This is a genomic window from Streptosporangium sp. NPDC004379 (assembly GCF_042873875.1).
Lineage (GTDB): Bacteria > Actinomycetota > Actinomycetes > Streptosporangiales > Streptosporangiaceae > Streptosporangium.
This window is the reverse complement of sequence record NZ_JBIAMC010000009.1, coordinates 1-370,674: the sequence shown is the minus strand read 5'-3', so window position 1 is coordinate 370,674 and position 370,674 is coordinate 1. Positions and strand designations below refer to the sequence as shown.

331 protein-coding genes and 3 pseudogenes are annotated in these 370,674 nt (G+C 72.9%); 179 read left to right on the top strand and 155 right to left on the bottom strand.

Going from position 1 to position 370,674, the window contains the following annotated elements:
- Window positions 1–89: 89 nt before the first annotated feature.
- Complete coding sequence (locus ACFYSC_RS21840) at window positions 90–785, bottom strand: GntR family transcriptional regulator (RefSeq protein WP_389964445.1); 696 nt, start codon at window positions 783–785, stop codon at window positions 90–92.
- 103 nt (window positions 786–888) lie between these two features.
- Between ACFYSC_RS21840 and ACFYSC_RS21835 the strand changes: the two genes are divergently transcribed.
- Window positions 889–2,097 carry an amidohydrolase gene (locus ACFYSC_RS21835; RefSeq protein WP_389964442.1) on the top strand — a complete coding sequence of 403 codons (1,209 nt, stop codon included), beginning with the start codon at window positions 889–891 and terminating at the stop codon, window positions 2,095–2,097.
- Between the two features lie 34 nt (window positions 2,098–2,131).
- On the opposite strand, the gene ACFYSC_RS21830 is transcribed toward ACFYSC_RS21835, so the two are convergent.
- From ACFYSC_RS21830 to ACFYSC_RS21820, 3 genes are read right to left on the bottom strand one after another with little or no spacing between them, the layout of a single operon-like run.
- Window positions 2,132–3,460, bottom strand: coding sequence for a kynureninase (locus ACFYSC_RS21830; RefSeq protein WP_389964439.1), 1,329 nt, complete (start codon window positions 3,458–3,460; stop codon window positions 2,132–2,134).
- Entirely contained in the window at window positions 3,457–4,281 is an 825-nt protein-coding gene (locus ACFYSC_RS21825; RefSeq protein ID WP_389964437.1) for a tryptophan 2,3-dioxygenase, read from the bottom strand. The genes ACFYSC_RS21830 and ACFYSC_RS21825 overlap by 4 nt, the downstream gene beginning before the upstream one ends.
- A 19-nt stretch (window positions 4,282–4,300) precedes the next feature.
- A complete protein-coding gene (locus tag ACFYSC_RS21820; protein WP_389964434.1) occupies window positions 4,301–5,917 on the bottom strand; it encodes a benzoate-CoA ligase family protein in 1,617 nt (538 codons plus the stop codon).
- Between the two features lie 510 nt (window positions 5,918–6,427).
- Here ACFYSC_RS21820 and ACFYSC_RS21815 point away from each other — a divergent pair.
- From ACFYSC_RS21815 to ACFYSC_RS21805, 3 genes are all read left to right on the top strand, one after another.
- Window positions 6,428–7,468 carry a hypothetical protein gene (locus tag ACFYSC_RS21815; RefSeq protein WP_389964431.1) on the top strand — a complete coding sequence of 347 codons (1,041 nt, stop codon included), beginning with the start codon at window positions 6,428–6,430 and terminating at the stop codon, window positions 7,466–7,468.
- A gap of 240 nt (window positions 7,469–7,708) precedes the next feature.
- A complete protein-coding gene (locus tag ACFYSC_RS21810) occupies window positions 7,709–8,176 on the top strand; it encodes a MarR family winged helix-turn-helix transcriptional regulator (RefSeq protein WP_389964429.1) in 468 nt (155 codons plus the stop codon).
- A gap of 113 nt (window positions 8,177–8,289) precedes the next feature.
- The gene (locus ACFYSC_RS21805) at window positions 8,290–9,276 is read left to right on the top strand and encodes a helix-turn-helix transcriptional regulator (RefSeq protein WP_362941861.1); all 987 of its coding nucleotides are present in this window, start codon (window positions 8,290–8,292) and stop codon (window positions 9,274–9,276) included.
- 57 nt (window positions 9,277–9,333) lie between these two features.
- Here ACFYSC_RS21805 and ACFYSC_RS21800 read toward each other — a convergent pair whose 3' ends face one another.
- Window positions 9,334–9,714 carry a helix-turn-helix domain-containing protein gene (locus ACFYSC_RS21800; protein WP_362941858.1) on the bottom strand — a complete coding sequence of 127 codons (381 nt, stop codon included), beginning with the start codon at window positions 9,712–9,714 and terminating at the stop codon, window positions 9,334–9,336.
- Between the two features lie 143 nt (window positions 9,715–9,857).
- On the opposite strand from ACFYSC_RS21800, the gene ACFYSC_RS21795 reads away from it, so the two are divergent.
- A complete protein-coding gene (locus ACFYSC_RS21795) occupies window positions 9,858–10,265 on the top strand; it encodes a RidA family protein (protein ID WP_389964424.1) in 408 nt (135 codons plus the stop codon).
- Window positions 10,266–10,816: 551 nt separating this feature from the next.
- Here ACFYSC_RS21795 and ACFYSC_RS21790 read toward each other — a convergent pair.
- The gene (locus ACFYSC_RS21790; protein ID WP_389964421.1) at window positions 10,817–11,125 is read right to left on the bottom strand and encodes a hypothetical protein; all 309 of its coding nucleotides are present in this window, start codon (window positions 11,123–11,125) and stop codon (window positions 10,817–10,819) included.
- Window positions 11,126–11,418: 293 nt separating this feature from the next.
- Here ACFYSC_RS21790 and ACFYSC_RS21785 point away from each other — a divergent pair, with 293 nt between their 5' ends.
- The 5 genes from ACFYSC_RS21785 (at window position 11,419) to ACFYSC_RS21765 (ending at window position 16,818) form a co-directional block, all read left to right on the top strand.
- Window positions 11,419–12,585, top strand: a complete 1,167-nt coding sequence (locus ACFYSC_RS21785) for an NAD-dependent epimerase/dehydratase family protein (protein WP_389964418.1) — start codon at window positions 11,419–11,421, stop codon at window positions 12,583–12,585.
- A 298-nt stretch (window positions 12,586–12,883) separates the two neighbouring features.
- Window positions 12,884–14,425: an acyl-CoA carboxylase subunit beta gene (locus tag ACFYSC_RS21780; RefSeq protein ID WP_389964489.1), complete on the top strand. Its 1,542-nt coding sequence runs from the start codon at window positions 12,884–12,886 to the stop codon at window positions 14,423–14,425.
- 469 nt (window positions 14,426–14,894) lie between these two features.
- Complete coding sequence (locus ACFYSC_RS21775; RefSeq protein ID WP_389964415.1) at window positions 14,895–15,164, top strand: hypothetical protein; 270 nt, start codon at window positions 14,895–14,897, stop codon at window positions 15,162–15,164.
- A gap of 23 nt (window positions 15,165–15,187) precedes the next feature.
- Window positions 15,188–15,949: a 4'-phosphopantetheinyl transferase superfamily protein gene (locus ACFYSC_RS21770; RefSeq protein ID WP_362941843.1), complete on the top strand. Its 762-nt coding sequence runs from the start codon at window positions 15,188–15,190 to the stop codon at window positions 15,947–15,949.
- A gap of 146 nt (window positions 15,950–16,095) precedes the next feature.
- Window positions 16,096–16,818 carry an alpha/beta fold hydrolase gene (locus ACFYSC_RS21765; RefSeq protein ID WP_389964411.1) on the top strand — a complete coding sequence of 241 codons (723 nt, stop codon included), beginning with the start codon at window positions 16,096–16,098 and terminating at the stop codon, window positions 16,816–16,818.
- On the opposite strand, the gene ACFYSC_RS21760 is transcribed toward ACFYSC_RS21765, so the two are convergent.
- On the bottom strand, window positions 16,815–17,741 hold the full coding sequence (locus tag ACFYSC_RS21760) for an RNA polymerase sigma-70 factor (RefSeq protein WP_389964408.1): 927 nt from the start codon (window positions 17,739–17,741) through the stop codon (window positions 16,815–16,817). The two genes, ACFYSC_RS21765 and ACFYSC_RS21760, sit on opposite strands and share 4 nt — an antisense overlap.
- The gene (locus ACFYSC_RS21755) at window positions 17,738–17,902 is read right to left on the bottom strand and encodes a hypothetical protein (RefSeq protein WP_389964405.1); all 165 of its coding nucleotides are present in this window, start codon (window positions 17,900–17,902) and stop codon (window positions 17,738–17,740) included. Before ACFYSC_RS21755 ends, ACFYSC_RS21760 begins: the two co-directional genes overlap by 4 nt.
- Before the next feature lie 234 nt (window positions 17,903–18,136).
- On the opposite strand from ACFYSC_RS21755, the gene ACFYSC_RS21750 reads away from it, so the two are divergent.
- Window positions 18,137–18,904, top strand: a complete 768-nt coding sequence (locus ACFYSC_RS21750; protein ID WP_389964401.1) for an SDR family oxidoreductase — start codon at window positions 18,137–18,139, stop codon at window positions 18,902–18,904.
- A 129-nt stretch (window positions 18,905–19,033) separates the two neighbouring features.
- Entirely contained in the window at window positions 19,034–19,855 is an 822-nt protein-coding gene (locus ACFYSC_RS21745) for a class I SAM-dependent methyltransferase (protein WP_389964398.1), read from the top strand.
- A gap of 78 nt (window positions 19,856–19,933) precedes the next feature.
- Here ACFYSC_RS21745 and ACFYSC_RS21740 read toward each other — a convergent pair whose 3' ends face one another.
- The 4 genes from ACFYSC_RS21740 to ACFYSC_RS21725 all read right to left on the bottom strand — a co-directional run bounded on the left by ACFYSC_RS21740 (window position 19,934) and on the right by ACFYSC_RS21725 (window position 22,696).
- Window positions 19,934–20,473, bottom strand: coding sequence for a hypothetical protein (locus ACFYSC_RS21740; protein ID WP_389964395.1), 540 nt, complete (start codon window positions 20,471–20,473; stop codon window positions 19,934–19,936).
- Window positions 20,470–21,036: a hypothetical protein gene (locus ACFYSC_RS21735; RefSeq protein WP_389964392.1), complete on the bottom strand. Its 567-nt coding sequence runs from the start codon at window positions 21,034–21,036 to the stop codon at window positions 20,470–20,472. The genes ACFYSC_RS21740 and ACFYSC_RS21735 overlap by 4 nt, the downstream gene beginning before the upstream one ends.
- A gap of 236 nt (window positions 21,037–21,272) precedes the next feature.
- On the bottom strand, window positions 21,273–22,031 hold the full coding sequence (locus tag ACFYSC_RS21730; protein ID WP_389964389.1) for a YcnI family protein: 759 nt from the start codon (window positions 22,029–22,031) through the stop codon (window positions 21,273–21,275).
- Window positions 22,032–22,141: 110 nt separating this feature from the next.
- The gene (locus tag ACFYSC_RS21725; RefSeq protein ID WP_389964486.1) at window positions 22,142–22,696 is read right to left on the bottom strand and encodes an MFS transporter; all 555 of its coding nucleotides are present in this window, start codon (window positions 22,694–22,696) and stop codon (window positions 22,142–22,144) included.
- A 103-nt stretch (window positions 22,697–22,799) separates the two neighbouring features.
- Between ACFYSC_RS21725 and ACFYSC_RS21720 the strand changes: the two genes are divergently transcribed.
- Window positions 22,800–23,267 (top strand): hypothetical protein, encoded by a 468-nt coding sequence (locus ACFYSC_RS21720; protein WP_389964386.1) that lies wholly within the window; start codon window positions 22,800–22,802, stop codon window positions 23,265–23,267.
- 55 nt (window positions 23,268–23,322) lie between these two features.
- Here the strand turns inward: ACFYSC_RS21720 and ACFYSC_RS21715 are convergent, their stop codons facing one another.
- Genes ACFYSC_RS21715 through ACFYSC_RS21705 form a run of 3 tightly spaced genes read right to left on the bottom strand, consistent with a single transcriptional unit; the run spans window position 23,323 to window position 25,745 of the window.
- Window positions 23,323–24,072 (bottom strand): ATP-binding cassette domain-containing protein, encoded by a 750-nt coding sequence (locus tag ACFYSC_RS21715; protein WP_362941816.1) that lies wholly within the window; start codon window positions 24,070–24,072, stop codon window positions 23,323–23,325.
- A gap of 5 nt (window positions 24,073–24,077) precedes the next feature.
- Window positions 24,078–24,866: an ABC transporter permease gene (locus ACFYSC_RS21710; RefSeq protein ID WP_389964383.1), complete on the bottom strand. Its 789-nt coding sequence runs from the start codon at window positions 24,864–24,866 to the stop codon at window positions 24,078–24,080.
- A gap of 33 nt (window positions 24,867–24,899) precedes the next feature.
- On the bottom strand, window positions 24,900–25,745 hold the full coding sequence (locus tag ACFYSC_RS21705; RefSeq protein ID WP_389964380.1) for an ABC transporter permease: 846 nt from the start codon (window positions 25,743–25,745) through the stop codon (window positions 24,900–24,902).
- Window positions 25,746–25,885: 140 nt separating this feature from the next.
- Here ACFYSC_RS21705 and ACFYSC_RS21700 point away from each other — a divergent pair, with 140 nt between their 5' ends.
- The 3 genes from ACFYSC_RS21700 to ACFYSC_RS21690 all read left to right on the top strand — a co-directional run bounded on the left by ACFYSC_RS21700 (window position 25,886) and on the right by ACFYSC_RS21690 (window position 30,040).
- Complete coding sequence (locus tag ACFYSC_RS21700) at window positions 25,886–27,052, top strand: alpha/beta hydrolase fold domain-containing protein (RefSeq protein ID WP_389964377.1); 1,167 nt, start codon at window positions 25,886–25,888, stop codon at window positions 27,050–27,052.
- 294 nt (window positions 27,053–27,346) lie between these two features.
- Window positions 27,347–29,131, top strand: a complete 1,785-nt coding sequence (locus tag ACFYSC_RS21695) for a protein kinase (protein WP_389964374.1) — start codon at window positions 27,347–27,349, stop codon at window positions 29,129–29,131.
- Between the two features lie 93 nt (window positions 29,132–29,224).
- Window positions 29,225–30,040 carry an ABC transporter ATP-binding protein gene (locus tag ACFYSC_RS21690; RefSeq protein ID WP_389964371.1) on the top strand — a complete coding sequence of 272 codons (816 nt, stop codon included), beginning with the start codon at window positions 29,225–29,227 and terminating at the stop codon, window positions 30,038–30,040.
- An 80-nt stretch (window positions 30,041–30,120) separates the two neighbouring features.
- Here the strand turns inward: ACFYSC_RS21690 and ACFYSC_RS21685 are convergent, their stop codons facing one another.
- The 3 genes from ACFYSC_RS21685 to ACFYSC_RS21675 form a co-directional block, all read right to left on the bottom strand.
- On the bottom strand, window positions 30,121–30,408 hold the full coding sequence (locus ACFYSC_RS21685) for an HU family DNA-binding protein (protein ID WP_362941799.1): 288 nt from the start codon (window positions 30,406–30,408) through the stop codon (window positions 30,121–30,123).
- A 126-nt stretch (window positions 30,409–30,534) separates the two neighbouring features.
- On the bottom strand, window positions 30,535–31,188 hold the full coding sequence (locus tag ACFYSC_RS21680) for a response regulator transcription factor (protein WP_362941983.1): 654 nt from the start codon (window positions 31,186–31,188) through the stop codon (window positions 30,535–30,537).
- Window positions 31,176–32,303, bottom strand: a complete 1,128-nt coding sequence (locus ACFYSC_RS21675) for a sensor histidine kinase (RefSeq protein ID WP_389964366.1) — start codon at window positions 32,301–32,303, stop codon at window positions 31,176–31,178. The genes ACFYSC_RS21680 and ACFYSC_RS21675 overlap by 13 nt, the downstream gene beginning before the upstream one ends.
- Window positions 32,304–32,434: 131 nt before the next feature.
- On the opposite strand from ACFYSC_RS21675, the gene ACFYSC_RS21670 reads away from it, so the two are divergent.
- Complete coding sequence (locus ACFYSC_RS21670) at window positions 32,435–32,812, top strand: DUF6069 family protein (RefSeq protein ID WP_389964363.1); 378 nt, start codon at window positions 32,435–32,437, stop codon at window positions 32,810–32,812.
- A gap of 448 nt (window positions 32,813–33,260) precedes the next feature.
- Here the strand turns inward: ACFYSC_RS21670 and ACFYSC_RS21665 are convergent, their stop codons facing one another.
- Window positions 33,261–33,434, bottom strand: a complete 174-nt coding sequence (locus ACFYSC_RS21665) for a hypothetical protein (RefSeq protein WP_389964360.1) — start codon at window positions 33,432–33,434, stop codon at window positions 33,261–33,263.
- 161 nt (window positions 33,435–33,595) lie between these two features.
- On the opposite strand from ACFYSC_RS21665, the gene mihF reads away from it, so the two are divergent.
- Both mihF and ACFYSC_RS21655 read left to right on the top strand, forming a co-directional pair.
- Window positions 33,596–33,904 (top strand): integration host factor, actinobacterial type, encoded by a 309-nt coding sequence (gene mihF / locus ACFYSC_RS21660; RefSeq protein ID WP_362941787.1) that lies wholly within the window; start codon window positions 33,596–33,598, stop codon window positions 33,902–33,904.
- A gap of 583 nt (window positions 33,905–34,487) precedes the next feature.
- The gene (locus ACFYSC_RS21655; RefSeq protein ID WP_389964356.1) at window positions 34,488–34,850 is read left to right on the top strand and encodes a hypothetical protein; all 363 of its coding nucleotides are present in this window, start codon (window positions 34,488–34,490) and stop codon (window positions 34,848–34,850) included.
- A 272-nt stretch (window positions 34,851–35,122) separates the two neighbouring features.
- On the opposite strand, the gene aceA is transcribed toward ACFYSC_RS21655, so the two are convergent.
- Window positions 35,123–36,412 carry an isocitrate lyase gene (gene aceA, locus ACFYSC_RS21650; RefSeq protein WP_389964353.1) on the bottom strand — a complete coding sequence of 430 codons (1,290 nt, stop codon included), beginning with the start codon at window positions 36,410–36,412 and terminating at the stop codon, window positions 35,123–35,125.
- A 240-nt stretch (window positions 36,413–36,652) separates the two neighbouring features.
- On the opposite strand from aceA, the gene ACFYSC_RS21645 reads away from it, so the two are divergent.
- Complete coding sequence (locus tag ACFYSC_RS21645) at window positions 36,653–38,122, top strand: helix-turn-helix domain-containing protein (RefSeq protein ID WP_389964350.1); 1,470 nt, start codon at window positions 36,653–36,655, stop codon at window positions 38,120–38,122.
- Window positions 38,123–38,191: 69 nt separating this feature from the next.
- Here ACFYSC_RS21645 and ACFYSC_RS21640 read toward each other — a convergent pair whose 3' ends face one another.
- The gene (locus tag ACFYSC_RS21640; protein ID WP_389964347.1) at window positions 38,192–40,690 is read right to left on the bottom strand and encodes a hypothetical protein; all 2,499 of its coding nucleotides are present in this window, start codon (window positions 40,688–40,690) and stop codon (window positions 38,192–38,194) included.
- A gap of 150 nt (window positions 40,691–40,840) precedes the next feature.
- Between ACFYSC_RS21640 and ACFYSC_RS21635 the strand changes: the two genes are divergently transcribed.
- On the top strand, window positions 40,841–41,869 hold the full coding sequence (locus tag ACFYSC_RS21635) for a glucosyl-3-phosphoglycerate synthase (protein WP_389964344.1): 1,029 nt from the start codon (window positions 40,841–40,843) through the stop codon (window positions 41,867–41,869).
- Window positions 41,870–42,065: 196 nt separating this feature from the next.
- Here the strand turns inward: ACFYSC_RS21635 and ACFYSC_RS21630 are convergent, their stop codons facing one another.
- Complete coding sequence (locus ACFYSC_RS21630; RefSeq protein WP_389964341.1) at window positions 42,066–42,818, bottom strand: DUF305 domain-containing protein; 753 nt, start codon at window positions 42,816–42,818, stop codon at window positions 42,066–42,068.
- A 219-nt stretch (window positions 42,819–43,037) separates the two neighbouring features.
- Between ACFYSC_RS21630 and ACFYSC_RS21625 the strand changes: the two genes are divergently transcribed.
- Together ACFYSC_RS21625 and ACFYSC_RS21620 are read left to right on the top strand one after the other, a co-directional pair.
- Entirely contained in the window at window positions 43,038–43,550 is a 513-nt protein-coding gene (locus tag ACFYSC_RS21625) for a hypothetical protein (protein ID WP_389964338.1), read from the top strand.
- 86 nt (window positions 43,551–43,636) lie between these two features.
- Window positions 43,637–44,290: a DUF305 domain-containing protein gene (locus ACFYSC_RS21620; RefSeq protein ID WP_389964335.1), complete on the top strand. Its 654-nt coding sequence runs from the start codon at window positions 43,637–43,639 to the stop codon at window positions 44,288–44,290.
- 168 nt (window positions 44,291–44,458) lie between these two features.
- Here the strand turns inward: ACFYSC_RS21620 and ACFYSC_RS21615 are convergent, their stop codons facing one another.
- The gene (locus tag ACFYSC_RS21615) at window positions 44,459–45,106 is read right to left on the bottom strand and encodes a TetR/AcrR family transcriptional regulator (protein ID WP_389964332.1); all 648 of its coding nucleotides are present in this window, start codon (window positions 45,104–45,106) and stop codon (window positions 44,459–44,461) included.
- A gap of 84 nt (window positions 45,107–45,190) precedes the next feature.
- Here ACFYSC_RS21615 and ACFYSC_RS21610 point away from each other — a divergent pair, with 84 nt between their 5' ends.
- The 3 genes from ACFYSC_RS21610 (at window position 45,191) to ACFYSC_RS21600 (ending at window position 49,224) form a co-directional block, all read left to right on the top strand.
- The gene (locus tag ACFYSC_RS21610; RefSeq protein ID WP_389964329.1) at window positions 45,191–46,408 is read left to right on the top strand and encodes an MFS transporter; all 1,218 of its coding nucleotides are present in this window, start codon (window positions 45,191–45,193) and stop codon (window positions 46,406–46,408) included.
- A 135-nt stretch (window positions 46,409–46,543) separates the two neighbouring features.
- Window positions 46,544–47,758 carry an acyl-CoA dehydrogenase family protein gene (locus tag ACFYSC_RS21605; RefSeq protein ID WP_389964483.1) on the top strand — a complete coding sequence of 405 codons (1,215 nt, stop codon included), beginning with the start codon at window positions 46,544–46,546 and terminating at the stop codon, window positions 47,756–47,758.
- Between the two features lie 212 nt (window positions 47,759–47,970).
- Window positions 47,971–49,224, top strand: a complete 1,254-nt coding sequence (locus ACFYSC_RS21600; protein WP_389964326.1) for a cysteine desulfurase family protein — start codon at window positions 47,971–47,973, stop codon at window positions 49,222–49,224.
- A 219-nt stretch (window positions 49,225–49,443) separates the two neighbouring features.
- Here the strand turns inward: ACFYSC_RS21600 and ACFYSC_RS21595 are convergent, their stop codons facing one another.
- Window positions 49,444–50,262, bottom strand: a complete 819-nt coding sequence (locus ACFYSC_RS21595) for an NAD(P)H-binding protein (protein WP_389964323.1) — start codon at window positions 50,260–50,262, stop codon at window positions 49,444–49,446.
- Window positions 50,263–50,349: 87 nt separating this feature from the next.
- Between ACFYSC_RS21595 and ACFYSC_RS21590 the strand changes: the two genes are divergently transcribed.
- Complete coding sequence (locus tag ACFYSC_RS21590) at window positions 50,350–50,769, top strand: winged helix-turn-helix transcriptional regulator (protein WP_389964320.1); 420 nt, start codon at window positions 50,350–50,352, stop codon at window positions 50,767–50,769.
- 141 nt (window positions 50,770–50,910) lie between these two features.
- Here ACFYSC_RS21590 and ACFYSC_RS21585 read toward each other — a convergent pair whose 3' ends face one another.
- From ACFYSC_RS21585 to ACFYSC_RS21570, 4 genes are all read right to left on the bottom strand, one after another.
- Window positions 50,911–52,533 (bottom strand): SMI1/KNR4 family protein, encoded by a 1,623-nt coding sequence (locus tag ACFYSC_RS21585; RefSeq protein ID WP_389964317.1) that lies wholly within the window; start codon window positions 52,531–52,533, stop codon window positions 50,911–50,913.
- A 618-nt stretch (window positions 52,534–53,151) separates the two neighbouring features.
- Window positions 53,152–53,538: a hypothetical protein gene (locus ACFYSC_RS21580; RefSeq protein ID WP_389964314.1), complete on the bottom strand. Its 387-nt coding sequence runs from the start codon at window positions 53,536–53,538 to the stop codon at window positions 53,152–53,154.
- A gap of 452 nt (window positions 53,539–53,990) precedes the next feature.
- Window positions 53,991–54,533 (bottom strand): HEAT repeat domain-containing protein, encoded by a 543-nt coding sequence (locus tag ACFYSC_RS21575; RefSeq protein WP_389964310.1) that lies wholly within the window; start codon window positions 54,531–54,533, stop codon window positions 53,991–53,993.
- 10 nt (window positions 54,534–54,543) lie between these two features.
- Window positions 54,544–55,272 (bottom strand): polymorphic toxin-type HINT domain-containing protein, encoded by a 729-nt coding sequence (locus ACFYSC_RS21570; protein ID WP_389964307.1) that lies wholly within the window; start codon window positions 55,270–55,272, stop codon window positions 54,544–54,546.
- On the opposite strand from ACFYSC_RS21570, the gene ACFYSC_RS21565 reads away from it, so the two are divergent.
- Complete coding sequence (locus tag ACFYSC_RS21565) at window positions 55,271–55,711, top strand: hypothetical protein (RefSeq protein WP_389964304.1); 441 nt, start codon at window positions 55,271–55,273, stop codon at window positions 55,709–55,711. The two genes, ACFYSC_RS21570 and ACFYSC_RS21565, sit on opposite strands and share 2 nt — an antisense overlap.
- A gap of 255 nt (window positions 55,712–55,966) precedes the next feature.
- Here ACFYSC_RS21565 and ACFYSC_RS21560 read toward each other — a convergent pair whose 3' ends face one another.
- The 3 genes from ACFYSC_RS21560 to ACFYSC_RS21550 all read right to left on the bottom strand — a co-directional run bounded on the left by ACFYSC_RS21560 (window position 55,967) and on the right by ACFYSC_RS21550 (window position 67,030).
- Window positions 55,967–56,383, bottom strand: a complete 417-nt coding sequence (locus ACFYSC_RS21560) for a hypothetical protein (protein WP_389964301.1) — start codon at window positions 56,381–56,383, stop codon at window positions 55,967–55,969.
- Between the two features lie 47 nt (window positions 56,384–56,430).
- Entirely contained in the window at window positions 56,431–64,863 is an 8,433-nt protein-coding gene (locus ACFYSC_RS21555) for a DNRLRE domain-containing protein (RefSeq protein ID WP_389964298.1), read from the bottom strand.
- 748 nt (window positions 64,864–65,611) lie between these two features.
- Window positions 65,612–67,030, bottom strand: a complete 1,419-nt coding sequence (locus tag ACFYSC_RS21550) for an Ig-like domain-containing protein (RefSeq protein WP_389964295.1) — start codon at window positions 67,028–67,030, stop codon at window positions 65,612–65,614.
- A 204-nt stretch (window positions 67,031–67,234) separates the two neighbouring features.
- Here ACFYSC_RS21550 and ACFYSC_RS21545 point away from each other — a divergent pair, with 204 nt between their 5' ends.
- A complete protein-coding gene (locus ACFYSC_RS21545) occupies window positions 67,235–68,329 on the top strand; it encodes a DNA-processing protein DprA (protein WP_389964292.1) in 1,095 nt (364 codons plus the stop codon).
- A 2-nt stretch (window positions 68,330–68,331) separates the two neighbouring features.
- Window positions 68,332–69,099, top strand: a complete 768-nt coding sequence (locus tag ACFYSC_RS21540) for a phosphoribosyltransferase (protein ID WP_389964290.1) — start codon at window positions 68,332–68,334, stop codon at window positions 69,097–69,099.
- 132 nt (window positions 69,100–69,231) lie between these two features.
- Here ACFYSC_RS21540 and ACFYSC_RS21535 read toward each other — a convergent pair whose 3' ends face one another.
- The 4 genes from ACFYSC_RS21535 to ACFYSC_RS21520 form a co-directional block, all read right to left on the bottom strand.
- Window positions 69,232–69,690: a hypothetical protein gene (locus tag ACFYSC_RS21535; RefSeq protein WP_389964287.1), complete on the bottom strand. Its 459-nt coding sequence runs from the start codon at window positions 69,688–69,690 to the stop codon at window positions 69,232–69,234.
- A gap of 256 nt (window positions 69,691–69,946) precedes the next feature.
- A complete protein-coding gene (locus tag ACFYSC_RS21530; protein WP_389964284.1) occupies window positions 69,947–75,316 on the bottom strand; it encodes an amino acid adenylation domain-containing protein in 5,370 nt (1,789 codons plus the stop codon).
- Complete coding sequence (locus ACFYSC_RS21525) at window positions 75,313–75,489, bottom strand: hypothetical protein (protein ID WP_389964281.1); 177 nt, start codon at window positions 75,487–75,489, stop codon at window positions 75,313–75,315. Before ACFYSC_RS21525 ends, ACFYSC_RS21530 begins: the two co-directional genes overlap by 4 nt.
- Window positions 75,486–80,363: an amino acid adenylation domain-containing protein gene (locus tag ACFYSC_RS21520; protein ID WP_389964278.1), complete on the bottom strand. Its 4,878-nt coding sequence runs from the start codon at window positions 80,361–80,363 to the stop codon at window positions 75,486–75,488. Before ACFYSC_RS21520 ends, ACFYSC_RS21525 begins: the two co-directional genes overlap by 4 nt.
- Window positions 80,364–80,919: 556 nt before the next feature.
- On the opposite strand from ACFYSC_RS21520, the gene ACFYSC_RS21515 reads away from it, so the two are divergent.
- On the top strand, window positions 80,920–81,159 hold the full coding sequence (locus ACFYSC_RS21515) for a hypothetical protein (protein WP_389964275.1): 240 nt from the start codon (window positions 80,920–80,922) through the stop codon (window positions 81,157–81,159).
- Window positions 81,160–81,260: 101 nt separating this feature from the next.
- Here ACFYSC_RS21515 and ACFYSC_RS21510 read toward each other — a convergent pair whose 3' ends face one another.
- Window positions 81,261–81,995, bottom strand: coding sequence for a hypothetical protein (locus ACFYSC_RS21510; RefSeq protein ID WP_389964272.1), 735 nt, complete (start codon window positions 81,993–81,995; stop codon window positions 81,261–81,263).
- Between the two features lie 145 nt (window positions 81,996–82,140).
- On the opposite strand from ACFYSC_RS21510, the gene ACFYSC_RS21505 reads away from it, so the two are divergent.
- A complete protein-coding gene (locus ACFYSC_RS21505; RefSeq protein ID WP_389964269.1) occupies window positions 82,141–84,627 on the top strand; it encodes a glycoside hydrolase N-terminal domain-containing protein in 2,487 nt (828 codons plus the stop codon).
- Window positions 84,628–84,705: 78 nt separating this feature from the next.
- On the opposite strand, the gene ACFYSC_RS21500 is transcribed toward ACFYSC_RS21505, so the two are convergent.
- From ACFYSC_RS21500 to ACFYSC_RS21490, 3 genes are all read right to left on the bottom strand, one after another.
- Complete coding sequence (locus ACFYSC_RS21500) at window positions 84,706–85,809, bottom strand: cellulose binding domain-containing protein (protein ID WP_389964266.1); 1,104 nt, start codon at window positions 85,807–85,809, stop codon at window positions 84,706–84,708.
- A 143-nt stretch (window positions 85,810–85,952) separates the two neighbouring features.
- Entirely contained in the window at window positions 85,953–86,867 is a 915-nt protein-coding gene (locus ACFYSC_RS21495) for a TauD/TfdA dioxygenase family protein (RefSeq protein ID WP_389964263.1), read from the bottom strand.
- Window positions 86,868–86,903: 36 nt separating this feature from the next.
- Window positions 86,904–86,990 (bottom strand): putative leader peptide, encoded by an 87-nt coding sequence (locus tag ACFYSC_RS21490; RefSeq protein ID WP_389964480.1) that lies wholly within the window; start codon window positions 86,988–86,990, stop codon window positions 86,904–86,906.
- 233 nt (window positions 86,991–87,223) lie between these two features.
- On the opposite strand from ACFYSC_RS21490, the gene ACFYSC_RS21485 reads away from it, so the two are divergent.
- The 8 genes from ACFYSC_RS21485 to ACFYSC_RS21450 all read left to right on the top strand — a co-directional run bounded on the left by ACFYSC_RS21485 (window position 87,224) and on the right by ACFYSC_RS21450 (window position 97,690).
- Complete coding sequence (locus tag ACFYSC_RS21485; protein WP_389964260.1) at window positions 87,224–87,991, top strand: GntR family transcriptional regulator; 768 nt, start codon at window positions 87,224–87,226, stop codon at window positions 87,989–87,991.
- Complete coding sequence (locus ACFYSC_RS21480) at window positions 87,982–88,209, top strand: ferredoxin family protein (protein ID WP_389964257.1); 228 nt, start codon at window positions 87,982–87,984, stop codon at window positions 88,207–88,209. Before ACFYSC_RS21485 ends, ACFYSC_RS21480 begins: the two co-directional genes overlap by 10 nt.
- Window positions 88,210–88,223: 14 nt before the next feature.
- Complete coding sequence (locus tag ACFYSC_RS21475) at window positions 88,224–89,756, top strand: ABC transporter substrate-binding protein (RefSeq protein ID WP_389964254.1); 1,533 nt, start codon at window positions 88,224–88,226, stop codon at window positions 89,754–89,756.
- Window positions 89,753–90,715, top strand: a complete 963-nt coding sequence (locus ACFYSC_RS21470; protein ID WP_389964251.1) for an ABC transporter permease subunit — start codon at window positions 89,753–89,755, stop codon at window positions 90,713–90,715. The genes ACFYSC_RS21475 and ACFYSC_RS21470 overlap by 4 nt, the downstream gene beginning before the upstream one ends.
- Window positions 90,712–91,548 carry an ABC transporter ATP-binding protein gene (locus ACFYSC_RS21465; RefSeq protein ID WP_389964248.1) on the top strand — a complete coding sequence of 279 codons (837 nt, stop codon included), beginning with the start codon at window positions 90,712–90,714 and terminating at the stop codon, window positions 91,546–91,548. Before ACFYSC_RS21470 ends, ACFYSC_RS21465 begins: the two co-directional genes overlap by 4 nt.
- Window positions 91,548–94,208, top strand: a complete 2,661-nt coding sequence (locus ACFYSC_RS21460; protein ID WP_389964245.1) for a fumarate reductase/succinate dehydrogenase flavoprotein subunit — start codon at window positions 91,548–91,550, stop codon at window positions 94,206–94,208. The genes ACFYSC_RS21465 and ACFYSC_RS21460 overlap by 1 nt, the downstream gene beginning before the upstream one ends.
- A gap of 158 nt (window positions 94,209–94,366) precedes the next feature.
- Window positions 94,367–95,356 carry a phosphotriesterase gene (locus ACFYSC_RS21455; RefSeq protein WP_389964243.1) on the top strand — a complete coding sequence of 330 codons (990 nt, stop codon included), beginning with the start codon at window positions 94,367–94,369 and terminating at the stop codon, window positions 95,354–95,356.
- A gap of 39 nt (window positions 95,357–95,395) precedes the next feature.
- The gene (locus ACFYSC_RS21450) at window positions 95,396–97,690 is read left to right on the top strand and encodes a hypothetical protein (RefSeq protein WP_389964240.1); all 2,295 of its coding nucleotides are present in this window, start codon (window positions 95,396–95,398) and stop codon (window positions 97,688–97,690) included.
- Between the two features lie 103 nt (window positions 97,691–97,793).
- On the opposite strand, the gene ACFYSC_RS21445 is transcribed toward ACFYSC_RS21450, so the two are convergent.
- Together ACFYSC_RS21445 and ACFYSC_RS21440 are read right to left on the bottom strand one after the other, a co-directional pair.
- Window positions 97,794–98,741: a tetratricopeptide repeat protein gene (locus tag ACFYSC_RS21445; protein WP_389964237.1), complete on the bottom strand. Its 948-nt coding sequence runs from the start codon at window positions 98,739–98,741 to the stop codon at window positions 97,794–97,796.
- On the bottom strand, window positions 98,728–98,862 hold the full coding sequence (locus ACFYSC_RS21440; protein ID WP_389964234.1) for a hypothetical protein: 135 nt from the start codon (window positions 98,860–98,862) through the stop codon (window positions 98,728–98,730). The genes ACFYSC_RS21445 and ACFYSC_RS21440 overlap by 14 nt, the downstream gene beginning before the upstream one ends.
- A gap of 274 nt (window positions 98,863–99,136) precedes the next feature.
- On the opposite strand from ACFYSC_RS21440, the gene ACFYSC_RS21435 reads away from it, so the two are divergent.
- From ACFYSC_RS21435 to ACFYSC_RS21420, 4 genes are all read left to right on the top strand, one after another.
- Complete coding sequence (locus ACFYSC_RS21435) at window positions 99,137–99,673, top strand: NUDIX hydrolase family protein (RefSeq protein WP_389964231.1); 537 nt, start codon at window positions 99,137–99,139, stop codon at window positions 99,671–99,673.
- Between the two features lie 82 nt (window positions 99,674–99,755).
- Entirely contained in the window at window positions 99,756–100,139 is a 384-nt protein-coding gene (locus ACFYSC_RS21430; protein ID WP_389964228.1) for an ArsR/SmtB family transcription factor, read from the top strand.
- Between the two features lie 55 nt (window positions 100,140–100,194).
- On the top strand, window positions 100,195–100,674 hold the full coding sequence (locus tag ACFYSC_RS21425; RefSeq protein ID WP_389964225.1) for an SRPBCC domain-containing protein: 480 nt from the start codon (window positions 100,195–100,197) through the stop codon (window positions 100,672–100,674).
- A gap of 185 nt (window positions 100,675–100,859) precedes the next feature.
- Window positions 100,860–101,450, top strand: coding sequence for a TIGR03086 family metal-binding protein (locus ACFYSC_RS21420; RefSeq protein ID WP_389964222.1), 591 nt, complete (start codon window positions 100,860–100,862; stop codon window positions 101,448–101,450).
- 108 nt (window positions 101,451–101,558) lie between these two features.
- Here the strand turns inward: ACFYSC_RS21420 and ACFYSC_RS21415 are convergent, their stop codons facing one another.
- Window positions 101,559–101,927 (bottom strand): VOC family protein, encoded by a 369-nt coding sequence (locus ACFYSC_RS21415; RefSeq protein WP_389964219.1) that lies wholly within the window; start codon window positions 101,925–101,927, stop codon window positions 101,559–101,561.
- A gap of 97 nt (window positions 101,928–102,024) precedes the next feature.
- Between ACFYSC_RS21415 and ACFYSC_RS21410 the strand changes: the two genes are divergently transcribed.
- On the top strand, window positions 102,025–102,474 hold the full coding sequence (locus ACFYSC_RS21410; protein ID WP_362932947.1) for a MarR family transcriptional regulator: 450 nt from the start codon (window positions 102,025–102,027) through the stop codon (window positions 102,472–102,474).
- Window positions 102,475–102,578: 104 nt separating this feature from the next.
- On the opposite strand, the gene ACFYSC_RS21405 is transcribed toward ACFYSC_RS21410, so the two are convergent.
- Complete coding sequence (locus ACFYSC_RS21405) at window positions 102,579–103,268, bottom strand: pentapeptide repeat-containing protein (RefSeq protein ID WP_389964215.1); 690 nt, start codon at window positions 103,266–103,268, stop codon at window positions 102,579–102,581.
- 182 nt (window positions 103,269–103,450) lie between these two features.
- Here ACFYSC_RS21405 and ACFYSC_RS21400 point away from each other — a divergent pair, with 182 nt between their 5' ends.
- The gene (locus ACFYSC_RS21400; RefSeq protein ID WP_389964212.1) at window positions 103,451–104,458 is read left to right on the top strand and encodes a hypothetical protein; all 1,008 of its coding nucleotides are present in this window, start codon (window positions 103,451–103,453) and stop codon (window positions 104,456–104,458) included.
- 6 nt (window positions 104,459–104,464) lie between these two features.
- Here ACFYSC_RS21400 and ACFYSC_RS21395 read toward each other — a convergent pair whose 3' ends face one another.
- On the bottom strand, window positions 104,465–105,208 hold the full coding sequence (locus ACFYSC_RS21395; protein ID WP_389964209.1) for an endonuclease/exonuclease/phosphatase family protein: 744 nt from the start codon (window positions 105,206–105,208) through the stop codon (window positions 104,465–104,467).
- A 114-nt stretch (window positions 105,209–105,322) separates the two neighbouring features.
- Between ACFYSC_RS21395 and ACFYSC_RS21390 the strand changes: the two genes are divergently transcribed.
- From ACFYSC_RS21390 to ACFYSC_RS21335, 12 genes are all read left to right on the top strand, one after another.
- Window positions 105,323–105,679 carry a hypothetical protein gene (locus tag ACFYSC_RS21390; protein WP_389964206.1) on the top strand — a complete coding sequence of 119 codons (357 nt, stop codon included), beginning with the start codon at window positions 105,323–105,325 and terminating at the stop codon, window positions 105,677–105,679.
- A 16-nt stretch (window positions 105,680–105,695) separates the two neighbouring features.
- Window positions 105,696–107,027 carry a hypothetical protein gene (locus tag ACFYSC_RS21385; RefSeq protein WP_389964203.1) on the top strand — a complete coding sequence of 444 codons (1,332 nt, stop codon included), beginning with the start codon at window positions 105,696–105,698 and terminating at the stop codon, window positions 107,025–107,027.
- 59 nt (window positions 107,028–107,086) lie between these two features.
- Window positions 107,087–107,542, top strand: coding sequence for a YchJ family protein (locus ACFYSC_RS21380; RefSeq protein WP_389964200.1), 456 nt, complete (start codon window positions 107,087–107,089; stop codon window positions 107,540–107,542).
- A 113-nt stretch (window positions 107,543–107,655) separates the two neighbouring features.
- Complete coding sequence (locus tag ACFYSC_RS21375; protein ID WP_389964197.1) at window positions 107,656–108,471, top strand: NAD-dependent epimerase/dehydratase family protein; 816 nt, start codon at window positions 107,656–107,658, stop codon at window positions 108,469–108,471.
- Window positions 108,472–108,727: 256 nt separating this feature from the next.
- Window positions 108,728–110,074 carry a lanthionine synthetase LanC family protein gene (locus tag ACFYSC_RS21370; RefSeq protein ID WP_389964194.1) on the top strand — a complete coding sequence of 449 codons (1,347 nt, stop codon included), beginning with the start codon at window positions 108,728–108,730 and terminating at the stop codon, window positions 110,072–110,074.
- 455 nt (window positions 110,075–110,529) lie between these two features.
- Window positions 110,530–111,555: an ABC transporter substrate-binding protein gene (locus ACFYSC_RS21365; protein ID WP_389964191.1), complete on the top strand. Its 1,026-nt coding sequence runs from the start codon at window positions 110,530–110,532 to the stop codon at window positions 111,553–111,555.
- A 197-nt stretch (window positions 111,556–111,752) separates the two neighbouring features.
- Window positions 111,753–112,544: an ABC transporter ATP-binding protein gene (locus tag ACFYSC_RS21360; protein ID WP_389964478.1), complete on the top strand. Its 792-nt coding sequence runs from the start codon at window positions 111,753–111,755 to the stop codon at window positions 112,542–112,544.
- Window positions 112,537–113,610, top strand: coding sequence for an ABC transporter permease subunit (locus tag ACFYSC_RS21355; RefSeq protein WP_389964188.1), 1,074 nt, complete (start codon window positions 112,537–112,539; stop codon window positions 113,608–113,610). The genes ACFYSC_RS21360 and ACFYSC_RS21355 overlap by 8 nt, the downstream gene beginning before the upstream one ends.
- Window positions 113,610–114,986 (top strand): LLM class flavin-dependent oxidoreductase, encoded by a 1,377-nt coding sequence (locus ACFYSC_RS21350; RefSeq protein ID WP_389964185.1) that lies wholly within the window; start codon window positions 113,610–113,612, stop codon window positions 114,984–114,986. Before ACFYSC_RS21355 ends, ACFYSC_RS21350 begins: the two co-directional genes overlap by 1 nt.
- Window positions 114,983–115,507 (top strand): NADPH-dependent FMN reductase, encoded by a 525-nt coding sequence (locus ACFYSC_RS21345; protein WP_389964182.1) that lies wholly within the window; start codon window positions 114,983–114,985, stop codon window positions 115,505–115,507. Before ACFYSC_RS21350 ends, ACFYSC_RS21345 begins: the two co-directional genes overlap by 4 nt.
- A 164-nt stretch (window positions 115,508–115,671) precedes the next feature.
- Window positions 115,672–116,151 carry a flavin reductase family protein gene (locus tag ACFYSC_RS21340; RefSeq protein ID WP_389964179.1) on the top strand — a complete coding sequence of 160 codons (480 nt, stop codon included), beginning with the start codon at window positions 115,672–115,674 and terminating at the stop codon, window positions 116,149–116,151.
- A gap of 351 nt (window positions 116,152–116,502) precedes the next feature.
- On the top strand, window positions 116,503–117,120 hold the full coding sequence (locus ACFYSC_RS21335) for a nucleotidyltransferase domain-containing protein (RefSeq protein WP_389964176.1): 618 nt from the start codon (window positions 116,503–116,505) through the stop codon (window positions 117,118–117,120).
- 65 nt (window positions 117,121–117,185) lie between these two features.
- On the opposite strand, the gene ACFYSC_RS21330 is transcribed toward ACFYSC_RS21335, so the two are convergent.
- Together ACFYSC_RS21330 and ACFYSC_RS21325 are read right to left on the bottom strand one after the other, a co-directional pair.
- Window positions 117,186–118,196 carry a sporulation protein gene (locus tag ACFYSC_RS21330; RefSeq protein WP_389964174.1) on the bottom strand — a complete coding sequence of 337 codons (1,011 nt, stop codon included), beginning with the start codon at window positions 118,194–118,196 and terminating at the stop codon, window positions 117,186–117,188.
- A 131-nt stretch (window positions 118,197–118,327) separates the two neighbouring features.
- The gene (locus ACFYSC_RS21325; RefSeq protein WP_389964171.1) at window positions 118,328–119,032 is read right to left on the bottom strand and encodes a TetR/AcrR family transcriptional regulator; all 705 of its coding nucleotides are present in this window, start codon (window positions 119,030–119,032) and stop codon (window positions 118,328–118,330) included.
- 108 nt (window positions 119,033–119,140) lie between these two features.
- Here ACFYSC_RS21325 and ACFYSC_RS21320 point away from each other — a divergent pair, with 108 nt between their 5' ends.
- On the top strand, window positions 119,141–119,875 hold the full coding sequence (locus ACFYSC_RS21320) for an SDR family oxidoreductase (RefSeq protein ID WP_389964168.1): 735 nt from the start codon (window positions 119,141–119,143) through the stop codon (window positions 119,873–119,875).
- 59 nt (window positions 119,876–119,934) lie between these two features.
- Here the strand turns inward: ACFYSC_RS21320 and metH are convergent, their stop codons facing one another.
- Entirely contained in the window at window positions 119,935–123,858 is a 3,924-nt protein-coding gene (gene metH / locus ACFYSC_RS21315; protein ID WP_389964165.1) for a methionine synthase, read from the bottom strand.
- Window positions 123,859–124,334: 476 nt separating this feature from the next.
- Between metH and ACFYSC_RS21310 the strand changes: the two are divergent.
- Window positions 124,335–125,104, top strand: a pseudogene (locus tag ACFYSC_RS21310) (transposase family protein).
- 62 nt (window positions 125,105–125,166) lie between these two features.
- On the opposite strand, the gene ACFYSC_RS21305 reads toward ACFYSC_RS21310, so the two are convergent.
- Together ACFYSC_RS21305 and ACFYSC_RS21300 are read right to left on the bottom strand one after the other, a co-directional pair.
- The gene (locus tag ACFYSC_RS21305; protein ID WP_389964475.1) at window positions 125,167–125,724 is read right to left on the bottom strand and encodes a transposase; all 558 of its coding nucleotides are present in this window, start codon (window positions 125,722–125,724) and stop codon (window positions 125,167–125,169) included.
- 41 nt (window positions 125,725–125,765) lie between these two features.
- Window positions 125,766–126,227, bottom strand: coding sequence for a transposase (locus ACFYSC_RS21300; protein ID WP_389964163.1), 462 nt, complete (start codon window positions 126,225–126,227; stop codon window positions 125,766–125,768).
- A 382-nt stretch (window positions 126,228–126,609) separates the two neighbouring features.
- Between ACFYSC_RS21300 and ACFYSC_RS21295 the strand changes: the two genes are divergently transcribed.
- Window positions 126,610–127,473, top strand: coding sequence for a macro domain-containing protein (locus tag ACFYSC_RS21295; protein WP_389964160.1), 864 nt, complete (start codon window positions 126,610–126,612; stop codon window positions 127,471–127,473).
- Window positions 127,474–127,562: 89 nt separating this feature from the next.
- On the opposite strand, the gene ACFYSC_RS21290 is transcribed toward ACFYSC_RS21295, so the two are convergent.
- The gene (locus ACFYSC_RS21290) at window positions 127,563–128,522 is read right to left on the bottom strand and encodes a hypothetical protein (RefSeq protein WP_389964157.1); all 960 of its coding nucleotides are present in this window, start codon (window positions 128,520–128,522) and stop codon (window positions 127,563–127,565) included.
- A 288-nt stretch (window positions 128,523–128,810) separates the two neighbouring features.
- Here ACFYSC_RS21290 and ACFYSC_RS21285 point away from each other — a divergent pair, with 288 nt between their 5' ends.
- Window positions 128,811–129,692, top strand: a complete 882-nt coding sequence (locus ACFYSC_RS21285) for a hypothetical protein (RefSeq protein ID WP_389964154.1) — start codon at window positions 128,811–128,813, stop codon at window positions 129,690–129,692.
- Window positions 129,693–129,951: 259 nt separating this feature from the next.
- Here ACFYSC_RS21285 and ACFYSC_RS21280 read toward each other — a convergent pair whose 3' ends face one another.
- Both ACFYSC_RS21280 and ACFYSC_RS21275 read right to left on the bottom strand, forming a co-directional pair.
- A complete protein-coding gene (locus tag ACFYSC_RS21280) occupies window positions 129,952–132,084 on the bottom strand; it encodes an ATP-dependent RecD-like DNA helicase (RefSeq protein WP_389964151.1) in 2,133 nt (710 codons plus the stop codon).
- A 138-nt stretch (window positions 132,085–132,222) separates the two neighbouring features.
- Window positions 132,223–133,245: a LacI family DNA-binding transcriptional regulator gene (locus ACFYSC_RS21275; protein ID WP_389964148.1), complete on the bottom strand. Its 1,023-nt coding sequence runs from the start codon at window positions 133,243–133,245 to the stop codon at window positions 132,223–132,225.
- A 473-nt stretch (window positions 133,246–133,718) separates the two neighbouring features.
- Between ACFYSC_RS21275 and ACFYSC_RS21270 the strand changes: the two genes are divergently transcribed.
- The 9 genes from ACFYSC_RS21270 (at window position 133,719) to ACFYSC_RS21230 (ending at window position 145,225) form a co-directional block, all read left to right on the top strand.
- Window positions 133,719–135,482: an ABC transporter substrate-binding protein gene (locus tag ACFYSC_RS21270; protein ID WP_389964145.1), complete on the top strand. Its 1,764-nt coding sequence runs from the start codon at window positions 133,719–133,721 to the stop codon at window positions 135,480–135,482.
- Window positions 135,483–135,554: 72 nt separating this feature from the next.
- Window positions 135,555–136,550, top strand: a complete 996-nt coding sequence (locus ACFYSC_RS21265; RefSeq protein WP_389964142.1) for an ABC transporter permease — start codon at window positions 135,555–135,557, stop codon at window positions 136,548–136,550.
- Window positions 136,547–137,440, top strand: coding sequence for an ABC transporter permease (locus tag ACFYSC_RS21260; protein WP_389964139.1), 894 nt, complete (start codon window positions 136,547–136,549; stop codon window positions 137,438–137,440). Before ACFYSC_RS21265 ends, ACFYSC_RS21260 begins: the two co-directional genes overlap by 4 nt.
- Window positions 137,437–138,378, top strand: a complete 942-nt coding sequence (locus ACFYSC_RS21255; RefSeq protein WP_362933009.1) for an ABC transporter ATP-binding protein — start codon at window positions 137,437–137,439, stop codon at window positions 138,376–138,378. The genes ACFYSC_RS21260 and ACFYSC_RS21255 overlap by 4 nt, the downstream gene beginning before the upstream one ends.
- Window positions 138,378–139,349 (top strand): ABC transporter ATP-binding protein, encoded by a 972-nt coding sequence (locus ACFYSC_RS21250; RefSeq protein ID WP_389964472.1) that lies wholly within the window; start codon window positions 138,378–138,380, stop codon window positions 139,347–139,349. Before ACFYSC_RS21255 ends, ACFYSC_RS21250 begins: the two co-directional genes overlap by 1 nt.
- Before the next feature lie 54 nt (window positions 139,350–139,403).
- Window positions 139,404–141,860 carry a glycoside hydrolase family 2 protein gene (locus tag ACFYSC_RS21245; RefSeq protein ID WP_389964136.1) on the top strand — a complete coding sequence of 819 codons (2,457 nt, stop codon included), beginning with the start codon at window positions 139,404–139,406 and terminating at the stop codon, window positions 141,858–141,860.
- Entirely contained in the window at window positions 141,857–142,936 is a 1,080-nt protein-coding gene (locus tag ACFYSC_RS21240) for an ROK family protein (RefSeq protein ID WP_389964133.1), read from the top strand. The genes ACFYSC_RS21245 and ACFYSC_RS21240 overlap by 4 nt, the downstream gene beginning before the upstream one ends.
- Window positions 142,937–143,014: 78 nt before the next feature.
- Window positions 143,015–144,196, top strand: coding sequence for a mannose-6-phosphate isomerase, class I (gene manA, locus ACFYSC_RS21235; RefSeq protein WP_389964130.1), 1,182 nt, complete (start codon window positions 143,015–143,017; stop codon window positions 144,194–144,196).
- Between the two features lie 216 nt (window positions 144,197–144,412).
- Window positions 144,413–145,225, top strand: coding sequence for a PIG-L family deacetylase (locus ACFYSC_RS21230; RefSeq protein WP_389964127.1), 813 nt, complete (start codon window positions 144,413–144,415; stop codon window positions 145,223–145,225).
- A gap of 137 nt (window positions 145,226–145,362) precedes the next feature.
- Here ACFYSC_RS21230 and ACFYSC_RS21225 read toward each other — a convergent pair whose 3' ends face one another.
- Window positions 145,363–147,087: a GAF domain-containing protein gene (locus ACFYSC_RS21225; protein ID WP_389964125.1), complete on the bottom strand. Its 1,725-nt coding sequence runs from the start codon at window positions 147,085–147,087 to the stop codon at window positions 145,363–145,365.
- Window positions 147,084–147,890, bottom strand: a complete 807-nt coding sequence (locus tag ACFYSC_RS21220) for an aspartate/glutamate racemase family protein (protein WP_389964122.1) — start codon at window positions 147,888–147,890, stop codon at window positions 147,084–147,086. Before ACFYSC_RS21220 ends, ACFYSC_RS21225 begins: the two co-directional genes overlap by 4 nt.
- Window positions 147,891–148,033: 143 nt before the next feature.
- On the opposite strand from ACFYSC_RS21220, the gene ACFYSC_RS21215 reads away from it, so the two are divergent.
- The gene (locus tag ACFYSC_RS21215; RefSeq protein WP_389964119.1) at window positions 148,034–149,092 is read left to right on the top strand and encodes an Lrp/AsnC family transcriptional regulator; all 1,059 of its coding nucleotides are present in this window, start codon (window positions 148,034–148,036) and stop codon (window positions 149,090–149,092) included.
- 3 nt (window positions 149,093–149,095) lie between these two features.
- Here ACFYSC_RS21215 and ACFYSC_RS21210 read toward each other — a convergent pair whose 3' ends face one another.
- Window positions 149,096–150,277 (bottom strand): amidase, encoded by a 1,182-nt coding sequence (locus tag ACFYSC_RS21210; protein WP_389964469.1) that lies wholly within the window; start codon window positions 150,275–150,277, stop codon window positions 149,096–149,098.
- Between the two features lie 142 nt (window positions 150,278–150,419).
- The gene (locus tag ACFYSC_RS21205) at window positions 150,420–151,295 is read right to left on the bottom strand and encodes a LysR family transcriptional regulator (protein ID WP_389964117.1); all 876 of its coding nucleotides are present in this window, start codon (window positions 151,293–151,295) and stop codon (window positions 150,420–150,422) included.
- A 114-nt stretch (window positions 151,296–151,409) separates the two neighbouring features.
- On the opposite strand from ACFYSC_RS21205, the gene ACFYSC_RS21200 reads away from it, so the two are divergent.
- From ACFYSC_RS21200 to ACFYSC_RS21185, 4 genes are read left to right on the top strand one after another with little or no spacing between them, the layout of a single operon-like run.
- On the top strand, window positions 151,410–152,978 hold the full coding sequence (locus tag ACFYSC_RS21200) for an amidohydrolase (RefSeq protein ID WP_389964114.1): 1,569 nt from the start codon (window positions 151,410–151,412) through the stop codon (window positions 152,976–152,978).
- A gap of 10 nt (window positions 152,979–152,988) precedes the next feature.
- The gene (locus ACFYSC_RS21195) at window positions 152,989–153,945 is read left to right on the top strand and encodes an ABC transporter substrate-binding protein (protein WP_389964111.1); all 957 of its coding nucleotides are present in this window, start codon (window positions 152,989–152,991) and stop codon (window positions 153,943–153,945) included.
- 2 nt (window positions 153,946–153,947) lie between these two features.
- Complete coding sequence (locus ACFYSC_RS21190; RefSeq protein ID WP_389964109.1) at window positions 153,948–154,856, top strand: amino acid ABC transporter permease; 909 nt, start codon at window positions 153,948–153,950, stop codon at window positions 154,854–154,856.
- A gap of 41 nt (window positions 154,857–154,897) precedes the next feature.
- Window positions 154,898–155,653, top strand: coding sequence for an amino acid ABC transporter ATP-binding protein (locus tag ACFYSC_RS21185; RefSeq protein WP_389964466.1), 756 nt, complete (start codon window positions 154,898–154,900; stop codon window positions 155,651–155,653).
- A 113-nt stretch (window positions 155,654–155,766) separates the two neighbouring features.
- Here ACFYSC_RS21185 and ACFYSC_RS21180 read toward each other — a convergent pair whose 3' ends face one another.
- Window positions 155,767–156,435: a CBS domain-containing protein gene (locus ACFYSC_RS21180; protein WP_362933051.1), complete on the bottom strand. Its 669-nt coding sequence runs from the start codon at window positions 156,433–156,435 to the stop codon at window positions 155,767–155,769.
- Window positions 156,436–156,747: 312 nt separating this feature from the next.
- Between ACFYSC_RS21180 and ACFYSC_RS21175 the strand changes: the two genes are divergently transcribed.
- Entirely contained in the window at window positions 156,748–157,353 is a 606-nt protein-coding gene (locus tag ACFYSC_RS21175) for a phosphoribosylanthranilate isomerase (protein ID WP_389964106.1), read from the top strand.
- A 142-nt stretch (window positions 157,354–157,495) separates the two neighbouring features.
- Entirely contained in the window at window positions 157,496–159,172 is a 1,677-nt protein-coding gene (locus ACFYSC_RS21170; RefSeq protein ID WP_389964103.1) for a penicillin-binding transpeptidase domain-containing protein, read from the top strand.
- Between the two features lie 25 nt (window positions 159,173–159,197).
- Here ACFYSC_RS21170 and ACFYSC_RS21165 read toward each other — a convergent pair whose 3' ends face one another.
- From ACFYSC_RS21165 to ACFYSC_RS21130, 8 genes are all read right to left on the bottom strand, one after another.
- Window positions 159,198–159,815 (bottom strand): hypothetical protein, encoded by a 618-nt coding sequence (locus tag ACFYSC_RS21165; RefSeq protein WP_389964100.1) that lies wholly within the window; start codon window positions 159,813–159,815, stop codon window positions 159,198–159,200.
- 2 nt (window positions 159,816–159,817) lie between these two features.
- On the bottom strand, window positions 159,818–160,384 hold the full coding sequence (locus ACFYSC_RS21160) for an RNA polymerase sigma factor (protein ID WP_389964097.1): 567 nt from the start codon (window positions 160,382–160,384) through the stop codon (window positions 159,818–159,820).
- Window positions 160,385–160,533: 149 nt separating this feature from the next.
- Window positions 160,534–161,655: a hypothetical protein gene (locus ACFYSC_RS21155; RefSeq protein ID WP_389964094.1), complete on the bottom strand. Its 1,122-nt coding sequence runs from the start codon at window positions 161,653–161,655 to the stop codon at window positions 160,534–160,536.
- Between the two features lie 147 nt (window positions 161,656–161,802).
- Entirely contained in the window at window positions 161,803–163,239 is a 1,437-nt protein-coding gene (locus ACFYSC_RS21150; protein WP_389964092.1) for an MBOAT family O-acyltransferase, read from the bottom strand.
- A 405-nt stretch (window positions 163,240–163,644) separates the two neighbouring features.
- Window positions 163,645–165,900 (bottom strand): tetratricopeptide repeat protein, encoded by a 2,256-nt coding sequence (locus ACFYSC_RS21145; RefSeq protein WP_389964089.1) that lies wholly within the window; start codon window positions 165,898–165,900, stop codon window positions 163,645–163,647.
- 50 nt (window positions 165,901–165,950) lie between these two features.
- On the bottom strand, window positions 165,951–167,702 hold the full coding sequence (locus ACFYSC_RS21140; protein ID WP_389964086.1) for an ABC transporter permease subunit: 1,752 nt from the start codon (window positions 167,700–167,702) through the stop codon (window positions 165,951–165,953).
- Entirely contained in the window at window positions 167,699–168,982 is a 1,284-nt protein-coding gene (locus ACFYSC_RS21135) for a hypothetical protein (RefSeq protein ID WP_389964083.1), read from the bottom strand. Before ACFYSC_RS21135 ends, ACFYSC_RS21140 begins: the two co-directional genes overlap by 4 nt.
- Window positions 168,972–169,634, bottom strand: a complete 663-nt coding sequence (locus ACFYSC_RS21130; protein ID WP_389964080.1) for a hypothetical protein — start codon at window positions 169,632–169,634, stop codon at window positions 168,972–168,974. Before ACFYSC_RS21130 ends, ACFYSC_RS21135 begins: the two co-directional genes overlap by 11 nt.
- A gap of 262 nt (window positions 169,635–169,896) precedes the next feature.
- Here ACFYSC_RS21130 and ACFYSC_RS21125 point away from each other — a divergent pair, with 262 nt between their 5' ends.
- Window positions 169,897–171,600, top strand: coding sequence for an AMP-binding protein (locus ACFYSC_RS21125; RefSeq protein ID WP_389964077.1), 1,704 nt, complete (start codon window positions 169,897–169,899; stop codon window positions 171,598–171,600).
- Window positions 171,601–171,609: 9 nt separating this feature from the next.
- On the opposite strand, the gene ACFYSC_RS21120 is transcribed toward ACFYSC_RS21125, so the two are convergent.
- The 8 genes from ACFYSC_RS21120 to ACFYSC_RS21085 form a co-directional block, all read right to left on the bottom strand.
- Window positions 171,610–172,284, bottom strand: a complete 675-nt coding sequence (locus tag ACFYSC_RS21120; RefSeq protein ID WP_389964074.1) for a restriction endonuclease — start codon at window positions 172,282–172,284, stop codon at window positions 171,610–171,612.
- A gap of 211 nt (window positions 172,285–172,495) precedes the next feature.
- On the bottom strand, window positions 172,496–173,098 hold the full coding sequence (locus ACFYSC_RS21115; protein ID WP_389964071.1) for a hypothetical protein: 603 nt from the start codon (window positions 173,096–173,098) through the stop codon (window positions 172,496–172,498).
- A gap of 85 nt (window positions 173,099–173,183) precedes the next feature.
- Window positions 173,184–174,386 carry an aminotransferase class V-fold PLP-dependent enzyme gene (locus tag ACFYSC_RS21110; protein ID WP_389964068.1) on the bottom strand — a complete coding sequence of 401 codons (1,203 nt, stop codon included), beginning with the start codon at window positions 174,384–174,386 and terminating at the stop codon, window positions 173,184–173,186.
- Entirely contained in the window at window positions 174,367–175,209 is an 843-nt protein-coding gene (locus tag ACFYSC_RS21105) for a DUF72 domain-containing protein (protein ID WP_389964065.1), read from the bottom strand. The genes ACFYSC_RS21110 and ACFYSC_RS21105 overlap by 20 nt, the downstream gene beginning before the upstream one ends.
- A gap of 205 nt (window positions 175,210–175,414) precedes the next feature.
- Window positions 175,415–175,645, bottom strand: coding sequence for a hypothetical protein (locus ACFYSC_RS21100; RefSeq protein WP_389964062.1), 231 nt, complete (start codon window positions 175,643–175,645; stop codon window positions 175,415–175,417).
- Window positions 175,632–175,886, bottom strand: a complete 255-nt coding sequence (locus ACFYSC_RS21095; protein WP_389964060.1) for a DUF6400 family protein — start codon at window positions 175,884–175,886, stop codon at window positions 175,632–175,634. Before ACFYSC_RS21095 ends, ACFYSC_RS21100 begins: the two co-directional genes overlap by 14 nt.
- A 369-nt stretch (window positions 175,887–176,255) precedes the next feature.
- Window positions 176,256–177,539 (bottom strand): alpha/beta hydrolase family esterase, encoded by a 1,284-nt coding sequence (locus ACFYSC_RS21090; protein WP_389964057.1) that lies wholly within the window; start codon window positions 177,537–177,539, stop codon window positions 176,256–176,258.
- Between the two features lie 282 nt (window positions 177,540–177,821).
- Window positions 177,822–178,094 carry a DUF1876 domain-containing protein gene (locus tag ACFYSC_RS21085; protein ID WP_362933114.1) on the bottom strand — a complete coding sequence of 91 codons (273 nt, stop codon included), beginning with the start codon at window positions 178,092–178,094 and terminating at the stop codon, window positions 177,822–177,824.
- Window positions 178,095–178,457: 363 nt separating this feature from the next.
- Between ACFYSC_RS21085 and ACFYSC_RS21080 the strand changes: the two genes are divergently transcribed.
- The gene (locus tag ACFYSC_RS21080) at window positions 178,458–179,345 is read left to right on the top strand and encodes a slipin family protein (RefSeq protein ID WP_389964054.1); all 888 of its coding nucleotides are present in this window, start codon (window positions 178,458–178,460) and stop codon (window positions 179,343–179,345) included.
- A 69-nt stretch (window positions 179,346–179,414) separates the two neighbouring features.
- On the opposite strand, the gene ACFYSC_RS21075 is transcribed toward ACFYSC_RS21080, so the two are convergent.
- Window positions 179,415–179,645 carry a DUF2277 domain-containing protein gene (locus ACFYSC_RS21075; protein WP_362933120.1) on the bottom strand — a complete coding sequence of 77 codons (231 nt, stop codon included), beginning with the start codon at window positions 179,643–179,645 and terminating at the stop codon, window positions 179,415–179,417.
- 272 nt (window positions 179,646–179,917) lie between these two features.
- On the opposite strand from ACFYSC_RS21075, the gene ACFYSC_RS21070 reads away from it, so the two are divergent.
- Genes ACFYSC_RS21070 through ACFYSC_RS21055 form a run of 4 tightly spaced genes read left to right on the top strand, consistent with a single transcriptional unit; the run spans window position 179,918 to window position 183,696 of the window.
- A complete protein-coding gene (locus tag ACFYSC_RS21070) occupies window positions 179,918–180,865 on the top strand; it encodes an ABC transporter ATP-binding protein (protein WP_389964050.1) in 948 nt (315 codons plus the stop codon).
- 33 nt (window positions 180,866–180,898) lie between these two features.
- On the top strand, window positions 180,899–181,681 hold the full coding sequence (locus ACFYSC_RS21065) for an ABC transporter permease (RefSeq protein WP_389964047.1): 783 nt from the start codon (window positions 180,899–180,901) through the stop codon (window positions 181,679–181,681).
- Window positions 181,682–181,702: 21 nt separating this feature from the next.
- Window positions 181,703–183,037, top strand: a complete 1,335-nt coding sequence (locus ACFYSC_RS21060) for a sensor histidine kinase (protein ID WP_389964045.1) — start codon at window positions 181,703–181,705, stop codon at window positions 183,035–183,037.
- On the top strand, window positions 183,034–183,696 hold the full coding sequence (locus tag ACFYSC_RS21055; RefSeq protein WP_389964041.1) for a response regulator: 663 nt from the start codon (window positions 183,034–183,036) through the stop codon (window positions 183,694–183,696). The genes ACFYSC_RS21060 and ACFYSC_RS21055 overlap by 4 nt, the downstream gene beginning before the upstream one ends.
- Window positions 183,697–183,753: 57 nt before the next feature.
- Here the strand turns inward: ACFYSC_RS21055 and ACFYSC_RS21050 are convergent, their stop codons facing one another.
- The 3 genes from ACFYSC_RS21050 to ACFYSC_RS21040 all read right to left on the bottom strand — a co-directional run bounded on the left by ACFYSC_RS21050 (window position 183,754) and on the right by ACFYSC_RS21040 (window position 187,949).
- Window positions 183,754–185,436 (bottom strand): glycerol-3-phosphate dehydrogenase/oxidase, encoded by a 1,683-nt coding sequence (locus ACFYSC_RS21050; protein ID WP_389964039.1) that lies wholly within the window; start codon window positions 185,434–185,436, stop codon window positions 183,754–183,756.
- 127 nt (window positions 185,437–185,563) lie between these two features.
- The gene (gene glpK / locus ACFYSC_RS21045; RefSeq protein ID WP_389964037.1) at window positions 185,564–187,081 is read right to left on the bottom strand and encodes a glycerol kinase GlpK; all 1,518 of its coding nucleotides are present in this window, start codon (window positions 187,079–187,081) and stop codon (window positions 185,564–185,566) included.
- A 46-nt stretch (window positions 187,082–187,127) separates the two neighbouring features.
- On the bottom strand, window positions 187,128–187,949 hold the full coding sequence (locus ACFYSC_RS21040) for an MIP/aquaporin family protein (protein ID WP_389964034.1): 822 nt from the start codon (window positions 187,947–187,949) through the stop codon (window positions 187,128–187,130).
- Window positions 187,950–188,434: 485 nt separating this feature from the next.
- Here ACFYSC_RS21040 and ACFYSC_RS21035 point away from each other — a divergent pair, with 485 nt between their 5' ends.
- From ACFYSC_RS21035 to ACFYSC_RS21025, 3 genes are all read left to right on the top strand, one after another.
- Window positions 188,435–188,707 carry a GlsB/YeaQ/YmgE family stress response membrane protein gene (locus ACFYSC_RS21035; RefSeq protein ID WP_389964031.1) on the top strand — a complete coding sequence of 91 codons (273 nt, stop codon included), beginning with the start codon at window positions 188,435–188,437 and terminating at the stop codon, window positions 188,705–188,707.
- Between the two features lie 267 nt (window positions 188,708–188,974).
- The gene (locus ACFYSC_RS21030; protein ID WP_389964027.1) at window positions 188,975–189,877 is read left to right on the top strand and encodes a sulfotransferase family protein; all 903 of its coding nucleotides are present in this window, start codon (window positions 188,975–188,977) and stop codon (window positions 189,875–189,877) included.
- The gene (locus ACFYSC_RS21025; RefSeq protein ID WP_389964024.1) at window positions 189,874–191,031 is read left to right on the top strand and encodes a glycosyltransferase family 4 protein; all 1,158 of its coding nucleotides are present in this window, start codon (window positions 189,874–189,876) and stop codon (window positions 191,029–191,031) included. The genes ACFYSC_RS21030 and ACFYSC_RS21025 overlap by 4 nt, the downstream gene beginning before the upstream one ends.
- Window positions 191,032–191,084: 53 nt before the next feature.
- Here ACFYSC_RS21025 and ACFYSC_RS21020 read toward each other — a convergent pair whose 3' ends face one another.
- Window positions 191,085–192,113 (bottom strand): zinc-binding alcohol dehydrogenase family protein, encoded by a 1,029-nt coding sequence (locus ACFYSC_RS21020; protein ID WP_389964021.1) that lies wholly within the window; start codon window positions 192,111–192,113, stop codon window positions 191,085–191,087.
- Window positions 192,114–192,318: 205 nt separating this feature from the next.
- Here ACFYSC_RS21020 and ACFYSC_RS21015 point away from each other — a divergent pair, with 205 nt between their 5' ends.
- Window positions 192,319–193,233 carry a universal stress protein gene (locus tag ACFYSC_RS21015; RefSeq protein ID WP_389964018.1) on the top strand — a complete coding sequence of 305 codons (915 nt, stop codon included), beginning with the start codon at window positions 192,319–192,321 and terminating at the stop codon, window positions 193,231–193,233.
- Window positions 193,234–193,438: 205 nt separating this feature from the next.
- Window positions 193,439–194,449, top strand: a complete 1,011-nt coding sequence (locus ACFYSC_RS21010) for a coiled-coil domain-containing protein (RefSeq protein ID WP_389964015.1) — start codon at window positions 193,439–193,441, stop codon at window positions 194,447–194,449.
- Between the two features lie 122 nt (window positions 194,450–194,571).
- Here the strand turns inward: ACFYSC_RS21010 and ACFYSC_RS21005 are convergent, their stop codons facing one another.
- Complete coding sequence (locus tag ACFYSC_RS21005; RefSeq protein ID WP_389964463.1) at window positions 194,572–195,957, bottom strand: sensor histidine kinase; 1,386 nt, start codon at window positions 195,955–195,957, stop codon at window positions 194,572–194,574.
- A gap of 313 nt (window positions 195,958–196,270) precedes the next feature.
- On the opposite strand from ACFYSC_RS21005, the gene ACFYSC_RS21000 reads away from it, so the two are divergent.
- The 4 genes from ACFYSC_RS21000 to ACFYSC_RS20985 all read left to right on the top strand — a co-directional run bounded on the left by ACFYSC_RS21000 (window position 196,271) and on the right by ACFYSC_RS20985 (window position 201,907).
- Complete coding sequence (locus ACFYSC_RS21000; RefSeq protein WP_389964012.1) at window positions 196,271–196,822, top strand: 2Fe-2S iron-sulfur cluster-binding protein; 552 nt, start codon at window positions 196,271–196,273, stop codon at window positions 196,820–196,822.
- Window positions 196,823–196,883: 61 nt separating this feature from the next.
- Window positions 196,884–197,867 (top strand): FAD binding domain-containing protein, encoded by a 984-nt coding sequence (locus tag ACFYSC_RS20995; RefSeq protein ID WP_389964009.1) that lies wholly within the window; start codon window positions 196,884–196,886, stop codon window positions 197,865–197,867.
- Complete coding sequence (locus ACFYSC_RS20990) at window positions 197,864–199,954, top strand: xanthine dehydrogenase family protein molybdopterin-binding subunit (protein ID WP_389964006.1); 2,091 nt, start codon at window positions 197,864–197,866, stop codon at window positions 199,952–199,954. Before ACFYSC_RS20995 ends, ACFYSC_RS20990 begins: the two co-directional genes overlap by 4 nt.
- A 36-nt stretch (window positions 199,955–199,990) precedes the next feature.
- Window positions 199,991–201,907: an FUSC family protein gene (locus ACFYSC_RS20985; protein ID WP_389964003.1), complete on the top strand. Its 1,917-nt coding sequence runs from the start codon at window positions 199,991–199,993 to the stop codon at window positions 201,905–201,907.
- A 110-nt stretch (window positions 201,908–202,017) separates the two neighbouring features.
- Here ACFYSC_RS20985 and ACFYSC_RS20980 read toward each other — a convergent pair whose 3' ends face one another.
- From ACFYSC_RS20980 to ACFYSC_RS20965, 4 genes are all read right to left on the bottom strand, one after another.
- Complete coding sequence (locus tag ACFYSC_RS20980; protein WP_389964000.1) at window positions 202,018–203,007, bottom strand: glycine betaine ABC transporter substrate-binding protein; 990 nt, start codon at window positions 203,005–203,007, stop codon at window positions 202,018–202,020.
- A 67-nt stretch (window positions 203,008–203,074) separates the two neighbouring features.
- Window positions 203,075–203,908: an ABC transporter permease gene (locus ACFYSC_RS20975; protein ID WP_389963998.1), complete on the bottom strand. Its 834-nt coding sequence runs from the start codon at window positions 203,906–203,908 to the stop codon at window positions 203,075–203,077.
- The gene (locus ACFYSC_RS20970; protein WP_389963995.1) at window positions 203,898–204,935 is read right to left on the bottom strand and encodes an ABC transporter ATP-binding protein; all 1,038 of its coding nucleotides are present in this window, start codon (window positions 204,933–204,935) and stop codon (window positions 203,898–203,900) included. The genes ACFYSC_RS20975 and ACFYSC_RS20970 overlap by 11 nt, the downstream gene beginning before the upstream one ends.
- The gene (locus tag ACFYSC_RS20965) at window positions 204,922–205,575 is read right to left on the bottom strand and encodes an ABC transporter permease (RefSeq protein ID WP_389963992.1); all 654 of its coding nucleotides are present in this window, start codon (window positions 205,573–205,575) and stop codon (window positions 204,922–204,924) included. Before ACFYSC_RS20965 ends, ACFYSC_RS20970 begins: the two co-directional genes overlap by 14 nt.
- Window positions 205,576–205,697: 122 nt before the next feature.
- On the opposite strand from ACFYSC_RS20965, the gene ACFYSC_RS20960 reads away from it, so the two are divergent.
- Window positions 205,698–206,549 (top strand): IclR family transcriptional regulator, encoded by an 852-nt coding sequence (locus ACFYSC_RS20960; protein WP_389963989.1) that lies wholly within the window; start codon window positions 205,698–205,700, stop codon window positions 206,547–206,549.
- Between the two features lie 108 nt (window positions 206,550–206,657).
- Window positions 206,658–206,822: a hypothetical protein gene (locus tag ACFYSC_RS20955; RefSeq protein ID WP_389963986.1), complete on the top strand. Its 165-nt coding sequence runs from the start codon at window positions 206,658–206,660 to the stop codon at window positions 206,820–206,822.
- Window positions 206,823–206,866: 44 nt separating this feature from the next.
- On the opposite strand, the gene ACFYSC_RS20950 is transcribed toward ACFYSC_RS20955, so the two are convergent.
- Both ACFYSC_RS20950 and ACFYSC_RS20945 read right to left on the bottom strand, forming a co-directional pair.
- Window positions 206,867–207,466, bottom strand: coding sequence for a dihydrofolate reductase family protein (locus tag ACFYSC_RS20950; protein WP_389963983.1), 600 nt, complete (start codon window positions 207,464–207,466; stop codon window positions 206,867–206,869).
- Window positions 207,463–208,353 carry a metalloregulator ArsR/SmtB family transcription factor gene (locus ACFYSC_RS20945; RefSeq protein WP_389963980.1) on the bottom strand — a complete coding sequence of 297 codons (891 nt, stop codon included), beginning with the start codon at window positions 208,351–208,353 and terminating at the stop codon, window positions 207,463–207,465. Before ACFYSC_RS20945 ends, ACFYSC_RS20950 begins: the two co-directional genes overlap by 4 nt.
- A gap of 334 nt (window positions 208,354–208,687) precedes the next feature.
- On the opposite strand from ACFYSC_RS20945, the gene ACFYSC_RS20940 reads away from it, so the two are divergent.
- From ACFYSC_RS20940 to ACFYSC_RS20930, 3 genes are all read left to right on the top strand, one after another.
- Entirely contained in the window at window positions 208,688–211,855 is a 3,168-nt protein-coding gene (locus ACFYSC_RS20940) for a BTAD domain-containing putative transcriptional regulator (RefSeq protein WP_389963977.1), read from the top strand.
- A 132-nt stretch (window positions 211,856–211,987) separates the two neighbouring features.
- The gene (locus ACFYSC_RS20935; RefSeq protein ID WP_389963974.1) at window positions 211,988–213,451 is read left to right on the top strand and encodes an FG-GAP-like repeat-containing protein; all 1,464 of its coding nucleotides are present in this window, start codon (window positions 211,988–211,990) and stop codon (window positions 213,449–213,451) included.
- A 173-nt stretch (window positions 213,452–213,624) separates the two neighbouring features.
- Window positions 213,625–214,281, top strand: coding sequence for a M15 family metallopeptidase (locus ACFYSC_RS20930; protein WP_389963971.1), 657 nt, complete (start codon window positions 213,625–213,627; stop codon window positions 214,279–214,281).
- Between the two features lie 85 nt (window positions 214,282–214,366).
- Here ACFYSC_RS20930 and ACFYSC_RS20925 read toward each other — a convergent pair whose 3' ends face one another.
- Window positions 214,367–215,206, bottom strand: a complete 840-nt coding sequence (locus ACFYSC_RS20925; protein WP_389963967.1) for a helix-turn-helix transcriptional regulator — start codon at window positions 215,204–215,206, stop codon at window positions 214,367–214,369.
- A 348-nt stretch (window positions 215,207–215,554) separates the two neighbouring features.
- Here ACFYSC_RS20925 and ACFYSC_RS20920 point away from each other — a divergent pair, with 348 nt between their 5' ends.
- The gene (locus tag ACFYSC_RS20920) at window positions 215,555–216,322 is read left to right on the top strand and encodes an SDR family oxidoreductase (RefSeq protein ID WP_389963964.1); all 768 of its coding nucleotides are present in this window, start codon (window positions 215,555–215,557) and stop codon (window positions 216,320–216,322) included.
- 89 nt (window positions 216,323–216,411) lie between these two features.
- On the opposite strand, the gene ACFYSC_RS20915 is transcribed toward ACFYSC_RS20920, so the two are convergent.
- From ACFYSC_RS20915 to ACFYSC_RS20885, 7 genes are all read right to left on the bottom strand, one after another.
- Window positions 216,412–217,296, bottom strand: coding sequence for a glycosyltransferase family 2 protein (locus tag ACFYSC_RS20915; RefSeq protein WP_389963961.1), 885 nt, complete (start codon window positions 217,294–217,296; stop codon window positions 216,412–216,414).
- 151 nt (window positions 217,297–217,447) lie between these two features.
- Entirely contained in the window at window positions 217,448–218,308 is an 861-nt protein-coding gene (locus ACFYSC_RS20910) for a MurR/RpiR family transcriptional regulator (protein WP_389963959.1), read from the bottom strand.
- 195 nt (window positions 218,309–218,503) lie between these two features.
- A complete protein-coding gene (locus ACFYSC_RS20905; protein WP_389963956.1) occupies window positions 218,504–219,760 on the bottom strand; it encodes a cyanophycinase in 1,257 nt (418 codons plus the stop codon).
- The gene (locus ACFYSC_RS20900; RefSeq protein ID WP_389963953.1) at window positions 219,757–220,881 is read right to left on the bottom strand and encodes a M20 family metallopeptidase; all 1,125 of its coding nucleotides are present in this window, start codon (window positions 220,879–220,881) and stop codon (window positions 219,757–219,759) included. The genes ACFYSC_RS20905 and ACFYSC_RS20900 overlap by 4 nt, the downstream gene beginning before the upstream one ends.
- Window positions 220,878–221,630 (bottom strand): amino acid ABC transporter ATP-binding protein, encoded by a 753-nt coding sequence (locus ACFYSC_RS20895; protein WP_362933353.1) that lies wholly within the window; start codon window positions 221,628–221,630, stop codon window positions 220,878–220,880. Before ACFYSC_RS20895 ends, ACFYSC_RS20900 begins: the two co-directional genes overlap by 4 nt.
- Window positions 221,631–221,632: 2 nt before the next feature.
- The gene (locus ACFYSC_RS20890; protein WP_389963951.1) at window positions 221,633–222,553 is read right to left on the bottom strand and encodes an amino acid ABC transporter permease; all 921 of its coding nucleotides are present in this window, start codon (window positions 222,551–222,553) and stop codon (window positions 221,633–221,635) included.
- 3 nt (window positions 222,554–222,556) lie between these two features.
- Window positions 222,557–223,516, bottom strand: coding sequence for an ABC transporter substrate-binding protein (locus ACFYSC_RS20885; protein WP_389963948.1), 960 nt, complete (start codon window positions 223,514–223,516; stop codon window positions 222,557–222,559).
- Window positions 223,517–223,898: 382 nt separating this feature from the next.
- On the opposite strand from ACFYSC_RS20885, the gene ACFYSC_RS20880 reads away from it, so the two are divergent.
- The 3 genes from ACFYSC_RS20880 to ACFYSC_RS20870 all read left to right on the top strand — a co-directional run bounded on the left by ACFYSC_RS20880 (window position 223,899) and on the right by ACFYSC_RS20870 (window position 228,130).
- A complete protein-coding gene (locus ACFYSC_RS20880; RefSeq protein ID WP_389963945.1) occupies window positions 223,899–225,434 on the top strand; it encodes an OmpA family protein in 1,536 nt (511 codons plus the stop codon).
- Window positions 225,435–225,556: 122 nt separating this feature from the next.
- Window positions 225,557–226,117: a DUF4142 domain-containing protein gene (locus ACFYSC_RS20875; protein ID WP_389963942.1), complete on the top strand. Its 561-nt coding sequence runs from the start codon at window positions 225,557–225,559 to the stop codon at window positions 226,115–226,117.
- 87 nt (window positions 226,118–226,204) lie between these two features.
- Complete coding sequence (locus ACFYSC_RS20870; RefSeq protein WP_389963939.1) at window positions 226,205–228,130, top strand: ABC transporter ATP-binding protein; 1,926 nt, start codon at window positions 226,205–226,207, stop codon at window positions 228,128–228,130.
- An 82-nt stretch (window positions 228,131–228,212) separates the two neighbouring features.
- Here ACFYSC_RS20870 and ACFYSC_RS20865 read toward each other — a convergent pair whose 3' ends face one another.
- The gene (locus ACFYSC_RS20865) at window positions 228,213–229,157 is read right to left on the bottom strand and encodes an endonuclease/exonuclease/phosphatase family protein (RefSeq protein ID WP_389963936.1); all 945 of its coding nucleotides are present in this window, start codon (window positions 229,155–229,157) and stop codon (window positions 228,213–228,215) included.
- A gap of 157 nt (window positions 229,158–229,314) precedes the next feature.
- Window positions 229,315–230,916, bottom strand: coding sequence for a phospholipase D family protein (locus ACFYSC_RS20860; protein WP_389963933.1), 1,602 nt, complete (start codon window positions 230,914–230,916; stop codon window positions 229,315–229,317).
- A 297-nt stretch (window positions 230,917–231,213) separates the two neighbouring features.
- Here ACFYSC_RS20860 and ACFYSC_RS20855 point away from each other — a divergent pair, with 297 nt between their 5' ends.
- The 3 genes from ACFYSC_RS20855 to ACFYSC_RS20845 all read left to right on the top strand — a co-directional run bounded on the left by ACFYSC_RS20855 (window position 231,214) and on the right by ACFYSC_RS20845 (window position 234,246).
- Window positions 231,214–231,450 carry a ferredoxin gene (locus ACFYSC_RS20855; RefSeq protein WP_389963930.1) on the top strand — a complete coding sequence of 79 codons (237 nt, stop codon included), beginning with the start codon at window positions 231,214–231,216 and terminating at the stop codon, window positions 231,448–231,450.
- Complete coding sequence (locus ACFYSC_RS20850) at window positions 231,437–232,834, top strand: NAD(P)/FAD-dependent oxidoreductase (protein WP_389963927.1); 1,398 nt, start codon at window positions 231,437–231,439, stop codon at window positions 232,832–232,834. The genes ACFYSC_RS20855 and ACFYSC_RS20850 overlap by 14 nt, the downstream gene beginning before the upstream one ends.
- Window positions 232,835–233,007: 173 nt before the next feature.
- The gene (locus tag ACFYSC_RS20845) at window positions 233,008–234,246 is read left to right on the top strand and encodes a cytochrome P450 (RefSeq protein ID WP_389963924.1); all 1,239 of its coding nucleotides are present in this window, start codon (window positions 233,008–233,010) and stop codon (window positions 234,244–234,246) included.
- Between the two features lie 88 nt (window positions 234,247–234,334).
- Here ACFYSC_RS20845 and ACFYSC_RS20840 read toward each other — a convergent pair whose 3' ends face one another.
- Window positions 234,335–235,408: an LLM class flavin-dependent oxidoreductase gene (locus ACFYSC_RS20840; protein WP_389963919.1), complete on the bottom strand. Its 1,074-nt coding sequence runs from the start codon at window positions 235,406–235,408 to the stop codon at window positions 234,335–234,337.
- A gap of 29 nt (window positions 235,409–235,437) precedes the next feature.
- Window positions 235,438–236,874, bottom strand: coding sequence for an amino acid permease (locus tag ACFYSC_RS20835; RefSeq protein ID WP_389963917.1), 1,437 nt, complete (start codon window positions 236,872–236,874; stop codon window positions 235,438–235,440).
- 182 nt (window positions 236,875–237,056) lie between these two features.
- Here ACFYSC_RS20835 and ACFYSC_RS20830 point away from each other — a divergent pair, with 182 nt between their 5' ends.
- The gene (locus tag ACFYSC_RS20830; protein ID WP_362933243.1) at window positions 237,057–237,431 is read left to right on the top strand and encodes a hypothetical protein; all 375 of its coding nucleotides are present in this window, start codon (window positions 237,057–237,059) and stop codon (window positions 237,429–237,431) included.
- Between the two features lie 7 nt (window positions 237,432–237,438).
- Here ACFYSC_RS20830 and ACFYSC_RS20825 read toward each other — a convergent pair whose 3' ends face one another.
- A complete protein-coding gene (locus tag ACFYSC_RS20825; protein ID WP_389963914.1) occupies window positions 237,439–238,761 on the bottom strand; it encodes an RNA polymerase sigma factor in 1,323 nt (440 codons plus the stop codon).
- A complete protein-coding gene (locus ACFYSC_RS20820; protein WP_362933245.1) occupies window positions 238,737–239,423 on the bottom strand; it encodes a class I SAM-dependent methyltransferase in 687 nt (228 codons plus the stop codon). Before ACFYSC_RS20820 ends, ACFYSC_RS20825 begins: the two co-directional genes overlap by 25 nt.
- Window positions 239,424–239,616: 193 nt before the next feature.
- Between ACFYSC_RS20820 and ACFYSC_RS20815 the strand changes: the two genes are divergently transcribed.
- The gene (locus tag ACFYSC_RS20815; RefSeq protein ID WP_389963911.1) at window positions 239,617–240,465 is read left to right on the top strand and encodes an MBL fold metallo-hydrolase; all 849 of its coding nucleotides are present in this window, start codon (window positions 239,617–239,619) and stop codon (window positions 240,463–240,465) included.
- 45 nt (window positions 240,466–240,510) lie between these two features.
- Here ACFYSC_RS20815 and ACFYSC_RS20810 read toward each other — a convergent pair whose 3' ends face one another.
- Together ACFYSC_RS20810 and ACFYSC_RS20805 are read right to left on the bottom strand one after the other, a co-directional pair.
- The gene (locus ACFYSC_RS20810) at window positions 240,511–242,439 is read right to left on the bottom strand and encodes an ABC transporter ATP-binding protein (protein WP_389963908.1); all 1,929 of its coding nucleotides are present in this window, start codon (window positions 242,437–242,439) and stop codon (window positions 240,511–240,513) included.
- Window positions 242,436–244,376: an ABC transporter ATP-binding protein gene (locus tag ACFYSC_RS20805; RefSeq protein WP_389963905.1), complete on the bottom strand. Its 1,941-nt coding sequence runs from the start codon at window positions 244,374–244,376 to the stop codon at window positions 242,436–242,438. Before ACFYSC_RS20805 ends, ACFYSC_RS20810 begins: the two co-directional genes overlap by 4 nt.
- A 335-nt stretch (window positions 244,377–244,711) precedes the next feature.
- Here ACFYSC_RS20805 and ACFYSC_RS20800 point away from each other — a divergent pair, with 335 nt between their 5' ends.
- Window positions 244,712–246,205 carry an erythromycin esterase family protein gene (locus tag ACFYSC_RS20800; protein WP_389963902.1) on the top strand — a complete coding sequence of 498 codons (1,494 nt, stop codon included), beginning with the start codon at window positions 244,712–244,714 and terminating at the stop codon, window positions 246,203–246,205.
- Between the two features lie 97 nt (window positions 246,206–246,302).
- Here the strand turns inward: ACFYSC_RS20800 and ACFYSC_RS20795 are convergent, their stop codons facing one another.
- Together ACFYSC_RS20795 and ACFYSC_RS20790 are read right to left on the bottom strand one after the other, a co-directional pair.
- Complete coding sequence (locus ACFYSC_RS20795) at window positions 246,303–246,485, bottom strand: hypothetical protein (RefSeq protein ID WP_389963899.1); 183 nt, start codon at window positions 246,483–246,485, stop codon at window positions 246,303–246,305.
- 7 nt (window positions 246,486–246,492) lie between these two features.
- Complete coding sequence (locus ACFYSC_RS20790; protein WP_389963896.1) at window positions 246,493–246,732, bottom strand: hypothetical protein; 240 nt, start codon at window positions 246,730–246,732, stop codon at window positions 246,493–246,495.
- 406 nt (window positions 246,733–247,138) lie between these two features.
- On the opposite strand from ACFYSC_RS20790, the gene ACFYSC_RS20785 reads away from it, so the two are divergent.
- Window positions 247,139–248,158, top strand: a complete 1,020-nt coding sequence (locus ACFYSC_RS20785; RefSeq protein ID WP_389963893.1) for a hypothetical protein — start codon at window positions 247,139–247,141, stop codon at window positions 248,156–248,158.
- A 291-nt stretch (window positions 248,159–248,449) separates the two neighbouring features.
- Here ACFYSC_RS20785 and ACFYSC_RS20780 read toward each other — a convergent pair whose 3' ends face one another.
- The 3 genes from ACFYSC_RS20780 to ACFYSC_RS20770 are packed head-to-tail and all read right to left on the bottom strand — an operon-like array spanning window position 248,450 to window position 250,664.
- Complete coding sequence (locus tag ACFYSC_RS20780) at window positions 248,450–249,091, bottom strand: 4'-phosphopantetheinyl transferase (protein ID WP_389963890.1); 642 nt, start codon at window positions 249,089–249,091, stop codon at window positions 248,450–248,452.
- On the bottom strand, window positions 249,088–249,930 hold the full coding sequence (locus ACFYSC_RS20775) for a metallophosphoesterase family protein (protein WP_389963887.1): 843 nt from the start codon (window positions 249,928–249,930) through the stop codon (window positions 249,088–249,090). The genes ACFYSC_RS20780 and ACFYSC_RS20775 overlap by 4 nt, the downstream gene beginning before the upstream one ends.
- On the bottom strand, window positions 249,927–250,664 hold the full coding sequence (locus ACFYSC_RS20770) for a thioesterase II family protein (protein ID WP_389963884.1): 738 nt from the start codon (window positions 250,662–250,664) through the stop codon (window positions 249,927–249,929). Before ACFYSC_RS20770 ends, ACFYSC_RS20775 begins: the two co-directional genes overlap by 4 nt.
- Before the next feature lie 411 nt (window positions 250,665–251,075).
- Between ACFYSC_RS20770 and ACFYSC_RS20765 the strand changes: the two genes are divergently transcribed.
- From ACFYSC_RS20765 to plsX, 20 genes and pseudogenes are all read left to right on the top strand, one after another.
- Window positions 251,076–251,696: an SIS domain-containing protein gene (locus ACFYSC_RS20765; protein ID WP_362933269.1), complete on the top strand. Its 621-nt coding sequence runs from the start codon at window positions 251,076–251,078 to the stop codon at window positions 251,694–251,696.
- Window positions 251,693–252,079, top strand: a complete 387-nt coding sequence (locus tag ACFYSC_RS20760) for a HypC/HybG/HupF family hydrogenase formation chaperone (RefSeq protein ID WP_389963880.1) — start codon at window positions 251,693–251,695, stop codon at window positions 252,077–252,079. The genes ACFYSC_RS20765 and ACFYSC_RS20760 overlap by 4 nt, the downstream gene beginning before the upstream one ends.
- Window positions 252,080–252,097: 18 nt before the next feature.
- Complete coding sequence (locus ACFYSC_RS20755; RefSeq protein WP_389963877.1) at window positions 252,098–252,790, top strand: SIS domain-containing protein; 693 nt, start codon at window positions 252,098–252,100, stop codon at window positions 252,788–252,790.
- A gap of 188 nt (window positions 252,791–252,978) precedes the next feature.
- On the top strand, window positions 252,979–254,160 hold the full coding sequence (locus ACFYSC_RS20750) for a hydrogenase expression protein HypE (RefSeq protein ID WP_389963874.1): 1,182 nt from the start codon (window positions 252,979–252,981) through the stop codon (window positions 254,158–254,160).
- A 2-nt stretch (window positions 254,161–254,162) separates the two neighbouring features.
- Window positions 254,163–255,971: a nickel-dependent hydrogenase large subunit gene (locus tag ACFYSC_RS20745; RefSeq protein WP_389963871.1), complete on the top strand. Its 1,809-nt coding sequence runs from the start codon at window positions 254,163–254,165 to the stop codon at window positions 255,969–255,971.
- Window positions 255,968–256,663 (top strand): NifU family protein, encoded by a 696-nt coding sequence (locus ACFYSC_RS20740; protein ID WP_389963869.1) that lies wholly within the window; start codon window positions 255,968–255,970, stop codon window positions 256,661–256,663. The genes ACFYSC_RS20745 and ACFYSC_RS20740 overlap by 4 nt, the downstream gene beginning before the upstream one ends.
- Window positions 256,660–257,508 (top strand): DUF5947 family protein, encoded by an 849-nt coding sequence (locus ACFYSC_RS20735; RefSeq protein ID WP_389963866.1) that lies wholly within the window; start codon window positions 256,660–256,662, stop codon window positions 257,506–257,508. Before ACFYSC_RS20740 ends, ACFYSC_RS20735 begins: the two co-directional genes overlap by 4 nt.
- On the top strand, window positions 257,501–258,133 hold the full coding sequence (locus tag ACFYSC_RS20730) for a DUF6084 family protein (RefSeq protein WP_389963863.1): 633 nt from the start codon (window positions 257,501–257,503) through the stop codon (window positions 258,131–258,133). Before ACFYSC_RS20735 ends, ACFYSC_RS20730 begins: the two co-directional genes overlap by 8 nt.
- Complete coding sequence (locus ACFYSC_RS20725) at window positions 258,130–260,043, top strand: hypothetical protein (protein ID WP_389963861.1); 1,914 nt, start codon at window positions 258,130–258,132, stop codon at window positions 260,041–260,043. The genes ACFYSC_RS20730 and ACFYSC_RS20725 overlap by 4 nt, the downstream gene beginning before the upstream one ends.
- A complete protein-coding gene (locus ACFYSC_RS20720) occupies window positions 260,040–260,531 on the top strand; it encodes a hydrogenase maturation protease (protein WP_389963858.1) in 492 nt (163 codons plus the stop codon). The genes ACFYSC_RS20725 and ACFYSC_RS20720 overlap by 4 nt, the downstream gene beginning before the upstream one ends.
- A 22-nt stretch (window positions 260,532–260,553) precedes the next feature.
- Window positions 260,554–260,658: a DUF6893 family small protein gene (locus tag ACFYSC_RS20715; RefSeq protein ID WP_389963855.1), complete on the top strand. Its 105-nt coding sequence runs from the start codon at window positions 260,554–260,556 to the stop codon at window positions 260,656–260,658.
- 63 nt (window positions 260,659–260,721) lie between these two features.
- On the top strand, window positions 260,722–261,114 hold the full coding sequence (locus tag ACFYSC_RS20710; RefSeq protein ID WP_362933299.1) for a hydrogenase maturation nickel metallochaperone HypA: 393 nt from the start codon (window positions 260,722–260,724) through the stop codon (window positions 261,112–261,114).
- Window positions 261,062–261,340: a HypC/HybG/HupF family hydrogenase formation chaperone gene (locus ACFYSC_RS20705; protein ID WP_389963852.1), complete on the top strand. Its 279-nt coding sequence runs from the start codon at window positions 261,062–261,064 to the stop codon at window positions 261,338–261,340. The genes ACFYSC_RS20710 and ACFYSC_RS20705 overlap by 53 nt, the downstream gene beginning before the upstream one ends.
- A gap of 6 nt (window positions 261,341–261,346) precedes the next feature.
- Window positions 261,347–262,474, top strand: a complete 1,128-nt coding sequence (gene hypD / locus ACFYSC_RS20700; RefSeq protein WP_389963849.1) for a hydrogenase formation protein HypD — start codon at window positions 261,347–261,349, stop codon at window positions 262,472–262,474.
- Between the two features lie 242 nt (window positions 262,475–262,716).
- The gene (gene hypE, locus ACFYSC_RS20695; protein ID WP_389963847.1) at window positions 262,717–263,760 is read left to right on the top strand and encodes a hydrogenase expression/formation protein HypE; all 1,044 of its coding nucleotides are present in this window, start codon (window positions 262,717–262,719) and stop codon (window positions 263,758–263,760) included.
- Window positions 263,761–263,875: 115 nt separating this feature from the next.
- Window positions 263,876–264,319, top strand: coding sequence for a hypothetical protein (locus ACFYSC_RS20690; protein ID WP_389963844.1), 444 nt, complete (start codon window positions 263,876–263,878; stop codon window positions 264,317–264,319).
- Window positions 264,320–264,710: 391 nt separating this feature from the next.
- Window positions 264,711–264,926, top strand: coding sequence for a hypothetical protein (locus ACFYSC_RS20685; protein ID WP_389963841.1), 216 nt, complete (start codon window positions 264,711–264,713; stop codon window positions 264,924–264,926).
- 153 nt (window positions 264,927–265,079) lie between these two features.
- Entirely contained in the window at window positions 265,080–266,549 is a 1,470-nt protein-coding gene (gene crtI / locus ACFYSC_RS20680) for a phytoene desaturase family protein (protein WP_389963838.1), read from the top strand.
- Window positions 266,546–267,445 carry a phytoene/squalene synthase family protein gene (locus ACFYSC_RS20675; protein WP_389963835.1) on the top strand — a complete coding sequence of 300 codons (900 nt, stop codon included), beginning with the start codon at window positions 266,546–266,548 and terminating at the stop codon, window positions 267,443–267,445. Before crtI ends, ACFYSC_RS20675 begins: the two co-directional genes overlap by 4 nt.
- 120 nt (window positions 267,446–267,565) lie before the next feature.
- Window positions 267,566–268,513, top strand: a pseudogene (gene plsX / locus ACFYSC_RS20670) (phosphate acyltransferase PlsX); the annotation flags it as partial.
- A gap of 329 nt (window positions 268,514–268,842) precedes the next feature.
- On the opposite strand, the gene ACFYSC_RS20665 reads toward plsX, so the two are convergent.
- Entirely contained in the window at window positions 268,843–269,502 is a 660-nt protein-coding gene (locus ACFYSC_RS20665; RefSeq protein ID WP_389963833.1) for a spheroidene monooxygenase, read from the bottom strand.
- Between the two features lie 40 nt (window positions 269,503–269,542).
- Between ACFYSC_RS20665 and ACFYSC_RS20660 the strand changes: the two genes are divergently transcribed.
- Window positions 269,543–270,175, top strand: a complete 633-nt coding sequence (locus ACFYSC_RS20660) for a glycerol-3-phosphate acyltransferase (protein WP_389963830.1) — start codon at window positions 269,543–269,545, stop codon at window positions 270,173–270,175.
- Here ACFYSC_RS20660 and ACFYSC_RS20655 read toward each other — a convergent pair.
- The 3 genes from ACFYSC_RS20655 to ACFYSC_RS20645 all read right to left on the bottom strand — a co-directional run bounded on the left by ACFYSC_RS20655 (window position 270,117) and on the right by ACFYSC_RS20645 (window position 273,952).
- Window positions 270,117–271,319, bottom strand: coding sequence for a glycosyltransferase (locus ACFYSC_RS20655; RefSeq protein WP_389963828.1), 1,203 nt, complete (start codon window positions 271,317–271,319; stop codon window positions 270,117–270,119). The two genes, ACFYSC_RS20660 and ACFYSC_RS20655, sit on opposite strands and share 59 nt — an antisense overlap.
- A gap of 112 nt (window positions 271,320–271,431) precedes the next feature.
- On the bottom strand, window positions 271,432–272,928 hold the full coding sequence (locus tag ACFYSC_RS20650) for a phytoene desaturase family protein (RefSeq protein WP_389963825.1): 1,497 nt from the start codon (window positions 272,926–272,928) through the stop codon (window positions 271,432–271,434).
- A 157-nt stretch (window positions 272,929–273,085) separates the two neighbouring features.
- Window positions 273,086–273,952, bottom strand: a complete 867-nt coding sequence (locus ACFYSC_RS20645; RefSeq protein ID WP_389963822.1) for a carotenoid biosynthesis protein — start codon at window positions 273,950–273,952, stop codon at window positions 273,086–273,088.
- Between the two features lie 169 nt (window positions 273,953–274,121).
- Here ACFYSC_RS20645 and ACFYSC_RS20640 point away from each other — a divergent pair, with 169 nt between their 5' ends.
- The 3 genes from ACFYSC_RS20640 (at window position 274,122) to ACFYSC_RS20630 (ending at window position 275,577) form a co-directional block, all read left to right on the top strand.
- Window positions 274,122–274,496 carry an ArsR/SmtB family transcription factor gene (locus ACFYSC_RS20640; RefSeq protein WP_389963820.1) on the top strand — a complete coding sequence of 125 codons (375 nt, stop codon included), beginning with the start codon at window positions 274,122–274,124 and terminating at the stop codon, window positions 274,494–274,496.
- Window positions 274,493–275,098: an SRPBCC family protein gene (locus tag ACFYSC_RS20635; RefSeq protein WP_389963817.1), complete on the top strand. Its 606-nt coding sequence runs from the start codon at window positions 274,493–274,495 to the stop codon at window positions 275,096–275,098. The genes ACFYSC_RS20640 and ACFYSC_RS20635 overlap by 4 nt, the downstream gene beginning before the upstream one ends.
- 83 nt (window positions 275,099–275,181) lie before the next feature.
- Window positions 275,182–275,577, top strand: a complete 396-nt coding sequence (locus ACFYSC_RS20630) for a VOC family protein (protein ID WP_389963814.1) — start codon at window positions 275,182–275,184, stop codon at window positions 275,575–275,577.
- Window positions 275,578–275,716: 139 nt separating this feature from the next.
- On the opposite strand, the gene ACFYSC_RS20625 is transcribed toward ACFYSC_RS20630, so the two are convergent.
- Window positions 275,717–276,409 (bottom strand): GAP family protein, encoded by a 693-nt coding sequence (locus ACFYSC_RS20625; protein ID WP_389963811.1) that lies wholly within the window; start codon window positions 276,407–276,409, stop codon window positions 275,717–275,719.
- 417 nt (window positions 276,410–276,826) lie between these two features.
- Here ACFYSC_RS20625 and ACFYSC_RS20620 point away from each other — a divergent pair, with 417 nt between their 5' ends.
- Entirely contained in the window at window positions 276,827–277,378 is a 552-nt protein-coding gene (locus ACFYSC_RS20620; protein ID WP_389963808.1) for an RICIN domain-containing protein, read from the top strand.
- 102 nt (window positions 277,379–277,480) lie between these two features.
- Here ACFYSC_RS20620 and ACFYSC_RS20615 read toward each other — a convergent pair whose 3' ends face one another.
- On the bottom strand, window positions 277,481–278,131 hold the full coding sequence (locus ACFYSC_RS20615) for an MOSC domain-containing protein (protein ID WP_389963805.1): 651 nt from the start codon (window positions 278,129–278,131) through the stop codon (window positions 277,481–277,483).
- A gap of 269 nt (window positions 278,132–278,400) precedes the next feature.
- Here ACFYSC_RS20615 and ACFYSC_RS20610 point away from each other — a divergent pair, with 269 nt between their 5' ends.
- The 5 genes from ACFYSC_RS20610 to ACFYSC_RS20590 all read left to right on the top strand — a co-directional run bounded on the left by ACFYSC_RS20610 (window position 278,401) and on the right by ACFYSC_RS20590 (window position 281,598).
- Entirely contained in the window at window positions 278,401–278,550 is a 150-nt protein-coding gene (locus tag ACFYSC_RS20610; protein WP_389963802.1) for a hypothetical protein, read from the top strand.
- Window positions 278,551–278,831: 281 nt separating this feature from the next.
- On the top strand, window positions 278,832–279,251 hold the full coding sequence (locus ACFYSC_RS20605; RefSeq protein ID WP_362946090.1) for a hypothetical protein: 420 nt from the start codon (window positions 278,832–278,834) through the stop codon (window positions 279,249–279,251).
- Window positions 279,252–279,673: 422 nt separating this feature from the next.
- Entirely contained in the window at window positions 279,674–280,237 is a 564-nt protein-coding gene (locus tag ACFYSC_RS20600; RefSeq protein WP_389963798.1) for an RICIN domain-containing protein, read from the top strand.
- A gap of 212 nt (window positions 280,238–280,449) precedes the next feature.
- Window positions 280,450–280,989 (top strand): AAA family ATPase, encoded by a 540-nt coding sequence (locus ACFYSC_RS20595; RefSeq protein ID WP_389963795.1) that lies wholly within the window; start codon window positions 280,450–280,452, stop codon window positions 280,987–280,989.
- A gap of 135 nt (window positions 280,990–281,124) precedes the next feature.
- Window positions 281,125–281,598 carry a TIGR00725 family protein gene (locus ACFYSC_RS20590; RefSeq protein WP_389963792.1) on the top strand — a complete coding sequence of 158 codons (474 nt, stop codon included), beginning with the start codon at window positions 281,125–281,127 and terminating at the stop codon, window positions 281,596–281,598.
- A 100-nt stretch (window positions 281,599–281,698) separates the two neighbouring features.
- Here ACFYSC_RS20590 and ACFYSC_RS20585 read toward each other — a convergent pair whose 3' ends face one another.
- Window positions 281,699–283,339 carry an alpha/beta fold hydrolase gene (locus ACFYSC_RS20585; protein ID WP_389963789.1) on the bottom strand — a complete coding sequence of 547 codons (1,641 nt, stop codon included), beginning with the start codon at window positions 283,337–283,339 and terminating at the stop codon, window positions 281,699–281,701.
- 366 nt (window positions 283,340–283,705) lie between these two features.
- Window positions 283,706–284,236: a shikimate kinase gene (locus ACFYSC_RS20580; protein ID WP_389963786.1), complete on the bottom strand. Its 531-nt coding sequence runs from the start codon at window positions 284,234–284,236 to the stop codon at window positions 283,706–283,708.
- A gap of 167 nt (window positions 284,237–284,403) precedes the next feature.
- Between ACFYSC_RS20580 and ACFYSC_RS20575 the strand changes: the two genes are divergently transcribed.
- Genes ACFYSC_RS20575 through ACFYSC_RS20565 form a run of 3 tightly spaced genes read left to right on the top strand, consistent with a single transcriptional unit; the run spans window position 284,404 to window position 286,188 of the window.
- Window positions 284,404–284,835, top strand: coding sequence for a helix-turn-helix domain-containing protein (locus ACFYSC_RS20575; protein ID WP_389963784.1), 432 nt, complete (start codon window positions 284,404–284,406; stop codon window positions 284,833–284,835).
- Window positions 284,832–285,827: an alpha/beta fold hydrolase gene (locus ACFYSC_RS20570; RefSeq protein ID WP_389963781.1), complete on the top strand. Its 996-nt coding sequence runs from the start codon at window positions 284,832–284,834 to the stop codon at window positions 285,825–285,827. The genes ACFYSC_RS20575 and ACFYSC_RS20570 overlap by 4 nt, the downstream gene beginning before the upstream one ends.
- The gene (locus ACFYSC_RS20565) at window positions 285,820–286,188 is read left to right on the top strand and encodes a DUF4180 domain-containing protein (RefSeq protein WP_389963778.1); all 369 of its coding nucleotides are present in this window, start codon (window positions 285,820–285,822) and stop codon (window positions 286,186–286,188) included. The genes ACFYSC_RS20570 and ACFYSC_RS20565 overlap by 8 nt, the downstream gene beginning before the upstream one ends.
- Before the next feature lie 143 nt (window positions 286,189–286,331).
- On the opposite strand, the pseudogene ACFYSC_RS20560 reads toward ACFYSC_RS20565, so the two are convergent.
- A pseudogene (locus ACFYSC_RS20560) lies at window positions 286,332–287,207 on the bottom strand (DMT family transporter); the annotation flags it as partial.
- Between the two features lie 118 nt (window positions 287,208–287,325).
- On the opposite strand from ACFYSC_RS20560, the gene ACFYSC_RS20555 reads away from it, so the two are divergent.
- Window positions 287,326–288,243, top strand: a complete 918-nt coding sequence (locus ACFYSC_RS20555; protein ID WP_389963775.1) for a LysR family transcriptional regulator — start codon at window positions 287,326–287,328, stop codon at window positions 288,241–288,243.
- A gap of 104 nt (window positions 288,244–288,347) precedes the next feature.
- Here the strand turns inward: ACFYSC_RS20555 and ACFYSC_RS20550 are convergent, their stop codons facing one another.
- From ACFYSC_RS20550 to ACFYSC_RS20540, 3 genes are all read right to left on the bottom strand, one after another.
- Window positions 288,348–289,031 (bottom strand): ThuA domain-containing protein, encoded by a 684-nt coding sequence (locus ACFYSC_RS20550; protein ID WP_389963772.1) that lies wholly within the window; start codon window positions 289,029–289,031, stop codon window positions 288,348–288,350.
- Between the two features lie 8 nt (window positions 289,032–289,039).
- Complete coding sequence (locus ACFYSC_RS20545; RefSeq protein WP_389963769.1) at window positions 289,040–289,276, bottom strand: DUF5302 domain-containing protein; 237 nt, start codon at window positions 289,274–289,276, stop codon at window positions 289,040–289,042.
- Window positions 289,277–289,440: 164 nt separating this feature from the next.
- Window positions 289,441–289,623, bottom strand: a complete 183-nt coding sequence (locus tag ACFYSC_RS20540; RefSeq protein ID WP_362946117.1) for a hypothetical protein — start codon at window positions 289,621–289,623, stop codon at window positions 289,441–289,443.
- 36 nt (window positions 289,624–289,659) lie between these two features.
- Between ACFYSC_RS20540 and ACFYSC_RS20535 the strand changes: the two genes are divergently transcribed.
- The 3 genes from ACFYSC_RS20535 to ACFYSC_RS20525 all read left to right on the top strand — a co-directional run bounded on the left by ACFYSC_RS20535 (window position 289,660) and on the right by ACFYSC_RS20525 (window position 292,084).
- Window positions 289,660–290,151, top strand: a complete 492-nt coding sequence (locus tag ACFYSC_RS20535; protein WP_389964458.1) for a MarR family winged helix-turn-helix transcriptional regulator — start codon at window positions 289,660–289,662, stop codon at window positions 290,149–290,151.
- A 25-nt stretch (window positions 290,152–290,176) separates the two neighbouring features.
- A complete protein-coding gene (locus ACFYSC_RS20530; RefSeq protein ID WP_362946122.1) occupies window positions 290,177–290,401 on the top strand; it encodes an HGxxPAAW family protein in 225 nt (74 codons plus the stop codon).
- A gap of 276 nt (window positions 290,402–290,677) precedes the next feature.
- Window positions 290,678–292,084, top strand: a complete 1,407-nt coding sequence (locus tag ACFYSC_RS20525; protein ID WP_389963765.1) for a cation:dicarboxylate symporter family transporter — start codon at window positions 290,678–290,680, stop codon at window positions 292,082–292,084.
- Between the two features lie 68 nt (window positions 292,085–292,152).
- Here ACFYSC_RS20525 and ACFYSC_RS20520 read toward each other — a convergent pair whose 3' ends face one another.
- Window positions 292,153–293,235, bottom strand: a complete 1,083-nt coding sequence (locus ACFYSC_RS20520; RefSeq protein ID WP_389963762.1) for a LacI family DNA-binding transcriptional regulator — start codon at window positions 293,233–293,235, stop codon at window positions 292,153–292,155.
- 142 nt (window positions 293,236–293,377) lie between these two features.
- Between ACFYSC_RS20520 and ACFYSC_RS20515 the strand changes: the two genes are divergently transcribed.
- Genes ACFYSC_RS20515 through ACFYSC_RS20505 form a run of 3 tightly spaced genes read left to right on the top strand, consistent with a single transcriptional unit; the run spans window position 293,378 to window position 296,072 of the window.
- Window positions 293,378–294,193, top strand: coding sequence for an ABC transporter permease (locus ACFYSC_RS20515; protein ID WP_389963759.1), 816 nt, complete (start codon window positions 293,378–293,380; stop codon window positions 294,191–294,193).
- Between the two features lie 41 nt (window positions 294,194–294,234).
- Window positions 294,235–295,251: an ABC transporter substrate-binding protein gene (locus ACFYSC_RS20510; protein WP_389963756.1), complete on the top strand. Its 1,017-nt coding sequence runs from the start codon at window positions 294,235–294,237 to the stop codon at window positions 295,249–295,251.
- Complete coding sequence (locus tag ACFYSC_RS20505) at window positions 295,248–296,072, top strand: ABC transporter ATP-binding protein (protein ID WP_389963753.1); 825 nt, start codon at window positions 295,248–295,250, stop codon at window positions 296,070–296,072. The genes ACFYSC_RS20510 and ACFYSC_RS20505 overlap by 4 nt, the downstream gene beginning before the upstream one ends.
- A gap of 158 nt (window positions 296,073–296,230) precedes the next feature.
- On the opposite strand, the gene ACFYSC_RS20500 is transcribed toward ACFYSC_RS20505, so the two are convergent.
- From ACFYSC_RS20500 to ACFYSC_RS20460, 9 genes are all read right to left on the bottom strand, one after another.
- Window positions 296,231–296,782: a hypothetical protein gene (locus tag ACFYSC_RS20500; RefSeq protein ID WP_389963750.1), complete on the bottom strand. Its 552-nt coding sequence runs from the start codon at window positions 296,780–296,782 to the stop codon at window positions 296,231–296,233.
- Complete coding sequence (locus ACFYSC_RS20495) at window positions 296,782–297,012, bottom strand: helix-turn-helix domain-containing protein (protein ID WP_362946139.1); 231 nt, start codon at window positions 297,010–297,012, stop codon at window positions 296,782–296,784. Before ACFYSC_RS20495 ends, ACFYSC_RS20500 begins: the two co-directional genes overlap by 1 nt.
- Window positions 297,013–297,249: 237 nt before the next feature.
- Window positions 297,250–297,897: a response regulator gene (locus ACFYSC_RS20490; RefSeq protein ID WP_389963747.1), complete on the bottom strand. Its 648-nt coding sequence runs from the start codon at window positions 297,895–297,897 to the stop codon at window positions 297,250–297,252.
- A 3-nt stretch (window positions 297,898–297,900) separates the two neighbouring features.
- Complete coding sequence (locus tag ACFYSC_RS20485) at window positions 297,901–299,067, bottom strand: sensor histidine kinase (protein WP_389963744.1); 1,167 nt, start codon at window positions 299,065–299,067, stop codon at window positions 297,901–297,903.
- A 120-nt stretch (window positions 299,068–299,187) separates the two neighbouring features.
- The gene (locus tag ACFYSC_RS20480; protein ID WP_389963741.1) at window positions 299,188–300,186 is read right to left on the bottom strand and encodes a hypothetical protein; all 999 of its coding nucleotides are present in this window, start codon (window positions 300,184–300,186) and stop codon (window positions 299,188–299,190) included.
- 102 nt (window positions 300,187–300,288) lie between these two features.
- Window positions 300,289–302,043, bottom strand: a complete 1,755-nt coding sequence (locus ACFYSC_RS20475) for a PQQ-binding-like beta-propeller repeat protein (RefSeq protein ID WP_389963738.1) — start codon at window positions 302,041–302,043, stop codon at window positions 300,289–300,291.
- The gene (locus ACFYSC_RS20470) at window positions 302,004–302,843 is read right to left on the bottom strand and encodes a hypothetical protein (RefSeq protein WP_389963735.1); all 840 of its coding nucleotides are present in this window, start codon (window positions 302,841–302,843) and stop codon (window positions 302,004–302,006) included. Before ACFYSC_RS20470 ends, ACFYSC_RS20475 begins: the two co-directional genes overlap by 40 nt.
- A 278-nt stretch (window positions 302,844–303,121) precedes the next feature.
- Window positions 303,122–304,282, bottom strand: coding sequence for a cation:proton antiporter (locus tag ACFYSC_RS20465; protein ID WP_389963732.1), 1,161 nt, complete (start codon window positions 304,280–304,282; stop codon window positions 303,122–303,124).
- 8 nt (window positions 304,283–304,290) lie between these two features.
- Entirely contained in the window at window positions 304,291–304,773 is a 483-nt protein-coding gene (locus ACFYSC_RS20460) for a cation:proton antiporter regulatory subunit (RefSeq protein ID WP_362944594.1), read from the bottom strand.
- A 320-nt stretch (window positions 304,774–305,093) separates the two neighbouring features.
- Here ACFYSC_RS20460 and ACFYSC_RS20455 point away from each other — a divergent pair, with 320 nt between their 5' ends.
- A complete protein-coding gene (locus ACFYSC_RS20455) occupies window positions 305,094–306,254 on the top strand; it encodes a saccharopine dehydrogenase family protein (RefSeq protein ID WP_389963729.1) in 1,161 nt (386 codons plus the stop codon).
- 138 nt (window positions 306,255–306,392) lie between these two features.
- On the opposite strand, the gene ACFYSC_RS20450 is transcribed toward ACFYSC_RS20455, so the two are convergent.
- Window positions 306,393–307,361: a helix-turn-helix transcriptional regulator gene (locus ACFYSC_RS20450; RefSeq protein WP_389963726.1), complete on the bottom strand. Its 969-nt coding sequence runs from the start codon at window positions 307,359–307,361 to the stop codon at window positions 306,393–306,395.
- A gap of 95 nt (window positions 307,362–307,456) precedes the next feature.
- Here ACFYSC_RS20450 and ACFYSC_RS20445 point away from each other — a divergent pair, with 95 nt between their 5' ends.
- Window positions 307,457–307,906 carry a hypothetical protein gene (locus ACFYSC_RS20445; RefSeq protein ID WP_389963723.1) on the top strand — a complete coding sequence of 150 codons (450 nt, stop codon included), beginning with the start codon at window positions 307,457–307,459 and terminating at the stop codon, window positions 307,904–307,906.
- Between the two features lie 51 nt (window positions 307,907–307,957).
- On the opposite strand, the gene ACFYSC_RS20440 is transcribed toward ACFYSC_RS20445, so the two are convergent.
- The 3 genes from ACFYSC_RS20440 to ACFYSC_RS20430 all read right to left on the bottom strand — a co-directional run bounded on the left by ACFYSC_RS20440 (window position 307,958) and on the right by ACFYSC_RS20430 (window position 311,873).
- Window positions 307,958–310,408, bottom strand: a complete 2,451-nt coding sequence (locus tag ACFYSC_RS20440) for a polysaccharide lyase 8 family protein (RefSeq protein WP_389963720.1) — start codon at window positions 310,406–310,408, stop codon at window positions 307,958–307,960.
- Window positions 310,409–310,625: 217 nt separating this feature from the next.
- Complete coding sequence (locus tag ACFYSC_RS20435) at window positions 310,626–311,093, bottom strand: calmodulin-binding protein (RefSeq protein WP_389963718.1); 468 nt, start codon at window positions 311,091–311,093, stop codon at window positions 310,626–310,628.
- A gap of 189 nt (window positions 311,094–311,282) precedes the next feature.
- The gene (locus ACFYSC_RS20430; RefSeq protein WP_389963716.1) at window positions 311,283–311,873 is read right to left on the bottom strand and encodes an HD domain-containing protein; all 591 of its coding nucleotides are present in this window, start codon (window positions 311,871–311,873) and stop codon (window positions 311,283–311,285) included.
- A 217-nt stretch (window positions 311,874–312,090) separates the two neighbouring features.
- On the opposite strand from ACFYSC_RS20430, the gene ACFYSC_RS20425 reads away from it, so the two are divergent.
- The 5 genes from ACFYSC_RS20425 to katG all read left to right on the top strand — a co-directional run bounded on the left by ACFYSC_RS20425 (window position 312,091) and on the right by katG (window position 318,760).
- Window positions 312,091–313,923, top strand: coding sequence for an alpha/beta fold hydrolase (locus tag ACFYSC_RS20425; protein WP_389963714.1), 1,833 nt, complete (start codon window positions 312,091–312,093; stop codon window positions 313,921–313,923).
- A 212-nt stretch (window positions 313,924–314,135) separates the two neighbouring features.
- Window positions 314,136–314,855, top strand: coding sequence for a class I SAM-dependent methyltransferase (locus tag ACFYSC_RS20420; protein WP_389963711.1), 720 nt, complete (start codon window positions 314,136–314,138; stop codon window positions 314,853–314,855).
- Between the two features lie 16 nt (window positions 314,856–314,871).
- Entirely contained in the window at window positions 314,872–315,819 is a 948-nt protein-coding gene (locus ACFYSC_RS20415) for an alpha/beta hydrolase family protein (RefSeq protein ID WP_389963708.1), read from the top strand.
- Window positions 315,820–316,072: 253 nt separating this feature from the next.
- Window positions 316,073–316,504: a Fur family transcriptional regulator gene (locus ACFYSC_RS20410; RefSeq protein ID WP_389963705.1), complete on the top strand. Its 432-nt coding sequence runs from the start codon at window positions 316,073–316,075 to the stop codon at window positions 316,502–316,504.
- A 15-nt stretch (window positions 316,505–316,519) separates the two neighbouring features.
- Complete coding sequence (katG, locus tag ACFYSC_RS20405) at window positions 316,520–318,760, top strand: catalase/peroxidase HPI (RefSeq protein ID WP_389963703.1); 2,241 nt, start codon at window positions 316,520–316,522, stop codon at window positions 318,758–318,760.
- 132 nt (window positions 318,761–318,892) lie between these two features.
- Here katG and ACFYSC_RS20400 read toward each other — a convergent pair whose 3' ends face one another.
- From ACFYSC_RS20400 to ACFYSC_RS20360, 9 genes are all read right to left on the bottom strand, one after another.
- Window positions 318,893–320,359, bottom strand: coding sequence for an MFS transporter (locus ACFYSC_RS20400; RefSeq protein WP_389963699.1), 1,467 nt, complete (start codon window positions 320,357–320,359; stop codon window positions 318,893–318,895).
- A gap of 353 nt (window positions 320,360–320,712) precedes the next feature.
- Window positions 320,713–322,806: a M4 family metallopeptidase gene (locus tag ACFYSC_RS20395; protein ID WP_389963696.1), complete on the bottom strand. Its 2,094-nt coding sequence runs from the start codon at window positions 322,804–322,806 to the stop codon at window positions 320,713–320,715.
- Window positions 322,807–323,086: 280 nt separating this feature from the next.
- Window positions 323,087–324,049: a LysR family transcriptional regulator gene (locus ACFYSC_RS20390; RefSeq protein WP_389963693.1), complete on the bottom strand. Its 963-nt coding sequence runs from the start codon at window positions 324,047–324,049 to the stop codon at window positions 323,087–323,089.
- Window positions 324,050–324,206: 157 nt separating this feature from the next.
- Window positions 324,207–324,740: a chloramphenicol phosphotransferase CPT gene (gene cpt, locus ACFYSC_RS20385; RefSeq protein ID WP_389963690.1), complete on the bottom strand. Its 534-nt coding sequence runs from the start codon at window positions 324,738–324,740 to the stop codon at window positions 324,207–324,209.
- Between the two features lie 183 nt (window positions 324,741–324,923).
- Complete coding sequence (locus ACFYSC_RS20380; protein ID WP_389963687.1) at window positions 324,924–325,409, bottom strand: hypothetical protein; 486 nt, start codon at window positions 325,407–325,409, stop codon at window positions 324,924–324,926.
- Between the two features lie 127 nt (window positions 325,410–325,536).
- Window positions 325,537–326,109 (bottom strand): DUF4396 domain-containing protein, encoded by a 573-nt coding sequence (locus tag ACFYSC_RS20375; protein ID WP_389963684.1) that lies wholly within the window; start codon window positions 326,107–326,109, stop codon window positions 325,537–325,539.
- A 189-nt stretch (window positions 326,110–326,298) separates the two neighbouring features.
- Window positions 326,299–326,847: a hypothetical protein gene (locus ACFYSC_RS20370; RefSeq protein WP_389963682.1), complete on the bottom strand. Its 549-nt coding sequence runs from the start codon at window positions 326,845–326,847 to the stop codon at window positions 326,299–326,301.
- A 131-nt stretch (window positions 326,848–326,978) separates the two neighbouring features.
- Entirely contained in the window at window positions 326,979–327,947 is a 969-nt protein-coding gene (locus ACFYSC_RS20365; RefSeq protein ID WP_389963679.1) for an ankyrin repeat domain-containing protein, read from the bottom strand.
- 83 nt (window positions 327,948–328,030) lie between these two features.
- A complete protein-coding gene (locus ACFYSC_RS20360; RefSeq protein WP_389963676.1) occupies window positions 328,031–328,690 on the bottom strand; it encodes an endonuclease V in 660 nt (219 codons plus the stop codon).
- Window positions 328,691–328,716: 26 nt separating this feature from the next.
- Here ACFYSC_RS20360 and ACFYSC_RS20355 point away from each other — a divergent pair, with 26 nt between their 5' ends.
- The 5 genes from ACFYSC_RS20355 (at window position 328,717) to ACFYSC_RS20335 (ending at window position 332,501) form a co-directional block, all read left to right on the top strand.
- On the top strand, window positions 328,717–329,538 hold the full coding sequence (locus ACFYSC_RS20355) for an MOSC domain-containing protein (RefSeq protein WP_389963673.1): 822 nt from the start codon (window positions 328,717–328,719) through the stop codon (window positions 329,536–329,538).
- Between the two features lie 71 nt (window positions 329,539–329,609).
- Entirely contained in the window at window positions 329,610–330,368 is a 759-nt protein-coding gene (locus ACFYSC_RS20350; RefSeq protein ID WP_389963671.1) for a protein phosphatase 2C domain-containing protein, read from the top strand.
- A 441-nt stretch (window positions 330,369–330,809) separates the two neighbouring features.
- Window positions 330,810–331,046: a hypothetical protein gene (locus ACFYSC_RS20345; RefSeq protein WP_389963668.1), complete on the top strand. Its 237-nt coding sequence runs from the start codon at window positions 330,810–330,812 to the stop codon at window positions 331,044–331,046.
- Between the two features lie 123 nt (window positions 331,047–331,169).
- A complete protein-coding gene (locus ACFYSC_RS20340; RefSeq protein WP_389963665.1) occupies window positions 331,170–332,156 on the top strand; it encodes a hypothetical protein in 987 nt (328 codons plus the stop codon).
- A 51-nt stretch (window positions 332,157–332,207) separates the two neighbouring features.
- A complete protein-coding gene (locus ACFYSC_RS20335; RefSeq protein WP_389964454.1) occupies window positions 332,208–332,501 on the top strand; it encodes an MTH1187 family thiamine-binding protein in 294 nt (97 codons plus the stop codon).
- A 70-nt stretch (window positions 332,502–332,571) separates the two neighbouring features.
- Here ACFYSC_RS20335 and ACFYSC_RS20330 read toward each other — a convergent pair whose 3' ends face one another.
- Window positions 332,572–333,990, bottom strand: a complete 1,419-nt coding sequence (locus ACFYSC_RS20330; protein WP_389963662.1) for an MFS transporter — start codon at window positions 333,988–333,990, stop codon at window positions 332,572–332,574.
- Window positions 333,991–334,229: 239 nt separating this feature from the next.
- Between ACFYSC_RS20330 and ACFYSC_RS20325 the strand changes: the two genes are divergently transcribed.
- From ACFYSC_RS20325 to ACFYSC_RS20275, 11 genes are all read left to right on the top strand, one after another.
- Entirely contained in the window at window positions 334,230–335,348 is a 1,119-nt protein-coding gene (locus ACFYSC_RS20325; RefSeq protein ID WP_389963659.1) for an MBL fold metallo-hydrolase, read from the top strand.
- 346 nt (window positions 335,349–335,694) lie between these two features.
- The gene (locus ACFYSC_RS20320; protein ID WP_389963656.1) at window positions 335,695–337,455 is read left to right on the top strand and encodes a glycosyltransferase family 2 protein; all 1,761 of its coding nucleotides are present in this window, start codon (window positions 335,695–335,697) and stop codon (window positions 337,453–337,455) included.
- Window positions 337,452–339,638 carry a galactose oxidase-like domain-containing protein gene (locus tag ACFYSC_RS20315; protein WP_389963653.1) on the top strand — a complete coding sequence of 729 codons (2,187 nt, stop codon included), beginning with the start codon at window positions 337,452–337,454 and terminating at the stop codon, window positions 339,636–339,638. The genes ACFYSC_RS20320 and ACFYSC_RS20315 overlap by 4 nt, the downstream gene beginning before the upstream one ends.
- A gap of 2 nt (window positions 339,639–339,640) precedes the next feature.
- Window positions 339,641–340,684 (top strand): glycoside hydrolase family 6 protein, encoded by a 1,044-nt coding sequence (locus ACFYSC_RS20310; protein WP_389963650.1) that lies wholly within the window; start codon window positions 339,641–339,643, stop codon window positions 340,682–340,684.
- Window positions 340,685–340,974: 290 nt separating this feature from the next.
- The gene (locus ACFYSC_RS20305; RefSeq protein ID WP_389963648.1) at window positions 340,975–342,936 is read left to right on the top strand and encodes a Xaa-Pro dipeptidyl-peptidase; all 1,962 of its coding nucleotides are present in this window, start codon (window positions 340,975–340,977) and stop codon (window positions 342,934–342,936) included.
- Window positions 342,937–343,025: 89 nt separating this feature from the next.
- Window positions 343,026–343,700, top strand: coding sequence for a DUF4129 domain-containing protein (locus ACFYSC_RS20300; protein ID WP_389963645.1), 675 nt, complete (start codon window positions 343,026–343,028; stop codon window positions 343,698–343,700).
- Between the two features lie 115 nt (window positions 343,701–343,815).
- Window positions 343,816–344,214, top strand: coding sequence for a hypothetical protein (locus ACFYSC_RS20295; protein WP_389963642.1), 399 nt, complete (start codon window positions 343,816–343,818; stop codon window positions 344,212–344,214).
- Window positions 344,215–345,192 (top strand): AAA family ATPase, encoded by a 978-nt coding sequence (locus tag ACFYSC_RS20290; protein ID WP_389963639.1) that lies wholly within the window; start codon window positions 344,215–344,217, stop codon window positions 345,190–345,192.
- The gene (locus tag ACFYSC_RS20285) at window positions 345,192–346,619 is read left to right on the top strand and encodes a DUF58 domain-containing protein (RefSeq protein WP_389964451.1); all 1,428 of its coding nucleotides are present in this window, start codon (window positions 345,192–345,194) and stop codon (window positions 346,617–346,619) included. The genes ACFYSC_RS20290 and ACFYSC_RS20285 overlap by 1 nt, the downstream gene beginning before the upstream one ends.
- Window positions 346,616–347,218 carry a hypothetical protein gene (locus tag ACFYSC_RS20280; RefSeq protein ID WP_389963636.1) on the top strand — a complete coding sequence of 201 codons (603 nt, stop codon included), beginning with the start codon at window positions 346,616–346,618 and terminating at the stop codon, window positions 347,216–347,218. The genes ACFYSC_RS20285 and ACFYSC_RS20280 overlap by 4 nt, the downstream gene beginning before the upstream one ends.
- Window positions 347,219–347,382: 164 nt before the next feature.
- A complete protein-coding gene (locus tag ACFYSC_RS20275; protein ID WP_179817711.1) occupies window positions 347,383–347,553 on the top strand; it encodes a hypothetical protein in 171 nt (56 codons plus the stop codon).
- 66 nt (window positions 347,554–347,619) lie between these two features.
- Here ACFYSC_RS20275 and ACFYSC_RS20270 read toward each other — a convergent pair whose 3' ends face one another.
- Window positions 347,620–350,235, bottom strand: a complete 2,616-nt coding sequence (locus ACFYSC_RS20270) for a glycoside hydrolase family 3 N-terminal domain-containing protein (RefSeq protein ID WP_389963633.1) — start codon at window positions 350,233–350,235, stop codon at window positions 347,620–347,622.
- 403 nt (window positions 350,236–350,638) lie between these two features.
- Window positions 350,639–351,058 (bottom strand): DUF2795 domain-containing protein, encoded by a 420-nt coding sequence (locus ACFYSC_RS20265; RefSeq protein ID WP_389963631.1) that lies wholly within the window; start codon window positions 351,056–351,058, stop codon window positions 350,639–350,641.
- 261 nt (window positions 351,059–351,319) lie between these two features.
- On the opposite strand from ACFYSC_RS20265, the gene ACFYSC_RS20260 reads away from it, so the two are divergent.
- The 3 genes from ACFYSC_RS20260 (at window position 351,320) to ACFYSC_RS20250 (ending at window position 354,848) form a co-directional block, all read left to right on the top strand.
- The gene (locus tag ACFYSC_RS20260) at window positions 351,320–352,693 is read left to right on the top strand and encodes an NADP-dependent succinic semialdehyde dehydrogenase (protein ID WP_389963628.1); all 1,374 of its coding nucleotides are present in this window, start codon (window positions 351,320–351,322) and stop codon (window positions 352,691–352,693) included.
- Window positions 352,694–353,249: 556 nt separating this feature from the next.
- Entirely contained in the window at window positions 353,250–353,408 is a 159-nt protein-coding gene (locus ACFYSC_RS20255) for a hypothetical protein (protein ID WP_362946606.1), read from the top strand.
- Window positions 353,409–353,411: 3 nt separating this feature from the next.
- Complete coding sequence (locus ACFYSC_RS20250) at window positions 353,412–354,848, top strand: wax ester/triacylglycerol synthase family O-acyltransferase (RefSeq protein WP_389963624.1); 1,437 nt, start codon at window positions 353,412–353,414, stop codon at window positions 354,846–354,848.
- Here the strand turns inward: ACFYSC_RS20250 and ACFYSC_RS20245 are convergent.
- The 3 genes from ACFYSC_RS20245 to ACFYSC_RS20235 form a co-directional block, all read right to left on the bottom strand.
- Entirely contained in the window at window positions 354,735–355,262 is a 528-nt protein-coding gene (locus ACFYSC_RS20245; RefSeq protein ID WP_362946611.1) for an ATP-binding protein, read from the bottom strand. The genes ACFYSC_RS20250 and ACFYSC_RS20245 overlap by 114 nt on opposite strands.
- A gap of 113 nt (window positions 355,263–355,375) precedes the next feature.
- Window positions 355,376–355,921 carry a type 1 glutamine amidotransferase domain-containing protein gene (locus tag ACFYSC_RS20240; protein ID WP_389963621.1) on the bottom strand — a complete coding sequence of 182 codons (546 nt, stop codon included), beginning with the start codon at window positions 355,919–355,921 and terminating at the stop codon, window positions 355,376–355,378.
- Window positions 355,922–356,125: 204 nt separating this feature from the next.
- Window positions 356,126–356,677: a TetR/AcrR family transcriptional regulator gene (locus tag ACFYSC_RS20235; RefSeq protein ID WP_389963619.1), complete on the bottom strand. Its 552-nt coding sequence runs from the start codon at window positions 356,675–356,677 to the stop codon at window positions 356,126–356,128.
- A gap of 114 nt (window positions 356,678–356,791) precedes the next feature.
- On the opposite strand from ACFYSC_RS20235, the gene ACFYSC_RS20230 reads away from it, so the two are divergent.
- Both ACFYSC_RS20230 and ACFYSC_RS20225 read left to right on the top strand, forming a co-directional pair.
- Window positions 356,792–358,375: an MDR family MFS transporter gene (locus tag ACFYSC_RS20230; protein ID WP_389963616.1), complete on the top strand. Its 1,584-nt coding sequence runs from the start codon at window positions 356,792–356,794 to the stop codon at window positions 358,373–358,375.
- 161 nt (window positions 358,376–358,536) lie between these two features.
- Window positions 358,537–359,538, top strand: a complete 1,002-nt coding sequence (locus tag ACFYSC_RS20225) for a GNAT family N-acetyltransferase (RefSeq protein WP_389963613.1) — start codon at window positions 358,537–358,539, stop codon at window positions 359,536–359,538.
- Between the two features lie 156 nt (window positions 359,539–359,694).
- Here the strand turns inward: ACFYSC_RS20225 and ACFYSC_RS20220 are convergent, their stop codons facing one another.
- From ACFYSC_RS20220 to ACFYSC_RS20195, 6 genes are all read right to left on the bottom strand, one after another.
- Window positions 359,695–361,110 carry an AAA family ATPase gene (locus ACFYSC_RS20220; RefSeq protein WP_389963610.1) on the bottom strand — a complete coding sequence of 472 codons (1,416 nt, stop codon included), beginning with the start codon at window positions 361,108–361,110 and terminating at the stop codon, window positions 359,695–359,697.
- Window positions 361,107–362,576 (bottom strand): hypothetical protein, encoded by a 1,470-nt coding sequence (locus tag ACFYSC_RS20215; RefSeq protein WP_389963607.1) that lies wholly within the window; start codon window positions 362,574–362,576, stop codon window positions 361,107–361,109. The genes ACFYSC_RS20220 and ACFYSC_RS20215 overlap by 4 nt, the downstream gene beginning before the upstream one ends.
- Window positions 362,573–363,676: a hypothetical protein gene (locus ACFYSC_RS20210; RefSeq protein WP_362946630.1), complete on the bottom strand. Its 1,104-nt coding sequence runs from the start codon at window positions 363,674–363,676 to the stop codon at window positions 362,573–362,575. Before ACFYSC_RS20210 ends, ACFYSC_RS20215 begins: the two co-directional genes overlap by 4 nt.
- Entirely contained in the window at window positions 363,673–364,449 is a 777-nt protein-coding gene (locus ACFYSC_RS20205; RefSeq protein WP_389963604.1) for a hypothetical protein, read from the bottom strand. The genes ACFYSC_RS20210 and ACFYSC_RS20205 overlap by 4 nt, the downstream gene beginning before the upstream one ends.
- Window positions 364,450–364,666: 217 nt before the next feature.
- Window positions 364,667–366,115, bottom strand: coding sequence for an NADP-dependent phosphogluconate dehydrogenase (gene gndA, locus ACFYSC_RS20200; RefSeq protein WP_389963601.1), 1,449 nt, complete (start codon window positions 366,113–366,115; stop codon window positions 364,667–364,669).
- Between the two features lie 76 nt (window positions 366,116–366,191).
- On the bottom strand, window positions 366,192–366,833 hold the full coding sequence (locus tag ACFYSC_RS20195) for a hypothetical protein (protein ID WP_389963598.1): 642 nt from the start codon (window positions 366,831–366,833) through the stop codon (window positions 366,192–366,194).
- Between the two features lie 143 nt (window positions 366,834–366,976).
- Here ACFYSC_RS20195 and ACFYSC_RS20190 point away from each other — a divergent pair, with 143 nt between their 5' ends.
- Window positions 366,977–367,585: an RNA polymerase sigma factor gene (locus ACFYSC_RS20190; RefSeq protein WP_389963595.1), complete on the top strand. Its 609-nt coding sequence runs from the start codon at window positions 366,977–366,979 to the stop codon at window positions 367,583–367,585.
- Window positions 367,566–368,363: an anti-sigma factor gene (locus ACFYSC_RS20185; RefSeq protein ID WP_389963591.1), complete on the top strand. Its 798-nt coding sequence runs from the start codon at window positions 367,566–367,568 to the stop codon at window positions 368,361–368,363. Before ACFYSC_RS20190 ends, ACFYSC_RS20185 begins: the two co-directional genes overlap by 20 nt.
- 120 nt (window positions 368,364–368,483) lie before the next feature.
- Here ACFYSC_RS20185 and ACFYSC_RS20180 read toward each other — a convergent pair whose 3' ends face one another.
- Entirely contained in the window at window positions 368,484–369,839 is a 1,356-nt protein-coding gene (locus ACFYSC_RS20180) for a glycosyltransferase family 4 protein (RefSeq protein WP_389964448.1), read from the bottom strand.
- Window positions 369,840–370,473: 634 nt separating this feature from the next.
- Window positions 370,474–370,674 (bottom strand): hypothetical protein (locus tag ACFYSC_RS20175; RefSeq protein WP_389963588.1); only part of this gene is annotated, 201 nt, incomplete at its 5' end.

Below are 370,674 nucleotides of genomic sequence, written 5' to 3'. Positions count from 1 at the left end.
TACGACAAGCTCGCCGGCCGCTACCTCGCGGGCGTCACCATCGCTTCCCTGCTGCTCTGGCTCCGCCACGCCGAATTATCAGACACGCCTTAGTCCCGATCCCCGGTCCGGCGGCGGCGGGTGCGGGTCACCTCGACCGGGTCGACGCCGGCGGCCCACCGCCCGGCGAGCGTCAGCGTCGGCTCACGGCCGCCGGCGACGTGGCGCAGCGCGCAGACCGCCGCCCGGTCGGCGTCGCCGCCGGCGATCGCGGTGTAGAGCTCCTCGTGCTCGGCGCACTGCGTGGCGGGGTCGCGCTCGGAGGTCAGCAGGAACAGCCGGCGCAGCTGGGCGTCGAGGGGGCGCATCAACGCGCCGAGCAGGGCGTTCCCGGCGGCCTCGACGATCTCCGCGTGGAACTCGGCGTTGGCCGTCACGACGCCCCGGCGGTCGCCCCGCCGTACGGCGTCGCGGGCCCGGTCGAGGCAGCCGCGCAGCCGCGCGAGGTCGTCCGCCCCGGCCCGCCCGGCGGCCAGGCGCGCGGCCAGCACCTCCAGGCTCTCGCGCACGTCGAACAGGTCGCGCACGTCGGCGGGGGTGAGCGGGCTGACCAGGGCGCCGCGGTTGGGGACGATGACCACCAGGCCCTCGGCGGCCAGCAGGTGCAGCGCCTCGCGGAGCGGGATGCGGGAGACGTCGAGCTCGGCGGCGAGGTCGCGCTCCACCAGCCGCTCGCCCGGCCGCAGCTCCACCTCGACGATGCGCCGCTTGAGCGTCTCGTAGACCCGGTCGCGCAACGCGCTCACCTTCCGCTCCTTCCTGCCTGCGCCGAAGCCAGCCTATTGCCCCCGCTATTGGTATACCGTTAATGTCGCGACGACACCGCGGATGAGAAGGACAGAGGAGAGCATGAGCGAGCTGCTGCTGCGCGACGCCCGGATCCAGGGCCACGAGGGCCCCGCCGACCTGCTGATCCGTGACGGCCGGATCGCCGCGCTGCTCACGCCCGGCGCGGGCGGTCCGGACATGCCGGACGTGCCGGACGGCTTCGCGGGCGAGACCGAGGACCTGGACGGCCGGCTCGTGCTGCCCGGCCTCGTCGACGGTCACGCCCACCTGGACAAGACCCTGTGGGGCGGTCCCTGGGTGCCGCACAGCTCGGGCCCCGGCCTGATGGGCAGGATCCGCAACGGCCAGGAGCGGCGGCCCGAATTCGGCATCCCCAACGCCGACCACATCGCCGCCCTGCTCGAGAACATGATCGTCTGCGGTACCACGCACGTCCGGTCGCACGTCGACGTCGACCCGCTGGTGGGCCTGGACTCCGTCGAGGCGGTCCGTGAGGCCGTCGGGCGCCTCGACGGCCGGATCTCCGCCGAACTCGTCGCCTTCCCGCAGGCGGGCATGCTGATCAGCCCCGGCACGGAGACGCTGCTGGAGGAGGCGCTGAAGGCGGGGGTCGAGCTGATCGGCGGGCTCGACCCCGCCGGAGTGGACCGCGACCCCGTCAGGCACCTGGACGCGATCTTCGGCCTGGCCGGGCGGTACGGCGCGGGCGTGGACATCCACCTGCACGACGGCGGCACGCTCGGCACCTGGCAGTTCGAGCTCATCATCGAGCGGACCCGCGCCCTGGGGCTGGACGGCAAGGTCACCATCAGCCACGGCTTCGCGCTCGGCGACGCCGACCCGGCCACCCGCGACCGGCTGATCGAGGACCTGGCCGAGGCCGGGATCGCCCTCGCCACCATCGCCCCGGCCAGGGGAGTGCTGCCGCTGCGGGCCCTGACCGAGGCCGGCGTCCGGGTGACCCTGGGCAACGACGGCGTCCGCGACCTGTGGAGCCCGTTCAACTCCGGGGACATGCTGGAGCGCGCCTTCCTCCAGGCCAGGGGCACCGGCGCGCGCGACGAGGACATCGAGCTGGTCCTGGACGCCGCCACCCGCGGTGGCGCCCGCGCCCTGGGTCTCGAAGACCACGGCCCTGCCGTGGGCGACCGCGCCGACCTGGTGGTGGTGGACGCCCGCAACGCGGCCGAGGCGGTGTGCGCGCGCCCGCGCCGGTCCCTCGTCGTCAAGGCCGGCCGGATCGTCGCCCGCGACGGCCGCCTCGCCTGACGGCCCCGGCGCCGCGGAGGGCGCCGCGGCCCGGTCAGGACCCGGGGACCGGCGACCCCGCCTCCCGCCGCAGGGCGGCGACCTCCTCGCCGAGGGCGTCGACGGCGGCGGCGAGCTGGGCGTCCGACAGGTACGGCGCCGGCCCGAACCGCAGGTACTCCCCGCGGCTGTCGGTCAGGACGCCCCGCTCCGCCAGCCGGGCCTGCAACCGCCCGGCGTGCGGCGACCGCAGCGACAGGAACCCGCCGAAGTCGCCGGGGGAGCCCTCCCGGTCGCGGGTGACGAGGTCGTCGGGGATGTCCAGCGCGTCGAACCCGGCGGTCAGCAGCCCCCGCTGGCGCAGCGAGATCCGGCGCAGCACGGACGGGGTCAGCCCGTGGTCGGCGAAGAAGCCGAACACGCGGGCGGCGCGGTAGTGGCTCGTCGGGTCGTAGGTGGAGCCCGCGAACCGGGCGGCCCCGGCGGGGTAGCCGACCGTGCCCTCCCGGTGGTCGGCCGCCAGCTCGGCGAACTCGGCGTACCAGCCGGTGATCACCGGCCGCAGCCCGGCGGCGTGCGGCGGGATGCGCAGGAAGCAGTTGCCCTCGCCGAGCTGCAGATACTTGTAGCCGCCGCCGACGACCCACGCCGCGTCGAACCCGTCCAGGGAGAACGGCACGACGCCCAGGGCGTGGTAGGCGTCCACCAGCAGCTCCGCGCCGCGCCGCCCGCAGGCGGCGGCCAGCTCGCCGAGACCGGGGACGATCCGCGCGGTCTCGAACAGCACCGCCGACACCAGCACGGCGGCCGTGCGGTCGTCGACGGCCTCGGCCATCCGGGCCGCCAGCGTGACGGCGGGCTCGGCCGGGACGCGGACGACCTCCACCCCCTCCTCGGCCAGCCGGCCGAGCTGGCGCCGCAGCGTGTGGAACTCCCCGTCGGAGGTGACCAGCCGGGGCCGGGACCGCAGATCCAGCGCCGACAGGAAGCGCAGCACCAGCTCGTGGGTGTTGCCGCCGAGGGCCAGCTCGGCGGAGGGGTCGCCGAGGAACCGCCGGAAGCCCGCCCGCACCTCGTCGGCCTTGGCCATCGCCCGGCCCCACTTGGCGTCCACCTCGCGGGCGGCGTCCTCGAACGCCTCCACCTGGCCGGCCATCGCCACGTCGGGCCACGCCTGGTGGGAGTGGCCGGTCAGCAGCATCCGCTCCGCCACCCGGAACATCGAGTAGTGCGGCGCGAGCAGCGCCGACCGGTCGCCGCCGGGCACGGCGGCCTCCGGGACGCGGGGGCGTGTGCCGTCCGGCACGGCCGCGCCGTCCGTGGCGGGAAGGTCCGCGCCGTCCGGGTGGCCGACGCGGCCCTGCGGGTTCTCACGGTGGTTCACAGAAGGCTCCTGACCGCCCACAGGTCCGGGAAGACCGGGGCGAACACGTCTCCGCGGGGATCGGCGTCGTCGCCGGTCGCCCGTTCCACGATCCTGGCGTGCCGGTACCGCCACTCCTGGAAGCCCTCGTCGAGGTCCACCAGCCGCTCGCAGATCTGGGCCGCCGCGCCGTCGTCGCGGTGGACCCGTACCAGGACGTCCTGGAGGCCGGGCGACGGCGCGGCCGGTGACGACACGTCCCGGTACAGCAGGTCGCACGGGACAGGATAGCCACGCGCCGCCAGGTAACCGAGGAGGGAGTCGAAGACCGACGGCCGGTGCCTCGCCGCCTCCGCCTCCGTCACCCCTCCGCCGTCCGGGGAACCGCCTGCCGGGTACGGCTCCGCGGACGGCGGGCGGCGGTCAGCGGACGGCGGGCGGCGGTCAGCGGACGGCGGGCGGCGGTCGCGCCACCCCAGCACCGCCTCGGTCTCGCGGAACCCCGCCGGCTCGAATGCCCCCGGCCCGGCCGTCTCGCCGTCGGCCAGCTCCCACGCGGCCAGCGGCTCGACGACCTCCAGCTGGGCGACCAGCGCCCGCAGGATCCGCAGCGACCGGTCCACCGCGCGCAGCGCCCCGGGGCCGTCGCCGTGGTCGAGCCCGCGCTGCAGCGCGCCGAGCTCCCGCAGGAGCTGCTCGAACCACAGGCCCTGCGCCCGGAGGGCGACGGCGAGCAGCGTCCCACCGGACCCGCCGGGGCGCGTCCTGGGCGGTGGCGTCAGGATCTCGTCCAGCGCCAGGTAGGAGGGGTACGCCGTCTCCTGCGACTGGTCAACGATCATCTTCATCTCCCGTACCCCCTCAGGCCGCCTCGGACAGGCGTTCCGGCCGGCCGGCGCCGTCCCGGGCCTCGACGTCGCCGCCCGCGCCGTTCAGGGCGCGGCGGTCGAGCTTGCCGGAGCCGGTGTGCGGCAGCTCCGCGACGAACCTGATGTCGCGCGGGCACTTCTGCGGCGCGATCCTGGACTTCGCGAACGCCCGCAGCTCCTCGGCGGACAGCTCGCCGTCGGCCACGACGTAGGCCCGCAGCCGGGTCAGGCCGTCCACCTGGTGGCCGACGACCGCGCACTCCGTCACGGCCGGGTGGCCCAGCAGGCAGTTCTCCACCTCGGCGGGCGCCACCCAGATCCCGCCGATCTTCAGCATGTCGTCGGCCCTGCCGCGGTAGTAGAAGTAGCCCTCGGCGTCGCGGGTGAACAGGTCGCCGGAGCGCACCGTGTGCTCGCCGACGAACGTCTCGGCCGACTTCTCCGGCTCCTGCCAGTAGGCCAGGGCCACGGTCTCGCCGGTCACCTCCAGCAGCCCGGTCTCGCCGTCGGGCAGGGCCCGGCCGTGCCGGTCCACCACCCGCGCGCGGTAGCCGGGCACCACCCGGCCCAGGCTGCCGGGGCGGGTCCGGCCGGGCCGGTTGGACAGGTAGATGTGGTACGCCTCGGAGGAGCCGATGCCGTCGACGACCTCGACGCCGAAGGTGTCCAGCCACCGGCGGTGCAGCTCCTCCGGCAGCGGCTCGCCGGCCGACGTGCACAGCCGTATCGAGCTGAGGTCCTGCTTCGCGGCCTCCGGATGGGCGATCATCGCGCTCATCATCGTCGGCACGTTGACCAGGATGGTCGGCCGGTACTTCGCGATCAGCTCGAAGATCCGGTCGGCGGTGCTGCGCTCGGGGAAGACGATCCCGGCCGCCCCCACCCCGAACGGGAACAGCGCGGTCAGGTCGCGGGCGTAGCCGAAGAACAGCTTGGGCACCGGCAGCACGACGTCGTCGGGCCGGATGTCCAGCACGCCCCGGGCGTACCACTCGAAGCTCAGCAGCGGGCTGCGCGCGGGCAGCACGCACGCCTTGGGCGCGCCGGTGCTGCCGGTGGTGAACTTCCAGATGGCCACGTCGTCGCGCGTCGTCTCCGCCGTGGCCGGCTCGGACGGCTGCGCGGCGACGAGGGAGGCGAAGTGGCGCTCGCCGGGCCGCAGGTCCTCCTCGGGAACCCCCACCACCAGCAGGTTCGTCACCCCGGCCTCCCGGAGCCGGTCCAGGGTCACCGCGTCGGCCACCACGACGGCGGGCTCGGCGTACTCGGCGAAGTAGCGGTAGTCCTTGGGCTGCAGATACGTGTAGACCTCGGCGGTGACGGCGCCGATCCGCTGCGCGCCGTACCAGGTGGCGACGAACTCCACCCCGTCGCCGAGCGCGAGCAGCACCCGGTCGCCGCGCCGTACGCCCAGCGCGCGCAGCGCGTTGCCCACCCGGCCGGCCAGCGCCCGCAGCTCGGCGTAGGTGACGGGACCGGCGTCGGTGAGGAGCGCGGTCCGCTCGCCGGGGTTGCGGTCCAGGAAGTGCTCGGCGACGTTGAAGCGGGGAGCGTCGTCAGGGCGGCCGTGGACATCGAGTCCGGGCGGCGTGGTGACGGAAACGTCCATGGGAAGACCTGCCTCGTGGCTGGTGGTTCGTCCTCGTGCCACCCACGATGCATTCCGGGCGGAACGCCGGACAGGCGGAACGGAGGCAGCAAAATGGCCGCGGCTGGCAGGAACCTGTCAGCCGCCTGACGCCGCGGCGCCTCCCCCGCACACCGGGAGAGCGTCCCCCGCGCTCGCCTCGCGTCCTGCGCCCTGCCTCCTGCGCGCCCGTCCCGCGCGCCCGCCCGGTGTGCCCCGGGCCGCCACGCGGGAGGGGGCGGCCGACCGTATCTTCTCGCGGATTGCTGACTGGGCTCCGCCGCGTTGACCTCCTACGGGACCGGCGTGCTGTACTGGATCACGTACCGGCCCCCGAACCGTTTCCGACGTCGGGGCGGGAAGCCGGTCGGCGGAGAAACCCCGGCCCGCGGCCGGCCGACGTCCCCCTTCCGCGAGGTGAACGGCGGCCGCGGGGCCGACGGCCTTCACTCCGGGCCCGCACGGGCCGGGATCTGTGAGGAGGAGGGACCGATGGCGTCCACATCTGCGGAACCCCGGCCGGTCACGGCACCGGAGGCGGATCCCGGAACGACGGGGGAGGTGACCGGCTGCCTGGGCGGCACGGTCCACCTGGCGTACGCGCAGGCGTCGCCCGCCGCGCCCGCCGTGATCGCCGCGGGCTTTTCCGCCTACGCGGCCCTGACCAGGGCGCGGGCCCGAGCCGACGCCCTCGGACTCCTGCACCGTCTGCCGGCCGGGTCCGATCCGGTGTCGGGCTCCGGCCCCGTGCCCGGCCTGGGCGGGCGGCGGCTGCGGCTGACCGACTTCGTGCCCGGCACGCCGGAGGACGGGCCGGTCGTCGCCGGCACCGGCCTGCTGACCGGGGACCGCTACCTGCTGCCGGCCGAGGTCTGCCGGCTGGGGGAGGGCGACGGCATGGTCGAGCCCACCGAGGTCGGCGTGGTCGACAACGGGGTCTCCGCGGCCGTCGCCGAGCTGCTCGCCCACGACGTGGTCACGCGCTGGTGGGCCGATCCCCGGCGGCGGATCCTCCGGGTGTCCCGCTATCTCGACCGGCTGCTTCCCCCCGGGGTCGTCGAGGCCGCGTCCGGCCTGGGCCTGTGGGTGTCGGCGTTCGTGCTGCCCGCCCCCGACGCCCGGGTCGCCCTGGTCGGCGTGGGCGGCGAGGGGACGGCCATGGCGGCCGCCGCGGCCCGGACGGTCAAGGAGGCGGTCGGCGAGGCGTTCCTGCGGGCGATGGCGTCCCGCGCCCAGCCGTGGGACGAACTGCCGGCCGGCGACTCGCTGCGCCGTCTCGTGGTCTGGCACCGCGAGGCCGACTACCTCGCCTACCTGGAGAGTTCGGCCGTCGACACCGGGCCGCGCCTCCTCGGTGAGCCCGGCGGGCTGCGGCCGTCCAACTGGGCGGACGTCGCGTCCCGGCGGTTCGGGCACGAGCCGGTCGCGGTCACGGCCGGGCCGTCCCGCCAGGTCGTCAAGGTGGTCTGCCCCGGCGCCGCCTGCCACCGGCCGCTCCCTCCGGGCACCGCGCTGCCCTGCCCGGTGAACTGACCCCCGCTCCCCGGGGCGTACGACGGCTCCCGGCGTGGCGTACGGTGGCCTTCGACGTGGCCGTACGGCTGTACGGTGGCCCCCGGCGTGGCGTACGACGGCTCCCGACGTGCGGGGGACACCGCCGGCGGACCCCGCCGATTGACGGGGGAGCCGGCGGTCGGTGAACCTGTCGGTCGGTGAGCCTGACGGTCCGCGACCGCCACCGGGGGCGGACGCGGTGAGCCGGGAGGGGACGCGGTGACGAAGGACGGCGTGAGAGGCTCGGCCCCCGCCACGGAGATGCTCGCCGGGACGACCGGCTGGCTGCTGCACGAGACGGCCCGGCGGATCGTCGCCGAGACGGAGGAGGCGCTGCGGGGCGAGGGCCTGCGCTGGCGCGACTACGGCGTGCTCTGCCTGCTGCAGGCTGCGGGCCCGCTGTCCCAGCAGGAGCTCGGCCGCCGCCTCGGGGTGGACCGCTCGACCATGGTCCACCTCATCGACGCCCTGGAGGAGAGGGGGCTGGCCGAGCGGACGCGCGACCCCGCCGACCGCCGCGCCTACGCCGTACGGCTGACCGGCGCGGGCCACGCCCTGCTCGCGGAGGTGCTCGGCCCGGTGACCGAGACGGTCCACGACCGGCTCCTCGGCGGTCTCGCGGCCGAGGACCGGGCGCACCTCGACCGCGTTCTTGCTCACCTGGCCTTCCAGGGGGTCATCGGCTAGATATGCCGATTTACTGATTATCTCTTTGTTGTTAGATTGTAGGCGGGCGCACCTGTATGGCGGGGCAGTCTGCCCGCTTTTGGGGACGGGTGCGCATGGCCGGGAGGTGAGCCGTGGACGTGTCCGTCATCGGCATCTCGCCGGAGGCGGTGGAGATCTATCGATACTTCCTCCGGCACCGGGGGGAGGGCGTCGACTCCGTTCCCGAGGCGCTGGGCCTCGATCCGGATCTCGTGGAGTCCACCGTCGAGACACTCGGCCGGCTGGGCCTGCTCGACCTGCACGACCGGCACCGGGTCGTGGCCACCGAGCCGCGGATCGGCATCGAGCGGCTGGTGGAGAAACGACTCAACGAACTCAACGCCGAGGTCCTGCGCGTCCTCGCGGCGCGCGACGCCATCTCGGTCTTCATGGAGGACAAGCAGGAGGGGGAGCGCGCCGCGACGGCGCTCGACATCGAACGGGTCGAGGGCGCCGACCGGGTCCGCCAGCGGCTCGACGACCTCGCCTTCTTCTCCTACAAGGAGACGCTCTGCCTGCATCCCGGCGGGCCGTTCAGCCGGGTGATGATCGAGTCGGCGCTGCCGCTGGACACCCGCTCGCTGCGCCGCGGCCTGTCGATCAAAGGGGTGTACCACCCCGCGGCGCTCGAGGACGCCTTCATGCTCTCCTACCTCCGCGAGCTGGTCAGCCTCGGCGGTGAGGTGCGCATCACCGAGCAGCCCATGGACCGCATGCTGATCTACGACCGGAGCGTGGCGGTCGTGCCGATCGATCCCAAGGAGAGTGCCAGGGGCGCCCTGCTGGTCAGGGAGCCGGGCCTGGTGTCCCAGCTCGTGATCTACTTCGAGGGGATGTGGAAGTCCGCCGTCGACCTGCGCGAGTTCATCGAGCCCTCCACCGATCAGCCGTTGCTCTCCGAGATGGAGCAGCGGGTGCTGGAGGTGATGGCCACGGCCGACAAGGACGAGATCGCCGCCCGCGAGCTGGACATCTCCGTGCGGACCTACCGCCGCTACGTCGCCGACCTCATGGCCCGCCTCGGCGCGGTCAACCGCTTCCAGGCCGCGCTGCGCGCCAAGGAGGAGAACTGGATCTGACCGGCGGGACGCTCTGATCTCCCGAGGGGCCCGGACGTCTCGGGTGTCCTGAGCGGCTCAGGCGTCGAAGCGGCGGCGGGACTCCTCGATGTGGCCGAGGTACCGGTGGGTCCAGTCGCACATCTGGTTGGTCATCTCCCACAGGACCCGGCCCGGCTCGGTGAGGGTGTACTCGACCCGCGGCGGCACGGTCGGGTGGACGTCCCGCTCGACCAGGCCGTTGCGCTCCAGCATGCGCAGGTTCTGGGTGAGCATCTTGTGGCTGATCCCCTCGACGCCGTCCCGCAGCTCGCTGAAGCGCAGGGTGCGTTCCCCCAGGGCCTCGATGATCAGCAGCGCCCACTTGTTGGCGACGTCCGAGAAGATCTCGCGTGCCAGAGAGTCGGCGCGTGTCAGGTCCGCGTCCGCGGGCGAGCCCTCGAACTGCTTGGTCACCATGAGGTTCCCCAGTCACCGAAAAGTGCGTTCTTCCATGTCAGCGCACACTCTCCTACAGTTCCCCAGTAACCGCAAGAGACCACGAGCGTCGTGGTCCGACGCAGGCGAGAGCCCATGGCTCTCATGACGAGGAGACGAGTGGCATGGCCATCACCATGGTGAACCCCGGCGGACTGCCGGAAATCGATGTCTACCGGCAGGTGTCGATCGCGTCGGGGTCGAAGCTGGTCTTCGTCGCCGGGCAGGTCGCCTGGGACGCCGACGGGGTCACGGTCGGCGAGGGCGACCTGGCCGCCCAGGTCGAACAGTGCTACCTCAACGTCGGCACCGCCCTGTCCGGGGCCGGCGGTTCCTTCGACGACGTCGCGAAGCTGACCGTCTACGTCGTCGGCTGGACCCCCGACAAGATGCCCCTGCTCCTGGAGGGGATCACCCGGGCGTCCGCGAGGCTGGGGGTCACCCCGGTGCCGCCGGCCACGCTACTGGGCGTCGCGGCCCTGGACGTGCCCGCCCATCTGGTCGAAGTCGAGGCCACCGCGGTCATCGACTGACCGCGACGACGCGGGCGGGCGTCCCCCCACGGGGTCCGTCCCGTCGGCCGGCGGGGGCGCCGGGCGGGCTCCGGGCAGCGGGAACCACCGTGGGCGGAGACCCCGGCGGGGAGTCGTGAGGCGGGGGAGGACCACGGCGCGAGGCCCATGCGATCAGAGCCCGTGCGATCGGGGCGCGTGTGAGCGGGGTCCGCCCGAGCGTGGTCCGCGTGATCGGGGCGCGCGTGGGTGTGATGCGTGTGATCGGGGCGCGCGTGAGCGGGTCCGCCGCTCCGCGCGAGGTTTTCCGGGGAGGCCGTACCGGCGGGGTCGACACACCGCTCGATGGCCTCGGGGCACTCTGCCCGCCGCCCTGGCTCTCTTCGGTCCTTTCCGGACCTTTCTCGTCTCTCCTCGCGGTTTCCGCTCCTCCCGTACGGTGGGCCCAGCCCCTCTCCCGTACGGTCCGCGTCCCGCCTTGCCGTGCGCCGGCTTTCCCTCATCCCGGTTCTCCGCGTTCCGCCTCACCCCGCCTTCGGCGCGGCGCGGCGTGCCGCCGGGGGCGCCGCCGGTCAGCCCCAGGTGTTGCCGGGGCCACCCTGCGGGGCGGAGCCCCAGGTGTTGCCGGGGCCCTCCGCCAGGACGCCCCAGGTGTTGCCGTCGCCCCGCGAAGCCGAACCCCAGGTGTTGCCGTCGCCCTGCGCGGCCGATCCCCAGGTGTTGCCGTCGGCCAGCACCGTCGCGTGCCGCCCGCCGGACTGCCCGGCCACCGCCTCGGGAGCGCCGGCCGCGAAGGTCAGCACCAGCGCGCCGGAGGCGACCGCGACGGCGCCCCTGACGACGCTCCTGTAGTTCACCGGGAAGGCGCTCAGGTTCCTCATATCACTGCCTCTTTCTCGTTCTTCGCTTTCTCGGCGGGTCGTCCCCGCACAATCAACTCTGCGTTCCCGCGAGGACCCGGACCAGGCTTGGCGAAGGCAGCAAGTTGCATGACGGTTACCACTTCCTGCCAGCCCCCTGCCCAGGAAGAAGGGCCTTGCGACGGCAAACGGCCACGCGTTTCCCGAAAAGGCCCGGACGGCCTCTGAACTGCGCGTTCGGCGGCAAGCACGACAGGAGATGACACCGGAAGGCCCGCCGCCTTTGACTGGTGGGGATTGGGAGAGGTGAACCGATGCTCGTAACTGTCACCGGCGGCACCGGATTCGTCGGCGCCCACTCGATCGCGGCGATGGTGAGCGCGGGCCACCGGGTCCGCATGCTGGTCCGCGACCCCTCGAAGGTGGAGCGCGCCCTGACGCCCCTGCTCGTCGATCCGGCGGCTGTGGACGTGGTGGCGGGCGACGTGACCGATGAGAGGAGCGTGGCCGGGGCCGTTCGCGGAGCCGACGCGGTGCTGCACGCGGCGTCGGTCTATTCCTTCGACAGCAGGCTGCGGGCGCGGATGCGCCAGGTCAACGAACGCGGCACCGAGGTCGTCCTCGGCGCCGCGCGGCGCGTCGCCGGCGGGCCGGTCATCCACGTCTCCACCGTCGTGGCCCTGGCCCCTGACCCCTCACGTGACCCGTCGTCCCCGGCGCGGGCCGGGACGATCGACGAGTGGTCACCCGTCGCCCGCCCACGCGAGACCTACGCGGCGACCAAGGCCGCGGCCGAACTGGTGGCCCGCCGCCACCAGGCCGAGGGCGCCCCCGTGGTGATCACCTACCCGCCCGCCCTGCTCGGGCCGCACGACCCCAACCTGGGCGACCAGACGGCCAGGCTGCGCGACGCCCTGCGCGGGCTGATGCCGCTGTGGCCGGCCGGTGGTTTCCCGCTGGGCGACGTGCGGGACACCGCGGCGCTGCACGCCCGGCTGCTGACCTCGCCGGGGGCCGCGCCGGGAATCACGCCGGGAGCCGCGCCCGCCGTGGGCACCGCGTCCACCCCGGACGCCGCGCCCGCCGCGCCCGCCGCGCCCGCCGCGCCGGGCGGTCCGGGGGCGGTCCGCTGCTTCGGGCCCGGCCGGTACGTGACGACCCGGGAGTACGTCCGGGTGCTGCGCGAGGTCACCGGCCGCGCGCTGCCGGCCGCCTTCCCGCCCGCGGCGGCGATGATCCCGGTCGGCCTGCTCGCCGACCTGGTACAGCGGGTGTGGCCGTGGCACATCCCGGCCGAGTACGGCGCCATCCACACCTGCGCCCACGCCGGACGCCCCGCCGGAACCGCCGGCACGGGCGGGATCACTCCGCGCCCCCTGGCCGAGACCGTCGGGGACACGGTGCGGTGGCTGTGCGAGAGCGGGCACCTGTCCGCCGGGCGCGCCGGCCTCGCCCGCCGGGCGCCCGCGCCCGTGAGGTGACACTCCACGTGGCCGCGGGCGGCCCGGGTCACCCGGAACACCGGCGCGTGCAACACCTGAGGGAGGATCTCCATTGAGCATCTCGGAACTCGACGCCGTATCCATACCGGCGCCGGCGCCCGCCAGGGAGGACCTCGCCGTCCGCCCCGTGGCGCCCCCCGGGGATCGGCCCGCCGCTCCCACCGGGGATCGGCCCGCCGCTCCCGCCGGCGGCCGTGACGCGCCGCCGGCCGTACCGCCCGCGTCACCCGCGCCGGCCGTACCGCCCGCGCCGGCCGCCCGCCCCGCGTCCCGCTCCATGCGCGCGCTGCGCGAGGAGCACGGCCGGCTGCGGGACGGCATCACCGCCGGGAACGGCGAGGCGGTCGCCCGCCAGCACAAACTCGGCAAGCGCACGGCCCGCGAGCGGCTGGACCTGCTGCTCGACGAGGGGTCGTTCGTCGAGGTGGACATGTACCGGCGGCACCGGGCGCACGGCCTCAGAATGGAGCGGCAGCGCCCGTACACCGACGGCGTGGTCGCCGGATCGGGCACGATCCACGGTCGCCGCGTGTTCGTCTACGCCCAGGACTTCACCGTCTTCGGCGGCTCGCTCGGCGAGGCGCACGCGCTGAAGATCCAGAAGGTGATGGACCTGGCGATCGCCACCGGCTCACCGTTCATCGGGCTGAACGACAGCGGCGGCGCCCGGATCCAGGAGGGGGTGATGTCGCTCAACGGCTACGGCGGCATCTTCCAGCGCAACGTCCAGGCGTCCGGGGTCATCCCGCAGATCAGCGTCGTGCTCGGGCCCTGCGCGGGCGGCGCGGCCTACTCCACGGCGCTGGCCGACTTCACCTTCATGGCCGGGGAGAACGCCCAGCTCTACCTGACGGGCCCCGACGTCGTGGAGGTGGTGACCGGCCAGCGGGTCACCCACGCCCAGCTCGGCGGCGCGCAGGTGCACGGCACCCGCTCGGGGGTGGCGACGTTCGTGCACGACGACGAGGAGAGCTGCCTGGCCGAGGTGCGCTACCTCGTCTCGATGCTGCCGGGCAACAACCAGGAACCGCCGCCCCGGTACCCGTCCCGCGGCGCGACCGACGATCCGCGGCCCCGGCTGGCGGAGATCGTGCCCGTCGAGCCGAACAAGCCCTACGACATGCGCCTGGTCATCGCCGAGCTGGTGGACGACGGGGATTTCCTGGAGGTGCACCAGGGCTGGGCGCCCAACGTGATCTGCGCGCTCGCCAGGATCGACGGCGAGGTGGTCGGCCTGGTCGGCAACCAGCCCATGGTGCTCGCCGGCGTGCTGGACGTCGACGCGTCGCAGAAGGCCGCCCGCTTCGTGCGTTTCTGCGATGCCTTCGGCATCCCGCTGGTGACCCTGGTGGACGTGCCCGGCTTCCTGCCCGGAACCGACCAGGAGTACGCCGGGGTCATCCGGCACGGTGCCAAGCTGCTGTACGCCTACTGCGAGGCCACCGTGCCCCGCGTCCAGGTCATCGTGCGCAAGGCGTACGGCGGGGCCTACATCGTGATGGACTCCCGCTCCATCGGCACCGACCTGTCGCTGGCGTGGCCGACCAACGAGATCGCCGTGATGGGCGCCGAGGGCGCGGTGAACGTCATCTACCGCAAGGACCTCGCCGCGGCGGCCGACCCCGCCGCGCTGCGCGGGGAACTGCTCGGCCGGTACGTCGAGGAGCTCGTCCATCCCTACTACGCCGCCGAGCGGGGGCTGGTCGACGACGTGATCGACCCCGTCGAGACCCGGTCGGCGGTCGCCCGCGGGCTGGCGATGCTGCGTGACAAGCGCAGGCCCGGGGCCCGGCGCAAGCACGGGAACGTGCCTCTCTGACGCCCGCCGCGCCCGTCCGAGGAGCCGCGTCCCGAACACCGGGGCGCGGCTCCTTCGCGTTTCCGGCCTGATCCCCGCCCCTCGCGACCTCCCCGCACGGAACCCGTACGCCCCGCCGCGCCGTCCCGCTGCGCCATGCCGTACGGCCTCGCGGTGCCATCCCGTACGGCTCCGCGGTGCCGTCCCGTACGGCTCCGGCGCGTCCGCCGGCCGATGACAGGATGCGGCTACCCACCTGCAACTTGCTGCCTCCTCGAAGCCTGGTCCCGGCCCCTCCCGCGCCGCAGAGTTGAGGGTGTGAGAACGAATCACCGACCACGCCGGACGGCAGGGAGGTCGAAGGGCCGATGACCCGGCCGGCATCCGGTGAATTCGGGGAGCTCGCTGGGCCGTTCACCCGGACGGCCGTGAAACGTCGAGGAACCGGCCTTTTCCGATCGGCCGGTAAACGGGAGAAGGACCGTGGCTCATGCTGGTTCAGTTGACGATGCGCCATATCGACGGGCGACCGATACCGAATTCTCCGGTAGACGGCATCCGGATTCTGGCGCTTCTTCCGGAGAAATGGCACAAGGACCTCAGGCAGGCCACCGGTGACATCGTCATCCGGATACGCGCCGAGGAGGAGGCCACGAGCGCGCAGATCCGCGCGGAGGTGACCCGGATCCTCACCCGGCCGGAGGTCAGCCACCTGGAACTGGTGACCTGCTGCGCCCTGTCCGCCGGTCACCGCGAGTAGACGCTGCGACAAGGAGAAGATCGATGATCACTTCTGTTCTGTCGGCGGGCGAGTGCCACGTGTGGTGGGCCGATCCGCGGCAGGGGACGATCGAGGGTCTGACCGGGGTGCTCGGCCCCGCCGAGCGGGAGCGGGCGGCGCGGTTCCGGCGCGAGCCGGACCTGCGCCGCTTCCTCACCGGGGCCTGGCTGCTGCGGGTCACGGCCGGCGCCCAGCTCGGCCTTCGCCCCGAGGACGTGGTGGTCGACCGGTCGTGCTCGGACTGCGCGAGGAACCACGGCAAACCGCGGATCGACACCGGCGGGCCCCCGCTGCACGTCTCGATCTCCCACTCGGGCGACCGGGTCGGGGTCGCGCTGACGGCCGAGGGACCGCTGGGCGTGGACGTGGAGGCGGTGCCGACGACCTCGGTCGACGAGCTCGCGCGGTGCGCGCTGACGCCGGCCGAGCGCAGGACGCTGGAGGCGCTTCCCGGCGACGAGCGGTACGAGGCGTTCGCCCGGACGTGGGTGCGCAAGGAGGCGGCCCTGAAGGCCACCGGGCACGGGCTGCGGATCTCCCCGGACCGGGTCGAGGTCAGCGGCCCGGACGAACGGCCCGCGCTGCGGAGCTGGCCGCTGGACGTCCCCGTGGACGCGGTGCGGCTCCTGCCGCTCGACCCCGGATACGGCTACGTCGGGGTGGTCGCGATCCTCACCGGGAACCCCGCCGTGCGGGTCGTGGAATCCGACGCCGCCATCCTCGACCGGGCCTCCCTCGTCCGGGCATCCGGCAGGGCCGCCTGACGAGAGCTTGACGGGGCCCGGCACCGGGTTGCTGAATGGCGATGGGCGTCGCCGTCGCCGGACCTTTCGACAATGACGATGTCCCACCGCCGGAACGCGCCTCCCACGGGGCGCGGGCCGGCCGGAAGCAGGGGAAACGGACTCCTATGAAGAACTTCGTTCTCATCCCCGGCCCGTGGATGGGCGCCTGGGCCTGGGAGCCGGTGGCGCGGCGTCTGCGCGGCCACGGCCACCGGGTCCACGCGGTCACGCTGCCGGGCCTGACCACCGCCGAAGCCGACGTCGCCGACGTCGGCCTGGAGACGCACGTGGGCCACGTCCTGGCGACCATGGAGAAGAAGGACCTGCGCGACGTCATCGTCGTGGGGCACAGCTACTCGGGCATCGTGGCCGGCCTGGTGGCCGACCAGGCCCGGGACCGGGTGGCGCACACGGTGTTCGTCGAGGCGTTCCTGCCCCACGACGGCAAGTCGATGCTGCACGCCTTCCCCGAGCGGCTGCGCGCCGAGGAACTGCGGCTCATCGACGCCAACAACGGCCGCTGGCCGGCCCCCGACGCCTCGGTCGTGGCCGACGGCCAGGGGCTCTCCCGCCGCCAGGCCGGCTGGCTCACCAGGCGCTTCGTCGGGCACCCCGGGCGCACCGTCGCCGAGTCCGCCGTGCTGACGCGCCCGCTGGAGCAGCAGCGGGCCACCTACGTGATGTGCTCGATGGAGCACTTCGGCGGCCGGGTGTCCGCCGACGTCTCGGCCATGCGCACCGCGCCGGGCTGGGACTTCCGCACCCTCGACACGGGCCACTGGCCCATGGTCTCGGCCCCCGGCCGCCTCGCGGCCCTCCTCGACCAGGTCGCCGCCCGCCACACCTAGGCCCCGTCGGGACGGCGGGCCCGGCCGGCCTCTCGGACGACCGCCCAGGCGTCCGCCACCGGGCCCAGGTGCCGCAGCTTGTCAGGGTTGAGCACCGCGCGGATCGTCTGGATCCGCCCGTCGAGGATGTCGAACGCCAGGGTGTTGACGACCCTGCCGTCCCGGTCGCGGAAGATCGCACCCGGCTGGCCGTTCACCTCGTGCGGCTCCGCGGCGCCGCCGATCCGGTCGAACGGCCCGGCGATCGCGGCCAGCACCCGGGCCACGTTCCCGGCGCCGAATACGCCATCGCCCCACAGCGGGGCCTTGCCACCGCTGTCGGCGACCATCGACACGTCGGCGGCGAGCAGCCCGCGCAGTCCGTCGACGTCGCCTTCCCGGAAGGCGTCGAAGAAACGCCGGGCGAGCTCCTCCCGTTCCCGGCGGCCGGCCTCGAACCGGGCGCGCCCGGTGCTCATGTGGCGGCGCGCCCGCACCGCCAGCTGGCGGCACGCCGCCTCCGAACGCCCCACCGCCGAGGCGACCTCGCCGAAGCCGAACCCGAACACCTCCCGCAGCACGAAGACCGCCCGCTCCAGCGGGCTGAGCCGCTCCAGCAGCAGCAGGGCCGCCATCGACAGCGAGTCGGCCAGCTCCGCCGAGCGCTCCGGGTCCTCGTACGGGTCGGCCAGCAGCGGCTCGGGGAACCACTGCCCGACGTACTCCTCCCGCCGCACGCGTGCCGAGCGCAGCACGTCGATCGCGACCCGGGACACCGTGGCGGACAGGAACGCCTTGGCCGACACGGGCTCGGCCGGGGACGTCTCGTAGCGCAGCCAGGTCTCCTGGACCGCGTCCTCGGCCTCGCTCACACTGCCCAGGATCCGGTAGGCGATCGAGAACAGCAGCGGCCGCAGTTCCTGGAACTCCTCGATCCGGCTCACGCCGGCTCCTCCTCGAACCCCTCGGCGCGCGGCCGGCCGGTGACGGCGAACCGGTGATCGGGACGCCTGACGTCCGGTTCCCCGGAGACGGTGGTCATCCGGTGCGCGATCACCTCCGGCCGTCCCGGCACCCCGGCCCCGCCCGCCACGAACACCCTCATGATCCTCACCTTTCCGGTCCGAGCGTCCATCTCCACCGACTGAGACAAGACAGCCCGCCCGTCTCTGACACGGGAGGCGGGCCGGCCGGGAGGAGACCGTCCACGGTCGCCGACCGGCGTCGTGCGCTCACCCGGAGTCATGAGCCGGCGGGCGGTGGCCCGGCCATGTCACAGAACGGCCGGCTGTCTCGTCTCGGGTGACGGAAACGAACCCTCTCAAGGAGGAGATCGCTCGTGAACGAGCACACCGCGCACCGGCAGGTCGCGTTGATCACCGGCGCGAACAAGGGGATCGGCCGGGCGACTGCCGAGCGGCTCGCCGAGCTGGGCGTGACGGTCCTGATCGGGGCCAGGGACCCGCGGCGCGGCGAGGAGGCCGCCGTGGCGGTGCGCGCGGCGGGCGGTGACGCGCACGCGGTCACCCTGGACGTCACCGACCAGGCCGGTGTCCGGGAGGCCGCGAGGTGGATCGAGGAGCGCTTCGGCCACCTCGACGTGCTGGTCAACAACGCCGGAATCAGCGGCTCCGGGCAGGTCTCGCCGCAGGACGCCCGCGACCAGGTCCCCAGCTCCGTCGACCTGGACATGGTCCGGGCGGTGTTCGAGACCAACGTCTTCGGGGTGATCACGGTGACCAACGCCATGCTGCCGCTGCTGCGGCGGTCACCGGCGCCGCGCGTCGTCAACGTCAGCAGCGCCGCCGGGTCGCTGACCGTCAACGGCATCCCGGACGGCCCGCTGTCGGGGCTGCCGGAGTCGGCCGCGTACTCGCCGTCGAAGACCGCGCTGAACGCGCTGACCGTGCAGTACGCCAACGAGCTGCGCAAGGACGGGATCCTCGTCAACGCCGCCGACCCCGGCTTCGTCGACACCGACATCAACGACCACACCGGGTACCTCACCACCGCGCAGGGCGCCGCGGCCGTGGTGCGCCTGGCGACGCTCGGCGCGGACGGGCCGACCGGCGGGTTCTTCGGCGCCGACGGACCGGTGCCCTGGTGACGATCGGCTGACGGCGTGACGGCCGGTTGACGGCGCGGTGCCCCGCCGGCGGCCGGTCGGCACCCCAAGGGCACAGGAAGATCACGAAACGCCCGAGCCCGGACGGTCCGGCGTGCCAGGATCGCCCGTATGACTTCCGTTTCCGAGAGTCCCGACGAGCAGACGGACACCCCGGCCGCTCCGGCCGCCGCGACGCCGTCGTGGATCCGCCCCGTTCCCGAGGAGTCCATCGGACCCGCGGAGCGGGCCGCGCTCAACGACTACGATCCCATCGCCGAGGGGTACTCGGCCGAGAACGAGACGAACCTCCTCAACGCCCACTACGAGCGGCCCGCCATGCTGGACCTGGCCGGTGACGTGGCCGGCCGGCGGATCCTCGACGCCGGCTGCGGCTCCGGCCCGCTGTCGGCGGCGCTGCGCGACCGGGGCGCCGCCGTGACCGGCTTCGACGCCAGCGCCAAGATGCTGGAGCTGGCCCGGCGGCGGCTCGGCGACGACGCGGACCTGCACCTGGCCGACCTGAGCGACCCGCTGCCGTTCCCCGACGCCTCGTTCGACGACGTCGTCGCGTCCCTGGTCCTGCACTATCTGGAGGACTGGACGGCGCCGCTGGCCGAACTGCGGCGCGTGCTGAAACCCGGCGGCCGGCTGATCGTGTCGGTCAACCACCCCTTCGCCGACTACCTGTCGGCCGGCCCCGGCACCAACTACTTCGAGACCCGCCAGACCTTCGACGAGTGGACCCTCGGCGGGAACACCGCCCTGCTGGGCTTCTGGAGCCGGCCGCTGCACGCGATGACCGACGCCTTCACCGCGGCCGGCTTCCGGATCGGTGTCATCAGCGAGCCGCCGCCCGCGCCGGCCGCCCGCGAACTGTTCCCCGACCTCTTCGCGACCAGGCCCACGGGGGTCTTCATGTGTTTCCTGTTCTTCGTCCTCGAGGCCGCCTGACGCCGCATCGGGCCACGTCCGCCCCGGTGTGCGAACCGGTGCGGGGGCCGGGCCGGCGGCGGGCCCCCGCACCGGTTCTCAACGGACCGGCTCCGCCGTCCGCGGCTCCGGGTGTTCCACCCCGCCGGGTGCGCCGGGCTCCCCGGACGCATCAGGCGCGTCGGGCGCCGCGCGGCCGGTGAGCGCCCGGCGCAGCGGCCCGCCGTACAGGTACACCGGGAGGGCGACCCCGATCAGGAGCAGCACCCCGGTGAAGACCCACTCCATCGAGCCGCCGGGGCCGTACACCTGCCGGGGACGGCCGACGTCCACGGCCGGGGTCTCCTGACCGGCCCGCAGCGACTCGCGTGAGCTCCCGTACATCGCGACCCCGGTCTTGCTGACCCCGCCGTCGGAGGAGCGGAAGTCGCCCATCCAGGTGCAGGACTCGTGCCCGGGGTGCTGGATGCACTCGAGCTGCCGCGCGGTGAACCGGCCGCCGATCCCGTCGGCCCGTGCGGCGCGGACGACCGGGCCGATGTTCGGCACGGCCAGGTAGAGCAGGAAGAGCGCGATGAGCGTCAGGACCGTGTTGAAGAACGGGGAGCGCCTCCTCGCCGGTCCGCCGCGCCGCCTCACCACTGGGGTGCGACCGCGCAGGTGCACCGCATCAGCGAGCGCTCCGAGGCGCGGGGACGCCGGTGGAGGACCATCGCGACCACCATGGGGATGAACACGAGGGTGTTGTAGAACAGGTGCAGCTCCACCCGCGGCACCAGGAGCTGGATGATGCTGGTCACGGTGGGGCGTCCCAGCAGGTGGTAGCCGCTGATGGCCTGGCTGAGCAGCAGCAGGTGCTCGAAGTGGTGCCAGACCTGGATGCCGAGTGAGATGTTCCACCAGGTGCGCGACCTGCCGGTGAAGCCGTGCCGCAGCAGGACCAGGCCGATCAGCATGAGCAGCGCGTAGCCGTAGTGCATCCACTCGGAGGTGACCAGCCAGGGGAACGGCAGGCCCAGGACGCCGCGCGCCTCCGAGAGCGGCCAGCCGAGGACGTAGATCTGGATGGCCTGGGCGATGTGCTCGGCCCAGTGGCCGAGGACGATCAGCATGTAGACGTTGAGCGCCGTCCTGTGGTGCCGGGTGTTGAGTGCGGAGATCCATCCGCCTGAGGGACGTGCCGAGACTGCCTCGGTTGCCATGCGCGAACCTCGCTTCGGGGGTCATGACCGTGTGCCGTCACGCGGACCGCGATCCCGGACATCCCGTGTTCCACATCCCGGTGGCGGGAACCGCGGGCCGCAGGGTCGATTTTTCCGTCCGCTCCCCAGGAGTGTTTATCGGCTCGTGCTGACTTTCCAGTCCCTCGAACGGTGCGGGCCGCGCGCCGGTTCCCCGGTGCGCGGCCCGCCGGCCCTCATGGCGTCCTCGGGCGCTCTCAGGCGTTGCGGCCGCGGCGCAGGCCCAGCACGCCGGCCACGGCGCCGACGAGCCCGAGGACCAGACCGGCGACGCCCAGCGCGCGGGCGGTGCCGTCGGAGGAGTCCACGCCGGGGGCCGCGACCACGGTGGCCGACGGCGTGGCCGGGGAGGCGGCCGGAGCGGCCGGGGCCGCCGAGGGGCTCGCCGTACCGGCGCCGTGGCCGTCGGAGCCGGCGGCGGCCGGGGTGAGCCGGAGCACCGGAGCCGGGTGCTCCGGCTCGGAGCCGTCGGCCTTGGGCTCGTCGGCCCACTTGACGACCTCGCCGCCGTCGTAGGTCTGGGTCGTCGGGAAGAGGAGGCGGTCGGTGTCCTCGGGCAGCGCGCCCATGGACACCTCGAACTCCTGGAACTGGCCCGGCTCGATCCGACCTCCCGACCAGACGACCTTGGTGACGGCCTCGGTGATCTCTCCGTACTCGGTGGTGACCGGCTTGGGCAGCTTGCCCTCGGTCACCTTGACCTTCCAGCCGGGCACCGGCTTGACCGAGACGAACGGCAGCGGGTGGTCGAGCGGGAAGGAGACCTCGACCTTGCTCGTCGAGTCCTTGTCGCGCTCGTTGGGGACCCGGAAGGCGACCTTGGTGAAGCCGCCCTGCTCGGCGGTGCCGGGGTTGATGCTCACGTGCGCGAGCGCGGGTACGGCCAGGCCGAGGGTGAGGGCGGTGGCGCCGGCGGTCACGGCGGCCAGGCGGCGGAACGTTGCGGGGAAGGACATGGGATTCTCCACTTCGGGGTTCAGGATGTCCGGAGAAGACGCGGAACCCATGACAGGGCCACGGCACGCGTGGGACCGCGGCGTGTGGAGCGGGTTCCGCGGTGAGAGGGTCAGACGGCGGGAAGTGGAGGACCGCGCCGGCTGACGGTGTGCCGCAGGACGCCCCACGCCGGGAGGGGCGGGACGGAGGGGGCGGCCGCCCGCGGGGGAGCGGGCGGTGTGGCGGGGGAGGGGAGCAGCCGGAGTGCCGCGCCGAGGCGCCGGCCCGCGGCGCGCAGCAGCGTCCACAGGGCGGCCTCGCCGCGGGCCAGCCACCAGCCGGTGAGCAGCGTGGCGGTCAGGTGTGCGACGAGCATGCCCAGGCCCTCGCCCAGCCCCCGGCCGTGGGAGTGCGTGACCAGGGAGATCCCCGAGGGGTCGCCGAAGGCGAACAGCTCGTGCAGGACGAGCTGCGCGGCCGCCAGGCCGGCGCTGATCACCGTGCCGGAGCGTTCGCGCCCGGCGAGCGTCGCCGTCGCCGCCGCGACGGCCGCCCAGGCGGCGGCCATCGCCTGCGGCTCGGGCCCGGCTCCGCCCGCGGCCCGGTGGCCGGCGACGGCCAGGGCCACGCAGACGGCCGAGAAGGCCGCCGCGCGGGCGAGGCGCAGGGGGAGGCGGGCGCGCATGGTGACCACATGTTCTCATGAATGATCCACGCCTGCCTTTTCCAGTCTTTTGCCGCTATGGTTGCCGCGAGCACCGCAGACAGTTCGTAGCTAGGCGAGGTCAATGCGGCATTTTTCCGGTTTTCTGGTCGGGCTGCTTCTCACCGCCGCACTGTTGGGCGGGGCCGGCTGGGCCGTACAGGAGGGTCTGTCGGCGGCGGCCGCCTTCACGCTCGGCGGCCCGAGATCCTGGACCGCGCTGGGCGCCATGGCGGGCGTCGGTCTCCTGCTCGGGCTGGTGGCCTCCGGCCGGGTCTCCCCGATGGCCGCCTTCGTCCCGTCGATCGTGCTGCTCGCCTGGACCGTGGTCTACTCCCTCGATCCCGCCCGCGCCACCGACCTGATCCCGCACGACCCCTCCATGCCCGCCGCGCTCCTGGAGGCCGGCCGGGGCATGGGCGTGCTGCTGTCCGCCGGCGTCTACGCCCTCGTGGGCGTCGCCCTCTTCATGCCCGTCCTGATGCCCTCCCGCTGGGCGCCCCGGGTCCGCGACGAGGACTACGACGAGCCCGACGACGGCTACCACCGCTGACACCGGGCGGCGCCGGATCCCCGGGCGCCGGTCCCCGGACCGGGCCCGACGGGGCTCAGCCGCCGTAGAGGCGGGCCACCACGTCCTCGATGGAGTCCTCCGGGGGAGCGGTGGCGCGCAGGTCGCCGAGCGTGCCGTCGAAGGACAGCCGCCCGTGGTCGATCAGCATCACCCGGCGGCACAGCTTCTCGACGTCCCCGAGGTCGTGGGTGGTGAGCAGGACCGTGGTGCCGTGCTCGGCGTTGAGGCGGTGCAGGAAGCCGCGGATGGCCGCCTTGCTCACCACGTCGAGGCCGATCGTGGGCTCGTCGAGCACCAGCAGGACGGGGTCGTGCAGGAGCGCGGCGGTCAGGTCGCCGCGCATGCGCTGGCCGAGGCTGAGCTGACGGACCGGGGTGGCAAGGAAGGGCGCCAGGTCGAGCACGGCGGTCAGCTCGTCCAGCCGCCGCCGGAAATCAACACGATCTACTTTGTAAAGGTGCCGGACCAGTTCGAAGCTGTCCCGCAACGGCAGGTCCCACCACAGCGTGGTCCGCTGACCGAAGACCACCCCGATCCGGCGGGCCAGGGCCGTACGGCGGCGCGTCGGATCGAGCCCGGCCACCCGCAGCCGCCCCGCGCTGGGCGCGAGGATGCCGGTGAGCATCTTGATCGTCGTGGACTTGCCCGCGCCGTTGGGGCCGAGGCAGCCGACGAACTCCCCGGCCCCGACGGTGAACGACAGGTCCCGTACGGCGTGCACGGTCCTACGGGACCGGCCGCGGCCCACGGTGAACGAGCGGCCGAGCCGTTCGGCTTCGATCACGCGGATCAACTCCCTGTCGAGCGGTAGCGGCGGACGCCGGTCCGCCAGGCGAGGGCGGCCGCGGCGGCGAGGAGCAGTGCCGCGAGCGGAGCGGCGAAGCGGAGCCAGTACGGCAGGCCGAGGGGGTCGGGCCGGTCGAGCACGAACAGGGCGGGCTGCCAGTTGACGAACGCCAGCGGCAGGACGTAGGTGACGCCCCGGACGAGTTCGCCGCCGTAGACGCTCAGCGGGTACTGGACGAGGGTGCCGCCGCCGTAGGTGAAGGCGTTGGCGACCTCGGGGGCGTCGGTCAGCAGGAACTGCAGCGCGCCGCCGAGGGTGAAGACGGAGGCGAAGATCACGGTTCCGCAGACGATCATCAGCGGGATCATCCATGCCCGGCCCGCCTCCAGGTGGAGCCGGGACAGGGCGAGGCCGAGCACGACGGAGGCCTGGGTCACCCGGCCGAGGCGGTGCACGCCGAAGTGGTCCGCGGCCATCTGGACGAACGCGCTCGCCGGGCGGATGAGCATGACGTCGAAGGTGCCGGCCCGGATGTGCCGGCTGAGCCGGTCGACGTTGCCGAACAGCAGGTCGGCCAGGGCGAAGGAGACGCCGGCGGTGCCGTACAGGAACATGACCTCGGCGAGGCCGAATCCGGCGAGCGTCCCGGTGTGGCGGAAGATGACCCAGATCGCGGCGACGTCCAGCGCGGTGAGGACGAACGAGCCGATGATCATCATGGTCAGCGGCGCGGGGTACTGCGCGGAGGCGCGCAGCCACGTCCAGGCCAGCAGGAGGTAGGTCCTGGTCACCGGGGGCCTCCCCGCGGTCCCGCGGCGGCGCGGTCAGCCACCCTGGACCACCACCTTGCGGCGGGCGGCGCGGGTGGCGAGGGCGCCCAGGGCCAGCAGCGCGACGGCCCACGCGGCCTGGAACGCCAGGGCGGACAGGGCGTCGCCTTTGCCGAGGTAGACGTCGGCGGGCACCTGGGCCATCGCCGCCCAGGGCAGGGACCGGGCCACGTCGCCGAGCAGGCCGGGGAAGAGGTTGAGCGGGAGCGTCATGCCGCTGAAGAAGGTCGTCAGCACCATCGACAGCGTCTGCGTGCCGCGATCGTCGACGATCCAGCAGGCCGACAGGGCCACCAGGTACCGCCAGCCGAAGCTGACGACGACGCCGAGGGTGAGGCTGACCGCGAAGAGGCCCCAGGTCGCCGGGGAGGCGGGCACGACCAGGCCGAACAGCGCCGCCCCGGCGAGGGTCGGCGGGAGGCTGCGCAGCAGGAGCAGGTAGGCGGCACGGCCCAGGTCGTCGGCGAGGTTCCACAGCTGCAGCGAGGCGGGGCGCAGCAGGTCGATCGCGATGTCGCCGCTCTGCACGCGTTCGGAGAGCTGGAGGCCGCCGCCGAGGAACTGCATGGGGCCGATGAACGCCTGGGTGAGGAAGCAGAAGGTGACGGCGTCGGCGACGTCGTATCCGCCGAGTCCGGGCCTGGCCTGCCACAGGGCGATGAGGACGTAGGCGCGCAGGACGCCGAAGACGGTGTTGGTGAAGGCCCCGGCGAGGGCGGCGGCGCGGTAGGCGGAGTGGCGGCGGAAGCCGTAGCCGGCGACGCGTGCGTAGAGCAGGAAGGCTGCCTCCCGGGGTCGTCGGGACCACCCGATTTTCCCCGCCGTTCCCGTGCCCGGCAACGGGATTTACGGTGGCGGGGCGGGGGAGCGGGCGCCCGGTGGGGGAGTGGGGGGTTTCGCGGCGGGGAATCCTGTTTCCAGGAGGTCCGCGTGCACGGCCTTTCGGCAGGTCCGCGCTCGTGGTCCTGCGGGAGGTCCGCATGCATGACGAGATCGACGTGGACGTCTGTCCCGGTTACCCGGTGAGCTGGCAGGCCGCGGCTCTCAACGCGATGCTGCGCGGGACCTTCAAGCCGCTCGCCGGTCTGCTGCTGCGTTCCGGCGCGGGGGTGGCCGCGGGCTCCCAGCTCGCCGCCCTCGCGGCGCGGGTGCCGGTGCGCCTGCCCTCCCATGTGCGGGTGAGCCGGGACGGCACCGGGGTGTGCCGGGGGGAGTGGGTCCGGGCGGGGGAGGACCTCGACGAGGGCGGGGTGCTGCTCTACTTCCACGGCGGGGGGTATTTCGCCTGTTCTCCGGCGACGCATCGGGCGATCACCTGGCGGCTGTCGGCGGTCGCCCGGCGTCCGGTGCTGGCCGTGGACTACCGGCAGGGGCCGGTCCACCGGCCCGCCGAGTCGTTGCAGGACGCGGTCGCGGCGTACGGGTGCCTGCTGGAGCGGGGCTACGATCCGGCGAGGATCCTGTTCGCCGGGGACTCGGCGGGCGGTCACCTGACCCTCACGGCGTTGCTGGCGTTGCGCGACCGGGGGCTGCCGCTGCCGTCGGCGGCGGTGTGCCTGTCGCCGTGGGCGGACCTGACGGACGTGCCGCGCCGGGTGAACCGGCTGGTCGATCCGCTGATCCCGGCCGGCAGGGTGGACTGGCTGGCCCGTCGCTGGACGGCGGGCCTGGATGTGCGCGATCCCCTGGTGTCCCCGGTGTTCGGCGACTACCGGGGGCTGCCGCCGTTGATGATCGTGACCGGTTCCACCGAGGTCCTCCGCGACGACGGGCGCCGGGTGGCCGAGCGGGCGCGGGCCGGGGGGGTGCCGGTGACCTATGAGGAGTGGCGGCGGATGCCGCACGTGTTCGCGATCCTGGCCGACGTCCTGCCGGAGGCGCGCCAGGTCTTCCGGCACATCGACCGGTTCCTCACGGCGGCCCCGGGGGTGTCCGCCGGGTCCGGTCCCGCGGTGGCGCCGGATCTCTCGGCGCCGGACCTGTCGGGTGGTTCCGGGCTGGTGGCGGCCGGGGGAGCGGTACGGCCGGGCGTCGCGGCGGCGGAGGATCTCGCGCGGCCGGGTGCGGTGACGGCGAAGGATCTCGCGCGGCCCGGTGTCGTGACGTCCCGGGACCTGCCGGCGCCGTCCGGTTCGGCCGCCGCCTGACCCGCGGCGGTTCCGGTCATTCCGGCCGTGTGGCCGGAGGTCGCCGCCCGGCCCCCCGCAGCGCTTTTCGCGCCTGTGCCCGGCCGTACCGGTTCCCGGACCCGCCGCGGGCCGTGCCGGCCGGTCGCGGTGTCATGTCGTGCACCATCCGCGTCCCGCGTACCACGGGTTACTTACCTTGAGGGATCAGTCGCCTTACCTGCCATATCGCTTGTGTCCGGTCGGGCGCGAAGCGCCACGGGTTACGGCCACAGTGTGTTCTGCCGTATCGCGGACACGGGAGGCTCGACCAGGATGGTGCGTGGCGGAACCGGACCCATCGACGGCCTGCCGCCCGGTGTGCGGCCGCTGACCGTGGGGGACCCGGTCATCATCGGCCGTTATCTGCTGCTCGGCCGTCTCGGCGTGGGCGGGATGGGCGTCGTCTATCTCGCCGAGCATCCCCAGGGCGGTGTGGTGGCGCTCAAGACGCCGCATCCGCTGCATCTGCACGATCCCACGTTGCGGGCCCGGTTCGCCGAGGAGGTGGCGTTCTCCCGGCGCGTGGTGCCCTTCTGCACCGCGGCCGTGGTCGAGGACGGCGCCGACCGCGACCGGCCGTTCCTGGTGTGCGAGTACATCCCCGGGCCCGCGTTGTCCCAGGTGGTCTCCGCCGGCGGCCCGCTCACGCCCGACCTCGCCTACGGCGTCGCCCTGGGGGTGGCCGCGGCGCTGGTCGCGGTGCACGAGGCGGGGCTGGTGCACCGCGACCTCAAGCCCGGCAACGTGCTGCTGTCGCCCTCCGGGCCCCGGGTGATCGACTTCGGCATCGCCACGGACGTGGACGCCCCCGGCGCGCACACCCAGGCCGGGCAGGTCATGGGCAGTCCCGGCTGGGTCGCCCCGGAGCGGCTCACCGGGGGGCCCGCGCGGCCCGCCTCCGACGTCTTCGCCTGGGGCTGCGTGATCGCCTACGCGGCCACCGGGTACCACCCCTTCGGCACGGGTGAGCTCGACGTGCTGACCCGGCGCGTCATGGTCGAGCCGCCGCGCGTCTCCTCGGTGCCCATGCTGCTGCGCCCGGCGGTCGAGGCGTGCCTGGTCAAGGATCCGGCGCATCGTCCCCGGGCCGCCGACCTGCTCGTGGCGCTGCTGGCGGCGGGCGGCGTGCCCGCGCCGGCGGATCCGCGTGAGGCGGTCGCCGCGGTGCTGGGGGACATCTGGACGTCGGTGCCGTATCCCCCGGTCGCGCCGCAGGTGCCGGGTCCGGGCCGCTCCGGGGCGTCGCGGGCCGCGTTCTTCGGGGAGGGGGTTCCGCCGGGCGCCGTGCCGTACCCGTACGCGCCGGTGCCGTATCCGTCGGCGGGCGTGCCGTACCCGGCCGTGGAGGAGCCGGCCGTGGAGGGGGGACGGTCCGCGCCCGGCGGCCCCTCGCGGGAACGTTCCCGGGGACGGGGCGCCAGGCGGGCGGCGCCGGGCAGGGGCGGGGGCTTCTCGCAGGCGGGGTTCGCCGCGCTGGCCACGGTGTCGATGGCGGCGCTGACCGTGGCCGCCGCGGCGCGGGCCGGTGACGGCGGGACCGGCGGGGCCGGCGGCTCCGGCGTCCCCGAGCGCGTCCCGGTGGTGGTCCCGGCCGAGGGGGCGACGACGACGCCCGCGTCGCACCGGCCCCGCCCCGCGGAGGGAGGGCCGCGGCAGGCGCCGCCGATCACGCCGACGGCGATCACGGTCACCGCCACCCGCACGGTGCCGGTTCCCACCTCCCGTACTTCTCCGGACGTGTCGGCCGAGCCGTCCCCGAGCCGTCCCCGCGACACGGCCGGCCCGCCCGGCGGCGGTGACGGGCCGCAGACCTGTGCGGACCTCCCGGGGAACGGCGACGGCCGGGGCAACGGGCGTGGCGGCGGCCGGGGCCGGGGTGCGAACCGCGGCTGTCCCGAGGCGACGGGCGCGCCCACCCCCCGTCCCAGGCCCTCCTTCACCCAGATCCCGCAGACCGGCGACGGTGAGAGCCAGGCGCCGTCGCAGGCGCCGTCGGCCACGGAGGACGCGTCCCCGCCCCCGCCGGGCGCGACCCCGTCGTTCCAGATCGGCGACTGAGGGGCGGCGGCCCCGCCCCGCCCGGCCGGAGGCGGGGACCGCCGGGTCGGCTAGGGTGATCATCGTCGGACGTGCGGAACCGGACGGAGAGCGATGAGCGGGTTCGGGCCCGGGGCGGTGGAGCTGAGCGGCGTCGAGGTGCGGGTGGTGGGGCGGACCCTCCTGTCCGGCGTCGACTGGCGGGTGGAGTACGGCCAGCACTGGGTGGTGCTGGGGCCCAACGGGGCGGGCAAGACCACGCTGCTGTCGCTGGCGGCCGCCGTGCGGCACCCCAGCCGCGGTTCGGTCACCGTGCTCGGCCAGCGCCTGGGCCGGGTCGACCTGCGGGAGCTGCGGCGCCGGATCGGGCTGGTGGCGGCGAGCCAGCGGCTCGTCGACGAGGGGCTGCTGGAGGACGAGGGCGCGACCGCGCACACCGTCGTGCTGACCGGTCACACCGGCAGCAGCGCCCCGCTGTGGGACCGCTACGGCCCGGCCGAGCACGAGCGGGCCCATCGGCTGCTGGCCGACCTGGGGTGCAAGGACCTCGCCGAGCGGCCGTTCGGCGTCTGCTCCCAGGGGGAGCGGGCCAGGATCAGGGTCGCCAGGGCGCTCATGGCCGAGCCGGTGATCCTGCTGCTGGACGAGCCGTTCGCCGGGCTCGACCTGCCCGCCCGCGAGGACCTGATCGCCGCCGTGGAGAACCTGGCGGCGTCCCGTCCCGCGCTGACCACGGTCACCGTGACCCACCATCTGGAGGAGGTCCCGGCCACCACCACCCACGCCCTGCTGATGCGCGACGCCCGTGTCCAGGCGGCCGGCCCGGCGGGGGAGGTCCTGACGGGGGAGAACCTGTCGGAGTGCTTCGGCAGGCCGTTGCGGATCGACGCCCTGGACGGGCGCTGGTACGCCCGCGCCGTGCGGAGCTGACCCCGCGCCCCCGCCGGTTCCCGGGTCCGCCGGGTGCCCGCGCCCGGCCGTGGTTCCGCCGGGACGCGGTCGCGGCGCGGTCAGTCTCTCTTGCGCTGGCGGATGAGGCCCATGAAACCCGGGCTGGGCTTGAACTTGGCGGTCCAGGTCTCCGCGATCTCCAGGGGTTCGCCGGTCTGCGGGTTGCGCCCGGTGCGTGCCGGCTTGTGGACGATCTCGAAGGATCCGAAGCCGGGGATGGCCACCTTCTCCTCGGCGGCCACGCTCGTCTGGATCACGCTGAGGATGGCGTCCAGGGCGGCGGCGGTCTGCCGCCTGCTGAGCCCCGCCTCGGCCGCGGCCTTGTCGATCAGCTCGCGCTTGTTCATGGGGGATAGCTAACGCCATCACCGGCCGCGGCGTCGAGCCGGGCTCCCCGTACGGCCGCGGCGTGCCGGGGGTCCGTCGCGTGCCGAGGGCCGGGCGGCCGTGCGCCCCGGCCGGGGGCGCACCGGTCAGGTGAGGCCGGCGTCGTGGGCGAGGAGCGCGATCTGGGTGCGGTTTCCCAGGTCGAGCTTGGTGAGGATGCTGGAGACGTGCGCCTTCACCGTGGTGACGCCCATGGCGAGTTCCGCGGCGATGTCCGCGTTCGTCCGGCCGCGCGCGATCGCGAGGACCACCTCGTGCTCGCGGGGGGTGAGGGCGGCCAGCGCGGCGCGGGCCCGCTCGTAGGCGCCGGCCTGGGCGACGGTGCGGTCCATCAGCCGCCGGGTGACGCGCGGGGACAGGATCGGGTCGCCCGCCGCGACCCGGGTGACCGCCTCCACGATCTGCGGCGGCGGGGTGTCCTTGAGCAGGAATCCGCCGGCTCCGGCGCGCAGCGCGTGCAGGATGTTCTCGTCGGTGTCGAAGGTGGTCAGCACGATCACCTCCGGCGGGCGGGCCCGGGCGCGGAGCCGCCGGGTGGCGGTGATGCCGTCCACGCGGGGCATCCGCAGGTCCATGAGGACGACGTCGGGGGCGTGGGCGTCGGTGGCGGTGACGGCCTCCTGGCCGTCGGCCGCCTCGCCGACGACGGTGATGCCGGCGGCGCCGTCCAGCATCATGGACAGGCCGGCGCGGACCAGGGCGTCATCGTCGACCAGGAGCACGCGGATCACGCGGGCCATGGTAACCATGCCCGGAGCAGGAACCGTCCGCCGGTGTTCTGGTGGTCCAGCCGTCCGCCGGCCAGCCGTACCCGCTCGGTGAGCCCGACCAGGCCGACGCCGCCGCCGGGCACGGCCGGCGCCGGGCCCGGCGCCGGCAGCGGGTTGCGGACGTCGATCAGCAGGCGCGTGCCGGGGGAGCCGCGCAGCAGCACCTCCACCGGCTGGCCCGGGGCGTGCTTGCGGGCGTTGGTCAGCCCCTCCTGGACGACGCGGTAGCCGGTCCTTCCGGCGGCGGGGGGCGGGACGGCGCCGGCGGTCTCGTCGGCGACCCGTACGTCCTGGCCCGCCTGGCGCGCCTCGGCGACCAGCCGCGGCAGGTCGGCCAGCGTGGGCTGCGGTTCGGGTTCCTCCAGGAGGTCGTCCTCCTCGCGCAGCAGTCCGATCACCTGACGCAGCTCCTCCAGCGCCTGGTGCACGCCGGAACGGACCACTCCGGCGGCCCTGGCGAGCTGCTCGGGGGAGGAGTCCGGGCGGTACTCCAGCGCCCCGGCGTGGGTGGCCACCAGTGACAGGCGATGGGCCAGCACGTCGTGCATCTCCCGGGCGATCCTGCGGCGTTCGGCCATGCGGGCCTCGGCGATCCGCCGGCCCTGCTCTGCCTCGGCACGGCGGGCGCGCTCGCGCAGCGAGGCGAGCAGCGCGCGGCGGGAACGGGCCAGCGCGCCCCACCCGAGGAGCGCGCCGTACGAGGCGCAGATCAGCAGCAGCCACCAGCCGAGGGAGATGCCGGAGCTCGGCCGCCACAGTCCCTGGAGCGCGTGGGCCGCGAGGCCCGCCGCCGCCACCGCCGCCGCGACGGGGAACCGCCTGCGCTGGGCCACCTGCAGCGCCCCCGTCGTCGCCGCCGGGGTGGCGGCGGGGGAGAGCACGGCGAGGAGGGTCGCGGCGAGCGCTCCGGGGACCGGCCACCACAGCTGGGCGAGCGCGGCGGCCAGGCTCGCCGCCCCGACCGCGGCCTCCGGCCACGGCGGCGGCCCGCCGGCCCGGCCCCACAGCGACAGGGCGGTCAGCGCGCCCACCCCCAGGAACGTGATCGTCACTGCCACGGGGTGCGGGGGCCGGGTCTCGCTCACCGGCCCAGGCTAGGCCGCGGAACGGAGGATCCGTCACCTACCGAAGTAGGAGGCGGCCCCCACCGGAGGAGGACGGAACGCGACCTCGGGCCCGATGCGGTTACCGGCCCGGCCGGGCGAGGCTGACCGCCGTGAACACCTCCCTCAGAAGATTCCTCGTAGTGGTGATCGGCGCCCCCGTGGCGGCCCTGGTCGTGTGGGCGCTGGCGGTGCCGCTGGCCGGAACCGCGCTGACCGTGCGGACGGGCGGCGCCACGCAGACGGTCGGGCCGGTGTCGGTCGTGGTGGTGAGCCTGCTGGCCGGACTGGCCGGCTGGGCGCTCCTGGCCGTCCTGGAACGGTCGGCGAAGCGGTCCGGCCGTGTCTGGACGATCGTCGCCCTGGTCGTGTGCGTCCTGTCCCTCCTCGGCCCGCTGGGCAGCGCCGCCGGCGCCGCCGCGACGCTGGTGCTGGTCCTGTTGCACCTGGTCGTCGGCGCGGTGCTCATCCCGGGGCTGGCGCGGCGGTGAGGCGCCCGGGCGTCCTCGGGGGCTCGCCCGGCCCTGCCTCCCGCGGCGGTCCGCGCCGGGTGCCGCCGGATCCGCGCGCCGTCCGCGCCGGGTGCCGCGGGTGGAGGTGCCGGGGCGGTCCGCCGTCTCCCCCAAGGCGGCGGACCGCCCCGGCCGTTCAGCGGCCGGCCTGTGCGGCCAGCCGTTCCGCTTCCCGGTGCAGGGCTTCGATGAGGAGAAGCTCCAGGCGGAGCCTCTCGTCAGCGAGGCCGTCGAGTACTTCCATGCGGGCCTCCCTGCTCACACGGACGCCCTGGTGATCGGGAAAGTTCACGTCGATGCCGAACCGGCCTCGCCTTTCGGTTCCTTCGGTGACGCGCAACCGGCCTCGCCCGCGGGACGACCGGTTCTGTGATCGTCCTCCCGGCGCCCCCGCGCTCCCGACGTCCCCGCGCATCCGGCCGCCTCCTCAGGAGGAGACCAGTTCCGCCAGGTCGACGTGCTCTCCGACCTCCCGCACATCGGTGCAGTACGCCAGGAGCACCTGACGGTCACCGACACGCCGGGTCACGCGCAGGCACGGGAGGTCGTGGAGCACGACCGCCTCCACCTCGATGCCGTCCGGTCCTTGCCAGATACTCATGAGGTCGAGGCTACGAAGAGTCAGGTAAGTCTGGGGTAACCAATCGGGCATATCGTGGTGGTCAGTGAAGGATGCCCCGTTTTTCCCTGGTTCCAGGATGATTAGCCGCGTCGCTATGGGTAACAGGACGGCAGAACCCAAGCAACCAGGGAGAAACCAACATGGCCTTGCCCAAGCTAACCCCCGAACAGCGTCAAGCGGCGCTCGCCAAGGCCGCCGAGACGCGTGCGGCCCGGGCCAAGCTCCTGGCCGACGTCAAGGCCGGGTCCGTGAGCCTTGAGCAGCTGCTCGGCCGCGAAGACGAGGTCGCCAAGCGCATCAAGGTCTCGCAGGCGCTGCGAGCGCTGCCGGGCATCGGCAACGTCAAGGCGGCCCAGCTCATGCAGGCGGCCGACGTGGACGAGACCCGTCGGCTCGGCGGTCTCGGCGCCCAGCAGCGCCGCAAGCTGCTGCAGGCCGTCGAGCGCTGATCCCCCGGGGCGCGCCGGCCCTCGGCGCGCCCGGATCCCCCGGACATCGCGCGGACGGCCAACGGCCCCACCGTCCGCGAGCCGCCCGGAACGGAGGGCGGCGGAAGAGGCCCCGCCGTACGGACCCCCGTACGGCGGGGCCTCGCCGCGTCCCCATGAGCCCGCGAGGGCCCGCCGCCGTCTGGACCCGCTCAGGAACGCCGATGTCCGGACCCGCGAGGGGGCGCCGGTGTCTGGACTGAGGAGAGAGCGAGCGCAGCGAGCGAACGACGAGGGAAGACACCGGCTAAGAGCCCCCGAGCCGCGACACGCAGTGTCGCCATGAGCACTACCCCGAGCCGCGACGCGCAGTGTCGCCGTGAGCCCGCTCGGGGGCGCCGGTGTCTGGACTGAGGAGCGCAGCCGCGGAGCGGCGGAGTGACGAGGGAAGACATCGGGTAAGAGCCCCTGAGCCGCGACACGCAGTGTCGCCATGAACACAGCGTCGCCATGAGCCCAGCGGGGAAGAACCACAGAAGGGAACGTCGTCCGCGCTGGAACTCCCGCGTTCGAGTGCCGGATACTGGACGCCGAAGGGGGCATCATGAAGCGGATCATCGCAGTGGCGGCGCTGCTGGCGGGCACCGCGGCGACGCTTTCCGGCGCGGGCGCCGTGGCCGAGGCGAAGCCCAGGACGCCGGTGAGCGAATCGCAGTACCAGATCCTCCTCGACCAGTGCGACTACGCGGGCACCGCGCGGCTCCGGTCCGACTGCCGGACCCGGGTCAGGGACACCTACCGGATCGGGGCGGTGAACCCGAGCCTCGACTGCCGCACCTACTCCGGGGTCACCGTCTGCGGCGATCTCACGCTCACCGGGAAGCAGTGCGAGTGCGTGGCGAACCTGGTGAAGGCCGGCCTCTCCTACCGGCGGGCCGAAGTGGAGTGTTACGCCGCCGCCTCGTAGTCCCCGTGATCGCCGCCGCGGATCGGACGCCGTCCGGTCCGGGAATCGCGCCCTGGCCGTGTCGTCCGCCGCGGGCGGACAGCCGGATGCCCCGCCTCCCGGGGGGTGAGGAGGCGGGGCGTTCGCCCTGGCCGGCGGTTCGAGCCCGGGGGCGCGGCCGGGGCGGTTCCCGCGCCGGCGCGGTCCGGGCGGCCCCCCGCATGCCCTGAGGGGGATGGGCCCGGACCGCGCGGGCGCTCGCGGTCACCGCCGCCGGCGCGCGTCTCCGCGGGTCAGTGAGCCTCGAACTGCTCCTCCTCGGTGGAGCCCCGCAGGGCCGTGGTGGAGGAGTCCGGCGCGATGGCCGTGCTGACCAGGTCGAAGTATCCGGTGCCGACCTCGCGCTGGTGGCGGGTGGCGGTGTAGCCGCGCCGCTCGGAGGCGAACTCGGCCTCCTGCAGCCGGACGTAGGCGCTCATGCCCTCCTCGGCGTAGCCGTGGGCCAGGTCGTACATCGAGTGGTTGAGCGAGTGGAAGCCCGCCAGCGTGATGAACTGGAACTTGTACCCCATGTGGCCCAGTTCCCGCTGGAACTTGGCGATCGTGGAGTCGTCCAGGTGCTTCTTCCAGTTGAAGGACGGCGAGCAGTTGTAGGCCAGCATCTGGTCGGGGTGGCGGGCCTTGATCGCCTCGGCGAACTCGCGGGCCACGTCCAGGTCCGGCGTGGAGGTCTCCATCCACAGCAGGTCGGCGTAGGGCGCGTAGGCCAGGCCGCGGGCGATGCAGGCGTCCACGCCGTTGCGGACCCGGTAGAAGCCCTCGGCGGTGCGCTCGCCGGTGGTGAAGGCCTGGTCGCGGGGGTCGACGTCCGTGGTCAGCAGCGTCGCGGCCTGGGCGTCGGTCCGCGCGATGATCAGGGACGGGACCCCGCAGACGTCGGCCGCCAGGCGGGCCGCGTTGAGGGTCTTGATGTGCTGGCTCGTCGGGATGAGCACCTTGCCGCCGAGGTGGCCGCACTTCTTCTCGGAGGCGAGCTGGTCCTCCCAGTGCACGCCCGCCGCGCCGGCGGCGATCATGCCCTTCATCAGCTCGAAGGCGTTGAGCACGCCGCCGAAGCCGGCCTCGGCGTCGGCCACGATGGGGGCAAGCCAGTGCGGCGCGTTCCCGTCTCCCTCGGACCAGGTGATCTGGTCGGCGCGCAGCAGGGCGTTGTTGATGCGCCGCACGACGGCCGGGACCGAGTTCGCCGGGTAGAGGCTCTGGTCGGGGTAGGTCTGCCCGCCGAGGTTGGCGTCGGCGGCGACCTGCCAGCCGGACAGGTAGATCGCCTTCAGGCCGGCCTTGATCTGCTGGACCGCCTGGTTGCCGGTGAGCGCGCCCAGGGCGTGCACGTAGTCCTCGGAGTGGAGCAGGTTCCACAGCCGTTCGGCGCCGAGCCGGGCCAGGGTGTGCTCCTCCTGGACCGATCCCCGCAGCCGGATCACGTCCTCGGCGGTGTAGGCCCGCTCGGTGTCCTTCCAGCGGGGGTCGTTCTCCCACTCGCGCCGCAGTTCCTCTGCGGCTCCCTTGAGGCGATCGATCATTTTTTCACTCCTTGTCGTCCCCTGGGTGCCTTGATCCGAGTGTGAGTCGGGGCGAAACGGGCGAACAAGGCAGAAGCGATCGAAAGAAAGTCATTTTTTCCTACATGGCGAATACTCACCGGTATTCGAGACAGAAGAACCGCTCAGTTTGCCCTGTGGACTAGACCAATCACGTGACGCGGGTCACAGCTACCCTCGCCGTATGGAAATATCCGTTGAAATTTCGTCTAGCATCGGAGCATGGGATCGCTGGTGGGTGAAGAACCGCTGACCTTGACGCAGGAGCTGGACCTGATCGCGTTCGGCCAGCGTCTCAAACACCTGCGCAAGCAGCGCGGCCTCACCCTCGCCGACCTCGGCGAGCGTGTCGGCCGTGCCCCCAGCCAGCTGTCCCTCCTGGAGAACGGCAAGCGCGAGCCGAAGCTGTCGCTGCTGAAGTCGCTGGCCGCCGCGCTGAACGTGCCGGTGGAGGAGCTTTTGCGCCGCCAGGCGCCCAGCAGGCGGGCGCAGCTGGAGATGGCGCTGGAGGAGGCGCAGCGCGACCCGATCTACGCCGGGCTCGGCCTGGCCAGGCTCAAGGTCTCCGCCCGCGTCCCCAACGACGTGCTGGAGCACATCCTCGGCCTGTACGGCGAGCTGCGCTCACGCCAGGCCAAGGGCACCGCCACCCCCGAGGAGGCGCGTGCCGCCAACGCCGAGCTGCGCCGTACGCAGCGCGAGCGGGGCAACTACTTCGAGGAGATCGAGAAGGCGGCGGCCGAGGCGCTGTCGGCCGTCGGCTACCGCGCCGGCGCGCTGTCGCAGAGCACCGTCCAGGCCCTGGTCACGCACTTCGGCTACGCCGTGCAGACGGTCCAGGACCTGCCGCGCTCGGTGCGCTCCATCACCGACCTGCGCAACCGGCGCATCTACGTCAAGCACGAGCAGCTCGGCATGCACAGCCCGCGCACCATCCTGCTGCAGACCCTCGGCCACCTCGCCCTCGGCCACCACAAGCCCCGCGACTTCGCCGACTTCCTGCGCCAGCGCACCGAGGCGAACTACTTCGCCGCGGCCGTGCTGGTGCCCGAGGCCACCGCCGTGCCGTACCTGCGGGAGGCCAAGCAGGACCGGGCGCTGAGCGTGGAGGACCTGCGCGACGTCTACGCCGTCTCCTACGAGATGGCCGCGCACCGCTTCACCAACCTCGCCACCCACCACCTGGACCTGGCGTGCCACTTCGTCCGCAACGACGCCGGCGGCATCATCTACAAGGCCTACGAGAACGACGGCATCGTCTTCCCCGCCGACGAGCAGGGCGCGATCGAGGGCCAGCGGATGTGCCAGCAGTGGTCGGGCCGGCAGGTCTTCCTCTCGCCCGACCGGTTCTCGGTCTTCTACCAGTACTCCGACTCGCCCACCGGGACCTACTTCTGCGTCGCGCACGTCGATCCGAGCCGCGAGCGGGACTTCGCGATCACCCTGGGCGTGCCGTACCGGGAGTCGCGCTGGTTCCGCGGGCGGGAGACCGTCAACCGGACCCGCTCCGGCTGCCCCACCGGCGACTGCTGCCGCCGCCCGCCGGTGGAGCTGGCCCGCCGCTGGGAGGGCTACGCCTGGCCGTCGGCCCGGGGCAACTCCCACGTCCTGGCCGCGCTGCCCCCGGGTTCCTTCCCCGGGGTGGACGAGGCCGACGTCTACACCTTCCTGGAGCGCCACGCCATCGGCTGAACCGCGTCGCCACCCCGGCCTCCTGCCTTCCCTGCCGGAACGGCGTGTCGCACAGGGGCCCGGGGCCCGTCACACGGGCGGTCCGCCGGGCGGCAGCGTCAGCGACGGGTGGCCGAAGAACCGGTAGGCGGTCGCGGTGGCCGGCGCCTGGCAGCGCAGGGAGCGCAGCACCTCCGCCGGGGGCTCCCCGGCCAGGCAGCGCCGGTAGAACTCCCGCGCCAGGCCGTCGTCGCCGACCGGCCAGAGCGGGGCGACCACCGCGCTCGCGCCCGCCAGCAGGAACGCCTGGCAGTCGTCCGGCTCCTCCAGGAAGACGAACGGCGCGCCGCCCATGCCCCGGCCCAGCGCCTCGGCCGCCGAGCTTCCGGCGGTGAAGTGCACCACGTCCGTGGGCTGGGACAGCAGGGCCAGCACCTCGCCCAGCACGGGGTTGATCCGGGCGGCGCCGTACGCGCCGGTCAGCGGGTGGGGCTCGGCGCCGCCGTAGACCACCGCCATGCTCCGCCCGGCCGCCCGCGCGGGCGGCGGCAGCTCGGGGCGCCGTCCGCCCAGCGGCCAGCGGCCGGTCGTCGTCTGGCAGTTCAGGAACGGCGGGATCGACGGGTCGAACGGGTGCTCCAGCGCGGCCAGCTCCCAGGGGACGTGCGTCTCCTGGGAGACGATCAGCACGCTCGGGCGGCGCGGGGCGACCCGGGCCGCCACCGCGTGCAGCAGTTCCCAGAACCCCCGGGGGATCCGCGCGGCGATCCGGCGTCCCATGTCGTCGAGGCTGCCGGCCTCCTCCGCCAGATGCCGCCCGAACTCCGAGATCCGCGTGCCCAGCTCGCAGACCTCCGCCCGGTCGGGGGTGAGGAAGTGCGGCGAGTGGTAGGTCCACCACAGCCGTCCCGGCTGGTCGCCGTGGACGACGACCGCGGTGACGTCCGGCGGCTCGGCGTCGCCTCCCGTGCGGATCCTGGTCCCGGCGGCCGGCTGCCCCTCGCCCTCCGGGGGGAGCGTGCCGGGGGCGCCGACGACGGCGAGGGCGCGTACCCCGAACCCGGTGACCTGGCCGCGCACCGAGTGGACCGCCTGGATCTGCCGGGCGGTGACCGGCTGCTCCTGCGGGAGCGCCACCAGGCGCACCGCCGTCCTCGGGTACGGCGTGGCCGGATCGACGCGCAGCCGCACCCGCCAGCCGCCGGGCGCCTCGAACCCCTCGGCGACGAGCTGGACGTCCAGGTCGAACGGCTCCCCGGCGTACGGCGCCGCCGGGCCGGCGGATGCGGAACCCGGGTTCGCGGGCGTGGCGCCGGGGACGGTTCCGGGAGCGGCGCCGGGTTCGCCGGGCACCACGCCGACCTCCACCAGGGTCTCCGTCCCGGCGACCACCTCGCCGGTCACCCGGATCAGCGGGAACCCGGCCCACTCCGGGCCGATCGGGGCGGGCTCGGCGCGCCGCCTGCGGAAGGCGCCGGTCAGGCGGCCGAGCACCGAGGGGCCCCTGCCGCCCTGCGCCGAACCGGCGGGGTGCGGTGGCTCCTCCGGACCGCCCCGCCGTACGGACGTGGTGGCCTGGGCGTCCTCGGTCCGCGCGGAGCCCAGCAGGCCGGGCGGCGGCCACGCGGGGCCGGTCTGCGCGGGCGGCGCACCGGCCGGCATGGGCGGTCCGGCATGTCCTGTCTGTCCGGGGGGCGGCCACACCTGTCCCGGCGGCGCGGCGGGCGGTGCCGGCGGAACGACGTTCCCGCCCGGAGGCCCGGCGAACGGCGTCTCCGGCCCGATCCGGCCGTCGGGGAACGGAAGGGACGGCGCCTCCCGGCCGTCCTGGCCGGGGAACGGCCACTCCGGGGAGACCGGTCCGGCGGGGGGCCCGGCCGGCGGCTCCGGCTCCACGTGGCCGATGACCGGCGGGTTCACGTCCACCGGCTCGGCGATCAGCGGCGGGCCGACCGGCGCGGGGAGCGGCGGGTTCGGACCCGGGATCTGTCCTCCCGGGCCGGGCGGCGTTCCAGGACCCTCGGCGCCGGGGAACGGCGGCGGGTTCGGGGAACCGGGGAACGGCAGGCCGGGGTCGGCGGGCATCGGCGGGTTCGGCGAACCGGGCGGCGGCATCCCGGGACCGGTCGGCATCCCGGGGCCGGGGGGCATCGGCGGGTTCAGCGGGCCCGGAAGCGGCGCGCCCGGGTGCGGCGGGCCGTACGGCGGACCGCCCGGCCCGGCCGGTCCGGGGCCGTCGGCGGGGAACGGCGCGCCGGGTCCTGGGGGGAGCGCGGGGGCGGCCGGGAACGACGCGCCGGGTCCGGCGGGGAGCGCGGGGGCGGCCCCGTGCGGCGCGCCGGGACCGGCGGGCGCACCACTGTCCGCGCCGCCGTCCGTGCCGTCCGCGGTCATCAGCTCGCTGAACCGTTCCCAGACGGGGCCGTACTGGACGATGAGCATCACGATGGCGTCCGCCAGCGGTCCGGGAGCCTGCCGGCCCTCCTGCGCCAGCAGCGGATCGAGCTGCTCGCGCAGCTCCCCGGAAGACCCGCCCAGCAGCCGGTCAAGCTCGTCACGGACGATGCGTGCCGCCTTCATCACGGCCACCGGGTCCATGGTGCCCCTTTCCCTCCAGTCTGTGCCGATCCTCCCACCTGTAGGGAGCGCGGAAGACAGGAGGTGTTCCCCGATACTCGTCCATGATTATCGACACATATGGTGAGAGCCGTAGGTCGTCGACGGTGAGAAGGGTGGGCTGTGCTGCCTGAGGTGGAGGCATGGCTGCGGCGACGCACCTCATCGTCGGACGACTGGCCGCTGCCGTGGCTGCTGGAGGCCAAGGGCGACGCGACCGTCAGCGTCGTGCTGCCCGCGCGTGACGAGGCCGGGACGGTCGGGGACATCGTCGCCGCGATCCGGCGCGACCTGATGGAGACCGTCCCCCTGGTGGACGAGCTCGTGGTCGTCGACTCCCGTTCGGTGGACGACACCGCCGCGCGCGCCGCCCGGGCCGGAGCCAGGGTGGTGGCGCAGGACGAGGTCCTCCCCGACCTCAAGCCGCTGGACGGCAAGGGGGAGGCGCTGTGGAAGTCGCTCGCCGCGACCTCGGGCGACCTGCTGGTCTTCGTCGACGCCGACCTGCGCGAGTTCCGGACCTCGTTCGTGACCGGCCTGCTCGGCCCGCTGCTCGCCGACCCGGACGTGGTCTACGTCAAGGGCTGCTACGACCGGCCGCTGTGGGACGTCCAGGGCGGCGGCGGGCGCGTCACCGAACTCGTCGCCCGCCCGCTGCTCAACCTGCACTGGCCGATGCTCGCCGGATTCGTCCAGCCTCTGGCGGGGGAGTACGCGGGACGGCGCTCGGCGCTGGAGCGCGTCCCGTTCGTCACCGGCTACGGCGTGGAACTGGCCCTGCTGATCGACCTGCTGGAGCTCGCCGGGCTCGACGCGCTCGCCCAGGTCGACCTGGGCCGCCGGGTCCACTCCCACCAGTCCACCGAGGCGCTCGGCGGGATGGCCGCCCAGATCCTGCAGACCTGCTGGTCCCGGCTGGAACGCCAGAACAAGATGATCCCCCTGCACGAGCCGTCCCCCCGGCTGGTGCAGTTCCGCCGCGAGGCCGGGAGCATCGGGGAGGCCGGGAGCGCCGGGAGCACCGAAAAGGCCGGAGGGACCGGAGGGTCCGAGAGGGCGGTGGGGCACCGGGCGGTCGTCCGCGACACGGCCGTCGCCGAGCGCCCTCCGATGTCCACCGTCCCCGACCGGCGCTCCCACGCCCCCGGCTGACCTTCCCGGAGGGGTACACGACCGCCGCGCGGCGGGGGCCGCCGGCCGGGATGTTCCCGGGAGGCCGGGGTGGCAGGGGCGAAGGTCAGGACGGCTTCGGACGCCTTGGACTCCGGGACCGGCCTCGGGCCGTGCGTCCGGCCCCGGGGCCCGATCCCGGCCTGCCGCCCCGGATCATGGGGGCGAGATCCGGGAGTCAGCCCGTTCGCGTGGGCGCCGGTTCCGAAGGCGTCTCCGGGCCGGGAGCGGGGGCCGTGCCCGTGGGCGTCGGCATCGGGCCGTGCGGCATGCCCCGCTCGCCGTACCACTCGGTCAGCCACCGGTGCATCCGCCGGATCTCGGCCCACTGGTCGTCCCGCACGGTGCGCGCGAACTCCGCGACCTGCGGGTGCCGGATGTCCCCGTGTGCCAGCAGCCGTTGGGACATCATGACCGCCATCATGTGGTGCCGGATCATCTCCCGCAGGAACGTCCGGTCCAGCGCCTCACCCGACAGCCCTGACAGGTCGCTCATCATCGGCCGCTGCCGGATCTCCGCGGGGCACCCGGGGTACCACTCGGCCAGCCAGCCCCGCATCTTCGCGATCTCGGCGTTCTGTGTGGTGACGATCGACTCGGCCAGGCGGCGCAGTTCCGGCCGGTCGGAGCGCCGTAGCTGCTCCGCCGCGCTGACGGCCTCCCGGTGGTGTGGGATCATCCGCGCCAGATAGGCGTACTCGTTGTCCGCCGCGTGCATCGGGCCGCCCGGCCCCATGCCCGGCCCCATGCTCGAACCCATGTCCGGCCCCATGCCCGGTCCCATGCCGGGGCCGGTGGGCGGGCAGGGGCTTCGCGATCCGGAAGGGGCCGGGGTCGGCTGCCCGGCCGCACCGGTGGCGGTGACGCCCACCGCCACGGCCGCCAGGAGCGCCCCGGCCGCGATCCGCGCCGTTACCGCGTGTCGTGTCATCTCGACCCCCAACCGCTCGTGCGGTCCCTCCTCCCACGGTAGACACGCCGCGTCCCGGCGGGTCACCGGGCCCACCCCCGTTCCGGGTGCGACCGGAGCCGCCCCGTCGCGAACCCGGTACGGCCGTGCCCGCCGCGGGACCGGCGCCGGGCCGACCTATGCTTTCCTGCGGTGACAGGCCCGTGCCGACGGGCGGAGCGCGAGCGTGGGGGAGGGGAGATGGACGGTACGGCCCGCCGGCCCGCCCTTCCGGCGCATCGCTGGCTGCTCCTCGTCGCCCTGGTCCTCGGCGTCGCCGGGATGCACACGCTCGGGCACCTCGACCATGGCGGGCGGCACGACGGCATGCCCGGCATGGTCGAGGCCGCCCCCGCGGTTCACGCTCTCCCATCCGCCGCGGTTCACGCTCTCCCATCCGCCGCGGTCCGCGCTCTCCCGTCCGCCGCTCTCCCGTTCGGCCACCACGGAGACGCGGCGTCACACCCGGCACCGGACCTCCGGCGGTCGCTCTCCGGCCCCGGCGGCCCCCTTCCCTCCTCCGATCCGTCCTCCGTCTGCCTGGCCGTGCTCACCTCGCTCGTGTCGCTGCTCCTCGCCGGAGCGGCGTGGATGTGGACGCGCCGGAGCCTGGAGGCACGGCCCGCCGGCGTACGGCCGGTGCCGTTCGTCGCCCGGCCGCCCCCGCGAAGGACGGCTCTGCGTCTCGCACGTCTGTCGGTCCTGCGCATATAGGCCGGCCGTTCCCGTGGGCGGCGGCTGGAACGCGCCCGCGGACGACCGGTTCGCAGATCCGACGGAAACGAAAAGAGAACGCGAAGATGTCCACCCACCACCTCAACCGCCCCGCCCCGCGCAGGTTCGCCCTCGCCGTCGTCGCCGGGGCCGGCGCCCTCGCGCTGCTCACCGCCTGCGGCGGCGGGGACGGCACGACGGCCGCCCGGCCGGGTCACGACGGCATGACCGGCATGCCGAGCGGGGCGCCCACGCCCGCCGCGACCGCCTCGCACACCGCCGCGTTCAACGCCGCCGACGTGATGTTCGCCCAGATGATGATCCCGCACCACCGGCAGGCCGTCACGATGGCCGAACTCGCCGCGACCCGGGCCTCGGACCCGGAGGTGAGGAACCTGGCAGCGAAGATCAAGGGAGCGCAGGACCCGGAGATCGCCACCATGACCGGCTGGCTCAAGGCATGGGGTGCGCCCGAGATGCCCGACGGCGGCCACATGGGACACGACATGCCCGGCATGATGAGCGAGGAGGACATGGCCGGTCTCAAGGCGGCCGAGGGCGCCGGGTTCGACCGGATGTTCTCGAAGATGATGATCGCCCACCATGAGGGGGCGGTCGACATGGCCGAGACCGAGCGGGCGCAGGGCGCCGACCCCGGCGCGAAGAAGCTCGCCGCCGACATCGTTATCGCCCAGCGGGCCGAGATCGGGCAGATGCGGAAGATCCTCGACCGGCTCTGAGACGAGTTCCGGCCGCCGGGCACGATCGGAGGCGGCCGGTGACGGGAACGGGCCGGTGGCGGATGCGCTCGGTGCGCGCCCGCCACCGGCTCCTCTCGCCGCCCGCGGGCATGGAGACGGCCCACGGAGCGTCCCGGCTCACGCGGTCGGCGGCCTGGCCGGGCCGTTCTACTCGGCGGGGCCGGCCGGGCGGACGCCGTCCGCGGTCGCCGGTTCCCCGCCCTGGGCCGGGCGGGCGCCGTCCGCCTCACCGGCCAGGGCGGTCCGCGCGAAGGCGACGAGGTGCTCGCGCATCCGCAGCCGCCCCTCCTCGGTCGCCGCCTCGTCGCCGAGGATGATCCGGCCGAGCCGCGACATGACCGCCGGCCAGGCGGCCAGGCCGATCAGTGTCATCATGGTGCGCGCCGTCTCCTGGGACGGCTCGCGGCCGAGTCCCGCGGCGAGCGACTCGGCCTTCCTCTCGCATTTGGTGACCCGGTGCTCCTGCCCCTCCAGCTCGCCGTCGCGGTAGTGCAGCGACTCCCACATCAGCAGGCGGACCAGCTCCGGGTGGGTGCGGTAGTAGTCGTGGAGCCTGGCGACGTACTCGACCGGGTCGTCGCCGGGCATGGCGACCGCCGCGGTCAGCTCGTCCATCACGGTGATCATGACCTGGTCGAAGAGCTTCTCCTTGCTGCCGAAGTAGCCGTAGATGCGCTCCTTGTTGACTCCGGCGCGCTCGGCGATGCGGTCGACGCGGGCCCCGGCGATGCCGTGGGCGGCGAACTCGGCGCGGGCGGCGGACAGGAGGGCGTCCCTGGTGGCTTCCTTCGGCATGCGCCGAGTGTACGGGACGACCGCCCTTCCGTGGAACCAACCGGTTGGTTGACTTCCAACCGGTTGGTTGGCTACGGTCCTGCCATGACGATCTCCCCGCCGGCCCCGGCCACCCAGGCCGCGGCCCTCCGCTCCGGCGGGTTCGCCCCCCTCGGACGCACCCTCGCCGTCTTCTCCCTCGCCGCCGTGCTGTCCAGTGGCCAGCTGTACGTGGTGATCCCCCTGCTGCACGGCATGGCCGCCGGCTGGGGCGCCGCCCAGGCGAGCCTCACCTGGCTCGTCACCGCGTTCGGCGTGGGCTACGCCGCCGGATTCCTGATCTTCGGCCCGCTCTCCGACCGGTACGGCCGCAGGCGCCTGATCCTCGCCGGCCTGCTGGCCGCCGCGGTCGCCACCGCCCTCGTCACCGTCGCGCCGGGACCCGGCGCGGCGATCGGGCTCCGCGTGCTCCAGGGCGTCGCGGTCTCGGTCTTCCCCCCGGCGGCCATGGCCTACCTGGGCGAACGCGTCACCCCGCACCGCCGTACGCTGTCACTGGCCACCATCACCAGCGCCTTCCTCGCCGCCGCGGTGCTGCTCCAGGTCGCCGCCCAGGCGCTGGCGGGGGCGATCGGCTGGCGCGGGGTGTTCCTGCTGTCGGCCGCGGGGTTCGCGGCCTCCGCCGTCGCCGCCCGCGCCGTCATGCTGCCCGACCCGCCGCGTACGGCCACCGGCTCCCTCGCCTCCGCCTACCGCGCGATCCCGTCCCTGCTGGCCACCCCCGCGCTGCTGCTCCGCTACGCCGGAACCGTCACCATCCTGACAACGTTCGTCGCCGTCTACACCGGCCTGCAGCTCGCCGGCCCCGCCGAGATCACCGGCTCACCCCAGGCCCTGCTCGCCCTGCGGATCAGCGGCCTGCCGTCCATGCTGGCCGTCCCGCTGCTGACCCCCGTGCTGGCCCGCTTCCCCGCCCCCCGGCGGGCGACGGCACTGCTCGTGGTGGCGGCCCTCGCGCTCGTCGTCGCCGGGGCCGCCGAACCGGGCGTGACCGGGCTCGCCCTGCTCCTCGCCCTCTACGTCTTCGGCGTCGCCGCCGGCACGCCCGCGGTCAACGAGAACATCGGCGCGATCGCCGGCGGCGCCCGCGGCACCGCCCTGTCCCTGTTCACCTTCTCCCTCTTCCTCGGCGGGAGCCTCGGACCGCAGCTCGCCACCGCCTTCGCCGGCGGCGGGTTCGGCCTCCTGATGTACGGCACGGCCGCCCTGCTCCTCCTCGGCGTCCTGGCCCTGGCCGCCGCCGCCCGCACCGGCCGCACGTGACCCCTCCCCGCCCCGCCGTACGGACCGGGTATGGGCACCCGCACCGGCCGTCCGGCGGCCCCGCCGTACGCCCTGGCCTACCGGGCGGCCGGGCGAGCCGTTACGGTGGGCAGCGCGCGAAAGGAGTTGATCACGATGAGCGAGGCCGGCTTCTGCCCGGAGCTGGGTGACGACGTGCGGGAGGTGCGCGACTGGGTGCGGGAGTTCGCCCGCACGGTCGTCCGCCCCGCCGGGGCCGAGTGGGACGAGCGCGAGGAGACGCCCTGGCCGGTCATCCAGGAGGCCGCCCGGATCGGGCTGTACTCGCTCGACTTCTTCGCGCAGCAGTGGTTCGAGCCCAGCGGACTGGGCCTGATCGCCGCGTTCGAGGAGCTCTTCTGGGGCGACGCCGGCATCGGCCTGTCCATCGCCGGCACCGGCCTTGCCGCGGCGTCCCTGGCCTCCGGCGGCACTCCCGAGCAGGTGGGGGAGTGGCTGCCGCAGATGTTCGGCACCCCCGACGACGTCAGGGTCGGCGCGTTCTGCGCCTCCGAGCCCGACGCCGGCTCCGACGTCGGCGCCATCCGCACCCGCGCCGTCCCCGACGGCGACGACTGGATCCTCAACGGCGTCAAGACCTGGGTCACCAACGGCGGCATCGCGAACGTCCACGTCGTCGTCGCCTCGGTGGATCCGGCGCTGGGCACCCGAGGCCAGGCGTCCTTCATCGTCCCGCCCGGCACGCCGGGCCTGACGATGGGCCAGAAGTTCAAGAAGCACGGCATCCGCGCCTCCCACACCGCCGAGGTCGTCCTGGAGGACGTCCGGGTGCCGGGCTCGTGCCTGGTCGGCGGCCGGGAGAAGCTGGAGGCCCGGCTGGAGCGGGTCCGCGCCGGCGGGCGGGCGGGCGAGCAGGGGGCGATGCGGACCTTCGAGACGACCCGCCCGGTGGTGGCGGCGATGGCCGTGGGCATCGCCCGCGCGGCGTACGAGTACGCCCGCGACTACGCCCGCGAGCGCGAGCAGTTCGGCCGGAAGATCGGCGAGAACCAGGCGATCGCGTTCCGGCTCGCCGACATGGCCACCCGCGTCGACATGGCCCGCCTGATGACCTGGCGCGCCGCCTGGATGGCCCGCAACGAGCGCTCCTTCGGCCAGGCCGAGGGGTCGATGTGCAAGCTCGTGGCCGGCGAGGCCGCCGTCTGGGTGACCGAGCAGGCCATCCAGATCCTCGGCGGCGCCGGCTACACCCGCGAGCACCCGGTCGAGCGTTTCCACCGCGACGCCAAGATCTTCACCATCTTCGAGGGCACGTCCGAGATCCAGCGCCTCATCATCGGCCGCGCGGTCACCGGCCTGCCCGTCCGCTGACCTCGGACGGCACCGGGCCGGCCCCGCCGCCTCTCCCGGCGGCCGGCCCTCACCGCCGGATCGGAGCGCCGGCGAACGCCTCGGCCCCGAAGGCACCGGTCCGCCGGGCGTCACGGTGCCGTCCGGCCGATCCCGGGGAGCCGGGGAAAGCCGGGGGAACGGGCGGGAAGCCGTACGGGAAGCACGCGCCGTTCCTCGTGGCCGGGGAGCCCGTGCGATGCTTTCCGGAAGACGGGCTTCCTGAGCGGCGGCGCGCGGGGCCGCCCGCCGCGCTCCTGACCGAGAGCGGGCGCGACGTGGGTCATCCGGGCCTCGACGAGGACGTCATCTACCTCGACTACAACGCCACCACGCCGGTCGATCCGCGGGTCGCCGAGGCCGCCTGGCCGTACGTCAGCCGGTTCTTCGGCAATCCCTCGACCTCCTACGGTTACGCCGAACGGCCACGCCGGGCCCTCGCCGAGGCCCGGAGCGAGGTGGCCGGGCTCATCGGAAGCCGGCCCGAGGAGATCGTCTTCACCAGCGGCGGCTCGGAGTCCGACGTGACGGCGATCCGCGGGCTGGTCCCGCCCGGCGGTCACGTCGTCACCCAGCGGACCGAGCACCCCGCCGTGCTGCGGACCTGTCAGAGCCTCGCGCGGCTGCACGGCGTCCGTGTCACCTACCTGCCCGTGGACGAGCGCGGCCTGGTCGATCCGGCCGAGCTGGAGGCGGCCGTCACGGCGCGGACGCACCTCGTCTCGATCATGACGGCCAACGGGGAGACGGGCGTCCTGCAGCCCGTCGCGGAGCTGGCCGGGATCGCGCACCGTCACGGGGCGCTGTTCCACACGGACGCCGCCCAGGCGGCCGGCAAGATCCCGCTGGCGGTCGGCGATCTCGGCGTGGATCTGCTCACCGTGGCCGGCCACAAGCTGTACGCACCCAAGGGGATCGGTGCGCTCTACGTGCGCGAGGGGGTGGACATCGAGCCGCTGCTCCACGGCGGAGGCCAGGAGGGAGGGCTGCGGGCCGGCACCGAGAACACCGCCTACGCCGTCGCGCTGGGCGCGGCCTCCCGGATCGCCGCCGAGGAGACGCCCCGGGAGGCGGCGCGGCTGAGCGCCCTGCGCGACCTGCTGCACCTGCGGCTGCACCAGCGGCTGCCCGGAAGGGTCCTGCTCAACGGGCATCCCGGCCGGCGGCTGCCCGGCACCCTCAACGTCAGCGTCTCCGGGGCCAGGGGGGCCGACCTCCTCGCCGCGACGCCGCGGGTCGCCGCCGCGACCGGCTCCGCCTGCCACACCGGCGACCCTGAGCCCTCCGCCGTTCTCCTGGCGATGGGACTGGACCGGGACCGGGCGCTGGGCGCGGTGCGCCTCTCGCTGGGACGGTGGACGACCGAACGGGACGTCGAGACGGCGGCACGCCTCCTGGCGGACGCGGCGCACCGGCCGGGCGGACCGGCCGCCGCCGTGTCCCCATGACCGGCCTTCCTCATGCCCCGCCCGTCGCTGGTGTCGATCCTGCGCGCCGTCACCCCGCGCGGCGACCGGCCCGTCGGCCCCGTCCACCGCTCGCCGTCCGCCGGCTGAGCGCCGGAAGGCGCCGGGTGGCCCGTGGCCGTGACCGGGTCCTCCCGGGACGGCCGCGGGGAGGACCCGGTTCACCGCCCGGCGTGCGGTACGGCGGTCAGACGCGTGCTGTCAGACGTGTGCCTTCGGGCGTGTGGCGGAGGCGACCGCGACGGCTGCGGCCAGCGGGTCGCGGGCCGGGCGGCCGAGAAGGCCCGTGAGGTCGGGAGCGGTGCCGTCCAGGAAGCCGTGCCGGATGCCCGTGGCGATCGAGGCGAGCATGGGCGGCTGGAACGGCAGGAGACCCGGCGCCTCCAGGAGCCTGCGCCGGTACTCGCCCAGGCCGATGGCGCGGTGCGGAACCCCGAGCCGGTCGGCCACCTGACCCGCCGTGATCGGCCTACCGACGAGGTCGTAGACGCGCCCACCGTGTCGCGCCGCACCCGCCGCGACGACCGCCGCGGCGTCGGCGAGGTCCTCCCGCGCGACCGCCGCCAGGGCTCCGTCCCCGAACGGGGACTCCAGGCCGTCTCCGGCCCACATCAGCAGGCCGCCGAAGAGTTCGGCGTACAGGCCGTTGCGCAGGATCGTCCACGGCAGTCCGCTCGCCCGCACGAGGCGTTCGGTGGCACGGTGCGCCGGCGCGAAACCGAGGTGGTCGCCGGCCGTGGTCAGGCTCGTGTAGACGACATGGCCGACGCCGTCGCGGACGGCGGCGTCCAGAACCGCCGCGTGCCGCTCGATGACCTGGTCGTCCTCGGCGTAGCCGGCGGAGATCAGCACCAGGGTCGACACCCCGGCGAGATCGAGCCCCGCGTGGTCGTCGAAGTCGAGACGCCGCATCCCCCCGCCCGGCGTGCGGCTTCCACCCGTCGCGGCGATGCCGCGGGCACGCAGCGCGGCGAGGGTGGCCGAGCCCAGGTTCCCGTTCGCTCCCGTCACCAGGATCATATGAATCACAGTCTTCCGTCGTGGTTCTCATCGGTAACTACGCTTGATCCTTGACCGCACGCCCACCGGCCACAAGAAGGCAGTTCGATGTCACCCACGCACACCGGGGTAACCGCCCCCGCCGACCTTGACCCCTGCGGACGCGCGGACCACCCCGACTGCGGCATCCGCGATGTCCTGGACCGCATCGGCGATAAATGGTCGGTGCTCGTGATCGTCGAGCTCGCGAGCGGGCCGCGCCGGTTCCGCGAACTGCAGCGCGCCATCGACGGCATCTCCCAGCGCATGCTCACCCTCACCGTGCGCAGGCTCGAACGCGACGGCCTCGTGCTGCGCACCGTGTACCCGACCGTCCCGGCCCAGGTCGACTACCGCCTGACCGGGACCGGGACCGATCTGACCCACCTGGTCAAGGCGCTCGCCGACTGGTCACTCGCCCACCGCGCCGTCATCGCCGAGGCGCGGCACGCGTACGACCGGACCCACCCCGACCATGACATCCGCTGACGAGGGCCGCCGTCGCCGTACATCGGCTACTCATGGGTGCGGCGCCGGCCGATGCGGCGGGTGCTCAGCACCGGTGGCCGGCCAGGCCGGTCGGCGGAAGCCAGAGGGCCTCACCGGTCGCATCGGTGAGACCCCTTCCCGTCACCGCGCCTGCTTCCAGTCCAGCTGGCCCTTCCGCACCACGGGACGCCAGCCGCGGATCGGTCTCCCGGTCTCCAGGGAGTCGGCGGTGGCCCGGAGCAGGGCGAGATAGGAAGGCCAGACGACGTCGCCATCGAGTTGCAGTCCCGTCTCGTTGAAGTACTCGCCGGTCTTGCCGGTGCGGGTGTCGATGAACAGGTTGCCGCCGTCGATGGCGGTCGCGAACGGCAGGAGATGACCGTCCCACCAGTAGCCGGCCATCTCCTCGGGCCCGCCCAGGACGATGCCGCACAGCATCTTCCAGTCCGCGTGCAGCGCCTTGACCGACATGAACTCGTAGAACGGCGCGGGACCGAACCCGCCCCAGTAGCGGGCGCCGTCGTGCCGCAGCAGGGACGCCCGCAGGTCGTCGGGGAACCTCATGCCCATCGCCGCCTCGGCCCTGGCGATCTGAACCGGGGTGGCCGGGCCGTACAGGGTCCGGTGGCTCACCGGCGCCCTGGCCGCCAGCCAGCGCTCGATCCGTCGCCACGCCGCGTTCACCCGCGCGGCGACCGCGGGATCCACGGGCCGTACGGCGGGCCGCCGCCGGGCGGGGCGGCAACCGCTGGCGCGGGCCTGCGCCGGGGTGAGCTCCTGCGAGACCGGGGTCGGGGACGGGGTGGGGGCCGGGGACGGGCGCGGGGCGCCGGCGCAGCCGCCGGGCAGTGCGTCGGCCGGCTCTTCGTTCCAGCGCAGCTCGCAGCCCGTGGTGACGGCCGGGTACCGCTCGCGCAGTGCCGTACCGCTCTCCAGGGAGGAGGCCAGCGCCTCCAGCAGCGCCAGGTAGGAGGGCCAGCCCATCGGGCCGTCGTAGCGCAGGTTGCGGCCGTACTCCTTCTCGCCGACCCGGCCGGTGCGCGGATTGACGAACAGCTCCTGGCCGTAGCCTGTGGCGGCGAACGGCAGCAGGCTGCCGTGCCAGGTGCCGCTCTCGGGGTCGGCCGCCTCCGGCGGCCCCTCCATCACCAGGTCGCGGCAGTTGTACGAGCGCAGGCTGGTGAAGCTGTCCAGTGAGGCCAGGCCGTGGGAGAACGGCAGCTGGAATCCGGCGCCGAAGTTCCCGTCGGCTCCGTCGTGGCGGAGCAGCGACGCGTACAGGTCGTCGGGGAGCCGGGCCCGCTGGTAGTGCTCCCACCGGGCGACGTCGTGCGCCTGCGCCGGATGCCGGAGCCTGCGCAGCGTGGCCGAGGCGTGCGCGCCGAGCCAGCGCTCGATCCCGTCCCACGCCCGCTCCACCCGGGCGGCGACCGCCGGGTCGAGGGCGCGCGGGCTGAAGGCGGGCGTCGGTTCGTCGGTGACGAGCGGTTCGGTGATCACCTCCGGTTCCGGTCCCTCCCCCTCCCAGGAGACGGGTTCGCAGCCGGCCGCGCGGGCCTGGGCCGGGCTGAGCGCCCGCGCCCGGATCGCCGCCTCCAACTCCGTGTCCCGGCGCCCCTCGGAGTCGTAGCACGTCATCGATATGGAGCCGAAGCCCCCGAAGCTGCACATGGACGTCTCGGCCGCCTCCGGCGCACCGGCCACGACGAGGCTTCCCAGCAGCACGAGGGCGAACGCTGCGCGAATGCCACGCGATATCGGCACTCGCCGCACCCTACCGGCTCATTTTGATCTTCACCACAGAACGACCGGTTCCGAATCTCGATCATCGAACCCGGCCCCGCCTGCGGCCTGACCGCCGCCCACATCCACGTCCTGTCGGCTCTGCACCCACTGGTCGTCCGCGGCCTGACCATCCTGGCCGACTCCGGCCATGACGGCGCCGACACCGGCATCCGCACTCCCACCAAGAACCCGGCTGACGGTGGGCCCCTCGACGTCGGCTCCCGCACCCGCAACGAACTCCTACGCACCCTGCGCTGTCTGGGGAACGCAGATTCGCCCTGCTCACCCAACGCTGGCGCACCCTGCAACGCATCACCGTCGGCCCAAGCAGGATCGGTGCATCGTCAAGGCCGCGTTCATCCTCACTCATTCCGAGCACGGGTGCCTGGCGTAGAAATCGCTGAGATCACCTCATTGACGTTGTGGCCAAGAGCCTCAGAAGGCCCCACCGAGCACGCTCGGTGGGGCCTTATCAGCGGCGCTGGAACTCCCAATTGGCCGAAGCTGTTGAGAGTCAAGCGCCACTCTCACGAGAACCTGTACAGATCCTCCAGGGCGCATCCCACGCAGTCTCTATATCTGCGACGCCTAGGCTATTCACAGATCATAGGGATAAAGCTGCAGTTCGGGAACCTGGAAGGAAATGAACCCCTTGATGGGAAGCTCTGACCTGAGATTCGGGATTTCAATCAGGATGATGTCCGATCCCACCCTAATCCCCACGACTGGATCATCGTCATCGTTAAACTTGACAACCTCGCCCGTAACGAGGGTGACAAGATCTGTCCCGGCGACCTTCGAAAGGGAAGCAGTGCTCGACGGGGCCGTCACCCACTCCGTCACCTCCTCCGGAACCTCTATCTCGACATCGAATTGGCCCGTATCTGCGGGATTCGGCCCCATCCAGCGGTCGGACGCGGTGCCGGGCGCGCATCGGAAAGATACGATTCCTAGCGAATGGTCTATTATTTGCAGAACTCCCACTCTCATTATTTCAGCCCCAGTGGAACGCGCTGCATTGTATTGCTGGCGGTCCATGTATTGGTGACGGAATTCCAATCCTATGTTTCCATGTGATAGTGGAATCTCGTGGGTTTGCTGTTCATCTCATGATCACCCATCCGAATGCTGCGGCGCCCATCGGCAGATACAAGTCGATTGGGATCGACCTGTCCCGTTCGCGGATGAATATTCGTATACGGGTCACGTGATCGGCGGCTAAAGTTACAAGCCACCCGCCGCATACGTGCTCCCTGATTTCTCGGCAAGCGTTAATGGCTGCGTTCAGTTATTCCTGAACCTGTTCCATGCCGGTAGGGTTTCTGGCTCCGCCGATGTCGGCGTAGTACTTTTTGAAGCTGTTTCTGAAGCGGCCGAGGTCAACTCCATCGGGAACCGTAACGGTGTCGGTCTTGCCGCCGCCACGATCGCCTACGTTAGTATCCAAGCATATGATGCTCAACGAAGCCGAGCTGTTCCTCTATGCCGAGAGCAACGGCAGCGTGCCATCGAACTGCTGATGGCCAGGCTGCTGTGGTCATCATCCGCAGTTTATCCATCGCCTCATCTGTGTTCAGTTCGCTAAGCGAGAGAATCACTTTCTGGCAAAGCCAGAAAGCTGGCGCTTCGTGTTCACACGAGCGTTCCGCGAGCCGGAACATGCTGTTCGCTGAGGCCTCCTCTCTGATCTCCCCGAGAATATCTATGAGGTCTTCGTAATCGATTCCCTTGAAATCTGAATCTATGAGTTCGGTGACGGTGCCGCCGAGGCCGGCTACCTTGAGTGCGGCGGCAAGGTTCGCGAATCTTTCAACACGGCGCCAGTTGCGCTGCGCCGCTGATTCTTTGATCCATCCCACCACGGTACTTGAGACGGCTGGATATCTTTTCGCGATCTCCTGGGCGCGCTCCGGCGAGATATAGCCATCTATCAGTGAATCGACCTTTTCGATGATATTATCTCCTGCTCCATGATTCATGGCCAATCATCTACTCTCCTGAAGTCGCCGATCCAGGTGCTCCCGGGACTGGGTGACAAAATTCTCCGTTCCCTTCACGGTAATCTCGCCGTTCGGCCCAAGCTGATTGAACTCTCTTTCTCTCATCGCCCGGTAGAACGTCTCGCCACATTCGGTGTTGTGAACGAGGAGGTCGGCCTCTCCCGCGGCCGTGTGAGTAGGTGTGGATGTCGGCGGCGGACAGGTTGTGGACGCGCTGGCCGTGCCGTACCTCGTGGCGGACGGCGGTGATCTGGACGTGGGTGCCGGCGGAGGTCCGCAGCCACATGCCGGGGCGGAACTGTCCGGCGTCGGTCCAGGCACCGTACTCGGGGACCCAGCTGGGGTGGCGGTCGGTGGCGGTCACACTGCCGGTCTTGGCGCCCCGGTCGCCGTCGACGTCGCCGGTGATGGTGACCAGGCGTTTGACGCCCTTGCTGGTGATCGTTTTGAGCACCGGCTTGGCGGCGGTGGCGCCGGTCGCCGGGTCGGTGGCGATGACCTTGTCGCCGACCTTCAGGGTGTCGATCGCCTTGTGGGTGCCGTCGGCGAGCAGAACCTTGGTGCCGGGGAGGAAGCTGCTGATCGGGCAGGCGCTGGCGGCTCCGCCGGGCTGGCTCTTGGGCTTGGCCGGCACCTGCTTCCGGGTGGTGACGGTGGTGCCCTTCTTGTCCTTGCTCAGCACGGCCTGGGCGCTCTGTTTCACCCGGTGGGCGTTCATGATCTGTTTCTCGATCGTCAGCGGCGGCGTCGTTGCCGGCCTTGACGGCGGCGGCCAGGCGGTCGGAGAACTTGTTGAGAGTTCCGGCCGCCTTCTTGACGGCGTTGGCGGCGCCGGTGACGTTTCCGGCGACCTTGACGGTGGTCTTCATCCATTTGACCGCGGTGGCGGCGGTGCCGGCGAAGAGGATGGCGGCGGCCGCCGACAGGGCGGCGTCGACGTAGTTGCCCTCGGCGGTGTACCAGGCGGCGTTGGCCAGGTCGGCGACCTCGCCGACGGCCGGGACCATGCCGACCACGTCCAGGGCCGGATGGCCGACGTCCGACAGCGACAGGCCGAACAGACGGCTGTCGATCTCGACGTAGGAGACGGGGTTGCCGCCGGTGAAGGCGTGATGGTTGGCGGTCCAGGGGGCGGTGCCGAGGTCCGTCCAGGGTGAGGAGGTGGTTGAGGCCGGGGTTGAGGTCGCGGAACTCCACGTCGTACCTGCCGGTGGGGTTGCCCAGCGCCAGGTACGACATGGGGCGCGATTGCGGAAGCGTCGCGCCGGGTCGAGCGGGAATTCCCGCTCGACCCGGCGCTTTGGCCGCACTATGCGCCGTGTGGGCGGCCCGTCAACTGCTTGCCGACTCGGGTGAGGCGCCGGCGGCCACGAGGACGGCCTCCTGTCCCGCCGGGCGTATGAACATCCAGGTCAGGTTTCGTTTCCCGCTTCCCGGCCCTTTCCGGGATCGTGATTCCTCCAGTCCCAGAAGGGGTCCAGATGGAACCGTTCCAGAACCTGGTCATACCTGAGGAGCTCTCCGTGATTTGTGTCAAGGAGCCCGTCGAGCCCCTGGATGACTTCCGGAAGGAGCCGGCGGATGGAGGGCATGTCGGGATACTCGATGAGTATCGCACTGAATTCTCCCAGTTCTTGGGAGATTTCAGCGATTTCCTCCTTCTCGAACTCGGCGATGACGTCACCGGACAAGTCGACGCCGAAAGAAAATCCCCCTTGTTCCAGGTGATCGAAGAACTCCCCCTTGCTGTAGGAGCCGACATGGCGCAGTCGGTCCACGAGCTTTCTGTGAGTATCCACGTCACTCAGGAGCACGATGGTGGGTCGCATGGCGATGCCTCCTTTTTGGCCGGGCAGCTGCCGAGAGGGTGTGAAGCCTACGGCGCCAGGACGTCCAGCAGTACATTCTTATCTCGGGTGACCATTATCCCAGCCTTTTCGAGACTCTTGATGACGCTTCCGCGCCCTTCCGGAAGGTACACGATCACTGGGTAGCCCGTCAGGCTCTGTGTGGCCAAGGCCTGCTTCAGGGCGCCCTTGCCCGAGCCTGCTTTCACTTGGATCACTGCGTTCTTGGTCACGATATCGAAGTCGGTGAGAGGCTTTCCGTCGGCCCCCATGATTTCGATTCCCTGAGCCACGACATGGCCTGGATAGCGGGCATTGATGTCTTTGACGAGTTCGGGGACGAGCGGGTCGTCGCCCTTGCCGATCAAATGTGCCGCTTTGGCCGCGCCGCCGAGCTTGCCGAGCTTGCCGAGCTTTCCTAGCTTGCCGACCGGTATCACGGAAATGGCGGCCCACACGCAAGCCCCGCCATCTCCGCCGGCACAGTTGACGTAGTCCGCAACAAAAAGATCGTAAAGTGCGGCCACCTCTGACTTGCCCCACCGGCAATTCTGATGACCGATCTTCTTGCAGAACGTGAAGTAGGCGTTGATGTCCTCGCCGGGCATGGGGCTGGGAGTCGCGGACGGATCGGCGGTGGGGGCGGCATCCGGCACGGGTGCCAGAGGCGACGGCTGTGGTGTCGGTGACGGAGCGGGGCCTGTTCCTGCTTGGTAGGTTCCGCCGTAGCCGTTCTTGTCGTAGGCGGGGAGTCCTGCCTGTTTGCGGGCGATCGCGTTGTTCTTGCTCACGCAGTCGGGGGAGTTCGGTGAGCATCCGTAGGGGTCGTGGCCGTCGAGTTCGATGCCGGTGATGGGGTTGCCGCCGGTGAAGGCGTAGCGGTTGGCGGTCCAGGGGTCGGTGCCGAGGCTGAGGTCGGCCAGGGCGCCGTTGTAGGAGTCGAGGGTGAGGAAGCGGTTGAGGCCGGGGTTGTAGTCGCGGAACCCCATGTCGTACATGCCGGTGGAGTTGTCCCAGCGCTTGGCGTTGAAGCGGTAGGGGTTGTACTCGTCCTTGGCGGTGGGGTTCGCGGGGTCGGGTTTGTCGACGCCGGTGAACAGGGCGTCGTCGTTGCTGCCGTAGGCGGTGTAGCCGTAGGTGGCGCGGGTGTCGCCGGACTCGCCGGTGATGGCTTCGACGTCGGTGTGGGCGTTGTAGCCGTAGTAGGAGGACTCCTCCCCGCCGGCGGCGGTGGTCTTCACCTGCGACAGCCGCTCGCCCCACGGGCTGTACTGGAAGGAGCGGACCAGTTTGCCGGCGACCTCCTCGTCCAGCACCTCACCTGAGAGGCCGAGGTAGGAGTAGAGGGTGGTCTTGGCCTTGTCGGTGCCTTCCTTCTCCGTCTTGGAGGTGGTGCGGTCCAGCGGGTCGTAGGTGTAGGTGGTCACCGTCGGGGTGGCCCCGTCGCCGCCGAGCTTCTCGTGCCGGGTGACGTGGTCGAAGCCGTCGTAGGTGTACTTCTCCCGAACCTTGCCGCCGCCGGTGATGGTGCGCAGCCGGCCGTACGGGTCGTAGGTGTAGGTGCTGGTGGCCCCGGCGGTGGTGGAGGTCATCAGCCGGTTGCGGTCGAAGGTGAAGGTGGTCTGCTTGCCCAGCACCGTCTGGTCGTAGACGTTGCTGTTGGCGTCGTGCCAGTAGATGTCAGTGGTCGCCGCGCCGCCGCCGACGGGTGTCTTGACGGACTTGGCGATGCGGTCGCGGGGGTCGTAGGTGTAGGTGTACTCGTTCTCCAGGTAGGCGCCGGGGGAGTCGGCGTTCTGCAGCTTGGTCAGGTCGCGGGAGCGCTGCAGGTTGCCCTGGTAGCCGATGGTGTGCTCGGAGACCACCGTGCCGCCTGGTTTCTTCTCGATCGAGTGCCGCAGCAGGCCGTCGAGGAAGTAGTCGTAGGCGACGGTGTTGCCGTTGGCCTTGGTCTCGGTCAGCCGTTCGGCTCTGGGCGTGTAGGTGTAGCCGGTGGTCTTCGGCGCGGTGTCGGTGGCCGACTTCTTGTTGACGACCTGGTCGACGAGGTCGCGGACGTCGTAGCGGTAGGTCGCCAGCGTCTTGTCGTGGGTGCGCTCGGTGACGGCGCCGTTCTCGTTGTAGCGGTAGGTCGTGGTGTTCTTCACCACGCCGTCGAGCTTCTCCTTGATCGTGTCGATCTGGTTCAGGCCGGTGTAGGCGATGTCCCAGACGTCGATCTTCGCGGTGGGGGAGTTGTCCTCGATCAGGGTGAGGTTGGCGTTGGGGTCGTAGGTGTAGTGGAAGTCCTTCTTCTCGGTGTCGGTCTCACCGCCGGCGTCACGGACCAGCTTGACCGCGTCCGCGGCGACGGTTCCGTTCGCCTCGTCGGTCAGGGTGATCGAGTGGGTGTTGCCCTCGGCGAAGGTGAACTCGCCCAGGCTGACCCATTCACCCGCGCGGGCGGTCTGGTCGACCGTCGCGGTGGTCTCGCCGCCGTCGTACTTGATCGTGTACTTGGCGTTGGTCGCCGTCGCGCCGGTGGGGTAGCGGACGTGGACCTTGTACTTGCCCTTCGAGGGGGTGGTGAGATTCCAGGTGAAGGCCGACTGGCCGGTGCCGGCCGGGGCGATGGCGTAGTCGTAGCCGGTGAAGCCGGTGCCCGGCTCGACCGTGGCCGCCAGGCCCGTGCCGCCGCCTGCGGCGCCGACGGTGGTCCAGGAGCCGGTGGTGCTCACCTGCCCGACGTCGGAGTTGTCGTCCAGGACGACGTCCAGGCCGAGCGGCGCCCCGTCGTCGGAGTGGGTCCGAAGCTTGCCGTCGGGGTAGTAGGACCAGTCCATGGCCCGCTGTGAGGAGCCGCCCGCGCTGGTGACGGTGCGGTTGGTCTGCAGGCCGAGGGTGTTGTAGTCGTAGGTGGTCTTGATGTCCCACGGGTCGGTGGTGGTCTTCGACCAGCCGTTGTCCCAGTAGGTCATCTTGGAGACGTTGCGGATCGTCTGCCCGTGCGACGGCGGGGCGGAGATCTCCTTGAGCCGCGACACCTCGTCGTAGACGTACTTCACCGAGTCGGGGGTGTCGTACTTCGGGTCGCCGGAGTCGAAGGGGTAGATCTCCTCGGCCGGCCGGTTGAGCTTGTCGTACCTGGTCTCGGCGATGAAGTCGGTGTCGTCGTCCGTGGTCTCCACACCGCGCGGGGTGATGACCTTGGTACGGTTGCCGACCTCGTCGTAGACGAACCGGGTGACCGTGTACTTGATCGTCCCGTCGGTCTGCGAGTGCGGCACCCTCGTCTGGGCCACCTCGCCGCGGCCGTTCAGGTCGATGAAGGTCTTGTTGCCTTCCTGGTCGGTCTGGCTCGTCACCAGGCCGTCCAGGTCGTACCCGGTCCCGGTCTCGTGACCGGCGGCGTCCTTGGCGCGGGTGATGCGGTGGTTGCGGTCGTAGGTGTAGAAGGCGGTGTAGTCGCCGGTGTCGGCGGTGGCGTTCTTACGCGGGGCGATGACCGTGGTGGTGTTGCCGACGTTGTCGTAGACGTAGGTGATCTTGTGCTGTTCGGCGTTGAGGACGTCGGTCAGCTGGTAGATCGGGTCGTAGGTGTACGTCGTGACGAAGTCGCCCGCCTCGGGGGTGAGGTTGCCCTTCGGCTCGGTCTGCGTCTTGAGGTTGCCGGCCGCGTCGTAGGTGAAGGACACCTTGCGCTCCGGCCCGTCCGCGGTGTCCTTGGGCAGCACCGACTCCAGCAACTGGTCGGCGTCGTCGTAGAGCGCGGTGGAGACCGCCCCGTTGGGCGCGGTCATCGTGACGATGTTGTCGTTGCGGTCGTATTCGGGCGCCGGGGTGACGATCAGTACCGGCGGGCTGGCGTCCTGGTCCTTGGGGACCGTGTTCTCCAGGGGGCGTTTGAAGACGTCGTAGGTCTGGGTGGTCTTCTTGCCCAGCGCGTCGGTCACCGACCGCACGTTGCCGCGCACGTCGTAGGAGGTGACGGTGTCCTTGCCGTACGCGTCGGTGATCTTCTCCGGGTAACCGGAGGGGTGGTAGTCACCGTAGGAGGTCGGGTTGTCGTTGGCGTCGATGCTCTTTGTCAGCTGACCGAAGCCGTCGTACTCGTACGACGTCGTGTAGTCGCCGTCGGCGGCCGAGGCGACGCCGAGCGGGTCGGTGACGGTCTTCAGGTTGCCCTTGCCGTCGTAGCCGAAGACCCACTTACGGCCCTCCGGTGAGGTCTTCTCGGTCAGGTCCGCGACGTAACCGTTCAGGGAGGGCGTGTACTTCAGTACCGTCGGATCGGTGCCGTTGTGGTTGGCCTCGGCGTCCCACAACTTCTGCGGATAGCCGGTCTTCGGGTCATACTCCCAGCTGGCGTAGGCGCCGTTGGCCTCGGTCAGCCGGGTGACGTTGTGGTCGGGGTCCCACTGCAGGCCCGTGGTCTCGTTCTTGGCGTTGGTGATCGACTCCGCCCGGCCGTAGGCGTCCAGCACGTACTTCGTCTGGTGCTGCAGCGGGTCGGTGACGGTGGCGTGGATCTTGCCGCCCTGCGGGCCGTCGGGGTCGACGTAGTCGAACTTCGTCTCCCCGTCCAGCCGGTCGATGAGCTTTTCGACCTTCCACTTGTCCTTGGGGTCGACCGGCGCCTCGTAGTAGGTGACGTCGGTGGAGTGGCCGCGCGGGTCCTTCACCGACACCAGCTTGACGTTCTTGTTGCCCTGGGTGGCGTCGTAGGTGAAGCCGAACGTCTTGGCCTGCTCGTCGCCGGCGCCGTCGACCATCTTGGCCATCAGGCCCTTGTCGGTGTAGGTGAAGGTGACCTTCCGCCCGGCGATGTCGGTGATGGACTCGACGTTGTCGATGATGTGCGGGTTGGTCAGCTTGGTGGCCTTCACCTCCTTGCCGGCGTCGTCGATGTAGGCGTAGTCCTGGCCCTTGGCGTAATAGGTGAGGGTCAGGGTGCGCCGGCCGGTGGCGTCGGTGATGTGCTGCAGGAACTTGGTGGGCTTGTTGTTGGACTTGCGGCGCTCGTAGGTGAACGACATGGTGTTGCCGTTCTTGTCGACGATCGCCGACTGGAAGCCCTCGTCGTCGTAGAAGAACTGGGTGCGGTCGGGCTTGGTGAACACCCACTTGCGCAGCGGGTCACGCGATCCGGTCTGCTGCAGGTACAGGTGCACGCCGCGGGGGTTGCGGTAGGCGCAGGTGGACGGGGTGCAGGTCTTGGGGTCCGTGCCCTCGGGCAGGGTCCACACGTGCGTGGTGCCGTCGCCGTCGGTCATCCGTACCTGCGAGGGCCAGTCCTGGCCGGGCGGATGGAAGGAGACCTGCGATCCCAGCCGCTGCAGCGTGGAGGCCTGCAGGCTCCAGCCGTACCCCATCGACGAGGCGGAGGTGTCGAGGCTGTTGTAGGTCATCCGCACGAACGTCTGCGGTCCGCGGGAGGGATTGGTGAAAGCGTTGTAGTTCCACACCAGGTTGCCGGCGTACGGGTTGACCAGCGCGGTGGATCCGGCGCCGGTGTTCTTGCCGGTGTACTGGTAGAACTTCTCCAGTCCCAGCAGGTCGCTGGTGGGGGAGTCGAGGCGGATCTGCTGCGGCAGCTCCGGCAGGTGGTGGGTGGCCGACTTCCAGTTGTTGGTGGTGGTGTCCTGCACGTCCCACACCAGGCTGACGGCCTCGGCCTTGTTGCCGCCGGCGCCGGTGAGGGCCGGGGCCTTGACGGTGGCGTAGACCGCGGTCGACGCACCCGGTGCCAGGTCGGCCGGCAACTGGGTTCGGAGCTGGTTGTCGGCGGTGGAGACGTCGGTGCCGTCGGGCAGTTTCCAGTGGTAGGACAGCGCGGTGGAGCCGGCCTTCCAGGTTTCGGCGGTGGTGTTGGTGACCGCGACGGTGATCTGCCGGGTGGCGCCGGCGTCCAGCCGGTCGGGGGTACCGGGGGCGTAGAAGGTCGAGGCGCCGTCGGTCTTGTCGGCGTAGGTCACCCGCAGCCGGGGCCGCAGCAGCGGCTCGTCGGTCTCGGAGGCCAGGAACTGCACCGACTGCTTGGCCGTACCCGCCTCGTTGGCGACCTTGACCAGCAGGCCACGGTTGCTTGAGGGATCGGCGATCCATGCCTTGGCGGCATTGGTGACGGTCCACTGCTGCCAACGCGGCTGGGCGCTCACCGCGCCGGCCGAACCCAGCACCGCCGCGTCGAAGTCGCCTCCGGCGGTGCTCCAGGAGGCGGTGGCGTCGGCCTTGGCCCAGGTGGCGTTCTCGTCGAAGCCGCGGGTGAGGCGGTGGGCGTTGAAGGTGACACCCGAGCCGGTGGAGGTGGCCGCCCACAGCGACAGGGTGGCCTCGCTGATCTGGGCGTCGGCCGGGATCCGGCCGGCGAAGTCACCGAAACCCACCAGCGCGCGGGTGGTGCCCGGCGTGGTGGTGGTGTTGCCGGCCTGCAGCCGCTTCAGCCCGCCCACGGTGTCGTGGCCGGCCGATGCCTCGCCGGAGGCGAGCGTGGTGTCGGCGTCGGCGACCAGCACCCGGGTCACCTGGCCGGGACGGGGCAGGATGACCCGCATCTCCTGCGAGGCGGAGGTCTGGCCGTTCTTCAGCACCGACTCCACCCAGTAGGTGGCCTGGTGGATGTAGGCGGGATCGGCGGCGGCCTGGGGGTCGGCGCCGCTGCTGGTGTCGACGTAGGAGGTCACGTTCGCCGGCAGCGTGGTGACCAGCTGCGAATCCAGGGTGGAGGCGCCCTCGCTCAGCTGGCAGCCCGAGGGGCAGTACCGGTACAGCCGGTACTCGGCCAGATCGTCGGAGGCGTCCCCGGGGGTGGGGTCGGCGTACGGTGTCCACGACAGCGACGCGCCCACCGAGGTGGCCGTCTCCGGCTGCTTGAGCCGCACCGACGGGGTGCCGAAGGTGAGGGTCAGCTTGGGGTACGTGGCGGTCTCACCGGTCATGCCGTCGCCGCCGTAGAGGTCCTCACTGGACTCGTACACCGGCCCGCCGATCTTGGCGGTGGAGGACTCGTCGGCGGCCTTGAGCAGCACGCCCCAGGCTGGGTCGGCGGTCGCCGACCAGGCGTTGGCCAGGGCGGTGACATCGAAGGAGTGCCAGCGCGACAGCTCCCCGGCGTTCTTGGTGACCGAGGCGGCCACCGTGGGGGAGAAGGTCGGCTGGTTGTTCCAGGTGGCGGTGAAGGAGTCCCAGTCGCCGGTGATCTCGTGCGCCTCCACCGTGACCGGCCCGGCGGTGCCCAGGGCCTGGTCGAAGTAGGTCTCCAGCGTCGCCTGGTCGACGCGGGCGCCCAGCGGCAGCACGTCCCAGCTGGGCCAGTTGAAGTACAGCAGCGCACGGTTGACGCCGTTCGCGGTCTTGCCGACCGGCAGCTTCCAGGAGGAGTCGAAGTTCACCTTCGGCGAGGCCGAGTCCACGTAGGTGTTCTGGGCTGAGTCGACACCGAGGTCGATCGTGGGGTCGATCACCACCGGCCACTTACGGTCCGGCGCGGCCAGCCACGCGGCGTCCGGCTTCAGGGTGATCGTCGTCTCGGCGCCCTGTCCGCCCAGCGTCTGGGTGACGGCCGCGGAGAAACGCCTGCCGTACGGAGAGGCCGGATCGGCGGCGGAGTCGACCATGAACGGCTTGGGGATCGTGAATGCGGGAACGTCCTCACCCTTGGCGGTGAAGGCGATCGAGCCGTCCGGCCGGGCCTGCGGCTCGACGCCGCCGGTCTTGACGGTGAAGGCGAACTCCGTCCCCGCCGCCGGCGCCTTGGACAGGACGATGTACTCCTTCACCCCCTGGGAGGTGAGCTTGTAGACCAGATCGGCGCCGTCCCACACGCCGCGGTAGGTGACGGTCGAGCCCTTCACCTCCGGGGCGATCCGCCGGGATCCACCCGCCACGCCCAAGGTCAGCTGCCGCTCCCCGGTCTTGATCCTCGCGAGCCGGGCGGTGTCGTCGCCGAAGCGGGAGGAGAAACCGGTGCGGTCGTTGCCGTGGATGAAACCCTCACCGGAGGCCGCGCCGACCGCGGTGTCGATCGGCTGCCACGCGCCGTCCGCGTCCCGGTAGTGGCGAGGAACGCTGGACAGCTCCACCTGCCGGCGGCCGTCCTCCAGCTCATAGACCGAGCCGTAGGTGAAGCGCTTTCCGGTCAGTTCCTTGACCCGCTTGCCGGGGGGTTTCGGCTTCTGCCGCTGCGGAGCGGTGCCGGTACGGCCGGGCAGGGCCGCGGCCCCGGTGCCGGCGCGCATCTCTCCCCGTGGAGGTTCGGCGAACAGCTCGCCGATGCCTGTGGCCAGCCGGGCCAGCAGTCCCGGCCCGGCCGCCGCCGGGATGGACGGCTGGGCCAGCGCCGGGGAGGCCGGGGCCAGGGAGGCCAGCAGGGCGACGCCGGCCGCCGCGGCGATCAGCCGTCGCCGCGGCCGTTTGCGGCGCCGGGGGGATCCGGTTTCCGACCGGGCAGGCCGATCGGAAGAGGTGGGGGGTAACGGGCGCACACCATCTCCAGTCATGCCAGAAGTGGCTGGTAGAGAACAAAACGCCCTGATCGTAAAGATAGAGATGACAGCAGTAAACGATCACCGTCAGTGATCTTGTTGATGCCGTGTAACGGAAACAAGGGAGAGGTCGATATCTATGCTCGCTCGCGGCGGCGACTTGCGGAGGCAAGCAAGGTCACCTGCTCAAACTTATTTTTTCCTTATGCGAGAACCCTGGCTCCCGGCTTCATGGGCCTCGGGCTGAACCCCTTCCGGCGTTCCATGTGACGTTTATCACAGTAGGCATGAAGGATCGGATCGAGGGAATCCGTATGCATTTCCGATACATCGCGGATACTTTCCTGCTTCTTGTGGGTGGCTTCCAGCCATATCGATATGTGGAATTGCCACACAACCTTTACAAGAGGATTTTTCCATCGGCGGCCGGGTGTCGAGCGGTGAAGGGGCTTCGCCGCCACGATCTTCCGGGGCCCGGTGCGCATCGCATCGGACGGCGGCGTGTCCGGCAGGCTCGCTACGGCGGAGTCTCCGGGGCGCGTTCCGATCGGATTCACCCGGCTCGAACCGGCAGGGTGGTGGAGATGCCCGGCACTCCGGCGCGGTGGCTCGATGGCCGGGGTCGCACGCGAGGCCGGCGTGCCGTGTGATCGCCGCGGGACCCGGCGGCGCGTATCGTCGTCGGGTCCCTGTGTCGAGACTCAGGTATTCGAACGGCCGCGGCTCGGCGGCCGGTGCCCGTGGCGGTTCACGGGCAGGGTGGCGTGCTGAACGTCACGCCGTCCAGGAAGTTGCCGAGCGCGGGGCTGCCGCCCGTGGCCGACACCGACTCGAAGGCGAACCGGGTGGTGGTCTGTCCCGGAGGGACGATGTAGGTCCCGGTGTAGAGGCGCCAGGCGGTGTTGTCGTCGGAGATGTCGGGGGAGGAGGCGCCGGTGGGGGTCTGCGCCACGGTCGCGCCCGGCGGGCCGACGAGCACCCGCATCACGTCGGTGCCGAGGCGGCCTCGGTGGTAGAGCGACCAGGTCATCGGCGTACCCGGCACGGTGGGCAGGTCCTGGTAGAGCGTGGAGACCTCGTTGGCGTTGAGTTCGGCGAACTGCTGGCCGTCGGCCGCCGGGACCCCGCTCGCGCCGCCGCGCCAGAACTCCAGCTTGCGGTCGGTGGCGGTGGTCTGCCAGCCGACGGGCGGGTTGGTGGAGGCGTCGGGGATGGAGTAGTCGACCGTGGCCACGGGCGGCGCCTCGAAGCTTCCGTTGACCAGGCTGACCGGTTTCCAGTTGCAGGGGACGGTGACGGTGACCTTGGCGGTGCTGGTCCCGCAGTCGGTGGTGATCGTGTAGGTGAAGGTGTCGGTGCCGCTGAAGCCGGGGTCGGGCGTGTAGACCACGTTGCCGCCGGAGACGGTCGCGGTGCCGTTCGCGGGCTTGGTGACGCCGCCGACCGCCGGTGCGGTGGCGGTGTCGTTGGCCAGGACGGGCACGCTGACGGCCGTGCTCGGTGCGGTGGTGGCGGTGTCGTCGATGGCCGTGGTGGGCGCGATGGACTGCCCGTTCGCGATCTGGATCGGCGGTGCGGGCGTGTTGCCGCCGAGCTGGCCGGGGGCGGCGACGACGCTGCTGATCCCGGTCGGCCGGATGGTCATGGCGTTGCCGGCGGTGCCCTGCCTGACCCGGAATGTGATGACCTTCGGGGGCGGGTCGGTCTTGGTGCCCGGCGAGGTGATCGTCAGGGTGTTGCCACCGATGGTCCCGATGCCGGACTGGCTGACGACGTCGGCATTGGCCAGGAGGGACGACAGGTCCCAGGTGGTGGTGTAGGTCCTGACCAGCAGCGGCCACTGGGCCGTGCGGTGCGTGACCGTGAGGGTGAAGGTGCCGCCCGGTGTGATCTGCCCGCCCCACAGCGACGGGGAGGTGTCGACCGAGACCTTTCCGCTGCCCAGCCTCATGCCGAGCGCGTTCTTCCAGTAGTAGTCGACGGGGTAGGTCGCCTGCCCCTGCCGGATGCAGGGCGTGGCGGCCCGAGTGACGGCCTGCGGTGCGGCGGCGTGCGCGCCCGTGTCGGCCGCGACCCGCGCCCCGGCGGAGGCCGACAGTACCGGCAGCACCGGCAGGACGCAGGCCAGCACGATGAGCGCGGATCTCGGGCGATGCGATCTGAGCACGTGGTTTCCCCTCTGCGAAGATGCATTCGTAGATCAACTTCACGGGAATGTTACTGTGCGGAGTCGTCGGATCACCCGGGATGGCGTATGGGCGATCTTCGTGTCGTGCGCGGCCCCGGAGGTTCCATGAACTGGGCGCGGCGGCCTTCCTGCCGCCGCGCCCGGTCAGCCACCGCCCGGCCCCGCGCCAAAGCGGAGACACGGGTGAACGGAACCGGTATCCGTACCCGGTCCGCTCGATCGGACGTGATCAAGTCCGGCTTGGTGGAAAACCGGGCGGTGGATCAGCGTTCCCCGGCAGTCTCGTTCCCGAAGGAGCGCCGGACGGCGGTGGCTGCCCGGGGCGCGTTCCGATCGGGTCCGTCAGGTTCGATGTCGAGGATGGTGGAGATGTCCAAGGTCAGGGAGCAGGCCGCGGTTCTGGTGCTCAGCGAGGCCACTGCCGGGCCGTGGCAACGCACGGCCCGCGTCGTCCAGGCCGCCCGCGGCGCCCTGCGTCTGGTGGACGGTGATCTCACCGGCCTGGACGAGGACGACCACGCTCACGCCGCCGAGGTGGTCGCCCGTCTCCGGGGCGGTGACCTCGCGCGCGCCGAGGCCCTCATCGCCGCCGCGCGCGCCGAGGGTGCGCATCTGGTGACCGTCCTGGACGAGGAGTACCCCGGCAACTTGGACTTCGTTCACGACCTCCCGCCCGTCCTCTGGGTTCGCGGTCTTCTCCTCGACGAGGACCACCGGTCGATCGCCGTCGTCGGTGAGCACTCCGCCGACGGGCCGTCCATCGATCGGGTCCGGCATGAGGTCCGCGCCCTGGCGCAGGCGGGTCTCACCCTCGTGGCTGATCTAAGGCCCGGTATCGGCCCGGTGGCCCACGCCACCGCCCTGGCGGCCGGTGGCCGGACGATCGCGACCCTCGCCCAAGGCATCACCGTGCCCGTCGCACCGGAGAACACCACTCTGGCCAAGGAGATAGCCCATGGCGGCGCGCTGGTCTCGCCGTTCCGGCCGTTGGAGGCGACGACACCCCGAACCGTCTCCCTGTCCCGCACCGTGACCAGCGGTTTGGCCGCCGCGGTCTACATCGTGGACGGGGAAGAGGACGGCGGTGCCGCCCGGCAGGCTCGTACCGCGCTCAGTCAGGGCAGGCGTCTCTTCGTGCCCCACCGGCTCCACGAGGAACAGCCGTGGGTACGGCGCGTGGCTCACCGGGGAGGCATCACTGTCGTACGGGATATTGACGATCTGTTGACCCAGGTGGTCAATCTGGTGGATGTGACCCGACATCTGCAGAGCTTCTGACCATGGGCGATGCCGCCCGAGCGGCGACAGAGGAGTTCATCCAGCTGTATCGGAACGTTCCGGCGACGGGCCCCGGGGTCTGCCGGATCTGCCACTCGGGGCCCAACCACGCGAGTTACGAGATCTGCGACGGCTGCCGCGACATCACGAACAGGACGCGGCTGCCCACCTGGAACGTCGTCCCCATCTCCCTGTGCACCAAGGAGAACGACCAGCTATATGACATCGTGGCCCTCGCCGCCCAGCCGGCTCCGCGGGCCGGCGGCCCCGATCGGATCCGGTTCATCGCCGCCACGATCTCCCGGTTCTACGCCTCCCACGCGTCGTGCCTGAGACGGCTCGCCGGAGCGGACTTCACTCTGGTCGACACGGTTCCCTGCCCGCGTTCCGCTGACCGGGCCTCCGCCTCCCGCCCCCTGAACCGGGCCGTTCAGATGATCTCCGGCCTGAGGGGACTGCACAGGTCCGTGCTCCGGTGCGACAGCGGGGCGGAAGCGGTCGGCTGGCGGGAACCGAACGAGCGGGCCTACGCGGTCTCCGAGCGTGTCGCCGGTGAGACGGTCCTGCTGCTGGACGGCATGTTCGTCACCGGAGCCCATCTGCAGAGCGCCGCCTCGGCTCTGCATCGCGCCGGTGCCGCCTCCGTCACCGCTCTCGTGGTCGTCCGGCTCATCAACCTCAGCCACAACGACGCCAATCGCGAGATCTGGGCCCGGGCCTCGGCGGAGCCGTTCAGCTTCGACCGCTGCTGCCTGTGCGATCCGGCGTGATGGCGTGTCCGTGTGCTTGTGGGCCTACACGCCGGTGTTCGAGCCGTGACCGCCCCGACCCCTTTCGATCCGGCGACCCGCCTCCTCTTCCCCGGGAGGCGGTTCTCAGGACCGCCTCCCGGGGAGGCTCCGTCAGGAGGCGACGACCAGGGTCCGGGACGCGGCCTGCTTCATCCGGTCGCGCAGCCACAGCGTCTGCCCGGAGGTCTCCCGCGCGCAGGAGCCGACGACGCCGAGCAGCTCCTCGTCCCGGGCGTCCCGGGCGGCCTGCCCGATCAGCGTCCAGCAGAGGTCGCACTCGGCGGCCATGAGGTAGAGGTCGTGCAGGTCGCGCAGCAGCCCCAGGTCGCCGGTGCGGGTGCCGGAGAACAGCGTGGAGTGCGGCCGCTCCGGTTCGCCGGACGTCTCCTCCGCGTATCGCTCGACGAACGGCTCCAGTCTCCGGGAGTGCTCCACGCACTGGCCGGCCAGCCGCTCGCAGGCGTCGTGGAGGTCCGGTTCGCCGGTGTGGCCCCGGCCGATCTCGCTGAACGCGCCGGCCAGCTCGTTCAGCGAGCGGTGCAGCATTCCCAGATAGTGGGCGAGGTACATGGTCCTGCCTCCTCGTGTCCCGCCGGGCAGGTCCGCCCGCCGTACGGTCGCCCGCCCGCTCCTTTCCGGGTGCGCGGACGTGATGGATGATCACCACTCCTACCCCACCGGTCACGGGAACACACCGGACGCGACGCGGACGGACGCGACGGGGCCCTGCCGGTGACGGCCGACGGACGCGGCGGGGCCCGGCCGGTGACGACCGGCCGGGCCCCGCGGAAACCGTGGCCCGGCAACCGGACGGGCCCCGCCGGACTCACCGCGCGGGGGCCGCCCCCGTCAGCAGTGCGGCGTCCGCCTCCGCCTGGACCGCGTCCAGGTCGTCGGCGATCTCCGCGCCCGCCACCGCGTCGGGCAGCGCGTCCTCCATGCGCCGCAGCGGCCGGTACCACAGACCCAGCGCGCCCCACAGCGCCAGCAGCGCGCCGCAGGCGACGAGCAGCAGGCCGACGCCGCGGCCCGGACCCACTCCGACGACGTCGCCGACGACGGTGCCGTCGAGGAGGCCGCCGGGGGCGAGCAGCGGGCCGAAGACGTCGTCGGCCAGCGGCGAGGCGGTCAGGAACGCCAGCGGCGTCATCGACACCGCCATCATCTGGTTGGTGGCCAGCACCCGGCCCTGCAGCTCCAGGCCGACCTTGAGCTGGATGATCGACAGCCAGTGCGCGTTCAGCACGCTGAGCGAGGCCCACGACAGCAGGCCGCCGAGGGCCGCCAGCGGCAGCGAGGGCCGCAGGCCCACCAGCAGCACGCCGATCCCGAGGCTGACCACGAAGCCGACCATGCCGATCGCGCGCCGCTCGGTGCCGCCCCAGAACACCATGATCAGGGAGCCCAGCACCGCGCCCAGACCCTGCATCGCGGTGACCAGGCCGACGCCGCCGACGTCGCTGAACGACATCACCGCCGGCACGGTCACCGACATGGCGAGCATGTTCAGGTAGTTCTGCACGACGAAGAACCCGATCATGATCATCAGCGGGCGGCGCCGTACGAGGAAGCGCCAGCCGCCGACGATGGCCTGGCCGAAGGACTCCTCCAGCCGGTAGAACAGCCGGTCGGGGAAGCGCACGGCCAGCAGCGTGCCGAGCCCGGCGAGGAACGTGACGACGTCCACGGCCACCACGCCGTGCAGGCCGACCAGCGAGATGAGCGCGGCGCCGCCCAGCGGGCCGACGAGCATGCCCAGGCCGGTGCCGAGGTTGGCCAGCGCGTTGGCCTGCATGAGGTACGGCTTGGGCACCAGCTGCGCCACCGCCGCCAGGTAGGCGGGCCGGTGGAAGGCCGCCACCAGTGACAGCATCCCGGCGACGATCCCGACCTGCCAGATCTCCAGCCGTCCCAGCCACAGCAGGATCACCAGGCCGGCGGTGGCCACGGCGGAGACGCCGTCGCAGACGAGCATGATCCGCCGCCGGTCCACCCGGTCGGCCAGCGCGCCGCCCAGCGGCGCCGCCAGCAGCGACGGCAGCAGGGCGAGCATGCTGACCAGGGCGTAGTCCAGCACCCGGCCGCTCTTCTGGTAGGCCCACACGCCCAGCGCGAAGGAGGTCAGCGCCGCGCCGAGCAGCGACAGGGTCTGCCCGGCCGCGACGGTGTAGAAGCGGCGCAGGTCACGGCGGGCGCCGCCGCCCGACACCCCGACCTCCCCGACCGGCTCGGGCAGGTCGCCCGCGGTCCAGCGGTCCAGGTGGTCGCACATCAGCCGGGCCAGGGAGGCGGCCTGGTGCTTGAGGAAGTAGTGGCCGGCCTTGGGGATCGTGGCCAGCTCCACCCGGTCGGCGAACGCCCCCCACTCGCGGTAGCGCTCCTGGTAGAGCTCGGTCGCCCGGTCCCGCTCGCCGATCACGCACAGCAGCGGCGCGGTGAGCCTGCGCTGCCGCTCGGTGGGTTCGCCGAGGCGGCGGCTGAACCAGCCCTGGGCCTCCTCCACATCGTGCCGCAGGCCGCGCAGCATGAGCCCGGTGTCGCCGAAGTCCTCGTCGAGGGCGCCCAGCGTGCGCAGGAAGTCGCGCTGGGCGCGGTCGGAGGACCAGCGGTGCGCCGGGAACCTCCGGTTCCACCAGGCCGACAGCCGGCCGGGCAGCCGCGCGTCGGGGAAGCTGCCGCCGACGAAGACGCCGGCGACCGGAGTCCCGGCCTCCTCCAGCCGCAGGGCCAGCTCGGTCGCGGCGGCCGAGCCGACGCAGTGGCCGTACAGCACGATCGGGCCGGTCGCGTCGGCCTGCCCGGCCAGCTCGGCCAGGACCCGGTCGGTCAGCTCGTCCATCGGCAGCACGTCCTCGCCGGGCCGCGCCGGGTCGTGGCCGGGCAGCTCGACGGCGAGCACCGCGGTGGCGGGGGAGAGGCGCGCCAGCTCGGTGGCCAGCGGCTGGAACGCGGCGGCCGAGCCGCCGCCGTAGGGCAGGCACACGACGGTACGGCTCGCCCGGCGCGGACCGGCCAGGCGGTGCAGCAGCCCGGCGGGGGCCTGGGCGCCGCCGTCGAGGTGCGCGGCCAGCTCGCGGACCGTGGGCCGGGTGAACAGGTCGATCACCCGAAGCGCCGTGTCGATCTCCCGGACCGCGCGCACCGCGCGGAAGGAGTCGCCGCCGAGGTCGAAGAAGTCGTCGTCGATCCCGATCTCCGCGACGTCCAGCAGCCTGGACCAGACCTCGGCGATCCGCAGCTCGGTCGGCGTGCCCGGCGCGACCCGCTCACCGGCGGGCGCGGCCTCGGGAAGCGGCAGCCGGGCCCGGTCGATCTTGCCCAGCGGGGTGAGCGGCAGGTCGTCCAGGACGACGATGCCGGACGGCACCATGTAGTCGGGCAGCCGCTCGCGCAGCCCCGCCCGGATCGCGGCGACGTCCACCGAGGCGGGCGCGACCCAGGCGGCCAGCCGCCGGGAGCGGCCCTCGCCGACCGGCAGGACCGCGGCCTCCCGGACGCCGGGCTGCTCCTGCAGCGCGGCCTTCACCTCGCCCAGCTCGACCCGGAAACCCCTGATCTTGACCTGGTCGTCGACCCGGCCGAGGAACTCCACCAGCCCGGCGGAGTTCAGCCGGACCCGGTCGCCGCTGCGGTAGCAGCGGGCGGTCCCGTTCACCGGGTCGGAGACGAACCGTTCGGCGGTCAGGTCGGGGCGGTTCAGGTATCCGCGGGCCAGGCTGGGCCCGGCGATCCACAGCTCGCCCGGCACCCCGGCGGGCAGCGGGCGGCCCGCCGGGTCGACCACGTAGCAGTCGACGCCGGCCAGCGGCCGGCCCAGCGGGACCGACCCCGAGCCCGACGGCACCTCGGGCACCCGGCCGCCGAGGACCGAGACCGTCGTCTCGGTCGGCCCGCAGTGGATCTGGACCTCCAGGTCGGGGCGGGCCGCGCGGATCCGCTCGGCGAACTCCCACGACGTGGCCTCGCCGGCGAGGATCAGCAGCCGGCGCGGCAGCATCCGGGCCAGGTCGCCGTGGGCGGCCAGCAGCTCCAGGTGGCTGGGCACCATCTTGATCACATCGACCCGGTGGCTCTCCAGGTAGGCGGCGTACGCCTCCGGGTCGGTGGAGGTCTCCTGGTCCACCAGGTGGACCGCCGCGCCCTGGAAGAGCGGGCCGTACAGGCAGGTCATCACCAGGTCGGCGGCGATCGTGGAGACCACCGCGTAGGACTCGCACCCCTCGGGCACCAGCCCGGCCAGGCCGTGCAGGTAGTGCAGGACCGAGCGGTGCTCGATCGCCACGCCCTTGGGCCGCCCGGTGGAGCCGGACGTGAAGATCACGTGCAGCAGGTGGCCGGGGGTGACGCCCGCGTCCACCGGCTCCCCGGGGCCGCCGGGCCCGCCGGTCCCGGGGGGATCGGCGGCCAGCAGGTCGGGCAGCACCAGCGCGCCGGGCACCCGGCCCGCATACTCCCGGTCGGTCAGCACGACGCGCGCGCCGGCCGACTGCAGGATGTAGGCCAGCCGGTCGTCGGGGTAGGCCGGGTCCATCGGCAGGTACGCGCCGCCCGCGCGCAGCACGCCGAGCAGCGCCGGGACCAGCCCCCGGTGCCGGTCGACGAGGATGCCGACCGGCTCGTCGGGCCGCACCCCGGCCGCGATCAGGTGCCGGGCCAGGCGGCCGGCCATCCGGTCCGCCTCGCCGTAGGTGATCGAGCCGGAGGCGTCCACCGCGGCGACCGCGTCGGGCGTGCGCCGCGCCCAGTCGGCGGCCACCTCGTGCAGCGGCCGGGTCAGGTCCATCGAGATCCGCGCGCCCGAGACGGCGGGCCCGGTCACCGGCTCCAGCGGCACGGCCGCCGCGGGCGCGTCCAGGTCGGCGAGCATGCCCTCCAGCAGGTTCAGGTACCAGCCGGTCATCCGAAGCGCGGTGGACTCGTCGAACAGGTCGGTGCGGTAGACCAGCTCGCCGTCGTAGTCCTCGCCGGCGTTGACGAAGGCGAGATTGAGGTCGTACTTGGCGGTGCGCAGCACCGGGTCGACGGACTCGGCGGTCAGGCCGGGGAAGTCCAGCGCCTGCGGCGGGTCGTCCAGGACGTTCAGCATCACCTGGAAGATCGGCGTGGTGGAGAGGTTGCGCTCGGGGTGCAGCCGCTCCACGATCCGCTCGAACGGCACGTCGCGGTGGGTGAGGGCGTCCAGCACCGCGTCCTTGGTCCGGGCCAGCAGCTCCCGGCCGGTCGGCTCACCGGACCGGTCGCCGCGCAGGACGAGCGTGTTGACGAAGCAGCCCAGCATGCGCGCGGTGTCGGGGTGCAGCCGCCCCGCCTCGGGCACGCCGACCGGCACGTCGTCGGTGCCGGAGACGCGGCCCAGCAGCTCCTGCCAGGCGGCCAGCAGCACCATGAACGGCGTGCAGCCGGTCTCGGCGGCGGCCTCGCGGACCCGGGCGGTCAGCGCGGGCGTCAGCCGTACCGGGACGGCCGCGCCGGTCCAGTCGGCGACCGACGGCCGGGCCCGGTCGACCGGCAGGTCCAGCACCGGTTCGAGGCCGGCCAGCCGCTCGGCCCACCAGGTGACGTCGCCCTCCGGCTGCCCGGCCAGCCACGCCGCGTAGTCGGCGTAGCGCACCTGCGGCGGCGCGGGCGGGCCGGTACGGCCGAGCCGCGCCGCGTACAGGGCGGCCAGCTCGGCCAGCGCCAGGTTCCGCGACCAGGCGTCGAAGGCGATGTGGTGCACGGTCAGCGACAGGACGTGATCCTCGCCGCCGGGCAGCCGCAGCAGCAGGGCGCGGGCGGGCGGCTCGGCGTCCAGCGCGAACGGCCGGGCCAGCTCCTCGCCCAGCCGCGCCCCCAGCAGGGCGGGGTCGCCGAGGTCCTCCACGGTGACGGGCACCCGGTCCGCCTCGACCGGGGTGGCGCCCTCCTCGGTGACGAGGCTGCGCAGCACCTCGTGCCGGTCGGCGAGGTCGCGCACCGCCCCGGTCAGCGCCTCGGCGTCCAGCGGGCCGCGCAGCCGTACGGCGGTGGGCACGTTGTAGGCGGCCAGGTCGTCCAGCTGGGACAGGAACCACAGCCGGGCCTGGGCGGGCGACAGCGGCGCGGGGCCGCCGGTCGCCTCCCGGACGGGGATCGCCGGGACGGTCTGGGCGGCGGCGCGGCGCGCCGCCGCCAGCCGGGCGGAAAGGGCGCCGCGACGTTCGTCGCTGACGGTCATGGGGCCTCCTTCGCCGGTACGGTGACCGGCGTGTGATGCGGGTCGGCGGCGGCGAGCGGCATGTCGTGTGGGTCGCCGGCGTCGTACGGGTCGGCGACGGTGAGCGGCATGCCGGACAGGCCGTCGGCGAGCGGCGTGCCGTACCGGCCGCCGGCCGCCGCGGGCCCGCTCACGCCTCCCCTTCCAGGTCGTCCAGCAGCAGTTCCTCCAGCCGCGCCGCGTAGCCGGCCAGCGTGCGCCGCTCGAACAGCATGCGCACCGGCAGCCGCAGGCCCAGGGCGTCGCCCAGCCGGGCCGTGACGAGCGCGGCGGTCGCCGAGTGGCCGCCGATGGCGAAGAAGTCGTCGTGCGCGCCGAGGTCGGAGCGGCCCAGCACGGCGGCCCACACCTCGGCGACCAGCAGCTCGGCCTCCGTGCCCGGCGGAACCCGACCGGCCTCGCCGCCGGGCTCGGGCAGCGCGGTGCGGTCCACCTTGCCGGAGGCGGTGAGAGGCAGGGCGTCCATGACCACCCAGCGGCGGGGCACCATGTACTCGGGGAGCCGGGCGGCCAGGCGCCGCTCCAGCGCGCCGGTGTCGGTCCCCGGCGGCGCGGCGACATAGCCGACCAGGTGGTCGCCGCCGTGGACGGTGACCGCCGCGTCGGCGACGTCCTCGCCCTCGCGCAGCAAGGTCTCGATCTCGCCCAGTTCGATCCGGTGGCCGCGGACCTTCACCTGCCGGTCCCGGCGGCCGAGGAAGTCGAGCGTGCCGTCGGGCCGCCAGCGGGCCAGGTCGCCGGTGCGGTAGCGGCGGCCGCCCGCCGGGTCCAGCGGGTCCTCGGTGAACGTCGCGGCGGTCAGCTCCGGCCGGCCGCGGTATCCCCGGGCCACGCCGACGCCGCCGATCCACAGCTCACCGGCCCTCCCGGGGGGCAGCATCCGGCCCGCCCGGTCCAGCACGTAGGCGCGCTCCCCGGCCAGCGGGACGCCGATCGACACCGGGTCGCCCACCGGGGCGGTGACGCGGACCATGGTGGAGTAGATCGTGGTCTCGGTGGGGCCGTAGGCGTTCCACAGCTCGCCGACCCGCTCCACCAGGTCGGCGGCCAGGGCGGCGTCGAGCACCTCGCCGATGCTGACCACGCGCACGTCCTCACCGTGCCAGCCGGAGGAGACCAGCATGCGCAGCGTCGTCGGGGTCGCGGTCATCAGCGTGACCCCGGCCTCCGCGATCCGCCGGGCGACGGCCCGCCCGTCGAGCGCGTCGTCGCGGCCCAGCAGTTCCAGCCGCAGGCCGTGGCAGAGGCTCACCCACAGGTCGAAGCCGAACACGTCGAAGGAGAAGGGCGTCAGGCCGAGCATCACGTCGTCGGACCGGATCCCCGGCGCGAGCCGCATCGAGGCGGTGAACGCGGCGAGGTTGGCGTGGGTGATCTCGACGCCCTTGGGGCGGCCGGTGGAGCCGGAGGTGTACAGCACGTAGGCCAGGTCGCCCGGCTCCACCCGGGAGACGTCGCCGCCCTCCGGGAGGAGATCTGTGGTCTCCGCCGCGGGCGGCCCGGCCAGGTCGACGACGGTGCAGCCGAACCGCGAGGCCACCTCGAGCCCCTCGCCCGCCGCGAGGATCACCTTGGCGCCCGCGTCCTCGACCTGGTGGCGGAGCCGTTCGAGAGGGTGGCCCGGGTCGAGCGGGACGTAGGCGGCGCCGGCCAGCAGCACGCCCAGCAGCGCCGCGGGCAGGTGGCGGTCGCGGGGCAGGCACACGCCCACGCAGGAACCCGCCGCCGCCGGGCCGAGCGCCGCGGCCGTCCGCCGTGCCCGGGAGACCAGCTCTCCGTAGGTCACCACACCCTCGGCGTCGGCGACCGCCGGCGCGTCCGGGCGCCGTACGGCCTGCTCCAGCACCGCCTCCACCACGGTCCGCGGCGTGTCGGCGGGCAGCGGGGCACCGGTCCCGGCGGCCAGCAGCGCCGCCCGCTCCTCGGCGCCGATCACCTCGAACGCCGACAGCGGCCGGTCGGGGCGGGCCAGCGCGTCCTCCAGCAGGCGGACCAGCCGGTCGGTGAGGTCCTCGGCCGCGGCCCGGTCCAGGTGCTCCAGGTCGTACTCCACCTGCAGCTCGGGCCCGGCCACGGTGTCGTTGACGTAGACGATCAGCGGCGCCTGGGCGCTGCCCGCGTCCAGTTCGCCGATCAGGTCCACGCCCACGCCGTCGCGCTCCAGGGAGAGGGGGACCTCCGCGGGCTGGATGGACAGCGTGACGGGCGTCAGGACCGCGCCGGGCGGCCGTTCGACGCCACTGGCGTCCGCGCGGTCCCGCGAGGGCAGCGCGCGGTGGTCCATCACCCGGGCCGTCGCGGCTCCGGCGTGCCGTACGGCCTCGCGCAGCGACAGCCCGTCGTCCAGGCGCAGCCGCACCGGCACCACGTCGACCAGCACGCCGACCACGGACTCCATGCCCGGGGCGGCGCGGTCGGCCACGGCGGCGCCGAGGACGATGTCCGGCCGGTCGGTCAGCCCCGCCACCAGCACGCCCAGCGCCGTCAGGTGGACGGCGAACGGGGTGGCGCCGCAGTCGGCCGCGAGCTCGCCGATCCGCGCGGCCGTCGCCGGGTCGATCCTGCGGACCAGGCGCTCACCGCTCATCCGGCTGGGACGCCCGTCGAAGCCGGACATCAGCTCGTACGGCGGGACGGCTCCGGCCAGTTCCTCGGCCCAGAAGGCCCGCAGCGCCGCGGTGTCCGGGACGGTGTCCTGCTCGTGCAGCGCGACGTCGCCGATCTGCAGCGCCGGCTCGGGCAGGGAGATGTCGCCGGAGTGGGCGAGGCCGTCGAGGAGCTCGCGCATCACGACCCCCAGCGACCAGCCGTCGAACGCGGTGTGGTCGGTCAGCAGCACCAGCTCCGCGCTGTCCGGCCCCGACCACAGCAGGGTGGCCCGCAGCAGCGGCGAGTCCCGGGTGACGTCGAAGTCGCGGGCGACCGCGGCCCGGCGCAGCGCGGCGGCCTCCTCCTCGGACGCCGGGCGGTGCTCGGTCAGCGGCACCGGGACCGGCGGCCCGACCTCGGCGGTCACGCCGTCGGTGACGACGGTGCGCAGCGCCTCGTGGCGGCGCACGATCCCGTCCAGCGCGGCGCGCAGCGGCTCGGCCGAGGCGAGGCCGCGCAAGCCCAGGCGGAAGGCGATGGCGGTGGAGCCGTGGTTCTGGCTGACCTCGCGCATCAGGCACATGTCGCGATGGGTCACGGTCAGCGGGTAGGTGGTCCGCCCGGCGTTGCGGACCAGCGGCGTCACCGCCACGGGGGCGGCCTCCGCGACGTACGCCGCCAGCTCGGCGACCGTGGGGCGGGCCAGGAACGTCGTCAGCGGGACGCGGACGCCGAACTCGTGCTCGATCCTGACGCAGATCTTGGCCGCGGCCAGGGAGTGGCCGCCCAGGTCGAGGAAGTGGTCGTGCGCGCCGACCCGCTCGGCGCCGAGCACCTCGGCGGTGACGGCGGCGAGCCGCCGCTCGGTCTCGTCGCGGGGGGCGACGAACCCGGCTCCGGAGCTTCCGGCGCTCCCGGCTGCTTCGGCGGCTCCGGCGGTTCCGGCGGCGGAGGAGAACGTCACCGCGGGCAGCCGGGAACGGTCGGCCTTGCCCGTGGGGCCGACCGGGATGGCGTCGAGGAAGACGATCCTCGCGGGGATCATGTAATCGGGCAGCCACTCCCGCAGCCAGGACCGCAGGCTCCCGTCGTCGAGGCCGGGACCGGCCGGTTCGACGTAGGCGACCAGCCGCCGGGTGCCCTCGGAGTCGGTGGGGGCCAGCACGACGGCGTGGTTCACCAACGGGTGGCGCGCCAGCCTGCCCTGCACCTCGCCCAGCTCGACGCGGAAACCCGCCACCTTCACCTGGTCGTCGATGCGCCCCTCGTAGAAGTGGACCCCGCCCTCCCGGCGGACCAGGTCGCCGGTGCGGTAGTGGCGCACGCCCGCCGCGTCGGTCACGAACCGCTCGGCGGTCAGGTCGGGCCGGTGCAGGTAGCCCCGGCCGACGAGCGGGCCGGCCACCCACAGCTCACCGATCTCGCCGTCGCCCAGCACCGCGCCGTCGGCGCCGCGCACCGAGAGCTCCGACCAGGCGTACGGCGTGCCGATCGGCGGCTCGCCCGTGGAGTCCCGGGAGATCTCGTGCGCGCAGCAGTGGACGGTGCACTCGGTCGGGCCGTACAGGTTCACCATGCGCCGCACGCCGGGGTTGGCGAAGACGCGGTCGGCCAGTGCCCGGCTCACCGGTTCGCCGCTGGACAGCACCGTGCGGACGTTCGGCGGCAGCGGCTCCCGCAGCAGCGCGGTCAGCGCCGAGGCCGCCGCGCTGACCATCGTCACCTCGTCCCTGGCGGGCAGGGAGTGCAGCGCCAGGGGGCTCTCGGCGATGATCACCGTGCCGCCGAGCAGCAGGGGGAGGTAGAGCTGGGGGACCGACGGGTCGAAGCAGACCGAGGTCGAGGCGAGGAAGCCGGCCAGCTCCTCCTCGGTGAAGTGGCCGGCGTCCCAGCGCAGCAGCGTCATCACGTTGCGGTGCTCGACCATGACGCCCTTGGGGCGGCCGGTCGAGCCGGAGGTGTACATGATGTAGGCCAGATCGGCCGGGTCGGTGGGCCGGCCGGGATCGTTCCAAGGCCGCTCCCCGACGGAGTCCACCGTCACGATCTCGGTCTCCGGCAGCCGCCCGGCCAGCGCGGCGGAGGTGACCACGTGCGACACCCCGGCGTCCTCGACGATGAACTCCAGCCGGTCGGCCGGGAACGCGGACTCCAGCGGCACGTAGGCGGCGCCGGTCTTCCAGACGCCCAGGAGGGCCGCGATCAGCTTCTCGTCGCGGTCCAGGCACACGCCGACGGTCGAGCCCCGGCCCACTCCCCGGGAGAGGAGTTCGTGGGCTATCCGGTTGGCCTGCGCGTTGAGGTCGGTGTAGGTCGTGCGGGTCGTCCCGGCGACGACCGCCGTCCGCTCGGGGGTGCGCCGCACCTGCTCTTCGAAGGCCTTGCAGACCGGTTCGAGCAGCGGGAGTTTGCCAGCCACCTGCGATCTCCTCTGGGGGGCGGGGGTGTGTAGGGACGTACGCGGGCAAGGTTCGCAAAGGTATACGGGCCATACAACGCAAAGATCGTTTCGTTACATTAACGAGGCGAACCGGACATATTTAGATTTGCGTGATGTTCCGCCTTGCTCGCGAAAAGTAACACTCCGTAAGGTCATTCACCGGAGAATTTCACGGTGTGACTTACTGATCGCACGGGGTGTCGAGTTTTCTAGTGATACTTACTGACTTTTCCTAGAAAAGTCATGAATGTCAGGTGGTAAATGGCGCTCGTTGCCGGTGACTCTACGCACCGGTAACCATCGCGACGGCGGTCGGCGGACATGACGCCGACCGGTCCACCGCCTGTTCTTCGCCGCCCGGTTTTATGATCAAATCCGCTTTTATCATTAAATGTCCGTTTTAAGGCTGTCGCCTTGCGGGCCGCCTCCCGGACTCGTTCCTCCGGTCGCCCGGCGGGTGATCGACGTGCATGCGGAGAGTAATGATTCGGTGTCATACTGTGATCGTCATGCATCCTTCCGAGAGAGGACCATCATGATCAGATCGGTGTTCAAGGCCGGAGCCGCGGCCCTCGTGACGACCGCCCTGCTCTGCGCCCCCGCGCTCGCCGACACGGCCCCGCGGTCGGCCGCGAGCAACGACGTGTACCGCGACTGGTACTGGACCCACTCCGCCTGCGTGGCGGCCGGCCAGGGCGGGATAGACCGGGGCCACTGGGAGACCTACACCTGTTCCGAGGGCGACTGGCTCTGGCACCTGTGGACCAACCGCTGACCGGCTGACACCCCGGCCGGTCGCACGCCCGCGGGGGCGACGGCCGGCCGGGACCGCGGGGGCGTCCGGCCGCGGGGCGGCGGAGGGGGCCCGCGGGCGGTTCAGTCGGCGATGTAGCCGATGGAGTGGACCTCGTAGCCGCCGGCGGCCGAGCCGCGCGTGTGCATCACCATGGCGCCGCCTTCGTAGGAGTAGGCGCAGGCGTGCCCCCGGGGCTCCGGCGTGCATCCCTGGAAGATGTGGCGGACGCCGCGCGGGTCGTACGCGGTCCGGAACAGCCTGCCGACCGCCGCGGTGGTGGCGACCTCCAGTCCGGCGTTCCGGTCACCGTGCCGCCAGGCCGAGAAGAGGTGCCCGGCGGCGGCCGAGGGCTTGGTGAGCAGCCGCGAGGTGTACACCCTGGTGACCTTCGAGCCGGAGACGACCATGAGGACGCCGTTGAGGCCGCCCCGCACACGCACGCTGGTGTGGACGAAGCGGCACGCGGCGCCCCGGCACCCGGCGAACTCGTCCGGGGCACGGTAGCGGTAGGAGAAGATCGCGCGCACCGCGGACGGCGTGGCGACCCGGGCCGCGGCCCCGCGGTCGGCGCGCAGCCAGGCGCGGAACAGTTTCCTGGCCACGGTCGCCGGGGCCGGGGCGGAGGTCGCGGAGGTCGCGGTGGCCGCCGCCCCGGCAGTGATCACCCGCGTGGTGGCCGGGGCGGTCGCGGCGGTGCTCACGGTGGAGGCGGCGGGGGTGGCGCCGGCCGTACGGGCGGAGGCCGGGGCGGCGGGGAGCAGCAGCGTGGCGCTCACCGCGATCGCGGCGCCGCCGAGGATCAGTCTTCTGGACACACCCCGAAGGTAGGGGCTCCAACTTGCACGGGGTTTGAGGATCACTTGCAGGTGCGTTCCGGCTCATCCGGCAGGATTCTCCGGGTGACCGCGGTGTTCATCGGATGAACCGCCGTGGCCCGATGCAGGCTCCCGGAGGAGAGACATGACCCTGAGGCTCTGGTATCCGCGTCCGGCCAGGAACTGGATGGAGGCCCTGCCCGTCGGCAACGGCCGTCTCGGGGCCATGGTGTTCGGCGGCCCGCGGCGGGAGCGCATCGCGCTCAACGTCGACACGCTGTGGTCGGGCGGGCCGCACGGGGCCGGGGTGAGCGACGGTCCCGGGATCCTCGCGGAGATCCGCCGCCTCCTGCTCGACGAGGACGACCGCCGGGCGGCGGAGGAGGCCGTACGGAGGCTCCAGGGGCCGGAGAGCGAGTCCTACCAGCCCCTCGGCGATCTCCTGCTGACCTATGGGACCGGTGGAGGGGATCCGGGGAAGGGGGATCCGGGGGGAGACGAGCCGTGTGGGGAGTACCACCGGGAGCTCGACCTCGACCGCGCGGTCGCGGTCACCTCCGCCGACGGCGTCACCACCGAGGTGCTCGCCTCGGCGCCCGACGGGCTCCTCCTGGTACGGCTGACCTCCTCCTCCCCCCTCGGGTTGCGGGCCGGGCTGCGCACTCCGCACGCGGAGGCCGAGACGGGCCACCCCGACGCGCGCACGCTGACGCTGACCGCCCGCGCGCCCGCCCATGTCGAACCGCACCGGCCGGTCCCCGAGCCCGTCGTCTACCGCGCCGGTGAGGGCATGCTCCTCGCGGTCGCCGTACGGGCATGGGCCGACGGAGGGACGGTGCGCGCCGCAGGCGGGACACTGACCGTGGAGGGGGCCACATCGCTCACCCTGGCGCTGGCCGCCGAGACCTCGTTCCGCGGCTGGGACCGGGAGCCGGGGGACGACCGGGGAGAGCCGCTGGAGCGGTGCCTGGCCACGATCGGCGCGGCGGAGCCGTACGGGGCCGGCGAACTGGTCGCGCGGCACGTCGCCGACCATGCCGGGCTGTTCTCGCGGGTGAGCCTGCGCCTCGGCGAGGCGCCGGAGCGGCGGCCGGAGACGGGGGAGCGGCGGCCGGAGGCAGGGGACGACGAGGCTCCGGAGAGGAGGGAGGCGGGGGACGGCACCCGTGCGCCCCTGCCGGACGGCGGGCGGCCCACCGGTGCGTGGCCGGGCGACGAGCGGCCGGGTGACGAGCGGCCGGGTGACGAGCGGCCCACCGACGAACGGGTGGCCGCGGTCCGTGCCGGCGCCGACGACCCCGGGCTCGCCGCGCTGCTGTTCGCCTACGGCCGCTACCTCCTGATCGCCTCCTCCCGGCCCGGCACGCAGGCCGCCAACCTCCAGGGCATCTGGAACGAGGACGTGCGGCCCCCCTGGAGCTGCGACTACACCACCAACATCAACGTCCAGATGAACTACTGGCCCGCCGAGACCACGAACCTGCCCGAGTGCCACCTGCCGCTGGCCGACCTGGTGGAGGAACTGGCCTGCTCCGGCGCGCGCACCGCCCGTGAGGTCTACGGCGGCGAAGGCTGGGTCGCCCACCACAACGCGGACCTCTGGCGGGCGAGCTGGGCGATGCCCGGCGAGGCGATGTGGTCGATGTGGCCGATGGCCGGGGCCTGGCTGGTCAGGCATCTGACCGAGCACGCCGACTTCGCCGGCGACGACGGCTTCCGGATGACGCGGGCGTGGCCGGTGGTGCGGGGGGCCGCGGAGTTCGTGCTCGGCCGGCTCGTCGAGGACGGCGCGGGGCGTCTGGTCACCGCGCCGTCCACCTCGCCGGAGAACTCCTTCCTCGACGCCCGCGGCGAGCACGTGTCGGTCGACGTCATCGCCACCATGGACGTGTGGCTGATCCGCGAGCTGTTCCGCACCGCGGCCGGGCTGGCCGTACGGGCCGGTGACGCGGGGTTCGCCGGGCGGCTGCGCGACGCGCTCGCCCGGGTGCGCGGCCCCGTGATCGGCGCGGACGGCCGCCTGCTGGAGTGGTCGCGGCCGTTCACCGAGCACGAGCCGGGCCACCGCCACCTGTCCCACCTCTACGGGCTGTTCCCCGGCGGCGAGATCGACGTGGACGGCACGCCGGAGCTCGCCGCGGCGGCCCGGCGGTCGCTGGAGGCCCGGCTCGCGGCCGGTGGCGGCGGCACCGGCTGGAGCCGCGCCTGGACGATCTGCCTGTGGGCCCGGCTGCGCGACGGCGCGGCGGCGGAGACGGCCGTCCGCGAGGCGCTGCGCGAGCACACCGCCGCCAACCTCATGGGCCTGCACCCCCCGCGGATCTTCCAGATCGACGGCAACCTCGGATTCACCGCGGGCGTGGCCGAGATGCTGCTGCAGAGTCACACCGGGACGCTGCGGCTGCTGCCCGCCCTCCCGCCGGGCTGGCCGGCGGGCGCGGTGACGGGCCTGCGCGCCCGGGGTCCGGTCCTCGTGGACCTCGAATGGTCCGGCGGCCTCCTCCGGCGGGCGTCCTTCACCGCCGGACGGGACCGCGTCGTCGCCCTGGCCCTCCCCGCGGGCGTGACGGGGCCCGACGAGCTGCGCCTGGCGGCGGGTGAGCCCCGGGTCGTGACGTTCGACCCGGCCTGACGGCCGGAGGACCCGGATCCGGCGTCCTCCGAGGACACCGGCGCTCCGGTGCCCCTCGGAGGACGGCGGTCCGGGCGGTCAGGCCGCCGAGCAGGTGAGGACCGGCGCGGTGTTCACGCCGTTCCACGAGGCCAGGAAGCCGAAGGCGGTCGAGGCGCCCGCGGAGAGCTCGCCGTTCCAGGAGAGGCTCCGTACGGTCACCGCGGAGCCGTTCGCGGAGAGCTCGCCGTTCCAGACCTGGGTGATCCGCTGGCCGTCGGCGAAGGTCCACCGCACCGTCCAGGAGCGGATCGCGGCGGTTCCGGTGTTCCTGACCGTGACCTCGCCCTGGAAGCCGTCCGCCCACTGGTTGGTGTTCCTGAACGTGGCCGAGCAGCCGCCCGCCGGGACGGTGGGAGTGGCCGTGGGGGTGACGGTGGGAGTGACGGTGGGGGTCGGCGTGATCGAGGGGGTGGGGCTCGGGCGGACGCCGTCCAGCAGGCCGGTGAGCGCCGGATACCACCGGTCGGACATCTTGCGGTCGCCCGTGGCGTTCGGGTGCACGCCGTCGTAGGTGTCGGTGGCCGTGTCGAAGCCCGTCCACTGGTCCACGACGACGATCGGCGACCGCGCGGTGGAGGTGGCCGCCGCCCAGGCGGGGATGGCGTTGTTGAAGTTCACCGCCCGCTGCCCGCACTCGGCGCAGGAGGACGGGTTCATCGGAATGATCTTGGCGACCAGGATCCTCATGCCGGGGTTGGCGGCCCGCATCTGGCCCACCAGCCTGGTGAACGCGTCGAGGATCGTCGCGGGGGCGATGCCGCTCCACACGTCGTTGGTGCCGAGGTGCATCATCACGACGTCGGGCCTGGTGGCCTCCAGCCAGCCGGGCAGCAGGTTCTGGTTCGCGATGTTGGTCGCCAGGTAGCCGCCGTGCCCCTCGTTGTCGCCGTCGTGGGCCACCGAGCAGCCCTGCGGCGGCAGCGTGCCCACGAAGTCGATGTCGGTGTACCCGCCGCTCTGCAGCCTGTTCCAGAGCAGGGCCCGCCAGCAGCCGGGGGAGCCGGTGATCGAGTCGCCGAGCGGCATGATCCTGGTGGCCGCGGCGTCCGCGGGCGCGGAGGCCGCGAACGCCGCGGCCATGAACATCACCGCTCCGGCCAGCGCCGCCAGCATCGCCGAGAAGGCGTTCCTCCGCGTCATCGTCCCCTCCGCCGTCGGTTGAGCGGATCGTAGGGGCGCGGTCCCGGCGGCCGGAAGCGACCGGCCGCCGGGACCGCTGTGACCTGCTGTTCCGGCGTAGAACTCCTGTAACTTTCAAAGGCCGGCCCGGCGGGCCGGGCGTCTCAGGCGGCCGCGGGGACGGCCACGGGGGAGTAGGCGGCGGCGTCGCCGGTCAGCGCCGTGCTGGGCCGGCCGTCCACCCCGACGGGGATGTCCCCGGCGATCGTGACGCGGTGCAGGCGGCGTGGCCGGTCGCCGAAGTCGTGCACGACCCGGTGCTGGGTCGCGCGGTTGTCCCACACGGCGACGTCGCCTTCGGCCCACCGCCAGCGCACGGTGTTCTCCACCTGCGTGACCTGGTCCTGGAGCAGCCGGACGAGCGCGTCCGACGCCTGGCTCGTCAGGCCGGTCAGCCGCCGGGCGAAGTCCCCGAGGAGGATGGACCGCTCGCCGGTCTCGGGGTGGACCCGTACGACGGGGTGCTCGGTCTCGAAGACCGTGGAGGCGAACACCTCGGCGTAGGCGCGGGTCCGCTCGGGGTCATCGGCGGTGGCGATCCGGGCGTAGTCGTACTGGTTGGTGTGGACGGCGCGCAGCCTCTCCAGCAGCTCGCGCAGTTCGGTGGGCAGGTGCTCGTAGGCGGTGACGGTGTTGGCCCACAGGGTGTCGCCGCCGGCCGGGGGCACGGTGATCGCCCGCAGCACCGAGGCCGCCGGCGGGCGGTCGACGAAGGTGACGTCGGTGTGCCAGCGGTCGACCTTGTGGCCGTTGGTGTAGTCGAGGTCGAGGACGTGGGCGCTGCCGTCCAGGGACGGCACGGTCGGGTGGGCGGTGGTCGGCTCGCCGAGCAGCCGGGCGAACGCGATCTGGCCCTGCTCGTCGAGGTGGTCCTGACCGCGGAAGAAGATCACCTTGTGGGTGAGCAGGGCCAGGCGGATCTCTGCGACGACCTCGCCGGGCAGGTCGCCGCCGAGCCGTACGCCGGAGACCTCGGCGCCGATGCGGCCCGCGACGGGGGTGATGAGGAGAGAGGACATGGTTCGGGTTCCTTCCAGGGACGTGTCCGGGTGGGGTCAGCGCTGGAAGGGGCGACAGAGCGCGCTGGCCACGCGGCAGAGGTCCACGTGGCCGCGGGTGGTCAGCGGAACCGGGTTCGTCACGTCTCGAACGTAGGACGCCCGCCGGAGAAAGTCAATCTAATTGGTAGGTAATTAGGGTTTTAGAGGTCGCGATCGTCCGCTCCGGCTGGCGGAACGGGCCGGGTCCGTGGCGGAAGCGCAGGTGGAAAGGGGGGTGCGGGCACCGGGGGTGGCGCAATCTCCCCGTTACACCATTTTCCCTACTCATTTAGTAGGATTCTCGGCGTCAGAGCACGACGACGTCTGGAGGCGGCATGGAGACGACGGCGGCCGGACCCGTCCCGGCCGGCGCGCGGCGCAGGGCCGACCGCGCCAGGCAGGTGGCCGACCTGCTCCGGCGCGAGATCGTGCACGGCGGGTACGGCGAGCGGCTGCCGCTGGAGACCGCACTCGCCCGGGAGTTCGGCGCCTCCCGCAACACCGTGCGCGAGGCGCTGGACCTGCTGCGCGAGGAGGGCCTCATCGAGCGCTGCCCCGGCGTGGGCACCACGGTCGCCGCAGAGAAGTACCCGCACGGCCTGCACCGGCTGCTCGGCCTCGCCGAGACGCTCCACGAGCACGGCCGGGTGAGCAACGAGGTCCGGACCATGGGCCTCATCGAGCCGCCCGCGGCGGTCGGGCGGCGGCTCGGACTGGCCGCCGGGGAGCCCGTCGTCTACCTCGAACGGCTGCGCCGCCTGAACGGGCTGCCGCTCTCGCTCGACCTGACCTACCTCGTCCGCGACGTCGGCGAGCCCCTGTTCGACGCGGACCTGGAGCGCAACGACGTCTTCGTGCTGCTGGAACGGATCGCCGGGCAGCCGCTCGGCGAGGCCGAACTGACCGTGGAGGCCGTCAACGCCGACGCCCACACCGCGGCCGTGCTCGACGCCCCGCGCGGAGCCGCCCTGCTCATGGTCGAGCGGCTCACCCACCTGGCCGACGGGCGCCCGGTCGACCTGGAGTTCGTCCGCTTCCGGGGAGACCGCCTGACCATGCGCGGCCACCTGCGCCGCGCCCCGGAGGAGGACACATGCCCCTGATCAACCAGCGCGCCGAGGTCCCCGTGACCATCGACCAGGCGCTGTGCATCACCGGCTGCACGCTCTGCGTCGAGGCGTGCCCGCTCGACTCGCTCGCCATCGACGACGAGACCGGCAAGGCGTACATGCACGTCGACGAGTGCTGGTACTGCGGCCCGTGCGCCGCCCGCTGCCCCGTGGACGCGGTCACCATCGACATCCCCTACCTGCTGCGATGAAGGATCACAAGGACATGCGACCCCTCCGCGCGGCCGTGCTGGCCGCCCTGATGCTCGCCGTGCCGGGCTGCTCGGTCGCCGGAGCCGCCGGAGCCCCCGGGACCGCCGCCGGCGGCGGCGAGGGCGGCGCGAAGACCCGGCTCGTCATCGGCTACCAATCCAAGACGATCAACACGGTGACCGCGGGGACGCTGCTGCGCTCCCTCGGCTATCTGGAGAAGCGGCTCGGCGGCGAATACGCCGTCGAGTGGCGCGACTACGACACCGGCGCCCCGATCACCGCCGAGATGGTGGCGGGGAAGATCGACATCGGCTCGATGGGCGACTACCCCCTGCTGATCAACGCCTCCCGCACCCGGGACATCGAGGAGGCCCGCACCAGACTGGTCTCGATCACCGGCTACAACCTGCGCGGCGCGCTCAACATGGTCGTGGTCCCCAAGGACTCTCCCGCGAGGAGGCTGGCCGACCTCAGAGGGAGGAGGATCTCCGCCAGCGTCGGCTCCGCCGGGCACGGCACCCTCGTCCAGGCGCTGGAGAAGGCGGGACTCGACCCGGCGGACGACGTCGAGGTCGTCAACCAGCAGCCCCCGGTCGGCGCCTCGGCCCTGGAGTCCGGCGGCGTCCAGGCGTACGCGCAGTTCGTCGCCTGGCCCGGCCTGCTGGTCTTCCAGGACAAGGGCCGGCTGCTCTACGACGGCGCGGCCCTGAACGTGCCCACCTTCCACGGCGTCGTGCTCCGTGAGGCGTACGCCCGCGAGCACCCCGAGGTGGCCGACGCGTTCCTGAAGGCGCAGATCGACGCCACCCGCTACCTGCACGAACACCCCCTCCAGGCGGCCGGGAGCGTGGCGGAGGCGACGGGACTGCCCCCCGAGGTCGTCTACCTCTACAACGGCCCCGGCGGCATCTCCACCTTCGACGTCACGCTCAAGCCGCCGCTGCGGGCCGCCCACGAGCACGACGTGCCCTACCTCAGGCGCATCGGCGACGGGTTCACCGGGGTGGACGTCGCCGCGTTCACCGACGACACCTACCTGCGCAAGGCGTACGGCCCGGCCTACGACACCGACGCGGCCTCCACCGCCAACCCCGCCCGGATCTCCGGCACCGACCCCGTCTGCGGCGTTCCGGTGGACGACCCGGCGACGGCGTCGGAGCTGTGGTTCGCCGGCGAGGCCACCACCCGGCCCGCGGCGACGCCCGCCTGCCTGCTCCGCCAGATCGCCGAGGCGGGCGTCAAGGGTGTCAAGGGCGTCAAGGGCGCGAAGGACGGGGAGGGAGCGGAAGGCGCCGGGGATGCCGGGGGCGCCGGGGGCGGCCCCGCCGTCCGTGCCGCGTACGTCCCCGACGCCGCGACGGGCACCCGCTGGTTCGCCGACCGGTCCGTCTGGGTCAGGGACCCGAGCGCCGCGAAGAACGCCCGGTTCCTCCCCTTCACCACCCAGGACGGCGCCGACGCCTACCGCGCCGCCCACCCCGGGGCGGAGACCGTCTCCTACGACGACGCCGTCAAGGCCGCCGGCGCGGAAGGAGGCTCCCGGTGACCGGCACCCGGAGCGCGCCCAGGGCCGCCGCCCCCGGGACCGCCGACACCCCAGCCGTCTCCGCCCTTCCCGAGGCTCCCGGCGCGGTGGTCCCCGAGGCTCCCGGCGCGTCCGGCGCGTCCGTCCCCGAGGGTTCCGCCGTGTCCGCCCCCCCGGGACCCAGGGCTCCCACCGCGTCCGGCACCGCCGTCCGCTGGGCGACCAGGGCCGTCTCCCTGCTCGTGGCGGCCGGTCTCTGGCAGGTGCTCACCGTCACCGACGCCCGCCTGTGGCTGAGGTTCGACCGCCTGCCCTCGCTCGGCGAGATCGCCGGGCGGTTCGCCGAACGGCTGGCGACCCCCGTCTACTATCTCGACCTGGCCCAGAGCCTCGTCCGCATCCTCACCGGCTTCATACTCGCCGCGCTCGCCGGCGTCGCGGTGGGGGTCGTGGCCGCCCGCTCCCGCCGCGCCGCCGACGTGCTGCTGCCGCCGCTGGAGGCGGTCCGGCCGATCCCCGCCATCGCCCTGGTGCCGATCGCGATCCTGCTCTTCCCCGCCGATGAGCAGGGGATCGTCTTCATCACCTTCACCGCGGCCTTCTTCCCCGTCATGGTCAGCACGCGGCACGCCGTACGGGCGCTGCCGACGATCTGGGAGGACGCGGTACGGACCCTCGGCGGCGGCCGCCGTCGCGTCCTGTGGCACGTCGTCCTGCCCGGAGCGCTGCCCGGCGTCTTCGGCGGCCTCTCGGTCGGCATGGGCGTGGCGTGGATCTGCGTGATCTCCGCGGAGATGATCTCCGGCGAGTTCGGGGTCGGCTACCGGACCTGGCACGCCTACACGGTCGTCGACTACCCCGGGGTGATCGTCGGCATGGTCACCATCGGCGTCCTCGGCTGGCTGACCTCGGCCCTCGTCGAGCTGGTCGGCCGGCGGGCCACCCGCTGGCTGCCCCGCGCGGAAGGAGCCGGCGGATGACGGCGCTCACCGGGAAGACCGGCCGGCCCGGCCGGGCCGCGACGCGCCCCGCCACCCGTCCCCCGGGCCTGGGGTTCCGCCTGGAGCGGGTCGCCCTCGGCTACGGCCCGGACACGGTGCTGCGCGACGTCGAGCTGGACGTCGCCCCGGGCGAGGTCATGGTCGTCGTGGGCGCCTCCGGATCCGGGAAGTCGACGCTGCTGCGCGCCCTGGCGGGCCTGCTGCCACCGCGCGAGGGACGCATCCTCGCCGGCGGCGAGCAGGTCACCGGCCCCTCGGCGGACCGCGCCATGGTCTTCCAGGACGACGGGCTGCTGCCGTGGCGCTCGGTCCGGCGCAACGTCGAGCTGCCGCTGGGCATCCGCGGCGTCCCCAGGAACGAGCGCGGGAACGCCTCACGGGAGTGGATCGAGCGGGTCGGGTTGTCCGGATCCGCCGGCCGCCTGCCCCGGGAGCTGTCCGGCGGCATGCGCCAGCGCGTGCAGCTGGCCCGCGCCCTGGTCGGCGCGCCGCGCGCGGTGCTGATGGACGAGCCGTTCGGCGCGCTGGACGCGCAGACCCGCGCCGGGATGCAGCGCCTGCTGCTGGACGTGCTGCGCGACACCTCCGCGACGGTCGTGTTCGTCACCCACGACGTGGACGAGGCGCTGCTGCTCGCCGACCGCGTGGCGGTGCTGGGCCGTACCGGGGTGCGGGCCGTCCTGGACGTGCCGCGCCGCCCGGACGGCGACGACGCACCGGCCGGCGGCGAACCGGCTTCCGCGGCCGGACCGGCCGCCCTCGACGACGCGGTCCGCGCCGAACTGCGCGACCGCATCCTGAAGGAGCTTTGATGGACGTCCCCCCGATCGAGGACCGCCTGGAGCTGGAGTGCGAGGTGCTCGTCGTCGGCGGCGGGACCGCCGGCACGATGGCGGCGATCACCGCGGCCGAGCGCGGCGCGCGGGTCCTGCTGCTGGAGAAGGCCCACGTACGGCACAGCGGCGCGCTGGCCATGGGCATGGACGGCGTCAACAACGCGGTCATCCCCGGCAAGGCCACCCCCGAGGACTACGTCGCCGAGATCACCCGGGCCAACGACGGCGTCGTCAACCAGCGGACCGTCCACCAGACCGCCACCCGCGGCCACGAGATGGTCCGCAGGCTGGAACGCTACGGCGTGAAGTTCGAGAAGGACGAGTACGGCGAGTACGCGGTCCGCCGCGTGCACCGCTCCGGCAGCTACGTGCTGCCCATGCCCGAGGGCAAGGACGTCAAGAAGGTCCTCTACCGGGTGCTGCGCCGCCGCGACCTGCGGGAACGGATCCGCATCGAGAACCGCGTCATGCCCGTCCGCGTTCTGACCGACGGCGGCCGGGCCGTCGGCGTGGCCGGGTTCGACACCCGCAGCGGGCGGTTCGTCACCGTCCGGGCCGGAGCGGTGGTCCTGGCCACCGGCGCCTGCGGGCGCCTCGGCCTGCCCGCCAGCGGCTACCTCTACGGCACCTACGAGAACCCGGCCAACGCCGGCGACGGTCACGCCATGGCCTACCACGCCGGCGCCGAGCTCAGCGGCATCGAGTGCTTCCAGATCAACCCGCTGATCAAGGACTACAACGGTCCCGCCTGCGCCTACGTCGCCAATCCGTTCGGCGGCTACCAGGTGAACAACCGCGGCGAGCGGTTCGTCGACTCCGACTACTGGTCGGGTCAGATGATGTCGGAGGTGGCCGCCGAGATCGCCTCGGCCCGGGGCCCCATCTACCTCAAGCTCACCCACCTGCCCGAGGAGACGATCAGCGCGGTGGAGGGCATCCTGCACTCCACCGAGCGCCCCACCCGCGGCACCTTCCACGCCGGGCGCGGCCACGACTACCGCACCCACGACGTCGAGATGCACATCTCGGAGATCGGCCTGTGCGGCGGCCACTCCGCCTCCGGCGTGTGGGTGGACGAGAACGGGGCCACGACCGTCCCCGGCCTGTACGCGGCCGGTGACCTGGCCTGCGTCCCGCACAACTACATGATCGGCGCGTTCGTCTTCGGCGACCTCGCCGGGGCGCACGCCGCCGCGCACCACGCCGTCCCCGAGACGCTGCCCGGGGAGCAGGTCGCCGCCGCCCACGAGCTCGTCTACCGTCCGCTGCGCAACCCCGACGGGCCGCCGCAGCAGCAGGTCGAGTACAAGCTGCGCCGGTTCGTCAACGACTACGTCGCCCCGCCCAAGACCGGCGCCAAGCTGGACATCGCGCTGGAGTCCTTCGAGCGCATGCGCGGCGAGATCGCCGCGATGGGGGCGCGCACCCCGCACGAGCTGATGCGCTGCGTCGAGGTGGACTTCATCCGCGACTGCGCGGAGATGGCCGCCCGCTCCTCGCTGGTGCGGACCGAGAGCCGCTGGGGCCTGTACCACGAGCGGGCCGACCTGCCGGAGCGGGACGACGCCGGCTGGCTGTTCCACCTCAACCTCCGCAGGCGGCCCGACGGGGCGATGGAGTTCGTCAAGCGCCCCGTCGAGCCGTACCTGGTGCCGGTGGAGGAGTTCCGTCCGGTCCCGGGGGAGCCCGTGGTCCTCGGCGCCCACACGACCGCCGCGGTGCGCCGTGCCGCCGGGACCGGCGCGGCGCGGGCGGCGGCGGTCGGGCACTCCCCGCGGATCCTGGAACTGCAACGGCTCGCCGAGGAGCAGCCGTCCGCGGACCGGTTCGCCCCCTACCTCGCCGACCCCGACCCCAAGGTCCGCAGGGCGGCGATCGCGGCGCTCACCGAGGCCGTACCTGAGGGAACCGGCGAGGCGCTGGTCACCGCGCTCGCCGACGACCGGGGGACGGTACGGCGCGCCGCCGCGGCCGGCCTGCGGGAACTGGTCGAAGTGCTGCCCGCCGCCCCGGGCCTGGCCGCGGGACTCACCGCGCAGTCGGGCAGCCCCGACCCGGTGGTCCGGAGCGCCGCGCTGGACGTCCTGCGCGCGCTGCGCCTGGGCACGCCGGAGATCTTCGCCGCCGCCATCGGGGACGGCGACCACCGGGTGCGGATCGAGGCGATCCGCGGCCTGGTCTCGCTGGACGAGTCCGGGCTCGTGGCCGCGGCCGCGGGCGACCCCTCACGCGAGGTCCGCGTCCGGGTGGCCACGGGCCTGGGCACGATCGGCAAGCCCTCGGCGGCGCTGGCGGAGCTCGCCGGCGACCCCGACCCGCTCGTCAGGGCCGCCGCGCTGGAGTCCTCGGGAGCCACCGGCTCCCCGCTGACGGCGCACGCCGTACGGGCGCTGGGGGACGACGCCTGGCAGGTGCGGGTCGGCGCGGCGCGCTGCCTCGGGGCGTGCGACCCCGACGAGGCCACCGGCCCGCTCGCCGCCGCCCTGGCCGACGGCAACCTCGACGTGCGCAAGGCGGCCGTGCTCGCCCTGGCGCCCTGGGCGGCCAGGCCGGGCGTCGCCGAGGCGCTGCGCGCCGCCCTGACCGACACCGACGCCGACGTACGGGCCCACGCCCGCCGCGCCCTGACCGGCTGAGGGGCCCACCGGTCCGGCCCCGGACCGGTGGAATCCGGACGAGGCGGACGAGACGGCCGGTGCGGGCGGCGGCCTCTCCCGCCGCCTCTATCACCGCCTCTCCCGCCGCGCGGATCACCTCCCGTAGGCTCCACGAAGGATCTCGCGAGGAGCCCCGCATGAGCGCAGTGAACACCGTCCGCGGCCCCGTCGAGGCGGACGCCCTGGGCCGCACGTACATGCACGAGCACATCTTCGTGCTCACCGCCGACGTCCAGCGCAACTACCCGGGGGAGTGGGGGGAGGAGGACCGGCGGGCCGCCGACGCGGTGGACAGGCTGCGGGCGCTGGCCGCGCAGGGGGTGCGCACCATCGTCGATCCCACCGTCGTGGGCCTCGGGCGCGACGTCCACCGCGTCCGGCGCATCGCCGAGCAGGTGCCCGAACTCAACATCGTCATGGCGACCGGGCTCTACACCTACGACAGCGTCCCGTTCTTCTTCCGCCACCGGGGACCGGCCCTCAACGAGGCGCTGGGCGCCGACGTGCCCGACCCGATGGTCGAGATGTTCCACGCCGACATCACCGACGGCATATCCGGCACCGGCGTGCGGGCCGGGATGCTCAAGTGCGCGATCGACCGGCAGGGCCTGACGCCCGGCGTGGAGCGCGTGATGCGCGCCGTCGCCCGCGTCCACCACCTGACCGGCGTCCCCGTCACCGTGCACACCCACCCGGAGTCACGGACCGGCCTGGACGTCAGGCGGGTGATGTGCGAGGAGGAGGGCGTGGACCCGGGCCGGATCGTGCTCGGCCACAGCGGGGACACCACCGACTGCGACCACCTCGCCGAGCTGGCCGAAGCCGGTTTCGTGCTGGGCATGGACCGTTTCGGCCTCAACCTCGACACCACCTTCGAGGCCCGCGCCGGCACCGTCGTGGAGATGTGCCGGCGCGGATACGCCTCCGCCATGGTCCTGTCCCAGGACGCCGCCTGCTACATCGACTGGATCGACCCGGACGTGATGGCGTTCCTGCCGCAGTGGCACTACCTGCATCTGGACCAGGAGGTCCTTCCCCACCTGCGCCGCAGCGGCGTCACCGACGAGCAGCTCACCGCCATGCTGGTGGACGTCCCGCGCCGCGTCCTGTCCCCGGCGGCCCCGTGAGCCGTCGTGCCTCGCCGGATCCTCGGGGAGGATGGCGGGATGTCGCATATCAGGATTCCGGCGGCCGGCATGGCGTCCGGCGCCGCGCAGACGGTCGACGAGACGACCCTGGTGCGCGCCTGCCGGGAGGGGCGGGCCGTACGGGCGCGGAACGGAGGGAGGCTCGTCGTCGAGGCCCGGCTGGTGCGCGAGCTGTGCCGGCGGGGACGCGAGGAGATCGACCCGCGAGGACTGACCGTCGAGGGCGCCAGGATCACCGGGGATCTCGACCTGACGGGGATGGAGGTGCCCTTCCCGCTGCGCTTCACCGGCTGCGTGTTCGACCGGCCCGTCGACCTGGACGGCGCCGACCTGCACCTGCTGGCACTCGACGGCTGTACGGTGCCCGGCCTGCGGGCGAACGGGTTGCGGGTCCGCCGTGACCTGGACCTGTCCAGGTCACGGATCACCGGCGACCTGCGGACCACGGCCAGCACCTCCCGCGTCGCGGCCGTGTGGCTGTGCGAGTCGGAGATCGGCGGACGCCTGCTCTGCCTCGACACGGTCATCGAGTCCTCGGACCGGGCGATCCAGGCCGACCGGATGCGGGTCGGCGGGACGGTCCGGCTGCTGCACGGATTCGAGGCGCGCGGCGGACTGCGGCTGCTGGGAGTGCAGGTGGCGGGGTCGCTGGACCTGACCGGCGCCCGGCTGACCCGCCCGGACCGGGGACTGGCGCTGGACCTGGGGGACGCGCAGATCGGCGGCAGCGTCTTCCTCATCGACGACCAGACCGGCCGCCGTCCGCTGGTCCGCGGCTGCGTCAACCTCGGCAACGCCCGGATCTCCGGGCGGCTCCTGATCCGCCACACCACCTTCGAACCCGCCGAGATGGTCAGGGGCGCCGGGTACGCCGACGGACGCGACGGGGGAGACGCGATCAGCGCCCCGGGGCTCTTCGTCGGCGGCGAACTGAGCGTCGAGGGCGAGTGCCGGATCGGTGGCGGCGTGGACCTCGCGATGGGCTCCTTCGGCGCCGTCCGGATCCACCGGGGAAGCTCGTTCACCGTCGGCGGCGGACGCGCCCTCGACCTGACCAACGCCGAACTGCGCTCCGGTCTGCTCATCCAGGCGGGGACGACGGTCGAGGGCACGCTGAGGCTGGCCGGGACGCGCATCAGGGGCGATCTGGTCGTCCGGGACACCCGGTGGAGCCGGCCGGAGAGGGACACGCTCATCGCCGCCCAGGGCGTCATCGTCGACGGCGTGGCCGACCTGCGCGACGTCGAGACCGACGGCGGCAGGGCGGGGTTCCGCTCCGCGACCCTCGGCGGCGTCCTGGACGTCCAGGGCGCGCGCCTGCGCAATCCGGGCGGCGAGGCGCTCGCGCTGCAACAGGCTCTGGTCCGCGGTCCGGTGCTGCTCGGCGGCGGGTTCGCCGCCGAGGGCAGGGTGACGCTGAACCGGTGCACGGTGGAGGGCCGGCTCGACTGCGACGGCGGCACGTTCGCCGGAGGGCTGGACGCGGTCTCGGCCACGGCGCGCAGCGGCATGCGGCTGCGCTGGGCCGAGATCCCGCCGCGGGTGAACCTGACCGGCGCGTCCACCACGGTGCTCGCGGACGACCCGGCCCGGTGGCCGCGGGATTCGGCGATCTCCGGTTTCGTCTACGACCGGTTCGACGGCGGGTGGGACTGGCGGGCCCGCCGCGACTGGCTGCGCGCGGTCGTCCCCTTCGACGCCGGTCCCTACGAGCAGGCGGCCAGGGTGTTCCGTCAGCACGGACGCCCGGTGGAGGCCGAGAACCTGCTCATCGAGCAGCGGAGGCAGGCCAGGAAGACGCCCCCGCCGGGCGGCCCCTCGCCGAGCCGGTGGATCAGGAACACCCGTGACACGCTCTACGGCCTCACCGTCGGCTACGGCTACCGTCCGGGCCGGGTGCTGTGGATGCTGGGCGCCCTGCTCGCCCTGGTGGGCGTCATGACGATGAGTCCCGCCGTCCAGCAGACCCTCCGGGCCACCGACCCGCGCGGGAACGTCTACGCGGTGGACGGACGGCTGGTCACCGTGGACGAGGTGTCGGCGGCCCGGGACGGCACCGCGACCGCCGCGCCGCGCGGAGCCCGTCCCGGGCCGTGCGGGGACGGGCAGGTGCGCTGCTTCGACCCGCTGTTCTACACCGTCGACACCGTCATCCCGCTCGTCTCCCTGGGCCAGCGCGCGACGTGGTATCCGGAGACGCGCAGCCCGGCGGGGCGGTGGGTCTCGGCGTCGCTGAACGTGGCCGGCCTGCTGGGCTGGCTGCTGTCGACGGTGGTGGTGCTCTCCTTCGCCCGGCTCGCCCGCCCGGCCTGAGGCCGCCGACGCGCCGTCCCGCCCGGCCGGGAACCGCCGGGAACCGCCGCCGGTCCTCCGTGCCTTCGCCCGCCCGATCCGGGACCACCGTCCACGTCCTTCCTCACCCCCGCACGGACGCCGCCAGGCGCAGCACCTCCGGGTGGTCGGGGCCGAGGGCGAGGCGCTTGACGCGCAGGGCGTCCCGCCGCCGCCGCGCCGCCTCGCCGGCGCGGCCCCGGAGGGCGTCCAGGCGCGCCAGGTTCACCTGGCACACCGCCACCTCGTAGTGGTCGCCGCCCAGGTGCTCGCGCAGGATGCCCTCGGCCCGGCGCAGCGCGTCCTCCGCCTGGTCGAGGTCGCCCCGCTCGGTCAGCAGCGCGCCCAGCACGGTGAGGTCGGCGGCGACCTGGACGTGCCGGGGACCCAGCACCGCGCGCCTGATGCCGATCGCCGCCCGGATATGCCGTTCCCCGTCGCCGTCGCGCCGGGCGTGGGCGAGCCCGGCGAGGTTGTGCAGCGCGTCGGCCCGCGTCAGCGGGTCACCGCCGTGCCGCTCCAGCAGGGTCAGCGCCTCCCGGTAGAGGACCTCCGCCTCGCCGTACCGTCCGGTCTCCTTGCACAACACTCCCAGGGCCAGGCGCACCGCCACGAGCCGCCGCCGTCCGGTTCCGCCGGCCGCGCGGGCCGGTTCCTCCGCGCGGCGCAGGTACGCCTCGGCCCGGTCGTACCGGGCCAGCCTGCGCTCGACGTCGCCCAGCAGGACCAGCGCGTCGGCGAGCGGTCCGTCACGTCCCGGACCCGGCGGCGCGGCGGACAGCGGACCCGCCGCCCGCAGGGCGCACTCGCGCGCCGGCCGGTGGCGGTGGAGCCCGTGCCACAGCGACGCGAGCTCCACCATGAGCGCCGGGTGCGCGGCGGGATCCATCCGGTGCGCGACCTCCTCCGCGCGCCGCGCCCACCGCTCGCCCTCGGCGTACCAGCCGCGTCGCAGGCAGTAGGCCCCCCGGAGGACGCGCCGCCGGGCCACGCGGGCCCGGCGGCGGCCCAGGAGACCGTCAGTCCTCGGCAAGGGACGGCTCGCAGTGGTTGGCGATGCGGATGCCGGCCTCCACGACATCGCTCGTCATGACCGCCAGGAACGGTACGGCCAGCACCGCGGCCGCCATCCGGACACCTCTGATCACTCGCATGGCTGCTCCTCGTCGTCGGGGATGTTCCTCCTCACGGTGGCCGCGGGGACTTGTGACCCGGTTGGAAACGGCTGTCCCGTCCGACGCCGGTGCTCCCCGGGGGCCGGCGGCGTCCCGTGCCCGGGCCCCCGGCTTTCCACGGTCCCGGCTCCCGGCGGTCCGTCCCCGGCTGCTTTTCACGGCCCTCGGCCCCCCGTCCCCGGCGGCCCGGTGACGGGGGAGGAGCCAGGGGAGCCGCCGTGCCCCGCGGCCTGCGGCGACGTACGATCGACCAATGACCGAAATGACCGAAACAACGCCCGGTTGGCTTTCCCGCGAGGAGCTGGAGCTGACGCGCGAGCGGATGCCCATCCTCTACGTCGACGCCGTGCCCGTGCGCGTCGACGACACCGGGGTGGTCACGCACGTCGGCCTGCTGCTGCGCATCGGATCGGACGGGACGGTCAGCCGCGCCCTGGTCTCCGGGCGGGTCCTCCACCACGAGCGGGTCCGTGACGCGCTGCTGCGCCACCTGGAGAAGGACCTCGGCCCGGTGGCGCTGCCCCGCGTCCCGCCCTCGCCGCAGCCCTTCACCATCGCCGAGTACTTCCCGACCGAGGGCGTCACGCCCTACCACGACCCCCGCCAGCACGCGGTCTCGCTGGCCTACATCGTGCCGGTCGCCGGGGACTGCCGTCCCCGCCAGGACGCCCTCGACCTGGTCTGGTTCACCCCCGAGGAGGCGGCGTCGCCGATGGTGCAGCAGGAGATGGCGGGCGGCCAGGGTGTCCTGCTGAAGCAGGCGCTGGCGCACGTCGGCTGCCTCACCTGACATCCCGGCGGCGCGGGCCGGGCACGCCAGGCAGGGAGGGAGCGACTTGATAGGTAGGGGATTTCCTACCTATAGTGGGCGCGTGACCGACACACGCGCCGGGTCCGCCCGGCCAGGCGGCGGCGTGCCGTCGAAAACCGCGGACGCGGCCGGGGACCGGGTCTTCGCGGCGCTGGCCAGCCCCGTGCGCCGGGAGGTGCTGCGGCTGCTGCGCGAGGAGGGGCCCCAGCCCGTCCAGCGGATCGCCGGCCGCTTCGACATGGCCCGCCCCAGCCTCTCCGAGCACCTGAGGGTGCTGCGGGACGCCGGGCTGGTCAGCGAGCGCAAGGCGGGCAGGCAACGGCTCTACCGGCTGGAGGCGGTCCCGCTGCACGAGGTGCGCGAGTGGCTGGACCCGTTCGAGCGGTTCTGGCGCGAGAGGCTCACCGGGCTGCGCGACCTGCTCGACGACATGGACGAGTCTTGACCGCCCCCGGCCGTCCCGCCGCCCGGGAGCGGCGGGCTCCCCGCCGGAGGCACCGATGACCGGCGACGACCCGACCGCCCTCCACCTCGACCAGTTCCTGCCGCACCCTCCGGCCAAGGTGTGGCGGGCGCTGACCGAACCGGAGCTGATCGCCAGGTGGCTGATGCCCGGCGACTTCCGGCTGGAGGTCGGGCACCGCTACACCATGCGCGGCGTCGCGATGCCCGGAACCGGGTTCTCCGGCGTCGTCCAGGCCGAGGTGCTGGCCTTCACCCCCGGGCGGATGCTCCGCCTCGGCTGGCGCGACGCCGCCCCCGGAGACGGAGCCTGCGTCGACTGGACGGTCACCTGGACACTGGAGCCGGAGGGCACCGGCACCCGGCTGTTCCTGACGCACGAGGGCTTCGACCCGGACGACCCCCTCCAGCGGCGGGCCCACACGATCATGGGCGGCGGCTGGCGGTCCCGCGTCGTGCCCGCCCTGACGGACGTCCTGGACCGCCTCCCCTTCCCGGACCCTTCCCGGGTGAGGTGAAGAGTCCCCCGGATGACCGGGCGCCGACCTCGCGGCGGGACGGCCGGAGCCAGGACTCCCGGCTCCGGGCGGCTGGAACCCGAACCTCCCGGTCCCGGCCGTCCGGGGCACGGATTTCCCCGCTCCGGACGTCCGGAGCACGAACCTCCCCGCCCCGGACGGCCGTGGCGTACGAAAGGATGACGATGTCTGACATCGCGGAGAGATACGGCCGGCTCGCGGACGGCTTCCTGGCCCGGATCGAGGCGACGCCCGGCGACCGATGGGACGCCGTCAGCCCCTGCCAGGGCTGGACGGCCCGTGACGTCGTCGCGCACGTCGTCAACGGACACCGCGGGATCATCGCGGTGGTGCGCGGCACGCGCCCGGAACCGGCGCACGGCGTGGGCGTCTCGGGCATGGCGGGTGCCCCGGAGGTGGCTCCGGGCGCGGACCTGGCCGCCGCCTTCGCGGAGTGCCGGGCGGGCGTGCTCGCCGTACTCGCCGATCCGGACCTGGCCGCCGCGGGCTTCCGTGCCCCCGTCGGCTCCGTCACCGTGGCGGAGGCGGTCGACACGATCGGCGCGCTGGAACTGCTCGTGCACACCTGGGACCTGGCCCGCGCCGTCGGCGGGGACGAGACCCTGGAGGCCGAGGCCGTCGTGCGGACCTACGAGGCCCTGCGTCCCCACTACGCCGCGCTGCAGGCCACCGGCGCGTTCTCCCCGGCGGTCGATCCTCCGGCCGGCGCCGGCCCGCAGACGAGGTTCCTCTGCTTCGCCGGCCGCCGGCCCTGACGGCGGACGCTCTTCCGGCCGCCGCGCCCGGCGAAGGGCGTTCCTCCGGCCCTTGCTCCCGGCGGCGGAGCGCTTCCCGGGGCAGGCGCCTGCGGGTCGCCGCCCACGTCAGCCGCCGTGCACGGTGAGGGCGTAGCCCTCGGGGCCGGTGAAGGTGAACATGCGGCCGAAGGGGCCGTCCTGCGGCGGGACGAGGATGGGCACGCCTGCGGCGGCGAGGCGGTCGTGCACGGCCTGGGCGTCGTCGGCGGCGAGCCACAGGGCGACGCCCAGGCCGGGCCGCCCGCCGTCGAGGTCGGTGCCGGGCAGAGGCTCGCGGACGGCGAAGGGGATCGGCCGGGTGTCGAACACGATGGCGTGCGGGGGCGCGGCGGGCGCGCGGACGAGGCCGAGGTGCTTCTCGAAGAAGGCGGCGGCGGTCTCGATGTCGCGGACCTGCAGGGCGAGGAAGTCGGGGCCGGTGACGGTGGCGCTCATGGGGTGCTCCCGGGCGGTTTCGAACCGGAGTCCTTATGTCAGGACTTTGACATGACCAAAGGTATACGCACCCTGTTGCCTATGTCAAAATATTGACATGAAAGAAGAGGCGCCGAATCAGACCGAGAAGGTCACGGACCATGTGGGATACCGGCTCAAGCGGGCCGCGGCGGCGTTGCGGTCCGCGATGGACCAGGTGCTGCGCGATCACGACCTGACCGTGCCGCAGTACGCGTGTCTGGAACTGCTGGACGAACGCCCGGGGATCTCCGGGGCCGAGCTGGCCCGGAGCACCTTCGTCACCCGCCAGTCCTCCAGCGTGGTGCTGCGCGGCCTGCAGGAGGCGGACCTGGTCACCCGGCCCGCGACCGCCGACCACGGCCGGGCCCTGCCGGTCCACCTCACCGATGAGGGACTGGCCCGCCTGGAGGCGGCGCGCGCCGCGGTCTACGCGGTCGAGCGGCGCATGATCCAGGCGGTCCCGCCCCGGCGCCTGGACGCCCTGCTGGCCGACCTCGACCGGATGGCCGCCGCCCTCGACGGCTGACCGGCCCCCGGCGGACGGAGCGGGCCGCTCACGGCCGGGCTCCGTCTCCGCGCCGCTCCATCATGGCCCGTGCGGTCCCTCCGGCTCCCGGAGGACGGCGGGGCTCAGCCCTCGATGGTGATGCCCATCGCGCCGGCCAGGGCGTGGACGAGCCCCTGGGCGTCCCGGTCGCTGACGGTGGCGCCCGCGAAGGCGGTCACGCCGCCGATGCCCAGCAGCACGCAGTCGGTGAAGCGGGCGCCGTCCATCCGGGCGCCGGAGAACTGGGCCCGGGTCAGGTCGCACCGCTCGAACCGTACTCCCCGCAGGTCGGCGTTCTGCAAGGTGGCCTCGGGCATGACGCAGTCACGGAAGACGACGTTCTTGAAGGAGGAGAAGCGGAAGCCCGCCAGATCGGCGCGGCAGCCGTCGAACGTCACCTCCCGGAAGACGCATTCGGTCCACCCCATGCCGGTCAGCCGGCTCGCCGACACCCGCGCCCGGTGCATCGACGACGTCACGGCCCGCATGTTGGACAGGTCGCACCGCTCCAGCTCCACGTCGGCGAACCCGCCACGCATCCGCGTGCCGGAGAACCTCGTGTCGGCCAGCCGGCAGCCCTCGAAGTCGACCGCCTCCACGTCGAGGGACGACAGGTCCGCGCCCTTGAACTCCAGTGCCCGGTAGGTGCCGTCGTCCACCAGGCCGTGCTCCGGCAGCCGCGCGGCGGCGAGCGGCACGGGCAGCCTGGGCGCGGCCGGCTCCTTCGGTCCGCCGGGCCGCGCGGACCGGTCACGGGAGGGGCGGGAAGGCATGGGAGGGAGCCTATAGCCGGCGCGCCCCCCGGGGGAAAGCCCGCGCCGGCCCGGCCGGCCCGTCCCCGGGACCCGTACGGCGGGCCGCGCCCGCCGTACGCCGGCGGTCCGCCCCATGATCTTGCGAAGATCACGAAGAGGTGTAAACCTGGTGCGCCGGTCCCCGTACCGAGGAGGCGTCCATGACCGAACCCGACCCGATCACCACCGCGGACCTGTGGGATCTGAAGGCCGATCCGGCGCGCCTCGACACCCTGGCCGGCACGTGGCGCGGCCTCGGCACCAAGGTGGGGAACGCGGAGGGCCTGATCAACGAGGCCGCGCACGCGGTGTTCTCCAAGGAGGACTGGACGGGGGACACCGCCCAGTCGTTCAACGACTATCGCAAGAGGCTCACCGCCGACGTGGAACGGTTCGGCCGCTGGGCCGCCAACGTCGCCGACCTCCTCTCCTACACCGCCACCGTGCTGCGTGTGCAGCAGGGACTCCTTGACGACGAGCGCAGAAAGCTCGGTGCGGTGCCCGTGGCCACCGACCTCGACGCCCTGACCTTCCGCCCGCGCGACGCCGGACAGACGAGCCTGGTCACCGGCGCGATCAACACGGCGAAGGAGATCCGCGGCCGGGTGGACGAAGTGCTGGCGGAGAAGAAGCGCGACATGAAGTTCTACGAGGACCAGTTCGAGCTGATCGCCAAGGAGTGGAAGCCGCGCATGGTGCGCATGCTCAACCTCAACATCGGCCAGGGCGCCGGCAACTCGCCCGGCGACTCGAAAGGCACCGACTCCGGTGACATCCCCAGAATCGCTCAGGTGATCGCCGACCAGGACGCGGACGTCGCCACCATTCAGGAGGTCTTCCGGCATAACACCTTCGACCTGGAGGAGGAGCTGGAGAAGCGGACCGGCGACAACTGGGAGGTCAGGTTCGAGGAGGCGAGCAAGAAGTACCACGCGAGCGACGACTGGCCCATCATCGGAGACGTCATCAACGCGCCGTTCGGCAACGCCGTGCTCGTCCGCGAGGGCGACGTCATCGAGGGGGCCGGCGACAACGAAAAGGTGAAGCTGGACGTCGACGGCGGCAGCATCACGGTGCCCGCCAACGAGCCCGGCGCGGGCGACAGGCGGATCGACGACGGCGAGGGCCGATCCGCAGCCAGGACGGAGGTGCGGATCAGGCCCCGGTGACGCCGCCTACCAGTTGGGGACGTCCACATCGACCCGCTGCGCGTCATGGTCGGAGGTGGCCCCGTCGACCAGGACGGGCTGTCCGCTCAGGGTGAAGGCCGGCGAACCCGCGACATGGTCGATGCGGGTCCCCGAGGGAGACGTGCCGACGACCTCGCCGTTCCCGTCGACCGCGCCCGAGTAGACCGTGTACCCCTCCCTCTTGAAGTCGTGGATGGCGTCGCCGGAGGAGTTGTTCTTCGGGTTGTCCCCGTTGTTCGTCACGATGTTGAGGTCGCCGCCCAGCAGCGACGGCCCGCGGTTCATGGCATCGTGGAGCCGGTCGATCTGGCCGGTGCGGACGAAGTCGTCGTACTCGTGCAGGCCGTGGCTGTGCACGTGCGCGCTGTAGACGTCGAATGACTCGTTCGCCCCGGCGAACAGCCGGTCGGCGATCTCGTCGTCCAGCTCCCTGAACGCCTTGATGACCCTGTGGAGCCTTCCCTCGTCGGAACGGAGCACGCCGATGAGGATCTCCGCCAGGCCGTCGGCCGACGCCTGCAGGTCGGCGTGCGCGGAGCCGGCGGAGGTGGCCCCGCTTGTGCCGCCGAACGCGTTGGAACCCGGCATGCCGGGCACGGGAATGTAGGTCACGGCTCCGGGACCGCCGGCGAGGGCCACCCGCCCCCGTGTGACGGCCTTGTGGGCCTCGCCGACCTTCCCGGCCAGCTTGCCGACCGCGCCGAAGTCCATGCTCGCTTCGCTGCTCATGGCCGGACAGCGTAGAACAGATGATCATCCTGGCGCGAGGGGTTGTGGGCGCGCCGCCCACGGTGGCCGATGTAAGATCATTTGTGGTTGTCGTTGGGACGAAGGGGACACCGGATGGCAGAGGTGCTGCGCTTCGACAGGTCATCGCTGATCGGTGCCGGTCAGGGCATGCTGGACGCCGCGGCCGACTTCGAGCGGCACGCCGGCGGCCTGCTGGCGACCGTGCGCGGCACGGGGGGCACGGCGTGGGGCGGAACCTCCACGGGTGCGGAGATGGACCTGCTCGGCGACCTGCTCGGCGACGTCTGCCGTCTGCTGCACTCCCACCTCCACCAGACCGGCGGCGGCATCCGCGCCGTGGCCGACGACCTCCGCTGGACGGAGGCCGATACCTCCGCCGTCGTGCAGGGCTCCGGCGCCCCCGCCGTCGCGCACGGCCCCGGCGCCGCCCGCGCCGGCCGGCCGGTCTGACCGGCCGCATGCCCACATGGCACTGACCCTGCCCCCGGAACTGCAGGCCCCGTTCGGCCTGCTCGGCGTGCGCTGGCCACCGGAGGACGAGGACCACATCCGCGCCTGCGGGGCGGCCCTGCGCACGTGCGCCGTCGCCCTCGACGGCCAGACGATCCCGACGGCGCACGGCGCCGTCAGCCACGCGGCCCGGCACAACACCGGCGACCACATCGACGCGCTGACCGGCCACTGGGCCGACTACCACGCCGACGACGCGCGGTCCGGCCACCTGCAGAGCCTCACCGTCTCCCTGCATGCCCTGGCGGACGGCTGTGACCTGTTCGCCAAGATCGTCGAGATCGTCAAGGCCGTCCTGATACTCCTGGCGACCTATGTCCTGCTCGCCCTGGTCTGGGCGGCGTCCATGGCCGTCGTCTCCGGCGGGCTCGCCGCGCTCAGGGCGCGCGGCTTCGTCATGATGCTGCGGACGTTCGCCAGGAAGGCCGTGGCGACACTGCGTGGCAGGCTCGAACGATACTTCGGCAGCAGGCTGATCCGTGCCGTGGAGACCCGCCTGCGCCGCATCCTGCACGCCAAGCCCCCGTCGTTCCCGGCCCGGCCGGCGGGCTCGCCGCTGCGCCGCGCGTACGGGGTCAAGGGCCTGGCCGCCTCGTCCGCGGGCGTGGCCTGGCTGGTCGAGGGGCAGCCGGAGAGCCGCCCGCGCCCACCCCTGGACATCCCCGAGAAGGGCCCGCGTGACGGCCGGTACGACCTCGGCCCGGCCCGGGACCCCGGCATCCCCTACGACGACCCCTGGCCGTACGACCCGGACGCCGAGCCCTCGCTCGGTGACCACGCGGCCTGGCACAGGTGGCGGGCGCTGCAACTCGCCGAGGAGGCGACTCCGGGGTTCGACGAGGCGGCCGCCACCTTCAAGCACTACCTGGACGGGAATGGCGGCGACTACCACATCGACTACGACAAGGCGTACCGCGACGACGGACTGATCCGCGACGCCGTGGACGCGGAGATCCGTCGCGCCCAGGAGAACGCCGAGCGCGTCCACCGGGAGACCGGACGGCGGGAGTTCCAGATGACCGGCGAACCGGCCGCCGTCAATCAGACGGGGACCAAGAACTGGGAGTTCGCACTGGGCCGCCACTCCATCTGGGGCAGCGCGGACGTCCGGGTCGACGGCGACCGGGCCACCATGGAGATCACCGTCCACGCCTACGACCGCTACAACTTCAACCGCGAGGACAAGTGGATCAACCAGGAGAACGGCCGGTTCGAGACTCTCGGCTGGGCCAGGTCCTATGACACGCACGGATCCCTGAAACGGAAGATCACCTGGACTCTGCCCTGACCGGCCCGTACTCCGCGGCCGGGAACCGGCACGGTCCCGGCGCCGGGCACAATGGGGGCGTGTCCCGACGCAGCTCACGCTCCCCGCGCCCGTCCGCCGCCTCCGCCGGTCCCTGCCCGTGCGGGCTGCCCGCGCCATACCGCGACTGCTGCGGACGGCCGCACCGGGGGGAGACCGCCGCGCCCACCGCGGAGGCGCTGATGCGCTCGCGGTACAGCGCCTTCGCCGTCGGCGACACGGCGTACCTCCTGCGCACCTGGCATCCGCGGACCCGCCCGCCGCGTCTCGACCTCGACCGCTCGCTGCGGTGGACCGGCCTGGAGGTCCTGGAGACGACCGGCGGCAGCGCGTTCCACACCGAGGGCACCGTGCGCTTCCGCGCCTGCTACGTGGAGGGCGGAGCCGAGGGGCGGCTGGAGGAGCACAGCCGTTTCGTCCGCGAGGAGGGCGCCTGGGTGTACGTCGGGGCGCTCCCGGACCCGTCCGCGAGTCCGGTGGGCGATCCGCGGCTTTAGCGGGGTTCACGAAACCGGCCGCCGGATGGGTTCCGGGCCGCCGCGACGGGACGACCGGCCCGGCGGGCCGCGTGATCGGAAGATGTCGGTGGCCGCTGCCATAATCCCGATCCATGACAGTTGAGAGAGTCGTGCTCACCGGCGCCGCCGGCCGGGTCGGATCCGTGCTGCGCGAGCCGCTGCGGCGCCGGTTGCGCCGGCTGGTCTCGGTCGACCGGGAGCCGCTGACCGCCCAGGGGCCGGACGAGGAGATCCGCCGGGCCGACCTGGCCGACATCGAGGACGTGGCCTCGGTCATCGAGGGCGCCGACGCGGTCGTGCACCTGGCCGGGGTGCCGGACGAGGCGCCGCTCGCCGACCTCCTGGCCGGCAACGTCCTGGGCACCCACCACGTGCTGGAGGCGGCGCGCCGTACGGGGGTCGGGCGCGTGGTGCTGGCGAGCAGCAACCGGTTGACCGGCTGCTATCCGGCCGCGCAGCCGGTCTCTGCGTCGGCGCCGCCCCGCCCCGACGGGCTGTACGGCGTCAGCAAGGTCGCCGTGGAGGCGCTGGGCCGGCTGTACGCCGACAAGTTCGGCCTGTCGGTGGTGTGCCTGCGCATCGGCAGCCTCGAACCCGAGCCGAGCGAGCCGCGGCACCTGGCCACCTGGCTGAGCCCGCGCGACTGCGCCGGGTTCGTCTGGGCCGCGCTGACCCGGCCCGGCGTCACCTTCACCGCCGCGTACGCGGTCTCGGCCAACACCCGCCGGTACTGGGAGCTCGACGACGGGCTCGGCTACCGGCCCCTCGATGACGCCGAGGCGTACGCCGGCCGGATCCCCGGGGTGGCGGAGTACTACGCCGCCGGCCCGCTCCAGGGCGGCGACTTCGCCACCGCCGAGTACACCCTTCGCCACGCCTTCGGCCGGGAGCCGGCCGAAGGGTCCTGAGGGCGGCCGCCGGGCCGGCCGGTTCGGGTCGCGGGCCGGCCGGCCCGGGGCGCGCCGCCCGAGACGGCGCGGCGCCCGATGGAGGGCCGGGCGGCTGACGCCGGCCGTCCTCCGCCGTCCCGGCGGGGTTGTGAGGAGGGCCGGCCTCTGCTTTGGGAGCGCCGGCGATCAGGAAGTCGGGCAGGGGCATCGTCGTCCCTCGGCACGCCGTGATGAATACCGGTCTTCCCTACCAATTTTGTGGGATAGTTTGACCATGGGCCTGGATCCGACGCGCTCATCGAGCGCCCGCGCCGAGACGCCCCTGACCGCCGCCATCATGGCCGGCCGCTGGATCCGATCGGCGGCCGTCGACGACGGGCGAGGGCGGTACTGGCGGGCCAACCCCGACCCGCGCGGCAGGTCGGCGCTCTCCCCGGAGCCCGGCTCGCTCTACGCCGGGGCGGCCGGGATCGTGCTGTTCTTCCTCGAACTCGCGGCCGCCACCGGCCACGAGGCCTACCTGGACGACGCCCGGGCCGGGGCCCGCCGCCTCGCCGCCACCTGGCGGGAGCAGCAGGACGTCTCCCTCTACCACGGTCTGGCCGGAACGGTGTTCGCGCTGGCGCAGGCGGGCTGGGTGCTCGGCGACGAGGAGTTCGAGGAGGCGGCCCTGGCCGCCGCCGGCCGGATCGTCCGCGCCGCGCGTCCCGTGCGCGGCGGCCTCGGCTGGTCGCGCGAGCCCGCCCAGCGGGGCGACGGCGGGGTGGTGCTGGGCCTGCTGCACGCCGCCGCCGTCCTCGGGGCTCCCGCCCTGGAGGAGACGGCCGTCGAGGCGGGCGAGCGCATCGCCGGGCAGCCGGTGCCCGGCCATCTCTTCGGCGACTGTCCCGGCCTGCCCGCCGACGCGGTCACCCCGGGCTTCCTGTCCGGTACGGCCGGCACCGCCTTCCTGCTCGCCCGGCTGTACGGCGTCACCGGCGACGTGCGGTTCCTGGAGGCCGCGCGGCGGGGGGCGGACTTCGTCCGCGCGGTCAGCGTCGTCAGCGGCGAGTGCGCGGTCGTCCCGCACCACCTGCCGGAGGGCCGCGGCCTGCACTACCTCGGATTCTGCTCCGGCTCGGCCGGTGTGGCGAGGATGTTCCACGAGCTGTACCGGGTGACGGGCGAGGCGTCCGACCTGGAGTGGGTGGAGCGGCTGGCGCGCGGCGTCATGCGCAGCGGCGTGCCGTACCGGCGCACGGCCGGGTTCTGGAACTCGGCCTGCCAGTGCTGCGGTACCGCCGGCCTGCTGGAGCTGTTCGTCGGGCTGTGGTCCGAGACCGGGCGGGAGCCGTACCTGGAGTTCGCCCGCGGGCTCGCCGACGACCTGATCGGCCGCGCGGACGGCCACGACGGCCGGGGCCTGCGCTGGTACCAGGCGTACCGGCGGCTGCGGCCGGGGGAGGTGTCGGCCGACACCGGCTACATGGCGGGCGCGGCGGGCATCGGCGCAGCGCTGCTGCACCTGGACGCCGCGCTGCAGGGCGGGACCCGGCGGCTCATCCTGCTGCCCGACAACCCGTTCCCGGCCATCCCCGCGCCGGCCGCGGTGCTGCGCCGCGAGGGCGGTCACGGCGGCTGAGGGGCCGTCACGGCCCCGGGCGGGAGCGGTCGCGTCTCCGGGTGGGGAGCGGCCGCGCCGGCCGGGTGAGGGCATCGGCCACGGGACCTCCGGCGCGCGTGGGCGCGTCATCATGGGCAGGTCCACTCCTATTTCCTGTAATTCTAGTAGGAAAAGTTGACTTATCCGGCGGGGGATCGTAGGTTCGAGGACATGAGCCTGGGGCTTCACCTGACGCGCCGCTCGCACGTGGACTTCTGCCACGTCGCCAGCGCGCAGTGTCGTTGATCGCGGACCATCACCGTCGTTCCGACCGCACTCCACGAGGGCGTACGGCCGGCCTGCCGCCGCATCCGAACCCTCGCGTCCCCGCGTGGCCGACGACGCCCACGCGTCCTTCCCCTCACTTCCCTCCGGCGCGCCCCGCCAGCGGCACGGCGCCGCACGAGCGCGCCCCTCCACGAGGAACCACCCCCGTGATCAGAGCCAGACACGCCCTTCTGTCCCTCCTCCTCGTCGCCGCCCTCGCCGGCTGCGGCTCCGCCTCCGCCTCCGGCTCCTCCCAGCCGGGCGCGCCGGAGGTGACCGAGCTGCGCTACCAGGGCAGCGTCGGCGCCGTCACCTTCCCCGAACTGGCCGAGTCGCTCGGCTACCTCGGGCCGATCAAACTGAAGTGGATCGGCAACACCATCTCCGGCCCGCAGGACATCCAGGCCGCCGCCACCGGGCAGACCGACTTCGGCGGCGCGTTCAACGGCGCGATCGTCAAACTCAAGGCCGCCAAGGCCCCGATCAAGGCCGTGATCGGCTACTACGGCAGCGACGCCGACAGCTACATCGGCTACTACGTCGCCGGCGACTCACCGATCAAGGGCCCCCGTGACCTGATCGGCAAGAAGATCGGGGTCAACACCCTGGGCGCCCACCTGGAGGCCGTGCTCAAGGAGTACCTCAAGCGCGGCGGCCTGACCCCGCAGGAGATCGACAAGGTCGAACTCGTCGTCGTGCCGCCCGTCAACACCGAGCAGGCGCTGCGCCAGGGCCAGATCGACGTGGCCGCGCTGTCCGGCATCCTGCGGGACAAGGCCCTGGAGCGCGGCGGCATCCGCCCCCTGTTCAAGGACATCGACCTGTTCGGCTCCTTCACCGCGGGCAGCGTCGTGCTGACCGAGCGGTTCATCCGGAGCAACCCGAACACCACCCGGAAGTTCGTGGAGGCGTTCGCCAAGGCCGTCGAGTGGACGCAGACCCACTCCCGCCAGGAGGTGATCGCCAGGTACCGGGAGATCATCGCCCGGCGGGGCCGTAACGAGGACCCCTCGACGGTCGGCTTCTGGAAGAGCAGCGGCGTGGCCGCCCGGGGCGGGACGATCGCCGACAAGGACTTCCAGACCTGGATCGACTGGCTGGGACGCGAAGGCGAGATCAGGCCCGGCCAGGTCAGGGCGTCCGACGTCTACACCAACGAGTTCAACCCCTTCGCGAACGGGAGGACCTCGTGAGCGCGCACCTCACCGACAGGGACACCGCGGAGGACATCCCCGCGGACGGCACCGCCGCACCGGCCGCCCCCCGCGCCGCCGCGGAGCGCACCGGGACGGAAGCCGGCGTACGGCACGCCGGGACCGAGACCGCCGTCCGGCCCGCCGGGACGGAAGCCGGCGTACGGCCCGCCGGGACGGGGACGGCCGTACGGCCGGTGAAGATCGGGATCCGGGACGTCGGGAAGGTCTTCCGCACCCGCGGCTCGGACCGCCCGTTCACCGCGGTCACCGGGGTGGACCTGGACGTCCGCGAGGGGGAGTTCCTCACCCTCGTCGGCCCGAGCGGCTGCGGCAAGTCCACCCTGCTCGACCTGATCGCCGGACTGACCACGCCGACCAGCGGTGAGATCCTCATCGACGGCCGCGCCGTCGACGGTCCCGGCCTCGACCGGGGCATCGTCTTCCAGCAGTACGCGCTGCTCCCGTGGCGTACGGCCCTGACCAACATCGAGTTCGGGCTGGAGGCCAAGGCCGTCCCGCGGCGGGAACGGCGCGAGCGGGCCCGGCACTACCTGGACCTGGTCGGGCTGACCGGGTTCGAGCACCGCTACCCCCACGAGCTGTCGGGCGGCATGCGCCAGCGCGTCGCGATCGCGCGCAGCCTCGCCTTCGACCCCGACGTGCTGCTGATGGACGAGCCGTTCGCCGCACTGGACGCCCAGACCCGGGAGTCGCTGCAGGAGGAGCTGCTGCGGGTGTGGGAGAAGACGCACAAGACGGTCGTGTTCATCACCCACGGAATCGACGAGGCCGTCTACCTGGGCCAGCGGGTCGCCGTCATGACCTCCCGCCCCGGCCGGATCAAGGAGATCGTCGACGTCCGGTTCGACTCGCGCGAGGGCGACCTGCGCGCCGACCCGGTGTTCGGCGAGTACCGCCACCACGTCTGGAGCCTGCTGCGCAACGAGGTCGCGGCCGGCCGGGAACAGGAGCGGACCGTTGACTGACATCCTCGCCGCACCCGCGACCGGATCCGCACGGGGCGACGCCCCGGCCATCGCCCCGGCTCCGGCGTCAGCCGTCACCCCTGCCGCCACCCCGATCGCGATCCCGGCCCCGAGTCCGGCGTCGGCCGTCACCCCTGCCGTCACCCCTGCCGTCACCTCGGTCCCGGGCCCGATGTCGCCCGCCGTCCCGGAGACCCCTGAAACCCCTGAGAACCTGGAGACCCCGGAGACGCGGGAGAACACCGCGGCCTCGCGGTCCACCCGGCTCGGCGGCCTCGCCCGGCTCGGCGGCCTCGCCCGGCTCGGCCGCCGCGTCAGGCCCGGCCGCCTCGTACGGCGGGCGCCGGCCGTGGTGCTGCTCGCCGCGATCTGGGAGGTGCTGCCCCGGACCGGGGCGGTGGACCCGGTGTTCGTGCCGCCGCTGTCGGAGGTACTGCGGGCCTGGTACGACCTGCTGCTCGGCGGGCAGCTGCTGGAGCACTTCCAGGCGTCGCTGGTCCGCTCCCTCGCCGGGTTCGGCCTGGCCGTCGTGCTGGCCGTACCGCTCGGGCTGGCCATCGGCTGGTACCGGCCCGTCGCCGACTTCCTCAACCCGGTCCTGGAGATCTTCCGCAACACCTCGGCGGTGGCCCTGCTGCCGGTGTTCATCCTGATCCTCGGCCTGGGGGAGCCGTCCAAGATCGTATTCGTGTTCTACGCCTGCTCCTGGCCCATCCTGCTCAACACCGTCAGCGGGGTCAGGACCGTGGAGCCGCTGCTGGTCAAGTCGGCCCGCTCCCTGGGGCTCGGCCCGCTCAGCCTCTTCCGGAAGGTCATCCTCCCGGCGGCCGTCCCCACCATCTTCACCGGCATCCGGCTGGCGGGCGCCTCCTCGATCCTCGTCCTGCTGTTCGCCGAGATGGTCGGGGCCAAGGCCGGACTCGGCTACCTCGTACAGGACGCCCAGTTCAGCTTCCGCATCCCCGACATGTACGCCGGAATCATCACCATCTCCGCCCTCGGCCTGCTGTTCAACCTGCTCCTGCTCGGCGTGGAGCGGCGATTTTCCACCTGGAGGACCACCTGATGCCCATCCGGACGCTCCACCTCAACGCCTTCCTCATGGGCGTCGGCCACCACGAGGCGGCCTGGCGCCACCCGAGCACCGAACCCGCCCGCCTCACCGACGTCCGGCACTACCAGCAGCTCGCCAGGATCGCCGAGCGGGGCCGGCTCGACTCGGTCTTCCTCGCCGACGGCCTCGCCCTCCAGGGCGACGTCCGGCACAACGCGCTGGGCGGCCTGGAACCGCTGACCCTGCTGGCGGCGCTGGCCGCGGTCACCGACCACGTCGGCCTGATCGCGACGGTGTCCACCACCTACAACGAGCCGTTCCACGTGGCCCGCAAGTTCGCCTCGCTGGACCACATCAGCGGCGGCCGGGCCGGCTGGAACATCGTCACCTCCGCGGGCGAGGCCGAGGCGCGCAACTTCGGGATCGACCGCCCCGCCCACGCCGACCGCTACGCCCGGGCCACCGAGTTCCTCGACGTCGTCACCGGGCTGTGGGACAGCTGGGAGGACGACGCCGTCGTCGGCGACCGCCTCGGGGGCCTCTACGCCGACACCGGCCGGATCCACCCGCTCGACCACGAAGGACCCCACTTCCGGGTCCGCGGCCCGCTCAACACCTCCCGCCCGCCGCAGGGTCACCCGCTGCTGGTGCAGGCCGGCTCCTCCGAGGACGGCAAGGACTTCGCGGCCCGGTACGCCGAGGCGGTCTTCACCGCCCAGCAGACCCTCGCCGACGCCCAGGCGTTCTACACCGACCTCAAGGGCCGCCTCGCCCGGTACGGCAGGGGCCCCGGCGACCTGCTGGTCCTCCCCGGCATCTCCCCGATCATCGGCTCCACCGAGCGGGAGGCGCGCCGGCTGGAAGAGGAGCTGCAGGACCTCATCATCCCCGCGTACGGTCTGGCCCAGCTGTCCCACCTGGTGGGCATCGAGCTGACGGAGGACGCGCTGGACCGCCCCCTGCCGGACGTCTCCGCCGAGACGGAGGGGGCGCAGAGCCGCCGCAGGCTCGTCATCGACCTCGCCCGCCGGGAGAACCTGACCGTGCGGCAGCTCCTCGGCCGCCTCGCGGGCGGCCGGGGGCACCGGGTCGTCGCCGGGACCCCCGAGCGGATCGCCGACGAGATCCAGCTCTGGTTCGAGAACGGCGCCGCCGACGGCTTCAACATCATGCCGCCGGTCCTGCCGTCCGGCCTGGAGGACTTCGTCGACCACGTCGTGCCGGAACTGCAGATCAGGGGCCTGTTCCGGCGGGAGTACGAGGGTCGCACCCTGCGCGACAACTACGACCTGCCCCGGCCGGCCTCCCGCCACGCGCGGCCCTCCGGGGCGGCCACGGTGGGCTCAGCGGGCTCGGTGGAGCCGGTGGACGCGGTGGTGGCCTCGTGACCTCCATCGTGACGCTGGTCGGCAACCCCCGCGGAGGGTCCAGGACGCGGATCGCGGCGATCGCGGCGGCCGAGGCGGTCGGAGAGCGGATCGGGCACGACGGCGCCCACGAGGTCGTGGACCTGTCGGCGCTCGGGCCGCAGCTGCTCGCGCCCGGCCCGTCCGCGGGCGTGGAGGTGGCGCTGGAGCTCGTCGGGGGCGCGGACGTGCTCGTGGTGGCCAGCCCCACCTACAAGGGCACCTACACCGGCCTGCTCAAGGCGTTCCTCGACCGGCTGCCGCCGGCCGCGCTGGCCGGGGTCGTGGCGCTGCCGGTGCTGGTCATGGGCGACCCCCGGCACGCCCTCGCCGTCGAGGTGCACCTGCGGCCCCTCCTGGTGGAGCTCGGCGCGCACGTCCCCACCCCGGGGCTGGCGCTCCTGGAGGCGGAGATCCCGGACCTCGGCGAGGTCCTCGCGCGCTGGACCGGCGGGGTCGCCCCCCAGGTGGCGGCGGCGCTCAGGGAGGGAGCGGGAACATGACGGAGAGCTCGCGAAACCGGTCCGCATCCCAGGGCGGGACCGCGACGAAGACCCCGCGGCGCCGGCCCGTGCCCGTTCCGGTGAGCGGGGATGTGCCGGAGCCATCCCGGATCGTGCCCGTTCCCGTCGGCGGAGGAGCGACGGAAACCCCGTGGGGCGGGCCCGTGGACCACGACACGTTCCGGCGGGCTCTCGCCGTACACGCCGCGGGCGTCGTCGTGATCACCGCGCAGAGCGAGGGCATCCCCGCCGGGCTGACCGCGACCTCGTTCTCCTCGGTCAGTCTGGAGCCGCCGCTGGTCTCCTTCTGCGTGGACCGGGACTCGGCCACCTGGCCCCGGCTGCGGGCGGCGGACCACTTCGCGGTCAACATCCTCGCCGGCGACCAGGCGGCACTGGCCGCCCGGTTCGCCGGCAAGGGCGTCGACCGCTTCGCCGAACCCACCCGGTGGCGTCCCGGGCCGCTCGGGGCGCCGCTGCTGCAGGACGTCTCCGCCCACCTGGTCTGCCTGCCCCACCGGACGGTCGACGTGGGGGACCACATCCTCGTCGTCGGCCTGGTCGCCGAGGCGAGCGTGCACGACCCGGACCTGCCGCTGCTGTACCACCGGGGCCGGTTCGGGCGGTTCGTCGCCCACCCCTGACCCGGTACGGCGCCCCGGAGGGGAGGTCTCCCCCGTGAAGGTCTCCGGCGGCGCCGTCACCGGACGGCCGGGACGCCGCCCGCCGGACTGGGGCGGGCGGCGTCCCGTGGCCGTCATCCCGGGCCGGGGCCGGTCCGTCCCGGTGGATCCGGGCCCCGGCCCCGGCCGTCATCCGGGGCCGGGCCCGCTTCCACCGGCCCCGGCCCCCGCCTCGTTCCCCCGGCCCGGACGCCGGGCCCGGCCGGTCCGCCATCCGGGATCGGTCACCTCACCGATCGCCTCATGAACTTCGCGGTCGGCCGGCTCCCCGACCGCCTTCATCGCTCCGGGGTGATCGGGAAGGATGGCCGGATGACACACGTCGAGGACTCATGGGAGCCGGCGCCCCTGACGGAGGTCGTCCGGCTGTTCCGGGAATCGGCCGTGCCCTGGTGGGTCGGTGGAGGCTACGCCGTGGAACTGGCAGTCGGCCGGTCCTGGCGGGAGCACGCCGACGTCGACATCGGCCTGCTGCGCCGCGATCAGCACGCGATCCGTCGCGTGCTGTCCGGCTGGGACTGTCACGTCGCCGACCCGCCGGGCACCCTGCGGCCCTGGCCGGTCGGGGAGACCCTGCCGGTCGATGCACATGACGTATGGGTGCGCGAACACGCCGGAGGCCCTTGGCGCTTCCAGCTGATGCTGGACGAGTCCGACGGAGACGAATGGGTCTACCGCCGCGACGGACGCATCCGCCGTCTACTGGACTCCCTCACCGTCGCCGACGACGGTTTCCGCCGGCTGGCTCTGGAGGTTCAGCTGCTCTACAAGGCCAGGGGGCGGCGGGCCAAGGACGAGGCGGACTTCGCCGAGGCGCTGCCCACGTTGACCGCCGTGCAGCGGTGCTGGCTGAACGAGGCGCTGGCGATCGAGCACGGTGCCCACCCCTGGCGTGCCTGGCTGGACGACCGGAGCACACGGAACGGCTGAGCGGGCGGGGCAACGGTGCCGGACCGGCCCCGGCCCCGGTCGTCAGCCGGGGCCGGGGCCCGGTGTCAGTCGTCGCCCCAGTCGCCGCCGCCGAAGTCGGCGTCGTCGTCGCCCTCGAAGGCGTCGCCGATCTCGTCGACGATCTCGGCCGCCACGAAACCGCCGACCAGCCCGGCCGCGCCCGCCGCGGCGACGGCCCCGAGGCCGGGCCCGCCGTGATGACCATGGTGCCCGCCGTGCCCGCCGTGCGCGTACGGGTCGTGATGGCCGCCGTGCGCGTAGGGATCATGGTGCCCGCCGTACCCGTGCCCGGCGTGGCCGTGCTGGGACAGGGCGGCCAGCCAGCCGTTGATCTCGGCGGCCCAGTCGCGGTGCGCGGCCTCGTCGTGGCCGACGCGCCAGCGGCCGAAGGAGTCGCCGCCCGAGCCGTGGAAGCCGCCGCGCCGGTCGGCCTCCAGGACGACGTCCATGCCGCCGGGACCGGAGACGAAGGTCAGCTCCACCTCGTTGACCAGGCCCGAGTAGGCGGGCGGCGGGTAGAACTCGATCTCCTGGTAGAACGGCAGCCGCTGGTCGGCGCCGTAGATGTGGCCCTGCTCCAGGTCGGCGCTCTTGAACTGGAAGCCGAGCCGGCCGAAGGCCCCCAGGACCGCCTCCTGGGAGGGCAGCGGCTCGATCTCGACCGGGTCCATGTCGCCCTTGTCCACCGCGCCGGCGACCGCCAGCTCGGTGCGCACGCCCATCGCCATGCCGTGCAGGCGCTGACCGTGGATCTCGGTGATCGGCGCCTCCCACGGGACGGAGAGCTCGAAGGGGATGACGCGGTCCTCGCCGGCGCGCAGCCGGAACGCCCCGGAGACCTCGGCGCGCAGGAACTCCATCAGCCCGACGTGCTCGCCCTCGCCGTGCTCCGCCTCCACCCGGGTGACCAGCCCCAGGGCGACGTACTGGATGTCGGTGTCGAAGTCACCGCCCTTGATCCGCACCTCGCCGCGCAGCGGCCCGCCCGGCCGTACGCGCGGCGTGGCCAGGACCGTGTCCACTGACGGACCCCCGACCCCCAGGGCCCCCAACATGCGCTTGAAGATCACGGCTTCCTCTCCCTGTGACGTCCTGCGTGGTGAACCGTACGCTGAAACGATCAACCGGGGAGCGCGGTTCCCGTCTTTCCCGCCGAGATTCCACCGGGAGGGCGGAGGCGCGGCCGTCACGCCGGGCCGGGGCGGGCGATGCGTTCGAGCCAGCGCAGCAGGAGGGTGGTCTCGGCCGGTTCGAGGGCTTCGGTGCCGGAGAGGAGAAGCTGCGCGTGCAGGCGCAGCGCGGCGGTGCGCAGCGGGTCCGCGTCGTCCTGGACGCCCGTCTCGGCGAGCACGTGCGAGAAGACGGCGTCGCGCATGCGGTGTGACAGCGCGGGGTCGTCGAACAGGTCCGGCCTGGCGATGTGGTCGAGGGCGATCCCGACGGTGGCCGACAGGACCAGCTGGGCGGCGGTCCGCGGCTCGACCCGCAACGCACCCGTCGCGGCGCACCGTACGAGCGTGGCCTCCAGCAGGTCGAAGACGCGGTCACGGGCGGTCGAGCGGGACCACGGCCGGGGGGTGAACATCAGCTGGTACAGCGCCGGGTTCTCCCTCGCGAACGCCATGTGGCCGTCCCAGCCGGCGAGCAGGTCGGCCACCGGGTCGTCCGTCCGCTCCTGGGCGGCCTTGAGCGTGGCGTACCGCTCGTACCCGTGGTCGGCGACGGCGTCGAGGAGTCCTCGCTTGTCACCGAACAGGCGGTAGAGCACGGGCTGGCTCACCCCGACCGCCTCGCAGACCGCGCGGGTGGCGATCTCGTGGTCCGAGGAGGACGCGAGCTGCCGCTCCGCGGCCTCGATCATCGCCGCGCGGAGCGAGTCCGTTCCCATCATGGAATCAATGATAGCGCCCTCCGCTATCAACGATAGGAAACTGTGCTATCTTCATGGCTTAGCGATGATATGTCGGATTAATATCGTTGATACGACCGGGAGGTTCTCATGAGTGAGCAGCGTGTGGCCATCGTCAGCGGCGGCTCCCGTGGCATAGGCCGGGCGGTCGCGAGGACGCTCGCGACGAGGGGCCACGCGGTCGTCGTCGGATATCAGGGGTCGGCCCAGGCCGCGGCGGAGGCCGTACAGGAGATCACGGCGGCCGGTGGCCGGGCGATCCCGGCGCGGGCGGACGTGGCGGACGAGACGGCGGTCGCGGCGATGTTCGACGCGGCGCGGGATGCCTTCGGCGGGGTCGACGTGGTCGTCAACGCGGCGGGGCGGATGTCGCTGTCCCCGATCGCCGACCTCGACCTCGACGACCTGGACGCCCTGCACCGCACCAACATCCGCGGCACGTTCGTCATGGCGCGGGAGGCCGCGCGCCGCGTCCGCGACGGAGGCGCGATCATCACCTTCTCCACCTCCGTCGTCGGCCTGCAACTGCCGGGCTACGGGGCGTACGTCGCCGGCAAGGGCGCCGTCGAGGCGATGACGCTCGTGCTCGCCCGCGAGCTGCGCGGACGGGACATCACGGTCAACGCGGTCGCGCCCGGCCCGACCGCCACCGACCTGTTCCTCGACGGCAAGGACGAGGCCACGATCGAACGGCTCGCCAAGCAGCCCCCGCTGGAACGGCTCGGCACCCCCGGCGACATCGCCGAGGTCGTCGCCTTCCTGGCGGGCCCGGCCGGGCACTGGGTCAACGGGCAGGTCGTGCGCGCCAACGGCGGGATCGTCTGACGAGGTCCGGCCGCCGCCGTCCGGCGGGGACGGCGGCGGCGCGGAGGAGGACCGGAGGGTCAGTCGCCGTAGGCGAGGTTGGGGCGCAGCCAGCGCTCGATCTCGGCGACCGGCAGGCCGCGCCGTACCGCGTAGTCCTCGATCTGGTCCCTGCCCAGCCGCCCGACGGTGAAGTACCGTGACGCCGGGTGGGCGAACATCAGCCCGCTGACGCTGGCGGCCGGGGTCATCGCGAAGGACTCCGTCAGGTCCATGCCGATCCGCCGGGCGTCCAGCAGGTCGAACAGGTCGTGCTTCTGGCTGTGGTCGGGGCTCGCCGGGTAGCCGAACGCGGGCCGGATGCCGCGGAACCGCTCGGCGTGCAGTTCGGCGAGCGACGGGGCGGCGTCCGGTTCGAACCACTCGCGCCGGGCCCGCAGGTGGACCCACTCGGCGAACGCCTCGGCGAGCCGGTCGGCGAGGGCCTTGACCATGATCGACCGGTAGTCGTCGTTGCGGGCCTCGAACCCGGCGGCGAGCTCCTCGGCGCCGTGCACGGTCACCGCGAAGCCGCCGAGGTGGTCACCGGCCGGGGCCACGTAGTCGGCGAGGCACCGGTTGGGCCGCCCCTCGGGCTTGGCGGTCTGCTGGCGCAGCATCGGCAGCCGTACGGCGCCGCCCGTGGTGTCACCGGTGTCACCGGCGTCCACCACGAGGTCGTCGCCCTCGGAGCGGGCCGGCCAGAAGCCGTAGACGCCCCGCGCCCGCAGTGTGCCTGCGGCGATGATCTCGTCGAGCAGCGCGTTGGCGTCGTCGAACAGCTCGCGGGCCACCGGCTGGTCGAGGATCGCCGGATACTTGCCCTTCAGCTCCCAGGCCAGGAAGAAGAACTGCCAGTCGATCATCTCGCGGAGCTCGGTCAGGCTCGGCTCGACGACGCGGACGCCGGTGAAGGCGGGCACGGGCAGGTCGTCGAAGGAGACCCGCTCGGGGTTGGCGCGGGCCCGCGCCAGCGTCAGCATCGGGCTGCGCTCCCGGGAGGCGTGCTGCTCGCGCAGCCGCTCCTGCTCGGCGCGGTTGGCCACGTCCAGCTCCTCGGCGCGGCCCGGGTCCAGCAGGTCGGAGACCACGCCGACCACCCGGGAGGCGTCGAGCACGTGGACCACCGAGCCGCCGTAGGCGGGGGCGATGCGCACCGCGGTGTGCTGGCGCGAGGTCGTGGCGCCGCCGATCAGCAGCGGCAGCCGCATTCCGCGGCGCTCCATCTCGGCGGCGACCGAGGTCATCTCGTCCAGCGACGGGGTGATGAGCCCCGAGAGGCCGACGGCGTCGGCGCCCTCGGCGATCGCGGTGTCGAGGATGAGCGAGGCGGGAGCCATCACGCCGAGGTCGATGACCTCGTAGTTGTTGCAGCCCAGGACGACGCCCACGATGTTCTTGCCGATGTCGTGCACGTCGCCCTTGACGGTCGCGAGCACCACCTTGCCGCTGCCCCGCCCGGCATCGCCGGCCATGCCGCCCGTGCGGGTCGCGCGGGCCGCGGCGCCGCCGGCCACGGCGCCTTCCGTGTCACCCGAAGCGGCCTCGCCCGAAGCCGCGCCGTCCGCGCCGCCTGTGCCGTCCGCCTCACCGGCCTCGGCCGCCGCGAGCCGCGCCCGCTCCTTCTCCGCCTCCATGAACGGCTCCAGGTAGGCGACCGAACGCTTCATCACCCGCGCGCTCTTGACCACCTGCGGCAGGAACATCTTCCCCGAGCCGAACAGGTCGCCCACGATCTTCATGCCGTCCATGAGCGGGCCCTCGATCACGTCGAGGGGCCGGGCCGCCTGCCGCCGGGCCTCCTCGGTGTCCTCCTCGACGAAGTCGGCCACGCCGTGCACGAGCGCGTGCGCCAGGCGCTTCTCCACCGGCGCGTCGCGCCAGGACAGGTCCACCGTACGGCGGGTGCCGCTCCCGCTGACCGTCTCGGCGAACGCGACCAGCCGGTCGGTGGCGTCGGGACGCCGGTCGAAGATGACGTCCTCGACGAGCTCCAGCAGGTCGGCGGGGATGTCCTGGTAGACGGCGAGCTGCCCGGCGTTGACGATGCCCATGTCCAGCCCGGCGCGCACGGCGTGGAAGAGGAACGCCGAGTGCATCGCCTCCCGCACGACGTCGTTGCCGCGGAAGGAGAACGACAGGTTGGAGATGCCGCCGCTGGTCCGCACCCCGGGGCAGCGCTCCTTGATGAGCGGCAGCGCCTCGATGAACGCCTTGGCGTAGCCGTTGTGCTCGGAGATGCCGGTGGCGACCGCCAGCACGTTCGGGTCGAACACGATGTCCTCGGCGGGGAAGCCCGCCTTCTGCGTGAGCAGGTCGTAGGCGCGGCCGCAGATCTCCACCTTGCGCTCGACGGTGTCGGCCTGCCCCTGCTCGTCGAAGGCCATGACGACCACGCCGGCGCCGTGGTCGCGGATGTGCCGCGCCTGCGCCAGGAACGGCTCCTCGCCCTCCTTGAGGCTGATCGAGTTGACCACGCCCTTGCCCTGCACGCACCTGAGCCCGGCCTCCAGCACGCTCCACCGCGAGCTGTCGATCATGATCGGGACGCGGGCCACCTCCGGCTCGGTCGCGATCAGGTTCAGGAACGTCGTCATGGCCCGCTCGCTGTCGAGCAGGTCGGCGTCCATGTTCACGTCGAGGAGGTTGGCGCCGCCGCGCACCTGCTCCAGCGCGACGTCCACGGCGGCCTGGTGGTCGCCCGCCTCGATGAGGCGGCGGAACCGCGCCGAGCCGGTGACGTTGGTGCGCTCGCCGATCATCACGAAACCGGTGTCCTCGCCGATCTCGAACGGCTCCAGCCCGCTGAGACGGGTCCGCGCGGGCGGCCCCGGGACCCGGCGCGGGTCGAGCCGGGACACCGCGCCGGCGATCCGCTCGATGTGGCCCGGCGTGGTCCCGCAGCAGCCGCCCACGATGTTCACCGTCCCGGCCGCGGCGAACTCGCCGAGCAGCCCGGCGGTCTCCTCAGGCGTCTGGTCGTAGCCGCCGAATGCGTTCGGCAGCCCGGCGTTGGGGTGGCAGGCCACGTACGTGCCGGCCAGACGTGACAGCTCGGCGACGTGCGGGCGCATCTCCTCGGCGCCCAGCGAGCAGTTCACCCCCACGACAAGGGGGTCGGCGTGCGCGACCGAGGTCCAGAACGCCTCCACGGTCTGGCCCGACAGCGTGCGCCCGCTCAGGTCCACGATCGTCACCGAGATCCACAGCGGCAGGTGCGGGGCGACGTCGCGGGCCGCGGCGACCGCGGCCTTGGCGTTGAGCGTGTCGAAGATCGTCTCGATCAGCAGCAGGTCGACGCCGCCCTCGGCCAGCGCGCCGATCTGCTCGGCGTAGGCGGCGTACACGTCGTCGAACGTGACCGCCCGGTAGGCGGGGTCCTCCACGCGCGGCGACAGCGAGAGCGTGACGTTCAGCGGGCCGACCGAGCCGGCCACGAACCGGCCGCCGGCCTCGTCGGCGGCCTGACGGGCGATCTGGGCGCCCCGCACGTTCATCTCCCGCACCAGCGACTGCAGGCCGTAGTCGGCCTGGCCGATGCTCGTCGCGGTGAAGGTGTTGGTCGTGGTGATGTCCGCGCCCGCGGCGAGGTAGCGGCGGTGGACGTCGAGGACGAGGTCGGGGCGGGTGAGGTTCAGCAGGTCGGGGTCGCCGGTCACGTCGAGCGGGTGGTCGCCCAGGATCTCGCCGCGGTAGTCGGCCGGGGTGAGCCCGGCGCCCTGCAGCATCGTGCCCCACGCCCCGTCGAGCACGGCGATCCGCCGGTCCAGCAGCTCGCGCAGCGCGCGGGTCCGGCCGGCCGCCCGGGTCACCGCCGCGTCCGGCGCGCCGCCGGGTGCGGGGACAGCGGCGGGGGCGTCGGCGGTGGCACCGGCGGGGACGTTCGCGGGGGCGCCGGGAGCGGTTTCGCGGGCGGTTCCGGGAGCGTTCTCACGGGCGTTCTCGCGGGCTGAGGACATGTTCATAGGCTCACCTCCGTTGTCGGAGGCGCCCTTGTCGAACAGGTAGGGGACCGAGCGTGGCGGGTCTTGGCCCGTTGCAGCGCCTCTCGGCCTTTCCGGATCAAGGTTAGCCCGGCCGCCCCCGTCCGGGCCAACTCGTTCCGGTCCGCGGGACGAGATTCGCACGCCAGCGGAAACCGGCGACGCCGTACGGCGGGCAAGGACATCCGACGAGCGAGTCACATCGCTGTCGCTTCATGCAATCTTACGAAGATCACGAAGTAGGTTGGTGACAGTAGTGTGGCGTGGACTCTCCATCAGATTTCCCCACATACGAACTGTGTCGCGCTGCTCTTGCAGTGAAGTTTTTCATCCGCCGGTAGACGGGTCGCTGGTCACGGTATGATCGCGGGTACGGCGTTCGCCTGATGACATAGAGAAGCTCCTGGTAGACGGGTTGATCACCACAACCAATGTCCGCTACAACCAGGAGTTCTCGGGTGCTGTTCTACCGTGCCGCGGTCGATGTGTCGCGCTCAACGCTGAACTACGTGGCCGGAGTCATCCGGCGGCACCGCGCTACGATCGACACACCCTGGCGGCGGCTCAACCTCGGCCAGCAGGCCCTGCTCGTGCTGGTCCACCTGCGCAAAGGCGAGACGTTCACCGAGATCGCCACCGGCTTCGGCGTCTCCACGGCCACCGCCTGGCGGTACGTGCAAGAAACCGTGACGCTGCTGCTGGCACGCTCCCCTAAGTTGGACCGGGTACCGCGCAGGGCCAAGCGGGACGGGCTGTACTACCTGGTTTTGGACGGCATGCTCGTCCACACTGACCGGATCAAGGCTGACCGGCCGTACTACTCGGCCAAGCACCGTGTCCATGGTATGAACATCGGAGGTCATCGCCTCTCCCGATGGGACGATCATCTGGACCTCCGGCGCGCTGCCGGGCGCCACGCATGACCTGAGCACCGCCCGGATCTGGGGCATCCCGCGCGCTGGAGCGGGCCGGCGTCGTCACTCTGGCCGACAAGGGCTACCAGGGTGCCGAAGGGCCGCTCGTCACGCCGTACAAAGGGCGCAACAAGCCCGTCTCCCGCAAGCGGGCCAACCGCTCCCACGCCCGGCTACGCGGCCCCAACGAACGCGCCAACGCCCAGCTCAAGAGCTGGCGTCTCCTGCGCAGGCTTCGCAGCAGCCCCGGCAAAGCCAGACACCTGTGCAAGGCCATCGCCGTCCTGCAGAACTACGAGATCGCGCGAGAATGAAAAGCTTCAGCTTACTGAGCAAGAACGCTGGAGGCTACAGGTCGGAGAGCGCGAGGCCGGTCTTAGCGATGAAGCCATCCAGGAGTCCCAGCTGGTACTGCATGCGTTTGAGTCGGTTTTTGATCAGGGCCGCGAGCTCTTCGATGTCGCAGGCGGTAAAACTGACGAGCTTGGCGCGTAGGTTGGACCAGATGCCCTCGTCCGCCTTTGAGATCGGGCGCGTACGCCGGGGGCCGGTAGACCAGCAGCCAGTCCTGGCGTGCGGCGATCCAGTCGCGCATCTCGGCGCAGACGTGTGCGGGCAAACTATCCCATACCAGGGAGATCGGTTCGCCGAGCTGGGCGTGCGCGGCCTGCAGCAGGGTCTTGAACGCCGCCGCATCGAAGCCTTTGCTCTCACCCGCGCGCCGGTGGTAGACCATCACGCGGTAGATGAGCCGGGTGCGCCTGCCAGGTTTGGTGCAGATCAGCGCGGCGATCGAGATGCGGCCCCGTCCGCGGTAGGACACCTCCAGCACCGGCGTGCGCCCCTTGGGCACCCAGGTCCGTCCTTTGGGCGGCCTCAAGCCCTGGCCTGATTCGTCGGCGAAGACGAGCCAGAAACTCCAAGCCGCCCGGATGCTTTCATCGCGCTCCAGGTCTTGTGCCGCCAGTCGCGGACCTACTCCTCATCGCGCCGGATGGCATGGTGGGCCGGCACCTGGAAGCTCCAGCCGATCCGCCGCATCCGGCAGGCCACTCCGCGCGCGGTGCACCGGACGTGGAACGTCTCGGCGATCAGCGTGGCGATCCGGGCGGCCGTCCAGCGCTGATCGTCCCAGCCGTGGGCGAGGGCGCGCTGTTCCGGGAGCGTCTTGAGCCGCGCGAGCTGGTCATCGGTGAGCTTGCAGCCGGTCCCGGCGGCGCCTTTGGAGGCCAGCGCGGCCTTCCCGCCGTTTCTCCACCGGGCGTGCCACTCATAAGCGGCTTTACGGGTGACGCCCAGTAGCCAGGCCACCTGCGGTGGTGCGATGTTCCCGGCGAACATGTCGCCGGCCCGGAGCCGTACCTGCTCGCGCCGCTCCCGTTCACTCGCCGACAGCCCCCGCTTCTCTCGAAGTACTTCATACCTCCAAGCTGCCAACAGGGAAAACGCGATCCAGGAAGAGCTTTGCCCATACGTCACGCCCGCACTTCTCAGTCAGTAGATACCTTGGCAAGGATGCTGAGGCAAGAGTGGGCGAAGGCTTACTCGGAGCCGCCCTGATGATAGCGACGGCCAGCATCGAGGTTCGGCTTGGCAGCATGGCCATAGCGGTACATCATATACAGGAATGATGGCTTGATCTATAGCAAGCCTTGCCTACCTCTACTTGTCTGCCTTGGAACGTTCAGGAGATTGCATCTGTGATGTGGCGTAATAAATAATGGGAATAAAATTATAACGTCTCAATTTGAATGTTCTTCATTTAAAATGTTTATTCAGTATGGCCGTGAGTAATTCTGCAGGGAGATTGGGATCAAAGATGCGACAGAACGCTTATGAAGCTTTCCTTACCAGGCGGGGGATCGGTAAGATATTGGCGGCCTCTTTGGCGGCCTTCGGAATACTTAGTGCGGCTTTCCAGGTTGCACTTGCCATATGGCCAAGCCTTGCACGGCAGGGGGTCTGGGTTTTACTTGCACTTGCCGGAAGCTGTGTGTTAATTGGCGCCTATCATTCCTGGCCAAGATTTGGGACCGATCATAGTTACAAACACCCAGATTTTGTTATCTTGGTTAAGTGTGGGGATATATTTAACGAGAAAGGTAATGTAATCGTTGGATTTACGGACACCTTCGACACGGATATGTGCGATGGGATTGTAATTAATCCCCATAGTGTACAAGGTCAGTTTCAAGCAAAATATTACGGCGGGGATACTGGTTCTCTTGATGTGAGGCTTGATGAATATCTACAGTTTGTTCGGACGATAGGATGCGAGACTGCTGAAAAGAAGAGAAAGGGGAAACTTAAGCGCTATCCTATAGGCACAACTGTCGCATTAAATTATGGTGAGGTGCGAATTTATGCACTAGCCTATGGTTTTATGAGGAATGACTTGCGTGTAAGCTGCTCGGTGGATGCGTTATGGAAGAGCCTTACCTCTGCTTGGAATGCTGTCAGAATCAACGGTAGTCTCGAACCGGTAGCCATTCCAATAATAGGGTCAGAACTAGCCCGAGTGGGATCCTTGGATCGAACCAGTTTGATAAAGATGATTGCTCTTTCTTTTGTTGCATCATCGCGAGAGGAGATTGTATCTCGGCAATTGACTATTATGGTACATCCGAAGGATCGTCGATCCGTTAATTTGATCGACGTAGAAAAATTTCTAGAATCTCTATAAATAACTGTGGCAAGTTGGCTCTACTCGCCACAGTTATGAATCGTTCACGTGTCGTATTAGCGACTATTTTGAGACGCTAGATAGAAGTGCTAGACAAAGATTGCCATAGGCAAAATCTGTACTGCAGGATAAGATACTACTGGATCACTTGATTGAAGACTGATTCCCGGTATGCTAGCTATAGCGTTAAAAAAAGGTTCCGATTCGTCTGCCATCTTTCCTATTACAGTACGACGAGAAAGGTTGATAGACTCGCCTTCTTGTAGTACTCGTGTAATTTTTCCCAGTACAACAAAATCGCCGGAACTAAGCTTCTCTGCGACGGATTCATCGTAATATTCAGAAGCTACCGTTAGTACTGCTTTAACACCTGAAGCAGTCTCAAGAACGACATCATGAATTGGAGATGATTCCAATTCTTCCTTCATCTTTCTGAGAATCCTCATTTCTATGCTTTGTTCAAACTGGCGGAATTGCCGTGCGGTCTCCGTCCATGAGTGATCCTCCTGGCTCTTTGCCGCTTCGCGAGTTTGAGGATTTCCTGATCTGCGACCCGTGGAGCGCTGCGAATGAACTCCTTCGACGCCTTGAGACATCTCTTCCATATAGGCCATAATTTGGCTAAAGATTGCGAGCATCTCTTCGAGCGGATTCCCTGTATACCGTCCGGCAATCTTAACGAATTCGCCCGGTTTAACGTTCGTTAGCTGCTCGGGGCCCTCCAGGGAGATAATTGCTTCATCGTCGTGAAGAAAGCCGTATAGTCCATTAAAAAGGCTCGCTGCTGTATGGTGGCGTGCGACCTTGGTCTCGGCCGTTTCGCCGGTATGGCCGCTAGCTTCGACGTTAAGTGATGCCTCAATCCCTAGAAGGGCTCCAAGGGACGGTAGGTTTATTTTCTTATCTCCGACGGCTTTTCCACCCCTGATCTTTTCTTTCTGAAGTGTTTCTTCGCTAGAGACATACACTCCGCCTTCCAGGTAAGCGAGGAAGCTCACCATCATCTGCACATCAAGGTAAAGGGGGTGAGCCAGTTGGTAGCCTGCCATACCTAAGACATAGCACAAGATGGCAGTCTCGCGGAGTGGTTTCGTCAAAACGATCATCGCCTTGCTGCTTCAGTGTCGTAGCATCAAGGTGCTCAGACAAGCTGCTCGCTCGGCGTTCGTTGTGAGTATCAACAGCTCATCCATCGTTCTAGGGACTATCCGATGCTTGATCCCTTGTGGATCTATAGGGTGAAGATCGGTGGATTGGAGCTTTGATGAGCGCTGAAGGCCGCTAGATCTTTCTCGGTATCACTCCCGGCGGTCGGCAGATGGGGCTAACCTGTTGGTATGGCTCTTCAAACCATCACATTGAGTGTCTTGATCGCCTCTCCTCGTGACACCGCCATGGAGCGCGACACGGTCGAAGACGTCATTCGTAGCTGGAACAGCGATCATACTTTGGAGCGGAAGATTCATCTACTGCCCTTGCGATGGGAGTTGGGTGCTGTACCACTCGTCGGCTCGCAAGACGCACAAGAGGTAATCAATGATCAATTAACCGATGCGGCTGATATTGTTATTGCTTTATTTAACAGTCGTCTTGGTAAGGCGACGAAGCGTGCAGTATCAGGAACGGCGGAGGAGATAATTCGAGCCCGTGATCGTGGCGCAGCTGTACATGTTTTTTTCTCCGAAGCCCCCGTGCCTCGCGATCATGATCCAGAGCAGCTTGCCTCTCTGAATGAATTCCGGCGAGAACTCGAAGGGTATGGCCTCACTGGAAGCTATGTATCCCAGGATGACCTCAGCGCTAAGGTGAGAAGATGTTTAGAGCGCGATGCATATAAGATCGGCGATGGAGGGCAGGGAGAAGATGCTGCTGCCTTCGTTCACTCCGGTGTCGTACTTCGATCTAGATACCTGTACGACCTAGAGCCCAGATATGATAATCGTGGCCGCCCTAAAGCGAAGCGCATTAATGAACGTATTCGCGTAGAAAATTTGGGGGAAGTGGCTGCGGAAGATGTCGTTATAGAGATCTCCCCTGTCGGGGAGGGTGAGACTCCAATTTTGCTTAACGATCTGACCGCAGCGCGTATCCTTCCTCATTCTTATGTCGATTTTACAATCGTAACGCATCAGGGTACAGCGGTGCAGGGAAATATGACTCATCGATGGGTCGAAAGTGGAGAACTTCGCTCTGAAGAACAAACAATTTCCTTCACGTAGAAGGCGGCATCGGTTGCAACTAGATGGGGTCAGAGATAGGGAGTGAGCTAATCGGATCTTGATGCTTTGGTGTTACCGCATGGGGCGGATTGTGCTGTCTTTGAAGCGATGGCCTTTCGTGTCATACTTCACCTTGGCTATTTTGCTGTGGGCTAGATTAATCAAAAGCGGCTATGCGCCAGGCTGTTCGCTGCTCCGGCGGCGCACGAATGTTCGATGGCCGCAGTGCAGTCCCTTGCCGGATTGAATTATCGTGTGGTCAGCCCTGGAGTGCCAGGGCGAGGCGGCGGGCGAGGCCGGTGTTGCGGCGCCCGCCGAGCCGGTGGACCGCCGTCTCCAGCGCCTCGCGCCGGCCGACCAGGACCACCCACGCCTTCGCCCGGGTGACCAGGGTGTAGAGCAGCCGGCGGCGCAGCATGACGCCCCCGGCCTCGGCGACGATCGGCGCCACCACGAACGGGTACTCGCTGCCCTGCGAGCGGTGCACGCTGACGGCGTAGGCGTGGGTCAGCTCGTCGAGCTCGTCGAAGCCGTACTCGACGACCTGGCCGTCGTCGGTGCGGATCTCGACGATCCGGCTCTCCGGGACGACCTCGGTGACCGTGCCGGTCTCACCGTTGAAGACGCCCTTGTCGTAGTTGTTGCGGATCGGCATGACGCGGTCGCCGACGCGGAAGACCGTGGAGCCCGCCCAGTGTTCGGCCGTGCCGTCGCGGGCGGGGTTGAGCCGCTCCTGGATCATCCGGCCCAGCTCGACGGTGCCGGTGGGGCCCCTGCGCATCGGGCACAGCACCTGCACCTCGCCCGGGTCCACCTTCTGCTTGCGGGGGATCGCCACCGTCGCCAGGTGGACCACCCGCTCGGCGACCTGCTCGGGGTCGTCGAGCTCCTCGAACCAGAAACCGCCGCCGCCGGGGACCGCCGGCACCTCACCGGCCCGGATCCGGTGGGCGGCCTCGATGATCCCGCTGCCCTCGGCCTGGCGGAAGACGTGCGTCAGCCGTACCCGCGGGATCTCCTCGACGCGCAGCAGGTCGGCCAGCACGCTGCCGGGACCGATGCTGGGGAGCTGGTCGCTGTCGCCGACCAGCAGCAGGTGGCTGCCGGAGGGGATGGCCGCGGTCAGGCGGGTGGCCAGGTGCAGGTCCAGCATGGACGCCTCGTCGACCACGATCAGGTCGGCCCGCGCGGGCGTCTCCTGGAACAGCGTGTCCTCCTCCTCGTCGGGCCGGTGGGCCAGCATCCGGTGCACGGTCATCGCGGGCATGCCGACCAGCTCCGACAGCCGCTTGGCGGCCTTGCCGGTCGGCGCGGTTAGGGTCACCGAGCCGCCCGCGGCCCGCACCACCCGGGCGATGGTGCGGACGGTGTGGCTCTTGCCGCAGCCGGGACCGCCGGTGATGATCGAGACGGTGCTGGTCAGCGCCATGTTCACCGCCATCCGCTGGTCCTCGTGCAGCGCGGGGTCCTCGTGGAAGGCGCGCAGGGGGAGCTCCGAGGGCGCCTGCCAGAGCCGCGCCAGGTGGGTGGTCAGCCGCAGCTCGCGGTCGTGGAGGTAGGCGAGGTAGGCGACGGTACGGCCGGCGCCGTCGAGGGACGCCTCGACCACCACCCGGCGGTCGGCCACCAGGGCGTCGACCATCCGCCGGACGACGTCCTCGTCCTGGCCGACCAGCTCCATCGTCTGGGTGACGAGGGCGGTCACCGACAGGTAGCAGTGCCCGCCGCCGGCCGCCGCCGCCTCCAGCCGGTCGAGGATCGCCGCCCTGATCCGCTGCGGGCTGCACTCCGGCACCCCCGACTGCAGGGCGATCTTGTCGGCGGTGGCGAACGCGACCCCCCTGACCTGGCCGATGAGCTGGTAGGGGTCGGCGGACAGGATGGCGGCGGAGTCGGAGCCGAATGCCTGGTAGACCTTGGCGGCCAGCAGCGGGCTGATCCCGAAGCCCTGCAGGACGACCATGAGCGCGGCGATCGCCTTCTGCTCGCGCCACGCCTCGGTGATCTGGCCCTGCCGGGTCGGGCCGATGTTGACGACCTCGCGGAGCCGCTCGGGCTCGGCGTCGATGATCTTCAGTGTCTCCTCGCCGAAGTGGTCGACGATGGCATGGGCCAGCCGCGGCCCGATACCGCGGATCAGGCCCGAGCCGAGGTAGAGGCGGATCGCCCGGACGCCGGACGGCGTGATCCGCTCGCAGCCGTCGACCACGAAGCGCCTGCCGTGCCGGGGGTGCTCGTCCCACCGCCCGGTGAGCCGGAGCGTCTCCCCGGGCTGCGCCCCGGCCAGGGCGCGGCCCGAGGCGACGAAGCCCGAGCCGTCGTCGGCGCTCATCCGGGCGACGGTGTACTCGTCCTCGCGAACGTACACCAGCTGCTCGACGGATGCCTCCATGAGCAGACACTTTAGGCAACGGCACCGACAGGCCGCCGCCGGAGCGGGCCGCGGGTCCGCACCCGGGCCGCGTCACCGAAGCCGTACCGGGGTACGGCCGGCACCCGGCGGGCGGGTGTCAGGCGCGGAGGGCGGGTGTCAGACGGAGGGCGGGGGAGGGGCGGTGCTGGCCCGGGGGGCGAGCCGGGACGCCTCGTCCTCGATCGCCGGGGCGTGCTCCCCGGCGATCAGCGAGAGCAGGGTGCGCGCGGCGTGGGCGCCGTAGGCCGGGATGTCACGGGTCAGCGCGGTCAGCGCCGGCCGCACGACCTGGGACAGGGGCGAGTCGTCCCAGGCCACGATCGACAGGTCGGCGGGCACGTCCAGGCGCATCTCCTGGGCGACGGACAGCCCGGCGACGGCCATGATGTCGTTGTCGTAGATGATCGCGGTGGGCCGTCCGGGGGAGCTGAGCAGGCGGCGGGTGGCGCGGGCGCCCTCCTCGCCGGTGTAGTCGGTGTGCACGATGACCTGGTCGTCCAGGCCCAGCTCCGTGCAGACGGCGGTGAACGCCCGGTCGCGCAGGACGGTGTGGACCAGCCGGGGCAGCCCGGCGACGCGGGCGACGCGGCGGTGGCCGAGCGCCGCGAGATACCGGACGGTCTCGTGGACGGGGGCGGCGTCGTCGGACCAGACGGGGACCAGCGAGCCCGCCTCCGAGGGGTGGCCGAGCACCACGGCGGGCATGCCGAACGTCTCCAGTTCGGGGATGCGCGGGTCGGCGAAGTGCAGGTCGACCAGGATGGCGCCGTCGACGCGGCCCTCGCCCCACCAGCGGCGGTAGGTCTCCATCTCCTGCTCGTGGTCGGTCACCACCTGCAGCATGAGCCCGTAGGAGCGGGCGGACAGCTCGCTCTCGATGCCGCTGATCAGCTCCATGAAGAACGGCTCCATGCCGAGGACGCGCGCCGGGCGGCACACGGCCAGCCCCACGCTGCGCGCCCGCGCGCCGTTCAGCGCCCGCGCGGCGCTGTTGGGCCGCCAGCCGATCTCCTGGGCGATGGCCTTGATCATCGCCCGTTTGGCCTCCGACACCCCGGGGCGGTCGTTCAGCGCGTAGGAGACCGCCACCTTGGAGACACCGGCCCGGCGGGCGATGTCGGCGATCGTCGGCCGCTTCACGACGCCCTCCTGACTGAATCGGTTCGGTTCTGATGTCCACGCGCACCCTACTACCTGCGCGCCCGTGCCCACAGACGGGCCGGACCGCCGCCCCGGACGGGCGGACGGGCGGCGGATCGCCCGGCGTCACCGCTGTTCGGCGTGCGTGACCCGGCCGGGCGCGGACGGGGGCGCGCGGCGGGACGTCTCGAAGGAGTCACGGCTCTTGACATGCCGGACACGCGGAATTTACGTTCTCGGTACTTATCCGGTTCAGTCGCATCCCGGAGCGGTCCGGCCCGCAGGCCGGCACGTCGGCGGGTGTGGCGCGGGTTGCGACACCATCCACCGGCCCGAAGACGGGGAGCGTGTTTTCGCGGCGCACTGGGAGCGCTCCCACAAGGCCCGCGGGAGCGACGCTCCCGCGGGCCGATCCATCGGGGGCCTGAAACGACGTTCAGACCTCCGCCGGGCGGCGGAGGAAGGAGAGACAGATGCGAAACCGGGTGCGGATCATCCTCCCGCTCCTGGCGACGGGCCTGGCCGTCGCCGCGTGCTCCGGTGGCGGCGGTACCACGCCCGCCGCACAGGGCTCCGGGGCGGCGAGCGCGCCCGCCGCGGCCCCCGGCGGTGGCGACAGCGGTTCGCTGCCCCGCAAGGAGACGCTCTACACCACCGGCTCCCAGTGGGGGCCGCCGGCCAACTTCAACCCGATCCGCGAATGGGACTCCGCCACCGGCACCAAGGGCCTGGTCTACGAGACGCTGTTCCACTACGACCCCAACGCCGCCAAGCTCGTCCCCTGGCTGGCCGAGAGCGGGAGCTGGACCGACGACAAGACCTACGAGGTCAAACTCCGCTCCGGGGTGAAGTGGTCGGACGGCAAGCCGCTGACCGCCAAGGACGTCGTCTACTCCTACGAGCTCGGCAAGATGGAGACCATCCCGTTCCACAACATGTGGGACTGGCTGAAGAGCGTCGAGGCGGTGGACGACCAGACCGCGCGCTTCACCTTCTCCGAGGCCAACTACCAGGAGTGGGATTTCAACCTCTACGGCCGCGCCATCGTCCCCGAGCACGTCTGGAACGGCAGGTCCGAGGAGGACGTGCTCAACGGGGTCAACGAGAACCCCGTCGGCACCGGCGCCTACACCTACAAGAGCCACAGCCAGGACCGCGTCGTCTGGCAGCGCCGCGACGACTGGTGGGGCAAGACCGCCCTGAACATGGAGCCCAAGCCCAAGTACATCGTCGACATCGCCACCCCCAGCAACGAGGTCGCGATGGGCATGCTGCTGCAGAAGGGCCTGGACCTCAGCAACAACTTCCTGCCGGGCGTGGCCAACCTCGTCAAGGGCAACTTCGGCATCACCTCCTTCTACAACGAGCCGCCGTACATGCTCTCGGCCAACACCGCCTGGCTGGTCCCCAACACCACCAAGAAGCCGATGAACGACGCGGCCTTCCGCAAGGCCCTCGCCTCCTCGGTCGACACCAAGAAGATCGTCGAGGGCGTCTACGGCAACCTCGTCAAGGCCGCCAGCCCCACCGGCCTGCTGCCGCAGTGGGAGCAGTTCGTCGACCAGGCCACGGTGTCGTCGGCCGGGTTCTCCTTCGACACCGGCAAGGCCAAGAAGCTGCTGGCCGACGCCGGATACAAGGACCGCGACGGCGACGGGCTGGTGGAGAACAAGGATGGCTCGAAGATCAAGCTGACCCTCATCGTGCCGTCCGGCTGGACCGACTGGATGGAGGCCGCCCGCGTCATCGCCTCCAGCGCCAAGGCCGCAGGCATCGACGTCACCGCCGACTTCCCCGACTTCAACGCCCTGGTGGAGAAGCGCGGCAAGGGAGATTTCGACCTGGTGCTCAACAACGAGCGCCAGCTGTCCAACACCCCGTGGACGTACTACGAGTACGTCTTCCAGCTCCCGGTCCGCAAGCTGCAGAACACCGTCAACTTCGGCCGCTACGAGAACGAGAAGGCCTGGAAGCTGGTGCAGGAGCTCGACCGGGTCAAGACCGACGACATCGCCGGCATGAAGGCGAAGATCGCCGAACTCCAGAAGATCCACCTGGAGGAGCTGCCGGTCATCCCGCTCTGGTACAACGGCCTGTGGGCCCAGTCGAGCACCAGCGTCTGGAAGAACTGGCCCTCCTCGGCCCCGAACGCTCCCAAGTACGCGCCGGCCATGTGGCGTAACTGGATGGAACTGGGCGGCTTCGAGACGCTCACCCAGCTCCAGCCCGCCTCCTGACCGTCGGTTCCGCCCCCTCCTCCCCCTTTCCTCCTTCCGGGGGGAGGAGGGGCCCTTTTCGGGAGTTCTCTCGTGCGTCGATACTTCGGCAGGAAACTGCTGGTCTACGGGCTGACGTTCGTCGTCGCCGTCACGGTCAACTGGATGATCCCGCGGTTCATGCCCGGCGACCCGGTCGCCAGCATGGTCGCCCGCGCCAACGTCAGCCAGCCCGCGGCCGTCGAGGCGATGAAGCAGTACTACACCGGCCTCTTCGGCTTCGACCAGCCGCTGTGGCGGCAGTACCTCAACTTCTGGGGGGCGCTGCTGCACGGCGACTTCGGCATCAGCATCTGGGTGTTCCCCACCCCGGTGAGCGACGTCATCATGGGCGCCGTGCCGTACACGCTGGGGCTGATGATCCCGTCGGTGCTGCTGAGCTGGGTCGTCGGCAACCGGCTGGGGGCGTACGCGGCCCGGCGCAAGCTGATGGACAACACCGTCCTGCCGATCGGCTACGTCCTGACCGCGATGCCGTACATGTGGCTGGCGGTCCTGCTCGCCTGGGGATTCGGCGTGGTCGCGGGCCTCTTCCCGATCGCCGGCGGCTACAGCTTCTCCATGCAGCCCAACTGGTCGGCGGAGTTCCTGCTCGACCTGCTGCACCACTGGGTGCTGCCGTTCGCCTCGCTGTTCCTCGTCGCGCTCGGCGGCTGGGCGATCGGCATGCGCAACATGATCATCTATGAGCTGGAGTCCGACTACTCCACCTACCTCGCCGCGCTCGGCGCGCCGCAGCGGCTGATCCGGCGCTACGCCTTCCGCAACGCGGTGCTGCCGCAGATCACCGGCCTGGCGCTCCAGCTCGGCGTGCTGGTGGCCGGCGCCCTGGTGACGGAGATCGTCTTCTCCTACCCGGGCCTGGGCAGCCTCATCCTCAAGGCCATCCAGAACCAGGACTTCTTCCTGCTGCAGGGCACGTTCATGTTCATCGTCCTCGGCGTCCTCGCCGCGAACTTCATCATCGACATCGTCTACGTCGTGGTCGATCCTCGGACGCGGGCGGGAATGGCGGGTGCTGAGGCATGACCGCGCTCCAGGAAGTCGCCACCCGCGACGTCGCCGCCCCGGCCAGCGGACGCCGCGAGGCGCTGCACTTCGCGCTGCGCAACGGCAAGCTCCTCGCCGGCGCCGCCGTGATCATCGTCCTGCTGCTGCTGGGCCTGATCGGCCCCCTCACCATCGACGCCCCGCCCAACGAGTACGTCGGCCCGCCCATGCAGGGCCCCTCGTCGGAGTACTGGTTCGGCACCACCACCTTCGGCCAGGACGTCTTCGCCCAGTTCGTGTACGGCCTGCGCACCACCTTCGCCGCGGGCCTGCTGGGCGGCGTGGTCGCCTCCCTCCTCGGGATGGTCGTCGGGTTCCTGGCCGGCTTCCGCGGCGGGCTCGTCGACGAGATCCTGAACATGCTGACCAACATCATCCTCGTCATCCCGACGCTGGCCGTACTGCTCATCATCAACGCCTACCTCGGCATCCGCAGCGTGGCCGCGCAGGCGGTCTTCATCGGCCTGACGTCGTGGCCGTGGGCGGCGCGGGCCATCCGGGCGCAGACCTTCTCGCTGCGCGGCCGGGACTTCGTGGACCTGGCCAGGCTGAGCGGCTCGAACACCTGGAAGATCATCACCAGGGAGATCGCGCCGAACATGAGCTCCTACCTGCTGCTGACGTTCATCCTGCTGTTCGGCAACTCGATCCTGATCGCCTCGTCGCTGGACTTCATCGGCCTCGGCCCCACCGAGGGCGTCTCGCTCGGCCTGATGCTGCAGAACGCCGGCCAGTGGAGCGCCATGCAGCTCGGCATGTGGTGGTGGTTCATCCCGCCGGGCGCCGCGATCACCGCGATCGTCGGAGCCCTGTACGTCGCCAACGTCGGCCTCGACGAGGTCTTCAACCCGAAGCTGAGGGAGACATGAGCCTGCGGGTCAGCGATCTGAAGGTGCACTACCGGACCCTGCGGGGCGACGTGCGGGCGCTCGACGGCGTCTCCTTCGAGCTGGGGGACGCCGAGATCCTCGGCCTGGCCGGCGAGTCCGGCTGTGGCAAGACCACCCTCGGCAAGAGCCTCATCCGGATGGACGGCCGCATGCGCCACGTCGGCGGCACCGTCGAACTCGACGGCGTCGAGCTGCCCATCGGCGACGACCGGAGGATGAACGACTTCCGCTTCCACCAGGTCTCGCTCGTCCCGCAGTACTCGATGAGCGCGCTGAACCCGACCCGCAAGATCGGCAAAATGGTGGGCGAGCTGCTGCGCTCCCGCGGCGTCACCCCCGACACCGCCAAGCTGCTCGGCCGCCTGGACGCGGTCGGCCTGCCCCACGAGGTGCTGGACCGCTACCCGATCGAGCTGTCCGGCGGCATGAAGCAGCGCGTGGTCATGGTCGTCTCCACCCTCCTGGACCCCTCGCTGCTCATCGCCGACGAGGTCACCTCCGCCCTCGACGTCTCCACCCAGAAGGCGGTGGCCAAGGCGCTGGCCGGCTTCCGCGACAACGGGTTCGTCAAGAGCATGGTCTTCATCACGCACGACATCTCGCTGACCTACCAGATCGCCGACACGATCATGGTCATGTACGCGGGGAAGCTGGCCGAGAAGGCGCCGGCCAAGACGATCGTCGAGGCGCCCCGGCACCCCTACACCCGGATGCTCATCGACTCGCTGCCCGAGGTCGGCGTGCGCCACGCCGACCGGAAGCTGTCGGGCATCGCCGGAAGCCCGCCGTCGCTGCTGAACCCGCCCAAGGGGTGCCGCTTCCGGGACCGCTGCCCGCTCGCCTTCGACCGGTGCGCCGAGGAGCCGCCGGCCGCCGAGGTCGCGCCCAACCACTTCGTCGCCTGCTGGAAGGCATGATGCTCAGACTCGACAACGTCACGAAGGTCTACAAGGTCGGCGCCTTCGGCGGCAAGACCCTGACCGCGGTCGGCGGGGTGAGCTTCGACGTGCCGGAGGGCCAGGTCGTCTCGCTGATCGGCGAGAGCGGCAGCGGCAAGAGCACCCTCGGCAAGATGATCCTCGGCCTCGTCCCGGTCACCGCCGGCTCGATCACCCTCGACGGCGCCCCGGTACGGCCCGGCAAGGAGTACTACCGGCACGTCCAGGGCGTCTTCCAGGACCCCTTCAGCTCGTTCAACCCGGTCTTCAAGGCCGACCGGGTGTTCCAGATGATCAGGGAGGCGTACTTCCCCGCGACGTCCGCCGAGGAGTGGGACGAGCGGGTGCGCACCGCCCTGCGGGACGTGCGGCTCGACCCCGACCAGGTCCTCGGCAAGTATCCCCACCAACTCAGCGGCGGCCAGCTCCAGCGCGTCCTCATCGCCCGGGCGCTGCTGCTGGACCTCAAGCTGCTGGTCGCCGACGAGATCACCAGCATGCTCGACGCCTCCACCCGCATCGACGTGCTCAACCTGCTCGCCGAGATCAAGGGCCGCGGGCTGGGCGTGCTGTACATCACCCACGACCTGTCGCTGGGCAACTACCTGGCCGAGCGGACCGTCGTGCTCCGGCACGGGACGGTCGTCGAGATGGGCACGACCGACAAGGTCTTCGGCAACCCGATGCACCCCTACACCCGGCAGCTGCTGTCGGCAGTGCCGCGCCTGCACGACCCCTGGGAGGACGCCGAGCCGGTCACCTCCTGCGTCTACCACGACGGCGGCGCCGCCGGTGCCGTCACCGGCGGCCTCGCGGAGGCCGAAGAGGACCACTTCGTGGCGTGCGCCAGGCTCGAAGGCTGCGGCGAGGACCGTCCCGGAGGCGGCGGCGAGGACCGGCCCGGAGACCGCGCCGAAGGCCGCCTCAAGGGCCGCGTCGAAGACCGCTGAGAAGAACGTCCGGCGGCCCCGGGGGCCGGAGACCGCCGCGAGAAGGAGAACCGCTTGAGCATCTACCGTCCGCTGCACGACGGCTGGACCCTCACCGCCGTCCCGCGTGACGCCGAGGCGGCCACCGCACCGCCCGGCGCCGGGACGGCCGGGGTGGCCGCCGCGCCGTCCGGCGCCGCGCCGTCCGGCGCCGAGGTGGCCGGGGTGCCGGCGGCCGTACCGGGCTGCGTGCACACCGACCTGCTGGCCGCCGGGATCATCGACGACCCCTACCTGGACGACAACGAGACCCGGCTCACCTGGATCGGCCGCACCACCTGGCGGTACGAGACCGCCTTCACCTGGACGCCGGACGGGCACGAGCGGACCGACCTCGTCTGCGAGGGCCTCGACACCGTCGCCACGGTCGTCCTCAACGGCGTCACGGTCGGCGTCACCGCCAACCAGCACCGCTCCTACCGCTTCCCCGTACGGCACCTGCTGCGCGAGGGGGGCAACACCCTCACCGTGGTGTTCGGCTCCGCCTACGACTACGCCGAGGAACGGCGGGCGGCCCTGGGCGACCGGCCGGGCGCCTACGCCGAGCCGTACCAGTTCATCCGGAAGATGGCGTGCAACTTCGGCTGGGACTGGGGGCCGACCGTGGTCACCGCCGGGATCTGGCGGCCGATCGGACTGGAGAGCTGGAGCGGCGCGCGGCTGGCCGAGGTGCGCCCGCTGGTCACCCTCGACGGGACAGACGGCCGGGTGGACGTGCACGTCAGGGTCGAGCGCACCGGCGAGGAGCCGCTCGCGCTGGACGTCGCCGTGGCGGGCGCCGCGGCACAGACGTGGCTCGCCGCCGGTGAGCGGGAGACCACGGTGACGCTCACCGTGCCCGAGCCGGACCTGTGGTGGCCGCGCGGGTACGGCGGGCAGCCGCGCCACGACCTCACCGTGCGCCTGGGCGACCAGGAGTGGAGCCGGAGGATCGGATTCCGCGCCGTCGAGCTGGACCGCGAGGCGTTCGGCCTGCGGATCAACGGCGAGCCGGTGTTCGTGCGCGGCGTCAACTGGATCCCCGACGACTGCTTCCCGAACCGCGTCACCCGCGAGCGCCTCCGGGAACGCCTCACCCAGGCCGCCGGAGCGAACGTGAACCTCCTGCGGGTCTGGGGCGGCGGCCTGTACGAGAGCGACGACTTCTACGACCTGGCCGACGAGCTCGGCCTGCTCGTCTGGCAGGACTTCCCGTTCGCCTGCGCCGCCTACCCCGAGGAGGAGCCGTTCCGCTCGGAGGTGGAGGCCGAGGCCAGGGAGAACGTCACCCGGCTGGCGAGCCACCCCAGCCTGGTGCTGTGGTGCGGCAACAACGAGAACATCGAGGGCCACGCCGACTGGGGCTGGCAGGAGAGGCTCGAAGGCCGCAGCTGGGGCGCGGGCTTCTACTACGACCTGCTGCCGCGGGTGGTCGCCGAGCTCGACCCGACCCGGCCCTACTGGCCCGGCAGCCCCTACTCCGGCGCCCCCGATCTGCCGCCCAACGACCCCTCACGCGGCACCCTGCACATCTGGGACGTGTGGAACCGCGAGGACTACACCCGCTACGCCGCCTACCGCCCCCGCTTCGCCGCCGAGTTCGGCTTCCAGGGCCCGGCGACGTACGCCACGATGCGCAGGGCGATCAGCGGCGAGCTGGCCTCCGACGCGCCCCTGGTGCTGCACCACCAGAAGGCGATCGACGGCAACGACAAGCTGCTGCGCGGCCTGGGCGAGCACCTGCCCCGGCCTCGGGACTTCGACGACTGGCACTACCTGACCCAGCTCAACCAGGCGCGGGCCATCGAGTTCGGCGTCTCCCGCTTCCGCGCGCTGGCCCCGCACTGCACCGGCAGCGTCGTCTGGCAGCTCAACGACTGCTGGCCGGTCACCTCCTGGGCCGCCGTCGACGGCGACGGCCGCCGCAAGCCCCTGTGGTACGCGCTGCGCCGCGTCTACGCCGACCGGCTGCTCGCCGTCATCGACGGCGAGGTCGCGCTGGTCAACGACTCGGCCGAACCGTGGCACGGCGAGCTGTCGCTGGTCCGGCACGACGTCTCCGGGAAGGTCCTGGCCGAGGAGACCGCCGGGGTGACCGTCGCCCCCCGCTCCGTCACCCGCCTCCCGCTGCCCGCCGCCGTGGCGGACCCCGGCGACCCGGCCGCCGAACTGCTCGTCGCCCGTCTGGGCGAGACGCGCGCGGTGTCCTTCTACGACGAGGACACCCGGGTGGCCTTCCCCGAGGCGGCGTGGGACGCGCGCGCCGAACCGGCCGGGGACGGCTACCGCGTGACGGTCACCGCCCGGACCGTCCTGCGCGAACTGGCGCTCTTCCCCGACCGGCTCGACCCCGGCGCCCGGGTGGACGACCTGCCGGTGACGCTGCTGCCGGGGGAGAGCGCGGTCTTCCACGTCACCGCCGGGAACCTCCCCGACCCGGCCGCGCTGACCGCCTTCCCGGTGCTGCGCTGCGTGAACGAGCCCCGCCGGTGACCGTCCTCGCCCTGGACATCGGCGGCACCAAGTTCGCCGCCGCGGCCGTCACCGCCGACGGCGGCATGACCGCCCGCGCCGAGGTGCCGCTGAGCGGCGCCGGCTCGCCGGACCGGGCGCTCGCCCAGGTCGTCGAGCAGATCACCGCCCGGGTGCCGGCCGACGCGATCGAGGGGGTCGGCATCGGCTCGGCCGGCCCCCTGGACGTGCGCGCCGGGACGGTCAGCCCGGTCAACATCCCCCGCTGGCGGGACTTCCCCCTGGCCGGCGCCGTCGGCCGGATGCTGCCCGGCCGTCCGGTACGGCTGGCCGGCGACGCCCAGTGCATGGCGCTGGGGGAGTGGTGGCGGGGGACCTTCCCGGCGGACCCCGAGACACCGGAGGAGCCCGGAGCGGCGGCCGGGACGCCGCCGGGGACACCGGGAGCGCCGGGGACGGCGACCGGGGCGGCGCCGGGATCACCGGGAGCGCCGGGGACGGCGTCCGGGGCGGCGTCCGGACCGGGGGAGGAGCCGTGGCGGCCCGGATCCCGCGCGGTGCTGGGCGTGGTGGTCTCCACCGGCGTCGGCGGCGGCTTCGTCCTGGACGGCGTGCCGTACCTCGGTCCGACCGGCAACGCCGGGCACATCGGTCATATCACCGTCGATCCCGGCGGCGATCCCTGCCCGTGCGGCGCGTCCGGGTGCGTGGAGACCATCGCCAGCGGGCCCGCCATGGTCCGCTGGGCCCGCGCGGGCGGCTGGACCGGGGCGGACGCCCGCGCGCTCGCCGCGAGCGCCCGCGCCGGATCCGAGATCGCGCAGGCCGCCTTCAGCCGCGCCGCCGACGCGCTGGCCACCGCCTTCCACACCGCCGCCGCCCTGCTCGACCTCGACCGCGTCGTCGTCGGAGGGGGAGTGGCCGCCGCCGGGCCGGTGCTGTTCGGCCCGCTCCGGCAGGCGGTGGCGGAGAACGCCGGACTCGGCTTCACGCGCCGCCTGCGGGTGGACGCCACCTCCCTGGGGCGCGACGCCGGCCTGCTCGGCGCCGCCGCCCTCGTCCTGCCTCCGCGCCCTCCGGCCCCCCGGGCTCCGTGACCCGGGAACCGGACGCCTGCCCCTGCGCCCCCGGCTCCGTGACCCGGTAACGCCCGGACCTGACCCGAGGAGACCCACGTGCACCTGCTGGCCAACCCCGTCAAGGACTACGCCTGGGGCTCGCGGACCGACATCGCCGCGCTCACCGGCAGGCCGGTCCCCGCGCCCGGCCCCGAAGCGGAGATGTGGCTCGGCGCCCACCCCGCCGGGCCCTCGCGGCTGGACGGCGACGGGCGCTCGCTGGCCGAACTCGCCGCCGCCGATCCGGCCGGCGTCCTGGGGGCTGCGACCGCGGACAGGTACGGCGGCCGCCTGCCGTACCTGATGAAGCTCATCGCCGTCGACCGGCCGCTGTCCCTGCAGGTCCACCCGACCGCCGAGCAGGCCGCCCACGGCCACGCGCGGGGCGTCTACGGCGACCCCTGGCCGAAACCGGAGCTGGTGTGCGCGATCACGCCGTTCACCGCGCTGGCCGGGTTCCGCGACGGAGGCCAGGCCGCGATGCTCGTCGGGCGGCTGGGCGTCCGCGAACTACGGGAGGTGACGGAGCTGCTCGCCGCCGGGTCCCTCCTCGACGCCCTGGCGGCGCTGCTGGAGCGGCGGGAGGCGGCCGAGCGGATCGCCTGGGCGGCCTCGGCCGTGCACCACCCCGACTACGCGCTGGTCGCGCGGCTGGCCCGCCTGTACCCCGGCGACCCCGCCTGCCTGGCCCCGCTCCTGCTGCGACGTCACGAGCTGGCCCCCGGGCAGGCGCTCTTCCTGGGGGCCGGCGTGCTCCACTGCTACCTCAGGGGGTTCGGCGTGGAGATCATGGGAGCCTCCGACAACGTCATGCGGGCCGGGCTCACCCCCAAGCCCCTCAATGTGCCGGAGCTGCTGCGCGTCACAGACCCGGGGGCGGCCCCGGCGGCGGTCGAGGCGGGCCCCGGCGGGCTCTATCCCACCCCGGCGCCGGAGTTCCGGCTGCGCCGGATCGAGGCGCGCACCGAGCGGCCGGGGAACGGCGGACCGGACGGGGACGGCAGGCGGGACGGGGACGCGCGGCCGGCGGGCGGCGAGGGGGCGGGCGGTGTCACCCGGCTGACGGGCGGCCTGCCCCGGATCCTGCTGTGCACCCGGGGCACGGCGACGGCGGACGGCCTGCGGCTGGAAGCCGGGCGGTCGGCGTTCGTCCCCGCGGCGCGCGCCGAGGTCGTCGTGGACCCCGGTGACGGCGTGGTCTTCTGCGCCGAGCCCGGCGGTCCCGAGGGCTCTTCCTGAGGGTCCGCGGCGGGCGGCACCGGAAGCCGCCGGGGAAGGCGGCGCCGGGCCCTCCCCGAAGATCCTTCCGGGAGATCCGCGGTCCCGCGTGCCGTCGCGCGCCGCCGTAGAGTGGTCCGGGCTCGCAAAGGACTCGGAAAAGGCCGGAAAAGACGGAAAGGGCCGCCCCCGGCCACGCGGGCCACCTGTGACGGAAGACGGAAGGGTCGAAGACTGATGGACCAGCTGACGCTGATGGCCGTGCACGCCCATCCCGACGACGAAGTGATCGGGACCGGCGGCATCCTGGCCAGGTGCGCGGACGAGGGCGTCCGCACCGTCCTGGTCACCTGCACCAACGGCGAGCAGGGCGACGCCCCCGGAGGGATCAAGCCCGGCGAGGACGGCCACGACGAGTCGGAGGTGAGCGCCCTGCGCCTGGCGGAGCTGCGCGAGTCCGTGACCCACCTCGGGATCGACCACCTGGAGCTGCTCGGCTACCGCGACTCCGGCATGGTGGGCTGGGCCGCCAACCAGGCGCCGGACGCCTTCGCCAACGTCCCCGTCGAACGGGCCGCCGCGCGGCTGGCCGAGCTGATGGAGCGTTACCGCCCGCAGGTCGTGGTCACCTACGACGAGAACGGCGGGTACGGTCACCCCGACCACATCCAGGCCCACCGGATCACCGTGGCGGCGGCCGAGGCGAGCGGCGTCCCCGCCAAGCTCTACTACACCGCCGTTCCCCGCGAGCGGATCGCCGAGCTGTTCGAGTTCCTCCGCTCGACCGGTGCGGCACCGGAGGAGTTCGAGCTGCCCGACGACTTCGGCGTCCCCGAGGAGCAGATCACCGCCATGGTGGACGTCGCCCCCTACGTCGAGCGCAAGCGCAAGGCGCTGGAGGCGCACGCCAGCCAGGGCGAGAACATCTTCCTGCTGCGCATGCCCGCCGACGCCCAGCATCGGGCCTTCTCCCACGAGGCGTTCATCCGCGTCTTCAGCCGCGTTCCCGCCCCGGACCGCGAGGAGAACCTCTTCGACGGCCTGCGCTGAGGGCGGCCTGCGCTGAGGGCGGCCTGCGCTGAGGGCGGCCTGCGCTGAGGGCGGCTCGCGCCGGTGGCGACCCGCGACGGTGGCGGCCTGCTCCGGTGAAGGCCTGGCGGCCCGGTCACAGGGCCGCCGGGCCGCCGTCAGCCGCCGAGCGGCACGCGCCAGGTCAGCAGGGTCCCGCCGCCGGGGGCCGCGCCCGCCTCGAAGGAACCGCCGAGCTGCCGGGCGCGGTCCTCCATGTTGCGCAGGCCGCTGCGCCTGCCCTCACCGGACAGCCCCACGCCGTCGTCCCGGACGCTGAGGAGCAGCCCGTCGCCGGCCGCCTCGACCAGCACGTCGGCCCTGGAGGCCCTCGCGTGGCGCACGACGTTGGACAGGGCCTCGCGCAGCACGGCGGTGAGCTGCTCGGCGACCGGGGCCGGCACCCCGCTGTCGAGCCGGCCCTCCAGGCGCAGGCCCGGCATGAACCCCAGGTGCCCGCGGGCCCCCTCCACCAGCTCCACGACCTGCGCGCGCAGACCGGGGGCGGTGTCGCGGGGGGCCTGCAGGGCGAAGATGGTGGAGCGGATCTGCCGGATGGTCTCGTCCAGCTCGTCGATCCCGTGCCGCAGCCGGGAGGCCGCCTCGGGGTGCTCGACGAGGCGGACGATGCTCATCAGCGTCATGGCGACGGCGAAGAGCCGCTGGATGACCACGTCGTGCAGGTCCTTGGCGATGCGGTCGCGATCCTCCAGCAGCCCCAGGCGTTCGGCGTCCCGCCGGGCCTCGGCCAGCTCGAGGGCGAGCGCCGCCTGACCGGCGAAGGACCGCAGGGTGTGCAGCTCGCCGGTGCTGAACGGGATCCGGCCGGTGCGCTTGCCGAGCTTCAGCACCCCGCGGACGGCCCCGGCCCGGCCCAGCGGCACGGCGGCCACCGGGCCGATCGGCGTCTCCCCGCCGAGGGTGAAGCCGGCGGCGGCGTCGGCGATGAAGGAGTCGTCGTCGGCGTCGCGTTCGCTCGCCGTCACCGGCTCGCCGCTGAGGAAGGCCCGGCCGGCGAGGGTCCCGGAGACGGGGAGTTCGGCCCCGGCGGGCCGGACGCCGGGAGCGCCGTCGCTGATCTCCCACCGCAGCGTCTCGCCGGAGGGGCCGGGGAGCAGGACCGCCACGACGTCGGCGCCGGCCATCTCCCGGGCCCGGCGAGCCACCAGCGTGAGCACCTCGGTGGGCTCGGCGCCCGACAGCAGGGCCGTGGTGACGTCGGAGGAGGCCTGCAGCCAGACCTCCCGGCGGCGGGTCTCCTCGTACAGGCGGGCGTTCTCGATGGCGACGCCGGCCGCGGTGGCCAGGGCCACCACGATCGCCTCGTCCTCCTCGTCGAACTCCCCGCCGCCGCGCTTCTCGGTGAGGTAGAGGTTGCCGAACACCTCCTCGCGGACCCGTACCGGCACCCCCAGGAAGGAGCCCATCGGCGGGTGGCCGGGCGGGAAGCCGTACGACTCCGGGTGCCGGGACAGGTCGGCCATGCGCAGCGTCTGCGGTTCCTTGATGAGCAGGCCCAGCAGGCCCAGGCCGTGCGGCCAGTGCTCGATCCGGGCGATCTCCTCCTCGCTCAGTCCCACGGGGACGAACTGCACGAGCGTGCTCTCCTCCCCGATCACGCCCAGCGCGCCGTAGCCGGCGTCGACCAGGGTGGTGGCGGTCTCCACGATCCGCCGCAGCACCGTCTCCAGATCCAGGTCGCTGCCCACCGACACGACCGCCTCCAGGAGGGCGTGCACACGGTCGCGGGTGGCCAGCACCGCCTCCAGCCGCACCTGGAGTTCCGCCAGCAGCTCGTCCAGCCGCATGTTGGGCATCAGGGAACGGGGCTCCTTCTGCGTCATATGGGAAGTGTGGCACCTGGAGGCGCCGGCCCGCCGCGGTGGGCCGCCGGAGCGCCGAGCGCCGTCTCGACGAGCCGGCGGGCCAGCAGGCGGGCGGGGTCGAGAACCGGGACGGGGACGAGGGAGCGGTCCAGGGCCAGGACGAGCTCGGTGCACGCGGTGACGACCCGCTCCGCGCCGCGATCGGCGAGGGAACGGGACAGCTCCGCCAGCGCCCGTCGGTGGGCCGGTCGCGCGCCGCCGCCCTTGACGGCGGCGATGGCGGCCGTGACCTGCCGCTGACCGGGCTCGTCGGGCTCGATCACCGCCACGCCGCGCCGTCGCAGAGCGTCGGCGTACAGGCCGGCGTGCAGGGTGCCCGAGGTGGACAGGACTCCGGCCGCGCGGACGCCGTCGGCCGCGAGGGCGTCGGCCGTGACCTCGATGATGCTGACCAGTTCCAGCCCGGCCTCCTCCGCCAGGCGGGGGACGAAGGCGTGGGCGGTGTTGCAGGGCACGGCGAGCACCTCGCACCCCGCCTGTTTCAGGCCCTCGACGCCGCGCCGCAGGTACGGGGTCGGGTCCTCGCCGCCGCCGAGCAGGCTGAGGGAACGGTCGGGGACGCGGGGGTCGCCCCAGATGACGACGGGCACGTGTGCCTGGTCGCGGGTGGCCGCGGTCTCCTCCACCAGCTTGCCGTAGAAGTCGACGGTGGCCGCCGGGCCCATGCCGCCGAGGACGCCGACCAGCCGGGTCCTGCTCGCCGGGCGCCGGTGGTCCGCCTCCCCGGCCGGTGCCGGGGCGCGATCGTGAAGCTGGGTCATCGGGAGGCGTCCTCTTCCGTGCGGTGAGCCGGGGTGAGCGGGGGTGGGCCCTGGGAGGACCGGGGGCGGCTGCCCGCACAAGGATCGAGGTATAAGGTGCATTTGGTCTTTAAACGCAGCAATGTGACATTGAAGGACCGATCATGCAGGATTCCGGCATCGAGCCCCGGCGGTTGCTGTCGGAGGCCGACCTCGAACTCATCGACGCCCTCCAGATCAACCCGCGGGCGAGCTGGGTGGAGGTCGGGGCGGCGATCCGTGCCGACCCGGTGACGGCGGCACGGCGCTGGCAGCGGCTGAACGGCGCGGGGGAGGCGTGGACCACCGTCGCCCTGGGGCGGCGCCAGATGCACGCGATGAGCATGGCCTTCCTGGAGATCGACTGTGAGGCCGGGGCGGTGGTCGAGGTCGCCGGCGCGCTCGCGGCGGCGGGTCACCTCATCACCGTGCAGCACGTCGCCGCCGGTCACGACCTGTTCGTGATCGCCGTCGCCGCGTCGATGCCCGCGCTGGCGGACTACCTGCTCACGGACCTGCCGCGGGTGCCCGGCGTGGCGAAGGTACGCACCCATGTCGCCACGCGCGTCTTCGAGGCCTCGTGCCGCTGGCGGCTGCGGGTGCTGCCGCCGCGATCCGCGGGCGCGCTGGCCAGGCGGCCGGGGCCGGGGGCGGGGGCGGGGCCGGCGGAGTCCACCGGGCAGATGGACGGGATCGACCGGCTGCTGTTCAAGGCACTGCTCGCCGACGGCCGCGCCGGCTACACCGAGCTCGCGCAGGCCGTCGGCATGTCCGAGCGCACGGTGCAGCGCAGGCTGTCACGCCTGGTCGCGACCGGCGACATCGACTTCCGCTGCGACCTGGCGCGCCCGCACGCGGGCTGGCACTCCTCGGCGGTGCTGTGGCTGCGGATGCCGGACGGCCTGCTGGAGGAGACGGGCCGGGCGTTGCTCGACTGGCCGGAGACGCGGACGTGCGCGGCGCTCGCGGGCGCCCGCAACATGCTCCTCACCGTGGGCCTGCACGGGGTCTCCGACCTGCATCCGCTGGTGATGCGCCTTGAGGAGCGCTTCCCGTACGTGAGCATCGCCGACCGGCAGATCGTCCTGCGGCAGTCGAAGCTCTACGGGCGGCTCCTCGACCCCTCCGGCCGCTGCACGGGCGTCGTCCCGATCGACCCGTGGAGCCTGTCGCCGCACGCCTGACGTTCAGCGCGGCGCGGGGATCGCGCCTCCGCGGGACTCCCGGCACAGGCCGGCCCGCAGCACGTCGGCCTCGCTGCGCCCCACCACCTGCAGGTCTCCGACGGCCAGCGCGGGCAGGCCGAGCGCGGACACGACGGAGGTGATCCGGCCGACCTCGCCGCGGACCGCGGCCTCGTCGCAGCCGGCCCGCGGCGCGGGACCGCCGAGCGTCGGCATGATCAGGACGTCGACGCCGGCCGTCTCCGCCGAGAATCCGGCCCGGAAGGCCGAGAGCTCCTCCACCGCCCGGCGGTACTCCCGATGGCCGATCCCGCCGGCGTCGTCCAGTTTCCGCCGCACGCCCGCGCTGTAGCTCGCGGCGTTCGCCGGGTAGGTGGCCTCGTGGGTGCGCCGGGCCTGCGCGCCCACGATCGTCCAGTACGGGGACAGGATCCCGTACGGCAGGGCGATCTCGCGGACCTCGGCCCCCAGGTCCGCGAACTCCCCGGCCTGCGCGCATCCCTCGGCGACGCCGACGACCATCCCCGACAGCGAGGGCGGCGGCTCGACGGCCTCTCCGGAGAGCACCTCCCACACCCGCGCGCAGTCGGCGACCGAGACGGTCATCGGCCCGACCACATCGAACATCGGGGCGAGGGGCGCGACCCCCTCGGAGGAGACGGCGCCGGCCCTGGGACGCAGGCCGACCACGCCGCAGCAGGCCGCCGGGATCCGCACCGAGCCGCCGGTGTCGGTGCCGAGGCCGAACCGGGCGATCCCGGCGGCGAGCGCCGCGGCCGTGCCGCCGCTCGACCCGCCGGGGGCCAGGTGCTCGTGGCGTGGGTTGCGCACATCGCCCCAGTGCGGGTTCTCGCTCGTGACGCCCCAGGCGAACTCGTGCTGGTTGGCCTTGCCGACCAGGAAAGCCCCGGCGCGCTCCAGCGATTCGACGCACGGCGCGGTGGTCAGCGCCTCCTCGCTCCCGTACAGGACGGACCCCCGGGTGGTGGGGAGCCCGGCGACGTCGATCATGTCCTTGACCACGAACGTCCAGGCCCACAGCTCGGGCGGCGAGGCGGGCGCCGGGCGGTCGCGGCGCGTGAGCCGGTCGATGACCGGCTCGGCGCCGGCCTCGATGAGGATGTTGTGCCCGCGGTGGAGGCGTATGGCCTCGGCGGACCTGGCGATCGCCGCCTCGTGTTCCACAGTCAAGGATCTCCTAACGCCCGCTCCGGTCACGGGGGAGCCCGGGCGGTGACGGTCGGCGCGCCGGGTCCGTCGCCGGCCGCGCCCGTGATCCGGCACATGCTGGCAGATCCGCCGTGCCCCGTCGAGTGCGCGGGACCGGTCAGAGCGTCAGCGCGTCCAGCAGGGACTGCAGCCGGGCGGTCTCGCGGTCGGGGTGGACGAGGGTGAAGATGCTGCGGCTGATGTTCAGCCACGGCACGTCGGCGACCACGATGTCGGGGCCGTGCCCGCGCAGCGCGAGCTCCGGGACGAGCGCCGCGCCCATCCCCGCCCCGATCATGGCTATGGTGATCTTGAAGTCGTCGGAGTGACAGGCCACCCGGGGATGCAGCCCCCAGTGGGCGAACAGGCCCTCGAAGATGGCGGCGTCGCTGGTCCCCGGGTGGTGCATGATCCACGGCAGGTCGACGAGGTGCTCGACCCGGTGGGGCGCCAGATCGGGCCAGCTGCGCGGGAGGACGAGTCTGTAGCGGTCCTCGGCGATCCAGCGCCGGCCCAGTGCCGACGGCCACGACAGGCCGGAGTTCCCCACCTGGTAGATGATCGCCGCGTCCATCTCGCCGCCGGCGCCCAAGCGCGGGATGAGCTGGGATGACTCGGCGACGGAGACCCTGACGCCGGCGCGTTCCCCGGGCTCCATCCGCCGCAGCACGCCGGTCAGCACGTCGGTGAAGCTGGGGAAGACGCCCAGGCGGATCTGCCGCTCGCTGTTCCTGTGCACGGCCTGCACGGTGGTGACCATGCGCTCGATGTCGATGAGCACGGTCTCGGCCTGCCTGGCCAGCACCTCGGCGGCGCTGGTGGGCAGCGCGCTGTGGGCGGAGCGGGCGAACAGCCTGACGCCGATCTCCCGTTCCAGCGCGGCCATCTGCTGGGAGACGGCCGACGCAGTGTAACCGAGCCGGTTGGCGGCGGCGGCGAAGGACCCCAGCTCAACGACTTCACGGAGAGTTCGCAGGTGTTCCGGCTTCAGCATAAGAGCTCCTTATGCTCAGAGGTGCTGAATGTCGTGTTTATAGCGCTTCCGACTTCTTTCTGCCACTTCTACAGTGATGGCCACCGCCAATCGATTCGAGCCCTAGAGAGTCACATGAGCATCCGCGTATACCGCAACGCCGCCATCCGCACAGGAGACAGCGGCAACCCGTTGGCCCAGGCCATGGCCGTGGACGGTGAACGGCTACTGGCCGTCGGCGGGGAGGCGGAGGTACGCGAGGCCGCGGGCCCGGGAGCGGAGCCGATCGACCTGGAGGGCGCCGCGGTGCTCCCCGGGCTCTACGACGCCCACATCCACACCGCGCAGTACGCCCAGAGCCTGGACGCGGTGGACCTGCGTGACGTGCGCTCCCTGGACGAGGCGCTGACCAGGGTGGCCGCGCACGCGGCGCGGCTGCGACCCGGCGCCTGGCTGTTCGGCGGCCGGTGGAACAGCAACACCTGGGACCCGCCGGCGCAGCCCGACCGGTACGCGCTGGACTCGGTCTGCCCCGAGCTGCCGGTCGCGCTGCCCAGCGTGGACGGCCACACGGTGTGGGCCAACTCCGCGGCCCTGCGGCTGGCCGGCATCGACGCCGGAACCCCCGACCCGGTGGGCGGCGAGATCGTCAGGGACGCGAGCGGGGAGCCCACCGGCATCCTGCGCGAGTCGGCCTCCTACCCGCTGCGCGACCTCATGGTCTCCGCCGACCTGCGCGACCAGCTCCGCGCCGCGCAGGAGGAACTGCTCGCCCTCGGCCTGACCAGCCTTCACGACATCGACGGCGAGGACTGCCGGGCCGCCTTCCTGGAGCTGCGCGACGCCGGCGAGCTGAAGATGCGTGTGCACAAGGCGATCCCGATGATCCACCTGGAGGCGGCCATCGCCGAGGGGCGCCGCACCGGGCAGGGCGACGACTGGTTCCGCACCGGACCCGTGAAGATCTTCAGTGACGGGGCGCTCGGCTCGCACACCTGCCACATGGGCGAGTCCTTCGCCGGCGAGCAGGGCAACGTGGGCATCGCGGTCACGCCGTACGAGGACCTGGTCAGGCTGTTCGGCACGGCCGCCGGGGCCGGTATCGCGGTGGCCACGCACGCCATCGGAGACCAGGCCAACCACCTGGTCATCGACGCCTACGAGGCCCTCGGCCGCACGGCCGGGCTGCGGCACCGCATCGAGCACGCCCAGCACCTGCGGGTCGACGATCTTTCCAGGATGGCCAGGCTGGGCATCGTCGCCTCGATGCAGCCCGTACACTGCACCAGCGACATCGACCTGGTCGACACCCTGCTGGCCGGGCACGAGCTGGCCTCCTACGCCTGGCGCGGGATGCTGAACGTCGGCGTCGCGCTGGCCTTCGGCTCCGACGCCCCGGTCGAGCACCCCAACCCCTTCGCCGCGCTGTACGCCGCGGTGACCCGTACCCGCGTCGACGGCACGCCCGCCGGCGGCTGGCAGCCCGAGCAGCGGCTGAGCATGGGCGAGGCCCTCACCGCCCACACCCTCGGCGCGGCCTACGCCGCGGGTGAGGAGAACCACAAGGGCGTCCTCGCACCCGGCAAGCTCGCCGACTTCATCGCGGTGGACACCGACCCCTTCGTGGAGTCGCCGGCCGCTGTGCTGCGTACCAAGGTCATGACCACCGTCGTCGGCGGCGAAGTCCGCTGGCAGCACTCCTGAAGGAGCCCCCTTGAACACCCGGATCCTCACCACGCTCGCCGCCGGCGCGCTGCTGGCCGCCACCACGGCCTGCGGCGCCCAGTCCCTCGACGACGGCGCGTCCACCGCGGCGCCGGCCGCCGCGCCGGACGTCGTCCTCGACCAGGCCCCCGCCGAGGAGAAGGCGGCCGACGTCATCAACGCCATCACCCCCGACAAGGACCTCGCCGCCAAGGCACCGGCGAAACTGAAGTCCGACGGGCTGAAGGTCGTCTCCTCCATCGGCTACCCGCCGATGGAGCTGTTCGCCAGCGACGGCAAGACCCCGATCGGATTCGACCCCGCCCTGGCCAGGGCCATCGCCAGGAAGCTCGGCGTCAAGGTGACCATCACCGACGAGGAGTTCAACTCACAGATCCCCGGCGTGCTCACCGGCCGCTACGACTTCGTCATCTCCTCGATGACCGACAACCCGGAGCGGCAGGGCCAGATCACCTTCGTCGACTACGTGCAGGCGGGCTCGGGGATGCTGGTCAAGGCCGGCAACCCGGCCGGCGTCACCGGGCCGAAGGACCTGTGCGGCAAGAAGGTCTCCGTCGTCGACAACGGCTCCTCGATGGAACTGGCCGAGCGCTACGACGCCGACTGCAAGAAGGACGGCAAGGCCGCGGTGGACATCCTGAAGTTCCCCGGCGACACGGAGGCCATGCTCCAGGTGGGCAACGGCCGCGCGCAGGCCATCATCACCGACTACGTGGTGGCCGCCTACAAGGCCGCGGACCCCAAGCTCGCCATGGAGGCGATCGCCCTCGAAGGCACCGAGAGCCCGTGGGGCATCGGGATGAAGCCTGACAACAAGGAGCTCATCGAGTCCGTCAAGGGCGCGCTGGACTCGCTCATCCAGAGCGGGGAGTACGGCAAGATGCTCGCGGCGTGGAACCTCGAGAAGCTGGCCGTCCAGTCCGCCGTGGTCAACGGCGGTAAGTGACCATGCGGACCGAACCGATCGCCGACGCGTCGGGCAGGCCGATCCCCGTCGCGCGGACCTGGCACTGGGGCCGCTGGCTGGCCGCGGCGGTCGCACTGGCGGTCGCGGCCCGGTTGGCCTCCCTCATGGTGGCCAACCCGAACCTGGACTGGGGCAAGGTCGCCGAGTACCTGTTCCACGAGCGGATCCTGAGCGGGGTCTGGGTCACCATCGAGATCTCGGTCCTGGCCACGGTCCTCGGGCTGGTCCTGGGCGTGCTCGTCGCGATCATGCGGCTGGCGCACAACCCGGTGCTGAGCGGGCTGGCCACGTTCTACATCTGGTTCTTCCGCGGTACGCCGGTGCTCGTGCAGCTCATCTTCTGGTACAACCTGGCGTTCCTGTTCCCCGAACTGGTGCTCAAGATCCCGTTCACCATGATCGGCGTCAAGTGGGACACCAACCTGGTGATGACCGGCTTCACCTCGGCCATGCTGGGACTGGGGCTGAACCTGGCCGCCTACTTCGCCGAGACCGTGCGCGCCGGGATCCAGGCCGTCGACCACGGCCAGACCGAGGCGGCGTACGCGCTGGGCATGACGCCGGCCAAGCGGATGCGGGTCATCGTGCTGCCGCAGGCGCTGCGCATCATCATCCCGCCCACCGGCAACGAGTTCATCTCCATGCTGAAGACCACCTCGCTGGTCTACGTGGTCGCCGGGCACGACCTGATGACCAACGCCAGCCAGATCTACAAGGCGAACAACCTGATCATGGAGCTGCTGATCGTGGCGAGCCTCTGGTACATGCTCATGACCGCCGTGGCGACCTTCCTGCAGGGCAGGCTGGAACGCCGCTTCGGCTCCGAGGCCGTACGGCTGGTGCGCGGCGGCGGCCTGGCCGCCAGGATCCTGCCGAAGGCGGCCGCGTGAACGCGGCGGGCGAGCAGATCGTGCGGGCATCGGGCGTCCGGATGGCCTACGGCGACGTGCAGGTGCTCAACGGCGTCGACTTCACCGTCGCCGCCGGCGAGGTGAGCTGCGTCATCGGCCCGTCGGGCTCGGGCAAGTCCACGTTCCTGCGGTGCATCAACGGCCTGGAGCCGGTGCTCGGCGGCAGCCTGCGGGTGCTCGGCGAGGAGGTCGGCCACACCCTGCGCGGCGACAGGTACCACCCCTGGACCCCGAAGGAGTTCGCCGCCTTCCGCAGGAACATCGGCATGGTGTTCCAGCGCTTCAACCTGTTCGCCCACCACAGCGCGCTGGAGAACGTCGCCTGCGGCCCCGTCCACGTCCTCGGCACCCCCGCGGACCGGGCGCGGAAGCTGGCCATGGAGCACCTGGACCGGGTGGGCCTGGCCGACCACGCGCACAAGCGGCCCCACCAGCTCTCCGGCGGACAGCAGCAGCGGGTGGCCATCGCCAGGGCGCTGGCGATGAACCCGGCGCTGATGCTGTTCGACGAACCCACCTCCGCCCTGGACCCCGAGCTGGTCGACGAGGTGCTGGAGGTCATGAAGGGCCTGGCCGTCGAGGGGATGACGATGGTCGTGGTCACCCACGAGATCGCCTTCGCCAGGGAGGTCGGCGACTGGCTGACCTTCTTCGCCGACGGCGTGGTCGTCGAACGGGGCCGGCCTCGTGAGCTCCTGGCCAACCCGGGCCACCAACGGACCAGGGCCTTCCTGTCCAGCGTGCTCGACCCGAAGGAGCGCGGGGAGTCCCGGTAGGCGCCCCGCCGGGCGGCCCGGCCGCGACGTCGCGGTGGAGCCCGTCGCCAATCCCCTGCCGGCGCACGGGCTCCACCGCGACGGGGCCGCCACGGCGGGCTTCGACACGGGCCCTAGTACATCGGCGGGACGGGCAGCAGGTCGTCCGTCTGGTAGGTCAGGTCGCCCCTGACGTCCACCACCCCGTCCACCTCGTGGACGGCGGCGGAGGCCGCGGCGACCTGCGAGCTGCGGGGGACCTCGCCGGTCAGCGTGACCACGCCGGCCTCGACCTCCACGGTGACGTCCTCGACCGGCACGCCGAGCCCGGCCAGGACGTCCGTGACCTCCCGCCGGACGTCCTGCCGCGGTCGCAGGAAGACCTTCAGCAGGTCGCGCTGGTGGACGGTCCCCACCATCCTGCCGGTCACCGGGTCGATCACCGGCAGCTGCTTGATCCTGACGGTGTGCATCAGCCGGGCCGCGTCCCGCACCGGCGTGCCGATGGTGACGGTGATCGCCGGGCTGGTCATGATCTCACCCGCGACGGCGCCTGCGGCCTTGCGCCGCTCCCGGCGCTGCTCGCGGCCCTCGAACAGGGCCGTGCCGTACCGGTTGCCGGTCGTCTCCTTGAGCAGGAGGTCGTCATCCGACACCACGCCCACCGGGCGCCGGTCGGCGTCGATCACCGTCACCGCGCCGACCTTGAACCGCTGCATGGTGGCGACCAGTTCGGCGAACGGAGCGTCCTGCCGGACGGCGATGGCCACCTTGCCCATGACGTCCTTCACCTGCATCGTCATCGCTGACCTCCTCGTGTCCGGCTCAATCGTGCCGTCCCGGGGCGGGCCGGGGTCAGCGGCGAAGGTCCCGGGGCCACGGGACGTTCATCCTCGCCGCCTCCGGCCGATCGGCCCGCTCCTCGCGAACCGGACATCACGGCTCCGGCTTCCCGGCCCTGGGAGCCGCCCCCCACGCACCGGGCCGCCCACGGCTCCCGGCTCCGCCCCTGCCGGCCGGGCGGAGTCTCCGGGACGTCGTCGCGGCCGGCCCGGCTCCGCTGCTCCTCGCCGCCGGAACGGGAGACCCGGGGCCCGTGCACTAGGGTGCCGAGGGTGTACGTGAAGATCTGCGGGCTGCGTGAGCCCGGGCATGTGGCGGCCGCCGTCGAGGCGGGTGCGGACGCGGTCGGCTTCGTCCTCACCAGGAGTCCCCGGCGGATCACCCCCGCCCTGGCGCGGGAGCTGGCCGCGGCGGTGCCGTCGCACGTGCTGACCGTGGCGGTCTTCGCCGGGGAGACCCCGGACGAGGTGCGGGCCGCCGTACTGGAGACGGGGGTGCGCGCCGTACAGCTGCACGGCGACCACCCGCGTGGGGACTTCGCCGCGCTGCGGGATCTCGGGCTCATCCTGGTCCGCGCCGGGTCGGCGAGCGCCGACCCGCACTGCGGCGCCCTCGGAGAGGACCTGCTCATCGTGGACGCGCCCAGGCCCGGCTCCGGGGAGCCGTGGGACTGGGCCGCGGTGCGCGGACGCCCCACCGGCCGGTGGATGCTGGCCGGCGGCCTGGACCCGGCGAACGTGGCCGAGGCGATCGACGCCGCCCGGCCGTGGGGGGTGGACGTGTCGAGCGGGGTGGAGACCGCGCCCGGGACGAAGGACACCGGGCTCATCCGCGCGTTCGTCGCCGCCGCCCGCGGAGCCGCCGCCCCCGCGCGCTGACCCCGCGCGCTGACCCCGCGCGGACCGCGTCGGCCCCGCGCGCCGGGCCGGATTCGGGGGAGAACGCCCGTTTCATAGATGTGCGGGTGGCCCGGGGAGATCGCCGGTGATATACACCCCTGGAAACCCCAGGGGGTGAGGCATGCGCAGGAAACGGCTCCTGGCACTGATCGGCACGGCGGTGACGATCGTCGTCGTCAGCGTGTACGGCCTGCTGACCGCGCCGGACGCCGGGCGGGCCTCCCCCACGCGGACGCCGGATCGGACGAGGGAGATCACCCTCACCGACGAGGAGCCGCCGGTGGGGGAGCCGCAGGCCGGGGAGCCGCAGGCCCACGCGCCCACCGGGCCGCCCTCGTCGCCCACCCCGGTCCCCGCGGCCCCCGCCCCCTCCACGCCCTCCGCCCCGGCCACCCCCGAGGAGGCGGCGGCTCGGTACGTCGAGGCGTGGCAGAACGGGAACCTGACCGCGATGACCGCCCTGGTCGCCGACCCTCCGGCGGACCTCACCGCGCGGCACCTGGACTTCGATCGCGACCTGCGGGTCTCCTCGCTGTCCCTCACCCTCGGTGAGGCGCTGCGCGAGGACGCGACGACGGCCGAGTTCGCCTTCCACGGGGTCCGGCAGGTGGAGGGCTTCGACGAGCCCTGGCAGTTCGCCTCGGTGCTCCGCCTGACGCGGCGGGACGACGCCTGGAAGGTGCTGTGGACCCCCGAGACGATGCATCCGTCCCTCAGGGACGGCGGCTCCGTCCAGCGCACCGAGACCGCCTTCCGCCGGCCCGCCACCCTCACCCGGGAGGGTGAGCCGTTCCCCAGGCGCAGCAGGGCCGACCATTACGTCCTCGGGCTGGAGGGCACGGTGACGGTCCCCGCCCTGCTGGAGCGGCCCTCGGGCCGCGAGCTGCTGGCCGCCCCGGTGCCCCCGCAGGACGGCAGCCGCAGCACGATCTCCCGGCCGGTGCAGGCCGCCGCGGCCCGTGCCCTGGACGGCGTCGGCCAGCCCGCCGCGATCGTGGCCCTCGACGTTCGGAGCCGTCAGGTGCTCGCGGTGGCGGACACCCTGGACGAGGGCCAGGCGGCCTTCACCGGCCTCTACCCGCCCGGTTCGACCTTCAAGATCGTCACAGCCGCCGCGCTGCTGCGCACCGGCGTCGTCCCGGACGCGCCGCTGCCGTGCCCGGCGGTCTACACCGTCCCCAACGGCAAGACCTTCACCAACGACGGCGGCGCCGACCACGGTACGGTGACCCTCACCGCGGCCTTCGCGTTCTCCTGCAACACGACGTTCGCCCAGCAGACCTACGAGCGGCTGGGCGGTGGGCGGCTGTCCGCCGAGGCCGCCGACCGGTTCGGCTTCCGGGTCAAGCCCGGCCTGAGCGCGTGCCGGATCGGCCGGGGAGAGACCGAGACACCGGACGAGCTCACCACCGACGCCATCGGCCAGAACTCGGTGCTGGCCAGCCCGCTGTGCATGGCGGAGGTCGCCGCCGCCGCGGCGAGCGGCGTGTGGCAGCCCGCCGTCATGACGGATCGGCCGGCCCCCGGCCTGCCCGCCGCCGTCCCGCTGGGCGACGGCGTGGCCGCCGAGCTGCGCGCGATGATGACGTCCGTGGTCACCGAGGGCACCGCCGCGCGGGCCGGCCTGCCCCCGGGCACCGCCGGCAAGACGGGCACCGCCGAGGTGGGTGACGGGGCGTCACACGCCTGGTTCGTCGGCTACCGCGACTCGGTGGCCTTCGCGGTGTTCGTCCGGCACGGCGGAGGCGGCGGCGCGGTGGCCGCGCCCATCGCCGCCCGGTTCCTCAAGGCGCTCTGACCGTGACGGGGCCGCCGCGGCCTTCTCAGTGAACCTCCTTGACGGGCACGCACCGCTTCACGGGCGTGCCCGCCCGGGCCAGCCAGGCTCCGAGCAGCCAGGGCACCCGCGCGTCCCGGTTGTCGCGGAACTCCACCACGAGCGTCTCACCCGGCCTGATGTTCCGCGGGAAGATCCGGATCGTCCGTACGGAGGTCACCCGGATGGCGGCGAACGAGCGCGATCCGGTCACGAGCGAACGCAGCTCGTCCCTTCCGGAGGCGGCCGGTCCGTCGTAGGTACGGTCCACACCGACGAACCGGGGGGTCGCGCACAGCGTGCCCGGGGCCAGGAACGTCACGTCCGCCCTGACGCCGGCCGCGCCCAGCCTGGCCTGCAGCCCGGCGGGGTCGCGCAGCTCGTTGACGAGCACCCCGATCGTGCCGTCCGGACTCGTCGTCACCGCGTAGGCGGGGGTCCCGGTTCCGAAGATCAACGGTATGACGGCGAGCGCCGCCGCGACACCGGCCATGACCGGCAGCCAGCGAGCGGCGGCGACGCGCCGCCGGGGGCGCATCCCGTCGAGCAGCCGCCGCCGTGCGCCGGCGAGTTCCTCCGGGGTGGCCGGTGGGACGGCCTGCCACATGCCCTTCAGCGCGTCCATCGTCATTCTCCTTGTCCGTCCAGGGCCCGGCGGATCCGGAGGCGGGCCCGGTTGAGCCGGGAGGCGACGGTTCCCGGCGGGATGGCGAGCGCGTCGGCCACCTCCTGGTAGCTCAGCTCGGCCCACGCGACGAGCAGCAGCACGTCGCGATCGGCCTGCGCGAGATCCAGCAGGGCCCTCGCCAGCGGCCGGTTGACGGCCAGGGTGTTGACCCCGTCCTCCACCGGCAGGCCCGACACCTCGGCCGGGTGCACGCCGCTGCGGACGTAGGCGCGGTAGAGGCTCAGCTCGGTGCGCCGCCGCCTGCCGATGACGTTGGAGGCGATGCCGTACAGCCACGGCCGGGCGCTGGAACGGCTCCGGTCGTAGCCCTCCCGGTGCTGGAAGGCGGCCAGGAAGGTGTCGGCCACGACGTCCTCCGCCTCGCTGGGGCCCAGGCGTCTGGCCGCGTAGCGGTGCAGGAGCGGCGCGTGCCGGTCGAACAGGATGGCGAAGGTCTCGGGTTCGTTCAGCGATCTCTCGATGAGGGTCGCGTCATCGACCTCGACGACTTCGAGGGGGATCGTCATGCATGCCGGCCTTTCTCGGCGTATGCGGTCACCTGTACTTACCGTGCCGCGCCGGAATGCTTCACGGGACGGCCGGGGCCCGTGTCCGGCGCACGCCGGGTCCGCCCCGGCGGGGGACCGGGCGGGGGACCGGGCGGGGGAGCGGGTGTTCAGAGCGCCCGCTCCAGGGCGGCGAGCACGGCGTCGTCCAGCATCTCGGCGCGGCCGCCCACGAGGTGGCGTTCCACGATCTCCAGCACCACCGTCTCGCTCCGGGCGACCTCGGCCGCGACGCGGTCCGGCCCCGTCGTGGCGGGCGCGTCGCTGCGCAGGTAGGTGACGTCGGCGAAGTACGGCAGCACCCACGGCAGCGAGTTGCGGGTGAAGGAGTCCCCGATGAGCAGGGTCCGGGGCCGGAACAGCGGCGCCCGGTCCGAGGCGTTGACCGTGGCGAACGACACGGGCAGCTCCCGGTCGTCCTGCCGGACCCGCCGCACGCCGTCCCGGACCAGCCGCCACCGGTCGACGGTCTCCTCGACGGGGATGCCCAGCAGCCCGCCCAGGTCGCCGCTTCGCGGCGCCCGCCCCTCCTTCACCAGCCGGGTGTCCCGGGACAGGCCGGGCTGGAGCGCCCGGGCCAGCTCCGCGCCGTACAGGCCGGCGGAACGCTCGTTCCAGTGGCTGTCGGTCCGCCAGTACGCCGGTGTGCCGGACTCTCGCTGCGCCCGCTCCAGCGGCTCCCGGAGATCCACGTGACCGGGCGGGTCCGCCGCCCGCAGCGCCGCCCAGAACTCCCGCTTGCGCTCCCGGAGGCAGTCCCGGCCGGGGAAGCGCTCCGGCAGCCTGCCGGGGCTGACCGTGGTCTTGTCGGGGGCCACGGTGAACACGAACCGCCTGCCGGATCTCCGCACGATCCCGGCCAGGCGGCGCAGGCGGTCCAGGGTCTCCGCGACGGGCCGGTGCGGCCGGCACGCCTCTCGCACGTCGTCGCCGAAGTAGAGCCAGCCGTCGCGCCCCTCGATCACCCGGGGGTAGTCCGCGGCGTCCGCCGTGCCGTACGACGGCGCCTCCCCGAACAGGAACTCCGACAGGGCGGCGTTGCCGCCGACCGCGTACCGCCGGAGCGGCAGGTGGGCCGTCACCCACGCCTCCACGTCCGGAACGGCCTCCCAGCCGCGTGCCAGGACCGGGAACTCCGGCAGCCTCCGGTTCTCGATCTCCACGGCCCGGTCGCCCGCGGCGAAGGCCAGGGCGGGCCCGCCGAAGAACAGCACCGCGGCCAGCAACGTCATCGGCCGCCGTACCTTCGGCCACCGTGTCACCGGCCGCCGTGTCACCGGCCGCCGTCCTGCCGGACGGCGTTCCCCGGCTGCGGAGGACGCCGGTCCGGTTCGTGCAGCGATCATCGGTGTCTCCTCACCCGGGACTCGCCGGAACCGTCAGAAGCGGTAGTACAGGAAGGGGCTGAAGGTGCCGGCGGCGACGAGCGCCGCCGCGTAGGGGGCGGCCACCCACGTCACCACGGTGCGTGCCGGCCGTACCAGCCGTCCCCGCCCCGCCTGGAGCAGCGGACCGAGCGCGGGCGAGGCCGGCAGCGCCACCACGGCCAGAGCCAGCGCGAAGACGGCCATCCGCTGGTGGCCGGCGGCGAACGCGACGAACTCGTCGAGCTCGCCCGGCCGCCAGGTGAACATCGCCCCCAGCATGTCCCACGCCCCGGCCATGCTCTCCGCGCGGAAGAACACCCAGCCGACCACCACCAGCAGCAGGGTCGCGCCGCGGCGCAGCACCAGGGCGCAGACGCCCCCCGGCGGGCGGTCCCAGCCGAGCAGCCGTTCGGCCACCAGCAGGGCGCCGTGGTACAGCCCCCACACCAGGAAGGTCCAGTCGGCGCCGTGCCAGAAGCCGCAGAGCACGAAGACGACCAGCAGGTTGCGGTGGGTCCTCGGTGCGCCGCCGCGGTTGCCGCCCAGCGGGATGTAGACGTAGTCGCGGAACCAGCGCGACAGCGACATGTGCCAGCGCCGCCAGAAGTCGGTGACGGAGTACGCCGAGTACGGCCGGTCGAAGTTCTCCGGAAGCCGGAACCCGAACATCAGGCCCAGCCCCACGGCCATGTCCGAGTAGCCGGAGAAGTCGAAGTAGATCTGCAGGGCGTAGGCCGACGCGCCCAGCCACGCCGTCGCGGTGTTGAGGGGGCCGCCGGCGTGCGCGAACGCCGCATCCGCGACGGCGGCGAGCGAGTCGGCGACGACCACCTTCTTGGCCAGGCCCAGGGCGAAGCGGGGAAAACCCTCGGCGAGGTCGCCGAGGCGGTCCCGGGGGACCTCGCCGAGCTGTCCGGCGATCTCGTGGTAACGGACGATCGGCCCGGCGACGAGCTGGGGGAACATCGCGATGTAGGTGACGAACCGGACGGGGCTCCGCTGCGCGGGCGTGCTGCCTCGGTAGACGTCCACCACGTACGAGAGATGGTGGAAGGTGAAGAACGATATCCCGATCGGCAGGGCCAGGGTCACGACCGGGCTGTGACCCAGCCCCAGCGCGCCCGCCAGCGCGTCGACCTGGGCGGTGGCGAAGCCGGCGTACTTCCACACCGCGAGCACCGCCACATTCCATCCGGCGGCGGCCAGCAGCACACCGCGCCGGGCCCGGGGACGGTCCCGCAGCCGCGCCCCGCCGAGCGCGAGGCCGGCCCCGTAGTTGACGGCGATGGCCGACAGCAGCAGCGGGGTGTGCGCTCCGGCGCCCCAGGCGTAGAAGAACAGGCTGGCCACGGCCACCACCGCGTTGCGGTGGCGCGGCGGGAGCAGCAGGTGGGCCAGCAGCGTGGCCGGCATGAAGAACCACAGGAACAGGGGGGAGGCGAACGACATCGGCGTCCAGACGGCTTCCGGCTCTCGTCGCGACGCCCGTCAGCCCCCGGCCCGCCGCCGGGGACACGTCCCGGGCCGCCGCCGCGCTCCGGCGGACTTCTCCGATGCGGCCGGTGCGGTGGCCTGCCGTACGGCCTTCAGCGCGTCCATCGTCGTTCTCCTCGCCTGGTCGGGGTACGGCGGGTCCGGAGGCGGACCCGTCCGGGTGGTCACCCCTACTTGCCGCGCCGGGCCGGAATGTTTCACGGCCGGCCGGAAAAAGCCTCACCCGGCGCCGCGGGCTCCTCCGTCCCCGCCGGTGTTCGCGGGCCCCTCCGCCGCCGGTGGCGGTCCTTCGCCGGAGGAGAGCCGGTGCGGCGGACCGGCTCCCTCCCGGGAACGGGACGGCGGGCGCTCCGGGCCCTCTCAGGGGCCGGACGGCAGCTCCTTCAGCAGCCTGCGGATCTCGGTCACCTGGAGCGGCTCGGAGATCCCGTCCCACGGCGCCAGCGCGGCCAGCCCCGCCCCGCGCCGCTCGGGCGCGCTCGCGGGGTCGAGCCAGGCGAGGTACAGGTTCGCCAGCGCGGTGATGATCCCGGTCTTCGGCAGCCGCGGCAGCGCCGAGCACAGCAGTTCCACGGCCTCCTCGTGGTGCGTCCTCCGGAGCGCCGCCGCCCGGTGCACCTGGCAGCGGAGCCGGCCGAGCTCGTCGCCGGCCCGTTCGTACAGCTCGGCGGCCTTCGCCCAGCCCTCCAGAGCCTCGTCATTCTGGCCCTGGTACCAGTGGACGAGCGCCAGGTTGTTCCAGACATGCGCCTCGAAGTGGGCGTAACCCGCGGCCTTGGCGTCGCCGAGGGCCCGGATGAGCAGGTGGCCCGCGCCCTCGTACAGGTACCGGGCCTCCTCCTCCCGCCCCTGGAAGTCGAAGGTCTGTCCCCAGCGCAAGTACAGGACGGCGTTGTTGTGCTTCCGGATGGCGTGGCCGACGGTGTCCCCGCCGGGAAGCGCCTGGCCGTACCGCACCATCGGCGACTCCACCGTGACGTACTCGTCGCCCCTGGCCAGCAGTCTCAGCCCTTCCGCATGGTGCATCCGGGCGGGGCGGGACTCCAGGTCCGGCAGCAGTCTCTCGGCCTCGCGGAAGTGCTTCTCGGCGGCGTCGTGATCACTGCGCATCAGGGCGATCAGGCACAACCGCAGCTCGGCGTCGGCGTGGACCGCCACGTCCTTCAGGGACTTCGCCGCATTCGACAGGGCCAGGGCGGTCTCCTGCCTCTCCTCGACACGCTGCTCGAGGGTGAACCACACGTCCAGGGCGTCCGCGATCCGCCACAGAGGGTCGCCCAGGTCGGGCCGGAGAGCCTTCGGCCACGGGAAGCCGCTCCCATGCCGATCCGGCCGGTACTCCCGCAGCATCTGCAGCAGCGTCCTGTCCTCCAGGGCGAACCAGTCGCGGGCGTCCTCGTCCGGCAACCGTTCGGCGAAGAAGACGGCCCGGTCGGCGAGGTGCTCGGCCAGACGCCGCCACGCCTTCGCCTCCCGGCCGTCCGGCCTCCGTACGGCCGGCCGGGCGGAGGCCGTCACCCGGAACCGCGACTCCCGCACCTTCTCCACCAGGCCGTACCGGCACAGCTCCTCCATGGCCTGCCCGGCGTCGCGTTCCGGCCCACCGGTGAGCGCGACGATCTCGTCGATGCCGAGCTCGGCGACCGGCGCGTGCGCCAGCAGCGCCAGCAGCCGCCGCACCGCCGCGTCCATCCGCGCCATCTGCATGCTGAACAGCCGTTGAAGGCCGAGGTCGTGGGCCCCCTGCCTCTTCAGGTCGGCCACCAGGGCGGCGATCGGGACCTTGGGATTCTCGTCGAGCCAGCGGCCGACTCCGATCACGACCTGGGGCATGCCCAGGAACTGGCCCGCCAGCTCCCGCAACGACTCGGGGTCGGCGTCGCTCCGTTCGGCGGAGGCCTGCGAGCGCAGCAGTTCCACGACGGCGGCGGTGTCCAGGAGGTCGATCTGGACGATCGCCACGTCCCCGAGGGACGGATACCTCACGTCCTCGTCGAGGGCGCCCGCGACGATGATCGTTCCTTTCGGCATGTTCTGTGGCAGCCAGCTGACCTGGCTCCACAGGGAGACGTTGTCCAGGAGCAGCAGCAGGCGGCCGGGGTCCCCCAGGGCGGCGGCGACCTCCTGCGCCGCAGTCTCCAGGTTCGTCGCCGCCCGCAACGGGCGGCCGAGCGCGCGCAGCACGCGCTCGGCCACGCTCCGCGTGCTCTCCGGCCGGTTCCGGTCCTGTCCCCGCAGGTCCACGTAGTACTGGTGTTCGGGGTCGCACCGGGGCTCGGCGCCGGACACCAGGTCCCATCCCGCGGCGAGGGCCACGGCGCTGGTGCCGGCCCCGGCCATGCCCCGCACCAGGACCATCCGGTGCTTCCCGGCCTGGGCGGTCACCTCGGCGACCTCCTCGTCCCGCCCGAACAGCGGATCGACCGGCTTGGGGAGGCCCCGGGTCTGCCTGGGGGGCGGGGGGAGCTCGCGCCGGCGCAGCCGCCGCACGCCGGTCACCACGCCGTACAGCAGCATCCCCCCGCCGAGCGCGCCCCACTGCGGGACCGCGTCCAGGAAGTTGTTGAAGAAGATCTCGACGATGGTGGCTCCTCCGAACCACCCGATGAACTCCATCACCCTGTCCGCGGATTCCCTGTCCCGGGGGCGTCGTGCCCCGCGGGACCTCATCGGCGGATCCCCTGCGTCAGCCCCCGCGCCAGCCACCTGCCCGTCGCCAGCAGCAGCGCCGCCGGAACCGCCGTCATCAGCACCCCCTGCGCCGCGAGCTCCCCGGCCGAGGTCGTGAAATATCGTGACGCCTGCAGCATGGTCAGCGGCGCCTGGTCGGCGGCCGGCCAGTTGAGCAGCAGGCTGACCACCATGTCGTTCCACACCAGCACGAACGACAGCACCGCCACCGCCGCCACGGCGGGGGCGCCGTCCCGCACCACCCGGGTCATCGCCGAGCGGCCGTCGGCGAAGCGGTCCAGCGTCGCCGGCCGCGGCACCGACATGAACGCGTTGCGCAGCAGCAGCACCCCCAGGGGCAGCAGCAGCGCGGCGTGCACCAGGCTGAGGACGAACGTGCTGCCCAGCGACCCGCCCAGCGCCCTGCCCAGCGGCGCGGCCAGCGCCTGCGGCGGCAGTACGGCCAGCACGACCGCCGCCGCGGTGACGGCCCGCCGCGCGCGGCGGGGGAGGGCCTCGTGCGTCAGCGCGTAGGCGGCCGACACCGCCGCCGGCACGACGAGGAAGGCGGTCAGCAGCCCGCGCTGCGCCGTGGCCCACAGCGCCTCCGCGAAGAAGCCGCCGTCGAACGCCTCGCCGTACGAGCCGAGCCCGTAGCCGCCGGTCCACCACCCGGAGGTGGCCGCGGCGTCCGGTGACCGGAACGAGGTGAGCAGCAGGACCACGAAGGGGAACGCCCAGAGCGCGGTGACCGCCCCCGCCGCCACCCGTCGCGGCCACCGGGCGGTCGCCGCCCGCCGCGTCCGGCGGGCGGCCGGCCCGACCTGGAACGGCTGCCGCCACGGACGCTCGGCCCCGGGCAGGTCATGGCGCAGCCGCCACAGCACGGCCAGCGCCACCGCGACGGCCGTCACGGTCAGCAGGACCGCCAGCGCCGCCGCCCGCCCGTCCCCGAGGACGGTACGGCGACGCCACCACAGCAGCCCGGCGACGTCCACCTCCGGCTGGACCGAGCCCGGCGCCCCCACCAGGACCAGCTCGAACACCCGGGCGGCGGCGGTGAGGACGATCAGCAGCGCCACCGCGGCCGTGGGGAACAGCGCGGGCGCCGCCACGGTGCGCAGGAGTCGCAGCGGCCCCGCGCCGAAGGCCCCGGCCACCCGCAGCAGGTCCCGGGGAAGGTTGGCCAGGCCCACGTGGAAGACCAGGAACGCCAGCCCCGTCCACTGCCAGACGAACGCCAGGCCCAGGACCAGCCAGATCCAGCCGGGGCCGGTGAAGAGCACCGGCTCGGGCAGCAGGGCGTTCACCGAGCCCAGCCCGGGATCGGGCGCGAAGATCATCCGGAAGGTCACGCCCGCGGTCAGCGGAGACGTCACCACAGGCAGCGTCAGCGCGGCCAGCAACAGCCTGCGCAGGCGCGGCCCCACACCCCGGGCGAGCCAGGCCAGGCCCAGCCCGAGCGCGCAGACCACCGGCGCGAGCACCAGCCAGACGGCGTTGTTCAGCAGAGCCGTCCGGACCTGCGCGTCGTTCACGACGTCCAGGTAGGCCCGCGGGCCGCCGTTCCCGGTGAGGCTCGTCACCACGGTCGCGGCCAGCGGGACGAGCAGGCCGGCGACCACCAGCCCGACGGCGGGCAGCAGCCGCCGCCACGCCTCCCACCGCCCGCGGCCCGGTGACTTCGCCGGCGCGCGCATGTCGTAGTACGGGGCCACCTCGAAGAGGAAGGCGTCTTCGCGGCTCATGATCCTCCACTCCGCCAGGCCGCCGCCTCCACCGCCGCGGCGTGCGCGGCCCGCGCGGCCTCCTCGGCGCCCCGGCCGCCGACGGCGACCGCGGCGAACAGGTCGGTCAGGACGCGCCAGAGGCCCTGGCCGTCCCCGCCGGCCAGGGCGCCGCCGAGCCGGTCCGACAGGTCGAACGCGATCGATCGTCCGGGCGTCCCGGCGCCGGCCTCCGAGGGCGCGGCGAGCTCGCGGAGCTCGTGCGCCAGCGGCCGCACCGGCGCGGGGTAGTCACGGTCGCGCAGCCCGGCGCCGAGGGACAGGAACCCCCCGGCGCCGGCCCAGGCGGCCAGCGGCCCGCGCATCTCCCCTCCGGTGAGCCGCGCCACGAACCGCCTGCCCCGCTCCCCGGAGGAGGCCAGCGCCACCACGGCGTCCCCGCCGGCCAGCACGGGCGGTCGTTCTCCGCCCGCGGGCCAGGGGAAACGGAACCAGCGGGCCTCGCGGCCCGGGACGCGGTAGCGGTCGATGACCGGCCAGGCGAAGTCGGGGCCGGCGACCATGTCGGCGCGGCCGTACCGGAAGACGTCGAGGATCGCGTCGTGGAACTGGGTGACCAGGGCCCGCCGCCCCCCGCCGGGGACCAGGCCGGGGACGGACCACAGCTCCGCCAGCCGGGCGAACGCCTGCGCCACCCGCTCGTCCCCCCAGTCAGCCGGGTCCAGCAGGTGCAGCCTGCCGTACAGGTCGGGGGCGACCCCGAGGAGGACGTTCTCGAACCAGTCGGTGAGCGCCCACCCGTCGGCGGCGGGCACGGAGAGCGGGGGGCGGCCCGAGGCCGCGCGGGCCCGGCACAGCTCCAGCCACGCCTCCCACGAGGCGGGCGATGTCTCCACGGACTCCGGCCGGTACCACACGAGCGACTTGTGGGCGACCTTGAACCAGACCCCCTTGACCCGCCCGTCGTCCGCGCAGCGCACCAGGTCCCGCCAGAACGGCGGGTCCTGCGAGACGAGCGGTTGCAGCCGGGCGCAGATCTCCGGGTCGCCGATCAGGCCGGGCTGCGGCACGATCGCCACGTCGGGGGTCGCCGCCGGGGCCACCGGTTCGCGCAGCAGCGCCGCGATGTCGTTGCCCGCCGAGTAGACGGTCACCGGCTCGCCCTCCAGGACCCGGCGGAAGCGGGCCAGCTCCCAGCCGCTCCACACCACCGCGACCCGCAGTGGCCGTTCGGCGGAGCAGCCGGTGAGCCCGGCCGCGGCCAGCCCCGACAGCGCGGCCAGGGCCCGTCTACGGTTCATCCGCATCGACGACCTCCCAGCGGGCCGAGGGGCTGCCCAGCGTCTCGATCCGGTCGCCCTCGTCGCCGACCACCAGGACCGGAAGGTGGGGGAAGGCGGCCAGGCTCCTGCCCACCACGGAATGGCAGGGCGGCCGGCCGTCGCGGTCCTCCACCAGCACCGCGTTCGGCCTCCTCCAGTGGCACATCGCGCGGGCGAACGCCACCCAGAGCCTCTGGTCCGCCGACAGGTCGTACGGCCGGCGGTCGAGCGGTACGTCCAGGTCGAGCCGGTCGGTGATGAAACGCACCTGTCCTCGTAGGAAATCCTTTCCGTACCGGTATCCTTTTCCGTCGCGGCCGTGCAGCCCGAAAACGATGTTCTGCTCGACCGTCAGATGGGGCAGCAGTCCGCCCCCGGCCGGAACCAGCGCGATTCCGCGTTCCCGCGAGGGCAACGAGGTGACCTCCTCCCTCCCGCTCAGTATCCGGCCCCGGACCGGCCACGCCCTGCCCAGCAGCACGTCGGCGAAGGCGTCCGCGGCATCGGCGTCCTCGGCCAGCACGACCCCGACCCGCCCCGCCGCGACCGACAGGCGGTCCGGCTTCAGGGCGCAGATCCTTCCTCCGTGCTCCCAGGAAAGACCGTCCAGCTGAAGCGGCCGTCCTGTCACGAATTCATCAGCTCCATATGTCGGCGGGGATGCTTACTTCTATAACGCACCGGAATGGAAATCCGAAAGGCTGCCGGAGAATCTGCAGGAAATTCCTTTTCGGGCCTGCAAAATATGCGGAATCGGTCTTTCTGTGGGGTCGTACGAGCACGGCGCGGCCCGACGGCGGGCGGCGGAAGGCCGCCGGGGACTGCCGGAGGCGGCGGCGCGGGCGTACCGTGTGGTGATCACCGATGGGCGATCGCCGAGAGGAGCCGCCGCCATGGGCGCCACCGGCAACACCGAGATCTACCGCAGGGCCCGTGACGGACTGCTGGGCGCGGGCGGCGACCACGCCGGAGCGGTCGCGGAGTTCACCTGGCCCCGCTTCGAGGACCCGTTCAACTGGGCCGTGGACTGGTTCGACGCGATCGCCCGGGGCAACGACCGCACCGCCCTGCGGGTGGTCGGGGAGGACGGTTCGGAGACCCGGCTCACCTTCGACGAGATGGCCCGCCGCTCCGACGCGGTCGCGGCGTTCCTGGCCGCCCACGGCGTCTCCCGGGGCGACCGGGTGATGCTGATGCTCGGCAACCAGGTCGAGCTGTGGGAGTCGATGCTGGCGGTGATGAAGCTGGGGGCGGTGATCCTCCCGGCCACCACGGCCCTCGGCCCGGCCGACCTGCCCGATCGTGTGGAGCGGGGCGGGGTGCGGCACGTCGTCGCCAACGCCGCCGACGCCGCCAAGTTCGACGGGGTGGGCGGAGGTTACACGAGGATCTGCGTGGGCGGCGCCCCAGCGAGCTGGGCCGACTACTCCGAGGCCCACGCGGCCCCGGCGCCGCCCGCGCCGCATCCGGGCACCGCGCCGGACGACCCGCTGCTGCTGTACTTCACCTCCGGCACCACCAGCAGGCCCAAGCTGGTCGAGCACAGCCAGGTCTCCTACCCGGTGGGCCACCTGACGACGGCCTACTGGATCGGTCTGCGCCCCGGCGACGTGCACCTCAACATCAGCTCGCCCGGGTGGGCCAAACACGCCTGGAGCTGCTTCTTCGCGCCCTGGATCGCCGAGGCCACGATCTTCGTCCACGACTACCGGAGGTTCGACCCTGGGGCGCTGCTGGAGCGGATACGCGACGCGGGGGTGACGACGTTCTGCGCCCCGCCCACGGTATGGCGGATGCTGATAAAAGCTGATCTGTCCGGTGGTCCCGGCCGGCTACGGGAAATCGTCTCGGCGGGCGAGCCGCTCAACCCCGAGGTCATCGAGCAGGTCCGACGCCACTGGGGGCTGACCCTGCGTGACGGCTTCGGCCAGACCGAGACCACCCTGTCGGTCGGCAACGTCCCCGGCATGCCGGTCAAGCCGGGCTCGATGGGCCTGCCCCTGCCCGGCGTGCCGGTGACGCTGGTCGACCCGGTCACCGGACGGCCCGGCGACGAGGGGGAGATCTGCATCGACCTCGGCCGCCGGCCCGTCTCGCTGATGACCGGCTACCGCGGCGACGACGAGCGCCACGCCCGGGCGACCTCCGGCGGTTACTACCACACCGGCGACGTGGCCGTCCGCGACGCCGACGGCTACGTCTTCTACGTCGGCCGCACCGACGACGTCTTCAAGTCGTCCGACTACAAGATCTCCCCGTTCGAGCTGGAGAGCGTGCTCGTCGAGCATCCCGCGGTCGCGGAGGCGGCCGTCGTGCCCGCGCCGGACGAGCTGCGGCTGGCGGTGCCGAAGGCGTACGTCGCCCTGGCGGCCGGATGGGAGCCGGACCGCGGGACCGCGCTGGCCATCCTGCGCCACGCCCGCGAGAGGCTGCCGCCGTACCAGCGGGTGCGCCGCCTGGAGTTCGCCGAGCTGCCGAAGACGGTGTCGGGCAAGATCCGCCGGGTCGAGCTGCGCGGTCTGGAGGAGAAGGCCGGACAGGCGGGCGGGCGGCCCGCGGAGTGGCGCGACGAGGACTTCCCCGAGCTGCGCTCCTGACCGCGCGGATCAGCCGGACCGCAGCGGCTCGCGGGGGAGTGGCTCGCCCCGCAGCCAGCCGGCCAGCCGGTCGCGCTCGACGAGGATCAGGCCCGCCTCCCCGGCCTCGGCGAGGGCCTGGCGGGTCAGCCGGCCGGAGGTGACCAGCACACCGGTGTGCCCGGCGAACGCGTGAGCCAGGGCGCCCAGGAAGTTGCGGACCTCCGGGGCGCCGACGTTGCCGGCGTAGCGCTTGCACTGGAAGGCGTAACGCCGGCCGTCCTGTCCGACGGCGGTGAGGTCCACACCCCGGTCGCCGGAGCCGCCCAGCTCCCGGACCCGGCGGAAGCCGTCCCGCCGCAGCAGCCCGGCGGTGAGCGCCTCGAACTCCGGGCCGGTCAGCCCGTCGACCCGCTCCAACTCCAGGTTCGCCTCGAACCACCGGCGCTGCCGCGCGGCCACCGTACGGGCCCGGACGACCGGCACGGCCGCCGCCAGGGCGAGCACGGCGACGGCCGCCGCCGTGAACCACGGCAGGTGCGCACGGGCGAACGGCAGCGCGCTCCGCAGCGCGGCGTAGGCGAGCACGGCGGCCACACCCCACAGGAACAGGTCGGTCCACCCGAACCCTCCGGGCCGGCCCTTCCTCCTGACGGCCCGGTTCCTCCCGGTCCGGCGTCCCTTGGCCGGTCGTCGGCTCGGCATCGTGTCAGCTCCCGCGGGGGTGGGGGATCGGGGGTCGGGCGCAGGCCGGTGCCTGACGCCCTCGGCCAACCGCTTCCCCGCGCACGCCCCCCGCAATCCCGCCGGACCGCGCTCCCGCGGTCCCGGGTCGCCCTGTCCGTACGGTGCTGCCGCGGTCCCGGGCCGCTCTGCCCTTACGGCGCTCCCGCGGCGCGCGGGAGCGCCGGGCCGGTCAGCTCGCGCCGGGGACGGTGACGTTCTTCTCCTTGAACTTGTAGCCGTCCTGCGCGGCGCCCTGCTGGAGCTGGCCGAACGCCTCCCTGCCCGCGGTCACGTCGGCCTCGGTGGCCGTGCCGTTGCGCAGCTTGGCGGTCAGCGCGTCGAAGCGGTCGCTCACCGCCTTGACGCTCCGGCACAGGCCGGGGTTGGCGAGGGCGAACCCGCGGGCCACCTTCAGTTCGTGGACGGTGAACAGGCCCGCCACCGCGGCCTTGGCGAAGGTGCGCTTGCGCTTCTCCGCCCCGGCCTTGAACCCGCCGCTGCGCAGCGGCCGGTAGATGTAGCGGTAGAACGCCCCCAGCGCGAGGCCCGCGTGCAGCGCGAAGCGCGTCTTGGCGAACGGCCTGGCGTTGGCCCCGGTGGGGCACTCCCCGTCGTACTCCAGCTCGGGGCCCGCCTGCGGTGGCGGAGCGGCCGCGGCCGACGAGGTGGCGACCACCGGGGCCTCGGGCGGCAGGGCGGCCGGCCGCCGGTCGCCGCCGCACCCGCCGAGCAGGGCGACCGTCAGCAGCGCGGCCATCGCCACGGCGGCCGGTCCGGCACTTCGAGCAGCCATATCTCCCCCTGGAACGTCACGGCGCCGGGATCGGCGGACTCCTTCCCGATTATCCCCACTGTGACTATTCCGACACGGAGAGTTTTCAGTGTCGTGCCGCGAGCCCCCGGACGGCGGAGACCAGGGCGTCGAGCTCCTCGTCGGTGTTGTAGTAGTGCACCGAGGCGCGCACCGCGGCCGGCACGGCGTTCGGGTCGAGACGCTGGTGGGCCCGGTCGGTCACGCTGACGTTGATCCCACGCTCCCGCAGGACGCCCTTCACCCCGGCCGACTCGTGGCCCGCGACGGTGAACGTGACGATGCCGCAGCGGCGGGCGCCGCGGTCCAGCACCGTCACGCCGGGCGTCGCCGCGAGCTCATCGCGCAGGCGGGCGGCCAGGCCGGTCACCCGCTCCTCGATGGCCGCGACGCCCAGGGCGGCGGCGTAGCCGGCGGCGACGCCCAGCCCGATCTGGCCCGCGACGTAGCGCTCCCACGTCTCGAAGCGGCGGGCGTCGCCGCGGATCTCGTAGCGGTCAGGGGCGGTCCACTCGGCCGAGTGCAGGTCGAGGAAGGGCGGCTCCAGCTCCCCGACGAGGCCGTGCCGCACGTACAGGAACCCGGTCCCGCGCGGGCCGCGCAGGAACTTGCGCCCGGTCGCCGACAGCATGTCGCAGCCGATCTCCGTGACGTCCACGGCGAGCTGGCCCACCGACTGGCAGGCGTCCAGCAGGAACAGCACGCCCGCCTCCCGGCACAGGCGGCCCACCTCGGCGGCCGGGTTGACCAGGCCGTTGTGCGTCGGCACGTGGTTGATCGCGACGAGCCGCACCCCGCCCCGGGCCAGCCCCGCGGCGAGCGCGTCGAGGGACAGCTGCCCGTCGCCGTCGTCGGGCAGCGTCTCAACGCTCACCCCACGCGACTTCGCCACCTGGTGGAAGGCGATGGCGTTGCTGGCGTACTCGCTTGTCGTGGTGAGGATCCGGTCGCCGGGGGCGAACGGGATCGCGTAGAACGCCATGTCCCAGGCGCGGGTGGCGTTCTCCACGTAGGCGATCTCGTCGCGGTGGGCGCCGACCAGCCCGGCCACCGCGTCGTAGAACCCCTCGGTCAGCTCCCGGGCCTGGTCGGCCGCCTCGTAACCGCCGGTGACGGCCTCCAGCCGCAGGTGCCCGTTCACCGCGTCGAGCACCGGGGCGGGCGGCAGCGCCGCCCCCGCGTTGTTGAGGTGCGCGACGGACGCGCAGCCCGGCGTGTCCAGGCGGGCCTTCTCGACGTCGATGGTTCCGTCACCTGTGGGCGTGGTCATGATCTCTCCCGTCTCCGGTGCCGTCGTCTCCGGTGGCGTCGTCCCGCGCCCCGGCGGGGATGTCGCGGACACCACCGGGGGCGCGGCTCACGGGCCATCCTCCGGCCCGCGCGAGCGCCGCGTAGCGTATCGCGTTCCGTACGGCGGCGCCGCCGGGGTCGTTGTTGAAGTACACGTGGACGTCGCGGTCGCGGCCCCACGTCCGCTCCAGGCGGCGCAGCCAGGAGCGGAGCGCGGTGTCGCCGTAGGACGGCCGGGGACGGGCGCGCCCCTCGTGGAGGCGCAGATACCCCCAGCCGGCGGTGCGCCACAGCGGGGAGAGGGGCCGGCCCAGCCGGTCGGCCCAGCACAGCGCCGCGCCGTGCGCCGACAGGACATCCCGTACGGACTCGGTCCACCAGGACGGGTGGCGCGGCTCGACGGCGACGCGCACCCCGGCCGGGAAGGCCCGCAGGCACGCGTCCAGACGTTCGGGATCGGCCCGCAGCGTGGGCGGGAGCTGCAGCAGGACGGGGCCGAGCCTGTCACCCAGGCCGCCGGCCGCCGCCAGCATGCGCCCGACCGGCTCCTCGGGGTCCTTGAGCCGTTTGACGTGGGTGAGGAAGCGGCTCGCCTTGATCGCCATGACGAACCCGGCGGGGGTGCGCGCCGCCCAGTCCTCGAACGTCTCGCGGGCGGGGAGCCGGTAGAAGCAGTTGTTGTTCTCGACGGTGGCGAAGCACTCGGCGTAGCGCTCCAGCCAGAGCCGCTGGGGCAGCCCCGGAGGGTACAGCTCCCCGCGCCAGTCGGCGTACTGCCAGCCGGAGGTTCCCACGAACATCATCGGACCCTCCTGCCGGTCGCCGCCTCACACCGGCAGATCTGCCCGGTGGGGCGGCCCTGACACGGGCGGAACCGCCCCGGGCCGTCACGGACGGTGTCCCCACCGGGGCGTGTCGCGGGCCGGACGGGACAGGGACGCCGGGGACAGGGACGCCGGTCGGAACGGGCGGCGTTCGGGGAGGCACCCCGGGGGACGGCCGCGCCGGTCAGAACGGGCGTGTGCCGCCCGCGCCGAAGCCGGTCTCGTGCTCCCACAGGTGGGTGCAGCCGGGGCACTGCAGGTGCAGACGGCTGCCGGTGACGCCCAGGAGGTAGCGCCAGTGGTCGGCGCAGTTGCGGCCCGCGCCGCAGGCGGCGCAGTCCCGGTGGTCGCGGCATCCAGGGCAGGGGACCCAGGCCCTGCGGCCCAGGTCGGCGCAGGGGTCAATGGGCAGCATCGCCGGTCTCCCCTCCGGGGAGGACCCCGGCCGCCACGAGCATGTCGTAGATCTCCCGCTGCCGCGGGTCGAGGCCGGAGTAGAGGAGGTCGTGGGCCTCCTGCTCGGCGCGCATCACGGCCGGGGGATCCCAGTCGACCCCGAGCGCGGCGACGACCGCGGCTCGCCGCCGCGTCTCGTGGGAGGACAGGTCGAAGGCGATCCGGAACCCGGCGGGCACGCCGGTGCTGTCGTTGCTCATGGAGCGGCTTTCCGATGGGGTGGCGGGCAGGTGCCGGGCGTGACCGGAGGAAAGCGGCCGCCGTGCCCCGGAGGGGAACGACCGGACGGGGGACGGGACGCCCCGGTCCTCGACGATCACGTGACCGCACGTCACGCGGGGACCTTCACCGAAGGAAGGTGGATTACCCTCTGTCTACCCGAACATGAACTTCCACCGGTAATCGGGCCGGAAGCCGGTACGGATCGCGGGCCCGCCGGCGGCCACGCGGCCCGTGACCCGGGGGCTCCGCGTGCCGCCGTGACCGGACGGTGCCGCGCGGGCGGCCGTGACCCGCGGCACGGCGGGGTCGCGCGCCCCGCCGTACCGGGGAGCACGACCCCGCGCGGATCAGCACCGGCCGTCGGCCAGGACCCAGTAGGCGGGGCCGGTCTGCATCAGCGTGTGGGTGGTCAGGACGTTCCACAGTCCCATGGGGTCGTTGGACCCCTTGGCGTAGGTGTATCCGCCGGAGGCGTAGGCGCGGCCCGCCGTGGTGTGGGCGTAGTTGCTCGCCGTCACGCAGACCGGGGCGACCGTCGGCGTGGCGGTCGGGGTGGCCGTCGGGGTGACGGTGGGCGTGGCGGTCGGGGTGGCGGTCGGCCCGCCGCCGCCGTCCAGGCCGAAGAACCGCGCGTCGTGGTAGGCCGAGCAGATGGTGTCGAGGAAGTACGCCGCGGCGTTGCCGCACTGGTCGGGGCCGCTGCCCGGGTCGACCGGCAGGCCGTGGCCCATCCCGGATATCTCGTACAGGCGCACGTCATTGTTGCCGTACACCTTCAGCGACGTGCCGCCGGGGAGGCTCGACGTCGAGGTCGGCGTCTGGGAGACGCCCCGCACGTTCGTCCACTGGTCGCGCAGCTGGGTGCCGTTGGCCGGGGTGACCGTGTAGTCGGACGTGCCCTGCCATACGGCGACGCGGGGGTAGGGGCCGGAGTAGCCGCTGTAGGCGGCCCGGACCAGGTCGCCCCACTGCTGGGGGGTCTTGTTCGTGGCGCCGTACTGGCAGGAGGTGGCCTGGGTCAGGCCGGCGGCGCAGCGGTAGGCGATCCCGGCCCCGACCGAACCGGCCTTGAAGACGTCGGGGTAGGTGGCGAGCATCACCGCGGACATCGCGCCGCCCGCCGACAGGCCGGTGACGTAGACCCGCGCGGAGTCGGCGCCGTAGTTGGCGACCGCGTAGGCGACCATGGCGCGGATCGAGGCGGCCTCACCCTGGCCCCGGCTGGTGTCACCCGTCTCGAACCAGTTGAAGCACTTCGAGGAGTTGTTGGAACCGCTGGTCTGCGGCAGGACGAGGGCGAAACCCCACTGGTCGGCGTACTTGCGCCAGCCGGAGTTGGTGAAGTAGCCGTTCGCGTCCTGCGTGCAGCCGTGCAGGGCCACGACGAGCGGCCGGCCGGAGGGCAGGCCGTCGGGCCGGTAGGCGTACATGGCGAGGTTGCCGGGGTTCGAACCGAACGAGCCGACCTGGATCAGTGACGCCGCCCGCGCGGGAGGCCCGGCCAGGGACGCCCCGAGCAGGCAGAGCAGCACGAGCAGCGCGGTCGCGGCGGCGGTGAGGACGGCGGAAGGCCGTGACGGGCGGAGCCGGGGGGACGAGGAGGGTGCGGGCGGTGCGGGGGGTGCGGCCATGACGTACTCCTTTGACAACCGGGTTCACCGGTCCTTTCAGGGAAAGGTAGATCCGTCGAAACCCCCCGGACATGTCCCGGGCACACACTCTTCATCTCTGTGATGTGGAACACACGCGGGCCCCGCCTCGCGGTCCCGTCCCCGGACGCACGGCCCGGTCCGGGTGGCCCCTGGCCCGGACCGTCGGTGGCCCCGCCCCGCGGCCTCCCTCCGGGCGCGCCGACGGCCCCGCCGACGGTCCGGCGGGGTCATGGGTGGACATGGGTGGAGGAGCGGACCCGTCTAGCCTCCGTACTCGCGGGAGGATCCCGCCATCTGGGCGACGTCCTGGGCGCCGTCCTGGATGAGCTGGGCGGCCAGGGTGGACAGCGCGCGGCCCACCGCCAGTTCGTCGCCGATCTCCGGCACCGGCTGGTCGACGGGGTTGCGCCGCGCGTGCGCGACGCCCTCGTGCCGCTTGCCGCGGTCGGTGAACAGCACGGCTCTGGCCGTGGTGACGTCGTCGTTGTCGTCCTCGCTGATGAAGATCTGCACGTTCCACTGCTTGGCTTCCATGGCGAACACCCCCTATGCCACAGCGTCACCTCTGCCGGGCCCCCGGAGGAAGGGACCTTGGACCCGCCCGGGAAGGTCCTTGCGCCCACCGGGCCGCGGATCCCGTGCCCGCCGCTCGCGGTGGTCGCCGCGTCCGTGGCCCGCCGCGCCCGCCGCGCCCGCCGCTCGCGGTGGTCGTCCCGTCCGTGGCCCGCCGCGCCCGCCGCGCGCCGGGCGGGACCGTGTCCGCCGCGTCCCCGCCCGCCGGGCGTGACCGCCGCGTCCCCGCCCGGCGGTCACGGCGGGCGACCGCGCCGGGTTCGGGACCTTCGGCCCTACAGGCCGGTGAGAGGCCAGGCGAATGCTGAGAAAAGGGGGTTTGAGATGTTCATCGAAATCCTGTACGGGATCATCGCCTTCATCGTCGCCTGGGTCGTGCTGGGCGGGGCCCGCGTGGTCAACCAGATCGAGCGGGGCATCGTCTTCCGGTTCGGCAGGGCGCTGCCGAACCCGCGCCGTCCGGGCCTGGCGATCCTCATCCCGGTCGTGGACCGGATGAAGAAGGTCAACGTCCAGATCGTCACGATGCCGGTGCCCGCCCAGGAGGGCATCACCCGCGACAACGTCTCGGTCAAGGTGGACGCGGTCGTCTACTTCCGGGTCGTGGACCCGATGAAGGCGGCCATCGAGGTGGAGGACTACCTGTTCGCCGTCGGCCAGGTGGCCCAGACGTCGCTGCGCTCGATCATCGGCAAGAGCGAGCTGGACGACCTGCTGTGCAACCGCGAGCGCCTGCACGAGGGCCTGGAGCTGATGATCGACAGCCCGGCGATCGGCTGGGGCATCCACATCGACCGCGTGGAGATCAAGGACGTGCAGCTTCCCGAGACCATGAAGCGGTCGATGTCGCGCCAGGCCGAGGCCGAGCGCGAGCGCCGGGCCCGCGTCATCACGGCGGACGGGGAGTTCCAGGCGTCCAGGAAGCTCGCCGACGCGGCGGGCATCATGCACGACACCCCGGGAGCCATGCAGCTGCGCCTGCTGCAGACCGTCGTGGAGGTCGCGGCGGAGCGCAACTCCACGCTGGTGATGCCCTTCCCGGTCGAGATGCTGCGCTTCTTCGACCGGATGGCGGGCGCCGTCTCGAAGGGCGCCGCGCCGAAGAGCACCGCGTCACCGGGGCAGGGATCACTCCCCGCCGGCGCGTCCGTCCCGGAGAGCCTGCGCGATCTCGTACGGCCCCGCGACGGCGAGCCCGCCGACCCGGCCTGACCGTACGGCCTGACCGGGGCGGCCCACCCGGCCTGCCCGGGCGTCCCGCTCCGGGGAGCGGGACGGCCGTCAGGCCCCCGGCCGCGGCGCGGCCGGGCGGGGGAGGTGCAGGTCGTCCAGCAGGACCTGGGTCGCGGCGGCGATGGTCTCCACGGCCCGGTCGAAGACCTCGGCGTTGCGCGCCGACGGGGCCCGGAAACCGGAGATCTTACGGACGTACTGCAACGCGGCGGCCCGCACGTCCTCGTCCGTCACGTCGCTGGAGTACGGCTCACGAAGGGTCTTGATGCTCCGGCACATGAGTAGGACCGTACGCCATCCACACCCCGCCGTTCCACCGTCCCGCAGCGTCCTTTCCCGACGGGGGAGGCCGCCCCCGGGACGGCGTCGTCCGTGTGGACCCCGCCCCCCGGCTCAACCGATCGGTGGATCGGCTCGACCGTCCGGTCCATCCGGTGCCTCGGCCCGGGAGTCGCGGAATCTCGCCGGACGGTCGATACCGCGTCCGGCCGGATCCCGCGAGGCTGAAGGCACATGGACGCGACGGGCCGGAACACCGGGAGGGCCACCACATGCCGGCAGTGATCGAGGTGCGCAACCTGCACAAGCGCTACGGGGACACCGTGGCGGTCGACGATGTCTCCTTCACCGTCCAGGAGGGGGAGATCTTCGGGATCCTCGGCCCCAACGGCGCGGGCAAGACCACGACGGTGGAGTGCGTCGAGGGGCTGCGCAGGCCGGACCGGGGCGAGATCAGCGTGCTCGGGCTCGACCCTCGGCGCGACCGCGCCGAGCTGACCCAGCGGCTCGGCGTGCAACTCCAGGACGGCGCGCTGCCCGACCGGCTGAAGGTCGGGGAGGCGCTCGAGCTCTACGGTTCCTTCTACCGTGAGCCGGCCGACCGGCGTGCCCTGATGGACGCGCTCGGGCTCGCGGACAAGAGCTCGACCAGGTACGGGAAGCTGTCCGGCGGTCAGAGGCAGCGGCTCTCGATCGCGCTGGCCCTGGTCGGGGACCCGCGGGTGGCCGTACTCGACGAGCTGACCACCGGCCTCGACCCGCAGGCCAGACGTGACACCTGGCAGCTGATCGAGGATGTGCGTTCCCGCGGCGTCACGATCGTGCTCGTCACCCACTTCATGGAGGAGGCCGAGCGGCTGTGTGACCGGATCGCGCTGATCGACGCGGGCCGTGTCGCCGCGGTGGACACCCCGGCCGGGCTGACCGGGCGGATCCACGCCGAGCAGCGGATCCGCTTCCGGCCGTCCGCGCCGTTCGACGACCGGCTGCTGACCGATCTTCCCGAGGTGACCGGCGTGACCCGCCGGGACGACGTCGTGACGGTCACGGGAAACGACGACGCGCTGAACGCGGTCATCTCCGCGCTGGCCCGCCACGGCATCGTGGCGCGGCAACTGCGCGTGGAGCGGGCCAGCCTGGAGGACGCCTTCGTCGCGCTGACCGGGCGGCGCCCGGAGACCGGGCGTCCCGCCGGGCGGAACCGGCCCGGTGAGAACTGACCGGCCACGTCATATCGGATCAGGAGAATGATCATGTCCGTCACCACCACCGCGGCGCCGCCGGCGGCCGTGTCGCGTTCCGCGCTCGGACGGCTTACCGTCACCGAGCTGAAGCTCTTCATTCGTGAGCGGGTCGGGCCCGTCTGGGGCGTCGGGTTCCCGCTGGTGCTGCTGATCGTCTTCGGCAGCCTGCCCTCCTTCGGCAAGCCGGAGAAGGAACTCGGCGGCGCCACCCTGCTCGATGTCTACGTGCCCGTCCTGATCGCGTTCTCGATCGCGCTGCTCGCGCTCAGCGCGCTGCCGATGGTCCTGGCCGGCTACCGGGAGAAAGGCGTCCTGCGCCGGCTGCGGACGACGCCGATGGGGCCGGTCCGGGTGCTCGCCGCCCAGCTCGCGGTCAATTTCGCCGTCACGGTGGTCGCGGCGACCGTGATCCTCGTGGTGGCCGGGGTGGCGTACGGCGTGGCTCCGCCGAAGCAGCCCGCGGGGTTCGCCGTCGCGGCACTGCTCGCCGCCGCCGCGCTGCAGGCGATCGGCCTGTTCGTCGCCGCGGTCGCCGGAAGCGGGCGGGCCGCCCAGGCGATCGGCACGGTCCTGTTCTTCCCGATGATGTTCTTCGCCGGTCTGTGGGTGCCCATCGCCCAGATGCCCACGCTCCTGCGTCACCTCAGCCACGGCACCCCGCTCGGCGCGGCGGTCCAGGCGCTGCAGCGGGCGGCGGGGGGAGACTGGCCGCACCCGCAGCAACTGCTGGTCATGGCGGTGTACGCGGTGGTGTTCGGACTGGCCGCCGCTAAATTGTTCCGCTGGGAGTAGGCCGCGGCGGAAAGGATGCAGATGAGCGCTCCGACGCCGCACACCCGGCAGGACCGGTGGAACCGGGGGCTGCTTCCGCTGGTGACCGTCGTGCCCTACGTCCTGCTGGCGATCATGACCGGTGTCACGGTGGCGATCAGGGGGTCCGACGGCGACCTCTTCGGCGTCGATCTCGCGCTGTGCGCGCTGACGGCGGCGTGGATGCTGTGGATGTTCACCCTGCATCCGGCCTGGCGGGAACGCCCGCGGATCATGGGGCTGTTCATGGGCGGGCTGATCGTGCTCATGGCGATCCTGGTGGTCAGGGACCCCTGGTTCGGGCTTTTCACCCCCGTCGGCTACTTCTACGCCTTCCGGGTTCTGCCGTGGCCGTCGGAGCTGGCGGCCATCGGCGGGGTGGCGATCGTGGCGGGCACAGCACAGGCGTCCTCCGTGCCCAAGACGGACCTCTACGGCGTGCTCGCCTACCTGGTGGTCCTCGCCGTGAACGTATTCCCCATGTGCGGTCTCGCCTGGCTCGGCCGCAAAGGCGAGGAGCGCGAGGAACTGCGGGAGCAGGCCCTCGCGGAGGTGCGGGAGGCGAACCGCAGGCTGGAGGCGAGCATGGCCGAGAACGCCGGCCTGCAGCGGCAGCTGCTGATCCAGGCGAGGGAGGCCGGGGTCTCCGACGAGCGGCAGCGGATGGCCCGCGAGATCCACGACACGCTGGCGCAGGGGCTCACCGGGATCGTCACCCAGCTGCAGGCGGCCGAGCAGCTCGCCGACGACCAGACGCTGTGGCGCCGGCACGTCCGGGCGGCGACCCGGCTGGCCAGGGAGAGCCTGTCCGAGGCGCGGCGGTCGGTCCACGCCCTGCGCCCCGAGGCGCTGGAGGAGGCCCGGCTGAGTGAGGCGCTGGCCGACGTCGCCGGACGCTGGTCGGCGCTGCACGGCGTCGCGGTCCAGGTGGCCACGACCGGCACGGTACGGCCGATGCCGCCTGAGGTCGACATCGCGCTGCTGCGCACGGCACAGGAGGCGCTGGCGAACGTCGCCAGGCACGCGCGGGCGACCATGGTCGGGCTGACACTGTCCTACATGGAGAACGAGGTCGCGTTGGACGTGCGTGACGACGGCAGGGGTTTCGAACCGGACCGGCTCGGTGACGGCGGCGGCGGTTCGCGAGGCGCGGGAGGCGCGGGAGGCGACGGTCCGCGGCCTCCGGACGCGGGTACACCGGGCGGCGGGTTCGGCCTCGTCGCGATGCGGCAGCGCATCGAGAGCCTGTCCGGGACGCTTCAGATCGAGTCGGAACCGGGTGCCGGAACGGCCGTCTCGGCCTGCCTCCCGGTCGCGCCCGCGGGGGCCGTGGCATGAGCCACGCGACCGGCGCCCCGATCAGGCTGCTGATCGTGGATGACCACCCCGTGGTCAGGGACGGGCTGAGCGGCATGTTCGCACGCGACCCGGGCTACGAGGTGCTCGGCGAGGCCGGCGACGGCGCCGAGGCGGTCCGGCTCGCCCAGGTCCTCGCACCCGACGTGATCCTGATGGACCTGCGGATGCCCGGCATGGACGGCCTGACCGCGATCACCGAGCTGGCCCGGCGGGGCGTCACCGCGCGGGTGCTCGTGCTGACCACCTATGACACCGACAGCTATGTCCTGCCGGCGATCGAGGCGGGTGCCACCGGCTACCTGCTCAAGGACGCTCCCCGCGACGAACTGCTGCGGGCGGTACGCGCGGCGGCCCACGGGCAGGCCGTGCTCTCGCCGTCGGTGGCGACCCGGCTGATGAGCCGGGTCCGGGATCCCGGGACCAAGCCGCTCAGCCGGCGGGAGCTGGAGGTCCTGGAGCTGGTCGCCGCCGGGACGACCAACCGGGACGCCGCGGCCAGGCTGCTCATCAGCGAGGCCACCGTCAAGACCCACCTGTTGAACATCTACGCCAAGCTCGGGGTCGGCGACCGCGCCGCGGCGGTCGCCGAGGCGTTCAACCGGGGGCTGCTCGTCCCCGACCCGCCGGAACAGCCATGACGCCGGTTCCAGGGAAGAGGGGTACGGCCCGCCTCGGCAGGTCGTGCGGAGCGGGTGTCAGCCGGAGGAGAGCAGGGCCTCCTCGGCGTGCTCGTCGTCCGGCTGGCTCTCGGCGGCCAGTTCGGCGTGGACCAGCCGGCGGTACTCCTCGGTCTCGCGCCGGACCGTCTCCTCGTCCCAGCCCAGCACGGGCGCGACGAGGGCCGCCGCCTCGGGCGCGGCCGCCAGGCCCCGGTCCCGCTGCTCGATGGCGACGTGGGTACGGCGGGCCAGCACGTCCGCGAGGTGCAGAGCCTGCTCGTGCGACGCCGCGTAGACGATCTCGGCCCGCAGGTAGTCCGGCGCCGCGGGCAGCGGCTCCCCCAGAGCGGGGTCGGCCCCGACGATCTCCAGCAGCTCCTCGACGCCGGACCCGTAGCGGCGCAGCAGCCGCTCCATCCGGCCCACGCCGAGCCCGTACCGTTCGGCGAGGTTGCGGCGGCCGTTCCACACGGCCTCGTAGCCGGTCGCGCCCAGCAGCGGCAGCCGCTCGGTGGCCGACTCCGGCACGCCGGAACCCAGTTCCTCGGCGGCGGCGTCGACGGCGTCCCTGGCCATGACGCGGTAGGTGGTGTACTTGCCGCCGCTGACCGTCACCAGGCCCGGCACCGGGTTGGCGACCAGGTGCTCGCGCGAGAGCTTCTCGGTGCCGGTCGCGGCGCCGGCGATCAGCGGCCGCAGCCCGGCGTAGACGCCCTCGACGTCGTCGTGGCCCAGGGGGGTGGTCAGCACCGCGTTGACGTGGTCGAGGATGTAGTCGATGTCGGCGCGGCTGGCCACCGGGTGGTCCCGGGCCAGGGTCCACGGCGTGTCGGTGGTGCCGATGATCCAGTAGTCGTCCCAGGGGATCACGAACAGCACGCTCTTCTCGGTCCGCAGGATCAGCGCCGTGTTCAGGTCGAGCCGGTCGCGGCGGACGACGATGTGGACGCCCTTCGACGGCTTGACGGTGAGGCTCTTCCCTGCCCCGGCCATCCGCAGCGTCTCGTCGGTCCAGACCCCGGTGGCGCCGATCACCACGCGGGCCCGGACGTCCATCTCCCGGCCGCTCTCCAGATCCGTCACGTGCGCGCCCACGACGCGCTCGCCGTCGCGGAGCAGGCTGCCGGCGCGGACCCGGTTGGCGACGGCGGCGCCGTACCGGGCGGCCGTCCGCACGATCGCGATCGCCAGCCGCGCGTCGTCGGTGTGGGCGTCGAAGTACTGCAGGGCGCCGACCAGCGAGTCGGGGCGCAGGGCGGGGGCCTCCCGCAGCGCGCCGCGGCGGGTCAGGTGCCGGTGCCGGGGCATGACGGCGCGCAGCCCGCCCAGGAAGTCGTAGAGGGTCATGCCCGCGCCGACGTAGAACCGCTCCCAGAGGCGGTGGGTCAGCGGGTAGAGGAACGGCACCGGCCAGACGAGGTGCGGCGCCAGCCGGGTCAGCAGCAGGTGGCGTTCCTTCAGCGCCTCCCGCACCAGCCCGAAGTCGAACTGCTCCAGGTAGCGCAGGCCCCCGTGGATCAGCTTGCTGGATCTGCTGGAGCTGCCGGCCGCCCAGTCGTTCGCCTCGACCAGCGCGACCGTCAGGCCGCGCGACGCGGCGTCGAGCGCGGCTCCCGCGCCGACGATCCCGCCGCCGACGACCAGCACGTCGTACTCCTTCTCGCCCATCCGCCGCAGCGCCGACTCCCGGTACAGCGGTCCCAATGCGGGTTCGTTCAACGGGCACCTCCCGTGTCGTCGTCCCGCCTGCGCGGGACGGGCGTGCTTCCCGGGCTCCCCGGGCTCCCCGGGCTCCCCGGGCCCCTCAGGCTTCCCGGACTTCCCGGTCCGGACGGTCCGGGCGCGGTCAGTCGACGTCCACCCAGCCGAACGTGCGTTCCACGGCCTTCTTCCAACCGGCGTATCCGTGCTCGCGCTGCTCCTCGGTCCATCTCGGCTCCCAGCGCCGCTCCTCGTTCCAGTTCTGCCGCAGCCCGTCGGTGGACTTCCAGAAACCCATCGCCAGCCCGGCGGCGTAGGCGGCGCCCAGGGCGGTGGTCTCGGCGACGACCGGCTTGGAGACGGGCACGCCCAGCACGTCGGCCTGGATCTGCATGCACAGGTTGTTCGCGGTGACGCCGCCGTCGACCCGCAGCACGTCCAGGGTGACGCCGGAGTCCTGCCGCATCGCCTCGACCACGTCGCGGCTCTGGTAGCAGATCGCCTCCAGGGTGGCGCGGGCCAGGTGGGCGTTGGTGTTGTAGCGCGACAGGCCCACGATCGCGCCCCGGGCGTCGGAGCGCCAGTAGGGGGCGAACAGGCCGGAGAACGCCGGCACGAAGTAGATGCCGCCGTTGTCGGCCACCTGGCGGGCCAGCGCCTCGCTCTCGGCGGCCCCGGAGATGATGCCGAGCTGGTCGCGCAGCCACTGCACCGCCGAGCCGGTCACCGCGATCGACCCCTCCAGCGCGTACACCGGCCGCTCGTCGCCGAACCGGTAGCAGACGGTGGTCAGCAGGCCGCTCTTGGAGCGGACCGGCTCGTGGCCGGTGTTGAGCAGCAGGAAGTTGCCGGTGCCGTAGGTGTTCTTGGCCTCGCCGACGTCGAAGCAGACCTGGCCGACGGTCGCGGCCTGCTGGTCGCCCAGGTCGCCGGAGAGGGGAACCTCGCGGCCCAGCGGCCCGTTCGCCCGGGTGACGCCGTACAGGCCGGGGTCGGAGGAGGGTCTGATGGCGGGCAGCATGGCGCGGGGGATGCCGAAGAACGACAGCAGCTCGTCGTCCCACTCCAGCGTCTCGAGGTCCATCAGCATGGTGCGGCTGGCGTTGGTGGGATCGGTGACGTGGACTCCGTCGTCCCTTCCCCCCGTGAGGTTCCACAGCAGCCAGGTGTCGGTGTTGCCGAAGATCGCCTCGCCGTCCTCGGCGGCCTGCCGGACCCCGTCGACGTTCTCCAGGATCCACTGGATCTTCCCGCCGGAGAAGTAGGTGGCCGGCGGCAGGCCCGCCTTACGGCGGATGACGTCACCGCGGCCGTCGCGGTCCAGAGCCGAGGCGATGCGGTCGGTGCGGGTGTCCTGCCAGACGATCGCGTTGTGGTACGGCCGGCCGGTGCGCCGGTTCCACACCACCGCGGTCTCGCGCTGGTTGGTGATCCCGAGGGCGACGAGGTCGGCGGCGGTCACGCGGGATCTGGCCAGGGTGGTCTCGATCACCGAGCGGGTGCGTTCCCAGATCTCCACCGGATTGTGCTCGACCCAGCCGGCCCGGGGCAGGATCTGCTCGTGTTCGAGCTGGTGGCGGGCGATCTCGTTGCCGCCGTGGTCGAAGATCATGAACCGGGTGCTCGTCGTCCCCTGGTCGACCGCTCCGACGAAGTCCGCCATGGGTTCCCTCCTTCACTGTTCCGGTCGCTGTGCCGGTGACGCCTTCTCAGGGGGAGGGCGGTCCGGGGGGCAGCCTGCCGGGCTCCGGTTCCTCCCCGGGGCGCAGGAACCGGCCGACGAGGAGCTCGTACAGGGCTCCGCCCAGCACGCCGCCGATCAGCGGGGCCACGATCGGCACCCAGAAGTAGATCTGGCCGTACTGGTCCCGCCAGGCGGTCTCGTAGCCGGTGAGGAAGGACGCCAGGCGCGGCCCGAAGTCGCGGGCGGGATTGATGGCGTAGCCGGCGTTCGTGCCCCAGGCCATGCCGATCGCCACCACGATCAGCCCGATGACGAAGGGGGCGAGGTTCGCGCCGGGCGGGGTGTTCAGGACGTCGATGACGGCGAAGATGAGGAAGAGCAGGATCGCGGTGCCCATCACCTGGTCGCGGAAGGCGCCCCAGAGGCCGACGGGCAGCGAGCCGTTGCCGGGCAGCGTGGAGAAGACGCCCTGCGTCTTGATCGTCAGTCCCGGGTCGGCGGCGTGCAGCATCTCGGTGTAGTTCCACCGCACGAGGAGGGCGGCGACGAACGCCCCGGCGATCTGCGCCACGCAGTACGGCAGCACCCTGCGCCAGGAGAAGCCCTTGAAGACGGCGAGGGCGACGGTGACGGCGGGGTTGAGGTGCGCGCCGCTGATCCGGCCTGCGGTGTACACGCCGAAGGTGACGCCCAGGCCCCAGGCCCACGAGACGCTGTCGTGGTCGCCGATGTGGGCGGCGACGACCTGCGCCACGACGCCCACCCCGAACAGGATCAGGATCGCCGTGCCGGCGAACTCCGCCGCCAGCTCGGCGATGAGACCGGGGAGTTTCCGCGGGTCCGCCATGCACGCCCCTTCTGGAAGCCGTACGGCTCGCCCTCCCGCTCCGAAACCGAGCAGACTTGCCCAATAAGGAACGAAATATCCAACCGAAGCACTCGTCACACGGCTTTATCCCTCAAGAAAGGTTCATGCTTATCCATAGGGGAGGTATTGGCGAAGCCGGCCGCCGATGCCGCTTCCGCCCCGAGCCGTGCCTCCCGTGTTCTCTCCGTGTTCTTTCCGTGTTCTCCCTGTGTTCTCTCCGTGTCGTCCCCGCGCCTTCCCGCGGCCTTTCCCAGAGTTCTCCCCGGCTCCTCCCGGCCCTTCCGTCACGCGGCCGAAGCCCTCTCCGGAAGGCCCTCCCGGGCTGTCACGGCTTTTTCTGCGAGTGCCGGAATGGGCTCTGAGCTGGATGTTCACCCGTCCCATCAGGCCGTAATTGTTCTGTTATGTGTTGCCGTCCCGTGCCGGGGCAGACGATCGGCAGCCGAGCAAAAGGAAGTGTGAACATGACTGTCACCGGAATCATCACCGCCATCGTCATCGGAGCCATCGTCGGTGCCCTCGGCCGTCTCGCCGTGCCGGGCAAGCAGCACATCCCGATCTGGCTGACCATCGTGATCGGCATCGTCGCCGCCTTCATCGGTACCGCCATCGCCGGTGCTCTCGGCGTGGCCCACACCTCGGGCATCGACTGGATCGAGCTGCTCCTCCAGGTGGCCGTCGCGGCGATCGGCGTCATCCTGACCGTCAGCCTGTACCGCAGGCGCGGCGTCCGGTAAGCGCCTCCACCCCCGCAACGGTGCGGGACGGTGAGAACCGCCGGCGGCCCCGCTCCCCGACGCCCATCAGGGCGGGGAGCGGGGCCGCCGCCGCATGTCCGTCTCCGCCCGTCTCCGCCCCGAATCCGCGTCCGAGTCCGTCTCCGGCCCGGCCCGCCTCCGCGCCGTCCGGCCCCGGCCGGACGGCGCGGGCACTCCCAGGGGACTTCCAGGTAACCGTCAGGAATCCCCAGGTCACTGTCAGGAAAGCTCGATAGCGTCCATGGGATGAACTGGAAACGCAAGGCCAACGCCGCCGTGAAGGAGCTGACCGGGTTCCAGATCACTCGCGCCGGGAAGGCGGAAGCCGGCGCCGGGTCCGCCGCCAGGGGCGCGGGACGGGCGCCCGCGGTGGCGGCGGACGACCTCGTCCGTCTCCCCGCCGACCCGCGGAGCGACCGGCTGCTCACCGCCCCGATCTTCATCCTCTCGCCGGTCAGGTCCGGCTCCACCCTGCTGCGCGCGATGCTCAACGCCCACCCGATGCTGCACGCCCCGCATGAGCTGCACGTGCGGCGGCTGTCCGTCGGGCTCACCACCCCGCTCGCCGCCCGCGCCATGGAGGCACTCGGCCACAACCAGGCCGACCTGGAGCACCTGCTGTGGGACCGGGTCCTCCACCGCGAGCTGGTCCGCAGCGGTAAAGCGCACATCGTGGACAAGACCCCGGCCAACGCCTTCGCCCACCGGCGCATCGCCACCTGCTGGCCCGACGCCCGCTTCGTCTTCCTGCTGCGTCACCCCGCCTCCATCGCGACCTCCTGGCACGAGGCGAGCCCCGACCGGCGGACCCCGCGCGAGGCCGCGCTCGACGCGCTGCGCTATATGAAGGCCGTGGAACGTGCCAGGGCTGACCTGCCCGGCCTGACCCTCCGTTACGAGGACCTCACGGCGGATCCCGAGGCCGAGACCCGCCGGATCTGCGACTTCCTGGGCATTCCGTGGGAGCCGGTGATGCTCGCCTACGGCGAGCAGACGGTCGTCCAGAAAGGGCTCGGCGACTGGAAGGACAAGATCCGGTCCGGGAAGGTCCAGGAGGGACGCGCCCTGCCCCGCCCGGAGGAGATCCCCGAGGAACTCCGTCCGATGTCCCGGACCTGGGGCTACCTCGACGGGGACGAGAGCCGGTGAAGATCCGCTACATGCTCCTGCACGCCTACGGCATGGGCGGCACGATCCGGACGGTGGTCAACCAGGCCAACGCCATGGCCGCGGCCGGCCACGACGTCGAGATCATCAGCGTGGTACGGCGCCGCGCCAGGCCCCAGTTCCCCATCGACGGGCGCGTGGAGATCACCACGCTGGTCGACCAGCGCGGCGGCGTGCGCACCGACTCGATGGGCCGCCGGATCTGGCGGAGGGTGCGCGGCAAGGTCGTCCCGCCCGGGGAGTTCGCCGCCGGCTACTTCACCGAGCGCGTGGAGAAGGCCGTCATCGACCACGTCTCCGCCCTCGACGGAGGCGTCCTGGTCACCACCCGCCCGGCGCTGAACCTCATCTCCGCCCGGCGCGGCCCGAGCGGCGTGGTCCGCGTCGCCCAGGAGCACATGAACTTCACCACCCACCGCGAGAGCGTGCGGCGGCAGATCGCCCGCCACTACGGCAGGCTGGACGCGGTCGCGGTGCTCACCGGCACCGACCGCGACACGTACCGGCGCCTGCTGCCCGGCACGCCGGTCGTCCGTATCCCGAACGCCGTCCACACCCTGCGCCGGAGACCCTCGGCGCAGGAGAACCCGATCGTGATCGCGGCGGGCAGGCTCGTCAAGCAGAAGGGCCTCGACCTGCTCATCCCGGCGTTCGCCCAGGTCGTGCGGCGCTTCCCCGACTGGCGGCTGCACATCTACGGCACCGGCCCCAAGAAGACCGAGCTGAGCGCCCTCGTCGGCGAGCTCGGCCTCGACGGCAGCGTCAAGCTGATGGGCCGCACCCCCCGGCTGGACGAGGAGCTGGCCCGGGCCTCGGTGTACGCGCTCAGCTCCCGGTTCGAGGGCCTGCCGATGGTCATGATCGAGGCGATGTCCCACGCGCTGCCGGTCGTCGCGTTCGACTGCCCGACCGGCCCGCGCGACGTGCTGACCGACGGGGTGGACGGCCTGCTGGTCCCGCCCATGGACGTCGACGAGCTGGCCGGGACGCTCATCCGCGTCATCGGCGACCGCGAGCTGCGCCTGCGGCTGGGTTCCGCCGCCGCCCGCACGGCCCGTGACTACGCTCCCGAGGCGATCATGCCGATATGGGAGAACCTGTTCACCGAGCTGTCGGCCGCCCCGCGCGTCGCCTGAGGACGAGCCGAGCCGGCCCGCCGTACCTCAGCCGGGAGCCCGAGCCCGGGGGGTCAGATGAGGAGCACGGCGGCGCCCTCGACGCGGTCGGCGGCCAGGTCGGCCAGCGCCCGGTCGGCCGCGTCGAACGGGTAGGGCACGGTCGTGACCCTCGGCGGGCAGGCCGCGGCGGCCTCCAGGAACGCCCGGCCGTCGGCCCGGGTGTTGGCGGTGACGCTGCGCAGCGTTCGCTCCTGGAACAGGTGCCGCCCGTAGTCGAGCACCGGCACGTCGCTGAGGTGGATGCCCGCCACGGCCAGTGTGCCGCCGCGGTCCAGCGCCTCCAGGGCGACGGGCACCAGCTCGCCCGCCGGGGCGAACAGGATCGCGGCGTCCAGCGGCTCAGGCGGGGCGTCCGCCGCGCCGCCCGCCGAGGCCGCTCCCAGCTCCAGGGCCAGCTCCCGGGCCCTGGACGAGCGGGTCAGCACGTGCACGGTGGCCCCCTGGACGATGGCGACCTGCGCGGTCAGGTGCGCCGAGGCGCCGAAGCCGTAGATCCCCAGGCGCCCGCCGGGCGGCAGCTCGCTGCGGAGCAGGGCGCGGTAGCCGATGATCCCGGCGCACAGCAGCGGGGCCAGCTTCTCGGCCGCGCCGTCCTCGGGCAGCCGGTAGGCGTAGTCCTCCGGGACGGTCAGGTAGCGGGCGTAGCCGCCGTCGGCGTCCCAGCCGGTGTAGGCGGAACGCGGGCACAGGTTCTCCGCGCCGCGCAGGCAGTAGGGGCAGCGCCCGCAGGTCGAGCGGAGCCAGGCCACGCCCACCCGTTCCCCGGCGGCGAGCCGTACGGTCTCCGGGCCGCGGGCCGCCACCCGGCCCACCACCTCGTGACCCGGGACGGTCCGCGGGTGTCGCGGGGGCAGGTTGCCCTCGGCCAGGTGCAGGTCGGTGCGGCAGACGGCGCACGCCTCCACCTCGACCAGCACCTCGCCCGGCCCCGGCCGGGGGACCGGCAGGCGGACCCGCTCCAGGGGGCCCGAGGCGATCGGCCCCGGCTGGGCGACCACCCAGGCGTCCATCTCCTCGGGAACCGTCACGTGCCCGGCCATGGCGCCCTCCGTTCGCGTCCCCCCCGGCGTTCCCCGCGTCGCGGGCCGGAGAGCCGTACGGCGGGCATCCGCGCGCCGCGTCCTACCCGTCCCCGCGCCGCGGGCGGTGGAATCCGTCCCGGAGATGATCGATGACCCGCTCTTTTGACCGGGGTGAAGGTGGGCGGGCACAAGACGAGGTGGGAACGGTCGCGAGGAGGGTGACATGGCGACGGACGTGGTCGTGGCGGGAGCCGACGGTTCGCCCTCGTCCCTGGCGGCGGTCGGGTGGGCCGCCGGTGACGCCGTGCGGCGCGGCGCCGTCCTGCGGATCGTGCACGCCTGCGAGGGCATGGACTACGACCTCCCGGTGTTCTCGGAGCCGGAGTACGGCGCGGCGGTGACGGAGCAGTGCCGCCGGGTGCTGGCGGAGGCGGCCGATCTGGCGCGTGGCCGCGTTCCCGGGCTGGAGGTGGAGGAGCGGCTGGAGAGCGGGCCCGCGGCCGAGGCGCTGCGCCGCGCGTCCGGGGACGCGGCGGTGCTCGTGCTCGGCCACCGGGGGCGGGGCGGGTTCCGCGAACTGCTGCTGGGGTCGGTCCCGCAGCGGCTGGCGGGCCACGTGGCCGTGCCGGTCGTGGTCGTCCAGGGGGAGGCGGAGCGCGGGAGCGGCGAGGTCGCGGTCGGCTTCGACGGGTCCCCGTCCTCGGAGGCGGCGCTGGGTCACGCCTTCGAGGAGGCGGCGCGGCGCGGGGCCCGGGTGCGCGCGGTGCACGCCTGGGAGGCGCCGGTCATGGGACCGTACACGGTGGTCTACACGCCGATGCTGGAGGAGGTCTCCACCGCGGCGGAGAAGACGGCCGAGAGGGCGCTCACCCCGTGGATGGAGCGCTACCCGCACGTCCCGGTGATCAGGTCGGTGGTGTGCGGGCATCCGGTGGTCGCCCTGCGGGAGGCGTCGGAGACCGCCGACCTGCTGGTGGTCGGCTCGCGCGGGCTGGGGAGGCTGGGATCGGCGGTGCTCGGCTCGGTCGGCCACGGGGTGCTGCACCACGCCCGCTGCCCGGTCGTCGTGGTGCCCGCGCCCGAGAACCGGCCGGCCGGGGACGGCTCGCCGGCCGAGGGGGCCGCCGCCCCCTCCTGACCTGGCTCTCCCGGCCGCCCTGGCCGCTCCGGCGGCGCGCCTGCCCGATCCGGCGCCTTCGGCTCTGCAACGGACGACCGTAATGCAAGATTTGCCGCAAGTGCCGTAATTGCGGGAGCATCCTTTCCGATCGCCCGCCGGGCGTGGGGCGCCGCCCGGCCGTGGAGCCGGGGCCGGTACCCGAGGATCAGGGAAAGGGAGCGATGTGGCGGCTGTGTCCCGCGACGTCCTGCGGCGGGGCGCGATCCGGGGTCTTGCCGCGTCGATCACCGCCGTGGCGCTGTGCCTCGGCCCGGCCGGATCCGGCCTCGCCGAGCCGAAGCCGACCGCCAAGCAGCTCCGCAAGGAGCTGGCGGACATGCAGAAGCAGTCCGAGTCCCTGATCGCCCGCTACTACGACTCCCGCGTCGAGCTGCAGAAGGCCGAGAAGACCGAGAAGGCGGCCAAGGACCGTCTGAGCCGGGCGCAGGGCGAGCTCGACCTGGCCGCGCGGGAGGTCCGCCTGCTGGCCGACGCGCGGTACCGGAGCGGCGGGATGGAGGGGATCTCCGCGCTGACGGGGGCGGGCGACCCCGCCGCCCTGCTGAGCCGCATGGCGCTCACCCAGCAGATCCTCGACGAGCAGGACGCCAGGCTCCGGGTGTTCGTCCGGGTCCGCGACGACCACCGCCGGGCCCGGGACGAGGCCAGGACCCGCGAGGCCGAGCTGAAGAAGAGCATGTCGAAGCTCGACAAGGAGAAGGACCGGGCGGAGAAACTGATCGAGAAGATCAAGGACCGGATCGACCTGCTCTATCCCACCCCGGGCGTCCGCCGGGCCGACGGCACGTGGGTGCCCCAGCTTCCGTCGGGCCCCGACAACGTCACCCCGCGGATGCGGCTGATCCGGCAGCTCGTGGCCCAGCGGTTCGGCCCGCACTTCGGGATCGGATGCTTCCGGGTCGACGGCGGCATCGCGGGCGGCGGCGAGCACCCCCTCGGCCGCGCCTGCGACTTCATGCTCAGCGGCGGAGGCGCCATGCCGTCGGCCGGCGAGGCCGGGCGCGGCGACGAGATCGCCGCCTGGGCGATCAAGAACTCCCGGCGGCTGGGCGTCATGTACATCATCTACCGCCAGCGCATCTGGCACGTCCGCACCGGGAGCTGGCGCGGGATGTCCAACCGCGGCGGCGTCACCGCCAACCACTTCGACCACGTCCACATCTCGGTCTACTGACCGGCGCGGGGCGGCCGGGGCCCTCCGGGACGCTCACCCGGCCGGAGCCCCCCCTCGTCCCACCGGGGATCCTCCGGTGCGCCTTCCGGCCCGCAGCGGCCCGCCGGACTCCGCCGGCCCGCTCAGCCGAGCGTCTCCGGATCCGCCGTACGGTCGCCCGCGGCGCCCCCGGGGGCGGCGGGGAGGCTCACCACGAACCGCGCGCCCTTCTCCGAGTCGCGGATGGTCAGCGTCCCGCCGTGCCGTTCGACGATCTCCCGGCAGATCGCCAGGCCGAGCCCGGTCCCGCCCTTGTCCTTGCTGCGCGCGGCGTCGAGCCGGGCGAAGCGCTGGAAGACGTACTCCCGCTGTTCCGGCGGGATCCCGGGGCCGTCGTCGAGCACCTCCAGCACGCTCCGCCCGTCCTCGGGCCGCACCGTCACGACGATCGTCGACTCGGCGTGCCGGTCGGCGTTGTCCACGAGGTTGGTGAGCAACCGGACGAGCTGCATGCGGTCGGCGTCGACCATCACGCCGGGCTCCATGTGCATCACGACGGGCATCCGGTGGACGCGGCGCGCCAGCTCCGAGCCGGCCAGCTCTCCCAGGTCGACCCGAGCGTGCGGGCCGCCGGCGCCGGCTTCGAGACGGGAGAGCGCCAGCAGGTCCGTGACGATCGCCTGCAGCCGCCCGAGACTGGCGAGCACCGCCGCGGCCACGGAGGGCCAGTCGCTGTCCTCCCGGTGCAGCAGCGCCTCCTCCACCTGGGTGCGCATCGCGGTGATGGGACTGCGAAGGTCGTGCGAGGCGTCGGAGGCGAACCGCCTCTCCCGCTCGACCGCGGCCTCCAGCCGGTCCAGCGTCTGGTTCACCGTCTCCGCCAGCCCCCGGATCTCGTCGCGGTACGGGGGCACGGGCACCCGGCGGCCCAGGTCGGAGGAGGTGATCTCGGCCAGTTCGGCGCAGATGTCCTCCACCGGATCGAGGGTCCTGCTGACGGTGCGGTAGGCGCCGATCGCGGTGGCCCCGACCAGCAGGCCGGACGCGGCCAGGAGGCCGAGCAGCAGCGAGCGGCTGACGTACCACGGGGTGGAGAGGCCGGCGCCGTAGACGATCCAGCTGCCGTTGCCGGTGGGGACCCGGACGGCCACGACGCGCAGGCAGGTGCCGGGGAACCCCGGGGCGTCGCAGATCACCCGGTCCGCCGACGAGTCGTCGTCCCGCGGTGTGAGGCGGGTCAGCCGGGGCCTGCCGGCCAGTGACGGGCTCGCCGCCACGATCTGGCCGCCGGGTCCGATCACCTGGATGAGGGCGGACTTCCGGACGGGGAGCACCGGGGGGACCTGGCCGTGCTCGATGAGGCGGGCCACCTGCATGCCGGACAGGAGGAGCCGGTCGGTCAGGTCGGCGACGGCGCGGTCGCGCACGCCGATCAGGACCAGGGCACAGATGCCCCCGCACAGCAGTGCCATGACGACACTGGACAGCAGCGTCATCCGAACACGCAGTGACCAGATTTGTCCAAACATCACCGACTTATTGGTCCCCCTGACGACCAGGCTAAGCGTGCGCCCCCCGGAAATAGGGTGAAAAAAAGTATTAGGACGGTAATAAAATGAAAAGCGGTTGCAAAAACCTTAAGGTGAAAAATGATCGGGAAAGGCGTTTGCGATACTTCGTTCGGTGAACGACGCGGATACCCGCGCCACGCGACGCCCGGGTGATCGCCCGGTGAACCGGGCGGACGACACGACGACCCGGAGAAAGGACGGGACCGGTCAAGGAACCGTCAAGCGTCCGGCCGGGAGGTACACGGACGGCCGACGGGGTAGGGGAGCGCCCGTGAACGGCGAAACAGACATCACGGCGGCCGACGGGGTCCCGGAACCCGTCACGGCGGACCTCCTCCTGTCGGTGAACGGCGTCCCCCGCCCGGTCACCGTGGACACCCGCGAGACGCTGCTGGACACGCTGCGCGAGCGGCTCGGGCTGACCGGCGCGAAGAAGGGCTGTGACCACGGCCAGTGCGGCGCCTGCACGGTGCTGGCGGACGGCCGGCGCGCGCTGTCGTGCCTGACGCTCACCGTGACCGCGGACGATGTGGAGATCGTCACGGTGGAGGGACTCGCCGACGGCGACGCCCTGCACCCGCTGCAGGCCGCCTTCATCGAGAACGACGCCTTCCAGTGCGGCTACTGCACCCCCGGCCAGCTCTGCTCGGCCGCCGGCGTGCTGGCCGAGGCCGCCGACGGGTGGCCGAGCGCCGTCACCCCCGACCTGTCGGTCCAGCCCCGGCTGGACGAGACGGAGATCCGCGAGCGGATGAGCGGAAACCTGTGCCGGTGCGGCGCCTACCCCGGCATCGCCGCGGCCGTCGCGCAGGTGGCGCCATGAGGGCCCGTACGGCGCGGCCGTACGGCACGGACCAGGGGACGCGGATGACGCGGGTGGCACGATGAGACCCTTCACCTACGAGCGGCCCGTCGACGTGCGGGCCGCGGTGGCCGCCGCGGCCGGACGGCCGGACACCGCCTACCTCGGCGGCGGCACGAACCTGGTGGACCTGATGCGGCTCGGCGTCGCCACGCCGCAGACCCTGGTGGACGTCACCCGGATCTCCTCCCGCGCGATCGAGGAGACGGACGGCGGCCTGCTGATCGGCGCGGGCGCCCGCAACGGCGACCTCGCCGCCGACCCGCTCGTCCGGCGGGTCCACCCGCTGCTCGCCCGCGCCGTGCTGGAGGGTGCCTCCGGGCAGATCCGCAACATGGCCACGGTCGCCGGCAACCTGATGCAGCGCACCCGCTGCCCCTACTTCCAGGACGTGACCAAGCCCTGCAACAAGCGGCGGCCCGGCTCCGGGTGCCCGGCCCGCCAGGGCGACCACCGCAATCTCGCGATCTTCGGTCACTCGGAGCACTGCGTGGCCACCCACCCCTCCGACATGGCCGTCGCGCTCGCCGCGCTGGACGCCCTCGTCCACGTGGAGGGGCCCGGCGGCGCTCGTACGGTGCCGATGCCGGGCCTGCACCGGTTGCCCGGCGACGAGCCGGACCGCGACACCGTCCTCGCGCCCGGCGAGCTGATCACCGCGGTCGAGGTGCCCCGCCTGCCGTTCGCGGCGCGCTCGCGCTACCGCAAGGTGCGCGACCGGGCGTCCTTCGCGTTCGCGGTGGTGTCGGTGGCGGCCGCGCTGGACGTGGCCGGCGGGGTGGTGCGCGACTGCCGCATCGCGCTGGGCGGCGTGGCCCACGCGCCGTGGCGGGCCGAGGCGGCCGAGGCGGCGCTGCGCGGCGCCTCGGCCACACCGGAGGAGTTCGCCCGGGCGGCCGACGCCGAGCTGGCCCGCTCCAGCCCGCTGCCGCACAACGCCTTCAAGGCGCCGCTGCTGCGCAACGTCCTGGTCCGTACTCTCACCGACATCATGGAGGCGCCGTGAAGACCGAGGCCAGGCCGTCCGTCGGCGCGGCGCTGGAGCGCGTCGAGGGCGTCGAGAAGGTGACGGGCCGGGCCCGCTACGCCTACGAGAACTTCCCGGCCGACCTCGCCTACGCCATGCCGGTGCAGGCGACCGTCGCCCGCGGCACGGTCCGCGCGGCCGACGTCGACGCCGTCGTGCGGCTTCCCGGAGTGATCGCCGCCATCTGGCACGGCAACGCCCCCCGGCTGGCCCCGGCCGACAACGCCGAGCTGGCGGTGCTGCAGTCGGACCGGGTGGCCTACCGCGGCCAGTACGTCGCGGTCGTGGTGGCCGAGACGCTCCAGTGCGCCCGGGAGGCCGCCCGGCTGCTGCGGATCGACTACGAGGCCGAACCGCACGACGTCGAGCTGCGCGCCGACCACCCGGAGATGTACCGGCCCGACCGCGTCAACGCCGGCTACCCCGCCGACAGCGAGCTGGGCGACCCGGACGCGGCGCTCGCCGGGGCGCCGGTCGTCGTCGACGCGACGTACCGCACCCCGGCCGAGCACAACAACCCGATGGAGCCGCACGCCACGGTCGCCGTCTGGCACGACGACGGCCTCGTCCTGCACGACTCCACGCAGGGGGTGTCCGCGCTGCGCCGGACGATCGCCCCGCTGTTCGGCATGCCGCCGGAGAACGTCCGCGTCATATCCCCGCACGTGGGCGGTGGCTTCGGCTCCAAGGGCGCCGCGCTGCCGCCCGTGGTGCTCGCCGCGCTCGCCGCCAAGCACACCGGCCGTCCGGTCAAGCTCGCGGTGACCCGGCAGCAGATGTTCGCGGTGACCGGCTACCGCACCCCCACGATCCAGCGGGTACGGCTCGGCGCGGACGACGACGGAAGGCTGACCGCGATCGTGCACGAGGCGTTCGAGCAGAGCTCCCGGCTCCGCGAGTTCGCCGAGCAGACCACCACCCCGACCCGGATGATGTACGCCGCGCCCGACCGCCGCACCACGCACCGCCTGGTCCGGCTCGACGTGCCGACCCCGTCCTGGATGCGCGCCCCCGGCGAGGCCCCCGGTATGTTCGCGCTGGAGTCGGCCATGGACGAGCTGGCCGTCGCCTGCGGGATCGACCCGGTCGAGCTGCGGATCCGCAACGAGCCCGCCGCCGATCCGGAGAGCGGCCTGCCGTTCAGCTCCCGCAACCTGGTGGCCTGCCTGCGCGAGGGCGCCCGCCGGTTCGGCTGGGCCGGCCGCGGCCCCGCGCCCGCGGCCCGGCTCCGCGGCCGGATGCTCGTCGGCACCGGCGTGGCGGCGTCCACCTACCCGGCCTACCGGCGCCCCTCACGGGCGAGCGCCCGCTGCGAGCCGGACGGCCGGTTCACCGTGCGGATCGCCGCCGCCGACATCGGCACCGGCGCCCGGACGGTCCTGACCCAGGCCGCCGCCGACGCGTTGCGCGTCGCCCCGGACCGGGTCCGGGTGGAGATCGGCGACACCGAGCTGCCCGACGCCCCGCTGGCCGGCGGCTCGATGGGCACCGCCTCCTGGGGGACGGCCGTGGTGCGGGCCTGCGAGGCCCTGCTGGGCGAGCTCGACCGGCACGGCGGCGACGTGCCCGCCGGGGGACTGGAGGCGGCCGCCGACACCACCGAGGAGGTGGGCGGGCAGCGGGACTACGCCCGGCACGCCTTCGGCGCCCAGTTCGCCGAGGTGGGCGTGGACCCCGACACCGGGGAGACGCGGGTGCTGCGGCTGCTCGGGGTGTTCGCCGCGGGCCGGATCGTCAACCCCGTCACCGCGCGCTCGCAGCTCGTCGGCGGCATGACCATGGGCGCGTCGATGGCCCTGCTGGAGGAGAGCGTCATGGACCACGAGTTCGGCGACTACCTCAACCACGACTTCGCCCAGTACCACATCCCGACCGCCATGGACCTGCCCGACGTCCAGGCGTACTGGGTCGAGGAGGACGACCCGCACCTCAACCCGCTGGGCGTCAAGGGCATCGGGGAGATCGGCATCGTCGGCACCGCCGCCGCCGTCGCCAACGCCGTCCACCACGCCACCGGCGTCCGGATCCGCGACCTGCCGATCCGGCTCGACAGGCTGGTGCGCTGAGCGCGCCGCGGACCCGGCCGCCGACGGTCGCCGACGATGCCCCGCCTGTTCCGCTCCGCCGCCGACCGGCTGGCCGACGCGGCGCCGGGCTGGCTGGTGGAGACCGTACGGCCCGTCCCGGCGAGACCCGACTGGTGGCCGATGATCCGCATGGCCCTCGCGGTGACCGTCCCGCTCCTCGTGGGCGCCGCCGCCGGGAACGTCACCCTGGGCCTGCTGCCCTCCATGGGGGCGATGGGCCCCGGCCTGGCCGACCGGGGCGGGCCGTACCGGGAGAAGGTCGCCCGGATCGGCCTGGTCGGCCTCGGCGGGGCGGCGGGCTACGCCATCGGCGCGACGGTGCGCGGCCACGGCTGGTGGACCGTCCCGGTGATCATGGTGGTCTCGGTGGCCTCGGCGCTGATCAGCACGGTCGGGGCCAAGGGGTCGCTGGCGGGCCTGCAGCTCCTGGTGATGGCCGTGATCGGCAGCGGCATCCCGCTGCCCGGCGGCCCCCTCCCCGGGGCCGCGCTGTTCCTGCTCGGCACGGCCTGGGTGATCGTGCTCGGCGTGGCGGACCGGCCGCTGCGCTCGCGGAACCCGGAGGAGACCGCGACCGTCCAGGTCTACCGGGCGCTCGGCCGGCTGATCGACGACCGCGACGCCGGCGCCCTGGCCGCGTTCGACGCCGCGCTGGAGAGCGGCTACGACGCCGTCTTCGGCGCCCGCTCCGCCTCCGGGGGTCAGGACCCCGCGCAGACCCGGCTGATCGCGCTGCTGAACCAGGCGTCACTGATCCGCAACGCGCTGATCTCCCTCGGCCAGGAGGGGCTCGACCCGCCGGAGGAGACGGCCGCCGCCGTCGAGGAGATCGTCGCGGCGCTGGACGAGGGCCGGCCGCCGCACCGGCCGCCGCGCCCCGATGGCGACTCGCCCGCGCTGCGGGCGCTGAACTCCGCCGTGGACGGGGCCGTCGAGCTGGCCTCCGGCGGCGACGTCGAGGCCGAGCAGCTGCCGTACCGGCCGGTCGGCCACGGCGAGCGGTTCCGCAAGGCCTGGGCGAAGATGTGGTACGGCCACTTCACCCGCCTGTACGCCGTCCGGCTCGCCCTGTGCATGGGCGTGGCCGCCGCGATCAGCGGGTTCGGCCTGTTCGAGCGGTCCTACTGGATGGTGCTGACCGTCGCGCTGGTGCTCAAGCCCGACTTCGGGTCGGTGTTCGCGCGGGCCCTGCAGCGGGCCCTCGGCACGTTCGCCGGCACCCTCGTCGCCGTCGTGGTGCTCCTGGTGATCCCGTACGGCCCGCTGATCCTCGTCCCGATCGCGGTGTTCGCCGCGCTCATCCCGTACGGCCTGCAGCGCAACTGGGGGCTGATGTCGACCTTCCAGGCGCCGCTGGTGCTGTTCCTGGTGGACCTGCTGACCCGTGGCGGGCCGCGGCTGGCGGAGATCCGCCTGGTGGACACCCTCGCCGGGTGCCTGATCGTGCTGCTGCTGGGCTACCTGCCGTGGCCGGGGAGCTGGCACGCCCCGGTCCGGGGGGCCTTCGCCGACGCGGTGTCGGCCACCGCGCGCTACCTGCGCGACGCCTTCGACCCCGGCAGCCCCGACCGGCCGGTGCGCCGCCGCAGGGCCTACGAGGCCATGGCGGACCTGCGGGCGGTCTTCCAGCGCGCGGTGACCGAGCCGCCCGCCGTCAGCAGGCGGATCACCACCTGGATGCCCGCGATGACCGCGCTGGAGAAGGTGGCCGACACCACGGCCGCCACCGTGGCGCGCGCCGAGTACGGTGCGCCCCCGCCGCCGCCGGAGGCGGTGCGGACGATGGCCGACTCCCTGGAGGAGATCGCCGAGTCCATCCGTCGGCGGCGTGTCCCCGCCGAGCCGGGGCCCGCCGCCGAGGGCGCCCCGGAACGGCTGGCTGACGCGATCCGCGCGCTGCGCGACACCGTCTCGGGGCGCCACGCCTGCTGAGGGCGGTCCGTGCCGACACGGCGGGGCGGCCGGCCGTACCGCCGGCACCGTGACGTCCCGCGACGCCGTGCCGGCGGGCCGCCGCCGGGGCCTCAGCGGCCTCGGTGCCGTCAGGCCTTGCCGCCGAGGAAGCCCTGCTGGTCGAGCCAGTCGGCGGAGACCTTGCCCGGCTCCCGGCCCTCGACATCGACCTCGGCGTTGAGCTTCTGCATCGTGGCGTCGTCCAGCTTGGCGATCACCGGCTGGAGCACCTTCTCCAGCGCCGGGTACTTCTTGTAGACGTCCTCCCGCAGGGTCACGGCGGCGTTGTAGACCGGGAAGAACTTCTTGTCGTCCTCCAGCACGGTGAGGCCGAGGGAGGCGATGCGCCCGTCGGTCGTGAACACCTCACCGAAGTTGCAGGTCTTCCCCTTGTCCGTCTCGGTGTAGACGACGCCGGTGTCCAGCAGGCTGACCCGGTCCTTCGGGATGTCCATGTCGTAGGCCTTGGAAAGTCCCGGCAGGCCGTCGTCGCGGGTGGAGAACTCCGTCTCGATGCACAGCGTGACCTCCTCCGGCTTGGTCTTCGCCAGCTCGGCCACGTCGGAGAGCGTCTTGACGCCCAGCTCCTGGGCCTTCTCCGAGCGGATCGCCAGGGCGTAGGTGTTGTTCAGCGGGGTCGGGCCGATCCAGCGGATCCCGTTCTCTGCGAGGTCGGCCGCGGCGGTGGCCTTGAACTGCTCGGCCGAGTCCTGGATGGGCTTCGCGTTCTTCAGGTGCTCGATCCACCCGGTGCCGGAGTAGTCCCAGTACATGTCGATCGCCTTGGACTCCAGCGCCTTGCGGTTGGGGACGGTGCCGCCGAGGTTGGTCTTGTCGACGACCTCGGCCCCGTGCGCCTTCAGCACCTGCACCGCGATCTTGCCGAGGACGATGTTCTCGGTGAAGTCCTTGGAGCCGACGACGAACTTCGCCCCGGAGAGCTCGTCGCCCGCGGCGGCGGTCTCGACGGCCTCGGCGGAGCCGCAGGCGCTCACGGCGGTGAGGGTCAGCGCCGCGGCGGCGAGCGCGGCGGCCGTCCTGCGGAGGGGGGCCGTATCACGGAGGGGATGGGAACGCATGGAAAGGACACCTCTTCGTTCTCGTGTGGGGAAGGGACAGGGACCGGCCGGGCCAGGCCGTCCCGGGTCAGAGGCCGCGGGGTCTGAGCACGTCCTCGGCGAGCGCGCCGAGCCAGTCGATCAGGAAGGCGATGCACGCGGTCAGCACGCCGCCGACCACGGTGACGGGCATCCGGTTCAGCTTGAGACCGTTGATGATCAGTTCGCCGAAACCGCCCGCGGCGACGAACGCGCCGAGCGTGGCGACGCCGACGGTCAGCACGAGTGCGGTGCGCAGCCCGGCGAGGATCGCGGGCACGGCGAGCCTGAGCTCCACCCGGCGCAGCACTTGGCCCCTGGTCATGCCCATCCCGCGGGCGGCCTCGACGAGCGCCGGGTCCACCTGCTGGACCCCGACCATCGTGTTGCGCAGGACCGGCAGGACGGAGTACGCCACCAGCCCGACCAGCGCGGTCTGGAAGCCCACTCCCAGCAGGAAGGTGCACAGGACGAGGAGCCCGATGCACGGCACCGCCTGCCCGAGGTTGGCCGCGGTGAGGATGACCGGCGTGACGATCCGGTTGCGGGAGCGGGAGGCGACGATGCCCAGCGGGATCGCGATGACCACCACGAGCGCGGTCGCGGCGAGGGTCATCTGCAGGTGCTCCACGGCCTTGGCCAGGATCACCGGCCCGTTGAGACTGCGCCGTTCGATGGAGTCGAGATCCTGGGCGCTCACCCAGGCGTACAGGACGGCCAGTACGGCGCACACGGCGGCGGGGGTGAGGAGGAGGCGCAGGCGCGTGGCGCGCCGGGAAGGCCGCGCCGCGCCCGCGGTGAGGGCGTCGAGGGCTTCGGGGGTCCCTGGGGTCTCTGCCGCTTCGGAGTCGGGGACGCCGGCGGTGAGGGTGTCAGCGGCCACCGGCCACTGCCTTCTCCGGCGCGGGGAGGGAGGGCTCCGCCTCCGGCTCCCGCCCGGGGGACGGAGGCCGTCCGGTTCCCACGGCCCCGCACAGCGCGGCGTAGGTGAGGACGCCGGAGGGGGAGCTGCAGCGGTCGGAGCCGTGGGCGATCATGACGTCCAGGGCCTCGCGCAGGCTCGTCCCGGCCGCGACCTGCGGCAACCCGACCGGCTGGGGTGGCCCGGCCGGTGTCACGTCCTCCACGCGCAGCAGCGCGAGCCGCTTGAGCGTGGCGTCCTGGCCGACGAAGCCGGCGACGTAGTCGTCGGCGGGGTGGGCGAGGATCTCGGCCGGGGTGGCGTACTGCGCGATGTGCGAGCGCTCCCGGAGCACGACGATGCGGTCGCCCAGCTTGATGGCCTCCTCGAAGTCGTGGGTGACGAAGATGATCGTCTTGCGCAGACGCTTCTGCAGCCGGACGAACTCCTTCTGCAGGTGCTCGCGCGTGATGGGGTCGGTCGCACCGAACGGTTCGTCCATCAGCATCACGGGCGGGTCGGCCGCCAGCGCCCGGGCGACGCCCACGCGCTGCTGCTGGCCGCCGGACAGCTGGCGGGGGTAGCGGTCGTGGAACAGCGACGGCTCCAGGTTCACCAGCGAGAGGAGCTCCTCCACCCGCGCGGCGATCCGCGCCGCCGGCCAGCCCAGCAGCTTGGGCACCAGCCCGATGTTCTGCCCGATCGTCAGGTGGGGGAACAGGCCCACCTGCTGGATGGCGTAGCCGATGTGCCGGCGGAGCTCGTCGGGCTGCAGGCTCAGCACGTCCTCGCCGCCGATGCGGATCTCGCCCGACGTGGGCTCGACCAGGCGGTTGATCATCTTCATGGTGGTCGTCTTGCCGCAGCCGGACGGGCCGACGAAGACCACCAGTTCCCCGGCGGGGATGTCGAGGTCGATGCCGTCGACCGCGGGCGCCGGCTGCCCGGGATAGTGCTTGGTCAGCGCGCGCAGTTCGATGCGCGCGCCCTCTGTCTCAGTGTCGAACACGAAGCCCCCTGGGGACGGTCAGTCGGCGAACGGCGTAGAAGAACAGGTCGAACAGCACGGCGATGACCACGATGCCGAGCGTTCCCGCGAGCGTGGCGTTGAGAGCGTTCACCGACCCGAGCCGGGAGAGTCCCTCGAAGATCTGCGTACCGAGGCCCGGCCCGTCGACGTAGGCCGCGATCGCCGCGATGCCGATGATCATCTGTGTCGAGACGCGCACCCCGGTCAGGATCAGCGGCCAGGCCAGTGGGAGCCGCACCTTCATCAGGACGCGGGTACGGCTCATGCCCATCCCGCGCCCGGCCTCCACCGTGGTGGCGTCCACGCCGTTCAGCCCCGTCACCGTGTTGCGGATGATGGGCAGGAGCGCGTACGCGGTCAGCGCGACGAGCGTGGAGCCCCAGCCGAGGCCGGTGAGGGGGATCAGCAGGGTGAGCAGGGCGAGGGAGGGGACCGTCAGGACCGCCGCGGAGAGCGTCAGCGAGGCGTTCCGGGCCCTCGGCGTCTCGTGGACGAGGAGGCCCGTCCCGATCCCGACGAGCGCGGCGACGCCGATCGCGATCGCCACGGCGAGGACGTGTTCGGCGGCGGCCAGCGAGAGAGTGTCCCAGCGAGAGACCACGTACTCGCCGAAGTTCATGGGGGAACCACCTTCGCTTACGCTTGCAGGACTTGTAAACGTATGCGTTTGGTTGCATTCATCGCAAAATAAGTTGCAGCTGTCGCAACATAACGCAATGCTTTCGTTATGAACGGATGGGGATGAGCGAGAAGGCGGTGTCCTCGGCCGGGCTGCGCCGGGACATGGAGATCCTCGAGGTGCTCGCCGGTCACGGGGACGGCCCGGACGCCGACGGATTCGGCGTCAACTGGATCGCCCAGCGCCTGGGGAGGGAGAAGAGCCAGGTCTCACGGGCGCTGCGCGCACTCGAAGCCGAGGGCATGGTGGAGCGTGACCCGGTGACGCGCCGCTACCGCCTGGGCTGGCGGCTGTTCTCACTCGCGGCGCGGACCCAGCAGTCGAGGCTCGTCCGGGTGGCCGAGCCCTTCCTGCGGCATCTGGCCACGCTCTTCGACGAGGACACGCACCTGTGCGTGCTGCGCGGTGAGACGGTTCTCACACTGTCGTCGGTGCCGTCGTCCCGGGCCTACCACCGGGTCTGGGAGGGCGTCTCCGTCCCGGTGGTCATGGCGGCCGCGGGGCGGTCACTCCTCGCGGACTGGGAGGACGAGCAGATCCGCGGACTGCTCCGGGCCGCACTCCCCGGCGGCCTGGACACCTCGATCGGCGGCGAGGAGCAGTGGCTGGCCGACATCGAGCACGTGCGGACCGCCGGGTACGCGGTGACCGACGTCGAGCTGGACGACAGCGCCGCCGGGGTGTCGGCGCCGGTGCGGGAGCACCGGGGACTGATCGCGGCCGCCATCAGCGTGTCGGTCACCCGCGCCGTCGCCGAGTCCCGGCTGAGGGAGATGGGAACCGCCGTCGCCGAGACGGCCCGCAGGCTCTCGGCTGCCCTGGGCCTGCCCCCGGGCGCCCCCGCCCCCGGCCCCGGTTCCGGCGCGGGCGGCGTGGACCGTTCCCCGGGTTCGGGGGAGTCCGCCCACGGCTGATGATCCCGGGGGTGTGACCGCCGCCCGCCGGAGGAATCGGCCGCCCGGCTGCGCGCCCTCGTCGATGGCTACGGCCTCGCCGGGGAGGCGCGCCCGGCGCTGGCCGCCATGCTGGGCCGCCGGGCCCGCGCCATGTACGACCTGCTGCGCGACGGCGCCCGGCGGGGCCGCGAGCCGTGGGCCCGCATCTGGACCGAGGACGGCCCCTACTGGAAGGCGACCGCCGACCACCTCGACGCGCACACCGCCCTGTGGGCCGCCGCGCTGCTGTGACCCGGCGTGAGGGCCGGCCCGGCCGTGGGCGGCGGCCGGCGGGGTCAGCGGATCCGGTCGTAGATCATGGCGATCTCGCCCAGCTCGCCGGCCCTCTGGTGGGTGAGCGCCCACTTCGTGGCCGGCAGGCCGTCGTCGAACAGCCGCGGCCCGCCCCCGGTGATCTCGGGGAAGATCATGAGGTGCAGGCGGTCGACGAGGTCCGCCGACAGGAGCGGTTTGATCACACTGGCGCTGCTGTTGACGAGGATGTCGCCCTCTCCGGCGGCCTTGAGCTCGGTGACGACGTCGGCGGCGGGGGCGTTCACCACGCGGGTGCGTTCCCACGGCGCTTCGGTCAGGGTGGTCGACAGGACCACCTTCTCCGTGTCGACCAGCCACTTGGCGTATCCGCGGTCACGCGGATCGGCGTTCTCGTCCCCGGCGACCGACGGCCAGTAGCCCATGAACCCCTCGGCGTTGTTGCGGCCGAGCAGCGCCGTCGTCGCGCCCTCCCAGATGCGGGTCATGTGGTCCCGCGCGACCTCGGTGGTCACATACGGGATGAAAGCCCCGAAGTCACCGGGTCCGCCGGGGCCGTGGTAGCGCCCGTCGAGGGTGAGGTTCAGGTTCGCGGTCACCCTGCGGCCGGTCTGCTCCGTCACTTCGTGCTCCTTGCGTCGATGCCGTGCTCGGTGTCGGTGTCGGTGGTGTCGTGGTCGGTGCCGTCGTCGTGCGGGTCCGCGGCGAGGATCGCCGCGAGCCTGTCGAGGCTCTGGCCGAAGCCGAGTTCGATGCCCGCGACGAAGTCCGCGGAGTCGACCGTGCTGCCGGTGATCCGCCAGTGGACGTCGAGGTCCGTGCCGGAGCCGGTGGGCCGGAGGCCCAGGTCGACGTGAGCGGTGAAGGCCGGGCCGCCGCCGGGGAGCAGTGGGGAGAGCCGGTAGGCCAGGTGCTCGGCGGGCCGTACGTCGTCGACGACCCCCTCCGCACGCCCGGCGACCGGGTCGGAGCCGTCGGTGTCCTCGATGTCGCGGTACTCGTGGACGATCCGCCCGCCCGGTCGCGCCTCGAACACGAGCTCGGAGACGCGCAGGTCGTCGGGGGTCCACCATCGGGCGAGCCGGGAGGTCTCGGTCAGGTGGCGCCAGATCGGCTCGGGACGCCCCGGCAGCGACCGGAAAAACCGGAACGAGCGTCCGTCGGCCCACCCGGGCTCCTGCGCGGCGAGCCGCTCCGTGTGGAGGCTGAGCCCGTAGCGGTCGTGGGTGGTGTGCGGGCCGTCGGCCCGGCCCGCGGTGTCGGCGAGTCCGGTGAGCGCGGCCGCCAGGTCCCGCAGGGGAGCGGGCCGGAGCGCGTAGACGCGGCGCTGGCCGGTGCGCTGGGAGGTGACGACGCCGGCGCGCTCAAGGGTCTGCAGGTGCTTGGTCGTCTGCGGCTGGCGTGCCTCGGCGAGCCGGGCGAGGACCCCGACCGGGCGAGGCCGTTCGGCCAGCAGGTTCACGAGCCGCCAGCGGGCCGGGTCGGCCAGCGCGGCGAGGAGTGCGTCCATGGCCATGATTATTCTCCAAGGAGAATATTCGTGTCAAGGAATAATTTTGCAGGCGTCACCGGAGGGATGATCCCCGGGGAAGACGGCCGCCGACCACCTCGACGCGCACACCGCTCTGTGGGTCGCCGCGCTGATTTGATCATGGAATCGACGCTCCGGCTCCCGAATCGGGACGCGGTCCCCGGCCGCAAGCCGGTTCGGGGGCCGGGTGCCGCTGTCGGTCCGGGAACCGGACGCCCCGCAGCGGAGGCCGCTCTATGGCGGTTTGTTCACATGGGGCACACCTCTAGGCTTAGAGATGGATCATGAGGCGGGCCCGTGCCAGTGTGAGCCCATGGAGTTCCGAATCCTCGGCCCCGTAGAGGTCCGGGAAGGCGCGCACCAGGTGGCGCTCGGTGGAGCCAAGCCACGGGCGCTGCTCGCCGCGCTGCTGCTGGAGGCAGGACACGTCGTTCCCGCCGGGCGGCTGATGGAGGTCGTGTGGGGCGACCGGCCACCGGACACCGCCCGCGCGGTCCTGCAGACCTACGTCTCCTCACTGCGCCGATCCCTCACCCGGGCCGGTCTGCCCCCGGTCATCGGCTCGCACCGCGTCGGCTACCTCGCCGAGATCCCGCCGGGAACGCTCGATCTGCACGTGGCCGAACACCGGATCGCCGAGGCGCGGTCGGCGGCGGCCGACGGACGGCACGAGGAGGCCGTCGCGTCTTTCCAGGCCGCGCTCGCGCTGTGGCGCGGTCCGGCACTCGGGGGCACCGGGGACGTGCTTCCCCAGATGGCGGGCCGCCGGTTGGACGAGCTACGACTCACGGTGACCGGTGAGCGGATCGCCGCCGAGCTGGAGACCGGCAGGCCGGACCGGCTGATCGGCGAGCTGACCGAACTGGTCGCCCACCATCCCCTGCACGAGGGGCTGCGCGGGCACCTCATGACGGCGTTGTACCGGGCGGGGCGCCAGAGTGACGCCCTCGCGGAGTTCCGGCGCGGCGCGGCGGCACTGGCGGACGAGCTCGGCATCGATCCCGGCCCGGAACTGCGCCGGCTTCAGGAGGCCATCCTGCGCGCCGACCCCGCCCTCGCCCGGCGCTCCCGCCTCGCCGTACCCGCGCCCCCCGCCGGACCGGCCCGCCCGTCCGGGCCGGCGGATCCACCGTCCCCCTCGCGACCCCCCGAACCCGCCGGGGTCCCGCCGCGGCCCGCGCAGGCCGCCGACGGCGGCACCGAACCCGTCCCGCCGAGCCTCGAAGAAGAGGAGAGGGAGAGGGTCCTCCCGCGTCAGCTGCCGCCATCCCCGTTCGACTTCACCGGGCGTGACACCGAGCGGGCGTCGCTGCGGACGGCGCTGACCCGTCCGGACGCCACCCCCATCTGTGTGATCTCCGGCCCCGGTGGTGTCGGCAAGTCGGCGCTCGCCCTGCGGGTCGCCCATGACATCGCCGACCGGTACTCGGACGGGCAGATCCACGTCGAACTGCGCGGCACCTCCGACACCGTCACACCTGACGAGGTGCTCGCCCGGTTACTGCGTGAGCTCGGCATCCCGGCCGGTGAGCTGCCCACCGGACTGGAGGAGCGGGTGAACCGTTACCGAACGCTGCTCGCCGGTCGCCGGATGCTGCTCGTGCTGGACGACGCGGCGGGGGAGCGCCAGGTCAGGCCGCTGCTTCCCGGCTCGCCCGGGTGCGCGGTGCTGGTCACCTCGCGGAACCGGCTGGCGGGACTGGCCGGCTCGCTGCTCACCGACCTGGGGGTGATGGACACGGAAGCAGGGCTGGAGCTGCTCGGCCGGATCGCCGGAGCGGACCGGGTCGCCGCCGAGCCCGAGGACGCGCGGCGGATCGTCGGGCAGTGCGGGGCGCTGCCGCTGGCCATCCGGGTCGCCGGCGCCCGGCTCGCCGCGCGCCGGCAGTGGTCGGTCGGGTACTTCACCCGGCGCCTCACCGACGAGCGGCACCGTCTGGACGAACTCGCCGTGGGTGACCAGGAGGTGCGGGCGAGCATCAGTCTGAGCTACGACCTGTTGTCCGAGCCGGCACGCCGCGCGCTGCGGTACCTCGGCTGGCTGGGACTGCCCCACTTCCCGGCCTGGGTGGCCGCCGCCGCCCTGGACGCCGACGACCTGGAGACCGACCGGCTCCTGGAACAGCTGGTCGACGCCTCACTGGTCGATGTGGAGGGCGTGGACGCCACCGGCGGCATCCGCTACCGCCTGCACGATCTCATCCGTCTGTTCGCCCGCGAGCAGGCGGAGGTGGATGACTCCGGCGACGGGCTGCGGGCCGCGGTGCGCCGGGTGCTCGGCAGCTGGCTGTGGCTGCTGGACCGCACCGGCGCGGCCGTCCCGCCGGGCACGCCGACCCTGCGCGCCGGACACCGGCACGCGGTAGCGGTCGATCCGGAGGTCGAGGACGCGGTACTGGCCGACCCGGCGGGCTGGATCCGTATGGAGGAGGAGAACCTCGCGGTCGGTGTGGAGCGGGCGGCGGCCGAGGACCTGGACGACATCGTCATCGAGGTGGCCTCGGCGACCTGCGCCTCCCCCATGATCTTCGAGAACAACTTCGTCTCGTGGGAGCGCATCCATGATGCCGCGCTCGGCGTCGTCCAGCGCACCGGCAACACCCTCGGCGAGGCGACGCTGCTGGCCTGCCTGGGGCAGGTCCGCCTGGAACAGGACCGGTTCACCGAGGCCCGCACGAATCTCGGCCGGGCACTGCGGATCTTCCGGTCCATCGGTGACGCCCACGGCGAACGCGTCGTCCTGGCGCTGATGGGCGGCGCCTGCCGGGAGCAGGGAGACCTGCCCGAGGCGCTGCGTTTCCTGGGCCTTGCGGAGGAGAAGTGGCGCGGCGAGGACGACGTCGCGGCGCTGGCACACGTGCTGCGTCTGAAGGGGGCGGTGCTGGTCGAGCGCGGCGAGCTGGAGTCGTCGGCCGGCCCCCTGGCGGAGGCACTCGACCTCTACCGGTCGGCGGGCAGTCTCCGCGGGGAGGGGCTGGTGCTGCGCACCATGGCGCTTCGCCACCTGGCCGGCGACGACCCGTCCGCCGCCGAGGAGGACGCCGGGCGGGCGCTGCGGATCTTCACCGAGCTGAATGACCGGCTGCTGGGGGCGCACGCGCGGCGCACCTGGGCCAAGGCCCGGCTGCGCCTCGGAGACCCGGCGGCGGCACGCGAGCCGCTGGAGGCCGCGCTCGCCGTCGCCCGGTCCATGGGGGACCGGTGGGGTGAGGCCCTCGCCCTGCGCACCCTGGGCCAGAGGAGCCTGGCCGCCGGCGAGCCCGCGGAGGCGGAGGCATTCCTGCGCGAGGCGATCGAGCGGTTCGCCGTACTGCGGCTGCCGCTGTACCGGGCACGCTGCCTGCGTGACCTGGCGGTGCTGCATGACAGCCGGGGGGAGGGCGCCGCGGCGCGCGCGGCACGCGCGGAGGCGATGGAGATCTTCCGTGACCACGGCACTCGCGAGTACGGCGAGCTGGCCGAGATCGCCGATGACCGGTGATTTCAGCGAGGCTGAAGAATTCCTCCAGCGGTTTCGCAGCCGATCGCGCCGGGTTGGAGAGCGTTTACAGAGCGGTTGAAGGCCGCGCGCCGATCCTCGTTCACAGCGGAAGCGAACGAGGAGGAGAAACCCATGAAGAACACGGGACACGGTGTGCGGCGCGTCGTCTGCGGGCTGGCGGCGGGCACGGTGGTGCTGGCCGGGCTACAGGCGGCGACGGTCACGCCGGCGTCCGCCGCCACCCGCGACGGCATCGTGGACGTGGCGAAGGCGGAGCTCGGCAAGGCGTCACGCAACGTCGAGAAGCCGGCCGGCAGCGGCTGTAACTACTACACGGGCTACTTCCGCACCTGGAAATCGGCCTCGGGTTGCGGCTCCGCCGACGGGGTGCAGTTCCGGGACAGCGACTGGTGCGCGGACTTCGCCAAGTACGTCTGGAAGAACGCCGGCGTGGCGTACGCGGACGTGCCGGAGACCTCCGGCGGCGTGCTGACCGGCTGGGCCAGCTCGTTCAAGGACTACGGGGTCGCGCACGGCACCTGGCACACCCGGGCCAGCGGCTACGCTCCCCAGCCGGGCGACTCGCTGGTCTTCGACTGGGACCACGACGGCGGCATCGACCACGTGGGCATCGTGACCTCCTCGACGGCGAGCACGGTCTACACCATCGAAGGCAACAGCGGCGACGCCACCCGGTCGAGGAGCTACTCGCGCTCGGACGCCGACATCGTCGGCTACTCGGCGCCGATCGTCGACAGTGTGCCCCCGGCCCCCACGGTGGTGGACGGGCGGACGCGGTTCGCGGATCTGGACGGTGACGGGCGGGACGAGCTCATCGGGATCTGGGCGGACGGGACGGTGCACGCGTACCGGAACGCGGGCTGGGATGCGGCCAAGGTGTACGACGGGGTGGACACCAAGGTGGTGGCGTCGGGGTTCACCGATCCGGAGCGGACGAAGTTCGCTGATCTGGATGGTGACGGGCGGGCGGAGATCATCGGGATCTGGGCGGACGGGTCGGTGCACGCGTACCGGAACGCGGGCTGGGATGCGCCGAAGGTGTATGACGGGGTGGACGTCAAGGTGGTGGCGTCGGGGTTCAAGGATGCGACGCGTACGACGTTCGCGGATGTGGACGGGGACGGCCGGGATGATCTGGTGGGTCCGTACGCCAACGGTGATGTGCACGTGTATCGCAACCTGGGCTGGGATGCGGCGACGGTGTTCGACGGCAACGTGCAGAAGGTCGTGGCGTCGGGGTTCAGCGCGCCGGGGACCAAGTTCGCCGACGTCGACGGGGACGGCCGGGCGGAGATCATGGCGTTCTACGCCAACGGTGATGTGCACGTGTACCGGAACCTGGGCTGGGATGCGGCCAAGGTGTTCGACGGCAATGTGCAGAAGGTCGTGGCGTCGGGGTTCGGTGACCAGTCGCGGACGAAGTTCGGTGACCTGGACGGTGACGGGCGGGCGGAGATCGTGTCGATCTTCGCGGACAAGACGGTGCACGCCTACCGCAACCTGGGCTGGGACGCCTCGCCCAACGTCTACGACGGCAACGTCCAGAAGATCGTCGCCTCCGGCTTCGACGCCTGAGTGAGGAAGCCCGCCGGCCGGGACCGCCATGACGGTCCCGGCCGGTCCCGCTCGGTTGAAGCGGATTTACAGCGAAGTTGAAGAGGCGCCGTCCATGGTGGTCCCGGCGGAAGGGGCCACCGGCGGCGCCACACGAGGTGCCGGATGCCGGACTCACTGGAAACGGAGCTTGAGTGGTGTACGAGCCGGTGTTGATGTCGGACCCGGTGGTCTCCGCGGTGCCGGTCCAGGACTGCGGGGAGCCGTTGGTGGACCTGCGGGGCTTCGGAGCGTTCCACCTGGACTCCCGGCTGGCCGACGACGCGGGCGCCTACGCCCTCCTGCGGCGAGGCGTCGCCGAGCGGCTGCTCGTCGCCCAGGAACTGCTGGAACCCGATCTCGCCCTGCTGGTGGTGGAGGGCTACCGTCCGCCCGAGCTTCAGGAGCGCTACTTCCAGGAGTCCGTCGACGAGCTGCGGACATCCCATCCCGGCTGGACGCAGAGCGCCCTGCGGCGCGAGGCGGGCCGCTACATCTCGCCACCCGAGGTGGCGCCGCACGTCTCCGGAGCGGCGGTCGATCTCACGCTCTGCACCCGGGAGGGCCTTGAGCTGCCGATGGGCACGGAGGTCAACGCGACTCCGCTCGGCGAGGACGGACCCTGCTACACCGCCTCACGGGGGATCTCCGCCGAGGCCCGGCGCAACCGCCGGACGATGGGCGGGGCTCTCGCCGCGGCGGGTCTGGTGAACTACCCGACCGAATGGTGGCACTGGTCCTACGGCGATCGCTACTGGGCCTTCGTCACCGGAGCCGGCCGGGCCGTCTACGGGCGGACGCGGCCGTCCTGATCACCGGGGAGCGCAGCGCCGGGGCGGGTTCCGGCGGGGCGGCGGCCCCTCCCCGCACGGCGCCGCCGGTCGCGGGCACGGCGGGTCAGCCGCGCCCGCTCCGGCCCGCGGCGGCGAGGGACGCGAGCTTCTCCGCCTCCGCCGAGTCCGGGGCCACCACGTAGACGACGATCAGCTGGTCGGGGTCGCCGGGCAGGGCCAGCGTCTCGTAGCCGACGTCGAGCAGGCCGGCGACCGGATGGCGGATCAGCTTGCGGCCGCCGGCCTTCTCCCGGACCGTGTGGTCCTCCCACAGGGCCCGGAACTCGGAGTTTCCCGCGGACAGCTCCGCGACCAGGGCGGCCATCCGGGGGTCGCCCGGGTGGCGCGCCGCGTCCAGCCGCAGGTACGCCGCGGTCTCGGTCGCGACCTCCGTCCAGCGCGGGTAGATCGTCCGGGCGGCGGGGTCCAGGAACGCCTGCCGGGCCATGTTGCGCTCGCCGGGCGGCATCGCGGAGAAGCCGGCGACGGCGTCGCCCAGCGCGTTCCACGCCAGGACGTCCATGCACCGGCCCAGCACGAAGGCGGGGGCCTGCAGGGCGTCCAGCATCATCTGGACCTGCGGCCGGACGGCGGCCGGGGCCGGCGGCTCCGCCTCGCGCGGCGGCCGGGCCAGGTCGTACAGGTGCGCCCGCTCGGTCGCGTCGAGCCGCAGCACGCGGGCGACCGCGTCGAGCACGGCGTCCGAGACGTTGTGCCCGCGTCCCTGCTCCAGCCGGACGTAGTAGTCGACGCTCACCCCGGCGAGCAGGGCGACCTCCTCGCGGCGCAGTCCGGGTACCCGCCGCCGCCGACCCGCGTCCGGCAGGTTCGCCTCCTCGGGCCGGATACGGGCACGGCGGGACCGCAGGAAGCCGCCGAGTTCGTCCAGATTGGTTCCCTCCATGCCCGCGACCTTAGCGGTGGTCCCGGTACGGCTCCGGCGCGGTGGCCCGCCACGGCACGGGCGGGAGCGGCCGGGTCGCGGCCCGCCGCGGCGCGGCGGGACCGGGGCCGCAGAGGAGGGGAGCGGCCGGGTGGCCGTCCCGTTGCCGAGGGACACCGTCCGCGAAGGTGGTAACCGCAGACCCAGGAAAACCAGTGCTCTGGGTAGACGGCGCGGCCGGCGGCAGAGTGGTCTCACACCGGGAGGACATCCCGGAGCGAGACCCCGGAGAACCCCAAGGAGATCCGGGCGGGGACCTCGCAGGACTTCACCGAACCATGCAGAACCTGGCAGAACCTGGAGAACACCGTGGACTACACCTCCCTTTCCGGCCGCACCGCCGTCGTCACCGGGGCCGCGAGCGGCATGGGCGCCGCGACCGCCCGGCTGCTGGCCGCGCACGGCGCCCGCGTGGCGCTGCTGGCCCGCCGCGAGGACCGCCTCAAGGAGCTCGCCGCCGAGATCGAGCGGGACGGCGGCCGGGCGATCGCCGTGGCCGTGGACGTCACCGACCAGGCGTCCGTCGACGCCGGAGCCGCCCGTGTCCACGCCGAGCTGGGCGCGGCCGACCTGGTGGTCAACGCCGCCGGCGTGATGCTGGCCAACCCGATCGACGACGGCCGCGCCGACGAGTGGACCCGGATGATCGACACCAACGTGACCGGCGCCCTGCGGATCATCCGCGCGTTCACCGCCGACCTCGTCGCCGCCGCGGCCCGCGGGGACGTCGCCGACCTGGTGAACATCTCCTCGATCGGCGCGCACTCACTCTTCCCCGGCTACACCGTCTACGCCGCGACCAAGGCCGCGTTGACCCACCTGTCGGCGTCGCTGCGCACCGAGTTCGGGCCGCGGGACGTGCGGGTGACCAACATCGAGCCCGGCCTGACCGACACCGAGCTGGGCTCGCACGTCGACAACCCCGAACTGGGGGAGGAGGGCCTGCTCAAGGAGATGGCCGCCGCGCTCGGCTCGCTGTCGGCCGGCGAGATCGCCGACCTCGTTGCCTACGTGACCAGCCGCCCCCGCCACGTCAACCTGCGCCAGATCGTCGTCCTGCCCACCCGCCAGGCGTGAGCCGCGGAACCCCACCCGCCAGGCGTGAGCCGCGGAACGGACGCCGCCGCGCCGTACGGCCGGCCCGTCCCGCCGTACGGGAACCGGCGCTAAACGATCGGCGGGCGGCCGGCGCGGAGCAGACGCAGCACCGTGGTCCAGGACATCGGACGGCGAGTCCCGTGCCCGCCCGCCAGACCCTCCCGCAGACCGGCGGCCCATACGGCGAGGTGCGCGCGGGACCGGATCCGGGCGACGCTGAGCAGCGTCCAGACCAGCAGGTAGACGGGGATCAGGGGGGCGGGCAGGCGGCGGTAGGCGAGCCAGACCCGGTTGCGGGCGACGAGCCGGTAGTAGCCGGCGTGCCGGGCGGGGTCGGTGGCGGGGTGGTGGACGACCACGCCGGGCGCGTACCAGCCGGTGCGGCCGAGGTCCCACAGTCGCCAGGCCAGGTCCACCCCCTCGTGGAAGAGGAAGAACCGGCCCGGCCAGCCCCCGGCCTCCTCGTAGTCGGCGCGGCGCACGAGGACGACGCCCTCGGCCATGACGGTGACGACGCCCGGCCGGGTCGCCTCACCGGCCCGCAGTCGCGGCACCCAGCGGCGCAGGGTGACCCCGGAGCCGGGATCGGCGATGCGCGGCTGGATGTAGGCCGCCCCGGGACGGCGGCGGGCCTCGGCGACGAGCCGCGCCAGCACGTCCGGGGCGGGCAGGACGGCGTCGTTGTCGAAGAAGAAGACGAACTCGCCGGCGCCGGGGCCGGAGAGGGCGTCGGCGCCGACGTTGCGGCCCCCGGGGATGCCCACGTTGGCGGGCAGGGCGACGGTGCGCACACCGTCCGGCACGTGGTCGGGCTCCACCCCGTTGCCCACGATGACCACGCGCAGATCGACTCCGCGCTGGGCGAGGAGGGACTCCATCGCCCTGGGGAACTCGGCGGGCCGGTCGTTCATGGTGAGGACCACCACGTCGACGGTGGCCGTCGGGCCGGTCATCGGTTCTCCTGTACATGGCTCGGCGCTCGGCGCGCGGAAGACGTCACCCGCCCGGAGGGGGTGGGGATCACCGGCCACCTTAGCGGTGTATCGGCGGAGGACAGCGGGTGAACGCCGATCCCGCCGCTCCCGGTCGACGCGGCGGCGCCGGTCAGCCGTACAGGCCGGCGGCGCGGGCGACCTCCTCGTTGCGGCGCAGGTGGTCGTGCCCGGCCGGGCCGAGGGCGGTCAGGACGCCCGCGACGACCGTCTCGATCACCGCCAGCGTGGGGACCAGGCTGTCGTACGGCGAGGGCGCCCCGACGTGGCCGGGCAGCACGACGTCGGCGATCGAGGCGATCGGCGACAGCCACGGGTCGGTGAGCAGCACCACCCGGGCCCCCCGGTCGCGGACGTAGCGGGCCAGCTCCAGCGACTCCGGCTCGTAGCGGCGGTAGTCGAGGACGACCAGGACGTCCCTGCGCCCGGTCCCCGCGAGGACGGCCGTACGCTCGACCTTCGCCTCGGGCAGCGGACAGACGTTGCCGCGCATCTGGATCAGGTGCAGAGCGAGGTAGTGGCCGAGGAGCCGGCTGAAGCGGCCCCCGGTGATGAGGATCCTGCGGGAGGGGTCGGCCAGCAGGTCGATCGCGGCCTGCAGGTCGCCGGGCGGCATGGCGGCGAAGGTCTGGGCGACGGACTCGCCGAACGCCCGGCCCGCCCGCTGCAGCAGTTCGGCCGAGGAGGAGTCGCGCGAGCCGTACCCGGTGGCCTCGTACAGGGTGGCCGGGGAGGCGTCGCGCTCGCCCAGCTCGGCGCGGAGGGCGTCCTGCAGCTCGGGGAAGCCCCCGAAGCCGAGCCGCCCGGCGAACCGGAGCACGGTCGGCGCGCTCACCCCGGCGCGCTCGGCCAGCCGGGCCACGGTCTCCAGCCCGGCGGCGGGATAGGAGGCGAGCAGGGCGCGGGCGACCTTGCGCTCGGCCGGGCTGCACTCGCCCAGCCGCTCCCTGATCATGTCGCTGATCCGCGCCATGCCGCGATTCCTTTCCCCGGGTGACGGGGCGGGGGCGCGACGCCCCCGCCGTGAAGATGATGTTCGCCGTCCGGCGCCGGTGTCCACCCGCGGCCGGACGCGGGTCCGCCCACGGCCCGCCGTGGTGCCCGTCGGCCGGACGCCCGCCCGCCGTGGTGCCCGCCTGCCGGGCGCCACGGCAGGCGGGCCACGCGGTCAGGCCGGTGCGACGGCCAGGCGCAGCCCGGTGAAGGACCCGTCGGTGCGGGAGCGGAACCCGTGCGGCTTGGTCAGCGTGACCGCGAAGCGCGGGCCGGTCTCCAGGGTGTAGCCGGTCACCGAGCGCGAGCGCCCGGCGGTGGCGAGGTCCCGGGCGACGTCGAACAGCTCGTAGCCGTCACCGGCGCCCGCGGGGGAGTCGAAGACGTCCTGGCTCGCCGGGCGGGCGGTCCGGTCCTCGGGCCGGTCGGGCCGCTTGCCGGGGGCGGTGCGCACCCCCTGGGGCGTCCACCGGTCGCCCCGGGTCAGGTGGCTCCAGCTCACGTCGTCGATCGACCACGGGTTCCGGGTGACGCGGGCCCGGGAGAGGTCGAGCACCGAGACCCCGTGCTCGCCGATCACCCGGACGTCCTCGCGGCGGGTGCCGACGCCGGTGACCAGCAGCGCGGTGTTCTCGTCCAGGCCGAACACCCGGTCGTGGCCGGTGTCGGCGGCCAGCCGGACGGCCCGGCCCTGCCTGCCGTACACCGAGAAGTGGGTGTCGAGCAGGCCGTGACGGAAGAACCCGAAGCCGCCGGCCGGGTGGTAGGCGAGGACGGCCGCGTCGTCGAAGTATCCGGGGCGGGCGCCGTCGCGCAGGCCCTCGTAGGACTCGCCGCCGGTCACCATGTCGGGCCCGGCCTGGATCTGCGCGCCGGCGCTGCTGCCCGCGACGACCGCGCCGTGCTCCAGCCGGTCGCGGACGGCCGCGAGGACGGGCGAGTCGCGGCCGTCGCGGATCATCGTCCGCACGTAGCGGTACTGGTCGCCGCCGCCGAGGAAGAAGCCGGTCATCGTCCGCACCTTCGCGGCCAGCTCGGGGGAGTCGGCGGCGGAGGGGTGGTCGAGGTCGATCGGCAGCCACTCGGCCGAGCCCGCGCCGTACCGGGTCAGCAGGCCGGCGTAGAACGCCCCGTTGGCCTCGCTGTTGGCCGCGTCGGGCGTGCCGGCGTCGGGGTCCTGGCTGGGCGGCAGCGAGGCGGCGGTGATCACCCCGAACCGGGCGGCCGGGCCGCCCGCGCGGCGGACGATCTCGCCGTAGATCTCGGCGTTGCCGTCCTTCAGGCCGCCGCCGACGAGCACCAGCGTGCCGCCGCCGTCCCGTTCCCGGTCCTGCGCCTTCGCCTGTGCCCCGGCGGGCGCGGCGGCGGCCGTGGCGGCCAGCGCGCCGGCGAGGAGCACGGCGGCGGCCCCCCTGATGAGAGCAGTGATCATGATGCCTCCGCGAGTCGTTCGATGAGGTCGGCCAGAAGGGTGACGCGGGGTTCGACGCTGGCCAGGTCGAGCCACTCGTCCTCGGAGTGGTCGGCGCCGCCGATCGGGCCGAGCCCGTCGAGGGTGGGGGTGCCGGTCCCGGCGGTGAGGTTGGCGTCGCCCACGCCGCCGGTGGCCGCCGCCTCCAGCGTGAAACCGGCGTCGCGGGCGATGGCGCGGGCCAGGTCGAGCATGCGCAGCGACGCGGGCGTGGTCTCCATCGGCGGGCAGACCGTGCCGCGCCGTACGGTGGCCCGGGTGCCGGGCACCTGCGGTACGGCGGCCAGCAGGTCCACGGCGTGCAGCGCGGCGTCCAGGTCGCGCAGGGCGCCCGCCCGGATCTCGGCCTCGATCGTCGCCTCGGGGCAGACGATGTTCGGCCGGGCGCCGGCCCGGATGACCCCGGCGTTGACGGTCACGCCGTCGGCCAGGCCGTTGAGCGCGTGCAGGCCGATGACCAGGTGTGCGGCGGCCAGGGCGGCGTCGGCGCCGCGCTCCGGCTCGATGCCGGCGTGCGCGGCCCGGCCCTCGACGGTGATCGTCAGGTCCGCGACGCCCTTGCGGGCCCTGACCAGGTCGCCGTTCTCCCGGGCGCACTCCAGGCAGAGCGCGTGGTCGCTCTCCCGGGCGAGGTCCTCGATGACCGCGCGGCTGCCCGCGCCGCCGACCTCCTCGTCGGGGGAGCAGCAGAGGATCAGCTCGCCGTACGGCTCCCGCCCGCGCCGCAGCACCGTCTCCAGCGCGTACAGCCCGGCGAGCAGGCCGCCCTTGTCGTCGCAGACGCCCGGCCCGTAGGCGCGGCGGCCGTCGGTGGAGAACGGGCGGGCGGCGGCGGTGCCGGCCTCGAAGACGGTGTCCATGTGGGCGAGCAGCAGGACGCGCGGGCCGCCCGCGCCACGCCTGCGGCCGATCACGATGTCGCCCGTACCGGGGGAGACCGTACGGCGCTCGACCCGGCAGCCGAGCGCGGTCAGCCGCGCGGCCACGAAGTCGCCGACCTTGTCGACGCCGGCCGCGTCGTAGGAGCCGGAGTCGATGTTGACCAGGGTCTCCAGGTCGCTGAGGTAGTCGGCGAGGTTCATAGGACCTTCGACAGGAAGGCGCGGGTGCGCTCGTGCCGGGGCTCGGCGAGGACCTGACGCGGGTCGCCGGCCTCCACCACCACGCCGCCGTCCATGAACACGGCGGTGTCGGCGACCTCGCGGGCGAAGCCGATCTCGTGGGTGACCACGATCATGGTCATGCCGTCGCGGGCGAGGTCGCGCATGACGTCCAGCACGTCGCCCACCAGCTCGGGGTCGAGGGCGGAGGTCGGCTCGTCGAAGAGCATCAGCTTGGGCCGCATGGCCAGGGCGCGGGCGATCGCCACCCGCTGCTGCTGGCCGCCGGACAGCTGCCCGGGGTAGCCGCGCTCCTTGTCGGCGAGGCCGACCCTGGCCAGCAGTTCGCGGCCGTGCCGCAGGGCGTCGGCCTTCGACTCGCCGCGGACCCGGATCGGGGCCTCGACGATGTTCTCCAGCGCGGTCATGTGGGGGAAGAGGTTGAACCGCTGGAAGACCATGCCGATGTCGCGGCGCCGGCGGGCGATCTCCTTCTCCCGCAGCTCGTGCAGCCGTCCGCCGCGTTCGGCGTAGCCGACCAGCTCGCCGTCCACCGACAGCCGGCCGCCGTCGATCTTCTCCAGGTGGTTGACGCAGCGCAGGAAGGTGCTCTTGCCCGAACCGCTCGGCCCGAGCAGGCACATGACCTGGCCCTGCTCCACCGCGAGGTCGATGCCCTTGAGGACCTCCAGCCTGCCGAAGCGCTTGCGCACGTTCTCGGCCAGGACCATCGTCACCGGGTTCCTCCGATCATGCGCTGGAACACGCCGGGTCCGCTCCCGGTGACGCCCCGGCCGAAGCGCCGCTCCAGGTAGGACTGCGGGACCGACAGCAGGGTGGTCAGCACGAGGTACCAGACGCTCGCCACGATGAGCAGCGGGATCGTCTGGTAGTTCTGGCTGTAGATCCGCTGGATCTGCGTCATCATCTCGGCGGCGGAGATCACCGACACCAGCGCGGTGGTCTTGAGCATGTTGATCGTCTCGTTGCCCATCGGCGGCACGATCACCCGCATGGCCTGCGGCAGCACCACGCGGCGCATGGTCAGCAGCGGCGACATGCCCAGGGAGTGGGCGACCTCGGTCTGGCCGTGGTCCACCGACTGGATGCCGGCCCTGATGATCTCGGCGGCGTAGGCCATCTCGTTCAGGCCCAGCGCCAGCAGGGCCGCGACCATCGGGGTGATCACCTGGTTGGTGGGGGCCGACCAGAAGACGATGCCGGTGAAGGGGACGCCGAGCTGGATGTCGGCGTAGAAGATCCCGAAGAACCCCCAGAACAGGATCTGCACCAGCAGCGGCGTGCCGCGGAACAGCCAGACGAACGCCCCGGAGGTGATCGACAGCACCGGGTTCCTCGACAGCCGCATGACGGCGATGATCGTTCCGCCGACCAGGCCGAGGGCCATCGCGGCGGCGGTGAGCCAGACGGTGGTCACCAGGCCCTGGAGGATCACGTCCTTGAACAGGTAGGACCTGATCGTCGGCCAGCCGAGGTTGGGGTTGGCGAGCAGTGACCTGACGAGCGCGGCGAGCAGGAACAGCACGGCCGCCGCGGCGACCCACCGGCCGTAGTGCCGGACGGGGACCGCCCTGACGCCGGCGGCGTCGCCCGCCGCCTCCGGGGCGGCGGGGCGGGATGAGGTGTCCTGCACGGCCTAGTCCACGGCCGCGTTGATCGTGGCGGTCTTCACGGCGATCGACTCGGCGCCGTACCCGGCCAGGATCTTCCCGTAGGCGCCGTCGTCGATGAGGGACTGCAGCGCCTTCTGGACGGCCTGGGCGAGCGGCTGGTTCGCCTTGGCCACGCCGATGCCGTTGGGGGAGGCGTTGTAGCCGCCCATGGCGGCCGGGTCGTCGACGGCCTCGAAGGCGGCGCCGCCGTCGGCGGTCTCGGCGGTGTAGATGGCCGCGGGCTTGGTCTGCAGGCTGGCGACGACCGTGCCGGCCTTGATGGCGAGCTGGGCGTCGGTGTCCTTGGGGTACTCCTTCTTGGAGATCTCCGGTTTGCCCGCGGCCTTGCAGTCGGACTGCCACTTGTCGATCAGCTTCGACTGGTTGGTGGCGGCCTGCGCGGCGACGGCCTTGCCGCACAGGTCGGTGTGGGCGGTGATCTTCTCCGGGTTGCCCTTCCTGACGAGGATGCCGGTGCCGGAGACGGAGTAGTCGACGAAGGTGAGCACCTGCTGGCGCTCCTTGTTGTCGGTGAGCGCCGACATGACCGCGTCGTACTGCCCGGCCTGGATGGCCGGGATGATGCCGTCGAACTTCTGCTGGCCGAACTCGAACCGCACGCCCAGCCTGGCGCCGAGCGCCTGGCCGAGGTCGTAGTCGATGCCGGTCAGCTCGGTGCCGCCCTCGGAGACGAACATCTCGAACGGCGGGTACGGCGCGTCGGTGGCGACGCGGACCTTGCCGGCGCTCCTGATCGCGTCGGGCAGCAGGGCGGTGAGGGCCGGGTCGGCGGTGATGGAGACACCGGCGACCGTCTGGGGCTTCGGCTCGGTCCCCGCGGCGGAGGCGCCGCCGGCGTCCGCGGGCGCGCCGGAGGTGGTCTGGCCGCACGCGGCGGCGCCGAACAGGAAGAGGCCGGTCAGCAGAAGGCGGTGTCTGCGCACGTCACACCTCGGGGGATCGGGGGCTGAGGTGGTCTGGATGTTACAGATACGCTCCATGATTTCCAAGATGTAATGAACATAACAATCACGTCATGCCGTCTCCACCGGTAGGCCGGGGTGCCGGGAGTGCGGGGGCCGGTGCTCGGGCCCGGGCGTCGCCGTACCGGCCGTCGCCGCCGCGCCAGTCAGGTCCGATCCGGGTCGGTCCGGGTCGGGTCGGTCCGGGTCGGGTCGGTCCGGGTCGGGTCGGTTCGCGAACTCGGAGGCGCGGCCGAACGAACGCCGATGATTCTGGTTAATCCCTGCTTTCTTGGAAAAAGCGCGGTATATATAAATTTTCATGATCCGCGGTAGACGTCGGCACGCATGCGAAGCCCTCCTGATGGCGCTGGTCCTGGCGGCCTGCTCGACGGCTCCCGCCGGACGGGAGCCCTCGGCCGCCTCCACCCCCGCCCGCGGCACGACCGCGCCGGCGGCTCCCAGCGCGACTCCGGCCACCACCCCCGGCACGGACCCGTCCGCCGGGCCCCCGCCGCTCGCCACCCTGTACGGCGACGGCCACAGCGGGGACCACGGCAGCGCGAAGATCGAGGTCATCGCGCTGGAGCGGAGCGCGCCGGATGCCGTCACCGCGCGGTTCCGGATCAGCGCCGAGCAGTCCGAGGTCAGGCTCGAAGGCTTCCACGCCTCCGGGCTCGCCGGGAGCACCCCCTACGACCACAACTCGGCCTTCTCCGGCTTCTACCTCCTCGACGACACGCGCTTCTCCGCCTACTACCCGATGAAGAGCCCCCCGGCGCGCTGCCTGTGCAGTCAGCCCGAGCCGTTCGCCAAGGTCAGGGCGGGCGAGTCCGCGCTGATGTGGGCGGTCTACCGGGTGCCGCCGGACACGACCGGCGTGGCGGTCGGCTTCCACGGCGCGGGGCTGACCCCGACGCTGCCCATCGCTCCGGCCGGTGGCGGCGGCACGCTCGACGGCGAGCCCGACGCCGCCGCCATCGCCGCGGCGACGCCCAACACGATCGCCCTCGCCACGCGGACCGACGGGACCGGCTCCTCGGTCACCGAGTCGGGCGAGCGGATCGACATCGCCCTCGACACCGACGTCCTGTTCGACTTCGACAAGGCGACGCTGACCGGCCGCGCCCGGCGGACGCTCCAGGGGACGGCGGAGCGGATCCGCGCGGAGGCGGACGGCGAGGTCCGGGTCGTCGGGCACACCGACGACGTCGGCTCCGACGCCTACAACCAGGGCCTGTCGCTGCGCCGGGCCAGGGCGGTGGAGAAGGCGCTGCGCGGGCTCGTTCCGGACGCGGAGTTCGCCACCGAGGGCAAGGGGGAGACCGACCCCGCGGAGAAGGGCACCTCGGATGGGGCCAGGGCGCGCAACCGCCGCGTCGAGGTGGCCTTCCCCCGCAAGGCCGTCCCGCCGCCGCCCGCGGCCTCCCCGTCCGCCGTCCCCGCTCCCGCTCCGTCCGAGGCGGCGGCCGCCACCGCGCGGGGCCTGCGCAAGATGACCGGGCTCACTGCGAACCTGCTGGAGCTGCGGCGCGTCGGCGGCCGGACGCTCGTCGCCACCGTGGAGCTCGCCCACACCGGCGGCGGCGAGGTCACCCTGGAGGACGGCGCCTGGGACGGCGACGTGGAGAAGGGCGGGTTCGTCTACGGCTACAAGACGGACTTCTTCTGGCTGGCGCTGGCCGACCGGTCCGGAACGCGCTACCTCCCGATGACGACGCCCGGCGACAACGGGTTCCCGCGGCACTGCGTCTGCTCGGAGATCGTGTTCACCAAGCTGCGCGCCGGTGAGCGCATCCGGATGTCCGTGCTGATGACCGCGCCGCCGCCCGGGGTGACGAGCGTGGACGTCGAGATCTCCGGCTTCACCCCGATGCGGGACGTGCCCGTCACCGGGTGACACCCCGGCGAATCCCTCGAAGCCTTTCCTGACCATTTGTTCCTTCATATAGCTATAAATGTGGATAACGGAGCACGTCGTCAGGAGGTGGTTGTTCAGTCGCACACCGAACGGGGGACCCAATGATCAGAAGGATCGTCGTCCTGCTGGCCGCCATGCTCGTCGTGATGGGCGGCGCCGTACAGGCCGCCGTGGCCCAGCCGAACCTCAACGAGCAGGACAGGAAGTTCCTGGTCCAGGCGCACCGCGGCAACCTGGCCGAGATCCGGTCGAGCAGGCTCGCGCTGAGGAGGTCGGACTCCCAGGACGTCAAGGACATCGCCCAGAAGCTCATCACCGACCACACGGCCCTGGACGACAAGCTGCGGCCGGTGGCGGAGCAGGCGGACGTGCAGCTGCCGGACCGGCCGAACCGGATGCAGCGCGAGCAGATCGAGAAGCTGTCGAACCTCAGCGGCCCGGCCTTCGACAGCGCGTGGCTGGCCGCGCAGGCCGCCGACCACCGCATGACGCTCAAGCGCCTCGACCGGGAACTGACCAACGGCTCCTCCTCGGCGGTGAGGAAGCTGGCGCAGGACGCCCTGCCGGTCATCCGGGAGCACCTGCGCCTGGTGCGCGAGGCCCGCGCGAGCGAAGGTCCGAGCGAGGGCGCGAGCGAGAGCCCGAGCGAGAGCCCGAGCTGACCCGTCCCGGACGCCACCTTGACCTCGACCTTAGTTGAGGTTTTAGGATCGACCCCTCGATCCTAAAAGAAATCCGGTGGTGTCCTGATGAACATGGAAATGGCGGCGTGGCACTCGATGTACGCCACGATGCAGGCGCAGGAGGACAAACGGCCGTTCTCCATGGCCACGCTGCGCCGGATCGGAGCCTTCGCCCGGCCGCACACCCGCAAGCTGGTGTTGTTCCTGCTGCTCAGCGTGGTGGGAGCGGTGCTGGCGGTCGCCACGCCGGTGCTCGCGGGCCAGGTCGTCGACGCGATCGTCAACCGCGCCCCGGTGGAGGCCGTGGTCCGTCTCTCGGCGCTGATCGCGGTGATCGCGCTGGCGGAGGCCGGGCTCGGCCTGGCGACGCGGTGGCTGTCGGCGACCCTGGGCGAGGGGCTCATCCTCGACCTGCGCGCCGCCGTCTTCGACCACGTGCAGCGCATGCCGGTGGCCTTCTTCACCCGGACCCGCACGGGCGCGCTGGTCAGCAGGCTGAACAACGATGTGATCGGCGCGCAGCGGGCGTTCAGCGACACCCTCTCCGGCGTGGCCGGAAACCTCGTCACGCTGCTGCTCACGCTGGTGGTGATGATCGGCGTCTCCTGGCAGATCACCTTGCTCTCGCTGATCCTGCTGCCGGTGTTCGTGCTGCCCGCCCGGCGGATGGGCTCCCGGCTGGCCCGGCTGAGGCGTGAGGCGGCCGCGCACAACGCGACGATGAGCACGCAGATGACCGAGCGTTTCTCCGCGCCCGGGGCGACGCTGGTGAAGCTCTTCGGCCGCCCGGCCGAGGAGTCGGCCGAGTTCGTCGCCCGGGCCCGCCGGGTGCGGGACATCGGGGTGCGCACGGCGATGACGCAGTCGGTGTTCGTCACCGCGCTGACGCTGGTCTCGGCGCTGGCCCTGGCCCTCGTCTACGGCGTCGGCGGCGCCTACGCGCTGCGGTCGCTGCTCGACCCGGGCGCCGTGGTCGCCCTCGCGCTGCTGCTCACCCGCCTGTACGCGCCGCTGACCTCCCTGGCCGGCGCCCGCGTGGAGGTGATGAGCGCGCTGGTGAGCTTCGAGCGGGTCTTCGAGATCCTCGATCTCAAGCCGCTCGTCGCCGAGCGTCCCGGCGCCCGCGCGGTGCCCGACGGGCCGGTGTCGGTCGAGTTCGACGACGTCCGGTTCGCCTACCCGTCGGCGGACAAGGTGTCGCTCGCCTCCCTGGAGGACGTCGCCCGGCTCGACACGCGCGGCGGCGTGGAGGTGCTGCACGGGGTGTCCTTCCGCGCCGAGCCGGGCCGCATGGTGGCGCTGGTCGGCTCCTCGGGGGCGGGGAAGTCGACGATCGCGCAGCTCATCCCGAGGCTCTACGACGTCGACGCGGGCGCCGTACGGCTCTCCGGGGTGGACGTGCGCGACCTGACGGCCGAGTCGGTCCGCGGGGCCGTCGGGATGGTGACCCAGGACGGGCACCTGTTCCACGACACGATCCGCGCGAACCTGCTGCTGGCGCGGCCGGAGGCGACGGAGGAGGAGCTGCTGGACGTGCTGCGCCGCGCCCGCCTGACCGAGATCGTCGACGCGCTGCCCGACGGTCTGGACACCGTCGTGGGCGAGCGCGGCTACCGGCTCTCCGGCGGCGAGCGGCAGCGGCTGACCATCGCCAGGGTCCTGCTGGCCCGGTCCCGGGTGGTGATCCTGGACGAGGCCACCGCGCACCTGGACTCCACCTCCGAGGCCGCGGTGCAGGCCGCGCTGGGGGAGGCCCTGGACGGCCGGACGGCGGTGGTGATCGCGCACCGGCTGTCCACCGTCCGCGCGGCCGACCTCATCCTGGTGATCGAGGACGGGCGGGTCGTGGAGCGCGGCACCCACGCCGAGCTGCTGGCGGCGGGCGGCCGCTACGAGCAGCTGTACCGGACCCAGTTCGACCAGGAACCCGCCGGCCCCGTCGCGGACCCGGCCGGCTCCGCCGTACCCGTCACGGCCGGTACGGCGGGCTGAGCCGGGGCGGTCCCGCCGGTCACGGCGGGACCGGGGACGGACCTGGCCGGGCGGCCGTGACGGGTACGGCGGGGCCGGTCCGTCAGGGGAGGCCGAGTTCGGCGAAGACCGGGCGGTGGTCGCTGCCGGGCAGGGAGTGCACGCTGAACACGCTCACCGGCATCCGCCGGTCGGCGAGCACGTGGTCGATCGTCACACCGGGCAGGGACCTCCACCCGAGCCGTGGCCAGGTCGGCGTCAGCCCCCGCCCGGCGGCGTCGGCCGCGTCGCGGTAGCCGCTCGCCAGCAGGTCCCGCACCGGCGGATGGTCGAGGGTGGCGTTGAAGTCGCCGGCCAGCACCCGCGGACGGCCGCCCGCCCGCGGCAGCGCCGCCAGGCCCGCACCCCAGCAGGGCACCTCGCCGGTCTGGCTGGGTGCGCACGGGTGCACCGAGACGACCTCGACCTCCCGGCCGCCCGGCAGCGCGACGACGGCCCGCGACTGGCGGAAGCGGCCCAGTTCGATCATCGGCGCCTCGGTGAGCGGGTGGCGGGAGTAGATGCCCGACCCGGACACCCCGGGCCGGGAGCGGTCCACGACGTACGGCATCAGGCCCCGCAGGCCCGCCCCGTCCAGGCGGCCGAGCGCGGCGGGGGTGAGCTCCTGGAGGGCGAGCACGTCCGGCCGCAGGTCGTGCACCAGCCTCATGAGCGACGCGGTGTCGCCCGAGCCCACCCTCAGGTTCGCCGCGAGCACCCGCAGCCGCGACGGCCCGGCGGCCGGGCCTCCGTCGGCGACGTACCGGGGGAGCACGGCCGCGATGAGCGCCACGCTCGCCGCGAGGGCCACGGCGGCGGACGCCCGGCGGCGCAGCACCGCCGCGAGCAGCAGCGTGACCACCGAGAGCGCCGCCACGTACGGCGTGAACGCCACCAGCGGGACCCACTGCCAGGCCGGGGTCCACCCGGCGGTCCTGACCACCGCCCACGCCGCGACCGGCAGCACCGCGAGCCACACCAGGAGACCGACCGCCCTTGACCTGATCATGGTGTGGGAGCGTAACCGGCGCCGGTGCAGATTCCGTGGAGATCCGGTGCGCGCACCGTCGTGCTCCGCCGGGACGTCCCGGCGGTCGCGGACGTCCCGGCGGCCGGCGCGGAGCGGATTCTCCGCCGTCCGGTTTCCGTCGTCCGGTTTCCGCCGTTCAGTAGGAGCCGGCGCGGCGCAGGGCGCGCGGCCGCCCGTCGGGGTCGTGCACGATCCGGTAGAGCGGGTCGGCCCACAGGGCGGTCCACCGGGAAAGACCCGGCGACCGGTAGGCGCGCAGCCGGCCGGGCGGCTGGGGGCCGTGCCGTCCCTCCTCGTGCCAGTGGTCGAGGCGGGCGGCGCAGGCGGCGAACGCGTCGAAGAAGGACCGCGGGTCCAGCAGGACGCCGTCGTCGTCCTCCGGCAGTTCGAGGTGCTCGCGGGCGAGGGTGAGCCGCAGGTCCCGGGGGAGGCGGCGGGCGCCGTCGCCGTGACCGGCGGGGTCCAGCGGCGCGCGGCCGTCCGGGGTCTCGTCGAGCACCGCGCAGGTCAGCTCGGAGTCGTAGGTCCAGGAGCGGCGGTTGAAGTTGTCGGAGCCGATGGTCGCCCACACGTCGTCGACGACGCAGACCTTGGCGTGGACGTAGACCGGGGTGCCGTTCCCGTTCTCCAGCCCGTACACCGCGAAGCGCTCGCCGCCGGCCTCCTGGAGCACCGACAGCGCCCGGTTGCGGCCCAGCACCTGGGGGACGTCGCCCAGCAGGCCGTCCTCGTCGGAGTGCAACGGCAGGACACTGATCATCAGCAGGTCCGGGTTGTCGCGCAGCGCGTCGGCGAACGACTCGGCGACCTGCGGCGACCACAGGTACTGGTCCTCGATGTAGACCAGGGCGCGGGCGCGGCGCAGCGCCTTGAGGTAGCCGCGGGCGATGCTCCGCTCGCCCCGCGGCGCGAACGGGTAGCGGGTCAGCCGGTGGGCGTAGGTCCGCAGGAGCTGTACGGCGTGCGGCCCGCGGGCGGGCGGGTCGGGGAACTGCCGCGGCAGCGGGTCGGGGCGGGTGTCCTCGCGGCGCAGCAGGTCGGCCAGGCGGTGCACGGGGTTGCGGGTCAGCGGGCCGGGGTCCTCCCAGCGTTCCCGGAAGACGGCCTCGACGTCGCCCACGGCGGGACCCTGGATCGCCGCCTGCACGTCGTGCCAGGGCGGGCGCTCGCCGTACACCCCGGACATGGGCGCGGCCTGCGGGTCGCCGTCGTGCGAGGCGTCGTCGCGGCGGCTCCAGCACAGGTCGATCCCGCCGACGTAGGCGATGTCGCGTTCCGGCCGGTCCCGGTGCCGCAGCACCACGAGCTTCTGGTGGTGGGAGCCGCCGGGCGGGACCCGCATGTCACGCAGGCACTCGCCGCCGGCGGCCTCGATCTCGTCGCCCAGGTGGCGGTTCTCGGCCTCGCTGAAGCGGAGTCCGTCCCAGTGCGAGCGCCACAGCAGCCCCTTGACCACGACACCGCGCTTGGCCGCCTCCCCGAAGACCCGGGCGACCTCCGTGCCGGGGCCGTCCAGCCGCTCGGAGGGGTCGCCCCGCCAGTCGGTGAACAGCAGCAGGTCCCCGGCGCGCAGTTCGCGGACCCGGGCGAGCAGCTCGGCGAAGTACGGCGCGCCGTGCGGGATGGGCCGGACCGTGTTGCCGTCCGACCAGGCGACACCGGGATCGTGGCGGCCGTCGATGGACGTCGCCGGGTTTCCCCGTTCCTCGGGGGTGAGGAACCAGTCGTTTGCCTTCATCGCAGGTGCTCTACCCGCCTTTGACCTGGTTTCACCCACGAGACGGGGAGCGGACCCCTCGACGGGGTCGGGGAGCGGGCCCCTCGACGGGGCCGGGGAGCGGGCTCCGAAGGGCCGGGCGCCGGCACCGCCGAGGCCGGACGGGCCGCGGCGCGGGCGTTCCCCTCCGTTGGGGCGGACGGCGGCAAAGACCCCGCCAAAAGCCGCAACACCCCGGTTTCCGGATGATGTTTCCCCAGGTCCGCTCCCTAGGCTGGCAGCGTCCGACGCCGCACCCGCCGAATGGGGGCAGCTCTCGTGAGGATCGTCGTGGACCTCAACCGGTGCGAGGCGTACGCGCAGTGCGTCTTCCAGGCACCCGACGTCTTCGCCATGCACGGCGAGGAGGCGCTGATGTACGAGCCCGGCCCCGGGGACGAGCGGCGCGAGCAGGTCATGCGGGCCGCCGCGTCCTGTCCGGTCCAGGCCGTCCTCGTCGAGTGGCCCGGCGAGGCGGCCGCGCCGGAGGGGGCGGGGACCGGTGCCCGCGGCTGACGGAGCGGCGGAGGAGTTCCGGCGGCGCGGCCACGCCGTCGTGGTCGGCGCGTCCCTGGCAGGCCTGCGGGCCGCCGAGACGCTCCGCGAGAAGGGCTTCACCGGGACACTGACCATGATCGGTGACGAGCCGCACGAGCCCTACGACCGGCCGCCGCTGTCCAAGCAGGTCCTGCTGGGCCTCACCGGCGCCGGCGACACCCTCCTGCCGCGGCGACGCGCGCTGGAGGCGCGCTGGCTGCTCGGGGAGGCCGCCACCGGGCTCGACCCGGCCGGGCGGCTGGTACGGCTGGCAGGCGGGGACGAGGTGCGCTACGACCGCCTGCTGATCGCGACCGGCACCCGCGCCCGCCCGTGGATCAGGGAGGCCGAGGCCGCCCTGGACGGCGTCTTCACCCTGCGCACCAGCGACGACGCGGCCGGTCTCGCCCGCCGGATGGACGCGCGGCCCCGCAGGGTGCTCGTCATCGGCGCCGGGTTCACCGGCTCGGAGATCGCCTCGGCCTGCCGGGAGCGGGGGATCGACGTCACGGTCGCCGAGCGCGGCCCCGCACCGCTCGTCGGGGCGCTGGGCGGCGTCGTCGGCGCGGTGGCGGCCGAGCTGCACCGCGAGCACGGCGTGGACCTGCGCTGCGGCATCACGGTCACCGCGCTGGAGGGCGACCAGGCCGGGCGGCTGCGGTGCGCCCACCTGTCCGACGGCACCGCGCTGGAGGCGGACGTGGCCGTCGTCGCGCTGGGCGCGGTGCGCAACACCGAGTGGCTCGCCGGATCCGGGCTGGCCGCCGGGCCGCGGGGGATCGCCTGCGACGCCGGGTGCCGGGCCTTCGACGTGCACGGCATCGTCACCGACCACGTCTTCGTCGCCGGGGACGTCGCCCGGTCCCCGCACCCGCTGTTCGGCTACCAGTTCCTGTCGCTGGAGCACTGGGGCAACGCGGTCGCCCAGGCCGAGGTCGCCGCGCACAACATGGTCAGCCCCGGCCCGGACCGCCGCCCGCACCTGTGGCTGCCGGCGTTCTGGTCCGCCCAGTTCGGCGTCAACATCAAGTCCGTCGGCGTCCCGCCCATGGGCCGCGAGCTGGCCGTCGTCCAGGGGTCTCTGGCGACGCGCCGGTTCGCCGCCGCCTACGGCCACCAGGGGCGCGTCATCGCCGCCGTCACCTTCGACCACGGCAGGTGGCTGCCGTTCTACGGCCGGCTCATCGAGTCGGCCGCGCCCTTCCCGCCGGACTTCGCCCAGGTGGACCGCGCCCCCGGGGGTGCGCGGGCGATCCCGGCGGAGTTCCCCGACCCCGCCCTGCCCACCCACGGCCCCACCGTCACCCTGAGCGGCTACGCGCCCGACGAGCGGCGCGTCACGTTCGTCCCGGCCCGCCTCTGAGGACCGTTGAGGACTCTGAGGACCGTTGAGGACTCTGAGAACCATCCGCCGCTCCGAGAGCCGTCCGCCGCTTCACGGAACCGCTGAGAACCACCGAGAACCACCGAGAACCGCCCGCCGACCCCGGGAACCGTACCCGCCTTCCGGGAGCCGTCCGCCCAGAGGAGCCCGTCATGACCTCAGCCACCCTGCTGCGGCGGATCACCGACTACGCCAGCCGCGCCGACCCCTACCCGCTCTACGCCGAACTGCGCAGGACGCCGGTGGCGCGGCAGGAGGACGGCGTCTACGCGGTGAGCACGTACTGGGAGATCGCCGCCCTGCTGCACGACCCCCGCCTCAGCTCCGACCCCCGCAACCGGGTCCCCACCGCCGGTGAGGAGGACCTCCTGGAGGAGGAGCAGGAGGGGCTGCCGCCCGCCTTCCTGCGGCTCGACCCGCCCGAGCACGACCGGCTGCGCCGGCTGGCGAACCGGCCGTTCGGGCCGCCGGACAGCCCCCGGCGGATCAGCGACATGCGCGGCGACCTCGCCCGGATGGTCTCCGGCCTGATCGACGGCCTGCACGACCGGGAGGAGGCCGACCTCGTCGAGGACTTCGCCTACCCCTTCCCGGTGATGGTGATCTGCGAGCTCCTCGGGGTGCCGCACGAGGACGAGGCGCGCTTCCACGTCTGGGCCGAGGCGATCGTCGCCGGGCTCGACCCCGGCGAGGAGGGGGAGGGCCCGGTCGAACGGCGGCGCGCCGCCCAGCGGGCCCGCGGGGAGCTGGGCCGCTACCTGGCCGGACTGATCGAGGACCACCGCCGCGCGCCCGGCGGCGACATGCTGTCCGCGCTGGCCGCCGGGCACGGCGACCGGGAGCGCATGTCGCCGCTGGAGCTGGTCGTCACCGCGGTCCTGCTGCTCATCGCCGGCCACGAGACCACGGTGAACCTCATCACCAACGGCATGCTGACCCTGCTGCGGCACCCCGACGCCCTGCGGAGGCTGCGGGAGGAGCCCGGCCTGGCCGTGCCGCTGGTGGAGGAGCTGCTGCGCTTCGAACCGCCGGTGCAGCTCCTGCCCCAGCGCACCGCCCTCGCCGACATCGACGTCGGCGGCGTCACCATCCCCCGGGGGGCGCCCGTCTGGCTGGTCCTGGCCTCCGGCAACCGGGACCCCAGACGCTTCACCGACCCCGACCGGTTCGACCCGGGCCGGACCGGCAACGAGCACCTCGGGTTCGGCGGCGGCATCCACTACTGCTTCGGCGCGCCGCTGGCCCGGCTGGAGGCACAGGTCGCGCTCACCGAACTGGCCCGCCGGCTCGTCGAGCCCCGGCTGGTGGAGGATCCGCCGCCCTACCGGCGCAACCCGGTGCTGCGCGGCCCCCGCCACCTGCCCGTCGCCTTCGGCGGCTGCGCGCCCTGACGCCCGGTCAGACGCCGGGCACCGGGTACGGCCGGGCACAGGACCGCTCGCGCGGGCCACGCGGCCACGCGGGCCGGGCGCCGTACGGTCAGGCGCCGGGCAGGCCGTACGCTTCGGCGATCAGACCGTAGGAGCGGATCCGCGCCCCGGGGTCGGCGACCTGCGAGGTGATCATCAGCTCGTCGGCCTCGGTGCGCTTGCGCAGCTCCTCCAGCCCCGCGCGCACCGCGGCGGCGTCGCCCAGCACCACGTTCGACAGGTGGTCGTGGACGAAGGCCGCCTCGGCCGCGGAGTAGGGGTAGGCCTCCGCCTCCTCGGGCGTGGGGATCGGCTCCGGGGCGCCGCGGCGCAGGCGCAGCATGGCCAGCGCGCCCGGCCGGGCCAGGCGCAGCGCCTCCTCGGCGGTCCCGGCCGCCACGGCGGCGACGCCGATCATCGCGTACGGCCGGTCCAGCGCCTCCGACGGCTGGAACGCCGACCGGTACAGCTCCAGGGCGGGGACGGTGTTGGCGGAGCTGAAGTGGTGGGCGAACGCGAACGGCAGCCCCAGCAGGCCGGCGAGCTGGGCGCTGAAGCCGCTGGAGCCGAGCAGCCAGATCGGCGGGCGGCCCGACTCCGGGGAGCGGGGGACGGCCGAGAGCCGGTGCAGGGGGTCGTCGGCCGGGAACGAGGCGTCGAGGAAGCCGGTCAGTTCGGCGAGCTGCTCGGGGAAGTCGTCGGGCCCCAGGTCGCCGCGGCGCAGCGCCCGCGCGGTGGCCGGGTCGGTGCCCGGGGCGCGACCGAGACCGAGGTCGATGCGGCCGGGGTGCAGGGCGTGCAGGGTGCCGAACTGCTCGGCGATGATCAGCGGCGCGTGGTTGGGCAGCATCACGCCGCCGGAGCCCAGCCTGATCGTCCGGGTCGCCGCGGCAAGGTGGGCGATCAACACTGCGGGGGAGGAGCTGGCCACCGACGGCATCCCGTGGTGCTCGGCCACCCAGATGCGGTGGTAGCCCCACTCCTCGGCGCGTCTGGCCAGCTCGGTGCTGCCCGCCAGCGCCTGGGTGGCGGTGAAGCCCCTGCCGACGGGCGCCAGGTCGAGGATGGACAGCGGGACCTCGGCGGAGCCGCGCGCCGCGCCGCGGATGTCACCGGGGCCGTCGCCGGAGATGTCATGAGCCATGTCAGCGGCGAACCCGCCCCGGCCCGCGTTTATTCCGGCGTCCCCTCCCCGTCCCGGGCCCCGGCCAGCTCCGAGTGCCGGTAGGAGTAGGCGAAGTACACCACCAGGCCGATCACGAACCACACCGCGAACCGCACCCAGGTCTGCCACGCCAGGAAGGTGATCAGCCAGAGCGAGAAGGCGATGCCGACGGCCGGGACGACCGGCATGCCCGGGACGCGGAAGGTCCGCGGCAGGTCGGGCCGCCGGTAGCGCAGCACGATCACCGCGGCGCACACCACCACGAACGCCAGCAGGATGCCGATGTTGGTCAGCTCCGCCGCCTCCACGATGGGCAGGAACCCGGCGATGAGCGCCGAGAGGACGCCGACGATCCAGGTCACCCGGTACGGCACGTGCCGTACCGGGTGGGTCTTGGCGAACCACTTCGGCAGCAGCCCGTCGCGGCTCATCGCGAACCACACCCGGGTCACCCCGAGCATGAACGTGAACATCACGGTGAGGATGCCGATGATCGCCCCGACCGCGATCACGTCCGCGAGCCGGGTCAGGCCCACCGACTGGAACGCCGTGGAGAAGCCGCTCTCCCGATCGATCTCGGTGTACTTCTGCATGCCGGTCAGCACCAGACAGGCCAGCACGTACAGCGTCATCGCGATGGCGAGCGAGTACATGATCGCCCTCGGCATGTGCCGCGTGGCGTCCTTGGACTCCTCCGCGGCGGTGCTCATCGCGTCGTAGCCGAACACCGCGAAGAACACCGTGGCCGCGCCCGCGAACACGCCCCCGACGCCGAAGGGGAAGAAGGGGACGTAGTTCGAGGACCTGACGTAGAAGGCGCCGACCACGATGACCAGGATGACCACGGCGACCTTCAGCCCGACGACGGCCATCTCGAACCGGGCCGCGTTGCGCATCCCGAGGTTCAGCAGCCAGGCGATCAGCAGGCACAGCAGCGCGGCGAACAGGTCCACCCGGTGCCCGCCGCCCGTCCCCGGCGCGCCCAGCATCCACGCCGGGAGATCGGCGCCGAGACTGCCCAGCAGGAAGGAGAAGTAGCCGGAGATGCCGATGGCGACCACCGCGACGATCGCGGTGTACTCCAGCAGCAGGTCCCAGCCGATGAACCAGCCCGGCAGCTCGCCGAGCACCGCGTAGCCGTAGGTGTAGGCGGACCCCGCCTTCGGGATGAGCCCGGCGAACTCGGCGTAGGAGAACGCCGCCGCCGCGCTCGCGATCCCGGCGACCAGGAACGACAGCACGACGGCGGGACCGGCCTTGCCGTTGGCCACCGCGCCCGCGAGCGTGAAGATGCCCGCGCCGATGATGCCGCCCACCCCGATCGCGGTGAGCTGCCACACCCCCAGCACACGGGTGAGCTGCCCCGTCCCGCCGCCCCCGGCCTCTTCGATCTGTTCGAAGGGCTTGCGGCGCAGCACGCCTTTTCCCGTCCGCAGTCCGGCCACGACCCATCTCCCCCGAGCGACGCCCGGCGGCTGGGCGCCGCCGCCTGCCCGGCCCCCGTTTTACCCTCTTTCACCTGCGGCTATGCGAGCCTCCCCGAGGATCGGCCCGGGCTCGCCGTGGCCCCGCCGGACCCGGCGCGGTACCGTCGAGTCATAGGACATAAGCCACCCGGGGGGCCGCTATGGCAAGCGATCCCGATCACGTGCTCGACGCCATCGACGGAGTCGTCGACGAATGGCTCACCATGAGCGAGGACTCGATGCGCTGGGCGCCACCAGAGAAAGCCCCGCCGCGGCAGCGGCTCGGCCTGCCGGCGCCGCCCCTGCCGCAGATCGTCGAGGGGATCATCCAGGAGGTCGGCGCCCGCACCCAGGCCGTGGTGGAGGCGGTCCGCCCGCTGGGCGAGGGGGTGATCGAGGCGTTCGCCGCCGTGCTGGACAACTCCCCGGTACGGCACCTGCTCCACACGGGCCCGCGTGACCGGCCCCCGCACGGACCGGCCGGCCACGATGAGGACGGCCCCGAGGACGGTCCCGCGGATCCTCAGGCCGGATAGCGGATCCTCAGGCCAGATAGTCGCGCAGGGCCTGGGACCGGGACGGGTGGCGCAGCTTCGACATGGTCTTGGACTCGATCTGCCGGATGCGCTCGCGCGTCACGCCGTAGACCTTGCCGATCTCGTCGAGCGTCTTGGGCTGACCGTCGGTCAGGCCGAACCGCATGGATACCACGCCCGCCTCGCGCTCCGACAGCGTGTCGAGCACCGAGCTCAGCTGCTCCTGCAGGAGCGTGAAGCTGACCGCGTCGGCCGGGGTGGGCGCCTCGGAGTCCTCGATGAGGTCGCCGAACTCGCTGTCACCCTCGGTGCCGAGCGGGCTGTGCAGGGAGATCGGCTCGCGGCCGTACTTCTGGACCTCGACGATCCTCTCCGCCGGCATGTCGAGCTCGCGGCCCAGCTCCTCCGGGGTGGGGTCGCGGCCCAGGTCGGCCGTCATCTGCCGCTGCACGCGGGCCAGCTTGTTGATCACCTCGACCATGTGGACCGGGATGCGGATGGTCCGTGCCTGGTCGGCCATGGCGCGGGTCACGGCCTGCTTGATCCACCAGGTGGCGTAGGTGGAGAACTTGAAACCCTTGGTGTAGTCGAACTTCTCCACCGCGCGGATCAGGCCGAGGTTGCCCTCCTGGATGAGGTCCAGGAACAGCATGCCGCGGCCGGTGTAACGCTTGGCCAGCGAGACCACGAGCCGGAGGTTGGCCTCCAGCAGGTGGTTCTTGGCCCGGCGGCCGTCCTCGGCGATCCACTCCAGCTCCGCGCGGACGTCGGGGGCCAGGCCGTCGCCGTCGGTGGCGAGCTGCTCCTCGGCGAACAGACCGGCCTCGATGCGCTTGGCCAGCTCCACCTCCTGCTCGGCGTTGAGCAGGGGGACCTTGCCGATCTGCTTGAGATAGTCCTTGACCGGGTCGGAGGTCGCGGACGCCGAGACGCCGCTGAAGTCGTCGTCATCGTCGGCCAGGACCAGCGTGTCGTTGTCAACCGGGGCCGTCACCGCGATCACACCCTTCGTGAGCCGAGCAGGGCGAACACCCGCTCCTTCTCCTTCAACGTACGTCCCGCGCCGGCGTGCTGCGGACACGCGGAACCCCGCCCGCGGCCCGGGACCACCTCGGTCTTCTGCCCCGTTCCCCTCCGCCTGAATCGGTTCCGCCCCAACCGTGTGGCCCGCGTCACCCATCGTGACCTGCGCGGACGTCCCGTCCCGCCGTCGCGCTCCGGCCGCCCCCGGCCGCCCCGGCACGCCCCGCCCGGCGGCGGCGTGCCCTCGGCCGGAGGGCCGAACAGAGCACGCCGCCGGATGGGTCAGCGCGGTACGGCCCGCACCCACCCGCGGTCCCCGTCGACGAAGCCGTCCATCGCCAGGCCGGCGTCGTCGAGCTCCCGCGCCAGGAAGTCGTCGTCGAGGCGCCTGCTGAGGAAGAAGTGGGTCCAGCGCCGGTCACCGACCGTGTACTCCATGGTGGCCGCCAGCATGCCGGGCTCCGGCCGGCTGACCTCGGTCATGCGCATGACGTGGCCGTCGTCGGTCACCCGCTCGGAGGGCCCGACCGTGTCGTACCACTCCGGGGGCTTGCGCTGGAGGATCACCAGGCCGCCGTCGGCGACGTGGTCGCGGCAGGTGCGCAGGAACGCCCGGCGCAGCTCGTCGTCGGCCGTCTCGATCACGAACGACATGAGCAGGACCACGTCGAACGTCCGGCCCAGGGCGAGCGTCTGGATGGGGGAGCAGACGGTCTCGGCGCCTTCGATGTGCGCGAGCATCTCCGGCGACTCGTCGACGGCGACCACCGGGTGGCCGAGGGCCAGGAGGCCGTGGGTGACCCTTCCGGCCCCCGAGCCGAGCTCCAGGATGCTCGCGCCGGCCGGGACGGCGCCGTGCACGAGCTCCGGCTCGCCGTTCGGGGTCAGCATCGCGTAGTAGTCGACGGCGCAGCCGTCCGGGGTGATGGGGCCGGGACCGGTGCCGTGGTAGATGCGCTTCGCTTCCATGATCCCCATCATGTGTCGCCGCCCGGGGCCGCGCGCGGCGATACGGCGGGCCCGTGAGGATCCGGTGGGAAGCGGCGGTACGGCGAGCCCGGTGAGAAAACGCCCGAAACGGGCATGGCTCGCTGAGAACGAGGAAGCACCCGAAGCGTGACCGGGGTCGCGGCCCGGGTTCCGCACCAGCTGGAGGCCCGTCATGGTCGACTTCCCCGAGTCCGGCGTCTTCTTCGTCGGCAACGCCACGATGCTCATCCGCTACGACGGGTTCACCCTGCTCACCGATCCGAACTTCCTCCACCGGGGCCGGCGCGCCTACCTCGGCTACGGCCTGAGCAGCAGGCGCCGCACCGATCCGGCGATACAGGTGGAGGACCTGCCCCCGCTCGACGCCGTCGTGCTGTCGCACATGCACGGCGACCACTGGGACCGGGTCGCCCGCCGCGGGCTCGACCGGTCCGTGCCGATCGTGACCACCCGGCAGGCGGCGCGGCGGCTGCGGCGCCAGGGCTTCGGCGAGGCCGCGGGCCTGAGCACCTGGCAGGAGCGGATCCTCCGCCGCGACGGCCGCACGCTGAAGATCACCGCGCTGCCCGGACGGCACGCGCCCGGGGCGGCCCAGGTGCTGCTGCCGCCGGTGATGGGCAGCATGCTGGAGTTCGGCCGCCGGGACGGCCGGGTCGGCCTGCGCATGTACATCAGCGGCGACACGCTGATGGACCGCGAGCTCCTAGCGCCCATCCCCGAGCGTTACCCCGACATCGACGTGGGCGTCGTCCACCTGGGCGGCACCATGATCCTGGGCATGATGATGGTGACCATGGACGGCGCGCAGGGCGCCGAGTGGCTCTCCTTCATCGGCCCCAGGCACGCCGTGCCGATCCACTACGACGACTACGAGGCGTTCTCCTCCGGCCTCGACGACTTCCGCGAGGAGGTCGAGCGGCGCGGCCTGTCCGACCGGGTGCGCTACCTCGCCCGCGGCGAGACCTGCCCGCTGCCGGTGCGGACCGCCCACAGGAAGGCCCCGGCGCCGCAGCGCTCCTGAACCTCCCGGCCGGACCGGGGCCCTGCCCGGTCCGGCCGGAACGCCTCACCCGTGGCCGGCCGGGGCTCCGGACCCCTCCGACACGCTGTCCATCCAGGCCCGGTGCAGACCGGCGAAGCGGCCCCCCTCCGCGATGAGCCGGTCCGGGGAGCCGTCCTCCACGATCCGGCCGCCCTCGATCACCAGCACCCGCTCGGCGGTCTCGACCGTCGACAGCCGGTGGGCGATGATCAGCGCGGTCCGGTCGGCGAGGATCGTGCGCATCGCCCGCTGAACGAGCCGCTCACCCGGCACGTCGAGGCTGGAGGTGGCCTCGTCGAGGATCAGCACCGCCGGGTCGGCGAGGAAGGCGCGGGCGAAGGCCACCAGCTGCCGCTGGCCCGCCGACAGCCGGCCGCCGTGCTTGCCGACCTGGGTGTCGTAACCCTCCGGGAGCGCCGAGATGAAGTCGTGGGCGCCGATCGACCGGGCGGCCGCCACGACCTCGTCCATGGTCGCGTCCGGGCGGCCGAACCGGATGTTGTCGGCCACCGTACCGGTGAACAGGAAGTTCTCCTGCGTCACCATGACCACCGCGCCGCGCAGCGTCTCCTCGGCGAGGTCGCGCAGGTCGACGCCGTCGAGCAGCACCCGGCCGGCGACGGGGTCGTAGAACCTGGCGACCAGCTTCGCCAGCGTGGTCTTGCCCGCCCCGGTGGTGCCGACCAGCGCCACGTTCTGCCCGGCGGGGATCACCAGGTCCATCTCCGGCAGGACCGGCGTGCCGTCGAGGTAGGAGAACTCCACCCCCTCGAACCGCACCTCGCCGCGCGGCCGCTCCAGCGCCACCGGCTCGCGCGGCTCGGCCACCACGGGCCGCTCGTCCAGCACGCCGGCGAGCTTCTCCAGCGCCGCCGCCGCCGACTGGAACGTGTTGTAGAACTGGCTGATCTCCTGCATCGGCTCGTAGAACTGCCGCAGGTAGAGCAGGAAGGCCGCCAGCACGCCCACCTGGACGTCACCGCCGATGGCCCGCCAGCCGCCGTACAGCAGGACGGCCGCGATCGTGACGTTGCCGATCAGCTTGACCCCCGGCATGAACATCGCGATCAGCCGCATGCTGCGGAGGTTGGCGTCCCGGTAGTCCACGTTGAGTTCGGAGAAGATCTCCTGGTTGCGCGGCTCCCGGCGGAACGCCTGGACCGCCCGGATGCCGGTCATCGACTCCACGAAGTGGACGATCACCAGGGCGACCGTCTCCCGGGTCCGGCGGTAGGCGAGGCTCGACTGCCGCCGGAACCACCGGGTGAACAGCAGCAGGACCGGCAGCGGCAGCAGGGCGACCAGCGCCAGCGGGACGTCCAGGACCAGCAGCAGGACCGCGGTGCCGACCAGCGTCAGCACGGCGGTGACCAGCCCGTCGAAGCCCGACTGCAGCATCTCGGAGATGGCCTCGATGTCGGAGGTGAGCCGCGCGACGACCCGCCCGGAGGTGTAGTCGTCATGGAACGACAGCGACAGCCGCTGGAAGTGGCCGAACACCCGCCGCCGCAGCTCCAGCAGGATGTTCTGGCCGATCCGGCCCGCCATCCTGAGGAACACCTGCCGACTCACCGCCTGCACGGCCGCCGCGACCAGGATCGCCGCCACGACGGTCACCAGCGTCCCCGGCCCGTGCCCGGCGGCCATCGGCGGGATGCCGGAGTCGATGCCGACCTTGACCAGGAAGGGGATGGCCAGGGCGGCGGCGTTGCAGACGACGATGACCGCGACGAGCAGCGCGATCTGCCTGCGGTAGGGGCGCAGCAGCTCGCCGAGCAACCGCCTGGACTGCGAGCGCAGCGCCAGCGACTCCTGCGGCGGCAGGTCGTCGTCCTTCTCGGCGGCGACCCCCCGCCACGCCCGTTCGTCCTGCTCGTCCCGCTCGTCCCGCTCGTGCTCCGGCCGGTCCGGGCGGGCCGCGCCCGCCGGTCTCGCGTGGTCCGTCGTGCTCATCGCAGCGCCCCCTCGCTGTCCAGGTCCATGCCGGCGCCCAGGCCGGCCCCCTCGTCCGGGCCTGAGTCCGGGCCTGAGTCCGGGTCCGGGTCCGGGCCGATCTCGTCGTCCAGGGCCGCCGACAGCAGCGCGCGGTACTCCGGCACGCTCGCCAGCAGCTCGTGGTGCCGGCCGACGTGCGCGATCGTGCCGTCCAGCAGCAGCGCCACCTTGTCCGCCAGCAGCACGGTGGAGGCGCGGTGCGCCACGACGATCCCGGTCGCGTCGCGCAGCACGTGCCGCAGCGCCTCCTCCACGAGGATCTCCGTCTCGACGTCCAGCGCCGAGAGCGTGTCGTCCAGCACGAGGATCCTCGGCCGGCTCAGCACGGCGCGGGCCAGGGCCAGCCGCTGGCGCTGACCGCCGGACAGCGACATCCCCTGCTCGCCGATCCTGGTGTCCAGCCCCCACGGCAGCCGGTGGACGAACCCGGCCTGGGCCGTCTCGATCGCCGCCTCGATCTCCTCCTCGGTGGCGTCGTGCCGGCCCAGCGTCAGGTTCTCCCGGACGCTCATCGAGAACAGCGTCGGCTCCTCGAAGGCCGTGGCGACCAGCGAGCGCAGCGCGGGCAGCGACAGGTCCCGTACGTCGTGCCCGTCGATCGTGACCCGGCCCGCGGTGACGTCGTGCAGCCGCGGCACCAGGGAGGTCAGCGTGGTCTTGCCCGAGCCCGTCGCGCCGACGACCGCGACCGTCTCGCCGGGCCGTACGTCCAGCCAGACGTCACGCAGCACCGGCTCGGCCGCGCCGGGGAAGCGGAACTCCACACCCTCGAACCGCAGGTGCCCCCGGGGCCGCTCGATCTCCCCGGAACCGCCGACGATCTCCGGCTCGGTGTCGAGCACCTCCAGCACGCGGTCCGCCGCGGTCATCGCCTCCTGGCCCTGCACCAGGATGAAGCCCAGGGCCGAGATGGGCCACACGAGCTGCAGCATCAGCGTGGTGAAGGCGACCAGCGTGCCCAGCGTCAGCGCGCCCGAGCCGACCGCGAGCGCGCCCAGCAGCAGCACCAGCGCGAGGGTGACGTTCGGGACCACCTCCAGGAAGGTGAAGAACTTCGACGACAGCCGCACCTTCTCCATCGAGGAGCGGTAGACCTTGTCCGCCCCCTCACCGAAGAGGCCGGCGATGTGCCGTCCGCGGCCGAACGCCTTGATCGTCCGGATGCCGACCGCGGACTCCTCGATCACGGTGGCGAGGTCGCCCTGCTCGTCCTGGACCCGCCGGGAGACGTCGATGTACCCCCGTTCGAAGCGCAGCGAGGTGATCACCACCGGCGCCGCGGACAGGGCGACGAGCAGGCCGAGCGGCCAGTACATGTTCAGCAGCAGCACGGTCACCGTCACGATCTGCACGGTGATCAGGACGAGGAAGAGGATGCCGAAGCCGAGGAACCGCCGGATCACCGACAGGTCCGTGGTCACGCGCGACAGCAGCTGGCCGGACTGCCAGGAGCCGTGGAAGCCCATCGGCAGCCGCTGCAGGTGCCGGTAGACGTCGTCGCGGAGCCTGGTCTCCACGTCCAGGACGACGTCGGACATCAGCCACCTGCGGGCGAAGATGAGGCCCGCCTCCAGCACGCCCAGCGCCAGGGCCAGCAGGGCGAGGGGGACCAGGGCGCCGGTGTCCCTGTCCGCGACGGGACCGTCGATGATCTTCCGGGCGACCATCGGGATGACGATCGCGATCCCGGTCGCCACGAGGGCGGGCAGCCAGATGAAGACCAGGCGGGTGACATGGGGGCGGAGGTAGGACCTCATCCGCCACAGGGAGGTCAGGCCGCGGCGGCGCGGCGGGGGAGCGGGGGCCGGGCGGGGGTCCTCCGCGGGCCCGGCGGTGTCGTCTCCGGTCGAGTCGTTGGAGTCCTTCTGTTCGAGGGGGTCCGTATCAGGGGGCATCAGCAGGCAGCACTCTCCTCACGGTCTAGGGGTGGTTGGTCGCCGACCGGCGCACAGAACCCGCCTAGGCTAAGGCAGCCGTCAACCGGTTTTCCGGTCGGTGGAGCCGCCGGATCTCCCGGACATTCCAGTCATTCCAGACCGGGCATGAAGGCTCACTGTGGCGGAGGGGTGCCTTGAGTCTCCGCCCGCCGTACGGCGTCGGCAACTGCCCCGGGGGTGGCGCTGCCGTAACCGCGGCGGCAGGCGAGGCTGCGCGCCGTACGGCGGTCTAAGCTGGTGTCAACACCGCCCCGGCGGGGCGGCGACCCGCTCCGACCTGGGAGTTGGTGGCGATGACGGATCGGCTGCCCGCGAATCCCCGCGCCGTCGCGCGCCCCTCGGACGGCGGCACCGCGCTCCGTCCCGGAGCCTCGGCGATCGCCTCCCGGGCGCTGCCCGCGGCGGAGGGGACGCCCCGCGAGGAGGACCTGCTGGATCTGGTGGGTGACGCCCGCTTCGTACTGATCGGGGAGGCGTCCCACGGCACCCACGAGTTCTACGAGGCCCGTGCCCACATGACGCGGCTGCTCATCGAGAAGCGGGGATTCTGCGCCGTGGCGGCGGAGGCCGACTGGCCCGACGCCTACCGGGTGAACCGCTACGTCCACGGCCGCAGCGACGATCTCACCGCGGAGGAGGCGCTGCGCGGCTTCGAGCGCTTCCCCACGTGGATGTGGCGCAACGCGGTGGTGCTCGACTTCGTCGGCTGGCTGCGCGCCCACAACGACCGGGCCGGCCGCGCCGAACGCGCCAGGGCGGGCTTCTACGGCCTCGACCTGTACGGCATGTACCGGTCGATCCACGAGGTCGTCGCCTTCCTGGACAGGACGGACCCGCAGGCCGCGGCGCGCGCCCGCGAGCGCTACGCCTGCTTCGACCACTACGGCGCCGACGACAGCCGGGCGTACGGCTTCGCCGCCGCGTTCGGAGCCGGAGAGTCGTGCGAGGAACAGGCGGTCGAGCAACTGGCCGACCTGCGCGCCCACACGCTGGAGCACGTCCGAAGGGACGGGATGCTCGCCCGCGACGAGGTCTTCTACGCCGAACGGAACGCCAGGGACGTCGTGGCCGCCGAGGAGTACTACCGCACGATGTTCGGCGGGCGGGTCTCCTCCTGGAACCTGCGCGACACCCACATGGCCGAGACGCTGCACGCCCTCGCCGCCCACCTCACCCGGCAGCGCGGCCGGCCGGCCAGGATCGTGGTGTGGGCGCACAACTCCCACGTCGGCGACGCGCGGGCCACCGAGGCCGGCGAGGAGGGCGAGGTCACGCTCGGGCAGCTCGCCCGCGAGTGCTTCCCCGGAGAGTGCCGCCTCATCGGCCTCACCACCTACACCGGCACGGTGACGGCCGCCGGCGACTGGGGCGCCCCCGCCGACCGCATGCGGGTACGGCCCGCCTTCCCCGGAACGGCCGAGGAGCTCTTCCACCGCACCGGCCGCGGCGACTTCCTGCTCGACCTGCGCGCCGCCGGGGAACCCGCCTCCGGGAAACCCCCCTCCGGGGAGTACGGCGCGGGCGAGCCGGGTGGCGGTGAGCGCGGCGCGGGGGGACCCGGCGCCGGTGATCCCGCGGGGGGACTCGGCACGCCCCTGCTGGAGCGGGCGATCGGCGTGGTCTACCGCCCCCGGACCGAACGGCGGAGCCACTACCTGCACGCCCGCCTGGCCGGGCAGTTCGACGCGGTGATCCACATCGACGAGACCCGGGCCGTCGAGCCGCTGGAGCGGACCGCCCGCTGGGAGCGGGGCGAGGCCCCCGAGACCTACCCCTTCGCCGTCTGAGCCGGAGCGCCCGAGCCCAGGGAAGTCTTCCCACCCGGTTCGACGGCGGCGACTTCAGCCGCGCGGTGTTCGCCGGCGTGCTTGTCTTCATGGCTTCTCATTCCGGGTCGTGACGGTCGTCCAGTAGACGGGGCAGCAGGCCCAGGGCGACACCGGCTGCTGCGCCACCGCTGAGCAGGGCGGTGGGCCAGGGGGCGCCGGCCGCCAGGGTGAGGGCGCAGGCGATGGCCGCGACCAGGGTGGTGATGGTGAGCACGATCAGGACGGTCGTGGAGAACATGCGGGTTTCACTCCTGCGGTGGTGCCGGCACCGTGCCGGCGGTGTGTTCATCGGCCCAGAACTCGATCAGCTCTTCGCGGGTGAGCCGGTCGGATGGGCGGTTGGGCGGGATACGTCCGGTGGTCAGCGCCCAGGTGGTGACCAGCAGTATGAGCAGCTGGTCGTCGTCGGTGACCTGAGGTGGGAAAGGGCGGCAGGACCGGGTGCCGTTGACGCGCAGGAAGGCGTGGGCACTGGCGCATGGCATGGGGCTCTCGCCTCCGTCGTCGGTGGCAGGGGGTGCGCGGTCAACGATGCGGGGGCTGTGGCGACGGCTGCCACCACTTCCAGCATCCTCGAATGAACCCGGACAAGCCGCTGCTTTCCTGGTGGTGATCTCTCCGCGACGCCATGCGTCGGCCGGTGTCCGGTGTCGTCCGGAAGCCCTTCGGCGCCGTCCGGTCTCATCCGGAATCCGCATCCGTTCTCATCCGGGATCATCCGGAGTCATCCGGGCCGTTCTCTGATTCCCCTGGTCACCCGTTCTTCCGGGGGGCGCGTGTTCCGGACGAGACGGGATGTGCGATCTGCCCCAGCTTGACAGTCCTTTGGTGTAACTATGGCTTCCGTCACTTTTTGTTGATCACTAGTTACCGAATCGGACTAAAGGTGCAATGGAGGGTCAACATCGCGTCGCGGCGCACCACGGCTTCATCGACCAGCTCAAGGAACTGCGTGAGCAAGCCGGGGGTCCGACGCTGTCCCAGATCAAAAGACTGTCCATCGCCAACGCGAAGAGGGAGAAATACGCGGCGCTCGAACCCAGCACCACACACGACATTCTGAGTGGCAAGCGAAAGCGCCTTCCGCCCTGGCCGTGGGTCGACATGTTCGTGGCCGCCTGCCATGCGGCGGCCGTGGAAAACGGACTGCCCGTCGAGCCCCTGGGCGGCCGCGCTGACTGGAACGCCCGGTGGCGGGCCGCTCGCGTCGCTCGGGAGGACGCCGAGGATCCCCTGTCCGACGCCGCCCGGCCGCCCGCACGACCGCCGGACAGCCGGACGGGTGAGGCGACGCCCGCGTCTCCCGTCACCGTGCAGACGAAGCCGCCTGAGCCCGACGTCGCCGACGCGGTGGCGCTCTGGCGGGAGAGGCAGGGTGATCGGGAGGTCTACGGCAGGATAGGGGCCCGGCTGCTGGGGGAGATCGAGATGGGGGATCCGCAGGATTGCATGCGGATGGCGGTCATAGCCTGGTTGAGGAACCAGCACTCGTCGGCGTATCTGTGGCTGCACCGCGCCGGTGACGCGGCCAGGTTGCTGCGTCCCTCCTCGTTGACCGAGGCGGCCGCCGAACTGGCCTTCCGTTACGGGCGGCACTACGAGCGTGCCGCGCGGATCGGCGTCGCGATGTTCTTCTACCGGCTGGCCGACCGCCACGGCCACCCGGCGGCGGCCTTTCACTCCGACCTGATCGAGCAGCGCAGGCGGCATGAGCATGCCGCTGCACCGTGGTCTGACAGCGCGGGGCCAAACGGCTACTTCCGCACGGCTGTGGAGATCACCAGCGGTTGGGCGCGGATCGGCGATCCGCTCTGGAAAGAGAACGATGTCGTGCCGGCCGAAGCGATCGAGCCCATCATCGTGGTCGAGTCGCCCCAGCCGACGGAAGACCCTCCGCTGGCTGTTTTCTGACCTCGCCACCGCCCGGACCCATCGATGTGAGGCCGGCTCTTCCCTCCGGAGCCGCGCTCACTCGCATCTGTCCATCGACGGTGATGCGATCGGCCTGGTCAATGAGGAGAGTTCAGGTTTTCCTGAAGCGATCATCCCGCTCCCGCGAGGCTCCATGAAATGACGCCCGGCCGTGGTTTCGGTGACACCGCACCGGGAGCCCGCAGGACCTCGCCGACGCCGCCCGATCCTCGTCATCTGTGCCGCTCACGGTGCTCGCCGTGCTGCGCGGCTGGACGGCCCCGCCGGGCGTCACCCCTGCGGCAGGGCGATGGCGGTGAGCGCCAGGCCGCCGGAGACGAGCCAGCGGCCGGTGAAGCCGGTCAGCTCCCGGCCCTCCACCACGGGCCCGGCCACCAGCAGCCGGGCGGTGAACGTCCCGGCCGGATCGAAGGTGACGTGGGCCTCGTCGAAGTCGAGCCAGCGCCGGGCCAGCGGGAACCACGCCTTGTAGACGCTCTCCTTGGCGCTGAACAGCAGCCGGTCCCAGTGGGTTCCGCCGGCGAGGCGCGCCAGCTCGGCCCGTTCCTCGGGGAGGGCCACGATGCCCGCGATCCCCTCGGGGAGCGGCTCGTGCGGCTCGGCGTCGATGCCGACGGTGAGGGCCTTGAGGGAGACCGCGGCGGCGCGGTACCCCTCGCAGTGGGTGATGGCGCCCCGTACCCCGGCGGGCCAGACGGGCGCGCCCAGCTCGCCGGGCAGGATGGGGGCGGGCGGCACGCCCAGGCGGGCCAGCGCCCGGCGGGCGCAGTGGCGGGCGGTGGTGAACTCGCGCCGCCGCCGCTCCACCGAGCGGGCGACGACCGCCGCCTCCTCGGGGAACAGCCCGGCGTCGGGCGGGTCGGCGAACGCCTCGGCGCTCGCCACCCACGACGGCAGGATCTCCTCGATCACGGCGCCGCCGCCGGGGGAGCGGGCAGGATGCGGCGCAACCGGCCCGGCTGGGTGGGGCGGGGCCGCCACTCGCGCGGGTAGCCCAGCGAGACCTCCTCGAAGCGCACGCCGTCGTACCAGGTGGTGCGGGGGATGTGCAGGTGGCCGTAGACGACCGCGCGGGCGTCGAACCGCAGGTGCCAGTCGGCGGTGAGCTCGGTGCCGCACCAGATCGTGAACTCCTGGTGGTGCATGACCCGGGTCGGCTCGCGCACCAGCGGATAGTGGTTGACGAGCACGGTCGGCAGGCCACCCGGGCGTTCGGCCAGCCGCCGTTCCGTCTCGGCGACCCTGGCCTCGCACCACGCCGCGCGGGAGGGGTGGGGGTCGGGGTGCAGGAACACCTCGTCGGTGCAGACCACGCCCCTGTCGTAGGCCAGGGCCAGCGCCTCCTCGGCGGTGGCGACCCCCGGCATGCGGAAGGTGTAGTCGTACAGCACGAACAGCGGGGCGATCACGACCGGCCCGCCCGGCCCCTCCCACACCGGGTAGGGGTCCTCCGGGGTCACCACGCCGAGGTCACCGCAGACCTTCACCAGGTGCCGGTAGCGCTCCTCGCCGCGCAGCCGGACCGGGTCGCTGGAGTGGGACCACAGCTCGTGGTTGCCCGGAACCCACACGACCTTCTCGAAACGTCCGGCCAGCAGGCCGAGCGCCCACTCGATGTCGGCGACCTTCTCCGAGACGTCCCCGGCGACCAGCAGCCAGTCGGACCCGGACGACGGCCGCATCTCCTCGACGATCCGGCGGTTCTCCTGGTAGCCGACATGCAGGTCGCTGACGGCCAGCAGCGCCGTCACGCGTGAACCGCCCTCACTGAGCCGAGGATCATCCGGGCGATCTCCGGTACGTGGCCGGTGAGGAAGAAGTGGCCGCCGGGGAACACCTTCAACTCGAACCGGGAGGTGGTGTGCCGGCCCCACGCCTCGGCCTCGGCCACACTGGTCACCGGGTCGGCGTCGCCGGTGAGCGCGGTGATCGGTACGGCGAGCCGCGCCTCGCCGTCGGGGCTGTGGGTGCAGACCGCCCGGTAGTCGGCGCGCAGGCTCGGCAGGATCAGCCCGCGCAGCTCCTCGTGCCGCAGCACCTCCGGATCCGATCCGCCGAGCATCTCGGCCAGGGCCACGAGCTCGTCGTCACCGAGCAGGTGCGCGGTCTCCAGCCGGGTCGTGGAGGGGGCGCGCCGCCCGGACACGAACAGTGCGACCGGCCCGCCGCGGTCCAGCCGCCGGGCGACCTCGAAGGCCATGACGGCCCCCATGCTGTGCCCGAAGAACACCCGTGGCCGGTCGCCTCCGCCGAGCGCCTCGGCCGTCCGGTCGGCGAGCAGGGACAGATCGTCGATCAGCGGCTCGTCGAACCGGTCCTGCCGGCCCGGGTACTGCACGGCGAGCATCTCGGCGGCGGGCGCCAGGGCCGCCGACAGCGGGTGGTAGTAACTCGCGGTGCCCCCGGCGTGCGGGAAGCAGACCACCTGGACGTCGCTTCCGGGGGAGGGGTGGAAGCGCCGGATCCAGCGGGCGGCTGCCGTCAAGGTCGTTCTCCTTCGGTCGGTCGGCGGGCCGTCGTGCCGGACGCGTGCCGTACGGCGGCCCGGCTGGACGCGCGTCGTACGGCGACGGTCCCGCGGGACGCGTGCCGTACGGCGGCCGTCGTGCCGGACCCGCGCCGTACGGCGGCGGCCCGGGGTGCCCGAGGCGCGCCGTCCCGCCCGTGCCCCGCCGCGAGACGACCCCACTGCGAGACGATAACGGGGAACGTTGATCATCACCAAGGGCGGGAACCCCGCGGGACGCGGGAATCCCGGTGGATCCCCGTCGCCGGCGGCCGCCGCGGCCGGTCGGGCGAGTGATCAGATCTTTACTCCGCTTTGTGGCGTCGAAGGTGTCGATTCGCCGAACACGGAACGTAATCTGACGACTACCGTAAATGACGGAGTGTTCACATGCCAGTGACATCGACCATGCAGTTGGCCGTCAGCGAGGCCTTCGCCCGCCGGGATTCCGCCGGTCACGCTCTCGCGGAGGACTCCCTGCGCATCGCCCGCGCGTGCCGGGAGATGGCGGACCGGTTCCACCGCGGTGGAAAGCTGATCGTGTTCGGCAGCGGCGGGGGCGGCACCGACGCGGCCCACATCGCGGTCGAGTTCATGCATCCGGTCATCATGGGCAAGAAGGCGCTGCCCGCCCTGGCCCTCAGCAACGACGCCGCCACCGTCAGCGGGGTGAGCGCCCGGGAGGGGCCCGCCGAGTCGTTCGCCCACCAGCTGCGCCGTTGGGCCGACCCGGCGGACATGGCGCTCGGGATCTCCCGCGACGGCGACTGCCCGGGTGTCCTGCGCGGCCTGCAGGAGGCCGGGGCGCTGGGCCTGTTCACGCTCGCCCTCGTCGGGGGCGACGGCGGCGCCGTGGTGCGCGAGCGGGCGGCCGAGCACATCCTGATCGCCGCCTCCGACGACCCGGCGGTGGTCAAGGAGATTCACGTCACCGTCTATCACGTGCTGTGGGAGCTGGTTCACGTCTTCCACGACAGGCCCGGCCTGCTCGGTGGAGAGGAGACACGATGAGCGACGAGGACGGCTGCTGCGACACCGGGCCGTGCGTCACGTGCGCCGACGAGGCCGTGCCGATGCGGGTGATCAGCATCAGGTACGGCGGGCTGGCCGTCGCCGGCGCGGGCCCGGTCACCACCGAGGTGAGCGTGGCCCTGGTGGACGCCGCCGAGGGCGACACGGTCCTCGTCCACGCGGGGGAGGCCATCGCGGTCGTCGGCAGGCACCGGCGCGCGCCGGAGGAGGCGGCGCCCGGAGACATAGGACCCGGAGGCGCGGTGCCCGGGGAAACGATGCCCGGAGACACGGCGACCGGAGAGACGGCGACCGGAGAGACGGCGATCGGGGACGCGGCGGTCCAAGGCGCCGCGATCGGCAGACATCGGGAAACGCGGTGACCAGGAGAGGAAACGGCGATGAGCACCGGTGAGCGGCCCCCCGAGGGGATGGGCGGGCTCTACCCCTTTCTCTACCCGGGCCCCGGCGACCTCGACGCGGTGCTGACCGAGGCGCTGCGCTCCACCGGAGAGAAGGCCGCCGAGATCGTCCGGCTGCGCCGGGAACTGGCCGAGTCGATGGCGGACGAGCTCGTCGAGTGCGCCGGGGAGATGGCCATCCGGTTCGCCGCCGGCGGGCGGCTGTTCGCCTTCGGCAACGGCGGCAGCAGCACCGACGCCCAGGAGGTGGCGACGGCGTTCCTGCATCCCGGCTACGGGCTCTCCCTGCCCGCGCTGTCGCTGACCAGCGACGTCGCCGTGGTGACCGCCCTGTCGAACGACGTGGGCTTCGACGTCGTCTTCGCCCGCCAGCTCGCCGCCCTCGGGCGGCGCGGCGACATGGCCTTCGGCCTGACCACCAGCGGCGGTTCCGCCAACGTCGTCCGCGCCTTCGAGGAGGCGGCCCGGCTGGGCATGCTCACCATCGGCCTGGCCGGGGACCGGGGCGGCAGGCTGTCCGAGCTGGAGCTGCTGGACTACCTGTTCGTCATCCCCTCCTCCTCGGTGCACCGGATCCAGGAGGCGCAGACGACGGTCTACCACGTGCTGTGGGAGCTGACCCAGCACGCCCTCGGCGCCGCCCCGGCCCCGCCGGTCCACAACGTCGGCTGACGGACCCGGGCCCGGACCCGCCGCGAGAACACGAGAGCACGAGAGCACGAGAACGCGAGGAGCCCGGCGAACCCGAGGAACCCGAGGAACCCGAGGAGACGCGTCATGATCCGCACCGCACGAGACCTCCCCCACCACCATCGACCACCGGCATCGAGGAGCGGGGAGCCCCGGGAAGGCAGGACGGCATGACGGCACCGGCGGGCCGGGCGCGGCAGGAGAAACGGCACGAGAAACGGCAGGAGAAACGGCAGGAGAGACGGCGGGAGAGCCAGGGCGCGGCGGAGCCGCAGGAGGAACAGCGGCAGGAGAGCCGGGGCGCGGCCGGGCCGCCGGAGGAGGAGCCGCTCGTCCACATCCTCTGGATCAACGCCGGGCTGAGCTGCGACGGCGACTCGGTCTCGCTGACCGCGGCGACGCAGCCCAGCATCGAGGAGATCGCCCTGGGGGCGCTTCCCGGCCTGCCGAGGGTGGCCGTGCACTGGCCGCTGGTCGACTTCGAGTCCGGGCCGATGCAGGGCTCCGACGTGTTCATCGAGTGGTTCTTCCGGGCCGCGCGCGACGAGCTGGAACCGTTCGTGCTGGTCGTGGAGGGATCCATCCCGAACGAGTCGATCAAGCAGGAGGGCTACTGGTGCGGGTTCGGCAACGACCCGGCCACCGGGCAGCCCCGGACCACCAGCGAGTGGCTGGACATCCTCGCGCCGAAGGCCACCGCCGTACTGGCGGCCGGAACCTGCGCCACCTACGGCGGCATCCACGCCATGGCGGGCAACCCGACCGGCGCGATGGGCGTCGCCGACTACCTGGGCTGGGACTGGCGCTCCAAGGCCGGCCTGCCGATCGTCAACGTGCCGGGCTGCCCGGTCCAGCCGGACAACCTGTCGGAGACGATCCTCTACCTGCTCTACCAGCTCACCGGGCAGGCGCCGATGATCCCGCTGGACGAGGCGCTGCGGCCGACATGGCTGTTCGGCCAGACCGTGCACGAGGGCTGCGACCGGGCCGGCTACTACGAGCAGGGCCAGTTCACCGCCGAGTACGGCTCGCCGAAGTGCCTGGTGAAGATCGGCTGCTGGGGGCCGGTCGTACGGTGCAACGTGCCCAAGCGCGGCTGGATGAACGGCATCGGCGGCTGCCCCAACGTGGGCGGGATCTGCATCGCCTGCACGATGCCCGGCTTCCCCGACAAGTTCATGCCGTTCATGGACGAACCGCCCGGAGCGCGGCTGTCGTCCACGGTCAGCGGCGCCTACGGCGGCGTCGTGCGCGGCCTGCGCGGCATCACCCTCAAGACGGTCGACAAGGAACCGAAGTGGCGCACCAAGGGCCGCGCCCTGCTCACCGGTTACAAGGCGCCCTGGAGCTGAGCATGAAGACCTCACCTGAGAAGACGGAGGAGACCCCGCCGCCCGGCGGCCGGGAGCTGGTGGAGATGTCGTGGGACCCGATCACGCGGATCGTGGGCAGCCTCGGCATCTACTGCAAGATCGACTTCGCCAACCGGGAGGTCGCCGAGTGCTACAGCACCTCGTCGATCTTCCGCGGCTACAGCATCTTCATGAAGGGCAAGGACCCCCGCGACGCGCACTTCATCACCAGCCGGATCTGCGGCATCTGCGGCGACAACCACGCCACCTGCTCGGTCTACGCCCAGAACATGGCCTACGGCGCCCGCCCCCCGGCGCTGGGGGAGTGGATCGTCAACTGCGGCGAGGCGGCCGAGTACATGTTCGACCACAACATCTACCAGGAGAACCTGGTGGGGGTCGACTACTGCGAGAAGATGGTCCGCGAGACCAACCCCGGGGTGCTCGCGCTGGCCGAGACCACCGAGGCCCCGCACGCCGCCGACCACGGCTTCCGCACCATCGCCGACATCATGCGCTCCCTCAACCCGCTGGAGGGGGAGTTCTACCGCGAGGCCCTGGCCATGAGCCGGGTCACCCGGGAGATGTTCTGCCTGATGGAGGGCAGGCACGTGCACCCCTCCACCCTGTATCCCGGCGGGGTCGGCACGGTCGCCACCGTGCAGCTGTTCACCGACTACCTCACCCGGCTGATGCGCTACGTCGAGTTCGTCAAACGGGTCGTGCCCATGCACGACGACCTGTTCGACTTCTTCTACCAGGCCCTGCCCGGCTACGAGGAGGTCGGCCGCCGCCGGGTGCTGCTCGGCTGCTGGGGCAGCTTCAACGACCCCGAGCACTGCGACTTCGACTACCGCACCATGAGCGACTGGGGCCGGCGGATGTTCGTCACCCCCGGCGTGATCGTGGACGGCCGTCTCGTCACGAACGACCTCGTCGACATCAACCTCGGCATCCGCATCCTGCTGGGCAGCTCCTACTACGACGACTGGGCCGGGCAGGAGCCGTTCGTCACCCACGACCCGCTGGGCAACCCCGTCGACATCCGGCACCCGTGGAACCAGCACACCATCCCCCACCCGCAGAAACGCGACTTCACCGGCAAGTACAGCTGGGTGATGTCGCCGCGCTGGTTCGACGGCGCCGACATGCTCCCGCTGGACACCGGCGGCGGCCCCATCGCCCGCCTGTGGTCCACCGCCCTGTCCGGGCGGGTGGACATCGGCTACGTCAAGGCCACCGGCCACAGCGTGCAGATCAACCTGCCGAAGACCGCCACCCGCCCGGAGAAGACGCTGGAGTGGACCATCCCCACCCACGACGGCCAGCCGCTGTCCAACGCGCTGGAGCGCAACCGGGCCCGCTCCTACTTCCAGGCGTACGCGGCGGCCTGCGCGCTGCACTTCGCCGAGCAGGGCCTGGCCGAGGTCCGCGCCGGGCGCACCCGGACCTGGGCGCCGTTCGAGGTGCCGGAGGAGGCGATCGGCTGCGGGTTCACCGAGGCGGTCCGGGGCGTGCTGTCGCACCACATGGTGATCAGGGACGGAAAGATCGCCAACTACCACCCGTACCCGCCCACCCCGTGGAACGCCAGCGTCCGCGACCCGTACGGCACGCCCGGCCCGTACGAGGACGCGGTGCAGAACACCCCGATCTTCGAGGAGAACCCGCCGGAGGACTTCAAAGGCATCGACATCATGCGCGCCGTACGCAGCTTCGACCCGTGCCTGCCGTGCGGGGTCCACATGTACCTCGGCGGCGGCAAGGAGCTGCGCAAACTGCACAGCCCGCACGCCTTCGGCCCGGCATGACCGGCCCGGCGACCCCCGGGGAGCCACCCGGGGAGGGGCCGCTCACCGACCCGCTCACCGACGGGCACGACGGGCACGACGGGCACGGTGCCCGCGCCGTCCGTACCGCCCGCGCCGTCCGGGCGGGCGGATCCCGGGGGCGCGACGTCCGCGCGGTGGGCGAGCGCGTCGAGGCGCTGCTCGCCGACCTCGGCGAGCACGCCGACCCCGCGACGCGCGCCAGGGCCGAGGAGCTCGTCCGCGCCCTCGTCGAGCTGTACGGCGCCGGCCTGGAACGCGTCGTCGAGGCCGTCGTCGAGGCCGGAGCCGCCGGCGTCCTGCACCGCCTGACCGGTGACGACCTCGTCTCCGGCCTGCTCATCCTGCACGACCTGCACCCGCTCGGCACCGCCGAACGCGTCGCCGCCGCCCTGGACGAGGTCCTGGCCGGCCGCGAGGAGAGGGCCGAACTGCTCGGCGTGGACGAGGCGGGCGTCGTACGGCTCCGCCTCACGGGCGCCGGTCACGGCTGCCCCTCCTCCCGGCGCGCCCTGCTGCGCGCCGTCGAGGACGCCGTGACGCGGGCCGCGCCGGAGGCGGCGCGCGTCGAGATCACCGAGGCCGGGGGGCGGACAGCGGGGCCGGCGGCGGGCCGGTCGCCCCTGCTGCAGATCGGCCGCCGCCCGGCCGTCGCGGGCGGGGGAGCGCCGTGACGGCGGCCACCGGGCTGCGCCGCTTCCGGACGCCGGACGCCGGGGCCGCGACCCGGTGCGAGCTGTGCGGCGAGCCGGCCGGGGAGGACCACGGGCACGTGGTGAACCTGGAGACCCGGGCGCTGCTGTGCGCCTGCGCCTGCTGCCACCTGCTGTTCTCCCACGACGGCGACCACGATGACGGTGACCGCGACCGCGACCACGATGACCGCGACCGCGACGGCGGCCGTGATCACGACGGTGGTGATCAGGGCGGCGGTGATCAGGGCGGTGCCCACGACGGCGGTGACCGCGACGGCGGTGATCAGGGCGGCGCCCGCTACGGCGGTTCGCGGCGGCGCTACCGGGGGGTGCCGCGCCGCCACCTGCACGCGCCCTCGTTCCCCCTGACCGAGGCCGACTGGGAGGAGATGCGGATCCCGGTGCGCACCGCGTTCTTCTTCCGCAACTCCGCGCTCGGCCGGATCGTCGCCTGCTACCCCAGCCCCGCCGGGGCCACCGAGTCCCTGCTGCCGCACGACACCTGGGAACGGGTCCTGACCGCCGTCCCGGAGATGGCCGGGGTGCTGCCCGACGTCGAGGCGCTGCTGGTGGACCGCCGCCCCCAGGGGGGCTTCGCCTGCCACCTCGCACCGATCGACGCCTGCTACCGCCTGGTGGGCCTGGTACGGCTGCACTGGAAGGGCTTCGACGGCGGCCCCGAGGTCTGGCGGGCCATCGACGGTTTCTTCGCCGACCTGCGCCGCCGCGGCCGCCGGGTGCCGTGGCCGGACGGCCGCGGTGCCCCGGAGTGCGGCGGGGACGGTCACGGCGCCCCGGAGTCGCGCGGGGGCGGCCGTGGATGAGATCGCCTTCACCTGCGTGGGCGCGCGGGCCGAGCCGTACGCGGCCTTCCCGACGCTCCTCTTCCGGCTGCGCGTCACCGAGCCGTCGCCCGCCGGGGTGCACGCCGTACTGCTGCGCTGCCAGATCCGGGTGGAGCCGCACCTTCGGCGGTACGGCCCCGCCGAGGCGGAGCTGCTCGGCGACCTGTTCGGCGACCCGTCCCGATGGGGCGACACGCTCAGGCCGATGCACTTCGCGACCGTCTCGGCCACCGTCCCCGCCTTCCACGGCGCGACCGAGATCGACCTGCCCGTGCCCTGCAGCTACGACCTGGAGGTGGCCGCGGGCAAGTACTTCGCCGCGCTGGACGACGGGGAGATCCCGCTGATCCTGCTGTTCGGCGGCACGGTCTTCGCCCGCGCCGAGAGGGGTTTCTCGGTGACGCAGATCCCCTGGCACCGGGAGGCCCGGCACCGGCTGCCGGTCGGGGTGTGGCGGGAGCTGATGGACCGCTACTTCCCGGACAGCGGATGGCTGCGGCTGAACCGCGGCACGCTGCGCGCCCTGCGCCGCCTCAAGGCCGAACGCGCCCTGGCCACCTGGGACGAGGCCGTGGAACTACTGCTGGAGGAGAGCCGGCGATGACCGCTCCCATGGAGATCGCCCGCCGGGTCGCCGACGCGGTGCTGTACGAGGGCTACCTGCTCTACCCCTACCGGGCGTCGGCCGCCAAGAACCGGGTGCGCTGGCAGTTCGGGGTGCTCGTGCCGCCGGGGTTCGACGCCACCTGCGAGCACCCCTCCAGCGTGACCGAGTGCCTGCTGGAACGCGCCGACGACGCCGAGGTACGGCTGCGGCTGCGCTTCCTGCACGTCAGGACCCGCGTCGTCGAACGGGCCGGGGACGACGGCCACCGGCCCGTCCCCGAGCTGACCGTCGAGACGGCCGGACCGGCCGCTCCGGCAACCGGGACGGCGGGCGGGTTCCCGGTCCGGGAGGCGGACCTCGGGACGGCGGGCTCCGCGGAAGCGGGCGACGGGCCCGGGACGGCGGGCGGGGCTCCGGAGGGATTCCCGGACCGGAAGACGGGCTTTGGAACGGCGGGCTCCGGGGAAGCGGGCGACGGGCCCGGGACGGCGGGCGACGCGGTGACCTACCTGTCCTTCGAGGAGGCCACCGAACGCGAGACGGAGGTGGTCTTCCCCGTCGCCGGACTGCTCGACGGCGAGCGCGCCGCCGACGTGCGCCTGCCCGGGGACCGGTCCGTCGAGACGATCACCGGGCCGTCCGGCCGGGCCCGGGGCCGCGTGGTCCGCGAGCACCTGCCGCTGCACGCCGTCGTTCGGGCCCGCGCCGAGCGGGTGGCGGGGCCGTACGATCTCGTCCGGCTGCGCGTGCGGGTGGAGAACGTCACCGGCTGGGACGACCCGGACGCCACCCGCGAGCAGGCGCTGCGCCGCTCGCTGATCTCGGCCCACCTGATCATCGAGGTGACCGGCGGCGCGTTCGTCTCCCTGCTCGACCCGCCCGAATGGGCCCGGCCCGCCGCCGAGACCTGCCGCAACGAGCGCACCTGGCCCGTCCTCGTCGGCGAGCCCGGTCACCGCGACGTGCTGCTGTCGTCGCCGATCATCCTCTACGACTACCCGGACACCGCCCCGGAGAGCCCGGGTGACATGTTCGACGCCACCGAGATCGACGAGATGCTGCACCTGCGGACGCTCACCCTCACCGAGGAGGAGCAGCGGCAGGCCCGCGCGACCGACCCCCGGGTGGCCCGTCTCCTCGACATGGTGGCGACCCTGCCGCCGGAGCTGGCCGAACGGCTGCACGGCGCGATCCGCCACCTGGAGACCCCCGCCCGCGACGCCGCCGCGCCCCGCTGGGGCTCGGCGGCCGGTCCCGGCGCGGTCCCGTGGGACGACGCGTCCCCGGCCGGTCCGCCCGCGGGCCCCGTGCCGGATCCCGTGCCGGGCCTCACGCCGGATTCCGTACCGGACCTCGCCGCAGACCTCGTGTCGGGCCGCATGCCCGGCGCCGCGCCGTGGGGCGATCCCGGCGCCGACTTCTGGAGCGACCTCGCGAACGGGCCCGGTTCCTCGCCGGACACCGACGCCGTGTCCGTCGCCGGGGTGGAGGTCGCCAGGGGCAGCCGGGTACGGCTGGCGCCCGGCAGGCGGCGCGCCGACGCCCATGACATGTTCCTGGCCGGCCGGACCGCCCGGGTGGAGGCCGTGCTCACCGACCTGGACGGGGCGCGCCACCTGGCGGTGACCCTGGACGAGGATCCCGGCGCCGACCTGCACCGTTCCCACGGCCGCTTCCTCTACTTCGCCCCCGACGAGGTCGAGCCGCTCGACGCCCCCGGCCCGGCGGACGGTACGGCGGGCACCGGCCTCCCCGGCCTCCCCGGCCTCCCCGGCCTCCCCGGCCTCCCCGGCCTCCCCGGCCTCCCCGGCTTCTCCGGACGGACGCCGGGCCGGCCCGGCCGTCCGGAGGACGCCGGCACCGGGACGGACGCGCGGGACACGCCTGAGGGGCGGGACGCCCCATGAGCGGCATCCTCGTCGCGGGCGTCGGGAACGTCTTCCTCGGCGACGACGGGTTCGGCGTCGCGGTGGCCGGGCGCCTCGCGGAACGCGACCTGCCCGCCGGCGTCTCGGTGGCCGACTTCGGCATCCGCGGCGTCCACCTGGCCTACGAGCTCACCGGCGGCGGCCACGACACCGCGATCCTCGTCGACGCCGTGGCCCGCGGCGGCCCGCCCGGCACGCTGTACGTCCTGGAGCCCACGCCCGGCGAGGTGTCCGGACCGGTCCTCGACGCCCACGACATGACCCCGGAGACCGTGCTGGCCCTGGCCAGCGCGCTCGGCGGCGGGACGGCACGGGTGCTGCTCGTCGGGTGCGAGCCCGCCGACCTGTCGCCCGGCATGGAGCTGAGCCCGCCGGTGGCCGCGGCCGTCGGCGCGGCCGCGGACCTGGTCGCCGACCTGGTCCGTCAGGAGATGGCGGCGGCGCCCGCGAGCGCCCGCTCGCCGTAGCCGCCCACAGGGAGGAGAGACCGTGTTGAGACGCCTGTTCGTCGGAGCCGTCCTGGTGGGGATCGGCGTGCTGGTCTACCAGTCGATCCCCGACCTCAAGCGCTACCTGCGGATCCGCAGGATGTGACGCCCGGCGAGAACCAGTGAAGAGCAGAAGAGCAGTGGGACCGGAAATACCAGTGAGGCGGACATGCACGAATTCGGGATCGCCGAGGCGATCCTCGACGCGGTGGAGAAACGCGCCAGGGGCCGCAGGGTGGAACGGGCGCGGGTGCAGGCGGGCGCCATGCTCCGGGTCACCGAACCGATGATCAACCAGGCATTCGCCATGATCGCCGGAGGGTCGGCCGCAGAGGGGGCCCACGTCGACCTGGTCGTCGTGCCCGTGCAGCTGATCTGCCGCTCCTGCGGCCAGACGGCCGCGTCGCTCGACCCCTACGCCACCTGCCCGGAGTGCGGCGGCGTCGACCTCGACGTGGAGGGCGGCGACGACCTCGTCCTCGAATCCATCCAGATGGCGGAGGCCACCCATGTGCCTGGGAATCCCGGGGGAGATCGCGGAAATCCTGACCGACCGGCCTGACCTGGCCATGGTCGACGTCAGCGGCGTACGGCGCGCGATCAACATCGGCCTGCTGGAGGGTGAGCCCCTGGCGGCCGGCGACTGGATCCTCATCCACGTCGGCTTCGCGCTGTCGAAGATCGACGAGACCGAGGCCCGCGCCGCGCTGGACTTCCTCGAAAGCATCGGCGAGGCCTATGACGAGGAGATCGCGGCCCTCCGAGAATCCATGATCGAGCAGGGGTGAGGACCGGTGCGTTTCGTCGACGAGTACCGTGACGCCGGCCGGGCACGGGCCCTGGCCGCGCGGATCGCCGGGCTGTGCGAACCCGGCCGCCGCTACAAGTTCATGGAGGTGTGCGGAGGCCACACCCACACCATCTACAAGCACGGGCTGGAGGACCACCTGCCCGAGGCCGTCACGCTCGTGCACGGCCCCGGCTGCCCGGTCTGCGTGATCCCGATGGGACGGGTGGACGACGCGATCCACGTCGCCATGCAGCCGGACGTGATCATGACGTCGTTCGGCGACATGATGCGGGTGCCCGGGGGCGACGGCTCCTTCCTGGACGCCAAGGCGCGCGGCGCCGACATCCGCATGGTCTACTCCCCGCTGGACGCCCTGCGGATCGCCCGGGACAACCCCGGCAAGCGGGTGGTGTTCATGGGCATCGGGTTCGAGACCACGGCGCCCTCCACCGCGATGACCGTCCTGCGCGCGCGGGCCGAGGGGATCGCCAACTTCTCGGTCCTCTGCAACCACGTCATGATCATCCCGGCGATCAAGGCGATCCTCGACTCGCCCGACCTGCGGCTGGACGGGTTCATCGGGCCCGGCCACGTCTCGGCCGTCATCGGGTGCAGGCCGTACGGGTTCATCGCCCGCGACTACGGCAAGCCGCTGGTGGTCGCCGGGTTCGAGCCGCTGGACGTGCTGCAGACGGTCCTGCGGCTGCTGGAGCAGCTCGCCGCCGGGCGGGCCGAGGTGGAGAACCAGTACGCCCGGGTGGTGCCCTGGGACGGCAACGCCAGAGCCCTCGACGTCATCAACGAGGTGATGGAGCCGAGGCCGTACTTCGAGTGGCGGGGCCTGGGGTTCATCTCCTCCTCGGCGCTCGCGATACGCGAACGCCACGCCGGCTTCGACGCCGAGCGGATCTTCGACCTTCCCGGCGTGCGGGTGGCCGACCCCAAGGCGTGCCAGTGCGGCGAGGTGCTCAAGGGCGTGCTCAAGCCCTGGGAGTGCAAGGTGTTCGGCACGGCGTGCACGCCCGAGACGCCGATCGGCACCTGCATGGTGTCGTCGGAGGGCGCCTGCGCGGCCTACTACAACTTCGGCCGGTTCTCCCGGGACCGGGTCAGGGAGGCGACCCGCGCGTGAACACCGACGTGACCACCGGAGCCGGCGAGGCGGCGCGTCCCGGCCACCGGGCGGACTCCCCGGCTCCGGCTTCCGGAGAGCCGGAAGGTTCCCTGGGGCTTGAGGCATCCGGGAGGCCGGGGGGTCCCCGGGGACCTGAGGTCTTCGAGAAGCCGGGAAGTTCCCCGGGACCGGGGGTCTCCGGGGGGCCGGGGGTCTCCGGGGGACCGGCGGAGAGGGCGGAGCGGGACCGCGAGGCGCTGGTGCTGGAGCGCATCGAGCGGGCGCGCCGCCGCCCCGCCCGCGTCCGGGAGGACCGCGTCACCCTCGCGCACGGCGCGGGCGGCAAGGCGACGCACACCCTCGTCGAGGCGGTGTTCCTGGAAGAGTTCCGCAACCCGCTGCTGGAGCCCCTGGAGGACGGCGCGGTCTTCGACGGCCTCGCCCTCACCACCGACGCGTTCGTGGTGACGCCGCTGTTCTTCCCGGGCGGCGACATCGGCGACCTGGCCGTCAACGGCACCGTGAACGACCTGGCGATGTGCGGGGCCCACCCCCGCTACCTGTCGGCGGCCTTCGTCGTCGAGGAGGGCTTCCCCGTCTCCGACCTGCGGCGGGTGACCGCCTCGATGGCGGCGGCGGCGCGGGCGGCGGGCGTGTGGATCGTCACCGGCGACACCAAGGTCGTCCAGCGGGGCAAGGCCGACGGCTGCTACATCACCACCGCCGGGGTGGGCACGATGGACCACCCGGTACGGCTCAGCGCCGCCGCGGCCCGGCCCGGGGACGCGGTCATCGTGTCCGGCCCGATCGGCGAGCACGGCGTCACCGTCATGATCGCCCGCGGCGAGCTGGACATCCAGGCCGACCTCGCCTCCGACACCGCGCCCCTCAACGGGCTGACCGGGCGGCTGCTGGACGCCTGCGACGGCCGGGTGCGATGCCTGCGCGACGCCACCCGCGGCGGGGTGGCGACCGTCGTCAACGAGATCGCCGGAGCCTCCGGGGTCGCGGTCGTGCTCGACGAGGACGCGATCCCGGTGCGGCCCGCCGTGCGCGGGGCGTGTGAGCTGCTGGGTCTCGACCCGCTGTACGTGGCGTGCGAGGGCCGGATGGTCGCCGTGGTCGACGGGGAGGCCGCGGACGCGGCCCTCGCCGCGCTGCGCTCCGATCCGCTCGGCTCCGGCGCGGCGGTCATCGGGCGGATCGCCGACGACCCGCCGGGGCTGGTGCTGCTGCGGACGTCCTTCGGCGGCACCCGCATCGTCGACCTGCTGGTCGGCGACCCGCTGCCGAGGATCTGCTGACGACCCCGCCGTAAGCCCGGGACCACGGATCCCGGGCCCCGGAGTCCAGGGGTCCAGGGGACCCGGAACCCATCGAGAACCTGCTGATCGACCGAGACCCACGGGGGTGGCGGACATGGGAAGACACCGCGAGAGGCGACAGGACACGGCACGGGACGGCGGCCCCTCCGGCCCCGCCCCCGGCGGCGCCGTCTGGCACGGCTTCTCACCGGCCGTGGGCCGGGCGAGCGAGGAGGTGGTCCAGGCGGGCGACCGCGCCTGGGGACCCCCGCCGGAGGGCCTGGGGCCGGAACGGGAGGCGTCGCGGGCGGAGCGCGAGGGGATCTCCTCCACCGAGCCCGCCCCCGTGGGGCCGATGGGCGTCGGCGTCAGCGAGACCCGCGGCCCCGAGGAGCTCGCGGCCCGGGAGCGCGAGCAGGGCCGCCGGGAGGCCGGCGTCGACGAGCGGACCGGCAGGCCGTACGGGACCTCCGAACCGGAGGACGCCACCGGCGTCGCGCCGCAGAAGACGGCCGAGGAGGAGAGCCCCTACCTGCCGCCGGGCGACCAGGCCGGCTGACGGCCCGGCCCGCCTGGCCCGCGGCTCGTTTCGCGTGCGGTCCTTCTCCGGAAACGCCGGTGCCCGTTTCCGGAGAAGGTTCGGGCGTCCCGGTGGATCCGGGGCCCGTAAAGAAGAATTGACGGAATCCGCCCCGGGTGATCACGTCACCCTGTGTGTCGCACTCATCCTTCTCCGTGGTGAACTGCATAGAGTTGTCGGGGTGGAACCGAGCGTGAGTGGCAGGAAAAGCGGCGAAGGCGCCATTGTCATGATCTCCTCGCGGGTCCGTAAGGGATGTGAAGAGGAATACCGCCGATGGCAGGAGAGGACCAACGAGGCCGCTCGCCGTTTTCCCGGGTTCGAGCGCACGGAGACATATCCGCCCGGCTCCGGCGAGCAGAACACGTGGATGGTGGTGTTCCGTTTCTCCAGCCCCGGCCAGCTGAACGCCTGGCTGGACTCCGACGTGCGGCGCGGCCTGCTGGAGGAGGGCAGGGCGTTCCTGGAGGAGCGCGCCGCCAGAGCGGAGACCGCAGGTGCGGAGGGTGTCGGGCCGGAGGGCGTCAGGACGGACGCTGTCGGGCAGGACGCCGTCAGGCCGGACGGCCTCGCCGGCGGCGGATGAAGGTTTCGAATCTTCACCGCGAATGCGCATCCGGACACGCTCCCGTTCCCGAAGTCATCTTCACCGACGCAGAGGAGCGATGCCCATGGCCACCGGCACCCGCGAGACCGAGCACCGCACCGGCGCGCCGCCGGGGACGGACGGGGGCGCCCGATGAGCGGGGCGGGCGGGACCGTGGTGATCGGCGCGGGGCTCGGCGGCCTCGCCGCGGCGATGCGGCTGGCCGGCTCCGGGCGTGACGTCACGGTCGTGGAGGCCCGCGACGTGCCGGGCGGCTGCTGCGGGACCGCGAGTCTGGACGGCTACCGCTTCGACACCGGGCCGTCGGTGCTGACCATGCCGGAGGTGCTGGCCGACGCCTTCGCCGCGGCCGGCGAGGACATGGAGAGCCGCCTGCCGCTGCGCAGGCTGGACCCGTACTACCGGATGCGCTACCACGACGGCACCCACCTCGACGTGGTCCCCGGCGAGGACGCCATGATCGAGCAGGTCCGCGCGCTGTGCGGGGCGGCCGAGGCCGACCGCTACCGGCGGTTCCGCGCCCGTCTCGGCGAGCTGTTCGCCGCCGAGTGGCCCGCCTTCATCGACCGCGACATGACCCGGCTGCGCCACCTCGTCCGGCCGCTGGTCCTGGCCCGGCTGGCCGCGCTCGGCGGCTTCCGGCGGCTCGACGGCCTGGTGCGCTCCCACCTCACCGACGACCGCCTCGTCAGGGCGCACACCTTCCAGGCCCTGTACGTGGGGCTGTCCCCGCAGCAGGCCCTCGGGATCTACGCCGTCATCGCCCACATGGACACCGTCGGCGGCGTCTTCTTCCCCCGGCACGGCGGCATGCACGCCATCCCGCAGGCCATGGCCGCCGCCGCGGAGAAGGCCGGAGCCGAGATCAGGTACGGCACGCGGGCGCTGAAGGTCGAGACGGACCCGTACGGCGTCTCCGCGGTCCGGCTCGACACCGGCGAGCGCCTCCCCGCCCGGCACGTCGTGGTCGCCTGCGACCTGCCCGGCGCCCACGACGGCCTGCTGCCGAAGACGGCGGGCGACTGGCGGCTGCGCCGTCCCCGCTACTCGCCCTCCTGCCTCGTGCTGCACGTCGGCCTCGACCGGCGGCTGGACGACCAGGCCCACCACACCCTGCACTTCGGCCGCGGGTGGCGCTCGACGTTCTCCGCCCTCGCCGCCGGACGTCCGCAGCCCGACCCCAGCCTGCTGGTCACCTACCCCGCGACCGACACCGCCGCCGCGCCCGCCGGCCACGCCACGCTGACCGTGCTGGAACCGGCGCCCAACCTGGACGGCGGAGCCGACTGGGACCGCCTCACCCCGCAACTGGAGGACCGCCTGCTGGGCAGGATGGCAGACCTCGGCTACGGCGACCTGTCCGGCCGTCCCCGCCTCCGCTTCGACCCGCCCGCCTGGGCCCGGCTCGGCCACTCGGCCGGCACCCCCTTCGCCCTGGACCACCGCTTCTCCCAGACCGCCTGGTTCCGTCCGGCCGGAGCCGCCAGGCGGGTCCCCGGCCTGCACTTCGCCGGCATGCACACCGCGCCGGGCGTCGGGGTGCCGCCGGTGCTGATCTCCGGCCGGCTGGCCGCCGAACGCATCCTGGAGAGCCCCCGATGACCCTCACCCGCAGCTACGAGCTGTGCCGCAGGCTCAACGCCCGGCACGGCCGCTCCTACTACCTGGCGACCCTGCTGCTGCCCGCCTGGAAACGCCCCCACGTCCACGCCCTGTACGGCTTCGCCCGCTACGCCGACGAGATCGTCGACTCCTTCACGATGACCGGCGACCGGGCCGCCGCGCTGGACGCCCTCACCGACCGGACCTCCGCCGCGCTGGCCGGAGACCCGGTGGACGACCCGATACTGCCGGCGTTCGCCCAGACCGTCCGCTCGTTCGGCGTCGACCACGCCGACGTCCACGCCTTCCTGCGGTCGATGCGCGCCGACCTGACCGTCACCCGCTACGCCACCTACACCGACCTGCTCGACTACATGGAGGGCTCGGCCGCGGTCATCGGCACGATGATGCTGCCCGTCCTGGAGACCCTGCCCGGCGCCGCCGAGAAGGCCCGCGAGCCCGCCCGCCAGCTCGGCCTGGCCTTCCAGCTGACCAACTTCCTGCGCGACGTCGCCGAGGACATCGCCCGCGGCCGGGTCTACCTGCCGCTGGAGGACCTCGACAGGTTCGGCGTCTCCGTCGACGACCTGCGGCGGCCCGCCCCCACTCCCGCCCTGCGCGAGCTGCTGGCCTTCGAGGCGGACCGGGCGCACGCCCACTACCGCCTCGCGATGGAGGGGATCGACCTGCTCGTCCCCTCGTCGAGGCCGTGCATCCGCGCGGCCTACGAGCTGTACGGCGGCATCCTCGGCCGGATCGAGGCGGCCGGCCACGACGTGCTGCGCGCCCGCGTGGCCGTGTCCCGCCGCCGCAGGGTGGCGATCTTCACCCGGCACCTGCTCGCGGCGTCCGCCGCGGACCGGGCCGAACGCCGGGTCACCGTACGAATGCCCTGAACCGGGCGGGCGTCCCGGCCTGGGTGGTGACGCCGGCGGAGCGGGCCGGCTCCGGGCCCGGCGTCATCGCCCGGCCGCCGAGCCGGACAACGACATGACACCCCCGCGGAGGAGAACGTGATGCCCCAGCCTGTCGCCGTCGACGCCATGGGCGGAGACCACGGACCGGCCGAGACGGTCGGCGGGGCCGTCACGGCCACGCGCGAGTACGGCGTCCCCGTCGTGCTCGTCGGCCGCGCCGGGGAGATCCGCCGCGAGCTGGCACGCCACGGCGCCGCCGGTGAGATCGGCGTGGTGCACGCCGAGGACGTCGTCCCCATGGCCGAACGGGGTGCCGGAGCCGTCAGCACCGCCGCCTCCGAGGTCTCCGCCACCTCCAGCCTCGGCGTGGCCTGCCAGCTCGTACGGCAGGGCACGGCCTCGGCGCTGGTGTCGGCCGGCTCCACCGGCGCGGTCGTCTCGTGCGCCATCCGGGGCATGGGCCGCGCCCCGAACGTGCTGCGCCCGGCCCTGGCGATCGCCCTGCCCACGACGTCCGGCGGCGCGACCGTGCTGATCGACGCCGGTGCGACCTCCGACCCCACGCCCGAGATGGTCGCCCAGTTCGCGCTGCTCGGCGCCTCCTACGCCCGGCTCGTGCTCGGCGTGGCCGACCCGTCCGTGGGCCTGCTGTCGATCGGCTCCGAACCGGGCAAGGGCAACCGGCTGACCCGCCGCGCGGGGGAGCTGCTGCCGGCCCTGCCGCTGCGCTTCCACGGCAACGTCGAGGGTCACGACGTGCTGGCCGGGACGGTCGACGTGGTCGTCACCGACGGCTTCACCGGCAACGTCGTGCTCAAGAACGTCGAGGGCTCCGTCCGCGCCACGCTCGCCCTGGTGGCGCGGACCGGCGCCGCGACGCCCGAGGCGCTGCGCGAGGTGGCCCGCCTCTACGACCCCGAGACCCACGGCGGTGCCGCGCTGCTCGGCCTCACCGGCACCGTCGTGGTCGCCCACGGCGCGTCCCGGGCGGCCACGGTCGCCCGGGCCTGCGCCGTCGCGCGGGACCTCGCCGACGGAGGCGTCACCGACCGCGTCGGCGACCATCTGGCGGTGGGGGGGGGGGGGGGTGGGGGGCCCCCCCCCCCCCCCCCCCCCGCCCCGCCCCCGGGGGGGGGGGCGGGCCCCCCCCCCCCCCGGGGGGGGCCCGCCCCCGCGGGGGGGGGCGCCCGCGGGGGGGGCCCGGCCGGCGGGGCCCCCCCCCCCGGGGCGCCCCCCGGGGGGGGGGGGCCCCCCCCCCCCCCCCCCCCCCCCCCGCCGGCCTCCCGCCGGACCGGTTCCCGTCGGGACAGGCCGTCCGCGACGGCCACGGGGTGGCCGACGGCCGGGAAGGGGTGTCCCACGGTCCCGCCCGGATCTCAGGGACCGTCGTACCCGGCCAGGGGATCGACGCCGTTCCAGGTGCCCTCGCTGCCGTACGGGGCGAACCGGGCGAACAGCTCCTCCGAGTACCAGTTCTCGGCCCGTGTCCGCCCGATCACCTTCCGGTGGGCGGCCCCCCGGTAGGCGAAGTCGCGCACCGCGTCCGCGTCCCGCCACAGGGAGAACGTCGCCTGCCGGGCCAGCGGCCACTCGCCGACGCCGACCGAGGCCAGGCATCCCTCCTGCCCGGCCAGCAGGCGGTCCACCCGGGGGACCGACCGGTAGAACGCCACCAGCCGGGAGGGCCGGATCGCCGCCCGGGTCAGCACCGCGACCGGCGTACCGTCCTGCCGGCCCGGGGCGGTCACGGGCGGGAGGCCGAACGGGTCGGTCCCGCCCCACCGGCCGCGCGACGACACCGGCCGGAGCCGTACCCGCCACGACTCCAGCGCCTCCGTGCGCCAGCGCGCCGCCACGGGCGAGCCGGCCAGGAAGCCGTCCAGGGCCGCCTCCTCCCGCCAGACCGCCAGCATCGCCCAGCGGCGCAGGTCGGCGCCCAGGCTCATCGACGTGCCCCGGCCCGTCCCCAGCAGCCGCCAGAACACCAGCCCGGGGGTGCGCCCCAGCACCGGCCGGTCGAACGCCATGTACTTCATAGCGCCTATATCCGCATATCTCGTGAGATGGAAGGAAGCGATGACTCCTCCGCCCGGCCTGCCCGTCGCGCTCGCGGTGCTCGTCTCGGTCATCGGCGGCTACCTTCTCGGCTCGGTGCCGGTCGCGGTGCTCGTCACCCGGGCGCACGGCCTCGACCCCCGGGAGGCGGGCGACCGGAACCCCGGCTTCTGGAACGTCATGGAACTGCTGGGACGGCGGGCCGCGGTGCCGGTCTTCGCCGGTGACATGCTCAAGGGCGCCCTCGCCGGGCTGCTCGCCCTGGCGGTCACCGGATGGCCGCTGACCTGGCCCGGCGGGGTGACCGGCGGCGGCGTCCTGCCGGTGTACCTCGCGGTGGCCGCCGCGATGACCGGCCACGCCTGGCCGGTGTTCGCCGGGTTCCGGGGCGGCCGGTCCATCCTCACCTTCGCGGGCGGCTTCGCGGTCATCTGCCCGCCCGCGTTCCTGCTCGGCGTCACGGCCCTGCTCGTGACGACCCTCGTCACCCGGTCCTTCGCCGCCGGCGCGCGGGTCGGCGTGTTCGGCCTGCCGGTGCTGCAGCTCCTGCTCGCCCCGGTCGGGTACGTCGCGGCCACCGGGGCGCTGATGTGCCTCATCGGCCTGCGCTTCGGCCAGGCGTCCCGGGCGGAACGGTCACCCCGGCCGTCCTGACCCCGGCGGTGTCCCGTTCCCGGTCACCGGGCGCGCTCCCGGCTCCGTCCCCGGCCCACGCCTCGGCGGCCCCGGCGCCGTCCGGGTAGACGCGGCCCCGCCAGCGGCGCACCGGCCGCAGCGTCGCCCGTGTCAGCCGCAGCGCCGCCAGCGGGTCCAGCAGCGGCGACAGCGGCACGCCCGGCCCCGGCCGTACGTAACTGCCGCGCAGCGCCCCGGTCAGCAGCAGCCGTACGGTCAGCAGCCCCGCGTCCAGCCGGGTCGGCCGCCCGGCCGCCAGCCGCAGCACCGGCAGCGCCGCGGTCAGCCACACCACGGCCAGGTCGGCGGCCCGCCGCCCGGGAGAGGTGACGTCGTGCAGCGGCAGCGACCGCCCCCACTCCCGCCACACCTCCGCCGCCGAGGAGTGCATGTCCACCTCCAGCAGGCCCCCGGCGTCCAGGAACCCCACCGACCAGCCGCCGGTCGCCAGCTCGCGGGCCAGCGCCACGTCGTCGGTCATGTGCCCGCGCACCCGGGCGAACCCGTCCGCCGCCAGCATCGCCGTACGGCGGAAGGCCATGCACTGGCCGTTGGCCATCACGCGATGCGGCGGCGGGGGAGCGGACGGGCCGACGGGACCGAGCCGGTAGACCAGCGTCGCCAGGAACGACGCGTGCAGTGCCTGCTCGGCGACCCCGTCGCAGACGAACCTCGGGCCCACGCTGACCAGGTCGTAGCGGTCCAGCTCGGCCGACAGCGCGCCGAACAGGCCCGGCCCCGGCCGGGCGTCGGCGTCGAGGGTCACCACGACGTCCCCGGAGGCCGCCCGGACGCCCTGCCGCAGCGCCCACTGCTTGCCCACCCAGCCCGCGGGCAGCGGCTCGCCCGCGACGACCTTCGCCCCCATCCCGGCGGCCAGCCGCACCGTGCCGTCGGCCGACTCGTCGTCGACGACGATCACCTCCGCCACGGCCGGGTCGGCCAGCACCGCCGCCAGACAGGGGCCGAGGCGGTGCTCCTCGTCGCGGGCGGGGATCACCACCGAGATCCGCCCGGCGGCGTCGGCGACGGGCGCCAGCGGGGGGAGCCGGTCACGCCCCCGCGCCAGCCGCACCGCGACGACCAGCGCGGCCGCGGCCTGCGCCGCGGTGAGAAGCCTCATCCGGCGAATCCCTTCGATACGGCCGTTCCCGGCATGGTTCCCGGCACGACTCCCGGCACGAGCTCCGGCGCGGCTTCGGCCGTCACTTCCGGCGTGGCTTCCGGCACGATGCTCAACAGGGGAAATCCTCCTCCACCAGGGAGGCGACGATGCGCCCGCCCATCGCCACCAGTGGCAGACCGCCGCCCGGATGCGCCGAACCGCCGACCAGGTACAGGCCGCGCCGCGGCCCCCGGTTGCCCGGCCGGCGGAAGGTGGACAGCCGCCCGGAGTAGGCGCCGCCGTAGATCGACCCGCCCCAGTATCCGTAGCGTTCCCGCAGGTCGGCCGGGGTGAACAGGTCCACGAACCGCAGCCGTCCCGACAGGTCGTACCCCCGGGCGGCCAGCCGCTCCAGCACCAGGTCGCGGTACGCCTCCGGCGTCACGGGCCACCGGCCCGGATCGCGGGCCGGGACGTTGACCAGCATCGTCCAGTTCTCCGCGCCCTCCGGCGCCTGCGCCGGGTCGTCCACCGCCGAACAGCCGATGTAGACGGTCGGGTCGGCGGGCGGCACCCGCCGGTCGAAGATGTCGCCGAACTCCCGCTCGTAGTCGGCGGAGAAGACGACGGAGTGGTGCGCCAGCCCCTCGGTCCGGCCCTCCACCCCCGCCAGCAGCAGGAACGCCGACGACGACGTGCCCAGCCGGGCGACGCGCCGCAGCCGCCGCCGGTCCGGCATCAGCCGCCCGTACAGCGCCGCCGCGTCGGTGTTGGCCACCACCACGTCGGCGCGGTCCCGCTCGCCGGAGGCCAGCCGTACGCCCGTGACCCGCGTGCCGTCGTCCAGCACGTCGAGCACCTCGGCGCCGAGACGGACCTCCACGCCCGCCTTGTCCAGCAGCGCGGCCAGCGCGTCGGCGATGCGGGGCAGGCCGCCCGGGACGTACCAGCCGCCCTCGCCGTGCTCGATCCCCGGGATGCAGGCCAGCGCCGCCGGGGCCCGGTAGGGGCTGGAGCCCGCGTAGGTCGCGTAGCGGCCGACGTACTGGCGCATCCGGGGGTCGGCGAAGAACCGCCGGGCCAGCCCGGCCACCGTACGGCCCGGCGCGACCGCCGTCAGGTCCGACAGGCTCGCCCCGCCGGACGGCGGCCGGACCGGCGGCCAGGAGGGCAGGAGCGGCCCGGCGAAGAACGCCCGCCGGGCCGCCTCGAAACAGCCCCGCGCCCAGTCGTGGAAGGCCAGCCAGTTGCGGCCCTCGCCCGGGGCCAGCCGGTCCACCTCCGCCGCCATCCGGCCCGGGTCGCGCCGGGCCGACAGCGTCGAGCCGTCGGCGAAGCGGTAGCGGCACAGCTCATCCAGCTCGACCAGGTCCAGCTCCAGGCCGAGACCGGTGAACACCTCCGGCAGCGTCAGCAGGGACGGGCCGATCGAGAAGGTGAATCCGTCCCGGACGTGCTCGGCCAGCTTGCCGCCCAGCCGGTCCCGCTGCTCGTACAGCCGGACCCGGTGCCCGCGCCGGGCCAGCAGCAGCGCCGACACCATGCCGCCGACCCCGCCGCCGACCACGACCACCTCGGCCGCCCGCTCCGCCGTTCCCGCCACCCCGGCCGCCCTTTCCGCGTTCACCGCCGCTCCCGCCGCCCTTCCGTGCTCTCCGCCGGTCCTCTTCCGGATCCCGTTCCCTTCGCGGGCTCTCCCGGCCGCCGTCTGCCCCGGGTCCCGTTCTCCCCACGTTCACGGGCGGGCGCTGGAACGTCCCCTCCGCGGGCCGGTTCCCGGGACGTCACGCCGGTCCGGCCCGGCGTCCGCGCCACCACGCCAGTACGGCGAACACGCCCATGCACGCCCCTCCGGTCACCGCCACCAGCCGGTCCGGAGGGTCGAACACCGCCGCGAACCCGACGGTCTCCATGAACGCCATCACCGCGTAGACGGACCGCAGCCCTGTGCTCCGCGCCGCCGGGTCGGCCACGATGACGTCGATCAGCACCATGACCAGCGCCGACACCAGCAGCCAGCCGACGAAGTTGCTCAGCGGGATTCCCCGGTACGGCCCGCCGTCGTGCCACACCCACAGGCCCAGCCGGAGCATCTGCGGGTCGAGGAACAGGTCCCAGGCGGTCAGCGCCGCCGCCCCGGCGGCGACCCGCGCGGCCCTGCCGTACGCCGTCGCCGCCGGGAAGATCGCCGCGGCCGTCGCGTGGGCCGCCAGCCCCATCCCGCCCCAGGCCAGTGCCACGATGACCGGCACCGAGCCGAGCTGCGGCCGCAGCACACCGGTGTAGTGGTAGGCGCCGAACGGCAGGCCGGTCCGGATGCCGACCCATTCGGCGGCGTACCCGGTCACGACCGCGGCGGCGAACGCCGTGAGAGCCCTCGGGAAGGTGTGCGCCCTTCCCGCGAAGGCCACGGCGCTCGCCGCCAGCAGGAGCACCACCACGCTGGTCAACAGGATCGGCCGCGGCTGGAGCCCGGACGCGACCTGGGCGGCGATCATCACCAGGAGCAGGGCGCAGCCGAGCAGACCGAGCACCCGTGGACCACCCGTGAGCGGTCCGTCCTTCCCGGTGGGCTTCGCCTCCTCCGCCGCGTCGCCGTTCACCGCGCCGAGACCGGATCTTCCCCTGTTCACCTGTTGGCTGTGCCCCATGCAGGGTCATTCGAGCGGCGGCCCCGGGTCAGATTCACTTTTCGGGAACGGAAAATGATCGCCTCCGGGCCGGGCGGTTCCTCCGGCGCGGCGGGACCGGGCCCGCAACCGTCGGAGAGACCAGAGCATACGGCTTGACTTATATAAGCGTTGGCTGAATCATTGTCGCGTGCACGCATTCGACGTCCTCGGGGACCCGGTCCGGCGCCGGATCCTGGAGCTGCTGGCCGACGGCGAGCTGAGCTCCGGCGAGGTGACCGCCGTGATCAGAGACGAGTACGGGATCTCCCAGCCGGCCGTCTCCCAGCACCTCCGGGTGCTGCGTGACAACGGCTTCGCCAGGGTGCGGGCCGAGGGCACCAGACGGCTGTACGCCGTCGAAGCGGAGCCGCTGCGGGAGGTCGACATGTGGCTGGAGCCCTTCCGCCGGTTCTGGGAGCAGCGCCTCGACGCGCTGGCGACCGAACTGGCCCGCGGCAGACGCGAGCGGCGCCGTGCCGCAGACGGCCCCGAAGATCCCACCGGACACGAGGAGAACCGATGAAGGACATCATCGACGAGGTCGGCCTCGCCCACCGGGAGGTGGGAGCCGACGGCGAGACCAAGTCGATCCTGGTCCGGCGCCGCTACGACGCCGAGGTCAAGGACGTCTGGGACGCCATCACCACCGCCGACCGCATCGCCCGCTGGTTCTCCCCGGTCACCGGCGACCTGCGGGAAGGCGGCCACTACCAGATCCAGGGCAACGCCGGCGGTGAGATCCTCGCCTGCGAGCCGCCCCGCCACCTGAGGCTCACCTGGGTCTTCGGCGGCGGAACCTCGGAGGTCGAGGTACGGCTGGCCGAGGACGGCGACGCCACGCGGCTGGAACTGCGCCACACCGCCGCCGTCCCGCCGGAGATGTGGGACGAGTACGGCCCCGGAGCCGTCGGCCTCGGCTGGGACCTGGCGCTGCTGGGCCTGGTCCTGCACCTGCGGACGGGCGAGCCGGTATCGGACCCCGAGGGCTTCGGCCGCAGTCCCGAGGGAGCGGCCTTCATCGCGGCCAGCGGCCGGGCCTGGGGCGAGGCCCACCGCGCCGCCGGAGCCACCGGGGAGGAGGCCACCGCGGCGGCCGAACGGACCATCGCCTTCTACACCCCCTGAGAGCCGTCCCGGAAGCTCAGGCCCCAACCCCCGAGCCCGCCGGACGACGGCGGCTCGTTCAACACTCATGAGGAGTTCACCCGATGACGCAGAAGATCACGACCTTCCTGATGTTCGAGGGCGCCGCCGAGGAGGCGATGACGTTCTACATCTCGCTGTTCGACGACGCGAAGATCCTCGACATCACCCGCTACGGCTCCGAGGGCCCCGGTAAGGAGGGCACCGTGCAGCACGCCACGTTCAGCCTGGCGGGTCAGGAGTACATGGCCATCGACAGCCCGACGGCACACGCCTTCACCTTCACCCCGGCGGTCTCGCTGTACGTCCAGTGCGACTCCGACGCGGAGATCGAGCGGCTGTACGCGGCGCTGTCGGAGAAGGGCGGGACCATGATGCCGCTCGACTCCTACGGCTTCAGCAAGCGCTTCGCCTGGGTCGCGGACCGCTTCGGCGTCTCCTGGCAGCTCAACCTCGCCTGACCCCGCCCTCTCCCGCGTGGGCCCGCCGTACCGGACCTCCGGCACGGCGGGCCCACCGGTCCGCGCGGCGCGGGTCTTCGGGGGCCGCAGCCGGAACCGGCAGAGGCTTGCATCCTCAGGACCACCAGGGGCTGCACCCTCAGGACAACGAGGAGAGGAAGAGCCGGCCGGCCGCGTCGCGGGCCAGCAGGAAACCGGCGACCGCCATCGTCCAGCTCACCGCCGACGCCGCGTGCCTGGAGATCCAGGCGCGTAACCGCTCCAGTTTCGGCTCCACCCACTCCCAGGCGGCGGCCCGTACGGCGAGCAGCACCAGCGGCGGACAGATCATGACGGCCACATAGGCCGCGAGCAGCGGCACCCACTGCCCGGACGACAGGCCGGAAGTCGTCATCAGACCGACCGCGGCGAGGTAGGGCACCATGGTCGCGACCTCCAGCACCCCGGCGGTCAGCCCCAGCGCCACCATGACCCGTGGCCCGCCCACCTCGGGTTCGAACCGGCGCTCGGGCAGACCCCGCTTGCGCCGCCGCTTGGGATCGAGCCGGAAGCTCAGCAGGAACAACCCCACACCCAGCGCGAGCTGCGCCCAGTACGCCGGGCGGCTGTTCACCGCCTCCCCCAAGTGCTCCATCACGGCGGACAGCCCCAGCATCAACGCGACGCCCACCGCGAAGTAGAAGACCGCCACCGTCCCGAGATAGACCAGCAGCGGCGCCACCCGCGACCTCTCCAGGGTGAGAAGGAGATAGACCGGGATGCCGAGGGTCCCGAAGCTCGTGCCGTCGACGAGGGCCAGCGCGGCGAGAGCGAGTAGCAGACCGGTGGACATGGGGCAATCATGCACCCGCCGTATCCGGCCGCCCTCCTCCTCGGGAGGGAACCCGGTGTACATCCTTGTGCCCACCCGCCGGGCCGTCTCCTCCCCAGGGCTCCCGAATCACGTCCGGGCCCGTTCCCATGCCGCATCCGCCCCCGGCTCCGCGCCCAGGACGCGTCCATCGTCCTCACGACCCGGTACGGCATGGCGTCACCGGGCGGGCACCGTCACCTGTTACAACGAGAGACGTCGTCCTGTCGCGGGACCGCCACGCCGAGATCCACGATCGCCGGGGCCTCCTCCCTGTCCCGCGCCCCGGGCGGCTCGGCCTCACGCGCGCCCGTCTCCCCGTCCCGCGCGAGCGTGCTCCCGGCGGATGCGGACACGCGGCCGGAACACGAAACGACCGCTCGTCCACGGGAGGAATCCATGACCGTCCACCGCCGCGCCCTCACCGTCACGGCCCTTCTCGCCTCGGCGTTTCCCGCCCTGGCCTCCCTGCCCCCGGCGCTCCCCGCCTCCGCCCGTCCCGCGCAGCTCACCGTGCTGCTGGTGAACCTGCAGACCGGCAGGTGCCTGACCATCGCCGGCGGCGTGAGCGCGGAGAACAACGTCCAGGCCGTGCAGTACACCTGCGACACCCACCCGTCCCGCCGCTGGTTCCTCAACGACGTGACCGGAACCGGCCAGTACCAGGTGCGCAACGCCAACACCGGCAAGTGCCTCACCATCGCCGGAGGCGTCAGCACGGCCAACAACGTCACGGCCGTACAGTACACCTGCGACAGCAACCCATCGCGCCGCTGGACCCTGATCGACGTCACGGGCAACGGCCGGTACCAGGTGCGCAACGCGCAGACCGGCAAGTGCCTCACCATCGCCGGAGGCGTCAGCACGGCCAACAACGTCACGGCCGTGCAGTACGACTGCGACGACCACCCCTCCCGCCGCTGGACCCTGAACCTGACGGGCGCCCTCTAGACGATCGATTCCAGAATGTTCGGTGGTCGTACGGCCGATCGGTGCGATCGCCGTACCGGCTCCCTCGTCGCATGCGCGCGGGGACGCCCTGAAACCGATCGCCTATGTCGTCGTGCGTCTGCGGACCAGGTCCCTGCTCTCCTCGGGCAGCGCGTCAGCGGCCGTCAGCCGCGGCAGCAGGTCCGGTTCGAGGGTCATCGCGCGGAAGACGAGCGCGACGGTCACGTCGTGGTCGGGCCGGTGCCCGATCTCGACGGGGTCGGAGGCCCGGATGTCCCCCGGTTCGATCACCCGCAGATAGGCGCCCGGCACCGCGGCCCGGGTGAACCGCTTGATCCAGCCTTTCTGCTCCAGCCACCCCTGGAACGTCGCGCACGGGATCCGCGCGCATGACACCTCCAGGACCACGTCCGGCCCGATGCGCCAGCGTTCGCCGATCAGGGCGCCGTTGACGTCGAGGCCGAGGGTCGTGAGGTTCTCCCCGAAGACGCCGTTGGTGAGCGGCCTGCCCAGCTCGGCCTCCCACCCGTCGAGATCCTCGCGGGCATAGGCGTAGACGGCCTGGTCGTAACCACCATGATTCTTCACGTCGTGGACGCGGTCGCCCGCGAGACCGACCTCGCCGGTGCCCTTGGGGCCGGGCGCGGTGACGGCGACCGGTCCGTCGACGGGCCGCTTGTCGATGCCCGTCGCGCCGAGGCCCTTCCACGGGTTGGGCCGGGGCCTGCCGACGTTGACGGAGAGCAGCTTCATACGCGCGACGGTACAGACCTCCACGTATCGAAGCGACGCGTTTCCCCGCCGATCCCTTGAAATCGATCACCCAGGACGCGCGTGCCGTACGGGGCGGGTTTCCAGTCCGGTGTGGTCATTCCGATGTGGCCGGCGGCGTGCAGGCCGAAGCCTGTACCCGGCACCACCGCTGCTCCTGTTGCGGCCCCTCTCGTGGGCGATGAGGGCACGCCGTCTCCATCGCCGGCCGCGCCCGGCACATCCTGGGCATCGCCGAGGACGAGGCCGCCGTGCTGTTCCACCAGAACAACACGCTGGCCGACATCCGCCGCATCATCGGCGGCCTCATCGCAGGCGCGCGGCACTGGAATCCCACCTCGGAGACCCGCGCTCCCCGCACGAGGGGGCGCGGGCCTTTCGCGTTTCCGCCGAACCTCTGAACCCAGGAGCCGAACGGGTCCTCATCGTCCCCATGAGGGGTCGCGACTGTAGTACGCACGGAACCAGGAGTAGTGCGGACAGGTCCTCCCCGCCCCTGCGAAGGGCCGCAACACGGGGATGTGGACGCGGTCGATGCGGCCGTACGTGTCCTCATCGCCCCTATGAGAGGCCGCGATGCATCCTCGCGCTCAGCCGAAGGGGCGCGACGGAGGATCAGCCCGTGAACCTTTCACCGTGTGGGAGCGACGAACCATGTAGTCGACCACTGTGGAGGCCGTTGATGATCTCATCCCATGCCGGGGGAGCGCCGCCGAGCCGTCCGAACAGGTCCGGGCGGAAGAGCCTCGGGCTGATCGTTCTCGGCGCCGTACTGGGGGCGATACTGAGCGTGGCGCTGTTCGTCGCGGCGTGGTGGCCGCGGTTCGAGGTGGTCTACCGCAGTGATCAGCCGACCACCGTGGCCTACAGCGACGGTTCGAAACACATGGTGGGCCTGGTGCGCAGGAGCACCCTTCTCGGGGAGTCACACCTGATCGTCGCCGGCCGGGATCCGAGCTTCTCCTACGGTCACCAGGTGGAGATCGAGACGTCCGCCGATTCGGTCAGGACGGTCGAGTGGACGACCGCCGGGGTTCGGACGGTCTTCGACACCGGCCACGAACTGTTCATTCCCGCCCGATACTTCATCGGCGGTCGGTGACTCGCACCGGCGAGAGGCGTCGGCCGCCGCGTGGGAGGAGAACGCGTCGGCCGATTCCGCGGCCGGGAGCCCTGGTCCGGCGACCAGGACCACCACGGTGGTCCCGTGACCGCCGACCGGGTTCATGTTCGCCCGTCTGCCCTGGTCACGGCATGTCGTCAACTGAAAGATCGTCTTCGGGTGTTACAACGGAGCGTCGCCCGGTTGCGGGGCCGCCCGACCACACGATCCACGGGCATCCTCCCGGGCCCGGCAGGCCGGGGCGACCCGGTTCCGCGTACCCGGTGCCCGCGCCCGCTTCCCCGCGGGCGCGGGCACCGGGCTGCCGGAGACCTCCGCCGCCGCGCCGTCGGCGGATCCACGGACGCGGGCCGGAACGCCGTGACCACGACAACGACCAGCTCATCCACGGGAGGAACCCCATGGCCGTTCTCCGCCCAGCCCACCGCTCCGCCCTGACCCTCGTCACGGCCGCCGCCCTGTTCGTTCCGGTGCTCCCGGCCGCGGCCCACGCCCGGACCGACCCCGCCACCGGCCTCTCCCCGGAAGGGCAGCAGTCGACGGCCCTGACCGGGATGCTGGTGAACGGGCAGACCGGAAAGTGCCTGACCGTCGCCGGCGGCGGGCGCGTGACCGACAACCTCCGGGCCGCGCAGTACGAGTGCGACGCCTACCCGACCCGCCAGTGGACCATGACGGACGCGACGGGCACCCGCCAGTACACGCTGCGGAACGCCCAGACGGGCAAGTGCCTGACCATCGCCGGAGGCGCCAGCACCGCCAACAACTACACCGCCGTGCAGTACACCTGCATGGACCACCCCGCGTTCCGCTGGATGTTCTGGGGTGCGGCCGGCGCCCAGCAGTACCAGCTGAAGAACGTGCAGACCGGCAAGTGCCTGACCATCGGTCCGGACGGCAGCACCGCCGTCCAGTACACCTGCGACAAGCAGCCCGCGCGCATGTGGGGCGTGCGCTACATGTGAGCCGGGCCGGCAGGGTTGGGCGGCCCGAAGACCTGGACCGCCCACCCGGCCGTTCACCGGGACCCGCCGGTGCCGTCCCGCGGCCGGCGGACAGACCGGTCCCGCGCATCGTCGGTTCGGTGCCTCCGAGGCACCGACGACGGGAGGCCCTGAGGTGGAGTGCCCGGAGGCGGGAGACCCAGGAGATGCGACCCTATGACAGTGTTCCGGGCATGCTGATCGTGATGAGCGGCTTACCCGGTGCCGGCAAAAGCTCCATCGCCCAGGAACTGGGCCGTCTGCTTCCGGCGCCGGTGCTGTCGGTCGACCCGGTGGAGGCCGCGATGTGGCGAGCGGGGATCGACCGCGGCCAGCCGACCGGGCTGGCGGCCTACGTCGTGGTGGAGGCGCTCGCCTCCGACGTTCTCGCGCTCGGGCAGACGGTCATCGTCGACGCGGTGAACGACGCGCGGGAGGCGCGGGAGCAGTGGCGCGGCCTCGCCCGCCGCCGGAGCGTGGTGCTGTGCCACATCGAGGTGACCTGCTCCGATCGTGCCCTGCACCGGCGACGGCTGGAAGGTCGCCGGCGCGACATCGACGGCTTCGTCGAGCCGGCCTGGGCGTCGGTGGAGGTGCGGCGCGCGAACTTCGACGCATGGCGTGAGGACCGCCTCGTCCTCGACTCCACCGCTCCGCTGACCGGCAACGTGCAGATCGCCCTGGCTCACCTGCGCGCTGCTCGCCGAGATCCCCTATCCGGCACCTCGGAATGACACCTGGAGTCGGCGAAGGCGGATGCGGAGCCGTCGCCGCGGCCCGTCTCGACGGCGGCGCGGCTCAAGGGGCCGGACCGGGATGGTGGATCCGTCCGGCGACCGGTGACGACGGCCGGGTGGGATGATCTCATCGTGGCGATCCAGGTGGCGGTGTGCGGGCCGCGTGACTGCACGGGCGAAGACGAGGCCGACGCCCGCGAGGTCGGCCGGCTGCTGGCCGGGCGCGGCGCGGTGGTGATCTGCGGTGGTTACACGGGGGTGATGGCCGCGGTGGCGGCCGGGGCCCGCTCGGCGGGCGGTACGGTGGTCGGCGTCCTGTCCCGGCCGGACCGGGAGCAGGCGAACCCGGACCTCTCCGTCGTCATCCCGACCGGCATGGGGGAGGCCCGGAACGCCGTCATCGCCAACTCGGGCGACGCCGTGATCGTCATCGGCGGTTCATGGGGGACGCTGTCGGAGCTGGCACTCGCGATGCGTCACGGCCGCGTCCCCGTGGTCCAGCTCGGCGGCTGGCGGATCCTCGACCGCGAGGGGCGGCCGGTTCCCGGAGTCAGGCACGTCTCCTCCCCGGAGGAGGCGCTGGAGGCCACCGGCCTGTGGGCCTGACCGGCCGTTCCACGCGGCCGTGAGCGGGGAACCGCCATCTCATGCCGCCGTGAGCAAAGAACCGCCGGTTCATGCCGCTGGGAGCAGGGGAACCGTCGGCTCACGTGGTGACCGGGAAGGTGAGCGCCAGGGGCCAGGCGAGCAGTGCGGCGCCGACCACGGAGGTGACCCAGACCGGTGCGCCGGCCGCGCGCAGGCCGGCGGCGGTGACGCCCTGCCAGGCCAGCAGTACGGCGAACAGCGGGATCACGAACACCACGAATCCCGGCGCGCCCGCGGCGACCACCGCGACGGCCATCGCCGCCACGACGGAGAGCGCTCCCCAGGCGTGGACGAGGACCGCCCCACTCGGCGAGCGGCGGCGGGCCAGGATCTCCAGGCCGCTGACCAGCGCTCCGGCGGCGAGGAGCGCGGGTGCCAGCAGCCACAGCCGCACCCCGGAGGGGACGGAGTTCGCCCAGCCGAGGTGCGCCGGCACGGCGAAGCCCAGCACGGTGAACGCCGTCAGCCCGGCCGCCGCCGCGACCAGCCGGGCCGACCGGGCGGCGGAGGAGACGGGCGTCCGGGGCGACGGACCGGTCCCCGCTCGGTCCTGCCCGTCCGCGGTACGGCCGCGCGACATGGCCCAGGCACGGTTGAGCCGTACGGTCCCGGTACGGCCGACCAGAGCGGCGGCCGACAGGACGAGGCCGTGGACGGCGATGAACCCGATGGCGTAGTCGGCGACCTCGACCGGCAGCCAGCCCGGTGGTGCGACCCGCATGACCAGCATGGCCGCCGCACCCGCCACGACCGGCCCGGCGAGGAGTGCGATTCGTGGCAGTCCGGTGCCGCCGACCGGCTCCGGACGGGGATCACGGCCCGGACGGCCCGGCAGGAGGAGGGAGGCCAGGGCGCCGAAGGACAGGACGGCCGCCAGATGCAGCAGCAGGGCCGGGCCCACGCGGTGCAGCGGGTACACCTCCGAGGCCGCCCGCCCCGGCACCGCTCCCAGGGCCGCGTTCAGCCAGTCGAGGGTGGCGCGATGGGTGGCGGAGGCGAACAGGACACCGATGTGCTCAACCCCGGGAATCTCCTCGGCGCGGCGGGCCGTACCGGCGGTGAAGTCACCGTAGGTGCGTCCCGGGACCGCGTCCGGGTGCGCGGACCGTACCAGTGCGGGACCTGCGGCGCGGATGCCGCCGAGTTCCAGTCCTCCGGCCAGCACCAGCAGGTCGCGCACGCCGGTCGCGCCGCCGTCCGCCGAGCCGGTGGAGATCGCCACGGTGGCGGCCACGCCAGGGTCGGCCGCGGCCTGCCGCAGGACGGCGCCCGCTCCCATGGAGTGGCCCACCAGCCCGATCTTCGCGGTGTCGACGTACGGCAGCGCCCGCAGGAAGGCCAGGGCGGCAGAGAGGTCGTCGGTGAGGCCGTCACCCAGAGAGGCTCGGGAGCCAGAGGGGCCCGAGGAGCCCTGGGAAGCGCGGGAGAAGGGGCGGCCGTTCGCGCCGTGGCCCGCGAAGTCGAGCAGGACGACCACGTAACCGTGCCGGGCGAGGGTGTCCGCGAATCCCCGCATGATCTGCTTGCTCGCCGCGAATCCGTGCGCGACCACCACCCCGGGCGACCGCTTCTCGCTCTCAGCGGCTCGTACGGTCTCCAGTGGCACCCCTCGGAAGACCGTCCCGTCCCGTCGCAGGCCGTCGTCGGCCCGGATCATCGCGGCGGTGCCGACGGCCGCGCACAGTAGGGCGAGCACCACGGCGGCCATCCGGCGGCCTCGGGTGAACCCGGAGGAATCCGGACGGATGGATCCGGAGTGATCCGGACGGGCGGATTCGAGGGAATCGGGGGGAGTCGGCATGGGATGACCATGCCCGCCCATCATCCGACCGGCAAGACCGTCCACCGGAGACCTCGTCGCGCCGTCCCGATGGCCCTGGCCGTCTCGGCCGCTCGACCCGCGCGGTTCGACGGTCCGGACCGTCTCGGCCGTTCGACCCGCGGTTCGATGGCCCTGGCCGTCCCCGCCGCTCGACCCGCGCGGTTCGACGGTCCGGATCACCCCGGCCACTCGTACCGTCTGGATCGTCCGGCCCGCCGGCCCCGCAGGATCGCCGGGCTCTCGTCAGCCGGCCTGCTCCTTCAGGTGGTCCAGGATGGCGTGGGCCACCTCGCGCTTGGACATCTTCGGCCGTTCGAAGCGCAGGTCGGCCACCTCGGCGAAGGCCGCGGCCCGGCGTTCGTGCAGTTCCTTCGCCAGGTCCAGCGGCTTCTTGCCGAACCGCGGGCGGTGCGGCTTCTCCTCGATCTTCTTGGCGATGAACTCAGGGGTGGCGTCCAGCCACACCACCAGGGCCGGTTTGAGCGCCTCCCGGCACCGCGGGTCGTCCAGGACGCTGGCCGCGGCGGCGATGATCGGCGCGGGCCGTTCGGCGAGGCTGTCCAGCAGGTGCTCGGCCTCGCGGGCGTGCAACTCGGTGACGCCGGCGGTCTCGGCGATGGCGGCCGCGGTGACGCCGTAGCGTTTCTCGAGGTAGTCGTCGCTGTCGCGCACCGGCCGGTCCAGGGCCTCGCCCAGCACTTCCGAGACGCTGGTCTTGCCGGCGCCCATCAGACCGACCACCACGATCGGGACGTCCGCCTCCGTGTCTGCCATGTCAGCCACCTCCGGTCCTCAGGGGGAATGTGAAAAAGGGGTCCTCCGTCTCCCTTGCCCCGGAAGCCCATGCCTAGCCCTCCCGGTCCGCCGACGCCCCCACGGCACCCCTGTTTTCCGCAAAATACCCTATTGCTCCCTATCAAGCAGAAAGATACGGTAGTTTCATGTCAGATCGCTTCTACTCCGTGGAGCAGGTCGCCGAACACCTGGGTCTGCACGTTCGCACCGTCCGCAACTACGTGCGGGACGGACGGCTCACCGCGGTCCGCATCGGCAAGCAGTACCGGATCGCGCACGAGGATCTGGAGGCGTTCACCGGCCGCCCGGTGCCCCCGCCGCCCCGGGAGACCGTACGGCGGCAGCGGCACACCGACGTGTCGAGCATCGTGGAGATCGACGCGGTCAGCCGGGAGACGGCCGACCGACTGTCCACCCTCCTGATGGTCGCGGCCACCGACCGCCGCCCCGGCGACCAGCCGCTGCGGATCGAGACGGTCTACGACGAGGAAAGGGCCCGGATGAAGATCATCGTCCTGGGCGGTCTGCGGGACACCGCCAGGCTGTTCGACTACATGGAAGGAATCCTCACGTCATGAGCGTGATCTACCGGTCCGAGGCCGGCGCGGAGGAGATCCGGCGGCGGTACCGGGAGGCGCTGGACGCCTGGCCGGTCCCCGCCGAGCAGGTACGGGTGCCCACCCGCCAGGGCGAGACCTTCGTCGTCGTCTCCGGCCCGCCGGACGCGCCACCCGTGGTGCTGCTGCACGGCGCGGGGGCGAACGCGACGATGTGGCAGGACGACGTCGCCGTCTGGACGCGGCGTTTCCGCACCCACGCCGTTGACCTCATCGGCGAGCCGGGCCTGAGCGCGCCGTCGCGCCCGCCCCTGGACTCCGACGCCCACGCGCTGTGGCTGGACGACGTGCTGGACGGCCTCGGGATCACCGCCGCCTCGATCGTCGGGACCTCCCTCGGCGGCTGGGTGGCACTGGACTACGCCGTCCGGCGTCCGGGAAGGGTGGAGCGCCTGGCCCTGCTGTGCCCCGGTGGGCTGGGACGGCAGAAGACCGGCTGGATGATCAGGGCGCTGCCGCTGCGTCTGTTCGGGCGCCGGGGGCTGCACCGGTCGGCGCGGATCGCCACCGGCCTGAAGTCCCCGCTGGCCGGACCGGTCCTCGACGCCCTGGCGCTGACGTTCACGGAGTTCAAGCCGCGGATGGAGCGGCTGCCGGTCTTCCCCGACGAGGCGCTGCGCCGCCTGGCCGTGCCGGTGCTGGTGATCGTCGGCGGCCGTGACGTCATGTTCGACTCCACGGAGACCGCCCGGCGGGTGCGCCGCTGCGTCCCGCACGCGACCGTGAACCTTCTGCCCGAGGTCGGGCACGCGATCCTGGGCCAGGCCGAGCCCGTCTCGGCGTTCCTCTCGACCGACGCCGACGCCGACGCCGACGCCGATGCCGGAACCGAAACTGGAGCCGGAGCCGGAGCCGGAGCCGGAGCCGGAGCCGGAGCCGGAGCCGGAGCCGGAGCCGGGGCCGTGCCCGCCGACGCCGGCGGTCAGCTCGGCGCGGAGGCCCGCGATGCCTGACGTGATCCAGGAGCGGGCCGGGACGACGGTGCTGGTGTGCGATCCGGACGGGCCGCCGGTGGCGACCACGCAGGACGCGCTCGACCTGGTCGGCGCGGCGTTCCTCGGCGCCCAGGTGGTGGCCGTGCCCGCGAGCCGGCTGGACGAGCGGTTCTTCTCCCTGGGCACCCGCTTCGCCGGGGAGGTCCTGCAGAAGTTCGTCAACTACCGGCTGCGGCTGGCCGTCATCGGGGACATCTCCCGGCACCTGGCGTCCAGCTCGGCCCTGCGCGCCCTCGTCCACGAGTCGAACCTTGGGGACCACGTGTGGTTCCTCCCCGACCTCGACGCGCTCGACGCCCGGCTGGCCGCGGTCGGCTGACCTGCGGCCCCGCCCGCCGTACGGCCGTCCCGGACCGTGGGGCGCCGCCGTCCGGTCACGGGGCGGGATCGGCCGCCGGGCGCCGGGCGCCGGCTCCAGTTCCGGGGCCGGGTTCCGGCGCGCCGGAACCGGAGGACGGCGACGGAGGACAGCACGAGCGTGCCGCCGGCGAGCTGCACCGGGGTCAGGGACTCGCCGAGGACGAGCGCGGCCAGTGCGGCGGTGACCACGGGCTCGAAGGTGGACAGGATGGCGGCGGTCGAGGGGCCGGTGCGCCTGAGCCCGGCGAAGAAGGTCAGCATCGCCACGACGGTGGAGATCACGGCGATGGCGGCGAGCCAGAACCATCCCGATGCCCCGAAGCCGAGATCGACGCCGCCGGTGAGCAGGGCGCGGGCGCCGAGGGTGCCGGCCGCGCCGGTCATCACCAGCGCGGACAGCGCCACGGGCGCCAGCCGGTGCACGACGGTGTCGGCGACGAGGATGTAGACGGTGTACGTGGTCGCGGAGGCGAAGGCCAGCAGCGCCCCGAGCGGGTGGAAGCTCATGCCGCCGGCGCCGAGCAGGACCAGCAGCGTCCCGCCCGAGGCGGCCGCCAGCGCGGCTCCGCGCGCGGGGGTGAGCCGGTCACGGCCGAGCAGCACCGCCACCACGGTGACCATGACCGGGTAGGTGTAGAGGATCAGGGCCAGCAGCGAGGCGTCCATCAGCTCCAGCGCGGAGAAGAACAGACTCGCCTGCGTGGCGTACCCGATGGCGCCCAGGCCGATGGCGATGGCCGGCACCCGGCCGCGCGCCGTCACCGGCCGGGCGCCGACCGGCGGCTTCCGGGGAGGGCCGGAAGTCACCGGCCGGGCGCCGACCGGCGACTTTCGGGGAGGGCCGGAAGCGGCGCGACGCAGTCCCGGTCGCACGAGCAAGGCGAGCCCGAGCAGGACGGCGGCCAGGGCGAAGCGCACCAGCAGCAGCGCCCCGGGTGAGACGCCGGCGTCGTAGGCGAGCTTGCCGAAGATCGCCATCGCGCCGAAGCAGGCCGCGGACAGAAGACACAGTGCTGCACCCATGCGTCCAAGGATCCGGGGCCTGAATCATCGGGTCCAGCGATGATTCCTGGAGGTGAATCATTAGAATTCTCGAATGATCGAGTTGGACCTCCGGCGACTGCGCTTCCTGCGGGAGTTCGAGGAGCGTGGCACCCTGGCCGCGGTCGCGGCGGCTCTGGGCTACAGTCCGTCCACGGTCTCCCAGCAGCTCGCCCTGCTGGAGAAGGAGGTCGGGGCCCGGCTGTTCGACAAGGCGGGGCGGGGTGTGCGGCTCACCGACGCCGGACGTCTGCTCGCCCAGCACGCGCGGGTGCTGCTGTCGGCCGCCGAGGCGGCGCAGGCCGACCTGGCCGGTCTCGGCGGCGACATCCGGGGCACCGTCCGCGCCGGCGGCCTGCAGTCGGCCGCCCGCCGCCTCCTCATCCCGGCGGTGGCCCGCATGAGGGCCCACCACCCGCGGGTCCGGGTGGAGATCTCCGAGCTGGAACTCGAACAATCCCTGCCGGGCCTGCGCCTCGGCACGGTCGACCTCGTCATCGGCGACGAGTACGACAGCCACCCCCGCCCCCGCCCGGCCGGCCTGCGCTTCACGCTCCTGCTCGAAGAGCCCCTGAAAGTCGTGCTCCCGGCCGCGCATCCCCTCGCCCGGCCCGGCGGGCCCGTCCCGGTCATCGGGCTGCGGTCCGACGTCTGGACCGCCTCCGCCGAAGGCACCGGCCACCATGCCATGGTCATCGGGACCTGCCGCGCCCTCGGCGGTTACGAGCCCGATCTACGGCACCGCTCCAGCGACGCCGACGTCCAGCTCGAACTCGTCCGCGCCGAGGCGGCCGTCGCCCTGTTGCCGACCCTGACCCTGCCCGGCGACGATCCGGCGCTCGCGATCAGAGACATCGCCGAGACCACTCTCAAGCGCCGTCTGGTCGCCGTCACCCGGGACACGCCGCCCGCTCCCGCGCTCACCGCCCTCCTGGCGGCCGTGACGGACCAGGTGGGCGAGCTCGGCCTGTAGCGGCCTTCCGGTCTCCCGGCGTTCTTCAGGGCCGGGGACCGCGGGCGGGCGTTACCGGGCCGCGGGTCGCCGCCGTCCGGTCACGGTACGGGGGCCGTCGCCGGTCACGGGGCGGGATGGGCCGCCACGCCCGCGGCGTACCGGATGCCGCCGAGCAGGTGGGCGCGGAACGCCGGGTCGGCGTAGGACTCGCGCGTGTGCCCGCCGCCGGTGTACCAGGACCGGCCGCCCAGGTGGTCGTGGCACCAGGCGATGGGGTGGTCGCCCATGCCGCCGCCGGAGTACGACGCCTCGTCCAGCGACATCAGGACGCGCACTCCGGGCCGCGGGTTCGTCCGGTAGTCGTACCACTCGTCGTACCGCCGCCAGACGGGTTCGAGGTGCGCGGTGGAGGGATGGGAGCGATCCTCCACGCGGACGACGGCCTCCTGCGGCTCGGGGTGGCACCGGAAACGGGCGCCGACGAGCTCACCGTAGAACGGCCAGCCGTACTCGGTGTCGGCGGCCGAGTGGATCCCGGCGAAGCCGCCGCCGCCCCGGACGTAGGACTCGAACGCCGCGCGCCGCGCGTCGTCCAGCACGTCGCCACTGGTGTTGAGGAACACCACGGCCCGGTACCGGGCGAGGCCGGCGGGGGTGAAGGCGCCGCCGTCCTCGGTGGCGTGGACGGTGAAGTCGTGCCGCCGGCCGAGCTCCCCGACGGCCCGGAGGCCGTCGGGGATGGAGTCGTGCCGGTACCCGGCGGTCCTGGAGAAGACGAGGACGGCGTAGGGGGGATCGGCCGTCATCTTTCGGGTCAGCCGCTCTTGCGGCGGAAGGAGCGCCTGCCCCCGGCCGGGCCCTGGGAGCCGTGGATCTTCGAGGCGCCCTTCCCCCGGCCCGCGGCGTTCAGCTCCGTCTGGGCCACCTTCTTGCGCTCCAGGGCCTCGCGGAACTTGCGCTTGAGCTCGTCGTCGGTGGTCTCGGTGCCCTCGGCGCCTTCGAGGGTCTGGGTGCTCTCGGCGTCCTCCGGCTTCGGCGTGACGTCAGGCATGCGAACCTCCTGTTCTCTGGACGGTCCGGCTTCGGCCGACCGGAACATCATCTTCTCATGTCCGCAACGCCGTACGGCTGGCCGCGCGGTCCTCTCCGGGCCGGGCACCGGGGCGCGGGCCGAGGGTCGCCTGCGGGTGGGGAGCCGGGGGCGGGGGAGCGGGCTCAGCCCAGGTCCATGGCCATCAGCAGTATCAGGCCCGCCAGGTGGCCGACCACCACGAAGATGATCACAAAGAGGAAGACGAACCGCGCGGGGCCGTGCTCGAAGTACTTGCCCTCGCGGAGCTCGGAACGCCCCGCCTGGCGCTCGGCGATCCGCTCCTCGATCGGCTTGCGGTTGAACATGGGGCTCCTCAGGGACCGGTGACGCTTGGTGCCGCAATGCTTTGTGCACCAATTACCTTACTATGTCGATTGGAGGTGCATGTGAGTGACATATCCGAGGCGCTGCGCCTGGAGCGACAGGTGTGCTTCGCCCTCGCGGTGGCCTCGCGCGGCGTCATCGGGGTCTACCGGCCGCTGCTGCAGCCGATGGGACTGACCCACCCGCAGTATCTCGTCATGCTCGCCCTGTGGGAGCACGACCAGCTCTCGGTGAAGGAGCTGAGCAAGCTACTGAGACTCGACCCCGGTACGCTGTCACCGCTCCTCAAAAGACTTGAGGCGATCGGCTACATCCGGCGGCGGCGTGACAGTCAGGACGAACGCGTCCTGGCGATCACGCTCACCCCGGAGGGCCGGAGGCTGAGGAGCGAGGCTGAGAGGATCCCGCCGTCCGTCGCCCGGCGACTGGGTATGGACCTGGAGGAGCTGCAGGAGCTTCACCGGGTGCTGACCCGGGTGATCGCCGCCGCGGACGACACGCATCATTGATGCACAGAAAGGACAGATAAGGCTCATGGCTGGAAGCCACGGAGGAAGCCCCAAGTCTTGGCTTGCGGTGCTCGTTATTTTGGCCGGGTTCATGGTCGGCGGAGTGGGCCTGTGCACCGGGCCCAACTGGATCATGTTCTGGGCGGGGGCCGGAATCATCGTCGTGGGCGGTCTGATCGCCCTGGTGGTGGACATCTTCTCCGACGTGATCATCGACGCTCCCCGTGAGCCGCTGAACCACGGCGGCTGACCCGGAGGCTCCCGCACTCCCGGAGCTCCGGCCCCGGGCGATCTGACGGATCGCCCGGACCCGTCGTCCGCCGCAGGGCCGGCCGGGCCGCCGCAGAGCCGCCGCAGAGCCGCCGCAGGGTCTCCGGGTCGCCGCAAGATCCTCCGGGCCGTTTCCCGGTCCTTGAGGCCGTCGCCCGGTTCGATGTCCGGAATGGCGGTTCGAGGGTGACATGGGTCACATCTGAGGTGCATAGTCGTCTGACGACTTCGCGCCGAGGATCGGAGGCTCCTCTCCATGTCCCGAGACCGGACCCGCTACCTGTACCTGGCCGTCATCCTGGCGGTGATCGCCGGCATCGCCGTCGGACTGCTGGCGCCCGATCTCGGCACGGCGCTGAAACCCCTGGGCACGGCCTTCGTCAACCTCATCAAGATGATGATCAGCCCGATCATCTTCTGCACCATCGTGCTCGGCGTCGGCTCCGTCGCGCGGGCCGCCAAGGTCGGCCGGGTCGGCGGCCTGGCGATCGGTTACTTCCTCGTCATGTCCACCGTCGCGCTGGCCATCGGTCTGGTCGTGGGCAACCTGGTGGACCCCGGTCACGGCCTCCAGCTCACCGACGAACTGCGTAAGTCGGCCCAGGCCGAGGCCGCCAAGGGCGGCGAGAGCGACACCGTCTCCTTCCTGGTCGGGATCATCCCGACCACGCTGGTGTCGGCGTTCACCGAGGGGCAGGTGCTGCAGACCCTCCTGGTCGCGCTGCTCGCCGGGTTCGCGCTGCAGGCCATGGGGGAGCGCGGCGTCCCCGTCCTGAACGGTGTCGCCCACATCCAGCGGCTCGTCTTCCGCATCCTCGCCATGATCATGTGGGCGGCCCCGGTCGGCGCCTTCGGCGCGATGGCCGCGGTGGTCGGCGCCACCGGGCTCGACGCGCTCCGCAGCCTCGGCCTCATCATGCTCGCCTTCTACGTGACCTGCCTGGTGTTCGTGCTGGGCGTCCTCGGGCCGCTTCTGTGGCTGGTGGCGCGGGTCCACCTGCTGTCCCTGCTGCGCTATCTCGGCCGGGAGTTCCTGCTCATCCTGTCGACCTCCTCCTCGGAGTCGGCCCTGCCCCGGTTGATCGCCAAGATGGAGCACCTGGGGGTGAGCCGCCCGGTCGTCGGCATCACCGTGCCGACCGGCTACTCCTTCAACCTGGACGGCACCGCCATCTACCTCACGATGGCCACCCTGTTCATCGCCAGTGCCACCGGCGCCCCGCTCTCGGTCGGCGAGCAGGTCTCCCTGCTCGCCTTCATGATCATCGCTTCCAAGGGCGCGGCAGGCGTCACCGGCGCGGGTCTGGCGACCCTCGCGGGCGGCCTGCAGTCGCACCGCCCCGCCCTGGTGGACGGCGTCGGCCTGATCGTCGGCATCGACCGCTTCATGTCCGAGGCGAGAGCGCTGACCAACTTCGCGGGCAACGCGGTCGCCACCGTCATGGTCGGCACCTGGACCGGCGAGTTCGACCGGGACCGCGCGGCCGAGGTGCTCTCCGGCCGCGTCCCCTTCGACGAGGCGACCCTCCTGGACGAGCGCGGCGACGAGCACGGTGAAGGGCGTGACGAGTACGGTGAAGGGCGTGACGGGCGGAGCGACCCCGACGGGGACCGTGACGAGCACGACGAGGCCGGAACGGGGGTCGGCACGGCGTCCCGGTAGGCGTCGGTGCGGCGCCTCGACAGGCGTCGGCGCCTGGTCTCGAAGTGCGGGCGGGGGGCCTCGAAGCGTCAGCGCGGGGTCTCGGTGAGCGGGCGCGGAGCCCTTCCCGGCGGCGGCCGTACGGCGGGGGCCGAGGTGCTCGCGCGCAGGACGACGGTTCCCGGGACGCGCTCGACGCGGCTGCGCCCGGCGGTGGCGGGCCGCAGGGCCAGCGCCATGACGCGCCTGCCGATCTCCTCCAGCGGCAGCGCCACGGTGGTCAGCGGCGGGGTCAGGTCGCCGACCACCGGGATGTCGTCGAACCCGGCCAGCGAGACGTCGCCGGGCACGGTCAGGCCGTGGTCGCGGAAGGCGGCCAGCGCGCCGACCGCCATGATGTCGGTCGAGGCGAAGACGCAGGTGGCGCGCAGGCCGCGGGCGACCAGTTCGGAGGCGGCCCGGTGGCCGCCGTCGCGGTTGAAGGCCCCCTCCACGATCTGGTCCGGGGCGATCATCACCCCCGCCTCGGCGAGAGCCTCCCGGAAGCCGGTCAGGCGGTCCACGACGGTGGTGATGACCGGCGGGCCGGTGAGCACGGCGAAGTCGCGGTGACCGAGGCCGAGCAGCGCCCTGGCCAGCGCGGCGGCGCCGGCGCGGTTCTCGGGCAGGACCGAGTCGACGCGGAGGCCGCGGTGGCGGCTGACCGCGGCGATGCGGGTCCCCGCGGCGGCGCACCGGGCCAGTTCCTCGCGCATCGCGCCCTGCCAGGCGCGGTCCTCGAACCCCGAGCCGGTCAGCAGGATCGCCCGGACGCGCTGGCCGCGCATCATGGAGACGTAGGACAGCTCACGGGCCGGGTCGCGGAAGGTGCTTCCCATGATCACGTGGAGGTCGTGCTCCGCGGCGGCCCGCATGATCCCGCCGGAGACCGCCGCGAAGTAGGGGTCGCTGACGTCGTGGCAGATGACGCCCACCGCCTGGCTGGAGGCGCGGGCGAGGGCCTGGGCGTGGGCGTTCGGGGTGTAGGCGAGCCGCTCCGCGGCGGCCAGGACCCGCTCTCGGAGGTCGGCGCGCACGCGGGTGGTGCCGTTGAGCGCGCGGGAGGCGGTGGCGGAGGAGACCCCCGCCTCGCGGGCGACGTCATTGAGGGTCACCTGGGACCATTTGTCCAATTCCTCCCTCACCTCCTCTTGACCCGTATGTGAGACGGCCCCTACCGTACACCGGAAAGCGCTTTCAGACAGCGCTTTCACATCACCAGAAAGCGCTTGCATACAGATCCGCCCGTACGCGGGCGAAAGGAGGGCGCCCATCATGAGCATGAACCCCGGCGGGTCCGAGGGGCGGCTGCTCGCCGTCCTCGAACGGAGCTGGCGGCCGGTCGCGCTGCTCGTCGCCTGTTTCGCCGTGTGGTGGGCGATCACCTCCACCCAGCTGGTGCCGCCCTACCTCGTTCCGTCGCCGGGGACGACCCTGGGAGTGATGACGGAGAAGTCGTCATATCTCTGGCAGCACACCTGGGTGACCACCTACGAGACCGTCCTGGGCTTCGTCATCGCCGTCGTCATCGGCGTCCTGGCGGCCGTGGTGATGGTCTACTCCGCGACCGTGGAGAAGACGCTCTATCCCGTCCTGCTCTTCGCGCAGGTCATCCCCAAGATCGCCATCGCCCCGCTGTTCGTGGTCTGGCTCGGCTTCGGGCTGACCCCCAAGGTCGTCGTCGCCGTGCTGATCGCGTTCTTCCCCGTCGTCATCTCCATGGTGACCGGGCTGAAGTCCGTCGATCCCGAGATGCTCCAGCTCGCCGCCACCATGGGCGCGAGCCCGCTCAAGACCTTCGCGAAGATCCGTTTCCCCGCCTCCCTCCCGCACCTGTTCTCCGGCCTGAAGGTGGCCGTCACCCTCGCGGTGACCGGCGCCGTGGTCGGCGAGTTCGTCGGCGCGAACGAGGGACTCGGCTTCGTGATCCTGCAGGCCAACGGCAACCTCGACACCCCCATGCTGTTCGCGGGGCTGCTGGTGATGTCGCTGATCGGCGTCGTGCTGTTCGTCCTCGTCGAGATCGCCGAGCAGCTGATGCTGCCCTGGCACGCCAGCCGGCGGGGCGAGACCGCGACCACGACCCTCTGAAGCCTGGAACCGGCCACCGACCATCCCAAGGAAGGCACCCCGTGAAATCCCGGATCGCCATCGCCGCCCTGCTGCCGGCCCTCCTCCTCACCGCCTGCGGCGGAGAGGACGGCGGCACGACCACCAGCGCGTCGGGCAAGAAGCTCGACCAGGTGACGCTCACGCTCAACTGGTACCCGTACGGCGAGCACGCGCCGTTCTACCTCGGCAAGAAGCAGGCCGTCTTCGAGAAGCACGGCATCGACCTGAAGATCCAGGCCGGCCAGGGCTCGCAGAAGACCATCCAGGCCACCGGGGCGGGGCAGACCGACTTCGGCTGGGCCGACACCCCCGCGCTGCTGGCCTCCGTCTCCCAGGGCGTCCCGGTCAGGAGCCTCGGGGTCTACCTGCAGACCACCCCGGCCTCCGTGCAGTTCTTCGACGAGAAGAACATCACCGAGCCCGCCGGCATCAAGGGCAAGAAGATCGCCATCACCGCCGGCGACGCGCTGTCCAAGACGTTCCCGGCCTTCCTCAAGCAGAACGGCATGGCCGAGGGCGACGTGCGGCTGCAGAACACCGACCCGGCGGGGAAGATCGCCGCGGTGATCTCCGGTCAGGCCGACGCCCTGCTCGGCTACGCCTCCGACCAGGGGCCGACGATGCAGGAGAAGGCCGGCAAGAAGGTCTCCTACCTGCGCTTCTCCGAGTTCGGCCTCAACTTCTACAGCAATGGCCTGCTGACCTCCACCAAGAACCTGGAGAGCAGGGCCGACCTGGTCAAGCGCATGGCCGCGGCCACCAGCGAGGCGTGGGCCGCCGCCGAGAAGGACCCGCAGGCGGCGGTGGACGCGATGCAGGGCGCCTCCGAGCAGCTTCCCAGCGCGCAGGTGCTGCTCGACCAGTTCAAGACCACCGTCACGCTGCTGCACACCGACGCGACCAAGGGCATGGCCCCGGGGGTCAACACCGCCGCGGACTGGCAGGCGACGATCGACACCTTCGTCAAGGCGGGCGTGATCGCCAAGGCCGAGGCGCCGGCCGCCTACTGGGACGAGAGCGTCACTCCGAAGGGATGAGCACGATGAAAGGCGAGCTGGAGGCCGAGCGCAGGCCCGGCGGCGCGACCACCGCGGCGGTGGAGCTCGACGCCGTCGCGGTCCGGTTCAGGGCCAAGAAGAAGGAGGTGACCGCGCTGCGCGACGTGTCGCTGAGCGTCGCGCCCGGCGAGTTCGTCTCGATCGTCGGCCCCTCGGGTTGCGGCAAGTCGACACTGCTGAAGCTGGTCTCCGGTCTGCTGCGGCCGTCGGCGGGCAGCGTGCGCCTGTTCGGGGAGACGGTCGGCGGCACCAGGCGTGACATCGGATACGTGTTCCAGCGCGCGGCCCTGCTGGAGTGGCGGTCCGCGCGCCGCAACATCCTGCTCCAGGCGGAGATGCGCGGGATGCCCGCCGCCGAGGCCGGCCGGAGGGCGGACGAGCTGATCGAGATGACCGGGCTCACCGGCTTCGAGGACGCCCTGCCGCACGAGCTGTCGGGCGGCATGCAGCAGCGGGTGGCGCTGTGCCGGGCGCTGCTGCACCGCCCGCCGGTCCTGCTGATGGACGAGCCGTTCGGCGCGCTCGACGCCCTCACCCGCGAGCAGATGAACGTCGAGCTGCACCGCATCTGGCGGGAGACCGGCACGACCGTGCTCCTGGTCACCCACTCCATCGCCGAGTCGGTCTACCTCGCCAACCGGGTCCTGGTGATGACCGCGCGGCCGGGGACCGTCGCGGAGATCATCGACGTCGACCTGCCCGGCCCCCGCGACTACTCCGAGACGATGTCGCAGCCCCCGTTCGCCGAGGCCACCGGCCGGATCCGCGACCTGCTCGGCGCGGCCACGGCGGCGGACTGACCGGTCCCCGCGCCCTGCCCGGCGCCGTCACCGCGGCGGACCGGCCGGCCCCCGTGCGCTGCCCGATGCCGCCGCGGTGCCGGACCGGCCGACCCCCGCACTCCGCTCGGCGCCGTCACGGTGGCGGACCGGCCGGTCCCATGTCCCGGGTACGGCGGTCAGGCGGACGCGCGGAGGGGCCACAGCCGTCCGGCGAGGGCGGGGAGGTCGGCGCCGAGACGGCGCAGGATCGCCACCGAGGCGTTGGAGCCGTCGGCCAGCAGGCCCCTCACCAGGTCCTCGTCCACGACCCCGCCCCGGGTACGGCGGGCGGCGTGGTACAGGGCGACCTCGACGGCCTTGCGGGCCGCGACGGTGAGCCGGAGGTCGCCGGCCGGGCCGGAGAGCGTCACGCGCAGCGGGCGCGTCCGGGGGCGGCGCAGCCGCCACGCGGCCGGGTCGGCGCGGCGGGACGGGAGCCTGCGGCGGATCTCGTCCAGGTCGACGCCCAGACCGGCCAGCAGGTCGCGGTCACCCGGGCGATCCGGCGGGCCCGCGGGCAGCAGCGCGCGGACGGCGTCCGGGGACACCTCGAAGCCGTCCACCGGCCACGCCTCGGCCAGGGCGAGCAGCAGCATGTCGTCGTCCAGGACGGTGCGGCCGGCGTCGAGCGACAGCAGGCCGGCCCGGACCACGGTCCTCCGGGCCTCGGGGGCGAACCTCTCGAACATCAGCGTCTCCCGCCGTCGATGATCCGGTGCGCGTGCTTGCGGTGCGCCGTCTGCCGTTTCACGCCGAGTGCCGCAGCGATGGTCTCCCACGACACGTTCCGGGCGCGGGCCTCGGTGACGTGCGCGGCCTCCAGCTCCTCCAGGAGCCGCCGCAGGGCCGCCACGGCGGCCAGCGCCGTCACCGGGTCCTCGCCGGTGGTGGCCTCGGCCAGTTCGGTTACCGTCGTCATGCTGTCAGCATATGCTGACACAGCCCGCTTGTCAGCATATGCTGACGAATTCCTCCGGGGCACCGGTTCCAGGCGGACAGGCGGCGCGGAACGACGCGGTCCCCGGGAGACTCGGCGCGGACGACGCGGGAAGGCGTGGGCGTGCGCGGATGGGCGTGGAGGGCCCCCGAACCGGTAGGGAGGACGCGGCCGGGACGGACGCAGCCGGGACGACGCGGCTCCGGCAGGCGGTCAGAGTCAAAGAAGGCCGGCGTCGCGCACCTTCATGGCGACGTGGACCCGGTTGTCGGTCCCCAGCTTGGCGAAGATCCGGGTGACGTTCGCCTTCACGGTCGCGACGCTCATGTGCAGGCGTTCGGCGATCTCGGCGTTCGAGCTGCCCCGGGCCACCTCGACCGCGACCTCGCGCTCGCGCTCGGTGAGCCTGTCCAGCTCCCGCCGCGCCTCCGGGCCCCGCGGCTCGGGACCGCCGGTGGCCGCGGCGATCACCTGCCGCGCGACGCTCGGCGACAGCACCGGCTCGCCCCTCGCCGCGGCGCGGACCGCCTCGACCATCTTCGGCGGCGGCGTGTCCTTGAGCAGGAACCCGGCCGCGCCGAGCCGCAGGGCCCGCAGGACCAGGTCGTCGGCGTCGAAGGTGGTGAGCACGAGGATCCGGGGCGCGTCCGGCCGCCTCAGCAGCAGCTCGGTGGTGGCCAGCCCGTCCTGGACGGGCATCCGGATGTCCATCAGCACCACGTCGGGCCGCAGGTCGCGGATCACCTCCATGGCGTGCCGGCCGTCCCCGGCCTCGCCCGCGATCTCCAGGTCGGGCTCGCCGCCCAGGATGAGGCGCAGCCCGGTCCGCACCATCGGGTCGTCGTCCACGATCACCAGCCGAATCACCCGTCAAGCCTCCCACGGCAGTCCGGCGTCCAGGACGAAGCACCCGTCCCGCAGGGAGTGGCTGAGGGTGCCGCCGGCCATCCGGGTCCGTTCGGCCAGGCCCACCAGCCCCAGCCGCCCGCCGGGACCGGCGGGCGACCCCGGAACCGCCGGATTGCTCACCCGGATCCGCAGGCCGTCGCCGGGACGCCCGCCGATCTCGGCCCGCACCCGGCTGCCCGGCGCGTGCTTGCGGGCGTTGGTCAGGGCCTCCTGCACGATCCGGTAGGCGTGCCGGCCGGTCTGCGCCGGCAGCGACTCACGGCCCTCGACGGCGTCGGTCACCTCGACCCACTGGCCCGCCGCCCGCACCTCCTCGAACAGGTCGCCCAGCCGGTCCAGTCCCGGCTGCGGCGCCTCCGGCGTCTCCGGGCCGGCGGAGGCGCCCTCGGACCGGAGGACGCCGAGTACGGCGCGCAACTCGTTCAGCGACTGGTGGGCGTTCTCCTGGATCGCCAGCGCGACCTCGCGGGTCTCCCCGGCGGTGAGGTCCTTCCGGTACGCCAGGCCGCCCGCCAGCATCGCCAGCAGGGAGAGCCGGTGCGCCAGGACGTCGTGCATCTCGTGGGCGATCCTGGCGCGTTCGGCGAGCCTGGTCTGCTCGATCCGCTGCGCCTGCTCGCGCCCGGCGGCCAGCGCCGCCTCCCGCCGCGAGGCGGCCAGGTCGCGCAGCCCCCGCAGGTACAGGCCGAGGAGGGTCAGCCCGCCGAGGACGGCGGTGCCGGTCACCAGGGAGACGACCGTCGCCTGGCCGACGCCGTTCATGAAGGCGTAGAACGCCGTGCACAGCCAGAGGACGGCCGCGACCGGGGCGATCCGGCGCCACCGGCGGTGCGTGCACAGCGACACGTAGGCGACGTAGGCCGGGCCGGTCGCGACGGTGGAGAACGTCGTCAGCAGGGCCGTCGCCAGCGCGGTCTGCCACGGCAGGCGGCGCCGCCACCGCAGCAGGACCAGCCCGGCCAGGCCGAGTCCCGCCTCGGTCAGCGCGAACCCGAGCCGGTCGTGCTCCCGGGAGACGACCACGGCCAGGACGGTGCCGTGGAACAGCATCGGCACCGCGGCGCACAGGTAGCGCAGCGCGGAGTCCCGCCGGGTCAGGGGCGGCTGGTTCTCCGTACGGTCGTCCACGGCCCCACAGCCTATGCACCGTGCGGACCCGCTCCCCAGCGACCTGGGTCCACGTCGGGGTGGCCGAAGGTCCACGGTCGCGCCGCCGCGCGTACACCCCGGACGCGCTCCCGGAGAGGCTCAGGCGGTCCCGCTGCGGTGGACCTCCCGGGCGAGACGGGTGATCTGGGACGTCGAGCGCTGCCAGGACGTCCCGGCGGGGTAGGCGGTGAGCAGGACCATGATCCAGCGGTCCTTCGGGCCGACGAGGCCGGTGGTGTGCAGGACGGGCCGGCCGTAGTCGGGCACGACCCTGGGCGCTGACCCGGGGGCGGCCGGGGCGGCGGCGTCGGCCGGGGCGGCCGGCACCGGGACGCCGGAGAGGGGACCGGCCGGGGCGGGGGCGCCGGCCGTACGCCCGGAGGCCGCCGGGCCCGGGGCCGCGGCCGAGGAGACCGGAAGCGACAGGGACCCCGGGGTCCCCGGGGACGACGGGGACGACGGCCGGCACCTGACCGGCGGCCTGAGGCCGTACCCCGACCAGCCCTGCTTGACCGCCCACGGCCGGGCGACCCCCCGGGGGATGCCGAAGTACTGGTCGAAGCCGTCGGAGCCGCACTGCCCGGCCCGGCGCAGGTGGCCGAGGATCAGCTCGGAGACGCGCGGTTCGGCCCGGTCGAGCAGGTAGCGGTAGACGCGCACCATGTCCAGCGCGCTCAGCGAGGTGTAGCCCCAGAACCCCGGCCTGTCGGCGGGCGGCGGCGCGGTGTCGGTCAGTCCCAGCCGCCGCGCGATCCGCTCGACGATCTTCCCTTTGCCGCCGCGGTCCCAGAACGCCGACGCCGCGTCGTCGTCGCTGACCCGCAGCATCACCTTCAGCAGGGCGAGGTCCCGGTCGGGGATCTTCCGGTGCGACTCCAGGTAGTCGATGGCGATCATGATCTTCACCACGGACGCCGACCGGAACCTCCGGTGCACGTCGCGGTGGGCGGTGAGCCTGCCGGTCTGCCGGTCGAAGACCGCGTAGCCGGCGGCCACCCCGGCCGGGACGCGCGGTACGGCGGGGCCCGCGGCGGAGGCGGGGGCGACGGACGCCAGGAGAGGGAGGGCCGCGGTGAGGAGCGCCAGGGAACGGATCATGCGCAAATGCCTACCAGATCAGCGGGTCCCGGTGGGCCCGGCGGCCCGGGGACGCGGGACGGGACGACGCGCCGGGCCGTACGGCGGCGTCTCCTCCGTGTCTCACCGGTGGGCGCGGCGCAGGTTGCGCGCCACGACGCCGGCGACCTTCCGGGCTCCGCCGGGGTCGCCGAACACGCTCAGATGGACGACGACTCCGCCCACGCCGACCAGGGCGGAGTCGGGGACGGGGGCCATCCCCGGACCGTCGACCAGCCAGACCCCCTCGCCGCGCGGTTCGACGGGCGACATCTCCCGCCGCATGTGCGCCAGGGCGGTGGACACGAGGAGCCGGGCGGCGTCGGGGGAGGGCGCGACCCACGCGACGGTCACCGCCACGGCGGGGCCGTCATCGGTGGGCGGGACGTAGTCGCAGCCGGTGGGGCGGGGGAGACCCGTCCCGCCGACCCGCCGGTGGCGGGGGTGGGAACTGTAGCCTGGGCCCAGGATACGGAGGTCGTCCACGCTGAGCAGCCCGCACGCGTCAGGCCAGGCGGAGGGTTCGGTCCCGGCGAGCGCGGCGGGCCCGGCGCCTCGCGGGCGGGAGAGCCGGTAGGCGGTGATCCGGCCGTCCGCGTCGCCTCCGCGGCCGTCGACGTGCCCGACGAGGACGAGCCCGGCGGCGGCGCCGAGGAGTGTCGAGGCGGAGGCGGCCGTCGGGAGCGGACGCCACGCGGCGTCACCGCGGCCGACGTCGGCGACCACGAGGAAGGCGGGGCCCGGCCGGCCTCCCTCCTTCCCGGCGTCGTCCTGGAGGACCGCCAGGCCTGGACGGCTCCGCTCCCCGAGGTCGTGCATCTCGTATCCCGGCAGCTCCCGCCGCCACCGCACGTCACCGTCGCGTTCCACGGCGACGGTGACCGGCGGCGAACCGCCGGGTGACCGGACGGTGTAGGCGGCCACGTCGCCGGCGACGGCGAGGCCGTAGGCCGGGCCGTGGCCGTCCACGTCGATCCTCCGCCCGCCGGGGGCGTAGAGCCGGTGGCGGCCGTCCGCCGAGACCAGCGCCGTCCCGTCCCGGCCCACCTCCACCGCGTCCGGCTCGCCGGCCCCCTCCTCCTGCGGGTCATCGCCGGTCCCGTCCGGCCGGAGCGGGAGGGTGTCGCGCCACCGCGTCGTCCCGGTCGCCGGGTCCATCGCCCACAGCGTGGCCGGGCCGTGCCCGCAGCGGACGACCGCCACGAGGAGGATCGGACCCGCCCCCGTGGTCCCCGCGCACGCGTCGCCACGGGGAAGGGAGACGCGCCAGGCGGTGCTCCCGTCGCGCGGGCTGATGCCGGCCGCCGCACCGCTCCCGGCGCTCACCAGCGTGACGCCGCCGGGCGTCGCGTCCACCCGCAGGTCCGCGGGTACCTGGCCGGGCCCGCCGTACAGCGCGGCCGGCACGTCGGCCTCCCACAGCTCGCGCCCGGAGCCCGTCCCGTAGCCGGTGAGCCGGTGGACGGCCCCGTCCCGCGTGCTGCGGTGCACGACCACGACGTCCCCGGCGGGCCACGCCCCTTCGAGCCGGTGCCCGGCGGGTCCGCGGAGCACGGCGCGAGGACGGCCGGTCCGCAGGTCGCGGAGGAGGACGTCCCCGGGGGGTCCCGTCACGGAGAGGATGAGGTCGCCGGTGACGGCGAACGGCCGGGCACCGTCGTAGCGGTTGCCGGGCTCGTCCGCGGACGTCTCCCAGACCGGTGTGAACACTCCCGGAGGCGGGAGGGGGACGGGCGGGAGGTCGCCGGCGGTGACCAGTACGGACAGCAGGAGGACCGCGGTCGCGGCGAGCCGCCGGATCACCGCCGGCACCCCCGCGACGCGGGGAAGGCGGCGCACAGCGTCTTCCCGCCGGCTCTGTGCCAGGTCCGCCCCTCCTCGGCGTAGACGGCCCGGTAGGCGTGGTGGTCACGGGCCGCCCCGGTGACGCGGAACAGCCCGCCGTCGGTGCCGCCGATCGTCTGCGTCATCCGCCGCCCGCCGGTGACGACGAGGACCTGGAGGTCGAACTCGACGGCCGCGCGGTGGGACAGGAATGAGATGACCAGCGTCTCGCGCTCGCCGCGCTTCAGGTCGATCTGCTTGCCAGTGAAGTAGGGCTTCTTCCCCTTCTCGCCGGAGAGAAGGAGCACGGGGGGCCTGTCGAAGTCGGCGTTCAGCGAGATGACGGGCGCTTCGCCCGACGTGTCCGGCAGGAAGTACGCGCCGGTGAGGATCGCGGTGCTGCGCCGTACCCGGGGGCGGATGTCGACGATCCTCAGGTCGCTGCGCCGGCTCTCGACGGTGATGGTGACGTCCAGGCGCTCGACCGCCCCGCCGTCGTGGCGGCGCGACAGCTCGGCGAACTCCTCGTCCGACGGGGCGGTGAGCAGCACGGCGCGGTCGGCGGCCGACGACGGCCGGGAGCGGAACGCCACGGGGCCCGGTCCGGGCGCGTGCTCCTCGACGACCGGCACGGCGAGAGGGGGCCGCCCGAGAACGTTCTCCAGGAGGTCCTGTCCGCCGCCCTGCGCCCAGGGCCCGAGGACGGCGGCCGCCACAGCGCTCAGCACGCCGCCCAGCCATGCCAGCGGACTGCGGAGGATCCGGGTGAGCAGCGGGGGCGGGGCCTCCGCCGACGTCTCCGCGGGTTCCCCCACCGGTTCCCCGGCGGGTTCCTCCGGCGGTTCCCCGGCCGCCCGGCCGGTCGCCGGCCGGGCGGCATGGGTACCGCCGGCGTGGGGACGCTGATCTTCCGACATGGTGGCCGCCGTCTGGAATCAATGCGTTACAGGGGGTGCACACCAGGTTCCTGGAAGGACGACGTCCCGGCAACCGGAACGCGGCGAACGGCGTGACCCGTTGGAACCACCGGGGCCGCGCGCGCGTACGGCCCGGCGCGTGGTGCGCCGGGCCGTACACAGGTGCCGCCGGGCCTTCAGGCCCGGTTGGCGATGGCGGTGATGAGCGGCTGGACCAGCCGGGCCGCCAGCGGGCCGAACGCCGCGAGGATGAGCACGTAGGCCGCGGCCAGCGGGCCGAGGTCCGGATGGACCCCCGCCGAGACCGCGAGACCCGCGATCACGATGTTGAACTCGCCGCGCGGGATGAGCGCGATGCCCGCCCGCGCCCGGCCCGCCCGGGCGATCCCCGCCCGCCGCGCGGCGTAGAAGCCGGTGAGCAACTTGGTGATCATGCTGACCAGCGCGAGCAGCGCCGCCAGCCCCGCGACCGGGCCCATCTTGGTCGGGTCGGTCTGCAACCCGAAGAAGACGAAGAACACCGCGGCGAACAGGTCGCGCAGCGGGCTCAGCAACGCCTGGGCGTCGTGGGCCAGCTCCCCGGACAGCGCGATGCCGACCAGGAAGGCGCCGACCGCGGCCGACACCTGGAGCTGCTGCGCCACCCCGGCGACCAGCAGCGCCAGCCCGACGACCTTCAGCATCAGCACCTCGGAGTTGGGGCTGGAGACGAAGGACTCGATGAACCGGCCGAAGCGCAGCGCCACCAGCAGGACGACGCTGACCGTGCCCAGGGCGATCGCCACGGTCACCGCGCCGGCGGCGAGGGTCAGCCCGGCCAGCATCGCGGTGAGGACCGGCAGGTAGATCGCCATGGTGAGGTCCTCGAAGACCAGCAGCGACAGCACCACCGGGGTCTCGCGGTTACCGATCCACCCCAGGTCCGACAGGACCTTGGCGGTGATGCCGGAGGAGGTGGCGTAGGTCACGCCGGCCATGGCGAGCGCCGCGACCGGGCCCCAGCCCAGCAGCAGCGCGCAGATCGCGCCCGGCGCGGCGTTGAGCACCAGGTCGACGAGGCCGGCCGGGGCGTTGCCCTTGAGGCTCGTCAGGAGCTCGTCGGCGTTGTACTCCAGGCCGAGGGTGAGCAGCAGCAGGATGACGCCGAGTTCGGCGCCGACCGAGATGAACTCCTCGCTGGTGGCCAGGGGCAGGATGCCGCCCTGGCCGAACGCCAGTCCGGCGAGGAGGTAGAGCGGGATGGGAGAGATGCCGACGCGCATGGCCAGCGCGCCGAGGATGCCGAGTCCGAGGAGGACGGCGCCCAGTTCGAGGAAAAGGATCGCGATGTCGTGCACCCGGTGGCCTATCCGTTGGTGAGGATGTCGGCGACGGCGGAGGTGCTCTCGGGGCTGCCCACCACGACGATCACGTCGTCGGCGGCGAGTCCGAACTCGGGCCCGGGGCTGGCGAAGACCTGGCCCCCGCGGACCACGGCCACGACGGAGGCGCCGGTGCGGGTGCGGACCCGTGCGTCCCCCATGGGCCGCCCGACGTACGGCGTGCCGGCCAGGACGGGGAGCTGGAGGCTGACCAGGCCCTCGACCTCACGGTGCAGGGCGTTGAGACGCTGGACGATGCGCGGGGCGCCGAGCAGCTCGCACAGCGCGTCGGCCTCCTCGTCGTTGAGCTTCACGGTCTCGCATGCCCGGTCGGGGTCGTGTTTGTCGTATATGACCAGGTCACGGCGTCCCGTCCGGTGGGAGACGACCCCGACCCGGCGTCCCGACCGCGTGGTGAACTCGTGCCGCAAACCGATTCCGGGCAGCGCCGTCTGCTCGACCTCCACCGTTCCCAACCCTTCGCTCGTTCAGGAAAATGTCTGATTTTCGCAACGAACCTATCGGCTGAGGCGTTCCCTGGCCTAACCTGCGGGCCCGCCCGGGAGGGACACGCCGGAAAAGGGCGGGGAGACGGGAGCGCGTGGCCCGGCGGGGAGCCTCCGGAGGGCCGTACGGGAGTGTGGGCGGGACGTGGGACGGGGCGGCGAGGCCGTACGGGCACGAGGGTGGATCGTGGGACGGGGCGGCGGGGGTCGTGCGGGAACGGGAACGGGGACGGGGTGGCCGGAAGTCGCATGGGAGTCCCCGGACAGGGGAGTCTCATCCCATGCCCGAAGACCGCCCGTACGACATCGTGCTCCTCGGCGCCACCGGCTTCACCGGTGGCCTCACCGCCGAATACCTCGCCCGCCACGCCGGTCCCGGCGTCCGCTGGGCCGTCGCCGGCCGCGACCGCGCCAAGCTCGAAGCGCTCGCCGAGCGCGTCGGCCTGCCCGGACTGCCGCTGCTGCACGCCGACGCCACCGACCCCGTCTCGCTCGCCGCCGTCGCCCGCCGGACCAGGGTCGTCGCCACCACGGTCGGCCCGTTCACCCTGTACGGCGAGCGCCTGGTGGCCGCCTGCGCCGAGGCGGGCACCCACTACGCCGACATCACCGGCGAACCGGAGTTCGTCGATCTGATGTACCTCCGTCACCACGACCGGGCGCGGCGGACCGGCGCGAAGCTCGTGCACGCCTGCGGGTTCGACTCCATCCCGCACGACCTGGGCGCCTACTTCACCGTCGGGCGGCTCCCTGAGGGTGTACCGATCGAGGTGGACGGGTTCGTCCGGGCCGGCGGCCGGCCGTCCGGCGGCACCCTCGCCTCCGCGCTCCTGGTGCTCTCCCGCGCCCGCCGTACGGCCGAGACCGCGCTGGCCCGCCGCCGGATCGAGGAACGCCCAGCGGACCGCCGCGCCCGGGGCCGCGCCGGGACGCTCCGCAACGTCGGCGGCTGGGCGCTGCCGCTGCCCACGCTCGACCCGCAGATCATCGCCCGCTCGGCCCGCGCGCTGGAACGCTACGGCCCCGACTTCACCTACCGCCACCACGTCGCCGTCCGGCGGCTGCCCACCGCGCTCGGCCTCGCCGCGGGCGCCGGGGCCCTCGCCGCGCTCGCCCAGGTGCCCCCGGCCCGCTCCTGGCTGGCGGGCCGGATCGCCGCGGGCGACGGCCCCACCCCCGAGCAGCGGGCCAAGGGCTGGTTCAAGGTCACCTTCCTCGGCCGGGGCGGCGGCGAGCGCGTCGTCACCGAGGTCGCGGGCGGCGACCCCGGCTACGACGAGACCGCCAAGATGCTCGCCGAGTCGGCCCTGTGCCTGGCCTTCGACGACCTGCCCGAGGCGGCGGGCCAGCTCACCCCGGCCGCGGCGATGGGCGACGCGCTGATCGACCGGCTGCGCCGGGCGGGCATCACGTTCCGGGTGCTGAGCGACTCGCGCGCCTGACCCGTCCGGCGGGCCGTCCGCTCAGGAACCCGCGTGCTGAGCGACTCACGCGCCTGACCCGACCGGCTGTGTCGCGCGGTCGTCACGTTCCGGGCGCTGGGCGACTCGCGAGCCTGACCCGTCCGGCGGGCCGTCCGCTCAGGAACCCGCGTAGCGGGCGGCGAGAGCGCGGGACGTCCCGGCGAGGCGGGCGCGCAGCTCGGGCGGCGCCAGGACCTCGGCGTCCACGCCGAGCGCGAGGAACGTCCGGTGGGCGTGGTCGAGCGACTCGATGGGCAGCGTCGCGCGGATCCAGCCGCCCGGCTCGGCGGCCCCGGTGGCGGCCAGCGCACGGGCCGCGGCGCCGTCGAGGCCCGCCGCGCCGCGCGGGGAGAGGCGGACGACCGCCGCTCCCCGGTGCAGGCGGGCGTGGAAGTCCTCCTGGTGGCGCCGCCAGTGGGCGGCCAGATCGAAGCCCTCGGGCGGCGAGCACTCCTCCTCCAGCACGGTCAGCTCCAGGATCTGGTCCACCCGGTAGGTGCGCGGCTCCGCGCCGGGGTCCGCCGCCGCGACGACGTACCAGCGGCCCGCCTTGAGCACCAGGCCGTACGGCGCCAGCCGCCGCTCGACGTCGGTCGGCTCCTTCCAGCGGCGGTAGCGGACCTCCAGCATCCGGCCCTGCCACACCGCGTCCGCGACCCGTGGCAGGAACCGGAGATCGTCGTCGTCGGCGTACCAGCCGGGTGCGTCGAGGTGGAAGCGGGCCCGCATCCGGTCGGCCTGCCCGCGCAGCTCCGGTGGCAGGGCCGCGCGCAGCTTGAGCTGTGCGGCCGCGAGGTCCTGTCCGAGCCCGAGCTGGGCGGCGGGCCCGGGGACGCCCGCCAGGAACAGCGCCTCCGCCTCGGCGGCGTTGAGCCCGGTGAGGCGGGTGCGGTAGCCGGCCAGCAGCCGGTATCCGCCCGAGTGCCCGGCGTCCCCGTAGAGCGGCACGCCCGCCGCGTGCAGCGCCTCCACGTCGCGGTAGACGGTGCGCACCGACACCTCCAGCTCCCCGGCGAGCTGGGCGGCGGTCATCCGGCCCCGAGTCTGGAGCAGCAGGATGATCGAAAGAAGGCGGCTCGACTTCACTGCCACAAGATGTCAGGGGAGCGGCCCTATGGTCCAGCGGTACCGGGGCGGAGACCTCGACGCCCCCTTCCCGAAGACACCACAGGAGACCGTTCGTGAACGACTTCGACTTCTTCATCGGCACCTGGGACGTCGCCAACCGGCGGCGTACGGACTTCCTCGACGCGGCGAGCGAGTGGGAGGAGTTCCCGGCGGTCAGCCACGCCTCCCGGCACTTCGGCGGCGGGGCGAACTTCGACGAGATCGAGTTCCCGGAGCAGGGCTCCGCCGGGCTGACCCTGCGGCTGTACGACCAGGAGACCGGGCAGTGGTCGCTGTACTGGGCGAGCAAGCGCACCGGCACGCTCTTCCCCCCGGTCGTCGGCCGCTTCTCCGGCGGCCGGGGCGAGTTCTACGGCGACGACACCTACGAGGGCACGCCCATCCGGGCGCGTTTCATCTGGTCGGACATCACCGGGGACTCCGCCCGCTGGGAGCAGGCGTTCTCCGTGGACGGGGAGAAGACCTGGCTGACCAACTGGACCATGGTGTTCACCCGCCGCTGACCTCCCGCGGCGCCCGGGGCCGCCCCGGGCGTCCCCGCCGCGGTGAGGACGTCAGCCGAGCCGTACGGTGACCGTGTGCGAGGCGCCCTCCCGGCCGGCCAGCCGGCCCCAGGTGAGGACGAGCCTCCGCCCGGTCGCCGCGGCGGTCAGCAGCGGGTGACCGACCGGTACCGCCGCCACCGGCCGTTCCCAGGTCACGGTCAGCTCCTCCAGGTCGCGCCGGGGATCCGCGACGGTCAGCGTGGCCGTGCCGTCGCCGCGCTCCCTGACCAGCACCGCGCACGGGGCCGAGGCGGTCAGCGGCCCCGCGGTCCCGCCGTTCCAGAAGTTGACGGCGGTGAGGCCCAGCGACGGCACGTGGACGCCCTGCCGGCGGCGGTCGTTGGCGAGCACGCGCACCCAGCCGGGATCGGCGGCGCGGGCCCGCGTCACGGCCCGGCTCGCCCCCGGCATCAGCAGGTAGAGGTAGCCGGCCGAGACGGGATCGACGCCGTGGTCCAGCCAGAGCGTCACGTAACTCCTGGTCACCGCGCCTCCGGCTGCGGCGCCTCCGGCCGCGTGTCCGGCGGCCGGCCGTCCCGGGACGGCCGCCGCCGAGGGCCCTCCGTCCGCGGGGGTCGCCGCGTGTCCGGCCGGCGGCCGCCCCGGGCCGGCCGTGCGCTCCTCACGGAGCGTGCGCAGCCGGGCGCAGGGCAGCACGTAGCCGCCGTGCCCCTCGAGGTGCGCCCAGCCCGCCGTACGGTCCACCGTGAGACGCGCGGCGGTCCGGCGGTTGTCCACGACGGTCTCCACCGGAACGCCGTCCGAGCAGCCGATCCCGGCGCCCAGGCAGACCACGGCGTCATCGAGGAAGAACCACGACTTGAACGCCTCCAGCGTGCTCTCCAGGCCGGTCAGGTGCTGGCCGACCGCCGCGTACCGGCCGTCGGTCGCGCCGCCCGCCCAGCGGACCGGCGGGCGGACCTCGCCCCACGCCGCGCCCGCGCCGTCGGCGAGCCGCCGGGTGGAGACCGTCGTGCCGGGCAGGCGGTAGGGGTCCACGGTCTCCCAGAAGGAGTCGGAGTACTGGTCGCCGTGGCCCTCGGCCCACCAGTGGAGCATCCCGGAGCCGGTGTGCCAGCCGCGGAGGTTCTCGCCGTTGCCGTGCTCGTAGCGGCCGATCCGGTCCGAGGCCATGCTGAGCCCCGCGCACCAGCCGCGGCCCCGGTGGACGGCGCGGGCGCTCGCCGGGAACAGCCGGTGCCCGGCGGGCTCGGCGGCGGCGAGGACCCCGTCGTCGTCGAGGAGCGCGGCGAGCCGGGCATGGAACCCCAGGTCCTCGCGTTCGGCCGCCCCCCGCATGGGCCGGACGGTGTCACGCAGCGCCCATCCCTTGACCAGGCTCCGCCAGCGGGCCCGTTCGGCGGGGGAGGCCGTCTCGCCCAGCAGCAGGATCGCCGCGGCGATCGCGCGCCCCCGGGCGTGGTCACCGTACGGCCCGCGGCCGACGGCGCGCCCGCTGACGAGGTCCATGCAGAGGCCGTCGTGGACGAACGGCGCGAACGACCTCTCCACCGCGTCGAGGACGACCTGCCGGGCCGGGTCGGTGACCTCCCACGGTGAACCGCGCAGCACCGCGAACAGGGCCGCGAGCCCCGACAGCAGCGACGCCCCGTAGGTGCCCTGGTAGGGGACCCAGGTGTGCTGGATGAACGAGCCGTCGCGGTGGAACCCGTCGCCCTCGGTGACGTGGGGGAAGACCGGCGACAGCGCCGCGACGGCCCGCGCGGCCCCGCCCGGGTCGGCGGCGAGGACGGCGCGCAGCAGCCGCACCGTGCACAGGTCGACCCGGTTCGCCCCGGTGCTCGTCCCGTCGTAGTCGTCCAGGACGGACTCGGGCGCGAAGTGGTCCACCGCCGCGAGCAGCGCCGCGGCCCGCTGCCGCCCCAGGTGGGGGTCTGTGAGCAGCGCCGCGTCGAGGAGCGCCCGCGGGACGCCGATCCGCCAGTGCCACCAGTTGCCGGTCGCCTCGGCGCCCGCCGCGTACACCCGCCGCCGGTAGTGGTCCACGCCGTCGGCGACGGCCCCGGCGAGGCCCGCGTCTCCGGTCAGGCCGGTCCCGGGCAGCGCGTACGCGCGGGCCATGGCTCGCAGCCGGGCCGGGGTGGCGGTGAAGGAGGGGAACGGCAGGCCGGGCCAGAGCGACGACGCGCCGGGGCGCATGGAGTCCCGGTGCCGCGCCGCCGCCGCGCCCAGCTCAGCCAGCCGGCTGCGGTACGGCTCGGCCTCCGCGTCGAACCCCGACCCCGCCGTGACATCCCGCCAGGCGCGGCGCAGTGCGGCGAAGGGGTCGTCTTCCGGGCCCGGATCTCCCGGCCGCGCGTCGTCCCGGGTTCCGGCCCGGCGCTCGGTCCGGCGTTCGGTCCACGGGTGTTCGGCCGGGGGCAGGACCAGCGCCCCGGCCGCGACGGTCCCGCCGAGGCGGAGCAGTGACCTCCGGGAGTATCCGATCATGCCGGTCATGTCGGGATTATCACGCGCGAAGCCCGCCGCGTGACCGGAACGGCGCGGAGACGGCCGTGCCGGTCCGGCGCCGGTGATGAGACGGTCGTTCCGGCCCGGCATCGACGGTGTAACCGGTCCGGCGTCGACGGTGTGGACGGCCGTGCCCGCCCGGCGGGAGGACCGGGCGGGCACGGGGCGGCGCCCGGACGCCATCGCGCCGGGGCCTTCCGGGAGATCAGCCCGTGGGCATGTGAACCTCTCTCAGCAGTCGTGATCTCCACGGGCACCAGTAGCCGCCGGGCAGGAACGCGCCGCCCGCCTCGTCGAGGTGGTCCTCGAGGTATTGGATCGAGGAGTCGCACACCTCGATGGCGACCTCGAAGAACGCGGTCGAGGCCGGGTCGAGATTGAAGTCCCAGCCGGGGTTGTAGGGCGAGGGACGCTTGACTATCCTGCCCATGACGTGGGTGCGGTCCCGCTGCGCGCCGCTCAGGATGTCCCGGGCCTCCTTGATCTTGGCGGGGTCGCTGAGCTTGAAAATGAACTTGTCAGGGGTCGGCGGGTAGTCGAACTCGAAGTAGGCGTCGCCATCGTCGGCGCGCGGGCTCACGGTGTCGGCCTGCTCCGCCGCGGCGGGCTGGGCGAGGGCGAGCATCGCGATCGCCGCGAGGATGCCGATCTTGGTGGTGATGGTGCGTCGCATGGCAGCTCCGGTGCTGTCGGGCCGCGTCCACGGCCGTTCGCCACGCAAGGTAACAGTGAAGTGACTCGGAGTCACTGACGCGAGATGGTGCAACGCTGTGACGGCCCGCGCGGAGCCGGGACCAAAGGGATCGCCCGCGGTCCCGGCGTGCCGTCGCCCTGGCGCGCGGACCGTGCCGAACCGGAGGACTCAGGCGGATGGGTGGCCTTCGAGCGGATTGGCGGCGATCCGCCCCGCTACGTCGTTCCTGACCGACTCGGCGGCGGCACTGTCCGGCTTGCGCCTCGCCTGGTCCTCGAAGCACGCCAGGAACTCCGCGCCGAATCCCAGCCGGGGATGGCGGGCGAGCGTCTCCGCCCTGGCGTCCGCGGAGAACTCCTCCGGCCGCCGCCCGGACACGTCCCAGCTCGTGGCGACCTGGAGCAGGTGGGACTCGGGGTCGGCCGACGGGGACACGTCGTCGCGCATGTGCAGGACGATGATCTCGGCGGCCCTGCCGGCCCGCTCCACCGGCCAGCCGGCCGCCACACCGAAGACCCAGGCCAGCTGCCCTCCCGCCTCCTCGAACGGCAACCTGTGGCTGTCGAAGGCCTCGGTCAGTCCGATGTCGTGGAGAAGCGCCGAAACGTAGTAGAGCTCGTCGTCGAAGGCGATCCCGTGCGCCGCGCCGTACATCGCCCCCCACAGGTAGGAGCGGACGGAGTGATTGAGCAGCGCGGGCGAGCAGAAGCGGGTGGCCACCGACAGGGCCGCCGCGGCGGCGGGAGTCTCCGGAAACATGGGTCCACCTTCTCATCGGACCGCCGGATCCCGATCCGCGGCACCGTGGATCAGGACGGCCCGCCCGGCGGCCAGCCTGCCGTGGCCGAACGGTCCACACCACGCGGTCAGTCCCGAGACCACGCCACGGCGGTCGTCCGCCGGGTGCACCATACAGGCGCCGGGCGGAGGACCGGAGGCGGGCGCGCAAAGGGGATGCCGGAGTTACGTTGGACGGATGGAGATCAGGAATCTGGTGATCGCCGCGGCCCTCACGTCGACCCACCTGCCTGGTGTCCCCGCGACCGTGACGACCGGCACCCCCACGGCCACGGCGGAACCTCTGCACGGGTGCGCCAGGGCGACGGCGCGCTGCGACGGTGAGATCTCGGTACCCCTCGACTGGAACGACCCGTCCTCCGAACGGATCACGGTGGCGTTCGCCTGGCTGCCCCGCGCGGGCGCGAGCGGTACCGTCCTCGCCAACCCCGGCGGTCCCGCCGCCGCGCTGCCCGACGTGCCGGCCCTCACGGAGGTGCTCGGCCCCGTGCTCGACCGGCGCAACCTGCTGGTGGTCGAGCCCCGCGGGCTGGGGAAGTCCAGCCCGCTGCTCTGCCCCGACCTCGACCTGGGCGTCCCCGAGACCATCGCCGGGTGCGCCGAACGGCTGGGCCCCCGCCTGCGGTATTTCACCGCCGACCAGGCGGTGGACGACATGGACGCGGTCCGCCGGGCACTGGGCGTTCCCAAGGTGACGTTCCACGGCACCTCCTACGGCACGCTGTTCGCCCAGGCGTACGCGACCCGCCACCCCGGGAGCACCGCCGCGCTGTTCCTCGACAGCACGGTGACCACGAACCGTGACGGGTACGCGTCCTGGCCGCTACGAGCCCGCCTCGACCTCCTCGACCTCGTCTGCCGGGCCTCACGCGACTGCCGGTCGCTGCCCGGCACGGCAGGCGGCACCTGGACGCGGCTCGTGGAGCGCCTGCGCGCCCGCCCGGACCCGAAGGCGCCGCCCACCGGGCTCGCCGCCGTCGTGGCCAACGTCTCCCAGCCGGTGTTCGGCCGCGAGGCCGGGGCCGCCGCCACCGCCTACCTGCGGGGTGACCCGGCCCCGCTGCACCGGCTCGTCACCGCCGTCACCGCGGGCCCCGTCCCGCCGCTGAAGGGGTCGCAGTGGGCGGGCTACCTGGCCTACCGATGCGGCGACAGCGCGCTTCCCTTCGACCGGGACGCCTCCCCGGCCGAGCGCCGTGAGCAGCTCGACCGCCACTACCGCGAGAAGCGCCCGCTTCGGCCGTTCACCGTCGCCGAACTGGGCGGGACCTCGCCCCTGGACCTCTGCGTGAACTGGCCGACCCCTCGGCCCAGCCCGCCGGTGCCGCCGGACGCCGCGTACCCTGCGGTGCCGGTCCTGGCGGTGGGCGGCGACTTCGACACCGAGACCCCGGCCGAGGTCGCCGAGCAGGTGCGGCGCTTCCCGCGCGGTGTCTTCGTCCGGGTCCCCTTCGGCGGTCACAGCCTCGCCTGGGGAAGCCGGCCGGTCAACGAGTGCGTCCGCTCGCTCATGCGGTCCTTCCTGGACGACCCGTCCCGCCCGCTCCCCGCGGCGCGGTGCACGGCCGAGAACTACCGTGCGACCGGGGAGTTCCCGGAGACGGTGAAGGAGGCGACGCCGATCCGCGCCCCGGGCCTCTCCGCCCGGGACCGGAGGGTCGCCGGAGCGGCCTTCGCCACGGTCCAGGACGCGAGCGCCCGCCGCAACCCGTACTCCCTGCTCCACTCCCTGCTGAAGACCGAGCCGGGACTGCGCGGCGGACGCCTCGCCTTCGACGACGCGGCGAGGGCCATCTCCCTGGAGGACGTCAGGTTCGTCGGGAACCTCGCGGTCAGCGGCCGCGTCACCCTCCCGGAGGACCCGGACGGAGGCGGCGAGGCCGTCGCGCGGCTGACCGTCACCGGGGATGACGGCACGCCGCACGAGATCACCCTTTCGTGGCCGGTGTTCGTGGCGGAGGAACGCCCCCCGCTCTCCGGTACCTTCGACGGACGTCCCTTCTCCTCCTGACCGCCCGCCGCGGCCGGCGTCCCGAGCTCCCGCGTCCCCCGGTCCGCCGGTACGGCCGCCGGTCCGGGGGATACCCGGACCGTGACGCCGGGCCCCGGCGGGTGTGCGGCCGCGAACCCTTGCGGGTCCCCGATCCTTCCGCTGGGATCGCCCTGAAGAACCGGTGGAACCGGCAGCGAGCCGGTGGAGCCGGCCGAGGGAAGGGGACGAAGGTGTCCGAGCCATCAGAGACGCCATCAGAGACCGTCACCGGCGAACCGTTCGGTGACCGCAGCCCGACCAGCCACGAACGGATGACCGGACAGCCCTGGGACACGTCGTACCATGATGGTCCCGCGCCCTGGGACATCGAACGGCCGCAGCCGGCCGTGGTGCGCCTGGCGGCCGAGGGCGGATTCACCGGAACGGTGCTCGACGCGGGCTGCGGGACCGGCGAGAACGCCCTGCACGTCGCCGCGCTGGGACTGCCGGTCCTGGGCGTCGACGTGGCGGAGACGGCACTGGCGATCGCCCGGGAGAGGGCGGCGGACCGCGGGATCGACGCCGAGTTCGCCACAGCCGACGCCTTCCGGCTGGAGCGCCTGGGACGCAGGTTCGACACGGTGCTGGACTGTGGGCTGTTCCACACCTTCGACGCCGCCGAGCGACCCGGGTACGTGGCGAGCCTGGCGTCGGTGACCGAGTCCGGCGGCACCCTGTACGTGCTGTGCTTCGGCGCCGGCCCCGGCGCCGGCCCGCATCCCGTCAGGCGGGAGGAACTGGAGGCGGTGTTCGAGCCCGGCGGTGGATGGGACGTCGTCGCCGTCGAGCCGGACCGGATCCAGACGAGATACCACGACGATGGCGCGCCGGCCTGGCTCGCGACGATCAAGCGGATCCAGGCCGCGGGCCCGGCCGTCGCCGGGCGGAGCCGGCGCGGAAGCGGGCTCTGATCAATAGGCTGGTCTCATGCCGACCGGTCCGCGCCCGTATGACGTCACCTTCCCGAACGGGGAGGTGACGCTGGCCGGATCGCTGACGGTCCCCGACCGGGGCGGGGAGGCGGCGGGCGTGGTCATGGTCGGCGGGTCCGGGCCGTCGGACCGGGACAACGACGTCTACTTCCCCCCGATCCGGCGGCACCTCGCCGACGCCGGCGTCGCGGTGCTGTCCTACGACAAACGCGGCGTCGGTGGATCGTCCGGTGACTGGCGTGACGCGACCATCGGGGACCTGGCCGCGGACGCGGCCGCCGCGCTGGACTTCCTGCGCGCGACGCCCGGCGTACGCGCCGGCGCGGTGGGATTGTTCGGTCACAGCGAGGGCGGCTGGGTCGTCCTGCGCGCCGCCGCCGTCCGGGACGACCTGCCCTGGGTGATCACCAACAGCTGCCCCGCCACCACCCCGGCGGTCCAGGAGCGCCACGCCCTGACCGGCGTCCTGCGGAGGGTGGGAGCGGACGCGAGGGACACCGGCCGGACCCTGGCCCTGTACGACCGCCTCATCGAGGAGGGCCGGGACGGTGCGGACTTCGCCGCGGCGGCGGGACTCGTCGACGCGGCCGGGCCGTCACCCGCGTTCGCCTCCTACTGGGCCGAGGTGGACGAGCGCCTCTGGGAGTTCCTCAGGCGGAAGCAGGACCACGACCCCGTCCCGGACGTGGAGCGCCTGCGCTGCCCGCATCTGGCGATCTTCGGTGGCGCCGACGAGCTGGTCCCCGTAGCCGAGAGCGTCCGCCTGTTCGGCGCCGCGGCGTGCTGCCCGGACCGTCATCCCCGGGCGCGGCTGACCGTGGAGGTGTTCCCCGGAGCCGACCACCGCGTCCAGACGGACGGCGAGGGTCTCCTGGCGTCCCGCTACCTCGCCACCCTGGCCCGCTGGATCGGGCACCACACGCCCACGACTCCCACGCCGTGACCCGGCAGGGACCGCCCGGGGGCTGACCGGCCGGTGACGTCTACCGGTTCAGGCCCGGTTCGCCGACGAGTTCGTCCTCGCTCATTGGCGGGGGGCGGAAAGGCCAGGCGGGTGCCCGAGGTGACGGGGAGGGCGAAGGCGGCGGCCTTGCCGACGGTACCGGCGGATCCGGGCGAGGATGTCACGGCCGCACAACAGACCTGTACTACTCGTAAACTTGAATAGTTCGTGTGTGCCGGGGTAGGTTGAGACCATGACCTCATCCCAGCCCCTGACCACCGCCGAGGAGCTGCGTGGCGTCGGCCTGCGGGTGACGGCCGCTCGTGTCGCGCTACTCGAGACGGTCCGTGACGGCGATCACCTCGATGTCGAGGCGATCGCCTCAGGAGTGCGTGCGCGGGTCGGCCACATCTCACTTCAAGCCGTGTACGAAGCCCTGCACGCGCTCACCGCCGCAGGGCTCACCCGCCGCATCGAACCGCCAGGCAGCCCGGCCCTGTACGAGGGGCGGGTCGGCGACAACCACCACCACATCGTCTGCCGATCGTGCGGTGTCGTCGCCGACGTCGACTGCGCGGTCGGAGAGGCGCCCTGCCTGACAGCATCCGACGACCATGGCTTCTCGATCGTCGAGGCCGAGGTCATTTACTGGGGCGAGTGCCCCGCCTGTTCCACCGCCAGCTGATCCGGAAGGATTCCCATGACCGAGAACGACGGCACGCAGGGCGGCTGCCCGGTCGCGCACGACTCCGTGACCGCGCACGGCAGTGAGAGCGAGAACCCGGCGATCGACTCGCCGGCTCCGAAGACGGGAGGTCGTCCGCGCACGAGCCGGGACTGGTGGCCGAACCAGCTCGACCTGTCGATGCTGCGCGCGCACTCGTCCAAGAGCAACCCGCTGGGATCGGACTTCTCCTACGCCAGGGAGTTCGGGAAGCTCGACGTCGAAGCCCTCAAACACGACATCGCCGAGGTGCTCACCACCTCGCAGGACTGGTGGCCGGCCGACTTCGGCCACTACGGCGGCCTGATGATCCGGATGAGCTGGCACGCGGCGGGCACCTACCGTATCCATGACGGTCGCGGCGGGGCGGGTGACGGCTCCCAGCGGTTCGCCCCGCTCAACAGCTGGCCGGACAACGCCAACCTCGACAAGGCCCGCCGCCTGTTGTGGCCGGTCAAGCAGAAGTACGGTCAGCAGATCTCCTGGGCCGACCTGCTCGTCCTGGCCGGCAACGTCGCCCTGGAGTCGATGGGGTTCAAGACCTTCGGCTTCGGTTTCGGCCGCGAGGACATCTGGGAGCCTGAGGAGATCTTCTGGGGTCCTGAGGACACCTGGCTCGGCGACGAACGCTACACCGACGACAAGACGATGACACCCGACGTCGGCGCGACCGAGATGGGGCTCATCTACGTCAACCCGGAGGGCCCTCGCGGCAACGCGGACCCGGTCGCGGCGGCACATTTCATCCGTGAGACCTTCGCACGGATGGCGATGAACGACGAGGAGACGGTCGCCCTCATCGCCGGTGGCCACACCTTCGGCAAGACCCATGGTGCGGGCATCGCGGACGACCACGTGGGTCCGGAGCCCGAGGCCGCGTCGCTGGAGGCGCAAGGGCTCGGCTGGCTGAGCACGTACGGCACCGGCAAGGGCGCCGACACGATCACGAGTGGTCTCGAGGTGACGTGGACCGACCGGCCGACGCAGTGGAGCAACCGTTTCTTCGAGATCCTCTTCGGTCACGAGTGGGAACTCACCACGAGCCCCGGCGGCGCGAAGCAGTGGGTCGCGAAGGACGCCGAGGAGATCATCCCGGACCCGTTCGACCCGGCGAAGAAGCACAGGCCGACGATGCTCACCACCGACCTGTCGCTGCGCGTCGACCCGGAGTACCAGAAGATCTCCCGCCGCTTCCTGGAGAACCCCGACGAGTTCGCCCAGGCCTTCGCCAAGGCCTGGTACAAGCTGCTGCACCGTGACATGGGCCCGGTCAGCCGCTTCCTCGGCCCCTGGGTCCCCGAGCCCCAGCTGTGGCAGGACCCCGTTCCGGCCGTCGACCACGAACTCGTCGGTGACGGCGACATCGCCTCGCTGAAGGCGAAGATCCTGGAGTCCGGCCTCACCACCGCCCAGCTGGTCTCCACCGCCTGGGCCTCCGCCGCCAGCTTCCGCGCCACCGACAAGCGTGGCGGCGCCAACGGCGCCAGGATCCGTCTGGAGCCGCAGCGGAGCTGGGAGGTCAATCAGCCCCAGCAGCTCGCGACGGTCCTGGACCGCCTTGAGGGCATCCAGCGTGAATTCAACCAGGGCGGCGGCGCGAAGATCTCGCTCGCCGACCTGATCGTGCTGGCCGGCTCGGCCGCCGTCGAGAAGGCCGCCCGTGAGGCGGGCGTACCGGTGACGGTGCCGTTCCGCCCAGGCCGCACCGACGCCGCCCAGGAGCAGACCGACGTCGAGTCCTTCCGCGTCCTCGAACCGCGCGCCGACGGGTTCCGCAACTACGTGCGTTCCGGCGAGAAGACCCCTCCGGAGGTGCTCCTGGTCGACCGTGCTTACATGCTCAACCTCACTCCGCCGGAGATGACCGTCCTCATCGGCGGCCTGCGCTCCCTCGGGAACAACTTCGGGGGCACCCGGCACGGAGTTCTCACTGACCGGCCCGGCGTGCTCACCAACGACTTCTTCACCAACCTGCTCTCTCCGGGCACCCGGTGGAAGGTCTCGGAGTCCGAGGAGAACGTGTACGAGATCCGTGATGTGACCACCGATGCGGTGAAGTGGACCGCCACCGCGGTCGACCTCGTCTTCGGCTCCAATTCCCAGCTACGAGCCCTCGCGGAGGTCTACGCCTCCCAGGACGCCCGGGAGAGGTTCGTGACCGACTTCGTCGCGGCCTGGACCAAGGTGATGGAACTCGACCGCTTCGACCTCGCCTGAACCGCGGGAAAAGGCCGCTCTCCAATCTCTGGAGAGCGGCCTTTTCCACGTGGGCCGGCGCCACGTCTCGATCGCCCGGCATCGGCCGTGGAAGCCGGCTCGTCGGATCCTCCTTCGTGCCTCGCCGTGAGGTCAGGGGGAGGGCCGCTGCTTGGGAGCGCGGCGGTCGGCGGCGACGTCGGAGAGGGCCACCGCCAGCGTCACCGCCACGAACCCGATGGTGACGTACAGCGCGTGCCGGAACGCCGTGGCGTAGTCGCCGTGGGAGGAGGCCACCTGGGTGAAGAAGGCCGAGCCGACCACGGCGATGCCGACGGCGGTGCCGATGCGCTGCCCGGTCTGCAGCACGCCGCCCGCGCTCCCGGCGTGGGCCACCGGCACCTCCGACAGGGTGAGCGTCTGGTTGGGGGAGATCACCAGGCCGCTGCCCACGCCGGCGACCAGCAGCGGCACCGCGATCGCCCAGGCCACGTGCTGGCCGGGCACCAGCCGTACGGCGATCTCCACGGCGACGAGGCCGACCCCGACCAGCGTCAGGCCCACCGCCACCAGCGGGCGGCCGATCCGGGTGACGATCCGGCCGCCGAACACCGAGGCCGCGGCCGACCCCGCCGCGAACGGCGTGCTCGCCAGGCCCGCCGCCAGCGGCGAGTAGTGCAGGCCCTCCTGGAGGTAGATGGTCAGGATGAAGAAGATCGCGGTGAAGCCCGCGAAGTAGAGCGCCGCGATCAGGGAGCCGAGGCCGTAGGAGCGCCTGCGGAACAGCGCCAGGTCGACGACCGGCTCACCGCGCCGGGCGTACCGGCGCTCCCAGGCCACGAAGGCGCCGATCACCGCGATCCCGGCGGCCGGCAGCACCCACTTCACCGCGCCCTGCCACTCCTGGCCCTCCACCAGCGGCAGCAGGATCAGCACCACGCCGATGCCCAGCAGCAGCACGCCGACCGGGTCCATGCTCTTGCGCGGCCGCTTCTCCGCCGGTTTGGGGATGTAGCGGTAGGCCAGGACGATGGCGAGGACGCCGATCGGCACGTTGACGTCGAAGACGTAGCGCCAGCCGTCCTGCTCGCCGCCGAGACGGATGATCACCCCGCCGAGCATCGGGCCGATCGCCGTCGAGATGCCGATGGTGGCGCCCAGCAGCCCGAACGCCTTGCCACGCTCGGCGCCCCGGAAGAGCTGCTGGATGAGCCCGCTGACCTGCGGATTGATCAGCCCGCCCGCGAGTCCCTGGATGAGGCGGGCGACGACCAGCCAGGTCGAGTTCTGCGCGATGCCCGCGGCGGCGCTGGCCAGGGTGAACAGGGCGACGCCGAAGGCGAAGGCGTTGCGCCGGCCGTACATGTCGCCGAACCGCCCGGCGGGCACCAGGATCAGCCCGAAGGTGAGCGCGTAGCCGGAGACCACCCACTGCAGGTCGCTCTGCGGGGCTTCGAGGCCGGTGCGGATGGCGGGCAGGGCGACGTTGACGATGCTGACGTCCAGCAGCGTCATGAAACCCGCCACCAGGCAGACGATCAGCGCCTTCCAGCGGCGCGGGTCGGCCGCCTGGTCGTCCTGCGCGGTCGAGGTGCCTCCCTGCCGGGCCCCGGCGCTCACAGGACCGGAAGCCGGCGGGTGCCGGTCCGTCCAGCGCCGTGCCGGGTTCCGAGCGGCGTCCGCCGCGGGGTGGGAGTCATCGTTACCGCCTCGTTCTCTCCGTCGGGGAGCGCTTTCCGCTGTCCAGGAGCGCGTACCTACCCCTTTTCGTCAGGTCATTCACCATACCGACCGTCCGCGACGGACCGAGGCGGAGGATCCGCGGACGGGGGAGGTCCACGGGCGGGGAAGAGACGGGGGAGATCCACGGGTGGGGGAGAGACGGGGGAGATCTACGGGTGGGGGAGAGGAGAGACGGGTACGGCGGGCGGCCGTGGCCGCCCGCCGTACCGGGTCGCGGAGCCGTCAGCCGGTCAGGTCCGCTGCCACAGCGCCGGGACGTTCGGCGGCTCCCAGCCGGGCACCGAGGTGTGCCCCTGCAGGCACCGGTAGGTGACGCCGTCGTAGGTCACCGTGTCGCCCACGGCGTAGGAGGTCCAGGGCGCCCAGGTGCCGCCCCCCTGTCCGTCGCCGCCGACGGTGAGGGTGAGGCGCGCCGTGTGGTCGGCGTTCGCCCCGTCGGCGGTGAGGGTGACCGCGTACGTCCCCGCCGGGGTGGCCGCCGAGGTGGCGACCGTGACGGTGGCGGACTGGCCGGAGCTGATGGAGGCGGGGCTGAAGGACGCGGTCGCCCCGGAGGGCAGGCCCGAGGCGCTCAGCGTGACGTTCTGCGCGCTCCCGGAGGTGACCTGGGTGGACAGCGTCGCGGTCGCCGAGCCGCCGGGCTGCACCGTCACCGAGGACGGGTTCACCGTGACCGAGAAGTCGTTCCCGGGCGGGTTGGAGGTGCAGGACGGCTCACCGCTCTGCGCCGGGACGTTGACCGCGGACCAGGCGGCCTTGACCGCGTCGACCTCGGCGCAGCCGCCGGGGAAGAGCTGCCGGGCCGCGGCCACGGTGGCGGCGCGGGCCTTGGTGTGCGTCCACGGGACGGTCTTGCTGTTCAGCCCGGCCATGAAGATCTGTCCGGCCTTCTGGACGCCGATGCCGGTCAGGGCGGACGGCCCGGAGCAGACGGGGCTGGACGGCTTTCCCGGCGGGTTGGTGCCCTCGGCGAGCAGGTAGAACCAGTGGTTCTGCGGGCCGGCCGCCGCGTGCACCTCGGTGTTCGGGATGGACGAGCTGTAGCAGTTCGGGTCGCCCAGCGCGCCCGGGTTGTACATGTTGCGGATCGGGCCGTTGCCGACGAGGTTGACCTCCTCGCCGACCGTGTAGTCCGGCGGGTCGGCGGAGTTGGCGGCGAAGTGCTCGGTCAGCGCGCCGAAGATGTCGCCGGTCGACTCGTTCAGGCCGCCGGCCTCGTTGCCGCTGCCCGCGCCGCCGGACCCGGAGAACTGGAAGATCGCGTGGCCGAACTCGTGGGCCACCACGTCCATCGGCGTGGCCTGCTGGGTGCCGGCCTGGTTGCGCCCGAAGTTGGTGTAGGAGCCGTTCCAGTAGGCGTTGACGTCGGTCAGCCCGACCCGGGCCGGGAACGCGCCGCCCGAGCCGTTGAACCCGTTGCGGCCCAGCCAGGAGCGCAGCATGTCCCACTCGTGCTGGGCGGCGTACAGCGCGTCCACGCAGGCGGTCTCCAGGTCGGTGCCCCGCCCGTTGCCCCAGGAGTCGTCGGGGCCGGTGTAGGCGGAGCCGTTCTGCCCGCCGCAGCGCAGGCCCGGCCGGGTGCCGTCGGTCATCGAGTAGGAGCCGCCGGAGCCGGAGGTCTGGATGGTCACCGGGTTGCCGTTGTAGAAGCCGTTGCCGGTGCCGGCGCGCACGTCGTCGTAGGAGTCGACGACCGAGCCGTCCCTGGCGTCCACGAAGACGTGCAGCACGCTCGGGACGCCGTCCGCGGTGGCGCCGGTGACCACGACCTCCCACGCCGTGCGGGGCCGCGGCCCGGCGGCGTGGACGACGAGCCGGGGCGTGTCCGTGCCCTCCACGGACGACATCAGGCCGCGGGCGGTGGCGGCCGCGGCGTCGGCGCCGACCTTGCTCGTCACGTCCACCTTGATCTCGGCCCGCTGCCCGGAGACCACGGACCCGACCCGCTCTCCCGTGCCGTCGGTGGCGACGATCACGTCGCCGCCGTAGACCGGCAGGCCGCGGTGGGTGCGAGTGTAGGTGAGGTACTGCAGGCCGCGGGTCCCGCTGACGGTCCTGGACAGGGTGAAGGCGTCGTCGGGGCTCTTGAACAGCGCGCCGGACCTGGCGGCGAGGGCGTCCGCGGCGCTGGCGGCCGCGCGCCTGCGCGCCTCGGGGCCGGGCGGCGCGAACGCCGGAGGGTCGGCGGGCGCGGTGCGGGCGGCGGGGACCGCCTGCGCCGCGGTGGCGGGGGAGGCTGGGGCCGCGGCGTGCGCCGCCGGGCCCGTGGTCATGGCGGCGGCCGCCAGTACGGCGACCGCGCCCAGTCTGGCCTTGGAATTCACGCGGGGTGACTCCTTCTCGGTTTCCCCTGGGGGGTGGAGGGACGCGAGGAGCCCGGGACGCCCGGTGGCGGACCCCGTGAGGGAGCCCGCCGGGAGGCGTTCCGACGGTTCGGGCTGGACCAAAACTGACATCGCCGCGGCGGGCGGAGTACCCCACGAAATTCCATAACCCGGCCATATGGGGAGGGCGCGGTGGCAGGGTCGGAGCGTCCCGGATGAGCCCGGACCGCCGTGGGGAACCCGGGGAGTCGCCTGGCCGGCCCGGCGGGCTCCGGGCCCCTCAGGTCAGCGAGGCGAGGGGGCCGTGGCGGTCCAGCCACGCCGCGTAGACCGGGGAGCGGCCCACCCCGGCCCAGTAGGCGGCGGTGACCGCCTGGACCAGCGAGGCGGAGTGCGGGGCCACCGGACCCCGCTCGGTCCACCCGATCATGTGACGGAAACGCAGCGGGGTCCCGGCGAGGGGCCGGATGGCGATCCCGGGGTAGCCCTTGCTCGTCGCCTGGAACATCCCCACGCACCTGGCCGAGGCGATGAGGTCGAGGGCGAGGCCGAGGTCGGCGGAGTAGGCGACCTGCGGTGCGAAGCCCTGTCCGGCGCAGGCGGACCAGAAGTGCTCCCGGTGCCCCGTCTCGGCCAGCGCGTGCAGGCTCCAGTCCTCGGCCGCGAGGTCGCGCAGCGCGATCTCCTCCCGCCGGGCGAGCGGGTGGGACTCGGCCAGTCCCACGAAGATCGGCTCGACGGCGACGCCCGCGTACCGGACGCCCGGGGGCGGCGACAGCTCGTGCCCCGGGTAGTCGCCGAGGGTGGCCAGCTCCAGCCGCTCGGACTCCAGCAGCCCCGGGAGGAGGTCCATGGCCTCCTCGGTGCGGACGACGACGTCGGCGCCCGGCAGCAGCTCGCCGAGGCATTTGATCACGTTGATCGCCAGGTGGCTGGACATGCAGCCCACCCGGACCGTGACCCGCTCGGCGGCCTGCCCGGCGTAGCGCATGCCGTCCCGGCGCAGCTCGTCGAAGGCCGGCAGCAGCGAGCGCGAGCGCACCAGCACCCAGGAGCCGAGCTGGGTGGGCCGGGCCCCGTCCCTGCCCCGCTCGAACAGCGGCCCGCCGAACATCCGCTCGATGCGCCGCAGCTGCGTGGCGAGCGCCGGCTGGGACATCTTCAGCGCGGTCGCCGCCTTGGAGATGCTGCCCGAGTCGGCTATCGCGCAGATCGCGCGCAGATGACGTACTTCCAGGTCCACAACGGCAGGTTAATAGTAAACAACCTTTCCGGTAAGCCCTTCGGTGGAAACGGCCGGAAACGGCCCGCCGAGCAGGGCGTCCCCGCCGCGGCGCCGTCGGCGCTCCGGGGGCCGGCCGCCCGTCCGGCCGGTCGCTCCGGATGGGGGTGAGGGCCGGTCAGCGGACGTGGGCGGCGATGGCGCGGGCGCACACGACGGACTCGGTGCGCGTCGTGTCCACCTCCACGTCGTAGCGCACGCCGTCATGGACGATCCGCGCCTGCGACGCGGCCATCCCGATGACCCGGTCGCCGCGCGCGATCTCCCGTCCGGCGGCGACCTCGCCCTCGCACCGCACCCCGGCCCACAGGACCTCGATGCCGTCCAGGGCGTCCAGCCAGCGCCGCTGGGACGTCGCGCCGCCGAGGAAGACCTCGTCGAGGATGATCCGTGCGCCCTTCCGGGCCATCGTGGCGATGCCGGCCATCCATGCGCTCTCCAGCTCCCGGAACGCCGGTCCGACGTTCACCCCGCCGTCCGGGGTGAGCTCGATGCCCGCCGCCGAGGTCCGCATGGACGCGGGCATCGCCTCGATCAGCGAGTCCACCCCGAAGGCCAGCCACGGGTGCGGCAGCACCGCCTGCAGGCATCTGACGATCCCGGACTTCCCGGAGCTGGAGCCGCCGTTGAGAATGATCATCTGTGTCGTCACCGGGCCACGGTAGAGGAGGGGGACCGGGGTCAGAAACGGTTTTCCGGTCCGGCGGCGAGACGGCCGGGGCCGGCCGTACGCGTGGTGGCCCGGGAGGGGGCGCGTGTACGGCGTCCCGGAAACGGGGGACCCGGTGGCGGCGCCAAGGGGAGGCGCGCCACCGGGTCCGTCGCGGCCCGCCGGTCAGACCTGCCGGAGGGTCCACCTCTGCTCGCCCTCGCCGAAGGGGAGCAGCCTGACGGGGGTGTCCTCGCCCTCACCGGTCATGTAGAAGGACGAGCCCAGGGCGATGACGACCCGGTCGCCACCGGCGTCGGCGACGGTCCACGTCATGTCCGTGCCGGAGCCGCAGGGCGCGGTGCCGACGAACGGCGGATAGATGCGCAGTCGGCTCATGGTCAGGCAGTTCTCCGTGCCGGCCTGCTTGATGACGTAGCGGCCCCCCTCCTCTTCGGAGGAGATCAGCTCCCACGAGGTGTCACACTCGCCGGTCCGCACCATGGCGGAGGGCTCGCTGTCACTCCGCAGGCAGTACCCGCCCGCGTCGACGATCCGGTAGGTGCCCGGCTCGACGGCCGCCGCCGAGGACGCCAGGGCGGGGGCCGCCGGAGCGGCGGAGGCGACCGCGGCCAGGACGGCGGCGGCGGCGAGGGAGAGGCGGACGCGCATGGGTGATCCCCTTCCGATCGGTGACTCTGGGTAATGAATGGTTACACAGAGTTCCAAGCGATGGGAGGCCGTGGCCGCTCGCGGCCTGTCCGGATCAGGACGTCGTCCCGCCTGGCGTCCCCGGTCGTCAGTGGTGGTGGGCGTGGGCGACGGCGTGCCCCCGGCCGCGGGCGATCATCCAGCGGTTGACCGGCACCGTCACCACGAAGGCCAGGGCAAGGGAGAAGGCCAGCGACGCCCAGAACAGCACGGTGGTCAGACCGGCGTCCATGGCCCCGGGGACGGCGACCATCACGGTGTTGTCGATGATCTCCATGACCAGGATGGAGACGGTGTCGGCGGCCAGGGCCACCTTCAGTGCCTGCCGGAGGGTCAGCCCGGCCCGGAGCATGCCGCGCATGGTGAGCGCGTAGCCGAAGACGAAGGCCAGCGCGACCGACAGCGCCACGACGGCGCCCGAGTGCAGCCCGGCCGCGGTCCCGATGACCATGCCCAGGACCTCGCCGATGGCGCATCCGGTCAGGCAGTGCAGCGTCGCCTGTACGGCGGTGCGCCAGGAGGCGTCGCCGTGGGCGCGGCCGTGGTCGTGGGGTCCTCCCCGGGCGCCGTCGTGCCCGCCGGTGGAGACGTCCGCGTGGTCGTGGGTGTCATCGTGGGGGCGCGCGCCGTCACCGTGGCCGGTGTGGTCTGTGCGGTCCATACTCCTCGCCACTTCCCTTCCTCCCTGATCGCGAACCGTCCGGCCCGCCCTCCAAGGAACCGGATACCCCCTCCAGGTATTCCGGCGATATGGGGGACGACGCGGCGGCGTTCCGGGAGACGCATGGGACGCGGCCGTCGCGGATCCGGCCCGGACCCCACCGGACACGGCCGGACGCCGCCGGATCCCTCAGCCGGAGGCGTGCTGCCAGTAGGGGTCGCGATAGAGCACCACCGAGGGCCCGCGCAGCAGCTCGTCGGGGGCCGAGACCAGGATGAGCTCGCCCTCCGCCTCCAGGCGGCGCAGGATCTCCCGGACCCGCGGGCCCACCGGCAGACGGCCCACGGGAAGGCCCAGGGCGTCGCGGACGGCGTCGGCCACCTGCGACAGGCGGAACGGCTCCCTCATCGGCGCGATGAGCGTGCGGACGACCTCGGGGGTGATCATCCTCTCGGCTTCGGCGTAGGCGAGGTTCCAGGTGACCTGGACCTTGCGGCGGCCGGTGCCGGCGCAGGCCGTGCACGTCTGCGAGTAGCCCGGCACGATGTCCTCGGTGGTGGAGCCCAGGCAGGCGGTGCACTGCTTCGTCTCCAGGGCGTGCAGCTCGGCCGCGGCCCGGTCGGGAAGCCGTTTCCCGCAGAAGCAGAGATAGGTCCGGTAGCCGCCCCCGACCAGGGCGAGGTCGTCGGCGTCCTCGGGAATCTCGTTCCACGTCGCGGTGATCGTGTGCTTTTCCATGGTTGTGCGACTCTACCGATCTCGGCCTCGCACCCGCCCGTTCCCCGCGTCGTGCCGCCCGCGGAACCCGCGCGGGACCGGCTCCGCGCCCGCCCGGGGCCCGGTCCCGCGCCGCCCGCCGCGCGTCCCCGTCAGGCCGCCGGCGTGACGGGGACCAGCCGCATCGGCGCGCTCCAGAGCCACTCCTCGGTGACGTAGGCGCCGGTCAGCAGGGTCATCAGCGCCAGGATCCGCTCAGCGGAGGTGGAGGGGTGCGCGCCGCAGTCGCCGAAGTGGCACATCCACAGCTCCAGCGGGCTGTCGTCGCTGAGCTGGTCGTAGACCGAGGGCCGTCCGACGTTGAACCCGTCGCGCCAGATGTCCACCGAGGAGCCGCAGTCGGGGAAGGCCCCGGCCAGCACTCCGCCCCCGGTGGTGACCATCCGGGCGACGCCGTCCCGCACCGGCAGGGAGCCCTCGGGCTGGGCGAGCACCACCCCGCCGCCGGGCGGGCAGGCCACTCGCAGCACCTCGCCGTCGCGGGCCCGCTCCGCCTCCCGCAGCGCGCCGGCCGCCATCGGCGGGCACAGACCGGGGGAGGACCCCAGGCGCCGGACGACCTCCTCCTCGCTCACCCCGCCCACGAAGGCCAGGCAGAAGCCCTCGGCGTAGTCCTCGTAGGAGAACATCATCTCGTCGACGGTCTCCTGGAGGTCGCGCAGCCGGTGCCCGATGCGCGGCGCCCCGGGGAGGTCCGCGAACATTCCGGCCAGCTCGGTGAAGAGGGCCTGCACGCCGGGGGAGCGCCCGGCGATGCACGGCCGCCACGGGTCGGCGCCCGCGTCCAGCAGCACCCGCACGGCGTCCTCCTGGCCGTGCCGTACGGCCTCCCACAGCGGGGTCGCGCCGTACCGGTCGGCGGGATCGACCTCGGCGCCCGCGGCGAGCAGCAGCTCGATCACCCGCGTCGCGCCCTCCTGCGCCGCCTGGTGCAGCGGCGTCGAGCGCAGCCAGAAGAGCCGCCGGCCGGGATCGAACCCGCCCGCCAGACGCGCCCTGATCTCCTCCAGGTTCGTGTCACGCCAGACGCCGACGTCCCCGCTCCACTGGTCGTCACTCACGTTCCGATCCCATCTCATCACACTGAAGGATCAAACCAGCCTAAGCCGACATTTTCCCTCGGCGTCCGGATCAAGCGTCCGGATCAGAAGCCCGCCAGGGCCCGGCGGGACAGCCGATCGGCGACGCGGGTGGTCTCCGGGAGACGGTAGGAGGGGGTCAGCGCGAGGACGTTGTGGCAGGCCGTGTCCAGGTCGACGCGGTGGCCCACCGAGACGAAGACCGGCTTGACCCCGTCCCGGGTGCGCAGCACGCGGCCGACGACCTCGCCGTCCAGCGTCAGATCACTCGCCGAGCCCCGCTCCGGGCCGGGATCGGCGTAGGAGCCGACGAAGGCCGTCTTGCCGACCCCGATCGCCGGCAGGCCGGTCAGCACGCCCAGGTGGCAGGCCAGACCGAAACGGCGGGGGTGGGCCAGGCCGTACCCGTCGCACACGACCAGGTCCGGGGTGACGGTCAGGCGGCCCAGGGCGTCGAGGAGGGCGGGCAGCTCCCGGAAGGCCAGCAGGCCCGGGACGTAGTCGAACGCCACCGATCCGCCGGCCGCCACCTGCTCGACGACCTCCAGCGTGCCGCCGTCCAGCACCGCCACCGCCGCGGCCAGCCGGTCCCCGGCGTAGGCCACGTCCACCCCGGCCACCAGGGCGGGCCGCCGGGGTCCCGGCCCGGTGAGGTCCAGCAGCGGCCGCAACTCGTCCTGGATCGCCTCGGCCTCGGCGACGGACCGGGGGGTTCGTGTCTTCATGAACCTATGATCGGTATTTTTGTGGCATGAGTGTGTACCGGGGTCGTGTCCAGCGGGTTCTCAGGTGGCCGGTGAAGTCGCTGCGCGGCGAGGAACTCGGGGAGGCGCTCCTCGACGGGCGCGGCCTGGCCGGGGACCGCGCCTACTCGCTGGTCGACGAGCGCGAGCACCACGGCGGCAAGGTGCTGACCGTGCGGCAGCGCGCCGAGATGCTCCACTGGCGCGGCGCCCTGCTCACGACGGCCGGCGCCGGGACCGGCCCGGACGCCCCGGACGGCCCCGGTGATCCCGGTGATCCCGACGGTCCCGGCGGTACGGCGGGCGGGCCCCTGCTGACCGCCCCCGACGGCACCGTCTGGCACTGGGACGACCCCGGCCTGACCGCCGCTCTGCGGGAGTCCCTGGGCGTTCCGCTGAGCCTGCGCGCCGCCGACGGCCAGCAGGACCGCGGGCCGACCGTCCTGGTGACCTGCGAGGCGTCCCGCGCGGCGCTGGAGGAGGAGCTGGGCATGCCGCTGGACGTGCTGCGGTTCCGCCCGAATCTGCACCTCGACCTCGACGCGCCGGCCTTCGCCGAGGAGGACTGGGGCCCGGGGACCGTGATCACCGCGGGAGACGCGGAGCTCACGGTGACCGGCCCCCACACCGGTCCGTGCATCCGCTGCGCCGTGCCGAGCTGGGACCCGCACGGCCGGGAGCGCCGGCCCGAACTGCAGAAATGGCTGATCGCCGAGCACGCGAACAAGTTCGGCGTCATCATGCGGGTCACCCGCCCCGGCACCGTACGGCGGGACGACCCCGTGACCGCGAGCCCCGCGCCCCCGGAGGCGCGGGAGGGCGAGGACTGAGGACTGAGTCCCCGAGGGAAGCTCCGGCGGCCCCGGCCGCCGGGCCCGACACCGACGGAGACCCGCACCGGATGCGCATCACCCACGAGACCGCCGCGGCTCCCGACCGCCCGCGCAACGAGGACTTCGTGGTCACCGGCCCCGACTGGGCCGTCGTGCTCGACGGCGCGACCGCCCCGGCCGGTGTCGTCTCCGGCTGCGTGCACGACGTGCCGTGGCTGGTCGCCCGGCTCGGCGGCGCCCTGGCCCACCGGCTCGCGACGGGGTCGCGGGAGAGCCTGCCCGACCTGGTGGCCGCCGTCATCCGGGACACGATGACCGCGCACGGCGACGCCTGCGACCTGACCGGCCCCGACAGCCCCTCGTCGACGATGGCAGTCCTGCGGCGGCGCGGCGGCACACTGGACTACCTGGTGCTGTGCGACTCGCCGATCGTGCTGCGGCACACCGGCGGCGCCGTCACCGTGCTCGACGACGACCGCCTCGACCACCTGCCGGGAGGCCGGCCGTACGGCCTGGAGCTGGTCCGCGGCCTGCGCAACCGTCCGGGCGGGTTCTGGGTGGCGTCCGTCGTCCCGGAGGCGGCGTACGAGGCGCGGGCCGGGTCGGTGCCGCTGGCGGACGTGTCGGGCGCGCTGCTGGCCACCGACGGTGTGACCCGCCTGGTCGAGGCGTACGGCTGGACGTGGGAGCGGCTCGTCGCCGTCGCGGACGCCGACGGGCCCGGCCGGCTCATCGCCGAGGTGCGCGCCGCCGAACTGGAGCACGGCGCGCCGCACCCGACCGCCAAGCCCCACGACGACGCCACCGCGATCTGGATGACCTGGTGACGCACTCCGGCCCCTGATCGTGGTTCCGGCGGAGAACGGTCTTGTCGAGAGGGCCTCGCCAACCGGAGAGACCTCCGGCATGGATGCCACCCAAATAATCCTTATGAAAAATCCTGTGAAGAATCCCTCTCTCTCCGGCACGGCCGTGCAGCAGGTCATGACGGCCGTCGGCGCGACCGCAGTACGGCGGACGACATCGAGGTGATGAGCAGAACCACGGGATCGGTCTTCCACCCGTTGGATCGCCCGTCGACGACTCGGTAGGGTGGCGCGCGGACCGTCTCCTGGTGATAGCGGGTGGCTGGTCAAGGGTCTGTTCCGGTGTTCCCGCACTGGAGCAGACCCGTTGTCGTTAAAGGCGACCTCATCTGTACCTGCTGTCTGTACAGTGAGCGCTGCGTGGGTGTGCGCGAGTTATGTTCACCTGGGGAAGGTGATCGCATGAGTGAACCTGTCACCGAGCGCCACCCTGTTGCGGTGGGCGACATAGCGGTGCTGCTGGCTGTGTCGGTTCATACCGTCAATCAGTGGCGACAGCGTGCCGCGCACGCTAAGAGAGTCGAGCCGTTCCCTCCTGCCGCCGGCAAGGTCGCCGGTGTGGACTACTGGTGGGATCTCGACATCTTGGGATGGGCTCAGCGCACCGGCCGCATCAAGGAGGCGTCGCCTGGGCCGTGAAGGCCGTCGACGTGACGTCCCGGCAGCGTGTGCTGCCGTAGTCGAGTACAACCTGCCGTCCGGTGCGGGAACACCGGGCTGGCCGTTGATTCACCCCCTGCTACCACCAGGAGGAACAGCCCTGTGGGCTACGCACTACGCCGCTGGCTTGCCGACCGTCTCCCTGCGGGACTGTCTTCGGGCGAGCGGTTGGTCGCGCTGGAGATCGCCGACCAGGCCAATGAGCAGACTCGCCGCGCCTACGGCAGAGGCATGTTGAAGACGGTGGTCCGTCGGACCGGCTACGCAGATGAGAAGCAACTCGGCAAGGTGCTGGGCAAGCTCAGCGCGAACGGCATCGAGTTGCGTGTCCCTGTTCGCGACAAGGAAGGCCGGATCGTCGTGGACAGCCGGGGAAGAACGGTCTATGCCTGCAAGGGACATGAGCTGAACTTCTATGTTCCGCTGTCTGAGGAATGCCCCGTGCTGAAGGTCTCCCAAGAGGGGGACCAAAGCACACCTGAAAGCTCCGCCGCTCGGAGGACCAAAAACGCCGAAGGTCCCCTGCGGAGTCCCAAAGGTCCCCCGCCTGGTCCCCAAAGGTCCCCCGCCTGGTCCTCAAAGGTCCTCCGTTCGGGGGCCCCTTCTCCTCAATCTCCCCAAGAGAACACCTCATCTCTCCTAAACAGAGCCATGCGGCAGGTCATGACGGCCGTCGGCGCGACCGCCGAGGAGGCGAGAGAGATGATCGAGATCATCAGGACGGACAACCCCGGGATCCGGGCGCTCCCGGCTTACCTCACCCGTATGGAGGGCAACGGCACCCTGGGTGTTCTTCTGGAACGGGTCCGCGCCGGGGAACGCGCCGTCTCCCGTGTGACGCCGACGCCGACGCCGACGCCGCCGCCGTACGCCGAGATCCACGCCTCCCAGGCGATCCAAGCCGTTCCGGTGCAGCGCGACGCCGAGCCGCCGCACCGGGACCGGTCCATCGCCGCCGCCCGCGCCCGTCTCCGAGAGGTCACCATGCGCGCCGCCGGACCGCCTCGGCCGCCGGACGTCATTTCGGAGCCGACGCGGGCCGGTCCGCACCCGCGCGGTCGGGCATGCACGGGCGGGTGGGCAGAATGAGCTGTCCGGTGGGGGCGAGGCTTTCATCCAGGGGAGGAGAAGGGCATGTCGGTGCTGGTGGCGTTCAGTGTGACGCCGATCGGGGTGGGGGAGGACGTCGGCGAGTTCGTCGCCGAGGCGGTGCGGGTGGTCCGCGCGTCGGGCCTGCCGAACCGCACGGACGCCATGTTCACCACGGTCGAGGGTGACGACTGGGACCAGGTGATGGGGGTCGTCGGGGACGCGGTCGCGGCGGTGGAGGCCCGGTGCGGGCGGGTCAGCCTCGTGCTGAAGGCCGACATCCGCGCGGGCGGGGGCGGCCGGATGGAGAGCAAGGTCGCCACCGTGGAGCGGCACCTGGCGTGAGCCCGGTCGTTCGGCGGGTGACCGCGGGGGCGTCTCACCCCGGTCGTCCCGTGGACCGCCGCCGGGTGTCTCACCCGGTCGTCTCGCGGGCGGCCGCGGAACCGGTCACCGCGGCCGCGGAGGCGGCCGTCGCGGGCGTGGAGGCCAGCCGTCGCAGGCAGACGCGCCGCTGTACGGCCGACAGCCCCGCGACCGCCGCGCCGAGGGCGAGCCAGCCCGCCGGTCCGGCGGCCATCACCGCGCCGGTCAGCAGCAGCGGTCCGGCGGACTTCTGCACGCCCTGGGACATGGCGGACACACCCAGGTAGGCGGCCCGCGCCTCCTGGGGCGCGAGGGAGACCGCCAGTTCCCAGGAGCTCGCGGAACGCATCAGCTCCGCCGCGGTGAGCAGCACCGCCGCGGCGAGCATGGCGATCGAGGCCGTCCAGGCCCCTCCCGCGGTGGCGGTCGCCAGGAGCGCGCAGCACGCGAGCACCGCCAGCCCGTACAGGCCCACCGCGGTCGTGGCCCGGCGCGGGTCCTCGATCCTCGCCGACACGTGGATCTGCAGGACGACGATGAGCACGGTGTTGACCGCCAGGAAGGCGGGGACGAGGACGTGCGGCGCCGCGGTGTGGCCGATCAGCCACACCGGGAGCCCGACGTTGAGGATCGAGTCGTCGAGGTACATCGGCACGTCGAGCAGCGCGAACAGCAGGTATCCGCGGTCCCGCCACGGGCTCGGCGCGGCCGGCCGGGCCGTCGTGACGGCGTCGCCCGACCGGCCCGCCATGGCCGTGACGGCGTCGCCTGACCGGTCCGCCGGAGCCGTCCCGTCCGGCCGCGCCGCGGCGTGCTCCGGGCCGTGCCCGGGGCCGCGCGGCTCCCGGGTGCGCCACACCAGTGCCGCGGCGACGAGGAACGACAGCGCGTCGCCCAGGATCAGGGCGTGGTAGGCGTCGCGGGTGCCCACGGCGAGACCGATCGCGGCGATGCCCGAGCCGAGCGCGTAACCGGCGTTCGCCGCGCTGCGCGACAGGGCCCGATAGGTGGAGCGCCGCTCGCCGGCCACCCGTGTGGCGTAGAGCATCTCCAGCGGCTTGGCCGCCCGGTCGGCCATGTAGGTGACGGTGACCACGGGCAGCAGTACCTCGAAGCGGGTGAACGCGACCGTCAGGCAGAGGGCCGCGATGCGCAGGAGGTGGCAGCCGATCAGCAGCGAGCGCGCCGGGAGGCGGCCGGCCAGGCGGCCCGCCAGCGGTGAGCCGGCGATGCCCAGCACCCCGGCCGTGCCCAGCAGCAGTCCCAGCCTGCGGGCGTCCAGCCCGACCACGAAGGTGAAGTACAGGATCGAGGACGCGCCCCACACTCCCGACCCGGTCCGGTCCAGGAAGTAGGCGAGCAGCATGATCCGGGCGTCGCGGCCGCCCGGCGGGTTGCGCATCTGCGCGATCAGGCCGGTTCCGTTCCGCCGGTTCTCCCGGGCCCCAGCCCCCGTGCCCCGCCGCATTCCCGGCCTCCATGTCGTCGCAAAGGTCTCTCGACGTCAAGAGACCTGCGAGATCTTGCACGACATTAAACTTGATGTCAAGATACTTGATGTCAACATAGCCAGGTGGGCGGGGAGCGGACCCCGCTGCCGGCCCCCGTCGAGGACCCGACTGCCGACCCCGCTGCCGATCCCGTACGGCGAGGCGGAAAAATGACCCCGGAAAGACGGTTCAGGCGCGTTCCAGGAAGTGGTGACCGATGGCGGGAAGAGGATCGGCCGGAAGGCTCGTCGCGGGCGGACTGGCGCTGGCCGCGCTCGGGTGGGCGGTCAGGGAGGTGCCGGCCGAACTGGGCGGGCGGGCCGGGGGAGAGCGGCTGGAGCGGATGCGGCGCTCGCCGCGGTTCCGCGACGGCGCCTTCCACAATCCCGTGCCGAGCACGACCACCCCGCCGCCGAGCAGTTTCCCGGAGATGCTCAGGGACATGGTCGCCGGCGGTGACGGGCGGCGGCCGAGCGCCCCGGTGCCCCTGGTGGCGTCGCCGGCCGTACCGCCGTCGGAGAACGGCCTGAGCGCGGTCTGGTACGGTCACGCCACCACGCTGGTGGAGATCGAGGGGCGGCGGGTCCTGTTCGACCCCGTGTGGAGCGAGCGGGTGTCGCCGTCCCGGCTGGTGGGCCCGCGACGGCTGCACCCGGTGCCGTCCCCGCTGGAGAGCCTGCCGCCGGTCGACGCGATCGTGATCTCCCACGACCACTACGACCATCTGGACCGGGCGACGGTCCGCGCGCTCACCGCCACGCACACCGCGCCGTTCCTGGTCCCGCTCGGCATCGGCGCCCACCTGGAGCGCTGGGGCGTCCCCGCGTCGCGGATCGTCGAGCTCGACTGGGAGGAGGAGGCGAGCGTCGCGGGGCTGCGGTTCGTCTCCACCGCCGCCCGGCACTTCTCCGGGCGCACGCTCACCCGCAACGACACCCTGTGGGGGTCGTGGGCGGTCATCGGCGAGAACCGCCGGGTCTTCTACGCCGGGGACTCCGGCTACTTCGACGGCTACGCGAAGATCGGCGCGGCGCACGGCCCCTTCGATCTGACGCTCATGCCGATCGGCGCCTACAGCCCCGCCTGGCCCGACATCCACATGACGCCCGAGGAGGCGGTCGCCGCCCACTTGGACCTGGGCGGACGGCTGTTCCTGCCCGTCCACTGGGCCACGTTCAACCTGGCGTTCCACGCGTGGGCCGAACCGGTCGACCGCCTCTGGCGGGAGAGCAAGGCCCGCGGCGTCGGCATCGCCGTCCCGCGTCCGGGGGACCGGATCGACGTGGACGACGTGCCGCTGGTGGAGAGCTGGTGGGAGATGTTCGGCCCCCGCTGACCGGCCGGCCCTCGCTGACCGGCCGGCCTTCGCAGGCCGTACGGTTCCGCCGGCCGTACGGTGTCCGGGGCCGGTGCGGCTCCGGCCGGGTGTCCGGTCCCTCCGCGGGCCGCTCGGCCCCCGGCCGTACGGTCCGCGGAGGCCGGAAGCCGGTCCGTAAATATTTAGACCAAGGCGGAAAAATCACCCTCTGAGGGGAAGCGAGCGGGATCCGGGTCGCCGATCGCAATATGATGGCCCCTGTTCACCGATCTTCGATCCGGCCTGACGGCGCCGTGCGCGCGGCCGACGCGAACCAAGCCCGGGGGAGGCGCTTCGTTGTGCCCGCGATGAGGCGGCCGGACCGATGAGGATGACCGGATCGATGCGGAAGGCCGGGCGCAGGACGGCCGGGACGATCCGCCCGGTCGAACCCACGAAGATCATCCTCTACGACTACGAGCGGTTCAGCGGGCTGGCCGGACCGGTGACCGAGCCCGAGCCGGGCCTGCCGTACCGGGTGGCCTACCGGTCGATGCTGGCCGCGGAGCCGCACCGGGTGCGGGCCGTGCTGCTGATGGCGGCCGCGATCGTCGTGGAGTTCACGATGATGACGTGGCTGCTGCTGCCGTCCCACTGGACGGTCCGGCTCGACCCCTACGGCATGCTCCCGTGGTACGTGCCGGCCGCCGACAGGGCCATGCTGGTCATGATCGCGCTGATCGAGATCTTCCGCCTGGTCAGCGTGGTCTCCAACGTGCACGCCATGCTGGCGGCCAGGGACCCGGTCCCGGTCCCGCCCGAGCCGGGCACCCGGGTGGCCTTCATCACCACCTGCGTGCCCGGCAAGGAACCGCTGGAGATGGTCCGGGAGACCCTGTCCGCCGCCCTGCGGGTCCGCCACGACGGCGTCCTGCACGTGTGGCTGCTGGACGAGGGCGACGACCCCGAGATCCGCGAGATGTGCGAGTGGATGGGCGTCCGCCACTTCAGCCGCAGGGGCGTGCCCCACTGGAACCAGCCCAAGGGCGCGTTCCGGGCGAAGACCAAGCACGGCAACTACAACAGCTGGCTGGACGCGCACGGCGACGACTACGACTTCTTCGTCTCGGTCGACACCGACCACGTACCGCTGCCGGAATTCTGCGAGCGCATGCTCGGCTACTTCCGCGACCCCCGGGTGGCCTTCGTCGTCGGACCGCAGGTCTACGGCAACTACACCTCGGCGGTCACCAAGGCCGCCGAGAGCCAGCAGTTCCTGTTCCACTCCCTCATCCAGCGGGCCGGCAACCGGTACGGCGCGCCGATGTTCGTCGGCACCAACAACGCCGTGCGGATCAGGGCGATCAGGCAGATCGGCGGGCTGTACGACTCGATCACCGAGGACATGGCCACCGGCATCGAGTTCCACCGCTCCCGCGACCCCGAGACGGGCGAGCGCTGGATGTCGGTCTACACCCCCGACGTGCTCGCGGTGGGGGAGGGGCCGTCGTCGTGGACCGACTTCTTCAGCCAGCAGCTGCGCTGGAGCCGGGGCACCTACGAGACGCTGCTCACCCAGTTCTGGAAGGCGGCCTTCCGGCTGTCGCCGGGACGGCTGTTCAACTACACGCTGATGGTGACGTTCTACCCGATGTCCGCGCTCAACTGGCTGCTGGCCGGGCTCAGCGCGACGCTGTTCATGGCCGTCGGCGGCTCGGGCGTGACCGTGCCGATGGACGTGTGGCTGATGCTGTACGGCGACGCCGCCCTGCTGCAGGTCATGCTCTACACCTGGAACCGGCGGCACAACGTCAGCCCGCACGAGCCCGAGGGCTCCTCCGGGGTGGCCGGGATGGTGATGTCGGCGCTGTCGGCCCCCATCTACGTGGCGTCGCTGATCGGGGCCGCGCTGCGCCGGCCGAGCAGGTTCGTGGTCACCCCCAAGGGGGACTCCGCCAGCCCCGACCGGCTCGCCACCTTCCGCATCCACCTGTGGTGGGCGCTGATCTTCGGCGCCGGGCTGCTGCTCGCCGCCCTCTGGACCGGTCACGTGCACCTGGTCATGACCCTCTGGGCGATCCTCGCCCTCGTGATCTGCCTGGGGCCCGTGGCCACCTGGGCCTGGAACAGCCGGGATGCCCGTTGAGCCGCCTGCGCAAGAACCTCATCGCCGCCGCCGTGGTGACCGCGGTGCTGGGGGTGAACGTCCCCGCCATGGCCGGGTTCGCCTCCCGGCGGTGGCACGACTACAAGATCAACACCGACGACTACAAGGCGCGCAACGGCCACTGGGACCTGCTGAGCATCCCCGACGAGTACAAGGTCAACGCCATCCACGCGGCGCTGCTGCACACCGGCAAGGTGCTCATCGTCGCCGGGTCGGGCAACAACGCCGCCAACTTCGACAAGGGCACCTTCAAGACCGTCCTCTGGGACCCGTCCCGGCCCGGGAAGCCTGGGGAGTTCAAGCTGGTGCCGACACCGGTGGACCTCTTCTGCTCGGGGCACGTGTTCCTGCCGAACGGCAACCTCCTCATCGGCGGCGGCACCCTCCGCTTCGAGGTGCTCAAGAGCAAGGTGAAGCGGGCCGGCGGACCTCTGGTGATCAAGAACGAGAACCCCGACGCCAAGCCCCGCGTGCTGCGCGCCGGCGCGCTGGTCGCCGCACCCGGCGGACGGCTCTACCGCACCACCGCGGCCGTCACGGTGCCGCCCGCCACGAAGACCGAGACCGGCGCGCCCGGCCGGGTCCGGGTCAGGCCCAGCGAGACCAAGGTATTCGCCGAGGCCGCCGTCGAGGGCGCGCCCGGCCTGCTGGACACCGGCGGCCGGATGGTCAAGTACGAGATCCAGGGGCTGACCCGCCGCGAGCGGCGCGACCTGTACGCCATGGGCGGCGCCATGACCATGGACAAGCAGGACTACCAGGGCGTCAGGGACGCCTTCGAGTTCGACCCGGTCGCCGAGCGCTACATCCGGGTCCCGGACATGGCCGAGGGCCGCTGGTACCCCACCATGACCGCCCTGCCCGACGGGAAGGTCATGACGGTCTCCGGCCTGGACACCGTCGGGCAGATCACCCGGGACAACGAGATCTACGATCCCGCCACGAAGACCTGGTCGCCCGGTCCCAAGCGGTTCTTCCCCACCTACCCGGCGCTGTTCCTGCTGGACGACGGCACCCTCTTCTTCTCCGGCATGAACGCCGGGTACGGTCCCGGACAGCTCGCGCTGCGCCCCCCGGGCATCTGGGACTACCGCCGTGACACCGACCGCCTGGTCCGGACGCCCGGCGCGCCCGGCGGCAAGGCGCCCGACGAGACGGAGGCGTTCACCCCCGTCCCCGGGCTGCCCGAGCCGGAGCTCAACGAGACCGGCGCCTCGGTGCTGCTGCCCCCGGCGCAGGACCAGCGGATCATGGTGATGGGCGGCGGCCCGGTCGGCGAGCGCCAGCCCGGCCAGAAGAACGCCACCGACCGGACGGCCATCATCGACTTCAAGGACCCCGGCCCCCACTACGAGCGCGGGCCGGCCCTCTCCCACCCCGTCCGCTACCCGTCGGCGGTCCTGCTGCCCGACGACACCGTCTTCTCCTCCCACGGGTCGGGCAACTACCGCGGCCGGGGCGGCAGCGACGTGCTGCGGGCGGAGGTGTACCGGCCCGCCACCAACACCTTCCACGAGGCCGCGGCCCCCTCGGTCGGCCGCAACTACCACTCCGAGGGACTGTTGCTGCCGGACGGCCGGGTGCTCAGCATGGGCTCCGACCCCCTCTTCGGCGACAGGGCGGGCACGATGCCCGGCACCTTCGAGCAAAGGGTCGAGGTCTACAGCCCGGCCTACCTGTTCAACGGCGAGAAGCGGCCGGAGTTCACCGACGGCCGCCGGGAGCTGACGATGGGCGGCCGGGGCGGGTTCAGGACGCCCGACGCCGCACGCATCACACGGGTCCGTCTGATGCGGCCCAGCGCGGTCACCCACGTCACCGACGTCGAGCAGCGCTCCATCGAACTGGACTTCACCCGCGTGCCCAGCGGCGTCGTGGTCACGGTCCCGTCGAACCCCGCGCTGGTGCCGCCCGGCTGGTACATGCTGTTCGGGATCACGGCCAAGGGCACCCCGTCCCACGGCCGGTGGGTCCACATCCAGCCGGCCCCGGCCGGCCGCTCCCGCCGTACGGGCCAGGCGAACCGCCCTGATCAGGCGAACCGTACGGGTGAGACGGGCCGGACAGGGCAGACGGACCCGGCCGGTCAGGCGGGCCCGGCCGACCAGGGCGCCCGGACGGCCCGGACCGGTCCGGAAGATCAGGCAGCCCAGGGAGGATGAGGATGAACAGGTACGGCCGCGCCACCGCGGTGCTGGCGTTCGCGCTCGCGGCGGCGGCCTGCTCCGGGGATCCCGCGCCCCCCTCGCCCTCCGCGGCCCCGCCCGCCGCCTCCGCCGGAACGGAGCCCCCGGCCGCCTCCCCGGGGGCCTCGACCGGAGCGAAGAGCGGGGCGACGCGTTTCTACGTCGACGCCGACGGCGCTGCGGCCAGAGAACTGCGCCGGGTCACCGAGCAGGGCCGTACCGGGGAGGCGGCGCTGCTGAAGAGGATCGCCGAGCGGCCGGCCGCGATCTGGATCGGCGACCGGGACCCTCACGACCGGGTGCGCGACATCACCACGGCGGCGCAGCGGGCGGGGCGGGTTCCGGTCCTGGTCGCTTACCACATCCCCGACCGCGACTGCGGGCAGTTCTCCGCCGGAGGCGCCGCCGACGCCGGCGAGTACCGCGCCTGGATCGCCCGGTTCGCCGAGGGCATCGGCGACCGGCCGGCCTGGGTCGTCGTCGAGCCCGACGCCCTGGCGCACATCCTGGACGACTGCACCCGGGGCGGCCGGGCCGCCGAACGGCTCGGCCTGCTCCGCGAGGCCGTCCAGACGCTGAAGCGGCGGCCCGCCACCCGGGTCTACCTCGACGCGGGCAATGCCGGGTGGATCGCCGACCCCGCCGCCTGGATCGGGCCGATGCGCGAGGCCGGGGTGGAGGAGGCCGACGGCTTCGCCTTCAACGTCAGCAACTTCTTCACCACCGAGGAGAGCAGCGAGGTCGCCCGCCGCCTGTCCGACGGCCTCGGCGGGGCGCACTTCGTGATCGACACCTCGCGCAACGGCAACGGCCCGCTCCGCGAGGGCGGCGACTCCTGGTGCAACCCGAAGGGCCGGGCGCTCGGCGCGGAGCCGACCACCCGGACCGGGGACGAGCGGCTGGACGCCCTGCTGTGGGTCAAGCGGCCGGGGGAGTCCGACGGCGAGTGCGGCCGGGGCGAGCCGAGGGCGGGCGACTGGTTCCACGGCTACGCCCTGGACCTGGCGCGCAACACCCGCTGACGCCCGCCGGGGCCCGCTCTCCGGGCGTTTCCCCCGCGCTTCCGCACCGTCCCCGGTCTCTGCGGGTCCGGAGCCGCGGCGTCCCGCTTCCGTGCCGTCCCGGGCCTCTGCGGTCGAGTCTGCGGCGGTCCGGGTCCGCGGAGACCCCGGTTCGGGTCGCGGCCGGTTCTCGCCGTGCCCGGTCCGCGCCGGACCGTGATTTGTTATATCCCCGATCTTGCGCATATGGATACCTCTGAAGGAGATTGACCGGAGTCATGTGATTCCACACCCCCCGGGAGTCTCCCTCCATGCACAGATGGAAGACCGTCCTGATCGCCCTGGCGGTGGCCGTACCCTCCGGCGCGCTGCCCGCGGCGGCCGCGCGATCCGCGGCCGCGCCGATCCAGAACAACGAGACCCAGCCGGTGTACTCGCGCGCCGACGCCGTGACCCAGACCGTGTTCGTCGAGGTCGCCGGCACGGACAGCGACGCGGACGGCCGGCCCGACCGGGTCGCCGTCGACATCATGCGGCCCAGGGAGACCGAGTCCGGGCTGAAGGTCCCGATCATCATGGAGGCCAGCCCCTACTACGCCGGCGGCAACGACGTGCCCAACCACGTCGTCGACCTCGACGGCTCCGACCCGGCGGGCATGGACTACCGGCGCAACAAGTTCGACGAGCTGCGCGACGAGATGTTCGGCCTCGACGAGGAGCGGGGCGTCGCCCGCGCCGACCAGCCGCCCTTCCCCGGCTACTACGACAACTACTTCGTCCCCCGCGGCTACGCCGTCGCGCTGGTGGAGAACCTCGGCTCGGGCCGCGCGACCGGCTGCCCGACGACCGGCCTGGCCAACGAGACCGCCGGCCCCAAGGCCGCCATCGACTGGCTCAACGGCCGCGCCCGCGGCTTCGACGCCGCCGGAGCCGAGGTCAGGGCCGACTGGTCGACCGGGAACGTCGGCATGATCGGCGTCTCCTACAACGGAACCCTGCCCAACGCCGTGGCCGCCACCGGCGTCCAGGGCCTCAAGACGATCGTGCCGATCGCCGGGATCTCGTCCTGGTACGACTACTACCGCTCCGGCGGCGGCGTGGTCGCCCCCGGCGGCTTCCAGGGCGAGGACGCCGACGTGCTCGCCCGCTACGTCCTCACCCGGGAGAACGGCCAGGAGGCGTGCGGCCGGCTGATGGACGCGATCGAACGCGACCAGGACCGCGTCACCGGCGACTACACGGCCTTCTGGGCCGCCCGCGACTACCTCCGCGACGTGAACAGGGTCCGCGCCAGCGTCTTCCTCGTCCACGGCCTCAACGACTGGAACGTCAAGACCTCCCAGGGGGTCCAGTGGTGGGACGCCCTGGCCAAGCGGGGCGTGCCGCGCAAGATCTGGCTGCACCAGGGCGCGCACTTCAACCCCTTCTCCTTCGCCGACCGCAACGCCGAGTGGCTGCGCCAGCTGCATCGCTGGTTCGACTTCAACCTGTACGGCCTGCGCAACGGCATCATGGACGAGCCGCAGGCCGACGTGGAGTCCGGCCCCGGCCAGTGGGGGCGGTACGCCTCCTGGCCGCTGCCCGGCACCCGCGACGTGACGCTGCGCCTGTCCGCCGGGAAGGCCGGGCAGGACGGAGGCAACGGGGCCCTGGGCGCCGAAGGGCGGCGCGGCCACGCGATCGAGTCGTTCACCGACCAGAACGTCCGCACCGCCGAGCAGCTCGCCGCGGACGTCACCGCCACCGATCCCAACCGCCTGGCCTACCTGTCGCCCGCCCTGGGCAAGGACGTCCGGATCTCCGGCACCCCGGCGGTGTCGGTCAGGGCCGCCTACGCCAAGGGGCGCTCGCCGTACCTGACGGCGCTGCTCGTGGACTACGGCACCGACACCCGCGCCTACGGCCGCGTCGCCTACGACGCGACCCCGGTCTGCTACGGCCAGGGCGTGCCCGGCGACACCGGCTGCGCCCGCCTGGCCCGGCACGTCCCGGAGACCGCCCCCTACAAGATCATCACCAGGGGATGGCTCGACGTCCGCAACCGCCACTCGGCCGCGCGGACCGAGCCGCTGCGCGAGGGCCGCTTCTACGACTTCGACCTGAACCTCCAGCCCAACGACTACATCGTCAAGGCCGGGCACCGGATCGGCGTCGTGCTCATCTCCACCGACCACGACTTCACCCTCCGCCTGCCCGCCGGGACGACCGTCTCGGTCGACCCCGGCGCGAGCTCGGTGAAGCTGCCCCTGGTCGGCGGCCGCTCCGCGCTGTGACCCGTCCGCGCACGACGGACACCGGTCCCGCAGGGACCGCCGCCCGGGAGACCGTTCCCGGGCGGCGGCTCCCACGGCTCCCACGGCTTATGGGGGCGCGGCGGTCCGGGCGGCCGTGGTGGCCGGGCCGGGCGTCCTTCACCCTGGTTGCGCTGGGCCTGTTCGCCGCCGGGGTCGCGGCGAACGCGGTCCGGCCCGTCGCCGCGTTCCATCTGCGGTCCTTCGCGCCCCACCCGGCCGCCGAGAGCGCCGATCCGGATCCCGGCGGCGCCGAGCCGCAGTTCATCGTGGAGGGCACGCTGAACGGGATCCCGTTCTGGACGCTGGTGGTGCTCGGCGCCGCGTTCGCCGCCGTCCTGCTGGTCTCCTTCCTCCGGGCGCTCAACCGCCTGGAGTACGGCTCGCCGAAGGCCGCCCAGGACCGGGAGGAGCCGCCGGCCGCCACCGGCGGCGAGATCCGGGCCGCGCTCCGGGCCGGCCTGGCCGACCTGGACGCGGGCGGCGACCCGCGCCGCGCGGTGATCGCCTGCTGGCTGCGTCTGGAGCACGCCGCCGCCGGCGCGGGCACCCCCCGCATGGCCGCCGACACCCCCGCCGAACTGGTCGCGCGGCTGCTGGCCGGGCACCGGGTCGGCGGGCCGGCGCTGGACCGCCTCGCCGCGGCCTACCGCCGGGCCCGCTACGCCCCGCACGAGGTGACCGTCTCGCTGCGCGCCGAGGCGCGGGCGGCGCTGGCCGAGGTGGACGCGGAGCTGGCGTCGTGACGGCCCCGCCGCGACACCCCGGCCGTCACCGGGGCGGGCACGGAGCCGGTGCCGTGACGGCTCCGCGGTGGCGCCCCGGCGTGCCGGGCGCCGCGCCGGACGCGGAGCCGCCGACGTGACGGCCCTGCTGTGGCATCTCGGCGTGCTGGCCGCCGCCGTCGCGTCGATCGCCCTGATCGTCCGCCGGATCCCGGCGCCGCCCCCCGAACCGCCCCCGCCGCCCCCGGCGGCCGGTGGCGTCGAGGTGTCCGACCGGGCGTTCGCCGAGGCCCGCTGGTGGGAGCACCGGCTCGCCTCCACCCGGGACGACCCGCAGCGGTTCCGCACGCTGGTCCAGCCGCGCCTGGCCGAGATCGCCGCCGAACGGCTCCGCCGCCGCCACGGCCCGGCGGGCCCCGGCCGCGCCGCGGAGATCCTCGGCCCCGACCTGTACGAACTGATCACCGCCCCCGTGACGGCGGTCCCGACCCGCGCCGAGCTGGCCCGCCTGCTCACGCGCATCGAGGAGATCTGAATGGAGCTCGCCGACGTCGGCGCGCGCGCCCGTGAGGTGCTCGACAGGGTCGGCACCGTCGTGGTCGGCAAACGCGACGCCCTGGAGCTGGTGCTCGCCGGGATCCTGGCGGGCGGCCACGTGCTGATCGAGGACTTCCCCGGCCTGGCCAAGACCCTCACCGCCCGTTGCTTCGCCCAGACCCTGGGCCTCGGGTTCACCCGCCTGCAGTTCACCCCCGACCTGCTGCCCGCCGACGTGACCGGGTCGTTCCTGTACAACCAGCGCGAGGGCGACTTCGTCTTCCGCCCAGGCCCGGTCTTCACCCAGCTGCTGCTGGCCGACGAGATCAACCGCACCCCGCCCAAGACCCAGGCGGCGCTGCTGGAGGCCATGCAGGAGCGGCAGGTCAGCGTCGAGGGCGTCACCCACCCGCTGCGGGCGCCGTTCCACGTCCTGGCCACCGCCAACCCGATCGAGTACGAGGGCACCTATCCGCTGCCGGAGGCCCAGCTCGACCGGTTCCTGCTGCGGGTGTCCTTCGGCTACCCCTCCCCGGAGGAGGAGTGGACGATGCTGGGGCGGCGGATGACCCGCCGCACGGAGGAGACCGTACTGGAGCCCGTCGTGGACGCCGGGACGCTCGGCGAGATGCAGCGGGCGCTGGAGGACGTCGCCGTGGAGGACTCGGTGGGCCGGTACATGGTCGCGCTGGTCGCCGCGACCCGCGAACACCCCCAGATCCAGGTCGGCGCGTCCCCGCGCGGCTCGCTCGCCCTGCTGCTGACCGCCCGCGCCCGCGCGGTGCTCGACGGCCGCGACTACGTGGTCCCCGAGGACGTCAAGCGCGTCGCCCCGGCCGCGCTGTCCCACCGGATCGGGCTGCGCCCGGAGACCTGGCTGCGCCGCGTCGACCCGGTCTCGGTCATCGAGGAGATCTGCGCCCGCGTCCCGGTCCCGCTGTCGGAGCAGCTGCCCGCCTACACCGGCGGCACGTGATGCGGCTACGCCGCCGCACCCCCGAACCGGCCCCCGAACCGGCCCCCGGCCCGGTCTCCGTACCCGCTCCCGGCCCGATGTCCGGGTCGCCCCCGGGATCGGCCGACGTGCGGGCCGGCGCCGTACGGGACGACGCCCGCCGGACCCCCGAACCGGCTCCCGGCTGGGCGCCCACCGCCGCGCTGCGCCGCGCCGCCGTGTTCGGCTGCGGCCTGTGCCTGCTCGCGGTCGGGCTCGGCCGCCCGGACCTGCTGGCCATGGCCGTTCCGTTCGCCCTGGGCACCGTCTGGACGCTGCGCGCCCGCCCCGCTCACCCGCCGCGCGCCAGCCTGCGCCTGGCCGGCACCGACGTCACCGGAGGCGTCGCCGACGCGGTCGAGGGCGACGCCGTCGAGGCCGCGGTCGTCGTGGAGGCCGAAGAGGCGACGCTGTGCGTGGTCGGCGCCGCCGCCTCCCCCGCGCTGGGCCTGACGGCGGGCCACCACGTCGCGGCGCCGCCCGCCGCGGTGGAGCTCACCGGTACGGCGCACCGCTGGGGCGTCCACCCCCTGGGGCCGGTGCGGGTCCGCGTGATCGCCCGCGACGGCCTGCTGGCGTTCCCCGCACTGACCCTGTCCGCGCCCGGAGTGCGGGTCCTGCCGCTGGCCGGGCCGTTCACCTCGCGCGCCTCCGTGCCCCGCCCCGGCGGGATGTCGGGCGTGCACCGCTCCCACCGCTTCGGCGAGGGCGGGGAACTGGCCGGGGTGCGCCCCTACGGGCCCGGCGACCGGCCGCGCCGCATCGACTGGCGGACGACCTTGCGGACCGGCGAGCCGTACGTCGGCGCCACCCGGCCGGAGCGCGACGCCGAGATCGTGCTGCTGCTGGACGTCCTGCACGAGGCGGGCGGCGAGGACGGCGTGCCGAGCGTGCTGGACACCGCGGTCCGGGCCGCCGCCGCGATCGCCGAGCACCACGTACGGCAGGGCGACCGGGTCTGGCTGATGGAGTTCGGCCCCCGGATGCGGCGGCTGCGCCCCGGCACCGGACGGCGCCACCACCTGGCCCAGCTCGCCTGGCTGGCCGAGACCAGGCCCATGCCCGAGGGGCGGGAGGCGTCCGATGACCGGCCGCCGGTGGCCGGGCTGCCGCCGAACGCCCTGGTCGTCATGCTGACCCCGCTCCTGGACTCCCGCAGCGCCGCCGCCCTGGCCGCGCTGGCCCGCGCCCGCCGTCCCCTGGTCGCGGTGGACACCCTGCCGCCCGGGCTGCGGCGCCGGGTCACCGGCGAATGGTCGGACGTCGCCGAACGGCTCTGGCGCCTGGAACGCGAGAACACCGTCGGCCGGCTGCGCGAGGCCGGGGTCCCGGTCGAGGCCTGGCGCGGCGCGGGCAGCCTGGACGCGGTCCTGCGGGACGTCGCCCGGATCGCGGCGGCGCGGCGATGAGCGCCCCGCGCCCCGCCGGGCGTCCCGAGTCCGGGCGGGCGGAACCGCGCTCCGGAGGCCCGGACCGCGGGGCGGCGGGCGCGCCGCCCCGGTCGGCGACGGCCGCGCTGCCCTCCCTGGTCTGGCGGTTCCTGATCTGGGCCTGCGGGACGGCGGCGCTGCTCACGGCGATGCCGCCGGACTACCGTGCCGGGGCCGTGATGCCGCTGTTCGCCGCCCTGCTGGGCCTGCTGGCCGCCGCCGAGCCGGAGGGGGTGTGGGTGCTCGCGCTGGAGGCCACGACGGCGGGGACCTGGCTGGTGACCACCCTCGCCTACGGTGAGGACCCGTCACCGTTCACGGCGTCGGCCATCGGGTCGCTGCTGTACGTCCACCACGCCATGGCCGCCCTGGCGGCCCACGTGCCGGTGCGCGCCCGGCTCCCGGTGCCGCTGCTGGTCGCCTGGGCCGGCCGTACCGGGGGAGTGCTGGCCGCCTCGGCCGCCGTCTGCGCGGCCCTCGCCGCGCTGGTGGCCCTGCCCGGCGGGCCGCCCCCGGCGGTGGCCGTCGTGCTCGGCGCCGCCGGGGCCCTCGCCGTCGCCTTCGCCCTCACCCGGTAGACGTCCCGGGCCCGCGGCACCACGCCGCCGGACGGCCGTCCGTCCCCACCCGGTGAGGTGCCGGGCCCGATCACGGATCACGAGGTGAGGGAAAACCCTGGCTCGCCCCTGACATCGTCCTCCGGACCCGCCACGGGCCGGTGTCCCGGCGTAGCGTGGTGGCCATGGGACGAATCCTCCTGATCGTGGCGGCCGTGGTGCTCGCCTTCTTCCTGCTCGGCTCGATCCTGGGCTTCCTCGTCGGACTGGTCAAATGGGCGCTGATCATCGGCCTGGTGGCCGTGGTGGTCACGTTCGTGACCAGGCTGCTGCGCTCCTCCGGGGCGCGCCGCTGACCATGCGTTCCCGTCCGGCGGGCCCCGTCGCGGGGCCCGCCGGACGGACGGAGGCCGCCGGATGAGCTAGGTGAGGTCGCCGCAGGCCACGGCGTCGGCGTCCTCGGCCGCGTGCGGCACCCACCGGACGTTCGCGAACGACGCGGAGAACGCGCCCTCGGTGTAGACGAGGAACGGCGTGTTGACCTTCTCCAGGTCGAGGCCGGCGTCCGCGAAGCACGAGATCGGGATCTTCACCGTCGCCTTGCTCCCGGCGGGGAGCCCGCGGAACAGCGATGTCGCGACCACCTCCGACAGGCACGGGTAGCCGCAGTGGACACTGATCACCGTCCGCGCGGCCGGGGCCTGGTGGACCACGGTGTCGAAGACCAGTGCCCCGCCGGAGTTGAGATAGCCCCGCAGGTCCGTGCCGCCCGCCGGGTCCTGCATGTACACCTGGGCCGGACCGCCGCCGTTCCAGGTGACCTTGAGGGCGTCCTGCTGCACGTTGACGTCGGAGCGCGTCACGGCGATGACCGAGTGCGCCGCCTCGCCGTCCTCGCCGATCTCGGTGCCGCCCCAGTTGTCGCCGGAGCCGATGAAGCTCCGGTACGGCGCGACGTCCGCGCGGTTGAAGACCTCCAGGTCCTCGGTCGCCTGGCCGCCGCCCCCGTTCGTGCCGCAGCCGGACGGCGGCACGGTCTCGTCGAGCGTCCCGATCGTCCGGGACCGCCCGTCGCGCAGGCCGTACCCGAGCGGGAAGAGCGGGTCGTAGTCCTTGTCGCCGGCGTTGAGCGGCGTCTGGCAGGCGCTCTTCGGCCAGGAGTACGGCAGCGTGCCGGTGTAGCCGGCGCCGTGCCCGCGGCCCCGCACGAGCAGGTCCGCCACGCCGCCGCCCTCGGTGCCCGGCAGCCAGGCCGCGACGAAGGCGTCGGAGCGGTTCAGCTCCTTGTTCATCCACAGGGGGCGCCCGCCCACGTACACGGTGGCCACGGGCGCGCCCCTGCCGCGGACCCGGTCGAGGACGGCCAGGTCGCCGGGGTACAGCCTGGCCGCCTCCAGTGAGCGCCGCCCGAGGTCGCCGACGCCCTCGGCGTACGGCGTCTCGCCGATCACCGCGACGACCGCGTCGTACGCCGACGGGTCGGTGTCCTCACCGGTCTCGCTGAAGGTGACGTTCGCCGCGCCCAGCGCCTCGCGCAGGCCGCCGAGGATCGTGGTGCCGCCGGGGAAGTCGGCGTTGACGTTGCCGGTGCCCTGCCAGGTGAGGCTCCAGCCGCCGGTCTGGTTCGGCAGGCTGTCGGCGCTCTTGCCGACCACGAGCACCTTCGAGCGGGCCGGGAGGGGCAGCAGCCCGCCGTTGTTCTTGAGCAGGACCTGCGACTCGCGGACCGCCCGGCGGGCCAGCTCGCGCGCCTCCAGCGCGGCGGCCGACCCGGCGTGGGCCCGCCGCGACGGCTTGGGCGCGTCGAGCACGCCGGCGCGCAGCTTCACCCGCAGGATGCGGGTGACCGCGTCGTCGATCCGTGCCATCGGGATCTCGCCGCTCTCGACCTGCCCGACCGTCGTGGCGATGAACGCCTTCCAGTCGTTGGGCACCATCACCACGTCGAGGCCCGCGTTGATCGCCCGCGGGCAGCTGGAGTTGGTGCAGCCCGCGACCTGGCCGATGCCGTTCCAGTCGGAGACGACGACGCCGTCGAAGCCCATCTTCGCCTTGAGGACGTCGGTGAGGAGGCGCTTGCTGCCGTGCACCTTGCCCTCGTCGATGCCGAGGTCGGCGTTGGCCCAGCTGTTGAAGGACGCCATCACGGTCTGGGCGCCGGCCGCGAGCGCACCGTAGTAGCCCTGCCCGTGAATGTTGATCATTTCGGCCTCGGACGAGGGGTTGACCCCCTGGTCGGTGCCGTTGAGGGTTCCGCCGTCGCCGATGAAGTGCTTGGCGGTCGCGATGACGCCGTCCGCGCCGATTCCGCGCGGGTGCCTGCCCTGCAGGCCCCGGACGGCCTCGTAGCCGTAGGCGCGGGTGATCCTGGGATCCTCGGAGAAGCCCTCGTAGGTGCGGCCCCACCGGTCGTCCCGGACGACGGCGAGCGTGGGCGCGAACGCCCAGTCCTGGCCGGTGGCCCGGATCTGCTCGGCCGTGGCGGCGCCGATGTCGCGGACCAGGCAGGGATCGTGCGCGGCGCCCAGGCCGATGTTGTGCGGGAAGACCGTCGCGCCGTAGACGTTGTTGTTGCCGTGGACGGCGTCGATGCCCCAGATGACCGGGATCTTCGTCCGGGTGGCGGTGGACGCCGCCCAGTAGGCGTCGGCCAGGTCGAGCCAGGCGCGCGGCGCGGCGTGCTTGTCGCGGCCCGGCCACGAGCCGCCGCCGTTGAGCACCGAGCCGATGGCGTACTCGCGGACCTCGGCGGGGGTGATCGCGCCGATCTCCGGCTGGGTCATCTGGCCGACCTTCTCGGCCAGGGTCATGCCGGCGACGATCTTGGCGATGCGTTTCTCGTCGGCCGGGTTCCGCTTGATCCGGCTCTCCACCCGGGGCCAGTCGGAGAGCGTTTCCAGCCGTTTCTCGGTGCGGGCGCAGCCGCGGGCGTCCAGGGCGGGCCGGCCGATCACCGGCCGGTCCCCGCCGTGCCCGGCCCGCGCGTCGGCCGCCGGGATCCCCGCCATCCCCGAGGCCAGCAGGGCGAGGGCGGCCATCAGTGCCGATGACCGTCTCCTGTGACGCGGCAGGAGGGGGGAGCGTCGGGCCATGGGGGAGTCCGTTCTCGAGACGCGGGGGCCGCCCGCCCCCTCACGGGGGCGTTGCGCCGATCGTGACGTCCGGTGGCGGCCGGGTCAAGAGGGATGGGAGAGCGCTCTCTCCGGTCTCCGCGTCCGGTCCGTGATCGGGAAGGCGTGATCCGGAAGGGCGGTACGGCGCGCGGGCGGCCCGCGTCTCCGGCGGCCGGCGTCTCCGAGGGTCCCGGCCTCCGGCGGTCCGGCCGCGCCGATGACCGGGACTCCGGGACCCCGGGACACGCGGACGGCCCGCACCCGGCCGGCCGTCTCGTCACGACCGGTGGGGTGCGGGCCGTCCACGGGGCGGGCGGCGGGCCGGCGTCTAGAAGCGGTGCTCCTCGCCGCCCAGACCGGCGGCCCTGGCCACCTCGCCGATGTTGTGGAACTTCTCCCCGGCGGGCAGGGCCCGCAGGGCGGCGGCCACCCCGCCGGGGGCCGCCTTGGCGTCGGCGTGCGCCAGCAGCGCGTCGCGGTCGGCCGGCCATTCGGCGTCGGTCAGCCACCGGGCCATGTCGCTGCGCTGGTCCACGCCCTCGGCGCTGATCCCCTCGGCGGCGCCCGGCTCGTGCCCCGGCGGATACCTCCTGGGCGTGGCGTCGTCGTCGGCGGCCCGGATGCCCTCCGGGTCGGCCCACTCCTCGGCGTGGGTGGGGCCGCCACCGCGGATCGCGCCCTCGCTCTCGTGCTTCTGGTACTCGTCCATCTGCGGACCGTGCTTGGCGCTGCCACGTTCGGCGCTCATCTGCATCCTCCAGTGTGAAGATCCACGAGACGTCCGTCTCGGTCAGGGAAAACGCGGCGCGATGCCGCGGGTCGTCCGGAACGGGGATGTCACGAAAGGGGCCGTACCCGTTACGGAGCTCCCAAACATCGCCGGACCCCGGCCCTGCCGTCCTGTTTCCCGCGGTCCTGAGCGGATAGGTCTTCCCTGTCCAGTTCCCCGCCCAGCAGCGCCGACTGCCCGACGTCGCCCGGGGCGGCGGCGGCCGAAAAGGAGGTACCGATGCCGATCGCGACGATCAACCCGACCACGGGCGAGACTTTGAAGACCTTCGACCCGCTCGGCGACGAGGAGGTGGACGAACGCCTCGCGCTCGCCGCCGCCGAGTTCGCCACCTACCGGACGACCGGTTTCAAGCAGCGGGCCGAGTGGATGCGCGCCGCCGCCGACCTCCTCGAATCGGAGCAGGAGGACGTGGCCCGGCTCATGACCACCGAGATGGGCAAGACGCTCGTCGCCGCCCGCGCCGAGGTGGCCAAGTGCGCCAAGGGGATGCGCTACTACGCCGAGCACGCCGAGGAGTTCCTGGCGGACGAGCCGGCGGACGCCCCGGCCGTGGGGGCGCGGCGGGCGTACGCGCGCTACCAGCCGCTCGGGCCCGTCCTGGCGGTGATGCCCTGGAACTTCCCCCTGTGGCAGGCGGTCCGCTTCGCCGCGCCCGCGCTGATGGCGGGCAACGTGGGGCTGCTGAAGCACGCCTCGAACGTGCCGCAGACCGCGCTCTACCTCGGGGAGCTGTTCGCACGGGCGGGCTTCCCCCGGGGCTGCTTCCAGACCCTGCTGATCGGCTCCGACCAGGTCGAGCGGGTGCTGCGGGACCGGCGGGTGGTGGCGGCGACCCTGACCGGCTCCGAGCCGGCCGGCCGGTCGGTCGCCTCCGTCGCCGGCGGGGAGGTCAAGAAGACCGTCCTGGAGCTGGGCGGCTCCGACCCCTACGTCGTGATGCCCTCCGCCGACCTCGACGCCGCCGCCTCCACCGCGATCACCGCGCGGGTGCAGAACAACGGCCAGTCCTGCATCGCGGCCAAGCGGTTCATCGTGCACGCCGACGTCTACGACGCCTTCGCCGAGCGCTTCACGGCGCGGATGGAGGCCCTGCGGGTCGGTGACCCGATGGAGGAGGGGACCGACGTGGGGCCGCTCGCCACCGAGCAGGGCCGCGACGACGTGGAGATGCTGGTGGCCGACGCGGTCGGGCGCGGGGCGCGGGTGCTGTGCGGGGGCTACATCCCCGACCGGCCGGGCTGGTTCTACCAGCCGACGGTCGTCGCCGGTGTCACCCCGGAGATGCGGATGTTCTCCGAGGAGGTGTTCGGCCCGGTGGCGGCGCTGTACCGGGTCGCCGACATCGACGAGGCGATCGCGCTCGCCAACGTGACCGACTTCGGTCTCGGCGCCAACGCCTGGACCGCCGACCCCGCCGAGCAGGAGCGCTTCGTCACCGACCTGGAGGCCGGGGCGGTCTTCGTCAACGGCATGGTCACCTCCTACCCGGAGCTGCCCTTCGGTGGCGTCAAGAACTCCGGGTACGGCCGGGAGCTGTCCGCGCACGGCATCCGCGAGTTCTGCAACCTCAAGGCCGTCTGGGTCGGCTGACCTCGGCGCCGCGCGCGAGGGGAGCGGCGCGGTCGGCCCGCCCACACCCGAGCGGGAGACCGGGCGGGGACGGAACGGGCGGCGCGGTCGGCCCGCCCGCGTCCGGGCAGGAGGCTCGGCGCCGCACGGCGGGGAGGGCGGACCGGCCCGCCAGGGGCGAGCCCCAGGGGGTCGAGCGGGCCGGTCCGGGTTCGCGGGGCGGCCGCGGCGGCGCGCCGCGGTCCGCCGGGAGGACGACCGTGTGAGGCGCTGCGGCGCTGCGGCGGCACCGGGGACCGCCATCCCTTAGTAGAGATTCTTCCTATATTTGCGACGCTTTTCAGGTATATCGATCAATAACATCAATTTTCCCGATTGTCGGGAGCCGGATGCGCCGGCCGTACCGGCCGCGCCGTGACCCCCGCAGACCCCCGCAGACCCCCGCAGAGCCCGGCAGACCCCGGCAGAGCCCGGCCGGGCCCGGCATGGAACCTCCGGGTGAGAACTCCCTCTCCCGCCCCGGCCCGCCCGCCGCGTCGCGGTGTGGCGCCGGGCGGATCGGGGCACGGTTCCGCGGGTGCTGCAGTTGATCAGCGACTTCGTCACCCTCATGGTCGTCTTCGCGCTCGTCTGGCTGGCGCTCCTGTTCGTCTCGGTGGTCCTGCTCGCCGGCCTCGCGGTGTTGGCCCTGGCGACCGTATGGGAGCAGGATGGTGACAGGGGACCAGGGAGGTAGGAGATGCGGCAGCTCAACCCGGTGGACGCGCAGTTCCTGAACTTCGAGACGCCGACGAACGTCGCGAACATCGCCGGGCTGGCCGTGCTGGCGGGCGAGCTGACCCGCGCCGACCTGATCTCCCTGCTCGCCCGGCGGCTCCACCTCGCCCCGCCGTTCCGGCGCAGGCTCGTCACGGTGCCGCTGGGCCTGGACCGCCCCTACTGGGCCGACGACACCCGGGTCGACCTCGACTACCACGTGCGTGAGATCGCGCTCCCCGCGCCGGGCGGCGACGAACAACTCGGTGACCAGGTCGCGCGGCTGCACGCCCGCCCCCTGGACCGCGGCCGCCCGCTGTGGGAGATGTACCTGATCCACGGCCTGGCGGGCGGCCGGACGGCCCTGTACATGAAGGTCCACCACGCCGCGATCGACGGCGTCACCGGTGCCGGCGTCCTCGCCGCGCTCCTGGACACCTCACCCGAGCCCGCCGAGGTCCCGGCGGCGCCCGAGGCGGGGCCCGACGGCGGTGTCGACGCCGCGGAGATGATCACCAGGGGAGTGGCGGGCGTCGTCCTCAACCCGGCGAACACCGTGCGGTTCCTCGTCAACGCGGTCCCGCACCTCGACGAGATCCCCGTACTGTCCCAGTTGCCGGGGGCCCGCCCGATCTCCCGTGTCACCCGCGATCTGGCCCGCCGCCTGACCGGGGAACCCGGCACCCCGGTCATGCCCCGCCTGATCGCGCCCCGCACGCCGTTCAGCGGGAGGATCACCGCGCACCGCAGGTTCGCCTTCACCGCCCTGTCCCTGGCGGACGTCAAGCAGGTCAAGAACGCCTTCGGCGTCACGGTGAACGACGTGGTGATGGCCGTCTGCGCCGGGGCGCTGCGGCAGTGGCTGATCAAACACGACGCGCTGCCCGACCAGCCGCTGGTGGCCGGCGTGCCGTTCTCACTGAAGGTCCCCGACGCCGGCGACGACGGCAACCAGGTCACCCTGATGATCACCACACTCGCCACGCAGGTCGCCGACCCGGTGGAGCGGCTGACGGCCGTGCACGACGCGATGTCCCTGATCAAGGACCGTGCGTCGCTCGCCCCGGCCCGCTGGATCCAGGAGGTCAGCGACATGATGCCCTCGGCGCTGACCGGCCTGGCGGCCCGCGCGGCCTTCAACCTGCTGGCCGGTACGGCGGGCCCGATCAACGTGCTGATCTCCAACGTCCCCGGCCCCCAGCTGCCGCTGTACGTGGACGGCGTCCGGCTGCTCGCCTATCACCCCGTGTCGGTGGTCACCGACGTGAGCGGCGGCCTGAACATCACCGTCTTCTCCTACGACGGCTCACTTGACGTGGGCGTGATCGCCTGCCGGGAGATGGTCCCCGACGTGTGGCTCGTCACCGACTACCTCCGGGACTCCCTCTCCGAGCTCAAGCTCCTCGCTGAGCAGGAGTGAGCGCCCGGGGGCGTCGTCCACGAAGTGGAGGATCTTCTCCAGGCGGACGATCGACCCCCGCTCCGGCCGGTTGACGAACCTGATGTCGTCGGCCAGCGCCTGCATGATGAGCAGCCCGCGACCGTGTTCGGAGGTGGCGGAGGGGGTGCGCGCCATGGAGGAGTCGAAGCCGTTCCCGGCGTCGATCACCTTGATGACGCACCTGTCGCGGATCAGCTCGGTGCTCACCATGTAGTCGTCGCTCGGCTCGGCGTGCTGGATGACGTTGGAGCACGCCTCCGAGAGCATGAGCTGTATGTCGTCCCGGATCTGCGGCTCCACCCCCAGGGCGCCGAGCGAGGCGTCCAGAAGCTGCCTGATCACCGGGACGCTCGCGGCGTCACGCGGCAGGCGCAGCGAGATCGTGGCCTCCACGGTTCCTCCTTCAACAGATGACTCTCCAGTGCACTGCCCTCACTCCGGTGCCTTAACCGGAAAGGGGCGGCGGGCCGTGTCCGGGGCCCGCCGCCCCTCGTCCCCGGCGACCGCTAACGGGAGAAGGCGTCCACCGCGGCCTGGCAGAAGGCCTTGAGGTCGTCGGGCTTGCGGCTGGTGACCAGGGTGTTGGGCCCCCCGGTGCACACGACGACCTCCTTGTCCTCCCAGGTGGCCCCCGCGTTGCGCAGGTCCGTCTGGAGGCTGGGCCAGGAGGTGACCGTACGGCCGCGCACCACGTCGGCCTCGATCATCGTCCAGGGCGCGTGGCAGATCGCCGCGACCGGCTTGCCCGACTCGAAGAACTCCTTGACGAAACGTACGGCCTCCGGAACCGTCCGCAGGAAGTCCGGGTTGGCGACGCCGCCCGGCAGCACCAGCCCGTCGAAGTCGGCGGCCCGTACGTCGCCGGCCGTCCCGTCGACCGGGAACGTGTCGGCCTTGTCGAGGTGGTTGAACGCCTGGACCTCGCCCGCCTTGGTGGAGATCAGCCTGGGCGTGCCGCCCGCCTGCTCGACCGCCTTCCACGGCTCGGTGAGCTCGACCTGCTCGATGCCCTCCGGGGCGACGAGGAACGCGATCGTCTTGTTGCTGAGCATGATGCCCCCCTTTGACGTGCTTTCTTGGGCTTCAAGGGGCCCATGCCCCGGGTGCGGGGATACATGCGAGCCGCCGCGGGGGCGACGGCTCACGTTCGAAGGCGCGGGCGGCGGGATCGGCTCCGCGCCCGGTCGAGGCTTCGAGCCCGGCCGAGGCTCCGGGTTCGGCGCGGGCCCGGTGCCGGACGCGACTCCGGCCCGGGGTCAGCGCCGGACGAGGTCGAGGGCGACGTCCAGCGCCGCCTCCCGGCGCTCGTCGTCGGAGAGCGCCTCGTCCCGCAGGACGAACCAGGCCGCGTGCAGGGCGAACAGCGCCATCGCGTGCTTCAGCCGGGCGGCGGGCGGGTCGTCCGGCTCGACGAGGAAGTCGAACAGGCTGAACATCCGCTCGTGCATCTGCTTCATCACCGGGTGGCCCTTGAGCGCGGTCTGGTTGCGCTCGAAGAACCGCATGATCTCCCGGTGGCCGCCCCGGTGCAGGTCCGCGGAGTAGCGGCGGACCAGCTCGCGGCGGCTCTCCTCGGTGCGCGGCTGCCTCCCGGCCCAGGCGATCAGCTCCTCCAGCGTGCGGATCCGATCCTCCACGAGACTGGTGATGATCTCTTCCTTGCTCTTGAAGTGGTAGTAGAGTGCCGCCTTGGTCACGCCGAGGGCCTCCGCGATCTCCCGGAGAGAGGTGGCCTCGTAGCCCTGCTCGGTGAAGAGCCGAAGAGCCGTCTCCTGGATGCGGGTGCGGGTGTCGGCGTGTTCGCTCATGGTTCCCTTTGCGGCGGAATTGACTTGACGGCCGGTAAGTGATCGTCCTACATTCCCATCATATCCGACACTAGCCGGACGGCAAGTAAGCAAGATCCTTAGGGGGCTGGAGAAATGACGGAGACCGCGGTCGTACCAGGACGGCGGCGCGAGGTCATGGTCGTCTTACCGGGGCTGATGCTCGCCATCATCCTCGCGATGCTCGACAACATGATCGTCGGTACGGCGATGCCCCGCATCGTGGGGGAGCTCGGGGGCCTGTCGCACCTGTCGTGGGTGGTCACCGCCTACGTCCTCGGCACGACCGTCTCGACCCCCATCTGGGGGAAGATCGGCGACCTGTACGGCAGGAAGAACATCTTCATCGCCTCCATCGTCATCTTCATGGTCGGGTCGGTGCTGTGCGGCATGGCCGGATCCGACCTCCTGGGCGGCCCCCAGGACGGCATGGCCCAGCTCATCGCCTTCCGCGCGCTCCAGGGCCTCGGCGGCGGCGGTCTCATGGTCAACGCCATGGCCATCATCGGCGACCTCGTCCCGCCGCGTGAGCGCGGCCAGTACCAGGGCATCATGGCCGGCGTCATGTCGCTGGCGATGATCGCCGGCCCGCTCGTCGGCGGCTTCATCACCGACCACCTCGACTGGCGCTGGGCCTTCTACGTCAACCTGCCCGTCGGGTTCGTCGCCCTGGCGCTGCTGGCGGTGACGCTGAAACTGCCCAAGCTCCGCACCGAGCACCGCATCGACTGGCTCGGCGCGGTCCTGCTGTCCATCGGCATCACCGCGCTGGTCCTCATCACCACCTGGGGCGGCAACGACTACGCCTGGACCTCACCGCAGATCATCGGCCTGGCCGTGACGGCCCTGGTGACGCTGGTGCTGTTCGTCCCGGTGGAGCGCCGCGCCGCCGAGCCGATCATGCCGCTCCAGTTGTTCCGCAACCGCAACTTCACGCTCATCTCGCTGGTCGGCTTCCTGCTCGGCTTCGCGATGTTCGGCGCCATCACCTTCCTGCCGCTGTTCCAGCAGACGGTCCAGGGTTCGACGGCCACCAACTCCGGCCTGCTCCTGCTGCCCATGATGGCCTCGTCCATGGTGATCTCGCTGTTCGTCGGCCAGGCCATCACCAAGACCGGCAAGTACAAGATCTACCCGGTCATCGGCGGCGTGATCATGGCGATCGCCATGTGGCTGCTGTCCCTGATGGACGCGAAGACCCCCACCTGGCAGACCGGTGTGTTCATCGCGGTGCTCGGCCTCGGCATGGGCTTCCTCATGCAGACCACCATGCTGATCGCCCAGAACAGCGTGGAGCAGAAGGACCTCGGCGTCTCCAGCAGCGCCGCGACCTTCTTCCGGTCCATCGGCGGCTCGTTCGGCGTCTCCATGTTCGGTGCCATCTTCAACCACCACCTGTCCGACAGCCTGACCCAGAAGTTCGGGACGGAGGGCGCCAAGCTCGCCGGAGGCGGCGGGCGGGCCGACGCCGCGACCCTGGCCCACCTCCCGGCCCAGGTGCGCCTCGGCTTCCTGGATTCACTGGCCTCCTCGATCGCCGGCGTCTTCTGGTGGGCGATCTTCTTCGCGGTCCTGGTGCCGGTGCTGGCCTTCTTCATCAAGGAGATCCCGCTGCGCGGCGCTCCCGGGCAGGACGGCCCGGCCGAGCAGGCCAAGACCCCGGCCCCCGTGCTGGAGTAGGGGCCGTCCGGTCCCGTCCCGGGGCTCCCGGGACGGGCGCCGGACCTCCGGACCCCCCGAGCCTCCGGCGCCCGCCTCGCTCCCGCCCTCCGTGGGGGCCGGGGGCGGGCGCCAAGTCACGGCCCAGCGGGAGGCAAGTCGGGCCCGGCACACTCGGGGCCATGGAAGACACCCTCGAAGCGACCCCCGTACCCGAGCCCGGCCGCGCCGTCGCGCCGGCCGTCACGGCCGCCGGGCACACCATCCGGCGGCCGGAGGCCGGCGACGCCGAGGCCGTCCACGAACTGGTCTCCCTGTGCGACACCCAGGTGATCGGCAAGGCCGACATGACCCTCGACGACGTCGCCGACCAGCTGAACGACCCCTCCTTCGACCCCGACGCCGACGGCTGGCTCGTCCACGACCCCTCCGGGCGCCTGGTCGCCTGGGCCTGGGCCTGCCGCAGGGGCGACGACGGCGCCGTGGAGTTCGACGTGGTCGTCCACCCCGCCGCCCCCGAGCTGACCGGCCGCCTGTGGGACACCGTCCTCGACCGCGCCCGCCGGATCGCCGCCGGGCTCGGCCACGACCACGCCGTGGCCGACATCGCCGTGTACCGCGAGGACAGCGGCAAGCGCGCCCTCGCAGCCGCCCGCGGCTTCGCCCACGCCACCGGCTTCATCCGGCTCCGGGCCGACCACGGCCCGTCCCTCGCCCCGCCGGAGCCGCCGCCCGGCGTGACGGTGCATCGGGGGACCACCGAGGAGGCGCGCCGCCAGGCCCACGCCGTCGAGCAGGTCGGATTCGCCCGGCACTTCGGGTTCGTCCCCAAGGACTACGACGAGTGGCACGCCGAGCTCGACTCCTCCGCCAGCACCGACTGGACGCAGCTCGCCGTCGCCCGCCTCGACGGCGAACCGGTGGCGATGCTCCTCGGCACCGACGCCTTCGCCGCGGACGAGAACTGCGGCTACGTCCGCCGGCTCGCCGTGGCGCCCCCCTTCCGGGGGCGCGGCCTGGGCCGGTTCATGCTGCGCGCCGCCTTCGCCGACGACGTACGGCGCGGCCGGATCGGCACCTGCCTCCACGTGGACGCGGGCAACGTCACCCCCGCCCTGGACCTGTACCTGTCGGTGGGCATGCGCCAGGTGCTGGCCATCGACGTCTGGCGGCGGACCCTCTGACCGTCTCCGGGCACGGCACGCCGTACCCGGAGACGCCGGCCGGGCGGCCGTCCTCGGGGGAGCGTGCCCGAGGGCATCATCGGCCGGGCGGCCGTCCTCAGGGGAGAACCGCGCCCGCACGCGCGGCGCCGTCCCCGCCCTCCGGCCGGAGCGCCCTCAGCGGTCGGCGGCCACCCGATGCTTGGCCAGGTGCGCCAGCACCGCCTGGTTGGCCTCCCACCCGTCGGGGAACTTCACCGGCACCCCGAGCCGCACCGGTTCGGCCGACGGGTGGGCGTCCAGCAGTTCGGGGATGCCCGCCCTGGCCACCACCACGCAGGCGTGCCGGTGCCGCGAGGCCAGCACGCACAGCCGCCCCGACTCCAGGTGGAACGCCGTGGCGTCGCGGCGGCCCGACAGCGGATGCAGCATGATCGTCACGTCGTACTCCCGGCCCTGCAGCCGGTTGGCGGTGTCCACCGTGATCTCCTCGGGCACCCCGGCGGCGCGGATCGCGGCGACCTGGTCGCGGTGCGCCGCGCCGATCGCGATCCGGTCGGCCGTGACCCGGTGGCTGCCCCGCTCCGAGTGCGCCACCGGCGCCCGCTGCAGCAGCCGCACCGCCAGCACCGCCACCGCCTGAACCGCCTCGGCGTCGGTGCGCACCGTGTGGCGGCTCGGCAGCTCGTACAGCGCCCACCCCGAGGCCGCCGCCTCCTCCAGCGCCCGGTCGTAGGAGGTGCGCATGCCGTCGACCGTCAGCTCCAGCGCCCGGTCGGCGTCGCCGGTCCCGGCGCGGAACCCGGTGAACGGGTAGAACGCCTCCGACACCACCGGCGCCGCCGAGGCGGGCAGCCGCCAGGACACCGGCAGCCGGTGCACCGGCAGGTCCGGGTTGTGCCGCAGCAGCACCGAGACCGCGCTCTGCACCGGATCCCACGACAGCCCGGCCCAGCGGTCGCCGTCCACGATCGAGAACGGGTCGAGCTGCCCCGGGTCGCCCACGAACAGCGCCCGCTCGAACAGCGAGGCGATGCGCAGCAGCTTGTCCGAGCGCATCTGGTACGCCTCGTCCACGATCGCCCACGGCCAGGTGCGGTCGCCGATCCAGGCCCACTTGTCCGCCGTGGCCACCACCACCGCCGGATCCCCCAGGTCGGGCAGCTTGCCCGCCACCGACACGTTGGGGTGACCCAGGACCCGGCCCGGCGTGACGTAGCCGCTCGCCGACAGCCGGCCGATCGTCAGGTCCGGGTGCTCGGTCGCCAGCCGGTCCACCAGGTCGTCGACCTGCTCGTTGGTCTGCGCGACGATCATCAGCGGCTCGCCGGTCTCCGCGATGTGCCCGGCCGCCCGGACCACCAGCGTCGACTTGCCCGCCCCGGGAGGGGAGTCGACCACCACGCCCCGGTGGCGCGGCAGGTCGGCCAGGACCGCCTCGACCACGGCCGCCGCCTCCCGCTGCGGCGACACGGCGGGAACCACGAGACGCGAGGCGGCCGGGCCGTACGGCAGCGCCTCCGGGCGCGCCTCCGGCACCACCCCGAGCACCCCCGTACGGCGCGCCCCCGGCGTCCCCCGCTGAACGCTCATGACCATTCCTCCCGCGCGTCGTCGTCATCCGGCACGTACTCCTCCGGCGGGCCGCCGTGGGTCCACGGGGTCCGCTCGGGCTCCGGCAGCGCCGCCGAGGACTGGAAGTCGTCGGTCAGCGTGGTGTAGGTGACCTGCTCGCCCGGCTCGGGCACCGCCCCCGGGGCGGCCACCTTCCCGCGGCCCATCCCCTTGGTCACCTTCAGGGTGATCTCGTCGCCGTCGATCCCGACGACCTCGGCGGCGTGGCCGCGCCGGTCGGGGCTGCCGAGCACGGCGCCGGGCGTCAGCCGCACCGGGTCGGCGGTGCGGACCGTGACCAGCGGGCGCAGCTTGCGCGAGCGGCCCTCGCCCTCGGTGTTCTCCGGATCGGAGGAGACGACCGTCCCGGCGAACGCCTCACCGGTCAGGCGGTACTCGGCCATCACCAGCGGGTCGTCGTAGGCGCGCTGCACGTCGTAGCTCGCCCGCGCCCGCTCCAGGGCCGCCAGCCGCGCCGCGGCGCCGACCGCGCCGTCCCGGCGAGCCTGCGGCGGCCCGCCCTCGGCGATCATTTCGAGGAACCGGGTGAACGACCCCCGGTCGGTCTCCCAGCGGCCGGCCACCCGCGAGCCCTCCGGCAGGGCGCGCAACAGCTCCACCGACCGCCACATCAGCCGCCAGGTCGGCTCCAGCTGGGTGCGCAGCGCCTGGGCGACGCGCTCCACCGCCCGCGCGGTCGGCGCCTCCTCGTAGGCGCGGACGGCCGGGCCGAGCACCTCGTTGTCGAACCCCGGATCGGTGGCCGGCCCGGCGGGCGGCCACAGCAGCGGGTCCTCGGCCTCCTCGGCGGCCCGCCTGCCGTCCATCCCGGCGGGCGGGTCGATCCACCCTGCCAGCGCCGCCAGGTTGGCGTCCTCCAGGGCGCTCTGCCCGGTCGCCCAGTGCGCCGACAGCGCCTCCGTCATCGACATCATCAGGCACGACCCCGGCCGTCGCGACCGGTCGGCGAAATACGTCAGCCACCGCCCGAGCAGCGGCACCGACGGATGCACCGGGTAGGGGCCGTCGGCCCGGCGGAACCGGGTGGAGCGGCCGAGCAGCCCGGCGAAGGCCGCCGCCGAGCGGTTCGGCACCAGGATCTGCGGCGCGTCCAGGCACCGCTCGTACGGGTCGCCGCCCCTGCGCTCCACCGTCTCGGTGGTCTTGGCGAACCCCTCGACGTACGGCAGCAGCACCTCGGCCAGCTCCGCGGCGAAGGCGAACCGCAGGTCGCGGTTGCGCGGCTGGGGAACCACCAGCAGCCGCGGATGGTCGGGGTCGGCGCCGACCATGGCGCCCAGCGGGGCGAGGGCCTCCCCGGCGAGCTGGAGCGGCACGAACACCATCGGGCGCGGGGCCAGGTGGCAGTGGCGGACCGTGGTGATCCGCTGCGCGGTCCCGTCGCGGACGGCCTTGAGGCGGGCCAGTGCCGTCAGCGTGCTCATCCCAGGCACTCCTCGCGCAGGCGGTGGGCCAGGCGGAGCAGGTGGGCGATCTCCTCCTGCCCCTCGGCGGGCTCCGCGGAACCCTCGGCCAGGGCGAGCGCCTCGTCCACGCCCAGGATCCCGCCGAGCTGGTCGCGCACCTGACGTCCGAGCTGGTCGGTGGATCCGCCGCAGCGGGCCTCGTCACGGCAGAACATGCACATGTCGCAGGTGGACAGGCAGTCGGGCGCGTACCGGGCCGGGACCTCGCGCAGCGCGCCGGCCACCTCCCGCGCCGGCCGGGTGGGGACCCCCTCGGAGTCTGGGGCCAGGTCGAAGGTGATCCCCGCGGGCAGCTCCTCCACCAGGTGGTCCACCCGGGTCATCCGGTCGAGCTGCCGCCGGAGCACCGCGAGCTGCCTGCGGACGTCCACCAGCGTCGCGACCGGCCGGTTGGCGAAGTTCTCCGGGCACACCAGCACCACGTCGTGCGACACCCGCTCCGGGTCGTGCCCGAGGTCGGCCAGCAGGGCGCGCAGCGCCAGCACGTACACGGCGGCCTGCCGGGCCGCCGCCGCGACCTTCTCCGGCTCGGCCTGGCCGTCGACCACCGCGAACGACTTGATCTCCACGATGTGGAAACGGCCCTCGACCTGGAAGGCCACCACGTCGGGCTCCAGATAGGAGGTCTGGCCGGCGATGCGGAGGCTGAGCAGCGGATGGTCGTAGAAGACCGCCGCGTCGTCGCCCTCGCGCGCCGCCCGGTCGATCAGGGCGCGCGTGTGGGAGTGGCGCAGGTGGGAGCCGACGCTCTCCACGTCCTGGTAGCCCACCTGTGCGATCGGCAGCCCGAGCAGCTCGCGCAGCAGCCGCAGCAGCTCGGCGCAGCCGTTCTCCTTCACCAGCGCCTCGAAGACGTTCCCGCGGGTGATCGCGAACTGCGACTGGCCGAACGGGGCCGGGAAGCCGATGTGCCGTGCCGTGAGGTCCTTGTCCACCCCGGCGGCGTCCAGCACCGCCCGGCGGGCGCAGCCCGGGTTCGCGGCCAGCGCCGCGATGGCCCTGGCGTCGTGGGCGCGGGGCGGCACCGGCCCGCGCAGCTCGTCGAGCCTGTGCCTCAACAGGCCGCCTCCTTCAACGCGCCCAGCGCGGCGGCGCCGAACAGGCGCTCCACGTCCGGCAGCCGTCCGGTCGCCCGGACCGCCACCTCGGTCCGCTGCGCCGTGTCGGCCGCCCGGTGCACCTCCAGCTCGGCCCGTGCCGCGCGGATCGCGGTCGCAGGGTCGGCCGGGGCGAAGCCCTCCGTCGCACCGGGGATGTTCTGCGCCATCCGCGTCAGCAGCCGCACCGCGCCGGGCGGCGGCTCGGGCAGCCGGGCCAGGTGCTCTGCGACGCGCACCGCCGAGGTCAGGAAGTCGACGCGCGGGCTCAGCGGCCCCAGCACCCGCAGCTCCGGGGCCCACGTGCTGACCGCGAGCAGCCCGCGGGCGGGGGAGAGGCGGTCGGTCAGCGCCGCGCACAGGTAGTACGGCCGCGCGTACGGGTCGCTCCGGAACGAGCGCTCCTCGTCCCGCCGCAGGCTGGTGAGCTGCGAGCCGCGCAGCGCGCGGGAGAAGAACGCGTCGTTGACCGCGACGATCAGCTTCGGGGCGGCGGGCACGCCCAGCAGGGCCAGGGCCTGGTGTACCTGCTCCCGGATGGGCAGCAGCGGCGCCTCCGGCTCGGGGGCCGGGAGCTCCTCGGCTCCGACGGCCCGGTCCCACTCGTGTTCCATCCGGCGCAGCTCGCCGCGGAGCGACCGGGCCAGGGAGTGCTCCTTGGCCTTGACCGCGCGGCGGACCTCGGCGCGCAGGTCGGCGATCCGCCGTTCCAGCGCGTCCAATGACTCACTCACGGCACGGAGCGTAACAGCAGTCCCATCGGTTTCCCGGGATTTCCCGGGAATTCCAGTCTTCGGGTCGCGCCGTCCGGCTTCGGGCCGCGCCCCGGCTCTCCGGGTCGCGCCACAGGTCTTCGGGCCGTGCCGTCCGGCGTCCGCCACCGGAGCGGGCGTTCCTCACCCGCCCCGGTGAGCCCCGGACCTCACCGGGGCGTGCCCGTCCCCGTCGTGGTCAGGCCCCGATCTCCGTACGGTCCCCGGACCACAGCGTGTGGAAGGTCCCCTCCCGGTCGGACCGCTGGTAGGTGTGCGCGCCGAAGAAGTCGCGCAGCCCCTGGACGAGCGCCGCGGGCAGCCGGTCCGCGCGCAGCGAGTCGTAGTAGGCCAGCGCCGTCGAGAAACCCGGCGCCGGGACGCCCGCCCCGGCCGCCGTCGCGACCACTCGCCGCCACGACTCCTGCGCCAGGCCCAGCGCCTCGGCGAACAGCGGCGCCGTCAGCAACGTCACCGGAGGGCTCTCCTGCTCGTACGCCTCGCGGATGCGGTCGAGGAAGACCGCCCGGATGATGCACCCGCCACGCCAGATCGTGGCCAGCGCGCCCGGATCGACGTCCCAGCCGTACTCCACGCTGCCGGCCCGGATCTGGTCGAACCCCTGCGCGTAGGCGATGATCTTCGACGCGTACAGCGCCCGCCGTACGTCCTCCACGAACTCCCCGCGGCCCGTGCGGTCCCCGGCCGGCGGAGCCTGCGGCGCGCCCGCGGGGCCGGGCAGGTCCCGTGCGGCCAGCCGCAGCTCCGTGTGGCCGGACACCGACCGGGCGAACACCGCCTCGGCGATGCCGCTCACCGGGACGCCCAGTTCCAGCGCGTTCTGGACGGTCCAGCGGCCGGTGCCCTTCTGCTCGGCCCGGTCGGCGATCACGTCGACCAGCGGCCGGCCGGTGACGGCGTCCACCTGCCGCAGCACCTCGGCGGTGATCTCGATGAGGTAGGACGACAGCTCGCCCCGGTTCCACTCCTCGAAGACGTCGGCGATCTCGGCCGGGCTCAGCCCGAGGACCTGCCGCAGCAGGTCGTACGCCTCGGCGATGAGCTGCATGTCGGCGTACTCGATGCCGTTGTGGACCATCTTGACGAAGTGCCCTGCGCCGTCCGGGCCGATGTGCGTGCAGCAGGGCACGCCGTCCACCTTGGCGGCGATGTCCTCCAGCAGCGGGCCCAGCGCCTCGTAGGACTCCCTGGACCCGCCCGGCATGATGCTCGGCCCGAGCAGCGCGCCCTCCTCACCGCCCGACACGCCCGTGCCGACGAAGTGGATCCCCAGCTCCCGTAGCGCCGCCTCCCGCCGCCTGGTGTCCAGAAAATGGGCGTTCCCGCCGTCGACCAGCATGTCTCCCGGCTCCAGGAGCGGGGCGAACTCCTCGATCACCGCGTCGGTCGGCGCCCCCGCCTTCACCATCACCAGGACACGCCGGGGCCGCTCCAGCGCCGCGACCAGTTCCTCCGGTGTGTCACAGGCGACGAACTCACCCTCGTGGCCGTGCTCCTTCAGCAGGGCGTCGGTCCGGTACCGCGACCTGTTGTGCACGGCCACCGTGTGCCCGTGCCGGGCCAGGTTCCGCGCGAGGTTGGCCCCCATCACGGCCAGGCCGGTGACTCCGATATGCGCCTGTGGCATCCTTCGACCTCTTCCCTGAAGACGTGCATGACGTTTTGGGGCTTATGTTCAAGGATGTCAGGGCGCGTCCGGGCCGTCAGAGGTGGAGTGTCGTCGACGCGGTGCCGATCCGCAGACCCGCCTTGAACAGGTGGGTCTTCAGCGCCTTGTTCAGCGCGCCCGCCGCGACGCCGGTGAGCTTCACCCGGATGTCGCGAGCTCGGACCACCGACCCCTCGGCCTTCAGCTTCGCCGCCGACAGGTCCAGGTCGAAGACCGGGACGCGGACCTTCGGGTCGTCGTTGACGTTGCCCGTGACCTTGCCCTTGGCCAGGTCGATGACGAAGTCCCCGACCTTGATCCGCTTACCGTTCTTCGCGTTGACGAAGGACAGGTCACCGCGGTGCTCGACCTTGCCCGCCAGCGGGTCCACGGTGGCGCGGCCGCCGGTCACAGGGAAGCCGAACGACAGCGACAGGTTGTCGCCGGAGATCCGCACGCCGGTCTTACCGGGGGAGGTGGCATAGGCGGAGAGCCCGTTCTCCAGCAGGACCCCGCCCAGGCCCCGCACGGTGGTGACCGTGGTCTGACCGCCCCTGACGGGCGCGCTCGCGGACACGGAGGCCGCCGAGGAGATGGGCGCCGCCGCGGCGGTGGCCGCAGTGACCGGAGCCTGGAGGGAGAGGGCGAGCAGCGAGCCGCCGACGGCCAGGGTGCTCAGCGTACGAAGGGTGCGCATGGGGATCTTCTTTCTCTTTACGGTGTTCCCGGTGACTCTTTGCGTCTTCGCTTCCTCTTCTCGGGATGAGCACCGGTTGGATGCACCGGAGATTGTTGTTTTCTGACGCATCCGAGACGGCCGTCCCTTCGAAAGAAGAGACGATGGTTGCCCCAACCCCCGACCGGGAGATGCCACAGAGCACCGGTCCCGACAGCGCGGAACTGGACGAGGCGTCACTCGCCGCCGGCCTGAGGTCCGGGGACGAACGCTGCCTGGCCGAGATCTACCGGCGGTGGTCTCCGATGGTCCACACGATCGCCCTGCGCTCCCTGCGTCGTGTCCCGGACGCCGAGGACGTCACCCAGCAGGTCTTCATCGCCGCGTGGAGGAGCAGGACCGGATACGACCCGGCGTCGGGCTCCCTGCCCGCCTGGCTCACCGGCATCGCCCGTTACGAGATCGCCAACCGATGGCGGCTGATCCAGCGGGAACAACGGATCTCCCAGCGTCTGGTCAGTCTGGAGGCCGATCCGCCGCAGGCTCCGTCCGCGGAGGCGGTGACCGACGGCGTCCTGCTGGCAGAGGAGCTCGGCAGGCTGGGCCAGCCACGGCGTACCATCCTTGAGCTGGCCTTCTACCAGCAGCTCACGCACGTGGAAATCGCAAGCAGACTCAACCTGCCGCTGGGAACGGTGAAGAGCCACATCACCCGAGGACTTGACCGCCTGCGCCGGCGACTGGGGGTGGACGGTGCGCCATCTGGACGCTGACACGCTCGCCCTGGTCGCCCTGGGTGAACACGAGGAGCCGGAGCACCTGAACGCCTGCGCCGCCTGCGGGACGAAGCTCGGCGAGCTTCGCCGGGTGGTCGCGGCGGCCCGGCACGATCCTCTGTCCGCCCCCGCACCCCACGTGTGGGAAGGCGTGCGAGCCGAGCTCGGGCTCTCCCCGGATCTCGTGTCCGGCGCGCCCGCCGGCCCTTCCGATCCCTTCGGCTCTCCTGACCTCTCCCGTTCTTTGGGGGACATCCCGGGCGTGCCCGCCGCCCCCCTCCGACGCTCCACGCGCGGGCGGACTGTACGGCACGCCGACACGCCGGTCCGGCGAACCCGCCTCTGGGCGCTCACCGCGGCCCTGACCGCCGGACTGCTCGCCGGAACCGGAGGCACACTCCTGATCCAGCGCCTCACATCGGAGCGGACGCCTCAGGTCGTCGCGGCTCATACGGATCTCGGCCCTCTGCCCGGCAACCGGGGGACCGGCGTGGCCGAGATCCGGACGGGGCGGGACGGCGGGAAGCGGCTCCAGGTCCGGCTCGACGACCTCCCCGCCTTCGACGGGTTCTACGAGGTGTGGCTGCTCGACCGGGATGCGAAGCGGATGATCTCCCTGGGAACGGTCGACCCCTCCGGGCGTGGTTCCTACCCACTCCCCGAAGGGGTCACGACCGCCGACTACCCGGTGGTGGACATCTCCCGGGAACCGCTGGACGGGGACCCCCGCCACTCCTCCGACAGCGTCATCCGGGGCACGCTGCCCGGTGGGTGAGGCGCGACACGGCATGCCGCTCGTCTCCGGGACGCGGAAGAGGCGAGGCACTCGGCACGCCCGCGCCGGCGAAGCGGATCCCCCGCTCCCGCGGCGCCGTGCCGCCGGTTCCGTCCAGGGTCACGCCGCGGACCTCGTCGCCGGGCTCGTGCCGGTCTTGTCATATGTCTCGTCACGGGTTTCGCCGCGGGTCTCGTCACGGCGTTCGTCGCGGGCCGGGAGCTTCTCGACGTCGCCGCGCGCCGTACGCTGGAGATCGTCGAGCAGCGCGTCCCACCTGGCGCCGACCGCGTCGAGGGAGTACGCGGAGGCCGTGCTCAGGGCGTTCCGGCCGAGGGCACGGCGCAGCTCGGGGTCCTCTATCAGCCGGGAGACGGCCCCGGCCAGGAACTCCGGCTTCTGCGGGCGCACCAGCAGCCCGTCGTGCCCATGGGTGATGATCTCCCCGGGGCCGTGCGGGCAGTCGAAGCTCACCACGGGCACGCCCTTGCTCATCGCCTCCAGGATGGTCATGCCGAACCCCTCGTAGCGGGAGCTGACGACGTACATCGACGACTTGGACAGCTCGACGCCGATCTCGCTCGAACTGCCCATGAGGAGCACCTTGTCCGTCAGACCGGCCTTCTCGATCCTGGCGCGGAGCCGATCCTCGGCCTTCTGGGTGCCTCCGCCGTAGATGCGCAGCACCCAGTCCGGGTGCTCCTCCGCGACCAGCGCCCACGCCTTGACGAGACGGTCGAAGCCCTTGGCGTGGACCAGCCTGCCGATGGCGGCCACGCTCTTCTCCTCCAGGGCCGAGACGTCACCGGCCAGTTCCGGGACGGCGTTGGGAATGCACAGCAGCCGGGCCGGAGGGTCGTTCCGCAGTGTCCTGGCGTAGTGCTCCCGGTCGGCCTCGGTGAGGGTGACGAACGCGTCGAACCTGCCGTAGCGCCGTTTGATCAGCCGCCGCATCTCGGGGGCATGGACCTCCAGCGCCACGTGCTCCTGGCCGATCGTCAGCACCTCGAGCGGCGCGAACAGCGCGGTGATCAGGTTGAATCCCGGCCGGGTGGAGATGACCACGCCGGTCCGCATGGACCGCAGATAGGCCACCAGGCGGAGGTCGGTCCACAGCGAGACGGACCCGTGCACGTTCTCCTGCTTGGGCACCAGAACGCTCGGGAAGCGCGACAGCAGGCGCGCCACCGGGCCGCGCGGACGCGTCCGGTCGTCCAGGAACGTCACCCGCACCCCCGGCGGGATCGGGAAGAACGGATGCTCGGCCGCGCGGACCACGCTGACGATCTCCACGTCGCGTTCCCTGGCGAGGTATCCCGCCAGGTTCAGCACCGTCCGGATGGTGCCGCCCATGCCGTAGGCGTGCTGGAGCAGGATTCGAACCGTTCCGGTGTCGGCCGCGGGCGCGCGCCGCACGCGCCTTTCGTTGACCGTCTCCAGCAGGCGTACCCCCGCACGCCTGACCGCCACGCGCATTCTCCCCGTCACTCGTGTCTCCCCCGTGTAGAAGTGGTTCGTATAGAAGTGATCGCTCTTACAGCCTTAAGAACCATTCCGCGTGCCTCCTGGTTGCCCGGGAACGCGAAGAACATGCTCAGACCGGTGGCAGAGCCACTGACTCGTCCCCGTGGGGACAGCCGCGTCCCCGTCCCCGCTCCGTCCTCCGCCGGAAGGGGCGATCATCCCTACGGGGCCGGCCGCCCGTCACCGGAGCGGGAACGGATCGGGGGGAGGCGTTCCCGCTCCGGGTTCGCGGGAGTGGATCGGGACGCCGATGGGAGGCGTCGAAGGTACGCCTCCTTCGGTACGCCTCCTTCCCTCGTCGGAGGGCGGCTGGAACGACGCGGCACCCCTCGTCCGGAGGGACGGTGGAACGGGGCGGCAGCGGGTGCACGGTCGATTTGACGATGCGGCCCGGTGTTCATAAAGTTCACCAGGCCCGAGGGAGACGGCGGAGCCGCCGTGATCTCGGAGCCACCCCACTGATCTGATCCGCCCGTTGGGATCTCTGTGTTCCGACGGCATTCGATTCGACTCGAATCGAATGATGGAGTAAGTTGGAGGGGTTGTCCCGGAAACGGGCGCCCGAATTCCCTTCGGGACGGTTGGATCAAAGCAAATCGCTCCGAAAGAGCGGTTTGACACGAAAAAGCCGGTCTGAAAGAATAAAGGCACAACGAAACGAACGAAACGCCCCGGAGAGACGGGCCTGAGGGTCCGGTTCGACGGTGAACGCGTCCGTTTCTTGAGAACTCAACAGTGTGCTAAAAGCCAGTGCATGATGCACAACCCCGTCCCACCCGCCTTCGGT

Excerpts from the sequence above, each read along its gene's own strand:
- ACFYSC_RS21835 (WP_389964442.1), top strand. The coding sequence starts at position 889 with ATGAGCGAGCTGCTGCTGCGCGACGCCCGGATCCAGGGCCACGAGGGC.
- ACFYSC_RS21825 (WP_389964437.1), bottom strand. The coding sequence starts at position 4,281 with ATGATCGTTGACCAGTCGCAGGAGACGGCGTACCCCTCCTACCTGGCG.
- ACFYSC_RS21820 (WP_389964434.1), bottom strand. The coding sequence starts at position 5,917 with ATGGACGTTTCCGTCACCACGCCGCCCGGACTCGATGTCCACGGCCGC.
- ACFYSC_RS21815 (WP_389964431.1), top strand. The coding sequence starts at position 6,428 with ATGGCGTCCACATCTGCGGAACCCCGGCCGGTCACGGCACCGGAGGCG.
- ACFYSC_RS21800 (WP_362941858.1), bottom strand. The coding sequence starts at position 9,714 with ATGGTGACCAAGCAGTTCGAGGGCTCGCCCGCGGACGCGGACCTGACA.
- ACFYSC_RS21795 (WP_389964424.1), top strand. The coding sequence starts at position 9,858 with ATGGCCATCACCATGGTGAACCCCGGCGGACTGCCGGAAATCGATGTC.
- ACFYSC_RS21790 (WP_389964421.1), bottom strand. The coding sequence starts at position 11,125 with ATGAGGAACCTGAGCGCCTTCCCGGTGAACTACAGGAGCGTCGTCAGG.
- ACFYSC_RS21785 (WP_389964418.1), top strand. The coding sequence starts at position 11,419 with ATGCTCGTAACTGTCACCGGCGGCACCGGATTCGTCGGCGCCCACTCG.
- ACFYSC_RS21780 (WP_389964489.1), top strand. The coding sequence starts at position 12,884 with ATGCGCGCGCTGCGCGAGGAGCACGGCCGGCTGCGGGACGGCATCACC.
- ACFYSC_RS21775 (WP_389964415.1), top strand. The coding sequence starts at position 14,895 with ATGCTGGTTCAGTTGACGATGCGCCATATCGACGGGCGACCGATACCG.
- ACFYSC_RS21770 (WP_362941843.1), top strand. The coding sequence starts at position 15,188 with ATGATCACTTCTGTTCTGTCGGCGGGCGAGTGCCACGTGTGGTGGGCC.
- ACFYSC_RS21765 (WP_389964411.1), top strand. The coding sequence starts at position 16,096 with ATGAAGAACTTCGTTCTCATCCCCGGCCCGTGGATGGGCGCCTGGGCC.
- ACFYSC_RS21755 (WP_389964405.1), bottom strand. The coding sequence starts at position 17,902 with ATGAGGGTGTTCGTGGCGGGCGGGGCCGGGGTGCCGGGACGGCCGGAG.
- ACFYSC_RS21745 (WP_389964398.1), top strand. The coding sequence starts at position 19,034 with ATGACTTCCGTTTCCGAGAGTCCCGACGAGCAGACGGACACCCCGGCC.
- ACFYSC_RS21735 (WP_389964392.1), bottom strand. The coding sequence starts at position 21,036 with ATGGCAACCGAGGCAGTCTCGGCACGTCCCTCAGGCGGATGGATCTCC.
- ACFYSC_RS21730 (WP_389964389.1), bottom strand. The coding sequence starts at position 22,031 with ATGTCCTTCCCCGCAACGTTCCGCCGCCTGGCCGCCGTGACCGCCGGC.
- ACFYSC_RS21725 (WP_389964486.1), bottom strand. The coding sequence starts at position 22,696 with ATGCGCGCCCGCCTCCCCCTGCGCCTCGCCCGCGCGGCGGCCTTCTCG.
- ACFYSC_RS21720 (WP_389964386.1), top strand. The coding sequence starts at position 22,800 with ATGCGGCATTTTTCCGGTTTTCTGGTCGGGCTGCTTCTCACCGCCGCA.
- ACFYSC_RS21700 (WP_389964377.1), top strand. The coding sequence starts at position 25,886 with ATGCATGACGAGATCGACGTGGACGTCTGTCCCGGTTACCCGGTGAGC.
- ACFYSC_RS21695 (WP_389964374.1), top strand. The coding sequence starts at position 27,347 with ATGGTGCGTGGCGGAACCGGACCCATCGACGGCCTGCCGCCCGGTGTG.
- ACFYSC_RS21690 (WP_389964371.1), top strand. The coding sequence starts at position 29,225 with ATGAGCGGGTTCGGGCCCGGGGCGGTGGAGCTGAGCGGCGTCGAGGTG.
- ACFYSC_RS21685 (WP_362941799.1), bottom strand. The coding sequence starts at position 30,408 with ATGAACAAGCGCGAGCTGATCGACAAGGCCGCGGCCGAGGCGGGGCTC.
- ACFYSC_RS21680 (WP_362941983.1), bottom strand. The coding sequence starts at position 31,188 with ATGGCCCGCGTGATCCGCGTGCTCCTGGTCGACGATGACGCCCTGGTC.
- ACFYSC_RS21665 (WP_389964360.1), bottom strand. The coding sequence starts at position 33,434 with ATGAGTATCTGGCAAGGACCGGACGGCATCGAGGTGGAGGCGGTCGTG.
- mihF (WP_362941787.1), top strand. The coding sequence starts at position 33,596 with ATGGCCTTGCCCAAGCTAACCCCCGAACAGCGTCAAGCGGCGCTCGCC.
- ACFYSC_RS21655 (WP_389964356.1), top strand. The coding sequence starts at position 34,488 with ATGAAGCGGATCATCGCAGTGGCGGCGCTGCTGGCGGGCACCGCGGCG.
- aceA (WP_389964353.1), bottom strand. The coding sequence starts at position 36,412 with ATGATCGATCGCCTCAAGGGAGCCGCAGAGGAACTGCGGCGCGAGTGG.
- ACFYSC_RS21645 (WP_389964350.1), top strand. The coding sequence starts at position 36,653 with ATGGGATCGCTGGTGGGTGAAGAACCGCTGACCTTGACGCAGGAGCTG.
- ACFYSC_RS21630 (WP_389964341.1), bottom strand. The coding sequence starts at position 42,818 with ATGACACGACACGCGGTAACGGCGCGGATCGCGGCCGGGGCGCTCCTG.
- ACFYSC_RS21625 (WP_389964338.1), top strand. The coding sequence starts at position 43,038 with ATGGACGGTACGGCCCGCCGGCCCGCCCTTCCGGCGCATCGCTGGCTG.
- ACFYSC_RS21620 (WP_389964335.1), top strand. The coding sequence starts at position 43,637 with ATGTCCACCCACCACCTCAACCGCCCCGCCCCGCGCAGGTTCGCCCTC.
- ACFYSC_RS21615 (WP_389964332.1), bottom strand. The coding sequence starts at position 45,106 with ATGCCGAAGGAAGCCACCAGGGACGCCCTCCTGTCCGCCGCCCGCGCC.
- ACFYSC_RS21610 (WP_389964329.1), top strand. The coding sequence starts at position 45,191 with ATGACGATCTCCCCGCCGGCCCCGGCCACCCAGGCCGCGGCCCTCCGC.
- ACFYSC_RS21605 (WP_389964483.1), top strand. The coding sequence starts at position 46,544 with ATGAGCGAGGCCGGCTTCTGCCCGGAGCTGGGTGACGACGTGCGGGAG.
- ACFYSC_RS21595 (WP_389964323.1), bottom strand. The coding sequence starts at position 50,262 with ATGATCCTGGTGACGGGAGCGAACGGGAACCTGGGCTCGGCCACCCTC.
- ACFYSC_RS21590 (WP_389964320.1), top strand. The coding sequence starts at position 50,350 with ATGTCACCCACGCACACCGGGGTAACCGCCCCCGCCGACCTTGACCCC.
- ACFYSC_RS21575 (WP_389964310.1), bottom strand. The coding sequence starts at position 54,533 with ATGAATCATGGAGCAGGAGATAATATCATCGAAAAGGTCGATTCACTG.
- ACFYSC_RS21565 (WP_389964304.1), top strand. The coding sequence starts at position 55,271 with ATGATCTGTTTCTCGATCGTCAGCGGCGGCGTCGTTGCCGGCCTTGAC.
- ACFYSC_RS21570 (WP_389964307.1), bottom strand. The coding sequence starts at position 55,272 with ATGAACGCCCACCGGGTGAAACAGAGCGCCCAGGCCGTGCTGAGCAAG.
- ACFYSC_RS21560 (WP_389964301.1), bottom strand. The coding sequence starts at position 56,383 with ATGCGACCCACCATCGTGCTCCTGAGTGACGTGGATACTCACAGAAAG.
- ACFYSC_RS21540 (WP_389964290.1), top strand. The coding sequence starts at position 68,332 with ATGGGCGATGCCGCCCGAGCGGCGACAGAGGAGTTCATCCAGCTGTAT.
- ACFYSC_RS21535 (WP_389964287.1), bottom strand. The coding sequence starts at position 69,690 with ATGTACCTCGCCCACTATCTGGGAATGCTGCACCGCTCGCTGAACGAG.
- ACFYSC_RS21530 (WP_389964284.1), bottom strand. The coding sequence starts at position 75,316 with ATGACCGTCAGCGACGAACGTCGCGGCGCCCTTTCCGCCCGGCTGGCG.
- ACFYSC_RS21515 (WP_389964275.1), top strand. The coding sequence starts at position 80,920 with ATGATCAGATCGGTGTTCAAGGCCGGAGCCGCGGCCCTCGTGACGACC.
- ACFYSC_RS21505 (WP_389964269.1), top strand. The coding sequence starts at position 82,141 with ATGACCCTGAGGCTCTGGTATCCGCGTCCGGCCAGGAACTGGATGGAG.
- ACFYSC_RS21500 (WP_389964266.1), bottom strand. The coding sequence starts at position 85,809 with ATGACGCGGAGGAACGCCTTCTCGGCGATGCTGGCGGCGCTGGCCGGA.
- ACFYSC_RS21495 (WP_389964263.1), bottom strand. The coding sequence starts at position 86,867 with ATGTCCTCTCTCCTCATCACCCCCGTCGCGGGCCGCATCGGCGCCGAG.
- ACFYSC_RS21485 (WP_389964260.1), top strand. The coding sequence starts at position 87,224 with ATGGAGACGACGGCGGCCGGACCCGTCCCGGCCGGCGCGCGGCGCAGG.
- ACFYSC_RS21480 (WP_389964257.1), top strand. The coding sequence starts at position 87,982 with ATGCCCCTGATCAACCAGCGCGCCGAGGTCCCCGTGACCATCGACCAG.
- ACFYSC_RS21475 (WP_389964254.1), top strand. The coding sequence starts at position 88,224 with ATGCGACCCCTCCGCGCGGCCGTGCTGGCCGCCCTGATGCTCGCCGTG.
- ACFYSC_RS21465 (WP_389964248.1), top strand. The coding sequence starts at position 90,712 with ATGACGGCGCTCACCGGGAAGACCGGCCGGCCCGGCCGGGCCGCGACG.
- ACFYSC_RS21460 (WP_389964245.1), top strand. The coding sequence starts at position 91,548 with ATGGACGTCCCCCCGATCGAGGACCGCCTGGAGCTGGAGTGCGAGGTG.
- ACFYSC_RS21455 (WP_389964243.1), top strand. The coding sequence starts at position 94,367 with ATGAGCGCAGTGAACACCGTCCGCGGCCCCGTCGAGGCGGACGCCCTG.
- ACFYSC_RS21450 (WP_389964240.1), top strand. The coding sequence starts at position 95,396 with ATGTCGCATATCAGGATTCCGGCGGCCGGCATGGCGTCCGGCGCCGCG.
- ACFYSC_RS21440 (WP_389964234.1), bottom strand. The coding sequence starts at position 98,862 with ATGCGAGTGATCAGAGGTGTCCGGATGGCGGCCGCGGTGCTGGCCGTA.
- ACFYSC_RS21435 (WP_389964231.1), top strand. The coding sequence starts at position 99,137 with ATGACCGAAATGACCGAAACAACGCCCGGTTGGCTTTCCCGCGAGGAG.
- ACFYSC_RS21425 (WP_389964225.1), top strand. The coding sequence starts at position 100,195 with ATGACCGGCGACGACCCGACCGCCCTCCACCTCGACCAGTTCCTGCCG.
- ACFYSC_RS21420 (WP_389964222.1), top strand. The coding sequence starts at position 100,860 with ATGTCTGACATCGCGGAGAGATACGGCCGGCTCGCGGACGGCTTCCTG.
- ACFYSC_RS21415 (WP_389964219.1), bottom strand. The coding sequence starts at position 101,927 with ATGAGCGCCACCGTCACCGGCCCCGACTTCCTCGCCCTGCAGGTCCGC.
- ACFYSC_RS21410 (WP_362932947.1), top strand. The coding sequence starts at position 102,025 with ATGAAAGAAGAGGCGCCGAATCAGACCGAGAAGGTCACGGACCATGTG.
- ACFYSC_RS21405 (WP_389964215.1), bottom strand. The coding sequence starts at position 103,268 with ATGCCTTCCCGCCCCTCCCGTGACCGGTCCGCGCGGCCCGGCGGACCG.
- ACFYSC_RS21400 (WP_389964212.1), top strand. The coding sequence starts at position 103,451 with ATGACCGAACCCGACCCGATCACCACCGCGGACCTGTGGGATCTGAAG.
- ACFYSC_RS21395 (WP_389964209.1), bottom strand. The coding sequence starts at position 105,208 with ATGAGCAGCGAAGCGAGCATGGACTTCGGCGCGGTCGGCAAGCTGGCC.
- ACFYSC_RS21390 (WP_389964206.1), top strand. The coding sequence starts at position 105,323 with ATGGCAGAGGTGCTGCGCTTCGACAGGTCATCGCTGATCGGTGCCGGT.
- ACFYSC_RS21385 (WP_389964203.1), top strand. The coding sequence starts at position 105,696 with ATGGCACTGACCCTGCCCCCGGAACTGCAGGCCCCGTTCGGCCTGCTC.
- ACFYSC_RS21375 (WP_389964197.1), top strand. The coding sequence starts at position 107,656 with ATGACAGTTGAGAGAGTCGTGCTCACCGGCGCCGCCGGCCGGGTCGGA.
- ACFYSC_RS21370 (WP_389964194.1), top strand. The coding sequence starts at position 108,728 with ATGGGCCTGGATCCGACGCGCTCATCGAGCGCCCGCGCCGAGACGCCC.
- ACFYSC_RS21350 (WP_389964185.1), top strand. The coding sequence starts at position 113,610 with ATGCCCATCCGGACGCTCCACCTCAACGCCTTCCTCATGGGCGTCGGC.
- ACFYSC_RS21335 (WP_389964176.1), top strand. The coding sequence starts at position 116,503 with ATGACACACGTCGAGGACTCATGGGAGCCGGCGCCCCTGACGGAGGTC.
- ACFYSC_RS21330 (WP_389964174.1), bottom strand. The coding sequence starts at position 118,196 with ATGTTGGGGGCCCTGGGGGTCGGGGGTCCGTCAGTGGACACGGTCCTG.
- ACFYSC_RS21325 (WP_389964171.1), bottom strand. The coding sequence starts at position 119,032 with ATGATGGGAACGGACTCGCTCCGCGCGGCGATGATCGAGGCCGCGGAG.
- ACFYSC_RS21320 (WP_389964168.1), top strand. The coding sequence starts at position 119,141 with ATGAGTGAGCAGCGTGTGGCCATCGTCAGCGGCGGCTCCCGTGGCATA.
- metH (WP_389964165.1), bottom strand. The coding sequence starts at position 123,858 with ATGAACATGTCCTCAGCCCGCGAGAACGCCCGTGAGAACGCTCCCGGA.
- ACFYSC_RS21295 (WP_389964160.1), top strand. The coding sequence starts at position 126,610 with ATGCGACAGAACGCTTATGAAGCTTTCCTTACCAGGCGGGGGATCGGT.
- ACFYSC_RS21290 (WP_389964157.1), bottom strand. The coding sequence starts at position 128,522 with ATGGCAGGCTACCAACTGGCTCACCCCCTTTACCTTGATGTGCAGATG.
- ACFYSC_RS21285 (WP_389964154.1), top strand. The coding sequence starts at position 128,811 with ATGGCTCTTCAAACCATCACATTGAGTGTCTTGATCGCCTCTCCTCGT.
- ACFYSC_RS21280 (WP_389964151.1), bottom strand. The coding sequence starts at position 132,084 with ATGGAGGCATCCGTCGAGCAGCTGGTGTACGTTCGCGAGGACGAGTAC.
- ACFYSC_RS21270 (WP_389964145.1), top strand. The coding sequence starts at position 133,719 with ATGCGAAACCGGGTGCGGATCATCCTCCCGCTCCTGGCGACGGGCCTG.
- ACFYSC_RS21260 (WP_389964139.1), top strand. The coding sequence starts at position 136,547 with ATGACCGCGCTCCAGGAAGTCGCCACCCGCGACGTCGCCGCCCCGGCC.
- ACFYSC_RS21255 (WP_362933009.1), top strand. The coding sequence starts at position 137,437 with ATGAGCCTGCGGGTCAGCGATCTGAAGGTGCACTACCGGACCCTGCGG.
- ACFYSC_RS21250 (WP_389964472.1), top strand. The coding sequence starts at position 138,378 with ATGCTCAGACTCGACAACGTCACGAAGGTCTACAAGGTCGGCGCCTTC.
- ACFYSC_RS21230 (WP_389964127.1), top strand. The coding sequence starts at position 144,413 with ATGGACCAGCTGACGCTGATGGCCGTGCACGCCCATCCCGACGACGAA.
- ACFYSC_RS21225 (WP_389964125.1), bottom strand. The coding sequence starts at position 147,087 with ATGACGCAGAAGGAGCCCCGTTCCCTGATGCCCAACATGCGGCTGGAC.
- ACFYSC_RS21220 (WP_389964122.1), bottom strand. The coding sequence starts at position 147,890 with ATGACCCAGCTTCACGATCGCGCCCCGGCACCGGCCGGGGAGGCGGAC.
- ACFYSC_RS21215 (WP_389964119.1), top strand. The coding sequence starts at position 148,034 with ATGCAGGATTCCGGCATCGAGCCCCGGCGGTTGCTGTCGGAGGCCGAC.
- ACFYSC_RS21205 (WP_389964117.1), bottom strand. The coding sequence starts at position 151,295 with ATGCTGAAGCCGGAACACCTGCGAACTCTCCGTGAAGTCGTTGAGCTG.
- ACFYSC_RS21200 (WP_389964114.1), top strand. The coding sequence starts at position 151,410 with ATGAGCATCCGCGTATACCGCAACGCCGCCATCCGCACAGGAGACAGC.
- ACFYSC_RS21190 (WP_389964109.1), top strand. The coding sequence starts at position 153,948 with ATGCGGACCGAACCGATCGCCGACGCGTCGGGCAGGCCGATCCCCGTC.
- ACFYSC_RS21185 (WP_389964466.1), top strand. The coding sequence starts at position 154,898 with ATGGCCTACGGCGACGTGCAGGTGCTCAACGGCGTCGACTTCACCGTC.
- ACFYSC_RS21180 (WP_362933051.1), bottom strand. The coding sequence starts at position 156,435 with ATGACGATGCAGGTGAAGGACGTCATGGGCAAGGTGGCCATCGCCGTC.
- ACFYSC_RS21170 (WP_389964103.1), top strand. The coding sequence starts at position 157,496 with ATGCGCAGGAAACGGCTCCTGGCACTGATCGGCACGGCGGTGACGATC.
- ACFYSC_RS21165 (WP_389964100.1), bottom strand. The coding sequence starts at position 159,815 with ATGGACGCGCTGAAGGGCATGTGGCAGGCCGTCCCACCGGCCACCCCG.
- ACFYSC_RS21160 (WP_389964097.1), bottom strand. The coding sequence starts at position 160,384 with ATGACGATCCCCCTCGAAGTCGTCGAGGTCGATGACGCGACCCTCATC.
- ACFYSC_RS21155 (WP_389964094.1), bottom strand. The coding sequence starts at position 161,655 with ATGACGTTGCTGGCCGCGGTGCTGTTCTTCGGCGGGCCCGCCCTGGCC.
- ACFYSC_RS21150 (WP_389964092.1), bottom strand. The coding sequence starts at position 163,239 with ATGTCGTTCGCCTCCCCCCTGTTCCTGTGGTTCTTCATGCCGGCCACG.
- ACFYSC_RS21145 (WP_389964089.1), bottom strand. The coding sequence starts at position 165,900 with ATGGAGTTCATCGGGTGGTTCGGAGGAGCCACCATCGTCGAGATCTTC.
- ACFYSC_RS21140 (WP_389964086.1), bottom strand. The coding sequence starts at position 167,702 with ATGAGCCGCGAAGACGCCTTCCTCTTCGAGGTGGCCCCGTACTACGAC.
- ACFYSC_RS21135 (WP_389964083.1), bottom strand. The coding sequence starts at position 168,982 with ATGAACCGTAGACGGGCCCTGGCCGCGCTGTCGGGGCTGGCCGCGGCC.
- ACFYSC_RS21125 (WP_389964077.1), top strand. The coding sequence starts at position 169,897 with ATGGGCGCCACCGGCAACACCGAGATCTACCGCAGGGCCCGTGACGGA.
- ACFYSC_RS21120 (WP_389964074.1), bottom strand. The coding sequence starts at position 172,284 with ATGCCGAGCCGACGACCGGCCAAGGGACGCCGGACCGGGAGGAACCGG.
- ACFYSC_RS21115 (WP_389964071.1), bottom strand. The coding sequence starts at position 173,098 with ATGGCTGCTCGAAGTGCCGGACCGGCCGCCGTGGCGATGGCCGCGCTG.
- ACFYSC_RS21110 (WP_389964068.1), bottom strand. The coding sequence starts at position 174,386 with ATGACCACGCCCACAGGTGACGGAACCATCGACGTCGAGAAGGCCCGC.
- ACFYSC_RS21105 (WP_389964065.1), bottom strand. The coding sequence starts at position 175,209 with ATGATGTTCGTGGGAACCTCCGGCTGGCAGTACGCCGACTGGCGCGGG.
- ACFYSC_RS21100 (WP_389964062.1), bottom strand. The coding sequence starts at position 175,645 with ATGCTGCCCATTGACCCCTGCGCCGACCTGGGCCGCAGGGCCTGGGTC.
- ACFYSC_RS21095 (WP_389964060.1), bottom strand. The coding sequence starts at position 175,886 with ATGAGCAACGACAGCACCGGCGTGCCCGCCGGGTTCCGGATCGCCTTC.
- ACFYSC_RS21090 (WP_389964057.1), bottom strand. The coding sequence starts at position 177,539 with ATGGCCGCACCCCCCGCACCGCCCGCACCCTCCTCGTCCCCCCGGCTC.
- ACFYSC_RS21085 (WP_362933114.1), bottom strand. The coding sequence starts at position 178,094 with ATGGAAGCCAAGCAGTGGAACGTGCAGATCTTCATCAGCGAGGACGAC.
- ACFYSC_RS21080 (WP_389964054.1), top strand. The coding sequence starts at position 178,458 with ATGTTCATCGAAATCCTGTACGGGATCATCGCCTTCATCGTCGCCTGG.
- ACFYSC_RS21075 (WP_362933120.1), bottom strand. The coding sequence starts at position 179,645 with ATGTGCCGGAGCATCAAGACCCTTCGTGAGCCGTACTCCAGCGACGTG.
- ACFYSC_RS21070 (WP_389964050.1), top strand. The coding sequence starts at position 179,918 with ATGCCGGCAGTGATCGAGGTGCGCAACCTGCACAAGCGCTACGGGGAC.
- ACFYSC_RS21065 (WP_389964047.1), top strand. The coding sequence starts at position 180,899 with ATGTCCGTCACCACCACCGCGGCGCCGCCGGCGGCCGTGTCGCGTTCC.
- ACFYSC_RS21060 (WP_389964045.1), top strand. The coding sequence starts at position 181,703 with ATGAGCGCTCCGACGCCGCACACCCGGCAGGACCGGTGGAACCGGGGG.
- ACFYSC_RS21055 (WP_389964041.1), top strand. The coding sequence starts at position 183,034 with ATGAGCCACGCGACCGGCGCCCCGATCAGGCTGCTGATCGTGGATGAC.
- glpK (WP_389964037.1), bottom strand. The coding sequence starts at position 187,081 with ATGGCGGACTTCGTCGGAGCGGTCGACCAGGGGACGACGAGCACCCGG.
- ACFYSC_RS21040 (WP_389964034.1), bottom strand. The coding sequence starts at position 187,949 with ATGGCGGACCCGCGGAAACTCCCCGGTCTCATCGCCGAGCTGGCGGCG.
- ACFYSC_RS21035 (WP_389964031.1), top strand. The coding sequence starts at position 188,435 with ATGACTGTCACCGGAATCATCACCGCCATCGTCATCGGAGCCATCGTC.
- ACFYSC_RS21030 (WP_389964027.1), top strand. The coding sequence starts at position 188,975 with ATGAACTGGAAACGCAAGGCCAACGCCGCCGTGAAGGAGCTGACCGGG.
- ACFYSC_RS21020 (WP_389964021.1), bottom strand. The coding sequence starts at position 192,113 with ATGGCCGGGCACGTGACGGTTCCCGAGGAGATGGACGCCTGGGTGGTC.
- ACFYSC_RS21015 (WP_389964018.1), top strand. The coding sequence starts at position 192,319 with ATGGCGACGGACGTGGTCGTGGCGGGAGCCGACGGTTCGCCCTCGTCC.
- ACFYSC_RS21005 (WP_389964463.1), bottom strand. The coding sequence starts at position 195,957 with ATGTTTGGACAAATCTGGTCACTGCGTGTTCGGATGACGCTGCTGTCC.
- ACFYSC_RS20995 (WP_389964009.1), top strand. The coding sequence starts at position 196,884 with ATGAGACCCTTCACCTACGAGCGGCCCGTCGACGTGCGGGCCGCGGTG.
- ACFYSC_RS20985 (WP_389964003.1), top strand. The coding sequence starts at position 199,991 with ATGCCCCGCCTGTTCCGCTCCGCCGCCGACCGGCTGGCCGACGCGGCG.
- ACFYSC_RS20980 (WP_389964000.1), bottom strand. The coding sequence starts at position 203,007 with ATGCGTTCCCATCCCCTCCGTGATACGGCCCCCCTCCGCAGGACGGCC.
- ACFYSC_RS20965 (WP_389963992.1), bottom strand. The coding sequence starts at position 205,575 with ATGAACTTCGGCGAGTACGTGGTCTCTCGCTGGGACACTCTCTCGCTG.
- ACFYSC_RS20960 (WP_389963989.1), top strand. The coding sequence starts at position 205,698 with ATGAGCGAGAAGGCGGTGTCCTCGGCCGGGCTGCGCCGGGACATGGAG.
- ACFYSC_RS20955 (WP_389963986.1), top strand. The coding sequence starts at position 206,658 with ATGCTGGGCCGCCGGGCCCGCGCCATGTACGACCTGCTGCGCGACGGC.
- ACFYSC_RS20945 (WP_389963980.1), bottom strand. The coding sequence starts at position 208,353 with ATGGACGCACTCCTCGCCGCGCTGGCCGACCCGGCCCGCTGGCGGCTC.
- ACFYSC_RS20940 (WP_389963977.1), top strand. The coding sequence starts at position 208,688 with ATGGAGTTCCGAATCCTCGGCCCCGTAGAGGTCCGGGAAGGCGCGCAC.
- ACFYSC_RS20935 (WP_389963974.1), top strand. The coding sequence starts at position 211,988 with ATGAAGAACACGGGACACGGTGTGCGGCGCGTCGTCTGCGGGCTGGCG.
- ACFYSC_RS20925 (WP_389963967.1), bottom strand. The coding sequence starts at position 215,206 with ATGGAGGGAACCAATCTGGACGAACTCGGCGGCTTCCTGCGGTCCCGC.
- ACFYSC_RS20915 (WP_389963961.1), bottom strand. The coding sequence starts at position 217,296 with ATGACCGGCCCGACGGCCACCGTCGACGTGGTGGTCCTCACCATGAAC.
- ACFYSC_RS20910 (WP_389963959.1), bottom strand. The coding sequence starts at position 218,308 with ATGGCGCGGATCAGCGACATGATCAGGGAGCGGCTGGGCGAGTGCAGC.
- ACFYSC_RS20905 (WP_389963956.1), bottom strand. The coding sequence starts at position 219,760 with ATGATCACTGCTCTCATCAGGGGGGCCGCCGCCGTGCTCCTCGCCGGC.
- ACFYSC_RS20900 (WP_389963953.1), bottom strand. The coding sequence starts at position 220,881 with ATGAACCTCGCCGACTACCTCAGCGACCTGGAGACCCTGGTCAACATC.
- ACFYSC_RS20895 (WP_362933353.1), bottom strand. The coding sequence starts at position 221,630 with ATGGTCCTGGCCGAGAACGTGCGCAAGCGCTTCGGCAGGCTGGAGGTC.
- ACFYSC_RS20880 (WP_389963945.1), top strand. The coding sequence starts at position 223,899 with ATGGCGCTGGTCCTGGCGGCCTGCTCGACGGCTCCCGCCGGACGGGAG.
- ACFYSC_RS20875 (WP_389963942.1), top strand. The coding sequence starts at position 225,557 with ATGATCAGAAGGATCGTCGTCCTGCTGGCCGCCATGCTCGTCGTGATG.
- ACFYSC_RS20870 (WP_389963939.1), top strand. The coding sequence starts at position 226,205 with ATGAACATGGAAATGGCGGCGTGGCACTCGATGTACGCCACGATGCAG.
- ACFYSC_RS20865 (WP_389963936.1), bottom strand. The coding sequence starts at position 229,157 with ATGATCAGGTCAAGGGCGGTCGGTCTCCTGGTGTGGCTCGCGGTGCTG.
- ACFYSC_RS20860 (WP_389963933.1), bottom strand. The coding sequence starts at position 230,916 with ATGAAGGCAAACGACTGGTTCCTCACCCCCGAGGAACGGGGAAACCCG.
- ACFYSC_RS20845 (WP_389963924.1), top strand. The coding sequence starts at position 233,008 with ATGACCTCAGCCACCCTGCTGCGGCGGATCACCGACTACGCCAGCCGC.
- ACFYSC_RS20840 (WP_389963919.1), bottom strand. The coding sequence starts at position 235,408 with ATGGCTCATGACATCTCCGGCGACGGCCCCGGTGACATCCGCGGCGCG.
- ACFYSC_RS20830 (WP_362933243.1), top strand. The coding sequence starts at position 237,057 with ATGGCAAGCGATCCCGATCACGTGCTCGACGCCATCGACGGAGTCGTC.
- ACFYSC_RS20820 (WP_362933245.1), bottom strand. The coding sequence starts at position 239,423 with ATGGAAGCGAAGCGCATCTACCACGGCACCGGTCCCGGCCCCATCACC.
- ACFYSC_RS20815 (WP_389963911.1), top strand. The coding sequence starts at position 239,617 with ATGGTCGACTTCCCCGAGTCCGGCGTCTTCTTCGTCGGCAACGCCACG.
- ACFYSC_RS20810 (WP_389963908.1), bottom strand. The coding sequence starts at position 242,439 with ATGAGCACGACGGACCACGCGAGACCGGCGGGCGCGGCCCGCCCGGAC.
- ACFYSC_RS20805 (WP_389963905.1), bottom strand. The coding sequence starts at position 244,376 with ATGCCCCCTGATACGGACCCCCTCGAACAGAAGGACTCCAACGACTCG.
- ACFYSC_RS20800 (WP_389963902.1), top strand. The coding sequence starts at position 244,712 with ATGACGGATCGGCTGCCCGCGAATCCCCGCGCCGTCGCGCGCCCCTCG.
- ACFYSC_RS20795 (WP_389963899.1), bottom strand. The coding sequence starts at position 246,485 with ATGTTCTCCACGACCGTCCTGATCGTGCTCACCATCACCACCCTGGTC.
- ACFYSC_RS20790 (WP_389963896.1), bottom strand. The coding sequence starts at position 246,732 with ATGCCATGCGCCAGTGCCCACGCCTTCCTGCGCGTCAACGGCACCCGG.
- ACFYSC_RS20785 (WP_389963893.1), top strand. The coding sequence starts at position 247,139 with ATGGAGGGTCAACATCGCGTCGCGGCGCACCACGGCTTCATCGACCAG.
- ACFYSC_RS20765 (WP_362933269.1), top strand. The coding sequence starts at position 251,076 with ATGCCAGTGACATCGACCATGCAGTTGGCCGTCAGCGAGGCCTTCGCC.
- ACFYSC_RS20760 (WP_389963880.1), top strand. The coding sequence starts at position 251,693 with ATGAGCGACGAGGACGGCTGCTGCGACACCGGGCCGTGCGTCACGTGC.
- ACFYSC_RS20755 (WP_389963877.1), top strand. The coding sequence starts at position 252,098 with ATGAGCACCGGTGAGCGGCCCCCCGAGGGGATGGGCGGGCTCTACCCC.
- ACFYSC_RS20750 (WP_389963874.1), top strand. The coding sequence starts at position 252,979 with ATGACGGCACCGGCGGGCCGGGCGCGGCAGGAGAAACGGCACGAGAAA.
- ACFYSC_RS20745 (WP_389963871.1), top strand. The coding sequence starts at position 254,163 with ATGAAGACCTCACCTGAGAAGACGGAGGAGACCCCGCCGCCCGGCGGC.
- ACFYSC_RS20740 (WP_389963869.1), top strand. The coding sequence starts at position 255,968 with ATGACCGGCCCGGCGACCCCCGGGGAGCCACCCGGGGAGGGGCCGCTC.
- ACFYSC_RS20725 (WP_389963861.1), top strand. The coding sequence starts at position 258,130 with ATGACCGCTCCCATGGAGATCGCCCGCCGGGTCGCCGACGCGGTGCTG.
- ACFYSC_RS20720 (WP_389963858.1), top strand. The coding sequence starts at position 260,040 with ATGAGCGGCATCCTCGTCGCGGGCGTCGGGAACGTCTTCCTCGGCGAC.
- ACFYSC_RS20710 (WP_362933299.1), top strand. The coding sequence starts at position 260,722 with ATGCACGAATTCGGGATCGCCGAGGCGATCCTCGACGCGGTGGAGAAA.
- ACFYSC_RS20705 (WP_389963852.1), top strand. The coding sequence starts at position 261,062 with ATGTGCCTGGGAATCCCGGGGGAGATCGCGGAAATCCTGACCGACCGG.
- ACFYSC_RS20690 (WP_389963844.1), top strand. The coding sequence starts at position 263,876 with ATGGGAAGACACCGCGAGAGGCGACAGGACACGGCACGGGACGGCGGC.
- ACFYSC_RS20685 (WP_389963841.1), top strand. The coding sequence starts at position 264,711 with ATGGTGGTGTTCCGTTTCTCCAGCCCCGGCCAGCTGAACGCCTGGCTG.
- crtI (WP_389963838.1), top strand. The coding sequence starts at position 265,080 with ATGAGCGGGGCGGGCGGGACCGTGGTGATCGGCGCGGGGCTCGGCGGC.
- ACFYSC_RS20675 (WP_389963835.1), top strand. The coding sequence starts at position 266,546 with ATGACCCTCACCCGCAGCTACGAGCTGTGCCGCAGGCTCAACGCCCGG.
- ACFYSC_RS20665 (WP_389963833.1), bottom strand. The coding sequence starts at position 269,502 with ATGAAGTACATGGCGTTCGACCGGCCGGTGCTGGGGCGCACCCCCGGG.
- ACFYSC_RS20660 (WP_389963830.1), top strand. The coding sequence starts at position 269,543 with ATGACTCCTCCGCCCGGCCTGCCCGTCGCGCTCGCGGTGCTCGTCTCG.
- ACFYSC_RS20655 (WP_389963828.1), bottom strand. The coding sequence starts at position 271,319 with ATGAGGCTTCTCACCGCGGCGCAGGCCGCGGCCGCGCTGGTCGTCGCG.
- ACFYSC_RS20645 (WP_389963822.1), bottom strand. The coding sequence starts at position 273,952 with ATGGGGCACAGCCAACAGGTGAACAGGGGAAGATCCGGTCTCGGCGCG.
- ACFYSC_RS20635 (WP_389963817.1), top strand. The coding sequence starts at position 274,493 with ATGAAGGACATCATCGACGAGGTCGGCCTCGCCCACCGGGAGGTGGGA.
- ACFYSC_RS20630 (WP_389963814.1), top strand. The coding sequence starts at position 275,182 with ATGACGCAGAAGATCACGACCTTCCTGATGTTCGAGGGCGCCGCCGAG.
- ACFYSC_RS20625 (WP_389963811.1), bottom strand. The coding sequence starts at position 276,409 with ATGTCCACCGGTCTGCTACTCGCTCTCGCCGCGCTGGCCCTCGTCGAC.
- ACFYSC_RS20620 (WP_389963808.1), top strand. The coding sequence starts at position 276,827 with ATGACCGTCCACCGCCGCGCCCTCACCGTCACGGCCCTTCTCGCCTCG.
- ACFYSC_RS20615 (WP_389963805.1), bottom strand. The coding sequence starts at position 278,131 with ATGAAGCTGCTCTCCGTCAACGTCGGCAGGCCCCGGCCCAACCCGTGG.
- ACFYSC_RS20605 (WP_362946090.1), top strand. The coding sequence starts at position 278,832 with ATGATCTCATCCCATGCCGGGGGAGCGCCGCCGAGCCGTCCGAACAGG.
- ACFYSC_RS20600 (WP_389963798.1), top strand. The coding sequence starts at position 279,674 with ATGGCCGTTCTCCGCCCAGCCCACCGCTCCGCCCTGACCCTCGTCACG.
- ACFYSC_RS20595 (WP_389963795.1), top strand. The coding sequence starts at position 280,450 with ATGCTGATCGTGATGAGCGGCTTACCCGGTGCCGGCAAAAGCTCCATC.
- ACFYSC_RS20580 (WP_389963786.1), bottom strand. The coding sequence starts at position 284,236 with ATGGCAGACACGGAGGCGGACGTCCCGATCGTGGTGGTCGGTCTGATG.
- ACFYSC_RS20575 (WP_389963784.1), top strand. The coding sequence starts at position 284,404 with ATGTCAGATCGCTTCTACTCCGTGGAGCAGGTCGCCGAACACCTGGGT.
- ACFYSC_RS20570 (WP_389963781.1), top strand. The coding sequence starts at position 284,832 with ATGAGCGTGATCTACCGGTCCGAGGCCGGCGCGGAGGAGATCCGGCGG.
- ACFYSC_RS20565 (WP_389963778.1), top strand. The coding sequence starts at position 285,820 with ATGCCTGACGTGATCCAGGAGCGGGCCGGGACGACGGTGCTGGTGTGC.
- ACFYSC_RS20555 (WP_389963775.1), top strand. The coding sequence starts at position 287,326 with ATGATCGAGTTGGACCTCCGGCGACTGCGCTTCCTGCGGGAGTTCGAG.
- ACFYSC_RS20550 (WP_389963772.1), bottom strand. The coding sequence starts at position 289,031 with ATGACGGCCGATCCCCCCTACGCCGTCCTCGTCTTCTCCAGGACCGCC.
- ACFYSC_RS20545 (WP_389963769.1), bottom strand. The coding sequence starts at position 289,276 with ATGCCTGACGTCACGCCGAAGCCGGAGGACGCCGAGAGCACCCAGACC.
- ACFYSC_RS20540 (WP_362946117.1), bottom strand. The coding sequence starts at position 289,623 with ATGTTCAACCGCAAGCCGATCGAGGAGCGGATCGCCGAGCGCCAGGCG.
- ACFYSC_RS20535 (WP_389964458.1), top strand. The coding sequence starts at position 289,660 with ATGCTTTGTGCACCAATTACCTTACTATGTCGATTGGAGGTGCATGTG.
- ACFYSC_RS20530 (WP_362946122.1), top strand. The coding sequence starts at position 290,177 with ATGGCTGGAAGCCACGGAGGAAGCCCCAAGTCTTGGCTTGCGGTGCTC.
- ACFYSC_RS20525 (WP_389963765.1), top strand. The coding sequence starts at position 290,678 with ATGTCCCGAGACCGGACCCGCTACCTGTACCTGGCCGTCATCCTGGCG.
- ACFYSC_RS20515 (WP_389963759.1), top strand. The coding sequence starts at position 293,378 with ATGAGCATGAACCCCGGCGGGTCCGAGGGGCGGCTGCTCGCCGTCCTC.
- ACFYSC_RS20505 (WP_389963753.1), top strand. The coding sequence starts at position 295,248 with ATGAGCACGATGAAAGGCGAGCTGGAGGCCGAGCGCAGGCCCGGCGGC.
- ACFYSC_RS20500 (WP_389963750.1), bottom strand. The coding sequence starts at position 296,782 with ATGTTCGAGAGGTTCGCCCCCGAGGCCCGGAGGACCGTGGTCCGGGCC.
- ACFYSC_RS20495 (WP_362946139.1), bottom strand. The coding sequence starts at position 297,012 with ATGACGACGGTAACCGAACTGGCCGAGGCCACCACCGGCGAGGACCCG.
- ACFYSC_RS20480 (WP_389963741.1), bottom strand. The coding sequence starts at position 300,186 with ATGATCCGTTCCCTGGCGCTCCTCACCGCGGCCCTCCCTCTCCTGGCG.
- ACFYSC_RS20455 (WP_389963729.1), top strand. The coding sequence starts at position 305,094 with ATGCCCGAAGACCGCCCGTACGACATCGTGCTCCTCGGCGCCACCGGC.
- ACFYSC_RS20440 (WP_389963720.1), bottom strand. The coding sequence starts at position 310,408 with ATGACCGGCATGATCGGATACTCCCGGAGGTCACTGCTCCGCCTCGGC.
- ACFYSC_RS20435 (WP_389963718.1), bottom strand. The coding sequence starts at position 311,093 with ATGCGACGCACCATCACCACCAAGATCGGCATCCTCGCGGCGATCGCG.
- ACFYSC_RS20430 (WP_389963716.1), bottom strand. The coding sequence starts at position 311,873 with ATGTTTCCGGAGACTCCCGCCGCCGCGGCGGCCCTGTCGGTGGCCACC.
- ACFYSC_RS20425 (WP_389963714.1), top strand. The coding sequence starts at position 312,091 with ATGGAGATCAGGAATCTGGTGATCGCCGCGGCCCTCACGTCGACCCAC.
- ACFYSC_RS20415 (WP_389963708.1), top strand. The coding sequence starts at position 314,872 with ATGCCGACCGGTCCGCGCCCGTATGACGTCACCTTCCCGAACGGGGAG.
- ACFYSC_RS20410 (WP_389963705.1), top strand. The coding sequence starts at position 316,073 with ATGACCTCATCCCAGCCCCTGACCACCGCCGAGGAGCTGCGTGGCGTC.
- katG (WP_389963703.1), top strand. The coding sequence starts at position 316,520 with ATGACCGAGAACGACGGCACGCAGGGCGGCTGCCCGGTCGCGCACGAC.
- ACFYSC_RS20380 (WP_389963687.1), bottom strand. The coding sequence starts at position 325,409 with ATGCGCGTCCGCCTCTCCCTCGCCGCCGCCGCCGTCCTGGCCGCGGTC.
- ACFYSC_RS20375 (WP_389963684.1), bottom strand. The coding sequence starts at position 326,109 with ATGGACCGCACAGACCACACCGGCCACGGTGACGGCGCGCGCCCCCAC.
- ACFYSC_RS20370 (WP_389963682.1), bottom strand. The coding sequence starts at position 326,847 with ATGGAAAAGCACACGATCACCGCGACGTGGAACGAGATTCCCGAGGAC.
- ACFYSC_RS20360 (WP_389963676.1), bottom strand. The coding sequence starts at position 328,690 with ATGAAGACACGAACCCCCCGGTCCGTCGCCGAGGCCGAGGCGATCCAG.
- ACFYSC_RS20355 (WP_389963673.1), top strand. The coding sequence starts at position 328,717 with ATGAGTGTGTACCGGGGTCGTGTCCAGCGGGTTCTCAGGTGGCCGGTG.
- ACFYSC_RS20350 (WP_389963671.1), top strand. The coding sequence starts at position 329,610 with ATGCGCATCACCCACGAGACCGCCGCGGCTCCCGACCGCCCGCGCAAC.
- ACFYSC_RS20345 (WP_389963668.1), top strand. The coding sequence starts at position 330,810 with ATGAGTGAACCTGTCACCGAGCGCCACCCTGTTGCGGTGGGCGACATA.
- ACFYSC_RS20330 (WP_389963662.1), bottom strand. The coding sequence starts at position 333,990 with ATGCGGCGGGGCACGGGGGCTGGGGCCCGGGAGAACCGGCGGAACGGA.
- ACFYSC_RS20325 (WP_389963659.1), top strand. The coding sequence starts at position 334,230 with ATGGCGGGAAGAGGATCGGCCGGAAGGCTCGTCGCGGGCGGACTGGCG.
- ACFYSC_RS20320 (WP_389963656.1), top strand. The coding sequence starts at position 335,695 with ATGAGGATGACCGGATCGATGCGGAAGGCCGGGCGCAGGACGGCCGGG.
- ACFYSC_RS20310 (WP_389963650.1), top strand. The coding sequence starts at position 339,641 with ATGAACAGGTACGGCCGCGCCACCGCGGTGCTGGCGTTCGCGCTCGCG.
- ACFYSC_RS20305 (WP_389963648.1), top strand. The coding sequence starts at position 340,975 with ATGCACAGATGGAAGACCGTCCTGATCGCCCTGGCGGTGGCCGTACCC.
- ACFYSC_RS20300 (WP_389963645.1), top strand. The coding sequence starts at position 343,026 with ATGGGGGCGCGGCGGTCCGGGCGGCCGTGGTGGCCGGGCCGGGCGTCC.
- ACFYSC_RS20290 (WP_389963639.1), top strand. The coding sequence starts at position 344,215 with ATGGAGCTCGCCGACGTCGGCGCGCGCGCCCGTGAGGTGCTCGACAGG.
- ACFYSC_RS20285 (WP_389964451.1), top strand. The coding sequence starts at position 345,192 with ATGCGGCTACGCCGCCGCACCCCCGAACCGGCCCCCGAACCGGCCCCC.
- ACFYSC_RS20280 (WP_389963636.1), top strand. The coding sequence starts at position 346,616 with ATGAGCGCCCCGCGCCCCGCCGGGCGTCCCGAGTCCGGGCGGGCGGAA.
- ACFYSC_RS20275 (WP_179817711.1), top strand. The coding sequence starts at position 347,383 with ATGGGACGAATCCTCCTGATCGTGGCGGCCGTGGTGCTCGCCTTCTTC.
- ACFYSC_RS20270 (WP_389963633.1), bottom strand. The coding sequence starts at position 350,235 with ATGGCCGCCCTCGCCCTGCTGGCCTCGGGGATGGCGGGGATCCCGGCG.
- ACFYSC_RS20265 (WP_389963631.1), bottom strand. The coding sequence starts at position 351,058 with ATGAGCGCCGAACGTGGCAGCGCCAAGCACGGTCCGCAGATGGACGAG.
- ACFYSC_RS20260 (WP_389963628.1), top strand. The coding sequence starts at position 351,320 with ATGCCGATCGCGACGATCAACCCGACCACGGGCGAGACTTTGAAGACC.
- ACFYSC_RS20250 (WP_389963624.1), top strand. The coding sequence starts at position 353,412 with ATGCGGCAGCTCAACCCGGTGGACGCGCAGTTCCTGAACTTCGAGACG.
- ACFYSC_RS20240 (WP_389963621.1), bottom strand. The coding sequence starts at position 355,921 with ATGCTCAGCAACAAGACGATCGCGTTCCTCGTCGCCCCGGAGGGCATC.
- ACFYSC_RS20235 (WP_389963619.1), bottom strand. The coding sequence starts at position 356,677 with ATGAGCGAACACGCCGACACCCGCACCCGCATCCAGGAGACGGCTCTT.
- ACFYSC_RS20230 (WP_389963616.1), top strand. The coding sequence starts at position 356,792 with ATGACGGAGACCGCGGTCGTACCAGGACGGCGGCGCGAGGTCATGGTC.
- ACFYSC_RS20225 (WP_389963613.1), top strand. The coding sequence starts at position 358,537 with ATGGAAGACACCCTCGAAGCGACCCCCGTACCCGAGCCCGGCCGCGCC.
- ACFYSC_RS20220 (WP_389963610.1), bottom strand. The coding sequence starts at position 361,110 with ATGAGCGTTCAGCGGGGGACGCCGGGGGCGCGCCGTACGGGGGTGCTC.
- ACFYSC_RS20215 (WP_389963607.1), bottom strand. The coding sequence starts at position 362,576 with ATGAGCACGCTGACGGCACTGGCCCGCCTCAAGGCCGTCCGCGACGGG.
- gndA (WP_389963601.1), bottom strand. The coding sequence starts at position 366,115 with ATGCCACAGGCGCATATCGGAGTCACCGGCCTGGCCGTGATGGGGGCC.
- ACFYSC_RS20195 (WP_389963598.1), bottom strand. The coding sequence starts at position 366,833 with ATGCGCACCCTTCGTACGCTGAGCACCCTGGCCGTCGGCGGCTCGCTG.
- ACFYSC_RS20190 (WP_389963595.1), top strand. The coding sequence starts at position 366,977 with ATGGTTGCCCCAACCCCCGACCGGGAGATGCCACAGAGCACCGGTCCC.
- ACFYSC_RS20180 (WP_389964448.1), bottom strand. The coding sequence starts at position 369,839 with ATGCGCGTGGCGGTCAGGCGTGCGGGGGTACGCCTGCTGGAGACGGTC.